The sequence below is a fragment of the Marinobacter panjinensis genome, from assembly GCF_005298175.1.
In the GTDB taxonomy this organism is placed as follows: Bacteria; Pseudomonadota; Gammaproteobacteria; order Pseudomonadales; family Oleiphilaceae; genus Marinobacter; species Marinobacter panjinensis.
Genome location: NZ_SZYH01000001.1, coordinates 1840305 through 2301677 on the forward strand (window position 1 = coordinate 1840305; position 461373 = coordinate 2301677).

At 57.9% G+C, this 461373-nt stretch carries 422 protein-coding genes, 2 tRNA genes, 2 other RNA genes, 4 pseudogenes and 2 riboswitches (2 of these 432 running past the window's edge); of the genes and pseudogenes, 195 read left to right on the top strand and 235 right to left on the bottom strand.

Annotation, left to right across the window (positions count from 1 at the left end):
* On the top strand, nt 1-1239 hold the 3' portion of the coding sequence (locus FDP08_RS08470; RefSeq protein ID WP_137435536.1) for a WS/DGAT/MGAT family O-acyltransferase. Its footprint begins 243 nt before the window's first position; the window shows 1239 of its 1482 coding nt (coding positions 244-1482); its start codon lies off the left edge, out of view; it ends in the stop codon at nt 1237-1239.
* Between the two features lie 36 nt (nt 1240-1275).
* On the opposite strand, the gene FDP08_RS08475 is transcribed toward FDP08_RS08470, so the two are convergent.
* Complete coding sequence (locus tag FDP08_RS08475) at nt 1276-1905, bottom strand: TetR family transcriptional regulator (RefSeq protein WP_137435537.1); 630 nt, start codon at nt 1903-1905, stop codon at nt 1276-1278.
* Between the two features lie 182 nt (nt 1906-2087).
* Here FDP08_RS08475 and FDP08_RS08480 point away from each other — a divergent pair, with 182 nt between their 5' ends.
* Nucleotides 2088-3191: a ferredoxin reductase gene (locus FDP08_RS08480; RefSeq protein ID WP_137435538.1), complete on the top strand. Its 1104-nt coding sequence runs from the start codon at nt 2088-2090 to the stop codon at nt 3189-3191.
* Nucleotides 3192-3260: 69 nt separating this feature from the next.
* Nucleotides 3261-4358 (top strand): fatty acid desaturase family protein, encoded by a 1098-nt coding sequence (locus FDP08_RS08485; protein ID WP_137435539.1) that lies wholly within the window; start codon nt 3261-3263, stop codon nt 4356-4358.
* 45 nt (nt 4359-4403) lie between these two features.
* Here the strand turns inward: FDP08_RS08485 and FDP08_RS08490 are convergent, their stop codons facing one another.
* Genes FDP08_RS08490 through FDP08_RS08500 form a run of 3 tightly spaced genes read right to left on the bottom strand, consistent with a single transcriptional unit; the run spans nt 4404 to nt 5507 of the window.
* On the bottom strand, nt 4404-4841 hold the full coding sequence (locus FDP08_RS08490) for an RrF2 family transcriptional regulator (RefSeq protein ID WP_137435540.1): 438 nt from the start codon (nt 4839-4841) through the stop codon (nt 4404-4406).
* Nucleotides 4842-4870: 29 nt separating this feature from the next.
* Nucleotides 4871-5245: a YbaN family protein gene (locus tag FDP08_RS08495; protein WP_345789444.1), complete on the bottom strand. Its 375-nt coding sequence runs from the start codon at nt 5243-5245 to the stop codon at nt 4871-4873.
* 46 nt (nt 5246-5291) lie between these two features.
* Entirely contained in the window at nt 5292-5507 is a 216-nt protein-coding gene (locus FDP08_RS08500; protein WP_137435541.1) for a hypothetical protein, read from the bottom strand.
* A 217-nt stretch (nt 5508-5724) separates the two neighbouring features.
* On the opposite strand from FDP08_RS08500, the gene FDP08_RS08505 reads away from it, so the two are divergent.
* From FDP08_RS08505 to moaA, 3 genes are all read left to right on the top strand, one after another.
* A complete protein-coding gene (locus FDP08_RS08505) occupies nt 5725-8016 on the top strand; it encodes a nitric-oxide reductase large subunit (RefSeq protein WP_137435542.1) in 2292 nt (763 codons plus the stop codon).
* Nucleotides 8017-8076: 60 nt separating this feature from the next.
* On the top strand, nt 8077-8559 hold the full coding sequence (locus FDP08_RS08510; RefSeq protein WP_137435543.1) for a hemerythrin domain-containing protein: 483 nt from the start codon (nt 8077-8079) through the stop codon (nt 8557-8559).
* A gap of 106 nt (nt 8560-8665) precedes the next feature.
* A complete protein-coding gene (gene moaA, locus FDP08_RS08515) occupies nt 8666-9658 on the top strand; it encodes a GTP 3',8-cyclase MoaA (RefSeq protein WP_137435544.1) in 993 nt (330 codons plus the stop codon).
* A gap of 72 nt (nt 9659-9730) precedes the next feature.
* Here moaA and FDP08_RS08520 read toward each other — a convergent pair whose 3' ends face one another.
* From FDP08_RS08520 to FDP08_RS08585, 14 genes are all read right to left on the bottom strand, one after another.
* Nucleotides 9731-10282 (bottom strand): nitrous oxide reductase accessory protein NosL, encoded by a 552-nt coding sequence (locus FDP08_RS08520; RefSeq protein ID WP_137435545.1) that lies wholly within the window; start codon nt 10280-10282, stop codon nt 9731-9733.
* A gap of 13 nt (nt 10283-10295) precedes the next feature.
* The gene (locus tag FDP08_RS08525) at nt 10296-11126 is read right to left on the bottom strand and encodes an ABC transporter permease (protein WP_137435546.1); all 831 of its coding nucleotides are present in this window, start codon (nt 11124-11126) and stop codon (nt 10296-10298) included.
* Nucleotides 11123-12055 (bottom strand): ABC transporter ATP-binding protein, encoded by a 933-nt coding sequence (locus tag FDP08_RS08530; RefSeq protein WP_137435547.1) that lies wholly within the window; start codon nt 12053-12055, stop codon nt 11123-11125. Before FDP08_RS08530 ends, FDP08_RS08525 begins: the two co-directional genes overlap by 4 nt.
* The gene (locus tag FDP08_RS08535; protein ID WP_137435548.1) at nt 12055-13320 is read right to left on the bottom strand and encodes a nitrous oxide reductase family maturation protein NosD; all 1266 of its coding nucleotides are present in this window, start codon (nt 13318-13320) and stop codon (nt 12055-12057) included. Before FDP08_RS08535 ends, FDP08_RS08530 begins: the two co-directional genes overlap by 1 nt.
* A 226-nt stretch (nt 13321-13546) precedes the next feature.
* Entirely contained in the window at nt 13547-15442 is a 1896-nt protein-coding gene (gene nosZ, locus FDP08_RS08540; protein WP_137435549.1) for a TAT-dependent nitrous-oxide reductase, read from the bottom strand.
* A gap of 64 nt (nt 15443-15506) precedes the next feature.
* A complete protein-coding gene (nosR, locus tag FDP08_RS08545) occupies nt 15507-17642 on the bottom strand; it encodes a transcriptional regulator NosR (RefSeq protein ID WP_137437261.1) in 2136 nt (711 codons plus the stop codon).
* 183 nt (nt 17643-17825) lie between these two features.
* Nucleotides 17826-18227: a ribonucleotide reductase subunit alpha gene (locus FDP08_RS08550; RefSeq protein WP_137435550.1), complete on the bottom strand. Its 402-nt coding sequence runs from the start codon at nt 18225-18227 to the stop codon at nt 17826-17828.
* A 23-nt stretch (nt 18228-18250) separates the two neighbouring features.
* Complete coding sequence (locus tag FDP08_RS08555) at nt 18251-19000, bottom strand: Crp/Fnr family transcriptional regulator (protein WP_137435551.1); 750 nt, start codon at nt 18998-19000, stop codon at nt 18251-18253.
* Between the two features lie 310 nt (nt 19001-19310).
* Nucleotides 19311-20117, bottom strand: a complete 807-nt coding sequence (locus FDP08_RS08560) for a peptidylprolyl isomerase (protein ID WP_137435552.1) — start codon at nt 20115-20117, stop codon at nt 19311-19313.
* A 150-nt stretch (nt 20118-20267) separates the two neighbouring features.
* Nucleotides 20268-20945: a respiratory nitrate reductase subunit gamma gene (narI, locus tag FDP08_RS08565; RefSeq protein ID WP_137437262.1), complete on the bottom strand. Its 678-nt coding sequence runs from the start codon at nt 20943-20945 to the stop codon at nt 20268-20270.
* 23 nt (nt 20946-20968) lie between these two features.
* A complete protein-coding gene (narJ, locus tag FDP08_RS08570; protein ID WP_137435553.1) occupies nt 20969-21709 on the bottom strand; it encodes a nitrate reductase molybdenum cofactor assembly chaperone in 741 nt (246 codons plus the stop codon).
* A gap of 10 nt (nt 21710-21719) precedes the next feature.
* Complete coding sequence (gene narH / locus FDP08_RS08575) at nt 21720-23288, bottom strand: nitrate reductase subunit beta (protein WP_137435554.1); 1569 nt, start codon at nt 23286-23288, stop codon at nt 21720-21722.
* Nucleotides 23285-27028, bottom strand: coding sequence for a nitrate reductase subunit alpha (locus tag FDP08_RS08580; RefSeq protein WP_137435555.1), 3744 nt, complete (start codon nt 27026-27028; stop codon nt 23285-23287). Before FDP08_RS08580 ends, narH begins: the two co-directional genes overlap by 4 nt.
* Before the next feature lie 141 nt (nt 27029-27169).
* Nucleotides 27170-28447, bottom strand: a complete 1278-nt coding sequence (locus tag FDP08_RS08585) for an MFS transporter (protein ID WP_137435556.1) — start codon at nt 28445-28447, stop codon at nt 27170-27172.
* A 159-nt stretch (nt 28448-28606) separates the two neighbouring features.
* Between FDP08_RS08585 and FDP08_RS08590 the strand changes: the two genes are divergently transcribed.
* From FDP08_RS08590 to ubiT, 3 genes are all read left to right on the top strand, one after another.
* Complete coding sequence (locus tag FDP08_RS08590) at nt 28607-30466, top strand: histidine kinase (RefSeq protein ID WP_137435557.1); 1860 nt, start codon at nt 28607-28609, stop codon at nt 30464-30466.
* 35 nt (nt 30467-30501) lie between these two features.
* Nucleotides 30502-31161, top strand: a complete 660-nt coding sequence (gene narL / locus FDP08_RS08595; protein ID WP_137435558.1) for a two-component system response regulator NarL — start codon at nt 30502-30504, stop codon at nt 31159-31161.
* A gap of 68 nt (nt 31162-31229) precedes the next feature.
* Nucleotides 31230-31787 (top strand): ubiquinone anaerobic biosynthesis accessory factor UbiT, encoded by a 558-nt coding sequence (gene ubiT, locus FDP08_RS08600; protein ID WP_137435559.1) that lies wholly within the window; start codon nt 31230-31232, stop codon nt 31785-31787.
* Here the strand turns inward: ubiT and selD are convergent.
* From selD to FDP08_RS08615, 3 genes are all read right to left on the bottom strand, one after another.
* Nucleotides 31755-32792, bottom strand: a complete 1038-nt coding sequence (gene selD, locus FDP08_RS08605; RefSeq protein ID WP_206077281.1) for a selenide, water dikinase SelD — start codon at nt 32790-32792, stop codon at nt 31755-31757. The genes ubiT and selD overlap by 33 nt on opposite strands.
* 28 nt (nt 32793-32820) lie before the next feature.
* Nucleotides 32821-34824: an EAL domain-containing protein gene (locus FDP08_RS08610; protein WP_137435560.1), complete on the bottom strand. Its 2004-nt coding sequence runs from the start codon at nt 34822-34824 to the stop codon at nt 32821-32823.
* Nucleotides 34825-34904: 80 nt separating this feature from the next.
* Nucleotides 34905-35747, bottom strand: a complete 843-nt coding sequence (locus FDP08_RS08615; RefSeq protein ID WP_137435561.1) for an iron-sulfur cluster assembly protein — start codon at nt 35745-35747, stop codon at nt 34905-34907.
* Between the two features lie 234 nt (nt 35748-35981).
* On the opposite strand from FDP08_RS08615, the gene FDP08_RS08620 reads away from it, so the two are divergent.
* The 3 genes and pseudogenes from FDP08_RS08620 (at nt 35982) to FDP08_RS08630 (ending at nt 38169) form a co-directional block, all read left to right on the top strand.
* Complete coding sequence (locus FDP08_RS08620; protein ID WP_137435562.1) at nt 35982-36461, top strand: hemerythrin domain-containing protein; 480 nt, start codon at nt 35982-35984, stop codon at nt 36459-36461.
* Nucleotides 36462-36553: 92 nt separating this feature from the next.
* A pseudogene (locus FDP08_RS08625) lies at nt 36554-36872 on the top strand (2Fe-2S iron-sulfur cluster-binding protein); the annotation flags it as partial.
* A 133-nt stretch (nt 36873-37005) separates the two neighbouring features.
* Nucleotides 37006-38169, top strand: coding sequence for a cytochrome P450 (locus FDP08_RS08630; protein WP_137435563.1), 1164 nt, complete (start codon nt 37006-37008; stop codon nt 38167-38169).
* A 33-nt stretch (nt 38170-38202) separates the two neighbouring features.
* Here FDP08_RS08630 and FDP08_RS08635 read toward each other — a convergent pair whose 3' ends face one another.
* Together FDP08_RS08635 and FDP08_RS08640 are read right to left on the bottom strand one after the other, a co-directional pair.
* Nucleotides 38203-38406, bottom strand: a complete 204-nt coding sequence (locus tag FDP08_RS08635; RefSeq protein WP_137435564.1) for a YgaP family membrane protein — start codon at nt 38404-38406, stop codon at nt 38203-38205.
* 174 nt (nt 38407-38580) lie between these two features.
* Nucleotides 38581-38943, bottom strand: a complete 363-nt coding sequence (locus FDP08_RS08640) for a DUF488 domain-containing protein (RefSeq protein WP_137435565.1) — start codon at nt 38941-38943, stop codon at nt 38581-38583.
* A gap of 200 nt (nt 38944-39143) precedes the next feature.
* Here FDP08_RS08640 and FDP08_RS08645 point away from each other — a divergent pair, with 200 nt between their 5' ends.
* From FDP08_RS08645 to FDP08_RS08660, 4 genes are read left to right on the top strand one after another with little or no spacing between them, the layout of a single operon-like run.
* Complete coding sequence (locus tag FDP08_RS08645; protein ID WP_137435566.1) at nt 39144-39776, top strand: TetR/AcrR family transcriptional regulator; 633 nt, start codon at nt 39144-39146, stop codon at nt 39774-39776.
* A 2-nt stretch (nt 39777-39778) separates the two neighbouring features.
* Entirely contained in the window at nt 39779-41152 is a 1374-nt protein-coding gene (locus FDP08_RS08650; RefSeq protein WP_137435567.1) for an efflux RND transporter periplasmic adaptor subunit, read from the top strand.
* A complete protein-coding gene (locus FDP08_RS08655) occupies nt 41149-44250 on the top strand; it encodes an efflux RND transporter permease subunit (protein ID WP_137435568.1) in 3102 nt (1033 codons plus the stop codon). The genes FDP08_RS08650 and FDP08_RS08655 overlap by 4 nt, the downstream gene beginning before the upstream one ends.
* Before the next feature lie 50 nt (nt 44251-44300).
* Nucleotides 44301-44771, top strand: coding sequence for a cytochrome c (locus FDP08_RS08660; protein WP_137435569.1), 471 nt, complete (start codon nt 44301-44303; stop codon nt 44769-44771).
* On the opposite strand, the gene FDP08_RS08665 is transcribed toward FDP08_RS08660, so the two are convergent.
* From FDP08_RS08665 to hemN, 3 genes are all read right to left on the bottom strand, one after another.
* Nucleotides 44760-45668, bottom strand: a complete 909-nt coding sequence (locus FDP08_RS08665) for a U32 family peptidase (RefSeq protein ID WP_137435570.1) — start codon at nt 45666-45668, stop codon at nt 44760-44762. The two genes, FDP08_RS08660 and FDP08_RS08665, sit on opposite strands and share 12 nt — an antisense overlap.
* Nucleotides 45669-45680: 12 nt before the next feature.
* A complete protein-coding gene (gene ubiU, locus FDP08_RS08670; protein WP_137435571.1) occupies nt 45681-46676 on the bottom strand; it encodes a ubiquinone anaerobic biosynthesis protein UbiU in 996 nt (331 codons plus the stop codon).
* A gap of 82 nt (nt 46677-46758) precedes the next feature.
* Nucleotides 46759-48177 (bottom strand): oxygen-independent coproporphyrinogen III oxidase, encoded by a 1419-nt coding sequence (gene hemN, locus FDP08_RS08675; RefSeq protein ID WP_137437264.1) that lies wholly within the window; start codon nt 48175-48177, stop codon nt 46759-46761.
* A gap of 223 nt (nt 48178-48400) precedes the next feature.
* On the opposite strand from hemN, the gene FDP08_RS08680 reads away from it, so the two are divergent.
* Entirely contained in the window at nt 48401-49933 is a 1533-nt protein-coding gene (locus tag FDP08_RS08680) for a cryptochrome/photolyase family protein (RefSeq protein ID WP_137435572.1), read from the top strand.
* Nucleotides 49934-49954: 21 nt separating this feature from the next.
* On the opposite strand, the gene FDP08_RS08685 is transcribed toward FDP08_RS08680, so the two are convergent.
* From FDP08_RS08685 to FDP08_RS08715, 7 genes are all read right to left on the bottom strand, one after another.
* Nucleotides 49955-51073: an ABC transporter ATP-binding protein gene (locus tag FDP08_RS08685; RefSeq protein ID WP_137435573.1), complete on the bottom strand. Its 1119-nt coding sequence runs from the start codon at nt 51071-51073 to the stop codon at nt 49955-49957.
* Nucleotides 51074-51080: 7 nt separating this feature from the next.
* The gene (locus FDP08_RS08690) at nt 51081-51950 is read right to left on the bottom strand and encodes a carbohydrate ABC transporter permease (protein WP_137435574.1); all 870 of its coding nucleotides are present in this window, start codon (nt 51948-51950) and stop codon (nt 51081-51083) included.
* Complete coding sequence (locus FDP08_RS08695) at nt 51943-52869, bottom strand: carbohydrate ABC transporter permease (protein ID WP_137435575.1); 927 nt, start codon at nt 52867-52869, stop codon at nt 51943-51945. Before FDP08_RS08695 ends, FDP08_RS08690 begins: the two co-directional genes overlap by 8 nt.
* Nucleotides 52870-52923: 54 nt before the next feature.
* On the bottom strand, nt 52924-54183 hold the full coding sequence (locus tag FDP08_RS08700) for an ABC transporter substrate-binding protein (protein WP_206077282.1): 1260 nt from the start codon (nt 54181-54183) through the stop codon (nt 52924-52926).
* A gap of 40 nt (nt 54184-54223) precedes the next feature.
* A complete protein-coding gene (locus FDP08_RS08705) occupies nt 54224-55666 on the bottom strand; it encodes a carbohydrate porin (RefSeq protein ID WP_137435576.1) in 1443 nt (480 codons plus the stop codon).
* Nucleotides 55667-55776: 110 nt separating this feature from the next.
* Nucleotides 55777-57246 (bottom strand): ATP-binding protein, encoded by a 1470-nt coding sequence (locus FDP08_RS08710; RefSeq protein WP_137435577.1) that lies wholly within the window; start codon nt 57244-57246, stop codon nt 55777-55779.
* Complete coding sequence (locus FDP08_RS08715) at nt 57233-57949, bottom strand: response regulator (protein WP_137435578.1); 717 nt, start codon at nt 57947-57949, stop codon at nt 57233-57235. The genes FDP08_RS08710 and FDP08_RS08715 overlap by 14 nt, the downstream gene beginning before the upstream one ends.
* Nucleotides 57950-58070: 121 nt before the next feature.
* On the opposite strand from FDP08_RS08715, the gene FDP08_RS08720 reads away from it, so the two are divergent.
* Nucleotides 58071-59318, top strand: a complete 1248-nt coding sequence (locus FDP08_RS08720) for a substrate-binding periplasmic protein (protein WP_170978995.1) — start codon at nt 58071-58073, stop codon at nt 59316-59318.
* Between the two features lie 3 nt (nt 59319-59321).
* Here the strand turns inward: FDP08_RS08720 and FDP08_RS08725 are convergent, their stop codons facing one another.
* A complete protein-coding gene (locus FDP08_RS08725; protein WP_137435580.1) occupies nt 59322-61010 on the bottom strand; it encodes an HAD family hydrolase in 1689 nt (562 codons plus the stop codon).
* 316 nt (nt 61011-61326) lie between these two features.
* On the opposite strand from FDP08_RS08725, the gene FDP08_RS08730 reads away from it, so the two are divergent.
* Nucleotides 61327-61470: a DUF2256 domain-containing protein gene (locus tag FDP08_RS08730; protein WP_137435581.1), complete on the top strand. Its 144-nt coding sequence runs from the start codon at nt 61327-61329 to the stop codon at nt 61468-61470.
* On the top strand, nt 61467-61886 hold the full coding sequence (locus FDP08_RS08735) for a deoxyribodipyrimidine photo-lyase (protein ID WP_137435582.1): 420 nt from the start codon (nt 61467-61469) through the stop codon (nt 61884-61886). The genes FDP08_RS08730 and FDP08_RS08735 overlap by 4 nt, the downstream gene beginning before the upstream one ends.
* Here the strand turns inward: FDP08_RS08735 and FDP08_RS08740 are convergent.
* The 12 genes from FDP08_RS08740 to FDP08_RS08795 all read right to left on the bottom strand — a co-directional run bounded on the left by FDP08_RS08740 (nt 61796) and on the right by FDP08_RS08795 (nt 73138).
* Nucleotides 61796-63289 carry a complex I subunit 5 family protein gene (locus tag FDP08_RS08740; RefSeq protein ID WP_137435583.1) on the bottom strand — a complete coding sequence of 498 codons (1494 nt, stop codon included), beginning with the start codon at nt 63287-63289 and terminating at the stop codon, nt 61796-61798. The genes FDP08_RS08735 and FDP08_RS08740 overlap by 91 nt on opposite strands.
* Nucleotides 63286-64782 carry a complex I subunit 5 family protein gene (locus FDP08_RS08745; protein ID WP_137435584.1) on the bottom strand — a complete coding sequence of 499 codons (1497 nt, stop codon included), beginning with the start codon at nt 64780-64782 and terminating at the stop codon, nt 63286-63288. The genes FDP08_RS08740 and FDP08_RS08745 overlap by 4 nt, the downstream gene beginning before the upstream one ends.
* Nucleotides 64779-66248 carry a complex I subunit 5 family protein gene (locus FDP08_RS08750; RefSeq protein ID WP_206077283.1) on the bottom strand — a complete coding sequence of 490 codons (1470 nt, stop codon included), beginning with the start codon at nt 66246-66248 and terminating at the stop codon, nt 64779-64781. Before FDP08_RS08750 ends, FDP08_RS08745 begins: the two co-directional genes overlap by 4 nt.
* A complete protein-coding gene (locus FDP08_RS08755; RefSeq protein ID WP_137435585.1) occupies nt 66245-66565 on the bottom strand; it encodes an NADH-quinone oxidoreductase subunit K in 321 nt (106 codons plus the stop codon). The genes FDP08_RS08750 and FDP08_RS08755 overlap by 4 nt, the downstream gene beginning before the upstream one ends.
* Complete coding sequence (locus FDP08_RS08760) at nt 66562-67263, bottom strand: MnhB domain-containing protein (protein ID WP_137435586.1); 702 nt, start codon at nt 67261-67263, stop codon at nt 66562-66564. The genes FDP08_RS08755 and FDP08_RS08760 overlap by 4 nt, the downstream gene beginning before the upstream one ends.
* Complete coding sequence (locus FDP08_RS08765; RefSeq protein ID WP_170978996.1) at nt 67260-67535, bottom strand: Na(+)/H(+) antiporter subunit B; 276 nt, start codon at nt 67533-67535, stop codon at nt 67260-67262. Before FDP08_RS08765 ends, FDP08_RS08760 begins: the two co-directional genes overlap by 4 nt.
* Nucleotides 67528-67848, bottom strand: a complete 321-nt coding sequence (locus FDP08_RS08770) for a cation:proton antiporter (protein WP_137435587.1) — start codon at nt 67846-67848, stop codon at nt 67528-67530. The genes FDP08_RS08765 and FDP08_RS08770 overlap by 8 nt, the downstream gene beginning before the upstream one ends.
* A complete protein-coding gene (locus tag FDP08_RS08775; protein WP_137435588.1) occupies nt 67841-68146 on the bottom strand; it encodes an MrpF/PhaF family protein in 306 nt (101 codons plus the stop codon). Before FDP08_RS08775 ends, FDP08_RS08770 begins: the two co-directional genes overlap by 8 nt.
* On the bottom strand, nt 68143-68643 hold the full coding sequence (locus tag FDP08_RS08780) for a Na+/H+ antiporter subunit E (protein WP_137435589.1): 501 nt from the start codon (nt 68641-68643) through the stop codon (nt 68143-68145). Before FDP08_RS08780 ends, FDP08_RS08775 begins: the two co-directional genes overlap by 4 nt.
* A gap of 84 nt (nt 68644-68727) precedes the next feature.
* Nucleotides 68728-69588, bottom strand: a complete 861-nt coding sequence (locus FDP08_RS08785) for a YihY/virulence factor BrkB family protein (RefSeq protein WP_137435590.1) — start codon at nt 69586-69588, stop codon at nt 68728-68730.
* A 28-nt stretch (nt 69589-69616) separates the two neighbouring features.
* Complete coding sequence (locus FDP08_RS08790; RefSeq protein ID WP_137435591.1) at nt 69617-71734, bottom strand: 3-hydroxyacyl-CoA dehydrogenase NAD-binding domain-containing protein; 2118 nt, start codon at nt 71732-71734, stop codon at nt 69617-69619.
* Between the two features lie 63 nt (nt 71735-71797).
* Nucleotides 71798-73138, bottom strand: a complete 1341-nt coding sequence (locus FDP08_RS08795; RefSeq protein WP_137435592.1) for an acetyl-CoA C-acetyltransferase — start codon at nt 73136-73138, stop codon at nt 71798-71800.
* Between the two features lie 167 nt (nt 73139-73305).
* Between FDP08_RS08795 and thpD the strand changes: the two genes are divergently transcribed.
* The gene (thpD, locus tag FDP08_RS08800; RefSeq protein ID WP_137435593.1) at nt 73306-74211 is read left to right on the top strand and encodes an ectoine hydroxylase; all 906 of its coding nucleotides are present in this window, start codon (nt 73306-73308) and stop codon (nt 74209-74211) included.
* 73 nt (nt 74212-74284) lie between these two features.
* Here the strand turns inward: thpD and FDP08_RS08805 are convergent, their stop codons facing one another.
* The 12 genes from FDP08_RS08805 to FDP08_RS08860 form a co-directional block, all read right to left on the bottom strand.
* On the bottom strand, nt 74285-74752 hold the full coding sequence (locus FDP08_RS08805) for a universal stress protein (protein WP_137435594.1): 468 nt from the start codon (nt 74750-74752) through the stop codon (nt 74285-74287).
* A complete protein-coding gene (locus FDP08_RS08810) occupies nt 74724-76343 on the bottom strand; it encodes a BCCT family transporter (RefSeq protein ID WP_137435595.1) in 1620 nt (539 codons plus the stop codon). The genes FDP08_RS08805 and FDP08_RS08810 overlap by 29 nt, the downstream gene beginning before the upstream one ends.
* Nucleotides 76344-76423: 80 nt before the next feature.
* Nucleotides 76424-77017 (bottom strand): hypothetical protein, encoded by a 594-nt coding sequence (locus FDP08_RS08815; protein ID WP_228263264.1) that lies wholly within the window; start codon nt 77015-77017, stop codon nt 76424-76426.
* 227 nt (nt 77018-77244) lie between these two features.
* Nucleotides 77245-78102: a cytochrome b5 domain-containing protein gene (locus FDP08_RS08820; protein ID WP_137435597.1), complete on the bottom strand. Its 858-nt coding sequence runs from the start codon at nt 78100-78102 to the stop codon at nt 77245-77247.
* A complete protein-coding gene (locus tag FDP08_RS08825) occupies nt 78099-79415 on the bottom strand; it encodes a ferredoxin reductase family protein (protein ID WP_137435598.1) in 1317 nt (438 codons plus the stop codon). Before FDP08_RS08825 ends, FDP08_RS08820 begins: the two co-directional genes overlap by 4 nt.
* Nucleotides 79416-79495: 80 nt before the next feature.
* Nucleotides 79496-79882 carry a DUF302 domain-containing protein gene (locus FDP08_RS08830; RefSeq protein WP_137435599.1) on the bottom strand — a complete coding sequence of 129 codons (387 nt, stop codon included), beginning with the start codon at nt 79880-79882 and terminating at the stop codon, nt 79496-79498.
* Between the two features lie 24 nt (nt 79883-79906).
* The gene (locus tag FDP08_RS08835) at nt 79907-82267 is read right to left on the bottom strand and encodes a heavy metal translocating P-type ATPase (protein WP_137435600.1); all 2361 of its coding nucleotides are present in this window, start codon (nt 82265-82267) and stop codon (nt 79907-79909) included.
* Entirely contained in the window at nt 82260-82487 is a 228-nt protein-coding gene (locus FDP08_RS08840; protein ID WP_137435601.1) for a DUF805 domain-containing protein, read from the bottom strand. Before FDP08_RS08840 ends, FDP08_RS08835 begins: the two co-directional genes overlap by 8 nt.
* Before the next feature lie 27 nt (nt 82488-82514).
* Complete coding sequence (locus FDP08_RS08845) at nt 82515-83870, bottom strand: APC family permease (protein ID WP_137435602.1); 1356 nt, start codon at nt 83868-83870, stop codon at nt 82515-82517.
* A gap of 224 nt (nt 83871-84094) precedes the next feature.
* On the bottom strand, nt 84095-84844 hold the full coding sequence (locus FDP08_RS08850; RefSeq protein WP_137435603.1) for a copper resistance protein B: 750 nt from the start codon (nt 84842-84844) through the stop codon (nt 84095-84097).
* Complete coding sequence (locus FDP08_RS08855) at nt 84841-86517, bottom strand: copper resistance system multicopper oxidase (protein ID WP_137435604.1); 1677 nt, start codon at nt 86515-86517, stop codon at nt 84841-84843. Before FDP08_RS08855 ends, FDP08_RS08850 begins: the two co-directional genes overlap by 4 nt.
* A 115-nt stretch (nt 86518-86632) precedes the next feature.
* The gene (locus tag FDP08_RS08860; RefSeq protein WP_137435605.1) at nt 86633-87169 is read right to left on the bottom strand and encodes a cupredoxin domain-containing protein; all 537 of its coding nucleotides are present in this window, start codon (nt 87167-87169) and stop codon (nt 86633-86635) included.
* A 154-nt stretch (nt 87170-87323) separates the two neighbouring features.
* On the opposite strand from FDP08_RS08860, the gene FDP08_RS08865 reads away from it, so the two are divergent.
* From FDP08_RS08865 to FDP08_RS08890, 6 genes are all read left to right on the top strand, one after another.
* Nucleotides 87324-87989 (top strand): response regulator transcription factor, encoded by a 666-nt coding sequence (locus FDP08_RS08865; RefSeq protein WP_137435606.1) that lies wholly within the window; start codon nt 87324-87326, stop codon nt 87987-87989.
* A complete protein-coding gene (locus FDP08_RS08870; RefSeq protein WP_137435607.1) occupies nt 87976-89325 on the top strand; it encodes an ATP-binding protein in 1350 nt (449 codons plus the stop codon). The genes FDP08_RS08865 and FDP08_RS08870 overlap by 14 nt, the downstream gene beginning before the upstream one ends.
* Entirely contained in the window at nt 89322-89780 is a 459-nt protein-coding gene (gene cadR / locus FDP08_RS08875; RefSeq protein ID WP_137435608.1) for a Cd(II)/Pb(II)-responsive transcriptional regulator, read from the top strand. Before FDP08_RS08870 ends, cadR begins: the two co-directional genes overlap by 4 nt.
* A gap of 232 nt (nt 89781-90012) precedes the next feature.
* Complete coding sequence (locus tag FDP08_RS08880) at nt 90013-92271, top strand: copper amine oxidase (RefSeq protein WP_137435609.1); 2259 nt, start codon at nt 90013-90015, stop codon at nt 92269-92271.
* Between the two features lie 104 nt (nt 92272-92375).
* Complete coding sequence (locus tag FDP08_RS08885; protein WP_427901855.1) at nt 92376-93704, top strand: alginate export family protein; 1329 nt, start codon at nt 92376-92378, stop codon at nt 93702-93704.
* Nucleotides 93705-93739: 35 nt separating this feature from the next.
* Nucleotides 93740-95149: an aldehyde dehydrogenase family protein gene (locus FDP08_RS08890; protein ID WP_137435611.1), complete on the top strand. Its 1410-nt coding sequence runs from the start codon at nt 93740-93742 to the stop codon at nt 95147-95149.
* A 48-nt stretch (nt 95150-95197) separates the two neighbouring features.
* Here FDP08_RS08890 and feaR read toward each other — a convergent pair whose 3' ends face one another.
* Nucleotides 95198-96112 (bottom strand): transcriptional regulator FeaR, encoded by a 915-nt coding sequence (gene feaR, locus FDP08_RS08895; protein ID WP_137435612.1) that lies wholly within the window; start codon nt 96110-96112, stop codon nt 95198-95200.
* A gap of 308 nt (nt 96113-96420) precedes the next feature.
* Between feaR and FDP08_RS08900 the strand changes: the two genes are divergently transcribed.
* Nucleotides 96421-97056, top strand: coding sequence for a cation diffusion facilitator family transporter (locus FDP08_RS08900; RefSeq protein ID WP_137435613.1), 636 nt, complete (start codon nt 96421-96423; stop codon nt 97054-97056).
* A gap of 120 nt (nt 97057-97176) precedes the next feature.
* The gene (locus tag FDP08_RS08905) at nt 97177-97737 is read left to right on the top strand and encodes a ferritin-like domain-containing protein (protein WP_137435614.1); all 561 of its coding nucleotides are present in this window, start codon (nt 97177-97179) and stop codon (nt 97735-97737) included.
* Between the two features lie 51 nt (nt 97738-97788).
* Here FDP08_RS08905 and FDP08_RS08910 read toward each other — a convergent pair whose 3' ends face one another.
* On the bottom strand, nt 97789-98709 hold the full coding sequence (locus FDP08_RS08910; RefSeq protein ID WP_137435615.1) for an AEC family transporter: 921 nt from the start codon (nt 98707-98709) through the stop codon (nt 97789-97791).
* A gap of 194 nt (nt 98710-98903) precedes the next feature.
* Between FDP08_RS08910 and FDP08_RS08915 the strand changes: the two genes are divergently transcribed.
* Genes FDP08_RS08915 through FDP08_RS08940 form a run of 6 tightly spaced genes read left to right on the top strand, consistent with a single transcriptional unit; the run spans nt 98904 to nt 104459 of the window.
* Nucleotides 98904-99353 (top strand): c-type cytochrome, encoded by a 450-nt coding sequence (locus tag FDP08_RS08915; RefSeq protein ID WP_137435616.1) that lies wholly within the window; start codon nt 98904-98906, stop codon nt 99351-99353.
* 10 nt (nt 99354-99363) lie between these two features.
* Nucleotides 99364-100779, top strand: coding sequence for a cbb3-type cytochrome c oxidase subunit I (locus FDP08_RS08920; RefSeq protein WP_137435617.1), 1416 nt, complete (start codon nt 99364-99366; stop codon nt 100777-100779).
* Between the two features lie 60 nt (nt 100780-100839).
* The gene (locus FDP08_RS08925; RefSeq protein WP_137435618.1) at nt 100840-101796 is read left to right on the top strand and encodes a 4Fe-4S binding protein; all 957 of its coding nucleotides are present in this window, start codon (nt 100840-100842) and stop codon (nt 101794-101796) included.
* Nucleotides 101797-101805: 9 nt separating this feature from the next.
* Nucleotides 101806-103629, top strand: a complete 1824-nt coding sequence (locus FDP08_RS08930) for a nitric oxide reductase activation protein NorD (protein ID WP_137435619.1) — start codon at nt 101806-101808, stop codon at nt 103627-103629.
* Nucleotides 103630-103634: 5 nt separating this feature from the next.
* Complete coding sequence (locus FDP08_RS08935; RefSeq protein WP_137435620.1) at nt 103635-104207, top strand: cytochrome c oxidase subunit 3; 573 nt, start codon at nt 103635-103637, stop codon at nt 104205-104207.
* Between the two features lie 12 nt (nt 104208-104219).
* Nucleotides 104220-104459, top strand: a complete 240-nt coding sequence (locus FDP08_RS08940; protein ID WP_137435621.1) for a cytochrome C oxidase subunit IV family protein — start codon at nt 104220-104222, stop codon at nt 104457-104459.
* Nucleotides 104460-104493: 34 nt separating this feature from the next.
* Here the strand turns inward: FDP08_RS08940 and FDP08_RS08945 are convergent, their stop codons facing one another.
* The 5 genes from FDP08_RS08945 to FDP08_RS08965 are packed head-to-tail and all read right to left on the bottom strand — an operon-like array spanning nt 104494 to nt 107982.
* Entirely contained in the window at nt 104494-104868 is a 375-nt protein-coding gene (locus FDP08_RS08945; protein WP_137435622.1) for a hypothetical protein, read from the bottom strand.
* Complete coding sequence (locus tag FDP08_RS08950; protein WP_137435623.1) at nt 104834-105622, bottom strand: CbbQ/NirQ/NorQ/GpvN family protein; 789 nt, start codon at nt 105620-105622, stop codon at nt 104834-104836. Before FDP08_RS08950 ends, FDP08_RS08945 begins: the two co-directional genes overlap by 35 nt.
* The gene (locus FDP08_RS08955; RefSeq protein WP_228263265.1) at nt 105619-106389 is read right to left on the bottom strand and encodes a PhnD/SsuA/transferrin family substrate-binding protein; all 771 of its coding nucleotides are present in this window, start codon (nt 106387-106389) and stop codon (nt 105619-105621) included. The genes FDP08_RS08950 and FDP08_RS08955 overlap by 4 nt, the downstream gene beginning before the upstream one ends.
* Nucleotides 106373-107557, bottom strand: a complete 1185-nt coding sequence (locus tag FDP08_RS08960) for a cytochrome D1 domain-containing protein (RefSeq protein WP_282556805.1) — start codon at nt 107555-107557, stop codon at nt 106373-106375. The genes FDP08_RS08955 and FDP08_RS08960 overlap by 17 nt, the downstream gene beginning before the upstream one ends.
* 59 nt (nt 107558-107616) lie before the next feature.
* Entirely contained in the window at nt 107617-107982 is a 366-nt protein-coding gene (locus FDP08_RS08965; RefSeq protein WP_228263266.1) for a c-type cytochrome, read from the bottom strand.
* Nucleotides 107983-108197: 215 nt separating this feature from the next.
* Between FDP08_RS08965 and FDP08_RS08970 the strand changes: the two genes are divergently transcribed.
* The 9 genes and pseudogenes from FDP08_RS08970 to FDP08_RS09010 all read left to right on the top strand — a co-directional run bounded on the left by FDP08_RS08970 (nt 108198) and on the right by FDP08_RS09010 (nt 116309).
* On the top strand, nt 108198-109937 hold the full coding sequence (locus tag FDP08_RS08970) for a nitrite reductase (protein WP_137435625.1): 1740 nt from the start codon (nt 108198-108200) through the stop codon (nt 109935-109937).
* A 27-nt stretch (nt 109938-109964) separates the two neighbouring features.
* Nucleotides 109965-110429 carry an AsnC family transcriptional regulator gene (locus FDP08_RS08975; RefSeq protein WP_137435626.1) on the top strand — a complete coding sequence of 155 codons (465 nt, stop codon included), beginning with the start codon at nt 109965-109967 and terminating at the stop codon, nt 110427-110429.
* Nucleotides 110426-110971 (top strand): siroheme decarboxylase subunit beta, encoded by a 546-nt coding sequence (gene ahbB, locus FDP08_RS08980; protein WP_170978997.1) that lies wholly within the window; start codon nt 110426-110428, stop codon nt 110969-110971. The genes FDP08_RS08975 and ahbB (FDP08_RS08980) overlap by 4 nt, the downstream gene beginning before the upstream one ends.
* Nucleotides 110955-111437 (top strand): Lrp/AsnC family transcriptional regulator, encoded by a 483-nt coding sequence (locus FDP08_RS08985; protein ID WP_228263267.1) that lies wholly within the window; start codon nt 110955-110957, stop codon nt 111435-111437. The genes ahbB (FDP08_RS08980) and FDP08_RS08985 overlap by 17 nt, the downstream gene beginning before the upstream one ends.
* A complete protein-coding gene (gene ahbB / locus FDP08_RS08990; protein WP_137435627.1) occupies nt 111412-111927 on the top strand; it encodes a siroheme decarboxylase subunit beta in 516 nt (171 codons plus the stop codon). The genes FDP08_RS08985 and ahbB (FDP08_RS08990) overlap by 26 nt, the downstream gene beginning before the upstream one ends.
* Nucleotides 111928-111940: 13 nt before the next feature.
* Entirely contained in the window at nt 111941-113137 is a 1197-nt protein-coding gene (nirJ, locus tag FDP08_RS08995) for a heme d1 biosynthesis radical SAM protein NirJ (protein WP_137435628.1), read from the top strand.
* A gap of 38 nt (nt 113138-113175) precedes the next feature.
* Nucleotides 113176-114012 (top strand): annotated as a pseudogene (gene cobA, locus FDP08_RS09000) (uroporphyrinogen-III C-methyltransferase); the annotation flags it as partial.
* A complete protein-coding gene (locus tag FDP08_RS09005) occupies nt 114009-115505 on the top strand; it encodes a nitrite reductase (protein ID WP_137435630.1) in 1497 nt (498 codons plus the stop codon). The pseudogene cobA and the gene FDP08_RS09005, both read left to right, overlap by 4 nt.
* Nucleotides 115506-115601: 96 nt before the next feature.
* On the top strand, nt 115602-116309 hold the full coding sequence (locus FDP08_RS09010; RefSeq protein WP_137435631.1) for a Crp/Fnr family transcriptional regulator: 708 nt from the start codon (nt 115602-115604) through the stop codon (nt 116307-116309).
* Nucleotides 116310-116394: 85 nt separating this feature from the next.
* Here FDP08_RS09010 and wrbA read toward each other — a convergent pair whose 3' ends face one another.
* Nucleotides 116395-116994 (bottom strand): NAD(P)H:quinone oxidoreductase, encoded by a 600-nt coding sequence (gene wrbA / locus FDP08_RS09015; RefSeq protein ID WP_137435632.1) that lies wholly within the window; start codon nt 116992-116994, stop codon nt 116395-116397.
* Between the two features lie 197 nt (nt 116995-117191).
* Here wrbA and trhA point away from each other — a divergent pair, with 197 nt between their 5' ends.
* Nucleotides 117192-117857 carry a PAQR family membrane homeostasis protein TrhA gene (gene trhA / locus FDP08_RS09020; protein WP_137435633.1) on the top strand — a complete coding sequence of 222 codons (666 nt, stop codon included), beginning with the start codon at nt 117192-117194 and terminating at the stop codon, nt 117855-117857.
* Here trhA and FDP08_RS09025 read toward each other — a convergent pair whose 3' ends face one another.
* Nucleotides 117858-118421, bottom strand: coding sequence for a Yip1 family protein (locus FDP08_RS09025; RefSeq protein ID WP_137435634.1), 564 nt, complete (start codon nt 118419-118421; stop codon nt 117858-117860). It lies immediately after the preceding gene.
* 113 nt (nt 118422-118534) lie between these two features.
* Between FDP08_RS09025 and FDP08_RS09030 the strand changes: the two genes are divergently transcribed.
* The 3 genes from FDP08_RS09030 (at nt 118535) to FDP08_RS09040 (ending at nt 122217) form a co-directional block, all read left to right on the top strand.
* A complete protein-coding gene (locus FDP08_RS09030) occupies nt 118535-119680 on the top strand; it encodes an NnrS family protein (RefSeq protein WP_137435636.1) in 1146 nt (381 codons plus the stop codon).
* A gap of 257 nt (nt 119681-119937) precedes the next feature.
* Complete coding sequence (locus FDP08_RS09035; protein ID WP_137435638.1) at nt 119938-121530, top strand: MFS transporter; 1593 nt, start codon at nt 119938-119940, stop codon at nt 121528-121530.
* A 111-nt stretch (nt 121531-121641) separates the two neighbouring features.
* Entirely contained in the window at nt 121642-122217 is a 576-nt protein-coding gene (locus FDP08_RS09040) for a pilin (protein ID WP_137435640.1), read from the top strand.
* 110 nt (nt 122218-122327) lie between these two features.
* On the opposite strand, the gene FDP08_RS09045 is transcribed toward FDP08_RS09040, so the two are convergent.
* Complete coding sequence (locus tag FDP08_RS09045) at nt 122328-123833, bottom strand: MFS transporter (RefSeq protein WP_137435642.1); 1506 nt, start codon at nt 123831-123833, stop codon at nt 122328-122330.
* Nucleotides 123834-123861: 28 nt separating this feature from the next.
* Nucleotides 123862-124323 (bottom strand): universal stress protein, encoded by a 462-nt coding sequence (locus tag FDP08_RS09050; protein WP_137435644.1) that lies wholly within the window; start codon nt 124321-124323, stop codon nt 123862-123864.
* 313 nt (nt 124324-124636) lie between these two features.
* Between FDP08_RS09050 and FDP08_RS09055 the strand changes: the two genes are divergently transcribed.
* Nucleotides 124637-125998 carry an MFS transporter gene (locus FDP08_RS09055; protein ID WP_137435645.1) on the top strand — a complete coding sequence of 454 codons (1362 nt, stop codon included), beginning with the start codon at nt 124637-124639 and terminating at the stop codon, nt 125996-125998.
* 146 nt (nt 125999-126144) lie between these two features.
* The gene (locus FDP08_RS09060) at nt 126145-126975 is read left to right on the top strand and encodes an ion transporter (RefSeq protein ID WP_137435647.1); all 831 of its coding nucleotides are present in this window, start codon (nt 126145-126147) and stop codon (nt 126973-126975) included.
* An 18-nt stretch (nt 126976-126993) separates the two neighbouring features.
* Here FDP08_RS09060 and FDP08_RS09065 read toward each other — a convergent pair whose 3' ends face one another.
* Nucleotides 126994-127365, bottom strand: a complete 372-nt coding sequence (locus FDP08_RS09065; RefSeq protein ID WP_137435649.1) for a SirB2 family protein — start codon at nt 127363-127365, stop codon at nt 126994-126996.
* 129 nt (nt 127366-127494) lie between these two features.
* Here FDP08_RS09065 and FDP08_RS09070 point away from each other — a divergent pair, with 129 nt between their 5' ends.
* Nucleotides 127495-128679, top strand: a complete 1185-nt coding sequence (locus FDP08_RS09070; RefSeq protein ID WP_137435651.1) for an NnrS family protein — start codon at nt 127495-127497, stop codon at nt 128677-128679.
* A gap of 35 nt (nt 128680-128714) precedes the next feature.
* Here the strand turns inward: FDP08_RS09070 and FDP08_RS09075 are convergent, their stop codons facing one another.
* Nucleotides 128715-129227, bottom strand: coding sequence for an SRPBCC domain-containing protein (locus FDP08_RS09075; RefSeq protein ID WP_137435653.1), 513 nt, complete (start codon nt 129225-129227; stop codon nt 128715-128717).
* A gap of 180 nt (nt 129228-129407) precedes the next feature.
* On the opposite strand from FDP08_RS09075, the gene fabA reads away from it, so the two are divergent.
* Nucleotides 129408-129917, top strand: a complete 510-nt coding sequence (fabA, locus tag FDP08_RS09080; RefSeq protein ID WP_137435655.1) for a bifunctional 3-hydroxydecanoyl-ACP dehydratase/trans-2-decenoyl-ACP isomerase — start codon at nt 129408-129410, stop codon at nt 129915-129917.
* Between the two features lie 10 nt (nt 129918-129927).
* Entirely contained in the window at nt 129928-131139 is a 1212-nt protein-coding gene (gene fabB, locus FDP08_RS09085) for a beta-ketoacyl-ACP synthase I (RefSeq protein ID WP_137435657.1), read from the top strand.
* A 53-nt stretch (nt 131140-131192) separates the two neighbouring features.
* On the opposite strand, the gene FDP08_RS09090 is transcribed toward fabB, so the two are convergent.
* On the bottom strand, nt 131193-131546 hold the full coding sequence (locus tag FDP08_RS09090) for a helix-turn-helix transcriptional regulator (RefSeq protein ID WP_137435659.1): 354 nt from the start codon (nt 131544-131546) through the stop codon (nt 131193-131195).
* Between the two features lie 178 nt (nt 131547-131724).
* Between FDP08_RS09090 and trhP the strand changes: the two genes are divergently transcribed.
* The 8 genes from trhP to FDP08_RS09130 all read left to right on the top strand — a co-directional run bounded on the left by trhP (nt 131725) and on the right by FDP08_RS09130 (nt 140022).
* Nucleotides 131725-133044: a prephenate-dependent tRNA uridine(34) hydroxylase TrhP gene (trhP, locus tag FDP08_RS09095; protein ID WP_137435661.1), complete on the top strand. Its 1320-nt coding sequence runs from the start codon at nt 131725-131727 to the stop codon at nt 133042-133044.
* A gap of 531 nt (nt 133045-133575) precedes the next feature.
* A complete protein-coding gene (gene sufB / locus FDP08_RS09100; protein WP_137435663.1) occupies nt 133576-135024 on the top strand; it encodes a Fe-S cluster assembly protein SufB in 1449 nt (482 codons plus the stop codon).
* Between the two features lie 170 nt (nt 135025-135194).
* Nucleotides 135195-135968: a Fe-S cluster assembly ATPase SufC gene (sufC, locus tag FDP08_RS09105; RefSeq protein ID WP_137435665.1), complete on the top strand. Its 774-nt coding sequence runs from the start codon at nt 135195-135197 to the stop codon at nt 135966-135968.
* A gap of 12 nt (nt 135969-135980) precedes the next feature.
* Nucleotides 135981-137267 carry a Fe-S cluster assembly protein SufD gene (sufD, locus tag FDP08_RS09110; RefSeq protein ID WP_137435667.1) on the top strand — a complete coding sequence of 429 codons (1287 nt, stop codon included), beginning with the start codon at nt 135981-135983 and terminating at the stop codon, nt 137265-137267.
* A 6-nt stretch (nt 137268-137273) separates the two neighbouring features.
* A complete protein-coding gene (locus tag FDP08_RS09115) occupies nt 137274-138527 on the top strand; it encodes an aminotransferase class V-fold PLP-dependent enzyme (protein ID WP_137435669.1) in 1254 nt (417 codons plus the stop codon).
* A gap of 13 nt (nt 138528-138540) precedes the next feature.
* Nucleotides 138541-138894, top strand: a complete 354-nt coding sequence (locus tag FDP08_RS09120; protein WP_137435671.1) for a HesB/IscA family protein — start codon at nt 138541-138543, stop codon at nt 138892-138894.
* 124 nt (nt 138895-139018) lie between these two features.
* Complete coding sequence (gene sufT, locus FDP08_RS09125) at nt 139019-139561, top strand: putative Fe-S cluster assembly protein SufT (protein ID WP_137435672.1); 543 nt, start codon at nt 139019-139021, stop codon at nt 139559-139561.
* Nucleotides 139561-140022 carry a SufE family protein gene (locus tag FDP08_RS09130; protein ID WP_137435674.1) on the top strand — a complete coding sequence of 154 codons (462 nt, stop codon included), beginning with the start codon at nt 139561-139563 and terminating at the stop codon, nt 140020-140022. Before sufT ends, FDP08_RS09130 begins: the two co-directional genes overlap by 1 nt.
* Nucleotides 140023-140044: 22 nt before the next feature.
* Here the strand turns inward: FDP08_RS09130 and FDP08_RS09135 are convergent, their stop codons facing one another.
* Both FDP08_RS09135 and FDP08_RS09140 read right to left on the bottom strand, forming a co-directional pair.
* Nucleotides 140045-141235, bottom strand: coding sequence for a flagella assembly protein FlgT (locus FDP08_RS09135; protein ID WP_137435676.1), 1191 nt, complete (start codon nt 141233-141235; stop codon nt 140045-140047).
* A gap of 14 nt (nt 141236-141249) precedes the next feature.
* Nucleotides 141250-141783: an LPP20 family lipoprotein gene (locus tag FDP08_RS09140; protein WP_137435678.1), complete on the bottom strand. Its 534-nt coding sequence runs from the start codon at nt 141781-141783 to the stop codon at nt 141250-141252.
* A gap of 254 nt (nt 141784-142037) precedes the next feature.
* On the opposite strand from FDP08_RS09140, the gene traF reads away from it, so the two are divergent.
* From traF to FDP08_RS09170, 6 genes are all read left to right on the top strand, one after another.
* On the top strand, nt 142038-143294 hold the full coding sequence (gene traF / locus FDP08_RS09145; RefSeq protein WP_137435680.1) for a conjugal transfer protein TraF: 1257 nt from the start codon (nt 142038-142040) through the stop codon (nt 143292-143294).
* A gap of 132 nt (nt 143295-143426) precedes the next feature.
* A complete protein-coding gene (locus FDP08_RS09150; RefSeq protein ID WP_137435681.1) occupies nt 143427-144524 on the top strand; it encodes a tRNA nucleotidyltransferase/poly(A) polymerase-related protein in 1098 nt (365 codons plus the stop codon).
* A gap of 32 nt (nt 144525-144556) precedes the next feature.
* Nucleotides 144557-145303 (top strand): pteridine reductase, encoded by a 747-nt coding sequence (locus FDP08_RS09155; protein ID WP_137435683.1) that lies wholly within the window; start codon nt 144557-144559, stop codon nt 145301-145303.
* A 90-nt stretch (nt 145304-145393) separates the two neighbouring features.
* Nucleotides 145394-146572, top strand: coding sequence for an acetyl-CoA C-acetyltransferase (locus FDP08_RS09160; protein WP_137435685.1), 1179 nt, complete (start codon nt 145394-145396; stop codon nt 146570-146572).
* A gap of 7 nt (nt 146573-146579) precedes the next feature.
* On the top strand, nt 146580-147044 hold the full coding sequence (trmL, locus tag FDP08_RS09165) for a tRNA (uridine(34)/cytosine(34)/5-carboxymethylaminomethyluridine(34)-2'-O)-methyltransferase TrmL (RefSeq protein ID WP_137437272.1): 465 nt from the start codon (nt 146580-146582) through the stop codon (nt 147042-147044).
* Complete coding sequence (locus FDP08_RS09170; RefSeq protein WP_170978998.1) at nt 147028-147783, top strand: type 2 periplasmic-binding domain-containing protein; 756 nt, start codon at nt 147028-147030, stop codon at nt 147781-147783. The genes trmL and FDP08_RS09170 overlap by 17 nt, the downstream gene beginning before the upstream one ends.
* A 54-nt stretch (nt 147784-147837) precedes the next feature.
* On the opposite strand, the gene secB is transcribed toward FDP08_RS09170, so the two are convergent.
* Complete coding sequence (secB, locus tag FDP08_RS09175; RefSeq protein ID WP_137435689.1) at nt 147838-148338, bottom strand: protein-export chaperone SecB; 501 nt, start codon at nt 148336-148338, stop codon at nt 147838-147840.
* A gap of 142 nt (nt 148339-148480) precedes the next feature.
* Nucleotides 148481-148897 (bottom strand): rhodanese-like domain-containing protein, encoded by a 417-nt coding sequence (locus FDP08_RS09180; protein WP_137435691.1) that lies wholly within the window; start codon nt 148895-148897, stop codon nt 148481-148483.
* Between the two features lie 146 nt (nt 148898-149043).
* Here FDP08_RS09180 and gpmM point away from each other — a divergent pair, with 146 nt between their 5' ends.
* From gpmM to FDP08_RS09200, 4 genes are all read left to right on the top strand, one after another.
* Complete coding sequence (gene gpmM, locus FDP08_RS09185; protein ID WP_137435693.1) at nt 149044-150591, top strand: 2,3-bisphosphoglycerate-independent phosphoglycerate mutase; 1548 nt, start codon at nt 149044-149046, stop codon at nt 150589-150591.
* The gene (locus FDP08_RS09190; RefSeq protein ID WP_137435695.1) at nt 150588-151724 is read left to right on the top strand and encodes a murein hydrolase activator EnvC family protein; all 1137 of its coding nucleotides are present in this window, start codon (nt 150588-150590) and stop codon (nt 151722-151724) included. Before gpmM ends, FDP08_RS09190 begins: the two co-directional genes overlap by 4 nt.
* A 105-nt stretch (nt 151725-151829) precedes the next feature.
* A complete protein-coding gene (locus FDP08_RS09195) occupies nt 151830-153221 on the top strand; it encodes a S41 family peptidase (protein ID WP_137435697.1) in 1392 nt (463 codons plus the stop codon).
* Nucleotides 153218-154045, top strand: coding sequence for a divergent polysaccharide deacetylase family protein (locus tag FDP08_RS09200; RefSeq protein WP_427901842.1), 828 nt, complete (start codon nt 153218-153220; stop codon nt 154043-154045). Before FDP08_RS09195 ends, FDP08_RS09200 begins: the two co-directional genes overlap by 4 nt.
* Before the next feature lie 74 nt (nt 154046-154119).
* Here the strand turns inward: FDP08_RS09200 and hisF are convergent, their stop codons facing one another.
* The 5 genes from hisF to FDP08_RS09225 form a co-directional block, all read right to left on the bottom strand.
* Entirely contained in the window at nt 154120-154893 is a 774-nt protein-coding gene (gene hisF / locus FDP08_RS09205; RefSeq protein ID WP_137435699.1) for an imidazole glycerol phosphate synthase subunit HisF, read from the bottom strand.
* Nucleotides 154894-154901: 8 nt separating this feature from the next.
* Nucleotides 154902-155639, bottom strand: coding sequence for a 1-(5-phosphoribosyl)-5-[(5-phosphoribosylamino)methylideneamino]imidazole-4-carboxamide isomerase (gene hisA, locus FDP08_RS09210; protein ID WP_137435701.1), 738 nt, complete (start codon nt 155637-155639; stop codon nt 154902-154904).
* Nucleotides 155633-156274 carry an imidazole glycerol phosphate synthase subunit HisH gene (gene hisH, locus FDP08_RS09215; RefSeq protein WP_137435703.1) on the bottom strand — a complete coding sequence of 214 codons (642 nt, stop codon included), beginning with the start codon at nt 156272-156274 and terminating at the stop codon, nt 155633-155635. The genes hisA and hisH overlap by 7 nt, the downstream gene beginning before the upstream one ends.
* Before the next feature lie 51 nt (nt 156275-156325).
* Nucleotides 156326-156919 (bottom strand): imidazoleglycerol-phosphate dehydratase HisB, encoded by a 594-nt coding sequence (hisB, locus tag FDP08_RS09220; protein ID WP_135803146.1) that lies wholly within the window; start codon nt 156917-156919, stop codon nt 156326-156328.
* Between the two features lie 113 nt (nt 156920-157032).
* Nucleotides 157033-157494: an SRPBCC family protein gene (locus FDP08_RS09225; RefSeq protein WP_137435705.1), complete on the bottom strand. Its 462-nt coding sequence runs from the start codon at nt 157492-157494 to the stop codon at nt 157033-157035.
* 196 nt (nt 157495-157690) lie between these two features.
* On the opposite strand from FDP08_RS09225, the gene FDP08_RS09230 reads away from it, so the two are divergent.
* From FDP08_RS09230 to FDP08_RS09250, 5 genes are all read left to right on the top strand, one after another.
* Nucleotides 157691-159877 carry an AsmA family protein gene (locus FDP08_RS09230; protein WP_137435706.1) on the top strand — a complete coding sequence of 729 codons (2187 nt, stop codon included), beginning with the start codon at nt 157691-157693 and terminating at the stop codon, nt 159875-159877.
* Nucleotides 159874-160938 carry an A/G-specific adenine glycosylase gene (mutY, locus tag FDP08_RS09235; RefSeq protein WP_137435708.1) on the top strand — a complete coding sequence of 355 codons (1065 nt, stop codon included), beginning with the start codon at nt 159874-159876 and terminating at the stop codon, nt 160936-160938. The genes FDP08_RS09230 and mutY overlap by 4 nt, the downstream gene beginning before the upstream one ends.
* A gap of 52 nt (nt 160939-160990) precedes the next feature.
* The gene (locus FDP08_RS09240) at nt 160991-161263 is read left to right on the top strand and encodes an oxidative damage protection protein (RefSeq protein ID WP_137435710.1); all 273 of its coding nucleotides are present in this window, start codon (nt 160991-160993) and stop codon (nt 161261-161263) included.
* A gap of 106 nt (nt 161264-161369) precedes the next feature.
* A tRNA-Phe gene (locus FDP08_RS09245) sits at nt 161370-161445 on the top strand.
* A gap of 221 nt (nt 161446-161666) precedes the next feature.
* Nucleotides 161667-162947 (top strand): PQQ-dependent sugar dehydrogenase, encoded by a 1281-nt coding sequence (locus FDP08_RS09250; protein ID WP_137435712.1) that lies wholly within the window; start codon nt 161667-161669, stop codon nt 162945-162947.
* A 100-nt stretch (nt 162948-163047) separates the two neighbouring features.
* Here FDP08_RS09250 and FDP08_RS09255 read toward each other — a convergent pair whose 3' ends face one another.
* From FDP08_RS09255 to FDP08_RS09285, 7 genes are all read right to left on the bottom strand, one after another.
* The gene (locus FDP08_RS09255; protein WP_137435714.1) at nt 163048-163800 is read right to left on the bottom strand and encodes an NYN domain-containing protein; all 753 of its coding nucleotides are present in this window, start codon (nt 163798-163800) and stop codon (nt 163048-163050) included.
* A gap of 57 nt (nt 163801-163857) precedes the next feature.
* Entirely contained in the window at nt 163858-164058 is a 201-nt protein-coding gene (locus FDP08_RS09260) for a hypothetical protein (protein ID WP_137435716.1), read from the bottom strand.
* A gap of 104 nt (nt 164059-164162) precedes the next feature.
* The gene (locus tag FDP08_RS09265; protein WP_206077284.1) at nt 164163-165800 is read right to left on the bottom strand and encodes a BCCT family transporter; all 1638 of its coding nucleotides are present in this window, start codon (nt 165798-165800) and stop codon (nt 164163-164165) included.
* A gap of 84 nt (nt 165801-165884) precedes the next feature.
* Nucleotides 165885-166790: a carbamate kinase gene (arcC, locus tag FDP08_RS09270; protein WP_137435718.1), complete on the bottom strand. Its 906-nt coding sequence runs from the start codon at nt 166788-166790 to the stop codon at nt 165885-165887.
* A 15-nt stretch (nt 166791-166805) separates the two neighbouring features.
* Nucleotides 166806-167807 carry an ornithine carbamoyltransferase gene (locus tag FDP08_RS09275; protein WP_137435720.1) on the bottom strand — a complete coding sequence of 334 codons (1002 nt, stop codon included), beginning with the start codon at nt 167805-167807 and terminating at the stop codon, nt 166806-166808.
* An 18-nt stretch (nt 167808-167825) separates the two neighbouring features.
* Complete coding sequence (locus FDP08_RS09280) at nt 167826-169055, bottom strand: arginine deiminase (protein WP_137435721.1); 1230 nt, start codon at nt 169053-169055, stop codon at nt 167826-167828.
* A gap of 35 nt (nt 169056-169090) precedes the next feature.
* A complete protein-coding gene (locus FDP08_RS09285) occupies nt 169091-170536 on the bottom strand; it encodes a YfcC family protein (protein ID WP_228263268.1) in 1446 nt (481 codons plus the stop codon).
* Between the two features lie 241 nt (nt 170537-170777).
* Between FDP08_RS09285 and FDP08_RS09290 the strand changes: the two genes are divergently transcribed.
* A complete protein-coding gene (locus FDP08_RS09290) occupies nt 170778-171749 on the top strand; it encodes a calcium/sodium antiporter (RefSeq protein WP_137435725.1) in 972 nt (323 codons plus the stop codon).
* A 49-nt stretch (nt 171750-171798) separates the two neighbouring features.
* Here FDP08_RS09290 and FDP08_RS09295 read toward each other — a convergent pair whose 3' ends face one another.
* The 8 genes from FDP08_RS09295 to dctP form a co-directional block, all read right to left on the bottom strand.
* The gene (locus FDP08_RS09295) at nt 171799-172245 is read right to left on the bottom strand and encodes a DUF4124 domain-containing protein (protein ID WP_137435727.1); all 447 of its coding nucleotides are present in this window, start codon (nt 172243-172245) and stop codon (nt 171799-171801) included.
* Between the two features lie 82 nt (nt 172246-172327).
* Nucleotides 172328-173536: a glycolate oxidase subunit GlcF gene (gene glcF / locus FDP08_RS09300; protein WP_137435729.1), complete on the bottom strand. Its 1209-nt coding sequence runs from the start codon at nt 173534-173536 to the stop codon at nt 172328-172330.
* A 21-nt stretch (nt 173537-173557) separates the two neighbouring features.
* On the bottom strand, nt 173558-174622 hold the full coding sequence (gene glcE, locus FDP08_RS09305; protein WP_137435731.1) for a glycolate oxidase subunit GlcE: 1065 nt from the start codon (nt 174620-174622) through the stop codon (nt 173558-173560).
* The gene (locus FDP08_RS09310; protein ID WP_137435733.1) at nt 174615-176087 is read right to left on the bottom strand and encodes an FAD-linked oxidase C-terminal domain-containing protein; all 1473 of its coding nucleotides are present in this window, start codon (nt 176085-176087) and stop codon (nt 174615-174617) included. Before FDP08_RS09310 ends, glcE begins: the two co-directional genes overlap by 8 nt.
* 38 nt (nt 176088-176125) lie before the next feature.
* The gene (locus tag FDP08_RS09315) at nt 176126-176551 is read right to left on the bottom strand and encodes a GlcG/HbpS family heme-binding protein (protein ID WP_137435734.1); all 426 of its coding nucleotides are present in this window, start codon (nt 176549-176551) and stop codon (nt 176126-176128) included.
* 22 nt (nt 176552-176573) lie between these two features.
* Entirely contained in the window at nt 176574-178109 is a 1536-nt protein-coding gene (locus FDP08_RS09320; protein ID WP_137435736.1) for a TRAP transporter large permease, read from the bottom strand.
* Nucleotides 178106-178810 (bottom strand): TRAP transporter small permease subunit, encoded by a 705-nt coding sequence (locus FDP08_RS09325; protein WP_137435738.1) that lies wholly within the window; start codon nt 178808-178810, stop codon nt 178106-178108. The genes FDP08_RS09320 and FDP08_RS09325 overlap by 4 nt, the downstream gene beginning before the upstream one ends.
* Before the next feature lie 97 nt (nt 178811-178907).
* A complete protein-coding gene (gene dctP, locus FDP08_RS09330) occupies nt 178908-180029 on the bottom strand; it encodes a TRAP transporter substrate-binding protein DctP (protein ID WP_137435740.1) in 1122 nt (373 codons plus the stop codon).
* A gap of 249 nt (nt 180030-180278) precedes the next feature.
* Here dctP and FDP08_RS09335 point away from each other — a divergent pair, with 249 nt between their 5' ends.
* From FDP08_RS09335 to astE, 6 genes are all read left to right on the top strand, one after another.
* Nucleotides 180279-181037, top strand: a complete 759-nt coding sequence (locus FDP08_RS09335) for an FCD domain-containing protein (RefSeq protein ID WP_137435742.1) — start codon at nt 180279-180281, stop codon at nt 181035-181037.
* A gap of 113 nt (nt 181038-181150) precedes the next feature.
* Nucleotides 181151-181921 carry an ABC transporter ATP-binding protein gene (locus tag FDP08_RS09340; protein WP_137435744.1) on the top strand — a complete coding sequence of 257 codons (771 nt, stop codon included), beginning with the start codon at nt 181151-181153 and terminating at the stop codon, nt 181919-181921.
* 86 nt (nt 181922-182007) lie between these two features.
* Nucleotides 182008-182760, top strand: coding sequence for a transporter substrate-binding domain-containing protein (locus tag FDP08_RS09345; protein ID WP_137435746.1), 753 nt, complete (start codon nt 182008-182010; stop codon nt 182758-182760).
* Nucleotides 182761-182811: 51 nt separating this feature from the next.
* Nucleotides 182812-183516, top strand: a complete 705-nt coding sequence (locus tag FDP08_RS09350; protein WP_137435748.1) for an ABC transporter permease — start codon at nt 182812-182814, stop codon at nt 183514-183516.
* A gap of 3 nt (nt 183517-183519) precedes the next feature.
* A complete protein-coding gene (locus FDP08_RS09355; protein ID WP_137435750.1) occupies nt 183520-184242 on the top strand; it encodes an ABC transporter permease in 723 nt (240 codons plus the stop codon).
* A gap of 36 nt (nt 184243-184278) precedes the next feature.
* Complete coding sequence (astE, locus tag FDP08_RS09360) at nt 184279-185313, top strand: succinylglutamate desuccinylase (protein ID WP_137435752.1); 1035 nt, start codon at nt 184279-184281, stop codon at nt 185311-185313.
* On the opposite strand, the gene FDP08_RS09365 is transcribed toward astE, so the two are convergent.
* Nucleotides 185310-188339, bottom strand: a complete 3030-nt coding sequence (locus tag FDP08_RS09365) for an efflux RND transporter permease subunit (protein ID WP_137435753.1) — start codon at nt 188337-188339, stop codon at nt 185310-185312. The genes astE and FDP08_RS09365 overlap by 4 nt on opposite strands.
* Nucleotides 188339-189418, bottom strand: a complete 1080-nt coding sequence (locus FDP08_RS09370; RefSeq protein ID WP_137435755.1) for an efflux RND transporter periplasmic adaptor subunit — start codon at nt 189416-189418, stop codon at nt 188339-188341. Before FDP08_RS09370 ends, FDP08_RS09365 begins: the two co-directional genes overlap by 1 nt.
* A gap of 165 nt (nt 189419-189583) precedes the next feature.
* Between FDP08_RS09370 and FDP08_RS09375 the strand changes: the two genes are divergently transcribed.
* On the top strand, nt 189584-190225 hold the full coding sequence (locus FDP08_RS09375; RefSeq protein WP_137435757.1) for a TetR/AcrR family transcriptional regulator: 642 nt from the start codon (nt 189584-189586) through the stop codon (nt 190223-190225).
* Between the two features lie 140 nt (nt 190226-190365).
* Here the strand turns inward: FDP08_RS09375 and astB are convergent, their stop codons facing one another.
* Genes astB through FDP08_RS09405 form a run of 6 tightly spaced genes read right to left on the bottom strand, consistent with a single transcriptional unit; the run spans nt 190366 to nt 198042 of the window.
* The gene (gene astB, locus FDP08_RS09380) at nt 190366-191706 is read right to left on the bottom strand and encodes an N-succinylarginine dihydrolase (protein WP_137435759.1); all 1341 of its coding nucleotides are present in this window, start codon (nt 191704-191706) and stop codon (nt 190366-190368) included.
* A 13-nt stretch (nt 191707-191719) separates the two neighbouring features.
* The gene (gene astD / locus FDP08_RS09385; RefSeq protein ID WP_137435761.1) at nt 191720-193195 is read right to left on the bottom strand and encodes a succinylglutamate-semialdehyde dehydrogenase; all 1476 of its coding nucleotides are present in this window, start codon (nt 193193-193195) and stop codon (nt 191720-191722) included.
* A gap of 5 nt (nt 193196-193200) precedes the next feature.
* Nucleotides 193201-194247, bottom strand: a complete 1047-nt coding sequence (gene astA, locus FDP08_RS09390) for an arginine N-succinyltransferase (protein WP_137435763.1) — start codon at nt 194245-194247, stop codon at nt 193201-193203.
* 28 nt (nt 194248-194275) lie between these two features.
* Nucleotides 194276-195292 carry an arginine N-succinyltransferase gene (locus FDP08_RS09395; protein WP_137435765.1) on the bottom strand — a complete coding sequence of 339 codons (1017 nt, stop codon included), beginning with the start codon at nt 195290-195292 and terminating at the stop codon, nt 194276-194278.
* A gap of 31 nt (nt 195293-195323) precedes the next feature.
* Nucleotides 195324-196541: an aspartate aminotransferase family protein gene (locus FDP08_RS09400; RefSeq protein WP_137435767.1), complete on the bottom strand. Its 1218-nt coding sequence runs from the start codon at nt 196539-196541 to the stop codon at nt 195324-195326.
* Nucleotides 196542-196590: 49 nt separating this feature from the next.
* A complete protein-coding gene (locus tag FDP08_RS09405; RefSeq protein WP_137435769.1) occupies nt 196591-198042 on the bottom strand; it encodes an exonuclease domain-containing protein in 1452 nt (483 codons plus the stop codon).
* Between the two features lie 207 nt (nt 198043-198249).
* On the opposite strand from FDP08_RS09405, the gene FDP08_RS09410 reads away from it, so the two are divergent.
* A complete protein-coding gene (locus tag FDP08_RS09410; RefSeq protein WP_170978999.1) occupies nt 198250-199461 on the top strand; it encodes a DcaP family trimeric outer membrane transporter in 1212 nt (403 codons plus the stop codon).
* Between the two features lie 20 nt (nt 199462-199481).
* Here FDP08_RS09410 and FDP08_RS09415 read toward each other — a convergent pair whose 3' ends face one another.
* From FDP08_RS09415 to aceE, 3 genes are all read right to left on the bottom strand, one after another.
* On the bottom strand, nt 199482-199778 hold the full coding sequence (locus FDP08_RS09415; protein WP_345789445.1) for an oxidoreductase: 297 nt from the start codon (nt 199776-199778) through the stop codon (nt 199482-199484).
* 258 nt (nt 199779-200036) lie between these two features.
* Nucleotides 200037-201737 carry a dihydrolipoyllysine-residue acetyltransferase gene (aceF, locus tag FDP08_RS09420; protein ID WP_137435771.1) on the bottom strand — a complete coding sequence of 567 codons (1701 nt, stop codon included), beginning with the start codon at nt 201735-201737 and terminating at the stop codon, nt 200037-200039.
* A gap of 10 nt (nt 201738-201747) precedes the next feature.
* Complete coding sequence (aceE, locus tag FDP08_RS09425; protein WP_137435773.1) at nt 201748-204417, bottom strand: pyruvate dehydrogenase (acetyl-transferring), homodimeric type; 2670 nt, start codon at nt 204415-204417, stop codon at nt 201748-201750.
* 540 nt (nt 204418-204957) lie between these two features.
* On the opposite strand from aceE, the gene FDP08_RS09430 reads away from it, so the two are divergent.
* Both FDP08_RS09430 and FDP08_RS09435 read left to right on the top strand, forming a co-directional pair.
* Nucleotides 204958-206322: a KamA family radical SAM protein gene (locus FDP08_RS09430; protein WP_137435774.1), complete on the top strand. Its 1365-nt coding sequence runs from the start codon at nt 204958-204960 to the stop codon at nt 206320-206322.
* Nucleotides 206323-206689: 367 nt separating this feature from the next.
* Entirely contained in the window at nt 206690-208486 is a 1797-nt protein-coding gene (locus FDP08_RS09435; protein WP_137435776.1) for a hypothetical protein, read from the top strand.
* A 155-nt stretch (nt 208487-208641) separates the two neighbouring features.
* Here FDP08_RS09435 and FDP08_RS09440 read toward each other — a convergent pair whose 3' ends face one another.
* Nucleotides 208642-209511, bottom strand: a complete 870-nt coding sequence (locus FDP08_RS09440) for a tetratricopeptide repeat protein (RefSeq protein ID WP_137435778.1) — start codon at nt 209509-209511, stop codon at nt 208642-208644.
* Nucleotides 209512-209706: 195 nt separating this feature from the next.
* On the opposite strand from FDP08_RS09440, the gene lon reads away from it, so the two are divergent.
* Nucleotides 209707-212157 (top strand): endopeptidase La, encoded by a 2451-nt coding sequence (gene lon / locus FDP08_RS09445; RefSeq protein ID WP_137435780.1) that lies wholly within the window; start codon nt 209707-209709, stop codon nt 212155-212157.
* Nucleotides 212158-212396: 239 nt separating this feature from the next.
* Here the strand turns inward: lon and FDP08_RS09450 are convergent, their stop codons facing one another.
* Nucleotides 212397-212891, bottom strand: a complete 495-nt coding sequence (locus tag FDP08_RS09450) for a MarR family winged helix-turn-helix transcriptional regulator (RefSeq protein WP_137435782.1) — start codon at nt 212889-212891, stop codon at nt 212397-212399.
* Nucleotides 212892-213109: 218 nt separating this feature from the next.
* On the opposite strand from FDP08_RS09450, the gene FDP08_RS09455 reads away from it, so the two are divergent.
* From FDP08_RS09455 to FDP08_RS09495, 9 genes are all read left to right on the top strand, one after another.
* Complete coding sequence (locus FDP08_RS09455) at nt 213110-214060, top strand: tetratricopeptide repeat protein (RefSeq protein ID WP_137435784.1); 951 nt, start codon at nt 213110-213112, stop codon at nt 214058-214060.
* 79 nt (nt 214061-214139) lie between these two features.
* Nucleotides 214140-215252: a branched-chain amino acid ABC transporter substrate-binding protein gene (locus FDP08_RS09460; protein WP_137435786.1), complete on the top strand. Its 1113-nt coding sequence runs from the start codon at nt 214140-214142 to the stop codon at nt 215250-215252.
* A 162-nt stretch (nt 215253-215414) separates the two neighbouring features.
* Nucleotides 215415-216338 (top strand): high-affinity branched-chain amino acid ABC transporter permease LivH, encoded by a 924-nt coding sequence (livH, locus tag FDP08_RS09465; protein WP_137435788.1) that lies wholly within the window; start codon nt 215415-215417, stop codon nt 216336-216338.
* Nucleotides 216338-217609, top strand: coding sequence for a high-affinity branched-chain amino acid ABC transporter permease LivM (locus FDP08_RS09470; RefSeq protein ID WP_137435790.1), 1272 nt, complete (start codon nt 216338-216340; stop codon nt 217607-217609). The genes livH and FDP08_RS09470 overlap by 1 nt, the downstream gene beginning before the upstream one ends.
* A 6-nt stretch (nt 217610-217615) precedes the next feature.
* Entirely contained in the window at nt 217616-218371 is a 756-nt protein-coding gene (livG, locus tag FDP08_RS09475; protein ID WP_137435792.1) for a high-affinity branched-chain amino acid ABC transporter ATP-binding protein LivG, read from the top strand.
* Nucleotides 218372-218380: 9 nt separating this feature from the next.
* Entirely contained in the window at nt 218381-219082 is a 702-nt protein-coding gene (locus FDP08_RS09480; protein WP_137435794.1) for an ABC transporter ATP-binding protein, read from the top strand.
* A gap of 233 nt (nt 219083-219315) precedes the next feature.
* On the top strand, nt 219316-219780 hold the full coding sequence (locus FDP08_RS09485; RefSeq protein WP_137435796.1) for a DUF3015 domain-containing protein: 465 nt from the start codon (nt 219316-219318) through the stop codon (nt 219778-219780).
* 95 nt (nt 219781-219875) lie between these two features.
* Nucleotides 219876-221741, top strand: a complete 1866-nt coding sequence (locus tag FDP08_RS09490) for an Lnb N-terminal periplasmic domain-containing protein (RefSeq protein WP_137435798.1) — start codon at nt 219876-219878, stop codon at nt 221739-221741.
* Nucleotides 221711-222580, top strand: a complete 870-nt coding sequence (locus FDP08_RS09495) for an alpha/beta hydrolase (RefSeq protein WP_137435800.1) — start codon at nt 221711-221713, stop codon at nt 222578-222580. Before FDP08_RS09490 ends, FDP08_RS09495 begins: the two co-directional genes overlap by 31 nt.
* Before the next feature lie 117 nt (nt 222581-222697).
* Here the strand turns inward: FDP08_RS09495 and pnp are convergent, their stop codons facing one another.
* The 14 genes from pnp to rlmE all read right to left on the bottom strand — a co-directional run bounded on the left by pnp (nt 222698) and on the right by rlmE (nt 238095).
* The gene (gene pnp / locus FDP08_RS09500) at nt 222698-224821 is read right to left on the bottom strand and encodes a polyribonucleotide nucleotidyltransferase (protein ID WP_137435801.1); all 2124 of its coding nucleotides are present in this window, start codon (nt 224819-224821) and stop codon (nt 222698-222700) included.
* Between the two features lie 304 nt (nt 224822-225125).
* Entirely contained in the window at nt 225126-225395 is a 270-nt protein-coding gene (gene rpsO / locus FDP08_RS09505; protein WP_137435803.1) for a 30S ribosomal protein S15, read from the bottom strand.
* 93 nt (nt 225396-225488) lie between these two features.
* Nucleotides 225489-226409 carry a tRNA pseudouridine(55) synthase TruB gene (truB, locus tag FDP08_RS09510; RefSeq protein WP_137435805.1) on the bottom strand — a complete coding sequence of 307 codons (921 nt, stop codon included), beginning with the start codon at nt 226407-226409 and terminating at the stop codon, nt 225489-225491.
* Complete coding sequence (rbfA, locus tag FDP08_RS09515) at nt 226406-226813, bottom strand: 30S ribosome-binding factor RbfA (protein ID WP_137435807.1); 408 nt, start codon at nt 226811-226813, stop codon at nt 226406-226408. Before rbfA ends, truB begins: the two co-directional genes overlap by 4 nt.
* Nucleotides 226813-229389: a translation initiation factor IF-2 gene (infB, locus tag FDP08_RS09520; RefSeq protein WP_137435809.1), complete on the bottom strand. Its 2577-nt coding sequence runs from the start codon at nt 229387-229389 to the stop codon at nt 226813-226815. The genes rbfA and infB overlap by 1 nt, the downstream gene beginning before the upstream one ends.
* Nucleotides 229390-229406: 17 nt before the next feature.
* Nucleotides 229407-230900: a transcription termination factor NusA gene (nusA, locus tag FDP08_RS09525; protein ID WP_137435811.1), complete on the bottom strand. Its 1494-nt coding sequence runs from the start codon at nt 230898-230900 to the stop codon at nt 229407-229409.
* A 41-nt stretch (nt 230901-230941) separates the two neighbouring features.
* A complete protein-coding gene (rimP, locus tag FDP08_RS09530) occupies nt 230942-231403 on the bottom strand; it encodes a ribosome maturation factor RimP (RefSeq protein ID WP_137435813.1) in 462 nt (153 codons plus the stop codon).
* Between the two features lie 333 nt (nt 231404-231736).
* Nucleotides 231737-231821: transfer RNA gene (locus FDP08_RS09535), tRNA-Leu, on the bottom strand.
* Nucleotides 231822-231828: 7 nt separating this feature from the next.
* Nucleotides 231829-232203: a preprotein translocase subunit SecG gene (gene secG, locus FDP08_RS09540; RefSeq protein ID WP_137435815.1), complete on the bottom strand. Its 375-nt coding sequence runs from the start codon at nt 232201-232203 to the stop codon at nt 231829-231831.
* Between the two features lie 57 nt (nt 232204-232260).
* Nucleotides 232261-233019, bottom strand: a complete 759-nt coding sequence (gene tpiA, locus FDP08_RS09545) for a triose-phosphate isomerase (protein WP_137435817.1) — start codon at nt 233017-233019, stop codon at nt 232261-232263.
* An 85-nt stretch (nt 233020-233104) separates the two neighbouring features.
* Complete coding sequence (gene glmM / locus FDP08_RS09550) at nt 233105-234448, bottom strand: phosphoglucosamine mutase (protein ID WP_137435819.1); 1344 nt, start codon at nt 234446-234448, stop codon at nt 233105-233107.
* On the bottom strand, nt 234445-235278 hold the full coding sequence (gene folP / locus FDP08_RS09555) for a dihydropteroate synthase (RefSeq protein ID WP_137435821.1): 834 nt from the start codon (nt 235276-235278) through the stop codon (nt 234445-234447). Before folP ends, glmM begins: the two co-directional genes overlap by 4 nt.
* A gap of 97 nt (nt 235279-235375) precedes the next feature.
* Nucleotides 235376-237319, bottom strand: coding sequence for an ATP-dependent zinc metalloprotease FtsH (gene ftsH / locus FDP08_RS09560; protein ID WP_228263269.1), 1944 nt, complete (start codon nt 237317-237319; stop codon nt 235376-235378).
* 155 nt (nt 237320-237474) lie between these two features.
* On the bottom strand, nt 237475-238095 hold the full coding sequence (gene rlmE / locus FDP08_RS09565; protein WP_137435823.1) for a 23S rRNA (uridine(2552)-2'-O)-methyltransferase RlmE: 621 nt from the start codon (nt 238093-238095) through the stop codon (nt 237475-237477).
* Between the two features lie 155 nt (nt 238096-238250).
* Between rlmE and yhbY the strand changes: the two genes are divergently transcribed.
* A complete protein-coding gene (yhbY, locus tag FDP08_RS09570; protein ID WP_137437277.1) occupies nt 238251-238562 on the top strand; it encodes a ribosome assembly RNA-binding protein YhbY in 312 nt (103 codons plus the stop codon).
* A gap of 85 nt (nt 238563-238647) precedes the next feature.
* Here yhbY and greA read toward each other — a convergent pair whose 3' ends face one another.
* The 7 genes from greA to grpE all read right to left on the bottom strand — a co-directional run bounded on the left by greA (nt 238648) and on the right by grpE (nt 248428).
* On the bottom strand, nt 238648-239127 hold the full coding sequence (gene greA, locus FDP08_RS09575) for a transcription elongation factor GreA (RefSeq protein WP_137435825.1): 480 nt from the start codon (nt 239125-239127) through the stop codon (nt 238648-238650).
* A gap of 4 nt (nt 239128-239131) precedes the next feature.
* On the bottom strand, nt 239132-242347 hold the full coding sequence (carB, locus tag FDP08_RS09580; RefSeq protein ID WP_137435827.1) for a carbamoyl-phosphate synthase large subunit: 3216 nt from the start codon (nt 242345-242347) through the stop codon (nt 239132-239134).
* Entirely contained in the window at nt 242347-243471 is a 1125-nt protein-coding gene (carA, locus tag FDP08_RS09585; RefSeq protein WP_137435829.1) for a glutamine-hydrolyzing carbamoyl-phosphate synthase small subunit, read from the bottom strand. The genes carB and carA overlap by 1 nt, the downstream gene beginning before the upstream one ends.
* A gap of 228 nt (nt 243472-243699) precedes the next feature.
* On the bottom strand, nt 243700-244509 hold the full coding sequence (gene dapB / locus FDP08_RS09590) for a 4-hydroxy-tetrahydrodipicolinate reductase (RefSeq protein ID WP_228263270.1): 810 nt from the start codon (nt 244507-244509) through the stop codon (nt 243700-243702).
* A gap of 11 nt (nt 244510-244520) precedes the next feature.
* Entirely contained in the window at nt 244521-245651 is a 1131-nt protein-coding gene (gene dnaJ / locus FDP08_RS09595; RefSeq protein ID WP_137435830.1) for a molecular chaperone DnaJ, read from the bottom strand.
* A 78-nt stretch (nt 245652-245729) separates the two neighbouring features.
* A complete protein-coding gene (gene dnaK, locus FDP08_RS09600) occupies nt 245730-247655 on the bottom strand; it encodes a molecular chaperone DnaK (RefSeq protein WP_137435831.1) in 1926 nt (641 codons plus the stop codon).
* A gap of 125 nt (nt 247656-247780) precedes the next feature.
* On the bottom strand, nt 247781-248428 hold the full coding sequence (gene grpE / locus FDP08_RS09605; protein WP_137435832.1) for a nucleotide exchange factor GrpE: 648 nt from the start codon (nt 248426-248428) through the stop codon (nt 247781-247783).
* 245 nt (nt 248429-248673) lie between these two features.
* Here grpE and recN point away from each other — a divergent pair, with 245 nt between their 5' ends.
* A complete protein-coding gene (recN, locus tag FDP08_RS09610) occupies nt 248674-250353 on the top strand; it encodes a DNA repair protein RecN (protein ID WP_137435834.1) in 1680 nt (559 codons plus the stop codon).
* Between the two features lie 94 nt (nt 250354-250447).
* Here the strand turns inward: recN and fur are convergent, their stop codons facing one another.
* Entirely contained in the window at nt 250448-250858 is a 411-nt protein-coding gene (gene fur, locus FDP08_RS09615; protein WP_137435836.1) for a ferric iron uptake transcriptional regulator, read from the bottom strand.
* A 122-nt stretch (nt 250859-250980) separates the two neighbouring features.
* Here fur and FDP08_RS09620 point away from each other — a divergent pair, with 122 nt between their 5' ends.
* A complete protein-coding gene (locus FDP08_RS09620) occupies nt 250981-251307 on the top strand; it encodes an outer membrane protein assembly factor BamE (protein ID WP_137435838.1) in 327 nt (108 codons plus the stop codon).
* A gap of 7 nt (nt 251308-251314) precedes the next feature.
* On the opposite strand, the gene FDP08_RS09625 is transcribed toward FDP08_RS09620, so the two are convergent.
* From FDP08_RS09625 to FDP08_RS09635, 3 genes are all read right to left on the bottom strand, one after another.
* Complete coding sequence (locus FDP08_RS09625; protein WP_170979001.1) at nt 251315-251596, bottom strand: RnfH family protein; 282 nt, start codon at nt 251594-251596, stop codon at nt 251315-251317.
* The gene (locus tag FDP08_RS09630; RefSeq protein ID WP_137435839.1) at nt 251593-252039 is read right to left on the bottom strand and encodes a type II toxin-antitoxin system RatA family toxin; all 447 of its coding nucleotides are present in this window, start codon (nt 252037-252039) and stop codon (nt 251593-251595) included. Before FDP08_RS09630 ends, FDP08_RS09625 begins: the two co-directional genes overlap by 4 nt.
* Nucleotides 252040-252113: 74 nt before the next feature.
* Nucleotides 252114-253730, bottom strand: a complete 1617-nt coding sequence (locus tag FDP08_RS09635) for a sodium-dependent transporter (protein WP_137435841.1) — start codon at nt 253728-253730, stop codon at nt 252114-252116.
* A 179-nt stretch (nt 253731-253909) separates the two neighbouring features.
* Here FDP08_RS09635 and smpB point away from each other — a divergent pair, with 179 nt between their 5' ends.
* The 3 genes from smpB to ssrA all read left to right on the top strand — a co-directional run bounded on the left by smpB (nt 253910) and on the right by ssrA (nt 256410).
* Nucleotides 253910-254389 (top strand): SsrA-binding protein SmpB, encoded by a 480-nt coding sequence (gene smpB / locus FDP08_RS09640; protein ID WP_137435843.1) that lies wholly within the window; start codon nt 253910-253912, stop codon nt 254387-254389.
* 148 nt (nt 254390-254537) lie between these two features.
* Complete coding sequence (locus FDP08_RS09645) at nt 254538-255965, top strand: WS/DGAT/MGAT family O-acyltransferase (RefSeq protein WP_137435845.1); 1428 nt, start codon at nt 254538-254540, stop codon at nt 255963-255965.
* A gap of 81 nt (nt 255966-256046) precedes the next feature.
* Nucleotides 256047-256410, top strand: a transfer-messenger RNA (tmRNA) gene (gene ssrA, locus FDP08_RS09650).
* Nucleotides 256411-256466: 56 nt separating this feature from the next.
* Here ssrA and FDP08_RS09655 read toward each other — a convergent pair.
* Nucleotides 256467-257207 carry an SOS response-associated peptidase gene (locus FDP08_RS09655; RefSeq protein WP_345789446.1) on the bottom strand — a complete coding sequence of 247 codons (741 nt, stop codon included), beginning with the start codon at nt 257205-257207 and terminating at the stop codon, nt 256467-256469.
* A gap of 267 nt (nt 257208-257474) precedes the next feature.
* On the opposite strand from FDP08_RS09655, the gene FDP08_RS09660 reads away from it, so the two are divergent.
* Nucleotides 257475-258257, top strand: a complete 783-nt coding sequence (locus tag FDP08_RS09660; RefSeq protein ID WP_137435847.1) for a bestrophin-like domain — start codon at nt 257475-257477, stop codon at nt 258255-258257.
* Between the two features lie 223 nt (nt 258258-258480).
* Nucleotides 258481-258774 (top strand): annotated as a pseudogene (locus FDP08_RS09665) (exopolysaccharide biosynthesis protein); the annotation flags it as partial.
* Nucleotides 258775-258796: 22 nt separating this feature from the next.
* Here FDP08_RS09665 and FDP08_RS09670 read toward each other — a convergent pair.
* The 11 genes from FDP08_RS09670 to FDP08_RS09720 form a co-directional block, all read right to left on the bottom strand.
* On the bottom strand, nt 258797-259474 hold the full coding sequence (locus FDP08_RS09670) for a hypothetical protein (protein ID WP_137435850.1): 678 nt from the start codon (nt 259472-259474) through the stop codon (nt 258797-258799).
* Between the two features lie 14 nt (nt 259475-259488).
* Complete coding sequence (locus tag FDP08_RS09675) at nt 259489-262413, bottom strand: PD40 domain-containing protein (RefSeq protein ID WP_170979002.1); 2925 nt, start codon at nt 262411-262413, stop codon at nt 259489-259491.
* Between the two features lie 72 nt (nt 262414-262485).
* Nucleotides 262486-263430, bottom strand: coding sequence for an AgmX/PglI C-terminal domain-containing protein (locus tag FDP08_RS09680; protein ID WP_137435854.1), 945 nt, complete (start codon nt 263428-263430; stop codon nt 262486-262488).
* A 12-nt stretch (nt 263431-263442) separates the two neighbouring features.
* The gene (locus FDP08_RS09685; protein ID WP_170979003.1) at nt 263443-263946 is read right to left on the bottom strand and encodes an ExbD/TolR family protein; all 504 of its coding nucleotides are present in this window, start codon (nt 263944-263946) and stop codon (nt 263443-263445) included.
* Nucleotides 263943-264476, bottom strand: a complete 534-nt coding sequence (locus tag FDP08_RS09690; protein ID WP_137435856.1) for an ExbD/TolR family protein — start codon at nt 264474-264476, stop codon at nt 263943-263945. The genes FDP08_RS09685 and FDP08_RS09690 overlap by 4 nt, the downstream gene beginning before the upstream one ends.
* Before the next feature lie 19 nt (nt 264477-264495).
* Nucleotides 264496-265161 carry a MotA/TolQ/ExbB proton channel family protein gene (locus tag FDP08_RS09695; protein ID WP_137435858.1) on the bottom strand — a complete coding sequence of 222 codons (666 nt, stop codon included), beginning with the start codon at nt 265159-265161 and terminating at the stop codon, nt 264496-264498.
* Between the two features lie 51 nt (nt 265162-265212).
* On the bottom strand, nt 265213-265512 hold the full coding sequence (locus FDP08_RS09700) for a hypothetical protein (RefSeq protein WP_137435860.1): 300 nt from the start codon (nt 265510-265512) through the stop codon (nt 265213-265215).
* Nucleotides 265513-265521: 9 nt separating this feature from the next.
* Entirely contained in the window at nt 265522-266373 is an 852-nt protein-coding gene (locus FDP08_RS09705) for a tetratricopeptide repeat protein (protein ID WP_137435862.1), read from the bottom strand.
* On the bottom strand, nt 266354-269200 hold the full coding sequence (locus tag FDP08_RS09710; protein ID WP_170979004.1) for a tetratricopeptide repeat protein: 2847 nt from the start codon (nt 269198-269200) through the stop codon (nt 266354-266356). The genes FDP08_RS09705 and FDP08_RS09710 overlap by 20 nt, the downstream gene beginning before the upstream one ends.
* Nucleotides 269190-270962 (bottom strand): DNA repair protein RecN, encoded by a 1773-nt coding sequence (locus FDP08_RS09715; protein WP_137435866.1) that lies wholly within the window; start codon nt 270960-270962, stop codon nt 269190-269192. Before FDP08_RS09715 ends, FDP08_RS09710 begins: the two co-directional genes overlap by 11 nt.
* A gap of 2 nt (nt 270963-270964) precedes the next feature.
* Nucleotides 270965-271645 (bottom strand): hypothetical protein, encoded by a 681-nt coding sequence (locus tag FDP08_RS09720; protein ID WP_206077285.1) that lies wholly within the window; start codon nt 271643-271645, stop codon nt 270965-270967.
* A 385-nt stretch (nt 271646-272030) separates the two neighbouring features.
* Here FDP08_RS09720 and FDP08_RS09725 point away from each other — a divergent pair, with 385 nt between their 5' ends.
* Nucleotides 272031-272834: an SH3 domain-containing protein gene (locus FDP08_RS09725; RefSeq protein WP_137435868.1), complete on the top strand. Its 804-nt coding sequence runs from the start codon at nt 272031-272033 to the stop codon at nt 272832-272834.
* A complete protein-coding gene (locus FDP08_RS09730) occupies nt 272804-273505 on the top strand; it encodes an outer membrane beta-barrel domain-containing protein (RefSeq protein ID WP_137435870.1) in 702 nt (233 codons plus the stop codon). Before FDP08_RS09725 ends, FDP08_RS09730 begins: the two co-directional genes overlap by 31 nt.
* A gap of 59 nt (nt 273506-273564) precedes the next feature.
* Here FDP08_RS09730 and FDP08_RS09735 read toward each other — a convergent pair whose 3' ends face one another.
* Complete coding sequence (locus FDP08_RS09735; protein ID WP_137435871.1) at nt 273565-274176, bottom strand: NapC/NirT family cytochrome c; 612 nt, start codon at nt 274174-274176, stop codon at nt 273565-273567.
* A 59-nt stretch (nt 274177-274235) separates the two neighbouring features.
* Nucleotides 274236-274853, bottom strand: coding sequence for a c-type cytochrome (locus FDP08_RS09740; RefSeq protein ID WP_137435873.1), 618 nt, complete (start codon nt 274851-274853; stop codon nt 274236-274238).
* A gap of 298 nt (nt 274854-275151) precedes the next feature.
* Between FDP08_RS09740 and FDP08_RS09745 the strand changes: the two genes are divergently transcribed.
* From FDP08_RS09745 to FDP08_RS09755, 3 genes are read left to right on the top strand one after another with little or no spacing between them, the layout of a single operon-like run.
* Nucleotides 275152-277464 carry an OmcA/MtrC family decaheme c-type cytochrome gene (locus FDP08_RS09745; protein ID WP_170979005.1) on the top strand — a complete coding sequence of 771 codons (2313 nt, stop codon included), beginning with the start codon at nt 275152-275154 and terminating at the stop codon, nt 277462-277464.
* A 36-nt stretch (nt 277465-277500) separates the two neighbouring features.
* Nucleotides 277501-278475, top strand: a complete 975-nt coding sequence (locus tag FDP08_RS09750; RefSeq protein ID WP_137435877.1) for a DmsE family decaheme c-type cytochrome — start codon at nt 277501-277503, stop codon at nt 278473-278475.
* Between the two features lie 30 nt (nt 278476-278505).
* Entirely contained in the window at nt 278506-280590 is a 2085-nt protein-coding gene (locus tag FDP08_RS09755; RefSeq protein ID WP_137435879.1) for an MtrB/PioB family decaheme-associated outer membrane protein, read from the top strand.
* Nucleotides 280591-280611: 21 nt separating this feature from the next.
* On the opposite strand, the pseudogene FDP08_RS09760 reads toward FDP08_RS09755, so the two are convergent.
* Nucleotides 280612-281110, bottom strand: a pseudogene (locus tag FDP08_RS09760) (hypothetical protein); the annotation flags it as partial.
* Nucleotides 281111-281332: 222 nt separating this feature from the next.
* Here FDP08_RS09760 and FDP08_RS09765 point away from each other — a divergent pair.
* Nucleotides 281333-281932: an exopolysaccharide biosynthesis protein gene (locus FDP08_RS09765; protein ID WP_137435881.1), complete on the top strand. Its 600-nt coding sequence runs from the start codon at nt 281333-281335 to the stop codon at nt 281930-281932.
* Here the strand turns inward: FDP08_RS09765 and FDP08_RS09770 are convergent.
* The 5 genes from FDP08_RS09770 to mqo all read right to left on the bottom strand — a co-directional run bounded on the left by FDP08_RS09770 (nt 281929) and on the right by mqo (nt 289500).
* Complete coding sequence (locus tag FDP08_RS09770) at nt 281929-282801, bottom strand: hypothetical protein (RefSeq protein WP_137435883.1); 873 nt, start codon at nt 282799-282801, stop codon at nt 281929-281931. The genes FDP08_RS09765 and FDP08_RS09770 overlap by 4 nt on opposite strands.
* A 50-nt stretch (nt 282802-282851) precedes the next feature.
* Nucleotides 282852-284522 carry an acetolactate synthase large subunit gene (locus tag FDP08_RS09775; RefSeq protein ID WP_137435885.1) on the bottom strand — a complete coding sequence of 557 codons (1671 nt, stop codon included), beginning with the start codon at nt 284520-284522 and terminating at the stop codon, nt 282852-282854.
* A 32-nt stretch (nt 284523-284554) separates the two neighbouring features.
* The gene (locus FDP08_RS09780) at nt 284555-286579 is read right to left on the bottom strand and encodes a hypothetical protein (protein WP_137435887.1); all 2025 of its coding nucleotides are present in this window, start codon (nt 286577-286579) and stop codon (nt 284555-284557) included.
* 53 nt (nt 286580-286632) lie between these two features.
* On the bottom strand, nt 286633-287865 hold the full coding sequence (locus FDP08_RS09785) for an ATP-grasp domain-containing protein (RefSeq protein ID WP_137435889.1): 1233 nt from the start codon (nt 287863-287865) through the stop codon (nt 286633-286635).
* 153 nt (nt 287866-288018) lie between these two features.
* On the bottom strand, nt 288019-289500 hold the full coding sequence (mqo, locus tag FDP08_RS09790) for a malate dehydrogenase (quinone) (protein ID WP_137435891.1): 1482 nt from the start codon (nt 289498-289500) through the stop codon (nt 288019-288021).
* A gap of 239 nt (nt 289501-289739) precedes the next feature.
* Between mqo and FDP08_RS09795 the strand changes: the two genes are divergently transcribed.
* Nucleotides 289740-290711, top strand: a complete 972-nt coding sequence (locus FDP08_RS09795) for a calcium/sodium antiporter (protein WP_170979006.1) — start codon at nt 289740-289742, stop codon at nt 290709-290711.
* Nucleotides 290712-290753: 42 nt separating this feature from the next.
* Here the strand turns inward: FDP08_RS09795 and msrB are convergent, their stop codons facing one another.
* The 3 genes from msrB to chrA all read right to left on the bottom strand — a co-directional run bounded on the left by msrB (nt 290754) and on the right by chrA (nt 293129).
* Nucleotides 290754-291182 (bottom strand): peptide-methionine (R)-S-oxide reductase MsrB, encoded by a 429-nt coding sequence (msrB, locus tag FDP08_RS09800; protein WP_137435895.1) that lies wholly within the window; start codon nt 291180-291182, stop codon nt 290754-290756.
* 10 nt (nt 291183-291192) lie between these two features.
* A complete protein-coding gene (msrA, locus tag FDP08_RS09805; RefSeq protein ID WP_137435897.1) occupies nt 291193-291840 on the bottom strand; it encodes a peptide-methionine (S)-S-oxide reductase MsrA in 648 nt (215 codons plus the stop codon).
* Between the two features lie 95 nt (nt 291841-291935).
* Nucleotides 291936-293129: a chromate efflux transporter gene (chrA, locus tag FDP08_RS09810; RefSeq protein ID WP_137435899.1), complete on the bottom strand. Its 1194-nt coding sequence runs from the start codon at nt 293127-293129 to the stop codon at nt 291936-291938.
* A 145-nt stretch (nt 293130-293274) separates the two neighbouring features.
* Here chrA and FDP08_RS09815 point away from each other — a divergent pair, with 145 nt between their 5' ends.
* Entirely contained in the window at nt 293275-294249 is a 975-nt protein-coding gene (locus tag FDP08_RS09815; RefSeq protein ID WP_137435901.1) for a metallophosphoesterase, read from the top strand.
* Between the two features lie 10 nt (nt 294250-294259).
* On the opposite strand, the gene FDP08_RS09820 is transcribed toward FDP08_RS09815, so the two are convergent.
* From FDP08_RS09820 to exaC, 12 genes are all read right to left on the bottom strand, one after another.
* A complete protein-coding gene (locus tag FDP08_RS09820; protein WP_137435903.1) occupies nt 294260-294742 on the bottom strand; it encodes a CDP-archaeol synthase in 483 nt (160 codons plus the stop codon).
* Between the two features lie 44 nt (nt 294743-294786).
* Nucleotides 294787-296163, bottom strand: a complete 1377-nt coding sequence (locus FDP08_RS09825; protein WP_137435905.1) for a class II fumarate hydratase — start codon at nt 296161-296163, stop codon at nt 294787-294789.
* Nucleotides 296164-296190: 27 nt separating this feature from the next.
* Nucleotides 296191-296475 (bottom strand): hypothetical protein, encoded by a 285-nt coding sequence (locus FDP08_RS09830; protein WP_137435907.1) that lies wholly within the window; start codon nt 296473-296475, stop codon nt 296191-296193.
* A 48-nt stretch (nt 296476-296523) separates the two neighbouring features.
* Complete coding sequence (locus FDP08_RS09835) at nt 296524-298278, bottom strand: PAS domain-containing hybrid sensor histidine kinase/response regulator (RefSeq protein WP_137435909.1); 1755 nt, start codon at nt 298276-298278, stop codon at nt 296524-296526.
* Nucleotides 298262-299425: an alcohol dehydrogenase-like regulatory protein ErcA gene (ercA, locus tag FDP08_RS09840; RefSeq protein ID WP_137435911.1), complete on the bottom strand. Its 1164-nt coding sequence runs from the start codon at nt 299423-299425 to the stop codon at nt 298262-298264. The genes FDP08_RS09835 and ercA overlap by 17 nt, the downstream gene beginning before the upstream one ends.
* A gap of 58 nt (nt 299426-299483) precedes the next feature.
* Nucleotides 299484-301328, bottom strand: a complete 1845-nt coding sequence (locus FDP08_RS09845; RefSeq protein WP_228263271.1) for an alpha/beta hydrolase family protein — start codon at nt 301326-301328, stop codon at nt 299484-299486.
* Between the two features lie 19 nt (nt 301329-301347).
* Nucleotides 301348-302502, bottom strand: coding sequence for a pyrroloquinoline quinone biosynthesis protein PqqE (pqqE, locus tag FDP08_RS09850; RefSeq protein WP_228263272.1), 1155 nt, complete (start codon nt 302500-302502; stop codon nt 301348-301350).
* Complete coding sequence (gene pqqD / locus FDP08_RS09855; RefSeq protein WP_137435913.1) at nt 302499-302774, bottom strand: pyrroloquinoline quinone biosynthesis peptide chaperone PqqD; 276 nt, start codon at nt 302772-302774, stop codon at nt 302499-302501. The genes pqqE and pqqD overlap by 4 nt, the downstream gene beginning before the upstream one ends.
* The gene (gene pqqC, locus FDP08_RS09860; protein ID WP_137435915.1) at nt 302774-303529 is read right to left on the bottom strand and encodes a pyrroloquinoline-quinone synthase PqqC; all 756 of its coding nucleotides are present in this window, start codon (nt 303527-303529) and stop codon (nt 302774-302776) included. The genes pqqD and pqqC overlap by 1 nt, the downstream gene beginning before the upstream one ends.
* On the bottom strand, nt 303526-304455 hold the full coding sequence (pqqB, locus tag FDP08_RS09865; protein WP_137435917.1) for a pyrroloquinoline quinone biosynthesis protein PqqB: 930 nt from the start codon (nt 304453-304455) through the stop codon (nt 303526-303528). The genes pqqC and pqqB overlap by 4 nt, the downstream gene beginning before the upstream one ends.
* 53 nt (nt 304456-304508) lie before the next feature.
* The gene (gene pqqA / locus FDP08_RS09870; protein WP_007153157.1) at nt 304509-304580 is read right to left on the bottom strand and encodes a pyrroloquinoline quinone precursor peptide PqqA; all 72 of its coding nucleotides are present in this window, start codon (nt 304578-304580) and stop codon (nt 304509-304511) included.
* 334 nt (nt 304581-304914) lie between these two features.
* Nucleotides 304915-306435 (bottom strand): acetaldehyde dehydrogenase ExaC, encoded by a 1521-nt coding sequence (gene exaC, locus FDP08_RS09875; RefSeq protein ID WP_137435919.1) that lies wholly within the window; start codon nt 306433-306435, stop codon nt 304915-304917.
* A gap of 367 nt (nt 306436-306802) precedes the next feature.
* Nucleotides 306803-306927: riboswitch (guanidine-I (ykkC/yxkD leader) on the top strand.
* Between the two features lie 57 nt (nt 306928-306984).
* On the opposite strand from exaC, the gene FDP08_RS09880 reads away from it, so the two are divergent.
* From FDP08_RS09880 to FDP08_RS09900, 5 genes are all read left to right on the top strand, one after another.
* Nucleotides 306985-307719, top strand: coding sequence for an urea amidolyase associated protein UAAP1 (locus FDP08_RS09880; RefSeq protein WP_137435921.1), 735 nt, complete (start codon nt 306985-306987; stop codon nt 307717-307719).
* 12 nt (nt 307720-307731) lie between these two features.
* A complete protein-coding gene (locus tag FDP08_RS09885) occupies nt 307732-308370 on the top strand; it encodes an urea amidolyase associated protein UAAP2 (RefSeq protein ID WP_137435923.1) in 639 nt (212 codons plus the stop codon).
* A complete protein-coding gene (uca, locus tag FDP08_RS09890; protein WP_137435925.1) occupies nt 308361-311996 on the top strand; it encodes an urea carboxylase in 3636 nt (1211 codons plus the stop codon). Before FDP08_RS09885 ends, uca begins: the two co-directional genes overlap by 10 nt.
* A gap of 64 nt (nt 311997-312060) precedes the next feature.
* Nucleotides 312061-313128 carry a putative urea ABC transporter substrate-binding protein gene (locus tag FDP08_RS09895; protein ID WP_137435926.1) on the top strand — a complete coding sequence of 356 codons (1068 nt, stop codon included), beginning with the start codon at nt 312061-312063 and terminating at the stop codon, nt 313126-313128.
* Between the two features lie 222 nt (nt 313129-313350).
* Nucleotides 313351-313962 (top strand): TetR family transcriptional regulator, encoded by a 612-nt coding sequence (locus FDP08_RS09900; protein WP_137435928.1) that lies wholly within the window; start codon nt 313351-313353, stop codon nt 313960-313962.
* Between the two features lie 171 nt (nt 313963-314133).
* Here FDP08_RS09900 and glnT read toward each other — a convergent pair whose 3' ends face one another.
* Entirely contained in the window at nt 314134-315492 is a 1359-nt protein-coding gene (glnT, locus tag FDP08_RS09905; protein WP_137435930.1) for a type III glutamate--ammonia ligase, read from the bottom strand.
* A gap of 159 nt (nt 315493-315651) precedes the next feature.
* Here glnT and FDP08_RS09910 point away from each other — a divergent pair, with 159 nt between their 5' ends.
* The 3 genes from FDP08_RS09910 to FDP08_RS09920 all read left to right on the top strand — a co-directional run bounded on the left by FDP08_RS09910 (nt 315652) and on the right by FDP08_RS09920 (nt 318645).
* Nucleotides 315652-316683, top strand: coding sequence for an alpha/beta fold hydrolase (locus FDP08_RS09910; protein ID WP_137435932.1), 1032 nt, complete (start codon nt 315652-315654; stop codon nt 316681-316683).
* A 181-nt stretch (nt 316684-316864) separates the two neighbouring features.
* Nucleotides 316865-316978, top strand: a riboswitch (guanidine-I (ykkC/yxkD leader).
* 66 nt (nt 316979-317044) lie between these two features.
* Nucleotides 317045-317860: an ABC transporter permease gene (locus FDP08_RS09915; RefSeq protein ID WP_137435934.1), complete on the top strand. Its 816-nt coding sequence runs from the start codon at nt 317045-317047 to the stop codon at nt 317858-317860.
* On the top strand, nt 317860-318645 hold the full coding sequence (locus FDP08_RS09920; RefSeq protein WP_137435936.1) for an ABC transporter ATP-binding protein: 786 nt from the start codon (nt 317860-317862) through the stop codon (nt 318643-318645). The genes FDP08_RS09915 and FDP08_RS09920 overlap by 1 nt, the downstream gene beginning before the upstream one ends.
* An 84-nt stretch (nt 318646-318729) precedes the next feature.
* Here FDP08_RS09920 and FDP08_RS09925 read toward each other — a convergent pair whose 3' ends face one another.
* The 3 genes from FDP08_RS09925 to pedF form a co-directional block, all read right to left on the bottom strand.
* The gene (locus FDP08_RS09925) at nt 318730-320505 is read right to left on the bottom strand and encodes a PQQ-dependent methanol/ethanol family dehydrogenase (RefSeq protein ID WP_137435938.1); all 1776 of its coding nucleotides are present in this window, start codon (nt 320503-320505) and stop codon (nt 318730-318732) included.
* Nucleotides 320506-320696: 191 nt separating this feature from the next.
* A complete protein-coding gene (locus FDP08_RS09930; RefSeq protein ID WP_137435940.1) occupies nt 320697-321629 on the bottom strand; it encodes a transporter substrate-binding domain-containing protein in 933 nt (310 codons plus the stop codon).
* Between the two features lie 50 nt (nt 321630-321679).
* Nucleotides 321680-322108 carry a cytochrome c-550 PedF gene (gene pedF, locus FDP08_RS09935; protein ID WP_137435941.1) on the bottom strand — a complete coding sequence of 143 codons (429 nt, stop codon included), beginning with the start codon at nt 322106-322108 and terminating at the stop codon, nt 321680-321682.
* 261 nt (nt 322109-322369) lie between these two features.
* Here pedF and FDP08_RS09940 point away from each other — a divergent pair, with 261 nt between their 5' ends.
* Genes FDP08_RS09940 through FDP08_RS09955 form a run of 4 tightly spaced genes read left to right on the top strand, consistent with a single transcriptional unit; the run spans nt 322370 to nt 326096 of the window.
* Nucleotides 322370-323563 (top strand): ABC transporter substrate-binding protein, encoded by a 1194-nt coding sequence (locus FDP08_RS09940; RefSeq protein ID WP_427901843.1) that lies wholly within the window; start codon nt 322370-322372, stop codon nt 323561-323563.
* A 31-nt stretch (nt 323564-323594) separates the two neighbouring features.
* Nucleotides 323595-324569 carry a YVTN family beta-propeller repeat protein gene (locus FDP08_RS09945; protein ID WP_137435943.1) on the top strand — a complete coding sequence of 325 codons (975 nt, stop codon included), beginning with the start codon at nt 323595-323597 and terminating at the stop codon, nt 324567-324569.
* Nucleotides 324566-325288 carry an ABC transporter ATP-binding protein gene (locus tag FDP08_RS09950; protein WP_137437286.1) on the top strand — a complete coding sequence of 241 codons (723 nt, stop codon included), beginning with the start codon at nt 324566-324568 and terminating at the stop codon, nt 325286-325288. Before FDP08_RS09945 ends, FDP08_RS09950 begins: the two co-directional genes overlap by 4 nt.
* 1 nt (nt 325289) lies before the next feature.
* The gene (locus FDP08_RS09955) at nt 325290-326096 is read left to right on the top strand and encodes an ABC transporter permease (protein WP_137435945.1); all 807 of its coding nucleotides are present in this window, start codon (nt 325290-325292) and stop codon (nt 326094-326096) included.
* Between the two features lie 125 nt (nt 326097-326221).
* Here the strand turns inward: FDP08_RS09955 and FDP08_RS09960 are convergent, their stop codons facing one another.
* The 3 genes from FDP08_RS09960 to FDP08_RS09970 are packed head-to-tail and all read right to left on the bottom strand — an operon-like array spanning nt 326222 to nt 328612.
* Nucleotides 326222-326893, bottom strand: coding sequence for an ATP-binding cassette domain-containing protein (locus FDP08_RS09960; protein ID WP_137435947.1), 672 nt, complete (start codon nt 326891-326893; stop codon nt 326222-326224).
* Nucleotides 326886-327662: an ABC transporter permease gene (locus FDP08_RS09965; RefSeq protein WP_137435949.1), complete on the bottom strand. Its 777-nt coding sequence runs from the start codon at nt 327660-327662 to the stop codon at nt 326886-326888. Before FDP08_RS09965 ends, FDP08_RS09960 begins: the two co-directional genes overlap by 8 nt.
* Nucleotides 327659-328612, bottom strand: a complete 954-nt coding sequence (locus tag FDP08_RS09970; protein WP_137437287.1) for an ABC transporter substrate-binding protein — start codon at nt 328610-328612, stop codon at nt 327659-327661. The genes FDP08_RS09965 and FDP08_RS09970 overlap by 4 nt, the downstream gene beginning before the upstream one ends.
* 337 nt (nt 328613-328949) lie before the next feature.
* Between FDP08_RS09970 and FDP08_RS09975 the strand changes: the two genes are divergently transcribed.
* Nucleotides 328950-329627, top strand: a complete 678-nt coding sequence (locus tag FDP08_RS09975; RefSeq protein ID WP_137437288.1) for a response regulator transcription factor — start codon at nt 328950-328952, stop codon at nt 329625-329627.
* Between the two features lie 68 nt (nt 329628-329695).
* Here FDP08_RS09975 and FDP08_RS09980 read toward each other — a convergent pair whose 3' ends face one another.
* From FDP08_RS09980 to FDP08_RS09995, 4 genes are all read right to left on the bottom strand, one after another.
* Nucleotides 329696-331957, bottom strand: a complete 2262-nt coding sequence (locus tag FDP08_RS09980; protein WP_137437289.1) for a hybrid sensor histidine kinase/response regulator — start codon at nt 331955-331957, stop codon at nt 329696-329698.
* On the bottom strand, nt 331935-333104 hold the full coding sequence (nosP, locus tag FDP08_RS09985) for a nitric oxide-sensing protein NosP (RefSeq protein WP_137437290.1): 1170 nt from the start codon (nt 333102-333104) through the stop codon (nt 331935-331937). Before nosP ends, FDP08_RS09980 begins: the two co-directional genes overlap by 23 nt.
* A 251-nt stretch (nt 333105-333355) precedes the next feature.
* Nucleotides 333356-334459 carry a porin gene (locus FDP08_RS09990; protein WP_137435951.1) on the bottom strand — a complete coding sequence of 368 codons (1104 nt, stop codon included), beginning with the start codon at nt 334457-334459 and terminating at the stop codon, nt 333356-333358.
* A 181-nt stretch (nt 334460-334640) separates the two neighbouring features.
* On the bottom strand, nt 334641-336035 hold the full coding sequence (locus FDP08_RS09995) for a WS/DGAT domain-containing protein (RefSeq protein WP_137435953.1): 1395 nt from the start codon (nt 336033-336035) through the stop codon (nt 334641-334643).
* Nucleotides 336036-336377: 342 nt separating this feature from the next.
* Here FDP08_RS09995 and FDP08_RS10000 point away from each other — a divergent pair, with 342 nt between their 5' ends.
* Entirely contained in the window at nt 336378-337301 is a 924-nt protein-coding gene (locus FDP08_RS10000) for an alpha/beta hydrolase (protein ID WP_137435955.1), read from the top strand.
* 73 nt (nt 337302-337374) lie between these two features.
* Entirely contained in the window at nt 337375-338124 is a 750-nt protein-coding gene (locus FDP08_RS10005) for a DUF8198 family protein (protein ID WP_137435957.1), read from the top strand.
* A gap of 15 nt (nt 338125-338139) precedes the next feature.
* Here FDP08_RS10005 and FDP08_RS10010 read toward each other — a convergent pair whose 3' ends face one another.
* The gene (locus FDP08_RS10010; protein WP_137435959.1) at nt 338140-338418 is read right to left on the bottom strand and encodes a polyhydroxyalkanoic acid system family protein; all 279 of its coding nucleotides are present in this window, start codon (nt 338416-338418) and stop codon (nt 338140-338142) included.
* A 114-nt stretch (nt 338419-338532) separates the two neighbouring features.
* Here FDP08_RS10010 and ubiE point away from each other — a divergent pair, with 114 nt between their 5' ends.
* The 9 genes from ubiE (at nt 338533) to FDP08_RS10055 (ending at nt 344679) form a co-directional block, all read left to right on the top strand.
* Nucleotides 338533-339324, top strand: coding sequence for a bifunctional demethylmenaquinone methyltransferase/2-methoxy-6-polyprenyl-1,4-benzoquinol methylase UbiE (gene ubiE, locus FDP08_RS10015; RefSeq protein ID WP_137435960.1), 792 nt, complete (start codon nt 338533-338535; stop codon nt 339322-339324).
* Nucleotides 339324-339962, top strand: a complete 639-nt coding sequence (locus FDP08_RS10020; RefSeq protein WP_137435962.1) for a ubiquinone biosynthesis accessory factor UbiJ — start codon at nt 339324-339326, stop codon at nt 339960-339962. Before ubiE ends, FDP08_RS10020 begins: the two co-directional genes overlap by 1 nt.
* On the top strand, nt 339959-341608 hold the full coding sequence (gene ubiB, locus FDP08_RS10025; protein ID WP_137435964.1) for a ubiquinone biosynthesis regulatory protein kinase UbiB: 1650 nt from the start codon (nt 339959-339961) through the stop codon (nt 341606-341608). Before FDP08_RS10020 ends, ubiB begins: the two co-directional genes overlap by 4 nt.
* A 14-nt stretch (nt 341609-341622) precedes the next feature.
* Complete coding sequence (hisI, locus tag FDP08_RS10030; protein ID WP_137435966.1) at nt 341623-342060, top strand: phosphoribosyl-AMP cyclohydrolase; 438 nt, start codon at nt 341623-341625, stop codon at nt 342058-342060.
* On the top strand, nt 342053-342382 hold the full coding sequence (locus FDP08_RS10035) for a phosphoribosyl-ATP diphosphatase (RefSeq protein WP_137435968.1): 330 nt from the start codon (nt 342053-342055) through the stop codon (nt 342380-342382). The genes hisI and FDP08_RS10035 overlap by 8 nt, the downstream gene beginning before the upstream one ends.
* A gap of 112 nt (nt 342383-342494) precedes the next feature.
* Nucleotides 342495-342734, top strand: a complete 240-nt coding sequence (tatA, locus tag FDP08_RS10040) for a twin-arginine translocase TatA/TatE family subunit (RefSeq protein ID WP_137435970.1) — start codon at nt 342495-342497, stop codon at nt 342732-342734.
* A gap of 9 nt (nt 342735-342743) precedes the next feature.
* Nucleotides 342744-343172, top strand: a complete 429-nt coding sequence (gene tatB, locus FDP08_RS10045; protein WP_137435972.1) for a Sec-independent protein translocase protein TatB — start codon at nt 342744-342746, stop codon at nt 343170-343172.
* Nucleotides 343169-343963, top strand: coding sequence for a twin-arginine translocase subunit TatC (tatC, locus tag FDP08_RS10050; protein WP_137435974.1), 795 nt, complete (start codon nt 343169-343171; stop codon nt 343961-343963). The genes tatB and tatC overlap by 4 nt, the downstream gene beginning before the upstream one ends.
* Entirely contained in the window at nt 343960-344679 is a 720-nt protein-coding gene (locus tag FDP08_RS10055; protein WP_137435975.1) for a 16S rRNA (uracil(1498)-N(3))-methyltransferase, read from the top strand. The genes tatC and FDP08_RS10055 overlap by 4 nt, the downstream gene beginning before the upstream one ends.
* 1 nt (nt 344680) lies before the next feature.
* Here FDP08_RS10055 and FDP08_RS10060 read toward each other — a convergent pair whose 3' ends face one another.
* The 5 genes from FDP08_RS10060 to FDP08_RS10080 are packed head-to-tail and all read right to left on the bottom strand — an operon-like array spanning nt 344681 to nt 350094.
* Nucleotides 344681-345595: a DUF808 domain-containing protein gene (locus tag FDP08_RS10060; protein ID WP_137435977.1), complete on the bottom strand. Its 915-nt coding sequence runs from the start codon at nt 345593-345595 to the stop codon at nt 344681-344683.
* Between the two features lie 52 nt (nt 345596-345647).
* A complete protein-coding gene (locus FDP08_RS10065; RefSeq protein ID WP_137435979.1) occupies nt 345648-346871 on the bottom strand; it encodes a UbiH/UbiF/VisC/COQ6 family ubiquinone biosynthesis hydroxylase in 1224 nt (407 codons plus the stop codon).
* The gene (gene ubiH / locus FDP08_RS10070) at nt 346864-348144 is read right to left on the bottom strand and encodes a 2-octaprenyl-6-methoxyphenyl hydroxylase (RefSeq protein WP_137435981.1); all 1281 of its coding nucleotides are present in this window, start codon (nt 348142-348144) and stop codon (nt 346864-346866) included. Before ubiH ends, FDP08_RS10065 begins: the two co-directional genes overlap by 8 nt.
* A gap of 2 nt (nt 348145-348146) precedes the next feature.
* Nucleotides 348147-349469, bottom strand: a complete 1323-nt coding sequence (gene pepP / locus FDP08_RS10075; protein ID WP_137435983.1) for a Xaa-Pro aminopeptidase — start codon at nt 349467-349469, stop codon at nt 348147-348149.
* A 28-nt stretch (nt 349470-349497) separates the two neighbouring features.
* Nucleotides 349498-350094 carry a UPF0149 family protein gene (locus FDP08_RS10080; protein WP_137435985.1) on the bottom strand — a complete coding sequence of 199 codons (597 nt, stop codon included), beginning with the start codon at nt 350092-350094 and terminating at the stop codon, nt 349498-349500.
* A gap of 141 nt (nt 350095-350235) precedes the next feature.
* Here FDP08_RS10080 and FDP08_RS10085 point away from each other — a divergent pair, with 141 nt between their 5' ends.
* The gene (locus FDP08_RS10085; protein WP_137435987.1) at nt 350236-350832 is read left to right on the top strand and encodes a ZrgA family zinc uptake protein; all 597 of its coding nucleotides are present in this window, start codon (nt 350236-350238) and stop codon (nt 350830-350832) included.
* Here FDP08_RS10085 and FDP08_RS10090 read toward each other — a convergent pair whose 3' ends face one another.
* The gene (locus FDP08_RS10090) at nt 350833-351303 is read right to left on the bottom strand and encodes a DUF3299 domain-containing protein (RefSeq protein WP_137437291.1); all 471 of its coding nucleotides are present in this window, start codon (nt 351301-351303) and stop codon (nt 350833-350835) included.
* Between the two features lie 142 nt (nt 351304-351445).
* Here FDP08_RS10090 and FDP08_RS10095 point away from each other — a divergent pair, with 142 nt between their 5' ends.
* The 6 genes from FDP08_RS10095 to FDP08_RS10120 all read left to right on the top strand — a co-directional run bounded on the left by FDP08_RS10095 (nt 351446) and on the right by FDP08_RS10120 (nt 354957).
* Entirely contained in the window at nt 351446-352186 is a 741-nt protein-coding gene (locus FDP08_RS10095) for an ABC transporter ATP-binding protein (RefSeq protein WP_137435989.1), read from the top strand.
* Nucleotides 352183-353457 carry an ABC transporter permease gene (locus tag FDP08_RS10100; protein ID WP_137435991.1) on the top strand — a complete coding sequence of 425 codons (1275 nt, stop codon included), beginning with the start codon at nt 352183-352185 and terminating at the stop codon, nt 353455-353457. The genes FDP08_RS10095 and FDP08_RS10100 overlap by 4 nt, the downstream gene beginning before the upstream one ends.
* A gap of 102 nt (nt 353458-353559) precedes the next feature.
* Nucleotides 353560-353766, top strand: a complete 207-nt coding sequence (locus FDP08_RS10105) for a TIGR02449 family protein (RefSeq protein ID WP_007153200.1) — start codon at nt 353560-353562, stop codon at nt 353764-353766.
* Nucleotides 353766-354062, top strand: coding sequence for a cell division protein ZapA (locus FDP08_RS10110; RefSeq protein ID WP_137435993.1), 297 nt, complete (start codon nt 353766-353768; stop codon nt 354060-354062). The genes FDP08_RS10105 and FDP08_RS10110 overlap by 1 nt, the downstream gene beginning before the upstream one ends.
* 64 nt (nt 354063-354126) lie before the next feature.
* Nucleotides 354127-354306: non-coding RNA, 6S RNA (gene ssrS / locus FDP08_RS10115), on the top strand.
* Between the two features lie 3 nt (nt 354307-354309).
* A complete protein-coding gene (locus tag FDP08_RS10120) occupies nt 354310-354957 on the top strand; it encodes a 5-formyltetrahydrofolate cyclo-ligase (RefSeq protein WP_282562670.1) in 648 nt (215 codons plus the stop codon).
* 6 nt (nt 354958-354963) lie between these two features.
* On the opposite strand, the gene FDP08_RS20315 is transcribed toward FDP08_RS10120, so the two are convergent.
* Together FDP08_RS20315 and ilvA are read right to left on the bottom strand one after the other, a co-directional pair.
* Nucleotides 354964-355125, bottom strand: coding sequence for a hypothetical protein (locus FDP08_RS20315; RefSeq protein ID WP_170979007.1), 162 nt, complete (start codon nt 355123-355125; stop codon nt 354964-354966).
* Between the two features lie 270 nt (nt 355126-355395).
* Nucleotides 355396-356931: a threonine ammonia-lyase, biosynthetic gene (gene ilvA / locus FDP08_RS10125; protein WP_137435997.1), complete on the bottom strand. Its 1536-nt coding sequence runs from the start codon at nt 356929-356931 to the stop codon at nt 355396-355398.
* 140 nt (nt 356932-357071) lie between these two features.
* Between ilvA and rpiA the strand changes: the two genes are divergently transcribed.
* The 3 genes from rpiA (at nt 357072) to ppa (ending at nt 359802) form a co-directional block, all read left to right on the top strand.
* Entirely contained in the window at nt 357072-357752 is a 681-nt protein-coding gene (gene rpiA / locus FDP08_RS10130) for a ribose-5-phosphate isomerase RpiA (protein ID WP_137435999.1), read from the top strand.
* 216 nt (nt 357753-357968) lie between these two features.
* Nucleotides 357969-359108: an acyl-CoA dehydrogenase family protein gene (locus FDP08_RS10135; RefSeq protein WP_137436001.1), complete on the top strand. Its 1140-nt coding sequence runs from the start codon at nt 357969-357971 to the stop codon at nt 359106-359108.
* A gap of 166 nt (nt 359109-359274) precedes the next feature.
* Nucleotides 359275-359802 (top strand): inorganic diphosphatase, encoded by a 528-nt coding sequence (gene ppa, locus FDP08_RS10140; protein ID WP_137436003.1) that lies wholly within the window; start codon nt 359275-359277, stop codon nt 359800-359802.
* A 78-nt stretch (nt 359803-359880) separates the two neighbouring features.
* Here the strand turns inward: ppa and FDP08_RS10145 are convergent, their stop codons facing one another.
* Together FDP08_RS10145 and FDP08_RS10150 are read right to left on the bottom strand one after the other, a co-directional pair.
* A complete protein-coding gene (locus FDP08_RS10145) occupies nt 359881-360933 on the bottom strand; it encodes a DUF2333 family protein (RefSeq protein ID WP_137436004.1) in 1053 nt (350 codons plus the stop codon).
* A 110-nt stretch (nt 360934-361043) separates the two neighbouring features.
* Nucleotides 361044-363032 carry a bifunctional diguanylate cyclase/phosphodiesterase gene (locus tag FDP08_RS10150; protein ID WP_137436006.1) on the bottom strand — a complete coding sequence of 663 codons (1989 nt, stop codon included), beginning with the start codon at nt 363030-363032 and terminating at the stop codon, nt 361044-361046.
* 200 nt (nt 363033-363232) lie between these two features.
* Between FDP08_RS10150 and FDP08_RS10155 the strand changes: the two genes are divergently transcribed.
* Nucleotides 363233-364846 (top strand): diguanylate cyclase, encoded by a 1614-nt coding sequence (locus tag FDP08_RS10155; RefSeq protein ID WP_137436008.1) that lies wholly within the window; start codon nt 363233-363235, stop codon nt 364844-364846.
* 11 nt (nt 364847-364857) lie between these two features.
* On the opposite strand, the gene FDP08_RS10160 is transcribed toward FDP08_RS10155, so the two are convergent.
* Genes FDP08_RS10160 through FDP08_RS10170 form a run of 3 tightly spaced genes read right to left on the bottom strand, consistent with a single transcriptional unit; the run spans nt 364858 to nt 365780 of the window.
* Nucleotides 364858-365259: a DUF6976 family protein gene (locus FDP08_RS10160; RefSeq protein WP_137436010.1), complete on the bottom strand. Its 402-nt coding sequence runs from the start codon at nt 365257-365259 to the stop codon at nt 364858-364860.
* A complete protein-coding gene (locus tag FDP08_RS20705) occupies nt 365225-365614 on the bottom strand; it encodes a DUF6976 family protein (RefSeq protein ID WP_427901844.1) in 390 nt (129 codons plus the stop codon). Before FDP08_RS20705 ends, FDP08_RS10160 begins: the two co-directional genes overlap by 35 nt.
* A complete protein-coding gene (locus tag FDP08_RS10170; protein ID WP_137436013.1) occupies nt 365520-365780 on the bottom strand; it encodes a hypothetical protein in 261 nt (86 codons plus the stop codon). Before FDP08_RS10170 ends, FDP08_RS20705 begins: the two co-directional genes overlap by 95 nt.
* Before the next feature lie 373 nt (nt 365781-366153).
* Here FDP08_RS10170 and aroQ point away from each other — a divergent pair, with 373 nt between their 5' ends.
* The 9 genes from aroQ (at nt 366154) to purD (ending at nt 375308) form a co-directional block, all read left to right on the top strand.
* Entirely contained in the window at nt 366154-366594 is a 441-nt protein-coding gene (gene aroQ / locus FDP08_RS10175) for a type II 3-dehydroquinate dehydratase (RefSeq protein ID WP_137436015.1), read from the top strand.
* Between the two features lie 27 nt (nt 366595-366621).
* Nucleotides 366622-367083: an acetyl-CoA carboxylase biotin carboxyl carrier protein gene (gene accB, locus FDP08_RS10180; protein WP_137436017.1), complete on the top strand. Its 462-nt coding sequence runs from the start codon at nt 366622-366624 to the stop codon at nt 367081-367083.
* A gap of 16 nt (nt 367084-367099) precedes the next feature.
* Nucleotides 367100-368446, top strand: a complete 1347-nt coding sequence (gene accC, locus FDP08_RS10185; protein WP_137436020.1) for an acetyl-CoA carboxylase biotin carboxylase subunit — start codon at nt 367100-367102, stop codon at nt 368444-368446.
* A 38-nt stretch (nt 368447-368484) separates the two neighbouring features.
* Nucleotides 368485-369381: a 50S ribosomal protein L11 methyltransferase gene (gene prmA / locus FDP08_RS10190; protein ID WP_137436022.1), complete on the top strand. Its 897-nt coding sequence runs from the start codon at nt 368485-368487 to the stop codon at nt 369379-369381.
* Between the two features lie 62 nt (nt 369382-369443).
* Entirely contained in the window at nt 369444-370700 is a 1257-nt protein-coding gene (locus FDP08_RS10195) for a DUF3426 domain-containing protein (protein ID WP_137436024.1), read from the top strand.
* Between the two features lie 216 nt (nt 370701-370916).
* Complete coding sequence (gene dusB, locus FDP08_RS10200) at nt 370917-371915, top strand: tRNA dihydrouridine synthase DusB (RefSeq protein WP_137436026.1); 999 nt, start codon at nt 370917-370919, stop codon at nt 371913-371915.
* Nucleotides 371912-372229 carry a DNA-binding transcriptional regulator Fis gene (gene fis / locus FDP08_RS10205; RefSeq protein WP_137436028.1) on the top strand — a complete coding sequence of 106 codons (318 nt, stop codon included), beginning with the start codon at nt 371912-371914 and terminating at the stop codon, nt 372227-372229. The genes dusB and fis overlap by 4 nt, the downstream gene beginning before the upstream one ends.
* 85 nt (nt 372230-372314) lie before the next feature.
* Nucleotides 372315-373895, top strand: a complete 1581-nt coding sequence (gene purH, locus FDP08_RS10210; RefSeq protein WP_137436030.1) for a bifunctional phosphoribosylaminoimidazolecarboxamide formyltransferase/IMP cyclohydrolase — start codon at nt 372315-372317, stop codon at nt 373893-373895.
* Nucleotides 373896-374012: 117 nt separating this feature from the next.
* Nucleotides 374013-375308, top strand: coding sequence for a phosphoribosylamine--glycine ligase (gene purD / locus FDP08_RS10215; RefSeq protein ID WP_137436032.1), 1296 nt, complete (start codon nt 374013-374015; stop codon nt 375306-375308).
* 70 nt (nt 375309-375378) lie between these two features.
* Here the strand turns inward: purD and FDP08_RS10220 are convergent, their stop codons facing one another.
* The 10 genes from FDP08_RS10220 to FDP08_RS10265 form a co-directional block, all read right to left on the bottom strand.
* Nucleotides 375379-375798 carry an acyl-CoA thioesterase gene (locus tag FDP08_RS10220; protein ID WP_170979008.1) on the bottom strand — a complete coding sequence of 140 codons (420 nt, stop codon included), beginning with the start codon at nt 375796-375798 and terminating at the stop codon, nt 375379-375381.
* Nucleotides 375799-375834: 36 nt separating this feature from the next.
* Nucleotides 375835-376965 (bottom strand): zinc-dependent alcohol dehydrogenase family protein, encoded by a 1131-nt coding sequence (locus FDP08_RS10225; protein ID WP_137436034.1) that lies wholly within the window; start codon nt 376963-376965, stop codon nt 375835-375837.
* Between the two features lie 33 nt (nt 376966-376998).
* Entirely contained in the window at nt 376999-377673 is a 675-nt protein-coding gene (locus FDP08_RS10230) for an ABC transporter ATP-binding protein (protein WP_137436036.1), read from the bottom strand.
* A gap of 1 nt (nt 377674) precedes the next feature.
* A complete protein-coding gene (locus tag FDP08_RS10235; protein ID WP_137436038.1) occupies nt 377675-378448 on the bottom strand; it encodes an ABC transporter ATP-binding protein in 774 nt (257 codons plus the stop codon).
* Entirely contained in the window at nt 378445-379389 is a 945-nt protein-coding gene (locus FDP08_RS10240) for a branched-chain amino acid ABC transporter permease (RefSeq protein WP_137436040.1), read from the bottom strand. Before FDP08_RS10240 ends, FDP08_RS10235 begins: the two co-directional genes overlap by 4 nt.
* Entirely contained in the window at nt 379389-380288 is a 900-nt protein-coding gene (locus FDP08_RS10245) for a branched-chain amino acid ABC transporter permease (RefSeq protein ID WP_137436042.1), read from the bottom strand. The genes FDP08_RS10240 and FDP08_RS10245 overlap by 1 nt, the downstream gene beginning before the upstream one ends.
* Nucleotides 380289-380351: 63 nt before the next feature.
* Nucleotides 380352-381671, bottom strand: a complete 1320-nt coding sequence (locus tag FDP08_RS10250) for an ABC transporter substrate-binding protein (protein WP_137436044.1) — start codon at nt 381669-381671, stop codon at nt 380352-380354.
* 86 nt (nt 381672-381757) lie between these two features.
* On the bottom strand, nt 381758-383128 hold the full coding sequence (locus FDP08_RS10255; RefSeq protein ID WP_206077287.1) for an ABC transporter substrate-binding protein: 1371 nt from the start codon (nt 383126-383128) through the stop codon (nt 381758-381760).
* A 213-nt stretch (nt 383129-383341) separates the two neighbouring features.
* Nucleotides 383342-384697, bottom strand: a complete 1356-nt coding sequence (locus tag FDP08_RS10260; RefSeq protein ID WP_228263273.1) for a sigma-54-dependent transcriptional regulator — start codon at nt 384695-384697, stop codon at nt 383342-383344.
* 39 nt (nt 384698-384736) lie between these two features.
* Nucleotides 384737-386440, bottom strand: coding sequence for a sensor histidine kinase (locus tag FDP08_RS10265; protein ID WP_137436048.1), 1704 nt, complete (start codon nt 386438-386440; stop codon nt 384737-384739).
* Between the two features lie 179 nt (nt 386441-386619).
* On the opposite strand from FDP08_RS10265, the gene FDP08_RS10270 reads away from it, so the two are divergent.
* From FDP08_RS10270 to FDP08_RS10285, 4 genes are all read left to right on the top strand, one after another.
* The gene (locus FDP08_RS10270) at nt 386620-388809 is read left to right on the top strand and encodes a TonB-dependent receptor family protein (protein WP_137436050.1); all 2190 of its coding nucleotides are present in this window, start codon (nt 386620-386622) and stop codon (nt 388807-388809) included.
* Nucleotides 388810-388952: 143 nt separating this feature from the next.
* Nucleotides 388953-389888 carry an alpha/beta fold hydrolase gene (locus tag FDP08_RS10275; protein WP_137436052.1) on the top strand — a complete coding sequence of 312 codons (936 nt, stop codon included), beginning with the start codon at nt 388953-388955 and terminating at the stop codon, nt 389886-389888.
* A 38-nt stretch (nt 389889-389926) separates the two neighbouring features.
* A complete protein-coding gene (locus FDP08_RS10280) occupies nt 389927-391498 on the top strand; it encodes a cation:proton antiporter family protein (protein ID WP_137436054.1) in 1572 nt (523 codons plus the stop codon).
* Nucleotides 391498-392139, top strand: coding sequence for a methyltransferase domain-containing protein (locus FDP08_RS10285; protein WP_137436056.1), 642 nt, complete (start codon nt 391498-391500; stop codon nt 392137-392139). Before FDP08_RS10280 ends, FDP08_RS10285 begins: the two co-directional genes overlap by 1 nt.
* Here FDP08_RS10285 and FDP08_RS10290 read toward each other — a convergent pair whose 3' ends face one another.
* The 3 genes from FDP08_RS10290 to FDP08_RS10300 form a co-directional block, all read right to left on the bottom strand.
* The gene (locus tag FDP08_RS10290; RefSeq protein ID WP_137436058.1) at nt 392140-392883 is read right to left on the bottom strand and encodes a putative 4-mercaptohistidine N1-methyltransferase; all 744 of its coding nucleotides are present in this window, start codon (nt 392881-392883) and stop codon (nt 392140-392142) included. It lies immediately after the preceding gene.
* A 9-nt stretch (nt 392884-392892) separates the two neighbouring features.
* The gene (senA, locus tag FDP08_RS10295) at nt 392893-394251 is read right to left on the bottom strand and encodes a selenoneine synthase SenA (protein WP_137436060.1); all 1359 of its coding nucleotides are present in this window, start codon (nt 394249-394251) and stop codon (nt 392893-392895) included.
* Between the two features lie 134 nt (nt 394252-394385).
* A complete protein-coding gene (locus FDP08_RS10300) occupies nt 394386-396200 on the bottom strand; it encodes an SLC13 family permease (RefSeq protein ID WP_137436061.1) in 1815 nt (604 codons plus the stop codon).
* Nucleotides 396201-396396: 196 nt separating this feature from the next.
* Between FDP08_RS10300 and FDP08_RS10305 the strand changes: the two genes are divergently transcribed.
* The 5 genes from FDP08_RS10305 (at nt 396397) to FDP08_RS10325 (ending at nt 401994) form a co-directional block, all read left to right on the top strand.
* Nucleotides 396397-397716: a YjgN family protein gene (locus FDP08_RS10305; RefSeq protein WP_137436063.1), complete on the top strand. Its 1320-nt coding sequence runs from the start codon at nt 396397-396399 to the stop codon at nt 397714-397716.
* Complete coding sequence (locus tag FDP08_RS10310) at nt 397694-398764, top strand: M48 family metallopeptidase (protein ID WP_228263274.1); 1071 nt, start codon at nt 397694-397696, stop codon at nt 398762-398764. The genes FDP08_RS10305 and FDP08_RS10310 overlap by 23 nt, the downstream gene beginning before the upstream one ends.
* Before the next feature lie 41 nt (nt 398765-398805).
* Nucleotides 398806-399297 (top strand): acyl-CoA thioesterase, encoded by a 492-nt coding sequence (locus FDP08_RS10315; protein ID WP_137436067.1) that lies wholly within the window; start codon nt 398806-398808, stop codon nt 399295-399297.
* Nucleotides 399298-399540: 243 nt separating this feature from the next.
* The gene (locus FDP08_RS10320; protein ID WP_137436069.1) at nt 399541-400917 is read left to right on the top strand and encodes a sigma-54 dependent transcriptional regulator; all 1377 of its coding nucleotides are present in this window, start codon (nt 399541-399543) and stop codon (nt 400915-400917) included.
* A gap of 12 nt (nt 400918-400929) precedes the next feature.
* Nucleotides 400930-401994 (top strand): transporter, encoded by a 1065-nt coding sequence (locus FDP08_RS10325; RefSeq protein WP_170979009.1) that lies wholly within the window; start codon nt 400930-400932, stop codon nt 401992-401994.
* 17 nt (nt 401995-402011) lie between these two features.
* On the opposite strand, the gene FDP08_RS10330 is transcribed toward FDP08_RS10325, so the two are convergent.
* The 5 genes from FDP08_RS10330 to FDP08_RS10350 form a co-directional block, all read right to left on the bottom strand.
* A complete protein-coding gene (locus FDP08_RS10330; RefSeq protein ID WP_206077288.1) occupies nt 402012-402518 on the bottom strand; it encodes a hypothetical protein in 507 nt (168 codons plus the stop codon).
* The gene (locus tag FDP08_RS10335; RefSeq protein ID WP_137436071.1) at nt 402518-403210 is read right to left on the bottom strand and encodes a C39 family peptidase; all 693 of its coding nucleotides are present in this window, start codon (nt 403208-403210) and stop codon (nt 402518-402520) included. Before FDP08_RS10335 ends, FDP08_RS10330 begins: the two co-directional genes overlap by 1 nt.
* Before the next feature lie 12 nt (nt 403211-403222).
* Nucleotides 403223-403573 (bottom strand): hypothetical protein, encoded by a 351-nt coding sequence (locus FDP08_RS10340; protein WP_137436072.1) that lies wholly within the window; start codon nt 403571-403573, stop codon nt 403223-403225.
* A 58-nt stretch (nt 403574-403631) separates the two neighbouring features.
* Nucleotides 403632-404555, bottom strand: coding sequence for a hypothetical protein (locus FDP08_RS10345; RefSeq protein WP_137436074.1), 924 nt, complete (start codon nt 404553-404555; stop codon nt 403632-403634).
* A 374-nt stretch (nt 404556-404929) separates the two neighbouring features.
* Nucleotides 404930-406519: an isocitrate lyase gene (locus tag FDP08_RS10350; RefSeq protein WP_137436076.1), complete on the bottom strand. Its 1590-nt coding sequence runs from the start codon at nt 406517-406519 to the stop codon at nt 404930-404932.
* Between the two features lie 233 nt (nt 406520-406752).
* Here FDP08_RS10350 and FDP08_RS10355 point away from each other — a divergent pair, with 233 nt between their 5' ends.
* Genes FDP08_RS10355 through FDP08_RS10365 form a run of 3 tightly spaced genes read left to right on the top strand, consistent with a single transcriptional unit; the run spans nt 406753 to nt 409044 of the window.
* On the top strand, nt 406753-408294 hold the full coding sequence (locus FDP08_RS10355; protein ID WP_228263275.1) for a DUF1538 domain-containing protein: 1542 nt from the start codon (nt 406753-406755) through the stop codon (nt 408292-408294).
* Complete coding sequence (locus FDP08_RS10360) at nt 408291-408641, top strand: transcriptional regulator (protein ID WP_137436078.1); 351 nt, start codon at nt 408291-408293, stop codon at nt 408639-408641. The genes FDP08_RS10355 and FDP08_RS10360 overlap by 4 nt, the downstream gene beginning before the upstream one ends.
* A gap of 13 nt (nt 408642-408654) precedes the next feature.
* Nucleotides 408655-409044, top strand: coding sequence for a CBS domain-containing protein (locus FDP08_RS10365; protein ID WP_137436079.1), 390 nt, complete (start codon nt 408655-408657; stop codon nt 409042-409044).
* 14 nt (nt 409045-409058) lie between these two features.
* On the opposite strand, the gene FDP08_RS10370 is transcribed toward FDP08_RS10365, so the two are convergent.
* Nucleotides 409059-411005 carry a CASTOR/POLLUX-related putative ion channel gene (locus FDP08_RS10370; RefSeq protein ID WP_137436081.1) on the bottom strand — a complete coding sequence of 649 codons (1947 nt, stop codon included), beginning with the start codon at nt 411003-411005 and terminating at the stop codon, nt 409059-409061.
* A gap of 105 nt (nt 411006-411110) precedes the next feature.
* Between FDP08_RS10370 and FDP08_RS10375 the strand changes: the two genes are divergently transcribed.
* Nucleotides 411111-412325, top strand: a complete 1215-nt coding sequence (locus tag FDP08_RS10375; RefSeq protein ID WP_137436083.1) for a hypothetical protein — start codon at nt 411111-411113, stop codon at nt 412323-412325.
* On the opposite strand, the gene dauA is transcribed toward FDP08_RS10375, so the two are convergent.
* Nucleotides 412318-414051 carry a C4-dicarboxylic acid transporter DauA gene (gene dauA / locus FDP08_RS10380; RefSeq protein ID WP_137436085.1) on the bottom strand — a complete coding sequence of 578 codons (1734 nt, stop codon included), beginning with the start codon at nt 414049-414051 and terminating at the stop codon, nt 412318-412320. The genes FDP08_RS10375 and dauA overlap by 8 nt on opposite strands.
* A gap of 74 nt (nt 414052-414125) precedes the next feature.
* On the opposite strand from dauA, the gene FDP08_RS10385 reads away from it, so the two are divergent.
* Nucleotides 414126-415121 (top strand): ChaN family lipoprotein, encoded by a 996-nt coding sequence (locus tag FDP08_RS10385; protein ID WP_137436087.1) that lies wholly within the window; start codon nt 414126-414128, stop codon nt 415119-415121.
* A 20-nt stretch (nt 415122-415141) separates the two neighbouring features.
* Here FDP08_RS10385 and FDP08_RS10390 read toward each other — a convergent pair whose 3' ends face one another.
* The 3 genes from FDP08_RS10390 to cra form a co-directional block, all read right to left on the bottom strand.
* Nucleotides 415142-415993 (bottom strand): DMT family transporter, encoded by an 852-nt coding sequence (locus tag FDP08_RS10390; protein ID WP_170979010.1) that lies wholly within the window; start codon nt 415991-415993, stop codon nt 415142-415144.
* 65 nt (nt 415994-416058) lie between these two features.
* Nucleotides 416059-416595: a macro domain-containing protein gene (locus tag FDP08_RS10395; RefSeq protein WP_137436089.1), complete on the bottom strand. Its 537-nt coding sequence runs from the start codon at nt 416593-416595 to the stop codon at nt 416059-416061.
* A 22-nt stretch (nt 416596-416617) separates the two neighbouring features.
* A complete protein-coding gene (gene cra, locus FDP08_RS10400; protein ID WP_137436091.1) occupies nt 416618-417601 on the bottom strand; it encodes a catabolite repressor/activator in 984 nt (327 codons plus the stop codon).
* A gap of 168 nt (nt 417602-417769) precedes the next feature.
* Between cra and ptsP the strand changes: the two genes are divergently transcribed.
* The 4 genes from ptsP to FDP08_RS10420 all read left to right on the top strand — a co-directional run bounded on the left by ptsP (nt 417770) and on the right by FDP08_RS10420 (nt 424092).
* The gene (gene ptsP / locus FDP08_RS10405; protein WP_137436093.1) at nt 417770-420598 is read left to right on the top strand and encodes a phosphoenolpyruvate--protein phosphotransferase; all 2829 of its coding nucleotides are present in this window, start codon (nt 417770-417772) and stop codon (nt 420596-420598) included.
* The gene (pfkB, locus tag FDP08_RS10410; protein WP_137436095.1) at nt 420598-421563 is read left to right on the top strand and encodes a 1-phosphofructokinase; all 966 of its coding nucleotides are present in this window, start codon (nt 420598-420600) and stop codon (nt 421561-421563) included. The genes ptsP and pfkB overlap by 1 nt, the downstream gene beginning before the upstream one ends.
* A complete protein-coding gene (locus FDP08_RS10415) occupies nt 421560-423299 on the top strand; it encodes a PTS fructose-like transporter subunit IIB (protein WP_137436097.1) in 1740 nt (579 codons plus the stop codon). Before pfkB ends, FDP08_RS10415 begins: the two co-directional genes overlap by 4 nt.
* Before the next feature lie 82 nt (nt 423300-423381).
* Nucleotides 423382-424092, top strand: a complete 711-nt coding sequence (locus tag FDP08_RS10420; protein WP_137436098.1) for an SIMPL domain-containing protein — start codon at nt 423382-423384, stop codon at nt 424090-424092.
* A gap of 17 nt (nt 424093-424109) precedes the next feature.
* Here the strand turns inward: FDP08_RS10420 and FDP08_RS10425 are convergent, their stop codons facing one another.
* Nucleotides 424110-425183, bottom strand: coding sequence for a beta-N-acetylglucosaminidase domain-containing protein (locus FDP08_RS10425; protein ID WP_137436099.1), 1074 nt, complete (start codon nt 425181-425183; stop codon nt 424110-424112).
* Nucleotides 425184-425347: 164 nt separating this feature from the next.
* Between FDP08_RS10425 and FDP08_RS10430 the strand changes: the two genes are divergently transcribed.
* The 8 genes from FDP08_RS10430 to FDP08_RS10465 all read left to right on the top strand — a co-directional run bounded on the left by FDP08_RS10430 (nt 425348) and on the right by FDP08_RS10465 (nt 433807).
* Nucleotides 425348-425812, top strand: coding sequence for an ATPase (locus FDP08_RS10430; protein WP_137436100.1), 465 nt, complete (start codon nt 425348-425350; stop codon nt 425810-425812).
* An 82-nt stretch (nt 425813-425894) separates the two neighbouring features.
* A complete protein-coding gene (locus tag FDP08_RS10435; RefSeq protein WP_137436101.1) occupies nt 425895-426956 on the top strand; it encodes a PA0069 family radical SAM protein in 1062 nt (353 codons plus the stop codon).
* A gap of 141 nt (nt 426957-427097) precedes the next feature.
* A complete protein-coding gene (locus FDP08_RS10440; RefSeq protein ID WP_257791951.1) occupies nt 427098-427925 on the top strand; it encodes an alpha/beta fold hydrolase in 828 nt (275 codons plus the stop codon).
* Between the two features lie 138 nt (nt 427926-428063).
* Nucleotides 428064-429140 carry a TRAP transporter substrate-binding protein gene (locus FDP08_RS10445; RefSeq protein WP_137436103.1) on the top strand — a complete coding sequence of 359 codons (1077 nt, stop codon included), beginning with the start codon at nt 428064-428066 and terminating at the stop codon, nt 429138-429140.
* Nucleotides 429141-429240: 100 nt separating this feature from the next.
* Nucleotides 429241-429786 (top strand): TRAP transporter small permease subunit, encoded by a 546-nt coding sequence (locus tag FDP08_RS10450; RefSeq protein WP_137436104.1) that lies wholly within the window; start codon nt 429241-429243, stop codon nt 429784-429786.
* Nucleotides 429783-431078 carry a TRAP transporter large permease gene (locus FDP08_RS10455; protein WP_137436105.1) on the top strand — a complete coding sequence of 432 codons (1296 nt, stop codon included), beginning with the start codon at nt 429783-429785 and terminating at the stop codon, nt 431076-431078. Before FDP08_RS10450 ends, FDP08_RS10455 begins: the two co-directional genes overlap by 4 nt.
* Before the next feature lie 276 nt (nt 431079-431354).
* The gene (locus FDP08_RS10460) at nt 431355-432677 is read left to right on the top strand and encodes a class I SAM-dependent methyltransferase (protein ID WP_137436106.1); all 1323 of its coding nucleotides are present in this window, start codon (nt 431355-431357) and stop codon (nt 432675-432677) included.
* Nucleotides 432677-433807 carry an NAD(P)/FAD-dependent oxidoreductase gene (locus tag FDP08_RS10465; RefSeq protein ID WP_137436107.1) on the top strand — a complete coding sequence of 377 codons (1131 nt, stop codon included), beginning with the start codon at nt 432677-432679 and terminating at the stop codon, nt 433805-433807. Before FDP08_RS10460 ends, FDP08_RS10465 begins: the two co-directional genes overlap by 1 nt.
* Nucleotides 433808-433885: 78 nt before the next feature.
* Here the strand turns inward: FDP08_RS10465 and FDP08_RS10470 are convergent, their stop codons facing one another.
* A complete protein-coding gene (locus tag FDP08_RS10470) occupies nt 433886-434359 on the bottom strand; it encodes a Dps family protein (protein ID WP_137436108.1) in 474 nt (157 codons plus the stop codon).
* Nucleotides 434360-434582: 223 nt separating this feature from the next.
* Between FDP08_RS10470 and FDP08_RS10475 the strand changes: the two genes are divergently transcribed.
* Nucleotides 434583-434858, top strand: a complete 276-nt coding sequence (locus FDP08_RS10475) for a DUF2061 domain-containing protein (RefSeq protein WP_137436109.1) — start codon at nt 434583-434585, stop codon at nt 434856-434858.
* A gap of 18 nt (nt 434859-434876) precedes the next feature.
* Here the strand turns inward: FDP08_RS10475 and FDP08_RS10480 are convergent, their stop codons facing one another.
* Nucleotides 434877-436319 (bottom strand): dihydrolipoyl dehydrogenase, encoded by a 1443-nt coding sequence (locus FDP08_RS10480; RefSeq protein ID WP_137436110.1) that lies wholly within the window; start codon nt 436317-436319, stop codon nt 434877-434879.
* Between the two features lie 174 nt (nt 436320-436493).
* Here FDP08_RS10480 and FDP08_RS10485 point away from each other — a divergent pair, with 174 nt between their 5' ends.
* Entirely contained in the window at nt 436494-437159 is a 666-nt protein-coding gene (locus FDP08_RS10485; protein WP_137436111.1) for a LysE family translocator, read from the top strand.
* Between the two features lie 148 nt (nt 437160-437307).
* Here the strand turns inward: FDP08_RS10485 and FDP08_RS10490 are convergent, their stop codons facing one another.
* Together FDP08_RS10490 and FDP08_RS10495 are read right to left on the bottom strand one after the other, a co-directional pair.
* Nucleotides 437308-438366, bottom strand: a complete 1059-nt coding sequence (locus tag FDP08_RS10490) for a 3-deoxy-7-phosphoheptulonate synthase (protein ID WP_137436112.1) — start codon at nt 438364-438366, stop codon at nt 437308-437310.
* Nucleotides 438367-438498: 132 nt separating this feature from the next.
* Nucleotides 438499-438735 carry a hypothetical protein gene (locus tag FDP08_RS10495; RefSeq protein ID WP_137436113.1) on the bottom strand — a complete coding sequence of 79 codons (237 nt, stop codon included), beginning with the start codon at nt 438733-438735 and terminating at the stop codon, nt 438499-438501.
* Between FDP08_RS10495 and FDP08_RS10500 the strand changes: the two genes are divergently transcribed.
* The gene (locus FDP08_RS10500) at nt 438728-439525 is read left to right on the top strand and encodes a type II and III secretion system protein (protein WP_137436114.1); all 798 of its coding nucleotides are present in this window, start codon (nt 438728-438730) and stop codon (nt 439523-439525) included. The genes FDP08_RS10495 and FDP08_RS10500 overlap by 8 nt on opposite strands.
* A 6-nt stretch (nt 439526-439531) precedes the next feature.
* Here the strand turns inward: FDP08_RS10500 and FDP08_RS10505 are convergent, their stop codons facing one another.
* Nucleotides 439532-440041: a DnaJ domain-containing protein gene (locus FDP08_RS10505; protein ID WP_137436115.1), complete on the bottom strand. Its 510-nt coding sequence runs from the start codon at nt 440039-440041 to the stop codon at nt 439532-439534.
* 322 nt (nt 440042-440363) lie between these two features.
* Here FDP08_RS10505 and FDP08_RS10510 point away from each other — a divergent pair, with 322 nt between their 5' ends.
* Both FDP08_RS10510 and FDP08_RS10515 read left to right on the top strand, forming a co-directional pair.
* Nucleotides 440364-441467 (top strand): efflux RND transporter periplasmic adaptor subunit, encoded by a 1104-nt coding sequence (locus FDP08_RS10510; protein ID WP_137436116.1) that lies wholly within the window; start codon nt 440364-440366, stop codon nt 441465-441467.
* The gene (locus FDP08_RS10515) at nt 441467-444562 is read left to right on the top strand and encodes an efflux RND transporter permease subunit (RefSeq protein ID WP_137436117.1); all 3096 of its coding nucleotides are present in this window, start codon (nt 441467-441469) and stop codon (nt 444560-444562) included. Before FDP08_RS10510 ends, FDP08_RS10515 begins: the two co-directional genes overlap by 1 nt.
* A gap of 58 nt (nt 444563-444620) precedes the next feature.
* On the opposite strand, the gene FDP08_RS10520 is transcribed toward FDP08_RS10515, so the two are convergent.
* Nucleotides 444621-445589: a helix-turn-helix transcriptional regulator gene (locus FDP08_RS10520; RefSeq protein ID WP_137436118.1), complete on the bottom strand. Its 969-nt coding sequence runs from the start codon at nt 445587-445589 to the stop codon at nt 444621-444623.
* 101 nt (nt 445590-445690) lie between these two features.
* Entirely contained in the window at nt 445691-447370 is a 1680-nt protein-coding gene (locus FDP08_RS10525; protein WP_137436119.1) for a putative bifunctional diguanylate cyclase/phosphodiesterase, read from the bottom strand.
* 227 nt (nt 447371-447597) lie between these two features.
* Between FDP08_RS10525 and FDP08_RS10530 the strand changes: the two genes are divergently transcribed.
* From FDP08_RS10530 to FDP08_RS10545, 4 genes are all read left to right on the top strand, one after another.
* Nucleotides 447598-449229, top strand: coding sequence for a methyl-accepting chemotaxis protein (locus tag FDP08_RS10530; RefSeq protein WP_137436120.1), 1632 nt, complete (start codon nt 447598-447600; stop codon nt 449227-449229).
* A gap of 50 nt (nt 449230-449279) precedes the next feature.
* Complete coding sequence (locus FDP08_RS10535) at nt 449280-449603, top strand: DUF3301 domain-containing protein (RefSeq protein ID WP_137436121.1); 324 nt, start codon at nt 449280-449282, stop codon at nt 449601-449603.
* A 153-nt stretch (nt 449604-449756) separates the two neighbouring features.
* The gene (locus FDP08_RS20480) at nt 449757-450122 is read left to right on the top strand and encodes a lipase family protein (RefSeq protein ID WP_228263277.1); all 366 of its coding nucleotides are present in this window, start codon (nt 449757-449759) and stop codon (nt 450120-450122) included.
* On the top strand, nt 450038-450739 hold the full coding sequence (locus FDP08_RS10545; protein WP_170979011.1) for an ATP-binding protein: 702 nt from the start codon (nt 450038-450040) through the stop codon (nt 450737-450739). Before FDP08_RS20480 ends, FDP08_RS10545 begins: the two co-directional genes overlap by 85 nt.
* Before the next feature lie 14 nt (nt 450740-450753).
* Here FDP08_RS10545 and FDP08_RS10550 read toward each other — a convergent pair whose 3' ends face one another.
* Nucleotides 450754-451416: a response regulator transcription factor gene (locus FDP08_RS10550; protein WP_137436123.1), complete on the bottom strand. Its 663-nt coding sequence runs from the start codon at nt 451414-451416 to the stop codon at nt 450754-450756.
* A 211-nt stretch (nt 451417-451627) separates the two neighbouring features.
* Between FDP08_RS10550 and FDP08_RS10555 the strand changes: the two genes are divergently transcribed.
* From FDP08_RS10555 to FDP08_RS10565, 3 genes are all read left to right on the top strand, one after another.
* Nucleotides 451628-452368: a substrate-binding periplasmic protein gene (locus FDP08_RS10555; protein WP_170979012.1), complete on the top strand. Its 741-nt coding sequence runs from the start codon at nt 451628-451630 to the stop codon at nt 452366-452368.
* A gap of 106 nt (nt 452369-452474) precedes the next feature.
* Entirely contained in the window at nt 452475-453770 is a 1296-nt protein-coding gene (locus FDP08_RS10560) for a pyridoxal phosphate-dependent aminotransferase (protein WP_137436125.1), read from the top strand.
* A 50-nt stretch (nt 453771-453820) separates the two neighbouring features.
* Entirely contained in the window at nt 453821-454645 is an 825-nt protein-coding gene (locus FDP08_RS10565) for an inositol monophosphatase family protein (RefSeq protein WP_137436126.1), read from the top strand.
* A 123-nt stretch (nt 454646-454768) separates the two neighbouring features.
* On the opposite strand, the gene slmA is transcribed toward FDP08_RS10565, so the two are convergent.
* From slmA to FDP08_RS10610, 9 genes are all read right to left on the bottom strand, one after another.
* The gene (gene slmA / locus FDP08_RS10570) at nt 454769-455365 is read right to left on the bottom strand and encodes a nucleoid occlusion factor SlmA (RefSeq protein WP_137436127.1); all 597 of its coding nucleotides are present in this window, start codon (nt 455363-455365) and stop codon (nt 454769-454771) included.
* Nucleotides 455366-455538: 173 nt separating this feature from the next.
* Nucleotides 455539-456348 (bottom strand): thiazole synthase, encoded by an 810-nt coding sequence (locus tag FDP08_RS10575; protein WP_137436128.1) that lies wholly within the window; start codon nt 456346-456348, stop codon nt 455539-455541.
* 51 nt (nt 456349-456399) lie between these two features.
* Nucleotides 456400-456615: a sulfur carrier protein ThiS gene (thiS, locus tag FDP08_RS10580; protein WP_170979013.1), complete on the bottom strand. Its 216-nt coding sequence runs from the start codon at nt 456613-456615 to the stop codon at nt 456400-456402.
* A gap of 12 nt (nt 456616-456627) precedes the next feature.
* Complete coding sequence (locus tag FDP08_RS10585) at nt 456628-457020, bottom strand: DUF423 domain-containing protein (protein ID WP_228263278.1); 393 nt, start codon at nt 457018-457020, stop codon at nt 456628-456630.
* A complete protein-coding gene (locus tag FDP08_RS10590; RefSeq protein ID WP_137436130.1) occupies nt 457010-457810 on the bottom strand; it encodes a symmetrical bis(5'-nucleosyl)-tetraphosphatase in 801 nt (266 codons plus the stop codon). The genes FDP08_RS10585 and FDP08_RS10590 overlap by 11 nt, the downstream gene beginning before the upstream one ends.
* Nucleotides 457803-458633 carry a 16S rRNA (adenine(1518)-N(6)/adenine(1519)-N(6))-dimethyltransferase RsmA gene (rsmA, locus tag FDP08_RS10595; RefSeq protein ID WP_137436131.1) on the bottom strand — a complete coding sequence of 277 codons (831 nt, stop codon included), beginning with the start codon at nt 458631-458633 and terminating at the stop codon, nt 457803-457805. The genes FDP08_RS10590 and rsmA overlap by 8 nt, the downstream gene beginning before the upstream one ends.
* A complete protein-coding gene (gene pdxA, locus FDP08_RS10600) occupies nt 458630-459631 on the bottom strand; it encodes a 4-hydroxythreonine-4-phosphate dehydrogenase PdxA (protein ID WP_137436132.1) in 1002 nt (333 codons plus the stop codon). The genes rsmA and pdxA overlap by 4 nt, the downstream gene beginning before the upstream one ends.
* Nucleotides 459628-460953, bottom strand: coding sequence for a peptidylprolyl isomerase (locus tag FDP08_RS10605; protein WP_137436133.1), 1326 nt, complete (start codon nt 460951-460953; stop codon nt 459628-459630). The genes pdxA and FDP08_RS10605 overlap by 4 nt, the downstream gene beginning before the upstream one ends.
* Nucleotides 460954-461017: 64 nt before the next feature.
* Nucleotides 461018-461373, bottom strand: the 3' portion of a protein-coding gene (locus FDP08_RS10610) for an LPS-assembly protein LptD (RefSeq protein WP_228263279.1). Its footprint extends 1984 nt past the window's final position; the window shows 356 of its 2340 coding nt (coding positions 1985-2340); its start codon lies beyond the right edge, outside the window; the stop codon is at nt 461018-461020.

A 461373-nucleotide genomic window follows, 5' to 3' on the forward strand; every position in this document is an offset into this window, starting at 1 on the left:
GACCTGGATTACCACGTGCGCCACTCAGCCCTGCCCCGCCCTGGCAGTGAGCGCGAGCTGGGGATCCTGGTGTCCCGACTGCACTCCAACCCGCTTGATTTCGCCCGTCCGCTCTGGGAGTGCCACATCATTGAAGGCCTGGAGAATAATCGCTTTGCCCTTTACACCAAGATGCACCACTCGATGATCGACGGCATCAGCGGTGTTCGGCTGATGCAGCGCGTACTGAGCAAGGACCCGGGCGAAACGAATATGCAGCCCCCCTGGGCAGTGCGCCCGGAGCGCACCCGCGGCAACAAAACCGACGCCGAAGCCAGTGTAACCGGAGCCTTCTCCCAAGCAATGGATGCATTGAAGCTGCAGGCCGACTTGGCTCCGCGCCTGTGGGACGCCATGAACCGTTTGATCCATTCGGCACGACACCCGGAAGATGGTCTCACTGCCCCGTTTGCCGGCCCGCTATCGGCCCTCAACCACCGGGTAACCGGCCAGCGGCGTTTTGCCACCCAGCACTACCAGCTGGAGCGTATCAAAAAGGTGTCGCATGCCACTAACGGCTCCCTGAACGATATCGTGCTCTACCTGTGCGGCACTGCCCTGCGGCGTTTTCTTCTGGAACAGGACGGCTTACCGGATACACCACTGACAGCGGGCATTCCCGTTAATATCCGGCCGTCTGATGATCAGGGCACCGGCACCCAGATCAGTTTCATGATTGCATCACTGGCCACTGATGAAGCCGACCCTCTGACCCGGTTACAGAGCATCAAGCAGTCCACCAGGCGTGCCAAGCAACACCTGCAAAAACTGCCTCGCAAGGCTTTAACGCAATACACCATGCTGCTGATGTCACCCTACATACTGCAATTGATGTCGGGAATGGGCGGGCGTATGCGGCCAGTCTTTAACGTCACCATCTCCAATGTTCCGGGCCCGGAAGACACTCTGTATTATGAGGGAGCGCGGCTGGAGGCTATGTACCCGGTATCGCTGATAGCTCACGGTGGCGCACTGAACATCACCTGCCTGAGTTACGCGGGATCACTGAACTTCGGTTTTACCGGGTGCCGGGACACCTTGCCCAGCATGCAGAAACTTGCCGTCTATACCGGCGAAGCCCTTGATGAACTGGAGAGCCTTGTACTGCCTCCGCCAGCCAAGTCCGGTACTGCCAGCAAGGGCAAACCTGCTACCCGGGTTCGCCGGGCAGCCCGCAAAAAGGCTGCACCCAAAACCTGACAGTCCGCAAACCCGCGACTGAGCCGCCACCCCGGGTTAATCGGGGTGGCTCTTCCAGTGGGCAGCGCCTACGAAAATCAGTTGCAGGAAACGGGCCGTTCGCTTTCTTACCTGCTCTTCCTGATAATCGTCCTCCGGCGAGATACCCAGGATGTCCGTAAGGCTGAAGGCCACACTGCGCACCACCAGGTCACAGGTCAGGTCCAGATCGGCGTCGCTGAGATGATCGGCCAGCTTTAGCCGCCGCAGGTCGTTGGCCAGCTCGCTGGCGAAATAGCGCATCTCACTGCGGATACCCTCCTGAATCGCCCGGCTCTCCCCGGCCAACCCCTGGGCCATGAACATGAAGAAGCTGCGATTGTTCTGGGCATGGGTAATAAAGATGCCTACCGACTCGTCAATCAGCTTGTCCGCCTGCAGCACATTGGCGCGAGCCTCCCGCATCATGCGCCGCAACACCAGCCCGAGCTCATCCACCAATTGCAGGCCCAGATCATCCATATTACGGAAATGCCGGTAGAACGACGTGGGCACCACCCCCGCCTGCCTGGTCACTTCCCGTATCCCCAAACTGGCAAAGTGCCTGCCCTTGCCTACCAGAGCCAGCGCCGCATTCATCAGTTTCTCACGGGTTTCACCCGGCTTACGTCGTTGTTTGTCTGCCATAGACCCGGTACAGCTCATCTGTTACTCACAAGTCAACAAGTGTACACATCCGAGCACCAAAAATAACCCGAACTTGTCATTATAGGACAATGTTATTCGCCTGATTGCTGCCCTGATCCTCAATGTGTACAGTCGTACACATTAGTGAACACTTGTACACATCAGTACGAAGGAGAACGATCATGATATCTGTACTGGAGAATTCACCCACCCTGCACTGGCTCGGCAGGCAGCTTTTTAACCGGGATGACCCGGCTGCCTTTTTCGACCCCCTGCTGGAGCGCATCAATCCCATGTGGGTACAGCAATACACTCCGGCCATGGTGACAGCAATCTACAACGAAACTGCAGACACCAAGACCTTTGTGCTCGCACCCGCGAAACGCTGGCTGGGGTTCGAAGCCGGCCAGCACGTCAGTATCGGTATTGATATAGACGGGATTCGCCGCAACCGGACCTTCAGTCTGTCCAGTTCGCCGATCCGGTGGCGCACCGACGGAACTGTCACTCTGACCATCAAACGCCTTCCGGGCGGGCTGGTAACAAACTGGATGCATGACCACCTGGAAACGGACACGGTGATCGGCCTGGGCGATGCATTCGGGGATTTCCGAATCCCCAGTCCCCAGGAACCAGTCCTGTACATTGCCGGTGGCAGCGGTATTACGCCGGTATTGAGCCAGCTGGAAACCATGGCAGCGTCAGACTACCGGGCACCCGTGACCCTGCTGTATTTTGTTCGCACCCAGGCGGATGTGATTGCCGCGGAAAAACTGCATGCACTGACCGGGCGCTGGTCTGCCTTTACATTGAAGGTGTACGCCACCAGCGAGACAGAAACCCCGCAGTTTCTCAGCGACCAACACCTGGATGAGGTTCCCGGGCTGGCGGGACGGCGTTGTTACCTCTGTGGCCCCAAGGGGCTTATGGACCTGGCAAATGACCTGCTGTATCGCCGGGGCATTTCGGAAGACCGTATTCACAGCACTTTTTTCTCGGTCCCGGCAGCCAATCTGGATTCCGGCACCCTGGGCGGCGCGGTCCACTTTGAGCGCAGCAACCTGGATGTCTCGTCCGAAGGCGATGCCGTTCTGCTGGAAATTGCGGAGGCGGCAAAACTGTCACCCCGTCACGGTTGCCGCATGGGTATCTGCCACCAGTGCAGTTGCCGCAAGACCAGCGGGACCGTCGTGAATCGCCTGACCGGAAAAGCGTCCGGGCCAGGTGAGGAAACCATTCAGCTTTGTGTTTCTGTTCCCAGCGGGCCGGTGTCCATTGATATCTGACCGGCCCTGCCACAACGCCTGAACCCATTATCCGCAGTGCCAGACCAAGGGCGCTGCAAGGAGGACCCCATGAAGAAGATGAACGAAACACAGTTGAAAGAACTTGAGCAGGACCTGGATACCATTCGTGACCAGGTAATCGCAGACCTGGGTGAACGGGACGCCCGTTACATCCGCAGGATTGTGCGACTGCACCGTTCCCTGGAAGTGGGCGGCCGCGTGCTGATGCCTTTCGGGTTTATCCCGCCGGTGTTCATCGCTGCCACCGCAGCGCTGGGCATCTCCAAGATTATTGAGAACATGGAAATCGGCCATAACGTGATGCACGGCCAGTACGACTGGATGAACGACACGTCTCTCCACTCCCAGACCTACGAGTGGGATACGGTGTGCACCGGCGATTCCTGGCGCCGCACCCATAACTACGAGCACCACACCTACACCAATATCATTGGCAAGGACAGGGATTACGGCTATGCGCTGTTGAGGCTGAGCGACGACGACAAGTGGAAACCGGCCCACAGCTTGCAGTTCATTAACTATGTCTTGCTGAGCGTATTCTTCCAGTGGGGCGTGGGACTGCATGAGCTGGAATCCGAGCGGATCCGCCGTCGGGAAATTTCGGTGCGTGAGAAGATCCCGTTCCTGAAGGATTTCTTCCGCAAGGGTGGACGCCAGGCGTTCAAGGATTACGTGTTCTTCCCCCTGGTCACCTTCCCGGTAGCACCGGTTGTGCTGGCCGGCAATGTCGGCGCCAACCTGATTCGCAACTTATGGTCATCCACGGTCATTTTCTGTGGCCATTTTACCCAGGACGCGGAAACCTTTTCCGAGGAAGAGTGCGAAGGTGAGAGCAAAGGCCACTGGTACCTGCGCCAGCTGACCGGCTCTAGCAACTTTACTGGTGGTAAGTGGATGCACGTGATGAGTGGCCACCTGAGCTACCAGGTGGAACATCACATATTCCCGGATTTGCCAGCACACCGGTACCCGGAAATCTCCGAGCAGGTGCAGGCGGTGTGTAAAAAGCACGGCATTCCCTACAACACCGGCACCTTCGCCAGACAGTACTCAACGGTGCTAAAGCGTGTTCTGGGGTATTCACTGCCAGACCGGATGCGCAACCGGATGTTGCCGGAATTCAGTAGTGCCGGCGCTCAGTCCTGAACTCTGTCAGTCTGGCCAGCCATCAGAAAGGTGGCAGGTCAGGCATCAGGCAATCTGTAACAGCCTGAGTAACTGGGGGCGGTGTTGATCCTGAATCACGTCTGCCAGGGTGTACTTGTCCAGAGTTTCGAGAAAGGCCGTCAGTGCCTCCCCAAGCATGGTCTTCAAGCCACAGACCGGCGTGATCCGACAGGCGTTCTTTGATGAGAAACATTCAACAATATTGAGGTCCTGTTCAGTTTCCCGCACAAGAATGCCAACGTTGATGTCCGCAGGCGCCATCTGCAACCGCATACCGCCTTTCTTACCCCTGACAGTCTCGATGTAGCCCTTTTTGTTGAGCTGATGAACCACTTTCATCAAATGATTCTTGGAGATGTCGTAGCTGTCTGCGATTTCCTGAATCGTTGCCAGTTCGTCACCCTGCACCGCCAGGTAGATCAGAACACGCAGGGAATAATCGGTGTAACGGGTGATATGCATTTACCAACTCCAATACTTCAGATGCATCGTTAGTACGAGGCACGTGTTAAGAGATAACAGGCGAGGCCAAAAAACATCAGTCCTGTCACTACCAGCATCGCCGGTGCCGCGCCGCCGATAAACAGCACGGACCAACTTACACACAGCATCACACAGGCAAGCCATTTTCCCTTGCGGGGAATGGCGCGCCTGCTGCGCCAGTTCTCTATCGCCGGACCAAAAGCCTGGTGATTCTCCAGCCATTCGGCAAAAGCAGGCGAACCCTTACTCGCAGACCAGGCAGCCAGCAAAACAAACGGTGTGGTCGGCAACAGTGGCAACACAACACCGATAGCAGCCAATGCGATACTTGTATACGCAAGGATCTGGAAACCGGTTCTTCCGGACAATGGAACCATCAGCATCTTCTCTCGAGAACGACAGTAAGATATGTCGTCATTCTACCTTTAATCAGTGTACGGGTCTTCCCAGTTGTTTCAGTGACACCAGCCTGGTGACGTATGAAATCTTGATGCCGGTGGCAAACAACAGGGTTCCGATGTGGGCGATGATCTGTCCGGCCATGGGCAGAGAACTGGCAAACGGATAGGCGAGCAGAATAGTGGCCAGCAGCCCAACGGTCGACGCGAGCATGGCGCCATTTGCGAAACCGAGTAGCTTCTCCATCCCTCCCCTCCTATAAATTATCTGGAATACATCTTTAATATATTCCCAACTGCTCAGAATTTCAACAGCCAGAATGACATCCCTCATACTGCCCTATTTCCCGAAGGCATGAAGAATACCACCCTGTAGTTACCTCTCAGAAAATGCTGCAAGCCCGTTACATTTTATTTTTATAGATGTATTATATCTACATCTTTAAACCAGAGAGGAGCTGACCATGGCCAAATACCGTCGCCTATGGTTTCTGTTAATTGCCATCGTGGGGGTTACCTTCACGTTACTGGGCTATTTCGGCGCGGAAGTTTACCGCGCCGCGCCGCCCATTCCTGATCAGGTCGTGTCTGCCAACGGCGACACCCTGATGACCGAGGAAAGCATTCTCGACGGCCAGACCGCCTGGCAGTCCGTGGGTGGTATGCAGCTTGGGTCGATCTGGGGCCACGGGGCCTACCAGGCACCGGACTGGACCGCCGACTGGCTGCACCGGGAACTGGAAACCTGGCTGCAAATCGCCGCTCAGGAAGAATACGGGCAGGACTGGCACAGCCTCACCGGGCAACAGCAGAACGCCCTGCAGTACGACCTGAAGACCGAGTACCGCACCAACACCTACGATGACGCCACCGGCACCCTGCATCTGTCTGAACGAAGGACTGCTGCGATCAACGAGACCGCCGACTACTACAGCCGGCTGTTCAGCGACGCACCGGAGCTGCAGTCAACGCGCTCAAACTACGCCATGAAGGAAAACACCCTGCCCAGTGCCGAGCGCCGCGAGCGGATGACCGAGTTCTTCTTCTGGACAGCCTGGACTGCTGCCACCGAGCGCCCGGACAGCGATGTCACCTACACCAATAACTGGCCCCACGAGCCACTGATTGACAACACGCCGAGCGCAGAGAACGTGGTCTGGTCGTTAATCAGCGTGGTGCTGCTGATTGCCGGCGTTGGTGGTCTGATCTGGGCCTGGGCCTTCCTGCGCAAAGAAGATGAGGAGCCGCAAGCCCCGCTCAAGGATCCGCTGAGCGCCGTTGGGCTTACGCCTTCCCAGAAGTCATTGGGCAAATACCTGGTACTGGTCGTTGGCCTGTTCACCTTTCAGGTGATGCTCGGCGGCTTTACCGCGCATTACACGGTGGAAGGTCAGAGCTTCTACGGTATCAACACCTCCGAATGGTTCCCCTACTCCCTGATGCGCACCTGGCATATTCAGGCCGCCATGTTCTGGATCGCCACCGGCTTCCTGGCCGCCGGCCTGTTCCTGGCTCCCATCATCAATGGCGGCAAGGACCCGAAATTCCAGAAACTGGGTGTCGACGTGTTGTTCTGGGCCCTTGTGGTTGTGGTTGCCGGCTCATTCATCGGCAACTTCCTGGCTATCGCTCAGATCATGCCAGCCAACCTCAGCTTCATGCTGGGCCACCAGGGTTATGAGTACGTGGACCTTGGGCGCCTGTGGCAGATTGGCAAGTTCCTCGGCATCGTGTTCTGGCTGGTGCTGATGCTGCGCGGCATTGTTCCCGCCCTGCGCCAGCCCGGTGACAAGAACCTGCTGGCCCTGCTGACCGCCTCGGTCGTTGCCATCGGCCTGTTCTATGGCGCCGGCTTCTTCTACGGTGAGCGCACTCACATCTCCATCATGGAATACTGGCGCTGGTGGATTGTCCACCTGTGGGTTGAAGGCTTCTTTGAAGTGTTCGCCACCGCTGCGCTGGCTTTCATTTTCTGCAGCATGGGCCTGGTGTCCCGCACCGTGGCTACGTCCGCCAGCCTGGCTTCTGCCAGCCTGTTCATGCTCGGTGGTGTACCGGGAACCTTCCACCACCTGTACTTCTCCGGCACCACCACACCGGTGATGGCGGTAGGCGCCACCTTCAGTGCCCTCGAAGTTGTGCCACTGGTCGTACTCGGCTATGAGGCATGGGAGAGCTGGCGTTTGAAGTCCCGCGCGCCCTGGATGGAAAACATCCGCTGGCCGCTGACCTTTTTCGTGGCGGTTGCCTTCTGGAACATGCTGGGTGCAGGCGTACTCGGGTTCATGATCAACCCACCGATCGCGCTGTATTACATCCAGGGCCTGAACACAACGCCCACCCACGCCCACGCAGCTCTCTTCGGCGTCTACGGATTCCTGGCCCTGGGCTTTGCCCTGCTGATTCTGCGCTACATCCGCCCACGCATCGTCTTTGACGAGCGGCTGATGAAAGTCGGCTTCTGGTGGCTGAACATTGGCCTGGTACTGATGCTGTTCACCAGCCTGCTGCCCGTCGGCATCATCCAGTTCGTGGCCAGCGCCAGTGAAGGGCTGTGGTACGCGCGTAGTGAAGCCTTCATGCAGAGCGATATCCTGCAGACCCTGCGCTGGGTCAGAACCATCGGCGATGTGGTCTTCATCGTCGGCGCCCTGGCAGTGACCTGGCAGGTAGTGAAGGGGGTCTTCTTCCCGGATCTGGAGCCGGTCACCCTCGAAACTGACGAGCAAGGTGCTGCCAGCGATCTGAGCGCCTGATTCAGCAGAGCCCCGGCCAGGGAGGGCCGCTCTGCGCAACCCTAACCAAGGAGTGCTGTCATGACAATTGCTGAAACTATGACCCAGGCATCCAACGAAGAACTGATCGAACATATCCTGACCCGTTTCCACGACACCCACCGGGAGCAGTTACCGGAACTGATCCAGCTCTCCGAGAGAGTAGAAAGGGTTCACGGCGGCCATACCGCCTGCCCGGCCGGACTTTCGGCCCACCTCGGGCAGATGGCTGAAGAGCTCGAGGCCCATATGGCCAAGGAAGAGCAGATTCTGTTTCCCATGATTACACGTGGAATGGTCGCCATGGCCGGCGGCCCTGTATCGGTGATGCGGCATGAGCACGAGGATCACGGCTCCGCGCTGGAAGAACTGGAGCGGCTCACCAATGGCCTGACCTTGCCGGACGGCGCGTGCGGAAGCTGGCAGCGTCTCTACCAGGGACTCGCGACCTTCCGCGACGACCTGAAAGCCCACATACAGACTGAGAATGACCTGCTGTTCAGCCGCATTGATGGTGGAAACTGAGAGGGGGATACTCCCGCGGGGGTATCGGATTCGACAGGCTGTTTTGCCATAATTGAGCTACACTCTCGAGTGAGAGCTCATACAGCGAAGGACAGGAACGATTCCCATGCCCCAAGCCAAGCTGACCGACCGATTTGGCCGCACTGTCAACTACGTGCGTCTGTCTGTCACTGACCGCTGCGATTTTCGCTGTGTTTACTGCATGGCGGAGGAGATGACCTTCCTGCCCCGCCAGCAGGTACTGACCCTGGAAGAGATTGCCCGCGTGGCAAGAACCTTTGTTTCCCTCGGCACGGAAAAAATCCGGCTGACCGGGGGCGAGCCCCTGGTGCGCAAGGACATTCTGCAGCTGGTGAAGGAAATCGGCAGCTACGGCCTGCGGGATTTTGCCATGACCACCAATGGCAGCCAGCTGCCGACCATGGCGGAACCGCTGCGCAAGGCCGGGCTCAAGCGGCTGAACATAAGCCTGGATTCACTGGATGCCGACAAATTTCACCGGATCACCCGTACCGGTCGGCTAAGCCAGGTGCTGGATGGGATTGATGCTGCCAAGGACGCCGGTTTTGAGGGTATCAAGCTCAACACGGTGGTGATGAAAGGTGGCAACGATCAGGAAGTGCCGGAGCTGGTGGAGTTTGCCCGCAAGAAGAAGCTGGACATTACCTTTATCGAGGAAATGCCGCTGGGTGAGATTTCTGACCATGACCGCGGTCAGGTGCTGTGCACCAGCGATGAAGTTCGCGACATTATCAGCCAGCGACATGAGCTGATACCCACGCCTGAAGACTCCGGTGGTCCTGCCCGCTATTACCGGATGCCGGACAGCGATTCCCGTGTCGGTTTTATTTCACCTCATTCCCACAATTTCTGTTCAACCTGCAACCGCGTTCGCGTGACGGTAGAGGGTCGCCTGCTGCTTTGCCTTGGCAATGAGCATTCGGTGGACTTGCGCCGTGTTCTGCGCGGCCATCCTGTGACCAATGACAAGCTGCGTGAAACCATCATCAATGCCATGGATCTGAAACCTGAGCGGCATCACTTCTCCAGTGAGGGGGATGTGCAGATTCTTCGGTTTATGAATATGACTGGCGGTTGAGACTCTGGCTCTGAGTTAACACTCGGAGGTGACGCCCGGAAGTGGGTGGGCCCTCCGGGATACGCTGTGAATTCAGTGATTGCCGTCGTGACTGCCCATTTCCATATTTTGGTCTGACATGTCCCGGGCCAGATGATCCATGGTCACATCATTGAACTGAACGACTTCTCCCCCGAACTCGTCTGCAAAGTCGTTTGCCGACTCTTCACTGGCAAACGACGCCAGCGTGGGGCCCATGGCACCCGTGCGTTCTGATCCAACGACAAAGTAAGCTTCCCGCGCATCGATCAGGGCGGTGTCGTCCGGGTGTTCCCAGTCGGTTTGTGCCATGTCGTGTACGTAAAGGGTGTGGTCGCGTTTGGCATTTTCGGGCTGCAGTACCCAGGAGAACATGTCGCGGGTTGAACAGAATTTGTTCACTTTCTGCTCCCTGGCGGTTATGGCTTCACCTTTCGGGCCGGGGAAACGGGTGATGGCCATGCCACAGACATGGCATTCGTCGCCGGATTCGATGTGGACCGGATCGGGCTTTTCGGTGACCTGTTCTTCAGTTTCGGAGCAGCCGGCCAGGAAAATGGCAAACATTACCGCCACCGACAAAGTTTTAACATTAATAGTATTCATGACGATCTCCGGATCAGATTCGGCGGCGACGGAACAGGGCCCAGGCACCGGTAAGGGGAATAACAAACCACAGCACCAGGGCGAACCACATTCCGGCCGGGCCAATGGGCAGGTCTGCACCGAGGCTCAGCACGCCGCTTAGCTGTGCGCCCTCGCCGAAGGCAACGATGTTGAGCAGGCGGTAGATGTCGGTGGGGTTGAGCATCAGCAGCCAGGGCAGCAGCTCGGGGCTGAGTTTGCCTTCACTGGCTACCAGGATACCCAACAGCATCAGGTCGAAGACCAGCACAAAGAAAAACCAGACACCCAGGGCCAGGCCGGCTGCTACAGGCTTTTCGCTGACCCGCACGCTGATCAGGTACGCCAGCGCGATGAAACCCCAGCCGAGCAGAATGGTGGAGACGATAAACCGGAACATGGCTGCGGCCAGGGCGCCAACGGCCACGTCTTCCACCAGCAAGGCAATGGCGATGCCGGCAACACCGAAGCCGATCAGAGTGGCAAACGCCAGCGTCAGGCCATGGCCGAGGAATTTGCCGAATAGTAGCTGGCCACGACTGAGTGGATACGTCATCAGCAGCAGTAACGTGCCGCCTTCTTCCTCACCGACGATGGCATCATAGGCCAGTAACAGCGCAATCAAGGGAATCAGAAATATACCCAGGCTCGCCAGGCTGGCAATCGTGGCAGGAGTGGAGGCGTAACCCACCTGCCCCGATGCCGCTGCGCCAAACCAGGCGATGCCCAGAGCCAGTACGGCAAACACCAGAGCAATGGCAATGAGCCAGCGGTTGCGCAGGCTGTCACTGAGCTCCTTGCGGGCGATGGTCCAGATGCTGTTCACTGGGCGCCTCCACGGTGGGCGAGGCCACCGGAGCCGATAAAGTGCACGTACACATCCTCCAGTGTGGGCTGGTGAATACCCAGATCCCGAACCTCCCCGGAGCTCAGCAGGTCCTGAATCAGCGCCATTTTCTCCGAAGGGCGGACATCCACCTGCAGGCGGCCGTTGTCTTTCTTGATCATCAACCCATTACCCGCTGATGAGGCTTCAATCACTTTCTCCAGGGCGGATGAACCATTTGCAGGCTCAATCGACAGCGTCACCGACATATTTGCCTGCCGACGCAGGGACACCAGGTCGCCAACAGCCTTAAGGGCACCATCCGTAAGAATCGCCGCCCGATCGATATAGGGCTCCACGCCCGGCAGCACGTGGGAGCAAAGAACAATGCCCGTGCCCTCGTCCCGTAATTTACGCAACAACCGGTACAGGTCTGCTGTGGCCACCGGGTCCAGTCCCACCGTGGGTTCATCCAGCATCAGCAATTTCGGCTTGCCCAGAAGAGCCTGGGCCAGTCCCAGCCGCTGACGCATACCCTTGGAGTAGGTTTTCACCCGCGCATTCATAGCATCGCCAAGGCCCACCTGCTCCAGCAACTCCGGCACCTGTTTCAGGGGCGCCCCTTTGAGCCGGGCAAAGTGGTTAAGGATTTCCCGCCCGGTCAGTTGCGGGTAGAACATCACATTCTCCGGCAGGTAACCAATATGTTGACTGACGTGAGGGTCGCCCGCCTCGCCGTCAAGCACCGACACCTTGCCTTTGGTCGGCGTCATCAGGCCCAGGATCAATTTGATGCTGGTGGTTTTGCCTGCGCCATTGTGACCAAACAGCCCAAGAATCTCACCGGGTTCCAGGCGTAGATCAACACCATTCAGTACCAGTGCCTTGTCGTACCGGTAACTCACATTCTCAAGACGGAAACAGCTCATCAGGACTCCGGTTTTAACGTTTCGGGCTGGCGCATCAGCGGGTGCGAATCGCTGACTCCGGCGGCTTTGACCACGGGAAATGCATCCTGTACCCAGCGCAGGGTATCCACAGCCGGGCTGAACATCAGCACCTTGGCCTCCGGGTAGGTCCACAGCAGGCGGTCCACATTGTCATTGGGCTCATAGGCCACATCGCCAATGCCATTCTGGTTGCGATCCCACCCAAGATAGTCACTCCAGTAGTTGCCCCGCCCTTCCTTTGACCATTCCTGAGTGCGGGTGGCCACATACTTCACCTGGCGCTGGTTGTTCACAAAGGCATTCCCGAACATCTCGTTATCCTCAGAGCCGGCCGTAAGATGAATGCCGATGTTGCTGTCGGCAAACAGATTGCCTTCAAATGTGTTGTACAGGGAGTTATAAATGAACACCGCCTTGCCCTCGGCCCCCTCAATCGCCACACCGCCAGTGCGCCCCTGGGACACTCCGGTTACCACATTGCCCCGCAGCTCCGACTGGGTAATGAAATTCATAAGAATCCCATAGTTCTCATCATTAACCGACCGGTTATTGATTACCTTCAGCCGCTTGCTCTGCATCAGCGCATAACCGGTCCGCGTGCTCCGGGTGACGTTGTCCTCCAGCAGGTTATTCATCGAATACATGTAATGAATGCCATAACGCAGCTCCGACATCTCGTTGCCCCGGATCGTATTGTTATTCGCCGTCTCGATATAAATCGCGTCCCGCGTCTGACGAATATTATTGCCCTCAATCAGCGCTCCGGTGGTATTGAACAGATGAATTCCGTTACCCCGGTCATTCGGACGCATACTCGAATCGCCGCGAATTGTATTATTTCGCACTGTCACATCCGGCGTGGCGTCCAGCCATACCCCGAACGCGGGCCCCTGCAGACGATTATCGGCAACCACCGCACCCCTGGCCTCCCGGGCCACAAAAATCCCCGCATCCAGCTCATTCAGGTTGCTACCCCAGTTCCGCACCGCACATCCCGAAAACGTCACCTCCTCGGCAACAATATCCACAGCATTCCCCTGCCCGCCACCATCAATCACTGTGTCAGGATGACAGGACACGGTCACGCCGGGCACCCGGATGGCCAGAGGCGAAACTTGCTCGGGGGGAAGCTCGAAAGACGCGCCAGGTTCCAGGGCATCAAGCTGTGTCTGCAGGCCCGCGTTCGCGGTGAGCGACAACAGAGCGACGGTCAGGGCCACTCCGTAACGCAAAAGTGAATACATCAATGTCTCTCTAGAAAACGAAAAGTTGCAGAAGACTGCACTCAAGCCTGGCAAGCCAAGAGGGAAGCCCTTTCCAAAACTGTGCGGAGCCATGGATGGCGGAGCCCAAGCGCCTCAGGGATGGGCCGCCAGGAGCGTGTTTTGGAAAGGGCTTCCCTCTTGGTTTGCTTCTCCGAAGTCAGAAACCACCAGGACCCCCGAAGGAGCCCTGGTGAAAGAGAGCCTATCAGGCCTTCTCGACAAGCATACGCCCACGCATCTCCATATGCAGCGCATGACAGAACCAGTTGCAGTAGTACCAGTGAACCCCCGGCTGATCCGCCACAAAGGTCACCGAAGCCGTCTGCTGCGGACTGATCTCCATGCTCACGCCATGATTCACCATACAGAAACCGTGAGTCACATCCTCAATGGTGTCCAGGTTGGTCACGTACACCGTTACCTCATCGCCCTGCTTCACCTTGAACTCAGTCATCCCGTACTGCGGCGCAACCGAGGTCATGTATACACGAACCTTGTTGCCATCACGGATAACCTTGTTGTCGGCTTCCAGAGTGATGCCGTCCTCCTGCGCCTGCTCCCGGGCAGAAGCAAAGTATGGATCGTCACGGGTGTAGATCTTCTGCGTCTTGATCTGGTCACGACGCACCAGGATGCAGTCATGGGGCTCTGCGAATGTCGGGCCGTCGTGCACCAGCTTCATTTCCTCGCCGGAAATATCGATCAGCTGGTCGTTCTCAGGGTGCAACGGGCCACACGGCAGGAAGCGGTCTTTCGAGAACTTCGACAACACCACCAGCCATTTGCCATCTGCGTCGCGGGACTCGGTCAGCGATGCGTGGTTGTGGCCCGGCTGATAGTGAACATCCAGCTTCTGACGGATGTAGTTCACATCTTCGCCGTTGTAGTGCTTGATGGCGTCGGCAATATTCCACTTACACACCTGGCTGTCGATAAACAGCGTTGTGTAAGCATTGCCACGACCGTCATAGGTGGTGTGCAGCGGCCCGAGACCCAGCTCTGGCTCACCGACCACGGTGTCGCGGGGCTCGATCTTGTCCTCGAACAGATCGTCCAGCTTGTCGATCGCAATAATAGTGGCCGTCGGTGACAGCTTACCGTTGGCAATAAAGTACTTGCCGTCCGGAGAGGTATTGAGGCCATGCGGGTTCTTTGGAACCGGGATGTAACGGGTCAGTTCCGAGCCTGCACGACCGTCTACCACCGGCACCTTGGAGTCACCCAGGGTCTTGTAGTCGCCATTCTTCACCGCCTGCTCAATACGCTCAATATTGAACACCACGGCCCAGTCGCGGTCGTTGCGCATAGTACCGGCCAGGTCGAGCGCCTTCTCGGAGTTGTAGCAGGTGGAACAGGCGTATTTGCCGGTGTAGTCCGCATCGGTATTGTCCAGATTACCGTCGACAATCACCTGGAAGGCAACTTCCATGGTCTCCGCGTCCACCGCATTGAACATGGTGAAACTATTCTCCAGGCTGGTGTCGCTGCCGTCGTTTGGATGCGGGATCACATACTCGGCGTTACAGAATACGTATTTGGTTTTCGGTACCTTCTGCAGACGCAGACCATGGATCGCCTGAACATTGGGAATGGTGGTGATTTTGTCACACTTCATGATATCCAGACGGATACGGGCAACCCGGGTGTTGGCCTTATCGTTGATGAACAGATATTTGCCGTCGTAGCGGCCATCGGTCATGGAGATGTGCGGGTGGTGGGCGTCACCGTTGGAGAAGCGGCTGCTCTCCCCGAGCACCTCTTTACTCTCGTTTGTGATGCCCCAGCCGGTGGCGGAGTCGACGTTGAACACCGGAATCCGCATCAGCTCGCGCATGGAGGGCACCCCAAGGACGCGCACCTCACCGGAGTGGCCGCCACTCCAGAAACCGTAATACTCATCCAGCTCACCCGGATGTACCGTCCAGTTATTGCGGGCCTCCTCGGCGGCAGCCGCGAAGGACTCCCGGGACATCACTGCCGTACCGAGACCGGTGGCGCCGGCTACGCCGGCCAGCGCCGCAGCACCCATAAACCGGCGGCGGCTCTGGCCGCTTTCCGGAAGCTCCGGTGAATCCTTGGTCAGATCATCTTTCTTTTTCATAACATCCAACTCCGTTATTGGTAATGGCGGTTTTACTTCTCATGCTTTCTTTTTATGGGACGGCTCAAGTCACCTGAACCACCGGAATCTCTTCCGGATGGCCCGGTGCGTTATGACCCCGGCGCTTGCCGCGTCGTTTGACGATCAACGGCGGGCACTTGTGGTCATCGAAATAGGTCATCTGGCAATCCAGGCAGTAATGGCATTCCATGTAATTGATGTGTCCGTCCGGGTGGATGGCCTGAACCTCACACTCGTGATCACATAACCGGCAGGGATTGCCACATTCCTTGCGCCGCTTGAGCCAGTCGAAGACCCGCAGTTTGCTCGGCAACGCCAGCGCAGCGCCCAACGGGCACATGTACCGGCAGAACACCTTGCGGGTAAACAGGTTGACCACCAGCAACAGGACAGCGTAGGTGACAAAGGGCCAACTGCGGTCAAAACGCAAGGTGATGGCAGTCTTGAACGGCTCGATTTCAGCCAGTTTTTCCGCCGTTGCAAGGGAATCCAGCGAGACACCGAAAAGCACCAGAAGAACGATATATTTGATGGCCCATAGGCGCTCATGAATAGGAAAAGGTACCGTGTATTGGGGCACTTTGAGCTTGCGGGCGATTTCGTTCAGCAGTTCCTGCAACGCGCCGAATGGGCAAAGCCAGCCACAGTATACAGCCCGCCCCCACAACAGAACGATACCGGCGACCGTCGCCCAGAGAATGAATATCATAGGGTCAACGAGGAATGTCTCCCAGCGGAACCCGCTGATGAGGCTATTGACGAACGTCAGCACGTTGACAATGGACAATTGCCCCAACGCAAACCAGCCAATAAAGAACAGGGTATAAGTCAGAAAGGCATGGCGTATCCAGCGGGTTATCTTGGGCTTTTTGACCAGCCAGTCCTGGAAGAAAAGGATGAACATCAGTACACCAATGCCAATGCCCAGGACGATGATCTGGAACTGGCGCTGATACCACACCTGCACCCACATGGGCTGGGTTTCCAGCCACTCTTCCTCAGACAGCTCCACCTCTGGCCGGGTGTAATACTGATCCGGCAACTGGTACTCCAGCGGGAAGAGGGCAAACTCGCTGTCGAGCGGACCAGTCTGGCGCTTGATGGAAAGCTCCAGCCACCAGGGTGTGCCCGGGTCGAAGTTGTACTGCTGACGAATGATGAAGATCGCCATTTCGGAAAAATCAGGCATGCCCTCCGCATAAACGTCGCTCAGGCGGTAAAAATCCAGATCCCGGAAGTTGAAGGTGTCGCCGAACTGGCGCACCTGGATGCGATCAAAAATGCCACCACGCACATAGCCTGAGCCCTTGAAGGAATAGTCCCCGCTCGCCATCACTGCAATGGCGTGTTCACCCTCTTTCAGCTCGGACATCAGCCACTGGTACTGGCTTTCACCCAACAGGTTCTTGCCAATTGTGGGCACATTCAGGTAACCGGTGTAGAGGTCAATCAATGCCTCATCGCGCTCGACAGGAGACGCTTCATCAATGCCTTCTGCTGCGGTTCCTTTGAATGCATCGTCCACTTGCCCCCGAGTCACCAGTAATCGGCGCAGCGAGCCCTCCCCGGTCAGCTCTTCCCAGCTTTTTTCTGTAAACTCGCCGGTGCGGATTTCCGCTACTGGAGGCCTGGCATCGCTTCCGCCCTCAACCAGCCCCAGCTCGGCACCCACACGGTGGGCGGTTTTCATGATCACTTCGTTGATCACCATCACCGTAACCGTAGCACCAGACAGGCCGTCCACAGCAACGCGGCGCTCGGTCGACTTACCGCCGACGGTGACCCTCTGGTCCGCCTTAAGGCCAACGTACTGGTCCGTGAACTCGTGCATCTTGATTTCGGGAATGCCGATAAGAAGAATCGGCTCATCGTGGTGTATCACCCGCGCGCCCTCGATCTCGCCCTCGGTGTCCAGTACTACAATGGCGTTCAGGGGCTTACCGGAATAGGCCGGCGTCTGCACGAAATCCAGGGTCTGATAGGCATAACCCAGAAGCTCTTCGCCACGGCGAAGCTCCTGGATGGCGCGGTTATCTTCCCGCGAGGAAATATCATCAACCGAGGGAAAGGCTTTCTGGATCACCTGACGGGCCGCCAGTGGCTCATATTCTTCGGGGGAGCCTGCCATGGCTGCAATTACCGGAATCAGGACCAGACACAGCAATCCCACAATCGACATGGCAGCACGCTGAATAAAATTCACGACCCCCTCCTGAGCACACCTGTATGAAGAGAAAACGAGCGACAGCGGGATACTATTAGCCTGGCGCATTGGGATATTTGATATTTCTCACTGGTGACGGGCTGCTCTTTAAAAAACTAGTCAATAGACCAAAAACTTCAAATACCTTTGGTAACATTATTAACCCAGGGACACGGCCTGGCCCTTTTGGTCCAATGGCAGATAATTCCCCACATGGCCCAGACGGATAGATTCCACCATCATGGTCAGGGGTTGTTGGGCTTCATCGGAAGACGGTTTCATCCCGCCACGGCCAGACATTGCAGCAACAAACACCACATCCCAGGCCTGACCGGTCTGACGGGACTCCTCAACCAGTGCATCAAAGTCACTGACTTCCTCGGGCGCCTTGTCTACGCACACCACGGGCGTCAGGGCGCCGCCTTCGCCATTGGCAAAGCCGGCCTTTTCGGCCTCTGATGCATCGTCCGGCAACTCGGCACGGCAGAATACAAACAACAGGCGCTGGGGCTCGGGTTCAGCATCAGCGGCTTTGAGCAAATCGGTGTAGCTTGCAATCATTTGAGCGTTCCTGCCTTGACTATTTACTGGCTGATCTGGATCAGTCGGGACGGGTCGGTAATGAACAACCGGCTGCGGTTGACCCGAACCAAGCCATTCGCTTTGAGATCTGCCAGGATCCGCGAGAAGGTTTCCGGCTGCATGGCAAGACGAGACGCGACCAGGCACTTGGGCAGCGGCAGTTCCACTTCCCCCCCCTCTTCACCGCCATTGGGCAACAGGTCGATCAGGTAGCGGATCAGCCGGTCACGGGCGTTCTGTACGGTCATGATCTCCAGATCGTGAAAACGGGCCACGGCGCGCCTGGCATAATGGCGTAGTGCCGCCTGGGTATACTCGGGTCTTCTTTCCAGCAGGTCCTGGTAAACCTTGACGGGGATCATCAGTACTTCGCTGGATTTGAGCGCTTCGGCGTAACAGGCGTACCTTGCCGGGTCTGCATAGATCATGACTTCTGCGAAGCAGTCGCCGGGAGCAATACTGTCGAGTGTGCGGTCGATGCCAGAGGCGTCGAGGCGGTACAGGCGCAGCCGTCCGGAAACGACGAAGAAAAAGTGGTGAGCAGGCATGTCCTGGCGGTAGAGCAGCTGGTGATGACCCAGGCGCAGGCGTCTGGACTGTTGCATCAATGCGTTGAGGTCGTCGTCGCTCAGCGAGGAAAAGAGGGCATGCTGGCGCATTGGAGCCAGGCTGTCGTCCTCTTCTATCGGCTTGTTGACGGCAACCAGTACCGGTTTGCTGTAGCGTGTTTCGGCGGTTTGTAATAGTGCCATTTTGTTTGCCCCCTGCATTAATAATGCATTTCAAATCTGGTTTTAATAATAGTGGGGCTTGGGAGGAAAATCGCTCCCCCTATGGGGGTAGTTGGGCGGTTATTACTGAGTAATTGACTTAGCTCAAAGAGGGGGCTTTGCTGCCTGGGTGCTCGCTCTCTTGTTTACTTGGGAGCACAGACCAATGGGCCCCTTCTTCCCAAAACACGCTCAAGCACATCCATGTGGCGCTTGAGCTCCGCCATCCATGGCTCCGCACAGTTTTGGGAAGAAGGGACCCATCGGCCTCCCGGCATTGGAGTTAATCTCTTTACTGCATCAGGGGTGAGTCAGGTATTTCCATGTCCACACCTTCCACACCGGTTTCCGCAGCGAGAACCTGGAGGTACTGGCGGAACGCTCGTCTGGTCACGCTTTCGCTCAGATACTGGCGGATCTGGGGTTTCACATACTCATAGGGCAGCTGTTCGCCATCGATGCGTTGGTCGACGCGGACGAGGTGCCAGCCGTAGCGGGTTTCGATCAACTCGGGGTTGAGGCCTTCCTGCAGGGACAGAACCGGGCGTTCGAACTCGTCGACGGTCTGGCCTTTGCTGATCTGGCCCAGGCTGCCGCCCTGGTGGCGGGATTCGCAGGCGGAGTACTGTTTGGCCAGTTCGGCGAACTGGGCACGGCCGTCGAGTAAGGATGAAAGCAGTTGGCGCCCTGCTTCTTCCTGGCGGATGCGTTCCTGGACGTCGTCCGGGGCCGCGGCGAGGAGTATGTGGCTGACGGCCATCAGGGTCGGGCTGCAGAAGCGGCCGGGGTTGGCAGCGTAGAAGCGTTCGCAGTCCTGCTCGCTGGGGTCGGGGACGTTGAGTTCCTGTTCCAGTACGCGGGCGATGCGGTCTTCTTCGTCGGCGATGTCGTCCAGGTTCAGGCGGCTTGCCTGTTGCAGGAGGAGTTCACGAATAACGAGGCTTTTGGCGGCTTCGTGCCAGGCTTCGGCGACTTCTTCGGCCGGGTGGTGTTGCATTTCCCGGGCGATGTCGTCTTCGCCGATGAGGGTGTCACCCACGTAGACCGGCGGGAACTGGTTTCTGGGTTTTTCGGCTTCGCCGACGGGGATGAGTTGCATGATGGTTACCTTTTGATCTGGGTTTGTCGGATTACGACTTCGTCTAATCCGACCTACGCTCAACGTTCGGGGGCGGGCGGGGGTAGGTCGGATTAGCGTGGCCCCGCCACGCGTAATCCGACACATTTACCGTCACCCCAATTCACACCATCAAGCCCGCTTGCGAACCACCTGGTACTTCCGCCCGAAATACTCCACCGGCACGCTGAGCATGTGCACCAGCCGGGTGAACGGGAACAGCACGAAGATGGTCAGGCCCAGGAAGATGTGGGTCTTGTAGATCCAGTGCACGTCGGCGATGTAGCCGGCCACCCCGCCCTGAAGGGTAACGATACCCTGTGCCCAGGCGGAGAACTTGAGCATGGTGGCGCCGTCCAGGTGCCCCAGGGTGGGCAGGATGGTGAGCATGCCGAGTGCCAGCTGGACCACCAGTATGATGATGATCATATTGTCCGCGAAGGTACTGTTGGCTTTTACGCGGGGGTCGGTCAGCCGGCGCCAGGCCAGCATTCCACCACCGACGATGGCCATCGCACCGGCAATACCACCCACCACGATCGCCATGACCTGTTTTGTTCCCGGTGTCATGAACGGCTCGTAGAGCGCGTGGGGCGTCAGCAGTCCTACCAGGTGGCCGAAGAAGATCACCAGCACACCCACATGGAAAAGCACGCTGGCCATGACCATGTTTTTCTTGCGCAGCATCTGGCTGGAATGGGCTTTCCAGGTGAACTGGCCGTGGTCATAACGTGCCCAGGTACCAATCACCAGGATAGCGATAGCAATGTAGGGGTAGACCCCGAAGAACAGTGTATTGAGATAGGACATCATTTCAGTTTCCTCCCGCGCCCTCAGGCGCCTCCTGCCTGACGGGGCGTTGCATCCGTCATCAGCTGATCGCTCAGGTGAATGGTCTGGGTCTGTTCCAGTTCGCGGCGGCGCTGGCCTACAACGCCTCCGGTACTGCAGGAGCTTCCCTGATCGTCCACAAACTTGACCATTTCCTCTTCCCAGACCTTGTCCAGCGCTTCCGGTGTGTCGTCACGCTCTTCGGAGGCGACAATCTGCGCCAGCTCCTGACGATTCGCCTCGCGCCCGGACAGCACCAGCAGCGAATCCATCAACACGTGGTACAGGCTCTCGCGCTGGTACAGCCTTTCGCCCAGAAGCCCCAGAATATGATGGATGTCTTCCAGCCAGTTCCGGATCTCTTCCCATGGCCGGGTGGAGAGATACTCCAGGAACAGCGGCAGGTAGTCCGGCAGTTCCTTGGCATCGATTTCCAGGCCGTTGGCGCGGTACTGCTCCATCAGGTCCACCATGGCCTGGCCACGGTCACGTGATTCGCCGTGAACGTGCTCGAACAGCAGCAGGGACGTCGCCCTGCCCTTGTCGAAGGTGCCCACGTAGTTTTCCTGCATATCCAGCAGATCACCGTCGCACACCAGGTCGATGCACCTCAGCAGCTGCTCCTTGTTCTGCCGCGGCAGCCGGTTGTCTTCCAGAACGGCGGCTATCAGGGCGTCTTTGGAGGCCTGGAGTTCATCGGTGGGGTACTCGAGCACCCGCGCTATTACTTTTAAAAGTTGCATCCTGGTCTCCTTATTCCTGCAGCTGTTTCGGGTCAACCTGCTTCACGGTGGACAGCTTCTGCACCATGCTGGTGGTCTGTTTGCGGCCACCAAACATGTTGAACTCGCTGTCGCCGTTGCAGCCGTCGCCGAAGCTGAACCCGCAACCACCACGCTCGCCGTGAGCATCGGGGAAGGCTTCCTTCGCCAGCTCGCGATGACTGGTGGGAATCACGAAGCGGTCCTCGTAGTTGGCAATGGCCAGGTAACGGTACATTTCATCGGCCTGGGCCTTGGTCAGCCCGGCTTCCTGAAGAGCCCGCAGGTCTTCCTTGCCTTCCACAGTTTCCGCGCGCTTGTACAGACGCATGGCCATGATCCGCTTGAGGGCACGGACAATCGGCTTCTCGTCGCCAGCCGTCAGCAGGTTGGCCAGGTACTTGACCGGAATCCGCAGGCTTTCGATCTTCGGCAGTATGCCGTCAAACTCAACCTTGCCGGCTTCCGCCGCAGACTGGATCGGGCTCAGTGGCGGCACGTACCAGACCATGGGCAGGGTGCGGTATTCCGGGTGCAGTGGCAGAGCGAGTTTCCAGTCCACTGCCATCTTGTAGACCGGGCTTTGCTGGGCGGCTTCGATGACGTTCATCGGGATGCCATCCTTTTTCGCCTGCTCGATCACCTTCGGATCGTTCGGATCCAGGAAGATTTCCAGCTGCTTCTCGTACAGCTCATGCTCGCCCGGGGTGCTGGCCACTTCTTCAATGCGGTCAGCATCGTAAAGCAGCACGCCCAGATAGCGGATGCGGCCGACGCAGGTCTCGGAGCACACGGTAGGCAGGCCGGCTTCAATCCGCGGGTAGCAGAAGATGCATTTTTCGGACTTGCCGGTTTTCCAGTTGAAGTAGATTTTCTTGTACGGGCAGCCGGACACACACATCCGCCAGCCACGGCACTTGTCCTGGTCGATCAGTACGATGCCGTCTTCCTCACGCTTGTAGATAGCGCCGCTGGGGCAGCTGGCCACACAGGTGGGGTTGAGGCAGTGCTCGCACAGGCGCGGCAGGTACATCATGAATGTATTTTCGAACTGGCCATAGATGTCCGCCTGTACCTGGTCGAAGTTCTTGTCCTTGCGACGCTTGGCAAACTCGGTACCCAGGATTTCTTCCCAGTTCGGGCCCCATTCGATTTTCTGCATGCGCTGGCCGGAGATCAGCGACCGTGGCCGTGCTACCGGTTGATGCTTACTGTCACCGGCGGTATGCAGGTGCTGGTAATCGAAATCGAACGGCTCGTAGTAGTCATCGATCTGCGGCAGATCCGGGTTGGCGAAAATGTTCGCCAGAATCCGGAAGCGGCCACCGATCTTCGGGCGGATCTTGCCGGAGCTGTCGCGCATCCAGCCGCCTTTCCACTTGTCCTGGTTTTCCCATTCTTTGGGATAGCCGATACCGGGCTTGGTTTCGACGTTGTTAAACCAGGCGTACTCCATGCCTTCACGGCTGGTCCATACGTTTTTGCAGGTCACCGAACAGGTGTGGCATCCGATGCACTTGTCCAGGTTCAGTACCATGCCGACTTGGGAACGGATTTTCATTTTACAGCCTCCTGAACAGTGTCATTACCTTCGCCATCGAGCCAATCGATGTTGTGCATCTTGCGCACTACCACGAACTCGTCGCGGTTGGAGCCTACGGTGCCGTAGTAGTTGAAGCCGTAGGAATACTGCGCGTAACCGCCGATCATGTGGGTCGGTTTCGGGCACACCCGGGTGACCGAGTTGTGGATACCGCCGCGGGTGCCGGTGATCTCGGAACCGGGAATATTCACTATCCGCTCCTGGGCGTGATACATCATCACCATGCCTGGCATGACCCGCTGACTGACTACCGCCCGGGCCGCGATGGCACCGTTGGCGTTGAACAGCTCGATCCAGTCGTTATCTTCAATTGCCAGCTCTTTGGCGTCGTCCTCACTCAGCCACACGATCGGCCCACCGCGGGACAGGGTCAGCATCAGCAGGTTGTCACTGTAGGTACTGTGGATACCCCACTTCTGGTGCGGCGTGATCCAGTTCAGCGCTTTCTCGGCGTTGCCGTTGCTGCGCTGGTTCAGCATGCTGCTGACCGTCTTGGTGTTGATGGGCGGACGGTAGACCAGCAGGCTCTCGCCGAAAGCGCGCATCCACTCATGATCCTGGTAGAACTGCTGGCGACCGGTCAGGGTGCGCCAGGGAATCAGCTCGTGGACGTTGGTGTAGCCGGCGTTGTAGGACACGTGCTCGTCTTCCAGACCAGACCAGGTCGGGCTGGAGATGATCTTGCGCGGCTGCGCCACGATATCCCGGAAGCGTATTTTTTCCTCTTCCTTGTTCTTCGCCAGATGGCTGTGGTCCAGGCCAGTGAACTCGGACAGTGCTGCCCAGGCCTTCACCGCTACCTGGCCGTTGGTTTCCGGCGCCAGGGTCAGGATCACTTCTGCCGCGTCAATGGCGCTTTCGATCTTCGGACGGCCGGCGTTGGCCCCGTCTATATGCTTGTAGTTCAGGTCGCCGAGGAACTTCACTTCCTTCTCGGTGTTCCAGTTGATGCCCTTGCCACCGTTGCCCAGCTTGTCCAGCAGCGGCCCGAGTGAGGTAAAGCGTGCATAGGTGTTCGGGTAGTCACGCTCAACGGTGATGAAGTTGGGCGCAGTCTTGCCCGGAATCAGTTCGCACTCACCACGCTTCCAGTCCTTCACGTCGAAGGGCTGGCCCAGCTCGGCCGGTGCGTCGTGCAGCAGCGGCAGGGTAACCACGTCTTTCTCGACACCCAGGTGACCTTCGGTTGCTTTGGAGAACGCCTTGGCAATGCCCTTGTAGATTTCCCAGTCACTACGCGCTTCCCAGGCCGGATCAGTGGCGGCAGTCAGCGGGTGAATGAACGGGTGCATGTCCGAGGTATTCAGGTCGTTTTTCTCATACCAGGTGGCGGTCGGCAGAACGACGTCGGAATACAGGCATGTGGTGGACATGCGGAAGTCCAGGGTCACCAGCAGGTCAAGCTTGCCTTCCGGCGCTTCGTCATGCCATTTCACTTCCGTCGGCTTGGCGCCGCCTTCGTGGCCAAGATCCTTGCCTTGCAGGCCACTCTTGGTACCCAGCAGGTACTTGAGCATGTACTCATGGCCCTTGCCGGAGGAGCCCAGCAGGTTGGAACGCCACACAAACAGGTTGCGCGGACAGTTCTGCGGCGCTTCCGGGTCTTCACTGGCGAAGGCCAGGGAGCCGTCCTTCATGGACTGGGCCACATAATCGGCCACTTCCATGCCGGCTTTCTCGGCTTCGGCTGCGATACCCAGCGGGTTGCGGTTCAGTTGTGGCGCAGACGGCAGCCAGCCCATGCGCTCGGCGCGGACGTTGTAGTCAATCAGGCTGCCACTGAATTTGGACTTGTCCGCCAGCGGCGACAGGATTTCGTCCACACCCAGTTTCTCGTAGCGCCACTGGCCGGAGTGGGCATAGAAGAAGGAGGTTGAGTTCATATGGCGCGGCGGGCGCTGCCAGTCAAGACCAAACGCCAGCGGCTGCCAGCCGGTCTGCGGTCGCAGTTTTTCCTGGCCCACGTAGTGGGCCCAGCCACCACCGCTCTGGCCGATACAGCCACACATGATCAGCATGTTGATCAGGCCACGGTAGTTCATGTCCATGTGGTACCAGTGGTTCATACCGGCACCAACGATAACCATGGAACGGCCCTTGGTCTTGTCCGCGTTGTCGGCGAACTCGCGGGCAATGCGGATTACTTTGTGAGCGGGAACACCGGTGATCTTTTCCTGCCAGGCCGGGGTGTAAGGCTTCACTTCGTCATAGGAAGTGGCACCGTCATCGTCGCCCAGACCGCGACTGATACCATAGTTGGCCACCATCAGGTCGAATACGGTGACCACACGGCCTTCGCTGCCGTCAGCCAGCTGCACTTTGCGACTGCCCAGCTTGTGAGTCAGGGTGTCGGAGATCTCTACGCTCTTGAAATGGTCATGCTCGATTCCGCCAAAGTACGGGAACGCCACATCCACCACATCATCGTGTTTCTCCACCATGGAGAGCTGCAGCTCCACATCGGCGCTGTCAGCGGTCTGCTTCAGGTTCCACTTGCCTTTCTGCCCCCAGCGGTAACCGATAGAGCCGTTAGGCGCGGTTAGCTGATTGGTTTTCTCGTCGATGGCGATGGTTTTCCACTCGGGGTTATTCTCTTCCCCAAGGCCATCCACCAGGTCACTGGCACGCAGGAAGCGGCCGGGCACGTAACGGCCATCCTCGCGCTTATCCAGCATGACCAGGTAGGGCATGTCGGTATAGCGGCGAACGTAGTCGGTAAAATACTCGCTGGGCTTGTCGACGTGGAATTCCTTCAGAATCACGTGGCCCATGGCCATGCCCAGGGCCGCATCGGTGCCCTGCTTCGGGTTCATCCACTCGTCAGACAACTTGGAGACTTCGGCGTAGTCCGGAGTAATGGCGACCGTCTTGGTGCCCTTGTAACGCACTTCGGTGAAGAAGTGGGCGTCCGGGGTACGGGTCTGGGGTACGTTGGAGCCCCAGGCGATGATGTAGCCGGAGTTGTACCAGTCGGCGGACTCCGGCACGTCGGTCTGCTCACCCCAGGTTTGCGGTGAAGCCGGCGGCAGGTCGCAGTACCAGTCGTAGAAACTCATGCACACGCCACCGATCATGGACAGGTAACGGCTGCCGGCCGCGTAGGACACCATGGACATGGCCGGGATCGGCGAAAAGCCGATGATACGGTCAGGGCCGTATTTTTTGGCGGTGTACACGTTGGAGGAGGCAATCAGCTCGTTGACTTCGTCCCAGCTGGAGCGCACGAAACCACCCATCCCGCGGCGGGGCTTGTACTCGGCGGTTTTCTTCGGGTCTTCCACGATGGAGGCCCAGGCATCCACAGGATCCTTGTGTTGCGTTTTTGCTTCACGCCACAGCCTCATCAGGTGCTTGCGCATCAGCGGGTATTTCAGGCGGTTGGCGCTGTACATGTACCAGGAGTAACTGGCGCCGCGGGGGCAGCCGCGGGGCTCGTGGTTGGGCAGGTCCGGACGGGTACGGGGATAATCGGTCTGCTGGGTTTCCCAGGTGACCAGGCCGTTCTTGACGTAGATTTTCCAGCTGCAGGAACCGGTGCAGTTTACACCGTGGGTGGAGCGCACGATCTTGTCATGCTGCCAGCGCTGGCGGTAGCTGTCTTCCCACTCGCGGCTGACATCGTGGGTTTCGCCGTGGCCGTTGGCGAACGGCTCGCGCTTTTTCCTGAAGTAATTCAGTTTGTCGATCAAATGACTCATGGTCTCTCTCTCCATCTGCCCGTCTGCCGGATCGCTGTTCTGATGCAGCTCCGATTTGAGACCATTGTGAGTGAGAAAAACCCTGAAATCTGCGTGGTTACTACCACATAACCCACCTCTACCACCCAAGTGGTAGAGGCCCTATACACCCTTGTGTAACAACACCCGGCGCTCCTCGCGACGGTAGTCCCGGGCGAACATGAACAGACTGCCGGTCAGCAGTACGAAAAGGATCATGAACATGGCCGTACCCACGCCGACCCAGTGAATCATGGCGCCGAAAAGCACCGGCAGCAGAAACGCAACCAGGCAGGCACTGAACAGCAACATTCCGGCGGCGAAGGCCGCTGCCTCACGGTTTTCCTCAACGACCATGCGCTGGAGACCACCCATGGCGGAGCCCAGCGCGATGCCCAGCAGGACTATGAAGAAAGCTTCGAGAAAGAGTGGCAGGGAGAGCTCCAGTGAAATCACTGAATCAATGCCATGAACCGACAGCGTCATCGGAGGATAGGACAGCACGAACAGGGCTGCCAGACAGGCCACCAGTGAACGCACTACCACTCTGCCCGCCCCGTAGCGATCTGACAGTCCCCCTCCCAGAATCTGCGCCAGGGCGCCGGGTATCACAAACCACAACGCCAGCCGGGCACCCGACTCCATGGTCAGCAGGAAACGGGAGGCCATGAAATCCGGCAGCCATAACGCCAGGGAAAAAAAGCTCCCGGCTACCACTCCAAAATACAGATACAGTCGCCACACCCGCAGGTTTTCAAGGCGACGCAACAGTTGCCTGGCACTGGTTTCAACATTAGGGTCGCCACGGGAATCCGAATCGTCCGTCAGCAACACCAGCAGGGTGGTCACCAACAAAAGAACAACCAGATAGGCAAGTGGCACGCCTTTCCAGGAGAATGCCTGCACAATCAGCGGAACCAGATAATAATTGAAGCCGGCGCCCGTCACTCCGGCACCGAATACGCCCAGTACCAGCCCCATATGTCGGGAGGAGGCATGACTGGTCACGAACTGAAGGCCAGCGCTGTAAAATCCGCCGGCAAGGCCCAGACCAGCCGCAACCAGCAGGTACCCGGCCCAGGTTTCCACCACCAGCAGCAATGCCATAGACACGGAAAGGCCGAGCAGGCAGGCAATCATGACCCGCCTTGCACCCAGCTTCTGGGCGGCAATGCCCGCCGGCACCGCCAACAAGGCACCAGCAGCCATGGGCGTTGCCAATAACAGGCCAAACTCCAGGCTGCCCAACCCCAGAGCATTCCGAAGATGCGCGCCGGCCACGGCAAAAATGGTCCAGCAACCGGCTGCAATAACAAAGCCAACGACCGCCAGCGGAAGAACCACTGCCAGCGATGTCAGTTTATCGTTATCGTCATCGTCACCAATGGAGAAAGGCTGCATGACACTATCCACCCGAAGCCAACTTGCAGTTTCATGTTTTGCCCTGCACAGGGTCAAAGACTATGATGGGGGATCGACTATTGGGGTAATCACGGGTGCCTGACTATCCTCAAGGAGGTACACTCCCTCCATATTTGCTGTACCCAACGAAGAGACCAGATGACACGCAATAGCCCCCTTGTAAAACGCATCGCCATTGTCGTTGGCGCCGTCGTACTGACTGCCATTGTCAGCATGGCCACTACTCTCGGGGTATCACGCAGCATCGAGGGCAATGCGACGGCCATTAATATTGCCGGTTCACTGCGTATGGGCGCTTATGAATTGCTTGCCCGCTCTGCAGCCGACCCGACAGAACACCACGCCACGACATTTATGGCCGGGCTGGATGCTTACCAGCAACGTATGGCACACCCCGGATTCACCCAGGCAATCCCCAGTGGCAAAGATCATCCGCTGGCGAAACAGCACCAGATTATGGAATCCCTCTGGCACGGTGAACTTAGCCCGGCTCTGGTAGCCAATGCCCCGAACAGCACTCGGGTGACGGAAGACCTGATAACAGTGACAGAGCGCTATGTGGCTGAGGTAGATAAACTGGTCAGCATGCTTGAGCACCGGACCGAGGCCCGCGTCGATCTGTTGCACCTGATCCAGATCATCAGCCTGGTGCTCTCGATACTGATTATTTTTGGACTTTACCTCGATATCAAAAAACGGGTACTTCGCCCGCTGCGCAAACTGATGGACATTGCGGTCGCGGTGGGTGAGCAGGATTTCTCGCACAAGGCCAACCTGAAAGGCTCGGATGAGCTGTCCCAGCTAGGTATTGCCTTTGACCAGATGACCAGTGAACTGGCCCTGAGCTACAACGAACTGAAAGAAGACGCCATGGCAAAAACCCGGGAACTGGAGAAGAGCCACGCGGCCCTGGAATTGCTCCATTCGTCCAGTCGCTCCCTGTTTGCCAATCACGACCTCTGCAACGGCGCCATCCCCATGCTTCAGGATCTGGAGCAGTTGCTTGGCATCGGCCCCATCCGTCTTTACCTGCACGACAAGAACTCCAGCGAGCCGGTCGAAGCCATTACCACTTCTACCAAGGATCGGCCGTTCTACTGTAAGGATCACCACTGCAATGCCTGCCTGGTAACTCCGGAAGTGTTTGATGAGCTGCCAAATGAGGGCAACGACGGCCGAAGACTGCTGTTGCCGATTCGCACACCGGGACAGCTTCTGGGTACCCTGGAAGTCTGGTACCCAGCCAGCAAGGGGCTTTCCCAGACCGCCCGCCGCCTGCTGGAAACCCTGAGTGACCAGTTGGCTACGGCCATCTTCCTGGAACGCCAGATTACCGAGGAGCAACAGCTCACCCTGGCAGAGGAACGCACTGTGATTGCCCGGGAACTCCATGATTCCCTGGCCCAGTCGCTGTCCTATCTGAAGATGCAGGTAGCACGGCTCCGTCGTCTCGATATCAAGGGAGAGCATGAAAAGGTCCACAATGACATTCTGGAAGAGCTGAGTACCGGCCTGAACAGCGCTTACCGTCAACTACGGGAGCTGCTGACCACCTTCCGGCTGAAACTGGATACCCCCGACCTGGCCACAGCCTTGAGGCAAACCGCGGAGGAGTTCTCTGAACGCCTGGGCAGTGAGGTGAAACTGGACTACCGTCTGCCACCGCAAACGCTGTCTCCCAACGAAGAAATTCATACCCTGCAGATTGTCCGCGAAGGGTTGGCCAATGCCGTCAAGCACTCTGAAGCATCGGAAATTCTGGTGCAGGTGCTGTTTGAATCTCCCAGGGTAAGCGTCAGAATACTTGATAATGGTAAAGGTCTGCCGAATGGTGACCAGCCGTCACAGCACTATGGGCTGATTATCATGCAGGACCGGGCCCGCACCCTGGGCGGAAAAGTCAACGTCCTTAACCGTGACACCGGCGGTGTCGAAGTGGCGCTGAGCTTTGTGCCCAAGAGCCGGCACCTGATTACATCCGAAGCCGCTGGCGGCTGAGCGTTGCAACACTACTTCAAATAATGAGAGGAACCATGTCTGACTCACCAGCAAGCATTCTGTTGATTGATGATCACCCTTTGCTTCGTCAGGGCATAAAACAACTGATCGAGATGGAAGACGACATGCAGGTGGTTGGCGAGGCCAGCAACGCCGCCGACGGTATTCGCCTGGCGCAGGAGCTTGAACCCGACCTGGTGCTGATGGACCTCAACATGCCGGAAATGAATGGTATTGAGGCACTGAAAAAACTGCGCGAAGGTAGCATCAGCTCCCGCATCGTGATGTTTACGGTGTCTGACCATGAGGACGACGTGGTGGCGGCCCTGAGAGCCGGCGCTGATGGTTATCTGCTGAAGGATATGGAGCCGGAGGACATGATCCGACAGCTGCACGACGCCGCCGTGGGCAAGATGGTCATCAGCGACCGCCTGACCGCCCTGCTGGCGCAGGCACTGAGATCCCAGAAGCCTCAGCAGGCCTCACGCCCGGACTTTGACAGCCTGACCCCGCGGGAAAAGGATATCCTTCGCCTCATTGCCGAAGGCCTGTCCAACAAGATGATCGGCCGCAAGCTGGACATCAGCGATGGCACTGTCAAAGTGCACGTCAAGCACCTGCTGAAGAAACTGAACCTGCGCTCCCGCGTGGAAGTGGCGGTATGGGCAGTAGAGGAAGGCCTGCACAAGGGCTGAGTTATATCAAATCACTGCACTATGGTTTCCGATATTCTGGGCGGGTTTCTGACCGTCCGGAGTACACCATGGCATTTTCCCTACCCCCCATTGCATCGCTGAACGGCCCTCTTCTCGACCAATCCCTGGCGGTTCTCAGGGAGTATTTGCCCTCGCCTTTCCCGGTGCTGGGCGCCATAGACCGCCACATACCGCTTCCGTTCAAGCAGCTTGCCGCTGAGGCGCCGCTTAACCAGCTGTTTGCCACTGCCATTGCTGATGGTGAGTTCGACGATTTTGAAGGGCGCCGCATCAGGCTGGAAGCAACGGGCGGGCAACCAGGCATTACCATCGGTTTCTGGGCCGGGCGCCTGCGTATTCTTGATGGCCCGGGGGAGGCCACTATCCGGGGGTCCCTGGCCGCCTTCAAGACGCTGGCAGAGCGACGGCAAGACCCCGACCAACTCTTCTTTCAACGCCGGCTGGTTATCGAAGGGGACACAGAACTCGGACTGGGGCTGAAAAATCTGCTTGATAGTCTGGAGTGGGATCTTACGATCCGTCGACTTCTCCAGTGGCGTTCCCCTTTTTCCAGCGCGGGTGCACCTGGAGACTCAGCCAATAACCTGAACCATCGACTCACCTGAACCACGCTCATGCAACCGCCCGAACGGATGGAGCGCCAGCCCGAGTTCCCTGGCCTTCTCCTCAAAACTGGCCCGGCCCTGTTCGGCGACACAGACCAGCAGCCCTCCACTGGTCTGTGGATCGCAAAGCAGCGTCTTGTCCTGATCCGTCAGGCCCTCGAAGGCGTCGCCCAACGATGCGGCATTCCGGTGGGTACCACCCGGAATACAGTCCGAATCAATGTAGCAAGCCAGGTTCGATAGCTGCGGCACTGAACTCCGGTTAATAGTGGCACCAACACCGCTCCCACGGCAGATCTCCATCAAGTGGCCAGCGAGACCAAAGCCGGTAACATCGGTCATGGCATGTACGCCGTCCAGTGAAGCGAAGACTTCACCCACTTTGTTGAGGGTGCACATGGTTTCAACGGCAACAGCCAGGTCGGCCTCGCTGATCCGTTGCTTCTTCAGTGCGCTGGTCAGAATTCCCACGCCAATCGGCTTGGTCAGGTACAGCAGGTCGCCGGGCCGGGCGGTATCGTTACGCACGATTCGATTCACCGGCACCTGTCCGGTAACGGCTAACCCGAAGATCGGTTCCGGTGAATCAATGCTGTGCCCCCCTGCCAACGCTATTCCGGCATCGGTGCATACTGCCCGCCCACCCTCGATTACCCGGGAAGCGATCTCCGGCGCCAGCTGGTTTACCGGCCAGCCCAGTATGGCGATTGCCATCAACGGTTTCCCGCCCATGGCATAGACGTCACTGATTGCATTTGCAGCCGCGATCCGGCCGAAGTCATAGGCATCGTCCACCACAGGCATAAAAAAATCTGTAGTGCTGATGATGCCCAGACCATTGCCAACATCCATGACGGCAGCATCATCCCGGCTGGCATTGCCGACCAGGAGTCGCGGATCGTGAAAATCAGGGGTTGTGGTGTGAAGAATGCGCTCCAGAACATCCGGCGCAATTTTACAGCCGCAGCCGGCTCCGTGACTGAACTCGGTAAGGCGAGTTGCCAAAATACAGTCCTCTATTGATTGCGTTCTATTAAGGCAGTGTCGAGTCCAATGCCCATTGGGGGAAAGGCTTCCAGCGGGCAAGCCAGTCAGCCAATTTGTCCGGGGCTATCGGTGGCGATATCCCATAGCCCTGGGCGAACTCACATCCCAGACTCAGCAGCACTTCCCCCTGCTCTATGGTTTCCACGCCCTCGGCAATCAGTTCCCTGCCAAAAACCCTGGACAAGCCGATGATCCCCCTCAGGATTGAGAGGTTCTCCTCGGTATCACCCGCACCACTTACAAATTCGCGATCTATCTTGAGAGTGTCCACGGGCAACTGCTTCAGATAGGACAGCGACGAATACCCGGTACCAAAATCATCCAGTGAAAAAGTGACACCAAGCCGCTTGCAATCAACAATGATACTCACCGCTCGCTCAAGCTCACCCAATGTTGCCGTTTCCAGTATTTCAAGGTCAAGGCGCCCGGGATCCTGTTCAGGAAACCGGGCCAGTATGCCCTTTAGCTGCTCGGCGAATCCAGGCTCCAGCAACTGAATTGCGGCAATATTTACACTGATATCAAGATGAATTCCCTGGCTGTCCCAGGCCTTCATTTGCGTCAGCGCTTCAAGCAATACCCACTCGCCCAACTCGATCATCAAGGGGTGGTAGTCAATCGCTGGCAGGAAGGCAGCGGGGGAAAGTAAACCATTATCCGGATGCTCCCACCGGATCAGAGCCTCAACCCCGTTTACCTCACCGCTCCTGAGATTGACCTTTGGCTGGTAAAAAAGTCTGAACTGCCCGTTTTCAAGACCTTTCCTGATATCTGACAGCAGCAACTGCCGGGACCTGTTTGCTTTCTTTTCTTCCACATCCAGGAACAGCCAGCTGCCTTTGAGTTCGTGCTTGGCCCGAAAAAGCGTATTGTCAGCTTGCCGTAAGAGTGTGTCTGCATCTTCAGCCATATCCCCCATATCCTTATCGGGAAACAACACGATACCCGCTGAAAACGATATGTGCGCCGACTCGCCACCAAGATCGAAAGGCAGCCGGCCAGTCAGCTGCAGGGCATGAAGCCTGGACTCCACCTGGCTGGCATCCGGGAGAAGAAGCACAAACTCATCTCCGCCAATCCGCGCGAGAGCCGCATCGTAAGGCAGTGCATCAAGCCACCGCCGAGCGAGTAATCCCAGCATGCGATCAGCGGCCTCTTCCCCAAATCGGCTATTAATCTCGTGGAAGTTGTCCAGGTCTATTGAAACCAGTGCCGCCGAGTCTTCTTCCAGATCGGCACGATCAAGCAATTCGCGAATAAAACGGGTAATGCCATTACGGTTCCATAGCCCTGTGAGAGCGTCTGAATAGGCAAGAAATTCCACCTGCTTCTGATGATCACTTGCTTGAGCCTCCAGAGCCTGTTGCAACCGCTCGTTCTGCAGGCAACGCAGTTCGTCCTCAGCTTTTTGCCTGGCCATCTTTTCACGCATCAACTGAATTGTGCTATCAGACAGTTTGCCGTAGATCTCCAGCAAAGCGTTTACAAGCACTGAGACGGAACCACTCAGTTCCGAATCCACATATTCTCGCGCCTCCTTCGGAGGCTTGCCTGCTTCCAGCGCTTCCACAGTCAGTGCCATGCGCCGGTCTGATTCCAATATATGAAAGGCGAGCCAATGAGTCAGATAATCGAACAGTTCAGCCAAAACATCATCCTGTGGCGCTTTGCTTTGGCGAAGGGTCTGGATTCGCGCAAAAAACATCTGGTGAGACTTGTGGTGATTTCTTGATATCTCCGACTCTCCAAAGCTCTTCTTCCAGATACCTTCCTCATACTCAAAATGATAGGAGGCGTAGGCCAGAAGCTCTTCAAGCAGATGGGAGCCATCCTCCTGCGAACTACTGGAAGCAAAGTGCCACGCCAGCCGGTTGAGGATATTCACCAGCACTCGATGCTGATCATCAATATCTTTCAGTCCGGTTTCGAAGTTACAGTTCCAGGGGAAAATCTCAAAAGCATCAGATTCGTTCGCCCGATTTATTGTCACAGTTCTCGGACTCCAATGTGAAAAGACAACTATTAGCAGTGTAGCCCAAGTTTCCACATGAGATCCGTCAATTTACCGGCTCAGATCAGCCCCAGCTCCAGCCGTGCCTCCTCTTCCAGATTGTCGTAGCTCCAGGGAGGATCAAACACGATATCCACCTGGGCATCTTCAACGTGGGGAACCTGTAGCAGCTTGCCTTTCACATCGCCGGCAATGATGTCACCCATTCCGCAACCCGGTGACGTCAGTGTCATTTCAACACGTACAGAATGGCTGTCCTGATCAATATCCAGTTTATAGATAAGCCCGAGAGCGACCACGTTCACCGGAATTTCCGGGTCGTAGACCAGACGCATCGAATCCCAACATTGTTGCTGACTGATCTGCCCATCCTCCGGCGGTTCGAACATGATGGCGTCTGAATGGAAGCCCAGTTGTCGCGTGACCTCCGGAGAAAGACGGTACAGGTTGCCCTCGTAGTTAACCGTGAAGCTTCCACCGAGTGCCTGCGTTATCGAGACGGATGCCCCCTCCGGAAGGGTTACAGCGTTTCCGTATGGCACCCGCAAGGCTTCACAGTTTTGCGACAACACGAAGGTTTTGGGTGGTTTTGCCGGCTGTTTCGCATTCGGTGCCTTGATGGTCAGGCACTGGAGTTTCCCCTCCCCCTGAACACCAATCTGCATATCCTGCAGGTAAGGGACACTCACCTCATCGAAATACAGCACCAGTTCATCAAACTCTTTACGGACATCCCCCGGCGACTCCTCGCCCGGCGGACAGAAGGCCAGGCATGTTTCGGCATGCTGGGTGCCGGCCTTGTCCACATACACACGCGCCGCCATCCCGGGCACTTCCTGCTTCGCAAGCAAAGTGACCAGATAGTCACGGGCTTCCGGTTTCACTTCAGCATTGATGTTCACGATCTACTCACCTTTTCTGCGTTTTTCACGTTCCCGTTTAACCTGGTTCGATTTGCATTCATTACTTACGAGATCCAGCCACCTCAGGTGCTGATCCCAGATCGGGTCTTTCGATTTTTTCGGTTTGTCGCTAGTCATCGTTACCTCTCCGTGCACTGAGACAATGAGAATAATTCTTGACACCAATTAAGATGTATTATATATATATCTTATCGCAAGATAGGAGAATCAGCAATGAACAATCAACAAACACCGATTGAGGAGCTGGATACCGACGTGCTGCTGGAGCTCATATTGCAGGGCTACGATGTCGGTCATCTCCAGCAGCTACCCAAGCTTCACCGGCTTGCCCGCAAGATCGAGGCAGTGCACAGGGCGAACCCCGATGTTCCAAAAGGCATTACATTGGCTGTCAAAAAGCTGGAGCACACCCTCACCGATCACATCGAGAAAGAAAACACCTATGTTCTGAAACGAATGGAGCATGACCAGCCGCCCAGCCCAGACACACCAATCGCTCAAATGAACGAGGAGCATTCACTCATCAAGCGGCAACTGAAAAAGCTTCGCCTGATGACCCGGAACTACCAGGCTCCGGATTCTGCCTGCCGATCCTGGCAGCGCTTCTACCGCGAGCTCAAAGCTCTGGATTTCAGCGTGTCTGAGCAAATCTACCTGGAACGGGATGTGCTATTCCCGAGATTTCAGTTTTGAAGGCTGGTAACTCCTGGAGTGTGGCATAGAATCCTGATTCCGTATTTTCGGTTTGATTGCCTGAATCACCTGCTAACCTTCATATTGAATTATTCCGGCGTTCCTGCCGTGAAGGCGTCTGTGGCTCCGACGGGCTCAGCATCAACGGCCGCAATGGCCTGGGCTGTTTTACCAACGTTGCGGATGCGCTGGCTGATCAACGATACGCCGGACCCTGCCATTGAAAGGCTGCAAAGCCCGGAGGATCGCGCAAAGCTGGACGGGTTATACGAGTGCATTCTCTGCGCCTGCTGCACCTCCGCCTGCCCATCCTGGTGGTGGAATCCTGAGAAGTACATTGGACCATCGGGACTGTTGCAGGCCTACGGGTTTCGGTCAGACTCCCGGGATACCGACACCCGCGAACGCCTGGAGGAACAGGTCTGATTAACGATAACAGCTCATTGATTCCGATTTTCTGGCCAGGCACCAATTGACTTATCTTCAAGAAGACAACCCGGCGCTCTGTTAATCTGAAGAAACATATTTTTTTCGAGGATTAGCAATGGCAGACGATCCCTGCAAATCTGACTGGAACCCCCGCGCTGAAGAGGTTCTGGGTGACCAGATACGGGCCTACGATACCATGCGCGCTCAGTGCCCCGTTGCCTGGAGCGACTACCAGCACTGGACGTTGTTCAGGCATGGCGATGTAATGCGAGTTCTGGAAGACCACCAGACATTCAGCAGTGCGGCATCCAGCCATCTTTCGGTCCCCAATGGTATGGACCCACCTGAACACACCCCCTATCGACAGGTAATCGAGCCCTATTTCTCTCAACAGGCAATGAGCGAATTCGAGCCAACCTGTCGGAGCATTGCCCGCAACCTTGTCAGTAGCCTGCACGACGGTCAGCCCTTCGATGTGGTCGAAAGGTTCAGCAGAGCCTTTGCCCTGCAGATACAGTGCGCGTTTATGGGGTGGCCCGACTCCCTCCACGAACCATTGAGAGAATGGGTACTGAAAAACCACCAGGCCACCCTCGCCAGTGACCGGCAGGCCATGGCTGAAGTTGCCCATGAGTTCGACGGCTATATTCGCGATCTGTTGGAAACCCGGCGCCAGGCCGGAGCCAACGCCCCGAGAGACGTCACCACCTCGCTGATGGAAGAGACCGTCAATGGCCGCACCATGACCGATGAAGAGCTCACAAGCCTTCTGCGGAACTGGACGGTCGGTGAACTGGGCACCATCAGCTCCAGCGTATCCATTCTCCTGAGTTACCTGGCTAAACACCCAGACCTCAAACAGAGCCTTGCCAACGACACCGTTGCCCTGCCAGATGCTATTGATGAAATACTGCGTATGGACGCGCCGCTGATGTCTAACCGACGGGTTACAACCCGGGATGTGGACATTGGCGGAAGACGTATTCCCACAGGCGAGAAAATCACCATTCTGTGGGCATCCGCCAACCGGGACGAGAAAGTCTTCGGCGACCCCGATGCGTTTTGCCCACAGAAGAACCGTGACCACAATCTGCTCTACGGCGCAGGCGTTCACGTTTGCCCCGGGGCGCCTCTGGCCAGGATGGAGCTCAGGGTCCTGATGGAAGAACTTCTTTCCGCTGTCGACACACTGGAACCAGCGCCCGGGGATCAGCCTGAACGGGCGGTTTTCCCGACTGGAGGCTTCAGTTACCTGCCGATGGTCATTGCAAAACGATAAGGAGCCGACGTCATCGTGGATGCATGACAAGTACTAACCGACCGGCTTTTCTTCCTTGAGACCCAGTTTCTTGAGAATTACCATTGCCGGGCACCACCTGGTGAAAGCCGACTGGATCAGATTAAGGGCAATGAAGCCGGTGAAGAAAAGCCAATATGGGCTTACGTAGTGGGCGAGCAGAATGGAAGCCAGGGTGAACACGCCTGCCATTAGCCGGAGACCTTCATTAATTGTCATAGCGCATCTCCTTGAGGGAATAAGGATATACCATTTACCCATTACCCTTTTTTGGCAATGACACAAATCATTTTCCAGGAAGATCAACCGTAACATTGGCCAAGCTGGCATCCGGTTTCCGATGGCAGGGTGTCAGCGGTGCACTCTGGCAATCAACAGTGTTAACGGACAGGTTCAAAGCTGGTCGTTCAGAACAAAATTCCGAAGTGCCACGGCATTGTTGTGCTCTGTATCCTTGGCGGCAAACACCAGCGTTATGCGCTTGTGTTCATCGAGCAGTTTCCGGAGTGTGCTCAGATCCTCCGCAACATCGTCGGACTGAAGCTCTTTCAGGTAGTGCTCGCAAAACTCCGACCATTTGGCCGGATCGTGGCCGAACCACTTGCGCAATTCCGTAGACGGTGCAAGCCCTTTCAGCCAGTTGGCAATGCCCGCATCTTCCTTGGCCACACCCCGGGGCCAGATTCTGTCCACCAGAATGCGTGGGCCATCGGAGCGAGCCGGTCGGTCGTAGGCTCGTTTCAGACGGATATCCATAGACGATTGCTCCTGCTGATCTGCCTGCCGGGGAGCGAACTCCCGCAGGCTTTCCGAGATAGATCCATCATCAGTGTATGCAGTGCTCAGACCCCATACAAATGCCAACGCCGGGCCCACCCTGCACAAAACCAGCCTTGCAAAAACCAGCAGCTCCTTTCAGAATAAAGTAATTAATCACTTTCTTCTTTGAGGAACCGATGGCAACCACTCCAGACTCTACAAAACGGGCCTACCAACGCACCGAACAACGCCAGTCCGCGACCATCGAGGCAGTGGTGCATCTGTGCGGCGAGCAAGATCCCTCCACCCTGACAACTAACCGCATTGCTCAAAAGGTGGGGGTGTCCCAGGGAGCCCTGTTCAAGCATTTTCCCAACAAGAGCAGCCTGTGGGAGTCAGTAGCTGGCTGGGTGGCCGGTCAATTGACAACACGGGTGTTCAGTGTTGCCGACCAGCACGAAGAGGCGGACAAGGCCCTGGAAGCCATGTTTCTGGCGCATATCGGCTTTATTGCCCGCCATCCGGGTATTCCGAGGCTGATGCTCGGTGAGCTCCAGAAACCGGGCAACCAACCCGCCAAGCGTATCATCCGCCAGACGCTGGCTTTCTACCGCCAGAAAATCGTTGCTCTGCTGCACCTCGGTATCGAACAAAAATGCATCAGCCCGACCATCGACACAGAAGCCGCTGCGGTGCTCTACATCGGCGCCATTCAGGGCCTGGTGGTGCAGGCCATGGTGGGTGGCGACATTATGTCTATCGAAGAGTCGGCGCCCCGAATTTTCAAGCTGTACAGTGCCAGCATCCGGGCGAGTGATGACGGAGAGTAACGATGACCCGAAAGAATAAAATCATCCTGGCCCTGACACTGATCGCCGGCATTGCCTTCGTGGTGATAATGGTGAAACTGAAGCAGCCACCAGAGCGGTCGACTGAACAGGTAACATCAACACCGGCAAGAATCCTTGAAGTCACGCCCCTGACCGTCCGCACCGAAGCGCGTGGTTATGGCCAGGTGTTACCTGCCCGGAGCTGGAAGGCTGTGGCCAGCGTGGGAGGTCGTATCACCTGGAAGCATCCGGATCTGGAAAGCGGCAACCTGCTTCCCGAAGGTACCCGCCTGCTGCAGATAGACCCGACCCGTTACAAACTGGCCGAGGCCTCGGCCAAAGCCGATATCGCCGGCCTTGAGGCGGAACTGCGGCAACTGGATCAGGAGCAGCGAAACACACGGGAGCTGCTGGAACTGGAAAACCGCCGGCTGGCCCTCGCCCAGCGGGAACTGGAACGGGCAAAAACCCTGGTGGATCGTGGAGCCCTGTCAGAAACCCGGCTGGATGAGCAACAGCGGGCTACCCTGCAGCAACAACAGGCGGTGCAGTCCCTGCAAAACCAGCTCAACCTGATCCCCCTACGCAAGGACACCCTGAATGCCCGCCTGGCCCGGAGTGAGTCAACCCTCGCCGGTGCCCGGGAAGACCTTGAAGATACTCGCTTTGAGGCCCCCTGGGATATGCGGGTTCACCAATCCGACATCGAAACCGGCCGCCAGGTGAACCCCGGTCAGACCCTGTTTGTGGCAGACGATATCACCGCAGCAGAGGCCACCGTGCAACTGGAGATAGCCGAGCTTCGCAATGTGCTGTTCCAGCTGCCGGGCGTTCCTGAGCTGCCAGATAACAACCGGGCTGCGCCGGGCTTTACCGACTTCCACCAGCAATTGCCCCTGGAGTCACTGACGGTATCGGTACAGCCTACCGGTGCACCCGACAGTCACTGGCCCGGTATGCTGACCCGCGTTACCGGCAGCCTTGACCCGGCCACCCGCACCGTTCAGGCGGTGATTACGGTCGAAGAGCCATACCGCGATGCCAATCCCCCGGCACGGCCACCGCTGGTACGAAACATGTTTGTCCAGGCGACGATCACTGTTCCGACGCCCGAGCCGGTACTGGTGGTGCCAGCCAGCGCCATTCATCAGGGCGTGGTGTATCTGGCCGATGGCGATGACCGCCTGCAGCGCCAGCCTGTCTCGCTCGCCTGGCAACAGGGCGAGCTTGCAGTGGTCAACGACGGGCTGAAACCTGGAGACAGGCTGATTCTGGACGACTTGATTCCCGCCATTGAAGGCACGCGACTGAGCCCGCGGCCAGATGAGCAGACCCGTCAGTGGCTGGAGGAAAGGGCCGCAGGAGACCAGCCATGATCCGCTGGTTTGCCGGCCATCCTACTGCGGGCAACCTGCTGCTGATTCTGATTCTGGCCATGGGTCTGTTTGCAGCGCCCAACCTGACCCGGGAAACCTTTCCCGACTACCTGCCACCGGAAGTCAGCATCACCATGGAATACCGGGGTGCCACCGCAGCGGATGTGGAGGAAGCCATCTGCCAGCGCCTGGGCGAAGCATTGCAGCGTGTGGACTACATGGAGGAAATCTCCTGCACCGCGAGGGACAATCAGGCCCAGACCGTTGCCAGCATGGCGCCCCAGGGCGATATGGGTCGCTTTCTGGATGATATCCGCACCGAAATCGAAGCCCTGACCGATCTGCCCGAGGAAGCCGAAGACCCGATTATCCGTGAGCTGTACCGGACCAGTCTGGTGGCCGCCATCGCGGTTTACGGACCCATGAGTTTTTCCCACCTGGAGGCTTACACCAACCAGCTGGAAGACCGCCTTTTCGCCATGGATGGCGTGGCCGATGTCATTCCCGTTGGCCTGTCCCAGCGCCAATGGCACATCGAAGTCTCCCGGGACCTGCTGCGCCAGTATGGCCTGGGCGTGTCCGACATCGCCCGTGCCGTCAACAGCCAGAACCTGGACATGCCGCTGGGCAACATTGAAACCGACCGCCAGGACATCCAATTGCGGTTTGTGGATGAACGCCGCTCACTGCATGCCCTGGCCGAGATACCCATTATCGGCGGCGAAGCCGGTGCCGTGATCACCCTGGGCGATCTCGCCACCATTACCGAAGCCCATGAACGGGAAGAGGAACGGGTGGAATTCAACGGCCAGCGGGCCATTGTTCTGGAGATCCACAAGAACCGACACGACGATGCCCTGCGGGTAATGGATTCGCTACAGGCTTTTGTTAATGAGGAAAAGGCCCGCCGTGGCGGCACCGTGGAACTGGAGATTACCCAGGACATGACGTCCATCGTCAAGGACCGCTTGCAAATGCTGGTGGGCAACGGCATCACCGGCTTGCTGCTGGTGGGCCTGGTGATGGCCCTGTTCTTCCGCCCCCGCCTCGCCTTCTGGGCCCTGTTCGGCCTGCCCTCCGCCTTTGCCGGCGCGTTTGTGATGATGGCCCTCACCGGGTTATCCCTGAACATGATCACCCTGGTGGCTCTGCTCATGGCCATCGGTATTGTCATGGACGACTCCGTGGTGATCACCGACAACATCGCCCAGAGCGCAACCCGGGGCTTCAGTCCGCTGGAAGCGGCCGTCCAGGGCACACAACAAATCCTGCCCGGGGTGCTGTCATCGTTCCTCACCACCGTCTCCGTGTTCATCCCACTGGCGTTTCTGGCCGGAGAATTGGGGGCGGTACTGGAGGTCTTGCCGGTGGTGCTTATTGCCGCCCTGGCCGCCTCGCTGATTGAAGCTTTCTGGATACTGCCCCACCACCTCAAAAGCGGCCTGGGCAAGAAACACGAGAAACCGCCTTCCCGCTTCCGCACCGCTTTCGACAACGGCTTTGAAAAAGCCCGGGAGAAAGTGGGACAGCTGGCCGACAACGCCATTCGCTTCCGTTACGGCGTATTGGCAGCCATGCTTATTATTCTTCTTGGTTCGGTGGGACTGATGGCCGGCGGCCATATCCGCATGGAAGCCATGCCGGAAATTGACGGTGACGTGCTGGAAGCCCGGGTACTGATGCCCCAGGGCACGCCCCTTCACCAGACGCAAGCCATTACCAACCGAATCACCGCGGCCATGCTCAGGCTCAGTGAGGAATACTCTCCGGAACAGCCCGATCAGCAGGCTCTGGTGCGGAATATCCAGACTCGCTTCAACCAGCACGCCGGTGCTGGTGAGCAAGGCACACATGTGGCGACCGTGATGAGCGATTTACTGACCGCAGAGGTCCGTACCGTCGATATTGCCACCCTGACCGACCGCTGGCACCAGGAAATCGGCGAGATTCCGGGGCTGATTGCTCTGAATATCCAGGAACCCGGTTTCGGTCCGGCGGGCATTCCCATCGAAATCCGCCTGCAGGGCACTGATCTGGACGAACTTAAAGCCGCGGCCCGTTTTCTGGGGGAGGACATCGCCAGCTATAACGGCACGTTCAACGTGCTGGATGATCTCCGCCCCGGCAAGCCCCAACGGATTCTGACGCTGAAAGACAGCGCCCTGTCCCTTGGCCTGAATGCCGCCGAAGTCGCCAGCCAGATCCGCACCGGCCTGCTGGGAGATATCGTGGATACGGTACAGATCGGTGACCAGCACATTGAAATCCTGGTGCGCCAGACCGGCGCCGAACGCAACACCCGTCAGTTCCTGGAAGATACCGTAATCACCACGGGAAAGGGCCAGATGGTGCCGTTGCAGGAAGTGGCCACCATCACCGAGGAACGGCAATGGTCACAGGTCACCCGTATTGACGGACTGCGCACCGTCACCGTCTCGGCTGATGTGAACGGCCGAAAAACCAACGCCGATGCCATTGTTACCGATCTGCAGGAGCGGACATTCCCGGAACTTCGTGATCGATGGCCGGGAATCAGCCTGCAGGTGGAAGGCCAGACCGCCCGCTCCCGGGAAACCGGCCAGTCCATCGCCCGGGGGCTGTTGATCGGGCTGCTGGGGATCTTCCTGATCCTGTCGTTCCAGTTCCGCAGTTACCTGGAGCCGATCATTGTCATGCTGGCAATCCCGGTGTCCTTTATGGGAGCCGTGTGGGGCCACCTGCTGATGGGCTATAACCTGTCCATGCCCTCACTGATCGGCGCAGCTTCTCTGGCGGGTATTGTGGTCAACAACGCCATTCTGCTGGTGCAGTTCATCAAGAGCTACCGGCAACAGGGCATGAGTGCCGGGGAAGCCGCCGGCGCTGCCAGCCGGGCCCGCTTCCGGGCCATCCTGATTACCACCAGCACCACCGTGGCCGGCCTGTTGCCCCTGCTGGCTGAAACCAGCACCCAGGCCATGGCTGTTATTCCGCTGGTAATTTCAGTGGTCTTCGGACTACTGGTGTCCACCGTTGTGATACTGGTGGCGTTGCCGGCACTCTACGCGATTCTTGAAGACCTTGGCTGGGCGAGAGTGCCAACCCCTGACAGGCAGTAACATCACTGCTATGTTGTTTTTTAAACCTGCAAATAAAAGGAATCATTCAAATGACAGCTAGAACCGGAAAATTCTTGGCAACCGTACTGTTGGGCCTGGCAGTTTCAACCAGTTCAGTGGCGGCGGAACCTGTCACCCCGAAACTCACTGACAAACTGAGCCAGCTGCTTCAGAAGGAGATGAGAGCGGTGCAGGGAGGCATGGCCTCTATTCATTCCGCCATGGTCATGGGGCAACATGAGAGTGTTGCTGAAAATGCCCAACAGATTCATGACAGCTTCATCCTGCAACAGGAACTGACCGAACAGGATCGCAAAGACCTGATGTCGGCTGTCCCGAAGGGCTTCATCAAACTGGACAAGGAGTTTCACAAACTCGCGGCATCACTGGCCGAAGCCGGCAGAGACAAGGACACGAAAAAACAGCAAAAGCTGTTCAACAAAATGACAGGCAACTGCATTCAATGCCACGGCAAGTACGTATCTGACCGTTTCCCTGGCGTTAAATCCTCAGGGGACTGATTGGCCCTGGCCGACCAGTTCCATTCCCGGCTTGCCGTACCAGTATCCGTTGCAGGGTGGCGCCTCCACCAGCTGCAGCGGATCGGTCGCCGGTGCCTCACCACGACGCACCTGATCGAACCGCTTGACCACCTCATCCATACCGAGATGTTCCGGGCTCAGGCGCACGGAAGACACCCCCATGCGTTCCATATCCGGCAGCTCCCGCATCAGGTCATAGCGCGAGCCAGACAGAGTGGAAATACCGTTCAAACGGAACAATTCCTGGCTTTCACGGGAGCGCAGTTCCATACCGTCCGGATGCTCCAGGCAACGGAATTCACAGTTGTCTTTCGGCAGGTTGTAATGCCGGGCCGTGAAACAACGGGAGGACCAGGCCAATGGCAGGAAGCCCCAGGCAAACACTTCTGCAGGCAAGTCCAGGCCCTCTGCTCTCAGGCCCTTGATGAGTTCCTCCAGAGATACCTTGCCCAGCTCCACTGGCAGGTTCCAACCCTTCAGCCCCTGCCTTGCCAACACTTTCAATGAGGCAACATTGTAGAGGTTCATGGAAGGGCCGGTAATAAACGGTATGTTATGGCGCGCCGCGACCTGAACGGCGCTCTGGTCGTTGGCTTCCACCATGAATTCATTCTGGTCGCAGATCCGGCGCAGGCGTCTCAGATCCGCCTCGGATTCAATCAGGGTCTGGGTAGATAGCACCACCTCCTTACCGCAGGCTTTCAGGTCACGGGCCATATCGAACCAGTCATCCGGCTTCAGTTCCCGCCGACGTGAGCACACGGCTTCGCCCAGATAGATAGTATCTACCGGCCACTCGGCGGCCTTGCCATAGAAATCAAAAACACTCTGCTTGGACCAGAACCACAGAATCGGGCCCAGGGATAACTTCATCATAATCGGAAGAACCTATTTCCACTTGCGATGGTAGGCGCCCAGGGTGGTCAACCCACCCTCGGACAAGCCCGAAAGGGTGTTTCGCCAGGCCGGGTCAACTTTATAGTCGTCCGGCCGGGCTTCCATGTTATCCAGGGCATGGCGCCAGGTGCGGGCTACATCGGCAATGTAAGCTGGACTGCGTTGACGGCCTTCAATTTTCACCGCGCTGATACCCAGTTCCTTCAGTTTCGGCAACATATCCAGAGTGCTCAGGCTGACCGGCTCTTCGATGGCGTGATAAACACTGCCTTCAACCTCGAATCGGCCTTTGCACAAGGTCGGATAACCAGCCGACTCACCGGGACCATAGCGGTCAATCAGGACGTCGTTCAGGCGCGACTCCAGCCCCTGCGGAGTCTCCTGCCAGCGCACAGCCTTGGCCGGCGAGCAGGCACCACGGGTATTGGGGGATTCGTCCGTCAGGTAAGAAGAAAGATAACAGCGGCCTTCTGCCATGATGCACAGACTGCCAAAGGCGAAGACTTCCAGCTCAACCGGGCTGTGTTTTGCAACACCGCGGACCTGGTCCAGGGAAAGCACACGGGGTAACACGGCCCGGCGGATATCAAAGTTGTCCTTGTAGAACGACAGGGCTTCATAACTGGTGGCGGAGCCCTGAACAGACAGGTGCCGGGGGATATGCGGGTATTTATTGGCGGCGTAATCCAGCAGGCCCATATCGGCCAGGATGATGGCATCCACACCCAGCCCCGCCGCACGATCCACTGCTCCTTTCCACTGCTCCCAGCCATCCGGTTGCGGGTAGGTGTTAATGGCACAGAATACGCGACAGCCTTTGGAGTGGGCATATTCAATGCCTTCGCCAGCGCGCTTGTCATTGAAGTTCAGCCCCGCAAACTGGCGGGCATTGGTGCTGTCACGGAAACCGAAGTAGACCGCATCAGCGCCATTGTCCACCGCCGTTTTCAAAGCTGGTAAACTGCCGGCCGGGCATACGAGTTCCATAACATTCTCCGCTGAACAGGTAGGGGCAATGTTATCGGCGATCCGTATTGTGTGCCTTGATGATTATCAGTGGGTTAGACGTTCAGATAATCCTGGAAAACCGCTTGCTGGCCCCTTCCTTCCGATACAGATCAAAGATCTGACAGATCGCCCTGATCAGTAACCGTCCGGCGGGCTGAACCTGGAGTACGTTGCCGTCATCCGCGATCAGTTCATCCTTGATCATGGACTTCAGGCGGCTCAGTTCATCGGTGAAATAACGGTCCAGGTCTTCCTGCCATACTTCCGTGAACATTTGGCGGTCCAGCCGGAACTGACAGATCAACTGGCCGATTACCCAGCGGCGGATGCGGTCATCCCGTGTCAGGTTCACGCCTTTGGTAATGGCGAGCTGGCCGGAATCAATCGCCGCTTCCCAGGCCGGCAGGTCATGGTTATTCTGGAAATAGGCATCGTCGGTCTGGCCGATGGCGGATACGCCCAGGGACACCAGGTCGCACTCAGAGTGGGTGGTGTAACCCTGGAAATTCCGGTGCAACCTGCCCTCCCTCTGCGCGACGGCCAGACTGTCATCCGGTTTGGCGAAATGGTCCATGCCGATGTATTCGTAACCCGCGTCCAGCAACCGGTTGATGGTGTTGTGCAGGATGGTCAGCTTCTGCTGCGGTGTGGGCAGGGTATCTGCCAGAATCCGGGTTTGCGGGTAGAAGCGATCCGGCAGGTGGGCGTAGCTGAACACGGAGAGCCGGTCCGGTGACATCTCGATCACTGCTTCCAGGGTTTCGGCAAAGCTCTCGGGGGTCTGGTGTGGCAGACCGTAGATCAGGTCCAGGTTGATGGAGCGGAAGCCGAGTCGGCGGGCTTCGTTCAGCACAGCCTCGGTCATTTCCCGGGGCTGGATGCGGTTAACGGCTTTCTGCACTTTCGGATTCACATCCTGGACACCCAGGCTGATGCGGTTGAAGCCCAGGTCCCAGAGCGTTGGCAGGGTATCCTGGTCCACTTCCCGCGGGTCGATTTCCACGCTGTAATCCCGGTCGTCACCGGTTTGCAGGTTGAACAGTTCGCCGTACCCCGCCATCAGATGTTCCATCACATCCTTTGGCAGGAAGGTCGGCGTGCCACCCCCCCAGTGCAGTTGCGTCACCGGCCGGTCGGCCCCGAATAGGCGGGACTGGATAGCGGCCTCCTTCAGCACTCGCTCCACATAGGGCATGGCCTTGTCGCGCTTCTTGGTGATCACCTTGTTGCAGGCGCAGTAGTAGCAGAGGTGCGCGCAGAATGGCAGGTGGGTGTAGAGCGACAACGGCCGGTCGCTGGCCTTGCTGCGAGCGGCTGCCCTTACCATATCTTCCACCGGGTAGTTCTGGTTGAACTCCACTGCCGTTGGATAGGACGTGTAGCGCGGGCCGCTGAGGTCGTAGCGGCGGATCAGCGCTTCGTCCCAGATGAATTCCGGGAGAGTGGATTCAGTGGTTTTCAGGACGGGGGTCGAAGTCATCATAAGAGCTCTGGGGTCGAATTTGGGGGTCATCCGGAAGATGTCGTCATTCTAGGACACTCCGGTGCTACGCATTTTGATGCGAGTCAGCTGACCGATGAATTCAGTTTACCAGTCCGCGCTATGAACCACCCTTGGGCTCTTGGCGTATTCTTGCTACCCCTTATGGGGGGTATTTGGTGTTCGGCGCCCGCCAACCCAACAACGGAGCATACCTTCTGCCATGGCAAACCTGATTTTAATTCTTGGCGACCAACTGACGACCGCTATTAGCGCACTGGAAGAAGGTGACCAAAAGCAGGACAGGATCGTGATGGCAGAAGTCCATGACGAAGCCAGTTACACCAATCATCACAAGAAGAAAATCGTGCTGCTGTTCAGCGCCATGCGCCATTTCGCACAGCGGTTAGAAGCCGACGGCTGGCAGGTTCACTATCAGGCGTACCACCCGGATAACGAGGCGAAAAGTCTGGAGGCAGTCATCGCCGGCCAGCTCAAAGAGACCGGCGCAGACAGAGTGGTCACCACGGAATGCGGCGAGTGGCGGCTGCATGAACAGATCGGTCAGTGGCATGAACGGCTCGGAGTTCCTGTGGAGATCCGCCCGGATGCTCGCTTTATTGCCAGCAAGCAGGAATTTGCGGACTGGGCGGAGGGTCGAAAACAGCTGCGAATGGAGTTCTTTTACCGGGAAATGCGGCGAAAAACCGGTTTGTTGATGACTTCCGATGGCAAGCCCGAGGGTGGGCAGTGGAATTTTGATGCCGATAACCGGCGCAAATGGACCGGCAAGCCGGCGGCCCCTGCTCCATTTCGCGTGGAACCCGATAAGGAGACGAGCGAGGTGATCGATCTGGTGGACGAGCATTTCGCCGGTCATTTTGGCACTACGGAGGACTTCCATTTTGCCGTGACGCCGGAGGACGCAGAACAGGCGCTGGATTACTTCATCGATTTCGCTCTGCCCTGTTTTGGCGATTTTCAGGATGCCATGTCTGATGACGAGGACTGGCTGTTCCACTCGATTCTGTCGCCCTACATCAACTGCGGCCTGCTGGACCCATTGGTTGTCTGCGAGGCCGCAGCGCAGGCCTGGCATGCCGGGCGCGCACCGATCAATGCGGTGGAGGGGTTTATCCGGCAGATTCTGGGCTGGCGGGAGTTTGTGCGGGGGATCTACTGGATGAACATGCCGGAGTATGCCGGGGAGAACCGGCTTGGCAATACCCGCGCCCTGCCCTGGTTCTACTGGACCGGCGAAACGAAGATGCGCTGCATGCACAAGGCCATTGATGCCACCCGCCGCAACGCCTACGCCCATCACATTCAACGGCTGATGGTCACCGGCAATTTTGCGCTGCTGGCGGGTGTAAAACCGGAGGAGATCTGTGACTGGTACCTGGCGGTGTACGCCGATGCCTATGACTGGGTCGAGTTGCCCAACGTGCTCGGCATGGTGATGCACGCCGACGGCGGCTACCTGGGCTCGAAACCTTACGCAGCCAGCGGCAAGTACATCCAGCGGATGTCGGACCATTGCAGCAACTGCCACTACAAGGTGAACAAATCCACGGAAGAGGATGCCTGTCCGTTCAATGCCCTGTACTGGCATTTCATCGATCGGCACCGGGAGGATTTCGCCAACAACCCGCGCATGGGGATGATGTACCGCAACTGGGACAAGCAGAAGCCGGAGAGACGGCAGGCGCTGCTCCAGCGGGCCGATGACTTGCTGGCACGGCTGGAGCAGCTCTGAGCGAAGACTCTCTTCGACCCGTTATTGCGGGCGGATGCGTTTCTCGCTCTCGGGGTCGAAGAACACGACTTTTCTCATATCGAACATCAGTTCGGCCTCTTCGCCCCAGTTGACCGGGTGTTCTGCATCCAGCCGGCACTGCACATCAATACCGTTGAGGCGGATGATCGCGAGCACGTCTGGCCCGGTCGGTTCGGTGACTTCCACCGTGAACCGCCCCTCTGCCACCATCCGGCTATCCCTTTTCTGTTCGTCAGGCTGGCTTATGTGTTCCGGGCGGATGCCAAGTACCACCCGTTTGCCGGCCCAGCTTTCCAGATACTCCGGCGCCGGCAAAGCCAGTGTGCGGCCGTCGCTTCCTTCAACCGTCACTGACAGGCCCACCTCCAATTTATCAACGGTTACACCAATAAAGCTCATCGAGGGCGACCCCATGAAGCTGGCGACGAACAGATTCTCCGGGGTGTCGTAGACTTCCTTTGGCGTTCCCAGTTGCTGCAGCTCGCCGTCTTTGAGCACCGCAATCCTGTCCGCCAGGGTCATGGCCTCGATCTGGTCGTGGGTGACGTACACGATGGTGGTTTTCAGGCGCTGATGCAGCTTCTTGATCTCGGTACGCATTTCCACCCGCAGCTTGGCGTCCAGGTTGGAAAGCGGCTCGTCGAACAGGTAGATCTTGGGCCTGCGGGCCAAAGCCCGCCCCATGGCCACACGCTGTTGCTGCCCGCCCGAAAGCCGCGAGGGCTTCTTGTCCAGCAACGGGGATATCTGCAGCAGGTCGGCAACCCGCTCCACTTCCTGACGGATTTCCTCTTTCGGCATGCCGCGAATCTTGAGGCCAAATGCGATGTTCTCGCGCACCGACATGGTGGGATAGAGCGCGTAGGACTGGAACACCATGGCGATGTCACGGTCCTTCGGCTCCATGCCCGAGATGTCTTTGCCATCCACCACAATCGACCCGCCGGTGATGGTTTCCAGGCCGGCGATGCTGTTCATCAGCGTGGATTTGCCGCAGCCTGATGGTCCGACCAGGGTCAGGAACTCACCGGATGCGATGTCTATGTTGATGCCCTTGAGGGTCTCGTCCAGGGCGCCTGCGTAAGTCTTGCGGATGTCCCGCAGTTCAAGTTGTGCCATTGTTGTTCTACCCTTTAACCGAGCCGGCCGTCAGGCCGCGTATGAAGTACTTGCCTGCCACGATGTACACCACCAGTGTTGGCAGCGCGGCGATCATGGCGGCGGCCATATCCACGTTGTATTCCTTCACCCCGGTACTGGTGTTCACCAGATTGTTCAGGGCCACCGTTATGGGCTGGCTGTCGCCACTGGCGAAGACCACCCCGAACAGGAAGTCGTTCCAGATCTGGGTGAACTGCCAGATCAGCGACACCATGAAAATCGGCGTGGACAGGGGCAGCAGGATGCGGAAGAAGATGGTGAAGAAACCGGCCCCGTCCAGCCGCGCGGCCTTGATCAGGGCATCGGGAATGGCCACGTAGTAGTTACGGAAAAACAGTGTGGTAAATGCCACTCCGTAGATCACGTGGACCAGCACCAGCCCGGTTGTCGTGTTCGCCAGCCCAAGTTTGCCGAGGGTGGCCGCCATGGGCAGCAGCACCACCTGGAACGGCACAAAGCAGCCAAACAGCAGCATGCCGAACATCAGGTCAGAGCCCTTGAACTTCCACTTGGACAGCACGTAACCGTTAAAGGCACCCAGCAGTGTGGAAATCAGCACCGCAGGCACGGTCATCTTGAACGAATTCCAGAAGTAGCCTTTGACCCCGTCGCATTGCACACCGGTACAGGCCTCGGACCAGGCCTTGGTCCAGCCCATAACGGTCCAGTCGGTGGGCAGTGCCAGCAGGTTGCCGGTACGGATATCCATAGGCGTCTTGAAGCTGGTAATCAGCATGATGATCAGCGGAATCAGGTACACCAGACACGCCAGCAGCAGCACTCCGTATATGGCAATACGACTGGGACGAAAGCCGGTACGAACCACATCAGTCATGGCGCTTCTCCCTCAGTTCGGAATACAGGTACGGCACCAGCAGCGCAAGAATGGCACCCAACATCAGCATGGCGCTGGCAGAGCCCAGGCCCATCTGGCCGCGGGTAAAGGTGTGGGCGTACATGAACACTGCAGGCAGGTCGGTGGAATAGCCCGGCCCACCAGAAGTCATGGCCATCACCAGGTCAAAACTCTTGATGGCGATGTGGGCCAGCACCATCACGGAGCTGAAAAACACCGGCCGCAGGGAGGGCAGGATGATCTTCCAGTAGATCACCGGCAGGCTGGCGCCATCCACTCTTGCAGCGCGAATAATGGATGGATCAACGCCCCGCAGGCCGGCCAGAAACAAAGCCATGACAAAGCCCGAAGCCTGCCATACGGCGGCCATCACGATGGTGTAGATCGCAAAATCGGAATTTACCAGCCAGTCAAAACTGAACGAGGTCCAGCCCCAGTCGTGCATCAGCTTTTCCAGCCCCAGGCTCGGATTCAGAATCCATCGCCAGACCGTACCCGTTACAATCATGGACAGCGCCATGGGGTAGAGATAGATCGTCCGGATGGCGCCTTCCTGACGGATGCGCTGGTCAAGGAAAATAGCCAGTACGACACCGATCAACAGACAAATGCCGATGAAAAGCCCGCCGAAAATCGCGAGATTCCAGGATGCGACCAGCCAGCGCTCGCTCTCCATCAGCTTGGCGTACTGATCAAGGCCGACGAAACCATAACTGGGCAGAAAGCTGGAATTGGTAAACGACAACACGCCGGTCCATAGCATGTAGCCATAGATACCAATACCAACCAGTATGAAGGTTGGCGCCACCACCAGCTTGGGCAGCCAGCGCTGCAGGCCATCCATCAGGCCAGACGATGCCCTGGCCACCCCGGCAGGGCGACGTTGAGTGTGTTCCATGAGGAATCCCCTGAAATAACCCGAAGGCCGCCCACCGGGCGGCCTGGTGCGGCATTACATGGCGGACTGGATGGCGGCTGCCAACTGGTCCGTGGTTTTTGCCGGGTCCGGGTTGTTGGAGTTGACGAAGTTGGTGACCACGTCGAAGATCTGGCCCTGGATGTAGCTTGTGGTCGCCAGGCCATGGGAGAAGCTCGGTACCAGGCCACCGTCGTCGGCACTGGACTTGAACGTCTCCATTGACGCCTGGGCACAGGTGTCAAACGCGCCCATATCCATATCGGTACGAACCGGTATGGAACCCTTGTTCTGGTTGAACAGGGTCTGGAATTCAGGTTCCAGGATGGTACGGGCCAGATCCTTCTGAGCTTTGATGTCCTCTTCTTCTGACAGCCTGAACATGGCGAAGGAATCGACGTTAAAGGTGAACTGGCCTTCTGTGCCCGGTGCCGGCGCGCACAGGTAGTCTTCACCTGGCGTCAGTTCCGCTGCAGTGAACTCACCCTTGGCCCAGTCGCCCATGATCTGCATGGCCGCCTCACCGCGAATCACCATGCCAGTGGCCGTGTTCCAGTCCCGGCCGGCGGCATCGTCATCCACGTAACTCATCACCCTGGCGAACTGGGAGAACACCTCTTCCATCTTTTCGCTGTTGATCACATCCATGTCGTGGTCCACGAACGCCTTGCGGTAATCGTCAGGCCCCAGTTCCGCCAGTGCCACCGCATCAAACACGGTCGCGTCCTGCCAAGGCTGGCCACCGTGCGCCAGGGGAATGTAGCCCTCGGCTTTGAGCTTGTCCGCCACTTCGAAGAACTCATCCAGTGTGGTGGGAACTTCAACGCCGACATCTTCCATGACCTTCGGGTTCACCCACAGCCAGTTCACCCGGTGAACGTTCACAGGCACGGCAACGTACTTGCCTTCATACTTCATGACATCGGAAATCATTGGCGGAATAAGCTGATCCCAGTTTTCAGATTCGGCCACACTGTCCAGACTCGTCAGAAAACCGAGTTCCGCCCATTCCCGGATATCGAGGCCCTTGATCTGGGCCGCCGCAGGTGGATTACCGGATACGGCGCGGGTTTTCAGCACGGTCATAGCCGCTTCACCACCGCCGCCGGCGACCGCAAAGTCCTTCCAGGTGTGCCCCTGTTCTTCCATCATTTCCTTAAGTGCAGCGGCTGCCCGTGCTTCCCCGCCGGCTGTCCACCAGTGCAGCACTTCCACTTCACCGGCGTGAACGGCCGCTGTTGGCATCAGGGCGGCAGACACCGCCAGGGCTGTCAGATTTCGCTTGAACGTATTCATATAGACTCCTTGTTTTTGTAGTGGAGACGCTTGTGCGTTATCAGAACCATACTTCCATCTGGGTACCAAAGGTCCACTGGCTGCCACCAAAGTCTTCCTGGCCCAGGGCGTCGCCGCCGTCATAGCGGTTAAGCTCATCATCCCAGGTGGAGTAGCTGGCGAAGACACGGATCTCCGGGCGATTCCAGAAGCCGCCGACCTGTGGCTTGAAGGTTGGTGCAATGGTGAAACGGGCGTAGTCGCCGTCGACGTCACCGCGCCCCTCGTAGCCCTGCGTCTGCAGATCCATGATCTGCCAGGAGGCCTCGTACTGCATTTCGAAGTTGGCGCCCAGTTCGTTAGCCAGGCGGGTGTTGAAGGTTAGCCACTGGTACTCATCCCCTTCCACATAACGGTCCTCGCTGGTTTCCGCCATGATGGCCGGGGCAATACGCCAGCTATCGCTCAGCCGGGTGGTACCGTAGGCAGCTATTCGGGTACTGACGGCCTCTTCGTGCAGGTTGCCGTCGGCGCCAAGGTTCTTGACCTCCGCACCCAGGCCCTGGCCGTGTAACAGCGCCACCTTGAAGCTGCCGTCGGACAGTCCGAAGAAACTGTCGCCGTGGTAGGCCAGCATGGTTTGTACACCGGAATCGGCCGCTTCCATAACGCCGCCGACAACACGCTCATCGTTATCCGCAGCGGACATGCCGTTGATCAGCCACTGAACATTGCCGAAGTAGTTGTTGGCAGTGAGAATCAGGTTGTCGGTATCCGAGGTGCCGTCCGTGGAGTCAGGGTCGGACGGAAAGTCCAGAAAGCTGCGACCGTAGAGTGAAAAGTTGGACTTCACCGACTCGCTGAACGTTACATCATAGAGACCGGCACCGGTGCCCCCCAGAAAGACGATATCGCTGTCGAGCCAGTGGATGTCAAAATCAAGGTCCCGGTCAAAGCGCTTACCAGCCCAGATGGACGCGTCTTCAAAAATACCGGTAAAACCGGCCAGGTTGCTGAATTCCACGTAGGCCTGGCGCACGTTCAGGGCGCCATCACCGGCGGTCCAGTCGTTCGAGGAAGTGGAAGAATCAGCAATCATCAGGCGGTAATGGGACCTGGTGCCATTCTCCGCCACGTTCTTGTAGTTGAGGATGGCTTCCAGGTAAGTGTCCGGCTCGTTACCCAACCGGCCAACAGCCCCGCCAACCGAGCCGGCCGGTGTCAGATAGGGGCCGCCTGGCGCGCTCTTGCCATCACTGTTGAGAAGCAGCCCCGAGCGGGCGTAGGTGTTGAATGAGAAGCCCTGGTCGCCCCGGGCATGGGGCTCGACCTCTGCCAGCTGCTGCTCCAGGGCCGACAGGCGCTCTTCCACGCTCTCCTGATCCTGGGCCTGCACCTGGCTGGCACACAGCCCCAATGACGCCACGCTCACAGCAATCGCCAGTCGGCGACCGTTGATGATGCCACTATTCCGGATAGTACGATTCGATTTACAGGTATTCATCATGACTCCTTGTTTTTGTTGTATTGGCAACATCAGAGTCTATGGCAATACCCGAAAGGGGAACGTATCAAACTGAAAGACCGATGTAACATGGTTGTTACATTGAAATCTCAGTGTCGTGGAAGCGTGAGAATCACGTCCAGGCCACCGCCCGACCAATTGGCAATTTCAAGGTCGCCACCATGGCTCTGGGCAATGTTTCGGGCAATCCCGAGCCCCAGGCCATGGCCCTTCCGGTGTTCCTGACCCAGCCGATAATAGGGCTCGAAAATCCGATCCAGCTCTGCCTCGGGAATACCCGGCCCATGATCGCGAACATGAATAACCAGCTGTTTGGGAGAGTCTTCCACGCAGATGGTTGCCGACTCCCCGTACTTGACCGCATTATCCATCAGATTGCCCAGGCAGCGCTTCAGCGCCAGGGGCTTGCCGCGATACGGGGCACAGGTTCCCTCCACGACAATGCGAGGGCTGTCGCCGGTGTAGGCTTCCGCCATTCGACGCAACATGCCGTCAATATCAACGAGTTCGACATTCTCATGAATGTCCGTGTCCTTCATGCTCTGGAGGGCACCTTTTACCAGCAACTCCAGCTCCTGAAGATCGCTTTCTAGCCGTTCGCGAATGGTGTCATCCTCAATCAGATCGGCACGGAGGCGCAGCCTCGTGATCGGGGTTTTAAGGTCGTGGGAAATTGCCCGGAACAGCTGGTCACGGTCGCTGATGTAGCTCTGCAGACGCCGGTGCATGGTGTTGAAACCCCGGGTAACGGCGACAATTTCAGCACTGCCCTGTTCCCGCAATGGCGGCTGACATTCATCCAGTGGCAGGTCGCGCGCGGCCCTGGCCAGTTTATGCAACGGCCGGGTCTGGCGACGAACCAGCCATGCCAGCACCGGGAAGAGCACGCCGATCATCACCAGGATAAACACGATCTGCTGGCCGGGGATGCTTTCGTCATCCAGTGACACATAGGGCGCCGGTAACAATGAAGCCAGATACAGCCACTCCCCCGTGGCCACTTCCACCTGGGTGACCAGCACGGGGGGTTTGATGGGCTCGAGGGTCAGTGCGTGATGAGCCCAGGACTTGGGCAATGCATCCAGTGGCAACTGGGTATTGAGGATTCGCAGGTCATCAGGGTGAACAAACTCAACGTACAGGTTGGTGGATTTCCCCAGCCTGCTCCTGAGCACCGCCTCGACTTCCTCTGTGACCAGCCGCTTGCGTTCACTGTCTGGCAGTGCACGCATATTGATGCGCTTGTCATTCAGGGAGACGAAGAATCGGGACCCACCCATATCCCTCAGCTGGTCCAGCACAATATGGCGGTATTGCAGCGGCAGAGATTTGAAGAACTGAGTGGTTGCCGCCGCTGAAGAGGCAAGATTGCGGGTGGTATTGACCAGCCCCTCCACCTGCTGGGCACGGAAGGTGCCCACCCAGATCACACTTGAAACCACCTGGGCAACACCCATTGCCAGCAGTGTCAGCAGCAGGATGCGACCAAGGAGCGACGACGGCACCAGGCGCCACACCTTGCGACCGGTGTCGACTGCCCCGGTATCATTCCGCGGCATGAGTCACCGTTGCCGCCAGCAGGTACCCTGCCCCGCGCACCGTCTTGATCAGCCTGGGGTTACGCCCCTGATCCCCAAGGCGCTGGCGCAGGCGGCTGACCGCAACATCCACAACACGGTCAAGCGGCATGGATTCCCGGCCTCGGGTAACACCCGAGATGGTGTCACGGTCCAGCACTTCATTGGGGTGAGCGAGAAAAAGCTGCAACAGGGCAAAGTCGGCACCCGAAATCGGGCTGGCTTTTCCCTGGTCGGAGATGAGCTCGTGGGCCAGCGTGTCCAGGCGCCAACGATCAAAGCAAACAAACCTGGGGTTGTCTGCCCGGGTGAAGCTTGAGCGCCGCAACAACGCCTTGACCCTGGCCTGCAGTTCACGGGCACTGAACGGTTTGGCCAGATAATCGTCGGCACCGATTTCCAGACCCACCACCCGGTCCGTTTCATCGGAGCTCGCCGTCAGCATGATAATGGGCACCTGGGAATGCTCGCGAATTTCCCGGCAAAGCGTAAAGCCATCGTCGCCGGGCATCATGATGTCGAGCACGATCAGGTCCACTTTTGCCTGGGTGAGTTGTTGGCGCATGGCATCACCCTCGGCGGCTGTCGTCACGTCGTAACCAACGCGGGACAGGTGTTCCTGCAATAGCTCACGTATCGCCAGGTCGTCGTCCACAACAAGAATCGATGCTTTTACATCAGACATTTAAAAACCTTTATTGTTGTTCGCACCTGCAAGCATATGTCTAAAAGTTGTGAGGCAAAAGCCCCGAGTGAGTGCTAGGCTGAGCTCAATATTGTTAACAAAAATGGATGAAAGGTTCACCATGGATCTACGGCCTGTGGTACTGGGTGTCATCGGCACAGTTGCCCTGTCTGTCGCTCACGCCCGGCCCCCTGTACTCAACGTCTATACATTTGCATCATCGCCTTACCAGATTCCGGCACTGGCAGGCCCTGGCAACGCAAAGGTGGTGGGCGAGACGGTAGATACAGTCACCTGTGCAGCGAGCCAGGCCGGTTGGTCGACCCGCATTCGGATCACGCCGCAAAATCGGGCCGTACACTCGTTGCGACGAAACCTGATCGATGGCTACTTTGCCATAGATCCCTCCACAGAACTTGATACCACCGCGAAAAGAACCAATCCGGTCACGCTTGAGAAATGGTATTTTTTCACCACTGAGCCGGTTGTGGTGCCAGAATCTGCCCGTATCGGGGTAGTCGACGGCAGTAATGAGAAAGACTGGCTTGAAGACAACGGCTTTGACGTTTTCATGAGCGTTTCCATGCCGAGCCAGTTGGTCGCCCTGCTGAAACGCGGCCGAATCGACGCCGCCCTGATGGACAGGCGGGCCATGATTGAGCTGCAAGCTCCAGACAGATCAGGCGCTGGCGAACTGAATGCCTACTTTCTCCGTTACGCACCCTTGTATATGTATCTCAGTGAAAACTTCACCGCCAACAATCCTGATTTCCTGCCCACTTTCAATAAGTTCCTGCCCGCCTGCATGGAAGGCCAGATTACACTCTCTGCCGATGAAGAAGCACGCATCAAGCACCTTGCAGAGCAACTATTCAGCGAAATTGACAGCATGCTCAACCTGCAACAGGCCATTGACGCCGGGCCCCGAATGGAAAACCTGACCGATGTGCTGACCTTCGACACCATGTGGCAAGCACTCGCCCCCGGGCAAGCCTCCGAACTTGCCAAAGCGATACTTGAGCTGCCCGGATCACGAGCTCTTTTTGCCTGGAAGCTGACTCATAGCGACATGGTCACAGAGGCTCTGCTGACCAACGACCTGGGCACACTGGTCGCCATGAGCGCGCTTAGTTCTGATTACTGGCAGGGCGACGAACCCAAGTTCACCCGGGTCATTGAAAATATCAAGGCAGGCTCAACCGGTCTGGACGCCATGGCCATATCGGACATCCGGTACGACGCCTCCACCTCCCGTTTTCAGGTAACGGTCAGCGCGCCTGTGGGGCCGGTTTCAGAGGGTATGCCCAAGGGTATGCTCGCGCTGGGGCTGGATATTGAAAGGGCACTCGGGAACCGTGATATGGACTGACCCTCATGGGGGCCCGATCTCACAGGCCAGAACCAGCGCCCAGAACTCTGAAAAGTCGTTAACCACCACATCCGGTTTATCCGGGTGTTTGTGGGTGCCCGGAAAAATCCGGTTCAACCAGGGCAGATCCCATTGCGCGCCGTTAAAGAACACTGCGGTCATGCCGGCACGCTTGGCAGCAATCACATCGGTAGTGCTGTCGCCGACGTACCACACGCTCGGGTCCGGCGGGTAGTCCAGCTTTTGCACCGCGAGATAGAGCTGGTCCGGGTGAGGCTTTCGCAATGGCGTGTCGTCGCCGCACACATCCACATCGAACAGGTGTGTCCAGCCGGTATCGTCCACCGCAGCCAGTTCGTGTTCGAAAAACTCCCGGTCGCGATTGGTGATCACTCCCACCTGAATGCCAATACGCCGCAACCCCTCAAGCACGGCCCGCACTTTGGGCTCAAAGGCTTTCACCGTACCGTAGTGTTCCCGGTAATGACGGTTGAACACCTTATGGGCAATCTGTTTCGCGTCCTGGTCTTCACCGAACAGCACTTCAAAAATATCCGTCCGTGAGATCTTGCGGTCCGCCCGCACCTTGGGGTGCAGTTTCGCAAACTCTCGAACATAGGCCACCAGGCGGGCATCCTCGGGAGTTTTACTGTCTTCCGGTGCCAGCATCCGGTCTGTCAGCCCCAGTTCCTCAAATTCGGGAAACATGTCATCCACCGCGTGGTACATGGCGTCCAGGGTATCCACCAGAGTCGCATGCCAGTCAAACAACACCACCGATGGCCGAATCAGACTGACAACCGCAGGATGCCAGTCCGGCTCAATACGAGGCTGGGGAGGTTCCGGGCGCGGGTAAGGTCTTGGGCGAACTTCGGCAGGGGGTGCCCTAAAAGCATTCGGCTCCTGGCGTTCAAGCAGTGCCAGCAGGTTGATCAGATCCTCAAAGCTGTCGAGAATCGCCGAAGGCGCATCCCGGTGACTGAACCAACTGTCAATCCGCCCGGACTCCCAGCAGGCGCCGTTATAGAAAACTCCCGAAACTCCCGCCCGGTTGGCGGTGAGCATGTCCACATAACTGTCGCCCACATACCAGGCCCGCTGGTCCACCGGCAGACCCAGCTTCTCCAGGGCGCGGGTGATGACTTCGGGATCGGGTTTGTACTCGGTCACGTCATCGGCGCAGACCGTGACATCAAAAAGGTTCTGCCAGCGCCCTTCGTCGACCATTTTCAGCTCTTTATCCAGAAACTCCCGGTTGCGGTTAGTCGACACCGCGAGCCGGAGTCCCATCTCTTTCAGAGCCGTAAGGTATTCGTAAGCGCCCTGCTGGAACGGCTTTACCTTTCCGAAATATTTTCGGTAGCAGTGATTGTAGGCCTCGTGGGCTATCAACCTGGCCTCTTTGTCGTCACCAAAGATGGCATTGAAAATATCGGTACGGGATACCCGCCGCTCCGCCAGAATCCGCGGATGCAAGCGACGGAATATCCGGATGTAACGCACCAGGCGAGCGTCATCGGCGGTGCGGCATTTGTCTTCAGGTAACAACCTGTCCACCAGGCCCAGATCCTCCAGCTGCGGAAGCATCTCTTCCATGGCACTGAACATGGCGTCGTGGGTATCCACCAACGTGCCGTGCCAGTCGAACATCAGCACTGATGGTGCAGGCAATCCATCGCTGAATCTCGTCACAGTTAATATCCCCGCAGTTTCTTGGTGGTCTCAACATGGATCACCAATGAGGAACCACAACGAAAGGCAGCATTACCGGTGCCGGGCAAGACAACCAGGCCCGGCAGCAAGACAAGCCACAACAATCTGATCGATAACAGCAGGCGCATGACGTTTCTCCCGGTTGTGCACTACTGATTTCCCCCATACTAGAACGAAAAAATCCGATAGGCACCGGTAAATCGTAAAGATCACGTAAACGCCAGCGCTCAGGTCCGCCGACAGAGTTTCAGCGTACTTATTGCCCGACATGTCCTGCCAGTTATGGGTTTTTACCATGCACAATAAACCAGACCTTCCCGAAAAAAACTGCCCCGTCTGTGAGCGCCCCTTCTCCTGGCGCAAGAAGTGGGCCCGGGACTGGGACAACGTTCGCTACTGCAGTGAGCGCTGCCGTCGCAGCCGGAGGCAGGCACCATGACAACGGTGGTCTGGTTCAAGCGCGATCTCCGGACACGGGATCATGAGCCACTGGCGGCAGCGGCACGGCTCGGTGAACCGGTGATTCCTCTTTACATCGTCGAGGACGATTACTGGCAACTTCCCGATACCAGCGAGCGCCAGTGGGCTTTTATACAGGAGTCCCTCGCAGACCTCGCCCGGCAGTTGATCAAGTCCGGAAACCGACTCGTTATCAGAAAAGGCAAAGTCACCGACGCGCTCCGGCAACTGAAAGCCAGCCACAATATCCGAAGACTGTTCTGCCACCAGGAAACCGGGGTGCCAGAACTACCTCCAGTGACCAGTTATCGCTGTTTGACCAGCCAGCTTGCCAGCACCGTCAACAGGGCCAGACCAGAGGCAATCAGCATCGGCCATAACAGGGCCCATAGCTGATACGGCGCTGGCAACCAGACCGGTGACTCGACCAGGCCGCCGACGTCCCAGGGCATCCACCAGAAGGCAACGAGACTCACGCCAATCGCTGTCAGCCATCCGGCCACCAGCATTGGCGGGTTGTCGCCAATCTCGAGTTTACCTGCCAGTATCCACAAATATCTTAAAACCAGTAACAGCGTAGCTACCACCCCGGCCGCCATCAGCGGAGACAGGTAACTTGCCAGAGCAAGCTCCAGCCGGTTTTCCAACAGACCTTCTTTCATGGCCAGTTTCGCAAGCGCGCCGCTGGTGAACGGCAGCCCGGCCAGGGACAGACCGGGCAATGCAATCAATATCCAGGCACCCGCACGGGGAATCGCGCCTGCCGGCAGCGACATCCCTGCAGACAGGAACAGGCTACCCTTGGCCAGACCATGATGAAGGGCGTACAAGGCAATCACGGGAAATAGCACCGGTGCCCGCCCGGAGTCAGCCAACGCGACGCCCACCATCAGCACCATCAGCCCCATCTGGCTGATACTGGAATAGGCCAGTACCGCCTTGGGCCGCTGTTGGCAGACGCCCACCACTGCGGCACCGATTGCCCCCACTGCCCCCGCTACTATCATCAGAGCGCCCCACCCTGGCAAGGCAGCTTCACCAAATGGCAGTGTAACCAGCCACCCAAGCAACCCGGCCTTGATCATGGCTCCGCTAAGCACCGCGCTGGCAGGTGTTGGAGCCACAGGATGGGCCAATGGCAGCCAGAAATGCAGCAGAGGCAAACCGGCTTTAACCCCGAAACCCGCTATCAACAGCGCCATGATCAGATCCCTGCGGGGCGAAGCGGCGATGCCTTCTGGCAGATCCGCAAGCATCTGGCTGCCGGCGGCAGCAGATGCCAGCAGCAACCCCATCAGAATGGCCATTTCCCCCAGCACCGCCATCACCAGGTAGACGCGCCCGGCGCGAATGGCCTCGTTTGTTCCCTCATGCACCACCAGGCCATAGCCGGCAAAGGTCATTAACGCGAAGAAGCTGTAGAAGCTGCCAATATCCACGGCCACCGTCAGGCCCAGATTACCCGCCAGGGTCAGCCCCCAGAACACACAGAATCGCCTCAGATGGTGGGACGTCAGGTAGCCCACTGCATAGATACCCGCGACCAGCCATAGAACCGCGGTCAGCAACAGGAACAGCCTGCGCAGCTCATCCATTGCCCACAGTCCGCCGTTGAGCAACCATGGCATTTCCAGTTGCCAGCCAGGCTCACTGCCAAGTGCCAACAACAGTGCCGGCAGTGGCAGCACGGGCAAGACGTACCGCATCGCCCGCACCCATCCCGCATGCAGAGCCATCGCCGGATACAGCAACGGCAAACATACCGCGACAAGCACCAGAACCGACCCAGGAAGCATCATGGTGCGTACTCCCGCAGCATAATCAGTTCAGCCCAGGACAGCGGGCTGAAAGGCAGCGATGCCAGCACACCCACCATTACGGTCATTGCGGCTGTCAGTAGCGGCGGCCAGTACAACCAGGCGCTGGTTTCCAGGCGTCCCCAATGTCGTTCGTGGGGCCAGGTGACTCCTGCCTCACGGAACCACAACCGGTACAGAACAGGCAGGAAGTAAGCGGCATTGAGCAGGCTACTGAATACCAGCACCACAACCACCCAGTCCATATTCACCGCCAGCGACCCGCTGCCCATGGTCCATTTGGTAATAAAGCCGGCCAATGGTGGCGCGCCGATCATGCCAAAGGCACCGATAGTAAAGGCCACCGAAGTGCCGGGCATCCGCCGCCCGGCACCGTCCATTTCATCGATGCGATGAATGCCCAGTGTTTCGGCGTAGTTGCCGGCACAGAAAAACAGCGTGATTTTCATGATGCCCTGATGCAGCAGATGAACCAGGCCGCCGACAGCAGCAACCGGCCCGAAAATCGAGACCCCAAGAATGATGTAGGACACCTGGCTCACGGTAGAAAATGCCAGGCGCCGTTTCAGATCAACCTGCCTCAGCGCCCGGACTGACGCATAAAGGATGGTGAATGCCGCCAGCCAGGACAGAGGTTCCAGTAGGCCCAACGCGGACGACGCCTCAACGCCATAGATGTCGTAAACCACCCGCACAATACCAAAAGCACCGGCCTTGACCACCGCCACGGCGTGCAGAAGCGCACTGACCGGGGCCGGCGCCACCATCGCCTGGGGCAGCCAGCCATGGAGGGGGAAAATCGCCGCTTTTACCCCCAGCCCGGCTACAAGCAACATGAAAATCAGGATCAGGGAACGGTGAATGTCAGGATCGGCATCGATGAAATGGCCACCTTCACGGAACGGCAGATCACCGGCAACGCCATGGAGCCAGGCAATCGCCAGCAGCAACACTGCGCCCCCGGTGAGCGTGTAGATCAGATAGGTCCGCCCCGCTTTCAGCGCCGTTTCGGTGCCCCGGTGCACCACCAGCGGATAGGTGGACAGCGTCAGCATTTCGTAGAACAGGAAGAAGGTGAACAGGTTGCCTGCCAGGGCAATGCCCATGGTGCTGGCTACGCACAGACTGAAAAAACCAAAAAACCGGCTGCGGTTGGGTGAATCTTCAAGATAGCCGACGGCGTAGATGGTGGTCAGCAACCATAGCACCGCCGATAGCCCTGCAAACATCATCGAGAAGGCATCAGCTTTCAGTACGAAAGTCACACCTGGCACCATGGTGAAGCTCACCCCATAGTCAACTCCAAGGAAAACACCCCGGACCATCACAACCACCAGCCCGAGTTTCAGCAGAGCGGCCACCAGGTTCACCGCTGTCCGCAAACGGTACCCTTTTTCAGGTAAGGCAAAGATTACCAGCGAAGCAATCAGCGAGGTCATCAGGGCGAACACCGGTATCCAGGCGTTCAACGTCATGGCGAGCCCTCCTCTTCGAACGGTAACGCCATCACTGACAGCACCTCCGCCGACACCAGCCCGAGCCCGAGAGAAAGCAACGCCAGGATCATCGGGATTATCTCCAGGCTCCTGTGTGGGTGGTAGAACTGGTTCGTCTCCGGGCTTTCCAGAAAAGAAGCGCGGCAAATCCGGAACACATAGACCGCAGAAAGCAGACCGCCGACCAGTAACACCAGCACCCACCACCACTGGCCACTGCCAAGGCTGGCCTGTAATAGCAACCATTTGGCTGCAAATCCGCCGCTCGGTGGCAGGCTCATCAAGGACACCCCGGCCAGAGCAAAGGAGAACAGGGAAAACGGCAGGAAGCGGCTCACACCAGTCAGGGCATCCACGCGTCTACTGCCCGTGGAAAGGACCAGGTTGCCGGCAGCCAGGAACATCGCGGCCTTGGCCAGGGCATGGCTGATGACCTGCAGAGTGATGCCTTGCTGGGCCTGCAGCGATACCGATTCAGACACCGAATAGGTCAGCGGGAACAAGAGAAACAGGTAACCGATCTGGGCCACGGAGGAATAGGCCACCACCTGCTTCAGTTCCATCTGCCGACATGCTAGCCAGCTGCCCCACACAACGGCCGCGCTACCCAGCAGACCGACCAGCTGTGCCGCTGCCAGATTACCGAGCGGCTCGCCAAGTTCCAGCCACAATCTGGCCGCGATGTAAAAGGAGGCCTTCACCACCAGCGCAGACAGCAACGCACTGACCGGAGATTTGGCAATGCCATGAGCCGGGGGCAGCCAGCGGTGCAGAGGGAACAGAGCCGTTTTCAGAGCGAGGCCGGCGACCATCAGCGCAAGCGCCAGACTGGAACCTGCCGGCACAGGATGTTCCTCCAGCCAGAACACAATGCCCGCAATGGACAAAGTGCCGAACTGCCCGTAGATCAATGCGACGCCAAGCAGATAGGCCAGCGATCCCAGCAATGCCGCCAACAAATATCTGAGTGACGCCCGCAACGCCCCGGCTTTGCCACCCAGGGCTACCAGGCCAACGGCCGAGAGACTGATCAGCTCCAGCCCGACATAGAGGTTGAACAGATCGCCGCCCAGCCAGACCGCGTTCAGCCCGGACCAGAGAAACCAGAACAGGGGCCAGAAATACCGGTGCCAGGGCTTGTCCGGATCGATATAGACTCCGGCATGAAAACCGCAGGCACTGGCCACCACAGCGGTCAGCAACACGAAAGTGACTGCGAGCCCGTCAACACGAAGCTCGATGCCCAGCGGCGCCTGCCAGCCACCCAGGGCGTAATAGAATCCACCGTCCCGGGAGACCACCAGCCAAAGGCCCAGCGACACCAGTACCTGGACCAGAATACCGCCCCAGGTAACCAGCCTCCCCCGGGTAAAGTCCGTCAGCAGCGTCAGCACCGCCCAGGCCAGCGGAGTGAACAGCAAACCGGCCATCAGCCACAATGTCATTCCGCACCGCCCTCCCGGGAGGCAGGGTCACCCTCAAGGCTCGTCATGCCGGAAAGATGGTAATAACGCCGTATCAACACGACCGCCAGTGCAGTGGCGGCGATGGCTACCACAATGCCAGTCAGCACCAGGGCCTGGGGCACCGGATCCGGCCCGCCCTGGTGCTGGGGCAGGCCCACCATCACCAGAAACACACCGGATCCCATGATATTGAAAGCCAGTAGCTTGCGAAGCAGGTGCGACAACCACAACAGGCCGAACAGGCCGATGCCGCACAGCATGGCTCCCGCCAGCGCATACAACAGCGGCGCCGTCATGATGACGAACCCTCCTCGGGGTCCTCAGCGTCATTGACTGGAGCGGACACAAACAACGCCAGCAGCACCATGGCAATGGACAGGGTCAGAACCGATTCGATAACCACAATCAGGATTTTCGTCATGCCCGGCGGATAGGCCAGGAAGGCATCACCTCCGATGGCACTTGCCACCGCCACCAGCAGAAACACCGTAAAGCCCAGCGCAAGGCCTATTCGTAACAGCAGCCCGGGGCGGAGAAACTCCATGGGAACGCCACCCAGGCGCATCAGTACACCCGTGGCAGCCAGCACAGCGCCGGCCTGAAATGCGCCGCCGGGCCGGTCAGAGCCGGCCCACAGCAGGTAGCCCGCCAGCACCAGCATCAACGGCACGAACCAGCGCTGCAGGGCATAAAGCAGTGAGTCCGAGGTGCGCACCTCCGGGTCCTCAAGCGATGCGGTTTTCGCCATGGATATACCGGCGATGCCGGCAATAACCAGAACACCGATCTCAAGCAGGGTATCGTAACTGCGGAAATTCAGTAGCACTGCGGTGACCGGATGCTCCACTCCGCTGCGCTCCAGGTTTTCAGACAACAGTTGCGGCAGATTCACCGGGGTGGAGTTGCCAGCGATCGTCCAGATGCTGGCTCCCAGAAGACCTGTGAATGCAAGGCATGCCACAGCAACAGCAAGGGCCCGAACCGTGCGAATCATCGGCTGCCGCCTTCTTGCTTCTGCACTCGGGGCCGCTTGCTGGCAAGGTGGCTGACAGCATCCAGCAGGAGCACACCGGTAAGCCCGGCGCCAATAGCCGCTTCCGCCAGGGCAATATCGGGTGCCTGCAAACGGACCCACGCCACCGCCATCAGCACGCCGAAAGCGATGAAAACCACCACTGCCCGAAACAGGTTCCTGGACCAGAGGGCCGCCACGGCGGTCACCACCAGCGCCAGTACCAGCAACCCATCCAGTAACCACTCAATCATTACGGCTGTCCTTCTCGATACCGGCTTTCTCTCCAGACCTGACGGCCCGGGCAACCAGGTGCGCCGAGGTGGCACTGGCTGCCAGTGCCACAATCCAGATCAACACCACCTTGAACCCTGCTGCCGTCGATGGCGCCAGGGGCAACAGCGCCAGGGCAATAAACCCGAGCCCCAGGTTGTCAACCTTGGTGAGGGCATGGATTCGGCACAGGGTATCCGAAAAACGAAACAGCCCGAGGGTGCCAACGCCAAAGAACAGGCATCCTGCCACCATGAGCAAAACCTGGGTCGCCAGAATGACCGATTCAATCATGGGCGCTCTCTTTACGGCCTGGCGGAGTTTCCTCTGTGGCCTTGTCGATCCCTACAACCCGGGTGACAAAGGCGACAACCGCAAGCACCGACAACAACGCCAGAATGAGGGCCACATCCCTCAGCGACGCCATGGCCTGGGCTTCTGCCAAAACTAGCAACAGGGCCACGCCCGTGGTTCCAAACAGCTGGGAGGCCAGCATGCGGTCGGCGGGGTGCGGCCCGCGCCAGATACGCACAAGCGCCACAAGCAGATTCCCCAGCAGGAATACCGCAACGATATTCAGCATCAGGGTCATGAAGCGCCCTCCTCAGCCTTCGCTTCTTTCAAACCGAAGACGCCTGCAACCTTACGCTCAGTGGAGCGAACGTCTTCGTCAATGGGGAGGTCCAGGTCGAGGCAGTGAAGTTCCAGTCCTGCACCCCGTAACCGCACACTGAGAGTGCCGGGCATCAGTGACAGGGTGTTCGCCAACAGCCAGCGGGGGCCACCTGCGGGCAGACTGGTCCTGACCGTGAGGTAGCCAGGATTGACCGGTAGCGATGGAGAAAGCAGGCGACGCGCAACATCCGCGCCCGCCACCACTGACCGGAAGATGAAGAAACCGGCAAATGCCAGAGCCCCGACGGGGTGAAGCGTGTGGCGGGAGGGTGGGTAGAGCCTGCAGGAGAGTATGCTCACCAGCACAACGATGGCTGCGCCGGGACCCAGGCCCGACGAGTCCCCTTCGGTCATCACCCACCACACAAGGTAGAAGGTTCCTGCACGCAGGCAAAAGGCTCGGAAAAAGTGCATAAACCACTCCCTGTTCGGTCTGCAGCAAGACTAGCACAGCCCCCTGAATCAGGCCCTCAACCTGGCGATAACCCGTGCCCCTGCCTACTCAAAGTCCAGGCTGATATACCATGGCAAACCAGCCCGCTCACTGAGCTCCAGCTCTGCAATTACCTGGGCTCCCAGCAACAGGATGATGGATCCCACCTCGAGGCTGATCAGCAGGACAATAATGGTTGCCAATGACCCGTACACCACGTTGACGAACGAGATATTAAGAAAGTAATACATCATGACCAGCCGTGTCGCCTCCCACAGGATGGCAGCCACAAGCCCTCCGATCACTGCCCTGCGTGGCGATATACGGACAATGGGCAGGACCTTGTAGATGGCACTGAACATGAGAAAGACACTGACAAAGCTGAGCAGGTAAAGGAGAAGGCCCGGCTCCTCGTAGAGCGTGTTGACGAAGGCAAACACCAGAGTCAGTGTAAACAGACCAGCGCCCAACACCAGCATGAACGCAAAGGGAAGCACGGCGGAAAGCCAGAAGCTGCGCCGGGGGTTTTCCGGGCGGTGGAAGATAATGCCAATCGAGTCTTCCAGCATCCGGAAAGCAAATGAACTGAAGAAAAGCAGGACCGGAATACCCGCAATTCCGATAATGTCCCGCGAATCCATGAAAGCACGCACCGCCTCCAGCCACACGTCCGCGTGGGCGGGCGCAAAGTGCTGCGCCTGGATCGCCATGACTTCCAGCAGTTGCTCCTGTTCCACCACGCGGGTCAGCAGAACCCCCAGCAAGGCCAGCAGGGGCACCGCTGACAGAAGCACGTTGTAGCCCACGCCTCCTGCCAGCAGAACTCCCCGGTTGCGCAAAAAATTACGCAACACCCTGCGTGAGAACAGCCAGAGCCGCTGCATGAATACAGCCGGAGAACTGTCACTCTCCGTGTTGTCAGTCATGGGCCCCACCCTGGTATGAATTTGCACATTACCCGGGTGACCCCTTATCCAACCAACCTGCATCCGGTTTGAACCGGTCCCCATGACTATTTGCCAGGGATTCCAGTGATTCCCGGATATCGTCAAAGCCACGGTTATGGGCGTAGTTCATGGGGCCGCCACGGAAGGGGGCGAAGCCGGTACCGAAGATCATTGCGCCATCTGCCAGGGCCTCATCCTCGATCACGCCCTCGCGCAGGCAGGCCATGCAGGCATTCAGCATGGGTAACAGCAACCGGTCAAGGGTGCCGTCCGGAGCTGCATCGGTATTGCCCTGCTTGTCGGCTTTGCCTTTTTTCCACTGGTACAGGCCTTCTCCCGATTTCTTGCCCAGCTTGCCGTCCTCAACCTTCTGCCTGAGCCAGTCCGGTGCCGGCGGCATATCGGTATCCAGCCGCTCACGCAGCATGTCAGCCACACTCAGGCAAATATCCAGGCCTACCTGGTCGGCCAGCTCTATCGGCCCCATGGGCATACCGAACTCTTCCGCCACCCGGTCGATGCTCTCGGCGGGAACGCCTTCATCCAGCATGACCATGGCTTCCACCAGGTAAGGCGTCAGCGCCCGGTTTACCAGGAAGCCAGGCGCGGTTTCAACCGGGGCCGGCAACCGGTCAATCTGACCAACAAAGGCCAGGGCCCGATCCAGCACTTTCTTATCAGCCTGGTCGTGGTTGACCACTTCAACCAATGGCATCAGGGCAACCGGATTAAAGAAGTGCAGACCAACCAGGCGTTTCGGGTCCTTGAGTTTCTCACCCAGCGTTTCCAGAGGAATACTGGAGGTATTGGTGGCCAGAATGGCGCCCTGCTTCAGCCTGGGCTCCACGTCTTCGTAGACCTTCTGTTTGATATCCGCCTTCTCGGGCACAGCCTCAATCACCAGATCCGCATATTCAACACCACGGTTGGCAAAATCCGGCGTGAGGCGGTCGAGGATATCCCGGCGCTGGGATTCCGAACGGTGCTTCGTTTCACACAGCTCAGACAGCTTTCCCACCGCGGCTGCCAACTTCTCCGGCTCCATATCAAAGAGGGTGACACTCAACCCCTGAAAGGCACACCAACCCGCAATGTCAGCCCCCATCGCACCGGCACCGACCACGTGCACATGCTTGACGGGTTCGGCCCCGGTCCGGGTCAGGCCTTTCATCTTTTCGCGCAGGAAAAACACCTTGACCAGGTTGCGTGAGGTGTCAGTCATCATCAGTCTGGCAAACGAGGCGATTTCCTCCTTGCGCATGGATGGGCCGGAATCCCCACCGAACTGTTCCCATAACTCAATCAGTGCTTCGGGGGCAGGATAATGCTGAGGAGGCGCCTTTTTGGCCGCTTGTGAGCGCATCTGGCGGGTTTGCAGTTGCCTCGCCGGCTTGGTGGAGAGCACCTTGCCACGCATGCCACTGCTGCTCTGTTCAATCTCGCCGGCAATCGCCGCCTCGACTGCTGCCCCAACGTGACGCTCCTCCACTATCTGATCAACGAGCCCCAACTTCTTTGCCTTGAAATCCGGGGCCGTCTTGCCAGTCAGCATCATGGTCATGGCCTCAATGGGGTCCACCAGCTGGGTGAAGCGGGCGGTCCCGCCCAGGCCAGGATGCAGCCCCAGTTGCACTTCAGGGAAGCCCAGCTTGGCGCCCGGAATGGCAAACCGGTAATCACACGCCAGGGCCAGTTCCAGGCCGCCACCCAGGCAAGAGCCATGGATAACCGCAATGGTGGGAAATGACAGCGCCTCAAGCCGGTCAACCACCTCATGGGCTTCGGTAAGCTTGTCCACTACCTCCGCCTCCGACTCGAGTTTGGAAAATTCGGAGATATCCGCCCCGAGACAAAAGCCTGTGGGCTTGGTAGAGCGTAACACCAAACCCTTTGGCGGCTTGCTCTCAAGCTCCTCCACAATCCTGCCGAGTTCTTCAAGAACCCCCGCAGAGAGTACGTTGGCTGCGGCGTCCTTTTTGTCAAAAATCAGCCAGGCGACGTCTTTATCATCCCGAGCAAGGTGCCAGTGCTGCCACTTGCCCGCCTGTGTTCCAGTATCAGCGTTCTCAAACGGTCCCCGGGCCATCTCACGGGCACTCAGGGCTTTCAGAATATGACCTGTCATTGTTGCCTCCTGAATCTTGTGGCTAATGCAAAGATGCTGTGTCGGGCGTTGCCATGGCCGGCATTAAACGGCCTCAATCAGCATGGCTCCGGACTGACCACCACCAATACATTCGGTGGCAATGCCCCGCTTGAGGCCCTTGCGGTGCAAGGCGTTCATCAGGTGCAGGACAATACGGTTACCGCTGGTGCCAACCGGGTGGCCCATGGCTACAGCACCGCCATCGATATTCAGGCGCTCGGGATCCAGTTTGCCCATGGGCTTGTCCAGCCCCAGGGCTACCTTGCAGAACTCCGGGTCATCCCAGGCTCTGGTGCAGGCCAGCACCTGGGCTGCAAACGCTTCGTTGATTTCCCACAGGTCAATGTCGTTAAGGCCGGCGTTGTGTCGTTTCAGCAGGGCGGTGGAACTGAGCACCGGGCCAAGGCCCATGATCTTGGGGTCGAGGGCAGCCCATTCGCTGTCGACCAGAACCGCCCTGGGCTTGAGCCCATATTTTTTCACCGCCTCCTCGGATGCCAATATCATCCAGGAGGCTCCGTCAGTGACCTGGGAACTGTTCCCGGGCGTCACCTGTCCGAACGGCGGCTCGAAGGCCGCCTTGAGCTTGGCAAGGGCTTCGGCGGATGTGTCGGCGCGCACGCCATCATCCTGCCGGAACAATTCTCCTTCCGGCGATACGGCTGGCACAACCTCATCATCCAGCCAGCCTTCCTCCTGCGCCCGGGCAAGGCGCTGGTGGCTTGATACGGCATACTCATCCGCTTCCTGCCGGGTAATATTGAACTGCTGAGCCAAAACCTCTGCTGTCTGGCCCATACTCAAACCGACAATGGGGTCGGTGAGCCCCTTGGCCAGGCTGATTTCCGGTTTGAAGTCCTTCGGGCTGAACTGGCCAATCTGGCGGGCATATTCCTGGGGAGACGAGGCCGCATTCAGCCCCGCCAGCCATTCCACGGCCTCTGTCTGCAGAACCATGGGGGCATGGCTGAGAGCATCGGTGCCGCCCGCCAGAATCAGATCGCTGTCGCCATCACGAATGTATTTGTAGGCGGTATCAATGGACTGCATGCCGGAACCGCAATTGATCTGCACCGTAAACGCGGGCATGGCTTCCCCCATGCCCAGGCGCAGGGCAGCAATCCTTGCCGGGTTCATTTCTGATGGCACCACGTTGACACAGCCAAGAATGACCTGGTCATAGGCGTCCGCCGGTATTGGCTGTCGCAATAATAGAGGGCGCCCACACTGAACGGCGAGATCAACTGGCGAGAACGGACCGGGACGCCCCTTGGCCTTGAGGAACGGGGTGCGTGCACCATCGACAAGATAAACCCGGCGCGATGAGGATTGCCCTGGCGGGGTTGAATTTCCGGTTGCAGTTTTCGAGGTGCTTCGTGTCATCGGGATCCCTCCGTAAGCTGATTAAATAGTTCGGTAAGCCCAGTGCTTTACTATGACCGTGGACTCATTCTGCAGTGTTTCAAGGGTGGCCCTCGCCAGGTTCCACAGTTGAAAACCACCATTTCAACCATAACTCTAGTACTTGTTACCTGATAAGGAGGACATTTATGTCACGTTCACAGGACCTTTTTCCGACTCGCCTTGAGCGAAAGCTGGGCATGTTCGAAAGACTGGACCCGGTGGTACATACGCCAGAAGAAAGGCTCTCCGACGGCCCGTTATCCAGGGAGCAGGTGCGCGAATTCGATGAGAACGGATTTCTGTTCTTTGATTCCTTCTTTTCCAAGGACGAGATGGACGCCTTCATCAAAGAACTGAAGGATTATGAGGAAGATGAGGACCTCAAGCTGTCCGAAGGGACCATTCTTGAACCGGGTAAGGAAGAGATTCGCTCCATCTTTGGTATTCATGAGATATCGGAGCGCTTCGACCGGCTGACCCGTGACCCGCATCTGCTGGACATCGTTCACCAGCTGCTGGACAGCGAGGTTTACATCCATCAGTCACGGATCAATTACAAGCCCGGCTTCAAGGGCAAGGGATTCAACTGGCACTCGGACTTTGAAACCTGGCACAGCGAGGACGGCATGCCACGGATGCGCTGCCTGAGCTGCTCCATTGTGATGACCGACAACAACGAGTTCAACGGCCCGCTGATGCTGATTCCGGGTTCCCAGAAGTACTTCATTCCCTGTGTTGGCCGCACGCCGGAGGACAACTACAAGGAATCGCTCAAATCCCAGAGCCTGGGTGTTCCTGATGCCGCGAGCCTGACCAGGCTGATGGACGAGAACTCAATTGAGGCGCCCAAAGGGCCCCCGGGTTCGCTGATCATATTCGAGTGCAACACCCTGCATGGCTCCAACGTGAATATGTCGTGCTGGCCACGAAGCAATCTGTTCTTCGTCTACAACAGCGTTCACAACACGCTGGAAGAGCCGTATTGCGGCAACAAGCCGCGGCCCGAGTTCCTGGCCAATCGGAAAAACCAGGAACCCTTAAAGCCAGTATGACGAGCGCAGGAGGCAAAGCAAGTCACGCAGAACTCTGGTCAGAATAATGCTCTGACCAGAGCCTATTGGGCGATCAGTCAATCGCTTGCTTTTCCCCCGCCTCGGGCCCGGACTTTTCCAGAGACGGCAGCACGAGTACCGGACACGGGGCATTCACCGAAACATACTCCACAGTCGCCCGGCGCATCGGCCAGTGTCCGCTGCTGCCACGGGATACCAGCATCAACAGATCTGCACAGAGCTGGCCCGCCAGGCCCACCAGTTTTTGGCCAGCGTTACCTGCCACCACGTGCAGGCTTGCGCTGCGGTTCAGGGGCAGATATTTTCGCACAAGAAGGTCCAGCACCTCCCGGACCTCGGCCTCTTTCTTTTCCGGCGCCTCTTCCGTCACATGCGGGAAAAAACCGCCACCGCCCGGGCTGTAGACACTGGCAAGGTGAAGCTCACCGTCCTCGTCCAAAAGATCCATAGCAGCCGCAAGCGCACGTTTGCCCTCACCGTCGTCGTCCGGATCAATGGCGATTAACAGTTTCCGATACATATTCGTGCTCCTGTTTCGTTTCGGAAGTGGCCACTACTTCCGGGAAAGCCCGTCCCTGGACCAGTTCATTGATACTGTATCCCCGGTAATCTGCCCGCAGTGCCCGGAACAGAGCCACCGCCATGAAAATCAGTAAAATACAGAAGGGCAGGCCCAGGGAGGTGATCACGTTCTGCAGGGCATCGAGCCCACCTGCCAACAGCAGAGTGGCGGCGATGACACCCTGGGCTGCCGCCCAGAAGATCCGCTGGCGCACCAGAGACGGCTGATCGTCCCGCCGTGTCAGCATATCGATAACCAGGGAGGCGGAGTCGGATGACGTGGTAAAGAAAATCACAATGATGACGACACTCAGGGCCGATGCCGCTTCCGCAAGCGGAAAGGCTTCCAGGAAAGCAAAAATGGCCACTGAGGGGTCCTGCTGCACCTGTTCGGACAGCGCGATCTGCCCGTTCATTTCCACCTGAATGGCGGATAACCCGAAGATCCCGAACCACACCAGCGTGAAGGCTGTGGGAGCAAACAGAACACCGGCAACGAACTCACGGATGGTCCTCCCCCGCGAAATCCGGGCAATGAAAATCCCGACATAGGGTGCCCAGGAGATGGTCCAGGCCCAGTAGAACAGGGTCCATTGCCGCTGCCAGTCCGTTTCCTTGAAGGTCTCGGTCCAGAAGGCCAACCAGGGCAAGGCATCAAAATAATCACCCACGCTCTGGACCATTCCCTCGGCAATAAACACGGTCGGCCCGACGGCGAGCACGAATACGAGCAGAACAATGGCCAGCACAATGTTGAGCTGCGACAACCGGCGCACTCCCTTATCCAGGCCGAGAGCCACCGAGGTAGCGGCGATACTGGAAATGGTCGCAATCAGAATGACCTGGACCAGGCCAGTAGATGGCACATCAAAAAGATAGTTGAGACCACTGTTCAGTTGCAGCGTCCCCAGCCCCAGCGACGTTGCCACGCCAAACAGGGTACCGAGTACGGCAATCACATCCACCGCCCAACCCCAGGGCCCGAAGGCCCGCTCGCCGAGAATCGGATAGAACAGGCTGCTGATGCGCATGGGCAGGTTGTGCCGGTAGGCAAAGTAGCCGATCGCCAGTCCCGGCATGGCAAAGATGGTCCAGGTATGCAGGCCGAAGTGATAGAGCGCTACGGTCATGGCATCACTGGCAGCCCTTTCCGAACCCGGCTGCACACCCTCAAAGGGCGGATTGGCGAAATGGGAGACAGGCTCTGCTACGCCCCAGAACATAAGTATGGTGCCGATGCCGGCGGCAAAGAGCATCGTGAACCAGGTCAGGTTGGAATAGTCGGGGCGGCTATCGTCGGCTCCCAGGCGGATATTGCCGTAGCGGCTCACAGCCAGTCCAAGCAGGAACACCAGTAACGAAGTAACGGCGAGGATATAGAACCAGCCCAGATTACGGGCCACCCAGCCAGTAAGTAGCCCGAAACTGTCGGCTACGAGCTGATCAAACGGGACCGCCAGGGCGACAAACAAAGTAGCCACCCCAGCAGAGGTGAAAAACACCCCAGGTATAGTCTGGAGCCCAAGCCGGCGCTGCAGCCGTTCCAGCACATCAGCCTCCGTTTCTTCAGAAAAGAGTTACGAAAGGCCTTACGCTACCACATACGCGCCAACCGGTTGCGGGACAGAGATCAATTCCGGTTCAGTTGGCGTTGATGCTCCAACATCTGTTCCATCATGAGCTGCATCTGGTTCATGCGATTCTCCATCATCTTCAGACGCTGCTCGTTATCCATACCGGCACCACCAGCGCGGTTGCCCTGGCCATTGCCAGACTGCTTCTTGCCTTGACCCTGGCCCTGATTATTCATCATGCCCTGACCCTGGTTGTTCATCATGCCCTGGCCCTGGTTGTTCATCATGCCCTGGCCCTGGTTATTCATCATGCCCTGGCCCTGGTTATTCATCATGCCCTGGCCCTGATTATTCATCATGCCCTGGCCCATCATGCCCTGGCCCATCATGCCGCCGCGCATCATGCCCATGTGTTCCTGCATGGCTTCCATGTGCTGTTGCATCAGCCGCTGGCGCTCTTGCTGAGAGTCTGCATTAGGCATTTGCTGCATCATGGACTGCATCTGCGACATATTTTCATGCATTTGTTGCATCTGTTCCTGGTTCATCATGCCCCCATGGGGCATTTGCTGGGAATTTCCCTGGGCAAATACTAGCGCGGGCGCTGCCACGAGTACGGAACACGCGATTAATCGACTGAATTTGTTCATGAGATCCTCCTTAACATCTACATTGAACTGCACCATGTTCAGTAAAGACCATGAAACTGAACTGGAGCTGAAAAATCACTTCCCATTGCCTAAACATCAACAGGGATTGACCTGAATCATGAGTCCGGAACCTTTGCCGGTATCAATCAGGATAGGCACCAGGTCACTAATTTTCGGACACCCGGAGGCGGATTTGCACCCATTTTTCAGCTGTAAGTTTAGCCGATCTACCAGGCATACACGCCCCGGTTCAGTCCATCCCGAATGGCGCTCAGCACCTTCGATCCCCGCAAAGTAGCACCGGAATATCCATCAATATCATCTACCACGTTTCCGGGCTGATACAGCTGGAAGATTGCAGTCAACGGCGCTTCCTCCAGGTGCTCGCTGATTTGCTGATACTGACGCAGGACCGGGTAGAGCTCAGCACCCTCCTCCATCGTCAGATAGTTTTCGTCGCCATAGACCAGATGCCGGTAAGACATGGCCTTGATATGCCCATTCTCCAGCCGGAATTGCAGGCTGACCTGAATCTGACCACGATCAATAAAGTTGCCCCGGTAGGTGCCATCCAGATAGGTGCCAGGCGCAAGGGCCAGCATCATCTGCTCCGAACGACTATCAACGGTATCCGCGGGTGCACTGGTGAAAGGCGACTCCGGCTCAACCGAAGCCGACACAGATTCACTGCCCTCTATGACACCAATCCGGTAAGACTCGAGGCGCGCAGCGGCACGGGGGCTGTGGGGACGACCATTGCCCTTGTCCTGCCAGGCGGAGGTCGCTTCCTTGCCACACCAGCGGGTGAAGGTTTCTTCCTCTGTGGGGTGATTGGGCAAATACTCGGTAAGGTCGTACACAACGCCCTCAATGACTTTCCAGCAACTGCTGGCGCTATTGTGTTCTGCCACCTGGTCAAGGCGATAAACTGTCTCGCCATCACCATTGGTATCACTATCGGCATTAACTCCGTCACCAGCAGCTTGTGATTCCGTGCTGCTCTGCACCATGTTCACAATCACCAGGGTCAGCACCACACTGACAAAGGCAACAAATCCGGTATACGCAATTCGGTTACTGTTCATAGGAAATCAAAAGCCTCCGTGTGAATGCGATGGGCAGGCACACCCTCGTGCCTGAGCAGGGTTCGCAGGTGGGTAATCATGCCGGGCGGCCCACACAGGTAGACCTCTCGCTCGGCGAAATCAGGGCAGTGTCGTGCCAGGTAATCCCGGGTGATGACACCGTTCTCGTTCATGTAGTGGGCGTGGACTGTAAAGGTGTCACAGGCTTCGGCGATCCGGACCAGTTCATCCAGGTAGTAAGCCCGCTCGGGCCGGTTGGCCAGGTAGAACAGACAGACGTCGCGACCTGCGGCCGCACAGGTCATCTTGTCCCTGGCGCCAGACACAAACGGTGTGATGCCTATGCCGCCTGCCAGCCAGAGTTGCTTTCGCTGCGGCTCCGGTGCCCCGGAACCCGGCCTTCCCAAACGCGTCGTCTCAAAAAACGTCCCGTAGGGACCCTCAATGCGAACTTCAGCACCAGGCTTTATATGCACCAATGCGCCCGTCGCATCCCCTACTGCTTTGACGCCAATCCGCAGTTCATCATCCCCCGCGGCAGAGGAAATGGTGTAAGGGTGCTCTTCCCGATACCCGGCCGCCAGCGAGCGGTCCATCGGCGTCAGGTACACAAACTGGCCGGCCTGCCAGCGAATCCCTTTGCCTCGGGGGCGCAAACGCAGTTCCACCACATCGCGGGCAAGGCTATCGACCCCTTCAACCACATAGGGCTTCCTGGCCAGCCAGGGCGATAACACCTTACGCCAGGCAACGGCCGCCAAGGCCAGCGCCGACAACAGCCACCACACCCAGGCCATGGATGACAGCATCAGGGTATGGACCAACGCCAGAGCCAGCGTTGGCACGGACAGCAGGTGCAACCGCTTCCAGTGCTGATAATGCAGGGGGCCAAAAAAACCGAGGGTAGGCGCAATAAAAATCAGCATGGTGACAAAGGCTGCCCAGCCGGCCCACACTTCCCAATGGCTGAGGGGCGGGAAAAGGGTCTCTATACTACGGCCAATTGAGAAGGATAAGGTGGCGAACGCCAACAACAGCACATGGGCCATCACCAGCATAAAGGCTGAAAACCCCAGCCAGCGGTGTATGGTCCAGACCCGCACCAGCCCACCGAACCACGGATCCATACCGGGAATACGGGCGGACAACATGCCTGCCACCAGAAACGCGGATAGAGCCAGAACCCCGACCATTTCCGCAACAGAATACAGCCAGCCCTGACCGCCCCAGGGCAGGCCCGGGGTGGCTACGATGACGGGCAGTAGAAATACACCCAGGAGCAGGCCATCGCCCGGATACCCTTTGAGCCTCATCCTTCCTCCCTGTCAGCAGAGCGGATTCTCTCCCTTTTTGGCTCTGCGCCTGTGGTGCCTCGGCATCTGCCCTGAGTCAATCAGATCGCCTGGACCACCTCAGAAAGCATATCCCTGACTTTCCCGGCAACCTGCTTGAGCTCGTCATTATCAATGGCGGTCATGGAAACCACGGGGTCTATTGCGCTGACCTCTACCCCCTCCGACACCTCTCGAAGAATGACGTTGCAAGGCAGCATGGCGCCCACACGAGGCTCAAGACCAATTGCTTCCCAGGCCATCGCAGGGTTACAGGCTCCAAGGATGAGATATGCCGGCATATCCTTTTCCAGTTTTTTCTTCATGGTGGCCTTGACGTCAATCTCCGTCAGCACTCCGAAACCGTGATCGGCAAGTGCCTGACGCGCCCTCTTGTCCACGTCCTCAAAATCCACATTCTTGATAATTCGATTGATCGTGTATGACATAGCTACCTCCAATGATTCAGAAGTTTATTGTTTCGGTTCCAGTTTGATCACTCGCAAACGCAGCGCGTTCACTATCACACTGACCGAGGACAGCGACATGGCCGCTGCCGCAAAGATCGGGGACAGCAGTATGCCGAAAAACGGGTACAGAACACCCGCAGCAATGGGCACACCCGCAGAGTTGTAGATAAAGGCAAAAAACAGGTTCTGGCGGATATTGCGCATGGTCCCGAGGGACAACCGACGCGCTTCCACAATCCCCATCAGATCACCTCTCAGCAGGGTAATGCCAGCGCTTTCGATAGCCACATCGGTACCGGTGCCCATAGCAACACCCACATCGGCGGTCGCCAGGGCGGGCGCATCGTTGACGCCATCGCCAGCCATCACCACAATACGGCCCTCATCCTTCAGGCGCTGAACGATCTTGCCCTTGTCCTCCGGCAGGACTTCTGCCTCTACTTCGTCAATATGCAGTTTTCGGGCAACCGCCTCAGCCGACGTGCGGTTATCGCCGGTCAGCATCACTACCCGGATACCCTCTTTCTGCAGGGCTGAAATGGCAGCTTCGGTGGTTTCCTTCACCGGGTCCGCGATGGCCATCAGGCCGGCCACTTTGCCGTCGACGGCGGCAAAAATAACGGTGGCCCCATCCTTTCGGAGCTGATCTGCCTCAGATTCAAAGCTCGAAGTATCGACGCCTTCGGCTTCCATCAGCAAACGATTACCAATCAGTACCTGCTGCCCCTCAATCTTGCCCGTCACACCTTTGCCGTTCGGAGAATCGAAGCCTTCAGCGTCCGGCAGTTGCAAGTCCATCGCTTTGGCTTTGTCGAGAATGGCGTGGGCCAACGGGTGTTCACTCCCCTTCTCCAGGCCGCCGGCAAACCGCATCAGCTCCTCCTCACTGAACCCCTCGGCCGGAACAAGCTTCGTGACCTGGGGCTTGCCTTCGGTCAGTGTGCCGGTTTTGTCCACCACTACCGTATCCACCTTCTCCATCCGCTCCAGAGCTTCCGCATCGCGGATCAGGACACCGCTTTGGGCGCCCCGACCGACACCAACCATGATGGACATGGGCGTTGCCAGACCCAGGGCACAGGGACAGGCGATGATCAGCACGCTCACAGCGGCGATCAGGCCGAATGCCATAGGCGGTGTTGGCCCGAAGAATGACCAGGCAATAAAGGCGATAATGGCAATCACGATCACGGCCGGCACAAAATAACCCGCCACCTTGTCTGCCAGGCCCTGAATAGGGGCGCGACTTCGCTGGGCACTGGCCACCATCTGCACAATCTGGGACAGCATCGTATCCCGGCCAACCTTGTCGGCCCGCATGATAAAGCTGCCCTGTTGGTTAATACTGCCACCGATTACCTGATCGCCAGATTTTTTACTGACCGCCATGGGCTCACCGGTCACCATGGATTCATCCACATTGGAGTTGCCTTCAAGTACCTCGCCGTCCAGCGGCACCTTATCCCCGGGGCGAACCCGCAGGCGATCGCCAACCTTGACCTGGTCCAGCGACACGTCGGACTCGCCGCCCTGCTCGTCCAGCTTCCTGGCCGTGGCGGGAGCCAAATCCAACAGGGCCTTGATGGCGCCCGAGGTTTTCTCGCGGGCTCGCAATTCCAACACCTGTCCCAATAACACCAGCACCACGATGACTGCTGCGGCCTCGAAATACACCGCCACCGAGCCATCGTCCTGCCGGAAAGCCGCCGGGAAAACCTGAGGTGCAAGGGTCGCCACCAGGCTATAGATCAACGCCACGCCGGTACCAATGGAAATCAGAGTAAACATGTTCAGGTTACGACTGACCACGGACTTCCAGCCCCGAACAAAGAACGGCCAGCCACACCAGAGGACAACCGGTGTTGCCAGCACCAATTGAATCCAGTTGGACATCTGCGGAGCGACGATGTGATCGAGCCCGGTCAGGTGCCCACCCATTTCGAGCACCAGTACCGGCAAGGTCAGAACCACTCCGATCCAGAATCGGCGGGTCATGTCCGTAAGCTCTGCGGAGGGTCCGTCATCCAGGCTCACCTGCTCAGGCTCCAGAGCCATACCGCAGATGGGACAGTCTCCCGGTCCCTGCTGTCGGATTTCAGGATGCATGGGGCATGTATACATGGTGCCCGGTGCTACCGGCTCTTGCTGCTTCTGGTCTTCACCCAGGTACTGTTCGGGATTCTCATCGAACCGGGACTGGCAGCGTGACGAACAGAAGTACCAGGTTTTACCACCATGCTGGCTTCGATATTCCGCAGAGTGCGGATCCACAGACATGCCGCAGACAGGGTCCTTGACGGTGTGCTCGCCAGATTCATCTGGGTGATGATGATCGTGGTGTTGGGCATGTCGGTGCTCAGCCATTGTGGTCTCCCGTTTTATCTGCCGGCCAATCTGAAAACGCGATGAAATAGAGCAGAATGAGGTTGACGATCGGGATGAGTATCATGATGCCCAGCCAACCCGGGTATCCCGTGCGCTGGCAGATACGCCAGGCCGGGATGACGACGACAATGGCAATCACCAGCATCCACAGCCAGTGCCCTGCCCACATGGTGTTACCAAACATGTTATCTCCCATCATGGTGCTGCCCTCCAAGTCGGATGCTGGTTAATGGTGATCATGAGCATGAGATTCGTCATGTCCTGAGGGCCCTGCTTCCTGGAATTTTTTCAGAAAAATCTGCTCTGCGACCGCGATAACAATCATCGCTACGGCCGCTACGCCGATGACAAACGGATCGGTGTTCAGCTTGACCCAGACAAAGCCGCCAAGGACGAGTAAATCCAGCAGAATTGCCATAGCTGGCACCCACGCTTTAGCCCGCACATCTTTGCGCAAGTAGCGGAGCACGCCCCAGTGAATGGCAATGTCCATAATCAGGTAAAACACAATGCCCAGCGCCGCGATGCGGGAGAGGTCAAAGAATGCGGTCAGAATCAGCCCCAGAACCACAGTGTAGACCAACGTATGCTTCTGAATGCTGCCAGGCATGCCGAAGTGCCGGTGGGGGACCAGTTTCATTTCCGTCAGCATCGCCAGCATGCGCGAAACTGCGAAGATGCTGGCCAGAATGCCTCCGGCAGTCGCCATCATGGCAATGACAACAGTGAACCACACGGCGTATTCCCCAAGTGCCGGGCGGGCGGCAGCAGCAAGGGAGTAATCCTGTGTCTCGATAATTTCAGCCAGGGACAGGTTGCTGGCGACGGCAAAACCAACCAACGTATAGATCACCACGCAGGCCGCGATGGAAATTATGATCGCCCGCCCTACGTTCCGCTTGGGATCTATTACTTCGGAGCCGCTGTTGGTAATGGTGGTGAAGCCCTTGAAGGCCAGAATTCCAAGCGCGGTTGCGCCCAGGAAATTGCCCATTGTTCCGGCTTCTCCAGGGCTCGAGAAGTCAACAGAAAGGCTGTCGGCGATCCAGACCCCCACCACCCCGAAAATCAGTATGCCGCCGATTTTCAGGGTCCCGATAAAGGAGGCCACACCCTGGATCATCCGGTTGCCCAGCAGATTGATCAGAAAAGCCGCCAGAATCAGCGACACCCCGAGAATGGGCACCATCCGGCCGCTTTCGTCGCCGCCGAAAAGCTGCATGGTGTAAGAGCCAAAGGTGCGGGCGAGAAAGCTCTGGGCGATTACCATGGAGAAGTACATCAGCAAGGCATTGAATGCCGTTGGCAGCCGGTTTCCATAGGCCTTGTGCAGGTACATGCCGATGCCACCGGCGGAGGGCCAGGCATTGGAGATCTTGATGTAGGAGTAAGCGCTGAAGCTGACAATCACGGCGGCGGCCAGAAAGGCCAGCGGGAAAAGGGCGCCGGTCATCTGCGCCATCTGCCCGGTCAGCGCAAAGATTCCGGCGCCAATCATCACGCCGGTACCCAGCATAACCGTTCCAGGCAGAGTGAGACTGCCTTCCTGGTAGCGAGTGGTTCTGTCCTGCTCCCTGCTCATTCAACCTCCTGTAATTCTCGCTTCTATTTACGCTTCATCGGCGGGCTCTTTTGTGTGCTTTGGTCATAGGATTGCACCTCGTAGCCTGGTTACTTCCCCTCCATCACAACACCCCAACCTGAATTGCGACTGAAAATAGAGGGCGGCCTTCGGTGGCTATGACCTATATCAAATGATAGATAAAAAAGGGCCCAGGGATGCCCCTTGGCCCGTTAAAACCGCGATCAGAAAACGATTCGAGCGCCGATCACGGCAAACCAGTCTTTCGTACTTCCGCCCTCGCTTTCGGCATAGTCAGCTGTATCACCGTATTTACGCTCATGCACCACGCCGACATAGGGTGACAATGCCCGATCGACCAGGTCATAGCTCAGCCTGAGGCCGGTTTCGGTGGACACCAGTCCCTTGCCAACGCCAATTTCCCGGTCCTCACTGAACGCCACGGTGGCATCCAGCGTGGCTGAGAGTATCCAGTAGTTGGTCAGCAGCAACTCGTATTCGGCATCCAGTTCCGCGGAGGTGTCGCCCTCGTCGCTCACATAAAGGTTGGCATCAATCTCGAACCATTGTGGTGCAAGCCCGGCAACGCCCAGAACAGCGTAGGTACGGTCTGGCCCCTCGGGTGTGTCGAATCGGACACCCGCCTTGGCGTCAAAGAAGTCGGAAATGGGAATCTGCCCGACCAACTGGTTTTCCAGCCCCTCGTAGGCCTGCTCCTCAATGGCGTACTCTCCTTTGGTCAGCCATCGGACTTTCAGATCGTCGGTGCCGTAGAAGAAGTCCGCATTCCAGACGCCCAGTTCCTCATCGTCATCACTGTAACGGTATTCAAGCTCCTCAAACTGCACACCCCAGGAGGTCAGAGCCTGCTTCCGTGCAGACGTGTCGGCAATCATTTCCTGAGCCGCTGCAGCACCCGGAAGCAGTATCGGGCTCAACAGGCTGACGGCCATAAAAGTTCGGATACGACTCATGCATCACCTCCTTCTTCTGTCGCAACGTCTGCCTTTGCCTGAGTCGTATCAGGACTGCCTTCAACGATTACCTTACGAAACATGCCGGCTGCCGCGTGGTAGGACAGGTGGCAATGGAAAGCCCACTGTCCCGGCGCATCGACTTCGGTTTCCATATACACCGTCGTGCCGGGCTGAACACTGACGGTGTGTTTGATGGGATTCCACTCACCGGCACCCACATCCAGAATCGACCACATGCCATGGAGGTGCATGGGGTGCGTCATCATGGTTTCGTTGACGAATTTGAAACGGACGCGCTCACCGTACTTCAGACGGATCGGATCTGCATCTTCGTATTTCACGCCGTTGATGCTCCAGGTGTAACGCTCCATGTTGCCTGTCAGGCGCAGTTCGATTTCACGGGTCGGCTCCCGCTCTTCATACAAAGGCTTCTGGGCCTTCAGGTCCGCGTAGGAAAGGAACTTGCCACCGTTCGCCGCGGCCGGGGCTATGCCACTTCCCTTGGCGTAAAATGGGTCACTGCCGCCTTCCATCATGGCACTGTGGTCCATATCGGACATGTTGGAGTGGTCCATATCACCCTGGGCTGTCATATCGCCATGGTCCATGTCGCCGTGGTCCATTCCAGGCATTCCGCTCATGTCGGCCATGGTCAGCCTGGGCGCATCACGCATTGGAGGCACCGATGCCGCCATGCCCTCTTCCGGCGCCAGTGTTGCCCTGGCATAGCCGGAACGCCCCATAGACTCGGCGAAGATGGTGTAAGCCTGCGCGTCTCTCGGGCGCACGATCACGTCATAGGTTTCCGCGACGCCGATCCGGAACTCGTCCACGTTGACTGGCTGGACGTTATTACCGTCGGCCTGGACAACGGTCATGCCCAGCCCCGGAATCCGGACATCGAAATAGGTCATGGCCGATGAATTGATGAACCGCAGCCGGATGCGCTCTCCCGGCTCGAACAAACCGGTCCAGTTCTGTTCCGGCCCCATGCCGTTAATCATGCCGGTAAAGCCCTGAACGTCCTCGACATCAGCCTTCATCATGCGCATGTCGCCCCAGGCCATCCGGTCCTGAATGGTATTCATCAGACCGTTTTTTGAAGCGTCCGAGAAAAACTCACCCACCGTTTGCTGCTGACGGTTGTAGTAATCGGGCATCATTTTCAGGTTCCGCATGATGCGATCACCGGAATGAGGGTGTTTGTCCGTCAGCTGAACCACGTATTCGCGATCGTACCGGAAAGGTTCCCGCCCCTCTGGCTCGATGACGATGGCACCAAAAGCGCCGTCGGGTTCCTGAAAGCCGGAATGGCTGTGGAACCAGTAGGTACCAGCCTGGACAATCGGAAATTCATAGGTAAAGGTCTCACCCGGTTTGATGCCGGGGAAGCTGATGCCGGGCACGCCATCCTGCTCAAACGGGAGAATCAGGCCGTGCCAATGAATGGATGTCATCTCATCCAGGTTGTTGGTCACGTTGATCCTGACGTTTTCGCCTTCCTTGAAGCGCATCACCGGCCCCGGGGATTTCCCGTTGTATCCGATACCCTCTTTCACGAAATCACCGGTATCAATTTTGACCCGGTCGACCGTCAGGTCGTATTCGCCGGCAAGAGCCAGCGCCGGCATCAAGAGGGTCAAAAGCCCAGTCAAAAGGCGTTTTTTCATCTATTTTGCTCCAGACTGCAACACTTTAAGACCGGGCTGCAGCGACTATGGCCGGCCCGGTCATTCATTTCTTATTACGTAACCGAAATTAGTAAAGGGAGTTCATTAGCCAGAGTTACTTCAAATTGACTTCGCCATACATCCCGGCCTGGTAATGCCCCGGTACGTTGCAGGCAAATTCGATATTGCCTTGGTCGGTAAACTTCCAGACCAGCTCCTGGCTTTCACCCGGCTCCAGCAGGACGCTATTGGGGTCGTCGTGCTTCATGGAGTGACCATTGCCCATGTCCATTTCCATCATGTCGCGATTGAGCTTGCCGCCCTGTATAACGCCATGCTCCACCATCATCTGCATTTCTTTCTGGTGAGCGTCGTGCATATCCGCGGTACCGATGTTGAACTCGTGCACCAGGGCTCCTTCGTTTTTCACGCGGAAGCGAATGGTTTCGCCTGGCTTCACGGAGATGGACTCGGGCTCGTAGTAGTTATCCATCATCGTCACATCAATGGTGCGGGAGACATTTTCCGCCTTTCCAGGCTCACCCACGGAGCCCCCCCCATGATGCCCGCCGTGTTCACCAGCGGCGTAGGCACCTGAGGAGATCGCCAATACCATGGCAGGCAACAGTGCATTCTTGAGGATCTTATTCATCGATTTCTCCTGGAACTGATCTGGCTGTTGGAATTTGATCCATACTCTGCCCCAGTAACCTGAATTCTTGCTGAATTTTCCCGTTAACACTTTTTCAGGTTACATTCAGCAAACAGCCTTACACTTCAGTGAACTCCGAACTGCAGGAAACTTCATGCGATTGCTTCTGGTGGAAGACGACACACTTATTGCAGAAAGCCTTAACCGGCAGTTGTCCGCCGCGGGCTTTACCGTCGATGAAGCTGGCACCGCAAAACAGGCGGAACATCTTGGCAAACAGGAAGACTACCGAGCTGTGGTACTGGACCTGGGGCTACCTGATGGAAACGGCCTGGAGGTCCTTAAAAGCTGGCGGGCCGACAAACTGGCGATGCCGGTGCTGATCCTGACCGCCCGCGGCGACTGGCAGGACAAGGTGAATGGCCTCAAGGCCGGGGCAGACGATTACCTGGCCAAACCCTTCCAGACCGAGGAACTGCTGGCACGGCTGAATGCCCTGATTCGCCGCAGTGAAGGCCGGGTTGAGGCAAAGCTGACCGCCGGTGGCTTCGAGCTGGATGAACACCGCCAATGCCTGCATACACCGGATGGCCAGGAGCACTCGCTGACGGGCACCGAATTCCGCCTGCTGCGTTGCCTGATGAGCCGTCCGGGGCAACTGTTCTCCAAGGAGCAGTTGCTGGAGCAGCTCTACAACCTCAACGACAGCCCCAGCGACAACACCATTGAAGCCTATGTGCGCCGGCTGCGGAAAATCACCGGAGCAGAAGCCATCGCTACCCGACGGGGCCAGGGATATGTTTTCAATGCACTGGATTGACCCCCGTCGTTCCATCCGCAGAAGTCTGCTCACCCTGCTGCTGCCGGCCGCCATTGCATTGATGGTTGCGGCCTGGATTGTCCATGGCCTGTTGCTGGAGCGAATGGCTCGGGGATTCGTTGAAGACCGGCTGCAGGACGAAGTGGCCTTCCTTGAACACCAGTTGCGCCAGTCTGGCCCGGATGAGATCCGCAACATTGCCGAAGGTGATTACTTTGAGGAAGTCTTTCACCACGCTTTTGCCCTTCTTATCGGGAGCCAGGTACACAGTTCCCCGGCCCAATGGTCACGGGTTCTCGAACCCCTGCTGAGCGAGGCAGAAACCGGTTTTGTCCACAGAACCGATCCCCGGCCCGAAGATTCCATCGCCGATTTTCTGGCCTACCGCAAGGCTCTGACCCTCAACGGGGAAACCGTGGTGATCGTTGTGGCTGAGGACCTGGGCCACCTGCAGCAAAGCCAGCAGGAGTTGCACCTGTGGACGGCCGTGGTGTCCGCCATCCTGCTGGTACTGCTCATACTGGCAATCTGGCTGGCCATCCGGCTCTCCCTGAGTTCCGTGAACCGTATTCAGCAGGGCCTGACGTCCCTGCAAACCGGCGCCATTAATCGACTGGATGTGGACGCCCCTGCAGAGTTCCAGCCTTTGATCAGCCAGCTGAACCAGCTCCTGGACACCCTGGACCAGAGGCTTTCCCGGTCCCGGGATGCACTGGCCAATCTCTCTCACAGCGTAAAAACACCGGTCTCTGCCATTCGGCAGGTGCTTGAAGATGACACCCGCGCCCTGGACCCGGAAATGCGACAACAGCTCGCCCAGCGACTTTCCGACATCGACCGCCAGTTGGAAAGCGAAATGCGCCGCAGCCGGTTCGCCGGCCCCCAGGCAGGCAAAGCCGCGAAACCCATCAGCCAGGCCCGGGATCTGCTGTGGATGCTGGGCAGACTGTATCCGGAGAAGAACTTCGAACTGGAAACCGATCTGGGCCCGGAAACCCGCTGGCCGATCGAAGAACATGACCTGAACGAGATTCTGGGCAACCTTGTGGATAATGCGGGAAAATGGGCCAGGAAAAGTGCAGAGCTGTCTCTGAATGAGTCCGCAGAACAGCTGATCATCAAAGTGGAGGACGACGGGCCAGGGGTCAGTGCCAATGCGCTTCCAACACTGGGCACCCGCGGCGTAAGACTGGACGAACAGACGCCCGGGCACGGGCTCGGACTGGCCATCGCCAGGGAAATCACAGATCGTTATGGTGGTAATCTGTCATTCAGTATCGGAACACGGGGAGGGCTCAGGGTGACTGTGTCAATGCCCAGAGGAAGTCGGCCATGAAAATCGGTGAAATCTCAAAAACGACAGGCATTCCGGTGGAAACCATCCGCTACTACGAGAAAATCGGACTGGTGCCGGAGCCCGAGCGGCAGGCCAGCGGCTACCGACACTACCGGCAGAGTCACCTTGACCGGCTGCTTTTCATCAAACGCTGCCGAAACCTGGATATGGCTCAGGATGAAATCCGCGAACTGATCCGCCTGGCCGACCAGCCGGATGCAGACTGCAGCGAGGTCGATGCCCTTCTGGCCCGCCACCTCAGCCACGTACGCGAGCGTCTGCAGGAGCTGGCGCGCCTCGAGGACACACTTGAACAACTCCAGCGAGCCTGCTCGGAAGGCCGTACCGTCAGTGAGTGCGGCATCCTCGGCGGGCTTAGTTCGGACATAGACGCTCCGGCATCGGAAGATCGCCGCAACCATGTTCCCGGCACCCACGGCCCAGGCCACCGCTGATAAGTCCCGGAACCACCAAGCTCCGCTCCTATCTCAAAGCACACCTTTTCTCCTCGCGGCACGAATTCAAAAGAGTCTGGCAGCCATTCAAAAGCTCCTCGGCTCAGAGAATGGTATTCATACACCTACTGATAGTGACATTGGTCGCGATTTAAGCTGCACCCGTAGCCGGATATCGCTGACTCAACTGCCCCATCTTTAACGCACATTAGGAATATTGTCAGGAGTCATTATGTATAAAAAGAAAATAGCACTCTCCGTAGCCCTTGCCTCATCGCTGTTATTTGCCAGCCCGACCACGCTGGCCCACGGTGGTTCGCCGGATTATCTACCAATATCAGAAGCACTTACATCCTCAGGGGCCAGCTATAAGCTGAGTGAAGATAAAAGCGAATTGTTGATTACATCGGGGGACGCGGAATTCAGAGTGCCTCTGGGCGAAACCCAGGCATTTTCTAACGGCAAGCCAATCAAGCTCTCCGCTCCCGCTAAAATGCATGAAGGCGAGGTTCTGGTGGAGCGTACGTTTACTCACGACCTGTTCAGGGATCAGGTCCAACAAAACATATCCACTGGCAATGCGAGCCACCCGCTTGATTCATTAACAGCAGAAGAAATCACCAAAGTTTCGAATGCGATCAAGGCCTCCAAACACTACAAGGACAACATTCGCTTCACAGAAATACGACTTGCGGATCCGGCCAAAGAAAAAGTCTGGAAATGGTCGTACGGCGAATCCCAGAAGTTTGAGCGCGTGGCCAACTTTACTGTGGTAGATGGCAGGAAGGTCATTGAGGGTACAGTTGATCTTGCCAGCGGAACCGTTCATGGCTGGGAGCATATCGAGGGCGCCCACGGCATGGTGACTTTCGATGACTTTATCGCTGTGCAGGAGATCGTCGCAAGCAGTGACGCGTATAAAGCTGCGCTCAAAAAGCGTGGCATTGATGATGTTAACAAGGTTGTTGCAACTCCCCTGACGGTCGGGTACTTCGGCGGAGACGATGGCCTGGAGCACGAGTTAAAGCTGTTAAAAGTGGTTTCTTACCTCGACATAGGCGACGGTAACTACTGGGCGCATCCGATCGAAAACCTCGTGGCCGTTGTGGACCTGGAGAAAAAGAGCATTTTAAAGATCGAAGACGATGGCGTCATACCTGTGCCGATGGCTCCTCGCCCCTATGATGGACGTGACCAGGACAAGATTGCCGATGTGAAGCCGCTGATGGTCGTGGAGCCAGAAGGCAAGAATGTTTCCATGTCCGGCAATACCATTAACTGGCAAAACTGGGATTTCCATTTAAAGCTGGACGCGCGCGTCGGCCCCGTCATTTCCACACTGACCTACGACGATCAGGGCGATAAGCGAAAAATCATGTACGAAGGTTCATTGGGTGGCATGATCGTGCCCTATGGTGATCCTGACGTAGGCTGGTACTTCAAGGCCTATCTGGACTCAGGCGAGTATGGGATGGGCAACCTGACCTCGTCCCTTGTGCCCGGTACCGATGCACCCAATAACGCTACCCTGCTACCGGCCACCCTTGTAGACAACAATGGTGATCCTTTCACCATTCCCAATGCCATCGCGGTATTTGAGCGCTACGCAGGTCCAGAGTTCAAACACAATGAGATGCTCGGCAGCAGCCCCGGCAATGAAAGCCGTGAGCGCAGGGAACTGGTTGTGCGCTGGGTCAGCACCATTGGCAACTATGACTATATGTTTGACTGGATCTTCATGGCCAACGGCAACATTAAGCTGAGCGTCGGTGCATCAGGCATTGAAGCCGTCAAGGCCGTGAAATCACGTACCATTCATGACGAAACCGCAGAGGAAGATACCCGTTACGGCACCTTGATTGACCACAACATCGTGGGCACCACCCATCAACATATCTATAACTTCCGCCTGGATATGGATATTGATGGCACGCAAAACAGCATGAGGGAAATCGATCCCGTAGTCTCGGAAAACACCGCCGGCGGTCCGCGTAAAAGCGTAATGATTACCAACGAGCGAGTGGTACCAACGGAGCTCGAAGCAGTCCAGAAATTCGATCCCTCAACCATCCGCCTGCTGACCAACCCCAACAAGGAAAACCGCATGGGTTATCCCGTTGGTTATCAGGTCATACCCTTTGCCGGCGGAACCCATCCGATTGCCAAGGGAGCACTATTCAGTGAGGACGAGTGGTTGTTTAAACGTGTCCAATTCATGGACAAGCAAATCTGGGTAACGCAGTACAAACCGGAGGAACGTTTTCCAGAGGGGAAATACCCGAACCGGGCCAAAACCGACGCAGGGCTGAGTGTCTTCGTTGAGGATGACGAGTCCATTGAAAACGTCGACACCGTGTTGTGGATGACAACAGGAGCAACTCACGTCGCCCGTGCCGAGGAGTGGCCCATGATGCCAACCGAGTATGTCCATTCAATGCTCAAGCCGTGGAACTTCTTCGATCAGACACCCACGCTGAACCTGCCCGAATAGGGGTAACCGGGGAACTGATCAACACAGGGCGAACATGCTCCAGGCAGGGAAGCCTGACCACAAATTCAGAAGCACGGGAATCAGAAACAATGAACAAAAATCGTATTACACATAGCCTTCTTTATCTCGCTTTGGTCGGGCTATCGGCACCGGCCTCTGCCTACAATTTTTACAACCAGGATGGAACCGAACTGAACCTCGATATCGAGGCGATGCTGGGCGTTTTCTCCAGCCAGGAAACTTACAACCTTGGCGCGAAGTCGGAGGCCGGTGAAACAACCTGGCAGGAAGGCTTCATCAAGTACGGGCTATCCGGAAGTCATATCATCGGCGCAAACAGCAGTGTATACGGAGCGCTGAACCTGGTCTCTTCCGGGACCTGGGGTGATGGGGACGCAGGCGGATTTTCTTCCGGCAATGAACGCAGAACCGCACTGGAAGACGCCTATGTGGGCTGGCGCTCCGGCGATCTGATTCAGGCGCTTGGACAGGATGGTCTCGATATTTCGGTCGGGCGACAAGCCTTCACTATTGGTGATGGTTTCCTCGTCAATGGCGACTCCCTGAACTTTGGTGATGCCCTTAATCCCCTGCTGGGAGTCGATCTGGATCGGGGCGGCGCATACTGGCTGGCGGCACGCAAAGCCTTTGATCAAACGGCTATTGCGCGTATTGGTGGTTCCGACGGACTGCGCGCCGACCTGTTCTGGCTGGACTCTGACAATAAAGCACAGGCGCAGATGGAGCTGGCGGGTGCCAATGCCGAGTATGTGACCCCCAGGGGTACCTTTGGCCTGACATATATCGAAGGGCTGGACGTCGACGATGACATAGCACCATTGCTGGGTTACAACTCAAGAGACGGCCAGCAAACCGTAAGCCTGCGATATCAGGGGAATGCCGGTATTGAGAATCTGTTCCTGTCCGGCGAGTTCGTCACTCAGGAGCCGGGGGACAGTTCCTTCGACGATGCCAAGGCGTGGTACGCAGAAGCCGGATGGACCTTCAGTGATGTTATCTGGTCACCCAGCGTCAACTATCGGTACTCGAGCTTTGAAGAAAATTTCGACCCGCTCTTTTTTGGCTTTAACCGTGGCTACGGCACCTGGTTTCAGGGCGAAGTCGCCGCCAATTATGCAGGCCCCTTCAACTCCGATGCAGACGTGCACCATGTGGGCCTGAAGGCCACGCCCTCAGAAACACTCAGTGTAGGTGCGCTCTTCTTCAACTTCCGTGATACCGCCGGCGGCAGCGGTAACCTGAACGCACAGGAAATTGATCTCTATGCCGAATGGGTGGCAGCCCCTCACCTGATTATCAGTCCGCTGGTAGGCGTCTATACACCAGATAACAGCGCTGCGGAGGGTGGCAGCCAGATCGGAAGTGATGACACCAATGTCTATGGCCAGATCATCGCCATTGTTCCGTTCTGATCAAGTAAAACATTCAGTTTCAAGAGAGCATCATCATGCAGACTTACAGCAATTCCGTGTACGGCGAATCTGTTGAAACGCCAGAACACCAGGAAATCTTTAATCCCGCTACAGGCGATTCCCTCGGGCTGGCCCCGATAAGTAGCGAGTCGGACGTAGGTTCCGCTGTAAACGCCGCCCGCAAGGCACAGCCTGACTGGGCCCGGACCAGTGACCAGGAGCGACGGGACGCGGTAGTCCGCGTCGCCCAGGTACTGGAAGAAAACTCGGAGTACCTGGCCGAACTCATCACCCGCGAGCAGGGCAAGCCGCTATCCGGCCCCGGCTCCCGGTTCGAGATGCAGGCTTCCGTGGGCTGGACACAGGTGCCAGCGGCGCTGGAATTACCGCCAGAGATCGTTTACGAGGACGAGGAGCGCAAAGACACCCTGCACCGTGTGCCCCTGGGTGTCGTGGCTGCAATTGCGCCCTGGAACTGGCCCTTGATGATTGCCATCTGGCAGATCATTCCTTCCATTCGCATGGGCAACACGGTGGTTCTCAAACCCTCCGAATACACCCCTATTGCAACCCTTGAAATGGTGCGGCTGATCAATCAGGTATTGCCACCGGGCGTTCTCAATACTGTTTCCGGAGATGGCCGTATCGGTGCGGCCCTGACCAGCCATCCAGATATCGACAAAATAATGTTCACCGGAAGCGAAGCCACCGGTAGGCGTATTATCGAGGCCTCCACCAGGAACCTTGCACCTATTACCCTTGAGCTCGGGGGCAACGACGCGGCCATAGTTCTTCCGGGCACCGATGCCAGCGCAATAGCCGAGGGTCTGTTCTGGGGAGCATTCCTGAACATGGGCCAGACTTGCGCGTGCATCAAGCGTCTATATGTTCATGAGAGCGACTATGAGGCAGTGGTTAACGCGCTCAGCAACCTTGCCCAGCAGATGCCCATTGGCGATGGCATGGACGAAAATAACCTGATAGGCCCACTACAAAACAAGATGCAGTACGACAAGGTGAAAGATCTGGTTGCGGATGCTCGCGCTAACGGCTGCGAAATTATGGAATTCGGAACTGTTCCCGACACGGGTTACTTCCTCCCGCTCACGCTGGTAGGGAACATACGCGACGGCCAGAGATTGGTGGATGAGGAACAGTTTGGCCCTGCCCTGCCTATTATCCGTTACCAGAGCCTGGACGAAGCAGTGGCTTCAGCCAACCGGCTGGACGCGGGGCTTGGCGCTTCTGTCTGGGCAGATGATCCGGAGCAGGCACAACAGGTGGCCGTTCGCCTGGAAGCGGGAACAGTCTGGATCAACCAACACGGAGCTATCCACCCCATGGTGCCATTCGGTGGCAACAAAGCCTCTGGCTACGGTGTGGAATTCGGATTGGAAGGTCTGAAAGCTGTTACCCAACCCAGGGTCATCAGCATCAAGAAGTAATATTCAGCTCTGGAGTCTGACAGATGCAAAGCTCTGGCAGGCTCCATTTCAGAGAGCACAGTTTTTACAGTAGCCTGACGGGGTAACACCGAAGTACTGTTTGAACGCAGTCGAGAATGCGCTTGGACTGGCAAAGCCAAATCTGTACCCGACTTCCGTCAAATTCAGCTTGCCCTTCGATGTTTTCATATAATCGGCACACATCTCCATACGCCGGGTTTTGATGTATCCGGAAACCGTAAGGGAGCGAACGGCAAAGGCCCGATAAAGACTACGCACCGATGCGCCCGTCGCCGTCGCCACCATTCGTGCACTCAAATCAGGCTCGCCAATATTGTTCTGAATAAACGAGACAGCCTGCAGGAAAACCCGCTCGTTGGGGTTACTGTCCGCCAGACTTTTAATCACGGAAGGCTTGATCAGCATAATGAGCGAGTCAACGATAGCTGAGCCTTCCTCCTCGTCCAGGCTGTCATAATGTGCTGCCTCTGCAATCAATCGGTTGGCCACACTGGCAATATGACTGTGAGACGGAATCCGAACGCCGAGCTCTATACCTGACAGATTCAGGATACGCTCAATTACACTGCGGGGCAGGATCAAGGAAATTTGCTGGGATTCATGATCGTAGGTAAAACTGAAGGGTAACGCCGAATCCACCAGAACTATATCCCCTGTCTTGAGGATTGAACGGTTCCCCGCCTGCTCAACACGTGATGTCCCATGAAGCTGGAAAACACAAAAAAACTCCGGCGTCCCACAGCGACGTATCTCGCTCCGACCCCGAACAAGCTGAGCTCCCCGAATGGATACCCGCGACATATCTATGGCGCCACCGCCCATCTTGTGAATATCACCAGAAAACGTGCCTTCGAGGGGCTCAGCCGAAAAAGGACCGCAAATCTGATTAACATCACTGATCCAACGGTCAAATTCCGCCGCTGCGAAAGAGCTTCGAACCATGGCTAATCTACCGAAATTAGTTTTTATGATTGTGCGTTCAGAGATTGGCCAGTTTATTGGTATATGTCAAGCAGGCTTATAACGGGACATCAGGGGCTATCGCAATGATATACGATACACTGAAAACCCACATGTATATGGTTTTGAATCATCTTTTAAACAACCCAGAACGGGAGAAATTCCACATTCGTGTTCACGACGCTCATGTCCGGGCCTGCATGACTCACGCAAAAACTCCGTAGGCAATGGTTGACCCTGTAGTCGCTACAGGGTTTTTAATGATTGCCTAGATAATCCAGGAGGGAATCATGGCATGTAGCTGCTCCGCACCCGAACCAAAATCCCCCGCTCCGGGCTTCCGAAAAGCCTTGTGGATTGCGCTGTGGGTCAACCTGGCCATGTTCCTGGTAGAGGGCTACGCGAGTATGCAGTCCGGCTCTGTGTCTCTGCTTGCGGACGCTATCGACTTCTTCGGCGACAGCGCCAACTACCTGCTGTCCCTCTCCGTGCTTTCCATGGGCATGCTCTGGCGTGGCCGGGCTGCAATGGTGAAAGGCATAACCATGACGGTGTTCGGGCTCGCAGTGCTGGGCCGTGCCATCTGGGTAATGCAAAACGACATCACGCCGGAACCCCTGACCATGGGGGCTGTCGGCTTACTGGCTCTGGTGGCCAACATGGGCGTTGCCATCATGCTGTTCAAATTCCGTGAGGGCGACTCCGACATGCGATCAGTGTGGCTATGCAGCCGCAACGATGCTATCGGTAATGTGGCCGTGATGGTGGCCGCCCTGGGTGTCTTCGGCACTGGCACAGCCTGGCCGGACCTCATTGTCGCCGCCATTATGGGTAGCCTCGCAATCACCGCCGGCATCAGTGTCGTGCGCCATGCGCGCAGCGATATTGCCCAGGGAAAGGCCGCTGCAGCGGCTTATAACGGCTGAGCAGAGGCATCCGTACAGGCTTGCCGGCAACTTCTCAAAGTGCACCGCTACTGATCGAGTGCTAAGGTTATTTCGTAAAGATTGATAACGTTGCACGCCAACAGTCAAAAGGAGCCTTACATGAACACATCAAAGGATACCGCCGGCGGTAAGCAGCCGTTTCTGTCCGACATCAAGAACATCCGCGAACGCGCCCGCGCAAACATGCGTGACGGTGCAATCACCGACGGCTACAAGGCCGACCGGGAAACCGTGATCAAGATTCTCAACGAAGCGCTCGCTACCGAGATCGTCTGCGTGCTGCGCTATAAACACCACTACTACGCCGCTGACGGGCTGAACGCCGAAGCTGTCGCTCAGGAATTTCTCGAGCACGCACAGCAGGAACAGGAGCACGCCGATCAGATAGCCGAGCGTATTGCCCAACTGGGCGGCAAGCCGAATTTTTCACCAGATAGTCTGTCAACTCGCAGCCACTCGGAATACATCGAGGGTGATACGCTCAAGGAGATGATTGAAGAGGACCTGGTGGCGGAACGTATCGCCATTGACAGCTATCGCGAGATTATCCAGTACCTGGGCGACGACGACCCGACCACACGGCGATTAATGGAAGAGATTCTCGCGGTTGAGGAAGAGCACGCCGACGACATGGCCGGCCTGCTGCAGGATTACGATTGACCCGCCTAACTTCAAGCTTGATGTTTTCTGCACTGATTCCCTGACGCTTTGTCAGGGAATAACCAGCGCCACCATCACCGGAATAAAAGCGAGCGCAAACAGAGTACTTAGCAAGGCGGTACCTGCGGCCTGTTTCGGGGCGGTATCCAGCAGCGTGGCAATGACCACTGTATTGGCGGCAATCGGCGTTATGGAGATCAGGAAGATCGCCTGGTAGACGGCAAGGTTGTAGAAACCAAAGAAGCTGGCGTCCAGCCACCAGAATGCCATGGCCGCTATCGGCCAGGACACGAATTTGCCGAAAAAGGCCAGGCCGGTGAAGCGAAGATTGCCCGCCAGCCCGCGGAAACTGAGAATGCCCATGCCAATAATCATCATGCCCAAAATGCTGTAAGCCCCGCGCAGGTTGTCGAACAGGGGCGTGAACACATCGGGGATGGAGAAGCCGGAAAGGTTCAGCATTACCGCCAGAACGAACGCGTATACCGACGGCAGCCGCGCCACGCGCACCAGGGCATCTTTCAGGCTGTAACGCCCCCTGGCCGCCAGGTAAAAGCCGACGGAATTCTCGAACAGCGTTGTCCCCAGCATGCACACAATATAGAGCGCCAGCCCTTCCTGGCCGAATAACAACAGGGCTACCGGTATGCCGAAGTACCCCGTATTACCGGTTCCTACCGACAGTGGAATGAGACTGGCACTGTCGTCAGTGATTATCCGTTTGGCAACCACCAGATGCACAAAGCCGAGGACGCAACACATGGTGAATGTCAGAAACGGCAGCAGGATCACTTCCGCTGACAGAGGCGCTGCCATGACGCCGGCAAACACCACCGATGGCGTCATGATGTAAAGCATGATGCCGGCAATATGCTTGCCGCTCGCTTCCAGATACCGGCCTGCAATCCAGCCGAGAGTCACCGTTACATAGAGCGGAATCAGCTTCAGAAAAAGAGCAAACGCAGCGGCCATCAGCACTCCATGTGGACAGCATTTTTAGGGACAGACAGGATGCGAAGTCTATCACCTACCCCTCCAGAGGTAACTCCCCAGCGCAATGGTGAAATCTCCCGAGATGCTTGACAATGATCAACAGCATTAGGGATGCATCTTTATATCCTAGTGGGGCAGTCAGGTATTTCATAAAAGACCAAGGAGAGAGACCCATGGCCGAGCGCTTTACCAAAAGCATGGCCAGGAACATATATCTGGGAGGAAGTGCATTCTTCATCCTGTTGTTTCTGGCACTGACTTTGGACACACAGGTGCGGGCAATGCCCGAGCGGGATAACCGCGACCAACTCACCGATCAGGTGGTTCGTGGCAAACACGTCTGGGAGAACAACAACTGTGTCGGTTGTCATTCCCTGATGGGTGAAGGTGCGTACTTCGCGCCGGAACTTGCCAATGTATTCGACCGCCGCGGCGGTGGTAACAGCGAAGTCTTCAAGGCATACATGAATGCCTGGATGAACTCCATGCCCACCAATGTGCCCGGCCGCCGGCAAATGCCGAATTTCAATCTGACCGAACAGGAAATCGAAGACCTCTCCGCCTTCCTGGAATGGACCTCAAAGATTGACGACAACGACTGGCCACCCAACATCGAAGGCTGAGGGAACGGATATGAAATACGAATCTCAAAGGGTGGCAATGCCCTACTTCATCTTTGCCCTGGTTCTGTTTGCGGGGCAGATTCTGTTCGGCCTGATCCTGGGGCTCCAGTACGTGGTGGGTGACTTCCTGTTCCCGGAAATCCCCTTCAACGTGGCGCGGATGGTTCACACCAACCTGCTGATTGTCTGGCTGCTGTTCGGCTTTATGGGGGCAACCTACTACATGGTCCCGGAAGAGGCGCAAACCGAGCTGCACAGCCCGCTGCTTGCGTGGATCCTGTTCTGGGTTTTCGCCGTTGCCGGCACCCTGACCATTCTTGGCTACCTGTTCGTGGACTACGCCACCCTGGCCGATATCACCATGAACAAGCTGCTGCCAACGATGGGGCGGGAGTTTCTTGAGCAACCCACCATCACCAAGATAGGCATTGCACTGGTGGTCGTCGGGTTCCTCTATAACATCATGATGACCGCCCTGAAGGGCCGCAAAACCGTCGTCAATATTGTGCTGATTACCGGCCTCATCGGCCTGGCGGTACTGTGGATGTTTTCCTTCTACAACCCGGGCAACCTGACCCAAGACAAGTACTTCTGGTGGTTCGTGGTGCATCTGTGGGTTGAGGGTGTATGGGAACTGATCATGGGCGCCATCCTGGCCTATGTTCTGATCAAGCTGACCGGTGTTGACCGGGAGGTCATCGAGAAATGGCTGTACGTGATCATCGCCATGGCGCTGATCACCGGCATCATCGGTACCGGGCACCACTTCTTCTGGATCGGCCCCCCTGAATACTGGTTGTGGCTGGGCTCCGTGTTCTCTGCCCTTGAGCCGCTGCCGTTCTTCATGATGGTGATCTTTGCCTTCAACATGATTAACCGGCGGCGCCGCAACCATCCCAACAAGGCTGCCATGTTGTGGGCCATGGGTACCGCAGTGATGGCCTTCCTGGGTGCCGGAGTATGGGGCTTCCTGCACACCCTCGCTCCGGTGAACTACTACACCCACGGCAGCCAGATTACCGCAGCCCACGGCCACATGGCCTTCTACGGGGCTTACGTAATGATCGTGCTGACCATCATCTCCTACGCTGTACCGATCATGCGTGGCCGGCCATACGGCAACAGCAATACGGCGCAGGTTGTCGAGATGTGGGGCTTCTGGCTGATGACCATCTCCATGGTGTTTATCACGCTGTTCCTGACCGGTGCCGGTGTATTGCAGGTCTGGCTGCAGCGGCTTCCGGAAAGTGGTGAGGCACTGTCGTTCATGGCAACCCAGGACAACATTGCCCTGTTCTACTGGGCGCGCCTGGTCGCTGGCTGTTTCTTCATGGCGGGCCTGGTGGTGTACTTCGGCAGCTTCTTCATCCAGGGACAAGCGTCCCCGGCTGAAGAGGTCCGTGGGCCTGCCACCCAGGACGCATAGTAACCGCAGGCCGGGGCCCATCGCTCCGGCCTGCCTACCCCCACCCAACGGACATTTACCGTGCATGAGCAGACACTCCCGAACAAGGACACTCTCCAGAAGAAACGGTTGCTGACACGCACCGCTTTCTTCGGGCTGTTTCTGCTTGCGCCGGTGCTCAATATTTTCCGATACGATCTTACGGAAACCCACTTCATACTTTTCGGGTTTCCCCTTTCATTCAATCTCGAGCTGGCCTGGGTCAGCCAGAGTTCACCGGCCGAAGTGGCCGGGCAGATCCTGTTCTGGTTCATACTCCCCATTACACTCCTGGTTCCGCTGGCACTCTGGATCGCCTGGAAGTGGGGACGGATTTATTGCGGTTGGCTTTGTCCGCACTTTTCGGTTGTAGAAACCATCAATCATTTGATGACCCGGATTACCGGCCGCCCCACATTGTATGAGGCACTGAAAAAGGGCCGGAGGGGAAAGGCACTGCACTGGGCTGGCCTGACACTGGTATGCGCACTGATCGGCTTCTCCTGGGCGCTGGCCATGCTGTCTTACCTGTTACCACCAATCCCTTTATATACGGATCTGGTTACTGGCAACCTGGCGCTTTACCCGGCCATTTTCCTGGCCGTGGCCACGTCACTGTTCACCCTTGATTTCCTGTTCGCCCGGCATCTGTTCTGCAAATACGGCTGCGCCTTCGGGGTGGTCCAGAGCATCGCCTGGATGACCAACGGCAAAGGCAAGGTTGTCACTTTTGATACTGAACGGGCTGCTGCCTGCCGCGACTGTACCAAAGCCTGCGACGAAGCCTGCCCGATGCGGCTACCTACACGAAGCCACAAGCGGGCAAAGTTCACCTGCACCCAGTGCCTGCAGTGTGTCAGCGCCTGTCGCGAGGTGCAGAAAAACAACCCGGAAGGTTCCCTGTTGAGCTGGGAGCCCGGTGAGCCGGGCAAACAGACCGTTCTGATTCCGGTTCGCCAGGTTGATCCACCTCCACGCCAGCAAAGCGCCAGATCCTGAGGAGTTGAAATGGAAGAGTGGGTAGGCTTCAAATGGCATGAGTACATTACCCGGCAAGCCATGGGCGAGTTCCCGGAGCACGCGGTGCATCTGAAAGATGAAGCACGAACCCTGGGTGTACTGTTCCGGGCTCTGGGAGGGGACCCGGCGCTCAGCCTGGTCACCGCCGAACCGCGACATTTCCGTACCCGCCGCCGATTTTTGCAGAAGCTGGCGGGCACGCACAAAAAGTTTGAACTAGCCTGGCGTGATGAACAGAGTCTTCGACTGCCAGAGCGCCTGGCCCTGTTTCCCTCGAAAAAAGTTAACCGTGACCTGTACCTCTGGCTGGCGGCGCTGGCTTCTCTTGGTGAGCTCACCGATTCCGACTGGCTGACCGGCAACCAGGCCATGGTCCAGACCCTGCTGGCCAAATGGCCGGGGCTGGAACCGGTTTACCAGCGGTTGGTGCGCCACACCCTGCAATGGCGCCCAACCCCTGACTCCCTGCCAGCGGCCGAAGGTCACCGCGAAGAGGCCATTCGCCGGGCACTGATCGATCCTGGCAGCGTAGAAACCCTGCCCCGGGCGGAGTCCGATCCCTGGCCGGTTATCATCTGGCTTTATCCCACCCTTGCGCTTGGCAAGGTCACCGGCCAGATCATTGGTGACGATAACCTGACGTCGACGCCGGGAGGCTTGGCTAAAAAACGCAAGCGCCGGCGCGCAGAACGAGTGGATGCCTTCGATAAGGACCAGGGCCTGATGCTGTTTCGCCTGGAAAGCCTGTTCTCCTGGAGCGAGTTTATTCCCGTAGACCGTGCCAGCGACGATACCAAAGAGGACGATGCCGACGCCGTGGCCGATGACATGGACATGATTTCTGTCTCCAAAGACCGCCGGGAGGCGTCCTCCGCCATCAAGTTTGATCTGGACCTGCCCTCTGAAGAAAACGACGACCTGCACCTGGGGCCCGGAATCCATCTGCCGGAATGGGACTGGCGCAGCCAGAGCTACCGGGAAAACTTCTGTTGCCTGCAGCCCATGCTGAGCAAGGAATCAATTCCGACCAGGCTGCCTGACCACCTGTCGCAATCTGCCACAAGGCTGCGCCGTCAGTTCAGTGCCCTGAAACCACTCCGGCAATGGGAACGCCGGCAAACCGAAGGCGAAGAACTGGACATGGACGCCTGCATGGAACGGGAGGTCCAACACCGCCGTGGCACCGGGGTCATCGACCAGAAGCTGTTTCGCCGCTGCAAACAGAACCAGCGGGATTTGGCATGCCTGATCCTGGCGGACATCTCGATGTCCACGGATACGTTCATCAACAACAGCCAGCGGGTCATCGACATTGCCCGGGACGGTTTGCAACTGCTCAGCGAGGCCCTGCAGGCAAGCAGGGACCCGTTTGCGATTTTCGCCTTCTCGTCACGCCGCCGGGACCACGTGCGCTTCCATCACATCAAGGCGTTCGACGAGCCCTACAATGACATCAGCCGCGGCCGCATCCAGGCACTGGAACCCGGTTACTACACCCGCATGGGCGCCGCCATCCGGCAGGCCACCCGATTGCTTCAGGGCCGCCACGAACATCAGAAAATCCTGCTCCTGCTCACCGATGGCAAACCCAATGACCTGGACCTGTACGAGGGCCGGTACGGCGTGGAAGACACCCGAATGGCCGTCCAGGAAGCCCACAAAGCAGGTCTGACCCCCTTCTGCGTCACCATTGACGACGACGCCAACGAATACCTGCCTTATGTCTTTGGCAGCAACCATTTCGTGGTCATCAAGGACCCGGTGCAGTTGCCACTACAGCTGCCAAAACTCTACATGAACCTGACCCGCTGAACCCCATGCAGACTTCCGACCCGACAACCCGTCACCTGCCCGGCGACCTCGCTGTCTGGTTTTTCATCTTCGCGGAACTGGCGGTATTCGGCATCCTGTTCATCGGCTTCGGTGTCGCCCGCAGCCTCGACCCGGAAACCTTCAGCGCCGGCCGACAGGTACTGCATCCCTGGACCGGCCTGGTCAACACCATCGGCCTGATCACCGCCAGCTACCTGGTAGCCGTCGCCGTCCACCGCCTGCGCCACCGCCAGCCGGGCATCACCCTGTTACTCTGGGGCGCCATCGCAGCCTCCTGCATCTACACCTTCGGCAAACTCTGGGAATACGCAGACCTCTACGGCAACGGCTACAACCTGGGTACCGACACCTTCTTCATGTTCTATTTCTTCCTCACCTTCTTTCACTTCATGCACGTGATACTGGGCCAGATTATCCTGGTGGTGCTGGCAGTGAAGGTTAAGCGGGGCGACTACGACGGGGACGACATGAACGGCATGGAGTCCGGTGCTTCCTACTGGCACATGGTGGACCTGGTGTGGCTGGTGTTATTTCCGATGCTGTATGTGCTGGCGTAAGGAGGAGAGCAAATGCTAGCGGTCTACATTGCCCTGATGGTTTGCACAATGACGCCGGTGATTGCCTTGCAGGCAGGCGCCGACACTTCCGTTCTGGTGTGGCTGGTGTTTGCACTGGTCATCGTGAAAGCGGTTCTGCTGGTCGATCATTTCATGGAAATGCGCAAGGCACCCGCGGGCTGGCGCTTCGCTGCTCAGGCATGGGCACCGGTTGTGGTTGCAGGATTGGCGGTCTTTCACTGGTTAAGCTGAACGCTTTGGGCAACCAACAATCAGACCCCTGCTGTTATCGGTATTTCCTGGGAAAATAAGGAGGCTTGTCCCCAATAGCCTGAGCCAGAGCGATCATCCCCCACAGCACAAACGACGTGTGCAGAACGATGGCCCAGACAATGGCGCCAGACCAGAAGTTGCCGGTGTTACCAAACAGCAGCCAGAACACCCCTACACCGCTGAAAATCAGTACTGCACCAATGATCGACATATAAAATGCTGCCCGTACGTGGGCCCTTCGTATGGTTGATGCCTGCTCAGAATTCATAAACAGCCACAACAGTACCGCGAATCCGATCACCGGCAGGGCCAGCAGGTTCAACAGGTACCAGACAACAGGGACGACTGCCCCACTACTGGCCTTCGTCTGACTTCCCGAATACGGCATAAACCACCTCCATGAGTGCGCTGACTGTTGCTTCGTCGTCCGACAATGGCTCTATCATCCCCGCCCGACAGGCTTCCGTGATGGGCACGCCGGCCCTGATCAGATGGGCAGTGTGAATCAGCAGCCGTGTCGAGGCTGCCTCTTCCAGATCGTGATCCTTGAGGTTACGAACTGACCGGGCCAGATTCACCAGCTGCTCTGCCAACTCCCGATCGCAACCGGACTCCTCGATCACAATGGTCTGTTCAGTCCCGGCGTCCGGGTAATCAAAACTCATTGATACAAAGCGCTGCCGGGTGCTGGGTTTCATCCCTTTCAGCAGGCTCTGGTAACCGGGGTTGTAGGACACCACGAGCATGAACCCGGGTGCCGCTTTCAGCACCTCGCCAGTGCGCTCGATCGGCAGTTCCCGACGGTCATCCGCCAGGGGGTGCAGGACAACTGTAGTGTCCTTGCGGGCCTCCACCACTTCATCAAGGTAGCAGATGCCACCTTCGCGCACCGCCCGGGTCAGGGGCCCGTCCTGCCAGTAAGTGCCGTCGGGGCCGATCAGGTGTCGGCCCACCAGATCGGCGGCAGTCAGGTCATCGTGGCAGGCAACGGTATACACCGGCCGCCCGAGCTTTTCCGCCATGAACCGGACGAAGCGGGTCTTGCCGCAGCCGGTTGGCCCCTTGATGAGCACAGGCAATCCGTTATTTGCCGCGGCTTGAAAGAGCTCTATTTCATTGCCTGCAGCTTGGTAAAACGTCATTGGGTTATATCCTTTGAAGTCTGACGGTCGGGTAAGGCAAAGCCGTATACCCATTCTGGGAAGATCGCGAATCTTTGCCGATCATCTGCCCGTTTTAATGTGGTCAATGCCTGCTCACAGGCCTCTACAGTGTGGTTCCAACCGGCCTGCCGGTACCAGCCCGCCGCCATTGCCGGCTCCCCGGACCAGCTCACAACAAGGCTGTTCCTGGTCAGGAAGGGCTCCACGAACCCGAGCTCCGAAACGGCAGCGTAGGTATTGTTATGGAGCAACAACCCCAGCGCCGAACTGTAGTCACCGGCTTCGTATAACTGCTCGGGCTTGGGCACGATGCCTTGTTTCTTTAGCGCCACCAGCGGCAGGCTTGCGCCCAGGGGATCGCGGCCGGCAACTGTGGCAAGGTCACGCCCCTGTAGTTCACTGAGATTCCTCACGCCGGCTGTCCTGCGGGTGACCCAGACCGCAACCGGAAGCTTGCCATTCCGGTTCACCGCCTCCAGTACCGGGGCTGGCTCAGCATCTCCGGGAATGCCCGGCAAGAAAGCCAGTGCAAGGTCCGGCGCTGAGGCTCCCACCCGGATATCGGCTTCGCAGCCCTGGGTGCGCAGATACTCCGTCAACCGGTAGCGCGATACCGTCGCAGCACCTGAGGCAGTCTCAATCCCGATCGGAATCCGCGCGTTTTCAGCGCCGGCATGGGCGACAAACAACAACCCGGCCATCGCGATGCCCGGCAATGCCCTCCGCGATTCAAAGACCAAGTGCATGGGCCCGGCTGGTGAAAAAGATGCCACTGGGTTTTTCGGCACTGAGCGTTGCGACCGGCTCGAGAGTGCGGGTGTTGTACACGGTCACCCGGTTGCTGTCCCTCGCTGACACCCACACTTCTTCGCCCCGGGGAGTAAACTCCATGTGCAGAACCGCCTCACCGGGTTCCAGGGTGCGGACAATTTCCCGGGTTTGAGAATCAATCACCTGTACCACATCGTTGTCCGGATGGGCAAAGCTCACCCAGATCCGGCGATTGTCCGGGCTGGCCATCACAAACACCGGCTGGCCCTGGACCGGGATTCGATCGACCAGTGACCAGTCCGTCATATCGGCCACCAGCACCTGATGGTGGCCCACCGCCGGGACAAAGGCCCGTCCGTCGGCGATGGCCCAGCCTTCCAGATGGGGCATCTTGTACACCGGCAGCTTCTGCTCACCCTTGCCATAACCCGGCAGAATTTCTGTCACACCCTGCCCCGGGTTCCACATATCCAGCATCGACAAGCCATCTTCGCCAAACAGGCCCGCAATGTAGTAGCGACCATCCGGGGTGATCAAGGCATCATAAGGCGATTCGCCTGCCTCGAAACGGGTGATTTCAGCGGATTTGTCACTCATGTCGAGGGTCCAGATTTCTCCCGCCTCAAACAGGCTGAACACAAACAGGTTCCCTGGCGCGTCCACCAGCCCGACGGTTTTCGATTGGCCGGTCTCACCGTGCCCGCTGGTGTATGTAGCAGGTACATCTGCCACCAGCTCCAAGGTCTGGCTGTCAAACACTTTCACGCCACCCGGTTCGTAGTTGGACACCGCCACATAGCGACCATCCTGTGAAATCGCACCGCCGATACTATTACCGGACTGGATAACCCGGTCGACAATGGATTGGCTCAACAGGTCCACCTTTGTGAGGCCACCGTCCCGACCAAACACGTACCCGTAGCGGGCATCCCTGGAATAGACCACGGATGCATGGGACAGATCCCCCAGGCCCTCAATACGACCCAGCACTTCATGTCGGGATGTATTGATGACCAGCACCGAGCCAGTCGCCCGCTCAACGATCAGCCCCAGATCACCGGTACCCATAATGTCGGGGCGGGAATCTGGCCCTGAGAGTGCCTGGCAACCGCTCAGGCCAAAGACCAGAAACAATGCCAACATCAATTTGCCGGGCGCGTTGAACTTTAGCTCCATGATTGATCATTCCTCCAGATTGGCCCTCAGGGCGAAACCAGCGCACCGGATTTCAGCTGCTCGCTGATCCAGTGAATCTCTTCAGGGGATAACAGCGGTTTCCAGGGCGGCATAGCGGAACCCGGGACTCCCTCGCTGACAATGGCATCAATTGCCTCCACTGGCAGGTGCCCGAGATTTTCCGGTCGCAGTGGCGGGCCGAGCCCACCACGGAGGGTCAACCCATGGCAGGAACCACAATCCTGGATCACCAGGTTTGCCAGCCGGGCCTGCTCAGGCGGTGGATTGCCGTCGTCACTGCCAAGCAGCATCGCAGGTGCAAGAAACAGCCCGGCACAGAACATGCTGGTAAACCGATTTCGCCTCTGACCTGCCAACCAGACTCTGTTCAATCCCTGCGTCCTCCCTTGTATTACCAGCATCCTGACGACCGTGCCAGGCGCCAACCTTGATATTGGTTAAAACAACGAACCAATGCCAGAACTCTTTGGGCATACCCCCCTGTGGGTAAACGCTGGACAAAAACCAGACATCTGACATTAATCAATGTTCATCAAGGTAAAGAAGAGAAACCTAGAGGGACTCTTAAATCCAAGGAGAGAACCTGATGAGAGTAAAGCACACAATTTTGACCCCACTGGCTCTGGCCGTTGCCGTCGCGTCGTTTGGCGCCCTGGCAGCCAGCGATGAAGCCAACGACAAAACCAAACACCCCGATGACCCGTCCGCAGCTGCTTATGAAGGCTCACCCAGCGCGGTCGATCCCGGGTCCGCCCAGGTTGTCCGGACCCCTGGCGCACCTGATCTTACCGACGCAGAGTTCGAAAAAGCCAAGCAGATCTACTTCGAACGCTGTGCCGGCTGTCATGGCGTGCTGCGCAAGGGCGCCACGGGAAAACCACTGACCCCCGACATCACCCAGGAACGGGGTCTCGACTACCTCAAGGTGTTTATCAGTTATGGCTCACCGGCAGGCATGCCGAACTGGCTGACCTCCGGTGACTTTACCGAGGAAGAGGTCGAGCTGATGGCCAAGTACATCATGCACGAACCCCCCCAGCCTCCGGAATTCGGCCTTGAAGACATGAAGGCCACCTGGGAAGTGGTTATCCCACCGGAAGACCGTCCCACCAAGCAGATGAACGACCTGAACCTGAAGAACCTGTTCAGTGTCACGCTGCGGGACGCCGGCCAGGTTGCGCTGATTGATGGGGATACCCATGAGATTGCCCACATTATCGACACCGGCTACGCGGTCCATATATCCCGCATGTCGGCTTCCGGGCGCTATGTCTTCGTTATCGGCCGTGATGCCCTGGTCAACATGATTGACTTGTGGATGGAAGAGCCCAACACCGTGGCGAAGATCAAGGTTGGTATGGAAGCCCGCTCGGTGGAAACGTCCAAGTACAAGGGCTGGGAAGACAAGCTCGCGATTGCAGGCACCTACTGGCCACCACAGTTCGTAATCATGGACGGAAAGACCCTGGAGCCGAAGAAAATCGTTGGCACCCGCGGCATGACAGTGGACACACAGGAATACCACCCGGAGCCAAGGGTCGCCGCCATTGTGGCCTCTCACAAGCATCCGGAGTTCATCGTCAACGTGAAAGAAACCGGCAAGATCATGCTGGTGAACTATGAGGATCTGGAAAACCTCTCCATCACCAACATCGATGCTGCCCGCTTCCTGCACGATGGTGGCTGGGACAGCAGCATGCGGTACTTCCTCACCGCCGCCAACCAGTCCGACAAGATCGCTGTGGTTGACTCCCAGGACCGCAACCTCGAAGCCATGGTAGACGTGGGCAAGATTCCCCACCCTGGCCGCGGTGCCAACTTCGTGGATCCGGAGCACGGCCCGGTCTGGGCAACCAGTCACCTCGGCGACCCGACTATCCAGATGATTGGCACGGATCCCGAAGGCCACCCGGACAAGGCCTGGAAAGTCGTCAGAACCCTGGACGGTCAGGGCGGCGGTTCGCTGTTCATCAAGACCCATCCGAAATCCTCCAACCTCTGGGTTGATACCGCCCTGAACCCTGCCGAGGCGATCAGCCAGAGCGTTGCGGTATTCGACATCAACAATCTGGAAGCCGGTTATGACGTCCTCCCGATTGCGGAATGGGCGGATCTTGGTGAAGGACCGAAGCGGGTCGTACAACCGGAGTATAACGTCGAAGGCGACGAAGTCTGGTTCTCGGTGTGGAATGCCCAGGACAAGAAATCGGCCCTGGTGATTGTCGATGACAAAACCCGCGAGCTGAAGAAGGTAATCACCGACGAACGGCTGGTGACACCGACCGGCAAGTTCAACGTCTACAACACCCAGCACGACGTGTACTGATCGGTTCCGGCCCGGAGGAGAGCACTGATGAGACTGGATACCACTGACAGACAACTGATCAACCTTTTCCAGCGGGAACTTCCTGTCTGTGAGAGGCCCTACGAGGCAATGTCCCGGCAATTGGGCATCGCTGAAGAGGAGGTCATTGAACGACTGCAGTTGCTCCAGGACAGCCATGTTCTCAGCCGGGTCGGGCCGGTTTTCGAACACAGCCGGGCGGGCGCGAGCCTGCTGGCTGCCGTGGCGGCACCAGACGAACAGCTGGATATCGTTGCCGCCCGGGTTAACCGTGCTCCGGGGGTGAACCACAATTACGCCCGTGAGCACACCTACAATCTCTGGTTTGTCATGACCGCGCCTGATGAAGACACTCTGGAAGAGCGACTCGACGAACTGGAACACCAGCTCAGACTACCCATGCTCCGGCTACCCATGGTGGAGGCCCACCACATCGACCTGGGCTTCGATATCGACTGGGAGGCGCTGCCATGACGGCTTCTCCGTCACCGGAATATCTGACCGTGGTGCCGGAAGTTGCCGGTGTCGGACCTGTCAGTGCGTGGGGCTTACTACGACTCAGACAACAGCTGGAGCGTGGCCTTCCGCTTACGCCACGCCCGTACCAGGCGCTGGCGGAATTGACCGGTCTGTCCGAGCAGGAAGTGATGGCAGCAATCAGGCAGTGGCAGGACCAGGGGCTCATCAAACGATTCGGGCTGGTGGTCCGGCACCGGACGCTTGGTTATACCGCCAACGCCATGGTTGTCTGGGATATCCCGGACGATCAGGTACAAAACCTGGGCCGGACTCTGGCCCGCGCGCCCTTCGTCACCCTCTGCTATCAGCGCCCGCGGAGGCTCCCGGACTGGCCCTACAATCTGTTCTGCATGATTCACGGCGTTGATCGGCAACGGGTTCTGAGCCAGCTGGCAACGCTGATCGCCGATCAGGGGCTGGAGCAGACGCCCCATGCCGTGCTGTTCAGTACCAAAGCCTACCGGCAACGGGGAGGCTGTTATGTCAGCCATGACTGAGTGCCCCGAGACAACTGGCGAATTTACCGAGGTGGAGCGGACAGTCATTAACCGATTGCAGACGGGGCTGCCCCTGGTGCACTTGCCCTACAAAGCGGTAGCCGACGAGCTGGGCATCTCCGAGCAGGTGCTTCTTCACACCCTCCAGAACCTCTTGGACCGTCGCATTCTCACGCGCTTCGGCCCCATGTTTCACGCCGGCGAAATGGGTGGCGGTCTGACCCTGGCCGCAATGCGCATTCCCGAACAGGACTTTGAAAACGTCACCGCAAAGGTTAACGAGTTCGATGAGGTAGCCCACAACTACCGCAGGGAACATGAACTGAACATGTGGTTTGTAGTGGCAACGGAAGCCCCGGATGACATAGCCCGGGTTATTGCCGGGATCGAATCCTCGACAGGCTACCCCGTTTACAACATGCCCAAGGAGGAGGAGTTCCATGTCCATCTCCACTTCCCGGTCTGACGAGAATTACAGGCTTTGCGCGCTTGACCGGAAACTGATCCTGGCCACCCAGAGCGGTTTGCCCCTGGTACCGGATCCCTGGGGCGCCCTGGGCAAGGAACTGGAGTTGCCGGCAGACGAAGTTCTGGCCCGTTTTCAACGAATGCAGGATGCCGGCGTTATCCGCCGGGTGGCGGCCGTGCCCGATCATTACCGCCTGGGTTATCGCTTCAATGGCATGACGGTCTGGGATGTCCGCGACGACGCCATCACCGACATGGGCCGGCAGGTGGGTGAACTGCCCTTTGTCAGCCACTGCTACCGACGGCCGCGGCACCTGCCCTACTGGAACTACAACCTGTTCGCGATGGTTCACGGCACCAGCCGTGAAGAAGTAGAAGACAAGGCTTCGCAGATTCACGACTTGCTCGGAGACACCTGCGAAGGCCACACCATTCTTTACAGCTCGGCCATCCTGAAAAAAACCGGTCTGCGGCTGCGGAAATCATGAGAGAGGAAGCACCATGTTCAGAATGACCCGCTACATCAAGAGCCTGATGAACCCGGCTCCGGTGCGCCCAGTCCCTAAACCGGCCGGGCCGGTGGTGATCTGGAACCTGATTCGTCGCTGCAACCTCACCTGCAAACACTGCTACTCCATCTCCGCCGATGTGGATTTCAAGGGCGAACTGAGCACCGATGAGGTCTATACCGTGATGGACGACCTCAAGGATTTCGGCGTACCCGTGCTGATCCTGTCCGGTGGCGAGCCACTGATGCGTCCGGATATCTTTGATATCTCCCACCGCGCCAAAGCCATGGGCTTCTACGTCGGCCTTTCCACCAATGGCACGCTGATCACCGAAGAGAATATCGGGCAGATCGCTGAGGCCGGCTACGACTACGTGGGCATCAGCATCGACGGACTGGAACAGACACACGACGAATTCCGCCAGAAGAAAGGCGCTTTCGCCGCCTCCATGAAAGCCGTTGAGCTGTGCAAGAAGGCAGGCATCAAGGTGGGCCTGCGCTTCACCCTCACCCAGGACAACTTCCCCCAGCTACCGGACATGCTCAAGCTGCTGGACGAGCACGACATCGACAAGTTCTACCTGTCGCACCTGAACTATTCCGGCCGGGGCGGTCGCAACCGCAAGCGCGATGCCTGGTACGACATGACCCGCGAGGCCATGACCCTGCTGTTCGACCACTGCCACGACGAACTCCAGCGCGGCATCGAACGGGAATACGTAACGGGCAACAACGACGCCGACGGCCCATTCCTGTTGCAGTGGGCTGAGGAACACTACCCCGACCAGGTTGCGGCCCTGAAACAACGGCTGACCTACTGGGGAGGCAATGCCTCCGGCGTCAACATTTCCAACATCGACAACCTTGGGGAAGTTCACCCGGATACCTTCTGGTGGGACTACAACCTGGGCAACGTCCGCAACAAACCCTTCTCCCGGATCTGGTCCGAAGCCAATGATCCGCTGATGGTGGGTTTCCGCCAGAGCCCACGTCCGGTCAAGGGTCGCTGTGCCGACTGCCGCTACCTGTCGATTTGCAATGGCAACACCCGGGTACGGGCCTACAACATTTCCCGTGATTACTGGGAAGAGGATCCTGGCTGTTACCTCACCAATGAAGAAATCGGCGTTATCGACATGCCCCGGCGCGTAGCCGCCCCCGTTACCGAGATTCCGGTCCATAACCTGTAAGGACAAGCATTATGACAACCAGCCAAAGGAAGAAGTGCCTGGTGGAGTTCCAGTTGGCGGAACAACCCTTACGGGCCGGAGAAGTCGCCATTGTCGGAGCAGGCCCGGGCGACCCGGGCCTGCTGACCCTGCGGGCCCTGATGCTGATACAGCAGGCCGATGCCGTGGTGTATGACCGCCTGGTATCGCCCCAGATCATGGAGCTGGTGAACCCGACTGCCGAATGCATTCATGTGGGCAAAGCCAGCGGTTGCCACTATGTCCCCCAGGAAGACACCAATGAGCTGCTGGTACAACTGGCCATAAAACAGCGCCGGGTGGTTCGGCTCAAAGGCGGCGACCCCTACATTTTCGGCCGTGGTGGTGAGGAAGCGGAATTCCTGGTGGATAATGACATTGATTTCCAGGTGGTGCCGGGCATCACCTCGGCCGCTGGCTGCGCCTCTTACTGCGGCATACCACTGACTCACCGGGATTACTCCCAGAGCGTGACCTTCGTAACCGGCCACCGCAAGGCAGACCAGTCCCTGGAGCTGAACTGGCATGTGCTGGCAGCGCCGGGCCAGACACGCGTGTTCTATATGGGCCTCCATAATGCTCCGACCATTGTCCGTGAACTCATGGCCCATGGCCTGCCCGGAGATTGCCCGGTGGCACTTGTAGAGCGGGGAACCACACCGCAACAGCACATGGCGATAACCACATTGGCAAATCTTGAAGCGACCATCCTTCGTGAGGGCTTCCAGCCTCCGACACTGATTATTGTGGGTGAGGTCGTCCATCTTGCAGACAAACTGGCGCAACCCACCGCCGCGGGCTGGCATTCCGGCCAGAGTGAACCGGTTGTCGCCAGTGCAGGGGGCCGGGCGGTATGATCGTTCGCAAAGAAGCATGGTTGATTCTGGCCACCAGTCTGCTGATTCCTGCCTCGTTACAGGCCAATCCTGCCCCTGAGACCGACGCTTTGTACCAGCAACATTGCGCCAGTTGCCACGGTACCGATCGCCTGGGCGGCATGGGCCCTGCCCTGCTGCCGGACAACCTGTCCCGGCTCAAAAAGCCCCAGGCCGAAGACGCCATCAGGGAGGGCCGACCCGCCACCCAGATGCCGGCCTTCGCCGATATTCTTGACTCAGAATCCATCACTGCACTGGCGGAGTACATTTACCGCCCACCTGCCAACACGCCAACCTGGGGAAAGGCAGAAATTCTCGACAGCCACCTGTTACCCCACCTGCAAGGTTCTTTGCCGGATGAACCGGTTTACGAAGCCGACATGATGAATCTGTTCCTGGTGGTGGAAATCGGTGACCATCACGTCACGCTGCTCGACGGCGACCGGATGGAACCCATCCACCGCTTCCCGAGCCGCTATGCCCTGCACGGTGGCCCGAAATACAGCCCCGACGGCCGCTACGTTTATTTCGGCTCCCGGGACGGATGGATTACCAAATACGACCTGTACAACCTGGAAGTGACGGCGGAAGTACGGGCCGGTATCAACATGCGCAACATCGCTGTCTCCGCTGACGGCAAGTACGTGATGGCTGCCAACTACCTGCCCCATACCCTGGTGCTGTTTGATGCTGACAACCTTGAACTGATGGACATCATACCGGTCGAAAACGACGCCGGTGACAGTTCCCGTGTCAGCGCCGTGTACGCCGCCCCACCCCGGGACAGCTTCATTGCCGCGCTCAAGGACATTCCCGAAGCCTGGGAAATCACTGTGGAAGAGGGCAAACCCATCGTCCGCCGAATGCAGACCGACACCTGGCTTGATGACTTCTTCTTCGACCCCGGTTACGACCATCTCATCGGTGCTGCCCGCGACGGCAAACATGGCCTGGTAATCAACCTCGACACCGGCAAAACCGTCGCCGACCTGCCCCTTCCCGGTATGCCGCACCTGGGCTCGGGCATCACCTGGGAGTACCAGGGCAAACGGGTAATGGCCACCCCGCACTTCCGGACCGGCGCCGTTTCAATCATCGACATGGACAACTGGGAAGTCATCAAAACCCTGGAAACCGAAGGCCCGGGATTTTTCATGCGAAGTCACGAAAACTCCCGCTACGCCTGGGTGGACGTCTTCTTTGGCCCGAACAAGGACAAGGTCCACGTCATCGATAAACAGACACTGGAAATCGTCAAAACGCTACAGCCCGCTCCGGGCAAAGTCGCCGCCCATGTCGAATTCGACCGCTACGGTGAAAAACTGCTGTTGAGTGTCTGGGACAACGATGGAGCTGTAATCGTCTACGATGCAGACACTCTGGAGGAAGAGAAACGCATTCAGATGAACAAGCCCTCTGGCAAATATAACGTCTGGAACAAGATCAACTACGAGGAAGGAACCAGCCACTAAATCGACTCAGTGAAAAAGGCTTAATGATTTAAGTCATTTCAAAAGATGTTTTTTTGATACCATAATTGGCCTGACACTCATAACAGGGTCAACACCATGAACAGCATCCTCAGGCCAAACGTATCCTCTGCACCCTGCATGCTGGGTGATAAAAACCCGGACATTATCGAGCAAGATTCCGCGCCAGCGTCGACGGCCCTGCTCAATGGCCTGAGCCGAATATTCGGGATTCGTCTCGCAGGGCACGAAAAGGATCCTGATGCACGGTTTCTGGCGGACCTCGCCCGCCTGTTCCACCAGCGCAGGGTGGATTCCGAAACCACCCTGGAGAAACATGACACCCCCTGGGCAAACGTTTACCTGATTCAGTACGGCATCATGCGGCTGTTCCGGGAAGCACCGAACGGCAAGGTTTCCGTCCACCATTTCTTTTCCGAGGGTGACATGGTCTGGCCGGTCTTCGGCCGCAGCCGCACGGTGCGAAACACGCTGTGCCTGACAAGCGTAACGCCGGTCACTACCTGGGTGGCTGATTTTTCGGCCTTCCGGTCTGCGATCCAGTCTCACGGAGAAGGACTTTGGCCACGTTTCGCCCTGGTGCTGACCGAGGAAATGGCGGAGTTGACCAGCATGAGGGAATTCCGGAAACACACCATGTCCGCGCGGGAGCGATACCTGTTGCTGCTGGAGGAATACCCGGAGCTGGTGAAGCGTGTGCCGGATAACCAGTTGGCTTCCTGGCTGGGGGTGGTGCCTGCAACTTTCTCCCGGCTGAAAACCGGCGCCCTGGGTGACCGGAAGTAAAGCCGGGAATACAACACAAAAAAGGGCAGCAAGCTCTTGCCTGCTGCCCTGAAAGACGCTCAACGCTTGATCAATACTGTCACTATCAGCCGTGTAGTTTAACGGCCAGTTCCGCCACAAGTTTGCCCTGATAGCGGGCGATGTTCAGTTCCTTCTCACTGGGCTGGCGGGAGCCATCACCACCGGCAATGGTCGAGGCGCCATAGGGCGTGCCACCGTTCATCTCCGACACATCGAAAAAATCCGGAATGCCGTAGCCAAGGGGCACGATTACCATGCCGTGGTGAGCCAGTGTGGTCCAGAACGAGCTGATGGTGTGTTCCTGGCCGCCACCGGTTCCGGTTGAGGTGAACACGCTGGCAAGTTTGCCGTGGAGTTTACCCTCAGCCCACAGTCCGCCGGTCTGGTCCAGGAAGGTACGCATCTGGCCGGACATATTGCCGAACCGCGTCGGCGTGCCGAAGATGACGGCATCGTATTCCGGGAGCTCTTTGGGGTCCGCGACCGGTGCCGCCTGATCGGATTTGCCACCGGCGCCCAGGAATGCCTGGTCGGACATGGTTTCCGGAACACGCTTGACCGTCACCTCAGCGCCAGAGACACGCTTTGCGCCCTCTGCGACAGTGCTGGCCATGGTTTCGATGTGGCCATACATGGAGTAATAAAGAACAAGTACCTTTGCCATAAGTTCAGAGCCTCCTGCTTGATACAGTTAATTGATGCTCCAAGCCTACTCTCGCAAAAGTTATCGAAAAACCGGAAGATTTCATTCGGCTTGTTCAGAATTTCTGATCATTCTCACGGAGATGTGACGCTCCAGTCATTGCGTACATCTGTACGCTGAAGTACCGTATCGCTATAACCGAACTGGAAAAAACATTGATGAAAGCGACCGGCACCGCCACGGAATCCCCCCACTACCGCATTGAGGAATGGCTGAACACTGCCACCCATGGCCTGGGAGCCATTCTCAGTGTTATCGGCACAGTTGCCCTGATTGTTGCAGCCAGCCAGCTGGGGGACGCCTGGAAGGTTGTCAGCTTCAGCATTTTCGGTGCCTCGCTGATACTGCTCTACTTGGCATCAGCGCTTTACCATGGTGCCCGCCATCCACGGCTACGGGCGCTTTTCAAAACCCTGGACCATTGCGCCATCTTCCTGCTCATCGCCGGCAGCTACACACCCTTTCTGCTGGTGAACATGCGCGGCACCACGGGCTGGACGCTGTTTGCCATTATCTGGTCCCTGGCAGTTACCGGAGTAGTGCTCAAGATCATCTTCAAAAACCGCTTCAAGCTCGCCCGCGTGGGCATCTACATTGCCATGGGGTGGCTGATCATCTTTGCCTCGTCTGATCTGGTGGCCAGCCTGAATGAAACCGCACTCTACCTGACCATCGCCGGCGGCGTGGTCTACACCGCCGGCGTCATTTTTTACCTGGCCGACCGCATACCCTATATGCACGCGGTGTGGCACCTGTTTGTGATCGGCGGCAGTGCCCTGCACTTCAGTGCCGTCTACTACGGGGTGCTTCCCTACACGGTCTGATCAGAACGCCCAGACCATCGCCATCAGAATGCCCCAGGCGAGCAAAGACGCCGCCATAATGGTGTACGTGGCAGACATAGCGACAACATCGTTGTCGGAGCGGTGGCAGAGGGACCGGACGCCCTGATAAATCAGAGCGCAGGAAAGGAACAGGCCCACTGCGACTGCCAACACGCTCACTACCAGCACCGGTATCAGCAGTGCCAGGGAGGACAACCACAGGGGTATGGGCGCGATGGCGGCCAGCAGGTAGGCGTCCTGATAACTGACTTCCATCTTGTCCGCTTCAAGAACGGCACGAATAAGCCAGCCCATCACGAAAAACGTCAGCAATTCCGCCAGGAACAGAATGGTCGTTATGAAACGCCATTCCTTGTCAGCAAATCCGGCCAGGAACGCATCGCCATAGTGGGTACCCGCGTAATACAGCAGCACCGGTGGTAACAAAGACATGGGCACAACCACCACCCAAGCCAGAAAGGGAATCGTCAGATTCAGGCGCTTGAGCTCCGACCACACTCCGTTTCCGGAGAAAGGTAAATGCAGCAGCTGAGAGATAGTCATGATGCACCTCATTTATCGGTTCTTGTACTTTTGTGATAGCCAAGCCAACCTGTGAGGTCAAGGCTCCCCCATGACCTCAGACAAGTCGGCACTCCGCCACCGGTAGCAGATTGATGGCACAAACCAAGACAAAACCGTTTCATGCGTTCTGGCTGTTTTTCCCGGCGGCGGCTTTATGGGCGGCCGTGGTTGTGCCCCTGTCCATCTATGCCGTGCTGTCTGGTTCGGGGTGGCCACCAGGGCTTTTGGGTGCCGGCCATGGCCATGAGCTGATCTTCGGTTTTGCGCTGGCGCTGATTGCCGGTTATACCCTCGGCCCCCAACCCTGGCGAGTGCTTGCGCCTCTGTTTGTGCTTTGGCTAGTGGCTCGCCTTTGCTGGACTCTGGCGCCGGAAAGCCCGATATCCCAGCTGCTGAGCCCGGCTTTCGCCTTGTTACTCGCCCGCTATGCCGTGCCCAGGTTCCAGGCCGCGAAGAAGTGGCGCAACAAGATCGCCGGCCCGTTGATCCTGGTTCTGTGCCTGCTCTCTGTGGCCTTCTGGATTACGGCTAATGCTCCGGCCGGATTCTGGCTTGCGTTACCCGACACACGCCGTGTCATGACGGCCGCCATACTAGGCCTGTTGCTGCTAATGACGTTCATGGGCGGCAGAATGATTGCGCCGGCTGTGGCCGGCACGTTGGAAAAACGCGGTATTCCCCTGGAAGCAAGAGTGCAGCCACGAATAGAAGGTACGCTCCTGGTGATCCTGCTGGCAGCAATGGTGTTGGTGCTCATTCCACGTGCGGATATTGTTACCGGCCTCGCCCTGGTGCTCTCAGCGATACTGATTCTGATCCGCGCCCTGCGCTGGAAGCTCTGGCATTGCATGAACCGGCCGGATTTGCTGGTGCTGGGGATTGGCTATGTCTGGCTTGCAGCGGGAGCAGGTACCACGGGCGTTTATCTCTTGCAGGGAAACAACCCCCTGCCAGCGCTCCATGTAATCACTATTGGCGCTCTCGGCACCCTGTCTATCAGTGTGATGCTGCGCCTGGCCTGGCAAAGGGCGAGGCGGACTTTCCCTCCGACCTGGCAGGTACTCGCCATCGCTGTCGCCATGGCGGTGGCGGTACTGGCCCGGTTACAGGCAGGCGCAACTCCGTTTGCACATCCGGGGCTGCTCTGGTTATCAACCCTGTGCTGGTCAACTGCTTATGGGCTGGTTGCAATACAGCTCGCCACCCTGTTTCGCGCCAGCCAACAGCGCCGGAAATGATTGGCTACCTCCACTGCGCCAGTGGCTGACACTCACTACTCCATCAGTTGTATTACCAACATAACTTTATATTTTAAAAGGACTTTTAACACCACTTTCAGGGCATCTGAAAAGCTGAAAAAGCGATAAGCAACCCTCTGCCGGTGTCCTTGATATTTATCATGATCACCTTGCACCTTCCGTTTGCAGAATGACCCCCATAGCCCTAATGCCACCCTAGCCGTGGCTCCGGGTCAGCAACCATAGGAGCAGTTATCATGGCCAAAACCAATGCCGACATCGAACACTGGGATGTCGAGAACGAGGAATTCTGGGAGAAGGAAGGCAAGCGCATCGCCTCCCGCAACCTGTGGATTTCCATCCCCAGCCTGCTGATGGGCTTCGCCATCTGGCTGATGTGGGGAATGATCACCACCCAGATGAAGAACCTGGGCTTCCCTTTCAGCATTGATCAGCTGTTTACTCTCTCTGCAATTGCAGGCCTGTCCGGCGCTACCCTGCGAATTCCGGCTTCGTTCATGATCAAAATTGCCGGGGGGCGAAATACAGTCTTCCTGACCACGGCCCTGCTGATGATTCCAGCCGCAGGTACCGGCATCGCCCTGATGAACCCGGATACGCCCTTTATCGTTTTCCAGGCCCTGGCACTGCTCTCGGGTATCGGTGGCGGCAACTTTGCCTGCTCCATGAGCAACATCAGCACCTTCTACCCGAAAAGCAAGCAAGGCTATGGCCTGGGCATGAACGCCGGGCTGGGTAACTTCGGCGTAACCACAATGCAGGTGGTGATTCCGCTGGTGATGACCGTTGGCATTTTCGGCGCACTTGCCGGTGATCCGATGCAACTGCAAAGCCCCAGCGGTACTCTGATTGGCCGTATTGAGGCTGGCACCGACACCTGGATCCAGAACGCTGCCTTTATCTGGCTGGTTTTCCTGATTCCCCTGGCTTTTGCTGGCTGGTACGGTATGAACAATCTGAAGGTGGTTACCCCGAATCCCGGAAGCCCGCTGTCTGCCTTTGGCAAGATTCTTGGCCTCTACGGCGTCGGCATTCTGGCGTCCATTGCCGGGGTCTGGGCCCTGAGCGTCTTGAACATGTGGGTGGCCCTGCCCATGACCATTGTGCTTACGCTGATTCTTCTGCGGCTGATCCCGGGCGACATCAAGCCTAACATCCAGAACCAGTTTGCCATCTTCAGCAACAAGCACACCTGGTCCATGACCGTGCTCTACATTCTCACTTTTGGCTCGTTCATCGGCTTTTCCGCCGCCCTGCCGCTATCCATCAGCGTCATATTCGGAAACATGATGGAAGTTGCTGCCGACGGTACGGTAACCCGGGTGGTAAATCCTGATGCACCGAGCGCTCTTACCTGGGCCTGGATGGGGCCGTTTGTTGGCGCCCTTATTCGCCCGGTCGGCGGCTGGATTTCCGACAAGGTCGGGGGCTCCATTGTTACCCAGATCATCTCGGCCATAATGGTCGTAGCCTCTGTGGCCACTGGGTACGTGATGATGCTGGCGTACAATTCCACCGATCCGAACGTTTACTTTGCGCCTTTTCTGATTCTGTTCATTATCATGTTTGCTGCCAGTGGTATCGGCAACGGGTCAACCTTCCGAAGCATCGGCTTCATCTTCAACCAACAGCAGAAAGGCCCTGTTCTTGGATGGACATCAGCGGTTGCCGCCTACGGTGCCTTCATCGCACCCAGGGTGATGGGCCAGGAAATCCAGGCCGGCACCCCGGAAGTGGCCATGTACGGCTTTGCGGTGTTCTACGCGGTATGCCTGGTGGTGAACTGGTGGTTCTATCTGCGCAAGAATGCGTACATCAAGAATCCATAGCAGGCAGCGAAAACAATCACGGTTCAGGCCGGCTTCCTTTGGGAGGCCGGCTTTTTTATGCTTTCCAACTGATGGGATCCACCTCAATGACCTCGGCGCCCTGGACATCCTGTGTTCGCTGCCCCGTGCTTTCGTCCAGTTGTGCATCCGTGGAGCCTGGAGGCCATCGATTTCTACATCGGCCATGAACTGGGGCATATCCACCGCAAACACCTCTCGTGGCGGGCCTTCGTGATGCCAGGCTCGCTGTTACCCATTGTCGGTCCGAAGCCGATATCAAGGCTGCAATTGCCGTGGCGCATGGGCGGAAGATCAGCCATCATCGGTATACTCGCCGCTATAGCCATCCCGGCCCATCAGGAGTATCAGGATCGGGTACGCAACACCTCGGCCTATTCAACGGCTCAACCTTTACAGCAACAGGTCACTGCTTATGCCTATGATAACCAGGCATGGCCAACCACCATGGAGGAGCTGGGGTATGCTCAGCCAACCCTGTCGGATCTTGATAGGGGCTATGAAATAGATATCTACGAAAACGGCCTGATTGGTGTCGAGGTAGGGACTGACGCTAGCGGAGAGTCGCAGTACATCATACTGGAACCCGAGGTTGTCGAAGGTGACATCAGTTGGGTCTGCTTCGGGCAGAATGTGAAAGCCAAGCTGCTGGCACCCGAGTGTAAATGATAGGAAAGCAAATCAATGTTGGAATCTTGAAACCCGGCTCCGCTCGCCCTCCGATTCGAGCGAGCGGAGCCGTTGTTACAACATTAAGGGCTCAGGTTATCTGGTGGTGATCAACCGGCTGTCGCACCAGCCTGCTTCTGACGCGCCTCCTCTTCAATCTGTAGGTCAACAGAAGACACCTGGTACTCCTCCGCAAATCCGGACTCCGGTTCTTTCAGCCACATCAGGCACAGCACCCAGCTGATAAAGGCGCCCGCTGCGATGATATAGAAGAACTGTGTAGGCGTAACGAAGGTGAAGATGGTGAGGTATACCACCGCACCGACATTACCGTAGGCACCGGCCATACCGGAGATCTGTCCGGTAAGACGGCGCTTGATGGACGGGATAATGCCGAAGGTGGCACCTTCGGCACCCTGCACGAAGAAAGAGGTGAACACGGTGATGGCGACGGCAATGATCAGCGGCCAGCTGGAGTTCATGAATCCCATCAGTGCGAAACCGATTGAGATGCCGAACATGTAGGCCAGCATGACGAAGCGGCGGTTGCCCATACGGTCGGAGACCAGGCCACCCATCGGACGCGCCAGCAGGTTCACGAAGGCAAAGGAGGCCGCAATCATGCCGGCGGCTGCCGCGCTGAGGCTCCAGGTTTCTTCAAAGAACATGGGCAGCATGGATACCACCGCCAATTCGGCACCGAAGTTGGCGAAATAGGTGCTGTTGAGGGCGGCTACGCTGTTGAACGGGTACTTGTCGTCCTCCGGCACGCCTTTTTTGAGGATGGGGATGTTCACCCGCAGAATCTGAATGATCTGGTAGATCACAATCGCAGTGATGACGCCATAGCAGATCAGCGCGCCGGTTCTGCCGATGTATCCCATGCTCTCGATGCGCCACACCAGAATACCCAGCACTCCGACCAGAGGAATGGTCCACAGGATAAGTTTGACCATATCGCCCCAGGTGCTGACTTCCAGCGCAATCGCCTTGCGGGGTTTGCGGTGAACAGTCCCCACAGGGCCGTCGGTAATGGCAAACCAGTAGTAAACACCATAAGCCGCCATGAAGATCGCGCTCTGGGCAATGGCCCAGCGCCAGCCGTCTTCACCGCCATACATTTGCAGGGCAATGGTCGGCAGGGAGATGGCTGCGGCTGCGGAACCGAAATTGCCCCAGCCGGCGTAGAAGCCCTCGGCGAAACCGATATCCCTTGGCTTGAACCACATGGCGGTCATGTGAATGCCCACCACAAAGCTGGCACCGATCGAGCTCAGAACCAGCCGGCTGACCAACAGCTGCATCATGGTGGTGCCGAAAGCAAACACCAATGCCGGGATGGCCATCAATACCATCAGTACCGAGAACACACGACGCGGACCGAAGCGGTCCAGGGCCATACCCACAATAATTCGGGCGGGAATGGTCAGCGCCACGTTGCAGATAGCAAACAGGCGAATGTCATCCTTTGTCAGCCAGTCCACACTTTTCAGCATGCTGGACGCCAGCGGCGCCATATTGAACCAGACATAAAAGGTAATAAAGAAGGCAATCCAGGTCAGGTGCAGTGCCCTGATTTCCGGATTGCGGACGCGGAATACGTCTGCGACTTTCATTTCAGCCTCCGGGGCTATTCAAGGGTTATTAAAGGCTGGGGAGAATGAGCAGCGGGCACTGCACCCGGCGCGCGAGAAAAGAACTCACGCTGCCGAAGGTCATGTAATCCAGCTCATCCACGAAATAGGTCAGGGATCGGGCAATGAATCCGCCATCGGGCTCGTGGCTGTGGCGTGCTATTACCAGCATGTCGGGGCGAATCTTCTTCTCCGCTGCAAACAGCAGCATCTTGCGGGCGTCACCCTCCAGCAGCATGGTTTCAGCAACGATCTGCTCCTTCTGGCACACCTCCATGGCCTCTGATATATGTTGTTTGAGCTCGTCCACTTCCTGCTGGAAGAAATCTTCATTTCCCGAGGTGATGTCACGAGGATTTTCTGCCACGGCAACCAGCGTGATTTGTGGCTTCAGATCCCGAAACATGGTGATGGTTTGTGCCAGGGCCAACCTGGCGTTCCTCGAACCGTCGTAGGCAATCATGATTTTCATCGTAGGCTCCAGACCCGTTATGCCAGCGCGCACGCGTGGCAGGTTTGATAGATGTCAGCATTAGCCCACAATCGCCTGCTACCAGCACTTGATATGCGTCAAATCCGGCCCTGGGTACCCCACCAGAGACACAGTAGCGATATCCCCTGTCGCCTTTCATGCCTCGAACGCCTACCCCCTAGCTGCCTTGAAGGGGTACCTCCAATGCCACGGCGGCCTGGCAGCCATTCTTGATATTGTTCAAGTAGCTCGGGGGGGCCGGCGGGATACAGTCAAAACCATAGTTTTGCAGTTCGCAGTGGGGGGAACCATCATGGAAAACAGCGTATCGAAAACTGAACAGTACCGGGCACTGGGCATATCCACCTTTGCCTTCACCCTCTGTTTTGCGGTCTGGACCATTTTTTCGATTATCGGCATCAAGATCAGCCAGGACTTCGGGCTTTCGGATACCCAACTGGGATTGTTGATGGCAACGCCTATCCTCACCGGCTCCATCAGCCGGCTGTTCCTCGGCATCTGGACAGATCGCTTCGGGGGCCGCTGGGTGTTCGGCGTACTGATGCTGACAACAGCTGCCTGTGTCTACCTGCTTACCTTTGCCAACAGCTACCTGATGTTGCTGGTAGGCGCACTTGGGGTTGGTCTGGCCGGCGGTTCATTTATCGTCGGTGTGACTTATACCGCTGCCTGGTTCGAACGAGAGCGCCAGGGCACGGCACTCGGTATCTTCGGAGCGGGTAACGTGGGCGCGGCGGTAACCAATTTCGGCGCGCCCTTCCTTCTTGTGGCTCTGGGCTGGCAGGGTACGGCCCAGGTCTATGCCACGGTATTGGCCATCATGGGTGTGCTGTTCATTCTCCTTGCCAAAGAAGACCCTATGGCAAAAGAGCGCGCCAGCAAGCAATCCCAGTCTTTCATGGAGCAGATGGCGCCGCTGAAGGAGCTACGGGTGTGGCGTTTCGCGCTCTATTATTTCTTTGTATTCGGCGCGTTCGTCGCCCTGGCTCTATGGTTGCCCCACTACCTGATTGGCGTTTACGGGCTGAACATCAAAACCGCCGGCATGATTGCCGCGCTCTATACCATCCCGGCTTCCCTGTTCCGGATACTTGGCGGCTGGATGTCAGATCGCTACGGCGCTCGCCGCGTTATGTACTGGACTTTTATCGCCTCTGTGATCTGCACCTTCCTGCTCAGTTACCCGCCAACCGAATACGTGGTACACGGCATTGATGGTGATATCCGCTTCTTCCTCGAAGTAGGCCTGGTGCCATTCGTGGTTCTCACCTTTATCCTCGGCTTTTTCATGTCACTGGGAAAGGCGGCTGTGTACAAGCACATCCCGGTCTACTACCCCACCCATGTTGGCGCTGTGGGCGGCGTTGTCGGCATGATAGGCGGCCTTGGGGGATTCCTGCTGCCACTGATGTTTGGTGTGCTGAACGACATTACCGGGGTCTGGCAGAGCAGCTTTATGTTGATGTTCCTGATCGTGGCTTCTGCCCTCGCCTGGATGCACTACGCCATCCGTTCTGCCGAAAGGGTGGAATGGGCGGCCCATGAGTCCAAGACCGACCTGCCGGAGCTGGCATCGCCGCAGCTGTTCTATCCGCTGAACCGCCCGGACAGGGAGAATGACCGGCTGACCAAGGGCCATCCGCCCCTGAAGTAACACTCTCAGAAGCTTTTGCCCTTGTAGCCTTGACCTGTGCTACCACGCCCCCGACCTCCGGGGGCTTTTTTTCGCAGGCTGTATCCAACCCGTCCCACTCGCTTTAGAATTCGGGCTCCACGAACTGCCTGGAGTTGTTGTTATCCATGTCACCCCAATCGAGTTCAGCAACCGGTTTCGAGCGGCTGCGACACATTGAATCCAGCCGGCTATTCCAGAGCGTGGTCATTGGCATCATTATTCTGTCGGCACTGACCATCGGCGCCAAGACCTATGAATTGCCGCCACTGGTGGAAGGCTCACTGATCGTGATGGATAACGCCATCACGATTTTTTTCCTGCTGGAAATACTGTTCAGGTTTGCCGCCTGCCCCAACAAGAAACGCTTCCTGATGGACGGCTGGAACCTGTTCGATACGCTTGTTGTGCTTGGCAGCCTGATCCCGCTGGACAATTCAGATGCGGTGCTGCTCGGCCGGCTGCTGAGGGTGTTCAGGGTACTGCGGCTGATTTCCGTGGTGCCGGAACTGCGGTTTCTGATCAACTCCCTGCTCAAAGCCATTCCCCGCATGGGCTACATCGCCGTGCTGATGTTCATCATCTTCTATATCTACGCCGCCATGGGCTCCATGTTCTTTGCGAAAGTGGATGAGGAGCTCTGGGGGGATGTTGCCATCGCCATGCTTACCCTTTTCCGGGTGGCAACCTTCGAGGACTGGACAGACGTCATGTACGCCACCATGGAGCAGTATCCGCTAAGCTGGATCTACTACCTGACGTTTATCTTCCTGACGGCGTTTGTATTCCTGAACATGATGATCGGGGCGATTCTGGAAGTGATGAGCGAGGAGCAGAACGCCAAACAGGCGCAACAGGCCCACGACGAGCGGGATGAGATTGCCCGCCAGTTGCAGGGGGTGCAGGAACAGTTGAAGGAATTGACCAGGCAGATGTCAGAGAAGTCCGGGGGCCACTGACCCCCGGCTTTACAGGGATCAGAAGGGTTTGGCGACCGCCAGGTGGAAAATGGCCATGACCTGGACCAGCGCCAGCACAGATGCAATCAGCCGCACCTGTAGACTCCGGGTTTCCTTCATTGCGAACACGCCCGCTACAATGTAGCCAACCAACAGGAATATCTTCGCTGTCAGCCAACCGTGCACAAACGGCATCCAGGGCGTTACAAACAGCAGGCTGATGGCGGCCACCAACAGAACCGTATCATTGGCGTGAGGTATCCAGCGCAACGGAGTCTTACGCCACTCGGGCTTGCCCACCGCATCCAGGAGCAGGCGCAATGCAAACAACACCACCGTCAGGTAGGCTGCAATCATGTGGACACTTTTCAGAATCAGGTAACTACTCATAAACTAATCCATTGGGAATCAAATCGATAGGCGCATTGTACGCAAAACTACCGCCTGATGGGTATGTTATTCCTTTAAACATTTATCTATTATACAGGTTATATACAGACCGCCAGTGGAGTCATTGTCATGCAGGCTACCCCCACAACTGAAACCGAAGAAGGCGCAAGCATCCGCCAGCTGTTCGGCTACCCGTTCAGGATCTTCTTCCTCTCCATGACCGTATTGGCCATGTTGGCCATCCCCGTGTGGGTACTGCAGGTCAGTGGCGCCATTCAACTGCCATTGGCCATGCCGGGCCTGTTCTGGCATCAGCATGAAATGCTGTTCGGCTTTCTGTCCGCCGCCATCGCCGGCTTCCTGCTGACCGCGGTGTGCGTATGGACCCAAACCGAACGCACGCATGGCTTGCGTCTGGTTCTGCTGTGGGGCGTCTGGCTTGCAGGGCGGCTATTACTGGCGTTCGGCGCAGGCCTGCCTGACTGGCTGGTTCATGGCGTAAACCTCGCTTTCCTGCCCCTGGTCATGCTGGACACCGGCTGGCGCGTGGTGCATGCGAAGCAGAAGCGACAACTGATGATTCTGGTGGTACTGGGGCTGCTCTGGCTGATGCAGATCGGCTTTGTAACCCGACTCGACCCCGCCTTCAGCTACGGCGCACTGATCATGGCAATGGCGCTGATCAGTATTATTGGTGGGCGTATCACCCCTGCTTTCTCCGCCGGCTGGCTCCGTCAACGGGGGCTGGATGCCACCCAGGTCAGGATGGTTCCGGCTCTGGACATGGCCGTCCTGTTCAACATGGTGCTGCTGATGGCATCACTGGTGTCCGGTTGGCAAACCGTAACAGCCATTCTCGCCGTGACTGCTGCCGTACTGATGCTGGTGCGTCTCGCGGGCTGGAAAGGCTGGCTGTTCCGCAAGGAGCCGCTGCTGTGGGTGCTACACCTGTCTATCCTCTGGGTGCCGGTTGCTCTGCTTTTGCTTGCCGGCTCCATTCTCGCGGGCTGGCCCGCCAGCGCCTGGACTCATGCAGCAGGCACCGGTGCGGTTGGGTGCCTGATTCTGGGTGTCATCGCCCGGGTATCACTGGGCCACACCGGCCGCCCTCTGGTTCTTCCCCGGGGCCTGGTCACGGCATTTATAATGATTCACCTGGCGGCGCTGGTGCGCGTGGTCACTGCATTCGAAGCCATGCCCTGGCACGCGGGTGTGGGTATAAGCTCCCTGTTATGGGTGCTCGCATTCGGCATATTCCTGGCCCGTTATACCCACATACTGGCGTCACCAAGGCCGGATGGGAAGAAAGGCTGAGCTTTCCGGGGGATTCGCAAAACAGGAAGAGCCGGTCAGGCGGCCAGCTCTTCCTCGGCAATTGCACTGAACGCTGCCCTTGCCTCGCGGAAGCGATCAGCAGGAAAATGGATGTGAATCCCCTCAAGTGACGCCATCAGCATTTCCAGATGAGCGTCCCAGCCGGCACAGGAAATCGCCACTCGATGGTCGTCCGGCAACAGCAGTGTCAGTTCTACCGTTGTTCCCTCTGATTCCGGAAGCAGATCCCAGCGTATCGGGCGTTGCGGCTCGTTACCGGCACTCCAGGAATACTCCAGCAGCCGTTCAGGCTTGATAGCGCGAACGTAGCTGTCTATCGCGGAGCCACTCTGGCCGAAATCGATTTTTACCGACCCGCCAGGCCACTGCTCAATCGTTCCTGGCGCCAACCAGTTGGCCAGGTTAGCCGGGTTGGTCAGCATTGCCCATACTTCTGCAGGGTCGTGATCTGTACTGCGTTTGAGCTTTGCGATTACGCGGCCATCTCTGCGGCTCAGTCTGCCCCAGGCTTTACTTTTCGCTGACATGGCGACTCCTTGTATCTGTCAGGGTCAGCCTGAAAAATAACCAAAAGTGCCAAGTGACACCTTGATGACCATCAACCACTCCCACCCACTTCCCTGAAAACTGCAACCAATGGTCAATAGCCAACTGGCGAATAAGAGCTAAAGTATAAGAAACCATTTTGTAACAGGAACAACGGCATTATGACCCCCGATCACTTTGACAAGGCGGATCTGGAAGCCTGCGGGCAAGGCACGCTTTTTCCAGGCAAGATGCGGCTGCCCATCAACGAAATGCTGATGATGGACCGCGTAACCCATTTCAGTGAAACCGACGGGCAATACGGTAAAGGCAGCATCGTTGCCGAGCTGGATATCGACCCGGACCTGTGGTTCTTCAAGGTTCATTTTGTCGATGACCCGGTTATGCCAGGCTGCCTGGGGCTGGATGCCATGTGGCAACTGGTGGGCTTTTTCCTTGCGGCAACCGGTGGCGAAGGCAAGGGCCGGGCGCTGGGATGCGGGGAAGTGAAATTTTCCGGCCAGGTGCTGCCAAAGAACAAGCTGGTTCGCTATCACCTCGACATCAAACGGGTAATCCGCCGCAAGCTCACCATGGCTATCGCCGATGCCCGCATGGAAGTGGATGGCCGCGAGATATACACTGCCAAGGATCTGAAGGTTGGCATGTTCAATTCTACGGATGACTTTTAGGAGCCATTAAATGCGTCGTGTTGTCATTACAGGTATGGGGATTGTCTCCAGCCTAGGAACCAATCAAGACGAAGTGACCCGTTCTTTGCGGGACTCAATACCCGGCATCGGCTTCAGTCAGGAAGCCAAGGACAACGGTCTGCGCAGCCATGTATGCGGCCAGATCGACCTCAACCTGCCAGACCTGATCGACCGCAAGCTGATGCGCTTCATGTGCCCGGCCTCCGGTTACACCTACCTGGCGATGAAAGAAGCCATTGCGCAGTCGGGGCTCACCGATGAGCAGATCCGCGCCAACTCAACCGGCGTTATTACAGGCGCGGGTGGGGCTTCCACCGTGGAGTTGATGGACGCGATTGATACCCATCGCGCCAAGGGCATCCGCCGCGTTGGCCCTTACCGTGTGCCACGCACCATGGGCAGCGCCATTAACGCTTCCCTGTCCACGGCATTCGGCATTACCGGCGTCAACTACGGCATTACATCTGCCTGCGCCACCAGCGCCCATTCCATCGGCCACGCTGGCGACCTGATTGCCCTCGGCCGCCAGGATGTGATGTTCGCCGGCGGTGGCGAAGACATTCACTGGACCCTGAGCCTGATGTTTGACGCCATGGGCGCATTGTCCACCAAGTACAACGACACCCCGGGGAGGGCGTCCCGCACCTATGACAAGGACCGGGACGGTTTTGTCATTTCCGGTGGCGGCGGCATACTGGTATTGGAGGCCCTGGAACACGCAGAGGCCCGCGGTGCCAATATCCTGGCCGAACTGGTCGGCTTCGGTGCTACTTCTGACGGTGCCGACATGGTTGCCCCCAGCGGCGAAGGCGCGATTCGCTGTATGCAGCAGGCCATGAAGAATGTGGATGGCGAGATCAGCTACATCAACACTCACGGCACCAGCACGCCCGCGGGTGATGTCACCGAGCTGAAAGCACTGAAAGAAACCTTTGGCGACAAGATACCGCCACTGAGTTCAACCAAGCCACTGTGCGGGCATGCCCTGGGCGCTGCAGGTGTGCATGAAGCCATCTACAGCCTGATCATGCAGCGGGGGAACTTTATTGCCCCGTCGGCCAACATCGACAACCTGGACGAAGGCGCCGAAGGCTACCCCATCGTGCGGGAACGGCAGGACAACGTGGATCTGCCCCTGGTGATGAGCAACAGCTTCGGCTTTGGCGGTACCAACGGCAGTCTGGTCTTCAAGAAAGTCTGATATCTAAACGAAGGCTCCGGGGCACGCTCGCGGCCCCGGCGTCTGATTCCGCCTTATGCCGCCATTGAGCGGTAGGCCCCCGGCGACTTGCCCATCCAGCGCTTGAACGCGCGACTGAACGCACTGAGTTCCGAAAACCCCAGTTGTTCGGCAATTTCCACCAGCGACTTGCTGCGGTCGTCAAGATAAGCCAGCGCCCGCTCACGCCGGATCTCCTCCAACAATGCCGCGAACGTCAGGCCCTCCCGTTTCAGCCTTTTGTGAAGCGTATGCCGACTCATGTGCAGCTGGGAGGCAACGGCTTCCACGCCCACCCGGCCACGTTCCAGATGCCCGGCAATCAACGAAGTCACTCGCGCACTGAACGGTGCCTTCGTCGCGAAGGACTCCGTCGGTTCTGATTGCATGTCTCTTACTCCTGATATCTCAATGCAGGCCATAAAGCCCTGCCGACGTCAGCGTACACATGTTAGCCGAAAATAACCATATCCAGCCTTGAGCCGCATCAAGGGAAAAAACCGACCGATGAGGCACTATGGGCCGCTCTCAAACCCAAAACAACCGATGGCCTTACCCGGAGCCCCAATGCACAGCCCAGAACTACTGGCCCCTGCCGGCACTGCCGAACATCTCGAAACCGCCTTTGCCTATGGCGCCGATGCCGTCTATGCCGGCCAGCCGCGATACTCGCTAAGAGTAAGGAACAACAGCTTCAAAAACATTACAGCTCTGGGCGCCGGCATTAACCGTGCCCACGAACTGGGCAAGCAGTTCTACCTCGTATCCAACATCGCGCCCCACAACGACAAGGTGCGAAGTTACCTCCGGGACCTGGAACCGGTACTGGAATACCGGCCAGATGCCCTGATCATGTCCGACCCCGGCCTGATCATGCTGGTGCGGGAAAAGTGGCCGGATCAGCCCATACACCTGTCGGTACAGGCCAACGCCGTCAACTGGGCAACGGTGGAATTCTGGCGCCGGCAGGGCATCAGCCGCGTTATCCTCTCGCGGGAACTGGCCCTGGACGAAATCCGCGACATCCGTGAAAAAGTGCCGGCAATGGAACTGGAAGTCTTCGTACACGGCGCGCTGTGCATGGCCTACTCCGGCCGCTGCCTGCTGTCCGGCTACATGAATCACCGCGACGCCAACCAGGGCGCCTGCACCAACGCCTGCCGCTGGAACTACAAAGAAGTCAGCCACAGCCACGACCAGACCGGCGACCTGATTGCCACCTCAACCAACGGCGAGGTCCAGACCGCCGAACCCCGGGAAATCCTGCTGGAAGAACCCAACCGCCCGGGCAGCCACATCCCCGCCTACGAGGACGAACACGGCACCTACATCATGAACTCCAAGGACCTCCGCGCCGTCCAGCACGTCGCGGCACTGGCAGAAATGGGCATCCACTCCCTGAAAATCGAAGGCCGCACCAAAAGCACCTACTACGTCGCCCGCACCACCCAGGCCTACCGACGCGCCATCGACGATGCTAAAGGCGGCAAACCCTTCGACATGAACCTGATGAACCAGCTCGAAGCCCTCTCCAACCGCGGCTACACCGAAGGCTTCCTGCGTCGCCACGTACCCCAGGAATACCAGAACTACGAACAGGGCTCCTCCCTGAACGGCAGCCAGCAGGTGGTCGGCACTATCACTGACGTGGATGACCGCTGGCTGACCATCGACGTGAAAAACAAGTTTGCTCCCGGTGACGCCCTGGAACTGATCACGCCGGCCGGCAACCTGAGGTTCAGCGCAAAAACGATGGAGAACCGAAATGGTGAATCCATGAACTATGCCCCCGGCAGCGGCCACATTGTCCGCATACCAACACCAGAGCAGCTTCCGAATTCTCTCGATCACTCGTTCCTGACCCGCATCCTGCCAACTGGCGAATAGCAATTAGTCGAAGGCCTCAGGCGGGCCCACCTCCCAAAATTGTGGCCCCGGGGCGAATAGCAGTGTGCTCCAGGCGCCGTGTGGGATCCCCTCCCAAAACCGTGCATTGCCAGGGATGGCAATGCCGAGCCCCCATGGACGGGTTTACGGCGTGTTTTGGGAGGGGATCCCACACGGCATACGCCACCACAACATCCAGTCTTACAAAAAGTCAGACTATCGCCATGATTGCCAGGCCCTTAGTGCCCCAAGGGCCGAATAAGGTATAATCACGACACGCGCAATTTAATACCTGACTATTTTACTCTGGTATTGTATACTCGCTCACCAGAAGAAACGGATTTTGCCCTTGGTTATCAACGGGGCGACACCCAATCCGTCATCCAAAAACCGATTGCAGGGCGTACTCTCAACACGAGCGACCACTGCAACGCCTGAAATTTTTACATCCGCAAGGTAGCCACCCAAGTAAGGCTACCGGCGACACCAGGGGCTCAAAAGCCCGAGATGAGAGAATACGGAGCGACGATCATGGCGACCACCGACAAAGAGGTGAACGAGCTGATCAAACGGGAATACGAACACGGATTCGTGACAGACATCGAATCCGACACGTTCGAGCCCGGCCTTAACGAAGACGTCATAGCCCGCCTTTCCGGCATCAAGAAAGAGCCGGAATGGATGCTGGAATGGCGCCTGAAAGCCTACCGTCGCTGGCTGGAAATGGACGAGCCGGACTGGGCCCACGTGGGTTACCCGAAGATCGACTACAACTCGATTTCCTACTATTCCGCGCCCAAGCGCCCGGAAGACATGCCCCAGAGCCTGGACGAAGTGGACCCGGAGCTGCTCAGAACCTACGAGAAGCTGGGCATCCCCCTGCACGAGCGTGAAAAACTTGCTGGCGTGGCCGTTGATGCGGTGTTCGACTCCGTCTCTGTTGCGACCACCTTCAAAGAGCCACTGGCCAAAGCGGGCGTGATTTTCTGCTCCATGTCCGAGGCCATCCAGGATTATCCGGAACTGGTCAAAAAATATTTGGGTTCCGTGGTTCCCGCTGGCGACAATTTCTTCGCCGGTCTGAACTCCGCAGTCTTCTCCGACGGTACGTTCGTATACGTGCCCAAAGGTGTGCGCTGCCCCATGGAACTGTCCACCTACTTCCGCATCAATGCGGCCAACACCGGGCAGTTCGAGCGCACCCTGATTATTGCCGAGGACAGCAGTTACGTAAGCTACCTGGAAGGTTGCACCGCCCCCATGCGGGATGAAAACCAACTCCACGCTGCCGTGGTTGAACTGGTTGCCCTGGACGACGCGCAGATCAAGTACTCCACCGTCCAGAACTGGTACCCGGGTGATGAGAATGGCAAGGGCGGCATCTTCAACTTCGTCACCAAACGTGGCGCCGCCATCGGCAAAAACTCGAAGATCTCCTGGACCCAGGTCGAGACCGGCTCCGCGGTCACCTGGAAATACCCGAGCTGTATCTTGCGCGGTGACAACAGCGTGGGTGAGTTCTACTCGGTGGCATTGACCAACAATTACCAGCAGGCCGATACCGGCACCAAGATGATCCATCTGGGCAAGAATACCTCCAGCACCATCATCTCCAAGGGTATTTCCGCGGGCAAGAGCTCCAACGCCTACCGCGGCCTCGTGAAGTTTGGCCCCGGTGCGGAAGGTGCGCGCAACTACACCCAGTGCGATTCGCTGCTGATCGGCGACCGCTGCGGCGCCCACACCTTCCCGTACATCGAGAGCAAGAACAAGTCCGCCATCGTCGAGCACGAGGCCACCACCTCCAAGGTCAGCGACGAGCAGATGTTCCTCTGCCGCCAGCGTGGTATCGACCCTGAGCAGGCTGTTTCCATGATTGTGAACGGCTTCTGTAAAGAGGTCTTCAAGGAGCTGCCGATGGAGTTTGCGGTTGAGGCTGGCAAGTTGCTTGAAGTTAGTCTTGAGGGGTCTGTTGGTTAACTTTTTGGTTCGCTGGCCTTTGCCCAGCTGGTTTGGGTGGAGGTCAACGAGCAGGGACGTATTCACAGCGTATCCTGGAAGGACCTCCCCGGCGGCTGACCCACCCCAAGTTGAGGGTCGGTCCCAAGACACAGGAATTCAGACAGTTACAAAGAGAGAGAAGCCTACAAATGCTGAGCATCAAGAACCTGCACGCATCCGTTGAGGGTGAAGAGATCCTCAAGGGCATCAACCTGGAAATCAAGGCCGGGGAAGTTCATGCCATTATGGGCCCGAACGGCTCAGGCAAGAGCACGCTGTCCCAGGTGCTTGCAGGCAACGAGACGTTTGAGGTGACCGAAGGCGAGATTACCCTGAACGGCGACAACCTGCTGGACCTCGAAACCGAAGAGCGGGCCCGCGAAGGCATCTTCCTGGCTTTCCAGTATCCGGTGGAGATTCCCGGGGTCAGCAACCTTCAGTTCCTGCGTACCGCCGTTAACGCCATGCGTACCCACCGTGGCGAGCCGGAGATGAACGCGGCCGAGTTCATGAAGCTGGCCAGGGAAGTTTCCAAGCAGGTGGATCTTGATCCCGCCTTTCTCAAGCGCGGCGTGAACGAAGGCTTCTCCGGCGGTGAGAAGAAGCGTAACGAAATCATGCAGGCGCTTCTGCTGCAGCCCAAGCTGGCGATTCTTGACGAGACTGATTCGGGGCTTGATATCGATGCCCTGCAGGTTGTCTCCAAGGGCGTGAACGCCCTGCGTGCGGACGACCGCGCCATCCTGATGGTGACCCACTACCAGCGGCTGCTGAATCACATCGTGCCGGACTACGTACACGTTCTGGCCGGTGGCAGAATCGTCAAATCCGGTGGGCGCGAGCTGGCGCTCGAGCTTGAAGAGCGCGGTTACGGCTGGCTCGGCGTGAAAGACGAAGAAACCACCCCCAGTGCAGCGAGCTAAGGAGGTCGTGGAATGAAACCAGCACCAACGCTTTCCAGCGCCTTCCTTGAGCCAGGCCGGCAGTCACTGCCTGCGCCATTGCTTGAGCTGCGCAAACAACGGGGTACGGCACTGGTGGATATGCCATTGCCAACCCGCAAAACCGAGAACTGGAAGTACTCCAGCCGGCACCTGACGCTGACTGATGAGCTTGCCGCTACCCTGCCCGCGACCGGCAAGGACGGTCTCAGCCTGTCGCTGCCAGGTTACCGGGTTGTGTTTCATAATGGTGTGATGATTCCGGAAGCATCGGACTTCCCCGACCTCGACGGCATCCGCATCCAGCGCTTCGCCGATCTCGATGACGACGAGGCCGCGGCCCTGGCCGATCGCCTCGACAACACCCTGGACAACCGGGCCGTGCAGATGGCCAGGCTGAACTCGGCGCGTTTTGAAGACGGCCTGTACATTCAGTTGGACAAGGAAGCTGTGCTCGACCAGCCCTTGTTCATCGTGCACGAAGTAACCGGCACCGCTTCCGGCTCTGCTTACCCGCGCATCTATGTGGACGCGGCGCGTCACAGCCAGATCACGCTGGTTGAGGAATACCTCTCCAGCGGAAATGAGCCTGTCATGGTCAATGCGGTCACCGAGTTCATGCTGGGAGACGGCGCCAATGTTACCAGTGTGCGATTGGTCATGGAGGGCGAGAACGTCCAGCATATCGGTGCTACCGGTGTTCGCCAGGCGGCCAGTTCCCGCTTCGAAAGCCATTGTGTCGGCTTCGGCGGACCGCTTCGCCGTCACGACCTGATGGTTCGCCTGGAAGGCGAAGGTGGTGAGTGCAAGCTGAATGGTGTGGTGGTTACCCAGGGCAAACAGCACTACGACAACCACACCTCCATTGAGCACGTGGCTGCCCACTGCAACAGTGAAGAAACCTATCGCAACATCGCTGCCGACCAGTCCCACGCTGTGTTCAATGGCCGCATCCATATTCATGAGGATGCCCAGAAGTCGAACGCCAACATGAACAACAAGAACCTGTTGCTCTCCACCGGCGCGGAAATCGATACCAAGCCCGAGCTGGAAATTTACGCGGACGACGTCAAGTGCGCCCACGGTGCCACCATTGGCCAGTTGGACAAGACCTCCCTGTTCTACCTGGTTTCACGGGGTATCGGGCGCCGCGAGGCCAATACGCTTCTGACTATGGCCTTCATTAACGAACTTGTTGAACAGATTCCGGTTCAGGCAGTCAAAGACGCTGCACAGCTTCGGCTGAATGAGTTTTTCGATCAGACATTTGAGGAGGCCTGACCGGTTATGACAGACCTTTCCGTGGCAAAAAAGGCTGGCAAAGTGGCGTTTGACGTCGATGCCATCCGCCGGGACTTCCCGATCCTTGATCAACGGATCAACGGCAAGCCTCTCGTGTATCTGGACAACGGTGCTTCGGCTCAGAAGCCAATCGCCGTACTGGACGCCATGGATCGGTACTACCGGGAGATGCACTCCAATGTCCACCGGGGTGCCCACACCCTGGGCGACCGTGCCACCAGCGCGTTCGAGGGCGCTCGCGAAAAAGTCCGAAGCTTCCTGAATGCCAACAGTACCCGTGAAATTATCTGGACACGAGGCACCACAGAGGCCATCAATGTGGTCGCCAACGGCCTTGCTGGCCGCCTGAAGCCGGGCGACGAAATCCTGGTCAGCCATATGGAACACCATGCCAACATTGTGCCCTGGCAGATGGTGGCTGAGCGCACGGGGGCGAAAGTGCTTCCTGTACAGGTAACACCGGAAGGTGAGCTCGACCTGGAATCGTTCACCAGCCTTTTGGGCGATCGCACCCGCGTGCTGGCGCTGACCCACGTCTCCAACGTTCTGGGCACGGTTAACCCGGTTGCCCCGCTGATAGAACAGGCCAAGGCCAGGGGTGTGATTACCCTGATCGACGGCGCCCAGGCAGTGCCCCACTTCCAGCCGGACGTACAGGCACTGGGTTGCGACTTCTATGTCTTCTCATCCCACAAACTGTTCGGTCCTACTGGCATCGGCGTGCTCTACGGAAAAGCCCAATTGCTCGAGGAAATGCCTCCCTACCAGGGCGGCGGCGAAATGATCGAACGGGTATCTTTCGAGCGCACCACCTGGAACGTACTGCCCTATAAATTTGAGGCAGGCACGCCACCCATTGCCGAAGCAGTCGGCCTGGGGGCGGCTATCGACTATCTGGATAGCCTCGACCGCAAGGGCATGGAAGCGGCGGAAGCGGCGCTTCTCACCCGGGCAAACCAGCTGGTTGAAAGCGTCCCGGGCATGGAGGTGATCGGTACGGCCAGCAATAAAATGCCGGTTATGTCCTTTAAAATCGCCGGACTGCACCCCAGTGATATAGGCACTTTGCTGGACCAGCAGGGTATCGAGATCCGAACCGGCCACCATTGCGCAATGCCGCTAATGGACTTTTACGGGGTTCCCGGCACAGCCCGGGCATCCTTTGCGTTTTACAATACACTGGAAGAAGTGGAACAATTATTCACTGCTCTGCAGAAAATCCAGCGCCTGTTTGCCTGATGGAGGTGGAAACATGACAGCCGAAGTCTACACACCAACCGTAGCCGTCACCATGACGCCCACTGCGGTGAAACACGTTCGCAAACAACTGGACAAGCGGCCGGAAGCGAGAGGCATACGCCTGGCCATCAAGAAAAGCGGCTGTTCCGGCTTCAAATATGAAACCCAGTGGGTGGAAGAGGCCGGCACGGACGACAAGGTCTTCCACATTGACGGTGTGGATCTGTTCGTGAAGGAAGAGCACCTGCCGCTGGTGAATGGCATTGAGATTGATTTTGTGACAGAGGGAGTGAATTCCCTGTTCCAGTTCCGGAATCCGAATGCCACCGCTGAGTGCGGTTGTGGGGAGAGTTTTACGGTTGCCTGAACCTGAAACTGTGGTGTCGGATTACGGCTTCGCCTAATCCGACCTACAAGACCAATCAACGTAGGTCGGATTAAGCGAAGCGCAATCCGACAAACCAGCTAGAGAAAACGAGGCCCCTGAAGGCATGCAAGAACGGGAAGTGGTCCTGACCAAACGCGAAGTAGAGGCACGCCTGGTGCCCACCGGCACGGAAATCATGATTCCGTCGGACACCTTTGTGACCATCACGCAGTCACTGGGTGGCAGCTTTACCGTTGCTGTTAACGGCAATCTCGCGCGCATTGAGGGCCACAACGCCGATGCGCTGGGCAAGAAGCCCCTGGAAAGCAGCTTCGACACCCCCGAAGACGGCACTGTGAACGAAAACCAGGTCTGGGAAGCCATGAAAAACTGCTACGACCCGGAAATTCCGGTGAACGTGGTGGATCTGGGCCTGATTTACGACTGCAGGATCGAGAACGGCACCGAAGATGGCAACCATGTCTACGTTCTGATGACATTGACCGCTGCCGGTTGCGGCATGGGCCCGGTGATCACCGAAGACGTCAAAACCAAGCTCGAGCATGTGCCCAATGTCGACAAGGTGACTGTTGAACTCACCTTCGACCCGCCCTGGAACAACGACATGCTCACCGACGAAGCCAAGCTTGAACTGGGGATGCTCTGATGACCGCCTCTGAACAGGACTTTCTGAACAACCCGCTGGGAAAAGACACCACCCTGGAAGACGTTGTGGATGGCTTCGAATTCCTGGACGACTGGGAAGAGCGCTACGCGTTTATCATTGACCTGGGCAAGCAACTACCGGCATTTCCGGATGACGAGCGCAGGGAAGAGAATTACGTGCACGGTTGCCAGAGCCAGGTCTGGCTGATTCATCACTATGATGAGCAAAGCGGGAAGTTGTACCTGTTGATCGATTCCGATGCCATCATTGTTCGCGGTCTTGCTGCCATCATCCTGGTGGCGCTGAACGGCAAGACGCCCAGGGATCTGCTGGCAACGGATATCGACGAACTGTTCGAGCAGCTGGACCTGTTCCGCCACATTTCCCCTACCCGGGGCAATGGGCTTCGGGCCATGGTAGCCAAGATCCGCGATATCGCGGCGGAAACCGCTGCAGCCTGAAAGCGCTCGCTCCTGGCAGTGCCTACCAGACGATGGCCACATCATCCCGCTGGATATTGATCAACCCTCCTGAGACCGGAATCCTGCCGTTGCTGAAATCCGGATGCACGTTGTTCACTGTCATGGTGGTGCCGCTGTCCTGCAGCTCTGGTGTGGCACCCGGTGAGTCGAAGAAGCTGGCACTGCGGTAGAGTTTCAGCTCGTCCCCCGGCCTCAGCCCGGCAGTGGCGCCCGAATCCAGAGTCACCTTGCGACCGTCCACACGGGTTACCCGGGTAATAAAGGGTTGGCACGCCAGGGCATTGTTCACCGCAGCCGTCATATCCTTCATCAGGCCGCCCACGGCCTGGCCGTAACGGGTTTCCTGGAATCCGGCCGATCCGAATCCGTCGGAAGAGCCCGGGCCGGCATCCCAGCGTGCCTCTGTCGCGAATCGCTCCTGGTAAACAGGGGCTCCGCTGAATCCGTCATAAATCATCAGGTCCGCCACAAACCGCCGGTTCTGGTTCGCAGCACCAACCCCCCTTTGCATGCGGTCGATGATGGACGTGCCCCAGGCATCAGGATCAGACACACCCACATCGCGGATCACACCGGCAACCACAAACTGCACTCCCAATTCCCGCGCCACCTGGATCACGTTGGTGAGACGGTTATTGAATTTCTGCTGGGTTGGCGCGTTGAGAAGGTCGCTGAACAGGCGCTGGGTGGTGGCACCGAATACCTGAAGATTGCCGGTAGCCCGAAGGTCCGCCTGCAACAATTGCGGCAAGATCTCGCCGGCGTCATCAATACGGCCAATCCGCGCCTGATCCGGGTACACCATCGGGAAGCCGGTGACCGCAACACGTCTTCTCAGGCCACTTGCCTCACCCGCACTGCAGCTTCCGCTTTCCGACATATCGGCGCGAACGGTCACCCGCATCAGATCGCCTCGACGATACTCGTCGACCACCTTCACTGACCTGGCTCTCGATGACGATGCCACCTGCAGGCGGGATTCGGTCACTACGCCGTTTTCCATGGTATCGCGGCTGCTGATTCTGGCCTCATACTGCAGGGATACATCCCGCAGAGCCGCCTTTTTGGCCTCCTGCCTGGCGCTATCCACATCGTCGTTGTAGATGGTGGCATGCCCGACGCCCTCAAGCACGACGGCCTGGACATTGGCGGCAAGCATCAGCGCTGTAATAACCAGAATTGCCAGCTTCATGGAGAATTATTCTCTCAGTCGAGATAGTAAAGGGAGTCCACGCCCCGGCTCTGAACATCACCGATGCTGTCATTGTCCCCGGGCATGGGAATCGGGCACAGGTCCTGAACTTCCCTGTCGGAAACCCGGGACACGCAGGCACGGAACCTGGGCTCCAGCTTCAACTCCATCACCGTTTCCACAACGCCGTCACTGTGCTCGTTCACCGCCACCATCTTGGCGCCACGGATGTAGCTGTCCACGTAGGTGCGGAACATATCGTTCTGCAGCACGAAGTCATTCACCGTAGAGCTGCCGTAGATTACCGTGCCATAAACCCGCTCTGCGAGATTACGGTACGCATCCAGCTGCGATGCCCGGCGGGCCAGCAGGCGCTTGCGGGTATTCAGGCGGTCTTTTGACACGTCTTCATAGGTACCAAAGCCGCTGACCCGAACCGTAATCGGGTCCAGCTCGGTCTGTTGCTGTGACTCCCGATTCTGACCAATCGGGGCGCAGCCGACGATAGTCAGCATCAGCGCAGGTATCAGTATCCACCGCAGGGTCATCTTGATTCTCCGAAAAAACACCAGTTCACCACTTCCATGAAAAATTCAGGCCAACCTTTGTAACTGGCTGAAATTCATAACTCCACACTCAACAAAGCGGTTTTCGTCTCGCCAGAGCGGCAAAAAACCACCGCCATTTACACTAGGAAAACAAACCGTTACCGCATCACCGGTGAGTCACTGGACAAACTGAATTAGTCTTAACATCGCGTAATCTTTAAACCGACACTATAAATGCATCATCAGGATCCACCATGACCGAAAACCGTCTGACCAAGCTCTCCCTGGCCATCGGCCTTTCCATCGCCACCACCTCTGCCATGGCCAGCCCGCAAGCATTTATGTCCGCACGCTCCTTTGCCATGGGCGGAACGGGTGTCGCTATCGCTCACCCGGCGGCAGGCGCTTCCAACCCGGCGATGATGGCGGCAGAGCACCACGACTGGTCAGACGACTTCGGCCTGATTCTTCCTTCCGTCAACGCACGCATGGCCGACGAAGAAGAAACCATCGACCAGATCGATGATATCCAGGACACCATTGACCGCTTTCAGGAACTGGACAAGACCTCAAGCCAGGCAGAAGCCCAGCGAACCGCCGGTGAACTCAGGCAGCAGTTGAATAACTTTGACCGTGACACCGTCAGGATCGATGCCGGCCTGGGTATAGCTCTGGCGGTGCCGACAGATTCCATCTCCATCGGCTTCTTCACCAACGGCAACCTGCGGGCCACCGTACGTGGTGAATTTGACGAGCGTGATGATCAATATCTGGAGATTCTGGAGACAGGAACGGAGGCAGAACTGCTGGCTGCTGATCTGGACCGTGACCTGCAATCCCGGGGTAGCGTCCTGGCCTCCGCCGTTACGGAGATTGGCATTTCTCTCGCCACCTCGATTGACCTGCAGAATGACTCGCAGCTGCAAATCGGGGTTTCGCCAAAATACGTTCAGTTACGCACCTACCAATACACCCAGACAGTATCCGGCTTCGAAGACGATGACTTCGACAGCGACGAGAATGAAACCGACAAAAGCGGTTTCAACCTCGATGTCGGTGCCGCCTACGCCTTTGGCTCCCGCAACCAGTGGAACGCAGGTGTTGTGGTCAAGAACCTGATCCCCATGGAGCTGGACTCCGCAGCGAACCGCCCTACTGAAGAAGAGCGCACCCTGGAGCTGAACCCCATGGTGACGGCCGGCATCGCCCACAAAGGCGATTTCCACGTTGTAACGGCGGAAGTGGACCTTACCAAGAAAGAAGCGTTCGGTTACGAGGATGACACCCAGTGGCTTGCCCTCGGTGCTGAATTCGACGCCTTCCGTTACGCCCAGCTTCGTGTCGGCGTGCGCCAGAACCTGGCCAGCAACGACGACAACGACGGCATTGAGGAAGACACCCAGTTTACCGCAGGTATCGGCCTGTCTCCGTTCGGTGCCCGTCTGGACATCGGCGCGCTGGTCAGCGATGCGGACCTTGGCGCTGCGATTGAGCTTGGCGCCGCATTCTGATCCAGTCCGGATAGCAATCCCCCTGAAGCCCGGCTCCGTGCCGGGCTTTTTTGTGGCCTGCTGGTTTGCCAGCACAGGGCCTTACCCTGATAATCCCCTGACCAGCATCCCGAAAGGAGTAATATCCGATTCATGAAAACCTACCTGGTTGGCGGCGCAGTACGTGACGAACTTCTTGGCCTGCCGGTAAAAGACCGGGACTGGGTAGTCACCGGCGCGACGCCAGACGAGATGCTCCAGCAGGGTTTCAAGCAGGTGGGCGCTGATTTTCCGGTGTTCCTGCATCCGGATACCCGGGAAGAATACGCACTGGCACGAACCGAGCGGAAACAGGGGCGCGGCTATCACGGCTTTACCGTCTACAGCGCTCCGGACGTCACCCTGGAAGAGGACCTCAGGCGCCGGGACCTGACCATCAATGCCATGGCAAAGACCACCGAAGGCGAACTGGTAGACCCTTTCGGCGGCCGTGAGGACGTCCAGGCGCGCAGCCTGCGCCACGTGTCCGAAGCCTTTGCTGAAGACCCCTTGCGAATTCTCCGCACGGCACGTTTCGCGGCCCGGCTGCAGCCCCTGGGATTCACCGTGGCGGAACCCACCATGGCGCTGATGCGGCAGATGGTGAAAAACGGGGAAGTTGAACATCTGGTGCCGGAACGGGTCTGGCAGGAAATCCAGCGGGCACTGCATGAAAACGAACCCGGTACCTTCTTCGAAGTACTCCGGGATTGCGGTGCGCTGGCAACCATTGTTCCGGAACTGGACCGGGACGATGCCTTGTCAGTCGCACTATCTGCCCTGCGTTGTGTACACAACAGCGAAGCTGAAACCAGCCCCCGCTTCGCTGCGCTGATGTCGTCACTGACACCAGATGAGGCCCGCAACCGGGCTGCGCAACTGAAAGCCCCGAATGACTGCCAGGACCTGGCCCGGCTCACCACCAGCCTGCTGCCACAGATCCGCGCCATGACCAGCTACCGGGCAGAATCTCTGCTTGAGGTGCTGGATGAGGCCGATGTCTGGCGCCGTGCTGACCGGTTTGCCGAACTGCTACAGACACTGAACTGCGCCCTGCCCGACACCGAGCAGAAAAAACTGGGCTGGCTGGAATCGGCACAGCACGCAGCCACAGGTGTTCAGGCAAAGGACTTGATGGCGCAGGGTTACCGGGGAAAAGACCTGGGCCGGGCAATCCGAAACGAGCGGTTGCGGCGTATTTCCGAGCTCTAACCTGAACCCCGACCGACACAGTGAGACACACCATGGCATCACCGACACCAGTCGTGCTCATCACCGGAGCGGCGCACCGCCTGGGCGCCCACACCGCCAGTCACCTCCACCAGCGCGGCTGGAACCTGGTGATCCATTACCGCTCGCGGGAAGCAGAAGCCAACAGGCTTCGCGACGACCTGAACAAAATCAGACCCGATTCGGCTGTCGTCATCCGGGCGGATCTCGCCCACCCTGGCGATATTGACCGTCTGGCAAACAAAGCAATCGCCGCCTGGGGGCGGCTTGATGGCCTGGTGAATAACGCCTCGGTGTTCTACCCCAACCCCACCCCGGAGGCCGATGCCGACGACTGGGACACCATCATGAACACCAACCTGCGCGCGCCCTTTTTCCTGGGCCAGGCCTGCCTGCCCGCCCTGAAAGAATGCCGGGGAACCATCGTTAACATGATCGATATCTACAGCCAGCGCCCGCTGGCTAACCATCCGCTGTACTGCGCCAGTAAATCCGGCCTGGCATCACTGACCCTGTCCTGGGCGAAAGACCTGGCACCGGAAGTACGGGTGAACGGCGTTTCCCCGGGTGCCATCCTCTGGCCAGAAGGTGAGGCTGCCATCGATGAAAACTATCAGCAGGGTATTCTGGCCAAAACACCCCTGGCCCGCACAGGTTCACCGGACGACATCGCCGGCGCCATTGCCTTTTTCCTGTGTGATGCACCTTTTGTGACCGGCCAGATCCTGGCGGTGGATGGCGGCCGCAGCCTTAATATGTAGGCAGGTTACACTTGCTCGCTTTGGCCCACTCCAGCTTTCCGATACAATGCGTGCAGCTTTTTAATCCTGCCTGAGAACCGGAGAGAACCCATGCGTGATGTTGTTATCGTAGCCGCCAAACGTACCGCCGTCGGCAGCTTTGGCGGCGGGCTTTCCAGCCTTCGCGCCGACCAGCTCGGCAGCGCCGTTATCAAGGCCCTGCTGGAAGAGTCCGGCGTTGCCGCCGACCAGGTCAACGAAGTGGTGCTGGGCCAGGTGCTGACAGCTGGCTGCGGCCAGAACCCGGCGCGCCAAGCTTCCATCAATGCAGGCATTCCCGCCTCGGTGCCAGCCATGACGATCAACAAGGTGTGCGGCTCCGGCCTCAAGGCCGTACATATGGCGGTTCAGGCCATCCGCTGTGGCGACGCCGAGCTGATGATCGCAGGCGGCCAGGAAAGCATGAGCCAGGCACCCCACGTGCTTCCCAATAGCCGCAACGGCCAGCGTATGGGTAACTGGAACATGGTGGACACCATGATTTCCGACGGCCTGTGGGACGCCTTCAATGACTATCACATGGGTGTGACCGCGGAAAACATCGTGGAAAAATACGGCATCAGCCGCGAAGAGCAGGACGAGTTTGCCGCGGCCTCCCAGCAAAAAGCCTCTGCCGCAAGGGATGCCGGTTATTTCGACAGCCAGATTGTTCCTGTCACCATTCCCCAGCGCAAGGGCGACCCGCTGATTGTGGACAAAGACGAGAGCCCCAGAGCGGGCGTTACCGCTGAAAGCCTGGGAAAACTACGGCCCGCGTTCAGGAAGGATGGAACCGTCACCGCCGGAAATGCGTCTTCCCTTAACGACGGCGCGGCCGCAGTGATTGTGTGCAGTGCTGACAAGGCAAAAGAGCTGGGGCTTACACCACTGGCGACCATCAGGGCCCACGCCAATGCGGGGGTTGACCCCACTATTATGGGCACCGGCCCGATTCCCGCCAGCCAGCGCTGCCTGAAACTGGCGGGCTGGTCGGTAGACGACCTGGACCTTGTCGAAGCCAACGAGGCATTTGCGGCCCAGGCCATTTCCGTTAACCGGGATCTTGGCTGGGACGCGGCAAAGGTCAATGTGAATGGCGGCGCCATTGCACTGGGCCACCCAATCGGAGCCTCCGGCTGCCGGATTCTGGTCAGCCTGCTACACGAAATGGCTCGCCGGGATGCCAAAAAGGGCCTGGCAACCCTGTGCATTGGCGGCGGCATGGGTGTAGCCCTGGCCGTTGAGCGCTGAATACCGGATGCTGAACGTGGTGTTGTTTGAGCCTGAGATACCGCCGAATACCGGCAACATCATCAGGCTCTGTGCCAACACCGGCTGCCGTCTGCATCTGATTGAGCCCCTGGGTTTTACCCTGGAAGACAAGCAGATGCGGCGGGCTGGCCTGGATTATAGTGAGTATGCAACGGTCACAGTTCACCCCGACTTCACGACCTTTCTGGACAGCGAACGGCCTTCACGGCTGTTCGGGCTGACCACCAAGGGCTCCCGTGGATATCATGAAGTGACCTACCAGAGCGGTGATTACCTGATGTTCGGCCCTGAAACCCGGGGCCTGCCAGCAGGCATTCGCCAGGCGCTTCCGCAAGCACATTGCCTGAGAGTGCCGATGCGCCCGGAAAGCCGCAGCCTCAACCTTTCAAACACGGTTGCGCTGGTGGTCTATGAAGCATGGAGACAGCTTGATTTTGAAGGAGCTCAATAATCATTACCGGCCGACGGTTCTGGCCTTGGCAGCAATGGTGCTGCTGTTTGCATTCAGCGGCTACCCGAGCTACGGCGCCGCTGGTGAATCGGATGCCGGCACCCGGGTCATAACGACCCCCTCGACCACTTCCGAGGTATCGGTCGTATTTGGCAAAGACATTATCCAGCAGCTTTATACCAGCTGCGGCCTCACCATTCGCTACCTGGATGCTCCCGCAGCCCGTGCCGTGATGATGGCAGAAAAAAGCCAGTCCGATGGTGAACTGGCGCGAATCCCCATGGCCGTTAAAGAAAATGCCCCGCTGATTCCACTGAATACCCCCATCGAAGAGGCACGACTGGTCCCCCTTTTCCTTGACAGCAAATCCGCCAAAGCCCACTCCGACCTGACCGATAAACGAATCGGGTTTCTCAATGGCTACCGGATGATTGCTGCCGTGTTGCCGGAAGATGCCACGCAGGTTGCCACCAGCGACACCTTTCAGCTGGTCAGTCTGCTTAAACGTAAACGGATTGATGTTGCGCTGACACTGGAGTGGGACGCGCTGGCCGCCAAACATCATAACCCGGACATGGTTATCGGTAATCCGCTACTGGAATCGCCCATCTACCACTGGGTCCACGAATCCCGGGAAAATGACATCCCCTGCCTTTCCGAAACACTCAACGACATGAAGGCCGACGGTGAGATTCAGCGAATAATCCGGGAAGGCATCGAATCGAGCTCACCAAAATAAAAAACCCCACTGGCGTCTGCGCCAGTGGGGCTCTTTTGCCAGGGCAAAGCAGATTCAGTGAGTCTGCTCTTCCTTGGTTTCGCCTCCCGCCTCTTCCTGCTTGCGCTTCAGCGCCTGGGCATAGATGGCATCGAAGTTGACCGGTGCCAGCATCAGCGCCGGGAAGCTGCCCTTGCTGACCACCCCGTCGATGGCTTCCCGCGCATAGGGAAACAGGATATTGGGGCAGTAGGCGCCCAGCATCTGGCCAAGTTGCGGACCTTCAATGCCTTTTACCAGGAACACACCGGCCTGCTGAATCTCGACGATATAGGCAACCTTTTCGTCGATTTTCGCCGTCACCGTCAGGGACAGAACCACTTCATACTGGTTGTCGCTGATCTTGTTATGGGAGGTGTTCAGATCCAGATTGACCTGTGGCTTCCACTGCTCCTGAAAAACCGTGGGCGAGTTCGGAGACTCAAACGACAGATCCTTCACATAAATACGCTGAAGCGCAAACTGAGGTTGCGCCTGGTTTTCGTTGCCTGCTGCGGCCTGCTCATTTTCAGCCATTTTCAGTCCTTTCTTCGATTAAGGGGGCAACCAGGGCCCGTTATAATATTGAACGCTGCCGGAACAGTTTAATGCCTGGCTCCGCCTGCTGTTGTGAAACAGTGCGACAGTTTACCCTTCAGTTCAAGGCCTGAGTAACCGGTTACTTCTTCACCAGCGGCAGGTTGCTGCCTTTCCAGTCGGCGATACCACCATCCAGACGGACCACATTGGTGTAGCCTTCAGCGTTCAGCTGCTTGACGGCCATGGCGGAATGCTGGCCCATCTTGTCGGCTACGATAATCTGCTTATCCTTGAACTTCTTCAGCTCCGACGCACGGCTTTTGATACTATTGAGGGGAATATTGATTGCACCGGTAATCCGGCCCTCGTTAAAATCCTTTCGGTCACGGATGTCGACGACAACAGCTTCATCGCGGTTGATCAGGTTTACTGCACTTTGTGCCGATATTTTCGCACCGCCACGACGGGATTCCAGCACCAGAATGGCAAGCAGGAAAGCGACAAACAGAGACACCAGTATGTAATGGTTAACCGCGAATTCGAACACCCTTTCCATGAAAACACCTTGCTGAATAGTTTGTGGCGGGATTATACACACCCTGCCCCATTGACAGAAGATAACCAAGGTGGCCGACGGGTGCGAAACTGTTTAGAATCAATGTTCGTTTTAGTAAATTTACCAAACTACCATCGGATTAAGTGATGACTGCCACGCGTAAGCCTACTGCACTGATTATTCTTGACGGCTGGGGTCACCGTGACCCGGCTGACGATAATGCCATCAGCAACGCCAATACGCCATTCTGGGATAAGCTCTGGAAAAATCAGCCAAAAACACTGATCAACACTTCCGGAATGTTCGTTGGCCTGCCCCAGGGACAGATGGGCAATTCCGAAGTCGGCCACATGAATCTTGGCGCAGGACGGGTGGTTTATCAAAGTCTCACACGCATCGACAAAGACGTGGAAGAAGGTACTTTTACGCAAAACCCAACTCTATGCGCCGCCATGGACAAGGCCATCAACAATGGTCGTGCCATTCACCTGATGGGGCTGCTATCCCCCGGCGGTGTGCACAGCCATGAGGATCACATCCTGGCTGCCGCTGAAATGGCTGCCGAGCGGGGCGCAAAAGAAGTCTACATCCATGCCTTCCTTGATGGCCGCGACATGCCGCCCCGCAGCGCCAAAGCCTCTCTGGAAAAAGCCGCCACCAAACTGAAGAACCTTGGTGTTGGCCGGGTAGCCTCCATAATCGGCCGTTACTATGCAATGGACCGGGATAACCGCTGGGACCGGGTTGAACAAGCCTACAATGCCATGACCCTGGGAGAGGCCGAGTTCACCGTAGCCGACCCGGTGACCGCTCTGGAACAGGCCTATGAACGGGGCGAGAATGACGAGTTCGTCAAGGCGACTCACATCAAGGCCAGCGGCGACACGGAAGGCACCATCAACGATGGCGATACCGTGATATTCATGAACTTCCGTGCTGACCGTGCCCGGGAAATGACACGTTGCTTTGTGGAAAAGGACTTCGAGGGCTTTGAACGCCGCAAACATCCGGAGCTGGCCGACTTTGTCATGCTCACGGAATACGCCGCCGACATCAAAGCCTCCTGCGCCTATCCGCCGGAGCAATTGACCAACGGCCTGGGCGAGTATGTATCCAACCAGGGCAAGACCCAACTGCGAATTGCCGAGACCGAGAAATACGCCCACGTTACCTTCTTCTTCAATGGCGGCATGGAAACCCCGTTCGAAGGTGAGGATCGCATTCTGGTGCCGTCACCCAAAGTCGCCACCTACGACCTGCAGCCAGAGATGAGCGCACCGGAAGTGACCGACAAACTGGTGGAAGCCATCAAGAGTGGCAAGTACGACCTGGTGGTGTGCAACTACGCCAATGGCGACATGGTTGGACATACCGGCAAGCTGGATGCCGCTATCAAGGCCGCTGAGTGTATTGACCAGTGCGTCTCCCGTGTCGCCGAAGCGCTTGAGGAAGTTGGTGGTGAGGCGCTGATTACGGCTGATCATGGCAACTGTGAGCAAATGACCGACCCCAGTTCTGGCCAGGTTCATACTGCTCATACTATTGGTCCGGTACCACTGGTCTATGTAGGCCCCCGCAAGGTTACCCTCAAAGATGATGGCAACCTGAGCGATGTGGCACCTACCCTGTTAAGCCTGATGGGCCTTGAGCAACCGGCCGAAATGTCAGGCCACAGCCTGGTGGAGATCGATTGATTGCGCGTCTGTGGCTGGTGCTGACACTGCTTGCAGCTGTCCCACCGGCACTGGCAGATCAACAGGTCACGCCTGGCCAGATCAAAGCACTCAGGGAAGAGATCGCCGACATCGACGATTGGCTGGCCGATGCGGAAGAGGATCGCTCGTCACTTGAGCGTCAGCTCTCGGGGCTGGAACAGGAGATAGGTCAACTTACCCGCGAACGCAGGGAATTGCGCGAACAGGCCCGGGAGCAGCAACAGCGCCTCAACCAGCTGGGCGAGGAAGAAGCTGAACTGACCCGCACACTGGAAAGCCAGCGCGACAGCCTGAAAAAACAGATCCGTGCCGCCTGGATGGAGGGCGACGCGCCTGCCGTAAAAGTCCTGCTCAATGAGATTGACCCGGACAAGATCGCCCGCACCATGACCTACTACGAATACCTCAGCCGCGACACCATCGACCGGCTGGAGGCGTTCGCCGCCAACCTTCGCCAGCTGAAAGAAACGCAGAAGCAGGTCAAGGCGGGCCGACTGCGACTGGCTGAGCTTGAGCAGAATGTTGCCGACCGCCAGCAGAAACTGAACAATAGCAAAAGCGAACGGGAACAGACTCTGGCAGCCCTCAAGGCAGACATCAGTGACCGCAGAAATGAACGCCAGGAGCTGGAAGCGGACCGCAACCGGCTGGAAAAACTGTTAAAAGAGGTGGAAGAGGCGATAGCCAACATTCCCACGCCCAACGAGTCAGATCCATTCGGATCGCTCAGAAACAAACTGCCCTGGCCAGCAGACGGCAAGATTGCCAGCAGTTTCGGGGACAGCTATGCCGGTGGCAAGCTGAGCTTCAACGGCCTGCTGATCAATACCGATGAGGCAAGCGACGTCAAAGCGGTTCACTACGGCCGCGTTGTCTTTGCCAACTGGCTCAGAGGGTTTGGCCTGATGACCATCCTGGATCACGGTGACGGCTACATGACCCTCTACGGCCATAGCAGCAGCCTTTACACCAGCCCCGGGGACTGGGTGGAAGCTGGCGAGGCCATTGCCCAGGCAGGTCGCACCGGTGGCACTGACGATCCGGCCGTATACTTCGAAATTCGCCACAACGGCAAACCGGACAACCCGCGGCGCTGGCTCGGCAACCGCTGAACCGGTTCGTGATACCCTAAAGGCTGACAAATCAGCCTGGTAACGCCATACTGTCGGGCAATACTCGGGAAGTAACCAGTCATCGGAATAACACAGGATATGTGAATGAGACGGGTAAGACGTTTTAACCACGCCCCAACCATGAGCGCACTCGCCCTTGCCTCTTGTCTGACCGCCCTTCCCGGCCTGATTCACGCCCAGGAAGCCGATGAAGAGACCCGGCGGCTGCTGGAGGGCATCCAGCATGGCGAACAGGTTGAAATAGAACTTCCCGACCCGGAAGAGCAACTGCCCCTTGACGACCTCCGCAAGTTTGCTGAAGTGTTTGGCCGCATCAAGGATGCCTACGTAGAAGAAGTGGATGATCGCAAGCTCCTGGAGAGCGCCATCAAAGGCATGCTGTCCGATCTTGACCCTCACTCCACGTACCTTGCCCCGAAAGACTACGAGCAACTGGAGGAAAGCACCTCCGGGGAGTTTGGTGGCCTGGGTATTGAAGTCGGCATGGAAGACGGTTTCGTGAAGGTCATTTCCCCCATTGACGATACACCTGCCCAGAAAGCCGGTGTGCAGGCGGGCGACCTGATCGTCAAACTGGGGGACCAGCCGGTCAAGGGCATGTCTCTGGAAGAAGCCGTCAAGCTGATGCGCGGCAAACCCGGCACCGTGCTCACACTCACAATCGTCCGAGAAGGCGAATCCGCACCCATCGAAATCGATGTGGAACGCGCCATCATCAAAGTTACCAGCATCAAGTCCCGCATCATTGAAAACGGCTACGGTTATGTCCGGATTACCCAGTTCCAGGCCGATACCGGTGCACAGTTCACTACGGCGCTTGAAAACCTTGAAAAGGAACACGGCAGTGACCTGGATGGCCTGGTAATCGACCTGCGTAACAACCCGGGCGGCATCCTGCAAGCTGCGGTTGAAGCGGCAGACGCGCTGCTTGACGAAGGCTTGATTGTTTACACCGAAGGACGGATCCAGAGCTCGCGCCTGCGTTTCAATGCCAAGCCAGGCAATGTGATGCCGAATACCGCCATTGTGGTTCTGATCAACGGTGGCTCCGCGTCTGCCTCGGAAATCCTTGCGGGCGCGCTGCAGGATCATGAGCGAGCGGTCGTCATGGGTACCCAGTCGTTCGGCAAGGGTAGCGTGCAGACGGTGATCCCCCTGGATGAGACCCATGCCATCAAAATGACAACCGCCCGGTATTACACTCCGGATGGTCGCTCCATCCAGGCCAAGGGCATCAAGCCGGATATTGAAGTGAAGCCGGCTGAGCTGACGGAACTGGATAGCCAGCCGTTCTTCACAGAGGCGGACCTGAGCGGCCATCTTGAAGGTCAGGATGAGGGACAGGAGGCGAGCGAAGAGGATGGACAAGCTTCACCGGCAAGCAGGGACTTTCAGCTACGCTCGGCATTGAACCTGCTGAAGGGCCTGAGCATTCTCAATAAGCGCAACAAGACAGAACAGGAAAGCGCGGATTGAAAGTACCAGCTTGGCTGATGGCCGCCATCGCCATCCTCGCGGTGTCGTCACCGGCCAGTTCCGGGGAAGGGCGGGACAGTACGCAGCAGGTTCCACCCACCATCGCCATCATCATCGATGACATGGGGCACAACCTCGCAGAGGGCCGAAGGCTGATCGGGCTGGAGCAGCCCATCACCCTGGCCTTCCTGCCCTACCGAAGACATACAACGGAACTGGCGGAGCATGCTCACCGAAAGCAGAAAGAAATCATGCTTCACGCTCCCATGGCCAACACCCGCAATATCGGCCTTGGCCCCGGCGGGCTGAGCCCGGGCATGGGCAAAGACAGCATGGCAACCACCCTGCGCCGCGCCTTACAGTCCATTCCTCACGTGCGTGGCGTGAACAATCACATGGGCAGCCTGCTCACTCAGCAACTCGAAGCTATGGACTGGATAATGTCGGAGCTGGATCACTACCCGGTCTACTTTGTCGACAGCCGCACCATCGCCTCGTCCATCGCCGGCGAAGTAGCCGCCGCCTACCGCATCCCGACCCTCACCCGCGATGTCTTTCTTGACCATGAGCAGACCGAAGAGTACGTGGACAAACAGTTCCGGTTGCTGATCAAGAGAGCAAAAGAGAACGGCAGCGCCGTCGGAATCGGCCATCCGCACAAAGTTACCGTGGATTACCTGGAAAAGCATTTGCCGGAACTGGATGAGGAGGGCATAGCCATCGCCACCGTCAGCGGCGTGTGGGCCATGAGGAACGGTAATCGGCAGATGTTCGCGGAAGGAGAAAAGCGGCAGATTCGGCCGGCGTTGGCGAAGCAGGAGTAAATTGGCCCGGTGGTGTCGGATTACCAGTAGGTCGGATTAGCCGCAAGGCGTAATCCGACAAACCAACTCCCGCCCTACTCCCGAACCTCAATCCCCTGCGCCTTCATAAACGCCTTGGCCTCAGGAATCGTATGTTGCCCGAAGTGAAAAATAGACGCCGCCAACACCGCATCCGCACGCCCCTCGGTCACTCCGTCCGCCAGATGCTGCAGCTCGCCAACACCACCTGACGCAATCACCGGCACCGACACTGCATCGCTTATCGCCCGCGTCAGCCCCAGATCAAAGCCAACCTTGGTGCCGTCCCGGTCCATACTGGTCAGCAGCAGCTCGCCGGCACCCATGGCCGTCATCTTGCGCGCCCACTCCACGGCATCAAGGCCTGTAGGCTTGCGGCCACCGTGGGTAAAGATCTCCCAACGCGGCTCTTCGCCTTCACCACTGACACGCTTGGCATCAATCGCCACCACAATGCACTGGCTGCCGAAGCGGTCGGCGGCTTCGCGGACAAATTCCGGGTTGAATACTGCAGCGGTGTTGATCGACACCTTGTCTGCCCCTGCGTTCAGGAGCTTGCGGATATCTTCCACGGTGCGCACACCGCCACCAACCGTCAGCGGAATGAACACTTCGGCAGCCATGCGCTCCACGGTTTCATAGGTGGTATCGCGGCTTTCGTGGCTGGCAGTAATGTCCAGGAAGGTGATTTCGTCGGCGCCCTGCTCGTTGTATTTGCGGGCCACTTCCACCGGGTCACCGGCGTCGCGGATATCGACAAAGTTCACGCCTTTTACAACGCGGCCTTTGTCGACGTCGAGGCAGGGAATGATGCGTTTTGCCAGAGCCATGATTCGTCTTACCCCTTCAGGCTGTCACAGAAGGCCTGGGCTTCGGCCACATCGAGCGTACCTTCGTAGATGGCACGGCCGGTGATGGCACCAAGTATTCCTTTGTCGGCTACCGTTGCCAGGCGCTTGAGGTCGTCCATATTAGTCACGCCGCCGGAGGCGATGACGGGGATGCCGCCGTCTTCCGCCAGCGCCGCCGTAGCTTCCACATTGACACCCTGCATCATGCCATCACGGCTGATATCAGTGTAAACAATTGCATCCACGCCGTCGTTGGCGAAGCGTTTGGCCAGATCGGTAGCCATGACTTCGGAGACTTCCGCCCAGCCATCGGTGGCAACGCGGCCGTCTTTGGCATCAAGACCAACGATGATATGGCCCGGAAATTTCTTGCACATTTCAGTGACGAACTCTGGCTCCTTGACGGCCTTGGTGCCGATGATTACCCACTGTACGCCGGCTTTGAGATAGGCCTCAATCGTTTCAGCAGAGCGGATGCCGCCACCAATCTGGATGGGCAGATCCGGATACTTGCGGGCAATGGCCTGGACGATTTCGCCATTGACGGGTTCGCCGGCGAAGGCGCCGTTCAGGTCCACCAGGTGCAGGCGGCGGGCGCCGGCATCGACCCAGCGGGTTGCCATATCAACGGGGTCGTCACCGAACACGGTGGAGTCGTCCATGCGGCCCTGGCGCAGTCTTACGCACTTGCCGTCTTTGAGGTCTATGGCCGGGATAATCAGCATGTTCCAGTCCAGTTCGTGAAGTTTTTCAGTAATTGCAGTCCCGCCCTTGCGCTTTTCTCCGGGTGAAACTGCACTGCAAAGATGTTGTCTCTTGCCACCGCTGCCGCCAGGTCGACGCCGTAATGGGTGCGGCCGGCGATATCCGGGTTACCGGCTGCTTCGGCGTAGTAGCTGTGCACGAAGTAGAAGCGGTCGCCGTCGGGGATATCGTGCCAGAGCGGGTGGTCCATGGTCTGGTGAACTTCGTTCCAGCCCATGTGGGGCACCTTCAGGCGCTCGCCGTTTTCGGTGAGTTTATCGCCGAAGAAGCGAACTTCTGACTGGAACAGGTCAATGCAATCCACCCAGCCGTTTTCTTCGCTGCGGGACATCAGGGCCTGCATGCCGACACAGATACCAAGCAACGGCCGGTCAACGGACACTTCCCGTACCAGCTCATCAATACCCAGGCGACGGATTTCCGCCATGCAGTCGCGGATGGCGCCCACGCCCGGCAGGATTACCCGGTCTGCGCTGCGGATCTGCTCAGCGTTGTCAGTGACCAGCACGCGGGTACCCGGCGCTACGTGCTCAACCGCCTTGCTGACGGAATGAAGGTTACCCATGCCGTAGTCGATAATGGCAACGGTTTTCATGTGAAGAGAGACTTCCTGAATCGTGGTTCTTTATTTGAGCCCGGGGACCGCTTACAGCGATCCCTTGGTGGACGGAGTGATACCCGCCATGCGCTCGTCCATTTCAATAGCCATGCGCAGGGCGCGACCGAAGGCCTTGAACACGGTTTCAATCTGGTGGTGGGTGTTCTTGCCCTTCAGATTGTCGATGTGCAGGGTCACCATGGAGTGGTTCACAAAGCCCTGAAAGAACTCCGCAAACAGGTCCACATCAAAGCCCCCGACAGCGCCGCGGGTGTAAGGCACATCCATCAGCAGGCCGGGACGGCCGGACAGGTCGATCACCACGCGGGACAGCGCTTCGTCCAGTGGCACGTAGGCATGGCCATACCGGCGGATACCTTTCTTGTCGCCCACCGCCTGCTTGAACGCCTGGCCCAGGGTGATGCCGATGTCTTCCACAGTGTGGTGGTCATCTATGTGCAGGTCACCCTTGGAGACAATGTTCAGGTCCACCAGCCCATGGCGGGCGATCTGGTCCATCATGTGCTCGAGAAAAGGCACGCCGGTGTCAAAACTGGACTTGCCGGTACCATCGAGATCGATTTCAACGGTGATCTGTGTTTCCAGGGTATTTCGTTCTACCCGAGCCTTGCGTTCGGCCATGGAGACTCCAAAGTCATCAATCGGCAAATGCCGGTAAATTGTCTGTGAGCATTATACCTTTTATCGCTTCCCGCGTCCCGTAACGGCCTCAATGGCGATGATAGCCGCAGGCATCAGAAGGCTTTTTTCAGGTTACTCATGTAGGTGTCCACCAGGCTGTTGAACTCATGCTTGATCACCGGGCTGATCGCCAGTTTCAGCAGGCTCGGCAGTGGCACGGTCAGCTCGGCGCTGGTCTGGAATTTCACCGAAGTGGTGTTGTCGTCTTTTGCCTTGAGGGTCCAGGAGCCTTTTACCACGCCATTGCCCTCACCTTTCACCGGCTCCCAGGTGATTTTGCCGTTGTCCTTGTCCGGGTAATACTTGCAGGCGTAAACCGATTGGATGGCATGCTTGTCCACCCCTACTTTTTCCATTTCCCAGCGATAGGTGTTGTCACCCAGATCCACCAGTTTATGCACCTTGGGGAAATGGCTGGCTGACTCCGGTACATCTGCCAGAAGTTCAAAAACCTTGTCATATCCGGCTGGCAGATCTAACTCACGGTTCAGCTCAATAGAGACAGTTATAGCCACTGCTTGCTCCTTTTTATCGTTGTAAGATGCGCATTACGTTGCTGTTAAAAAGTCGTCAGGAAATAAGATGCCTATTTTGGCTGATCACTAACGTATTGTCATACATCCAGGCTTTTATTTTGTTACCCCTGGGTTATGCTTGGGCTGCTAATCTGCCCAATAACCGGACATGAATTAAAGGAAGGACGCCAGAACCATGAAAGCTGTTCGTTATGTGGCTCTCGCCATTGTCGGCCTGATCATCCTGGCCATTGCCGCCGTGGCTGTTGCCGTTGCCGTCATTGACCCCAACACTTACAAGCCGCAGATCGAGAAGGCGGTCGAGGACAGCACCAATCTCGACCTGATTCTGGCTGGCGATATTGGCTGGTCCTTTATCCCGCTGGGCCTGGAACTGAACGATGTCGAGGCAACTCTGGAAGACGAACGGCTGGTTCGCCTGGATCAACTGGTCGCCAAGCTGAGTTTCTGGTCACTGGTAACCATGTCGCCCAGGGTGGACACCTTTCTGCTGAACGGCCTGGACGCCAACCTGTCTGTGGACGAGAACGGCAACGGCAACTGGACAAGGATCATGCCGGAAGGCGAAGCCAAGCCGGAGCAGGAAAAGCCCGCCGCCGAGGAAACTGCCGACGAACCCGCCGGTGACAGAGAGCCACTGAACTTCAATGTGGAAAGCGTGGAAATCAGCAATGCCCGCGTTCACTACGAGGACAAGGGTACCGGCCAGGCTTTCACTCTGGAAGACTTCACTCTTAATGCCAGCGAAATCACCCTTGGCTCCAGCTTTCCACTGAACGTTGCTTTCCGGTTTGCCACCAACCAGCCCCAGTTTGCAGTCAAGGGCGACATCAACGCCCGACTTGCAGCCAACGAAGCGCTGAATGAGTTTGGCGTATCCGGCCTCAAGGCAATCTTTGACATGAGCGGGGAACCGTTTGGTGGAGAGACTGTTCGTGCCGAGCTTGCCGGCTCCCTGGAAGCCAACCTGGAGAACGAAACCGCAACCCTCAGCGGCTTTACCGCCAGTCTGGCAGACTTGAAGCTGAACACCGACCTTTCTGTGAACGGTTTTGGTGACAAGCCGAAGCTCGAAGGCAGCCTCAGCATTGACGAGTTCTCCCTGAAAGCCCTGCTGGCCGCCATGGGCCAACCGGCCATCGAAACGGAAGACCCTGAAGTGATGAAGGCCCTGGCCTTCTCAACCAACATCGGCGGTCCTGCCGGCACTGTGGAACTGAGCGACCTGACCATCAGCCTGGACGACACCACCTTCCGCGGTGACGCCAGCTATACCCTTGCCAACAGCGCCGTAGGTCTGAATCTGCAGGGTGATGCCATTAATGCCGACCGCTACCTCCCACCCGCCAGTGATGAAGAAGCTGCCACTGAAGAAACGCCACAAGGGGGCGGGGGCGGCTCCGCAGAGGAAGGCGACCTGCTGCCACTGGAAACCCTGCGTTCACTGGTACTGGACATCAACCTCGGGCTGGGTGAGCTGATTGTCAGCAACCTCACCATCAACGAGATCAAATCGGTCATCTCTGCCCGCAACGGTGTGCTGAAGGTGGAAGATTTCAGCGGCCAGCTCTACTACGGCTCGTTTGACTCCAATGTTACCCTGGACGCCCGCACTGATAACCCTCAATGGACCATCAACAAGGACATCAAAGGCGTTCAGACACTGCCCCTGCTGGCAGACCTGGCTGATATGGATATGCTTTCCGGCGGTGCCAACATGTCCGTCAACGTTAAAACCTCCGGCAACCGTATTTCCGACCTGCGCAGCAATGCCAAAGGCGAGATAAACTTCAACCTGGCTGAAGGCGAGTTCACCCGAATGAACCTTACCCGCATGGCCTGCCAGGGCATTGCCCTGGTCAATCAGGAACAGCTGGGCAGCTCGGGTTGGGGCACTAGCACCCCGTTCAACGATATGAAGGGCACACTCAGGATCGATGGCAACACCCTTACTAACACCGATCTGGTTGCTGCCCTTGCCGGCATGAGGCTGGAAGGCGACGGTACAGTGGATCTGGCCGCCTCCAACCTGGATTACGAAATTGGCCTTCGCATCGTCGGTGAAATCCACCGGGATGAAGCCTGCCGGGTAACCGAGTACGTGGAAAACGTGGTCATTCCTGTTGAGTGCCGCGGTGACTATACCGAAGACCCGGCCGGCCTGTGCTCCTTCGACGGCTCCCGCTTCCGCGACACCATCAAGACCATCGCTGCGAATGCGGCGAAGGCCAAAGCAGATGAAAAAGTTGACGAGGCAAAATCAAAAGCGGAAGAGAAGGTTTCCGAGAAGCTGAAAGAAAAGCTGGGCGAGCAAGGCGGCGAGCAGGTAAAAGATGCCCTGAAGGGCCTATTCGGCCAATGAGCGACCGTTTTGCCCGCAAGCTGTTGGCCTGGTACGACGAAAACGGCAGGCACGACCTGCCCTGGCACCATGACCGAAACCCATACCGCGTATGGGTTTCGGAAATCATGCTACAGCAGACCCAGGTCACTACCGTTATCCCCTACTTCGAAGCCTTCATGCAGCGCTTTCCCAATGTGAAAGCGCTGGCCACGGCTCCGGTAGATGATGTGCTTAGTCATTGGTCCGGACTCGGTTACTACGCCCGCGCCCGCAACCTGCAAAAGGCTGCCCGGCAAGTGGTGGAGGAGCACGACGGACACTTCCCCAAAAACCTCGAACAACTGCAGGCCCTGCCCGGTATCGGCCGCTCGACCGCTGCAGCCATCCTGGCCCAGGCACACCAGCAGCGGGCCGCTATTCTGGACGGCAACGTAAAGCGGGTTCTGGCCCGCTACCACGCCATTGCCGGCTGGCCCGGCAAAACCAGCGTACTGAACCAGCTGTGGGAGCGTGCCGAAGAGCACACGCCCGAAGAGCGCATCCGTGACTACACCCAGGCCATCATGGACCTGGGTGCCATAGTGTGCAGCCGCAGCCGACCGGCTTGCGAAAGCTGCCCGCTGCGGGCCGGATGCGAAGCCTACGCCACGAGCGCAACCAGCCTCTACCCCGGCTCCAAACCCAAAAAGGCCAAACCAGAGAAAACCACCTGGATGGTGATACTGGAAGATCACCAGGGGCGCATCCTGCTGGAACGCAGGCCGCCCAGTGGCATCTGGGGCGGCCTCTGGAGCCTGCCGGAACTGGACCCGGCCTACAGCCCGGAAGAGCTGCCAGATGCCTGCGAACAGGCCTTCGGCTTCAACTGCAGCGAACCGGAACTTACCAGCGGTTTCCGCCACACCTTCAGTCACTACCACCTGCACATCCAGCCAGCGCGGCTAACCGTGCACAGTTCCGCGCGGGTCAACGACACAGAGAACCATCAATGGATTCACCGGGACCAGGCACTGACCCTGGGCCTGCCGGCACCCATCCGCACCCTGCTGACCTCACCGGAACAAACCGTCCTGCTCTGATCTGTTATCATCCCTGCAGATTGAGCAACACGACCTCCAAACAGGAGCAGACATGAGCCGCACCGTATTCTGTCGTAAATACCAGGAAGAACTTGAAGGGCTGGACTTCCCGCCCATGCCGGGCAAGAAAGGCGAAGACATCTACGAGAACGTCAGCAAGAAAGCCTGGGAAGAATGGCAGGCCCAGCAAACCATGCTGATCAACGAAAAGCACTTGAGCCTGATGGACCCCAACACCCGCAAGTACCTGCAGGCGCAGATGGAACGCTTCTTCAACAACGAGCCATTCGACAAGGCCGAAGGTTATGTTCCGCCAGAGAATTAGTCTCGCAACTTGTGGAAGCGCCTATTAAAATTTTCCCGGAACAGCCTTGACTCAGGCAACCTAAACCGGTTTAATAGCGCCCCGTTGCACAGCAGTACTGCAACGCGCCCGGATAGCTCAGTTGGTAGAGCAGGGGATTGAAAATCCCCGTGTCGGTGGTTCGATTCCGCCTCCGGGCACCATCAGATTCAATAACAAAGCCCGCCCTTGAGCGGGCTTTGTTATTTCTGGAATGCCCCCCTTCACTGACTTCCTTTCTTCCTATACCAGTTCTGATCAGCAGCCCAGGCAGAGTTTGTATAATTCTTGACCACCCAACCAGCGGATCTACACTTATTTAGTGATCGTGCATTCAAAAGTCACACACCCTGAAAGTAAACAACGATGATGGGAGTAACTTGCAATGTTTCGACAACTAACGAAATGGCCGCTTGGCGCGTTCGCCGCCACGGCTCTTATTGTCAGTCTGCCTGTGGCTACCAATGCCGCCGCACCTGACCTTGAACAGAGCACCGTGTTGTCCGACCTGGAAAGTCCCTGGGATATGGCTTTTCTACCTGATGGAGCCATGTTTTTTACTGAAAAATGCAAGGGATTATCGGTACGACTGCCCAATGGCGAGGTCAATAATCTTCTGGGAATGAGTGGCACCGAAGGCTACAGCAGCACTGCAGATGACCTTATCTGCGAGGGACAAGCCGGTATGAACGGTGTGGCTATTGATCCCGACTTTTCTGACAACCGAAACGTCTACGTCTATTCCGCATCCAGCATGAGTAATCCGCCCACTAACCGGGTCGTCCGGCTCAGGGTGAGCGAAGATCTCAGTGAGGTTGCGAACCGCATGGATATCGTTGAAGACATTCCCTTCAAAGAGGCACCCACTGATCATCCGTTCGGTGATCCCGGCGCGCACAATGGCGGCCGCGTCCGTTTCGGCCCGGATGGTTACCTGTATGTTCCCACCGGCGACAACCATAATAGTGCGCTGCCCCAGGCCGGGGACAAGCTTGGCGGCAAAGTACTGCGTATCGACAGGAACGGCGAAGCAGCACCCGATAACGCTGAAGCCACACCGGATGGCTTTGACCCGAGGATTTTCACCTACGGACACCGCAATGTTCAGGGCCTGGCCTTCCATCCGGAAACCTCGCAGCCGATCATTACCGAACATGGCCCCTGGCATACTGATGAGATCAATGCCTTGGTTGCTGGTGCCAACAGCGGTTGGGACCCACGCCCAAATATGGCCGGACGCGGCGATTGCCCAGACGACTATTGCGGTTATCAGCCGAATCAGAAAGAGGGCATGGATCCGGAAAAAAGATCTGACTACATGCCAATGACAGACACCCAAACCTACCCTGATGCCATGACACCTGTGTGGGATAACAACGGTCTCTCTCAGGGCATCAGCAGCGCTGCTTTCCTGAGGGGCGAGAAATGGGGTGACTGGGATGGCCGCCTGGTTGTCAGCTTCCTGGGCATCGGTTTCGGGGGCACGCCTGTCGGCCAGCGGATCAATGTTATCGACCTTGAGAAGGACGCTACTTCCGTAGGGGACATTGTCGAAATGACGGTGCCCGAGGGCTCAGCCCGCTTCCGCTCACTGGTTGTTGGACCCGAGGGTGATCTGTTTACTGCAGTGGATGAGGGTCAGATCTACCGGATCACTCCAAACTGAGCCTGCCCAGCCGCACTGCCTCCCGGCAGTGCGGCTAACATCGCAATGCCAACGCCACATTCTGAAGATATCAGTGCTCTATCGTTGCTGAAATCCGGTCCTATTTCTGGTCCACGGGCTTGTAGGCCCGATACCCCTGCCCATTTGGTCCCTTTTTAACGGCAAAGTACTCAGACCTGTCGACCAGCAAATCAGAAAACTTCTTGGCACCATAGGTTCGCGGGTCAAAATCCGGGCGGGTGCGCTTAAGGAACGAGCCGGCGGCGGAGAAGGTTGCCCATCCCTGGTCGTCCTGGGTTTGCTCCCAGGCCCTTTTTAACAGCGCGACTTCCTCGGGGAGTTTTTCCTGCTTCTTGCGTGGGGTTTTCGATTTGGTGGGCTCGTCAGGCGCGGCTTCCTCTTCTTCCGGGTACTCCAGGTTCTCGGTAAACAGAAAGTCGTCACACGCACTTCTGAACGAGACCGGCGTCTTTTTTTCGCCAAATCCGAACACGTATATCTCGGCTTCCCTGAGCCGGGAGGCCAGTTTCGTGAAGTCACTGTCGCTGGACACCAGGGCGAACGCATCAAACTTCGACGAATAGAGCAGATCCATCGCGTCAATGATCATCGATGCATCAGTGGCGTTCTTGCCTTTGGTGTAGGCGAACTGCTGGATGGGCTGGATCGCCAGTTCATTCAGAACGGTCTTCCAGTTTTTGAGGCTGTCTATCGACCAATCGCCGTACGCCCGTTTCACAACCACGTGACCATGGGAAGACAGCTCTTCAATAATCAGCGGCAGCTTTGACAGCTGGGCGTTATCGGCATCGATCAGAACGGCGATTTTCTTGTGCTGTTCAAGATCCTTCAATGTACTTCTTCCTTTTGTTCGGAGCAGCTACATCAAGGACTTCCGCAAAACCACCCTTCAGGCAGCCTTGCGGAAATCCTCGATTTGTACCACTTTGTCCCGCTTCCGCTTATATTTGCTTTTGTCTTCCACCACCCGCATCTGGTACTTCGGGGTTTTCAGTTCACGCTGAATAGCGCTGTGTTGTGTGGGCTTTGCCCGTTTCTTCGCCATGCTGGATAACTCCCTGGCTGGTTGGCTGTATGTCAGTCCGGTCATTATACCATCTCCTCCAAAGGTGTTCCCGCCACACGCACCTGTGAACCAGACCGGTGTCCATTTTCTTCAAATCCGACTACGAATGGACGTCTTTAGTCGTGAGGTCAGGTTCTGTCCTCCGGCATTGTCTCATCTTCTTCGTACTCGATCTCTGGCTCAATCAGACCCGCTTCCGCCAGTTGTTCGGCTTTTGCTCTGTCGTGCTCTTCCAATAACTGCATCATGCGTCCACGGGTAATCGCCTCGTGGAGTTCTAGCTGACGCTGTTCATCGCGCAGCGATTTGAGAAGGGACACCGCCATGAAGATCATCAACACCATAAAGGGAAACGCCGCCAGAATGGAAATTGTCTGTAGCGCGGCCAGGCCGCCACTGATCAGAAGCACCCCGGCGACCAGTACCTGAACCAGACCCCAGGTGACCCGCAACCAGCGTTTCGGGGTGAGCGTGCCCTTGCTGGTAAACATTCCCAGAACAAAGGTGGCGGAGTTGGCTGAGGTGATGACGAACAGGACGATCAACACCAACATCAGGGCGCTGATGATAGAGGTGCCTGGCAGGAAATCCAGGGTGGCGAAGAGCGCGGAACTCATTTCCCGGGTAACGGCCTCGCCGAGGGCAGCGCCTTCGAACAGTTCGAAATAGAGCGCTGAACCGCCAAAGGTGGAAAACCAGAAGATACTTAGCAACACCGGTGTGCCGATCACTCCGAAGACAAACTCGCGAATGGTTCTGCCGCGCGAGATACGTGCGATAAAGCTGCCAACAAATGGTGCCCAGGACAGCCCCCAGGCCCAGTAGAATATGGTCCAGCGCTCAACCCAGTCATCACCGGTGTAGGGGGTCATCACCAGGCTCATACCCATCATATTAGCAAAATAGTCGCCAATGGCGTTGGTCATAGCGGCGGTAATGAAGTCGGTGGGGCCGAAAAAGAAAACGAATGCCAGCAGGAACGCCGCCAGCACCATGTTGGCGTCACTGACGTAACGCACGCCACTTTCCAGCGGAGCCAGGGCACAGAGCAGGAAAACCACTGCAATCGCCCCCAGGATAAACAGCTGCTGATTGGCGCCAAAACCGATGTCGCTCACCGACACCAGCCCGCTGTTGATCTGTATTACCCCGAGCCCGAGCGTGGTTGCTACGCCAAATACGGTAGAAATGACAGCCAGGGTATTGATGCCATGACCAATGCTGCCGTCTACACGGTGACCGATGGACGCGCGGAAAGTCTCGCTGATCAGTCCCGGGCGTTGCCTACGGAAGCGCACGTAGGCAATGGCAAGCCCCACCACTGCGAAATTGGCCCACTGATGAAACCCCCAGTGGAACAGGGAATAACGCATGGCAAGGCTGGCGGCGTGGGGGCTTTCAGCCTCGGCGCCGCCAAACGGAGGCGCCATAAAGTGGCTCATGGGTTCCGCCACCGCCCAGAACACAAGGCCCACCCCCATACCGGAGGAAAAGATCATGCCCAGCCAGGTCAGATACGGAAACTCCGGCGCCTCACCGTCTGCACCCAGACGAATGTGACCATAATCACTGGCGGCCACGGCGATACAGAACACCAGAAAACCCGTGGTGGCAAACAGGTAGAGCCAACCGAAATGCACCGTGGTGAATTCCAGGCCGGTATCGGCCCAGTTGGCAAGCTGTTCCGGGAGAAGAATCCCTGCGCCGACGAAAACGGCAAGCAGTAAAATCGAGAGGTAAAAAACCCAGCCTGGGCGATTATTCATGCTCAGGATATCCACGGTTCGGTAAGTTTAAAAACAGAAATCCAGAGACGGCCCCGGTATACGACCAGCACCATCCCTGATGCACTAGCTTACAACACTTGTTCCCGCCCTGCGTTCAAGAATCGCCAGCGCATCCTCCAGCTTACCAATACCACTGACACCACCACTTTCTGCGAAGTTGCCGGCGGCGGCCATTTTGGGGCCCATGGAGCCTGCGGGAAGGTCCAGTTTGCGCGCCTCATCGAGCGTCAGTTCATGAATGGGAGCGGCGGTGTCTTTGCCGAAATCACGGTAGATAGCGTCTACATCTGTGAGGAGCAACAAGGCATCGGCTCCCAATTGGCGTGCCAGTAGTGCGCTGGCGGCGTCTTTGTCGATCACGGCTTCGATGCCGATCATGCTGCCGTCGTCCCGGCGCAGAATGGGGATGCCACCACCGCCGGCACAGATCACCACAACGCCCTGCTCCAGCAGTAGCTGCAGCACCCGCATATCGGGTATCTCCAGGGGCTTGGGCGAAGGCACTACCCGACGCCACTTGTCGCCATCCTGGGCGATGTGCCAACCGGCGGCTTCAGCCTTGGTCTCGGCCTCTGCCTTGTCATACACCGGCCCGACAAATTTCGTGGGTTTTTTGAAGGCGGGGTCGTCCTTGTCCACCAGAACCTGGGTCAGCAGGGTGGCTACTGGCCGGTCATGATCCAGGGCATTTTCCAGTTCCTGCTCAATGATGTAGCCGATCATGCCCTCTGTTTCGGCGCCCAGTACGTCCAGGGGATAGGCTTCGTCCGGTTTGTAGGCGGCACCCTGCAGCGCCAGTAAGCCTACCTGGGGGCCGTTGCCGTGGGTGACGACCAACTGGTGGCCGGCGCGGGCGATGTCGGCCAGTGATTCGGCGGCAATTTTTACGTTGGCGCGCTGGGCCTCGGCGGTCAGTGGCTCGCCGCGCCGCAACAGGGCATTTCCTCCAAGTGCTGCTACCACAAGCATGTCGATCTCCTTATCTCAGCTTCCAAGAGTGGCGACGAGCACCGCCTTGATGGTGTGCATCCGGTTCTCGGCCTGATCGAACACGATGGAAGCGGGGCTTTCAAAGACGTCGTCGGTGACTTCCATGGCGTCAATGCCGAACTCCGCCTGCATCTCCTTGCCCACGGTAGTTTCGGTGTTATGAAACGCCGGCAGGCAATGCATGAACCTTGCCCGGGGGTTACCGGTTTTCTCCATCAGGGCTGCATTGACCTGGTAGGGCTGCAGCAGTTTAATCCGCTCTGCCCACTTTTCCTTGGGTTCGCCCATGGACACCCACACGTCGGTATAGACAAAATCCACGCCCTTCACGGCGGCATCAATGTCCTCGGTGATCATGATCCGGGCACCAGTACCAGTGGCAATAGTCTGCGCTTCCTTCTGAATCGCTTCGCTCGGCCAGCAGGCTTTGGGAGCGCACAGGCGTACGTCCATACCCATCTTGGCGCCGCCTATCAGCAGGCTGTCGCCCATGTTGTTGGCGGCGTCTCCAATGAATACAAACGCAACATCCCTCAGTGGCTTTTCCACGTTTTCCTGCATGGTCAGGAAATCCGCCAGTATCTGTGTGGGGTGGAACTCATTGGTCAGGCCGTTGTAGACAGGCACACCGGCATATTGCGCCAGTTCCTCAACAACCGCCTGGCCGAAGCCCCGGTATTCGATGGCGTCATACACGCGGCCAAGCACCCGGGCGGTGTCCTTCACCGATTCCTTGTGGCCGATATGAGTGCCCGTCGGGCCCAGGTAGGTTACCCGGGCGCCCTGGTCAAACGCCGCAACTTCAAACCCGACCCGGGTTCGGGTGGAGTTCTTTTCGAAGATCAGCGCTATGTCCTTGCCCTGTAACTGCGGTACTTCGGTGCCGGCGTACTTGGCGGTTTTCAGGTCGGCGGACAGCTTGAGCAAAAAACTGATCTCCCGGGGAGTAAATTCCCTCAGGGTCAGGAAATGCCGGTTCTTGAGATTGAAAGCCATTACTGTGCTCCTTGCTTGTCAGACTGTGTCTCGTATGGTCGGGCAGCTCATACAGCGGCCACCGCCTCTGCCCCGGCCCAACTCCGCGCCGGGGATGGCAAGCACTTCTATGCCGGCTGCTTCCAGGGCCGCGTTGGTGTCGTCGTTGCGGTCGTAGCCAATAACGACGCCCGGGCTCAATGCCAGCACGTTATTGCCATCGTTCCACTGTTCCCGTTCCCGCTCGGCAGGAGTGTCACCGCCGGTGGCAACCACATCCAGTGAGGGATAACCAAGTACATCCGCGACAACATCAAACAGCGGCCGGGCGTCCTGATTGAAAGAGAGGTGTTTGCCACCCTCACCCGGGCGCAGGTCGTAACACACCATCTCATCGGCCACTTCCTTGAAACTGGTCACCACATTGCCGCCACAGAAGGTGAACACGGTGTCCAGGTGCATGGCGGAACGGGTCTTGGGGATCTGGCAGGCAATCACCCGCTCTGCGGTACCGTTGGCGAAAAGCGCCCTGGCCAGCTGACCGATAGCCTGGGGGGAAGACCGTTCGCCCATACCCACCAGCACAGCGCCATTGCCCACCGGCATGATGTCTCCCCCTTCCAGGGTCGCCAGGGCATGATCCGTGAGAGGGTCGCCCCAATGCACATTGACCTTGCCAGCGAACTTCGGGTGGAACCGGTAGATCGCGCTCATCAGTAGCGTCTCCGGTTTGCGCGCAGCCCAGTACATCGGGTTGAGGGTGACACCGCCATAGATCCAGGCGCTGTTGTCACGGGTGAACAGGAAGTTTGGCAGCGGCGGCAGCACAAACCCGTGCGGCCCCAGATGGTTACCAAACAGTCCGGCGGGATCGAAAGGCAGGTCGCCCACTTCCAGTCCGCCGATGAGGAACTCCGCCAGGGTCTGGCCCGGAAGTTCATCCATCCAGGCGCGGAGATCAGACACCATACCCACCCCGATATGGTTCCAGGTGATCCGGTTATCCAGAATCCAGGCCCGCGCCTCGGGAATATCGAGTGTGTCCGCCAGCAGTTCATTAACGTCCAGCACCTCCACGCCCCGGGCACGCATCAGCCCGGCGAATACATCGTGATCTTTCTGGGCCTGCTTGACCCAGAAGACATCGTCAAACAGCAGTGCATCGCAGTTGGAAGGCGTCAGTCTCCGGTGGGCAAGCCCCGGGCGGCAGACGATGACCTGCCGCAGGGTACCGGTTTCAGAGTGAACACCAAGTGTGTGCTCAACCATGTCGCATGCTCCTTTGCCTGGAGTTAAAGAAAGGGTTACAGAAACGCGCCGATACTGATCACCACACTGATGAAAACAGTAAGAATCAGCAACAGGGGCCAGATGAATGCCAGCCAGCGGTCGTAGGAAACCCGGCCGATAGCGAGACCGCCGACCACTACGGCAAAGGTCGGATTAATCAGGTTTACCAGACCGTTGGCTGACTGATAGGCGGTGACGACCAGATCACGCCCCACGTTGGCAAAGTCCGCCAGCGGAGCCAGGATCGGCATGGAGAGTACCGCCAGGCCCGATGAAGACGGCACGAAGAAGCTCATACCCACTTCGATCCAGAACATCAGGTTGATAAACGCCAGTTCCGGCAAGCCTCCCAGGGTGGTCTCGGCACTGTGGAGGATGGTATCCGCAATCATGCCCTGCTCCATGATCACTACAATGCCCCGTGCCAGACCGACTACGAGGGCCACGCCCAGGAGGTCACGGGCACCATCGACAAAGCTGCTGGTCAGTTTCTTCTCACCCAGCCGGGCGATGATGCCGATCACAATGGCGGAACCAAAGAACAGAGCGCCCATCCTGGCCATCCACCAGCCCTGGGAGGAAACGCCCCAGATCATCACGATGAACGTCAGTGTGAAGATGATCAGGGCAATTTTCTGGGTACCGGTGAGTTCGAAATCTTCCAGCTCATCGTGGCCCTGAAGGAAGAGTTTGCGATGAGCATCCCTCTGCTTTGCAACCACGGAGCGGGATGGATCAGCCTTGACCCGTTGGGCATAGCGCATAACGTACGCCGCGCAAATGAGAAGGCCGCCTACAAGCAGCACGAACCGAAGCACAATGCCGTCCGTAAAGGGAATATCGGCAGCGTTGGAGGCAATGACCGTTGCAAAGGGGTTGATCGTTGACCCCAGCACACCGATACCGGCCCCCACCAGAATGATGGCAACCCCGGTGACGGCGTCATACCCCGCCGAGATAATGACCGGAATCAGAATGGCATAGAAAGCCAGGGTCTCCTCTGCCATTCCGTAGGTTGTTCCCCCCAGCGCAAACAGCGTCATCAGTATCGGGATCATCCAGATCTCACGCCCTTCCAGCCGGTGCATGGCGCTGCGTATGCCTGTATCGATCGCACCGGTGGCGTTCATCACACCCAGAAAACCGCCCAGGAACAGCACGAACAAAGCCACATCAATGGCATTCGCCACATAGCTGTCAGGGTCGTAAAAGCCTGCCGTAGGTGCCAGCATCACATCAACGAAGCCCTGGGGGTTGGGGTCCACGGTTTGATAGGTGCCAGGCACCGCAACTTCCCGCCCTACCTCGTCGTTCATGGAGCGCTCGTACTGACCTGCAGGGATAATCCAGGTTAGCGCTGCAACCAGAATGATCAGCAGAAAAAGGATGGTATAGGCAGTTGGAAAGCGTGTTGCAAGGTCTTCTTCGGGGTTCGATGAAGGGAGTTTTTCATCAGTCACGTGGCGTCTCCTGTCCATTGTGGCTTACTGATGGGGCTGTCCATCCTTTCAAGTATGGACCTCAAGGTCCGTATGAGAAGTGATCAGTGTCAATTCAGTATGAAGCTGATAGTGCGTCTATTACCTATCCGCATAACTGCTGAGATGGAGATGCCGATGTTTGCGTCTAGTATGCTCCCGAACCAGAATGACCAGGTCACTCAGTCCGCTGGCGCCTGTAACGCACACTCAAGGAACCAATATGCTTCTCTCGTTTCTCGCTATTGCTGTCGGCCTCGCTCTACTGGTGTGGAGTGCCGGTAAGTTTGTTGAGGGCTCAGCGGTAACCGCCGGGCACTTTGGCATGCCACCGCTGTTGATCGGCATGGTAGTGGTCGGCTTTGGCACTTCGGCTCCGGAGATGGTGGTCTCCGCCCTGGCGGCAACCCAGGGTAATCCGGGCCTGGCGCTGGGTAACGCCTACGGTTCCAACATCACCAACATCGCCCTGATCCTGGGTATTACAGCATTGATCAGCCCGATTGCGGTTCAATCACAGGTGATGCGCAAGGAGCTGCCAATTCTTGCGGCGGTAACGGCACTGGCGGCCTGGCAGTTGTGGGACGGAGAGCTGACATTCGTGGATGCCCTGGTGCTGCTGGGCGTATTTTTCCTGTTGCTGGCCTGGTCCATTCGCCAGGGCATGACCCGGAAATCCGACGCCCTTGGCGCGGAGATTGCCGATGAAATGATTCACCGCACCATGCCGCTTCGCAATGCGATCATTTGGCTGATTGCCGGCCTGCTGGTGCTGATTGTCAGCTCGCGGATTCTGGTTTGGGGCGCGGTTGAGATTGCCCATGGCTTTGGGGTGAGCGACCTGATCATCGGCCTGACCATTGTCGCGGTGGGTACGTCCCTCCCGGAGCTGGCATCATCTGTGATCGCCGCCCGCAAAGGGGAGCATGACATTGCGCTGGGCAATATACTGGGCTCCAACCTGTTCAATACCCTGGCGGTTGTGGGCATCGCCGGTACCATCAGCCCGATGGCCGTGGCGCCAGAGGTGTTCTACCGGGATATAGCGGTGATGTCGGCCCTGACGTTGTCGTTGTTTGTACTGGGCTACGGCTTCCGCGGCCCGGGGCGAATCAACCGGGTTGAGGGTAGTTTGCTGGTGGCCTGTTTTGTTGGTTACACGGCTTACCTGATTTCAACCACCTTCACCTCATAGGAAAGGAAAGGAAAGGAAAGGAAAGGAAAGCCAAACCACCCAGGACAGCTCAGCCAAGCAGGCACTCCCGCGACAGCTTCTGGCTGACTTCCCGGCGCTGACGCCGCAGTCGGTTACCCTTATCGTTGGAGTAGCCGGCGCGCAACTGCTGCTGAATGCGCTCGAGCCGCTCCCGATATCCGGCACAGCGGGCGTTCTTGCGCTTGAGTTCACGGGCTTCCTGCTGTGCAGAGGCCTTTCGGTTGCCGTCGTGATCGCCCTCCAGGCTGCGATTGATCTGGCGGTTGATGGTACTTACCCGCTCTCCCCGCCTGATGTTCTCCCGCATGGGAATCAGCGAGGGGCGCCTCAGCTCCACCTGTTTGTGCTCGCGTTCACCCGGTTTTATGTCGGTAAAATGAGCAACGCCCTGGTCGTCAATCCAGGTGTACATTTCGGCTGTCGAAACGGCCGGGATAACCCAAAATGCGAGAACTGCTACCTGCCTCCATGGCATCGAAACCCACTCCCTGTGGTCTGTTTAATAACGAAAACATTGTAAACCAAACCCCAGGCCAGTGAGAGGTGCGGGCCATGGATCAGGCGTCCAGTAATTCGATCCAGTGCTGTACCGGCACCTTCGCCCTGGTCTCCAGATGCATCTGGCAACCGATGTTGGCGGTGACGATTCTGTCCGGATTGTCTACGGTCAGGGCCTTGAGCTTGTTGCTCAGCAGGCGCTGACTGAGTTCGGGCTGCAGGATGGAGTAGGTTCCTGCGGAACCGCAGCACAAGTGCTTTTCTTTGGTATCCGCCAGCTCAATTCCCGCCTTGCGTAACACCTGGTCCACTACCCCACTTTGCTGCATGGCGTGTTGCAGGGTGCAGGGGCAATGGAAGGCGACCTTGCCTGCGCCCTTTGGAACCTTCAGTTTTTCCAGATCCTGATTCAGCAGGAAGGCGCCGAGGTCGACGGTCATGTCGCTGACTTTCTGCGCCTTGGCGGCGTAGACCGGGTCGTCCCGCAGCAAGTGACCGTAATCCTGAACCATGGCGCCACAACCGGAGGCGGTCATGATAATGGCTTCGGCACCGGCATCAATAGCAGGCCACCAGGCGTCAATGTTGCGGCGCATGGCGCCCAGGGCTTTTTCGTGTTCAGACAGGTGATGGTTCACCGCGCCACAGCAGCCGGCTTCCGGCGCTTCCACCATGGTAATGCCGAGCCGGTCGAGTACGCGGGCAGCAGCGGCGTTGGTGTTTGGCGTAGCAGAGGGCTGAACGCAGCCGGCCAGGGCCAGCACGATGCGTTCGTGGCTTGCTGCTGGCCAGGGACTGGCCTGTTTTCTGGGGGGCACTTTGGTGCGCAGTTTTCCGGGCAATACGGGGCGGAAAAATTGCCCCATGCGCAATAGCAGGCCGAATAACTGGCGATTGGGGAGTACGCGGGCGAGTGACCAGCGTATCCAGCGTTCTTTCGGGGGCCGGGGCATTTCCTGTTCCATCAGGCCGCGGCTGATGTCGATCAACCGGCCGTATTTCACGCCGGAGGGGCAGGTGGTTTCGCAGCTGCGGCAGGTGAGGCAGCGGTCGAGGTGCTCGCGGGATTTTTCGGTGACTTCTTCGCCTTCCAGGAACATTTTCATCAGGTAGATGCGGCCTCGGGGGCCGTCGCGTTCGTCGTTCAGTTCCTGGTACGTTGGGCAGGTGGCGGTGCAGAAGCCGCAGTGTACGCAGGCTCGCAGGATGGACTCGGCCTCCTGACCTTCTGCTGTGTTGGCGAATTGCTGAACTAAATTGGTTTGCATTTTTTACCTGCTATTTGATTTTCACAACCAGCTATACAGCCGCCCCGGATTAAAAATACCGTCAGGGTCGAACGACTTTTTCAGCCGTTGCTGGATTTCTTTCAACGCCCTCGGCTGGTGGTGCATGACTTCATCCTTGCGGTCGCCGCCGCGGAAAAGGCTGACCTGGCCGCCGGCAAGTTGAGCCATGGTTTCCAGTTTGGCCATATCGGCATCGCCGCGATACCAGCGCTGGGAGCCGGCCCAGTCGATCAGCCAGGGACCGTCCAGCTCCGGGTTTTCGGCGGTGGAGCCGACGGAGAAGCGCCAGAGTGGTTCGTCACCGGCGAAAAAGTCGTGCTGCATGTGCTGAAGCTGTTGCCAGAACTGGCCGCCCTGCTCCATCACTTCGCCGGACCATTTTTCGGCGGTGGCTTCTACCGCAGATTTGGCGCCTGCCAGGCGCAGGTAGACTTTGCCGTCTACCCAGGCGGCGCCGGTGATGGGTTTGGGCTCCTTGGCGCGGCTGTTCATGTAGTGAATGACATCGTCCAGGGCCATGTCCTGCACCAGGGTCACGGACATGGCCGGTCTGGGCATGACTTTCAGGCTGACTTCGGTGATGACACCCAGGGTGCCCATGGCGCCGGCCTGGAGCCGGGAGGTGTCGTAGCCGGCCACGTTTTTCATCACCTGGCCGCCAAAGCGCAGGTGCTCTCCCCTGCCATTGAGCAGGCGGATGCCCAGGACCTGGTCCCGTACGGAGCCGGACCAAGGTCTAGCGGGACCGGAGAGGTTGCAGGCCAGGGTGCCGCCGAGGGTGGAATTTTCACCAAACCTGGGCGGCTCGAAGTGGAGACATTGGCCCTCTTCCGCCAGGGTGGCTTCGATTTCCGCCAGGGGGGTTCCGGCGCGGGCGGTCAGGATAAGTTCCACCGGGTGGTATTCAACAATGCCGGTGTGTTCATCCAGCTTCAGGGTACCGGCATCGGTATCGGCGGCACGGCCCATGAAGGCCTTGGTGCCACCGCCTTCGATGTTGAGTTTCTGGCCCGTCTGTCGGGCCTGGAGAACCTGCTCTATCAGCGTCTGTGAGATATCAGCCATGGGCAGCGTCCACCGTATCGTGCTTGTGTTGTTTGTGTTCCAGGGAGCGGTATTCCTGGCAGAACCGCAGGGCAGGCACGCCCTTGCCGGGGTTGAGGATACCGGCCGGGTCGAAGGCGGCCTTGACGTCGTGGAATTGTTGCAGCTCTTCATCGTTGAACTGCACCGCCATCTGGCGGATTTTCTCCACGCCTACGCCGTGCTCGCCGGTAATACAGCCGCCGACTTCCACGCAGAGGTTGAGGATGCGACCACCGAAGGCTTCGGTGCGCTCGAATTCACCGGGCACGTTGGCATCAAACAGGATCAGTGGGTGCAGGTTGCCGTCGCCGGCGTGGAATACGTTGGCGACTCGCAGCCCGAATTCCTCCGACATTTTTTCCATTTCCAGCAGCACATGGGCCAGGTACCGCCGCGGGATGGTGCCATCCATACAGTAGTAATCCGGCGAGATACGGCCTACCGCCGGAAACGCGGATTTGCGGCCCTTCCAGAGCAGCGCCCGTTCTTCCTCGCTCTGGGAGGTCTTTACCGAGGTAGCCCCCAACTCGCGGAACAGGGCTTCTGCCTGCGCAATATGCTCGTGCACTTCTTCTTCCGTGCCGTCCACCTCACACAACAGCAGTGCCTTCGCCTCCCGCGGGTAGCCCGCCTGTGCAAAATCGTCGGCGGCTATGATCGCGTGGCCATCCATCATTTCCAGACCACCGGGAATAATACCGTGGGAAATGATGCCACCCACGGCGTCGCCCGCTTTCTGCACGCTATCGAAGCCGGCCATGACCACCTGGGCGACCTCCGGTTTTGGCAGCAGTTTCACTTTCACTTCCGTCACGATACCCAGCAGACCTTCAGAGCCGGTCATCAAAGCCAGCAGGTCCATGCCGCAAACATCCAGGGCATCACTGCCAACGCTAACCCGCTCACCCTCAGCAGTGATCATTTCCAGGCTGAGGATGTTGTGAACCGTCAGCCCGTACTTGAGGCAATGCACGCCACCGGAATTCTCTGCCACGTTGCCACCGATGGTACAGGCGATCTGGGACGAGGGGTCCGGCCCGTAATAAAGGCCGAACTGGGCGACTTCCTCGCTGATGGCCAGATTGCGAACACCCGGTTGCAGTCGTGCCGTCCGCGCTAATGGATCGATGTCCAGGATGCGGTTGAACTTGGCCAGCGACAATACCACGCCCTCTTTGTGAGGCATGGCACCGGCACTCAGACCGGTGCCGGCACCACGGGCAACGACGGGCACCCCGTGCTCATTGCAGATGCGCATTACCCTCTGCACCTGCTCGGCGGTTTCCGGCAGCACCACGAGCATGGGCATCTCGCAGTACATAGACATGCCATCGCACTCATAGGGCTTCATGGTTTCGTCATCGGTGATGACAAAGTCCGGGTCTATAAACGCGCGGAACTGTTCCGCCAGTTCCGCTCTGCTGACTTTCGGCTTGGTGGTCATATCGTTCTCTGTGTGATCGACTTCAGGTATGACAGCTCTTAACCACGTTTGGTTTCGAAATAGTCGATGCCGGCCTGCGCACAGTCCATATCCTGCTGAGGTGTGCCGGAGCTGATGCCAATGCCACCGACAACCTCGCCATCAACAATGACCGGAAGACCGCCGCCTACAGAACTGATGCGGCCACCGACCTCGGTGTGGATACCGAAGGCCAGCTTGCCAGGCACGTTGACCGCGTTGTAGTCATGGGTGGCCTTCTTCGCGGCCGACGCGGTAAACGACTTGTCCTGGGCAATGGTCACACTGGTGATCTTGCCACCGTCCATCCGCTCGAACGCAATCATGTTGCCGGACTCATCAGTGATGGCAATGCACATGGGTACGCCGATTTCGCGAGCCTTTTCGGCAGCGCCTTCGATGAGGATCCGTGCGTCAGCAAGATCCAGTCGTTTGATCGTCAACATAGAGCATTACTCCTTGATTTTATTAACCGTAAACCAGCCCTGGCAGCCAGGTAACAATACCAGGGATCAGAATACACATGAAAAGACCGAGCGCCTGAATAGCCAGGAACACCAGGGATGATTTGAAAATCGTGCCCATGGATATTTCCGGCGGGCATACACCGCGGAGGTAGAACAATGCGTACCCGAATGGCGGACTGAGGAACGACATCTGCATATTGACCAGATAGAGCACACCAAACCAGAGCACAACGTCATCACCTGCCACCGGCGGGAAGCCCAACAGCCCCGGGAACTCCAACGCTTTTACAATAGGAATGAAGATAGGAACTGCCAGCAGCAGTATGCCAACCCAGTCGAGGAACATGCCCAGAACCACCAACAGGAACATCAGCAGGAAAAGAATGCCATAAGGCGACATGCCAGTACCCAGGATGGCATCCGTTACAAATTGCTGGCCACCCTGAAGGATGTAGAAGCCAACAAAGACCGAGGCACCGAACATGATCCACAGCACCATGGCAGATGCCTTGGTAGTGGTTACCGATGCTTCCCGCAGCCCGCCAATAGAGAACTTACCATGCATCATGGCCACCACGATGGCGCCAAAGGAGCCGATACCAGCCGCTTCCACCGGCGTTGCGATGCCACCAAACAACAGGCCCAACACCAGAAACACCAAAACCAGTGGAGCAATCAGGTTTTTCGTGAGGAGGAGCTTTTCCTTCAGGGAAATCCGCTCTTCCACCGGCACCGGCGGCCCCAGCTTCGGATTGATCCAGCTGCGGATCAGCACATAGGCAATGTACATGGAAGACAGCATCAGGCCCGGGATCACGGAGCCAAGATACAATTCACCGACCGATTGCTGCGCGACAACCGCGTAGAGAATCGCCAGGATCGAGGGCGGAATCAGTATACCCAGAGTACCGCCAGCCATGATTGAGCCCAGCGCGATCTTCTGGTCATATCCGCGTTTGAGCATCGCAGGCAGAGCGATGATACCCATGGTGACGACTGCCGCACCGATGACTCCCACCATGGCGGCAAGAAGAGTAGAAGCCAGGATCGTTGCTGTCGCCAGACCACCGCTGAGGCCACCCATCCACTTGTAGACCACACTGAACATTTCCTCAATCAGGCCCGCGCGCTCAAGCATGGAAGCCATGAAGATAAACAGCGGTATCGCCGCCAGGTCAGAGTTGGTCATCATCGGGAAGATACGACCCGGGACGAGGTTCAGCATCATCGCGTCGCCTACCAGGTAGATGAACATCACCCCGAGACCACCGGTCACGAAAGCCAGCGGCAGCCCCATCATCAGGGCCACGGCCAGAGAACCGAACATCAGGTAGGTCAGAGGCCCGACCTTGACATCAGAAAGGCTGCCGGAGAGCTTGAACAGGAATTTCTCGTCGCTCCAGGGGTCGTAGAAAAGAATGTTGATCATTTCCACACAGATAACAAACGCCAGTGCCACTGTGGCGATAATCATCAGCCAGGTGCTGAGCTTACCCAACAGGTTGCTGCCCGGTGCAGTTGTTGTATTTGTTGTCATGCAGTGCGCTCCCGGCCAAGACGGACGAACAGAACAATATCCTTGGTCAGTTTGGATATGCCTGCGAGTAAGAGAAGGACTGACCCCACCACCATCATGCCTTTCGCCGGCCAGTGCTGGATGCCCCAGGTCTCAACCGTAGTTTCATTCATGGCATAGGAATCCAGGAAGAAGGTCCAGGAGGTAATCAGCAGAATCAGGGCAAAAATGAAGAAGAACATGGACGTAAAGATATCCAGGCCAATTCTTCCCCGCACTGGCAGCAGGTTGTACATCACGTCCACACGGACATGGGCGCCATGAAGCATGGCAAATGCGCCAGCCAGCATGTATTGCATACCCAGCAGCAGAAAGCTGGCTTCGTGGACCCAGATGCTCGGCATGTTGAAGAGGTAGCGCATCACCACCCCATAGAAATAGAACACAACGGCATTGATCGTCCAGAACGACACGAACAGCCCGGACTTGTCACAAATCCAGTCCACTACTTTGGTAAACCAGTTGCCCTCGAACTGGAGATAAATCAGGGGATCGTCTTTTTCCGCCTGCAATTCCGCCGGTGTCAATTCCGGTTCGACAGTCTCGCCTCCGTGACCACTACTCCATTTGTCCCAGGCCATCATGATCAGTGGCATGACCGCAAGCCAGCCCCAGTAGAACCAGTGCGGCATTACGAATCCGAAACCTTCAAGATCAGACATGTTGTTACTTCCTCAGCCACAAAACGGGGAAGGAGGGACTCCTCTTGCGGAGTCGTCCCTGACCTTCCCCCTGTTTTTTTATTGGTTCCGCAAAGTGCTACCGGCCGGGTATACCTTCGAGGTCAGACTCCTCGATATAGCCCACGGTCTCATTCATCATGTACTCAATCTGGATATCGAAGATGGCACGGGCATCCTCGTCCTTGTTCGCCCACTTGTACCAGATCGGAATGGCTTTGCTGCGCCATTCATCCACGTCATCCTGGCTGAGACGGCTCACAGTGTCACCGGCATCCTTGAACTTCTCCATGGCCTCAATGTTACGCTTCTGGATGGTCAGATAGTGCTTCTGCGAATAAATCCTCACTTCATCCTCAACCAGCTGCTGGAGTTTCGGATCCAGTGCGTTCCAGGCACGCAGGTTCACGGTCAGGTCCATCAGATCCACCGGCTGGTAGATAGACATGACGCCCGGAGGTCCGAACAGGATGTAATCGGTCACCTGGGAGAAGCCCAGTTCCCAGTTCACCGCCGGGCCAACATAGTCGGCTGCGTCGATGGTGCCCTTTTCCAGGGCCGGAAAGATGTCAGAGCCAGGCAGGCTCACGGTGGAAGCACCGAACGCCTGGAACACCTCGGCAACCATGCCACCGGGAACCCTTAGCTTCAGGCCCTGAAGGTCATCGAGGCTGTTTACCGGCTCCTTGGAATGGATGATATTTGCATCGTGCTGGATCGGACCAACGTAGAACAGCCCGAACTTCTTGTAGATTTCTCGGGTCTTCTCCAGCATACCCATGGAATAGAACATGATATCCCACTGGTGAGGCTGATCGGGTCCGGCCGGGTAGGAGGACAGGAATACTGACGCGGGAATCTTGCCCGACCAGTACAGGGTGAACGGGTTCATACCCTGGAGAACGCCACTGCGAACCGAATCGAACAGTGAATTGTTGTCGGCGGCGACCGCCTTGGCAGGGAAGCACTTGAATATCAGTTCACCGCCTGACTTCTCTTCCATCCCGTTACACCAGTCCTCAAACAGGTCGTAGCCGACCGTGCCCGCATCCCATACCGACTGGATTTTCCAGGTCGTTGCTGCGTGGGCCTGGCCCGCGCCCATAAAGGTCGCACCACAGAAAGCGGCAGCCAGGGCGGCGGTTTTGAGAAAGCTGCGTCTTGGGACGACGGTTTGCTCAGTGTTGTTGTTGGTATTCATCGACACATCTCCGTTGACGTTGTTGTTATCTGCGTCAGGTAAACGCCGACAAATGTCGGCATTGAACCGATATTCGTAGCCTAGCCGGTTTTAGTCCAGAAGAATGCCCGGTGGTCCGACCAGTTTTGTGTAGGTTCGATGGACGAATGCCCCGGAATGAGCCATATTTACTGATCCCGGAAGAACTTTCGCAATTAAGCGGCAAACAAAAATAACTGGTCAGACCAGTACGCAATAACAGGTACAACCATGGCGATCGCTCAGGACATATCCTATCGACTCGAACGGCTGATTCTCGATGGTGGTCTGGCCCCCGGGCAGAAAATGCCCTCGGAGCGGCAGCTTGCAACACGGCTTGGTGTGTCCCGTGCCATCCTCCGGGAAGCATTGCATGAGTTGCAGGGTCGCGGCGTCATCGAGACCAAACACGGCAAGGGTTCTTTTGTGGCGCGAATCGTGCCCGGTGCCGAGGAGGATGGCGGCGACAGCCCACTGCTGCAAATGTTCAACGGCCATCCCCGCACCCTCTACGACCTGCTGGAAATCAGGGAGCAACTGGAGGGTCAGGCGGCGTATCTTGCAGCAGAGCGCGCCACCACCCAGGACCTGCATCGCATCACCAAGGCCTACGCAGCACTGGAACAGACTGACCCGCTTACCAACGCCAGGCCAGACCACAACTTTCACCAGGCAATTGTGGAGGCGTCCCACAACCCGGTGCTGGTGCATGTCCTGAACGGTCTCAAGAACCTCATGTTACTGACCGTGCAGGCGTCGGTGGCCAACCTGAATCCGCGGGAGGAAATGCGCAACAAGATCGCCCGCCAGCACAAACGCATCTACCAGGCAGTAATGGCAAGGAAACCGGAGGCGGCGAAACGCATTGCGATGGCTCACGTGCATTTCGTCAGCGACGCCATGCGGGAAATCGAACAGCAGGGCACGGCCATTATCCGGGTACCGGTTAACGCACCGGTATCAAAGGCTGGCGTCACACAGAATGCATAATTGGCGAAAAGCTTGCATCATGGGTTCAGTCATCCACAATTAACTGGTATTGATTTTCGGGACCACTGTCCGTAAAACTTGCGCCTTTGTTCAGACAGCCTCAGGAGCCATCTATGGCGGAAACATCGCCTCTGATCTGCAGGGATATCCACAAGACCTTCGATCAGCTGGAAGTACTCAAGGGTATTTCGCTGGAAACAAAGAAAGGTGATGTCATATCTCTGATCGGCAGCTCCGGCTCCGGTAAAAGTACCTTTCTGCGCTGCATCAATATGCTGGAAACCCCGACTTCCGGCGACATTATCGTGCACGGTGATCCGATCCGGTTCACAACCAACCGCAAGGGCGAGCGCGTGCCTGCCGACAACAAGCAGGTCGAGCTGATTCGCGCGCGGCTCTCCATGGTGTTCCAGAGTTTCAATCTCTGGTCTCACATGACGGTTCTGGAAAACATCATTGAAGCCCCGATTCACGTTCTCAAGGTCCCGAAAAAAGAGGCTATCGAAAGGGCGGAAGCCTACCTCAACAAAGTGGGCATCTATGAGCGCAAGGATTACTACCCCGCCCAGATGTCCGGCGGGCAGCAACAGCGGGCGGCCATCGCCCGGGCGCTGGCCATGGAGCCGGACGTCATGCTGTTTGACGAGCCTACCTCCGCTCTTGACCCGGAGCTGGTAGGCGAAGTTCTGAGAGTCATGCAGAACCTGGCCGAGGAAGGCAGAACCATGATCGTGGTAACCCACGAGATGTCTTTTGCCCGGGATGTGTCGTCCCAGGTCCTGTTCTTGCATCAGGGTGTGATCGAGGAGCAAGGCACGCCGGATAAGGTCTTCGACAATCCGGATTCCGAACGGATGAAGCAGTTTCTGGCTCCCAACTTTTGATGTGCGTGCTATCTTGAAATCAGCAAAAGGCAGACCACTGCCGATAATAAAGCCCACAAGGCTAATAACGACTGGAGAAATGACTCATGAGAAAACTGATTGTTGCAGCAAGCGTTGTCCTGGCCATGATGGCCGGCGTCGCTCACGCCCAGGAACGAAACCTCCGCATCGCCTTCGACGTGCCCTACGAGCCGTTTGAATACAAAGATGACAATGGCGAGCTGACCGGTTTTGAAGTGGAACTGGCCGAAGCCATGTGCGAAGAAATGAACGCCAACTGCGAGTTCGTCATCCAGGCGTGGGACGGTATGATTCCGGGCCTGCTGGCGCGGAAATTCGACCTGATCATGTCTTCCATGTCCATCACGCCGGAGCGTGCGGAGCAGGTGCTGTTCTCCGAGCCGTACTACAACACCCCGGGTGGCTGGTTCGCTCCTGAAAGCTTCAACACCGACGTCACCGACATGAAAGCCATGGAAGGTAAAACCGTGGGTGTACAGCGCGGCACCACCATGGATACCTTTGTGACCGAAGAAATGGGTGGCGTGGTATCCATCAAGCGTTACACCACTGCAGACGACATGGTTCTTGACCTGGAAGGCCAGCGTCTGGACGTGGTCTTTGTCGACTACCCGGTTGGTGAGCAGACCGTCCTGAGCAAGGAAGGTTTCAAGGAAGTGGGTGAGCCGGTCAAGCTTGGCCAGGGTGTCGGCGTTGCCATGCGCAAGCGTGACAAGGAGCTGGCCGAGGAAGTCAACGCGGCCCTCGCCACTCTGAAGGAAGATGGTACTTACGACACCATCATGGACAAGTACTTCGCTTACGACATCAAGATGTAAAACTGGCCCAGGGGCAGCCATTTTGGCTGCCCCTGCTTACCGGATGTTTTCATGATCGACTTGAAAGGCTACGGCCCGGCCCTGCTCGATGGGGCGGTGGTCACCATTGAACTGGCCCTCCTTTCCCTCGCCCTCTCGTTGACCCTCGGCCTGATTGGCGCCTCTGCCAAGTTGTCCAAAAGCCGGGTGGCCATCGGGATCGCGACCACGTATACCACCCTGATCCGTGGCGTACCGGACCTGGTGATGATGCTTCTGTTTTACTACGGCGGTCAGGTGGCCGTTAACAACCTGTCTGATTACCTGTATGACGCCTATGGCGTGGATTTCTTTTTCCAGTTTGATCCATTTATCGCCGGCGTCCTCACTATTGGCCTGATCTTTGGCGCCTACATGGCAGAAACCTTCCGCGGCGCCTTCCTGGCAGTGGAAAACGGCCAGATCGAAGCAGCCCGTGCCTATGGTTTCAGCCAATGGCGCACTTTCCACAGAATCATACTCCCGCAGATGCTGCGCCATGCCCTGCCGGGCATTGGCAACAACTGGCAGGTACTGCTGAAAACTACGGCACTGGTATCCATTATTGGCCTGACGGATATGGTGAGGGTTGCGGAAGAAGCCGCCAAGGCGGAGCGCATGCCGTTCCACTTCTTCATTCCGGTGGCGTTTGTTTACCTCAGCCTGACGGCTGTTTCCGAGCTGTTTATAAAGTGGCTCACCAAGCGCGCCAATGTTGGCGTGGTACAGGGGAGCTGAATCATGCCTGACTTTATCGCTGAACTGCTCAACCGCAACGATATCTTTACCGCGGCGACCATCATGGAATACTGGGGCGGCCTGGTCACTACCGTGCAACTGGTTTTCCTGTCGCTGATACTCGGGCTGGTGCTTGCCGTTCCGCTGGCGATTATGCGCACATCGAAAAACCCGCTGATCAATGCTCCTGTGTGGTTCTACACCTATATCTTCCGGGGCACTCCACTGCTGATCCAGCTCTACATCATTTACTACGGCCTTGCCCAGATTGAGGGTATCCAGCAGACCTTCTGGTGGGATATCTTCCGTGAGGCTTTCTACCCTGCCCTTTTGGCCTTTACCCTGAACACGGCGGCCTACACCACGGAGATCATTCGCGGTGCGATTGTGGCAACACCCAGTGGCGAGATCGAGGCTGCGAAGGCCTACGGCATGAGCTGGGCCCTGCGGATGCGGCGGATTATTCTGCCCAGTGCTGCCAGGCGGGGGGTGCAGGCGTATTCCAATGAGGTCATCTTCATGCTTCATGCCAGTGCAATTGCCAGCGTGGTGACCATGGTGGACCTGACCGGCGCGGCGCGGAATATCTATTCCCGGTTCTATGCGCCATTTGATGCCTTTATCTTTGTGGCGCTGCTGTATATGGCGTTAACTTTTTTACTGGTATTTGCATTCCGCAAGCTGGAAAATTATTTGTTGAAGCATCAACAGCCCGTCAGTGGCTGACATTCAGGCCTGGTGCCTGGCATGGTGGGGAGTCGCATGAGCGTTCGTGAATTGCTTTTCGGTACTGGTCGCGACTGGCTTTCTCATACCCTGTCTACCGCCGAGCATGCGTCCTCGGAAAAAGTCGTGGTGCTCGATGATGGTACCGGGGTTCAGCGTCAGGATACCGGACTGCTGTACCTGGAACCGCCAGCCAGCCGCTCCAATCCCAATAACGAATCACTGATTGTCTCTGCCGGGATTCATGGCAATGAAACGGCGCCCATTGAGGTTCTGAACCATCTGCTGAATGAACTTCTCGATGGCCAATGGCACCTGGCCTGCCCGGTGTTGTTGATTCTGGGCAACCCACCAGCGATGGATACCGGTGTGCGGTTTACCGATGTGAATCTCAACCGGCTGTTTGGCGGTGCTCACCGCAAACCCGAATATCACGGGCTCCCTGAGGCAGAGCGGGCGCGGGTGCTGGAACGGGCTTGTGACGCTTTTTCGGCAAGGCATTCCACCAACCTCTGTCACTATGACCTGCACACCGCCATTCGCCCTTCCCTGCGGGAGAAATTTGCACTTTATCCCTTTGTGGACGGGCGTGACGTGCCTCAAGGCCAGGTCGATTTCCTGCTGGAGGCGGAGGTGAACACCCTGCTGTTACAGCACCGTGAAGGCACCACATTTTCCTCGTTTTCATCAACGGCGCTCGGGGCAGAGAGCTTTACCGTGGAGCTTGGCAAGGCACTACCGTTCGGGCAAAACGACCTCACCCGGTTTTCCGGGGTCAGCAATGCATTGCGGCGGCGGATGAAGGGGGAGGCACCACCGAAGCAGGATGGCGCGTCACAACAGATGACCATATTTAAGGTGGTGCACGAAATCCTCAACACCGGCGACAGCTTCCGCTTCCATGTGCCCGACGATGTGCCCAATTTCACCATGTACGACCCGGGCACGGTGATCTGGGAAGACGATGGCACCTGCTACCGGGTAGGCGATTCACCCGAGGGCATTATCTTCCCCAACCGCAACGTGCCCGTGAATCAGCGGGTGGGCCTGATGATCAGGCCCTGCAACTAGGCCGGTGCATTCTCCGGCTCAGCCACCTTGCAACTGATCACCCGGGTACAGACAGAGGGCACCACCAGCAGTGTCAGCACCGTGGAAGCCAGCAACCCGGAAATGATGGCCCAGGCCATGGGTGGCCACAGTGTTGAACTGGAAAACGCCAGTGGCAGCAGGCCGGCCACCGTGGTGCCGGTGGTCAGCAGGATCGGCCGGGTGCGCTGCTCGACGGCCTTGCGAACGGCATCGCGAATGGCATCCCCTTTCTCCAGTTGCCGGTCCATGACATCCAGCAGCACGATGGCGTTGTTGACCACAATGCCCACCAGCGCAATTACACCCAGCAAAGACTGAAAGCCGAAGGGCGAACCGGAGAACACCAGCCCCGGGAAGATACCCACGGTCGCCAGTGGCACCGTCAGCAAAATAATCCCCACGCGGCGGAACGAATTGAACTGTATCAGCAGGAAGAACAGCAACAGCAGCACACCGATCGGAGCCGTGGTCAGCAGGGCATTGTTGGCATCGCCCGAGCCCTCGGCATCGCCGCCCATCTCCAGCCGGGTTCCGGACGGCAGCGGATCTTCGGCAAGGGCCGCATCCAGCCCTTCCAGGGCCTGGCTGAAACTGTAACCGGCATGGAGGTTGGACCAGACCGTGTTCATCCGGGTGCCGTTGCGCTGATACCGGGCTGCGGACTGCCAGGAGGTTTCCACCGAGGCAATAGCCGACAGGGGCACCGCGTCACCCTGATCGTTGTAGATGTTCACTGACAGCAACCGTGGCAGTGACAGGCTGGTACCTTCACGGGAACGCAGTACCAGTGGAATCGGATCCTCCTCCTGCCGGTATTGCTCTGCCACCACACCGAAGCTCTGGCCATACAGACTCTGGGCCACATCGGACCTGTCCAGGCCATAGCGGGCGGCACTGGCGTCGTCCACATTGATGGCGATACTGGGTACCCCCATATCCAGGTTGTGACGCACGTCCACAGTGCCCTCAACGCCACGCAGGGCAGAAAACAGCTGCTCGACTGCCTGGGCACGGATGTCATCGTTGGCGTGGTACACCCGTATTTCCACCGGAGCTGCACGGGGCGGTCCCTGGCCGAGAATGCCTGCCGTTACCTGCAACTCGGGCATTTCCTGCCCCGCGTATTCCCGAATCCACTGCACCAGCCCGGTGGTCGCCTCCAGAGTGGGTGTCGATACCACGATCCGTCCACGGTTTGGCGCCTGGGGTTCCCGCTGCAGGTTGTAGTAGAAACTGGGGCCGGTAAAGCCGGTGAACCGGTGCACCAGCAGCGCCTCCGGACGGGTGCGGATGGCCCGCTCAAGATCCGCTGCCACACTGGAGGTGCGTTCCTGATCCGTGCCTTCCGGCATGTACAGCTCTACCACGACTTGCGGGCGATCAGCGTTGGGGAAAAACTGCTGCTTCATGAACGGTGTCAGGGACAGGCTGAACACGACCAGTGCCGTACCCGCGAGAATCAGCGTACCCGGGCGCCTGGCCACCAGGCTTCCGAGGAAGCGGGACAGGCCGATCAATCTGTCCTCCCGGGCGTCCACCTTGCGGGGTTTGAGGAAACGGGCCGCCAGCAAGGGTACGGCGGAAATCGCCAGCAGGTAACTGACAGACAGGGTGAGCATGATCATCACCGGTACACCGCGGGTGAAGTCCGCCGTTCCACCTTTGGAGAGCAGCAAAGGCATAAACGCCGCTATGGTGGTGCCTGTAGACGCCCCCAGTGGACCGGCGAGCTCCCGCACCGACCGTTTCAGGGCGTCCAACCGGCGCATGCCGTCGTCCAGATAGCCCTGGATGCTCTCCACAATCACGATGGCATTATCAATCAGGATGCCCAGTGAGATAACCATGCCGATGACCGCAATCTGGTGAAGCACGCCACCGCCCAGGTCATACAGGCCGATACTGATCAGCGCCACCATGGGCAGGATCGACGCCACCAGGATGCCCATACGGATACCCATGCCGGTGAACACCACCGCCACAATTATGATGACCGACAGAACCAGGCTCCAGGCCAGGTTATCCAGCCGCTCCTCCACCTTGTCCGGCTGGAAGAACATCTCTCGGATTTCGTAGGGGGCAAATTCATCGCGTATCACCGACAACCGTTCACGCACACGCTCGCCAAACCGGATCGCGTCCGTGCTGCCCTCCTCCATGATCATCGAGACCAGCACCACCCGTTCGCCGTCGTACCAGGCCTCCGGCTGCCGGGGTTCGGCCGGCCCCCGCCACACTTCCGCTGCCGCAGCCAGGGGCACCTGGGAGCCATCCGGCAGTTCAATGGGCGTGGCGCGAATGGCCTCGACACTGGTAAATTCACTGTTCGGTAACACCGACAGGCGGCGGCCATCTGCCACGATAAAACCACCGGGCGTGGTCTGGTTCCGGCGTGCAAGAGTGTCCAGCACCCGTGCCGGCGAGATGCCCAGCCGGTACATGGCTGCGTCGTCCAGCGCCAGGGTAATCTGCTCGTCCGCATCGCCTTCGAGCTCAATGCGCGAAACCCCGGGGATATCCGCCAGGTTCTGCTTCAACCGCTCGGCAACGTCACTCAGCTCCGTCACCGAGCCGGAACCACTGACCGCCAGGATGATGGCGGGAATATCAATCATGCGGTCATCAAGTACCATCTCGCCGACATCGTCAGGGAATTCCAGACGTGCCCTGTCCATCGCCTGGCGCACACGGTCCCAGGCAGAGTCGGTATCGTAGATGGTGTCATTCAGGCGCACACGGAACACTGCTACTCCGGTGCGTGCGGTGGCCTGCGAGAAATCCACTTCCTCCACCTGGCGAAGTTCGTCGGAGAGCGGTTGCAGAACAAGCCGTTCCACCGCCTCGGCACTGGCGCCGGGATAGTTGATGGTGATCAGGCCAGCGCGGTATGGGAAGGAAGGGTCTTCCTGGCGCGGCATGGTGCTGTAGGCGGCGATACCCAGGAGGCAGAGCATGGTCACTACCATGCCCAGCAAGCGTTGGAAATTCAGAAGGCGCAGTGACATTAGCGCACCTCTACCGCATCGCCGTCAGAAATCCGGGTCATACCGGCGTATACCACCTGGTCACCGGCGGTGAGGTCGGTGGCATCCACCACCACGCGTTCACCGATGATCCGCTGAACCGTTACTGGCACTCGCCGGGCTATGCCATCGGAGACGCGAAACACACTGGCACCACCATTGGATTTCATGACCGCCAGCAGTGGCACGGTGGTGGCGACGGTTTCGCGGGGAGTAATCCCCACCTCAACCGGCTCGCCTGGCTCCAGGGTGTCCGCTGGCAGACTTACCAGCACCGGGTGAAGCTCACCACGAACCCCGCCGGACTGGGCAATTTCCACAATCGACCCGGTTTCCGGGAGTCGGTTGCGCTGCTGCACGGACCACACCGGCAACAACTGCCCCAGCGAAACGTGGTTAAGCATATAGGCAGGCACCCGCACTTCCACCTCACGGCCGTCGGGGGAAGACAGGCGTATCACCGGCTGCCCGGCCGCCACAAATTCATCCCGCTCTACCAGCAAGGCTTCAACCCGGCCACCGAATGGCGCCCTCAGTTCACTTTCCTGCAGCAGGCGTGTGGCCTCCGCAAGGGACGCTTCCGCGGTTGCCATGCTGGCTTTCAGGCTGTCGCGCCGGGATGCCAGTTGTTCCAGCCCCTGCTCTGACACCACGCCTCGTTCATGCAACTGGCGGGAACGCTCCCATTCACGTTTGGCCTGGTCGTGCTGGGTTCTGAGCTCTTCCAGCCGCGCGGCAGCGGAATCCCGGGCCGGTTCCAGCGCCGGGTTGTATACCCGCGCCAGCAGGTCACCGGTTTTCACGGTCTGCCCCAGCTCCACTAATCGCTCACGCAGGGTGCCGCTGACCTGGAATGTCAGCGTTGCCCGCTGAGCCGCCCGCACGATACCGGAGAAACGAAGCGACACACCTTCTGTCTGGCCGCCGGTTACCTCCGCAGCCCGCACAGTAATGGGGGCAGCACCCTGGTCCGGACCCGGCTCACTGGATTTACAGCCACTGACAAGCAGGACGGCAAAAGCCGCAAGGAATACGATGGCGGGGCGCCAGATGGTGTTCATTGAGAGACCCTCTCTTCCATGTTCATGGTGTTTTGTTGGCTGCCCATCCGGTGGACAAAAATTTATTATCAGACATAATGTCATTCTTTGACAATTTGTCAATAATCAGCTTTCATTCGCAACCATGTATCATGAGAATGCCGTCTCAATAATCCGGAATCCCCTATGAGTGAGCCGTTAAAAACCCGCAGAGAGAAAGAAAAGCAGGCCAGGTACGAGGCCATTCTGGATGCCGCGGAACTGGCGTTTTCGGAAAAAGGCTACGAGCGCACGTCCATGGATGACATTGCCCGCACCGCCGCTCTCAGCCGCGCATTATTGTACGTGTATTTCAAAGACAAGGCCGCGATCCAGCGCGGAATAATGCTGCGCGCCGGCCACAGCCTGTGCCGCCGCTTCGAGGAAGCCCGCCAGACGGCAGATACCGGGCTGGCGCAGATCAGTGCCATGGGTGTGGCCTATTACCAGTTCTACCGTGATCAGCCTGATTATTTTTCAGCCCTGACCACCGCCTCTACCGCGATGGCAGAGGCAGACGATGAGCTGGCCGGCGAGATGTTCTGCTGCAAGGAGCAGACCATGGACCTGATGGTTGGCGCGATCCATCTGGGCCTGGAAGACGGCACCATGAACCGCGACCGCATCCATAACCCGGTGGAAACGGCGCTATACCTTCGCGGCGCACTACACGGCGTCATCATGCTATGCCAAAGCGAAATGGCCGAAAGCGGCCTGGAAGAGAACTTCCCTGCCGAATCACTGATCCGTCACACCATGGAAATGCTGACTTCCTCGATCGCCTCCTGAGCCGGGAGTAATCGCGGCGATGCGTCTGTCGGATTACGCCTTCGGCTAATCCGACCTACAAAAGACGTTATCACCAGAGACAAACCGAAACTGAAACGTAGGTCGGATTAGCGAAGCGTAATCCGACAAATCACTCACACTCATAGCTGAAAATCGTATATAGACCCAAGCCCCAAAATCCCCGTCAACTCATCAAGCGCCTTACGAACCTCATCCAGCAACATCGGGTCACCGAGATCCTCTTGCGACAACTCCTCCCGGTAATGCGCCTCCACCCAGGTCGTCAGCCGCTCATAAAGTGCATCGGTGAGCAACACGCCGTGATGCATGGCCTTGAGCTCATCGTCGTTGAGCACCACCCGCAAACGCAAACACGCCGGCCCGCCGCCATTGCGCATGGACTGCTTGACGTCGAAAACCTCCACCGAGGTAATCGACCCCTCGTTGTCGACCAACTCATCCAGATAACGACTGACGGCCTCAATTTCCCGGCACTCCCCCGGCACTGCCAGCATCATGCCATCCGGGGTATTCAATAACTGGCTATTGAACAGGTACGAAGCCACTGCGTCTTCCAGCGGCACCTGTTCACTGCTTACCCGTACCGCTTCCAGTTCCGCACCGGTCAGGCGTGAGCGGATATCAGCCAGGACAGTTTCTTCATCCAGAAACGCCAGCTCGTGATAGAACAATGTGTTGCCGTTACCCACCGCGATAACGTCGTTATGGAACACGCCAGCATCGATGGCTTTGGGGTTCTGCTGGGCGAAGACCACACGGCTGTCTTTCAGACCATGCAAACGCGCGATGGCCTGGGAGGCTTCCAGGGTCTGGCGGGCAGGGTAGAGTCTGGGAGCCGGGGCTTTTTCGTTGAACGCGATCTGGCCATAAACGAACAGTTCCACTCCCGGCTCGCCGTAACCCGCACACAGGCGGGTGTGGTTGGCCGCACCTTCGTCACCGAACTGGCTCACCGACGGCAAAGCAGGATGGTGGGCAAACCAGGACTCGTCTGAAAAAATGGATTTCAGGGCCCGGCCTGTGACTACATGTTCAATGGAGCGATGGAACTTGGCGCTCAGGTTGGCCGGGGTGAAGTGCACGCGGTGATCAGCGGTATCTGCACTGGGGGAAACGGTGGCGGCATTGGCCGTCCACATGGTGGATGCAGAGGACACCGCGGCCAGGATAGACGGGCTCTGCTTAACAGCGGCCCGCAATATCTCGCTGTCAGAACCGCTGAAGCCCAGCGACCGCAAAGTCGGGATGTGCGGGCGTTCGTGGGGCGGAAGCACGCCCTGCACATAACCCCGGTCCGCCAGCCGCTTCATCTTGGCCAGTCCCTGCAACGCCGCCTCTTTGGGGTTGGAGACCGAGCGAACATTGGACTTGGAGGCCACATTGCCCCAGGACAGCCCGGCGTAGTTATGGGTGGGCCCTACCAGGCCATCGAAGTTGGCTTCTACCGCATGCTTGACCATGTCTGGTTTTCCGTCAGTCGAAATTTAATCCTGGTGCAAGGCTTTCCGGCACTTCGCTCTTTCTCGCCTCCAGCGAAGCCATGGGCCAGGCGCAGTAATCGGCAGCGTAGTAGGCGCTGGGGCGATGGTTGCCGCTGGCACCCACACCGCCGAACGGAGCAGCGCTGCTGGCACCGGTCAATGGCCGGTTCCAGTTCACGATGCCGGCGCGCACTTCGTCCGCGAGCCGCTGGTAGAGCTTGTGGTCATCGGTCAGGATACCGGCGGACAGACCGTAACGGGTGTTATTGGCCAGCTCCAGGGCCTCGTCGAAGCTCTTGTAGCGGTAGACCGTCAGCAGGGGCCCAAAGAATTCCTCGTCTACCAGATCCAGGCCGGTGGCATCCACGATGCCCGGCGACAGCAGGCCGGTGCCTTCTTTCAACTGCTTCATTTCCAGCAGTGATTTGCCGCCATGGGTCAGCAGGTTGTTCTGGGCGGCCAGCAGTTTGTCGGCCGCTTCAGCGGAGATTACCGAGCCCATGAACGGTTGCGGATCGGCATCGAACTCCCCCACTTTTATGCGGCTGACAACCTCGGTAAGGCGCTTCAGGAACTGGTCGCCCTTGGTGCCTTTGGGCACCAGCAAACGCCGCGCACAGGTGCAGCGCTGCCCGGCAGACAGGAAGGCCGATTGCAGCGCATGGTGCACGGCGCCATCCACGTCATGAATATCCTGCACAATCAGGGGGTTGTTGCCGCCCATTTCCAGAGCCAGGATTTTTTCAGGCTGGCCGCCGAACTGCTTGTGCAGCAGATGCCCAACGGTGGAACTACCGGTAAAGAACAGCCCGTCCACACCTGGATGTGAAGACAGGGACTTACCGGTTGCCGCAGCTCCCTGGACGAGGTTGATGACACCGGGGGGAATGCCGGCTCTCTCCCACAGTTTTACCGTCATCTCGGCGACGCCGGGGGTCAGTTCGCTGGGCTTGAACACCACGGTGTTACCTGCCAGCAAGGCCGGCACAATGTGACCGTTGGGTAGGTGCCCCGGGAAATTATAGGGGCCGAATACCGCCACCACACCATGGGGCCGGTGACGCAACACGGCGTGACCGCCAGCAACGTCGGACTCGGAATGGCCAGTGCGGTCATGGTAGGCAGTCACCGATATCCCGATCTTGCCAATCATCGCGGCCACTTCCGTGCGGGACTCCCACAGGGGTTTACCGGTTTCCAACCCAATCTGGTGCGCCAGGCCCTCCTTGTGCTCTTCCAGCAGCTTGCCAAACTTCTCCACCAGAGCCTGACGCTCCTCGAAGGGGCGCTTGCGCCAGTCAACAAACGCATTGCGGGCCTCGCGCACAGCAGCGTCCACATCTTCAATATTGGCACCGGTGCCGTCCCAGACCGTCTCGCCGGTGACAGGCTGGAGGGATTCAAACTGGTCTCCGTGGCCTTCGAGCCAGAGCCCATCAATAAATAATTGGCCGGTGATCTTATCCATATTCACTACCTCTTTCCGGTATCTTTCAAAGGGGCCAGCCGCACACGATCCCCGGATTCGACCTCCAGCGCCTCTGCCACTTCGGCCGGTATACTGACAGTATCAAGCCCGATACACTCGGCGGGTATGGTGGTTATCCGAAAGTCCCGGAACGAACGGTTGGATATCATCACCTGGTCTTCTGCCGGCACCTTCATATCCAGCGGCTTCTTGCGGATCATCACGTGGCGGTTGATGCCCTCGCGCACGGTGCGGATGTTATGGATGAAAGCCTCCACCACCGGGCCACCATCAAAAATATCCACCATCCCGTTAAAGTTGAACCCTTCCGCCTGCAGCATGTTCAGCGCAGGCGCGGTGTTCTCGTGCACCCGGCCAATCACTGCCCGGGCAGCATCCGGCAGCATCGGCAGGTAAATGGGATATTTCGGCATCAGTTCGGCGATAAATGACTTGTTGCCCAGCCCGGAAAGCATATCCGCTTCGCTGAATTCCATATCAAAGAACTTGCTGCCCAGAGCATCCCAGAGGGGGCTCTGGCCATTACCGTCAGATACGCCCCGCATTTCAGCAAACACCTTTTCGGAAAAGTGCTTTCTGAAATCGTCCAGGTACATGAACCGACAACGGGACAGCAGCAGCCCGGTGCCGCCACCCCGATGAGAGGCCGACAGCAACAGTGAACAGATCTCGGTGGTATCGGTCATGTCGTTGGACAGGTGAAGCGTTGGCGTGCGTACATGCACACCAAGCTCGCGGGAGGCATTTACCGTCACACTCAGACGGTAGTTATAGAACACCTCATCCAGACCAACCCTTGCCTGAATGCCGCTGATACCTACGCATTGCCCCAGCTCAGTGTCCTCGAGGGCAAACAGATAGAGCCCGGCCTCGGGGGCACAGCGTTGATTGAAGGTTTCCCGGGTATGGTTAATCTTTTTCTGTAACAACTCCCGGTCTGCCGGCAGCGTGGTCAGACCCTTGCCTGCCCCCTGCGCCATGGCATACAGGGCTTCCAGATCGTTTTCCTGTAGTGGTCGGATCAACAGCATACCGGCCTCCTGAGTGCGATCGCCCTGTTCATAACGGTGTAATCCTTACGTCGTCACCGGAGCTCCTGCCCAGGCACTCCCAGGTTTTCAGCGGTACCTTGATCTCGTCCCCGAGGCTCTCGGTCAGTGGCGTCAGAGTGCAGCGGAAACTCTCACCCTCGCCTCCGGAGATCAGGCACATCTCGCCGTCATCGGTATTGGCGGCGTGCAGGGTTTTCGGGTGGCTGGTCACAACGGATTTGAGCGCGTCGGTACGGGCTTCAAGCACCGGCCCGGCATCAAAAATATCCAGGTAACAGCCGCTATGAAACCCCTCATGCTGCAGCAGTTCAAAGGTTGCCCGAGTCTGTTCGTGGGGCTGGCCCAGCGCTTCCCGGGCCGCCTGGCTCAGCAAGGTGACGTAGATCGGGTTGGGTGGCATGAGCTCAGCAATAAAGGTTTTGCTAAGCATACCGGAATACTGGTCCGCGGTTTCAAAATCCATATTGAAGAAATGCCGGCCCAGGCTGTCCCAGAACGGCACCTCCCCGTTTTCTGTCTGCACGCCCTGTATTTCCACCACAGTCTGATCGGTGAACAGGTGACGGTGTGCGGCAATAAACAGCATCCTGGCCCGTGACAGCAGCTCGAAGGCATCGGTGCGACGCAGCTCCGGTTTGATGGTAAAGGAACACAGCAGGGTGTTGTCTGTCAGGGCATGGGACGGGTACAGGACTTCCACCCGCCGGGAAACCCCCAACTCATGGGAGGCATGGATAAGCGCATCCTTGCGGTAGTTGTAGAACGGTTGCCCATTTCCGGCCCGGGCATCAATGCCGGATACGCCATGGACTGTTCCGGTGCCGATATCTTCCAGCACAAACAGGAACCGTTCGGACTCATCGGGCCCGTTCTGGCCAGCAAACGAACGGGCGGACTGCTCAATCTTCCGGGACAGTGCCTCTTCTTTTTTGGGCAAGGTGGATGACATCCGGGGGCCTTGCCCCCCGGCGATGTCGAGTATGTCTTTCAGGTCACCCGGCTGAGCCGGACGTACCAGCCACATAGGCGGCTCCCCTGGTTGTAGTCCGCAAAATTTATTGTCCGCAAACCTTTTTGACACCGGCCTCAAACCGGGCCAGCGCTTCGTCAATATCCGGCTCGGGAATAATCAGCGACGGCGCCAGCCGCACCACATTGGGTCCGGCAATCAACACCATCACACCCTCGGCGAGGCCGGCATTGAGAAATTCCTTGGCCTTGCCTTTCCACTCATCGGTAAGCACGCACCCCAGCAGCAGGCCGGAGCCACGGACTTCACTGAAGATGCCATAACGCTCGCCGATGTCCATCATGCCCTTGCGCAGCCGGTCGGAACGCGCGGCGACACCCTTGAGAATGTCTGGCTGACTGACGGTGTCAATCACCCTTTGGGCAACGGCACAGGCCAGAGCGTTGCCACCATAGGTACTGCCGTGGGTGCCGACAGCCAGGCTTGTGGCGACTTTTTCAGTGGTGAGCATGGCCGCCACCGGGAAGCCCCCGCCGAGGCCCTTGGCTGTGGAGAGAATATCCGGCGTTACCCCGTACATCTGATAGGCGTACAGGTGGCCAGTACGGCCAACGCCGGACTGAACCTCGTCAAACACCAGCAGGGCATCGTTGTCATCACAAAGCTGGCGCAGGCCCTTGAGGAACTCCGCATCAGCGGGCATAACCCCACCCTCACCCTGGATCGGCTCCACCACTACGGCACAGGTTTTGTCTTTGGATATCAGCTTCTTCACCGATTCCAGGTCATTGAAGTCGGCGTGGTGGATACCGCCTGGCGCCGGTTCAAAACCCTCCAGGTACTTGGGCTGGCCACCCACGCTGACAGTGAACAGGGTGCGGCCGTGAAAGGCGTTTTTGAAGGCGATGATCTCGTTTTTTTCCGGGCCAAAGTGCTCCCAGGCGTAACGACGGGCCAGTTTGAAGGCGGCCTCGTTGGCCTCACCACCGGAGTTGGCGAAGAACACCCGCTCGGCAAAGGTAAGATCACACAAGGTTTTTGCCAGCCGCAGCGCCGGCTCGTTGGTCATCACATTGGACAGGTGCCAGATTTTCTCGGCCTGATCCATCAGCGCACTCACCAGGCCCGGGTGGGAATGCCCCAGACAGGTCACCGCAATACCACCCGCCAGATCGATATACTCCTTACCTTCCTGATCCCACACGTGGGAGCCTTCCCCCCTCACGGGAATCACAGACCCGGGTGCGTAGTTGGGGACCATTACCTCATCGAATAATTCACGGCTGACGGGTTCTCTGTTCATTGGTGTCTCTCAAACAAAACGTGAAAAAGTAAATTTAATCATACGCCACTCAGGGCATGAGCACATCCGGTGCGCCCACCGCATCCAGTTCCACAACCTTCAGCGACCGGCCATCCCGGCCTATCAGAGCCTTGACCAGCAGTTTGTAGGAGTCCAGGTCAAAATTGACGGCCTGGCCCTGCAACGACAGATTGTCCAGCTCACCCACACTGTCCAGCGTGGCGACATGCATCCAGTTAAAGACCACCAGAATATCGGTCTTCCCGGTTTTACTGTTGTGCTCCACAATCCCTACCGACCCCTTCCAGGGCCAGGTCTTCAGGCGCAACGCATGGAATGCGATCTGCACCCTGAGGTTGTACCTGGTAACGTCTTCGCCACCTTCACAGGCGCCTTTACAGCGGCCCAGAGTACGCTGAAAGCAAGGGCCCTCATGATCCGGCTCCAGGCCCAGCAGCTTGTTGCAGAGGTCGTTCCTTACCGCAATGCCGCTGAGGGCCTTTTCCGCGTCCCGCTTACTGCGGAACAAACCGAAATAATCACCAAGCCGGTGAGGTTCGATTTCCCGAACCAGCCGGGCCTGGAGGTAGCCGTCGGTATTATTCGCAAGCTCAATGCTCACCAGGTTCTTGGCGGCACGGGAGCGACGATTGAACAACGGCTTCAACTGCTTGATCTGCTTTAATTCAAGCAGTAACGCGCCCAGCTCGCCAGCAGTTTCTGTCCAGTCCACCCGCCGCAGGCTCTCCGACATGCGAACACCACGGCTGGAACCGTGGTCACCAGAGAAGTGGGAGGCCACACGCTGGGCGATGTCAGTACTTTTACCTACATAGAGAAGAACGTCATTTTCACCATAGAAACGATAGACCCCCGGCCCGCGGGGAAGGTCCTGCAGCACATCGACCGGCAGATTGGAGGGAATACTCGGCCGCTGCAGCAGTTCAGCAATGGCTTCATCCATCGCTTGCGTGCCTTTTTCCGCCAGCGCCTGCTCAAAAAACGCCAACATGGCGGACACGTCCCCCATTGCCCGGTGTCGCTGAACCTGGTCAAGGCCGTGGCGCTCGATCAGCGCATCCATATTGTGGCGCCGGAACCCGGGATAGAGCTTGCGGGACAGCTTGACGGTGCAAAGCACTTTCGCAGAAAACAGTAGACCCAGCCGCCGGAACTCACCCTTGATAAAGCCGTAGTCAAAACGGGCGTTGTGGGCGACAAAAATGGTGTCTTTCAGCCGGGACTCCAGCTCTTCGGAGATCTCGGCAAACACCGGCGCGTCTGCAACCATGGCGTCAGTGATTCCGGTCAGGCTCTGAATAAAGGGAGAAATACGTGTTTCCGGATTGACCAGAGTCTGCCACTCGCCGACGATTTGCCCCGAACGCCAGAAGCGGATACCGATCTCGGTAATCCGGTCGTGTGAATTATTGCCACCAGTGGTCTCGATATCGAGAAAAGCGAAAGTGGCGGAGTCGAGAGTACGGATATTTTTTTTCATGGGAGATAGGTACGCAAAGCCGGAAATTACCGATGTTCTGCCTTACTGGCGAGCGGAAATAAACACAATCCTCAAAAAGTTCCCCTAACCCACCGATTTCGTTGTATAGACATTCGTCTAACTAATGCAAGAATTTATTTGAAATGTCATGGATTCGTAACTACTTTGAAGTGGGTCCAACAAAAATAATGTGTGGAGACAACAAAGATGCAAAGCAACAAACTGAGAATGGCAATTCGATCAACGGCTGCAGTAGCAATTCTGGGGGTCGCTGCGCAGGCAAACGCGGTCAGCTTCGAAACTGGCGGCTACGAAACTGACATCTACGGCTACGCCCGTCTTGGTGCTTCTTACGATATCGATAGCAACCAGGCACTGAGCACCCGTTCAGGTTCCTATGCGGGCCTTGTAAACAACGACGATGCGCCAGATGGCCACTTCGGCGCTGACGCGTACCAGAGCAGGATTGGTCTTAAAACAGTAACACCGGCAGGCGTTACAGTTAACATTGAAGGTGACTTCCGTGGTAGCGGTGGTGGCTCTCTTCGCCTGCGTCATGCTTATGGTTCGTACAATGGTGTTCTGATGGGCCAGACCTGGTCTAACTTCACCAGTTTCGTTGGCAACACCGCAACTCTGGACTTTGACTCCTTGCCAGGTGCTGCCGGTTATCAGTCCCGTACTGCCCAGATGCGCTATACTACAGGGCCATTTTCTGTATCACTGGAAGATCCTCAGGCCTCAATCATTGGGGCGACCGCTGTAACGGATCCTGGTTTCGTTGTTGGAACTGACACAGATGGCGATCCGGTATATGTAGGACGGACAACAGCATCGACACAAAAGCAGAGCCTGCCAGCACTCACAGCCAGGATGGAAGATTCCTCAGGTGGGCTATCATATTCTGCTGCAGTCCTCGCGCATCAAGTAGGTTATGACGACGGCTCAAGTGACGAAAGCTCGATGGGCTTTGCCACCTTTGTCGCAGCCAAGATGGCACTGAGTGACATGATCACTGTTCAGGGCTCCCTCAGCTACACCGATGGCGCCAACAGCTATCTGTACCGTTCAGGTGAAAACTTCGGTGCAGCCAGCGCCTACGTTGATCCGGCATCCGGTGATGTGGAAACCATTTCTGGCTTTGGTGGAACGGTTGGTGCAGGCTTCAACCTGGGCGCTGGCCGCAGCATCAACATCGGCTACGGTTTGGTCGAAGTCGATTGGGATGACGCTCAGGACGATGGCGTAGCTGTTGCCGGTCAGAGCGAAACCAACTCAGCCGTCATGGCCAACTACAAGTGGACGCCGGCTCAGGACGTCACGATGGGGGTTGAATATCAATTCCTGAAGCGTGAAAACGTCAGTGGCGACGACGGCGATGCAAGCCGCATCCTGTTTGCCGCTCAGTACAACTTCTAAGCCTTTAATTAGAAGTTAACTCAGCAGAAACCCCGGCTCCGGCCGGGGTTTTTGTTTGCAGGCTTCAGAATTACTCCCCCGCCCGAATTCAGCTTGATGCCAACCCCGAAGTGCTCACCGGTGGCCGCTCTGATCGCCTTGTACACCTCCACCACAAACCGCATCCGCTTCTTCGGACTACCACCCCACTTATCCCCCAGCACCACATTTCCCGGCTCACCAATATGGCGACGATCAATCATCACGTTCCCGGTAATGGAGAGCCCGACTCCACCCTCGGCCCAGGTCCTGTAAAGACGTGGCAGATCCCTGGTCACACGATTATCCATCGTGCCCAGGGTTTCTGCCGAGGAGAATCCGGTCTCCAACAAGTCAGCAGTAGTAACGAGACGACAAAGGCGATATTACCGGAGCCAGAGCAAGCGAGGCCGGTAAGGTTATTCAGAACCGTGGAGCGCCAGGGATGGCGCGACCGAGCCCTACAGGGACGTATCCACGGGCGTGTTCTGAATAACCTTACCGGCCTCGCGAAAGCCCCCATAACCCGAAGGCTACAGGAACCCATACTACCAGCCTTAAAGAAGCAGGGACCGAATGTCCCCCAACAGCTGACTCAACAGGGAAGTAAACCGGGCAGCATCCGCCCCGTTCACCGCCCGGTGATCATAGGACAGCGACAGCGGCAGCAACAGCCGCGGCTGGAAACCCTTGCCATCCCAGACCGGCTTCATCGCCGCCTTGGACACACCAAGAATCGCCACCTCCGGCGTGTTCACAATCGGCGTAAACGCCGTGCCTCCGATACCACCCAGACTGGTGATGGTAAAACAGGCACCCTGCATTTCCGCCGGTTTGAGCTGCTTGTCCCTGGCCTTCTGGGCCAGCTCCGCACTTTCCGCCGCAAGCTCCCATAGCCCCTTCTTGTCCACATCCCTGATCACCGGCACCATCAGCCCGTTGGGCGTATCCACCGCAATCCCGATATGAATGTACTGCTTGCGGACCACTTCCTTACGGTCCATATCCAGCGACACATTGAACTGCGGCAATTCCGCCAGCGCGGTGGCACAGGCCTTCAGCAGGAACGGAAGCGGTGTCATCTTCACACCTTTCTTCTCGCCAGCCGCTTTCTGCGACTTGCGGAAGTCTTCCATATCGGTAATGTCCGCATCCTCGAACTGGGTCACGTGGGGCACGTTCAGCCAGCTGCGCTGCATGTTGTTGGCCGTGGCAAACATCATGCGCGACATGGATTCACGCTCAATCTCACCAAACTGGCTGAAGTCCGGCAGCTTCACGCCGGGAATACCGGCACCACCGCCACCGGCCACCGTGCTGCCCTGCTGCGTCTGTTGCAGCTGGCTCTTCACGTAGGCCTGAACGTCGTCCTTGAGGATGCGATGTTTCGGGCCAGAGCCTTTGATACGGGCAAGGTCAGCACCGAATTCGCGGGCCAGCTTGCGCACCGCCGGGCCAGCGTGGACTTTGGCACCCGGGGTAGGCGGCTCATAGGTTGCCGATGACGGCTCTGGCTTTGGCTCTTCGCTCTTGCCTTTCGACTCGGCTTTGCTTTCGGGTTTGTCGTCACCTGAGGACTTTGCTGATTCAGAAGAGGCGTCTTCCTCGCCACTCTCTTCTGCGCCCTCACCACCGCCTTCCACAACGGTCATCTCAACCAGATCAAGGCCTTCGGAGATCTTGTCGCCCTCGGACACCAGGATCTTGCCAATCTTGCCGGCATAGGGAGAAGGAATCTCCATGGTGGCCTTGTCGGACTCCACGGTGACCAGCGGGTCGTCCGCTTCGATCTCATCGCCCTCGCTGACGTTGATCTCGATCACCGGTACATTGTCGAAACCGTCCAGCGCTGGCACCTTCACGGTTTCCTTCCGGGAACCGCCGGATTTTTTCGGCGCCGGCTTTTTCTCTTCGGCTTTATCCTCGGCCTTGTCTTCCGACGTGTCTTCGGCTTTTTCGTCCTTGGCGGAGCTGGCCTCTTCGCCAGCGCCCTTGGCGTCATCCGAACCACCGGCATCGCCGCTGGCTTCCATCATGGCAACAACGTCGCCTTCCTTGACCTTGTCCCCCACCTTGACGGTAATTTTGGTGATTTTGCCAGCGCCCGGCGATGGCAGCTCAACCGATGCCTTGTCGGACTCTACCGTCAGTATCGGATCTTCTTCCTCAACCGAATCCCCCTTGCTGACGAGTATTTCGATGACCTCGACCTCGTCTGCACCGCCGAGATCCGGAACCTTGATTTCCTGCTCACTCATGGCGGTCTCCTTAGCTCAGCACCGGGTTCGTTTTGTTGCGATCGATTCCGTACTTCCGCATGGCTTCGAGAACCACGTCCTCCTTGATCTCACCGTCCCGTGCCAAAGCCGCCAGCGCGGTCACCGCCACGTAGTAGCGATCCACCTCGAAGTGGCTCCGCAATTTCTCGCGGGTGTCACTGCGGCCGAAGCCGTCGGTGCCCAGGGTCAGATAGGTTTTGGGGATGTAGGCGCGAATCTGCTCAGACAGCAGCTTGATGTAGTCGGTGGAAGACACCACCGGCCCCTGCTGCTTCTCCAGGCACTGGGTGACGTACGCCTTCTTGGCGGTGTCGTCCGGGTGCAGGCGATTCCAGCGCTCAATGTGCAGGCCGTCGCGGGCCAGCTCGTTGAAGCTGGTAACGCTCCACACATCACTGGCCACGCCGAAGTCATCCTTCAGCAGCTGCGCCGCCGAGCGCACCTCGTTGAGAATGGCACCGGAACCCAGCAGCTGAACCCGTGGGGACTTCTTCTTGCCCTTGGTTTCAACGGATTCAATCTGGTACATGCCCTTGATGATGCCCTCTTCCACCTTCTTGTCTTTCGGCATCGCGGGCTGTTCGTAGTTTTCGTTTTCCATAGTCAGGTAGTAGAAAACGTTCTGATTGTCTTCAAACATTTCCTTGATGCCATGCTGAACCACCACGGCCATCTCGTAGCCGTAGGCCGGGTCGTACGCCTTACAGCTGGGAATGGTCTGGGCCAGGATGTGGCTGTGGCCGTCCTGGTGCTGCAGGCCTTCGCCGTTGAGCGTGGTACGCCCGGCGGTACCGCCGATCAGGAAACCACGCGCCTGGATGTCACCGGACGCCCAGGCAAGGTCGCCCACACGCTGGAAACCGAACATGGAATAGAAGATGTAGAAGGGTATCAGCGGGAAGTTGTTGGTGCTGTAGGAAGTGGCCGCTGCCATCCAGGCCGCCATGGAACCATCCTCGTTGATCCCCTCCTCAAGGACCTGACCTTTCTTGTCTTCCTTGTAGTACATGATCTGTTCACGATCTTCCGGCACGTACTTCTGGCCTTCCGAGGTATAGATACCCAGCTGGCGGAACATGCCCTCCATACCGAAGGTACGGGCCTCGTCCGGCACGATGGGAACAATACGCTTACCGATACGCTTGTCTTTGGTCAGTGCCGTCAACAGGCGCACAAACGCCATGGTGGTGGAAATCTCACGGCCATTGGAGCCGTCCAGCAGCGTTTTGAAGGTGTCCAGCGACGGCGCCTGCAGCGGCTGGCAGTCTTTGCGGCGCTTGGGGTAGAAGCCGCCCAGTTCCTTCCGGCGCTTGTTCATGTAGACAATTTCCGGACTGTCCGGCGCCGGGCGGTAGTAAGGCACGTCCTTGAGCTCTTCATCTTTCAGTGGCACCGCAAAGCGGTCACGGAAGGCCTTGAGCTGCTCGATATCGAGCTTCTTCAGGGAGTGTGCCGTGTTCTGGGCTTCGCCCGCACTACCAAAACCGTAACCCTTGATGGTATGAGCCAGGATCACCGTCGGCCGCCCGCCATTGTTGTGGATGGCATGGTGATAGGCCGCATAGACCTTATAGGGGTCGTGACCACCACGGTTGAGCTTGTTGATGTCCTCGTCGGTGAGGTTGTCCACCATCTTGGACAACTCCGGGTATTTCCCGAAGAAGTGCTTGCGGGTGTAGGCCGGACCGTTGCTCTTGAAGTTCTGCAGGTCACCGTCCACGGCTTCATCCATGACCCGCTGCATCAGGCCATCCTCGTCTTTCTCGAACAGCGGATCCCACATGCGGCCCCAAACCACTTTCAGCACGTTCCAGCCGGCACCGCGGAAGACGCCTTCCAGCTCCTGGATAATCTTGCCATTGCCCCTTACCGGGCCGTCCAGGCGCTGCAGGTTGCAGTTGACCACGAAGATGAGATTGCTGAGGTTCTCACGGCCGGCCACAGAGATTGAGCCCAGGGTTTCCGGCTCGTCGCATTCGCCGTCACCGACAAAGCACCACACTTTGCGATCGCCCATGTCGATCAGCTCGCGGCTGTGCAGATACTTCATCACGTGGGCCTGATAGATGGCCTGGATCGGGCCGAGGCCCATGGACACGGTGGGGAACTGCCAGTAATCCGGCATCAGCCAGGGGTGGGGATAGGAAGACAGACCATTGCCATCGACCTCCTCCCGGTATTTATCCAGCTGCGCTTCATCAAAGCGGCCCTCCAGGTAGGAACGGGCGTAAATACCGGGTGAGGAGTGGCCCTGGAAATAAACCAGGTCCGATTCCCGCTTTTCATCACCGCCGTGGAAGAAGTAGTTAAAGCCGACATCATAAAGTGTGGCTGCCGAGGAGAATGACGACACGTGCCCGCCCAGCTCACCCGGGCGCTGATTCGCCCGCAGCACCATGGCCATGGCATTCCAGCGGATCAGCGAGCGGATACGGCGCTCCATGAACAGATCGCCCGGCATTCGGGCTTCCTGGGTTACCGGAATGGAATTGCGGAACGGTGTAGTGATGGAATAGGGCAACTCGGTGCCGTCGCGGCTGGCTCGTTCGGAGAGCCTTTCAAGAATGTACTTGGCGCGATCAACGCCCTCCTGTTCGATCAGAGACTCCAGCGCATCCAGCCATTCACTGGTCTCTATGGGATCATCGTCCTGGTACATCAAACCTCCCCTTGGCATAAAAAGTACGGCGCGTGCCACGATCAGCAGCTAAGCGCCTTGCAGTGTCGATAAGCTGCGATGGAATGCAGAGCGTTTTGTTGTGGGCATTCGCCTGTTTGTTGTCTTGAACAAGCATAGAACACGATTGCCAGTTTTACTGCCTGAAGCGCCTTGCTTTGACGGTTTTTGGCCTGACGCATCCGGACGGCTACAACACTGCCGCCGGAGTCAACCCGAATATTACGTAGTATTTTTACTACATTTTGGTGCCAAAATTCAATTTTCAGGACAAAATTACGCCGGCCTACGGACTATTTCGGTTACTTACGTAAGAATGGCGCCTTTTTCGTCTTCAAACAAGCATGTTCAGACCAATGTCGTAGGATTCCTACCGGACGCGAATGAGTTGATCACGCCCGTTTTATTTAGACCTGAAAATGCTTTTGGATTTATGTATACTCGCCTGCCCGTTTTTTAACCAGCGGAGCGGTGGCGGATTCCACCCTCCTGAATTTGGCGCATAACCAAAGAGGGCGATCTATGAACTCCATCGTCACGTTCCCGAACCGCATCCCGACTGCCGAGTTCGAAGAGCGGCGCTTCAAGGTCTATACGGACCGCCAGCTCGACAAGATCGACGTTATCCAGAACCTCCCGGAAGAGACCCTGTTCGAGATGAAAGTGGTAGCCAGCGTGCTGCCTTTCCGGGTCAACGAATATGTCATCAATGAACTGATCAACTGGGACAAGGTGCCCAACGACCCCATCTATCAGTTGGTGTTTCCCCAGAAAGGCATGCTGAAGGACGAGCATTACGAGCGCATGGCAAAAATGCACAGGGACGGCGCCGACAAGAAAGAGATCCAGGCAGTGGCGAAGGAAATTCGCGACGAGCTGAACCCGCATCCCGCTGGCCAGATGGAAATGAACATGCCGGAGTTGAACGGCGAGGTTCTGGACGGCGTGCAGCACAAGTACCGGGAAACCGTGTTGTTCTTCCCTGCCCAGGGCCAGACCTGCCACTCCTACTGCACCTTCTGCTTCCGCTGGGCACAGTTTGTGGGTGACAAGGACCTGAAGATGGCCAGCACCGAAGCTGAAAAGCTTCACGGTTACCTGCAGGAGCATACCGAAGTCAGTGACCTGCTGGTCACCGGCGGCGACCCCATGGTGATGAAGACCAAGCACCTGGTCCAGTATCTGGAGCCGCTGCTACAGCCGGAGCTTGACCACATCCAGACCATCCGAATCGGCACCAAGGCCCTCACCTTCTGGCCATACCGCTTTGTGACCGACAAGGACGCAGACGAGCTGATCGACCTGTTTGCCCGCCTGGTCGATGCGGGCAAGCACGTAGCCATCATGGCTCACTACAACCACTGGCAGGAAATCACCACCGACATCGCCGAAGAGGCCATTCGCCGCCTGCGCGCCACCGGTGCCGAAATCCGTGCCCAGGGTCCGCTGATCAAACATGTCAACGACAACGCCGACGATTGGGCGAAGCTGTGGAACAAGGAAGTGCAGCTGGGCATCATCCCCTACTACATGTTTGTAGAGCGCGATACCGGTGCCAAGAATTACTTCGAAGTGCCCCTGGTAGAAGCATTCCATATCTACCGCGAGGCCATGAAGCAGGTATCCGGGCTCGCGCGTACCGCCCGCGGCCCGTCAATGAGCGCCGGCCCCGGCAAGGTAGAGGTACAGGGCATCACCGAGATCAACGGTGAAAAGGTGTTCGTGCTCCGGTTTATCCAGGCCCGTAACCCGGACTGGGTACAGCGCCCGTTCTTTGCCAAATACAGCGAAACAGCCACCTGGCTGCATGAACTGGAACCAGCCCTCGGGGAGGAGAAGTTCTTCTTTGAGGATGAGTTTGAGGAAATGAAAAAAGGGAACAACTAAACGCCGTATCTCTTCTAAGCTGGCACACGGATGTGCCAGCTGGACCCGATTGTTGCAACACTAATCCTACGAATCGTTACCGACGAACCACACCAGTTACCCTCCTCTTATTGACTGCTTTAAAAAAACATTTTAAAAACATCATTTTACAATGTTTTGCGCCCACTCGATTGCGCATCACCAGCCCTTCCCCTAGCTTCCTCACAGTTCTTTCGCAAATGAAGAACCGTCGTCACGGCAGCTCCAAGGACCTGGGAGGGATAAACCAGCTAACGCCTCCTTCCCCTTTCAGGCCAGACGATTAAACAACAGTCCAGCGTCACTAAAGCCCGCTGATTTTGTGACAACAGCCAATAACGGAACTACTATGTTCAAGAAGAAAGCCCTCCTGCGCGCCATCGTCGCCACCAGCCTTACATCCGCGCTAGTCGCCTGCGGCGGCGGAAGTTCCTCGGGAAGCACACCTCCTGTAAACCAGACTCCACCAACAGAAAATACCGGCAACTTCATCGACAGCCCGGTTGGCGGCCTACAATACGAAGCCAAACCCTCCGGCATTACCGGTGTTACGGGCGATGACGGCAGATTTCGCTTCATGGACGGCGATGCTGTTTACTTCAAGGTGGGCAACTACTTTGTGGGCTCGGCAGACGGCGCCAAAATGATCTCACCCAAGAGTATCGGCCTAACCAATGAAGACGCGGTGGCCAACATTGCCCGCTTCCTTCAGACGCTGGACGACGACGGCATTCTGGAAAACGGTATCACCATTAACAATGCCGCGCGGGAAACTGCCAGGAATTCGACCGGTGGCGAAGTTTCGGCACTGGATCTGTCGTCAGAAAGCGCCAAAGCCGGCATTCTTGAACTGACGGAAAAGAACTCTGTACAGAGAGCGGAACTGGTTGATCGAGCGTCGGCACTGGGTCACCTGAACCAGACACTGGCGGATTTTGAAGCGGCATCCAAAGTCAGCTGTTCCTCTGACGATGCCGCGGTGGAGAATGACGATCTCACTGGTAAGTTCTTCGGTCGGATCGGGAATGGCGAGATTACGCTGTTTGAATTCAGCTCTACCACTGAGTTCAAGGAGATCGCCAACGACGAAGGCAAACAAATAGAGCGCAGCGGTTCCTGGTCTATCGACGGTCAGGCTAAAACCCTGACCCTGACATTCGAGGGCGGATCAGACACTGTTGGCGTCTGTGGCACCGGTCAGGGAATCATCCTGGATGATGGAGAGACCCCCATGATTTTCTGGGAGACTGCTCCGTTCACCAGCTCACAGGATGAAACATTCCAGATTGCAACCGGGACCGATCAAGGCACCCTGCTTCAGTTGAACAGTGAAACCAAAGCATATTCCATGCTTAATGGAACCGGCACTTCTGAGCAAGGAACCTACTACGTTGAAGGAGAGACCAACCCATTTTTCTACCTCAGCCCTGACGATAACAGCGGATTCAGTGAAGCGTTCTTTTTAAAGGGACAGGACAACCGAATCGCGATTTATCTGCAATACACTACCGAAGGGGATGTCAACAACCTGACGGCTGTGGGTACGGCAACTGCTACACCAAACCTTACTGATGTCGGGCCCGACACGTTTGCAGGGAACAGCTTCCTGCTTCGCAACGAAGGTGAAAACTCAGTGTACATGTTGGACTTCACCAACAGCAGTTTCGTCCGCTATACCAACGAAACGGATACTGGCGAGCAGGGAGCTGTATTCTCTAAGGGAACCTGGTCTCTGGCAGGAAATGCTCTGACACTGGATGCTGATGGCGGTGCCTCGGAAACTTTCCGTGCCTGGGATGCAGGCAACCTGCTGTTCGTAGCCGATGAAGGCTCAGATATCCTGGCTCGCCTCTACAAAACCCAGCCCGTAACGCTCGGTACATTTACAGGCGAATACAACGTCAACATCCCGACTGAAAACGTGGTCAATAACAAACTGGTGATCAATGACAACAAAACCTGCAGTTACGATGGTACCGCTTGCGAGTGGGCAATCAATACCAAAGGTCATGCTGTCGTCAGCTTTCCTGGCAAGCCCGAGCAAGGCCATATCTGGCAGGTAGCCGGTCGCTCCAGCGCGTTCGGGTTCGTAATGAAGCACGAAGATGCCAACGACATCGAGCCTGGCTTTATGACTCGTCAGTAACTTCTTACACCTCAGGGCTTACTGACATTGCTGTCGGTAAGCCCTCTCACTGCGTTACCCTCTCCACAACTTCGGCACAAACCCCTCTGGCTTATCCGTCGGGTTTCCCCTTTGGCTCTACCCGACCTACGATTACAACTGCTCAGGCAGGTTAATCAGTGCATCAAGGTATACAGCTTGCGCCGATAGGTGCGCACATCCGGGTTATTGTTGCCCAGCTTGTCGAACAGCTCAATCAGTGTGGTTTTGGCCACTTCGTCCTTGTACTTGCTGTCTACCTGCATCAGGCGGATCAATAGCTCCATCGCCTCGGCGTTGTTTTCCTGGAGGATGTGATGCAGCGCCAGCAGGTGCAGGGCGTTGGGGTCTTTCGGGTCTTTATCGAGTGAGTCCTCCAGTTCCTTGACCGGAGGCAGTTCCGCGGAGGCCTTGAGAAACTTGATGCGGGCCGCCAGCTGCTTGGCCTGGTGCTGCATTTTCTCTTCCGGCGGCAGGCTTTCCAGGACCTGTTCGGCGGTTTCCAGATCGCCCAGCTCGGCTTTCAGCTGTGCCAGGTCGATGAGCACTTTGAGATCTTCCGGGTTATTCCGGTTCATCTCCGTAAGCACCGCCAGGGCCGCTTCCACATCACCCTCTTCCCAGAGGCGATGGGCCTTGTCGTAGGGGGCTTCTTCCTCTTCCGGTATCTCGATGTGCTTGTCGAGAATCTTACGGATCTCGCTTTCCTGTAGCGCGCCGTTAAAGCCGTCCACGGCCTGGCCGTCTTTCACCAGAATCACCGTGGGCAGGCTGCGCACACCCAGGCTGCCGGTCAGTTGTTCCTGCTCGTCGGCGTTCACTTTGGCCAGCATGAAACCGCCCCGGTACTCATCTGCCAACTTTTCCAGCAACGGCATCAACTGCTTGCAGGGGGCACACCACTCCGCCCACACATCGATCAGTATTGGCGTTCTGGACGACGCTTCCATCACATCCTGCTGGAAGTTCTCCATGGTGGCTTCAAAAATGTACGGCGAGTTGCTCATGGGTGGCACCTGAAATTGGTTTTCTGGAAATGGTTTCCTGAAGTGTCGTTAACGGAATGTTGTTGGTTGTTGGGGCTGAGCGCAGAAATTCAAGGCTACCCCTTGCCTTGAAATAATCGCTGGCGCCGCTACATAGGCTTTAGGCCCGGGAGCGCTGCTCCCCGGATCAACATTCCCGGAGGATGCTTGCACGGTATGAACGACGACAACCGCAACGACTCTTTTGAAGCGCCCGAAGAAGACCTGACTGAATACATCGGCAAGGATGAGAACAGCAAAAGCCTGGTGTTGCCGAAACAGCATATGCCCCGGCGCATGTACGTTCTGCCAGTCTCCAACCGGCCGTTTTTCCCGGCCCAGGTGCAGCCGATTGTGGTCAACCAGAACCCCTGGCAGGAAACGCTTAAACGTGTGGGCGAAACCGATCACAAGGTGCTGGGCATCTGCTTTGTGGAAAACAGCGACCCCGAAAAGGGCATTCCGGGCAGTGACGAACTGGAAACCGTCGGCTGCGCGGTACGGGTTCATCACGCCCAGGGGGAGAACGGCAAAGTCCAGTTTATTGCCCAGGGCCTGCAACGGTTCCGCATTACCCAGTGGCTGCGGCGCCGTCCCCCTTACCTGGTGGAAGTGGAATACCCGGAAGAGCCCGAAGAAGCGGCCGACGAACTGAAAGCCTATACCCTGGCCATTATCAGCTCCATCAAGGATCTGCTGCGCACCAACCCGCTCTACGGCGAGGAAGTGAAGCAGTACCTGTCCCGTTTCGGACCGGACGACAGCTCGCCTCTGGCGGATTTCGGCGCCTCCATGACCAGTGCCAAGGGGACTGAACTGCAGGAAGTGCTCAACACCGTGCCCCTGCTGCGGCGCATGGAAAAAGTACTGTTGCTGATGGCAAAAGAACAGGAAGTCGCGCGCCTGCAGAGTGAAATCAGCGAGGAAGTGAACGAGAAGGTCCAGAAGCACCAGCGGGAGTTCTTCCTCAAGGAACAGCTCAAGGTCATCCAGCGCGAGCTGGGGATGGCCAAGGACGACAAGACCGCCGATGCCGAGCGTTTCCAGGAACGTATGGAAAAGCTCAATCCGCCGGAGCAGGTGCAGGAGCGTTTTGACGATGAACTCCAGAAGCTTCAGGTACTGGAGCAGGGCTCGCCGGAATACGGCGTTACCCGCAATTACCTGGACTGGCTGACACAGGTGCCCTGGGGCCTGACCTCGGACGATCACTTTGATCTTGCCGAGGCCCGTCGCATCCTGGACCGTGACCATGACGGCCTGGAAGACGTCAAAAGCCGTATCGTCGAATTTCTTGCCGAAGGCACTTTCAAGGGCGAGGTCAGCGGCTCCATCCTGCTGCTGGTGGGCCCACCCGGCGTGGGCAAGACCTCTATCGGTCACTCCGTAGCCGACGCCTTGGGCCGCAAGTTCTACCGCTTCAGTGTCGGCGGTATGCGCGACGAGGCCGAAATCAAGGGCCACCGCCGCACCTACATTGGCGCCATGCCCGGCAAGTTCGTGCAGGCACTGAAAGACTCGAAAGTATCCAACCCGGTGATCATGCTGGACGAGATCGACAAGATTGGCGCCTCTTTCCAGGGCGATCCTGCCTCCGCGCTGCTGGAAACCCTGGACCCGGAGCAGAACCGGGAATTCCTCGACCATTACCTGGACGTGCGCATGGACCTGTCCAAGGTACTGTTCATCTGCACCGCCAACCAGCTGGACACCATTCCCCGGCCCCTGCTGGACCGCATGGACGTCATCCGCCTGTCTGGCTACATCGCTGAGGAAAAGCTGGCCATCGCCAAGCACTACCTGATGCCGCGGCTGCTGAAGCGGGCCGGCCTGCTAAAAAAGCAGATGAACATTACCGACGCCGCCATCAAGCAGATCATTGAAGGCTACGCCCGGGAAGCCGGCGTGCGTGGCCTGGAAAAGCTGCTACACAAGGTCATACGCAAGGGGATCGTGCAGCTACTGGAACACCCGGACAAACCAGTGAAGGTGGGCGTTTCGGACCTGCAGACCTACCTGGGCCAACCGGCATTCCGTAAGGAAAAATCCCTGAAAGGCACCGGCGTGGTCACCGGCCTGGCCTGGACTGCCATGGGTGGCGCCACCCTGAGCATTGAAGCATCGCGCATCCACAGTACCCAGCGCGGCTTCAAGCTCACCGGGCAACTGGGGGAGGTGATGAAAGAGTCCGCTGAAATCGCCTACAGCTATGTATCCTCAAACCTCAAGCGATTCAAAGGCGACCCGACCTTCTTCGACAAGTCTTTCGTGCATCTGCACGTGCCTGAGGGCGCCACACCGAAAGACGGCCCCAGCGCCGGTGTCACCATGGCCACCGCCCTGCTGTCCATCGCCCGTAAGGAAGCGCCCCAGCAGAATCTCGCCATGACCGGCGAGCTGACCCTCACCGGCCAGGTGCTGCCCGTCGGCGGTATCCGCGAAAAAGTCATTGCGGCAAGGCGCCAGAAGATCGGTAACCTGATCCTGCCGGACGCAAACCGGGGGGATTATGAGGAATTGCCGGATTACCTGAAGGAAGGGCTGACGGTGAATTTTGCGAAGCAATACAGTGACGTTTTTCAGGTGTGTTTCGGGGATAAGCCGAAGAAGGGGGCTTCGGTGCATTGATGGGAGTTCGTCGTAGGTCGGAGTTGGGTTGTCGGATTACGGCCCGCTGGGCCTAATTCGACCTACGGGGTCTGGATTGGAGACTACCCTGTGGCTGGGTTGTCGGATTACGGCTTCGCCTAATCCGACCTACGTGGAAGCTATCGACCTGGAAAGTTGTAGGTCGGATTAGGCGAAGCCGTAATCCGACACATTCAGGCGCCACCCCCGCACCGGGACCAGCCACCGTGCCTGAAGCCTCAGGCTTTAGCCTTCCACCCATCCTCACGAAGCACAGGCCCCACATCCAGGACCGGCGACGCATCAATGTCATCGGCATCCATCATATTAGCCACCCGCTGAAGCGACGCCAGAATCATTGTCTGCTCCCATTCTGCCAGACTCTGGAATTTCTTGATGAAGTCCTCCTGCAGCGGCTCCGGCGCGCGGGCCAGGATGTCGGCGCCCTCCTCCGTGAGATGAGCATGGACCTTACGCTTGTCCTGGGTGCTGCGAACCCGGTAAACCAGCTTGCGAAGCTCCAACCGGTCCAGAATGGTGGTCACCGTGGCCTGGCTAAGGCTCACCTTGTCGGCGATGGTACCAATGGTCACCTCGCCCAGATCCCGGATGCTGCGCATAATCAGCAATTGCGGGCCGGTCAGCCCGGCATGCTTGCTCAGGCGTTTGGAATGCAGGTCAGTTGCCCTTATCACCCGGCGCAACGCCACCAAAACCTCTTCGTAGTTGTTCAACGCATCACTCCGCTTCGTGTCTGTCAGATTCTTTATACCACTAACTATTAGAGGTCTTTGTTCCGGATATTGCAAGCAGCCGTATCCACATCCCGCCACTACCCGGCATCATGTATTGCACTGTCCTGCCGGTGCTTTTACGAATTTCAGCATTTTTCCGCCAGCCACTATGGTAAGGTCACAACCTTGTTGAATTTCCGCAAAACGGACACGGCCAGATGAATACCCGAGTACAAAACACCGTCCCGCACCGCCCTTCCGGGAAGCGCCTCACATCCCTCTTCGCATCGTGTCTTTTGGCGCTGGTTTTCAGTAGCGGAACCCTGGCCCAGGACCCCGGTGAAGATCTCACCGCGGAAGACGTGCAGCAGCGAATCGACACCCTGGAAGAGCCCATGTACACGCCGTTTGTCGAGCTGTACCTGCTTGAGGAAAGCAAAGCACTGCGCAAGGAGATGATGAATACCCGGGCTGAACTGATCGAGAAGGTCGTGGACAAGGAACTGTCCGTGGCGGACAAAACCATGTCCTATGCCACTGATACCGTTACCTATTTCTTTTACCTGATTGCCGGCGCCACCTCCATTCTGGTGATGTTGGGCTGGAACTCCATTCGCGACATGCGCAACCAGCTGACCACCCTGGCCGAAAAGCGTGTGAACGAACTGGTTGTGGAATACGAGAAGCGCCTGGACTTCATTGAAGACCAGCTCAGGCAGAAATCCGACATCATCCAGCAAAACCAGGCGGAAATTGAGCGCACTAACGAAGTGCATTCCCTGTGGCTGAAAGCCAGCCAGGAGACCTCGCAGCAGAACAAGATTTCCGCCTACGATATCATCCTCGATCTTCGCCCGGACGACGTGGAGGCGCTAAGCTATAAAGCGGACGCAGTGCTGGAAATGCAGGAGCCCTTATGGGCCATCAGCCTCTGTCAACGTGCGCTGAAGCTGGCACCCGAAAATGGCCATGCCCACTACCAGCTGGCCTGCGCCTATGCTGAAATTGGCCGATGGGACGATGCAATAGCAACGCTGCAAACGGCTATCAACATTTCCGAGGCTTACAAGGACGATGCCTCGGTAGATCCCAGTTTTGAACAGCTGCGGGATTACGACAGTTTCCGGAAACTGGTTTACCCGGCAGATGAGGAGCAGTCCGACACCTGATTGCTTGACAAGGCAGCATGTGTGGTGTTTGTTTACATCCCTGAGAACATAAGAATAACCCTGAAACAGGACAGACCCAATGAGCACACCAGTCAAAAAACTCGTAACTGCTATTACAACCTCTATCGCCGTCATCGGCGCTGGCCACGCTGCCGCTGAAATCAAGATTGGCATCGCAGGGCCAATGACCGGCCCCGTAGCACAGTATGGTGACATGCAGTTCTCCGGTGCCCGCATGGCGATCGAACAGATCAACGCCAATGGCGGTGTCATGGGAGAGAAACTCGTCGCCGTTGAACAGGACGACGTTTGTGATCCCAAGCAGGCCGTAACCGTTGCCAACAACATGGTCAACGAAGGCGTGCGCTTCGTGGTCGGGCACCTGTGCTCCAGTTCAACCCAGCCGGCTTCCGACATCTATGAGGACGAAGGCATCCTGATGGTCACGCCAGCCTCCACCAGCCCGGACATTACCGAGCGTGGCTATGAGTTGGTATTCCGCACCATCGGCCTCGATAGCATGCAGGGCCCGGTTGCCGCCAATTACCTGATCAGCCAGAAACCGGAACGTGTCGCCATTGTTCACGACAAGCAGCAGTACGGTGAAGGCATTGCCACCGCAGTACGCGACACCCTCGAGGAAGGCGGTGTCGAAATAGCGATGTTTGAGGGCATTACCGCCGGTGCCAAGGACTTCTCGTCACTGGTTACCAAACTCAGACAGGCTGACGTGGACTACGTCTATTATGGTGGCTACCACCCGGAACTTGGCTTGATCCTGCGCCAGGCACAACAGGCTGACCTGGACGCAATTTTCATGGGCCCGGAAGGCGTTGGTAACAAAGACATCAACACCATCGCCGGTGAAGCAGCAGAAGGCCTGCTGGTCACGCTGCCGCCGAGCTTCAACGAGAAAGCCGAAAACCAGGAACTGGTTCAGGCCTTTGAAGAGAAGGGCGAAGACCCGTCCGGCCCCTTCGTACTCACGTCCTACGCTGCCGTGCAGCTGATTGCCGATGGTATTGAAGCTGCCGAATCAACCGACCCGTTCGAGGTAGCCGAAGCCCTGCGTGAAGGCACATTCCAGACGCCTATCGGTACCGTTGAGTACGACAGTAAAGGTGATATGGAATCGTTTGAGTTTGTTGTCTTCGAATGGCATTCAGATGGCAGCAAAACTCCGGTAAACTAAGCCGCAATCGTTAACAAACGGTAATCATGAGAACACCTTCTCACCGCGATCCGGGAGAAGGTGTTTTTCTAGGCTCCTGTTGATCCTGCAGTCAGAGCGCCCGGCACACCGGGGCCAAGCCTGAAGGCAGTGAAGGGGGCAGGCTATCGGAGTCCCACACAGATGCAAGATCTCCTTTATTTTATTCAGCAGCTCATTAACGGGCTGACGATTGGGAGCACCTACGCCCTGATCGCCATCGGTTATACGATGGTTTACGGCATCATCGGCATGATCAACTTTGCCCATGGTGAGATTTACATGATCGGGGCCTACACCGCCCTCATCACCATTACCGGCCTTACGGCACTGGGCATCGTCTGGCTGCCGCTGATTCTGATCGTGGCGCTGATTTGCGCAATGATCGTTTCCAGTTCCATGGGCTGGGCGGTGGAACGGGTCGCCTACCGGCCAGTGCGCGGGAAACATCGACTGATCCCGCTGATCTCGGCGATCGGCATGTCCATCTTCCTGCAGAACTACGTCCACCTTGCCCAGGGATCCCGCAACATCGGTTTTCCAGCGCTGATTGAGGGCGGCTTCCGCTTCGGGGCCGAGGACTCGTTCCAGACGTCGATTACCTACATGCAGATCACCATTTTCGCGACCACCCTGGTGTGCATGACGATTCTTTCCCTGTTTATTTCCCGCTCCCGCATTGGCCGCGCCTGCCGTGCCGTCTCTCAGGATCTGGGCATGGCCAACCTGCTGGGTATCGACACCAACCGGATCATATCGGCCACGTTTGTGATCGGCGCTGCGCTGGCAGCGGTCGCAGGCCTCCTGCTGGGGATGTACTACGGCTCCATTGACCCGCTGTTCGGGTTTATCGCGGGGCTCAAAGCGTTTACGGCCGCTGTGCTTGGCGGCATCGGAAGCATTCCCGGTGCCATGCTGGGCGGCCTCATACTCGGGGTTGCCGAGAGCATGACCTCCGGTTACCTCAGTGGAGAATACAAGGACGTTGTGTCCTTCGGACTGCTGATCCTGATCCTGCTGTTCAAACCCACCGGCCTGCTTGGCAAACCGGAGGTTGAAAAGATCTGATGGCTGCTCATAACCTGAAACATGCGCTGTTTTGCGCCATTGTCACCCTGGTGATTTCTTATCCCATTCTGGGATTCAACCTCGTGAGCGAGGGCATAAACGTCACTCTGGAGGGAGCCAAAACCTCCACAATACTCGGCGTATTGCTCGCTGCGGTTATTGTTTTCCTGTTCCAGCTGTTCCGGGACAACATCATGGGGTCCCTGCGCCAGTTGCCCGCAGTAAACCCGCTTGCCAATCGCAAGCCAATGGAACAGAGCAAACGACTGAAACTGGAATCCTTCCTGCTTACGCTGATGGTCATAGGGGCACTCATCTGGCCCTTTGTTGCTTCCCGTGGTGCTGTCGACCTGTCAACACTGGTGCTTATATACGTCATGCTGGCCCTGGGCCTGAATGTGGTGGTAGGGCTGGCCGGCCTGCTGGATCTCGGCTATGTGGCTTTCTACGCTGTCGGTGCCTACACCTTCGCCCTGCTGTCCCAGTATTACGGCATTTCTTTCTGGTTCGCCCTGCCCATCGGTGCCTGTCTTGCCGCCCTGTTCGGATTGGTGCTTGGCTTTCCGGTGCTGCGATTACGGGGGGACTACCTCGCCATCGTGACACTGGGCTTCGGCGAGATCATCCGTATCCTGCTGAACAATATGACCAGCCTGACCGGTGGCCCCAATGGCATTGGCGGCATTCCCGACCCAACCCTGTTCGGCATGGAATTCGGCCGCCGGGTCAAGGAAGAGGGCAACACGTCTTTTCACGAGACCTTCGGCATTGCCTACAGCGGTGAACACAAGGTGATCTTTCTGTACCTGATCGCACTGGTGCTGGCCGTGATCACGGCTATCGCCATCCGTCGCCTGATGCGCATGCCGGTGGGCCGTGCCTGGGAAGCACTGCGAGAAGATGAAATCGCCGCCAAGTCCCTGGGCCTGAGCCGCACCGCCGTGAAGCTGTCAGCTTTTACCATCGGTGCTTTCTTTGCTGGCTTTGCAGGCACCGTGTTTGCCTCCAAGCAGGGTTTTATCAGCCCTGAGTCGTTCGTGTTCCTGGAGTCGGCCATTATCCTGGCGATTGTGGTGCTTGGTGGCATGGGCTCCCAGATGGGGGTCATCCTTGCGGCGATAGCGGTCACCATCCTGCCGGAACTGGCAAGGGAGTTCTCCGAGTACCGGATGGCGATATTCGGTGCCGCCATGGTGTTGATGATGGTCTGGCGCCCCCAGGGCCTGATGCCCATGCGACGCATCCACATCGAACTGAAACGGCCGGAGTGACGGGTAATGCTTGAAGTACAGAATCTGTCAATGCGCTTTGGCGGCCTCCTGGCGGTGGATCAGGTGTCGCTGGACGTACAGGAACACGAAATCGTGGCAATTATCGGCCCCAACGGGGCCGGCAAAACCACTGTCTTTAACTGCATGAGCGGGTTCTACAAGCCTACGGGTGGCAAGATCCTGTTTCAGGGTCGCGAGATCCAGGGCAAACCGGATTACAGGATTTCCCGCCTTGGTCTGGTCAGAACCTTCCAGCACGTGCGGCTTTTCAGCCGCATGACAGTGGTGGAGAACCTGCTGGTGGCACAGCATCGTCACCTCAATACCAACCTGCTCTCAGGCATTCTCAAGACACCGAACTACCGCGAAAGGGAGCAGAAATCTCTCGACCGGGCGGCCTACTGGCTGAACCGGGTTGGCCTGATGGATATGGCCAACCGGGAGGCCGGCAACCTCGCCTATGGCCAGCAACGACGGCTGGAAATTGCCCGCTGCATGGTCACCGAGCCCAAGCTGCTGATGCTGGACGAGCCGGCTGCCGGCCTCAATCCGGCCGAAACCAAGGACCTCAACCAACTGATCATCAGCCTGAAGGAAGACTACAACGTTTCCGTGGTGCTGATTGAGCACGACATGAGCCTGGTGATGGATATTTCCGACCGCATCAACGTAATTAACCAGGGCCGCCCCCTGGCCAGCGGCACACCGGATGAGATTCGCCGGAACGACGATGTAATCAAAGCCTATCTGGGTGAGGCCTGAGGAAAAACCATGCTTGTACTAGAAGACGTCCATACCCACTACGGCAAGATCGAGGCGCTTCATGGCGTCTCTGTTGAAGTAAAGAAAGGTGAGATTGTGTCCCTGATCGGCGCCAATGGCGCCGGCAAAACCACGCTGCTGATGACTGTCTGTGGCAATCCCCAGGCCACTTCCGGCCGGGTGACTTTTCAGGGGCGCGACATCACCCGGGACATGACCTCCAATATCATGCGCTCGGGCATTGCCATTGTGCCTGAAGGCAGGCGCGTGTTTTCCGGCCTGACTGTCGAAGAGAACCTCCATATGGGCGGTTTTTTCAATACCAAATCGGAAATCCGCAAAAGCCAGGAACACGTCTACGAGTTGTTTCCGCGCCTGAAAGAGCGGGAGCATCAGCGTGCCGGCACCATGTCCGGTGGTGAACAGCAGATGCTGGCCATCGGGCGGGCGCTGATGAGCAAGCCCAACATGATCATCCTGGACGAACCTTCTCTGGGGCTGGCACCGCTGGTGATCAAACAGATTTTCGAGATCATCGGCAAGCTGCGGGAGGAAGGTATTACCGTGTTCCTGGTGGAGCAGAACGCCCACCAGGCGCTGAACCTGGCAGACCGGGGTTACGTGCTGGAAACCGGACGCATCCGCTTGCATGACACAGGGAAGAACCTGCTGGCCAACCCGGATGTTCAGAATGCCTACCTTGGCGGTTAAACAGGAGAAGGTCTAGAAATATCAACATGATCAAACTTTGACTTTGCAGGCCAAATCAATGACTCAGCGCGTTTGTAATTTGCCTTCCTGATATATGAACTATACTCAGAGTCAACGGTCGACCTGTCTCCACGGGGAATCAATCAGGGCCGTTAGCGCGCCGGCTTCCCGGGCCCTTCTCAGGCGGAGGTGGCGCGTTTGCGACGACAGCTAAATTAAACAAGGAGTTAATAATGAAAAAACTGATCGCAGGTGCACTGCTTATGGGTGCCTCTACCCTCGCTTTCGCCCAGCCTGGCTGTGGCATCGGTGCCATGGTCTGGAAAGGACAGTCCGGCATTGCACCCCACGTTCTGGCAGCAACCACCAACGGTACCTTTGGTAACCAGACCTTTGGCATGACCACCGGCACCCTCGGTTGTCAGACTAACCAGTCTGTCCAGTCCATGGCCATGTACATGGAAAGCAACATTGATAAGGTAGCCCGTGACATGTCTCGCGGCTCTGGTGAAAACCTGGACACCCTCGCAGTGCTGCTGGGTGTAGACGAAGCGGATCGCGACTCTTTTCGCAAGGCCCTCCAGGACAACTTTGCAACCATCTTCCCGTCCTCTGACACCACGTCTGGTGAGGCGGTAGATGCGATCGTAGCCCTGCTGGAAAAGGATGAGGCGCTGAGCAAGTATGTAGCAGCCTGATCCTATGGCCCGATAAATGATCTCGCGCGCCAGGGACGGCGCAACGGAGTCCAGCCTATCCACCCAACGTTCAACCCGGAATTGACTGACCATCCATGCGCACTTCGCTTCGGTTTGCGCTGGCCTTCGTCTGGCTGGCATCAGGTTTCAATGCACTCGCCACCCCGCTTCCTGACACCGGAAACCTCCATCAACATCCCGCCTGGCTGACACTGGTGCACTACCAGCCCGACCGCTTCGGTGATGGTTATACCGGCCAGGCAGACGATGATGATTTTTTCCTCAGTGCCAACGGCAAAACCTCACCAAAGGCGGAACTTGACGCTACCCTGGAAGCCATTACCCGGCCTGGCGGCGGAGACAATCATGCGCGCTGCCGCTTCCCCGCACGTGACCGTTGGTTGAGGGACCAACTGGACCTGGCACAGCAACCGGCTGACTGCCCCGCCTTCGACCAGTGGACCGAAGAACTCAATACCGAAACCGTGACACTGGTGTTTGCAGCCTCGTATCTGAACAGTCCGTCATCAATGTTCGGCCATACCTTCCTGCGTCTTGACCCGCCCCAGGAAGACGAGGAAACCAACCTGATCCTCGCCAACACCATTTCCTACGCTGCCGATGCTGCCGCCCACGACAGCGAGATCCTGTTCGCCTACAAGGGCATCTTTGGCGGCTACCCGGGCATCACCTCCATCCAGCCCTATTACGAAAAGATCCGCCTGTATTCCGACATCGAGCATCGGGACCTGTGGGAGTATCAGCTCAACCTGACCCAGTCGGAAGTGGACATGATGCTGGCCCACACCTGGGAAATCCGTGACCGCAACTTCGACTACTACTTCTTCGATGAAAACTGTGCCTACCGGCTGCTGGCGCTGATCGACGTGGCTCGCCCCGGCACCGACCTGCTGGACGAAGTCGGCACCCATGCCATTCCCTCAGACACCGTGCGCTGGGTGGTGGACAGGGGGCTGGTGGAAGACGTCTATTACCGCCCTTCCGCTGCAACCAGCGTCAGCCACAGCATCGACTCGCTGCCCGACGAACACCAGACGCTGGCCGCCGCCATCGCTAACGGTTATGTAGAGGCAGACGCCCCGGAGGTAAAAGCATTAAACGATGAGGAGCGGGCCCGGGTGCTCGACACCACCTACGACTATGTCCGTTACCAGAGTGAGGCAGACGGCTGGCCCCGGGAGCATGCTGCCCCCCTGTCCCACGACCTGCTGAAGGAACGCAGCCAGATTCGCGGTGTAGCCGCACAGAACGGCGCGCCAGAGCCTGCCATACGTGACGACCAGGGCCACGACACCTTCCGCGCCAGCCTCAGTGGCGGGCGAATAGGCGACCGTAACTTTGCAGAAGTGACATTGCGCCCGGCCTATCACGATGTACTGGACCCACCGGCGGGCTACCGTGGCGGCGCCCAGCTCCAGTTCCTGCGCCTTGATGCACGCTTATACACCGACAATGACGAATTGCAGATCGAGCAACTGACCGGTGTGGAGATCCGTTCCCTCTCGCCGCGCAACCAGTTCTTCTCGCCACTGTCCTGGCAGGTCGGCTTTGGTGGCCGCCGCACAGACACCGAAACCAACCGCGTATTCGCGCCTTACCTCGAAGGTGGCGCAGGCGGCAGCTGGCAGCTGGCCACCGGTACCCAGGCCTTCGCCATTGCCACCGCCGACCTTGAAATCGACGACGACCTGCGCCGGGGCTACGACGCTGCCCCGGGTGCCGACCTGGGCATACTCCACCAGAACAACCGGTTCAGTCTGCTGGGCGGCGTAAAAACCAAAGCCTGGATCGTCAGCAGCCAACACCGCCAGGACCAGGCCTACCTTGAGGGCAACTGGCACTTCGGACGGGAGTTCAGCCTGTTCGGGAAGTTCAGCCGTGAAGACCACTACGACAGGTACCGCAGCACATGGCAACTCGGACTCCACGCGTACTTTTGAGAGCTCTGAACACACTGACCGGCATCGCTGCCGCATTCATCCTGCTGCTGCAGACCGGCTGCAGCAGCGTATTCTTCTATCCCGATAACGTCACCTACGTCACCCCGGACCGCCTGAACCTGGAATACGAAGATGTATTCCTGAACACCCCGGACGGCGAAACCCTCCATGGCTGGTGGCTGCCCGCGACATCCGAACCCAGGGGTAGCGTCTACTTCCTGCACGGCAATGCCCAGAACATCAGCAGCCACATAATGAACGTCGCCTGGCTGCCTGAGAGGCGCTACAACGTGTTTCTGATCGACTACCGGGGATATGGACGCTCCACCGGAGCACCGGACATAGAAGGCACCCTGCACGATGCTGAGACCGGTCTTCGGTGGCTGGTTGAGCAGCCGGAGGTGAAGAGCCAGCCCCTCTTCCTGCTGGGCCAGAGCCTAGGTGGCGCACTGGGAACCGCGCTGGCCAGCGAGTGGGTAAAACGGGGCCAACAGCCGCCATTGGACGGCGTAATCCTTGACGGCACCTTCAACGGTTTCCGTGCCATTGCCCGGGAAAAACTGGGCGAATTCTGGCTCACCTGGCCACTGCAGGTTCCCCTGAGCCTGACCATTACCGACGAGTACGAACCCTATGAGCGGATCGGGGATATCAGCCCGGTTCCGGTGATGGTGATTCACAGCGTGCGGGACGGGATTATTCCGTTTCACCATGGTGAGCAGTTGTATGAGGCAGCGGAAGAGCCCAAGAAGTTTTTAAGGACGGATACGGGGCATGGGTCGACATTTATGATTCCGGGGTATAAGGAGGAGGTATTGGGGTTTATGGGGCAGCCATAAAAAAGCCCGCCGGACTCGGTGGTCGAGTGGCGGGCTTTTTGTCGGATTACGCCTTCGGCTTTTATGCCCTTTACGGGTAAATCCGACCTACGGGTTGTGGCTCCCGTCAGGTTCAGCTTACAGTGCGGAGAGGTCCGTGGGCTGTTCGCCTTCCTTTACTTCTTTCATGGACAGTTTTACGCGTCCACGGTTGTCTACGTCCAGTACCTTGACCAGAACTTCCTGGCCTTCACTGAGTTCGTCGGTGACGTTCTCGATGCGACGCTCGGAGATCTGGGAAATGTGTACCAGACCATCCTTGCCGGGCAGGATGTTGACGAAGGCACCGAAGTCCACGATGCGCTCAACGCGGCCGCTGTAGATGGCACCCACTTCGATTTCCGCGGTGATTTCCATCACCCGCTTCATCGCAGCATTGGCTGCCTCCTGATTGTCGGCGTAGATCTTCACGTTGCCGTCGTCATCCAGATCGATGGAAGCACCGGTCTCGTCACAGATAGAACGGATCACAGAACCGCCCTTACCGATGACGTCGCGGATCTTCTCCGGGTTGATCTTGATGGTGGTAATGCTCGGCGCGCGGCTTGAAAGCTCTTTGCGCGGTGCAGAGATCACCTTCGCCATTTCACCCAGGATGTGCATACGGGCTGCATTGGCCTGGTCGAGAGCAATTTCCATGATCTCGTCGGTAATGCCCTGAATCTTGATGTCCATCTGCAGCGCAGTGATACCTTCAGAAGTACCTGCCACCTTGAAGTCCATATCGCCGAGGTGATCCTCGTCACCCAGGATGTCGGTCAGAACCGCGAACTTGTCGCCTTCCTTGACCAGACCCATGGCAATACCGGCAACCGGCGCCTTGATCGGTACACCCGCATCCATCAGCGCCAGGCTGGAACCACAGACAGACGCCATGGAGCTGGAACCGTTGGACTCGGTGATCTCGGAAACCGCACGGATGGTGTACGGAAATTCTTCCATGGAAGGCATGACCGCAGCCACACCACGCTTGGCGAGACGGCCGTGGCCGACTTCACGACGACCCGGCGTACCAACACGGCCGGCTTCACCGACAGAGTACGGAGGGAAGTTGTAGTGGAACAGGAACGGATCCTTACGCTCACCTTCCAGGGCATCGATGATCTGCATGTCACGAGCAGTACCCAGCGTGGTGGTCACGATGGCCTGGGTTTCACCACGGGTGAACAGGGCGGAACCATGGGTGCTGGGCAGAATGCCAACTTCCACTTCAATTGGGCGAACCGTCTTGTTGTCACGGCCGTCAATGCGCGGCTTGCCTTCGATAACCTGCTGACGAACGATGGTTTTCTCGACCTTGCCGAAGTACTTCTTGACGTCATCCGCGGAAGGCTGGCCTTCCTCTTCGCCCGCCAGCTTCTCAACCAGTGCAGACTTGATTTCGCTCAGACGGGCGTAACGCTCCATCTTGTCGCGGATGCTGTAGGCTTCTTCGATGGCCGCAGCGGCTTCGGCGTTAACGGCATTGAGAAGATCCGTGTTCTCAGGCTCCGGCTGCCAGTCCCAACGCGGCTTGCCAACTTCAGCAGCAAGTTCCTTGATGGCGGTAATCGCTGTCTGCATTTCCTGATGGCCATACAGCACCGCACCCAGCATCTGGTCTTCGATCAGGCCCTTGGCTTCGGATTCAACCATCAGAACCGCATCCTCGGTACCGGCAACCACCATGTCCAGCAGGGAGGTTTCCAGTTCTTCGAATGTGGGGTTCAGGAAATAGCCTCGCTCGTTGGTGTAGCCAACGCGGGATGCACCAATCGGACCGTCAAACGGGATACCAGAGATCGACAAAGCCGCAGAGGCAGCCAGCATGGCAGCGATATCCGGATCCTGGTTCTTGCTGGAGGACATCACCGTGGTGATCACTTGGGTTTCGTTCATGAACCCCTTGGGGAACAGCGGACGAATCGGACGGTCGATCAGGCGGGATGTCAGGGTTTCTTTCTCGGACGGACGGCCTTCGCGCTTGAAGAAGCCACCCGGGATTTTACCCACAGCGTAGGTCTTTTCGAAATAGTTAACGGTCAGCGGGAAGAACGGCTGGCCGGGCTTGGCCTCTTTGGCCGCAACCACGGTACCCAGTACCGAAATGTCATCAACGGTAACCAGCACAGAGCCAGTCGCCTGACGAGCAATACGGCCGGTTTCGATGGTGACGGTCTTGCCGCCCAGTTCAAACGTTTTCTTTACGGGTTTAAGATCCACTGTAACTCCTGAATTCATCTTTTCAAATTGACTCAGACAGCCCGCCCATGCGAACTATCCGTTATAACTGCACCAAGGCCTGAATCGATGAACTGAAGAGCAACCCGTCTGAAAGCTAACAGGCTGTTGCAAAACCCCGGGGCCAGAATCACGTTCTTCGAGACCGGGCTTTTCAACAACCTGCTATCAATTTCAACTTTCCAATACGACAGGGAGTTTCTTCAGGTTTCACTGACAGACACGATGCAGGGGAGAAGCACAACCGGCGAGGCAAACGCCCCGCCGGCCGTTAAGTACAACCGGACTAGCGACGCAGGTTCAGACGCTGGATCAGCTCCAGGTAGCGGTCTGCGTTCTTGCGCTTCAGGTAATCCAGCAGCTTGCGGCGCTGGTTAACCATCCGGATCAGACCACGGCGGGAATGGTGATCCTGCTTGTTGGTCTTGAAGTGATCCTGCAGCTTGTTGATGTTGTGGCTCAACAGTGCAACCTGAACTTCAGGAGAACCGGTATCGCCATCACCCTGCTGAAAATCCTTAACGATCTGTGCTTTCTCGTTGGCAGAAAGTGCCATAACTCACCTCTATTGTCGCGATGCTATCGAATTCGGCCGAACCACGCATCTCTACAGCCCGGCTAATCAGCCACAACCACTGTAAAACGGTTGTCAGCCACTCTTCACCAGACGACGAGGCACCAGCTTGGTGACCTCCCCTTCCGGGAATCCTTCCGCCAGCCCGACAAAGCGCCCGTTGCCATAGAGGCGAACGTACCCTTCGGCTGGCTGACCCGACATTCTAACTGGTTGTCCGTTCAATATCGATACCAGTGCGCTGCCTTCCAGTTCCTGTTCCGGGAACATGGACAGCGCAGCATCCGGGGCCACCAGCAGGCCATCCAGACTCTCGCCCTGTTCACGCATGGATTCCAGGGCAGGTACCTCAACAGCATCCGCCAGGGTGAAGCCTGAAGCCATGGTGCGGCGCAGCGCCGTCACATGGGCGCCACAACCCAATGCCTCGCCGATATCTTCTACCAGCGAACGGATATAGGTGCCCTTGGTGCAACTGACCGCGATGTCGATCTCGGTCTCACGCACTTCCAGCAGTTTCAGTTCGTAGATGGTGACCGGGCGGGACGGACGCTCCACTTCGATACCTTCCCGGGCGTATTCATACAGGGGGCGGCCCTTGTGCTTGAGCGCGGAGTACATGGAGGGAACCTGCTGGATTTCACCCCGGAACTGGTCGAGGACCGGCTCCAGGGTTTCAGCATCCAGCCCGGCTGGCACCGGCTTTTCAGCTACCACCGCACCTTCACTGTCACCGGTTTCGGTACGGACACCCAAACGCGCCGTAGCAATGTAGGCCTTATCGCTGTCCAGCATCATCTGGGAAAACTTGGTGGCCTCACCAAAACACAGCGGCAACACACCGGTGGCCAGCGGATCAAGGGCGCCGGTATGGCCGGCCTTGGCCGCACCGAACAGACGCTTCACCTGCTGCAGTATGCCGTTGGACGTAATATCCATCGGCTTGTCGATCACCAGGATGCCGTTTACATCACGACCTTTGCGGCGTCGACTCAAGAGTCCGACTCCGGATCATCACGGTCAACCGCTGGCTTGTCGCCAACCGCTTCGCGAATCAGGTTATCCATGTGGCGGCTGTGCCCGAGCAGCGCGTCGAAGTGAAAACGCAGCTGGGGCGTTACCCGCAACTTCATGGCACGGCCGATCTGGCCACGCAGGAAGCCGGCTGCCTTGTTCAGTACCGCCAGGGACTCCCGTACCTCAGGAGATTCCTCAGTCAGTTCCTCGGTGGTGAGCAGGGATACATAGATATCCGCGTAGCCCAGGTCACGGCTGACCTTGACGGCATTGACCGTGACCATACCCACCCGCGGGTCTTTGACCTCCCGCTGGATGAGCTGGGCCAGCTCACGCTGCATCTGATCGCCGATGCGATCAATTCGGCTGAACTCTCTTGGCATCAGGCCCCCGTAGACTCAAGCTTACGCTCGACCCGGACGCGATCGAACACCTCGATCTGGTCACCGACTTTCACGTCATAACCTTTAACGCCGATACCACACTCCATGCCGTTCCGGACTTCCGGTACGTCATCCTTGAAGCGACGCAGGGATTCCAGTTCGCCCTCAAAGATCACCACGTTGTCACGCAGAACGCGGATCGGCTTGTTACGGTACACCGTACCCTCGATCACCATGCAGCCGGCCACCTGGCCAAACTTCGGTGAACGGAACACGTCCCGCACATCGGCAATACCCACGATATCTTCGCGGAACTCTGGCGCCAGCATACCGGTCAGAGCTGCCTTCACATCATCGATCAGGTTGTAGATGATGCTGTAGTAACGCAGATCCAGGCCTTCCTGCTCCACCAGTCGCTTCGCGGCTGTATCGGCACGGACGTTAAAGCCGAAGATAACCGCATTGGTGGCCATGGCGAGGCTCACATCCGTCTCGGCAATACCGCCAACGCCTGAGGACACGATCTTGACCTGGACTTCTTCGTTGCCCAGATCCTTGAGCGACTTGGTAATAGCTTCCAGTGAACCACGAACATCGGTCTTGAGGACCACGTTGAGGGTCTTGACCTCGTCCTTGCCCATGTTCTCGAACAGGTTCTCGAGTTTGGCGGCCTGCTGCCTGTGCAGACGCTGCTCCCGTTCGCGGGACTGGCGGAATTCCGCTAGCTCCTTGGCTTTCTTCTCGTCGGCGACAGCAAAGAACTCGTCGCCGGCGTTCGGCGTGCCGTTCAGACCGAGGATTTCCACCGGAATAGAAGGCCCGGCTTCCTTGACCTGCTTACCGGCTTCATCGGTCATGGCGCGAACCTTACCGAAGAAGCCACCGGCGACAACCATCTCGCCCTGACGCAGGGTGCCGTTCTGGACCAGTACCGTGGCCACGGAGCCACGTCCGCGTTCCAGGCTCGACTCGACGACCACACCCTTGGCCGGAGCGTCCGGAGACGCTTCCAGTTCAAGAATTTCAGCCTGCAGCAACAATGCCTCAAGCAGATCGTCGATACCGGCGCCGGTGTGAGCGGATACCGGGATAAACTGGACGTCACCGCCCCAGTCTTCCGGAATCACTTCCATACCAGCCAGCTCAGTCTTGATGCGGTCAGTATCGGCCCCTTCCTTGTCCATCTTGTTCATCGCGACCACGATGGGCACACCAGCGGAACGGGCGTGCTGAACGGCTTCCTTGGTTTGTGGCATGACGCCGTCATCGGCTGCAACCACCAGGACCACGATATCGGTACACTGGGCACCACGGGCACGCATGGCTGTAAAGGCGGCGTGGCCCGGGGTATCCAGGAAAGACACCATGCCGTGGTCAGTCTCGACGTGGTAAGCACCAATATGCTGGGTAATACCACCGGACTCGCCGGAAGCAACCTTGGTGCGACGGATGTAATCCAGCAGCGAGGTCTTACCATGGTCAACGTGACCCATCACACTGACAACCGGTGCACGCTTGGTCTTTTCCTTGCCTTCGAAGACAAATTCGCTCAGAACCTCTTCCTCAAAGGCATCCTCGCTGACCGTGTTGGGCTTGTGGCCCAGTTCCTCGGTCACCAGCACGGCGGTTTCCTGGTCGAGAGCCTGGTTGATTGTCGCCATTACCCCCATGCCCATCAGTTTCTTGATCACATCGGCTGACTTGACGGCCATCCGCTGGGCAAGGTCACCCACGGTGATCGTCTCGGGAATATCGACTTCTCTTACCATTGGCTTGGTCGGCCTCTCGAAAGCGTGACGCTTCTCTTTAGGTTTCTTTTTCGCGCGAAGTGGCTTGCGCAACGTGGTGTCTTCTTCCTCTTCATTGATGATCAGAGGCTCTTCCACCGGACGGCTACGAGGCCCGCGATGCCCTGCGGACTTCTTCTTGGGCTTGCCATCGTCCGGCTCGTCACCGCGCTCACGAGCTTTCTCTTTCTTTTTCTTCGGCTTGCGATCCTTGCCCTCGCCTTCTTCAGGCGGCGGGATCGGCATATCTTCCGGCGCGGGAACCGGAGACGGCTCCGGCTTGGCAGCCACTTCCGGCTGCTCTTTTTCCGCCGGCTTTTCTTCGGCAGCAGGCTTTTCTTCGGCCGCTGGCGCTTCCGCCGCTGCCTCGGATACCGGTGCTTCCGTCTTCGGCGCCTCTGCAGGTTGTACCTGCTCGGCCGCTACCGCCTGCGCCTCTTCCGGTGCTGCGGCAGCCTGCTCGGCGGCCTCTTCCTGCTTGACAGCTTCCGGCTCCAGCTCGGCGCGCTTGATATACGTACGGCGCTTGCGAACCTCAACATTGACCGTTTTGGCACGGCCCGCTTTCAGCGTTGTTGTTGTCTTGCGCTTGAGAGTGATTTTCTTCGGTTCCGCTTCACTCTCACCGTGATTCTTTCTCAGATAGGTCAGCAACTGTTGCTTCTCATCACTGGTGACAGAGTCCTCTTCGGAGCGGGCTTTCAGGCCAGCCTCCACGATCTGTCGCAGCAAACGATCCACGGGAGCGCCTACATCTGCGGCCAGTTGTTTTACCGTTACATCAGCCATACTGGTCCTCCTCCCGATTAAGCCTGGTCTTCAAACCAGGGGGCACGTGCAGCCATAATCAACTGGCCGGCACGCTCTTCTTCCATACCTTCAATGTCGATCAGATCATCAACCGACTGCTCTGCAAGATCTTCCATGGTACGGATACCCATACCGGCCAGCTTGAACGCCAGGCCCCGGTCCATACCGTCCATTGCCAGAAGATCTTCTGCGGGCTCCGCGCCCTCAAGGGCCTCTTCACTGGCCAGCGCCTGGTTCAGCAGGGCATCCTTGGCACGACGACGCAATTCCGTGACGGTCTCTTCGTCAAAACCTTCAATAGCAAGCATCTCTTCCATAGGGATGTACGCCACTTCCTCAATGGACGTAAATCCTTCCTCGATGAGAACGCCGGCAAACTCCTCGTCCACATCCAGATTGCCGGTGAAGTGCTCCAGCAAGGTGTTGTATTCCTGCTCCTGACGCTGACCGGCTTCTTCCTCGGTCATCACGTTCAGTGTCCAGCCTGTCAGCTCTGTCGCCAGGCGCACGTTCTGCCCGTTTCGGCCGATAGCCTGGGCCAGGTTGTCCTCGGCTACAGCCACTTCCATGGTGTGACGATCTTCGTCCATCACAATGGAAGCCACTTCTGCCGGCGCCATGGCATTGATGACCAGTTGGGCGGGGTTGTCGTCCCAGAGCACGATATCAACGCGCTCGCCACCCAGCTCATTGGAAACGGCCTGAACACGCGAACCCCGCATGCCGACACAGGCACCCACCGGGTCAATCCGGCGATCGTTGGTTTTCACCGCAATCTTGGCGCGTGAGCCGGGATCCCGGGCAGCGCCACGGATCTCGATCAGCTCCTCGGCGATTTCCGGAACCTCGATACGGAACAGCTCTATCAGCATCTGCGGATCTGTACGGCTCAGGATCAGTTGCGGGCCGCGGTGGTCCGTGCGGATTTCCTGCAGCAGCGAACGAACCCGGTCACCCATGCGGAATGTCTCGCGCGAAATCAGGTTTTCACGGGGAAGCAGGGCTTCGGCGTTGGCGCCCAGATCCACGATGACGTTGTCCCGTGTCACTTTCTTTACGGTACCGGAAACCAGTTCGCCCACACGGTCACGATAGCTGTCGACAATCTTGGTGCGCTCGGCTTCCCGAACTTTCTGGAAGATAATCTGTTTGGCTGCCTGGGCGCCAATACGTCCGAAAGCAACAGATTCCACTTTCTCTTCGTGGATGTCGCCCGGCCGGAGGTTCTCATCAATTTCCTCCGCTTCCTGCATGGTCAGCTCGGTGCCAAGCGCAGGAACGGCGTCGTTGTCGACCACCAGCCAGCGGCGGAACGTTTCGTATTCGCCGGTGCGGCGATCGATGGAAACACGGATGTCGGCTTCCTCGTCGTCGTAACGCTTTTTGGCAGCGGTAGCGAGTGCCAGCTCAATTGCTTCAAAGATCACATCCTTCTCGACACCTTTCTCGTTCGAGACGGATTCGACCACCAGCAAGATCTCTTTACTCATTGGAATGCCCTGCCCTTAAAATAAACTTTTCGTCCACTGACTTATTCAAATACCGGAACGATGTTGGCTTTCTCTATGCTATCGAATGGCAGCAGGTACTCGTGATCATCAACAACCACGACAACGTCCTCGCCCTCAACACCTTTTATCAGGCCCTGAAACTTGCGACGCCCCTCAAATGCCATCCGTAATTTGATCTGGACCTGATGGCCGGCGAATGCCTCATACTGCTCCAATCGGAACAACGGCCGATCCATGCCCGGAGACGAGACCTCCAGGGTATATTCGGTCTGGATGGGGTCTTCCACATCCATTACGCCGCTCGCCTGGCGGCTGACCTTTTCACAGTCTTCTATGCCAATGCCGTTCTCGACATCGTCAATAAATATTCTTAACAGGGAATGGTGTCCCTGGGAGCGGAATTCAATGCCCCAGAATTCGTAGCCCAGGCCTTCCACAATGGGCCTGAGTATTTCTTCCAGCTGCTTCAACTTTGCTGACAAGGCTATTCGGTCTCCGTTACTCGTTTTTTCGACCCCAAAAACAAAAAAAGGGCTGTTGATCAGCCCTTTTTATGCACCAGGGCCTGATGCGCCAGGCCCCTTAATCAAAAAGCCCCTGAAAAATGGGGCTCTTTGTTGCAAGAACTCGCAGAGGATAACCACAAACCTAATACCTCCCCTGCTGACAGACACCTGGCCTGCCTGGAACAGGCAGGCTGAAATGTGCCCGGAGCCCGCTCCAATATCCGCCGGAGTATAGAGACGCCGGCCTTACTGGTCAAGGACTGACCAAAAAAAACGGCCTGGTAATTCCAAGCCGTTTTTCTTCAAATATGGTGCCCGGGGCCGGACTCGAACCGGCACAGCTTTCGCCACTACCCCCTCAAGATAGCGTGTCTACCAGTTTCACCACCCGGGCAACACTCTTACTCGAGCTCGGGGAGCTCATTCTCATCCCCGCGCCCGGTTTCGCCTTCATCGGCCGCCTCACTCTCAGCCTGCCCGGCATCGGAACGGGATTCCTGAACTACAGGAATACCTGCCTCCCCTGCCACTTCGGCACGCTGCTTGGCGAATACAGCCAGCGAAAAACTTGTTACAAAAAATACGATGGCCAGCAAGGTCGTTGCGCGAACCAGGAAGCTGCTGCTGCCTTCGCTACCAAACACCGTCTGGGAGGCGCCGCCACCGAATGCGGCGCCAGCGTTGGCACCCTTACCCTGCTGAATCAGCACCAGACCCACCAGTGCCACCGCGATGACCACGTGGAGAACGACAACCAGTGTTTCGACCCAATCCATAATGTCTCTCTAATGACCTAATGATTCGTGCCAACGGCTTTCTCGAATCTGTATCTTTCAGGATCTGCCCGGCATCGCCCGGCAAATACTCACAAAATCTTCTGCATTTAACGATGCGCCGCCAATAAGGCCGCCATCGATATCCGGCTGAGCAAAAAGCGCGGCCGCATTATCCGCTTTTACACTGCCGCCGTAAAGCAGGGATATCTCATCTGCCGGCGCCCCGAGGGACTTTAGCACGGCCCGGATAGCGGCATGCATGGCCTGGGCGTCTTCAGCGGTGGCGGTTTTCCCGGTCCCTATGGCCCATACCGGCTCATAGGCGATGACAACCTGTTGCCACTGCCCGGCACCAACCTCCGAAACAGCCTTACGGACCTGGCCCGAAACAACGTCTTCGGCCTTGCCCGCCTCGCGCTCATCCAGGGTTTCGCCAACGCATATCACTGCGTCCAACCCCGATGCCAATGCCTTCACAACCTTGACCGAAACCTGCTCGTCGGTTTCGCCGAACAGCTGCCTGCGCTCCGAATGCCCCACAAGGGAATAACCGCATCCTGAGTCTTTGGCCATCCCCGCGGATATTTCCCCGGTGTAGGCGCCTGAATCCCAGCAGGCAATGTTCTGGACGCCAACGGCAATCTGTCCGTCAGCCTGCCTGACAACATCGCCGACAAACAGGGCGGGAGGAATAATAACAGCCTCCACACCATTATCAAGCGATGCCAGCTCTGAGCGAATCTGGCCAACCAGGCTGTTCACAAGGTCTTTCGACCCGTTCATCTTCCAGTTTCCGGCGACGATCTTACGGCGCATAACTACCCCTGATTCGGCCCTGACTCGAGGGAGGGCGAACTATACAGCAGTCTTTTACGGCAGACAACTGCACCCGGACACAAAGTCACGCCCGGGAATTCTCCACAACAACAGCAAGTTCCTCGGCAATCTTTACAATTTCCGACTCATCCTGCCCTTCCGTCATTACCCGGATCAGCGGCTCAGTGCCCGAGGCGCGCAGCAATACCCGGCCGCCGCCGCCAAGCCTGGCTTCCGCCGCTGCCACAGCGCTGACAATATCCTCACGCCCGAGGGGATCAAACCGCTTGTCCACGCGCACATTGATCATTTTCTGTGGCAATTTGCTCATACCATGGCGAAGGTCCGCCAGCGAACCACCGGCACGACTGATCGCCAACAATACCTGCAGGGCCGACACTATGCCGTCACCGGTGCTGGTGCAGTCACGTATCACCATATGGCCGGATCCCTCTCCCCCGAGCAGCCAGCCCCGGTCGATCAGCCGCTCCATGACATAGCGGTCACCCACCTTTGCGCGCTCAAAGTCGATGCCCTGCTCTCTGAGGGCCAGCTCAACCCCCAGATTGGTCATCAATGTTCCGACAACGCCGCCCCTGAGAGTGCCGGCGGCGTGGCGCTGGGTAGCAATCACGTAAAGCAGTTCGTCGCCATCCACTTCAGAGCCGTCACGATCCACCATCAGTACCCGGTCACCGTCGCCATCAAAGGCGATCCCCAGGTCTGCTTTCTTTTCCAGAACTGTCTTGCTCAGGGTGTCCAGATGGGTAGACCCCACATTGAGATTAATGTTCAGGCCATCCGGATCACCACCCACGACAGAGATCCTCGCGCCCAACTCACGAAAAACCTTGGGGGCAACGTGGTAGGTAGCGCCATTGGCACAATCCAGAACAATGTGCAGGCCCTCCAGTGAAAACTCGTTGGGCACCGTGCTCTTGCAGAACTCTACGTAACGTCCGGGCGCATCATCCACCCGAAAGGCCTTGCCCAGCTCTTTGGCACCACAAACTTCAATGGGCCGGTCCAGCCAGTACTCAATCTCGGCCTCGAGGGCGTCATCCAGTTTGGTGCCCGCGGGAGAGAAGAACTTGATGCCGTTATCCTGGTGCGGGTTGTGGGAAGCACTGATCACAATACCCGCAGACGCGCGAAAGGTTCGCGTAAGATAGGCAATGGCCGGCGTGGGCATGGGACCAAGCAGCTTTACGTCCACTCCGGCTGCAGACAGGCCGGATTCCAGGGCAGACTCGAACATATAACCCGAAAGGCGCGTATCCTTGCCAATCAGCACACTGTTGCGCTGGCCATCCCGCTTGAAAGCCTGGCCTGCGGCCCACCCCAGATGCAACATGAATTCCGGCGTAATCGGGTATTCGCCAACCCGCCCCCGGATACCGTCCGTACCGAAGTATTTTCTATCACTCATCGCCCAGCTTCCTCCATGGCCATTACAACTTTAACGGCATCAACTGTTTCCCTGACATCGTGAACGCGAATAATCGACGCGCCCTTCATAGCGGATATTGTCGCGGCAGCGATGCTTGCGGGCAAGCGTTCACTGACTTCACGACCGGTGATGTGGCCCAGCATGCTCTTGCGGGACAACCCCACCAACACCGGATGCCCCAGCAGTTGCAGCTGCTCCAGCGAGGCCAGCAACTGCAGATTATGCCGGGGAGACTTACCGAAACCAAAACCGGGATCCAGAATGATGTTGTCGGGCCGTACCCCGGCCCGCTCAATGACGCGCATCCGCTCGGTGAGGAAGGAGCTGACTTCCCGCCGTACATTACGATAGCGTGGATCGTCCTGCATGGTATCCGGCTCACCCTGGATATGCATCACACATACCGGAATACCCGCCCTGGCAACTACTTCAGGCGCACCTTCCCGCTGCAGGGCCCTGACATCATTAATCATGCCTGCCCCCAGCTTTGCCGCTTCGGCCATAACCTGCGGCGAACTGGTATCGACCGACACAATGACATCAAGCTCGCGTGTAATGGCTTCCACCACCGGACAAACCCGTGCCAATTCCTCTTCCGCAGCCACCGGGGTTGCACCCGGCCGCGTAGACTCACCGCCGACATCAATAAAGACCGCTCCGTCCGCCGCCATTTCACGGGCCCGGGCCAGGGCGGCATCCACCTCATTAAAGCGGCCGCCATCGGAGAATGAGTCTGGCGTCACGTTGAGAATGCCCATGACATGGCAGCCAGACATATCCACGGTTCGGCCCGCGAAGTTCATTTGCATAAGCGACCTTCAATCAGTGCAACCTGCAAAAACAAACGCCGCCCCGGCCGGGGCGGCGTACATGGGTAAGTGATCTCTGGCGCGGCATTACACCGGGTCAGTGTTCACCGGCCGGGCGGCCAACGCCGGGCTGGTGGCCGTCGTCAGAGCCTTTCGGAGCAGGCGCCGGCTCCGGCTCGTCAGCCGGAACACCACCCGAAGGCCCGTTATCACCCCACCCTTTCGGCGGGCGTGGCTCACGGCCTTCCATGATGTCATCAATCTGGAAACGATCAATGGTTTCATACTTCATCAGGGCCTCGGCCATCAGGTCGAGCTTTTCGCGGTTATCAATCAGAAGCTGGCGAGCTTTTTCGTAACAGCTGTCGATAATGTTGCGAACTTCCTCATCAATCCGCTGCGCCGTTTCCGGGGAATACACCGTCTGCGACTGGCCGGCAGAACGGCCGAGGAAAGGCTCTTCCGTATCCGTGTCGTACTGCAGTGGGCCGAGCTTTTCTGACAGCCCCCATCGGGTGACCATATTACGGGCCAGACTGGTTGCCCGCTCGATGTCATTGGAAGCACCGGTCGTGACACCATCAATACCAAGGGTCAGCTCCTCGGCGATACGGCCACCGAACAGACTGCAGATGGAGCTGATCAGGAAGCGCTTGCTGTGGCTGTACTTGTCCTCCTCCGGGAGGAACATGGTAACGCCCAGCGCCCTGCCACGGGGAATGATGCTCACCTTGTAGACCGGATCATGCTCAGGCACCAAACGCCCTACAATCGCGTGACCGGACTCGTGATAGGCAGTGTTCCGCTTCTCTTTCTCGCTCATGACCATGGATTTGCGCTCGGCACCCATCATGATCTTGTCTTTCGCGAGCTCGAACTCTTCCATCGAAACCAGGCGCTGGTTGCGGCGAGCCGCGAACAGAGCTGCCTCGTTAACCAGGTTAGCCAGATCGGCGCCCGAGAATCCGGGCGTGCCACGGGCGATCAGCTTCGGCTCGACGCCATCGGACAATGGCACTTTCTTCATGTGCACTTTCAGAATCTGCTCACGGCCGATAATGTCCGGCAGACCAACCACGACCTGGCGGTCAAAACGGCCCGGGCGCAGTAGCGCAGGGTCCAGTACGTCCGGACGGTTGGTGGCAGCGATCACGATAACGCCTTCGTTACCCTCAAAGCCGTCCATCTCAACGAGCAGCGCGTTCAGGGTCTGCTCACGTTCGTCGTGACCACCACCCATGCCGGCGCCACGATGGCGACCGACCGCATCAATCTCGTCAATGAAGATGATGCAGGGACTCTGCTTCTTGGCCTGCTCGAACATGTCACGGACACGGGACGCGCCCACACCCACGAACATTTCCACAAAGTCCGAGCCGGAGATGGAGAAGAAGGGAACCTTGGCTTCGCCGGCAATCGCCTTGGCAAGCAGGGTTTTACCAGTACCCGGCTGACCCACCATCAATACGCCTTTGGGAATGCTGCCGCCAAGACGCTGGAATTTGCTGGGATCCCGCAGGAAATCCACCAGCTCCTTGACGTCTTCCTTGGCCTCGTCCACACCGGCGACATCGCCAAAGGTGGTCTTGATCTGATCCTCGCTCATCAGCTTGGCCTTACTCTTGCCAAAGGACATAGGCCCTTTGCCGCCGCCACCGCCTTGCATCTGCCGCATGAAGAATACGAACAGAGCTATAATGATAAGAATCGGGAAGGCAGCCACCAGCAGTTGGGTCCAGAGGCTTTGGCGCTCGGGCTCCTTGCCAATGACTTCGACTTGGTTAGCCAGCAGATCGTCCATCAGCTTCTGATCAGCCAACTGGGGCCGGATGGTCTGGAACTGGGAACCGTCACCACGGACACCCTGAACCTCCAGACCGTCAATGGTTACCTGACGGACCTGCCCGTCCTGCACCATTTCCACGAACTGCGAATAATTGACCTGTTGGCCGCTGGTGGTGGGAGTAAAATTCTGAAACACCATCAGCAGTACGGCGGCTATAATTAGCCAGAGAACCAGATTTTTTGCCATATCGTTCAAGGATCATCACCTGTGAATTGAAGGATCGCCCCGTCAGGAGAAAGCCTTTTCTGACACCTTACACCAATTGTACGCCCGTCCACCAGAATCGGCCTATCCGTATCGGCCACTGCCGGGGTGTCAATCCCCATGGCCACTTCCGTTCTGCGGGCGGGTCAGCCCTTAAATCCCTTGCACACCTGGTAGATCTCCCTTGATCGTGCCCGGGAGGAGTCAGGCTTCCTGCTGACAACGGTGCCAAAACTTTTACGCATCTCGGCCAGCAGGGTATCGAATCCTTCTCCCTGAAAGACCTTGGCGACAAACACGCCACCTGGCTTCAACACCTGCTGCGCCATATCCAGCGCCAGCTCCACCAGGCCCATGGCGTTGGGAATATCTACTGCCGCCATACCACTCATATTGGGTGCCATATCTGAAATTACAACGTCAGCCCGTCGGCCACCCATTAATTCCAGCAATTCATCCAGCACTGACTGCTCGGTAAAATCCCCCTGGACGAATTCCACGCCCGCAAGCGGGCTCATTTCCAGGATATCACTGGCAATCACCACGCCCTTGTCGCCAATCCGCTCAACAGCGACCTGGGACCAGCCACCGGGCGCCGCGCCCAGATCCACAACAATCTGACCGGGCCGGAACAGCCGGTCTTTTTCATCAAGTTCAATCAGCTTATAGCTGGCGCGGGAACGATATCCGTCCTCACGGGACTTTTTGACCCAGACGTCGTCGAAATGTTCCTTCAGCCAGCGGTCACTGGTTTTCGAACGGGCCAAAACCCACCTCCAAAAACATTCTGCCGCCGAGCCTGGATACGTGGTAACTGCCATTTCACCGGCCGGGCGATCTGTTACAATCCTGCAATTATACGGAATCGTCAGCTGTTTGGCCGCTGACGTTTTGTTAATTGCATCCATAAAGAGATTACATGATGAGTCTTTCGCCAGAACAGCGCCGGGAGTACCGGGGCATCGCCCACAACCTGAAGCCAGTCATCATCGTAGGCGACAAGGGGCTGACAGAAGGGCTGCAGGAAGAGCTTGAGCGCGCCCTCAACGATCATGAGCTGATCAAGATCAAGGTAGCAAGCCAGGACCGCGAAGCTCGCCAGGAGGCGGTAGCCGCATTATGCGAAGCCTCGGGCGCAGAACTGGTGCAGACCATCGGCAAGATTGCCGTCATCATGCGCAGGGCGAAAAAGCCCAACCCGAAACTCTCCAACCTGCTGCGCCAAAAGCACTGAATCAGCCACTGGCAACAGGCATGAGAAGCAAAAAGCCGGCGGGGTGAACCCAGCCGGCTTTTTTGTGCCCGGGGCATGCCAAGCCTCAGAGGTGCTCTACCTGCTCGATCTCGTACTCGACCGTTCCTGAGGGCACCCGAATTGCCACCACGTCTCCCTCACTCTTGCCCACCAGTGCGCGGGCTATTGGCGAAGAAATCGACAATTTGCCGGCCTTGATGTCGGCCTCGTCTTCACCGACGATCTGGTAGGTCACCTGCTCATCCGTATCCACGTTCAGCAGACGCACCGTGGTACCGAAAATCACCCTGCCGGTGTTCTCGATGGTATTGACGTCGATGACCTGAGCTGCGGACAGCTTGCCCTCGATTTCCTGGATGCGGCCTTCAATAAAGCTCTGCTGCTCCCGGGCGGCATGATATTCCGCATTCTCTTTCAGGTCGCCGTGTTCACGAGCATCGGAAATAGCCGCGATCACCCGGGGACGATCTTCGGACTTGAGCTTCTTAAGCTCCTCGCGCAGGCGGGTTTCACCCGCCTTTGTCATGGGTACTCTGTCAGCCATAGTCTTACTTTCCTGCGTGTAGATCCTGAAGACGGCGCACAGTGCGCTCTGGGCCAAACATGATTGCCCTGCAGAACGCTTCGCCACCCGCCAGGGTCGTTGTATAGGTTACCTTGGACTGCAAGGCAGACTGGCGAATCTGCGCCGAGTCTGAAATGGCTTTGCGCCCTTCGGTAGTGTTGATAATCAGCTGAACCTGACCATTCTTGATGGCATCCACAATGTGCGGACGCCCTTCCCGCACCTTGTTCACCCGGTCAACGGTAATGCCGGCCTCTTTCAGCGCTTTGGCAGTACCGGTGGTCGCAATCACCTTGAAGCCGGCGTCGACCAGATCCTGCGCCACCTTGGCGGCACCTGGCTTATCCACGTCACGGACCGACATAAAGGCTGTCCCCTTGACCGGAAGGCGTTCGCCAGAGGCCAGCGCTGCCTTGGCGAAGGCTTCGTCAAAGCTGTCGCCAATGCCCATCACCTCGCCGGTGGATTTCATTTCCGGGCCCAGAATGGGGTCCACAGCCGGGAACTTGTTGAACGGGAATACCGATTCCTTGACGGAATAATGGGTCGGTACAATTTCCTGGGTAAATCCCTGTTCCGCCAGCGACTTGCCGGCCATAACCCGTGCTGCCACCTTGGCCAGGGATACACCGATGGCCTTGGAAACGAACGGCACTGTGCGGGAAGCCCGGGGGTTCACCTCGATGACGTAGATGCGGTCGTCCTGCCACGCCAACTGCACGTTCATCAGGCCGATAACATCCAGCTCGATGGCCATCTTGCGCACGGCCTCGCGCATTTCGTCCTGTACATCTTTGGGCAGCGTGTAGGGCGGCAGGGAGCAGGCGGAGTCGCCAGAATGCACGCCGGCCTGTTCGATATGCTGCATGATACCGCCAATCACCACATCCTTGCCGTCGCTGATGGCGTCGATATCCACCTCAATGGCCGCATTCAGGAAGTGGTCCAGCAATACCGGGCTGTCGTTGGAGACCAGCACCGCATTGCGCATGTAACGCACCAGCTCTTCTTCGTCGTAGACAATCTCCATGGCACGGCCACCCAGCACGTAGGACGGGCGTACCACCAGCGGGTAACCGATCTCACGAGCCGCCACAATGCCTTCCTCGTGGCTGCGCACGGTGGCGTTTTCCGGCTGGATCAGGCCCAGGCGGCCAATCATCTGCTGGAAACGCTCCCGGTCTTCGGCACGGTCGATGGCGTCCGGACTGGTACCGATGATGGGCACACCAGCGGCCTCCAGGCCCCGGGCGAGCTTAAGCGGCGTCTGACCACCGTACTGGACAATGACACCCTTCGGCTTCTCGACGTTAATGATTTCGAGGACATCTTCCAGGGTGATCGGCTCGAAGTAGAGGCGGTCCGAGGTGTCGTAATCGGTGGACACCGTTTCCGGGTTGCAGTTGATCATGATGGTTTCATAGCCATCGTCACGCATCGCGAGTGCGGCATGAACACAGCAATAATCAAACTCGATACCCTGACCGATGCGGTTAGGCCCGCCACCGATCACCACGATTTTCTCGCGGTCTGACGGATCCGCTTCGCACTCTTCCTCATAGGATGAATACATGTAGGCCGTAGAAGAGGCAAACTCCGCTGCGCAGGTGTCCACGCGCTTGTAGACCGGGCGAATGTTCAGTTCATGTCGCAGCTTGCGCAGGCTGATCTCGGAAATACCCAACAACGTGGCCAGCCTGGCATCCGAGAAGCCCTTGCGCTTGAGGCGAAACAGGGTGTCACGGTCAATATCGGCCTTGCCGGCTGACTTGAGGGCATTCTCCTCTTTGATCAGATCCTCGATCTGGGCCAGGTACCAGGGGTCCACATGGGTGTTGCGGAACACATCGTCCACGGACATACCGGCACGGAAGGCATCACCGATGTACCACAGGCGCTCGGCACCGGGCACGTTCAGTTCCTGGGTCAGGGTTTCCTGGCCGTCCGTGGTACTCAGGTCCACCCGCTCTTCGAAGCCATCAGAACCCACTTCCAGGCCGCGCATGGCTTTCTGCAGGGACTCCTGGAAGGTACGCCCGATGGCCATCACCTCGCCCACGGATTTCATCTGGGTGGTCAGGCGGGCATCGGCCTGGGGAAACTTCTCGAAGGTGAAGCGCGGAATCTTGGTGACCACGTAGTCGATGCTGGGCTCGAACGAGGCCGGAGTCACGCCACCGGTAATTTCATTGCGCAGCTCATCGAGGGTGTAACCCACCGCCAATTTTGCCGCCACCTTGGCGATCGGGAAGCCAGTGGCCTTGGAGGCCAACGCTGAGGAACGGGACACCCGGGGGTTCATCTCGATGACCACCACGCGCCCGTTATCCGGATTGACACCAAACTGCACGTTGGAGCCGCCGGTTTCCACACCGATTTCACGCAGCACCGCCAGCGAGGCGTTCCGCATGATCTGGTATTCCTTGTCGGTGAGGGTCTGGGCCGGCGCTACGGTGATGGAGTCACCGGTGTGCACGCCCATGGCATCGAAGTTCTCGATGGCGCAGACGATGATGCAGTTGTCGTTCTTGTCGCGGACAACTTCCATCTCGTATTCTTTCCAGCCGATCAGGGACTCGTCGATCAGCAACTCATTGGTCGGCGACAGGTCCAGGCCACGGGTACAGATTTCTTCGAATTCGTCGCGGTTGTACGCAATACCGCCACCGGAGCCGCCCATGGTGAAGGATGGGCGAATGATACAGGGGAAGCCGATATCGTCAGCCACTTCCCAGGCTTCCGCCATGGTATGGGCGATGGTGGCGCGCGGGCACTCCAGACCGATCTTTTTCATGGCCTTGTCGAAACGGTCGCGGTCCTCGGCTTTGTCGATGGTGTCGGCATTGGCACCAATCATTTCCACACCGTGCTTCTCGAGTATGCCGTGCCGCTCCAGATCCAGCGCGCAGTTCAGCGCCGTCTGACCGCCCATGGTGGGTAGCAGTGCGTCCGGTTGCTCTTTCTCGATAATCTTTTCGACGGTTTTCCAGGTGATGGGTTCGATGTAGGTGGCATCGGCCATGACCGGGTCCGTCATGATGGTGGCCGGGTTGGAGTTAACCAGGATAACCCGGTACCCCTCTTCCCGCAGGGCCTTGCAGGCCTGGGCTCCGGAGTAATCAAACTCGCACGCCTGCCCGATCACGATGGGACCGGCGCCCAGGATCAGTATGCTTTTAATGTCGGTACGCTTTGGCATCAACGTGCCTCCATCAGGCGAATAAATTCATCAAACAGCGGCGCCACATCGTGGGGGCCGGGGCTGGCTTCCGGGTGACCCTGAAAGCTGAAAGCCGGTTTGTCGGTGCGACGTATTCCCTGCAGGGAATCGTCAAACAGGGATTTATGGGTCGCCTCCAGGTTATCCGGCAGGCTGGCCTCGTCTACCGCGAAGCCGTGGTTCTGGCTGGTGATCATCACGGTACCGTCTTTCAGGTTCTGCACCGGATGGTTGGCGCCGTGGTGACCGTGGCCCATCTTGATGGACTTTGCACCGCTGGCCAGGGCCAGCAACTGGTGGCCGAGGCAGATGCCGAATACCGGAATCTCGGTTTCCAGCACTTCGCGAATAGCCGTGATGGCGTAATCGCAGGGCTCAGGATCGCCGGGGCCATTGGACAGGAAAACGCCGTCCGGATTCATCGCCAGCACTTCGGAGGCAGGCGTCTGTGCCGGCACTACCGTGATGTCGCACCCACGACCCGCCAGCATGCGCAGGATGTTGAGCTTTACGCCGTAGTCCCAGGCAACGACCTTGAACTTCGATTCGGTGCGCTCACCGTAGCCACTTTCGATGCTCCACTCGCTCTGGCTCCAGGTCCAGATTTTGTCCGCGGTGACTTCCTTTGCCAGGTCCATGCCCTTCAGGCCGGGAAAGGCGTTGGCCAGTTCCAGGGCACGGTCTGCAGTGGCATCCGCGCCGGCGACCACTGCGCCATTCTGGGAGCCTTTATCCCGCAGGATACGGGTGAGACGACGGGTGTCGATGTCGGCAATGCCCACGATGTTGTTGGCGCGCAGGTAATCCTGCAGGGAACCGGTGCTTCGCCAGTTGCTCACCATCAGGGGCAGATCGCGGATAATCAGGCCGGCGGCCTGGATGCGATCGGATTCGATATCTTCTTCGTTCACACCGGTATTGCCGATGTGAGGGTAAGTGAGGGTGACAATCTGGCGGGAGTAGGACGGATCGGTCAGGATTTCCTGGTAACCGGTCATGGCGGTGTTAAACACCACTTCGCCGCTGGTTTCCCCTTCAGCGCCAATGGCGGTGCCGTAAAACAGGCTTCCGTCTGCGAGTGCAAGGATGGCTGGTGTACTCAAGGCTTGTATCCTCATCGAGTGGCGTACAGGTTCGTCACGAACAGGAACGCAAGCGCAAATTCAGGTCGCAAAAAAGCGAGAGGGAGTTGAACTCCGTCCCGCTTTTTCTATAGAGCGTTGTCAAAGCTACGCTTGGTGCAGTTAAACCGCGTCATTGTAAGAAATATGGGGCTTTGTGTCCACGCTCATTTGGGCTTGACGCTACACCGGCTGTTGGCTGGGTACCCCCTACTTCAACCCCAAAACATCCTGCATGTCATACAACCCCGCAGGCTTGCCATCCAACCACAACGCCGCCCGCATCGCCCCTTTGGCAAACGTCATCCGGCTACTCGCCTTATGGGTAATCTCAATGCGCTCACCCTCAGTGGCAAACATAACGGTGTGATCACCAACCACATCCCCGGCACGAATGGTTTCGAAACCGATTTCCTTGCGGGTGCGCTCGCCAGTGAAGCCCTCGCGACCGTAGACGGCGCATTCATTGAGGTCGCGGCCGAGGGCATCGGCAACGACTTCGCCCATGCGCAATGCCGTGCCGGAGGGGGCGTCTTTTTTGTGGCGGTGGTGGGCTTCGATGATTTCCACGTCGTAGTCGTCACCCAACGCTGCAGCGGCGGTGCGCAGCAGGTTGAGGGTGACGTTGACGCCCACGCTCATGTTGGGTGCGAAGACCACGGGAGCCTGTTCGGCGGCCAGGGCCAGCTGCTCTTTTTCGGCGTCGGTGAGGCCGGTGGTGCCGATGACGATCATCTTGCCGTTGGCTTTGCAGAACTCGGCGTTTTCCAGGGTCAGGTCCGGGAAGGTGAAGTCGACGAGTACGTCGAAATCGTCTTTCACGTCGGCCAGGCTGCCGGACATTTTGATGCCGGTTTTGCCGATACCGGTCATTTCTCCGGCGTCGGCGCCGATGAGACTGCTGGCCGGCTCGACAATGGCAGCGCCGAGCTCAAGGCCTCCGGTGCCGTCAACAGCTTCGATCAGCACCTTGCCCATGCGCCCTGCCGCGCCGATGATCGCTACCCTTATGTCGCCCATGTCACCCGTCCTCAGAATTTCATTTCGTCGAAGAAGCTTTTCACACCTTCAAACCAGGAGCTTTTCCGTGGTCCGTGCTGGTTACCACCGCCGCTATCCAGGGTTGTCTGGAATTCTTCCAGCAACTCTTTCTGGCGCTTGGTGAGATTAACCGGTGTTTCTACCTGAACCCGACACAACAGGTCGCCGGATGGTCCGCCACGAACGGGGCTGACGCCCTTGTTACGCAGACGGAAAAGTTTGCCGGTCTGGGTTTCCGGTGGGATCTTCAGTTTCACGCGGCCGTCGAGCGTGGGTACTTCCAGCTCGCCACCGAGGGCGGCGTCGACAATGCTGATGGGAACTTCGCAGTACAGGTTGCGGCCATCCCGGGTGAAGATGGAGTGCTCGCGAACGGCAATCTGCACGTACAGATCCCCGGGCGGGCCACCGTCGATGCCCATCTCGCCTTCGCCGGAGAGACGAATGCGGTCACCGGTGTCCACGCCTGGCGGAACCTTGACCGAGAGCGTCTTCTCTTCCTGGACCCGGCCAGCACCGTGGCAGGTTCTGCACGGATTCTTGATAACCTTGCCGGCGCCCCGGCATGTGGGGCAGGCCTGCTGCACGGTAAAGAAGCCCTGCTGCATGCGAACCTGGCCCATGCCATTACAGGTGCCACAGGCTTCCGGGCGGGAGCCTTTTTCGGCACCGCTGCCATCACAGGTTTCACATTCGGTATGACCGGGGATGCGGATCTGGACGGTTTTGCCTTTTACCGCTTCTTCCAGATCCAGTTCCAGAGTGTAGCGCAGGTCGGCACCGCGGGTGTTGCGGCCACGACCACCACCTCCACCGAAGATATCACCAAACACATCACCAAAGATGTCGGAGAAGCTGGCACCACCGCCGCCTCCGAATCCGCCACCGGCCGAGCCATCAACACCGGCGTGGCCAAACTGGTCGTAAGCCGCACGCTTGGAGGAATCCGACAGTATCTCGTAAGCTTCGCTGGCTTCCTTGAACTTGTGGTCGGCGTCCTCATCATCCGGATTCCGGTCAGGATGATACTTCATCGCGAGCTTGCGGTAGGCTCGCTTGATCTCTTTTTCATCCGCTTCCCGGGACAACCCGAGAATCTCGTAATAATCGCGCTTGGCCATGCTCTAAAACCCTGTTGGTAAAACGAGGAAAACGCGGGAGAGCTCCCGCGTTTTCCAACTGCCTGATGATCTTAAGTTTTATCGCTTGTCGTCGTCTTTGACTTCTTCAAACTCGGCATCAACGGCGTCGTCGCTGGCACCGGACTGGGCTGTTTCCTCGCCCCCGGCCTGCTGGGCCTGTTCTGCCTGATCCGCGTACATCTTCTGGGCCATTTCAGAAGATGCTTCTGTCAGCTTTTGGGTCTTGGCCTCAATATCGTCCTTGTCGGATCCGGCCAGAGCTTCTTCCAGCTCCTTGATCGAGGCTTCAATAGACTCCTTCTCGCTGTCGGACACCTTGTCACCGGCATCGGCCAGGGTCTTGCGTACGGTGTGAACCATCGCGTCGCCCTGGTTACGGGCCTGGACCAGCTCTTCGAACTTGCGGTCTTCGTCGGCATTGGCCTCGGCATCACGGACCATCTTCTCGATTTCGTCTTCGTTCAGACCGGAAGACGCCTTGATCACGATGGACTGTTCCTTGCCGGTCGCCTTGTCTTTCGCCGACACGTTCAGGATACCGTTGGCATCAATGTCGAAGGTAACTTCGATCTGCGGCGCGCCACGGGGTGCCGGCGGGATGTCGGCCAGGTCGAAGCGACCCAGTGACTTGTTCTGTGCCGCCTGCTTGCGCTCACCCTGAACCACGTGGATGGTTACCGCAGTCTGGTTGTCATCCGCAGTGGAGAAGGTCTGCGACTTCTTGGTCGGAATCGTGGTGTTCTTGTCGATCAGCGGCGTCGCCACACCACCCATGGTTTCGATACCCAGGGTCAGCGGGGTTACGTCGAGAAGCAGAACGTCCTTCACGTCACCGGAGAGCACGGCCGCCTGGATGGCAGCACCCATGGCTACGGCTTCGTCCGGGTTCACGTCTTTACGCGCTTCCTTACCGAAGAAGTTCTTCACCTTCTCCTGAACCATCGGCATGCGGGTCTGACCGCCGACCAGGATCACTTCGTCGATCTCACCGATCTTGGCACCGGAATCTTCCAGCGCGGTGCGGCAAGGCGCAAGGCTGCGCTCGACCAGTTCTTCAACCAGAGACTCCAGCTTGGCGCGGGTCACTTTCACATTCATGTGCTTGGGACCGCTGGCATCTGCCGTCACGTATGGCAGGTTAACGTCGGTCTGCTGGCTGCTGGACAGCTCGATCTTGGCCTTCTCGGCAGCTTCTTTCAGGCGCTGCATGGCCAGTGAGTCACCGCGCAGGTCAATGCCGCTGTCTTTCTTGAACTGATCGGCAAGATATTCGATCAGCTTCATGTCGAAGTCTTCACCACCGAGGAAGGTGTCGCCGTTGGTGGCCAGCACTTCAAACTGGTGCTCACCGTCTACATCGGCAATCTCGATGATGGAGATGTCGAAGGTACCACCACCCAGGTCATAAACGGCCACTGTGCGATCACCGCTCTTCTTGTCCAGGCCATAGGCCAGGGCAGCTGCAGTCGGCTCGTTGATGATGCGCTTCACATCCAGGCCGGCAATCTTGCCGGCGTCTTTGGTGGCCTGACGCTGGCTGTCGTTAAAGTAGGCCGGCACGGTGATAACCGCTTCGGTTACTTTCTCACCCAGGTAGTCCTCGGCGGTCTTCTTCATCTTCTTGATGATTTCCGCAGACACCTGCGGGGGCGCCATCTTTTCACCCTTCACTTCGACCCACGCATCGCCGTTATCAGCCTTGGCGATCTTGTAGGGCACCATCTTGATGTCTTTCTGGACCACGTCGTCTTCAAAACGACGACCGATCAGACGCTTGATGGCGTACAGGGTGTTGTTCGGGTTGGTGACTGCCTGACGCTTGGCAGACTGGCCTACCAGCGTTTCACCGTCTTCGGTGTACGCGACAATAGACGGGGTGGTGCGATCACCCTCGGCGTTTTCGATAACCTTGACCTTGTCGCCATCCATGATGGCAACACAGGAGTTTGTGGTTCCCAGGTCGATACCAATGATCTTACTCATGCAATTACTCCAATTCGGTTGTTCAATTCAGTTCCGGCTACCTTCAAACCATTACCGGCAAGGCTGTTCCGGGTGGCCCGGCGCTCTGCCTGTTTACAGGCTATATTGGCGCTTTAATCTGCTTTTCAAGCCTGTTCGTCGATTTTTGGTGAACTCTCTGCTTTGGCTACCATCACCATTGCCGGGCGAACCAGCCGGTCGTTCAGCATGTAGCCCTTCTGGACGACAGACACCACACTGTTGGGCTCGGCATTCGGTGCCGGCACCATCGACAGGGCTTCATGTTTCTGCGGGTCGAACGGCTCGCCGACCGGGTCAAGCTGCTCGACGTTGAATTTTTTCAGGCTGTTCATGAAAAGATTCAGGGTCATCTCAACCCCCTCGCGGATAGAAGCCACCTGCTCGCCCGCCTCTTGATGCCCTTCTGTGCTTTCCACGGCCTTTTCCAGGCTGTCAGCCACTGGCAGAAGCTCTTTGACAAACTTCTCCAACGCGAATTTATGAGCCTTTTCCACATCAATTTCGGCGCGCCGGCGGACGTTCTGCATCTCTGCCTGGGAGCGCAGCATCTGCTCCTGGAAATCCTGGGCCTGCGCCTTCAGTGCATCAACTTCGCTTTCGGGAGAGGTCTCCTCAGCTTCCTCAGCGGCACCTTTATCCTGGTTATCCTGGTTATCCTGGTCTTTATCTTGGTCTTTATCCTGGTCGGCCGCTTCAGCGGCATACCTAAGCTCTTCCTCAGCCCGATCGTTATGCTTGTCGTCAGCGCTCATGGCAACTCCTGCTTGGTCGTCGACGGCCGTCACAACGGCCGATTAACTATTGCTCCCGGCCAGACATAGCCGGGAAAAACGTGTTTGCGAACGGATATGGGGCCCGTAACGAATGTTTCAACCTTTAAAGTCATCATTCACTCACAAATTCTTCCGGTGATGTTTGCAAACCACAAAAACCCTGTATATATTCACAGTCACTGTATGTATTAACAGTATTCAGGAATCGAGCGGAGGATATCTGCATGCTCACACAGCTCACCGTCTCCAATTACGCCATTGCCGAGCGGGTTGAACTTCAGTTTGGAAAGGGCATGACAGCTCTGACCGGGGAAACCGGTGCCGGCAAATCCATCGTGCTGGATGCCCTTGGCCTCGCCATGGGTGGTCGTGCTGATGCCGGCGCCGTGCGACACGGTGCCAAGCGCGCAGATATCACCGCAACTTTCGATGTATCCGCGATCGCAGAAGCGAGGCAATGGCTGGAAGAGCACGAACTGGATGACGACAATGAGTGCATCCTGCGCCGGGTAATCAGCAAGGACGGACGCTCCCGCGCTTACATCAACGGCCAACCCTGCCCGCTCGCACACCTGAAGGACCTGGGCAGCGCCCTGATGGACATCCACAGCCAGCATCAGCACCAGTCACTACTTCGTAAGGAAACCCACCGTAAACTGCTGGACGAATTTGCCGGTGTGGAAATGGTGGCAGAACAGACCAGAGACGCCTGGAAAATCTGGCACAAGACTCACCAGCGGCTGACCGAACGCCGGCAGAATGCTGATGAAGCCGAGGCCCGCCTGCAACTGCTTCGGTACCAGGTGGAGGAACTTGACCGGCTCGCCCTGGAGGAGGGTGAACAGGAGCAATTGGAGCAGGAACAGGAGCAGCTCAGCCACGCAGACGCCGTTCTGCATGGCAGCCACCAGGCCACTTTGCTGTGCACGGAAGACGACAACAGCGCCGCAAATCTGGTGCGGCAGGCGCTGCAGCAACTGGAACAACTGCCCGTGGAGGTACCAGCACTGGCAGAAACCATCCAGATGCTGAACGAGGCGCAAATCCAGATTACCGAGGCCGGGGATAACCTGCGGCATTTCGTGGAAGACTATGACGCCGATCCCGCCAGGCTTGCCGAAGTGGAAGAGCGCCTCAGCGCCATCTATCAGATGGCCCGCAAGCACCGCATCACACCGGAAACCCTGCCTGAATTCCACCAGAGCCTGAGCGCCGAACTGGCCTCGCTGGACGATGGCGAAGGCAGCGTTGAAAAACTGGAAGCAGAACTGGAAGCACAACTTCGTCAGTTCAACGAACTCGCCACACAGCTGTCAGAGGCACGGCAACAGGCCGCGGCCAACCTGGATCAGCGTATCGCTGAAGAGCTGGCGCAGCTGAGCATGCCAGCCGTCCAGTTTGTAACCCACCTGAGCCGCAACAAGGGTGACGAACCAGCCCCCCATGGCCTGGAAGATATCGAGTTCCTGGTCAGCGCCAACCCCGGTCAGCCTGCTCGGCCGCTGGCCAAGGTAGCCTCCGGCGGCGAACTGTCACGTATCAGCCTGGCCATTCAGGTAGTGGTTGCCCAAACCTCCACGACACCCACACTGGTGTTTGACGAAGTAGACGTAGGTATTGGCGGCGGAACCGCCGAAGTGGTTGGTCGCCTGCTGCGAAGCCTGGGCGATAACGGGCAGGTTCTGTGCGTAACGCATCTGGCCCAGGTGGCCGCGCAGTGCCACCAGCACCTGTTCGTCAGCAAGTTTACGGAAGCTGACGCCACCTACTCGAAAATCGAGTCACTGGACGATGATGGCAGGGTAAGCGAGGTAGCCCGGATGCTGGGCGGTGTTGATATGACCGAACACACCATTGCCCATGCCCATGAAATGTTCACCAAGGGCCAGGCCACGCATCACTGAAGACTTACAGAAAGCGAACGTATTCCCCTCTCGATCCTGAGAGTTTTTGGGGCGGGCCTGAAACCCGCCCCTTTTTTCTTTTCTACCCCGGCGTTCAGGACTTGATGGGTTTGACGTAGAGAATCAGGCTGTGATCGACGATCTCATAGCCGCGCTCTTTGGCGATTTTCTGCTGGCGCTCTTCAATGATATCATCAACAAATTCAATGACTTCCCCGGTCTGCGTGCAGACCATGTGGTCATGATGGTCGTCACCAGCCATCTCGAACACCGCATGCCCACCCTCAAAGTTGTGGCGCAGAACCAGGCCTGCAGCCTCAAACTGGGTCAGCACCCGGTACACAGTCGCCAGGCCCACGTCATCACCCTGTTCCAGAAGCTTTTTGTAAACGTCCTCGGCACTGAGGTGATGTTCCTCGGAGTTTTCCAGGATATTGAAGATTTTCACTCGCGGCAGAGTGACTTTAAGACCGACTTTCCGCAATTCGGTGTTTTCGGATGACATGTTACGATTCACTCTTTGGTGTGCCTCACGGCTTCCGGTATGATGGAGCCGCATGTTAACGGTCAGACCGTGTCACACCTGCCCCTGGCAGGCGATTTCAAGATAGAGGATTTCCCCCGGCGATGCAAAAGATCACAGCTCTCATTCTCACTCTCATCATGACTGGCTGTGCTTTCCCAGGTGTGTACAAAATCAACGTACAACAGGGAAACATACTCACTGACGAAGAGCTGACCTCACTGACCGAAGGCATGTCCCGCAGCCAGGTTCACTCCCTGCTGGGAACACCCCTGATGACCAATCCGGCTGACCCTTCCCGTGAATATTACGTCTACACCTTCCAGCGCGGCGGTGGCGACATCAAGGAACAGCGGGTTATTGTCTACTACGAAAACGAGCAGTATTCCTACTACGAGGCACAATTGCTGGAAGAAACTCCGGCGTACTAAGCCAGCATCAGGTCTTCTTCTTTGCCCGGTTGAGCCGGGCCTGCTTGGGATCAATTTTCAGCGGCCGGTAGATTTCGACCCGGTCGCCGTCCCGCAGTTCATGGGCAGACGGGGCCTTGAGGACCTTGCCAAAGATACCCATGTCGTCGTTTTCCGGATCAATTTCCGGAAAAACAGCGGCAATACCGGAACGCCGCACGGCCTCCACCGCGGAGGTGCCCTCTTCCACTTGTAAACGGATGATCTCCTGCCTGTCTGGCCGGGCAAACGCCACTTCCACATCAATCACGACTCACCTCCGCGATAAAGCTCGTCAGCACGTCGACAAAAAGCGTCCACCATTGTCGTCGCCGCCTGATTGAATACCGGCCCGAACGTCATGCGCGACAGTGACCCGGAAAACTCGAACTCCAGGGTCAGAATAACCTTGCAGGCATTGTCATCCAGGGATTTGAAGTGCCAGCGTCCACTGAGATTCCGGAACGGCCCATCCACCAGATTCATTTCAATGGTATGCGGCAGCAACAGCTGATTACGGGTAGTCAGACGATGTCGAATACCGCCTTTGGCAATATCCATGGAGGCAACAATCTGGCTCCCCGTTTCTTCATGTATTTCCGTGTCGGCGCACCAGGGAAGAAACTCCGGATACCGGGCTACGTCGTTGACCAGATGGAACATGCGGTCTGCCGGATGCATAACCAGCGCGGTTTTATCGATCTGATGGGGCATTTGAGGAGAACGTCCTGCTTTTACGTGCTTGAATAGATGACGCTGCGGGAGCTTACCAGCGAAGTCAGTCTTTATCAGACGCTATGATAAAGGATCTCGTCCTCCTTGGGACCACCTTCACCTCCATTTGCGCCATCCTGTTCACTGTCGCTCTCGGTTTGCGGAGGCTCTTCGCCCTCCTCTCGGCCAGCCTCACCCTCCCTGCCCTGGGGGTCCGAAGAACCTTCACCAGAGCCTTGCGGGCGCACGGGTTCGGGCGCTATCGCCTCCGCCGGGCCGCACCAGAGAGCAGCGCTGCCGGTATTACACATAGCCGCCAAAGATACCGTTGTGTACTGGATACCGATATACGCAACGACCAGGGGTAGCACCAGCCGCATCACCCAGAACCATATGCCCCGGAACAGGCCCGGAGCACTGCCCAGTATGGTAAAAGTCAGGTTACGGGTCAGACACCAACCGGCAAAAACAGCAACCAGAATACTCACCAGTGGAATCAACAGACCACCCGTGGCCAGCTCCAGCCATCGGAAGATGGTTCCACCGGCAAAACGGACGCCTGACCAGACGTTGAAAGACAGCAGGGAACCGAGCCCTAGCAGCCAGACCACGCCCCCCATCAGAAACACCGACCAGCCCCGCGGAGCGCCTGTCCATTCACAGAACCACCCGACAACGGGTTCCAGCAGGGAGAGAGCCGTTGTCCATACAATCATGACAATAACCAGAAAGACGCTCGCAATCAGGAACTGACTGCCCGGCATGTCCGATAACGCCACCGGCAGGGACAGGAAAAGCAGGCCAAAGCCCCGCTCTCCTTCCATGGAATGCCCTCCGGGCACCAGCGAGTAGATTGCCAGGCCGGCAACAATGGCGATCAGGGTGTCCATCAGCACCACTGCCAGCACTGAGCGCTTGAGATGGGTGCCGGCTGGCGTGTAGGCTCCGAACAGTGTCCACACACCCATACCCAATCCCAGAGTAAAAAACGCATGAAACAAGGCAGCCTGCAGGCTTTCCGGGGTTACGTCGTCGGGGTGGAAACTGAGCATGAAATTAGAGGCACTGCGATACTCACCCGTCCACACAGCCAGACCACAGAGCACCAGTAACATCAGCAGCATGGTCGGGGCCACCACCCGCACAGCACGCTCGACACCGTCAACCACGCCCTGCATGGAGACCCAGATGACCAGCAGCAGGAAGAACCCGTGCCAGGCCATGAATACGCGATAGTCTTCCGGGTCCGAGACCAGCGCGGACAGCGTGCTCGCCGCCTCAGCCTCGCCGGCGCCGATAAACCGGCCCATGGCACCATAGAAAACGTACGCCAGCGCAATGGCGCCAAAAACAGCGGTAAAGGAAAGCACCACAAGCGCTGCAAGAATACCCATCCTGCCGGCCCATACCCACCCGCGGGAACATCGGGCTCTGCGCACATACCCGTCCATGGCCAGCACCAGGCCATGGCGGGAATGGCGCCCCATGGCTGATTCCGTCACCATCAGAGGCAGGGTTATCAGTAGAAGGCAGAGCAGATACAGCAGAATGAACAGCCCGCCACCGTGCTGGCCTGCCAGGTAGGGAAACTGCCACACATTCGCCAGACCAAAGGTTGCTCCGGTCGCAGCCCAGAAAAAGGTGGTTGGCCGGGTCCAGGACCCGATTGGTGTTTCGTATGGAGTAGGCATTCCATTCCCTGACGACATCTAAGGGCACATTGTAGCGGAGGAATTGCGCCCCATACGACTATCGATGCAGCCAATCGCGCCGATTTCGTGACCGGTCTGGCACTACTGAGCTACAATGCGCGCTTTTCCGGCATGAATACGCCCGGTAAATTCCTTGTCCGACTCCGGATCATCGATTCATGAGCAAGAAGAAACCCGGCGCTCCGAGCGCCACCATTGCCCTGAACAAAAAGGCAAAACACGAATACCACATCGAGGAACGCTTCGAGGCCGGCCTGGCACTGCTGGGCTGGGAAGTCAAATCCCTGCGTGCCGGCAAGGCGCAGCTGACCGATGCCTACGTACTGCTGAAGGACGGCGAAGCCTGGCTGCTCGGCTCCCACATCACACCGCTGATTACCGCCTCCACCCACGTGATTGCGGACCCGACCCGAACCCGCAAGCTGCTACTGCACGCCAAGGAAATCGGCAAGATCGTTGGCAAGGTGAACCAGGCGGGCTACACCTGCATTCCGCTGGCACTCTACTGGAAGAAAAACAAGGTAAAGTGCGAGATTGCCCTGGTGAAAGGCAAGAAGCTGTTCGACAAGCGCGCCACCGAGAAAGAGCGGGACTGGAATCGCCAGAAACAGCGCATCCTGCGCGATACCAACCTCTGATCACGAAGCCGCACAAAACGCGAAATTTCTGACCCCGGTCATGGGCGCCACTGGCCGGTGTGTCGCATACTCATTCTCTTTGTTCAGATTTCCAACAGGCCTATAATCGGGTACTCGGGAATTCCGGTGCATGGCAAAGGGAGAGCTTATGTCACCTAAACAGACACCCATGTCCGCCGTTGACCACGCCTGGCTGAGAATGGACACACCCCAGAATCACATGGTGATCTGCGGAGTGTGGATGCTTGACCGCCCCGTTTCCATGAGCCGCCTCAGGCACACGATTGAGAAGCGCTTCCTCTGCTTCGACCGCTTCCGCCAGCGTGTCGTGGAGGCTGGAGACCGGGCCTACTGGCAGGATGACTCCCTGTTTGACCTGGATAATCACCTCCACCAGATCGCCCTGCCGGGCAAAGCTGACAAAGCCGAGCTCCAGAAACTGGCCAGCGACTTGAACAGTACTTCTCTGGATTTTCGGCAACCGCTCTGGCAAATGCATTACATCGACAATTATGAGGGTGGCAGCGCACTGTTGATTCGCGTCCACCATTGTATTGCCGATGGGATCTCGCTGGTCCGGGTCATGCTGTCACTGACTGATAAAACGCCAGAACCAAAACTCAGCAAAGTAGTGTCAAAGCGCCATTCAAAACCGCGCAAGCGATCCGCGATCCAGCAACTGCTCCACCGCACAGTGGACAACCTCCAGACCGCCGCGAACCAGGGGAGATTGTTCATTCAGTCCGTTCGGGAAGAGCCTAATTACCCCCTTAAACTGGCGTCGACCGCCAGCGCCGTGGCCCTGGACCTAATCAAACTCGGCCTGGCCCCCATTGAACCCAAAACCGGGTTGAAAGAGCCTCTTTCCGGACGCAAACAGGTTGCCTGGGCAGACCCTCTGGAGCTGGCCGAAGTAAAAGCCTGTGCCAAGGCACTGGGTGGCACCATTAATGATGCCCTGCTGTGCACCGTCACCGGTGCTCTGCAGCGGCATTTTGCAGCGCATCAGGAAGCCATCCCGGAATGCGGAATTCGCGTTGCCGTTCCTTTTAACTTGCGGCCTCTTGATCAACCCATCGAAACCCTCGGCAACAAGTTCGGACTGGTGCTGGTTACCCTGCCGGTGGAAGTGCAGGACCCAATCATGTGTTTTCGACAGGTACAGGAGAATATGAACCGGCTTAAGCGGTCTTACCAGGCCCAGGTTACCTACAGCCTTCTGGATCTATTTGGCCGCGGCCCCGATGTTATTGAACGGCGGGCCCTGGACCTGCTCAGCAACAAGGCCTCCGCAGTACTGACCAATGTGCCGGGGCCAAAAAATGCCCTGTACCTGGCGGGCAGCAAGCTGACACAACCCATGTTCTGGGTGCCCCAGAGCGGCAATATCGGTATCGGCATGAGCATTCTCAGCTACGACGGCACTGTGCAGTTCGGCATTACCGTCGATAAAGCCATCCACGCCGAACCAGACGCCGTGATGGACTATTTTCGACAAAGCTTTGAGGCCCTGAGCCAGGTGGCGCTGGCAGGCCGACAAGGCAACGCGAAAGACAAGAAAGGGAAAGTGGCGTAGGTATAACTACGGGCCGAAAGCACAAAACAACAACAAACAAACCTTGAAGTCCGGCAAACCGGCCACATATACTGTGAGTAAGGGGACGACATGGCTTCGACGCTGGTGGCGAACCCTTGGGTGCATGTCGAGATGGCAGCCAATCTCGTTAATCCAAAGCTGCAACGCAATAGTCGCAAACGACGAAAACTACGCACTAGCAGCGTAAGCTGCTAGTCGTCCTGACTGGGTCGCCCGTAGCCCAGAGCTACATCTCAGGACGTCATCGCTTACGGGATGCTCCGTTATCCAGAGTTCACTGGCTAACGGCTAAGATTCAAAGAACTCGGTTCTTGCACCCTGACTCTCGGGTCGCTTGAACTTAAATCAATAGAGAGACGCTAAGCATGTAGATCTCAAGGCTGAGTACTGGCGGACGCGGGTTCAATTCCCGCCGTCTCCACCAACCAACCGAAAAAGCCCCTGATTTCAGGGGCTTTTTTTATGCCTGACTGCCCCGAATCACATCGCGTCCGCTGGAATCTCTTCCCCCTGCCCCATTTTCTCCAGGCTCGCCGGTGATTTTATCGGCTCCACCACCAACGGCTCCCTGATGCGGGTTGTAAGCAGGTGCTGTAGCGGATCGGTATTCGTCAGATGCGGGTCCAGCCACATATCAAAATCGTCCGGCCCAAGCATCAGGGGAATACTCTTCGGGTGAATATGGCTGAATCTGGGATGTGGCGGCAGGGTAACGATGGTAAACGATGGGACGACGTCGCCCTCAAAGTCCCAGAGCTCATAAAGGCCTGCAAAGGCGATAGCGCTATTAACGGGATGGATGTTGTAGCACTGCTTATGCCCTTTCGCTCCGGTCCATTCGTGGAAGCCACTGGCCGGTATGATTGCACGCTGGGAGTGAAATCGTTTTTTCCAGAGTGGACTGGTTCCCAGGCTTCCCGATCGGGCGTTGAAGGTGCTGTATTTTGGTGAGGGGCGATAGCCGCTACCGTCGGGTTTGGGTTCGATGAGTAGTGACCAGATGGCGTCCTGCAGGATTCTTCCCTGGTTTGTCTCGTAGACGATCTGGCCTTTCGCACCTGGTGCTATGTTGAGGCGGGTTTGGACTCGAATGGGGATGCCCAGGATTTCGAGTAGATCCTGGACGAGTGGATCGTCGATTACGTTGTAGCGGCCGCACATTGCACTTCTCCCACGGAAACTTTGGGCCAGGTGAATGCCGCCAAGCGCCTCCAGTTGCATTGAGCGAATCATTGAACAAGCTTGTAGCATCCTAAAAACAAGAGGCGCGGGGAGGCAAGACTAATGCAGGCGTCTGAGAATCCCAAGAACTGCTTCTGCACATGAGTCAGCATCTTTTTCAATCTCGTGCTGCCAAAACCCAATACAATCTATTCTATACTTTAATTATAAGCTAAGAGTGCCCGGGGCCCGGAGTAGTGCATCTTGGCAAGTTATCCCCTCGGGGTTCGCTACTTGATGCAGAAAACGCCCAGATTGGAGTGTTAAATGAACTCTCAGCTGATTGAATCCATACCTATAGTTTGGATTTTTTTCGGGGTCTCTGCACTTATGCTCTTTTTTTGCGAATTGGGCTATCAGTTTGGCGTACGTGCCAAAACGCGGGGGGACACGGAGTTCAACACCTCACTGGGGCCAATGGTTGGCGGATTATTAGGCATGCTGGCCTTCGTTCTTGCCTTTACGTTTTCCATGGCCTCTAGCCAGCATGATCTCAGGAAAAAGAATGTCCTCGAAGAGGCGAATTTAATCGGAACGGCCTATCTACGAGCTGACTTACTTGAAGAGCGATACAAAATCCAGGTGAAGCAGCTACTGAGGGACTACGTCGCTATTCGCGTGGCGGCTGCAGACGGAAGCGCTTTAGAAACGGCCTTGGAAAAATCGACCGAGATCCATCGACTCATCTGGGCTCCGGTGTCATCAGCCGCGTTGGATCAACCTGATACCAATACAGCACTCGTGGTACAAGCCATAAATGACGTGATTGATATGCACGAAAAGCGAGTGACGGGGGCTTTGCGTAATCGCGTTCCCATGAGTGTCTGGGTAGCGTTAGCCGCCATCAATGCCCTGGCAATGATCACCCTGGGCATACAGGTGGGACATACGGGCAATCGACGATTAATTGCCCTGATCCCTTTAGCGCTTGCGTTTGCGGTGCTGGTGACACTGGTTGTTGATCTCAATCGACCTTCCACTGGCCTGATAAAGGTAGGGCAGCAGTCGATGAGCGATCTTGAGAGCAGCATGGCTCCCGAAACCCGGTAGAACAGGTAATGACAGGTATAAGCCCTCTTCGTTCGCTTTTGGGCGTAGTTGAATTGCTGATCATACCCCGAACCTCTTGTCTTTGTTTGATGCCTGTGGCGCTTGAAAATAATCAAAACCTTCAAAACTCTAGGCTGTATCGTCGTACCCTTTATTCACACACCAAACCTGGAACAGCTCCTGGACCAGATCCGCGAATCGGCGGCGGGAACGGACCAGCTGGAAGGGGCTGGACTGGCTCCAAAAGCCGGCGAGGTTTCTGGACCGATGGACGGGCCCACGGCTGGTTTTGCTGGCAGACGGCCCAGGGCTTTACGTTATGGCAATTGTCTGCATGTTGGTTGCCCTGGCAATGCCGGCAACGGAGGTGGCGCCCTTTAGCGCCAATGGCGCCGGTGCTGCGCTGATGACATTCGGGCTGGGCATTGTGGCGCGAGACGGCCTGCTGGCGTTGCTCGGCATGGTGATAACCGGCGCCACCCTGTGGGCGGTGGTAGCCGGCCTGGTTGGTGGCTGACTGCAGACAACCGGGCCCGCCGCTAGCGGAAGAACCACTTGTGCTTGATGGTCTCGTATTGCTCCTTGGAGATGACCCCGCGCTCCGATAGCCGGCGCATTTCGGCCACCGCCAGGGGAATCCGCTCCCGTCCTTCAGGCAACTGCTCCTGACCCTGACGAATACCGTTGGCCAGGGCATCAAGAAATGCAGCCACCCGGGCTTCGTCCGACGACAGAGCATCAACACGGAACAGCACAGTCTCGCTGTTCAGGGCAACAAACTCGAAACAGTGCTTGCGCCAGCGCAGGGCCATCACCATCAACGTCAGCGCTATTGCCACCGGGGCGACCAGCCACAGCGCCGAGGCTGGCACCAGAGAATAGATAGCTGCCGGAATGGTCAGCAGGCAAAAGGCGGCGAACCAGAGTCTCAACCGGTAATCCATCACCTCCCGGGCTTCAGGCTCGACAAAAGTCAGGTCAATGACCTGCTCGGGCAGCTCTTTCTTGCGCCGATGCGTGGAAACGGACAGGTAGTGGCCGTTAAAACGCCGGAACAGGGTGCTCGTTTTAGCCCGGACATTGGTCTGCCGGAACTTGTCCTGAATACGCCACTCGTCGCGGGGTGGGATATCCCACCCGTCGCGCTGCATATCGAAGCTGGGAAGGCTCCGGCTATCCAGGTTAATGGTATCAGTCTGCTCCATTGCAACGTTCACAATTACGGTCCTTCTCAGGGATTCGGAAATTCAAATTTTTCCGGGTCGTTGTAAATATGGCCGCCGGAATCCAGCCACTCGGCAATCAGGCGCAGCTCGGCGTCGGTCAGCATGCCCGTGTGGCTCTGCTTGATGGTCTCCGTTTCGATCGTTTCTATTTCGTAGGCATCATCATCCGGGTCTTTATCGAACAGACTGAAGAAACGGGCACTTGCGATGGCGCCGCGGGCGCTCATCAGTCTTCGGCTGAAACACACGCCCGGGTCCGGCAGAATCGTCAGATCACCCTGTAAACCTCCAGGGCATGCGCCCTCCGCGTCCGGGTCTTCCACCTCAACCCATTCACCTGTTTCCGTTTTCCGCATGTAATAGTCAGCTTCGAACAGCTCGACATAAGACTCGATAAAGCGTTCATCCCAAGACGCACTTCCACCGCCGAGCACTAAATCTCCGCCAGGGCCACTATCACCGCCCGGACAAGACTTGCCTCCGGTTTCAGCTTTGCTATGACAATTCGTGCAAGAGGTGAGAGCTCCACCTTCATTCGGATTCACCCGGCACTCATCCCAAATCGGCTGGATGTGCTCCAGGTAGTTAATGGTGGATTTGCAGTTCGGTGTCCAGTTGGTCAGGCACGAGGAATCGGTGACCGGGGCCGGCGTATCAAGCTGGGCGTAGGTGTTCTCGAACGCCAGCGAATCATCTGGCGGATTGCTCCAGTAGTCCTCATACCGAAGCGTATCGGCCCAGGTGGTGGTCAGCTTGCCCAGGGAATTCACCAGGGCCTCGGCCATGGTGTCTTTCCAGTTTGCCGCCAGAATGGTCGGGTTAGCGTTGGGGAACGGCATGGCGTCGCCCGGAGCGCCAGGGTTGGCGGAGGCCAGTTCGACATCGGTCCGTGCGTGCGGGGTGTCCAGCTCGGGATCATGGCAGCCGTAGCACTTGAGGACCTGCCCATTCTCCAGCAGCAGGGATTGCGGATGCTGCATCAGATAACTGTAGTTGTAATCCGCTTCGGCAATCAGATCCACGCGCTTGCCGTACTTGTTGACCACTTCGAAGGTAAAACTGGTATCGGCCGGCACTTTCACCATAGCCGAACCATCGGGCTCTACCGTGGCGTAGGAGAGGACATCGTAGAGGGATTTCTTGTTGTCACTACCCAGCAGAGGCCACAGGTACAGGTTCTTGCGGGTGCTATCGTTCGGGTTGTAGGTCACGTCGGTGAGGATAGCCTGCTCTAGCTCGGCCGGTATCTCCCGTTTGCCAAGCACCCGGATGAACCGCTCTGAGCGGTCGTCGGGGCGGGTCAGCGACGGGTCACGACGGGTTTCGATGCCCCCGTCGAACTGCGCGGCCATGTCGGCACCATCCAGATCGTAAATGCTGCGAATGTGAAACAGCGCGGTGTTATCTTCCAGATTCAGGTTGTGCTGATCCCCGGTGTAGGGGCGAGCCAGCTCGTTTTTATCGGCAATTACTACATCGGTAAACAGGGAGCGCTTGGCGCTGCGGACTACCGGTAAGCGGGTATTCTGACTCGGATCCAGCATCCAGATGCCGTACTGGGGAGCACTCAGGTTATCAATGGTGGAGGAGCCCTCGCAGACACCGGTGATGCCCTCGGACTCGGTGAGACACTGTGACCAGCCGGCCAGCAATCGGCCGGAACCATCACCGTAGGGGGCGACCGAGCTGTACCAACCTGACGGAGACACCTGGTTGGGATAGAAGTTCACCAGTCCCGGGGTCATGGACTCTTCCGCTTCGCCAATGGCGTCATCCGAAATGGGCACATCTACGGCAAAGAAATTCTGGCTGTTGATGGTCACAACATCACCGCCATAAATCGGGTTGTAGACGTGACGCATAATCGTCAGCAGGTTGCCATCGTCGAGCGGAATCGGATCCATGTAGTGGATAAAGGAAGCATCACTGAACGCCTCACTCAGACTGCCAAAATAACGGTGGACGTTACCGCCACTGGGGGTAATCCGGTACAGGCTGAGCACGTCTTCAACAAACACCCGTTCGCCTTCGGTGTCACCTTCCAGCGACGCCGTACACTTGTCCTCTTCAGTCCACTCCTTTGGCTCTTCCAATCCAGAGGGGAACTTGCCACCGTTGCCCTGGCCATAGCCACCGCCATTGGTCTGCTGGTTGAAATCCGGATCGTCTATGTCGGCTGTCGTGCAGTCTTCCAGAGTTTCGTAGAGTCGACCAAAGCGGATGAACACAATCTGCCCGTCGTTCATGGTGCTCGGTTCGATGTCGTGAAACTCACCGAAGGTGATCTGGGTCAGGTCCGAACCATCGGGCTTGACCGAGTGCAGCAGGGACGCCGGCTCTTCGAAATCCACCAGGTACTCCCGGAGGTCGAGCAGGCGCCAGTCGCCCCGGGCATGCTGCCGCGACGAGGAGAAAATAATCGTACCCTCGTTGGTATAGGCCGGGTTGGTGTCGTGCCCCAGATTGGCCAGCTCATTATCCTTGAGGATACGGCGCACTTCACCGGTGGCGAAGGTGTATTCGTAGATATTCCAGCTGCTGTGGGCCGCGTTGTCGGCCGGACCGCGAGCCGCAAACACCATGCGCTCGCCGTCCGGAGACACGTCCAGATCTTTGACGTCATACCCGCTGCTACCAAAGTAGCGGGTAAGCACATCGCGCTCCCCCGAGCTGAGCGCGATGCGATCACGGACCATCAGCTTGGCACCCGGCTCGAAAGCGTAGGGTGCGCGCGGGTCCAGGGGCGGTCGTTCGTTTGCTGAAGACACCTTTCCCATGTCCGGATAGTCCCTCACCACGTAGGCAAAGGGCTGATCCGCCAGGATAGCCTGATCGTTGCTGCTCAGCTTGCCTTCAAAACAACCGCTCAGGCTTACCGCAACCAGCCCCGCCAGCACTAGGCTGCTGGCCTTACGTTGAAATGTCTTCATGATACTCATCCCCTACTACCCGCACTTCCGGGAACAGACAGACCAGGCGTTGTGCCTGGTCATTGTGATCCGTTAACCAGGCATAAAATCGAACTTGTAATTGACCGGCGTGGCGGCGACATCCTCCGCTCCGAAGGAAATCATCTGGATCCGGGCCAGGAGCTTCAGCTCCAGCTTCTGGTCTTCCAGCTGACTGTCCACCAGATTGATGCTGGAGATGCTGCCATCCGGCTCGATTACGATGTGGAACACAAACTTGCCCTTGAGCCCCGGATCGCTGCGCAGCGCCCGGTTGTACAGGGCATAAATGGCGCCCTTGTGCTGCTCGAAGACCCGGCGAATGGCTTCCATATCGCGACCACCGGCCACGCTGGAGCGGTGCGAACCGCCGCCGCTGCCAGTTGCGCTGCCTCCGCCGCCGGTGCCACTGCCGATCGGACTATCAACCGACGTGGATGCGTGCGCCGCCAGCTGGGTGCCGCTGCCGGAGTCGTTCATCACCGAACTGTTCACACCGCCGCTGGTCTTGGTGGCCGAAGTGGCGCCCAGCACCGAGCGGGCGGCCTTGGCCGCGGCACCGGTTTTGACGTTGGTGTTGCGGGCCTGCAGCTTCGCCACATCCAGGGAACTGCGCAGTGACGACAGCTCCTTGGAGAAAGCCGCCACGCCCATGTTGGAGACCTTTTCCCGGGCCTTCTTCACTTCCTTGGCAGGGGCAGGTTCGGCCGCGGCCTTTTTCTCCACCGTTTCGGTCTTCTCTTCCTGTTTCACCGGCTCTGGCGGGGGCGGCGGAGGCGCCACCTTGCGCTGTTCGATCAGCACCTTGGCGAGGCTGGGCGGTACCCGTTCCTTTTCCTCCCGCTCGATTTCCGGCAGCGGCAGCCAGGGAAAGATCACCGCCAGCAACAGGAGCAACAGCAACAGGCGTTTCAGAATGCGCTTGAAACGGCTGTCCTCGTCACCACTGGCATCCCAGGGCAGAGCGAAGTCGTAGGGTGTTGTTGTCATTGCAGTCATTGGTCCCCTCCGTCAGGCGCCGCTGTTGCCGGAAACGCGTGAAACGGCCATGGAAAGGTCCCGATAATCCGCCTTGGCACAGGTCAGCATCACCCGCTTCAGGAGTTCGTAGGGAATTTCCTGGTCACCCAGAATGGTTACCGCCCGCCCCAGAGTCTTCTCGCGCTCGGTCAACTCCGTGCGTTTGGTGGCCTGAAACCGAAGCTCTTCCATCAGGCCGTCAATCAGACCGTTGGACATGATCACCTCGTTGATGGTGGCAACGGGGCGGCCGTCCACCAGGATGTCATCCTCGGTGATGGTCACCACGGTGGTTTCCTTAGGGCGTTCTTCTGCGGTGGAATCCGGCAGGACAACATCGTTGACCTTGAGGATTTCATTGCTGCCGGAATTGAGCAGCAGGAAGAACACCAGAATGGTGAAGATGTCCATCAGCGAGACCAGGTTCAGTTTGGCCGGCTTCATAAAGGCCTTGGTGCTGCTCTGCAGACCGAAGGAGGTCAGTTTTTCATTCATGACTTCCCTCCTTTCTTCGTCGGTGCATCACCCAGGGAGATGTCCGGGAACAGCTCCACATCCACGGCTTCGGCCACCACCACGGTCTTGGCCGACCGCAGCGTATCCATGGTCGAGACCAGCGACTGATAGGTCACCCCCGGCTCCGACAGCAGCAGGGCATCTTTCTTGGCGATATTCTTCGCCGCCAGCCGGCGCTTGATTTCCTGCAGGACATCGGACAGGGCACGGAAATCGTGATGCGCCTCCTTGCCGTCGTCCGTGGCCTCAACCTTGTCGATGGTCTTTACCAGGTTGCCGCTGGGGTAATAGACCTCGATCGCGGATTCCCGTACTACCACTTCCAGCTGCCGGTTTTCCTCGGCACTGGCGGTCTGGGAGCCGGTCAGATCGGGCAGGTTGAGCTCAAGTATTGAGATGTGATTGAACACCATGGTCATCAGCAGCACCGGCACCAGAACGATCATCAGGTTCATGAACGCGGTGATATCGATGTCCGATTCTTCCAGTTCTCTGCGTTTTACAAACATAACGGGTTACCTGCTGCGATCAGGCGTCGGATTCACGGGTATTAACGGACCGACGGTTGCTGCGAACGATGGTATTCAGGGCCTTCACACCGGCCATCTCGATGCTCTCGACGATTTCCAGTGTCTTGTTCTGCAGCAGGGAGTGGATCAGCAGCAGTGGAATGGCCGCGATCAGGCCGAAGGCGGTGGTGTTCATCGCCACCGAGATGGACTGCGACAACAGGGTGGCCTTGTCCGCGGGATCGGCATTGGCCACCGCGGTGAAAGCGGCGATCAGACCGATGATGGTGCCCAGCAGCCCCAGCAGGGTCGAGACGTTGGCGAGGATGGACAGGTAGTTGGTGCGTTTGGACAGGCGCGGAATGCTTTCCATCACGCCTTCCTGCATGGCGGCGTGGATGTCATCGCGGCGGGGCGATGCGCGCATGGTGTCCAGCGCCACGGCAATCAGCCGGGAAATCGCCGAACTGCTGTCCTGGGCCTTCTTCTCGGCCTCGTCGAATTGGTTGTTTTTCATCAGGGGCAAGAGCTCGCCGTAGGCGGCCTTGTTGGAATGAAAAGCCCGTCTCAGGAATAACCAGCGCTCGGCCGCAATGGCCAGGCCCACCATCAACACCAGGGCAATCGGGAACATGAAGGCGCCGCCTTCCTGGAAGAATGAAACAATGCTTGAGTAAAGATTCATGTCGGGTACTCCACACGTCGCTAATCGAATAGATCGGTTTTGGTTGTTGCTTTACTCGGCCGAGCCCGCGGGCGCTTCCAGAGAAAGTTCGTCGTAGAACTGCATGGTTCTTGAGTGAATATCCCGGTCCACCACCTCAAACACCTTGCCGGCAACGGAGGTGATCGACCGGTAGAGCTGATCTGGCCCTGCCGGTGGTTTCCAGGGAATGAAATAACTGACTGAGGGCTGCTCCTTGTCACCGACAAAGGTGCTTTCCAGGTCAATTTTGTCCTGCGCCGAGGCGCCCTGCGCCAGGGTCAGTGACACCAGAGCCGCAATGAGGGCGAGGCTCGAGCTGTCTGTCAGCATGGCGGTCTCCTAGCCTTTGTCTTCGGTTTTTGTGGTTTCGTCGCTCTTCTCCGCCGCCATGGGCTCCGCCGGCACAACCTCTGGTGTGGGGGCCGGCGGCGGGGTGTCGATAAAGCTGGTGTCGATGCCGGTACGGCGGCGGATTTCGATCAGCCAGTCGGCCACCTGCGGGTTGTCACCTCCGCTCAGGAAGTCGTAAGCCTCGAAATGTGGTTGCGCCAGCGCGGGTTGGTTCATGTACAGGTCGTACAGGATCGCCAGGTTCAGGTGCGCCTCGGGGAAGTCCTTCCACAGCGCCAGTGCAGCGACATAGGTGTCGCGGGCGGCCGCAAAATCACCACTGCGACGCTGGAACAACGCCAGGGCGAGATAGGCATTCACGTTCTGGGGATTGACCGCCAACGCCTTCTCGTAAGACTTTTCCGCCCGCTCCATGCGCTCGCCGATTTCCGCCAGTTCACCCAGCTTCAGCCAGGGACCGGACAGATCCGGATAATCCCGGGTGATGGCTTCAAACGCCTTGCGGGCATCCCGGTAGTGTTCGTCGGCCATCAGACCGTCGGCTTCGCGGAAACGGGCCACGGCGTCCGGTGGCACCGGTGCGGAGGTACCGGTGTAAGGATTCGGAGCCGGTACGTAGGCGATCTTCTTGCCTTGCGCATCGTAGGCCTGCTGGGGCAGGTAGCGCCGACTGGCCTGGGCATCTTTCGGCGCCGCCGGCTTGCTCTCCACCACGTTCCCGGCCGGAGCCTCCGGGGCCTTGTCCACTCCGCCGACTGTGCCCAGTCCGGCACAGCCGGACAGCAGCACTGCGGTCATGAGGGCGCCCGCACGCCAGTGTTTAACGGATACCATCGCCATACGCCACCTGTACTTCCTGTTTGTCGAATCGAGCCGGGTTCAGCTTCGCCATAGCGTCGAAGCTCTTTGCAATCCAGGGGTTGAACATGCCGCCCCAGGACCGTTCGATGTTGGCCTGATGCACCTCAATGGCGAGGTCTTCGAACGGAATGGCCTGTTCCTCGAGTACCAGTTCATACTGCATCGCCTCAAGCTGGCTGAGGCCACTGGGCCGAGGCGCGTCCATTAGCTCGCGGGCGAACTGGCCGTAAAGGTCGGCAATGTTGAACGAAGCCCGGGTGGTCTGGCCGGCGATCTCGTAGCCCACCGCTTGCTGGTATCGGTCCAGGGCGTTCTTGAGCTTCTCGTTCTTGCGCGGAATGCTCTTGTTCAGCGGATGACGGAGCCGCACCCGGTCAAACTCGGTGCGCCAGTAGTCGCCGTACTCGTTGTTGGCCCAGGCCGCCAGCCACGCCGAACGGTCGCTCTGCCAGTTGGCCGGCGCCTTGTTGTGGCCGTCGATCACCCGGCGCAACCAGTACAGGTGGCGGTTCAGGTCGTCCATCCGCTTGTACAGGTAGGCGACGTGGTAGCGCGCCTCCATGCGGGTGTCGAAGGGTTCCTCGTAATCGAACGCCCACTTCTTGAAGTAGGTCAGCGCCTGCTGGTCCTCACCCGCCTTCTCATACAGCTCGGCGGACAGGAACAGCGCATCCCGGCGCACGTCGGCCTTGACGTTGCTGCGATAGATGGATTCGTACTCACGGGCGGCCATCAGCCACTGCTCGTCCTGCTCGTAGGCCCAGGCAATCTTCTGGGGCAGATCGGCCGCCAGCTTGTGGTTGGGGAACTGCCGGCGCAGCTCGATCATCTCTGCCAGGGCCGGATCCCAGTCTTCCAGGGTCATCAGGTGGGTGGCGGCATCAAACTGGGCGATCACCCGCACGTTGGTGTTCGGCGCCACCGCCTTGATGCGCAGGAACTGGGCCACGGCGCCGGCGAGGTCATCGGCTTCCAGAGCCTGCTCACCCTGCTTGTAGATGGTGACCGCCATGCGTTCGGTCACTTCGGCGTACTGCTCATCGCTGGTACCGATGTAGCGAAGCTGGCTGAGATACCCGGCTTCGGCTTCCGGGAACCGGCCCAGCTCATACTGACTGTGGGCAATCACGCCCCAGGCGGTGCGATTCAGTTCCCGGTCGACATTTCCGTCGCGGCTGACAATGCTGGTGGCCACTTCCAGGGCGCGCTCATAGCGACCCAGGGCAAAGAGTTCCTCGGAGGTTTTCGCCAGCACCGAACCGGAACGCTCGTCATCCCGGTAGGCCTGGACGAAACGGAGCTGGCTGTCGACACCTTTGCTGCGCCAGGCGGTGACCTTTTCCGAGCCCTTGCCAGCGGCATCAATCAGACGCTCCAGCTCTTTCTGATGGGCGATGATCGCGGCGTAGCCGGCGTCGGGGCCGTATTTCGGGTGCTTGAACTCATAGGCGCTGCGCTCGTAGTGGGTGATGGCGGTCGGGTAATCGCCGCCATCAAAGGCCGCCTCGGCGCGCAGGTACACCATCTCCGGAATGCGCGGATCGTTCGGGAAGGTCTGCTCGTATTCGCCGTAGAATTCCGCCGCCTTGAGGAAGCTGCTGCTCTGCTCGGAGGCCTTGGCCACCTTCGCAGCCGCGACCAGTGCGCCTTCCGCCAGCTCGCGCTTCAGACGCTGGCCGGTGGCGTGGTAATGCCGCGCCAATTCGTCGATGTAGATCTTGAGGTTGGGGATGACCTTGGCTTTGAGATCCGCCGGCTTTCTCTCCCAGAACTGTGAGCGGATGCCGTAGTTACGCACGTAGCTCTCTTTCTCCGGCAGCACCTGCTGGGAGAACTCGCCGTCGACATAGGCGCGGATCATGTCGGCGTGCATTTCCGGGGCGCGCTCGGATTCCGGGTTCTGCATCACGAAGGCCCGGAAGGACGACGCCGAATCCTCGTAGCGCTCCTTCTCAAGGTAATGCTTGCCCAGGCTGGAATACAGAATCCAGGTGTACTTGGCGCTTTGCGGCCGGTTGGCAAACATGCTGTCGATTTTCGAGGCGCCGCCGGCGTAGGCCAGGCCGACACTCATGATGCGCAAAGTGTCATCCACCAGGGAGCGGTTGACGTTATCCAGCTTCTCGACCTTGCCGTCTTCCGGTACCAGCCGGTCCAGAACCTGGGAGAAGGCCATCAGGCTGTTGTCATAATCCGACAGCTTGTACTGGGACCAGCCCAACAGGTAATAGGAGTTGTTCAGGAAGGCCGAATCCCCGCCCAGGGCGATTACCGCCTTGTACGCCTGTTCCGCCTGCTCGTACTCCTCATGCCGGAAATGGATATCGCCCTTGCGGAAATAGACCTCGGCGAGTCGCCCGGAGTGCGGATGGTCCTGGATAAACTGCTTCAGTACGGTTCGCGCGGCCTGGTCCCGACCATCCAGGTCGTAGGCCTTGGCGAGCTGATACATGGCCTCGGCATTGTCGTCGGAATCCGGGTATTTCTTCAGCAGCGCCTGATAGGCCGCGATGGCATCGGGGAAATAACCGGTGTCGCCGGGCAGCGCACCGCGCAGCTGGTTGTAGTCACCTTCCAGCATGTAAACGCTGGCAATGCGGCGCTCAATCTGTTCCTTGAGCTTGCGGTCCTCGATGGTTTTCAGCAGCTCGCGGTATTCCCGGCGAACGTCCTCGTGCATCACCCGCGGCAGGGGAATGTCCGCCAGCGGCTGATGATTGTCCTGAATCCGGCCGATGGTGAGGCCACCATCAAAGTTGGCGCAGCCACCGATAACCAGGGTCAGCAGCAGAATCCTAGATCGCATGATCGCCTCCTTCCGCCTGCTCAGCGGGGGCGGCCGCGGACTCTGGTGCTGGCTGGCCGTCGTCTTCATTGACCTCGAGCTGCTGCAGTGAACGGTCCAGGATCCGGACCTTCGCCAATTGCGCTTCCACCTGATACTGCTCCAGGCGCTGCTGGTGAATATCCAGTTCGGTGGCCACCAGGGAACGCATGACGTCTTCCAGGCGGCTGATCAGGCCTTCGGTGCGCACCATCTGGTCATCCACCTGGGCCATCATTCCCACCACGGCCTCGCCAAACCGATCACCCCCGGAGTTCCCGTGGGCCCCGGTGAGCGCCTTCAGCATGTGTTCACCCCGGGTGATGTCGAAGGCCAGATCCTCAAGCTGCCAGCGCAAACGCTCCTGTGCATCCGGCTCAAGGCTGTCTATGCGGTTCGCTAGCGCCTGATACTGATGACGGCTCTCGGCCAGCTGCTGTGCCAGCCGGGACAGGCCCTGACGATGGCCGGCACCGTCGAGGCTTCCGGCGCGGGCGGCGAGAATGACGCCAAAGTCGTCGCGCCTGGCCTGCCAGTTTTCAAGGTTATTGTGAATGGCGTACAGGTCTCTCAGGTCCTTGAGCACGGACTGAAAGCTGTGATCCGACATCAACTCGACCAGGAACGGCGAGAGATGATTGACCGAAACCGACGGCGCCGCGCCGAACCAGTCGCTGCCACCCAGAACCTGATCCAGGTTCTGGACAAACAGCTCCATCATGTCCGCCTGGTTCAGCGATTCTCTGGCCGCCTGGAGCCAGCCGAGGGCATCGCGGAACTTGTGGTCGGCGTCGATAAACCCCTGAGCGGCACGACCATTCAGACCCATCTGTTCATACACATGAGGCTGCAGCAGGATCGCCTCCTGCACCTCCGGCAACGCAATGGACCGCCCGGTAAGCGCGTCAAGGGGGCCGAGGGCATCGCGGAAGGCGCCCTTGTTGATAGCCATCCAGCTAGCGCCCAGCAAGCCGCGGTTTGAATAGGCCCCGGTGCTGCTGATCCGGGAAAGCTGCAGGCCCGCATTGGCCTGATCGTCACCGCGGGCGTAGAGGAAGGACAGCGCCATTCGTGCCCGGTCGGCCAGGCGCTGAAGCTCCTCGCTGCCGTCATCCAGGTCGATGACCTTTTCCAGCGCCGCGATGGCGCGACCAGTATTTTCCTGGCCATCCAGGGCGATGGCCAGGTTGAAATAGAAGTACGGGGCAAACGCGCTGTCGTTGTCGATACTTTCGGCAACCATTTCGCCGGCGGCAAAGTAGCCCAGCTTGACGTTGACCAGCGCCGCCAGATAGCGGTATTCGGAATCCACCGCGCCCGGCAACGGCCCCTGGATGTTCCCGAGGTTCCGCGCCGCCACCTCGGCGTCGCCCCTCAGGTACTGCATTTTGCTGAGATAAAACCAGGCCCGGTTGCGCACTTCCTCGCTCAGGTTGCCCTCGGCAACGCGGCTGAATATTGCCTCGGCCTGGGTGTCCAGTCCGTAGGACAGACTGATGCCGGCTTTCAGCAGTTCCGGATAGGTGCCGTGGTTCTGGACGCCGCCATGCTCCTCGGCCCAGGCGTACTCCACCAGCGCTTCAAAGTAATTCTGCTGATAAAACTCGAACAGGATCGCGCCGTACTTGAGATCATGCACCTCGGTCACCGATGGCGCGGCGCCGACCGGCAACCACAGGGCGCCAAGGGCAAGGCCGGCGAGGGCGTTTCTGAAGCGTTGACGGGCGGTGCGTGCAGTCATCATGGCTACCACTCCCGCACGGTAAATTCGGGCTGCTGCCGCGCCTCGGAATCGGCAATGCTCAGTTCGACATACTTGGGCCCCTGCGCTTTGGTGAAACGCAGGCTGCTACCGCGTTTGTATTCGCGGCCATTGGGGCCCTGCCCGATAAAGAACGCCGAGAGGTTGTGTTCACCGGCACTGACGTTACCCAGATGCAGGCGATGCATGCCGCCCTTGGCCAGTGCCATGCGTTCTTCTTCGCTGTACAGGTAGGAGGCAATGGTTTCGTTATCCAGCCGCAACTCGACCCCTTCCAGACGGAAGAATTCGCCCACGTTCAGCGACAGGAACACCTGGAATCGAGTGTTGGCGGGAAACAACAGATCTTCCTCAAGCACCCGCAGATCCTTGTTCAGCACGACCACCGACTGCTTCAGGTTCTGGATATCGCGGGATAGCTCATTGACGGCGCGCTGCGCCCGCTCCCGGCTCTGGCGTACCGACATCGGGGTTTCGATGATCTGGTCCAGCGCTGCTGCCGGTGCAGCCGACTCAGCACGGCTGTTGCCCTCGGCCGCGGCTTCGCTGGCGACCGCGTCACTGCCACAGACCGCCAGGCCCAGTGCCAAAAGCACGGCCCATGCCCAGCCGGTGTTGGTAATTGCTGGCCTGCCAACAGACCCGGGTTTTTGAAAAGTCACCATCCTGCTCCTGTGCCAGATCGCTGGTTGGGCGCTGACGTATCATCGTGAACAATCAGGGGACTGACTTTTGAGGTTGAGGTGAACCGACTCTGTCCGGGAAGCTCTTTTTGGTGGCTCTTGGTTAACCGGACGGTCCGTTTCTTTGGATCTGCGTCATTCGTCAAATTCTGTTAAATACGCTAGCACAGGTTTTCCGTGCGAAACGTAATTATTTTCCTTTCGATTACGTTTATGTGAATCCCTTCTCGAAACGACGCACGGACTATTGCTGAACGCCGGAACGCTCGTCAGAGTTCCAACTCAGGTTAATTTTTTTACTGTTAAAACAGTTATTTACATTAGTTCACATGATTTAACAAATCCGCTAAGCATCGGCATCGAACTTATGAACGCGATCACAGACACCATCACCAACATGCTGTTTCCGTGCCCCGGAAATCTCTACCGGAAGATTCTCCTGTCACTACTGATGCTGACCCTACCGATCGCAGACGCCGGCGCGCAGACAGCCTTCACCGAAGACAGCACCGTTCTTGAAGTGGTGGATCCGTTTATTGAACTGCACACGGCACCCGGTCGGGGCTACCCGGTGTTCCACGTCATCGAGAAAGGGGAGAAAGTCGAGCTGCTGAAGCGCAAGACCAATTGGTACAAGGTGCGCTCTGCATCCGGCGAAGAGGGGTGGACCAAAGCCGCACAGCTGGGCCGCACCCTGCTGCCCACCGGGATTCCGGCAGACCTTCCAGAGGTCAGCCACGGCGAATACCTGGCTTCCAGCTGGAGGGTCGGTTTTACCACCGGCCGTTTTGAGCAGTCCACCAGCTTTAGTCTTGCGCTTGGTTATCGCCCGCTCACCTGGTTGGGCGCGGAACTGGAAGCGGGCAAGATCTACAACCAGTCAGTGACCAGTGACTACTACAGTGCCAACCTGATTTTCGAGCCCTTCCATCGCTGGGACCTCACACCCTATGCCCTGGCCGGGGTTTCCCGCTTTTCATTCGATGCCCGTCAAAAAGTTTTGTTGAGCGACCTCGGTGAAGCCGACGCAGTGAATTTCGGGGGCGGCCTCAGCTATTACATCGGTCGCAACTTTCTCGTTCGTGCCGAGTACCGCGTGTACTCGGTTTCCTCCAATTCCGACAGCACAGGTTTAAGTGAATGGAAAATCGGTCTGAACACCTTCTTCTGACGTCAGGCTTCTCTGACTACGGGACCGGCAAGGCACTGCTACTGGCGTGCTCGCTGGCTATTCCACAATGGGCGATGGCGCAGGACAGCGGAGACAGCGACAAACCGGCACCGGTCCAGGTCATTGCGCCCGAGGTGAAACCCCGCAGTATCCAGGAGGCGGACATCGACGCGGAGTTCTTCGAGGTGGGCGTATTTGCCGGCATCATGAGCATCGACAACTTCAGCAGTGAACCCCTGCTGGGCGTCAGCGCCGCCTTCCATGCCACCGAGGACTTTTTTCTGCAGTTCAATTACGGGTTCACCGAGGCAGGACTGACGTCGTTCGAGGAGCTCAGTGGTAATAACGTCAGACTACTGAACGATTCCGACCGGGACTTCAGCTACTACGACTTCCTGGTGGGCTACAACATCTTTCCGGGGGAAGTCTTCTTCAGCGACTCGCTGACCTTCAACTCAGCCTTTTATCTGGTGGGCGGCGTCGGGAACACCGAATTCGGGGGCGAGAGCAATTTTACGACGACCCTGGGCACCGGCTTCCGGGTGGTCTTGCTGGACTGGCTAACGGTGCACGTGGATTTCCGCGACCACATGTTCACCAGTGACCTGATTCGTGAGTCCCAACTGACCCACAACATTGAATTGTCCTCCGGGTTTACGCTGTTCTTCTGAACGCGTAAACCCGGGCCAAGCAGTAGCAGGAACACACTACCGAAAAGGTGTATGGACACCTACTCTGCTGTTACTTCAGGAAGCTTATGGACTATGCCCTGGTGGCAGTCGATGCAGGTTTTATCGGTAGCCTCGCGATATTCGCTGGAGTGCCTGCGCTTGGCATAACGGTCCTGCATACTCAGTGCCATGGCGTCGTAGCTATGGCAGCTGCGGCAGGTGGCCGAGTTGCTTGCCCGCATTTTTGCCCATACCGACTCCGCCATTTCCCTGCGGTGGGCCTCGAACTTTTCAGGCGAGTCAATCTTCCCGGTAATCCATGAGGGGATTTCATTAAACGTCGCTTCTGTCTTGCGAACGACCTTGCCCCACCAGTCCTTTGGCACGTGACAGTCTGAGCATACCGCCCGAACACCACTCTGATTGGAAAAATGGGCGCTTTGCTCATATTCCGGATAAACAAACGCGCCCATTTCGTGGCATGAAGTACAGAATTCCAGAGTGTTTGTTTCCTCCATGGCGTAATTGACGCTGCCGAGCGAAATGGCGCCTGTAACCAGCATTACAAAGCCACCCGCAGGAATCCACAGCAGGTATTTTGTTTTCGGCGACTGCCAAAAACGTTGCCACCAGCCCTTCTGTTCCGGATCCGAATTTTTTCCCGCTGCCATGGCCCCGCTCCTTCATAATGGTAGGCTGTCGACGTGACCCGGCATGGATCACCGTCGGCCTATTTCTTACCTTCTCTGGCGTAGTGCTCAGCCAAGGCCTGGATATCTTTTTCGCTTAGGGCTTCCATTGCAGGCTGCATTTTCTCTGGCTGCCAGCGATCACCGTTCTTGTAATCCTGCATGGTGCGGACCAGGTAGGCCTTCCACTGACCGGCCAGGATACCCGCATCATCCAGCGCCAGGCTGCCGCTGTCGGAATGGCATTTTTCGCAACGTTGTTCGTGGATCTGTGCACCCATGCCAGCAAGCTCTTCATCAACTTTCTGGTCGGCACTCTTGAAGGGTTGTTCGGCAAAGTAAGCGGCAAGTTCGGTAATCTCCTTCTCACTTAGCGCTTTCGCCAGGTCGCAGTGATCCTCGGCAATACCGTCATGCTCCTCCTCGCCGAACTCTTCCTTTGCACAGGGGCGGGCTCCCTCTTTGAATATAAGCATCTGATTTTCCAAAAAGAAGGCGGAAGCGCCCGCGATGATGGGAATGTCTTCGTCTTCGCTGATACCGTCTTTGTTATGACAGCTTGCGCAGTCTTCGGCTGCTGGCGGGGCCTTGGCAAAAACACCAGCACTCATTGCGAGAGCGGCCAGGGCCGCAAGGATAAGAGAAGTAATAGAACGCATGGCGACGAACTCCTTTGGGTGGATTCTTCCTGACTGCGTGCCTGAAACCGACTACACCGGATTGGTGAACGGATCATCCTTACCTTCGCGTGCTTGCCCGCCCCGACTAATACAATTACTAGCATCTTAAGTATTGGAGCGCCTTTGACTCAGGTCAAATAATAGCCAGATCTCCAGAGGGTACAGTGCAGTTGCCCAGGCGATGAACTATTTTTAATCTTGCGGACCCGATGAAAGATCAGGGAACCCTGTGGCCACCACGAGGCCCGGTGGCATTTCAGACAAGGAGGCAATGAGCATGGCCAAGGTAACAAGAATCCATAAACCTTGTGTGCCAATCAACCCATCGTTTCGCACCATCGCACAAACGGGCGGATTGATCTGGGGTTTCATCTTTGTTCTTGTCCTGGCCGGTTGTGAGGGCGACACAGGAGATCGCGGCCCAGCAGGGCCTCCCGGCCCCTCCGGGTCTCCCGGATCCTATAACCAGGTTCCCGCAGAACTCCAGATTCGCATAACCGATGTCACCGTCAATAGCGCCCCGGTGGTCAAGTTTGAGGCCACAGACCAGTTCGGATTTCCGTTCGACCAGTTAACCCAGGGGCAGCCGTCTTTTACCATTGCCAAGCTGGTGCCGGGTACGGCCGGGGACAGCGACCACTGGCAAAGCTACCTGAACCAAATAGAACCGGCGGGTGTGGGCCCGGGAACCGAGTCCGCTGTCCAGGCCAGAACGGAAAATGACGGCACCCTGGTCAACAATGGTGACGGCACCTATGAATATACCTTTGCCACTGACCTGGATTCCGTTACCGACCCTGTCACCGTCCCTTTTGAACCGGATCTGACCCACCGGGTGGGACTGGAAATCCGGGGAAGCTTTCTCGGTGAATCTTTGCCATTAACCAACGCCGTTTTCACCTTTCAGCCCTCCAGCGGGCTGACTGATAACATACCCACACGGAAAATTGTCGCCCAGGCGTCCTGTGATTCCTGCCACGGGGAGTTACGCATGCACGGTAATGGCCGCCAGGACGTGGATTACTGTGTCACCTGCCATAATCCCGGCAGCACAGACGCCAACAGTGGTAACAGCCTGGATTTCCGCGTGCTGACCCACAAACTCCACATGGGTGAGCAACTGCCCAGCGTTGAAAGCGGCGGTGAATATGTCATTTACGGGTTCCGGGATTCCAGGCACGACTTTTCCGATGTCGCTTTCCCCCAAAGCCTGCAGACCTGCGTCAAATGCCATGACCCTGCCGATGCCGCAACGCCGGACGCCAGCAATATTGTCATGCGCCCGAGTATTGAGTCCTGTGGTTCCTGCCATGACGACGTCGATTTCAGCGCGGGCATGGCGGGCGGCCACCCCGGTGGAGTTGTCACGGACAATAGCGAATGTTCGGTCTGCCACGCAGAGAACAAGATTGCCGGATCGGTACTGGAATCCCATGCCATTCCGGCCAAGGTTGCCGCCAGCCGGTTCAGCTATAACATCCTGGAAGTGAACCGCACGCTTCCGGGTGAATTTCCAAGCATCAAGTTTTCGGTGACAGATCCGACCAACAACGATGAACCTTATGATCTGGAGAGTGATCCGGAATTCACCGCCGGCGGCGGCGCCAGCCGACTGGCTGTGATTCTGGCCTGGGATACCAGTGACTACACCAACGACGGAAGCGGAAGTGCGCCCGGCAAGGTCGTTTCAATCAATGCTCTCAACGACCCTACCGCCAACGGCGATGGTACATTCACGGTCGTCTCGCAAGTCGCCATTCCACTAGACGTAGAGGGTTCAGGAGCCGTCGGCATTGAGGGCCACCCGGCCGCCGACCCCGATGATGACGGCACCTATGACGTAGCCGTCAAGGTGACCGGAGCCGTGGACTATTTCCCCATTACGGACACCGAGGCCCAGCCTCGCCGCGAAGTTGTTGAGCTGGCCAGCTGCCAGAACTGTCATGGCGAAAATGACGGGCTCTCGCTCCATGGCTCCAACCGGACCGATAATGTCCAGCTGTGTGTCATGTGCCATAACCCTCGCGCCACCGACCTTGCGCAGCGCCCCGCGGACCCGGATGGTACTGACGACGAGACCAACCTGAATGCAGTGGATGGTGCTGAAGAGTCGCCCATTGACTTCAAGCGGATGATCCACGCAATTCACGGTGCTGACAAACGCTCCGGGGACCTGCTTATCTACGGTTTCCAAAATACACCCCACGATTTCAGCGAAGTACGTTACCCCCGCGACGCCGGCGACTGCGTGGCGTGCCACGCCGATGGCACCTTCGAGTTACCGCTGCCCGATGGAGTGCTGGGAACAACCATCGATACTCAGGCAACGGTTGCCACCGCCAACCCGTTTGGAACCAGTGATTTCATCACACTTGCCGCCGCTCTGGATCAGGGCGATGACGAGGTTATAACGGCGACAGCCTCGGTCTGCTCTGCCTGTCATGACGACGGGGCTACCCAGATCCACATGGAGCAGAATGGCGGCGGCTTTGGCGTTCCGGCAGGCACCGCCAATCAGGAAAGCTGTGCCGTTTGCCATGGTCCTGGCAGCATTGCCGACGTTCGCAAGGCTCACAATCTTGACGACTGACCAATGCACTGAAAAGACCCCAGACAGGAGCCAAACGTGACCAGGACCGGCGACAGGAAACAGAACAACCGCCCGCATTGGATACTCGCTGGCGCGATTATGTTATTCAGTTTGTTTTCTGCCGGCATTGAGGTGATGGCGCAGGACGAAACGGATTCGTCCCTGGAATATACCGCGGAAGGCGCTGACACCTGCCTGGCCTGCCATGATGAAAACGGCGAAGTTCCGGTGATGGATATTTTCAAGACGCCCCATGCGGTGCCCGGGGATGCAAGGACGCCATTTGCACAGCACCAGTGTGAATCCTGCCATGGGCCTGGAGCTGAGCACGGGAAGAGGCTCCGCTTTAATCAGGAGCGCCCGCCCATTCCTGCCTTCGGCGACAATGCGCTCTGGTCGAAACAGAAACAGAACGGTATCTGTCTCGACTGCCACCAGCGAGATCAGCGCATGCACTGGGATGGCGGAACCCATGAGCGACAGGACGTAGCTTGCGCGGACTGTCACCAGGTGCATGTCAGCGAAGATCCTGTCACCGTCGCCCGGCGTGAAGCGGAAATCTGCTCCGACTGCCACAGAAACGTGCAGGTTCAGGCCCACCAGATGTCGTCCCATCCGATGCGTTTCGGCGACATGGCGTGCTCGGACTGCCATCAGCCCCACGGCTCTCTCAATACCGCCATGCTGAAAGAACCCACCCTGAATGACAGTTGCTACAGCTGTCATGCTGACAAGCGCGGGCCCTTTCTGTGGGAGCATGCCCCGGTTGCCGATGACTGCACAAACTGCCATAGCCCCCATGGTTCCAACCACCCTGCACTCCTGAAGCAACGGCCTCCGCTGCTGTGTCAGAGCTGCCACTCCCGGGCAGGTCACCCCAGCATTGCCCGCACCTCCGACGACTTGCCCGGTGGGCGAGCCTCGGCGTTCCTGCTGGGTGGAAGCTGTTTGAACTGCCATTCAAAGGTGCATGGCTCTAACCATCCTTCGGGAGCCAACCTGAGCCGTTGACGCAGCGGCGGGATACAGGAGGACAAAACCATGCTGACGCTCAAATCACACTGGATCCTGCCTCTTGGCGTTGCACTGATCGTCAGCCCTGCCGGTGTCATGGCGGAAACCGATACTAAAACTGCAGAATGCGAGGCCTGTGCCTTTGATTGGGAGCCAAGAGGGTATGTGGAGGCGGGTATTCTCTGGCTGGAGGACGATGAGCCTGAATTTACGAACTATCGGGGATTTGATCGGGACGGTTTTTTCCTCAACGGTGCCATTGATGTTGTCGATCGCGATGAGGATGGCACCTACTGGTCTCTTCAGGGCCAGAATCTGGGGCTTGGATCGCGAAATGCTGCAGTCCGGGGTGGCAGGCAGGGAACCGTGGATTACTTCCTTGACTATCAGGAGCTGAATCACGACGTGTACGACCCTGTGAAAACCGTGTTTTCCGGAGCCGGCACTGAACGCCTGGAGCTCCCCGGCGACTGGGCCCGGGGGGATACGACAAAAGACCTGAGTGGCCTCGACGTCGCTTTGCGGGACATTGATATTGAGCTGGAGCGAAAGACTCTTGCAACCGGCCTGCAGTTTTTCCAGGGAGAGCACTGGGACTACAACTTCGAGTACACAGCAGATGAGCGCGATGGCACCCGGCTGATGGGCGGGAGCTTCCTGTTGCGATCAGCCATTTTGCCAGAGCCGGTGGATGATATTACCCACCGGTTCGACCTCTCGGTCGGTTACCTGGCAAAACTCTGGCAACTGCGTCTGGCCTATCACGGCTCATTTTTTGATAACGATAACCAGTCCCTGACCTGGGACAATCCCTTTATTGTGCCCGGTGACGCCCCCAGGGGCAGATCAGCGGCAGCGCCGGATAACAGCTTCAACCGACTGATGCTTTCCGGAGCATTCCGCCCCACGCGCTGGCTCAGTGGGTCGGGGCACATTGCGGTGGGTCGTCTTGAACAGGATGACTCTTTCGTTCCCGCGACAATCAATCCGAACATAGGCCCGGTCGGGCTCCCACGCCAGGATCTGGATGCGAAAGTGAATACACTGAATGCTCGCCTGCGCCTGACCGGAAACGCTACCCGCCGGCTGACACTTAGAGCAGAAGGCTTCTTTGATGAACGGGACAACGACACCCCAGTGGACAGCTACCGCCAGGTAGACACCGATCTTTTCGTGGCTGAACTCCGAGAGAATCGCCCTTACAGTTTTGAAAAAAACGGCGGTGAGCTCAGTGCGGATTATCAGCTGACCAACAACACGGACGTGAGTACAGGATATGGCATAGAACGCTCCGAGTTTACTTACCAGGAGGTGGATGCCACAGACACGGATCTGTACTTTGGCGAGCTTCGGACACGGCCCGGGGAGCGAGTCGAGCTCCGGCTACGCCTGGGGTGGGAAGATCGGGATGTTGATGGCAGCTACGAGCCATTGGCGGTGGCACCGCCGGAAAATCCGCTGTTACGGAAATTCAATCTTGCTGACCGTGATCGGCATGAAATCAGACTGTCCGGCAACTACTACGCCAGCGAGCAGCTCAGCTTTGGCCTGAACTCCGTATACGCCGACGATGATTACCATAACTCCTCGATTGGCCTGACCAAGGCAGTGGACAGAATGGTCACGCTGGACGCTTCCTGGTCTCCCGGCCAAAGCCTCAACGCCTATGTCTATTTTACTCGCCAGAACATCGTGTCAGACATAGCCGGAAGCGAAAGCTTTGGCCGGCCCGACTGGTTTGCAGAGCATGATGACACCATCAACACCTACGGAGTTGGTGTACAGGCCAGGGAACTGATTCCCCACCTCGAACTGGGCGTGGACCTGGCTTATACACGGTCAAGAGGAAATATATCGATCGACTCGAGAACATCCGATCAGAAGTTCCCTCAACTTCAGGCTGATCGGATCAGCACCCGGATTTATGGCGAGTATTCCGTTTCCGACAGATGGAGTTATCGCCTGGATTACTGGCTTGAACATTACGAACAACAAGACTTTTTCATCGATGGTGTAGCTCCGGACACAACAGACAACGTTTTGACTTCCGGTCGCCAAAGCCCGGACTACATCATCCATGCAGCCGGGATATCCGCAAGATACCGTTTCTGAACCCAGCCATGCAGAGTCAGTCCTGGGTTGCGCGGACTGCAGGACGCCGCCGTAGCCAAACTCCGCCAACACAATCTTGCCGTTCTCCACTGTCAGTGGGCAAGAGCCATAACCAAGATAGGCAGCGCGCATCGGCTCATTGCGCAGGCTGGCGATGAGGTTTTCGGCCACTACAGGCGCCTGCTTGCGAACGGCCGCGGCGGTTTTGGCGGGGCCGTTAACGGCAACCAGGGTGCTCTGGTAATTCACGTCGATGCCGTATTTCTCTATGTAGGCTTCCAACGCCGGCACATTTGATCGGCATGGGCTTGGAGGTGACTTCCGGCCGGAAAACGCCGCCAACGACCATGGTCCAGCCGGGCTGATAGTGGTGGGTGCTGGCAGGTTCAATGATGGCTATGCCAATATCGCGATCACGCTTGTGGATGCTGGCCGCTACGGAAATACCGGCAGCCCCGCCGCCTACGATCACGACGGTATGTGTTACCTCGCCCTTGGGGATTGTTGTGTTGCTGATCATGCCTGGAACCTCTTGTCTTTATTTGGAGCCTGTGGCGCTTGAGATTAATCAAAGACTACCAACTATAGGTTCTATCGTTAGATTCTTTAGTAATATCACCAAACCTTAAAATCTCAACTTTTTATCAGAGAAGACATATGAGCTCGAAGGTTGTCACTCCACCCAAATGCTAAGGGGACTGAGCTACCATGTTGTAAAGACTTCGAGGGACGGGAGCACAAGATGGAGAAGACCCGCAACGACGCCACCAACCTGCAACAACTGCTGGGCCAGATCCGCGAGTCAGCGGGCAGTTCCGGGCAGGTGTCGGTAAACGACATCCTCAGTGGTGTGGGCGAGCGTTCCTTCGGGCCGGTGTTGTTGCTGGCGGGGCTGATAACACTGGCGCCGTTGATTGGCGATATTCCCGGTGTGCCAACGATTCTGGGGTTGATTGTTCTGCTTACGCTGGGCCAGCTGCTGTTCCAAAGGCATTCCATCTGGTTGCCATCGTGGATTTCCCAGCGCTCGGTTCCCCGCGACAAACTGCTGAAGGGGCTGGACTGGCTGCAAAAGCCGGCGCGGTTTCTGGACAGGTGGACGGGGCCGCGGCTGGTGTTCCTGGTGGATGGCCCCGGGCTTTATGTTATGGCCACTCTCTGCATGTTGGTTGCCATGGCAATGCCGGCAATGGAGGTAGTGCCCTTCAGTGCCAATGGCGCCGGAGCGGCGCTGATGGCGTTCGGGCTGGCGATTGTCGCGCGGGACGGGCTGCTGGCTGTTGTGGCAACCTCGCTTACGTTGCTGACCGGCTGGTTCGTGATTACCGGCCTGTTGGGCTAGCGCCCACTGCTTTCAAGATCGTCGAAAAACGCTTGAGTGCGCGCGCTGATTTCGTCCAGTTTGGCCTCCCATGTTTGCTGGTAGCTTTTGAAGGACTCGTCGCTTAACCGCGAAAACCGGGCTCCCGCCTCCGCCAGCGCACGGGAGCTGTCAGCGAAGGCGTCGAAATCCGGCTCATCCAGCCTGTCACGGCTCTGGTTCAGGTCGGCAGCGGTTTGCTGCAAGGCACTGCGATCCCGGGCGGGGGCCTGTTGATGGTCTTCCAGTGCCTCTTCGATGGATTTCTCCAGTTCTTCCATAAACTCCTGCAAGGCACGACCGTAGTCTTCCATAACTTTCTCGGCCCGGCGGCTGGCCTCGTCGGAATAGGCCTCAAATTCACGGGCCATGGCGTCCATCCGGAGGGCCAGGTCATCCGAGGACTGACTGAAAGTAGCCGACAAACGCTCTCCCAGCCTGTTGATCTCACCCATCAGGCCGTCCAGCGGCGATGGGTTCATGATGGCCTTGCCGGTGCGATCATAATCCACCAGCCAGTCACCATTCAGATTCACAAGATAGGTAATCACTTCCCGGCGCTCGCCGGAGGCACCGTCTGCGGAGGGTAAGCGGGTAACTATGGTGGCTTCGCGCTCATCGATAATGACCCGGCCGAAATCGGGCACGGTTTCAAACCAGTCGCGGGCAAACCCGTCGAAGGCAGAAGGATCGGCAAGCGTCGACAACTCGGCGACGGCACCCGCGTCGTCTTCGGCCATGGCCTGCCAGAACTCCGCGGCCACTTCCTGCGGCGTTTCCGGTTTACTGCACCCGGCAGCAACAGCCAGCACCAGCGACAACAATGCCACCTTGAACCACGTGTAAATCATTCAATCACCCTCAAACTGATGCCAATTCACACCGAATGATACTACACGGGCTACAGGTTGCAGGTCAGTTTTACCAATTCTTCATCAAACACCCGGCGATTTTCGCTGTAGTCCACTGGCACGTCAATCAGATGCACACCGCCTGCGGTCAGCGCCTGCTTCAGGGTGGGTTGCAGGTCTTCCGTCTTGCTGATGTGGTGGCCGGTGGCGCCGTAGGCGTCGGCATACTTCACAAAGTCCGGATTGTTGTAATCAAGCCCGAAGTTCGTGAAGCCTTCCTGGGCCTGTTTCCACTTGATCATACCGTAGGCGTTGTCGTTGATAATCAGGATGACCAGGTTGAGTTTCAGCCGCACGGCGGTTTCCAGCTCCTGGCTGTTCATCATGAAGCCGCCGTCACCACACACCGCCATCACCTTCAGGTGCGGATACAGCATGGCCGCCATCATTGCACTGGGCAGGCCGGCGCCCATGGAGGCGAGGGCGTTGTCCAGCAGCACGGTGTTGTTGTCATAGGCCGGGTAGTTGCGGGCGAACCAGAGTTTGTACATGCCGTTGTCCAGCGCAATGATGCCGTCTTCCGGCATCACCTGGCGTACATCGTGCACGATGCGCTGGGGGATGACGGGGAAGCGGCCGTCATCGATTTTCTCGGCCAGATGGCTGTCTACCGAGGCCTTCACTTCCATAAACTGGCTGAAATCGTGGGACGAGCACTCGCCACAGCGTTCCGCCAGGTATTCCACGCTGTTGGCGATGTCCCCCACCACTTCGTGCTGCGGAAAATACACCGGGTCCACGTCTGCGGCGCTGAAATTCACGTGGATGACCTGCTTGCCGCCCGGCTTCATGAAGAACGGCGGCTTCTCGACCACATCGTGCCCCACGTTGATCACCAGGTCGGCATGGTCGATGGCGCAGTGCACGAAGTCGCCGGCCGAGAGTGCAGCGTTGCCCAGATAGCGGGGATGACGCTCGTCCACCACGCCCTTGCCCATCTGGGTGGTAAAGAACGGAATACCGGTTACATTCACCAGATGGATCAGCGCCTGGGACACCCGCTTGCGGTTGGCACCAGCGCCGATCATGATCAGTGGATGTCTGGCCTTGCGGATCATCTCGCAGGCGGTATCGAGGCTTTTTGTGCTCGCGGTAGGGCGGCGGGCATCACTGGGCTGGAAGATATGGGTATCGGCCTCGGCCATTTCCGAAGCGATGTCCTCCGGCAACTCCAGGTGAACCGCACCGGGACGCTCTTCCGAGGCCAGACGAAAGGCCTCCCGCACCTTGGCGGGGATGGTGTTGGCATTGCTGATCTGGCGGGTATATTTGGTAAGCGGGCGCATCAGGTCCACCACGTCGAGAATCTGGAACAGACCCTGCTTGGAAGACTTGATGGGTTTTTGCCCGGAAATCATCATCATCGGCATACCGCCAAGCTGGGCGTAGGCAGCGGCGGTTACCAGGTTGGTGGCACCAGGACCGAGGGTGGACAGGCAAACACCCACCCTGCCGGTGAGTCGTCCGTAGGTGGCAGCCATGAAGCCTGCCGCCTGCTCATGACGGTTGAGAATCAGCTCGATACCGGACTCACGCAGAGCTTCCAGAAGATCCAGGTTTTCCTCACCCGGTACCGCAAAGATATAGCGAACCCCTTCATTCTCAAGGGCATGGACGAACAGTTCAGCACCGTTCCGACGATCATTGGCCTGTGCGCTCATCCTCTCTCCTGTTCTGGCTTGATTGGCGGTGTCTATGCGTCCCGCGGTGGTTCTGCCTGAAACCCTTCAGCAGGCAACCTGTCACGCCCCCAACTCTGGTGAACGCGATCAATCACCCGCGCAAGTTCTTCCTCGCCTACTGCTGCAGGTTCGCCACGCTCCAGCGGGTCGTAATGGAAGATGTACAGGCGGGACGCAAACTGTTCGAAAGGCAGTGACGCCTCACCGAAGCGCTCGCCCTTGGTGGCCGTGCTCACCTGCACATCGCCACCCCAGTGCTGACCGCTGTCATTGTTGGGGTTGTAAAAATACACCCGCATCACACCTTCCGGATCCAGGTTTGCCCGCAGGATGGTGATGGCATGCCAACCGATGAAGCGTGCAGCACTGTCGGTGACCGCCACGCCCGCAGGTTGCGGGTGCACCAGCGGCTGATTGCCATTGTAATCCGGGTGGTAGCTGGCATAGAAATGCCTAAGAAAGCCGTCCAGATCCTTCAGCTTACCGGTCGCGACGTCGACGTTGATACTGAAGCCGCGCCCGGCAGACCAGCCGTGAAACTCCGGGTTCACCCACCGGTGGGGGTCACCCTCCCGACCGATGCATAAACGGCCCATTTCGGCGTAAATGCGGTCCAGATGAGGCACCACCACCAGTGAGACCGGATCGAGATCCAGGGTCACCGCGGAGGCAACGCCTCCCTGGCTGTCCGCAGATGATACCGGCGTGCCCTCAAAATGCATGATGATTTCATTATCCCGGGCCGCCCAGGTGACCATCTGCAACAGATAATCCGGATCATTATAGGCCCACATGGACAGCGCCCGGGCGGACTGGCAGGTGGGGTTATTCCCCTGCCCGACGCCCAGGGGCTGACCCAGCATGTTCAGAACGCCCTGTATCAGCCAGGCTTTTGGCTGGGGCTGATAGCCGTAGGCCAGCTCGAGACGGTGCCGGGCTTCCGGGCATAAGGACAGCGTTGTCTGCCGCCAGAGTGCCGGCTCGACCGGGGGCTGGTAAAGGATGCCCCGTTCCAGCATCAGTGAAAGGCCATAGAGCCCCTGCGCGGTTTCCGGGAAGACGCCCTCGCGAATCAGGGTCAGCACCAGATTGCGATAATGCAGGAGGCAGTCCCGCCCGGTCATGGAGAGCCCCAGCGATTCAGCAATCAGCGAATCCTGGTTCTCCAGGATGAACCGCATGAAGGTGGCGTGGTAAGGCGAAACCAGCCCGGTATCGTGCATGGAGCGGGCGAAGCCGGTCGCCTCGCCCTGCAGGGCGCTGGAATCCATGTGGCTCAGGCGCTCTTCGTACGTCGCAATGCCGGGATCTTCGCGACAGGCCTGTGTCGGACCGTAAAGACTCGAAATCAGACGTTCCGCGCCCTGCCCGGCACTGCCCATATCCACATTCGGATCAGCGCGGCAAACGGCAATCTGGGTGATCATCTGGCGAACATTGTTCACCTGGATAGGTCGCTGCTGCAGGATGCGCCAGATTTCATCAATCAGGCGATCAATCACATGCTCGTAACCGATTCTGGTGGCGACATGCTGCACGACGGAGCGACTGATCTGCGCCAGCTTGCCCTGTTCACGCTCAGCCTCGCCGCCTTCTCCAAACAGAAGCTGCAGGTTAATGGCGAGCACCTGGGTCAGGTAATGGTGCGCCTGTTCCGCCGACATGGACTCATGCAAGTAGTCACCCATGGCCACTGCAAGCAGACGCAGCTCGCTCATTGCCTCCACGAGAACTGTGTCAGTCTGGGGGCTCTGGAGGGAATAGGTAGTAAGCTGGGGCTGCAGAAGGGCCGGCTCCGCCCAATCTGTCCCCAGAAAAACGCCGGCCTTTTCAAGCCGCTCTGCGCGGTCCTGAATGGCCTGGCAACCATCCGGCTGTAACAGCACCCGGCGAACAATGTCGAATAACGGGGGCAACTTGCCGGCCTTGGCGAAGCTACGGCTCTCATCGAGAGCCGTGATCGCATCGTCCAGTCGTTGCACCAGTTTATCGAAGTTAACGACGGGCGCCGGGCTTCCGGCATCGGAATTGCGCAAACTGTTTTCCTCAGGGTCTGAACCAGACCCATTATCGTTAATTCCTTACGGAATTATACATAGAAATCCAGTTCTTCCTGATGTTTCAGCAAATCTCTCATCACATAGGGGTCTTCGCCGAAGAAGTAGATCAGGCCCCAGTGCGTGCCGAAGGCGGTACGCTTGGTGACGGTTTCCTCCATGGGTGGGGTCAGTTCGTGAGACTCGAAATACTCGTGGTTCTCGGTCTCCTCCGGCATTTCCAGCTTGCTGACCACCCGGCGACGGGGATAAACACCGAAGCAGCCGGCATAGCCCTTGGCATCCACCACTTCTTTCGGAAAGAAGGCTTTGACCTCTTCTTCCGTGGTTTTCGGGTCGAAGGTCATGATCAATGCCTGATAGGCGTTGAAGCCATAGGCGCGCTCAAGCAGCTCGAAGACCTTGAAGCCCGGCGGCCGATAAGCCACTTCACCGAAGTACATGGTGCTGTCACTGGTCACAAAGTACTCGGGGTGGATAAAGCCGAATTCGATGTCGAAGGTCTTGATCAGCTTTTCAATTTCTCGGGTAATCTGCTCCCGGTAATGCTCCAGGTCTGGCGTGGCCGGCACGAAGACGGAGTAACCCAGGGTGACGTATTCCGAAATGTTCAGGAATGCGATCTTGCCGTTATGGACCCAGGCCTCAACGGCGAATTCCCAACCGTCCAGGTGGGATTCCATCAACACCGGAAACTCTTCCTCGGGGATGGTATCCACTTCGTCCGGGGTACGGATAACCCGGTGACCAAGACAGCCGGCCTTGTCGAAGGCCTTCAGGTGGATCGGGTCGTTGGGGTCACCATCCAGCTTCAGCAGCGTCTGGTTTACACGCTTGAGGAAACGGATAACGTCATCCTTGTCGTGAGCTTCTTCAAAGATGCCCACACGAATACCGCCCAACTGGGCGCGGCGCTTCATCAATGCCTTGTCCCGCAGCAACAGGGACTGGCCAAACAGTTTGGGCTGGTCCATCAATACCGAGTTGATGGCACCGGCCCACTCCACCGTTTCCTCGAACAGCGGGATCGCCACGTTCACGCCCATCTCTTTGAGGGTCTGGGCAATTTCAACAGAACGGTCGTTCAGGCGCTCGAAGTTCCAGGGAACATAAGGAATATCGTGTTCTTTGCAGTAGGCCTCGGCCCAATCAGGAGCCACTACGACATAACGGCGGTCAAACTTGTCCGCGGCCTCAATTGCGTTCAGGCTCCAGCCCAGGAGTGCAACATAACCTTTATTCGGATCGAACTTCTGCTCGCTCATAGGCGTTCTCCTATCGGGTGTGTATTTATAACCTAACGATTTAGTTACAAATCGCAACCGGATCGGATACCTGAAACCAAATAAGCGCTGACAAAACGGGCGGTTAAGCCAGTGTTGCCAGCGCTTCTGTAGCTCTTAGATCAATTCGTAATATCACCCCAATTTCAGGGTTGAGAGGGTTCGCTCCCGCACTTTGTTGAGCAATTGTTCATCATCGACCAGCGATTGGCCATAAGAAGGCACCATCACTTTCATGCGTTCCTGCCACTCCGCTGTCTTGATGCGTTCCGGGAAACAGCGTTCGATCACATCGATCATGGCATGAACTGCCGTCGATGCCCCCGGAGAGGCACCCAGCAGGGCTGCAAGCGTGCCGTCCTTCGCCGCTACAATCTCGGTACCGAACTCCAGTTTGCCGCCGCCATCCGCGGACTTCTTGATGATCTGGACCCGCTGACCGGCATCCTGAAGACGCCAGTCTTCTTCCTGTGCATCCGGAAAGTAGTTGCGCAAAGATTCCACGCGGTCACTGTGTGACTGGAAGACTTCACCAATCAGGTAGCGCGTCAGGTCCATATTGGTGCGGCTGACAGACAGCATGGGCCGAAGGTTGGTTGGACTGACCGAGCCGAACAGGTCAAACACCGAGCCTTTCTTGAGAAAACGTGTGGTAAAACCGGCGAAGGGGCCAAACAGCAGGGCCGGCTCACCGTTGATGATGCGGGTATCCAAATGCGGTACAGACATTGGAGGAGCGCCAATTGGCGCCTTGCCATACACCTTGGAATGGTGTTGCTCGACAATTTCCGGCTTCTGGCAAACCAGCCACTGACCACTGACCGGGAAGCCGCCATAGCCTTTCGATTCGTCGATGTCGGACTTCTGCAGCATCGGCAGCGCTCCGCCGCCGGCACCCAGGAAGACGAATCCGGCCTCAAGCTTGGTCTGCTCGCCGGTTTTCTGGTTCTTGACCCTCACCTTCCAGCGGCCGTTATCGCGCTTGGCAAGGTAGTGAACCGGGCTACTGAGCATCAGCTCGAAGTTCGGCGTGGATTCCAGGAACTTCACCATACTGCGGGTCAGTGAGCCGAAGTCCACATCCGAACCATGCTTGATCCGTGTGGCAGCCACACGTTGCATCGGGTCCCGGTTGTTCACCACCAGCGGCATCCACTCTTCCAGATCCAGCGGGGATTCCGTGTATTCCATTTCGCGGAACAGGTGGTGGGCGCTGAGTTTTTCGTAACGACGCTTGAGGAATTTCACCCCGTCTTCGCCCCAGACAAAACTCTGGTGTGGTGTGCGGTTGATGAAGGATTTGGGCTCCGGCAATATGCCCTGCTCGACCATATGTGACCAGAATTGCAGCGAGACTTCGAACGAAGCGTTGATCTGCAGTGCGCGGTCGATCGTGACGTCGCCGTCTTCGGTTTCCGGAGTGTAATTGAGTTCACAATAACCGGCATGCCCGGTACCCGCGTTGTTCCATCCGTCGGTGCTTTCATGGGCCACGTGATCGAGACGCTCCACCATGACGATGTCCAGGGAAGGATCAAGCTGCCTGAGCATCATGCCGAGGGTAGCGCTCATGACGCCCCCGCCGACCAGCACTACATCTGCCTGTCTAACGGCCATTGGTAATCACCCTAGCTGGTTTAAAGCCTGTAGCCCGTCCACGATCAGCAGAGGGGCCTTTGAAGTTGTGGCGCGATTATCCCGTTTTTCGAGCGGATAATAAATTGCGATTATCAATCGAGGGCCAAACGTATAAAATGCGCCCGCCAGGCGCCCCTTGCATTCTCGCGCCTGAGGTTAACGATATCACCGCCACTTTAGTCTCATACCGGGCGGGAAACTTCTTCAGGGTACCTTTTATGCTAATGGCAATTGCAGCAATCATCGCAGGCCTGGTTCTTCTGGTCTGGAGTGCTGACCGTTTTATCGAGGGCGCAGCAGCCACGGCCAAGCACCTGGGCATGCCATCATTGCTCATAGGCATGGTGATTATCGGATTCGGCACCTCTGCACCGGAACTGGCGGTGTCTGCCATGGCAGCACTGGACGGCAACCCCGGGCTGGCACTGGGCAATGCCTATGGTTCGAACATCACCAATATTGCCGTGATCGTCGGGCTTACTGCGGTGATCGCCCCGATCGCGGTGCATTCCCAGGTGGTCCGCAAAGAGTTGCCATTACTGCTGGTTCTGACAGCCATTGCCGGCTACCAGCTCATTGATGGCGAACTGACACGGCTTGATGGCTGGGTCCTTCTGGCGGTGTTTGCAGTTGTCATGGGTTGGTCGATTTACCAGGGAATTCAGGGCAAAGACGACTCATTGATAAGCGAGACCGAGTCAGAGCTGGTTGCCCATCCGATGCCGCTGAAGATCGCGGTCACCTGGCTGGTTGTTGGCCTGGTTCTGCTACTGGTCAGTTCTCGCATGCTGGTCTGGGGAGCGGTATTCATAGCCCAGAGCCTCGGCGTCAGCGACCTGATTATCGGACTGACCATTGTCGCTATAGGCACCTCACTGCCGGAACTGGCATCTGCCCTGGCCGCAGTCAAGAAAAACGAGCACGACCTGATACTGGGCAATATTGTGGGCTCGGGTATTTTCAATACGCTGGCGGTGGTCGGACTGGCTGCGACCATCGAGCCGCTGGCTGTGGATATGGAAGTGCTCTACCGCGACTGGACATTGATGGCAGCCCTGACCATAGGCCTTCTGGTAATGAGCTTTGGCTTTGCCGGCAAGCCCCGGATCATCACCCGGCCCGAAGGCCTGCTACTTCTGATGGTGTACGTCGGCTACGCCGGCTATCTGGTGTCTACGGTTATTCGCTGACTGATGGCAAGCCAGAGTTAAATCCGGCCTGCCACCGGGACGCTAGTCCTGATTTTCCCGAAACACCATCGCCACCGAGTTCAGGCAGTAACGCTGCCCGGTGGGCGGTGGGCCATCGGGAAACACGTGCCCCAGATGACTGTCGCAACGCGGGCAGCGGATTTCCGTGCGGGTCATGCCCATGCTGCTGTCTTCAAGGTAACGTATGTGATCGGTGTCGAAGGGCTGGAAGAAGCTGGGCCAGCCGGTGCCCGAATCAAACTTGGAATCCGAGCTGAACAGGGGCAGCTCGCAAAGCCGGCAGTAATAAACGCCCGGGTTCTTGTTATCCAGCAATGTGCCACAAAAGGGCCTTTCTGTGCCGTGGTCCAGCAACACCCGGCGCTCTTCTTCGGACAGGCCCGCAGCCTTCTCATTAACCTGCTCCGGTGTCAGCGGAGTCAGGTCGTAACCTGCAGCAGAAACGCTCATAGCAGCCTCCTCAGGCAATATCGTTGCCGGTATAACCGGCTTTCAGCCGATCACCGAATGTGTCCACAAGCTTTTCCATCTTTGGTGCTGCAACAGCCATGATGTATGGCTGATAGGGATTTCGGGCCGCAAAGTTCTGGTGGTATTCCTCTGCAGGATAGAATGCTTCCAGTGGCTCCAGGCTGGTTACTACCGGATCATCGTAGATGCCAGCGGCATTCAGCTGACGGATGTAATCCTCAGCCACCCGTTTCTGATCCTCGGTTTCGTAGAAAATCGCGGAACGGTACTGGGTGCCGCGGTCATTACCCTGCCGATTGAGCTGAGTGGGATCGTGAGCCACAGACAAAAATACTTTGAGGATCTCCCCAAAGCTGACGGTTTTCGGGTCGTATCGCACATCAACCACTTCAGCGTGCCCGGTCTGGCCGCTGCATACTGCTTCGTAGTTCGCGGTATCCGCACTGCCGCCAGCATAGCCAGACTCGACGCCGGAAACACCATTTACCGCCAGGAAAACCGCCTCCACGCACCAGAAACAGCCCCCGCCAAGCACTACCCGTTGCTCGCTGGAATCCCCGGCGGGCAAATCGTGTTCCGGGTCCGGGAAGCGGCTTTTCGGTACATTCAGGCCCGGAATATTGCAGGATGTCGACATATCAGCTTGTGCCTCTGAGTCATTACCGTTTATGCACTTACGTTCAGTCCAAGTGTGGCCTTACTGACCCGGTTTAGCCACCCCTGCAGTGCCGATCAGAAAAACAGCAACCCTGCCAGGGCACTTCCGGGTGCCAGAATCCACACCGGTACCCTCCATATAGCCAGGCTTACCCAGGCAAGCAATACAAAGGCGACTGCACCAGAACTGTCTACGGCAGAAGTCCAGACCGGATCATAAAGGGCCGCCAGCAACAATCCGACAACACCTGCATTCACGCCTGCGAGCGCTGCCCGGGCAAGCTCATGGCTGCGAATGTATGACCAAAGGGGAAGACCGGCAAATACCAGCAGGGTTCCTGGCAGAAAGACAGCAAAAACCGCCACCGCCGCACCGGCCCAGCCATTCTGGATACCCCCGAGAAAGGCGGAGAAAGAGAACAGCGGCCCCGGCATCGCCTGGGCAACCCCGTAACCGGCCAGGAAGGTGTCGGCCGGCATAGAACCGGATGCCACAAAGCCTTCCTGCAACCAGGGCAACACCACGTGTCCGCCACCGAATACCAGGGCGCCGGCACGATACAGTTCTGCCCAGATCCAGCCCAGGGAGCCCGACGCCAGGGGCAAGAACGCCAGCACTAACAGCACCACAAACACCGCGAAGAAAACCATTGGCCGGCGGGTTTGCACGGGTATGGTCAACGTTTCCGCAGACTGCGGCTGTGGCAGCTTCAGCGCTGCGCCCACAGCACCGGCGACAAGCAGGGCCAGAATCTGCATCCAGGTTGCACCAACGGTCAGCAACCCGATCGCCACCAGCACAGCAATGGTTAACCGCGGGCTATCCGGGCACAGGTTGCGGCCCATCTGCCACACTGCCTGGGCGACAACCGCCACTACAAACAGTTTGAGGCCGGTAATCCAGCCCCCTTCGCCGGCATCCGGCCACAGACCAAGGCCGAGAGCAAACAGCGTCATCAGCAATGCCGATGGCAGCGTGAAGCCAAACCAGGCTGCGGCTGCGCCACTGTATCCTCGCTTCAGGAACCCAAGCGCCAGCCCTACCTGGCTGGATGCAGGGCCGGGCAATAACTGGCACAGTGCAACAACCTCACCATAGGCGGAATCCGACAACCACCGCCGGCGTTTTACGAATTCCTGGTGAAAGAACCCCAGGTGGGCGGTGGGGCCGCCGAACGATGTCAGGCCAAGCCGCAGAAACAGCAGGAATATGTGCCAGGCAGGTAACGCCCCGGCATGGGCATCCTTTGAGCGGGCATCTCTGAACATGGAACTCTCTGTCTGTGACAACGTTAGGTAAGAAGGATGAACATTATGACTTCCCTGTTGCATCACTCCCAGACCCAACCATAATGAAGGGGCGTGTTGACCGGATCGTGACAGGAAACGTTCACAACAACCAACAGGATCAGCAATGACTGCCCGGGCCCATACACCAAAAAATGAGGATGAACTGCTGGAGTATCGTTTGAGCCTCCGGCTTGGCCCGGTCCATGCTCGACAACGCCTTGGCATTGAACAGGAAGCAGAGTCAAAGGTGTTCGGGCCGGACCGGCATTCGTTTCACCTCGAGAATATCACCTCCGCCCCCCGATTTATCAGCACCTGCCTGAAACTGGCGGGGCTGTTCCGGCGGGGACAGGCCAACAGCCGCCGCCTGGACACGGTCCATAACAGCTTCCACATCAATGGTCTTCCGGACGCTTTTGAAGGTTACCGTATCCTGCAACTGACCGACCTCCATGTGGATATGGACGAAGCCAACCTGCAGGCGGTTATCAACCGGATCCAGCCACTCGAATACGACCTTTGCGTACTGACCGGCGACTACCGGCGGCTGACCTGGGGGCCGATTGAAGATGCCATGGCGGGCATGGCAAAGCTACGGGACGCCATTCGGGGCAAGGCGTATGCTGTTTTGGGCAATCACGACAGTGTGCGCATGGTGCCCGGCCTGGAAGACATGGGGTATCACCTGTTGATGAACGAGCACGCCATACTGCAGCGAGGTGATGAGAAACTTTACCTGGCAGGCGTGGATGATGCCCATTTTTACAAGGTCCACAATCTTCACAAGGCCGGTGACGAAATTCCGGCAGGCGGCATCAGCCTGTTGCTCAGCCACACCCCTGAAATCTGGCGGGAAGCCGCCCATGCCGGCTACGACGTTTTTCTCTGTGGCCATACCCATGGTGGGCAGATCTGCCTGCCGGGCGGGTTTCCGGTCACCCTGGATGCCGATTGCCCACGGGAACTGGGTCGAGGGTACTGGCGCCGCAACGGCATGCAGGGGTATACCTCTCCGGGAACCGGCACCTCGGTGGTCAATGTGCGCCTGAACTGTCCGCCCGAGGTGACGTTGCATACGCTGACCAGCGGGCCGGGCTAGCCTGACGTGGTCAGTGGGGCTGGTGACGTATGCCCAGCCGGAACAGCAGTGGTGACAGCACAATATTGGAGACGGTGAAAAGCGCCACAACACCCGCCACCACAAGCCCGTTCAGTTCCAGCCAATACCACGCCAGGATCATCGGCAACAATGCTTCGGGTATCTGGTCCAGCCCCAAAGCCCGGGCACTGGAGTCCAGGCCGGCACGGCGCTTGATGAAGCTGCTGATCATGTCCCCGATCAGCCCCAGCAATCCGAACACCAGGCCAAACAGCAACCCCATACCAATTATCAGCGCAAACAGGCCACAGGCGAGCATGCCCGACACCACACCTCGCCAGGTTTTACTGTTCCCCAGCAGCGGTCGCCCATCCCGCCACAGCCTGCCGCCATCAACGGGGGCGGACCAGCGCCGGCCGAACACCCGGGCGGCAACCACTGGCACCCCATTTGCCAGCACCAGCATCACGAAGAGCTCGAGAGATATCAGCAACCGGCCCAGCCTCCGTCAGATGTCGCCCAGTGAACGTCTCGTTTTCAGGACACGCCGCCTTTGGTCAGTTTCAGGGGATCCATCAATTCCTCCAGTCTGTCCCGGTCAAGACCGCTGCGCTCTTCCGCAACGTCAATCACCGGTCTTCCGCTCTGGTAGGCTTCCTTGGCAATATCAGAAGCCAGGCTGTAACCGATCTCGGGATTCAGCGCCGTAACCAGCACCGGGTTCTTGCCCACCGCTGCGTTCAGGTGATCGGAATTCACGGTGAAATCGCGAATAGCCTTATCGCCGAGTATGGTGGACGCGTTACTCAGTAGTTCGATCATGTCCAGCAGGTTGGCGCCTACCAGTGGCAACATCACGTTCAGCTGGAAGTTGCCTGACTGGCCGGCAATGGCAATGCTGCTGTCCAGGCCCATGACCTGTGCACCCACCATGGCCACCGACTCCGGTATCACCGGGTTCACCTTGCCCGGCATGATGCTGCTGCCTGGCTGTAATGCCGGCAGACTGATTTCTGCCAGACCATGAATGGGACCACTGTTCATCCAGCGCAGGTCATTGGCGATTTTGGTGAGCACAATGGCCAGGCCCCGGAGCTGTGACGACAGCGCTACCGGCGCATCAATGGCACTTTGCCCGACGAACTTGTGCTCCAGCGAGTGGAAATGGTAGCCGGTATTGGATTTCAGAAATTTGACGAACTGTTCCGGGAACTCATGCAGGGCATTCACGCCGGTACCCACCGCGGTCCCGCCCTGGGGGACCTGAAGCAAATCGTCGGTGGCAGAGGCCAGCCGCTTCTCGGCGGCCAGCAATTGCTCCCGCCAGGTTCGCAACTCCTGGCCCAGAGTGACAGGCATGGCATCCATCAGATGGGTACGGCCGGTTTTGACCTGATCTGAAAACAACGCCTCGCGCTCGTAAATAACGCCGCAAAGGTGCGTTAGTGCCGGAATCAGCCGTTCGTGAATCTCGGTGACGGCACTGACATGAATCGCCGTTGGAATCACATCGTTGGAACTCTGGCTCATGTTGACGTGGTCGTTGGGATGAATCTCGACACCTTCCTGTGCAGCCAGGGCAGCGATCACCTCGTTCACATTCATGTTGGTGCTGGTACCAGAGCCGGTCTGGTAGCGGTCAACGGGAAACTGGTCGGCGCATTCACCCTCCAATATTCGATTTCCTGCCGCAACGATGGCGTCACGCACCTCGTTGTCCAGCAGCCCAAGGCTGGCATTGGCATCGGCGGCCGCCTGTTTTACACGAACGACCGCAGCGATAAAGGCGGGCGGCATGGGCTGACCACTGACCGGGAAATTCTCCACGGCTCGCTGGGTCTGGGCTCCCCAGAGAGCATTCTCGGGCACATGGACGTTTCCCAGACTGTCCTTTTCCGTCCTGAAATTGGTCATGACACTCTCCTTATCAGCCAGCTTCGATCATTCGTTAAGTGGGGACTTCAGCCTGACATGGTCGCAAATGCCGGTAACCTGATCAAAATTCAGAATCAGGGTGTGGACCGTGTTGGTGTAGGTATCGTGCAGATGAAACTTGAACCGGTGCTGCTTTTCCCCCTGCAGGTAGCCATCGTATTCACGCACGAGTTCTCGCACGTCGCCCCCCTCATCTCTGGACCAGGTGGCATTGAATGGCCCCAGTATGGCGCCACCAGAGAGGCAGACAGTTACTTCGTGGTTGGTAAGGGCATTTTCGGGAACGGCCATAGCGTCTCTCCTGACAAAACAATCGTTGACAGAATAGAGTGTAGACCGTCATTCCCGATCAGGGTTCAGGGATGTCGCAAGGCTGGTTACCAGGGCTCTCAGGCGGCTGGGTTTTACCGGCTTGTTGAGAATGGGCAGGTACTGGGTACTGATCAGCCGGCGCGTATCATCGCTGCGGTCGGCGGTAATGACCGCAGCGGGTATATCGCGACCGAAGTGACGACGCACCGCATAGATCGCTTCGCATCCGGTCCGATTGTCATCCAGGTGGAAGTCCGCAAGAATGATGTCGGCGCCCTGGCAGTGGTCGATGGCTGCGGCCGAGCTTCCTGCGGTCACCACCCGGCAACCCCATCGTTCCAGCAATGCCCGCATGCTTTCCTGCACCGGTTCTTCATTATCAATGACCAGAACGCGAAGCCCCTCAAAGGACGAGATGACGGGTACCGGCATCTCCTTGTTCCGGTTACCACCGGCAGGCGCATCCATGACGGCGCTCAGGGGTAGCAGGATGCTGAAGCAAGAGCCCTTGCCATAGCTGGAATCCACCCGGATTTCGCAACCCAGCACCCTCGCCATCCGGTCAACAATCGCCAGCCCCAGACCAACGCCCTGACGCTCGCCCCCTTTAGGCAATATCTGGTGAAACTCCCTGAAAATATCCTCGAGCTTGCCCTTTTCAATACCGACACCGGTATCCCACACGCCGATTTCCAGGTTGGGGCCACGCTTGCGGGCCGCGAACAGAATCCCGCCCTCGGTGGTGTAGCGAAAAGCATTGCTCAGCAGGTTTCTGAGTATCCGTGTCAGCATTCGCGGATCGGTGCGGACACTGCCTGCAACCGGCCGTACACGAAAATTCAGTTCCGCGTTTTCGGCCAATGGCTCAAATTCCTCGGCCAGTCCACGCATCAGCTCACCAATATCGGTACGGATATAGTCCGGCTGCATGGCTTTCTGATCCAACTTGGAGATATCCAGCAGATCCGCCAGCAGGTCTTCTGCGCTTTCCAGCGAGCGCTGTACGCGGTGCACAAGGCGGTTTTCGTCCGCCGGCAGGTTGCTGTCCATCAGGGCGGACACTAACAGCCGGGCCGCGTTGAGGGGCTGGAGCAGGTCATGGCTGGCAGCCGCCAGATATTTGTCCTTGCTTTCATTGGCTTCCCGCGCAGCGTCTACCGCCACAACCAGCTCCTGCTCTACTTTTTCCCGCTGCTCAATCTGGTAGCGCAATACCACGTTGGCATTCTGCAGCTCGTCGGTGCGTTCCTCTACCCGGCGTTCCAGATCGACATTGAGCTGGCGCAGCTTTTCCCGCGCCTGGTGGCGTTCGGTGATATCTGCAACAAACGCTTCCACCACTTCCGGGCCAAGGTCCGGCCGCCGCAAAAGTGTGATCGCAACCTGCACGGGCGTATTGTCTGCGCGCCTCAGCCGGGTTTCCCGGGCACTGAGGCTGCCGTGGTCCAGCAGCTCCTGGCGAATAGCGTCAAATTCGCCGGAACTGCAGAACAATTGCTCTCGCAGGCGAATAACCCGGGTGATCAGGTCTTCCACACTGTCATAGCCGCACATACGCGCCATCGCAGGGTTGGCGGCCACAAAGCCGCCCCTGAGATTGGCCTGGAAGATACCGTGAAGTGCATTTTCAAACAGCCACTTGTAGCGGTTACGCTCCTTTTCCAGTTCCTCTATTCGCGCCTGCAACGCCGGGTAATAGTTCTTGCGTACCGACTGGCTGCCAAGGCCAAGCAGGTCACCGATATCATAATCGGCGTCGCTGGAATCAGAGGGCTTCTTCATAAACCACTTCGACATCCCGGCGGGAAGACTTGCGGGGATTGGTGAGAATGCACGGGTCCTGCAGTGCAAATCCGGACAGATAGGGAATATCAGAAGTGGTCACGCCCAGTTTGGCAAGCTTCGCTTCCAGCCCCACCGCACGTTTGAGGGCGATAATCCGCTCCATCAGGCGCTGTTTGATCACCGGTTTCGACATACCGCGGGTATCAATATCCATGGCCTCGGCCACCCGCCTGAAGCGGTCCTCAGCGGAGGTGTAATTGTAGGCCACCACGTGTTCCAACAGTAACGCGTTACAAAGGCCGTGGGGCAAATCGAGGAAGCCCCCCAGGCTGTGTGACATCGCGTGTACAGCTCCCAGAATGGCATTGGAAAACGCCAGCCCGGCCTGCATGGACGCCAGCATGATCTGCTCCCGCAGATGTACGTCAGTGATGTTGCGCACCAGCGGCTCCAGATTACGGTTGATCAGCCGGATTGCTTCCAGTGCGTTGGTGTCGGTGAGCGGGCCGCTGCCAGTGGAGACGAAAGCCTCGATGGCATGCACCAGGGCATCGACACCGGTACAGGCGGTCAGGTAGGCATCCATCGTTTCCGTTACTTCAGGATCGATCAGCGCCACATCCGGCACCACTGCCTTGCTGATGATGGAAAACTTGAAGCGCCGGTTGGGGTCGGAAATGATCGCAAACTGGGACACATCGGCGGAGGTACCGGCCGTGGTGGGAATCAAAATCATCGGTGGCGACGGCGAGGTGATGGTATCGACACCCTCGAACTCGAGGATGCTCCGGCCATGGGCGCTGACTATGCCGATGCCCTTGGCGCAATCCATGGGGCTGCCACCGCCAATGGCGACGATCACATCACATTCGCTGGAGCGGTACAGCTCCGCGCCGGCCATGACTTCATCCACTTTGGGGTTGGGCGACACGCCGGTAAACACGGTGACGCGAATGCCCGCCGCCACCAGAATATCCACGATTTCCGCAACCCAGCCGGCTTTTTCCACACCCGCGTCCGACACCAGGAACACATGGCGGGCGCCGAAATTGCTCGCAAAGTTGGCCACGGCCTTGCGGGAGCCGGCACCAAAGACGATCTCGGGGGAAACAAACTTGCGCAGAGCGGAAATGTCGTAGCTCATGGGCGTTCTCTTCAGCGATGCTGTTATTGTTATATTAAGTCCAAGTTTACCTGAACTGCTATCCGCCATCATCGCACTTTTGGCTACACCGCCGATAGAATGCCAGCAGGTTCTCCAGCAACGCAATCTGGTTGCGGCGCTGCCGGAAGCCGTGCCCTTCGTCTTCAAACCACCAGAGTTCAACCGCCTGCCCGCTCTGCTCCAGCACTTTTACCATTGCCCTGGTCTGCTCCGGCACCACCACCCGATCCTGCCCGCCCTGGAAAAAAATCATTGGCCGGCGGATGCGATGGGCCTGAAGTACCGGTGTGCGCGCCTGCCAGCGCCCGGGAAAATCGTCCGGTGGTCCCAGCAACCAGTCCAGGTAGCCCGACTCGAAGCGGTGTGTCACCTCTCGCAGATGAGCGGGGTCACTGACCCCGAACAGGCTGGCACCGGCCCGGAAGCGCTGACTGCGAGTCATGGCCATCAAGACGGTATATCCCCCGGAGCTACGGCCCTGGATGAACAGCCGGGTAGCATCCCCCCTGCCCCTGGCCACCAGATAATCTGCCACCCGCTCCATATCCTCCACGTCTGCCTGGCCCCAGCAGCCGGCCAATGCCAGACGAAAATCACGGCCGAACCCCGCGCTGCCGCGGTAATTGACCTCGGCCACCGCGAATCCATGATGGCACCAGAACTGGACCTGAGGGTTGAATACCGGCCATGCAGTCGATGTGGGGCCGCCATGGGCAATCAGGATCAATGGTGGAGGCGTGTTCTCCGACCTGCCCTCGACCGGCGGATACAGGAATCCACTGACCTCTTCGCGCACATTCGCCGAGGGGGGAACCCGAAAGGTTTCCGGGGTGACAATTGGCGTATCAGGGAACGGAGTTTCTCCCCCGGCAAGGGTGCGGGCATGGCCGGTCTCAGGATTCACTGCCAATACTGAATCGAGCCGTGAAGCCGACCGGGCAATGCAATAAAGTTCGTCGTTGAAGGCCATCAGGTGGCGAAAGTCGGTGTAGTCCGCGGCAACCCTGACGGGTGGGGACTCGGCAGACCGCGTCAGCCATAGCTCCCCGCTTCCGCAAACGTAGCGCACCCGGGCCCAGCCTCCCTGCCCCAGCGGCCAGTGGTGACGCTCACCCAACTGCCAGGGGGCGCTGGCTTGATCCGCAGCTGTCGCGTCGAGCCGCGTCCACCTGGGCTGTCCTGTTGTGATTGACACCTGCCAGGGCTGCCACCAGCCTTCGTGATCCGACAGCACGTGCAGCTCCTCGCCATCGAACACAGGCTGCTGGACGCTGCCGCCTGTGGGCGTTGGCAGGCAACGAGCCCCGACCAGTGCTCCATCGACATCCACATCCGCAGCCCACAGAACAGAACTCACCCACGGCATGTCCGGCAGCGACCAGCATACCCAGGCAATGCGCGTACCACTGGCGGACAACGCCGGTGCGCTGTAAAAATCCTCGCTCTCATGCAGACGCAGAACGTTGTTGTCGCCCTGTATTGCCACCAGTTGCTGGCACCCCGTACTTTCTCTTACCGCCAGAACACGGTGATGGCCGTCATCCCACACCAGTCCACCGAAGCTGGCATCCCGGTCCCGGGTCAAGGCGTAGGAGGCCCCTGTGCGCGGGTCAATTCGGTGGATCTGCTGCCCTGACGCCGCCACCGCAAACAGGGCGTCCGGCCCGGCACATAGCGCACCGCCACCGTAACCATTAACCTCGCTGCGAATACCGAACTCCGGGCCCGTTACCGGGTGAGAGGCACCTCCGCTTACCTTTCTGAGCAGGTTGTTGCCGGTGGCCGGATCGAACTCCAGCCAGAAAATACCCGCCCGGGAGGCAGTCAGCGCTCCCCGCTGGATAAAAGCGGCAGAGGCCTGCTCTGGAGAAAGCGGCGACAAGATCGTTTTGTCTGGCGTATCAGCCCCGGAAGAACAACCGGGAGTTGTCGGCGTTGCGATAGGTCAGCTCCTCCAGCCCGGCGGTGGCGTGATCCGCCGCCTTGCGGGCGGCGAGGATGCGGTCGTGGTGGGGCGACTTGCTGCATACCGGGTCGGCGTTGTCGGCATTGCCGGTCAGCAGGTAGGCCTGGCAGCGGCAGCCGCCGAAGTCCTTGTCTTTTTCATCGCAGGAGCGGCAGGGCTCCGGCATCCAGCTGTCGCCCCGGTAATGATTGAAACCCGGGCTGTCGTACCAGATGGAGTGTAGCGAGGATTCGCGGATATTGGGAAATTCGATGGGCAGCAGGCGGGCACTGTGGCACGGCAGCGCAGTGCCATCCGGGGCCACTGTCAGGAACAGGCTGCCCCAGCCGTTCATGCAGGCTTTTGGCCGTTCCTCGTAGTAATCCGGTGTGACGAAGATCAGTTTCATGGCCGAGCCGCTGGCCGCCAGGCGCTTGCGGTAACTATTCACTTCGGCCTCGGCCTTCTCCAGTTGCGCCCTGGAAGGCATCAGCCCTTCGCGATTCTCGAAGGCCCAGCCGTAGTACTGGCAAGTGGCCAGTTCCACATAGTCTGCACCCAGACGCTCACAGAGGCTGATGATATCGTCCATCTGGTGGATATTGTGGCGATGGATGACGAAGTTGAGCACCATGGGGTAGCCCGCCTCCTTTACCGCACGGGCCATCGCCAGTTTCTGATCAAAGGCCTTGCGGGAGCCGGCAACGGCGTTGTTCAGCTCCGGGTCCGAGGCCTGGAAACTCACCTGGATATGGTCCAGCCCGGCGTCCCGGAAGGCGTTCACCTTGGCTTCTGTGAGCCCCAGGCCGGAAGTGATCAGGTTGGTGTAGTAACCCAGCTGGCGCGCCTCGGCAATCAGCTCAGGCAGATCCTGTCGCACCAGCGGCTCGCCGCCGGAGAAGCCCAGTTGCGCCGCTCCCATCTCGCGACCCTGACGCAGCACCCTTACCCACTCTTCGGTGGTCAGTTCCTGCTCGGTCTGGGCGAAGTCCAGAGGGTTCGAGCAGTAGGGACACTGCAAGGGGCAGCGGTAGGTCAGCTCCGCCAGCAACCATAATGGCGGGCCGATACCAGGGCGATCACCGGCGGGCATGACGTGATGGCCTGTCATGAGAACAGTATCCAGTGCTGCTGTTCGGCATCCTTGAGGAAGCCGCTGACATCCTCCTCCAGGGAACCCGCATCCGGAAACTGCTGTTGCAGGAGTTTCACGATGTCGGAGACAGTGCGCTGGCCATCCACCTCTTTCAGCACTGCACCGGCGCTGTCATTCAGCCGCACCATTCCCTCCGGATACAGCAACACGTGAGCATTCTGGGCCGGCTCCCACTGGAAGCGAAAACCCGGGCGCAGTCTTGGTATCTGTTTCATGGCCACCGCCATCACAGCCCCCGGTGCCACACAGGCTGGTCGGTGACGGTATGATACGGTGGCGTCTGGTGCTGATAAGCCATAGTCAGGGCATCCAACATCGACCATAAGATATCCAGTTTGAATTGCAGAATTTCCAGGGCACGGGCCTGCTGTGCCGCAGTGGTGAAATGTTCCAGCGTAATGCTGAGGCCGTGCTCCACATCCCTCCGGGCCTCGGAAAGCCGCTTGCGGAAATAGACATAGCCATCAGTCCTGATCCATGGATAGTGCTGCGGCCAGCTGTCCAGGCGGGACTGGTGAATCTCCGGTGCGAACAGTTCGGTCAGTGAGGAACAGGCCGCTTCCTGCCAGGTAGCCCGGTGGGCAAAGTTCAGATAGGCATCCACTGCAAAGCGGACTCCCGGCAGCACATGACTCTGGTCAATCACTTCCTCACGGGTCAGCCCCACCGCTTCCGCCAGCCTGAGCCAGGCTTCGATTCCGCCCTCGTCGTCATTGTGGCCATCGTGATCCAGTACCCGCTGCAGCCATAACCGGCGTACGGACGCATCCGGGCAGTTCGCCATAATGGCGGCGTCTTTACGGGGAATGTTGATCTGATAATAGAAACGATTGGCCACCCAGCCGCGGATCTGCTCCGGCGTGCAGGCGCCGCTGTACATGGCTTTATGGTAGGGGTGGTGAATGTGGTAATACTGGCCTTTGGCCCGCAGGGCCTGCTCGAAATCCTTGCGGTTCATGACCGGGGTCGCGATTGCGTTCATGAGGGCACCACCATGTCCAGATGCATTCCGTCAAAAGACACTTCAATACCATGCTTTGCCAGCACGGTCCGCTCGGGGGAATCTTCGTTCAGAATGGGGTTGGTGTTGTTAATATGGATAAGAATCTTGCGCTGTGCCGGCATGCTATCGAGTAATTCAATCATGCCACCGGGGCCACTCTGGGCCAGGTGCCCCATTTCCTGGCCAGTGCGGGTGCCCACTTCGCAACGCAACATTTCATCGTCACGCCAGACGGTGCCATCCACCAGCAGGGTGTCGGCCCTGCGCATCCATTCCAGGATCTGCTCATCCGGCTGCCCCAGCCCCGGCGCGTACATCACGGTTTCGCCGCTGCGAGTGTCTTCAATGAACAGGCCGATGTTGTCGCCAGGGTGCGGGTTGTTCCTACGCGGGGAATACGGTGGCGCATTGCTGAGTAACGGGATAGCGGTCAGGCGCAGGGACTGGGCGCAGGGTATGGTAAAGGACTTCTGATCGGTGCAGGGCACCTCATGCCACCGCGGGCCGCCGTTCCAGTGTTCCAGCATGCGAAACAGTGGAAAGCCGCTGCTGAGATCTTCATGGACCTGGGCGGTGCACCACACATCCAGTGGCAGCCCTTCCCGTAGCATAAGCAGGCCAGTGGTATGGTCCACCTGGCTGTCTATCAGCAGCACTGCACCAATGCCGGTATCACGCAGTGCGCGGGCCGGCTGCATGGCGTCAAACGAAGCCAGCTGCGCACGAATATCCGGCGAGGCGTTGCATAGAATCCAGTTCACACCGTCTTCGCTGATGGCAATGGACGACTGGGTGCGGGCCGTAGCGTTCAGGGTGCCTTTACGGAAACCGTCACAATTGGCGCAGTTGCAGTTCCACTGGGGAAAACCACCTCCGGCTGCGGAACCAAGGATACGAATCTGCATGGCGGGAACTCCAGACACGAAATGGCCAGCACACAGTGGCTGGCCATCGGTTCTCAGCGGTTGGCGAAGTACATGGTGACTTCGAAGCCGATCCGCAGGTCTTCATAGGCTGGTTTGGTCCACATGATGCTTTCCTCTTGTGATGATTGTTGTGGCATTCAGGATCCGTTAGCCGGCTTTCCGGTAACTCACTCTCAATCCTACCCGGTCTCCGAAGGGGCAAATATGGTACTTTGGCACTGATTTTTGGCCGGTACGGGCGCAGAACGTCATCCTTTCGGACCATCCCCGGAAACAGGAGGACAACAACAAAAAAGGCCCTGGGAAGGGCCAAGGAAATGGCAGGAAAACCCACGTGCCCCAGCCAGTCACCGGAGCAGAAAATGCACATCCTTGTGCGGACTCGCCACCGGGCCTGTGTGGATGGGCCCGGGCACAACAGTCATTGCTTTACCAGGCTCAGAAGAAGCCCAGTGGATTGATGTCATAGCTGACCAGCAGGTTCTTGGTCTGCTGGTAATGGTCCAGCGCCATCTTGTGGTTCTCGCGGCCAACACCGGACTTCTTGTAACCACCGAAAGCGGCGTGAGCAGGGTACTGATGGTAGCAGTTAGTCCACACGCGGCCCGCCTGGATGCCACGGCCCATGCGGTAGGCACGGTTGATGTCGCGGGTCCACAGGCCGGCACCCAGACCAAACTCGGTGTCGTTGGCAATGGCCAGGGCTTCTTCCTCGTCCTTGAAGGTGGTCACACCCACCACCGGGCCGAAGATTTCTTCCTGGAACACCCGCATGTTGTTCTTACCCTTGAACAGGGTTGGCTGAATATAGAAGCCGTTGTTGAACTCACCTTCCATTTCCTCACGACCACCACCGGTCAGCACTTCCGCGCCTTCCTGCTTGCCGATTTCGAGGTAGGACATGATCTTGTCGAACTGCTCCTTGCTGGCCTGCGCGCCCACCTGCACGTCGGTATCCAGCGGGTTGCCACGCTTGATCGATTTGGTGCGTTCGATAACCTTGGCCATGAATTCGTCGTACATGTCTTCCTGCACCAGGGCGCGAGACGGACAGGTACAGACTTCACCCTGGTTGAAGAACGCTAACACCAGGCCTTCCACGCACTTGTCAATGAATTCCGGCTCAGCCTGCATTACGTCGGAGAAGTAGATGTTGGGGGACTTGCCACCCAGTTCCACGGTAGACGGAATGATGTTCTCGGCCGCGCACTTGAGGATATGGGCACCCACCGGGGTAGAGCCGGTAAACGCGATCTTGGCAATACGCTTGCTGGTAGCGAGCGCCTGACCGGCCTCGATGCCGTATCCGTTGACGATGTTGATCACCCCCGGAGGCAGCAGGTCGCCAATCAGGTCCATCAGGATCAGGATACTGGCCGGGGTCTGCTCGGCCGGCTTCATCACGGTGCAGTTTCCGGCCGCCAGGCAGGGCGCCAGTTTCCACACCGCCATCAGCAGCGGGAAGTTCCAGGGGATGATCTGGCCCACAACACCCAGAGGCTCGTGGTAGTGATAAGCCACGGTGTTGTTATCAATGGCGCTGGAAGTGTCTTCCTGGGCGCGGATACAACCGGCGAAATAACGGAAGTGGTCCACCGCCAGCGGCAGGTCGGCGTTGATGGTTTCACGCACCGCCTTGCCGTTGTCCCAGGTTTCAGCAACGGCCAGCATCTCGATGTTCTGCTCAATGCGGTCGGCAATTTTCAGCAGAATGTTGGAACGTTCAGTGGTAGAAGTCTTGCCCCAGGCCGGTGCGGCCTTGTGAGCGGCGTCCAGAGCCAGTTCGATATCTTCGGCTGTGGAACGGGGAATCTCACAGATCAGATCACCGGTTACCGGGGTGATGTTTTCAAAGTACTGACCCTTGGCGGGAGCGACCCACTCACCACCAATAAAATTTTCGTAACGGGGTTTGAAGGAGACGACGGAGCCTTCCTTTCCTGGTTGTGCGTAGATCATGGTCTCAACCTCTTGTTGTGTTTGTCGAAGGGCAACGCGGCCTTTCGCGTTTACCCAATTAATGTAGACCCCAACGACGGATAGGTGAATGATTCGATGGAGGTGAAAAACTCGTTCCTTAGTAGTAGATGGCATCAAAGCCGCGCCAGTACTGGTCAAACCTGCCTGAATAAATATTGCACCGTGAAATCCCTCACTGGCGCACAAAAACAGTGCGCATGCCCTGACAGGAAGCAAGCACACTTCGCCGTCAAAATAAAAAGCCAACAAAAGCAGACGGTTAATAGTTGGCATAGTCTCTGCAATACCCGTATGACGCAGCGAGAAGTCGGTTACCGAAACCAGCATCAAAGCGCGACAATCTGACAAATAGTTCAACTAGGGTTCCGGCCTGTTCCTCGTAGTGATGCAAAAGCGAGACAAAACAGGTGACTGGTCCGAGAGTTGACGACCTTTTCCAAGGTTACACGGCGGGACAAAAGCCCGGGAGGATCGTTCAGTGACTGACGTCTCTCGTTTCTTTGAACCCCGCACCAGAAGGAAAAGGCGATGCTCGACTCTCTCAATAGCGCAGCCCCCCTCTACGACGATCTGATTCCCGGCGGATCCCACTGGTCTTTCATCATGCGTCGCGGCCATGTTCTGCGCCTGATTGACGAAACCGGCGGGGCCAATGTCGGCATGCTGATGTACAACCCCGAGAACCCACTCGAGCGGTACAACATGCCGGACACCCTGAAAAATCAGCACACCTTCCTGCTGACCAGGGGCCACGTATTGCTTTCGGACATGGGCCGGGTGTTTGCCTCGGTCATCCGCGACGACCTGGGCTGGCATGATACGGTCAGCGGCACCTGCAACGCCGAACTGGTCGAAAAGCGCTGGGGCAAAAAGACCTATCAGGAAGCCCACAACCACTATCACCGCAACGGCTCTACCAGCTTCCTCAACGAGCTGGCCAAGTACGGCCTGGGCAAGAAAGACCTGACCGCCAACCTGAACTGGTTCAGCAAGGTGCAAACCGACGACGACGGCAACATGGCCTTCGACGCCAACCACTCGCACGCCGGCGCCACCGTAGACCTGCGTTTCGAGATGGACACCATCGTGGTGCTGCACACCTGCCCGCATCCGATGAATCCGGCCAGCGAGTACCCCAGCCATCCCGTGCGTTACCAGCTGTTCAAGTCGGCCCCAGTGAACGATGCCGACCCTTGTAAGCTCTCGTCACCGGAGGCCACCCGCGCCTTCGCCAACACTGCCCTTTATCACCTGTTTCAGTAACGGAGGCCGGACATGATCAAGCAAAGCGCATTGAAACCCGACAACGCCGCCTTCCGCGAAACCGTACCGGCAGGCGAGTATTTCCTGAAAGTCGTTAAGGCCGGCCAGACCGTCCGCATCCTGGACCTGGAAGGCAACCAGGCCGCAGACACCCTTTTCTACAACGCCCACAACCCCTCCGAGCGTTACAGCGCCGCAGACACCATCCGCGAGCAAGGCAACGTTTACCTGACCGCCGGTTCCAGGCTGATGTCCTCGGAAAACAACGTAATGCTGGAGATCACCGCCGATACCTGTGGCCGTCACGACACCCTGGGTGGCGCCTGCGCGGCGGAGAGCAACACCACCCGTTATGCACTGGAAAAAAAGTGCATGCACGCCTGCCGCGACAGTTGGCTGGTAGCGGTTACCGAGCATGAAGAGCTGGGCATGACCAAGCGGGACATCACCCACAACATCAACTTCTTCATGAACGTGCCGGTGACCGCGGACGGCGGCCTGACCTTCGCCGATGGCATTTCCGACGCCGGCAAATATGTGGAGCTGGAAGCGAAGATGGACGTGCTGGTAATGATCTCCAACTGCCCGCAGCTGAACAACCCCTGCAACGGCTGGAACCCCACACCGATCGAGGTGCTGGTATGGAGCTGACCGGCGCCCTCAATAACCCCGACAAAGTCCTGATTGCCAATCGCGGCGCCATTGCCTGCCGGGTGATTCGCACCCTGCGGGAAATGGGGATCACTTCGGTGGTGGTCTACGCCGAGGCGGATGCCGACTCCCTGCATGTGCGACAGGCAGACGAAGCTTACTCGCTGGGTGAAGGCTCGGCCGCAGCCACCTATCTGGACCAGGACAAGCTTTTCGAGATCGTCCGCAAGAGCAGCGCGGGCGCCATCCATCCGGGCTATGGATTTCTCAGCGAAAACGCGGATTTTGCCCGTCGTTGTGATGCCGAGGGCGTGGTGTTCCTCGGCCCTACGCCCGAACAGATGGAGCAATTCGGCCTCAAGCACACCGCCCGGGCTCTGGCCGAGGAAGCTGGCGTACCACTGCTGCCCGGCACCGGCCTGCTGACGGGTCTGGACGAAGCGATACAGGCGGCTGAGGCAATCGGCTATCCGGTGATGCTGAAAAGCACTGCCGGCGGTGGTGGCATTGGCATGTCCCGCTGTTACAGCGCCGAGGAGCTGGGCAAGACTTTCGAGTCGGTACAGCGCCTGAGCCAGAACAACTTCAGCAACAGCGGCGTGTTCCTGGAAAAATTCGTGGAGCACGCGCGCCATATTGAAGTGCAGCTGTTCGGAGACGGAAAAGGCCAGGTGGCTGCCCTGGGCGAGCGGGACTGCTCCGCCCAGCGCCGGAACCAGAAGGTGATCGAGGAAGCGCCTGCGCCCGGTCTGACCGACGACGTCCGCACCCGCATGCATGCCACCGCCCGCCAGCTGGGCGAAAGCATTGCCTACCGCAGTGCCGGCACCGTGGAGTTTATCTACGACCCGGACACCACCGAGTTCTACTTCCTGGAAGTGAACACCCGCTTACAGGTAGAGCACGGTGTCACCGAACAGGTTTACGGTGTGGACCTGGTGCGCTGGATGGTGGAACTCGGGGCCGGCACCCTGCCCGATCTGAAAGGGCTGAGTGGCAACCTTACTGCTTCCGGACATGCCATTCAGGCGCGCATCTATGCCGAGGATCCCAACAAGGATTTCCAGCCCGGTGCAGGTTTGCTGACAAACGTAACCTGGCCAGATGATGAAGGCCTGCGGATTGACACCTGGATACAGCCGGGCACCGAAGTCTCGCCCCTGTTCGACCCCATGATGGCCAAGGTCATTGTGCATGAGCAGGACCGCGAGGCAGCCCGCAAGCGGTTGATGCTAGCCCTGGATGACAGTCGGCTGTATGGCATTGAAACCAACCTGAAGTACGTTCGCCAGGTGCTGGATGACCCGCGTTTTGTGGAAGGCCGCCTGTTCACTCGCACCCTCAATGAATTCGACTACCAGCCAGCCACCGTGGACGTGCTCAGTGGCGGCACAATGACGACTATCCAGGATTACCCCGGACGGATCGGCTACTGGGAAATCGGTGTACCGCCATCCGGCCCTTTCGACAGCTACTCGTTCCGGCTCGGTAACCGACTGCTGGGCAACCCGGAAAAAGCACCGGGCCTGGAAATCACCCTCAAGGGGCCGGTGCTCAGCTTTAACCGGGCCACCCAGATTGTGCTTGCAGGCGCACCACTGGACGCCACCCTGAACGATGAGCCGGTGGGTTTCTGGCAGGTGATCGACGTGCCCGCCGGCGCCACCCTGAAACTCGGAGCCACCACCGGCGATGGTGCACGGGCCTATGTGCTATTCCGTGGCGGCCTGGATTGCCCGGAATACCTCACCTCCTGCAGTACGTTTACCCTGGGACAGTTTGGCGGTCACTGTGGCCGGGCCCTGCGGGCCGGGGATGTGCTGGCTTTGAGCGACGCCACGCCCGTTGCTGCCACTACCCTGCCCAACGAGCTGAAACCGACCATCGGCAAGACCTGGAAGCTCCATGTGACCTATGGCCCCCACGGGGCGCCGGACTATTTCACCGGCCAGGACATCGACACCTTTTTCAGCAGCGACTGGGAAATCCACTACAACTCCAGCCGCACCGGCGTTCGCCTGATCGGCCCGAAACCGGAATGGGCCCGCAGCGACGGCGGCGAAGCCGGTATGCATCCCTCCAACATTCACGATAACGCCTACGCCGTGGGCACCGTGGATTTCACCGGCGACATGCCGGTGATCCTCGGCCCCGATGGCCCCAGCCTGGGTGGCTTCGTCTGCCCGGTCACCGTGATCAGCGCCGATCTGTGGAAACTGGGCCAGCTCAAGGCCGGCGACAAGGTGCGGTTTGTGCCGGTCAGCCAGGACCAGGCCGTTGCCCTAAGGGAAGCGCTGGACGAGTCCGTTGCAACGCTGACGCCTGCCACCGCACGTATCACGCCTATCAAACCGGAAACCCCGATTCTGGATTCGCTGAGTACCAGCGACCATGAAACCGGTGTGGTGTACCGGGCCGCCGGCGACAACTACGTGCTGGTGGAATACGGCCCCATGGAGCTGGATATTCGACTGCGCTTCCGCGCCCACGCCCTGATGCTGTGGCTGCGTGAACAAAACCACGACGCCATTCTGGAACTCACACCGGGCATCCGCTCCCTGCAGGTGCATTACGACAGCCAGACACTGAATCAGCGCACGCTGCTTGACCTGCTGATCAGTGCCGAAAAGGCACTGGAAAAGCAGCCGGAATGGGACGTGCCGGCGCGCATCGTGCACCTGCCCCTGTCCTGGGACGACGAAGCCTGCCAGACCGCAATCGCCAAATACATGCAGTCGGTGCGCAAGGACGCCCCCTGGTGCCCGAGCAACCTGGAGTTCATCCGCCGCATTAATGGCCTGAACAGCATCGACGACGTGAAAAAAACCGTCTTCGATGCGAGCTATCTGGTGATGGGCCTGGGTGATGTCTATCTGGGCGCACCGGTTGCCACCCCTCTGGACCCCCGCCACCGGCTGGTCACCACCAAGTACAACCCGGCCCGCACCTGGACCGCGGAAAACTCCGTGGGCATTGGCGGCGCCTATCTGTGCATCTACGGCATGGAAGGCCCGGGCGGCTACCAGTTTGTCGGTCGCACCCTGCAGATGTGGAACCGTTACCGCACCACAGACTTCTTCGAGCCCGGCAAGCCCTGGCTGCTGCGGTTTTTCGACCAGGTACGTTTCTACGAGGTCAGCGCCGAAGAGCTGCAGCAGATTCGTCGGGACTTCCCGAACGGTGACTACCCGATCAAGGTCGAGGAAACCCGCTTCAACCTGAAGGACTACGAGCGGTTTCTTTCGGAAAACAACGACGAGATCCAGACCTTCACTGATAAACGAAAGCAGGCATTCGATGAGGAACTGCAGCGCTGGATCGAATCCGGCCAGATCAATTTCAGTTCCGAAGCGCCCATCGAGGACACCGGCGAGGACGACATCGCCAACCTGCCCGCCGGCCAGCATGCAGTGGAAAGCCACGTGGCTGGCAACCTTTGGGAATGCCTGGTCAAGCCCGGCGACACCATAGAAGCCCAGCGCCCGGTGGCCGTTGTCGAATCCATGAAGATGGAGATTGAGCTACTGAGCCCGATTGCCGGCCGCGTGGTCGACGTGCGCCGAGAGGCCGGCCAGGCGGTCTCACCGGGAACGCCAGTGGTAATCGTGGAAGAAATTACCGAGTAATGCCAACAACGTTGAAATAAAAGACCAGATCTACCAAAACGGGCAACGCCCGAGGAGAGACACCATGAAAACATCTGACCTGAACAAACGTCTGGCGGCCGGCCTGCTGACCGCGTCCCTGTCCATGGGCGCACTCGCCGAGGAAAAAGATTCCTTCAGCATCGCCTGGACCATCTACGCCGGCTGGGTGCCCTGGCAGTACGCTGAGGACTACGGAATCATGGAAAAGTGGGCGGACAAGTACGATATCGAGGTGGACATCGTGCAGGTCAACGACTACATCGAATCCATCAACCAGTTCACCGCCGGCCAGTTTGACGGCGTGGTGGCGACCAGCATGGACGGACTGTCGATTCCGGCAGCATCGGGCATAGATACCACAGCGCTGATCGTAGGTGACTACTCCAATGCCAACGATGGCCTTGTCTCCAAGGACGCCACGTCCATTGAAGAACTGGAAGGCGAAACCGTGCACCTGGTGGAGCTGTCCGTTTCCCATTATCTGCTGGTCCGCGCCCTGAACACTGTTGGGCTGGAAGAGCGCGACATCAGTGTGGTGAACATTTCCGATGCTGATCTGGTATCCGCATTCCAGACCGACGACGTTCGCCACGTCGCAACCTGGAACCCGCTGTTGACGGAAGTAACCAACTACCCTGGCGCGACGCCGCTGTTTGATTCCAGCCAGATTCCGGGCCACATCAAGGATCTGACACTGGTGAACACCGAGACACTGGAAGACAATCCGAAACTGGGCAAGGCGTTGGTCGGTGCCTGGTACGAGACCATGAGTATCCTGGCGTCCGATTCCGAGGAGGGTCAGGAAGCTCGGGCGTTCCTCGGTGAGATTTCAGGTACCGATCAGGTCGGTTACGAGGCGCAGTTGGAGGGCATGAAGATGTTCTGGAAGCCGGAGGATTCGGTGGAGTTTATCCGCAGCGAGGAAGCCCGGGAGGCGATGGACAGTGTTCGTCAGTTCTCGTTCGACAAGGGCCTGCTGGGCCAGGGTGCCATGAGCCCGGACTTCGTTGGCATCGAGTTCCCGGACGGCTCCATCATGGGCGACTCGAGCAATGTGAAGCTGCGGTTTAACGACAGCTTCATGCAGATGGCCGCTGACGGCGAAATCTGATGATCTCGTTGCTTGCCTCATAAGTTACCGAAGGGCACGATGACTCGTGCCCTTTTTTGTTGGCTTTGGAGCATGGTTGGGGGCGGATGGTCTCTCCAAAACACGCTCCTTCGGCACATCCATGTGACGCTTGGACTCGGCCATCCATGGCTCCGTACAGCTTTGGAGAGACCACCCGCCCCCAACCCCGAACGCAAGTGCAAACCGGAGAGAAATCTACCAATGCGTCGAACCAAGGAAGATGCTGAGAAGACCCGCCAGACAGTTCTGGAAGCTGCGTTAACACTGTTCAGTCGGGATGGTTATTCCCTCACTACGCTGAGCCGTATTGCCAAAGAAGCTGGTTGCAGCCGTGGGCCGATTTACTGGCATTTTCAGAACAAGGATGACCTTTACGAAGCGGTGCTCGCCTATTCCCAGGAACCGCTGGAAGCGTTGGTGGCTGAATGCGCAGGTATGTGGGAGACGCCGATTGAGGCGATGGACCGGTTTATCAAGCAATGGCTGGAGCTACTGGCCAATAACAGACAATACCGGCAGTCCTTCGAGATTCTGTTGAACAAGACCGAACTGACCGATGCCATGAGCCGCACGCTGAAGCGGGAGCGGGCGCTGACGAAGTCGATTATCGGGCTGTTCCGGGATTTGGTGGGGCAGGCGGTTGAGCAAGGTTTGATCACAACGGAAGAAGACCCCAAAGACCTGGGCTTGCTAAGTTACACCTATTTGATGGGCATTACCCAGACGTGGCTGTTTGCGCCAAAACTGTTTTCACTTAAACGGGAAACGCCGTTTTTTCAGCGGCAATTTTGGGCATTGCTCGGGAAGAAGTAGCGAAAGAAAGCGCCATTCGTGGTTGCAGGCAACTGCATGGTAGCGCTGGCGGGTGGGAGCCCTTTCAGGGGATGTCGAAAACAGGGATGTTTTCGTCAAGCGTACAGGGACGTATTTACAGCGTGGCCCTGAAAGGGCTCCCACCCGCCAGCGCGGTCAGAGTAAAACCGATCAGAACATCTTCAGATACCGCTCCACCTCCCATTCAGACACGTGGTTCTGGTAGCTCTCCCATTCTCCTTTCTTGTACTCCACAAAGCTTTTGAACATTGCCTCGCCGAACACCTCTTTGGCCAGCGGATCTGCCTCGAAAGCCTCCACCGCCTCACCCAGGTTACGGGGCAGGTATTCGATGCCACGCTCGGCGATTTCCGCGTCGCTGTAGTTGTACATGTTTTCGTGGTGGGGAGCGCCCACATCGAGGCCCTCACGGATGCCTTCCAGGCCGGCGGCCAAAATCAGGGCGCTGCCGAGGTAGGGGTTACAGGCGATATCGGCGGCGCGGCACTCAATGCGGCCGCCCATGCCGGGGATGCGGATCATATTGGTGCGGTTGTTGGAGCCGTAGCACATGAACACCGGTGCCCAGGTGGAACCGGACATGCTGCCCTGGCGAACCAGACGCTTATAGCTGTTTACCGTGGGAGCGATGACGGCGCTGATGGCGGCACCGTGTTTCAACACACCGGCGGTGAAGTGATAGGCAATCTTGCTGATGCCGCAGTCATGCAGGTCATCGCCGTCAGGCTCGAACAGGTTCTTGCCGGTTTTGATGTCCGCCAAAGACATATTGTAGTGGGCGCCGCTGCCGGTTCGGTCACCAAATGGCTTCGGCATGAAGCTGGCAAACGCGCCGTGCTTGCGGGCGATTTCGTTAGCCATCATGCGGAAGAATACCAGGCGGTCGGCCATGGTCAGGCCGTCGGCGTATTTGAAGTCGGTTTCGAACTGGCCGTTGGCGTCTTCGTGGTCGAACGAGTACACATCCCATCCCAGTTCGTTCATGGCATCCACCAGCTCGTCCAAGACGGGCAGGTTGTCCATCAGGGTGCGTGGGTCGTAGCAGGGTTTGCCGAGGGTATCGCGGTCACTCAGGGGTGCGAAACCGCCATCCTCGGTGTCGCGGAATATGAAAAACTCGGTCTCGATGCCCAGGTTGAAGCGATAACCCTTGCTGGCAGCCGCATCCAGCTGGCGCCGGAGAATGTTGCGGGAGCAGGCCTCAAAAGGCGCACCATTCAGGTACAGGTTGCCGGGAAACCACGCCAGCTGGCGGTTCCAGGGGCAGATGGCCACGCCATCAGCATCCGGTATCGCCGCCACTTCGTCATCGGAGATATCCTGAGGCACGCCGTCCAGGGCGGCCCCGGTGTATAGCTCGGAGCCTTCCATCATCTGGCCAAGGTGAGCAACGGGCACAAACTTACCCTTACTGATGCCATGAATATCCACGTAACTGGCGATGGCGTATTTGACGCCGGCATCCGCGAGCTTCTGTTTCAAGGCCTGGTTGTTGGTCAGGTCTGTCATTGCGTTTCCCCTCATTAACCCGGCGAAGCGGGTAATCAATGTGTGTTCTGGCACGTTTCTTTCTAGAGCTTTGCCATTCAACTTACATGCCAGCGTGTATATATAATTAACAAAAGGTCGATTCAGGACCTGGAAACCGCACGGAAAGAGAGGCCAGAAATGACGGTAAAGCAGTGGCTTAAAGATGATTTTGAAGCGGGCGACCTGCCCCTTTCCAGCGGTGAAACCCTGAACTCTGCCCGCCTGCACTACCACCAGATCGGGGAGCTGAATGCACCAAAAGACAACCTGATCCTGCTGCCCACGTACTATGGTGGTGCAGCGACGGGCAACCATCCCTGGGTTGGCGGCGCCAGCCCGCTGGACCCTGACAGGTACTGCATCGTCATCCCGTCCCTGCTGGGGGCCGGGGAATCCTCGTCCCCATCAAACACCCGGGGGCAACAGGCCGGCCCCGGCTTTCCCGCGGTCACTCTTTACGACAATGTGATGCTGCAGAAACGCCTGGTGGACGACGTGTTCGGTGGTGCCAGCATTGCCCTGGCGATGGGCTGGTCCATGGGCGGTATGCAGGCACTGCAATGGGGCTGTCTGTTTCCGGAACAGGTTCATGCGGTGCTGGCCACCTGCTGCACGGCGCGCTGCTATCCCCATAACCGGGTGTTTCTGGAAGGCGTTAAAGCCGCCCTGACCTGTGATCAGGCTTTTCAGGATGGCCACTATCGGAGTCCACCAGAAAGGGGGCTCCGTTCGTTTGGCCGGGTGTATGCCGGCTGGGCCTATTCCCAGGCGTTCTTCCGTCATGAGCTCTGGCGCGAGCTCGGATTCGGTTCTGTCGAGGCGCTATTGCGATTCTGGGAGGAAGATCACCTGGCACAGGACGCCAACAACCTGCTGGCCGTGCTGGACACCTGGCAGCGGGGCGATATCAGCGACAACCCGGTGTTTCAGGGCAACTACACGGCAGCGCTTGCCACACTCACCGTACAAACCCGGGTAATGCCCAGCACCACAGATCTCTACTTTACCGCCGAGGATGCCCAGCATGACGCCCGACAAATGCCGGGAGCCTCGCTTGAAGTCCTGCCATCAGAGTGGGGGCATATTGCCGGTGGTGCGGGGCGAGAGCGCCAGAGCCATCAAAAAATTCTTGCCGCAGCTCATTCGCTGCTGTCGAAGAGAGATCCATGACAGTGCACCCGAAACGGCCACGCACCGCTATAGCGCACATTTTTGCCGGTAATCGGCCTGAAAGCGCTGGTTATTCCCGTTTTACGAAGCTGGCACGCCACCTGCACTACTCTGGACAGACGGTTTAATACCAGGATCCGTTCACAACAACACCGCGAGGCATGCGGCGAAGACAACGAACACAATGGGTGACTAGGGTTCCGGTCCGGGCAGATGACCATCATCAGCCCGGATGGCTGGTCCAAGAGTTACCGACCTCTGGGAGGTTACACGGCGGGACAAAAGCCCGGGAGACTGAATCGCAAGGGATGCTGTTGCCCGCGATGAACGTGCCGTGTTGTGTGACCAGAGGAGATAACCTATGCGAATGATCAACCGACACCCAGGGCGTGTTTCAGCCACTTTGCTTGGCCTGCTTCCCTTCCTGTTGATCATGTTGATCTACAGCCTTGCCTCCCAGGAGCGCCTGGCTGAGAATCCCAACGACAAACTGCTGCCCGGTCTGCAACAGATGACCGCCGCAGTGGACCGCATGGCCTTTCAGGAAGACCGGCGCAGCGGTGACTACCTGATGTGGCAGGACACCACCGCCAGCCTGCAACGCCTTGGAATCGGGGTTACCATTGCCGCTTCTCTGGCATTGGTGGTGGGCGTTCTTAATGGCGCACTGCCGCTGGTAAGAGCAAACCTCGCACCACTGGTGTCAGCGCTTTCCATGGTCCCGCCCCTGGCGATACTGCCTATCCTGTTTATCGTATTCGGCCTTGGAGAACTCTCCAAGGTCATGCTGATCGTTATCGGCACAGCACCCATCATGATGCGGGATGTGGCACAGCGGGTGCGGGAACTTCCCGGCGAGCAACTGATCAAGATCCAGACCCTCGGTGCCAACTCCTGGCAGGTCATTACACGCATGGTGTTGCCCCAGGTTCTGCCACGTCTGATCGACTCCGTGCGTCTGGGTCTGGGCCCGGCATGGTTGTTCCTGATTGCCGCAGAAGCCATCGCCTCCACCGAAGGCCTGGGCTATCGCATCTTTCTGGTTCGCCGATATCTCGCCATGGACGTAATTCTGCCCTATGTCATCTGGATCACCATTCTTGCCATTGTCATCGATCAGTGTCTGCGACTTGCCAACCGCAGGCTGTTCCCGTGGTACAACGCAGGAGGTCACTGATGAGCTTTATTACGGTTAATAATCTCTGGAAAGAGTATGGCGATCTGGTGGTACTGGAAAACCTGAACCTGAGCGTGAAACAGGGCGAATTCTGTACGCTCGTTGGCGCTTCAGGTTGCGGTAAATCCACCTTCCTGAAAATGCTGCTGGGCCAGGAAACCCCGAGCCGCGGCGAGTTGTTGCTGGAAGGCGAGGCCTTTCCGGGAGAACCGGACCGAAACCGGGGGATCGTGTTCCAGCGCTACTCGGTGTTCCCGCACCTGACCGTACGCCAGAATGTTCTGATGAGCCTGGAACTCAAGCAGAAGCCCTGGCTCGGCAAACTGTTTGGCAGCGCCCGTCGCGCAGCCCTGGAGAAGGTGGACGCGATGCTGACATCGGTTGGTCTGGAAGCCTCGGCCGACAAATGGCCCCATGAGCTCTCAGGCGGCATGCAACAGCGCCTGGCCATCGCCCAGTCCCTGATCATGCGTCCGCGTGTACTGTTGCTGGACGAGCCTTTCGGTGCCCTGGACCCGGGTATTCGCAAGGATATGCACGATCTGCTGCTGAAGCTGTGGCAGGAAACGGGAACCACCATTTTCATGGTCACCCATGACCTGAAAGAAGGCTTCTATCTGGGAACCCGGTTACTGGTCTTTGACAAGGTTCGTCACGACCCGCACGACCCCGAAGCATTCGGTGCGACCATTACCTATGACCTGCCCATCGGCCAGGTCAACAGCAAACTGTTCGAAGACATCAACGACTCGGTTGCCCAGACAGCCCGCCATCAGGCAGCCTGAGTGGACCCGGCATCGTGCCAACAAAAAAGGGGCTGCCCGAAGGCAGCCCCTGAAAAACCCAGATAGCATCGGCGTTGCGCCAGATCAGTTAGCGGCAACCCGGTCACTCGGCAACTTGAAGGTCCAGACTGTGCCGCCCTGGTTGAAGTCCTTGACCACCCTGGCCACTTCGCCACCCCAGAGCGGAACCGCACCGCCCCAGCCAGTGGAAATGGATACATACTGGTCGCCGTCCATTTCCCAGGTTACGGGTGTGCCGACAACACCGGTACCGGTATTGAACTTGTAGAGCTCTTCACCCGTCTTGGCGTCGAACGCCTTCAGGTAGCCTTCCGGCGTGCCGGTAAAGACCAGGTTGCCTGCGGTGGCCAGTACGCCACCCCAGAGCGGGGCCGGGTTGTTATAGCGCCAGACTTCCTCACCGGTTTTCGGGTCTACGGCACGCAGGACACCGATGAATTCATCGTTTGCGGGCTTGATGGTGAAGCCGGCACCCAGATAGGCAGCACCTTTCTTGTAGGAAACCGGCTCGTTCCAGATATCCATCGACCATTCATTGGATGGTACGTAGAACAGGCCGGTGTCCTGGCTGTAGGCCATGGGCATCCAGTTCTTGCCGCCCAGGAACGCCGGGAAGGCAACGACCGTTTCACCTTTCTCACCATCGGCGTTAGCCGGGTTGCCCGGACGACCGTTCTCGGTATTGTAGATCGGGCTGCCATCTTCATTCAGGCCTTTGGCCCAGGTGATCTTGTCCACAAACGGGAAGCCACGGATAAAGTCACCGTTCTCACGGTTCAGGACATAGAAGAAGCCGTTACGGTCCGCTGTGGCAGCTGCCTTGACGGTTTTGCCGTTTTCTTCGTAATCAAAGGAAATCAGCTCGTTCACACCGTCGTAATCCCAGCCATCATTGGGCGTGGTCTGGAAGTGCCACTTGATGCTGCCATCGTCGGGATCAATGGCGACGCGTGAGGATGAAAACAGGTTGTCACCCGGGCGAAGGTGAGAGTTCCACGGGGCCGGGTTACCGGTGCCGAAGAACAGCGAGTCGGTATCCGGGTCATAGGTGCCACCCAGCCAGGTTGCCGCGCCACCGGTCTTCCACATGTCGCCAGGCCAGGTCTTGCCGGCTTCGCCACCGGAGATACCGTTTTCAATCTCCTTGCCGTCTTTATAGACATAACCCATGTGACCTTCCACGGTCGGACGCATCCACAGCAGGTCACCCGTGTTCGGGTCGCGGGCCTCAACCTTGCCGACAATGCCGAATTCGCCACCGGAAACACCGGTAATCAGCTTGCCTTTGACAATCAGCGGGGCTGCCGTCATTGAGTAACCGGCCTGATAATCCGCAACTTTCTTGATCCAGACTACCTTGCCGGTGTCCTTGTTCAGGGCCACGAGCTTGGCGTCCAGGGTGCCGAAAATAAACAGGTCGTCGTAAAGAGCACCACCCCGGTTGACCACATCACAACAGGGCATGATGCCATCCGGAAGACGGGCATCGTATTGCCAGATTTCTTCGCCGGTACGCGCATCAATCGCATAAGCCCGTGAATAGGACGCCGTCACATACATGACGCCATCCTTGATCAATGGCTGGGACTCCTGGCCCCGCTGCTTCTCGCCACCAAATGAGAATGCCCAAGCCGGCTGCAGGTACCGGACGTTATCTGTGTTCAGAGCATCCATCGGGCTGAAACGCTGGCCCTGAACGCCCATACCGTAGCTTACGATATCATCGACAGTGTTATGGTCATTCAGGATATCTTCATCGGTGACCGCATGGGCCCCCAGTGATACAGCCAGCGCCAGGGCACTGGCGGCAAACTGTTTACCGAACGGATTCGATCTCATGGTTGCGCTCTCCAAAGTCTCTTGTTGTCAGTGTGTGCAGCGAACCGGGAATTCTTCCCGCCTCTAAACTCCATTCTTGGCCTCACCCGCAATCGCAACAATTAATCGCCCGAACAGGTTTTCTCATCACTTGGTAGTAAGACCCCCACAAAAAAGCCCGCACACGGCGGGCCAGAACAGCGGGCATTGCCTTATTCCCCATTTTTATCGGGGCCGAGAATCTCGTCGTAATAGCCCGGGCGGCTGTAAGAGAGTCCGTGGTTGGCGTAGAGCTCTGCCATTTCTCCGGATCTGACCATGCCATCAACAATCGCTGCGATGGCGTATCCGAGGGCCCGATGTGTGTGGCGAACCGCCAGGCCCAAGTCCCACACCTGCTTGGTCATCCCGGGGAAGCCGTTCCCGGCTTTGGTAAAACCATTGCCGGTATGGGCCGCCAGTTGGTGCTCTATTTCCGCCCGCATACCCATCACGCCGGCAACCTCTTCCTGCTCCATAGCCTGGAATGCCTCTCCGACGTTCCCGTAATGATGCACCTGATTCCTCAGCCGCCCACCAAAGGCGGACGTCAGATAGGTGGCAGGAAGCGTGTCGATCTCCACACCGATCGGGTGATACTGAAACACCGCAACCGTTTCAACGCCGTCCAGTCGGCTCTTGTCAAAGGCAATCTGCCAGCGCTCCTGCTGGTAGGGGCCGAAGAAAACCACCTGCTCGTTGATCATTTCACCGGTGGAGTCCCTCATGTACTTGAAGGTGCTGTCGTAAGGCACCCGCATCATGATGTCCGCTATGCGGGTTTTCGCCAGATAGTGCCCTTTCCAGATATGGTTGCGCAGGTCGTCACCCAGGCTTTCATCCGGGATAATCCAGTAGGGACGAAATTCCACGCCCAGCCCCTCTGCAATGCGGCGGCCCAGGTCCGCGTCCACACCACGAACCTCGCCATTCACTTCGTAGGAATAAGGCGGAAAATCCTTGTACATGCCAACATTCAGATAGCCGGAATCCTGAACAATATCCAGCGTTCGGTCCGGAATCAGGCTGCGGGATTGCTGAGCCTGTACCTGGCTGATGCCCACAAGCAGCAGTACCAGCATCAAGGCGTAAAATGCTGACTTCATAAAATCATCTCCCGGAAATTCCAGCCATTAAAAAGCACCCTGCACCCTTATTACTGGGGTGGCGGGACTGACTCAACGTACGTCTTGATGGCCCAGATAGCGGTTTGATCAAGATTATCCTTGAACGACGGCATGCCTCGCCCTGTGCCGTTCATGACACGTCCGATAAAATACTCATCGTCCCACTCCGAAAGCTCTCTCAGGTCGGGCGTCAGACCCCCGGACATGGCTTCAATGCCATGACAAACCGCGCAGTTGCCTGCGTAACCACTTTTGCCCACCTTGACGGCCTCAGCATGCTTGTCACCGTGTTCATTACCTTCGCGAAACGGGTTTTCCGTCAGGGCTTCCTTCCCCAGATCGGGCAGGCTTCCGGTATCCACTTCCTGGGGCGTGACATCCCCGTGAGACATGGCGAAACCTGCTGTCGCCAGTAAACCGGCGGCAACCATGGCCTTTAGTGAAAAAGAAACTGACATGTTGTTATACCTCTGTTTTGAATCCCCGTGCGCTGGCTGTTTGTTGTGAATGCAATGCCAGCTACCTCATCCAAGTCTAGGAACACGCCATAGTGATCAGAATGCCACTTTGGCGTCTTCGTTCTAGTTCCTTGGTAGTAGGTTGAGGAGGGATTACCGCAGGTGGGGCCCCAAGAATAGTTCTTTAGTACCGCCAGTTTCCTACTTTCTGAATATTTCGACGGCTACCTCCCTTCTCTAAGCTGGTTGCAAGAACAAAAAATGCACACAGAGAAGGCCGCAACCATGATTTCAAAAGGCAGGCTATTGGTTACGTCAGTGCTCTGTAGCTGGCTACTGGCTCCGGCTGCAGCGATAGCTATTGAGGTCAGAATTGGCTACATCCAATGGGTGCCTGACCAGGGCCCGGTCCTTTCCAATGTCACTCCGGAACCGGAAGACGCCGGCCTGCGCGGGGCCGAGCTGGGGATTGCCGACAATAATGCCACCGGCAAGTTTCTGGACCAGAGGTATGCTGTTGAGTCCGTCATCGCCAGCGATGAAGAGGGAGCCCTGGCCGCCCTTGATGGCATGCTGAAGAACGGCATTGATCTGCTGGTGGCCCGCGTTCCCGCAGACACACTGCAGGCAATGGCCAGAAAGGCTGACGGTAAAGCGTTACTGTTCAACGCCGGTGCCTCGGACGATAGCCTGCGGATCAGTGAATGCCAGCCCAACCTCCTGCATACCATTCCCTCCTACGCCATGCTGACCGATGCCCTTGCCCAGTGGCTGAACATGCGGCGCTGGAAAGAAGTGTTCCTGATTACCGGCCCAACCGAACAAGACAAAGCCTGGGCAGATGCCTTCCGCCGCGCCAGCAAACGGTTCGGCCTGGACATCATTGCTGACAAACCCTGGACCTTCGATTCGGACCTGCGCCGCACCGCTTCCAAAGAATTGCCCACCTTCACCCAGGCGAGTGATTACGATGCCGTGGTAGTCGCAGACGTGCGTGGTGATTTCGGGGAATACGTGCCGTTCAACACCTGGCTCCCGCGACCGGTGGTTGGCACCCAGGGCATGGGGCCGGAAGCCTGGCACCGTGTGGTTGAGGCATGGGGTGCGGCACAGCTGCAGAACCGCTTCCGGGAACTGGCCGGGCGCGAAATGAACAGCGAAGACTATGCCGCCTGGGCCGCCATACGCTCCATCGGCACCACCGTTACCGGGCTCGGTAAGGCAGGCCACTCGAACATTCGCGAGTATCTGTTTTCCGATGATTTCCAGCTCGCCGCCTTCAAAGGCCGCAAGCTGACTTATCGCCCCTGGAACGGGCAACTCCGCCAGCCAATCCCCCTGGTTCATCCGCAAGGGCTGGTTGCGACGCCACCACTTGAAGGCTTCCTGCATCCCGACTCCGAACTGGACACCCTGGGCTACGACAAGCCGGAGAGTGACTGCAGGATCCATTGACTTCACTGAAGAACAACAAGGAACACCGACCATGAAAAATGCTTTCAAGATCGCAGCCCTGGCAGCCGCCATTGGCCTCTCCGGTCCGGCGCTGGCGAGCCTGGCGTACATATCGAACGAGAAGGACAACACCCTCTCCGTCATTGATACGGAAACCAATGAAGTGGTGGACACCATTGAGGTAGGTGCCCGGCCGAGGGGTATCCTGCTGTCCAAGGACTACACCAAGCTCTATATCTGCGCCAGTGACGACGACACCGTCCAGGTACTGGACCTGGCCACCCGCAAGATCGTCGACACCCTGCCCTCCGGCGAGGACCCTGAGCAGTTTGCCCTGCACCCCAACAACCGCCACCTGTACATCGCCAATGAAGACGATGCCATCGTCACGGTGGTGGATGTGGAAACCAAGGACGTTCTGGCCCAGATCGATGTTGGCGTGGAACCGGAAGGCATGGCGGTCAGCCCGGACGGCAAGTGGGCGGTGAATACCAGTGAAACCTCCAGCATGCTGCACTGGATCAACACCGAAACCTTCGAAATCGATAAGAACACCGTGGTGGGCCAGCGCCCGCGTCACGTCGAGTTCACCAAAGACAGCAAGATTGCCTGGGCCTCGGCAGAGATCGGCGGCACCGTGCACATCTTCAACGTGGACAACATAGAGGAAATCAAGCAAATCGATTTCCAGATCAAGGGTGTGCCCCAGGATCGGGTTCAGCCGGTGGGCATCGAGCTCACCTCGGATGGCAAGTACGCCTTCGTGGCGCTCGGCCCCTCCAACCACGTAGCTGTGGTGGATGCCCAGACCTATGAAGTGCTGGATTACCTGCTGGTAGGCGCCCGTGTCTGGCAGCTGGACCTGGACAAGGACGAGAAGTTTCTCTACACCACCAACGGCGTTTCCAGCGACGTGTCGGTCATCGATGTGGAAGAGCTGAAGGTGATCAAGTCCATCAAGGTGGGCCGCTTCCCATGGGGCGTGGTCATCGATCCCACTTCATGACCATTGAAGCCCGTAACCTCAGCTTTCGCTACGGCGACAAACCGGTGCTCAAGGAGGTCAGCTTTAAGCTGACCTCTGGCGGTTTTCATGCCCTGCTGGGGCCCAACGGCGCCGGCAAGTCTACGCTGTTCGGCCTGCTGACCCGGCTTCTTGCGCTGCAACAGGGCGATATTCTGATGGCCGGGCAATCCCTGAAAAATCAACCGGCCGAGGCCATGCGCAAAATTGGCGTGGTATTCCAGCAGAATGCCCTGGATCTGGATCTGACCGTGCGTCAGAACCTGCTCTATCACGCCGCGCTTCATGGTCTCTCTCGCAAAGAGGCTCGCCTCCGGGGCGATCGCGAGCTGACCCGTTTCCAACTGCTTGAACGGGCGAATGAACCGGTGCGAAAACTCAACGGCGGCCACCGCCGGCGGGTGGAGATCGCCCGTGCCCTGCTCCATGAACCTTCGGTGTTGTTGCTGGATGAACCCACGGTGGGACTGGATGTTGCCAGCCGCCGGGGGCTGAACGATCACGTACGCGTGCTCTGTGACTCCGATGGCCTGACCGTGCTATGGGCCACGCACCTGATCGAGGAGGTTCGCCCGGAAGACCGGGTGCTGATCCTCCATGAAGGCAAACTGCTGGCCGACGGCGCGGGGCATGACATCTGCGAAGCCGAAGGCACCCGCGACCTGGCGGAAACCTTCCACACCCTCACAGGAGCCGGTTGATATGAAAGCTGCGCATTACTGGCACTGTTTCGCTGGCATCCAGACCCGGGAATGGCTGCGTTTCTGGCAGCAGCGAACCCGTTTTGCCAGCGCCCTGGTGCGGCCGCTGTTGTGGCTGGTGGTGTTCGCCGCCGGTTTCCGGGCGGTGCTGGGCATTTCCATCATTCCGCCCTACCAGACCTACATCACCTACGAGACCTACATCGCCCCCGGGCTGTGCGGCATGATCATTCTGTTCAACAGCATGCAAGGGGCGCTTTCGATGGTGTATGACCGGGAACTGGGCAGTATGCGGGTGCTATTAATGAGTCCGCTGCCGCGACCGTTCCTGCTGGTAACCAAGCTGCTGGCCATGGGCGTGGTGTCGGTGGGACAGGTGTATGTATTCCTGCTGCTGGCCTTGCTGGTGGATGTGGAGCCGCCGCTGTGGGGCTACCTGGCGGTTTTGCCTGCCCTTATCCTGACCAGCCTGATGCTCGGCGCCCTTGGGCTGCTGATAGCAACCTGGATCAAGCAACTGGAGAACTTCGCCGGAGTGATGAACTTTGTCATTTTCCCCATGTTCTTCATGTCATCCGCCCTGTATCCCCTGTGGCGAATGAACGAAGCCAGCCCCTGGCTCTACTGGATCTGCCAGTTCAATCCCTTCACCCACGCGGTAGAGGCCATCCGGTTTTCTCTCTATCTGGAATGGAACCCGATGGCCTTCGGGATAACCGCAAGTGTGACCGTTGTTTTTGCATTGCTCGCGACGACCGGATTCCGCCCTCAGCGCACCAAGATCCTTGGTACCTCCAAGCCTGCTTGATTGGGTGGTAGTGGGTTGTGGGGGAGAGGCTTCCAAAACACGCCTCAAGACGTCCTGTTCGGCTTGGGCTCCGTGCCAGCCTGTTCTCCGTAGGTCGGATTAGCGAAGCGTAATCCGACACCCCCTCAGGAATCCGCAAGATCCAGCCGACGAAGCTTCCCCAACAACCCATCGATAAGTCCAGGCTCACCAACCCTGTCATCCCACTGCAACCGAGCCGGCTTCCCATCCAGATACCACAACCGATTGGCCAATATCTCCGCATCCCCCCCATCATGGGTCACGCAAATCATCGCCATCCCCGGATTGCCATCCAGAATCCCCGCAATCAGCGTCTTCAGCTCACCCGCCATCACCGGATCCAGTGACGCAAAAGGCTCGTCCAGCAACAGCAGGTCAGGTTTCACCGCCAGGCAACGGGCCAACGCCGCCCGCCGGGCCATACCCAGAGACAACTGGTCCGGCAGATAGTGGCCATAGCCCTTCAGCCCCACACTGGCCAGGTGCGCTTGCGCTTCCTCATGGTTCGCTCCCGCCAACCGTAGATTGGCATTCAGAGTCCGCCAGGGCAGCAACCGATGTTCCTGAAACAGGTAACCCACCCGGAGTTTTTCACGACCAATAATGGCTTCCGCCGGAATGGTTTTATCCAGCCCGGCGATGGCGTTTAACAGGGTCGTTTTGCCAATCCCCGACGGCCCCAACAGGCAGATGCGGTCACCCCGCTCTATCGTGGCAAACACTTCCCCCAGCACCGGCTGGCCAAAACTGCGGCCGGCGATCTGCAGTTCAAGCATGGGCGGCCTCCGGCTGACGCCAGCGGCTGGAGCGGCGCTCGAGGGGCTGCAGGATGGCCAGTTCGATGAGCTGGACCACGGCAATAAATGCCAGGCTGTAGGCGAGGATGGCGGCTACATCGAATACCTGGAAGGCCATGTGTAGCTGGAAACCGATGCCATCCGAGCGGCCCAGTAGTTCCACCACCAGAACAATTTTCCAGATCAGTGCCAGCCCACCGCGGGTAGCGGCCATGAGATAGGGAAACAGTTGCGGCACCCAGACCTCGCGAAACCGCTGCCAGCGAGTAAAGTCGTAGACGGTGGCCATTTCTTCGAGGCGGTAATCCAGGCTTCGCGCCCCTTCGCGGACAGTCACCGCAACATTGGGCACCTTATTGATGACCACCGCCATCACCGCGGCCACCTCCACCAGGCCGAACCAGACGTACATCAGAATGATGGTGACCAGCGCCGGCAGATTGAGCAGCAGTACCAGCAGGGGGTCAAACAGAGCGTTGGTGGTTTTTGACCTGCCCATGACCACACCAATTGCAGTACCGACGAACATGGCTAGGGTAAAGGCCACGATAACGCGCCCCAGTGTGGCACTCAGATGGTGCCAGAGTTCGCCGGAGGCAGCCTCCAGCATCAGGGTATCGAGAACGTTCAGGGGTGTGGGTAACAAGGGTGACTGGAGCAACCAGGCAGCCACCCCCCAAAGCAGGACGAACGCGGGCAATACCACCCAATAGCTCCAGGCCGGGGGGCGACCGGAGCGATTGCTCACGGCTGCCTCCGGTAGAAAAGTCCTGCCGGCATCAGGTTGTCAGCTTCGGCCCCGGTCAGTACCAGCAATCGATGCAAATCAGCAATCCGCTGATCCGTTTGTGGAGCGGGTTTCCCTGCGATAAATCCTTCCTTCAGCACCTGAAACACCCCCTCTTCGGGATTACCCATCAGAGGCCGCAGCCGCTGCCAGTGAGATTCGTCGTCCGCCAGTTCCATCTTCGCCTGGCTCAAGGAGGCGGCAAAACGATCAATCAGCGCGCCATGGCCCTCAGCCCAATCAGCCGGAAACACATATCCCAGAACCGGCAGCTTGCGGTCCAGATCCATCGCGGTCAGCAAGTCTGCCATGCCGAACGCGGAGCGCCAGCCGCCCTCACCCCGCAGGCGGGCCGCAAAATGCCAGTAGGTGACGATCACATCCACCTGGCCCCGCTTCAATGCCTGGCTCAGCAGGGGTGGTGCCGCGAACTGGACGCTGGCGGACTTATCCAGGTTGACCCCTTGCTGCCCGGCAACCTTCAGGAGCAGTATCCAGCCCTTGCTGTCTGGCCCGCCAGCGACGCCGATCCGTTTGCCGACAAGATCCGGGACAGCGCGAATACCGGAGCCCTCTGCCACCACAATTTCCCCAATCCTGGAAGAGAACGGCACATACAGGTAGGGGGTGTCTGCCTGAAACCGGGACTGTGCCCACAGGAGATCGGCCACCGCGCCATTCACGGAGCCACTGGTCACTGCCAGGCGGGAGGCTGGAAGATTGGCCACCAGTTTCAGTTCAAGCCGATAGCCGTTCTGTCGGTCCAGGCCCTGGTGCAGGATATGGTCCAGCTCCCAGTGGGCGGTGCCGAACTGCAGCACGCTGACGGAAAGCGCGGGTAACGGTGTGGCAGCTTCGTCCCCGGCGTGGGCGAGTCCCGCCAACAAAAATACGAGAAGCAGAGCCCGCATCGTCAGCCGGATGGACCGGGCACTGGCTGCAAATGGGTCGGGAGCATGCTTTGTTATTGGTTGTAGGTTCATCCTTCCACGATACGAAGCCCGCCGCCGCGCAAGAATAGTACTTTGGTGCCTGTTTTTTGGTGCGATGGTCGCATTCAACCTGAGGCGCAGATAGCGTGTAATGAAACCATCACAATAATAATCAGAGGATCACCTCCGATTCCGGAGATTCTCTGCACAGGAGGCCGCTATGCTTGATGAGCTCGATGCCGCACTCTCTTCCGAAAAGCGCTATCATGCGTCGGAAACAGCCCCACATAATGACAACAAACAGGTGGAACCACCCATGGAGCCGGCTTACAAGATTCTGATCGCCGACGACCACCCGCTTTTCCGTGAAGCCATCAGCAGCGTGATTTCATCAGGATTCGGCGGCAGCGAGATTATTGAAACCGCAGACCTTGATAGCGCCCTGGAGATAACCCGCGAAAACGATGACCTAGACCTGATTCTGCTGGACCTGAACATGCCCGGCATGCACGGCCTGAACGGGCTCATTTCCCTGCGTAATGAAGCGCCCACCATTCCGGTGGTTATTGTGTCGGCGGAGGAAGACAAACAAGTTGTGCTCCAGGCCATCACCTACGGCGCCTGCGGTTTCATTACCAAATCCTCTCCCCGAGCCCAGATGACAGAGGCCATCCAGCAGATCCTCAATGGCAACGTCTACCTGCCCTCGGACATCATCCGTACTGGTAAGGAAAGCAACAGCCGCCGCAGCCGCCATGAGGACAATCCGATTTCACCGGAACTGCTGAACTCCCTCACCCGCCGGCAGCTGCTCGTGCTGGAGCGTATGTCCAAGGGGGAGTCCAACAAGCAGATTGCCTATAACCTGAATATTGCGGAGACGACGGTGAAGGCTCATGTGTCTGCGATTTTGCGTAAGCTTGGAGTTCATAACCGGGTGCAGGCGATTCTTTCGGCCAGTGATGTGGATTTCAGTCAGTATTTGAAGCGGTAGGGTTTGCTTTACGCGAGTTGGTTTGTCGGATTACGGCTTCGCCTAATCCGACAAGATCCCGAACACCCTCACCCCCTCAAAAGGTGATTCAACGCACTCCGCAACTTCAACGGCTTCACCGGTTTGTTCATCAACACATACCCCAGCTCACGAATGTGCTGTTTCAATTCATTGGTATAGTTGGCGGTAATCATCACCACCGGCGCGGGGCAATGCCGGCGCCCGTTGATGTTGGCCACCACGTCCACGCCGTTTTCGTCGTTGTCCAGATGGTAATCCGCCAGAATCAGATCTACCTGACTTGAAGCCGGGTCCAGTTGGCGTTCCAGGTCTTCCAGGGAAACGGCAGAAATAACCTGGCAGTCCCAACCCTCCAGCAGGGTCTGCATGCCCTGGCAAATGGCGTGGTCGTTATCAATCACCCAGATTCTGGCGCCACCCAGGCCGCTGTCGTGTGAAACCGCCGGGGTTTCACCCTGCACTCGCCTCTTCGGCTGCAGCCGCCCGACAGGAACCTTTACGCTGAACACCGAACCCTTGCCCTCAATGGACGACACCGTCACCTCGTGGCCAAGCATTCGCGAAATCTTGTCGACTATCGCCAGTCCCAGACCAAGCCCCTTGTCCGGCTGCGAGCCGGCCGGGCGGATACGTTTGAACTCCTGGAAAATCTCGGTCAGCTTGTCCTGGGGAATGCCCGGGCCGGTATCCCAAACCTGCAACAGCACATGATCCCTACGCCGGCGGCAGCCCAGCAGGATCCGGCCTGCTCCGGTGTAACGGATGGCATTCGTCAGGAAGTTGCGGAGAATACGCGCCAGCAGCTGCGAGTCTGACTCCACAATGGCCGATGAGGGCACGAAGTCCAGGGTCAGCCCTTCTGCCAGAGCCATCTGGCGAAACTCCCGGGCAATGTTGTTGAGCAGGTCCCGCAGGTCAAAGGCCATTATGTCCGGTTTGATCACGCCGGCATCCAGCTTGGAGATATCCACCAGGGTGCCCAGCAGGTTCTCCACGTCGTCGAGGGAGGTACTGACCGACCGCACCAGCCCTTCCGCCTTGGGGCCAAAGGAGTGCTCCAGCAAGGCACTGGTAAACAGGCGGGCGGCGTTCAGAGGTTGCAGCAGGTCGTGACTGACCGCTGCCAGGAACTTGGTCTTGGACAGGTTGGCGCGTTCGGCGTCCATCTTGGCATCCCGCAGCCGGGCCTCCACCGCCGCCCGCTCATCGATTTCCTGTCGCAACTGGCTGTTGAGTCCGGTCAACGCTGCGGTACGCTCTTTGACCCGCCGCTCCAGATCATCGTAGGCCTGTTCCAGGGCCAGGGCGGTTTTGCGGCGGTCGGTGATGTCCCGGATCAGTACAAAGAACCCCGTCACCTGCCCTTCGGTGTCTACGTTGGGCACGTAGGCGCGGAGCATGTAGCGGGTGTCTCCGGTGTCGTTGGTTTCCTCGAATTCAAAGTTGACGCTGTTGCCTTTCAGCACTCTCTGGACATGGGGCATAAGACGCCAGTAAAGCTCCGCCTGGTGAACATCCTGCAGATGCTTGCCCAGCGGTGATTCGCCATCACGACCGTACCAGGCTTCGTAGACCTTGTTGCAGAACTGCACCGTCATATCGGCACCGACGTAGGCAATCAGGGCAGGCACATGGTCCGTGACCACGCGTATCCAGCGCTCGCTCTCTTCCAGCGCCTTGATCCGGCGGGCCATTTCGCTGTTCTTGACGTCCGTGATGTCGGAGTAGAGGACAACCAGCCCGCCTTCACGGGTGGGCCTCTCCGTCATCTGCACCCAGCGACCATTGGACAGCAGGAACACTGATCCTTCAGAAGAGGCATTCGCATGCTCCTCTACGACCAGCCCGGAACTGACCGCACGCTCCTTCACTTCAGCGATGGAGGTGCCGGCTGGTGGCACGTCAAGACCAGAGTGTTTCCAGTAACTGCGGAACCGGGTATTGCACTGGATCAGGCGATGCCGGCGATCGAAGAGCACAAAACCGTCAGCGATGCTTTCGATAGCGTCTACCAGGCGCTGACGGGTGGTTTCAGCTTCTTCACGGGCGCGGTTAAGGGCCTTGTTGCTGCCCTTGAGCTCATCCATTGTCTGGTTGAGGGCTTCGGTACGCTCACGCACCTGCTCCGCCAGCACCACCGAGTGTTCGAACACCGCGTAAGGCTCAGGTTTGTGGGCCGAACCGGATTCCACCCGCACGATCAGGGCGTCGCGGATTTTCCGCAGGCGCTCGTTCTCCGCCTCCAGTTCCCCAATACGCTGCTCCCTGCCGCTATCAGGGTCGGCGTCAGTTGTGGCCGTATCCGGCATCAGGCTGCCCAATCACCACCCCCGTAAACGTCTGGTTAATGTGCATGCCGTCGAACTGCTCACCATAGGTGTTGAATCCGATGACTTTATGGTGGCGAAGAAAATCGGACACCTCGTCCGCCACACCGGTGAGCTCCGCTTCCAGACGCCGCAAGAAACAGTCACAGCCGATGGTCACCAGCGGCGGCCCCACGACCCGTTCAGAGGCCTCAATCTGGGTGCGGACACTGTCCAGCAGCGACCCCGGTTCCATGGCCGTCATTACAATGCCGGTTTCCACGGCGCAGTAGAACGTCAGGCTCTTGTCAGCGTTCGCCCGCTGCACCGAGCGGACAAAGTAGTGGCCGCCAATCCGGACCCCCATGGGGCGCAGCGCGAAGACCTTACGATCCAGTTCCTCTACCGCCACGCCCACCGCTCGCGCATAGGCTTCTGCCGCCGGTTCCGCGTTCAACTCATAAACCGTGCGGCTCTTGGCATCGGCATGGGTGACCACCAGCTTCTCGCTTCGGGCCTCCATGTGGTGGGTGGAAAACACCCTGAAATCCAGCGGTGTATTCACCAGCATCACAGTGGCAGCACCGGTATGAAACTGGCCATCGAAGAAAACATGGGTGTTGGCCAGGCGTTCGTCGTCACCGGCCGAGCCGCCGAACTGCGGAATGGTGCCCAGGGCGGCATTGAGGGTTGCCAACACCAGTTCTTCACGGCTGGACAAACCATCCAGCAGGGTGATGGCGAAAGTGTTGCCCTTGATGGGCGCCAGGCGGGCATCCCGGCAGGTGGCCAGCAGGCCGTCGATCACGCTCTGGGCATCCTGCAGCGTAAAGCGGTCCAGTTCGCTGATCAGCGCGTAGTCGATGGAAAAAAATCGGCGATCAAACCCGATGGCAGTAATGCAGCCCCGACCATACCCGTCCGGAGTAATTTCACCGGCAGAGGTGCAACCGCTAATCCGGACTCCGGAAAACACCTGCTCCAGCGCAATACCCAGGCGTTCGAGATCGTATTCAGCAGAACAGAAAAACAGGACACAGCCCAGATTATCGTGGCTGAGTTGGCTGGCAAGGTTGGTAGCGGCCAGCATGGGATCACGTGCGTCGGAACTGGCTACCCTGACCGCAGGCAGGGTGGTGGCTGGCTTCATCAATGGGCGCTCCGCAACCGTGTGGCTTTGTACCGATTCTACGGCTTCTGCAAACGGAGCCAATGCGACTTCAGTGCTTTTAATGGGCGCGCCAAAATGATCGTAAGCCATTGATTTAAAAACCTCCCTGATCAATGCCTGCCAGCGCTACCGGTTTGCGGGGAGGCAAACCGGCACTTTAGTCTTAGGAGCGGCGCCGCACGCATGGAATCCATGCCGGCGTGCGGGAGACTATTTCCATCAAAGTACGCCTAGAATGTGATGACAGCACCCAACGCCAGCGTGTCGAACTCCGCTGCATCAGCACCGGTCGACTTTGTGGTCTGCTCGAACATATTGTATTCGCCCACCAGCTTGAAGTTGCTATTCACGTCATGAAATAGCGCAAAGGAAGTGTTCTCGGTCTCGAAATCGCCCTGATCCGAATCCGTTTCGCCATAGGACACCACGAAACGGTTGGCACCCAGAGTGTATGACCCCTGTACCAGGTAGCCATCGGCATCCTCTTCCGACGCAAGGGCCGCATCTGTGATCAACACCGGAACATCCCCCTCGGAGGTAAAGCCGGAGGCCGTCAAGGAGAAGCCCGCCACCGATGCTTTGAGTCCGTAGCCAAGGCCCTGGCTGTCCACTTCCGTGGTCGCATTTTCGGAACTCTGATGACGACCGTTGACCCAACCGGTCAACGCCAGGCCGTTGAGATCGACGGCGTAGGTCAGCTCCGCTTCAAACCGGGGTGCTGACTGCTCGGACTGGGCACCCGGAGTGGTATTGGCAGGTTCAAAAATACCCGCAGCCACCTTCAGGCCGCCCATATCAGGCGTACGATAGGTAATCTGGGCCGATGGGTTCGGATAAGGGTAGCCAGTGCGGATATTGCCGAAAGAAACGCCGGTTGCCGCACCCGGAGAGCCAAAGCCCATGAGAATCTCGTCGAGGAAGATGTTGGAACGGGCGTACAGACCAAAGTCCTTACCAATCAGAACCTGGCCAAAAGAGCCATCAACGGTGGCATAAAGCTGGCGCACATCAATGGCGGTATCCGTCGGTGACTGCAGGCTGTCGTTGATCGTGGACCAGAAGGAAGACCGGCCACCCAGGGTCAGGTCGCCCATCTCTTTGCTGAAGTTAAAACCAATCGTGTTGGGTAGGAAACCCATCTTGACGTCCGAATTGCGAATATCGTTCAGCTTGTCGTCACGGTTAACGTAGAACGCGTTGAAATAGCCATCCACAGAAAAGCTGGTACCGTCTTCGTTGTACACTTCAATCGCTGCATTGGCGCCAGCACTTGCTCCCATGGCAGCTGCCATGGCAAGGGCCAACCCTGACTTTCTGAAATTGTTGTTGTTCATAACTCCCCCGGTTTTTGTTGAATCTGGGTATTGAGCAACGGGTGATAACCCGTGTCTCAGGCGCATTCTCTCGCCTGAATTCAATGGTCGGCGAAGCAGCGGGGGTGGGAAATGCGCCAAGGGGGCAGGTTTTCTGATCTTTTAGGAGGCTGTGAAAACAGAACTTTGGGATTACTACTCGTCAGTAAGGGAAAAGATCGAGCTCTTGCAGGCAGTCGTCAAGGAAGGGTTCAGGGTCTGCCATGACGGCTTCGTCAGCGACAACACCGAACTGGATCTGGCCGGCATAACTGACGATGCTGACTCCCAGCCCGATGTCTCCGGCCTGGGGTACCCAGAACATCTGCTCCAGGATACGACAACCGGCCAGATAGCGTTCATCCCGGGTGCCGGGGACGTTCGACACCACGGTACTTGCCTTGCGGTAGAACAGATCCGCTACCGGCTGGCGCCAGGCTTCGGGGATAACAGAGGCACTGCCGGCAAGCGCCCAGGCCAGCCCCGGCTGCCAGCTTTTCTTGAGCTTGCGGGTTTCATGCTTGATGCGGAATAGCCGCTCCAGCGAACTTTCACCGTCCACCGGCAACGGCACGAAAACAGTCCCGAAGTAATTACCCAGGGTGCCGGGTTCCGGCTTTATGTCCGCTGGCAGGCGGCTGCGAATATCCACCGGCACTGCGGCATGGAGCACCGCCTCATCCATATCGGTATTGTCAGCAACAAGCCGCTTTCGGACGGCCGAGGCCACGCAACTGAGCAACACATCGTTGATGGTGACACCAGTGGCCGTGGCAATATGGCGAAAGCGCTCCAGCGCCACCGGCTGCGACCAGCGGCACTGGCGACGGCCCAGCAGTGCCCGATTCAGGGATGAGTCGGTATCTTCCGGTTCCACCAGGAACTGGCTGAGTTCATTCACCAGTTTCAGACTTCTCCAGGTTGCCCGCTCCAGGGCATTGCGACCGGCTGTACCGCCGTTGCCGGGAATATCCCCTCCCCGTGCCGCATCAGCCTGCGGTGACTCACTGGCGGTCAGTTCACGTAACCAGGCGTTGGCAGCCCGGCTCCAACGGCCCATATCTGCCTGCTCCGGCGCACCGTAGAGCACAGGTGCCTGTTGTGGCGAAGGCGGGCACAGGCGCTCGAAGATGCCCAGCAGGGAGAGTCCGTCGGCATAACAGTGATGCATGCGCAGCAGCAGGGCAGCGCCGCCCTCGGCATCCGGGAGCAGCCAGAATTTCCACAGTGGACGGTAATCCGGCAAAGGCTGGTTCAGCCGGGCAGATACCCAGTCCTGTAATGCCTGATGGCCAAATTCGCCAGGGACCACTTCAAGGTGGTGATGAAGCGAGAACACCGGGTCCTCTTCCCACCACCAGCCCGGTGCACGGCGCACGGGCATGAAGCTGAAACGCTCCCAGGCCATCCAGTAGATGCGCAAAAATTCCCGGAACCGTGCTTCTGTCAGGCCTTCCACCCGCAGCATGACCGTTATGGTCATCGGATTTTCCGGGCGCTCCAGGGCCAGCCATGCTGAATCCACAGGCAACAACAGATGCGATTCCTTTTGACTCAAACCTGTCTGTCCCCGGGTAATTGCAGCAAGAAATGGATAGATGAGCCCGCATTGTGCCAGACAAGCCCTGATGGCTCCATATAAGGTCCCGCAGCACACACTCACAAAAAATTACACTCAAGTAACCTTTCCCCTCTATACTGGGAATAAGGATTAATGAAATGGTTATGAGGTAGCCGACGCGCCTCTTCGCCCCTTGCGCCAAAAGTCTATTGGCCGCAACTAGGCGTAAAAAGAGTAACCAGTGCCAATATATGTAGCAGCGGAAGGCGGTACAACTGAATCACCTGCACCGACAACGATGAATAAAAGGCAAATACCGGGTGCTGGAGGAGAGTAGTTATGAAAGCGAGCCATGTACGCAAACTGATAAAACCGATTGAAAGCGCCTACTCCGAAATGTTCTCGGGGCGCGTCTACCGGGTTGGTACTGGCGCAGTTTCCGTACGCAACCACAGCGGCAAGGCGGAACAGACCGTTATTGGCGTACACGGCTTTCTGGAAAACCACTGCTACTTTACCCAAGCCTACGAAGCACCCACTACCGAGCTGATACTGCTCACCTGCAGCAATTACCACATTCCGGTCAATGGCGTAACACCCGAGTCACCGGACTGGGAAGTACCCATCAAGTACCTGGATGGCACCATTGAGTACGATGCCTGTATTCTCAACCAGGCGCTGGCAAACCTGCCAGGTACGGATAACATCCGTGTACACGGCCATTCCCGCGGTGGAGCCGTCATTCTTGAGGCTATCCAACAGTGGCCGGAACTGTTTGAAAATGTAGAAGTCGTACTGGAAGCACCGGTCCTCCCCGATGGTCGGCTTTCCGCCCTGGTCACAGCGGTTCTGGAACCGGTAAGCCACGGCATGTGGCCCTGGCTGATCCGCCTGATTAACAGTGCCCCATCGTCTGCCTATGGCCAGACGTTCTTCGGCAAGATGAACCCGCGCAAGAAGCAGCTACTGGCCAAGCTGTTCTCCGCCACCAAGGATCACCTGACCATCGTCCGCAACATTGAGGACCTGATGGCCTGGATGGAGCGGACAGATGCCAGTGTCTACGACAAGGTACGCTACGGCACATTCCTGATCCCGGCAGTTGATCGTATCCTTGATCGCCAGGCCATGCTGGCCAGTGCGCGCCAAAGCCCGACCACCATGCGCATCGTTGAAACCGAGGCCCCCAGCCACTTTATTACCCTCGACAGCAAGGAATGGGTACCCGGGTTCGAGACCCTGCCTGCCGCCGCCCAGGGCTGAGATTGCTGCACAAAGACTTCAGCTCCGCTAAACTGGCCCGCTTCTATCGCAGGTTTAGTGGAGCTACATCCCCATGTACCGTGAGCGCCTTGTCGCCACCAGCGTCCATTCCGGCAGTGCCCGCCGCTTGCAGCAACTGTTGCTGGACTACCATGATTTCCGCCAGCACAAAGCCGCCCACCCGTTGCTGGAACACACCTTCCTGATCGCAGACTGGCAGGCGCAGCGGCTGAAAGCCACCCATGAGGACCTCTACCGACACCCCGGGTATCACACCGGCCTGGAATTCCTGCTGACAGACCTGTACGCACCTGCAGGCATGACCCGCCGCGACGACAATATCGACCGGGTTTTCCCAAAGATGGTGAAGTGGTTGCCGGACAACCTGCTGGATACCTTTGCCGGGCTGGTGGAACTGAACCTGATCACCCAGCAACTGGACCTGGAACTGGCCGAACTCTGCCAGCACCAGGGACTCACCCCCGCCTCCCTCACCAGCAGCGACTATTGTCAGGTTTTTCGCAGCAGCCAGCGCATGGAACAGCGAGAGCGGCAGATAACCCTGGTCGCAGAGGTGGGGCAGCAACTGGATCGCTACGTGCGCAACCGCACCCTCGGCTGGTTGCTGAGCATGAGCCGGGCACCGGCCGAAATGGCAGACCTGAGTGACCTGCACAGCTTCCTGCACCGGGGCTATTCCGCTTTCCGCAAAATGGATGATGTGGAATTACTGATCGACCGCCTGGTGACACGGGAGAGAAAGGTGATGGACAACATCCTCAAAGGCCAACCGGAACCGTTTGACCTGCCGGGAGACCTTTAAGCACGATCAACCGGCTCAGGCTTTCAGAATCTGGTCCAGTTGGGAATGAATTTCCTGCTCGATCCGGGATTTGAACGGTCGCAGCATCAGCCCCAGCTCCAGGTGGATGTGGAGATCGCTGTCGGTAATCTCCAGCTGTCCCTTAACCCCACTGCGCTTGAACCTCAAATGATCCCCTTCCCACTGGTAATTCACATCAAACTGCTTCGACAGATCCTCGGCCAGGGTTTCCGCTGCCTGGCGAGCATGGTTTTTATCGAGGGAATGGGCGCGATGAACATCAATAACGGACATGGATCAGCTTTCTCCGGGAATTAAGGGACGTTTTACAGTGTAAGACGGCATTAAACTTGTAGCCACCCCCGCAGGCGTTAGAATACGGGGTTCAGATTCTGACAGGACCCAGCCATGAGCGAGCAACAACCATCTGCCAACGAGCCGAAGCCGGAGGCCCCGAAAGACGACGTTACCCATTTTGGCTTCCGCAATGTGCCAAAAAGCCAGAAGGCGGGCCAGGTAGCGGAAGTGTTCCACTCGGTGGCCGGCAAGTACGACCTGATGAACGACCTCATGTCCATGGGAATCCACCGCCTCTGGAAGCGCTTCACCATAGAGCTCTCCGGCGTGCGCAAAGGCCATCAGGTGCTGGACATTGCCGGTGGCACCGGCGACCTGACGATGAAATTTTCCGATCTGGTGGGCCCGACCGGCAAGGTCGTACTCGCCGATATCAACGCCTCCATGCTGCAGGTTGGCCGTGGCCGGCTGATGGATCGCGGCTACGCCGGCAACATTGAATACGTCCAGGCGGATGCCGAACACCTGCCGTTCCCGGACAACAGCTTCAACGCCGTGAGCATTGCCTTTGGCCTGCGCAACGTCACCGACAAGGACCAGGCCCTGCGGGACATGACCCGCGTGCTCAAACCCGGCGGCAAGGTGATGGTGCTGGAGTTTTCCAAACCCACTAACCCGTTGCTCAGCAAAGCCTATGACGCCTACTCGTTCAACGCCCTTCCGCTCATGGGCCAGTTGATTGCCGGCGACTCCAGCAGCTATCAATACCTGGCCGAGTCCATCCGCATGCACCCGGACCAGGACACCCTGAAAGCCATGATGGAAGAAGCCGGACTGGTAAATTGCAAGTACTACAACATGACCGGCGGTGTGGTTGCCCTGCACGTGGGGATCAAGCCCTGATGTTTCCCGGCCCTACCCTGCTGTCCGCCATTACCGCCATCGTCGAGAGCGCCCTCAATCGCGCCCTGGAGCTGGACCCGGCCGGAAAGCAGGCACTGATGGCCTCGTTAACAGGGCCCGTACAGTTTTCGCTGCAGTCAGTGAACCTCACGCTGGTGCTGCAGCAGGCGGGAGGCCGGGTCCAGGTCGCCAGCCAGCCGGCGGAGTCGCCGGCTCTGGTGCTGTCTGGCCGGCCCATAGCCTTTGTCGCCCTCGCTACCGGCGACGACCGGGTATTCACTGAAGGGCGAATTCAGGTGAATGGCGACACCGCCCTGGCACATCAGTTCCAGCGCGCTATCGATCAGCTCAATCCGGACTGGGAAGCGGCCATGGCTGCGCATGTTGGCGATGTGCCGGCGCATTTCATCGGCCAGCGCATTCGCGGCGCCGCAAGCTGGAGCCGGCAGGCGTTCAGGTCCCTGAATGCCAATATCGAGGAATACATCCACGAGGAAAGCCGCAGCTTGCCCGGGCGCCGTGAACTGGAAGCCACCTTCACGGATATCGACCGTCTGAACCTGCAGACCGAACGCCTGGAAGCCAGGGTCGAGCGGCTGGAACAATCCAATCAAAAAGACCAACCGGAGACGCCGTGACGCGCCTGCAACGCCTGTTCCGCATTGCCTGGGTATTCTGCCGTTACCGGCTGGATATTTTTTTGCCACTGGCGGAACTGCCGCTCCCGCTCAAGCTGTTCTTCCTGCTGGCCCCCTGGCACCTGTTCCCGCAACCAAAGCTCGACAGGGGCGACCGCCTGCGCCTGGCCTTTGAGGAACTGGGGCCGGTGTTCGTCAAGTTCGGCCAGATTCTCTCAACCCGCCGGGACCTGCTGCCGGACGACATGGCGCTGTCCCTCAAGAACCTGCAGGACCGGGTACCGCCTTTCCCCGGTGAGGTGGCCCAGGCTATTATCGAGAAATCCCTTGGTGCTCCGGTGGCGGAGCTGTTTGCACAGTTTTCCAAAGAGCCGATGGCCTCCGCCTCGGTGGCTCAGGTTCATGCCGCCACCCTGCGGGATGGGCGGGAAGTTGTGGTCAAGGTCATCCGCCCGGGCATCGAACGGGTCATTCGCCAGGACCTTGCTCTGCTGTATATGATGGCTGGCCTGCTTGAGCGCTACTGGTCCGAAGGCCGGCGGCTGCATCCGGTGGAAGTGGTGGCGGATTACGACTCCACCATCCACGACGAACTCGACCAGCAGCGGGAAGCCGCCAATGCCAGTCAGTTGCGCCGCAATTTCGAGAATTCGTCGCTGATTTACATTCCCTCCATCGACTGGGACTACACCCGCAAGTCGGTGCTGGTTATGGAGCGCATCCACGGCATCCCCATCGCGGATATTCCGGCCCTCAAGGAAGCCGGCGTGGACCTGAAAGTGCTGGCGGAAAAAGGCGTCGAAATTTTCTTCACCCAAGTCTTCCGTGACAGTTTCTTCCACGCCGACATGCACCCCGGCAATATTTTCGTGGATGTAAGCAACCCGGCGGACCCGAAATACATTGCCATTGATTTCGGTATCGTCGGCACCCTCGCCCCGGACGACCAGAGTTACCTGGCCCGCAACCTGCTGGCATTCTTCCGCCGTGACTACCGCCAGGTGGCGGAGCTGCACATCCAATCCGGCTGGGTACCGCCTGATACCCGGGTCAACGAATTCGAGGCTGCCATACGTACCGTCTGCGAGCCCATTTTTGAAAAGCCGCTGAAGGATATTTCGTTTGGCCATTTCCTGTTACGGCTGTTCCAGACCGCCCGACGCTTCAACATGGAAGTGCAGCCACAACTGGTGCTGTTGCAGAAAACCCTGCTGAATGTGGAAGGCCTGGGGCGTCAGCTCTATCCGGACCTGGACCTGTGGAGCACGGCACAACCTTTCCTGGAAACCTGGATGCGCAAGCGAATTGGCCCTTCCGGACTGATCAAGTCCCTGCAGTCCCACCTGCCGGCCTGGCTGGAGCAGTCGCCCGAGATGCCGCAACTGGTCCACGATGCCCTGGTACAACTGCGTAATTCGGGCTCCAACGACCAGTCCAGCCGCGCTACACTGGAACTCATTCGTGAAAACCGTGCCCGTGCGGACCGGCGCTGGCGCAGAGGGCTGGGGGCAGCGGCTCTGGCTGGCGTGGCCTGGCTGAGTGTCGACCATGACCTTGCCACCATCGCCCAGACCATGCCGGCCCACGGCTGGGCACTGCTGGCCGGCGCTACCTGGCTTATTGTTGGCGGCAGACGAAAAAACTGATGGAAGTCATATAAATGCAAGATTCAAAAGCTACAGTCGAGACACCTGACTGGTTAGACGAAATCCGCTGGAACGCGGATGGACTGGTGCCCGCCATCGCCCAGGATGCCACGACTGGCGATATTCTGATGATGGCTTGGATGAACGCCGAGTCTCTCAGGCTGACGGCTGAGGAAGGCCAGGCGGTGTACTGGTCCAGGTCACGGGGGAAATTGTGGCGCAAGGGGGAAACCTCAGGCCACCAACAGGTGATTGAAGAAATCCGCCTGGACTGCGATGAAGACGTGATTCTTCTCAAAGTCGAGCAGAAGGGTGGGATCGCCTGCCATACCGGTCGTCGCAGCTGCTTCTATCGCAGACTGGAAAACGGCAAATGGGCAGGCGTAGACCCGGTGGTCCGTGACCCGGACGCAATATACGGCAACAAGCAGGGAGACAGCAGCAATGAGTGACGTTCTGGAACAACTGGCCCAGGTGTTGGAGGCGCGCAAGGAAGCCGACCCCGAAACCTCCTACGTTGCCAGCCTGCACCACAAGGGACTCAACAAAATCCTGGAGAAGGTCGGGGAAGAATGCACCGAGACGCTGCTCGCTGCCAAGGATGCGGAACAGTCCGGTGATACCCGGGACGTGGTCTACGAGACCGCCGACCTCTGGTTCCACAGCATGGTGATGCTGTCGCGGCTCGGGCTGAGCCCAAAGGATGTCCTTGACGAACTTGCCAGCCGCTTTGACCTGTCAGGCCTGGAAGAGAAAGCCTCCCGGAGCCAATAACCGGGCCACTACCCGGGACAGTACTGGTAATACCTCTGAAGAGGATTTCCGGATGCCCCCCGATGTGGCGTACAATCATCTGTAACAGAAACATTGAAACGAGGGTCCCGGCATGGGCATCAGTATCTGGCAACTCCTAATCGTACTCGGCATTGTTATTCTTTTGTTCGGAACCAAAAAGCTCCGCAACATCGGTAGCGATCTGGGCGGCGCCATTCGTGGTTTCAAGAAATCCATGAGCGATGAAGACAAAAAGGACGCAGACCCGGACGCCATCGAAGGCGAGAATGCCGACGCCAAGCCCTATGAGGCCAGCGCCGAAGAAAAGCCACGGGACAAGTCCCACAGCTGAGACGGCTGAATGTTTGATATTGGCTTTGTCGAGCTGCTGATCTGCGGCATCATCGCGTTACTGGTTCTCGGCCCCGAGCGGTTGCCCACGGCAGCCCGGGCGGCCGGGCGCTGGATTGGCGGTGCCCGGCGCATGGTCAGTCAGTTTTCCTCGGAGCTTGACCGCCAGCTCAAGGCGGAGGAGTTGCGGGAAGAGCTGCGCAAGGCCGGCGACATCGGCCTGGACGATGTCCAGAAGTCCGTTCGCGGCGCCCTGGATGAAGCCAAGAAGTACGAACACATGGTCCTTTCGGACGACGAGAAACCCGCGCACCGGCCCGCCCCCGCCACCCGGCGGGTTGCCGACCCCGCAGAACCAGAAATCCAGCAGAGCGAAGAAATCCCGAAACAGGAAGACACCCCGAAACAACAGGACAGCACGCCGGAAAACCGTTCATGACCACCCAGCCTGACGGCAAAAACACCCAAGGTTCCGACGACGCACAACCGGAAATGCCGCTGATCGAGCATTTACTGGAGCTGCGCAATCGCCTGCTGAAAATGGTGCTGGCGGTGATCATCTGTTTCGCCGCTATCTATCCGTTCGCCAATGAACTCTACCTGCTGATATCCCAGCCGTTACGGGACCTGCTTCCGGTCGGTCAGACCATGATCGCAACGGATATCACATCGCCTTTCTTCGCACCGCTGAAGCTCGCCCTGGTACTGGCGGTTTTCGTGGCCATACCGGTGATTCTCTATCAGCTCTGGAGTTTTATCGCACCGGGACTTTATGCCCATGAAAAGAAACTGGCGTTTCCACTGCTATTCACCTCGGTGATCCTGTTTTACCTGGGCGCGGCGTTTGCCTACTTTGTCGTGTTTCCCCTGGTGTTCGGCTTCTTCACCGCCATTGGTCCAGAAGGCATTGTTGAATTGCCGGATATCACCAGTTACCTGAATTTCGTGCTGAAAATGTTCTTTGCCTTCGGCATTGCCTTCGAGATACCCATTGCCACCATCCTGCTGATTCTTACCGGCGCCACCACCCCTGAAGATCTTGCTGAAAAGCGGCCGTACATTGTGGTGGGCTGTTTTGTGATCGGCATGCTGCTGACCCCGCCGGACATCATCTCCCAGACTCTGCTGGCCGTACCCATGTGGCTGCTGTTCGAGCTGGGCATTCTGTTCGGTCGCCTGGCCAGGCGCGAAGTGAAAGACCAGGACGCCACGGAAGTCTCTGGCGAATGAACCTGGCGTTACTGTTCGGGGAAGACTTTGTTTCCGCTGAGCAAGCAGTGCTGACCGGGCGCCGGCTTGCGCATCTGAAGTCGGTACTGAAGGTTGCGGAAGGGTCTGTGGTACCGGTGGGCCTGGTGAATGGCGACATCGGCACCGGCCACGTTCTGCAGCTCACCGACACCCAGGCAACTCTCCAGGTGGAACTGCCTGAACCACCGCCCTCGCCACTGCCCCTTACGATGGTTCTGGCGATGCCACGGCCGAAAATGTTCCGCCGGGTACTGCAGACCTGCGCCACCCTGGGGGTCAAGGACATCTGGCTGATCAACAGTTACAAAGTTGAGAAAAGCTTCTGGCAGACACCCTGGCTGTCAGAGGAAAATCTGCGGGAGAACATGGTGCTTGGCCTGGAGCAGGCGCGGGATACTCTGATGCCCCGGGTTCACATCCGTAAGCTGTTCAAGCCGTTCGTGGAAGATGAGCTGCCGGCGCTGCTGAAAAACACCCACGCGCTGGTTGCCCATCCCGGCACCGGCACGCCCTGCCCGGTTCATATCAATGCGCCGGCTACCCTGTGCATCGGCCCGGAAGGGGGCTTCATTCCCTACGAAGTGGAAAAGCTGGTTGAGGCTGGCTGCGAAGCGGTTCACCTGGGCAGGCGCATTCTGAGAGTGGAAACGGCGGTACCGGTATTGGTCAGCCGCCTGTTCGATGCCTGCAGCTAACTCAGTCCGAACGACCCTTCCAGAACTTCACAACAGGCGTGATCACCGCCACCAGCAAAGCACCCACCACAACACCGAACAGTCCATCAGCAATGACAGGCACTATGGCCTGGGCATACCCACCAAAGCCCTCGGCAAAGCGATGAATGGCATCATACACCGGAGGCAACCCGTGGGTCAGAATGCCACCGCCCACCAGAAACATGGCTATGGTGCCTAATACAGACAGGGTTTTCATCATCCATGGCGCCAGCCAGAGGATACCCTCTCCCACCCGCTGAGCAATCAGGCTTTCTTTTTTGCTCAGGTACAGGCCACCATCATCCAGTTTCACAATGCCCGCCACCAGGCCATAGACGCCGACGGTTACCATTACAGCCACCACCGTCAGCACCAGAAACTGTGTGCCGAAAGCCTGGCTACTGACGGTGCCAAGGGTGATTGCAATAATTTCAGCGGAAAGAATAAAGTCGGTACGAATCGCGCCTTTGATCTTGTCTTTTTCAACAGACCTCAGGTCCGCATCAGGATCTTTCAGGGCTTCATGCAGTTCGGCCTGGTGTTTTTCAACCTCCTGCTTGTGCAGGAATCGGTGGGCAAGTTTCTCAAAGCCCTCAAAGCAGAGGAAGGCCCCGCCCAACATCAACAGAGGGATCACCAGCCAGGGCACAAAGAAACTGATGGCCAGCGCCCCGGGGACCAGGATGGCTTTGTTGATCATGGAACCCTTGGCCACTGCCCAGACCACGGGCAGTTCCCGGGCAGGCTTCACACCGGTGACCTGCTGGGCATTGAGGGCAAGGTCATCGCCCAGTACGCCGGCGGTTTTCTTGGTGGCGGCCTTGGTCATCAACGCAACGTCATCCAGAACCGTCGCGATGTCATCAATCAGTACGAGAAGACTGCTGCCAGCCATAGTTCATTCCTTTGTGGTTCAACTGCTCCGGCGATCACCGTGCAATCCTGTATCAGGCGTCCAATCCCATGGCCTCGGCCGCAATGCGGTTCTTGATGGGGCCAAGCTGGTTCAGCCAGCGCATTCCGGTATTGCGTAGCCAACGCACAGAGAGCTCATCACGGCCAAACAGCTGCTTGAAACCCTCCATGGCCGCCATCATCGTGAGGTTTTCACCTTTGCGGCGACGCTGGTAACGAGCCAGCACCAGATCATTGTCAGGGTCGATGCCCGCTTTTCTTGCCCGCAGCAGCTCATCCAGCAAGGCCCGGACATCGCCATAGCCCAGGTTCGCGCCCTGCCCCGCAAGGGGGTGTATGGTATGGGCCGCGTCACCCATAAGCGCGAACCCGGTGGCGATGTAATCCTTGGCGTGGCGCTGGCGCAGCGGGAATGCGTAACGGCGCGAAACCACCTCAACCGATCCCAGTTCGCGCTCAATAGCGTTTTCAAGCTCCGCCCTGAAGGCATCGTCATCCAGTGCCATCAGCCGTCGCGCTTCTTCGGTATCCTGGGACCACACAATCGAGCAGAAATGCTCGTCACCGGACTCGGTCAGCAACGGCAGGAACGCCAGCGGTCCGGTGGGAGAAAACCGTTGCCAGGCGGTAAACCGGTGGCTTTGCGCGGTTCGTACCGTGCACACAATCGCCTGCTGGTCATAGTCCCATTCCCGGGTTGGCAACCCGACCCACTGGCGCAGGCGGGAATGGGCACCATCGGCCGCCACCACCAGTTGCGCGGCCAGAATGCGGTCATCTTCAAGACGAATGCCGCGTGTGTTCCTGTCCTGCCACCAGCCGGTCACCTTGACGCCATCGATCAGCTCCACATTGCTGTCAGCCAGGGCCGTAAACAGCGCCCGCACAATGCGGCGATTCTCGATGATGGTGCCCAACGCCGGAGCCCGGAGCTCTGCGGCCTCAAACTGAATACGCCCGGTGCCGTCTCCGTCCCATACGGTCATGGTCTGGTAAGGGCAATGGCGACCGGCGGTGATATTCGACCACACGTCCAGCTGTTGGAGCAGGTGCTGACTGGCGACTGAAATGGCGCTGACACGGGGGTCAAAACCGTCCACATCCGAGGCTGGCGCTGGTTCCTGTAGCAACGTCTTGCGGTCGCTCCCTTCCACCAGCCCGACTTTCCAGCCCTGCCGTGACAGCCCCAGCGCAAGGGCGGACCCCACCATGCCACCACCGACCACCAGGATATCGAAATGCGTTTGCTCACTCATGATTGCTGCGTTCCGTTGATTCGGTTCCGGGCGCGCGGATCTGGGCACGGCGACCGCCCAGTCCCATGGCCTGACGGGCAAACCAGCGTTTGGCGCCGGGCAAAAGATCCAGTCCCATCAGGCCGGCATCACGGGCGGTGGTTACCAGCGGCAGATCGGTGCCGAAGAGTTGAATCAGGGAATCGGAAAACCGCACCGTTTGCTGCCAGTCCTGGCGATGGCGGTTCTGATAGCTTTTCAGTACCGCCAGGCTACCCAGGGCTTGCTGCCTCTCCGCCGCCATCCGGAACTGCTCTACCAGGGCCATCAGCCCGCGCAGGGCCAGGTTAAAGCCCTGCCCGGCCACCGGATGCAGGGTGTGGGCCGCATTGCCCACCAATACAATGCCAGGGCGAACCGACTCGTCCACGGTTTTCAGGGTCAGCGGGTAATGGCTGCATTCGCCAATGCGGGTGAAGCGCCCCAGGCGCCAGCCAAACCGTTGCTGCAGGCGATGGCACTTGTCCTCATCGCTGAGGGATAAAAGCTCCTCGAGCGCATCGCTGTTCAGTGTCCATACCAGAGCCGCGGTGTTTCCCGCCCGGGTTGGTGAGCCATGGGGCAACAACGCCATCGGGCCGGCATCGGTAAAGCGTTCGTAGGCGGTGTAGTGATGACAGTTGGCAGTAGAGACATTGGCGATCAGCGCGTACTGGTCGTACGCCTGCTCATCGACCCGGAACCCCAGCTTTTCGCGCAGCCCGGAGCGACCACCATCCGCCACCACCAGGCATTGCGCGGTCAGTTCCTGTTCGCCATTTTTGGTGCCAAGGGTCACGCAGACACCGTCCGGCAAAGGCTGCATGCCCGTCACTTCGGCGGGGGCCTCCCACACCACGCCGGTCTGAAGCAACTCCCGCATCAAACACAAACCCATCCAGCGGTTGTCTGCCACATACCCCAGGGCTTCCTGCCGATGGTCCGCTGCATTCAGCCGTGTAGCACCAAAGTGGCCACGGTCCGAGACATGGATATGGCGAATGGGAGTGGCGTGCTCCGAAAGCCGCCGCCAGAGGCCCAGTTCCTCGAAAATCAGCCGCGAGCCCCAGGCCAGCGCTGTGGATCGGGCGTCATAGCTGGGCTGATAGCTTTCTGGCAACGCCTCAGGAGACAGTGGAAACGCCTCCACCACGGTCACCCGCAGTTGCGGCAGGGTTCTCGCCAGCGCCAGTGCCAGCGTGGCTCCCGCCAGCCCTCCGCCGGCGATGATGATATCGGTATCATGCTGTTTCACGGTCAGTCGGCCATCAGCGCTTCGATCTCGGGGATGGTTTTGGGAACAGTATCGGTCAGTACCCGGCAGCCTTCTTTCGTAACCACCACATCATCTTCGATACGGATGCCGATGCCACGCCATTTTTCGTCCACGTCGGTGTTGTCCGGTGCAACGTAAAGCCCCGGCTCAACCGTCAGCGCCATGCCCGGTTCCAGCTGACGCCAGGCATCGCCTACCTTGTAATCCCCTACGTCGTGCACGTCCATCCCCAGCCAGTGGCCGGTGCGGTGCATGAAGAAGGGCTTGAACGCCTGCTCCTCGATGGCCTGCTCCACGGTGGTGTTTTTAAGCAGGCCGAGATCAATCAGCCCCTGGGTGAGCACCTTCAGTGCGGCCTGGTGAGGATGGTCCCAGTGATTACCCGGATGCACCTGTTCAATGGCCGCGTACTGCGCCGCCAGCACCACCTCGTAAAGGGCGCGCTGCTCGTCACTGAACTTGCCGCTGACCGGGAAGGTACGGGTAATATCAGAGGCGTAACAGTCCAGCTCGCAGCCGGCATCGATCAGCACCAGATCGCCTTCCTTCAAAGGGGCGCTGTTCTCGATGTAGTGCAGTATGCAGGCGTTATGTCCGCCGCCGACAATGGACGGGTAAGCCGTGGAGCGGGCCCCGTTTTCCATGAAGGTGTGGATCAGTTCGGCCTCGAGGTTGTATTCAAAACCGCCCTTGCGGGCACGTTTCATGGCCCGCTTGTGGGCCTCGCAACTGATTTCACCGGCCCTGGCCATCACCTTTATTTCCGCTGCACTTTTGTACAGACGCAGGTCGTGCAGAAGGTGTTCCAGTGCCACGAACTCCCCGGGAGGGTGGGCGCCGGAGCGAACCTTGCTGCGGATAACCTTGACCCAGTCCATGACTTTTGCATCAAAGTTGTGATCCTTGCCCAGCGGGTAATAAACACGACTGCGGCCTTCAATCATGCCCGGCAGGATGTCATCGATATCGGAGATCGGGAAGGCATCGTCCAGGCCGAATGTCTCAATGGCGCCTTCGGGGCCGGCCAGGAAACCGTCCCACAGTTCTTTCTCGGGGTTCCGCTCCTTGCAGAACAGCACCGACTCGCCATGCTCCCGGCCAGGAATCAGCACCAGAACGGCATCCGGCTCACCAAACCCGGTCAGGTAGTGAAAATCGCTGTCCTGCCGAAATGGATGCAGTACATCCCGGTTACGTACCCGCTCCGGGGCAGCAGGCAGAATGGCAATGCTGTCCGGCGCCATCCGTTCCATCAGCCGGCGACGACGATCATTGAATTCTTTGACGGGTATCAGTGAGGCCATGATTTCTCCCACAATTCTGTAGCCTGGATCAGTGCAGCGTCGGTGTTTTCGGGGACGGCTTTTCCGGCGGATTGAATTCGGTAAACACCGCAAGCGCACCCAGCCGCACGTATTCGACGATTTCCATCAGCTGCTGTTCGCTCTCTTCATCCGGTTCGTCATCGTCGGCGACCTGGCTGATGGCGACCATGTCTTCAATCAGCTCGCGAATTTCGTCCGGCGCTTCCCCCAGGGATTCGCCCGCCGACAGCGCCATACCCTCGAGGAAGCCACGGACCCATGAGGTCAGTGCTTCCAGGCGTTGCTCAATGGCATAGTCATCATCCGGCAACAGTGGCTGAAAGCTCATATCGGTGGCTTTCATAAGTTCCAGGGTCTGGTCGTAGGCAGACCCCATGAACTCCCGGAGCTCATCTGACTCTTCCGTTGCAGTGGGCGGCAGACCCATGTGTTCGCAGACCATTGCCAGCCAGTCTCCTTGGTCTATACGCGAGCCGGCGGCCAGTCGGCCACAAAGAGCACCGTGGAGTTCCGAGGGGTGGCTGAAGGCCTTGTGGGCGCTGAACACATTTGCCCAGCGCTCGAAAGCAACGGCGCGGGCGTTGGAGGTGTCGGTTTCGGACATGAAACGGGACGATCCTGTATCAATGAGTGAAGGCTCTATCCTAGCATTCAGGCAATATTAAGGCACTTGCCCTCTTGATTCCCGGCGCGGATTGAGTAAATTATGTTATAACATATCAATATTCAAACGGAGTACCTGTCCATGCCGATTCAGACATCCACCGTGCTGAAATCAAGGGCAAGTCGAACGCAACCGTTCCTGGCCCTGGGCTGCCTGCTTGCCGCCTGCACCCTGCCGGCCGCCACTTTTGCCGCCGACAACCCCGGTGCCCACGAGCATGGCCACGCCCGGCTTCAGCTAGCGATAGAAAAGAACAGCATTGACCTGATGCTCACCTCGCCCGCCTACAATCTGGCGGGATTTGAACACGAAGCCCGCACAAACGAGGAAAGAAACCGGCTTGCGGAGATCAAACAGTGGCTGAATACCACGCCACTGGTGAATGTGGATGATGCCAGCTGTCGAATAACGGCTGCCGCTGTCGAACTCGGGGGCGAAGATACCGACGATACTCATGGCCATGACCACCACGGCGACGATGAGAAAGCGAGTCATCGGGAATACGACGTTTCCCAACAACTGCAGTGCCAGGGCATGGGCGCAAACCGGGAATTTAGGTCGGCTTTGATGGAGAAATTCGAGAACCTGGAGGAACTCACTGTCGAATGGGTGAGTCAGTCAGGTCAGGGCAGCGCCCGGCTCACGCCATCCAACCGGGCATTCACAGTCAGCCACTGATCAGTAGACGTCCTCTTCCTCGTAGGGCGTCACGTTTTCGGCAACGATGGAATACGAGGACGAGGCCACATCGTTCTCGGTTCTCTCGATTTGCAGGGTGCCCTCAATCCATACCGGATCATACAGGGCCTCCAGCTTGAAGCCTTTTTTGTACTTCACATGGATAATCTGGTTCGGGGGCGGGGGCGGCACATGGATACAGGCGCCATAATACGGCACCAGGAAGAACTCGAGAATCCGCATATCCTGGGTTGTTTTCAACGGCACCACAAAGCCTGGAATCCGGCCGGATTTGCCTTCCATCTCCGGAACGACACGGCCGGTCATGATTTCGTCCGGCAAGGCAGCAGGGCCGTCACCGTCGTGGCTCACCTCTGGCATATTCTCCAGCAGATTGAGATCCTCTGCCGGCATCAGTTCAAGCCAGTCGATCTCAGCGGCGGCTTCCTTTGCGCCGGCTGTCGTGACCATACTCAGCGCAGTGGTGAATACCAGGGCGGCAAATACAGACAGCGGAACCGCAAGTCGCTTACGCTGTCCAGTAGCCTTCAGATTGTGAACCATAAGACCAGTTACTCCCGAGATAATGCAGGAATCATACACCGGATGACCAATGCCTGACACGACCAGCAAGACAGACTTGTCAGCGGATAGTTCCGCAATCCCCCGGCAAGCACTCAGCATCAGCAACCTGGCCTTTTGCTGGGACAAGACCCAGCCGCCATTACGCTACCCGGATATCACACTGCACGCTGGTGAACACCTTTTCCTTCGTGGCCCCAGTGGCAGCGGAAAGAGCACACTCCTGAGCCTGCTTGGTGGCCTGATTCTCCCCGACACCGGCAAACTGAGCCTGCTCGGAACCGACCTGGCCCGCCTGAGCGGCGGCCAGCGGGACCGGTTCAGGGCCGACCACATGGGCGTGATCTTCCAGCAGTTCAATCTTGTGCCCTACCTCACCACCCTCGACAACGTCATGCTGCCATGCCGGCTTTCCCCCAAACGCCGCGCCCGTGCCTTGCCTACTCCGGAGAACGAAGCAGAGTCCCTGCTGACCGCCCTGGACATCCCCCAGAGCCATTGGCATCGCCGGGTGACGGGGCTGAGCGTTGGCCAGCAGCAACGGGTGGCCGCAGCGCGGGCACTGACCGGTGGCCCGGAACTGATCCTGGCGGACGAGCCCACCTCCGCCCTGGACAGCGACAACCGCGATCGCTTTATCGAACTGTTACTAGGGCTGGCAGAGAAAAAGCAGTCATCCGTTATTTTTGTCAGCCACGATCAGAGCCTGGCCGAGCGATTCAACCACCAGATCGCGCTGACTGCGCTGGATACGCTGGAGAGGGCCCAATGACTGTGCGGTTGGCGTTTTCACTGGCGATGGCGAGTCTATGGTACCGGCGTAAGGTGCTGGCACTGGTCACCCTGACCCTGACACTCAGCATCACCCTCCTACTGGGGGTTCAGTACCTCCGTACCGAGGTCAAACAGACCTTCACCAATACCATATCCGGCACTGACCTGATTGTGGGCGCTCGCAGTGGCCAGCTGAACCTTCTGATGTACACCATTTTTCATATAGGCGACGCCACCAATAACATTCGCTGGAACACCTACCAGAAACTGCAGGAAGACCAGCGCATAGACTGGCTGGTACCCCTATCACTCGGTGACAGTTATCGCGGCCATCGGGTGGTAGGAACCAGTGAGCAGTTTCCGGAGTACTTCCGTTACGGCCGCGACCAGAAACCCGAACTGGTCGAGGGCAAGTGGTTCAGCGAAGTGTTCGAAGTGGTGCTGGGTGCCCGGGTGGCCCGCAGGCATGGTCATCAGTTGGGCGACGACATCATTCTCTCCCATGGGGGCGGCAGGACCAGCTTCTCGAACCATAAGGACACCCCATTCACAGTAGCTGGAGTGCTCGCTCCCACCGGAACGCCGGTAGACCAGGCGGTTTACGTCAGCCTGGAGGGCCTGGAAGCCATTCACATCGGCTGGGAGTCCGGTGTCGCCATTCCCGGGCGCACCGTGACCCCGGAACAGGCTCTGGAGCGCGACCTGGCGCCCGACAACATCACCGCCGCACTGGTCGGGATCGAACGCAAGGTACTGACCTTCCAGGTGCAGAGAGAAATCAATGAGTTCCGTGAGGAACCCCTGTCCGCGATTCTTCCGGGAGTCGCCCTCAGCGAGCTATGGCGCATCATGGGGCAATTCGAAAACGCCCTGCTGGGCATCACCGGCTTTGTCGTGGTCACCAGCCTGATCGGACTGATTGCGGTATTGCTGACGCTACAGGTGCAGCGCCGGCAGGAAGTCGCCATACTCCGGGCCACCGGAGCCTCGCCCCTGCTGATTGCAGCACTCCACGTGATCGAATGCGTGGCTCTGGCGATAGCGGCCTGCATACTAGCGGTGATAGCGGGCGCGGCCGGCATTGCCGGGCTCAGCCCCTGGCTGCTGGAAACCTGGGGCATTCAGATCGGCCTGCGGCCGTTGAACGGGATGGAATGGCTGATCATTGCCAGCGTACCCTGCGCTGCGTTTGTTGTAGGACTGATTCCGGCCCTTCAGGCCTGGCGTGGCAGCCGCAAACAGGGGCTGGGGCACGTGGCGCCGGAGTGACGGACGTCACGCATCGCGGGCCATGACATCCCTGTAAATTGACCAGCTTGCAGTCCACACTTATAGTTAGTTCACTTCTTTGATACAGGCGCTGGACGACTCATGGAACAGTCCGAACTACAGGCATTGGCGGACAAACTCGACAGGCTGATCGAACACTGTCGCAAACTTGAACGTGACAACGCGATGCTGCGTGAGCTGCAGGACGACTGGAACCGCGAGCGAGCGCAGCTTATGCACAAAAATGATCTTGCCAAAAACAAGATCGAAGCCATGATAGGCCGCCTCCGGGCACTGGAGCACCACTGATGCCAAAGCAGCCGACAACCGTCGAAGTCAAGATTCTCGACAAGGAATACCTGGTCGCCTGCCCTGAAGAAGAGCAGAACGCCCTCTTTCAGGCCGCCAGGCACCTCGATATCAAAATGCGGGAGATCCGTGCCAGTGGCAAGGTCTTCGGCACCGAGCGCATTGCAGTGATGGCCGCCCTGAATATCACCCACGACCTGCTGGAGCGGGACACCATGTCCAGCGCTGCCAGCTCGATTCTCAGCGCCATGGACGAGAAGCTGGATACAGCCCTGGGCGAAACCTCCGGTAACTAAGCATTACACACAGATCCGATTCAGGTGTTGCAATCAGCCCCGGCAATGCCCGTATAATGAAGATAACTTCCTGGGCTGTTCGCTGGTCGGATTCGTCCTCGAGCCGATGCGCACTACCCAGGTGGCTACTCTAGGGCATTGTGAGCACGTCCCCTCACGGGGAAAGCCTAATATGTCACAGCGGCCACCGACCTTGAACTTTGGGTTCAAGGGCCACATCCGATAACGGCAGCCCGGGAAGCTTATTTTGACCAACGTTATCTCCCCCCACTCTTTCGAAGACCACCCCGATTCACCATCACGCAGCAAACTCCGCAAGACACTCAGGCAAAAACGCCGGACTCTTTCTGTGGAAGAACAGCAGATAGCGGCCGACCAGCTTGCCCTGAACCTGCTGCGACATCCCGACCTCTACCGAGCACGCCACGTGGCCATTTACCTGCCCAACGACGGTGAAATCGACCCCCAGGTCTACGCCCACATCGCCCGCCGGAGGGGTATCCGGTTCTATCTGCCGGTTTTGCACCCGGTTCATCATGGCAGACTGGTATTCAGCCGCTACACCGACGACACAGTGCTCACAGCCAACCGATTCGGCATTCCCGAGCCTCCTTTCCACCGGGGATTAAGGCGGCCGCCATGGGCACTGGATGCGGTACTGTTTCCATTGGTAGGTTTTGACGAATTCGGTGGCAGGCTTGGAATGGGCGGGGGATTCTATGACCGCACCTTTGCGTTTACGCGCATCCGGCCACGACTGGCGCCCAAGCTGATAGGGCTGGCCCATGAGTGTCAGAAGGTATCGGAATTACCGCTGGAGCCCTGGGATATCCCCCTGCACAGTGTGGTAACGGACAGGGGATATTATCGGGTAAAAGCCGGGAAACGGGGGTGAGGCAGCTCAGTCCCGGACAGCAGGAACCATAACGATTTCGCTGCCATCTGCACTGTAAGTGGCCCTGGGCTCATCTTCGGAAGCCTGAAGCGACGTAAAGCCGGTAATCACGAGACCAACTGCAAAAATCAGCACAATCGACCGAATGATATCGGGCTTACGGTCCATGGTGAGGGTCTCCGGAATCCGAAAAGTAAAATCTATCTAAATCAGCGGACTATTCTTGTTTTCAAGAATTAGACGAAAGACTAACACCTATCCTGAGTTTTACAATTTTTCACAGGTTAAATTTCTGTAAGCTTGCCCGCAGTTTACTGAACCGGTCAGGGAGGCCCCTCCCGAAACTGTGCGGAGCCATGGATGGCGGAGCTCAAGCGCCACAGGGATGTGCTTGAGCGTGTTTCGGGAGGGGCCTCCCTGATCGGTTCCCGCACCAAACTATGAGGTTTTATTGTTACCCGCACCCAAAAACAGCTGATAAGCCTCGTTATCAGTCATGTTTTCGTAGCGGAAACCGACCTTGTCGAGCATTTTTTCGAAGTCTTTTACCTCGTCATCTTCCACCTGAGCTCCAAGCAGCACACGGCTGTAGGCCGCACCGTGGTTGCGGTAGTGGAACATGGAGATATTCCAGCGGGTGCCCAGTGACATCAGGAATTTCAGCAAGGCGCCCGGGCGTTCCGGGAATTCGAACTGGAACACCTTTTCATTGGTGATGCTCGGCGCGTGTCCGCCCACCATATGGCGGATGTGCTGCTTGGCCAGGTCGCTGTCGGTCAGGTCGATCACAGAGTAGCCGGTTTCACGAAGATCCTGGATCAGGTCCTCACGGCCGTGGCCACCGGCCTGGATCTGGATGCCGACGAAAATAGTGGCATTGGTGGCATCCGCGTAGCGGTAATTGAACTCGGTAATGCTGCGTTTGTGCAGGGCATTGATGAAGGTCTTGAACGCACCCGGCTTCTCCGGGATTGTCACCGCCAGGATGGCTTCGCGCTTTTCACCCACTTCCGTGCGCTCTGAGATGTACCTCAGGCGGTCAAAGTTCATGTTGGCGCCGCTCAGGGTGGCGATCAGGTTTTCATTCTCGATCTGCTCCCGCTCGATGTACTTCTTGATACCCGCCACGCCCAGCGCGCCGGCCGGTTCGGCAATGGAACGGGTGTCCTCGAAGACGTCCTTGATGGCTGCGCAGATTTCGTCGGTGGAGACGGTGATTACCTCGTCCACGTGATCCTTGCAGATCTCCCACGGGTATTTGCCGATCTGCTTGACCGCCACACCGTCGGCGAAGATGCCCACCTCATCCAGAACCACACGCTCGCCGGCCTTCAGAGCCGCCTGCAGGCAGTTGGAATCTTCCGGCTCAACGCCGATGACTTTGATTTCGGGGCGCAGGTACTTGATGTAAGCAGCCATGCCGGCAATCAGCCCGCCACCGCCAACGCAGATAAAGATGGCGTGGATGGGCTTACCGAACTGCCACATGATTTCCATGGCCACTGTGCCCTGCCCGGCGATCACGTCCGGGTCATCGTAGGGCGGGATGTAGGTGTAGCCGTGTTTCTCGATCAGTTCCTGGGCGTGAGTGGCGGCTTCATCAAAGGCATCGCCCTTGAGAACCACCCTGGCGCCATGGTCACGCACGGAACGTACCTTGATTTCCGGGGTGGTCTGGGGCATCACGATCACCGCTTTGATACCCAACTTCTTCGCGGCCAGGGCCACGCCCTGGGCATGGTTGCCGGCAGAGGCGCAAATCACGCCCTTTGCTTTCTGCTCCTCCGAAAGCTGCGCAATCCGGTTGTAGGCGCCACGAATCTTGAAAGAAAACACCGGCTGAAGATCTTCGCGCTTGAGCAGAATGTTGTTGCCAAAGCGCTTTGAGAGGCTGCGTGCCTCGGTCAGCGGGGTCTCGATGGCCACGTCGTAGACACGGGCATCAAGGATTTTCTTTATGTAGCGTTGCGGCATGGTTCCGTCCGGAGGTTGATGTTTTGTTGGAAAAACGGACAGTGTAGAAACTTTGGCGGGGTTCCGTCTATAAGCGGGTCGCCCGGAAGCGCTATAATGGCGGACACTGTGACCATTTCCCGCAAAAACGGAGTTCCACGATGAATCAGGACGAACTGAAGAAAGCGGTCGCCCAGGCCGCACTGGACTATATCAGGCCCCATCTGGACCAGGACAGCATTATTGGCGTGGGTACCGGCAGCACTGCCAACTGTTTTATCGACCTGTTAGCCAACATACGCAATGACTTCGACGGTGCTGTTGCCAGTTCCGATGCCACGGCGGAGCGGCTGAAGAGTCACGGTATTCCGGTGTACGACCTTAACAGTGCCGCGCCGCTCGAGTTTTATGTAGATGGCGCCGATGAGACCAATGAACACCTGGAACTCATCAAGGGAGGCGGTGGCGCCCTCACCCGCGAGAAGATCGTCGCGGCGGTATCCAAGACGTTTATCTGCATTGCCGACGAGTCCAAGAAGGTGGGTATCCTGGGTGAGTTTCCGCTTCCGGTGGAGGTGGTGCCCATGGCTCGCAGCTATGTTGGTCGCGAAATAGTGAAGCTGGGCGGTGACCCGGTTTACCGCGAGGGTTTTACGACGGATAACGGCAATATCATTATCGATATCCATAACCTGGACATTTCCCGTCCGATTCAGGTTGAGGAGAAGCTGAACAACATTGTGGGCATTGTTACCAACGGCCTGTTTGCTCGTCGGCCTGCGGATTTGTTGTTGCTTGGTACCAAAGATGGCGTCAAGAGTATTTCCCGTGAGGACGGCTAACTCCGGGAAGCCATGAAGAGGCAGGGATGTCAGGGGCACGCTGTGAATACGTCCATGTACGCTCGACAAAAACATCCATGTTTTTGACGTCCCCTGACATCCCTGCCTCTTCACGGCCCCAACTCTTTTCAGGCCTTCAACAAACCAAGCGTTTGCTTGGTTTCTCAATTTAGGTGAGACTGCTTCCAAGATTTCCGATCACTATGGAGGCTTACCGTGTCTGATTACTTCAACGATACCCATGAACAGGTCCGTCAGACTGCCCGCAAGTTTGTTACCACGCATGTTCTGCCTTACATAGATGACTGGGAGGAAGCCGGCGAGTTTCCCCGGGAGCTTTATAAACAGGCTGGAGATGCAGGCCTTCTTGGGGTCGGATTTCCGGAAAGTCTCGGCGGCATTGGCGAAGGCGATGTGTTCATGAAGGTCGCCGTTTCAGAGGAACTGATGCGTTCCACCTCTGGCGGCCTGGTGGCCGGGCTTGGATCGTTGGATATCGGCCTTCCGCCAGTGGCGAAATGGGCGCGACCAGAAGTGAAAGAGGCCATCGTACCGCCGGTGCTGCGCGGCGAGAAGATCGCAGCACTGGCGATCACTGAACCCGGTGGTGGCTCTGATGTGGCCAGCCTCAAGACGAAGGCGGTCAGGGATGGCGATCATTACATCGTCAACGGTAGCAAGACCTTTATCACCAGCGGCATTCGTGCCGATCACTACACCGTTGCAGTGCGCACCGGTGGCGAAGGTCATGGGGGTGTCAGCCTGTTGCTGATTGACCGCGACATGCCAGGTTTCTCCAGGGGCAAAAAACTTCGCAAAATGGGCTGGTGGGCCAGCGATACGGCGGAACTGTTCTTTGAAGACTGCCGGGTGCCGGCCAACCGCCTGATCGGCGCCGAAAACGCCGGCTTTATTGCCATCATGAGCAATTTTCTGGCGGAGCGCCTGAGCCTCTCGATTATGGCGTACATGACCGCCGAAATAGCCCTGGAAGCGGCCATGGCCTGGGCCGGGCAACGGGAGGCGTTTGGTCGCCCGGTCAAAGGCTTCCAGGTAACGCGCCATAAGCTGGTGGACATGGCTACCCAGGTGGATGTGGCACGGGAGTATACCTACCGTTGTGCAGCGCTGATGCAGGCGGGCAAGAACCCGATCAAACAGGTGGCGATGGCGAAGAACTTTGCGGTGGAGGTGTGCGAGAAGGTCACCCGCGAAGCCGTTCAGATCCATGGAGGTATGGGGTATATGCGGGAATCGGTGGTGGAGCGGCTGTACAGAGATGCGAAGATTCTGTCGATTGGCGGTGGTACCGATGAGATTATGAAGGAGTTGATTGCGAAGCAGATGCGGTTGTAGGGGGTTGGTCTTGTCGGATTACGGCTTTGCCTGATCCGACCTACGTAGACGATGACCTGTAACCCCTCAAAGCGCGACCAACGTTTAGTTTCGATCTGCACCATTGTGCCGTATAATTGCGCCCACTTTTTAAACGCCGTTAAACGCACTTCAGGAAGGATCGCTCATGAACTTCGATAACATCCCGGTTGGCAAAAACCCGCCAGAAGACATCTACGTCGCCATCGAAATCCCGTCCAACAGCTCCCCGGTCAAGTACGAGCTGGACAAAGACATGGGCGCACTGCTGGTAGACCGCTTCATGGCTACACCCATGTTCTATCCGGCCAACTACGGCTTCATCCCCCATACCCTTGCCGATGATGGCGACCCCATTGATGTACTGGTGGTCACCCCCTACCCGGTACAGGCAGGTTCGGTAATCCGCTGCCGTCCGGTTGGCGTGCTGAACATGGAAGACGAAGCCGGCGGCGACGCCAAGCTGGTGGCTGTTCCCCACGACAAACTGACTACCTCCTACCACAACGTGCGTGAAATCGATGATCTGCCGGAATTGCTGCGGGACCAGATCCGTCACTTCTTCGAGAACTACAAGACTCTCGAGCCGGGCAAGTGGGTCAAGGTTCAGGGCTGGGGCAATGCCGCCGAGGCCAAGAAAGCCATTGAAGACGCCGTGAATGCCTACAAGGGCTGACACCAGTGCTTTCAGGTGAACATAAAAAAACCGGGCTTGAATGGCCCGGTTTTTTTAGATCATCAGCTTTTCCCGGCATCAGCCCCGGGTCAGCAAGTCGCGCATGTCGCTGATTGCAGCACTTGCGCGTGACAGATATGCCGCCATAGTCAGGGAATGGTTGGCCAGCACACCAAAACCGCTGCCATTCAGAATCACCGGGCTCCACATCTCTCCCTGGGTACCTTCCAGTTCGATAATGATCTGCTTGGCGCTGGCGAGTGCGTTCTTGTCGTTCAGCACCTTGCGGAAGTCCACCTCGATGGCGCGGAAGATGTGCAACAGGGCCCAGGCACTGCCGCGGGCCTCATAGAAGACATCATCGATTTTGGTCCAGGAGGTTTTGACCTCCTCACCCATGGTGTCTTCCGAAAGCGGATCGTCAGGATTGATGTTGGACACTGCATCGGACACCGATGCCTTTCCGACACTCTCACCCAGTGTACGGGAGAGACTGCCAAGACGGGTTTCAAGGTCCCCCAACCAGTTTGCCAGGTTATCGGCCCTGGCGAAAAACTGGGCATCGGGTTGATCCGGGCGCGACAGGCGGTCGAGGTAGCTGTGCAAAGCCTTGATACCACGACGGTATTCCGTCTCGGTGGAGGGGAGCGCCCAGCTGCCGCTGTCAAAGTGCAACTGCGGCTCGGCGATAACCAGGTCCCGATCTTCAGCCGACTGGCTCTGGGAACGGCTGATGTCCCTGCGCATGGCGCGTGAGAAGTCACGAAGCTGCACCAGCACACCAAATTCCCAGTTGGGCATGTTATCCAGCCAGAGCCCCGGCGGGAACATGTCGTTGGAAACATACCCACCGGGCTTTTCCAGCAATGTTTCAGCGACACGAATCATGGTCACTGTGGTCGCAAAACCAGTAACAGGCTCCCGCTGCATTTCGGTGGCAACCGCTCGCGTATGCTCCCGAACTGAAAATACATCCGGCTCACTGCTCCAGATCATCCCCAGCACCAGAGCCACCAGGAAATAAACGACCAGGACAGCCAGGATGAGTTTGCCGACAACCCCACCACCACCGGAGAAATCCCGAAGGTCATCTTTGCGATCACTGAAATACTGTCTGATTTTTCCTGACATTGGTTGTTTTTTCCCCTGTCTGTCGTTTTGTCTGGCTCAGTCCGTCCGAGAGCAGCAATTACCATGACGCATAGGCGAACTTTATGCAATTTGCGGCTCTGCAGCCGGTGTCACTGCTCCGCTTCAAACGGGCGCCCCAGATGGTACCCCATTGCTCCATCAACACCGATATCGCCCAGTACCGAGTACTCGCTCTCGGTCTCCACACCGGTCACGTAAACCCTGACACCTCTGCTGTGGGCTATGGTGGCCACGGATTCAAGGTAGAAGCGGTTATCCTCATGGCTGTCGATGTCGTGGATAAAGCTACTATCGATACGCAGCGCCTGGAATCTCAGATTCCTCAGGTAGCTGAACGGCACACCGCCAACCCCGAAGCGATCGACAATCACCGGCACCTGCAGGCGGTTCAGGGCACGCACCAGAAGCCCTACCTGGACACGATGATGGTGGATAGCCTGCTCGGATACGCCGACCTGCAACCGTTGGCGTTCCGGCCCCGCCATGGCCAATTGCTCCAGAAGATCTGTCCGGAACCCGTCGCTGGCCACGGACACCACTCCCAGGGTCATTGCCAGTTGAGCATCCGGCTGCTCCCGCAGCAGCTCGAGAGAGCGCGTCAAAACCCAGCGGTCAATATCAGGGGTCATACCAAAACGCTCTGCCATGGGCACGAAAATATTGGCCTTGACCCAGCCATCGGGCGTCTTCATCCGGGAGAACACCTGGTGGAACAGCACGTCACCGTCACCCTTGCGAACCATGGGCTGCAGCCAGAGTGACAACCAGCCATCCCGGATAGCCTGCTTGATGATCGCTCGCCAGGTTTCGCTGTTGTAGTGCTCAAGCCGGTCGGCGTCGGCGGCATGGCATGCGGAAGCCTCGTCCGCCTGGGCCTGGCGCAGGGCCTCATCGGCGGCAGCCATCAGGTCACGGACATTGCGATTCTCGGCAGCCTGGGCGATGCCGGCGTGAACCGAAACGTCCATCGGCGCGGAGAAGTCGGAATAGATGCCATCGAGCTGGTCCAGCAGTTGGCGGCACCATATGACGCCATCTGCCCGGGACACACCGGGTAGAAAGACGGCAAACCCGGCACCGGTCAGCCTTCCTGCAAAGGAGTCACTGTGACCGCGGCTAAAGCCCCCAATGGCGTCGCCAATGCTAACCAGCAGGCGATCCGCCTCTTCACGGCCGTAGGTCTGGTTATACCGGGCAAAATCCGCCAGCTGGATCAGGAACAACACACCCGGCGCAGCGCGCTCCTCAGACTCCACCTCTACCTTGAGCCTCTGTTCGAAAGCCCTGCGGCTGGCCAGCCCCGTCACACTGTCTTCGTTGTTGACCTTGCGCAAATGCTGGATCAGCTTGGCTTGCCCTTCAAACAACTGGCCAAGGTCATCCGCCATCTGGTTCATGGCACGGGTAACCTGATTGAGCTCGCGGGTAGAAGTGATATCCACCCTGCGCCGGAAATCTCGCCGGCCAAGGGCCTGAGCCTGTATCTCCACAGCCCTCAGCGGCCGCAGGATGCGGGTCATCGTCCAGAACAGGCCAATCAACCCGACTCCGGCAACCAGCACGGAACCGGCGACCGTACGGGACGTTACCTTCCAGAGATCCTCATAGGCGCGACCAGGATGACTGACCACCCTGACCTTGCCCAGCCGGCTCCAGCCCCGCACCACCTCTGCCTCCCCTGCGGGCAGGGGCAAGTCGGCGAGAGATACGAACCAGCCAGGCACCTTTAATTCACGCAGGGACGTTTCCCTGCCGGCAATCTCTTCCCCCTGGTTATCAATGTAAACCACAGACAGGTAACGACCACTGTCGAACACGGCGTCAATCAGGGAGGCGGCGGCTACCGGGTCACGGCCGTCGATGGCGTTGGACAGCGAAAGGCCGATAGCGGTGGCGCCATCCTGTGAGTGGCCACGCAGCTGGTCGGTCATGTAGTCCCGGAAACGGTCAAAGCTCACACTGACGGCAGCAATCAGCACCAGCAATAACAGCCCCGCGGTGAACAACAACAGCAGACTGCGCAGGGTGATCACACCCCGCTGCCGGGCAAATTGTATTGTTTCCTGCATCCGTGCCATAACGGGCAACCCCTGCCTGGAATAACGGTTACCGGGGAGCTGATGTGACCTGCACCGCAGAGTTGACAAACATTTACACAGAGTCACCTACGCCGACAACATTAAACACTATAGACTCTGCAAAACGACTAATGTTGAAAATATCTGCCTGTAATGGAGACGGGCGGCCAGGAACGAAAAAAAATACAGGCCGGAGCACAATGAACGACGAAAGCCAGAAAGACAAACTCAGGCAGCACTTTGCTCGCCGCGTCACAACCCAGGCCAGGGTTGTCCTGGATACGTGGCAGAAGGTCCACGAAGACACCAGCCAGTCTGCCGCGTTCAGGGGCGATTTTGCCAAAGCGGCCGACAAGCTGGTTCGCTACGCCAGACGCTTCGAGATGGCGAGCCATGCTGACTCCGGACAGAAAGTGTTCGAGCTTATTGGCGAGTGGCCCGAAGGCGAGGCGCTGCCGGACGGCCTTGACCGCAAACTGCAGGATGCCATCGAACAGCTCTCCCGGTGCACCCTGCGGCGCACTGACCAGACGGCGAGCGAAGCTCCACAGCAGTATCGCCGCACCCCGGTCTACATAGCGCTGTCCAGCGAGGAAATGGCAGGCCGGCTCATTCGTCAGCTCGAGTTCTTCGGCTTCCGCGCGTCCGCTTTCCACTCCTCGGACAAGCTGATTGAAGCCTGCGCCCTCCACAAACCCGAAACCATCCTCATGGACGTCAACTACGGTGGCGAACCATTAAGTGGTATTGCCACTATCGAACGCCTGCAGGAGCGCCACGATACGCCCATTCCCATTATATTCATGAGCGATGAAGACGGCACCATCGAGACGCGGCTGCGCGCCTCACGCTGCGGTGGCGAAGAATTTTTCTTTCCGGCAGTAGACCCGGGCCAGCTGATCGAAAAGATCGAGACATACACTCACGGCAACACGGTAGAACCCTACAAGGTACTGGTTCTGGATGACTCCCGCGCCCAGGCCAAGTTTATGGAAACGGTGCTCAAAAAGGCCGGGATGACCGCCCATATCATCACCGACCCCATGCAGATCATCCATGCGCTGGAGGACTTTTCTCCGGAGATCATTATCCTCGATATGTACATGCCCGGTTGTACAGGCATGGAAATCGCCCGGGTGATTCGCCAGCAGGACCGATTCCACAGCGTACCCATCATTTACCTGTCGGCCGAGGAAGATGTCAGCAAGCAACTCCATGCCATGAGCCTCGGGGGCGATGACTTTCTTACCAAACCCATCGACCCCAAGCACCTGATCGCCACCATCCACAACCGAGGCCGACGCGCCCGCTCGCTGCTGGCGCTGATGATCCGCGACAGCCTGACCGGCCTGTTCAATCACACCCACACACTGCACCTGCTGGATCAGGAAATCGTGAAGTGCCGACAGAAAGACCAGCCGCTTTGCTTCGCGATGATCGACATCGATTACTTCAAGAAAGTGAATGACACCTTCGGGCATCCCATTGGTGACCGCGTACTCCGAAGCCTGTCCATGTTCCTCAAACAACGCCTGCGCAAAACCGATCACATCGGCCGGTATGGTGGAGAGGAATTTGCCATCATCCTGCCCGACACCCGCGAGAGCGACGCCCGTAACGTGCTGAACGAAATCCGTGAACGTTTCTCGGAACTGCTGCAACCAGCGGGCGACCGGGAGTTCAACGTGACGTTCAGTTGCGGCGTTGCCGCCTGGAAGGGTGACACCTCCCCCGCACTGTGCGAACGGGCAGACAGGGCGCTCTACCGCTCCAAGGAGCAGGGGCGGAACTGCGTTACGGCCGCTGGCGACTGAGCCAATCCGGCTCAGTTGTCATGTTCGACCGTGAGAAAAACGGCCGTCTGGTTCAGTAACTGGTATGCCACCTCCCCAAACGTGATGGGGCCCGTCAGTTGTGCAGTTTTCCTGCCCTCCAGAGCGGAGTGGAGGTAGTTCAGGATACAGTTACACCCAAACACCAGATTGCCAACGACACCATCCACAAAACACTCGTCGAGGACGTCGCTGGTGGCGCCGAACGTCAGTTCCGGGCCGAAGCCCGCCTCGAACAGGTTGACCGCGTGCACCATGGCTGTACTGCCCTCCGGCAACGACACGTGCAAAACCACTGCACTATCGGTGTGAAGCTCTCCGCTCTGGCCATCGAGAACGGCTGCACTGCTCTGCCCCAACTCATCCAGGTGAAACCCCCGAAACCCATCCGACAATCGGCTTGATGAACATATCGGGGAAGTCCGGAGCGTGGTGAGCGTATACTTCCAGCACCGGGCTGCCTGCCGGCAGGATAATGATTGAGTAGCCATTCTCCGGTGCATCTTCCAGCACATGTGCAAGGGTATCCTTGTCATAACAGGCGACACTCACATCCACGGTATCCAGACACTGCACGAAAGCCGCCTCCCTGCAGCACTGCCCACCTTCAGACGTCATGAAATAGGGAGTGGTGCCGCCGCGCTCGCCACAGACATCAATCCACCTGCCCCAGAAAAGGGGGCCCCTGCTGCTCTCGGTCGTCCGGTAGCGTTGCGTGAATGAAGGTCTTGAAAGCGCCGACATTGGCATGGCGCCAACGCATTTTGGGGCGGACAAAGGAGGGCCGGCCGAACCAGGATTTACCAGCCACCAGACAGGCATGAAGCTCCCTGGCCTGAACGTCGACTTTGACCCGGTCAACGGTCCACGGCTCCTCCAATTGCAACAGTTTTCGGCAAATCCCGGTATCTCGCATGATTCCTCCCTGGACTTGCAGGTCTTTGAGTCCGCCAGTCTGTCTCGCATTGCCGAATATCGACAGACCACCATCGCCTTGATCCAGTTGAACTTAGGAAGTAAATCCGGGGTACCGGGCCGTTATGACATCGGCTTTGTTCGCATACGGCAAAAACCGAACATGAAACCAACGTCTTATAGCGCTCTTTCCCATCGTTCCCGACAATAGGCGGGTCATCGGAAAAACAAGGTGCTCCTGGTACCGGGATACTTTTTGACACAAACCGGAATGTCAAAAAGTGTTGATCTGAAGGCCTCAAGCACGCACTATTGGGGAAAAATGTCGCTAAAGTCGGCGATCCTGTAAATACATCAGCAAGGCAGATGCAATCATGGCGACCATACTCGTCCTCCATGGACCCAACCTGAATATGCTCGGAACCCGCGAGCCGGAGGTCTATGGCTATGAGACTTTGTCCGACATTGATGAACGATTGCACCGAAAAGCCGCCGAAAGTGGTCATCACCTGCTACATTTACAGTCAAACGCGGAATATGAACTGATTGAGCGGATCCATGAAGCAAAATCAGAAGGGGTGGATTTCATCATTTTCAACCCGGCGGCATTCACTCACACCAGTGTTGCATTGCGGGATGCCATGCTGGCATCAGGCATTCCGTTTATTGAGGTACATATTTCCAACGTGCATGCGCGGGAAGCTTTCCGCCATCACTCCTATTTTTCTGATATCGCCGAAGGCGTTATCTGCGGGCTGGGCAGCCAGGGGTACGACCTCGCACTCAAAGCGGCCCTGCAACGAATTCATCGATAGAACTGATTAAACGGGATCGGAGTGACTATGGACATTCGCAAGATCAAGAAACTTATCGAGCTGCTGGAGGAATCCGACGTCGAGGAGCTGGAAATTCACGAAGGTGATGATTCCGTTCGCATTTCTCGCCGTCGTGAACAATTGGCTGCGCCGCAGTACATGGCTCAGTATCCGTCTCCGGCACCCCAGCCCGGGTCATACCCGCAGCAGTCCACACAGGCCGCCGATGAGCCGGCCAAGCCTGCGGAGCCCACCGGCCATGCTGTGAAGTCACCGATGGTGGGTACCTTCTACCGCTCGCCCTCGCCCACGGCCAAGTCGTTCGTGGAAGTCGGGCAATCAGTGAAGGCCGGTGACGTGGTGTGCATTGTGGAAGCCATGAAGATGATGAACCAGATCGAGGCGGACAAGAGCGGTACCATCGCCGAGATCCTGGTAGAGAACGGGCAGCCGGTCGAGTTCGACCAGCCACTGATCATCATTTCCTGAACCCGGTGATACCCTCATGGCTATGTTAGAAAAAGTTCTGATCGCAAACCGCGGCGAGATCGCCCTGCGCATCCTGCGCGCCTGCAAGGAGCTGGGCATCAAGACCGTGGCCGTCCATTCGCAGATTGACCGCGAGCTGATGCACGTGCGCCTGGCGGATGAGTCCGTCTGTATCGGCCCCAACAGCGCTACTGAAAGCTACCTGAACATCCCCGCGATCATCAGCGCAGCGGAAGTGACGGATTCCGTCGGTATTCATCCCGGCTATGGCTTTCTTGCGGAAAACGCCGATTTCGCCGAGCAGGTGGAAAAAAGCGGCTTTCGCTTTATCGGCCCCAGGGCTGAAACCATTCGCCTGATGGGTAACAAGGTCTCAGCCATCAATTCCATGATCGAAGCCGGCGTTCCCACTGTTCCGGGCTCCGATGGCCCGATCACCGATGATGACGAGCGCACTCTGGAAGTGGCCAGGCGAATCGGCTACCCGGTGATCATCAAGGCAGCATCCGGTGGCGGTGGCCGTGGCATGCAGGTGGTTCATTCCGAGGCGGCGCTGCTGAAAAGCGTGCAGATCACCCAGAGCGAGGCAAAGAACACCTTTGGCGATGCCACGGTTTACCTCGAGAAATACCTGGAACGACCCCGCCATGTAGAGGTCCAGGTTCTGGCGGACACCCACGGCAACGTGATTCACCTGGGCGACCGGGACTGCTCCATGCAGCGCCGGCACCAGAAAGTACTGGAAGAGGCACCCGCACCGAACATCGACCCGGAAGCACGGGAAATAGCACTGAAGGCCTGCGTCGATGCCTGCAAGAAAATCGGCTATGTGGGGGCCGGCACGTTCGAGTTCCTGTATCAGGATGGCGCCTTCTACTTCATCGAGATGAACACCCGGGTACAGGTGGAGCATCCAGTGTCGGAGATGGTGACCGGCGTGGACATTGTGCGCGAGCAGCTGCGCATTGCCAGCGGCCTGCCTCTGCAATACACCCAGGACGACATCAAGATTTCCGGCCATGCACTGGAATGCCGTATCAATGCCGAGGATCCGAAAACCTTCGTGCCCAGCCCGGGTACGGTCAAGCACTTCCATGCCCCCGGGGGCAACGGCATACGGGTAGATTCGCACCTGTACAGCGGCTACACCGTACCACCCTTCTACGACTCCATGGTGGCCAAACTGATCACCTGGGGCGATGATCGGGAAATTGCCCGTCGCCGCATGAAGAACGCGCTGGACGAACTGCTTGTCGAAGGCATCAAGACCAATCAGGCGCTGCACCGGAAACTGGTGCGCGATGGCGGTTTCAAACAGGTAGACTTCACCATTCATTATCTGGAGAAGCTGATACGGGAGTGACCCGCTCAGCAAATTCGTCTACCCGACAGGACACCAACATGCCCTGGATACAATTACAGATCCCGGCTGATCCCGACAATGCGGACCAGCTAGAGGATCTGCTTATGGAGATGGGCGCCGAAGCCGTCTCCATGGAAGATGCCGCCGACCAGCCACTGTACGAGCCCGACCCCGGCACCACACCTCTATGGCACCAGACCAGCGTGACCGGCCTGTTCGGCTCCGAACGGGACATTGACGAACTGTGCGCTGCGGTCAAGGATGCCTGGCACCAGCAGACACAGCAGTCATTACCAGACATCGACATTACGCTGGTGGAAGACAAGGACTGGGAACGGGAGTGGATGGAAGACTTCAAGCCCCTCCGCTTCGGCGAACGCCTGTGGATTGTGCCCAGCTGGCACGACGCGCCAGACCCGCAAGCGGCCAATCTTCTGCTGGATCCGGGGCTGGCGTTTGGCACCGGAACCCACCCCACTACGGCACTTTGCCTGGAATGGCTGGACGGCCACGACGTTTCCTCGCGCCAGGTGATCGACTACGGTTGTGGTTCAGGCATTCTTGGCCTTGCTGCCCTGTTACTGGGCGCTGACCATGTCATCGGCGTTGACACCGACCCCCAGGCACTGGAAGCCAGCCGCGAGAATGCGCGCCGCAACCAGGTTGAGGAAGACCGGCTTGATCTGTTCCTGCCTGCCGATGAGCCCGACACCATGGCTGACATCATGCTGGCCAACATCCTCGCCCAACCCCTGATCGGCCTCGCGCCCAGGCTGGCGGCGAAGGTGAAGCCCGGTGGCAATATCGTGTTGTCCGGCATACTTTCCAATCAGGCCAGGGAAGTGATGGAAGCTTACGAACCCTGGTTTGTCATGGACGAACCGGAACAGCGTGAAGAGTGGATACGGCTCACAGGACGGCGCACCGACAGGTGACGGAAACGGCTGAACCTACTAAACTCCGTGACTCGTAGCGACGTCGCTTACAGGAATCAAGCATGACCCAGAGCAGCCTGCAGACTCGATGCCCGAAATGCGAAACCCGCTTTCGGGTGACCGACGCCCAGCTTAGCGTAGCCGGCGGCAAAGTGCGCTGTGGCAACTGCATGGCGGTGTTCAACGCCGTGGAGCATCAGGTCAAAGGCAGCTCATCCAGCGACCAAAGTGCGACTACCTCCCCGACCGCAGCAAAACAGGACAAACCATCAGACCAGAACTTTACGAGTGATGACGACCTGATTTTTGCGGACAATCCGGAAGAGGATGCCGCCGAAGGCCCTTACGCCGGCACCAAACTGACGTTCTCCGAGGACGAACTGAGCGACAGCTTCCGCACGGTCGATGAACGTAAGAGCGGCACCTTCGAGAGCGAAGACGAAGAGAGCCATGAAAAGATAGATGAAAGCTGGGCGGAGGCCATGCTCTCTGACAACGCCACTGCGCAAAAACCGGAGTCTGCCCCACAGCCTCCCGAAGCGCCACCTGAGGAGCCTGCCCGACCGCAAGAATCCGGGGCTTCCGCGGAACCGGCAGATCGCATGGAAGAACAGGCGCCAGCACAGTCCGGGCCCACCAGGGCGGCGCCACCAGAACGGGAAGACCTGAGTCTGGAACCTGCAGACGAACCAGAGGGGTTCTATGCCGACCAACCCCGATCGTCGTCACTCGACCACGATCGCGCCCCGGCCTCGGACGATGAACCTATAACGGCGAGCTCTCCCTATACCAATCTTCGCCGCGAACCTGTTTCCGTTAGCGGCAACGGCAGCGGTCGCCTGAGAACAGCCCTGTGGACCCTGGTAGTGCTGGCCCTGATCGGTGTTCTGGTGGCGCAGGTTACCTGGTTCCAGTTCGACCGCCTGTCTGCCATACCGGAACTGCGTCCGTTCTACGAACAGGGCTGCGAAATTGCCGGCTGCGAGTTGAAGCCACTGGTTAACGTCGAGGCCATCCAGAGCCGCAAACTGGTGGTAAGGACCAATCCCGACAACCGCAGCCAACTGGTGGTCGACGCTGTCATCATTAACCGGGCGGCCTTCGAGCAGCCTTTTCCCGCCATTGCCCTGACCTTTTCCAACCTGAACGGTGACGTGGTCGCCCAGAGCATCTTCACACCGGACGAATACCTCGCCGGTGATGGCAGGGAAATGGAGGCCATGCCCTCAGACACACCGGTCAGGATCGTGATCAATATCAGGGACCCAGGCAGAGACGCCGTAAACTACAATATTGCGTTCCGAGCCAATCAGGGGTAAGCAAGTCCTCACTTGCAGAATAGCGGGGACGGCCATCGAATTGCCTGAAAGTCAACCAGACAGAACGAAAAATAATCAACTTTTTCATGACTTCTCCCCTTCAATAGCATCTCTCCCGGCGGTATCATTACCGCCCTTCGGATCAGAATCGGTTACTTATTGAGCAATCGTTCAGATCCGTCGTTCGCTTAACCCGCTGTGACACGGACTCAGATCATGCTGCCAACGGCAAAAATCGGGCCGTACACCCTGCCCAATCCGCTGATCGTTGCGCCCATGGCTGGTGTAACTGATCGCCCTTTTCGCCTGCTCTGTCGGCGGATGGGTGCCGGGCTGGCAGTCTCGGAAATGGTCATTGCGGACAGCAAGCTCTGGAACACACGCAAGTCCCGGACGCGGATGAACCATCAGGGTGAACCCGAGCCCAGGTCGGTGCAGATTGCCGGCGGCGATCCTGACATGCTGGCCAATGCTGCCAGGCTGAATGCCGAGTTCGGCGCCCAGATCATCGATATCAACATGGGCTGCCCGGCCAAGAAAGTGTGCAACAAGGCCGCCGGCTCGGCACTGATGAAAGATGAAGCGTTGGTGCGGGAGATTCTGGAAGCCGTTGTGGCCGCTGTGGATGTCCCGGTAACCCTCAAGATGCGCACCGGGTGGGACCGGGAGCACCGCAACGCACCGCTGATTGCCCGAATGGCGGAAGATGCCGGCATTCAGGCCCTGGCGATCCATGGGCGCACCCGCGCGGATGCCTACAAGGGCGAGGCGGAGTACGACACCATCGCCGAGGTCAAGTCCCGGGTTGGCATTCCGGTGTTTGCCAACGGTGATATCACCTCGCCAGAACAGGCAAGGCATGTGCTCAGCCACACCGGCGCAGACGGTTTGTTGATTGGTCGCGGCGCCCAGGGGCGGCCCTGGATTTTCCGGGAAATCCTGCATTTTCTGGAGACCGGCAGGCATCTGTCGGAACCGCCGATAGACGAGGTGGAACAGGTGCTCAGCGAACACCTGGAAGCATTGCACGGCTTTTATGGCGAAACCATGGGCGTGCGCATCGCCAGGAAACATGTGGGCTGGTATCTGCAGTCCCACGACGAAGACAAACGATTCCGCAAACGCTTCAACGCCATCGACTGCGCGCTGGAGCAGAAAGACAGTATTCAACAGTACTTTGCAGGCTTACGAAATGGAGAGGTATTCGCAGCATGACGGCTGAGACTTTGGTTAATGACAATCTGACAGCACCCGCCAACGATGACATTCATCAGTTGCAGACGGTGAACAGCAGCGGCAACACCGTTACCCTGCGTGACAGCGTGGAAGTTGCCCTGAAAAACTATTTTGCCCAGCTTGATGGCGCACCGGTCACCGAGGTTTACCAGCTGGTGTTGTCCGAAGTGGAGGCACCGCTGCTGGAGCAGGTGATGAAGTACACCCGCAACAACCAGACCAAGGCGTCAACCATGCTCGGCCTGAACCGCGGCACCCTGCGCAAGAAACTCAAGCAGTACGGTCTGCTATAATCCAGCTACCCGATTGAAACGAGGGCCTCCCGGACAACATTCGCGAGGCCTTCATTCGTTCATACCCAGCAGAAATAAGTGACCCATGGCAAATCAGGCTAATACCCCCGTACGTCGCGCGCTGATCAGCGTGTCCGATAAAACAGGCATCGTGGAGTTCGGCCGCGCGCTGACTGATCGCGGCATCGAATTGCTCTCTACCGGTGGCACCTTCCGGTTGTTGAAGGAAAACCGGGTACCGGTCACCGAGGTCAGTGACCACACCGGTTTCCCCGAAATGATGGATGGCCGCGTAAAAACCCTGCACCCGAAAATACACGGCGGTATTCTTGGTCGGCGCGGCACGGACGACGCGGTGATGACAGAGCACGGCATTGATCCCATCGACATGGTGATCGTGAACCTCTACCCCTTTGAGGAGACCGTGGCGAAACCGGACTGTGACCTGGCCACAGCGATCGAGAACATCGATATTGGCGGGCCCACCATGGTTCGCGCCGCCGCCAAGAATCACAACGATGTCGCCATTGTGGTAAACACGTCGGATTACAGCCGGGTTCTTAAAGAACTGCAGGACAATGACGGCCAGCTTACTCACAAAACCCGTTTCGATCTTGCCGTGAAGGCCTTTGAACACACCGCCGGCTACGATGGCGCCATTGCCAACTACCTGGGCGGGCGCACTGCTGACAACGACAACGCGGATTTCCCCCGCACCTTCAACACCCAGTTCGTGAAGGTTCAGGACATGCGCTACGGTGAGAATCCGCACCAGCGGGCTGCCTTCTACACCGAGCGCAACCCGCGGGAAGCCTGCATTGCCACCGCAAAACAGCTGCAGGGCAAGGAACTGTCTTACAACAACGTTGCGGATACTGATGCGGCGCTGGAATGCGTCAAACCCTTCGCAGACCCTGCCTGCGTTATCGTCAAACACGCCAACCCCTGCGGCGTGGCGATTGGCGCAGATATCGGGCAGGCCTATGACTTGGCCTTTGCCACTGACCCGACATCAGCCTTCGGTGGCATCATCGCCTTCAACCGTGAGTTGGACGCCGAAACCGCAAAAGCCATTATCGACCGCCAGTTCGTGGAAGTCATCATCGCTCCGACCATAGCGCCGGAGGCCGTGGAACTTGTGGCCGCCAAAAAGAACGTGCGCCTGCTGGCCTGTGGTGAGCTCGATGTCGAGCGCGCCCAGACCATGGACTTCAAGCGCGTCACCGGCGGCCTGCTGGTGCAGGATCGTGACCTGGGCATGGTAGCCATGGAAGACGTCAAGGTGGTCACCGAGCGCCAGCCCTCCGAGCAGGAACTGAATGACCTGCTGTTCGCCTGGGAAGTGGCCAAATATGTGAAATCCAATGCCATCGTCTACGCCAAGGCCGGCCGCACCATTGGTGTGGGGGCTGGCCAGATGAGCCGGGTCTACAGCGCGAAAATTGCCGGCATCAAGGCTGCCGACGAAGGCCTTGAAGTGAAAGGCTCGGTTATGGCTTCCGATGCGTTCTTCCCGTTCCGGGATGGCATCGACGCCGCCGCACAGGCCGGCATCACGGCCGTTATCCAGCCGGGTGGTTCCATGCGGGACCAGGAAGTCATTGATGCGGCCAACGAGCATGGCATTGCCATGGTGTTTACCGGAATGCGTCATTTCAGGCACTGATTGGGAGTCGGGCTCTTGTCGGATTACGCCTGCGGCTAATCCGACCTACCGTAACTTCAGAATTGGACCGTAGGTCGGATTAGCCACAGGCGTAATCCGACAAACAGGATGAAAACTATGAACATACTCGTCATAGGCTCCGGCGGCCGCGAACACGCCCTCGCCTGGAAAGCCGCCCAATCCCCGGATGCGGATCGTGTCTTCGTGGCCCCCGGCAATGCCGGCACCGCCCGGGAACCAGGCCTGGAAAACATCAACATTGACGCGATGGACCTCAAGGGCCTGGCGGACTTTGCCGCTGCCAACAACGTCGGCCTGACCATTGTCGGCCCGGAAGCACCGCTGGTGGCAGGCATTGTCGACCTGTTCGAAGAACGTGGCCTGCGGGTGTTCGGCCCCAGCGCCGGCGCGGCACAACTGGAAGGTTCCAAGGCCTTCACCAAGGACTTTCTCGAGCGTCAGAAAATCCCCACCGCTGCTTACGGCAATTTCACGGATGTTGATCAGGCACTGGCCTACGTTCGCAAGCAGGGTGCACCCATCGTCGTTAAAGCCGATGGGCTGGCGGCCGGCAAGGGCGTCATCGTCGCAATGACTCTGGAAGAAGCTGAAGACGCCATTCGCGACATGCTGGCTGGCAATGCCTTTGGTGATGCAGGCAGCCGCGTGGTTGTCGAGGAGTTCCTTGAAGGCGAGGAAGCCAGCTTCATCGTTATGGTGGACGGCGAGCATGTGTTACCCATGGCCACCTCCCAGGACCACAAGCGCGTGGGCGACGGCGACACCGGCCCCAACACCGGTGGTATGGGCGCCTATTCTCCCGCCCCGGTCGTCACAGGCGATATCCACAAGCGCATCATGGACGAGGTAATCCACCCGACCGTTCGTGGCATGGCGGCGGAAGGCCATCCCTACAAAGGATTCCTCTATGCCGGCCTGATGATTGACGATAGCGGTGCCCCCAAGGTGATCGAGTTCAACTGCCGCTTCGGCGACCCGGAAACCCAGCCCATCATGCTGCGCATGAAATCGGACCTGGTAGAACTCTGCCAGGCTGCTATCGACGGCAAACTCGACCAGTGCAGCTCGGACTGGGACGAGCGCCCCGCCGTAGGCATTGTGCTGGCAGCGGGTGGCTATCCCGGAAGCTACAACAAAGGGGATGTCATATCGGGGTTGCCTGAAACAGAAACCGACGGTGAGAAAGTATTCCACGCGGGAACACGACTCAACGGGGATCAGGTTCTTACCAACGGCGGCCGCGTGCTATGCGCCACTGCCCTTGGACAGTCTGTCACAGAAGCCCGGCAGCGCGCCTACGAGCTCGCCGCAAGGATCCAGTGGGAAGGCGTATTCTGCCGCAAGGATATTGCTTTTCGGGCCGTTGCTAGGGAAAACTCTGCCAGCACCTGATGGCGGAATGCCACCAAAAAAGCCCGGTCTCGCCGGGCTTTTTTGGTGGTTGATACCTGGAAGGGTCAAATCAGGAAATCAGGATACGCTCAAGCGCCTCACGAATGGTTTGAGGAATCGCAGCAGCGCGATTCTGTTCCCGGTCAACAAACACGTGGACGACCTGGCCAAGCGCAGCCGGGTCCACATCGCCGTTCCTGAACAGACCCAGCTCGTACGTCACCGAGCTGTTGCCGATCCTGATCACCCTGAGCCCGGCCTCCAGTGCGTCCGGATACGCCACCGGTTTTTTGAACTGACAGTTGGAGTTGACCACGTATCCAACCACCGGTGCATTATTGATATCCAGCCCGCCAACCTCGATCAGGTACCGGTTGATGGTGGTGTCAAAGTAGGAGTAGTAGGTCACATTGTTCACATGCCCGTATATATCGTTATCCATCCACCGGGTGGTGATAGGGTAAACAACACCAAACTCATCTCGTTCCACAGATTTCTCCGTCTACCAGTGTTATTGCGTTATGGCCTAATCAAACAGCACAACCTGTCGAACGGCCTTGCCGGAAGCCAGTTTCTCGAATCCGTCATTGATCTCATCCAGCGTCAGGGTGTCACTGAGCAATTTGTCCACCGGTAATTTGCCCTGGCGGAACAGGGTGACATAACGGGCAAGGTCGCGAACCGGCACACAGCTACCGACATAGCTCCCCTTGAGCGTGCGCTCTTCTGCCACCAGACTCACCTGCTGGATAGACACTTTCTTTTCCGGGTGGGCCAGGCCACCGGTGACGGTGGTTCCACCACGGCGAGTGATCTGGTAGGCGAATTCCAGGGCTTTTTCAGACCCGGCCATTTCAATAGCACAGTCAACACCGCCGTTGGTCAATGCCTTGATCCTGTCGACACAACCCTCTTCACCGGAGTTAAAGGCGTGGGTGGCACCAAGTTCTTTGGCCAGTGCCAGTTTGCTGTCGTCCAGATCGATGGCAATCACCTCACCCGCGCCTGCAACCAGAGCCCCCAGCACACTGTTCAGACCAACGCCGCCGAGGCCGATCACAGCAACGGTCTGGCCTGCCTTGATATCTGCCGAGTTGATCGCGGCCCCCACACCCGTCAATACGGCGCAACCGAAAAGTGCAGCGTGATGCAAGGGCAGATCCGCATCAACCTTGACCAGTGAATCCCGCGACACCACCGCGTGGTCCGCAAAGGCGGATACCCCCAGGTGGTGGTTGACCGGGGTGCCGTCCGCCCGATGCAGCCGGTGCTCACCGCTGACCAGAGTGCCAGCATTGTTGGTTTTTGCCGCCGGCTCACACAGGGCCGGACGGCCTTCTGCACAGGGAGCGCAGTGTCCACAACTGGGCACAAACACTGCGACCACATGATCTCCGACACTGAGGTCGCGGACGCCATTGCCGACCGCCTCAACGATACCGGCTGCTTCATGGCCCAACGCCATCGGCACAGGCCTGGGGCGGTTGCCGTCAATAACGGAGAGATCGGAATGGCACAGGCCGGCTGCTTTGATCTTTACCAGCACTTCATTGTCGCCGGGCGGAGACAGCTCCAACTCTTCGATCACCAGGGGCCTGGTGTTCTGATAAGGGCGCTCTGCCCCGATGGCTTGCAAAACTGCGGCTCGAATTTTCATGGCGTATTTCCTCAGTCGGTTTCTGTTCTATGGTCAGGCCAACGAAGCAGACGGGTCCTTTCGGCCCGCGGTTACGGATCCGCGCTCAATGCGCCAGGTGGCGTCCACCAGATCAGCGGAGTGGCTATCGTCGGATTCCGCGATCAGTACCGTCAGGCCCTCTGCGCGCAGGTCGGCAATGACCTCGGACAAACGCCTGGCCAGGACCGGTGCGACACCTTCAAACGGCTCATCCAGCAGAATCAGTTCCCGACCCGGAATCAGCGCCCGGCCCAAGGCCACGAGTTTCTGCTGGCCGCCGGACAACTGCAGGGCCTTTCGCTCACCGAAGTCCGCAATTTCAGGCATCAGCGAATAGACCCATTTCAGGCGTTCTTCACCATCCTTGATGTTATTGGCCCACGCCGGCATGAGCATGTTCTCCGACACAGTCAGGTCCGGTATCAGCCTGCGGTCCTCCGGCATGTAACTGATGCGTAGATTGGCCCGTCGGTGGGACGGCAGTTTGCTGATGTCCTGGCCTTTGAAGGTAATGGATCCCCGGGTCGCAGGCAGAAGACCCATAATGGCGCGAATCAGCGTGGTCTTGCCGGCGCCGTTATGGCCGATCAGACCTGCCATCTGGCCCTGCGGAATGCTCAGGTTAATGTCCCGCAGAATACTGATACCCTCAATGGAAACGTCGAGATTAGCAATTTCAAGGCTCATTTCAGGCGCCTCCTTCGGTTTTAGCCGTCTTCGGCTTGCCGGTCACCAGTTCCTGGACCTTCTCATCCGCCAGTACTTCGTCCACCGGGCCGTCCTTGATCACAATACCACTGGCAAAGGCCAATACCCGCGTCACGTATCGCTGAACAATTTCCATGTCATGCTCAACGAACAATACCGTCAGGCCCCGCTGGCGAACCGCCTCCATTACCGTGTCCATCAAGGTGTATTTCTCTTCCACGCTGACACCGCTGGTGGGCTCATCAAGCAGCAACATCCGGGGGCTCCCCAGCATGGCAATGGCAATGTCCAGCAGCTTGCGTGCCCCCTGAGGCATGGCGGTAACCATTTCATTACGGTACTGCGCGATGTTCATCTGGGCCAGAATTTCTCCAGCCGCTTCCAGCCGCTTTGCCGTGTGCACCGGCCGAATCATCTGGAACTGTTGATGGTCAGCAGCCGCCAGAGCGATCGCCAGGTTGTCGATCACCGGAAGTTCCAGAAACAATTGCGGAATCTGGAAAGAACGGGTCAGTCCCTTTCTCATCAACTTGCGTGGCCCGAGGCCCTTGATGGGTTTACCCCCGAACTCAATGGTGCCGCTGGACGGAGGCAGGTAACCGGTCACCATGTTGATGAAGGTGGTCTTCCCGGCGCCGTTCGCCCCAATGACACCGACAATCTCCCCTTCGGTGATGGTTACATTGATGTCTTCAGCGGCTGTCACCGCACCAAAATACCGGGACAAACCGACGGTTTTGAGAATCTCGGTCATGAGGCCACCCCTTTCTTGCGGGTAAACAGGCTCCAGATGCCTTTGGGCAGGAAGAGAATGATCAGCAGTAGCACGATACCCAGGATCATTTGCCAGGCATTGGGCGCCAGTTCAATGGCATAGGTTCTTACCAGGGTGAAGATCAACGCGGCGATAAAGGGGGCCGCCACATGTCCTGTACCGCCGAGGATAGCGATGAACACGAACTCACCGGAAATGGTCCAGTAGGCCATGGTGGGGTCGACATGGCCAGCGGCCAGCGCAGTCATGGAACCGCCAATAGAGCCGACCGCAGCCGCTATCACATAGTTGATATAGAGCACCTGCTTGCGCGATACCCCCATGTACTCAACCCGCACTTCGTTTTCCCGGATTGCCTCGCAGGCCAGGCCGAGACTGGAGCGGAAATAACGATTGAGAAACAGGGCAATGCCCAGCGCTAACCCGAGCGCCAGCAGCAGGGCGGTCCTTGAACTGCTCTCACCTGAACCCGGGGAGAAGCCCAGGATAGTCCAGTCCACAACACCGAAGCCGTCTGTGCTTCCCAGCCCATGGCTTTTGACCAGAAGCCCGTACAGAATCATCGAGAACGCCAGGGACAACATAGCGAAGAATATTTCCCGGTAGCGCGTGACAAGCAGCCCCAGAATCATGGCAACGCCAACCGTCACCGCGACACCAAGAACAATCAACAGCAGAGCATCCGTTATGCCCAGATAACGGCCACCCAGACCCACAGCGTAGCCGCCAAGGCAATAGAACAGCCCCTGACCAAACGACACCAGGCCCGCCCGCATAAGCATAACCACCCCCATCACCACCAGAGCAGTGGAAATAGCCAGGGTGGCGGTAAAAACAAGCCAGTTCGGAACCACCAGTGACGCCAGGGCAATGGCGACGGCGGCACCTATCAGGGCAATTTCGCTTTTTCCCAGGATCATCAGATTTTCCTCGCAATCACCTGGCCAAACAGGCCATGGGGTCGGAAGATCAACACTCCAGCCATCACGGCGTAAATGATGAACAGTTCCAGTTCGGGCATGGTGTGGATAGACGTCGCTCGCGCAAGACCGACGATGACAGCGCCCACGGCCGCGCCGGTGATGCTTCCCAGGCCGCCGGTCACCACGACTGCAAAAGCCAGTACAATGACCTCAATCCCGAGTCCCGGTACCACGGAGATAATGGGAGCTGTAATACCGCCGGCGATGGCGCCCAGAGTTGCCCCGATCATGAAGGTGATAGTGAACATGCGGCGCACATTAACGCCCATGGCTTCGGACACTTCCCGGTCGTGAATGATGGAACGCAGGATCTTGCCGATCTTTGTGCGCTCAAGCCAGAACCACAAGCCCACGCCAATAACGACCGAGACCACCAGTACCAGCAGGTCGTAACGGGATACAGTCAGTACATCAATGTTGATCCGGCCGAGAGCGGCGTATGGTTGATACGCAAAGTAAGGTGTCGTGCCCCAGATCAGCTTCATTACGTCTTCGAGAATCAACAATACGGCAAACGTAATCAGCAGCATCAGGATCTCATCGCGACCATACATAAGCTTCAGTATGCCTCGCTCAATGGCCAGCCCGGTTAGCGCACCGATCAATATCGCGGAGGCTGCGATAATGGCAAATGCCATGGCCAGATTCTCTCCGCCCCCGGAGTAATACCACCCCAGCGCCGAAGCGGCGGCATAGGCCCCCAGGGCGTAGAGGCTTCCGTGGGCCATGTTCAGAATTCTCATAACGCCGTAGATGACAGTCAAACCCGCCGCCACCAGAAACAACCAGGACGCGTAGATGAAACCGTCGATCAATATTGCCCAGACCGTTAGCATCGGTGTGTACTCCTAATATCGGTCCACCGGCCGCCTTTCAGCGGCCGGTGGTTGATCAGTGGATCAGTTACAGTCGACCCCCGGGAAGCCTTCCTTGATCCATTGCTGGGCGTTGTAGCCATCCGGAGCAGACACACACTCGCCGGAATAGGACCGGACATTGCGCAGTTCAGCCTCACCATTCTCAAAATGGTATTCACCGTAGGACATTGGCTGCAGGGCCTGATGACCACCCGCCAGGGCCATGCGCACAGTACCGCTTACGGATTCGAACTCGGCACCTTTGAGTGCTGCGGCCAGTTGCTCAGAACTGGGCACACCCTCGGCGCCAGAACTATCGGCGGCGAACTTCAGAGCCAGGACCGCTTGAGCGGCCTTAGAGGCCGGATAGCTTGGAGGTGTTCCATGCTCAGCAACATAAGCTTTGGTAAACCATTCGCTCAGGTCATTTTCCGGCATGAAGCCGCCGAAGGGCCCGCGACCACCCAGAATCGTGCCATTGGGTGCCTGGCCGTCAAAACGGTGCAAGCCGGATTCACCGGTGGTAAGAATCGCTGTCGCTTGCGACAGCAGGCCACGCACGTTTGCCTGAGCGGTGAAGGACTCCATATCCCCGCCCCACATGGACGAGTGAACAATGTCTGGACGCTGGGTCTGGAGTGCTGAAATCTCAGTACTGTAACTGCCCTGGAAAAGCTGTGGCGTCTGGTTATTGACGATTTCAGCCTCCGGCATCAGTTGCGCCATGGCCAGGGTAAAATCCTGCCAGGAATCCTGTCCCCAGGCGTAGTTCTGCTGAATACCAGCAATGCGGACAGCGTCCGGACGGGTTTCCGCCAGATAGCGTGCCGCCCCCACGTTATCCGCGACTGCGTCGAGACCGGTACGGAACATGTACTGGGGATCTTCAATCTCCTGGAACAGACGGGAGGTACCGCAGTCGAAAGCGATGGTGAACATCTTCATCTCTTCGGCCACCGGCCCGATCGCCAGGCAGTCGCCGGAGGAGATATAACCGATCACTGCATCGACGTCCTGGCGCTGAACCAGATTCCGGTACTCTTCAACCTGCTTGGTAGGACCACCCGCTTCATCGACGACAACAGATTCGAGTGTCAGGCCATTCACGCCTTTGGTGTTATAAGGCGCTGGCAGACTGCCTTCGTTGATCGCCTTGATCACGATCTCTGCCCCTTGGGCAGCAGGTACGCCAAATGGCCCCGAGGCACCACCAGAAAGAAAGGTCACGAACCCCAGTTTGAAGGATTCCTCGGCACTGGCGGTTGCTGCCATACCCATGACACCGACCGATGCCATGGCCACAGACGTTGCGGTACCCAGAAGCGTTTTTTGCCAGATGGGCCGTTGATTGGAATTTTTCATTTTGTTCTCCTTGATTGTTGTTTTCTGTCGTACTTAAGGTTGTGCTTTTTTTTGCCTTCATTGGTTTGAGTAGTGACCAATCGCGGTCAGCCACCGGGTTCACCGCGTCGCTTTTTCACCAAAGCGGGGGACGGTTTCAGGGATTCAGCATCGTAGACAACCCAGTTGCCCAACATGACGCGGGCAGGAGGGTATTGATCGTTGGCCACGGGCGTTCCGATGGCCTGGGCCTGAACGATCTGGTGGGTATCCGGGTCGATGTAGGAAACGTAGCCCTCGGGATCTTTAGGCAGGGGTATCTCCAGCCCTTCCAGCGCCTCGATCATGGCGTCGGTATCGGTCGCATCGCCGGCAATACGGATCGCCCGGGCTATGGCCAACATGCCAGCGTAGGCCCCCTGGGCGGAATAGCTCGGGTAACGGCCGGATAGCTCGTGAAAGCGGGTAACGAACCGGCGGTTCTGCTCCGTCTCCGGCCAGTTCACGTGATGACGTGCAGACAGTATGAGCCCTTCCGGTGGATCATCCTTCAGGCTGACAAGGGTTTCGTAATCACCGCCGGCATCAAAATTGGCAACCCGCATGTGGCTGAACAACTGCGTGGTACGGGCCTGTTCCAGAAAAGCAATAAAATCACCGCCCCAGAGAGAAACCACCAGCACATCCGGCGGGGACTCCAATAGTGACTGGATGTAAAGCGAATAGTCCGGTTCATACAACTTGGGCCAATAAGTACCGGTTACCTCGTAGCGGGTGCCGTTCTGATTCAGGGCTTGCCTGAGATCGCGCCAGGCGACCCGACCGTATTCATAATCTGGCCCCAGGAAAGCAAGTTTCTGCCAACCGTTTTTCTCCTGAAGTTCTGCCAGGTAACGGGCACCGGCTGCGTGTGAATACCAGGTGTCACTCGATACCCGGAAATAGTAGCGATGCCCCTCCTCGAGGGAGGCTCGTGATGACGCGTGATCGGTCCCCACCATGATGATCTTGCGCTGTTTCGCCAATCGGCTGACGGCCATCCCAACACCGGAGCTGACCATGCCACAGAGAATATTCGCCTCGTCGTTCTGAATGAAGTCTTCAGCCATCCGCACCGCGAACGATGCCTTGGAGCGGGAATCGTCCACAATCACCCGCAGGCGCGGAGCATCAGGGTCAGAGGAGAGTTCTTCGAGAGCAAGCTGGATGGCTACAATGCTGTCCCGGCCAAAGCTGGCGGAGCGGCCGGTCATCGGATACATGCAGGCAACAGTGGCATCGGCATGGCTGTCGTCTACCCCCAACTCTACCCTGCCCACCGGTGGAGTCGATGGCTGGGCCGGCGCTTCTGCACGGAGGGCGCCACTGGCGAGCAATACAATCGCTGCCAAACAGAGCTGCCGTGGCCGCTGGCAAGACCAGAAGCGGTGCAACAGGGTCGGTACTGTCTGGTACAGGCGGGGGTTCAGTCCCGGCAAGTCAGCCTCCCGAGCCGGTCGTGTCCGGCGTATGGTTTTGGATTATTGTTGTAAACCAGTTACAGGGAGGTGTAGCAAGAGTGAGGCCAATGCCCTAAAGCGGGGCCGGAGTCCGGCGTGAGAGGCCCTCCACTTCACTATTGAGCGGTAAAAACAGGAAGAATGAGCGTTATCCGCTCATTTATGACAGCAAGTATGAGCGGAAAGCGCTCATCAACCCATACCCAACCTCTGCAAACGACGCTTGAAGGCGTGGCGGGACAACCCCAAGTGTTCAGCGGCTTTTCCTTTGCGGCCGCCGGTTTTCTCAAGGGCGTCCAGCAACAGCTGACGCTCGGTCTGCTGCAAATGCTGATCAAAGGACGCACTGGCGTGATCCTGATCGGCCGGTGGCCTGATGCTGGTTGCCAGAAATTCACCGGGCAATTGATGGGGGCGAATCGACTGCCCCGGATAGAGAATGGTGAGTCGCTCTACCAGGTTGCGCAGCTCCCGTACGTTACCTGGCCAGCTGTAGGCGCTCAGGCGGGCCAGTGTTTCAGGCAGCATGGTGATGGGCCGGCAACCCTCTTCCCGGGCCTGGGATTCGATGAACATTTCCAGCAGCTTACAAACATCGTCCTCCCGGTCCCTCAATGGTGGAATGGTAAGCTCGATAACGTTCAACCGGAAATACAGGTCCTCCCGGAAGCGCCCGTTACGGACCTCCGCTTCCAGCGATCGATTGGTCGCAGCAATCACCCGGACATCTGACGTTGCGCTGGCGCCGCCGCCCACAGGGCGGTAGTCACCGTTTTCAAGGAAATGCAGGAACTTGGCCTGCAGAGAGAGCGGTAACTCCCCGATCTCATCCAGGAATAAGGTGCCGTTATGCGCCAGAGCCACAAGACCGGCCCGTTTCTGGTGGGCGCCTGTATAAGCCCCTTTTTCGGCGCCGAAGAGTTCTGCTTCAATGAGCTGCTCTGGCAGAGCCGCGCAGTTAATTTCAACAAAGGCTTCGGAGGCCCGGGGGCTGTGCTCGTGAATGGCCTTCGCCACAAGCGCTTTACCGGTTCCTGATTCACCCAGCAAAAGAATCCGTCCAGCGCTGCTGGCCGATACCCGTTGCACCTTTTGCCAGAGCAGCTGCATGGCGTCGCTATCGCCCATCAGGCCGGAAGACGAGGCAGCCCGGCTGCGATGGTAGGCCAGCTCATCACGCATCCGGGTGCGCTCAGTTACCGATTCAACCAGGTGGAGCAACTCATCCAGGGCAAATGGTTTGGTCAGGTAATCCGTAGCGCCGGCTTTCACTGCCTGTACCGCTGCCCGTGTATCGCCATGAGCCGAAATCATCACCACCGGCACATCCGGGTACAGGCGGACCGTTTCGTCCAGAATTTCCATGCCACTCTTACCTGGCAGCCGCAAATCCAGCAGCACCAGGTCGGGGAGACCCCGTTCCAGGATGGCCAAAGCATCCTCGCCGGAATGAGCACAGTTGGTGCTATACCCGGCTTCTTGGAGTGCGAAGGTCAAAGACCTCACAAAACTCTTTTCGTCATCAACGATCAGGATGTTCAGGCGCATAATGGTTTTCAGGTGCTCTCTTTTTATTGGTCTGTCTTTTTAACGGCCTGTTGTCAGGTTACCACTCTTGCCGGCGGGCAGGGTTACAAACACCGTTGTTCCCTGTCCCTGCAGGCTGCGAATATCCATTTCCCCTTCATTGATCTCGATAAGCTGACGGGTAATGCTCAGGCCAAGCCCTGTACCGTCGGAACGGGTGGTAAAGAACGGCTCGGTTACACGCCTGAGGGTTTCCCCGGACATACCGCAACCGTTATCGGTGACCTCCACCGTCAGACAATGACCATTGCGATAGGCTCTGAGATGCACCATCCCTCCCGGCTTGCAGGCCTGAACCGCATTGGCTACAAGATTGACGAGGCATTGAATGATCTGGTCCGGACTGGCGTGAATGGTAAGGCTTGAATCGCCCGTGGTACTGACTGTCACCTGGCGACTGTCCGCCAGCCCGGAGGTAAGTACCGAGGCATGGCGGAAAATTTTGCGGATCTCCACCTGCTGGGCCTCCCCTGGCACCGGCCGGCCATAATCCAGCAGGTCTCCGACGACACGATTTAGGCGATCAATTTCATCCTCGACTGACACCAGCAATTCCCTGCGCTGCTTGTCTGGCTCGCGCTTCTCCAGAGCCTGAACGGTCAACTTGATGGTGGCCAACGGATTACGCACCTCATGGGCAACACCCGTGGCGAATTCCCCGAGCACAGCCATTTTCTCCGCCTGGACGGTGCGCTGGATCATTTCCTGTAAGCGGTCTGCCATGGCGTTGAAGGCGTGTGCCAAAACGTCGATTTCGTCCTTGTCATTTTTGGGAGCCTGCAAACGAAAGTGCAGGTCGCCGGAGGCAAAGGCTTCGGCCCCCTCCATCAACCGGGCGACTCGCCGGCGCAGGCTTCTGGCAAGTGCCCAGAACAGAAGTACCGTTCCCAGGGCCAATACGCCGGCCAAGGCATATAGCCCCAGCTGGGCGTTACGCAACGGACTCAGGATCTCGCCCGCAGAAACCACATAGTCAATACGCCAGCCGGGCAATACTTCCGGACCGGTACGCAGGTCTTTAGGCACCGTTGCCTGAAGGTTACCCGTTGCATCCAGCAGTTCGCCAGTGGGCGTACGCAGGAACGGCCTCAACACCCCGGCCAGATTTTCTGTACGCATCAGTTCAGTCAGCGATGCCAGTCGCACATGCAGGGCAATCGAGCCCTGCACTGCCTGCTCTGCCCCGGTCCGCAACGGCTGGCGTATGAGCAGCCAGGCCGGGCCACCGGTATCCGGCAGCCACGGTCCGATAATGTCACTGATACCGAAATCGACAACGGGTAGCCCCGCCAGCGACCAGCCTTCACGGTTCCAGTATGGGCTTCCGGAAGCGGCCTGGCCCGGAACCACGTCCAACAGGTTGTTGCCGCTATCAAAAAACAGGATGCCATAGAGGTCTGGTGAGTCGGCCTCTACCCGCACCAGTTCCCTGACTCCTTCGGGAACGGCCTCGCTGTATTCCAGATACAATGGCATGGAAGGGTGGGTAGACAGTGTTTCCAACTGATAAACCCGATTTTCGATGAAATTGGTTAGCCGGTTAGCGTTACCGGCGACCTGTGCTTCAAGACGCTCGCCAGCGAGCCGTTCGTTAACCGAGTCCGACACTGCGGTGTACAGCGCACTGAGTACCGCGACAGAACCAATCATCAGGGTCAGGGAAATGAACGAATAACGGCCAACCAGACTGAATCTGGGTTTCATGGCAACCTCATGATGATTGTTATTGGCAAATCGTAACCAGAATAGATGCTTTGATGGATTTCACAAACACTCCACCGCCTTCAATATATGAATACAAATGATAATTTTTACTTGTTGTTAATGGTTATCATTTGTATAGTTGCCCTCCTCATCTAACCATGCTGTAACAGGAGAGCAATATGGCAACACCCTTTTCCCGAAACCTGCTGGCGCTGGCCGTTATTTCCGCCTCACTTCCCGCCATGGCCCAGGAACAGAGCCTGAGCGAACTGGTAATTATCGGTGACGATGCGTCCGCATCCGCCCTGCCGGGCTCCGCTCACGTTGTCTCCAGCGATGACCTGGAAACCATGAAGTATACGGATATTCACAAGGGCGTACGTGAGGTGCCCGGTGTCTATCTGAAGGAAGAAGATGGCTACGGCCTGCGCCCGAACATCGGCATCCGTGGTTCCGGGTCCGGCCGTTCTTCCAAGATCACCCTGATGGAAGACAGCGTGATGATCGCTCCTGCCCCCTACTCGGCACCGGCAGCCTACTACTCACCTACGTTCGGTAGAATGAACGGTATCGAGGTACTGAAAGGACCGGATCTGCTCCGTTACGGCCCGTACACTGTAGGCGGCGCGATCAACCTGCGGTCGACACCGATTCCCTCGTCCGAAGCCGGCCATGTAACGGCAGAAGTTTCGGAAAATGCAGGCAAGCGTATTCACAGCTGGTACGGCAATAGCACTGACAACGCCGCCTTCTTGATCGAGACCTTCCAGGAAGAAACCAACGGCTTCAAGGATCTGCAGCAATCCAGCCGCGACACCGGTTTTGAAAAGCAGGACTATGTCGCCAAGGCTCGCTTCAATTCCGACGCCTCGGCTGACGTCTACCACCAGCTCGACCTGAAGTTCCAGTACAGCGAAGAACTGAGCAACGAAACCTACCTCGGTCTGACTGACGAGGATTTCAGGCGCGACCCTAACAAGCGTTACTTTCTGTCCCGGCTCGACAACATGGACAACCGCCACAAGGGCTACTCTGCGAGGCACATGGTGGAGCTGACCGAAGACCTGTCATTGACCACCACGCTCTACCGCAACGAGTTCAAGCGTAACTGGTTCAAGGGCAACTTCAACAGCCTGATCGAAGCGGCCAACAATGGTGACCAGACAGCCTACAACCAGCTTCAGGGAACCGAGCCTGTCGGCCCATTCACGCTGACCAATGGCGCCCGTGAATACCTGTCCCAGGGCATTGAAGTGAAAGCGGACTATGGCCTCACCCTGGCAGGTATGCGCCACGACATTACTGTTGGTGCCCGCGTGCACGAGGATGAAGCGGATCGCTTCCAGCCCAAGGACCGCTACGAGCAGGTCATCAACAATGGCCGTCCGGCCTTCGAGTTTGTTGAACAGATCGCACCCACCGGTGGCGACAACCGCATTGACGAAGCCGAAGCCCTCAACCTTTTTGTGGCAGACCGGATTGCCATCAACCCGGACCTGACCGTGACCGCCCTGCTGCGCTACGAGGATATCGAAACCTCCCAGACCCGCTGGAGCACAACGCAGCGCACGTCCGCCAGTGAAACCGAAACCGCCAGCAACGACACCAGCGAACTGTTGCCCGGTCTCGGCGCCACCTATCGCCTGAACTCAACGGTTACCCTGATAGGCGGTGTACACCGTGGTATGGCGCCGGCCGGCTCTGGTGGTACCAATGTGGAGCCGGAACTGAGCACCAACTTCGAGGCCGGTGCACGGTATAACGATGGCGCCTTGCGTGCCGAAGCCATCGCCTTCTACAGCGATTACGAAAACACGGTGAGAAACTGCTCTATCGCCAACCCCTGCAGTGTCGGCAACCAGACCATCGATTCCGGAACCGTCAGTGAAGGCGAGTCAGAAATCCAGGGCCTCGAGCTACTGGCCGCCTATGAGTTCACACTGGCGAACGGCCTGGCGGCACCGGTGCAGGCCACCTGGACCTACACTGATGCCGAAGTCACCAGGGATAGCGACGATGGCAGCGTGCTGAAAGGCGACAACCTGGCTGACCTGCCGCAAAATGTTGCCGCTGTGCGCGCTGGCCTGCGTGATGGCGATCTCTGGGATGCCTACGTCAACGTCTCGTATGTTGATGACACCTGCACGGACAATACCTGTGACCGTTCCGGCACAGACAACACCTTCCGCAAAACTGACGACTACACCGTGGTGGACCTCTCCGGCAGCTATGCCCTGAATCCGTCTACCCGTGTTTATGCCAAGGTGGATAACGTGCTTGATGACCAGGAAATTGTGTCCCGCAGCCCCCATGGCGCACGCCCCAACCTGCCCCGGACAGCCTATGTCGGCATCAGTGTTGACTTCTGAGGTCTGAAAGGGACAAGTCCCGTCGCTCAACGGGTTAACTCAGCAATCCTTCGACCCGGTCCTTGACCGGGTCTTTTTTTGGGGTAGTGTAAGCGCTTCTGTAAACGGACGTTTGAAACCCTTCCGCAAGGAGCCGGCCCCCGATGACAGCCAGACCCATTTTCCCCGTGATCGCACTGCTGATCAGTACCCTGCTGCTCAGTGCCTGTTCCCGTCAGAGCCTGTACGACAACGCCATCAGTTGGGAGCGCTCCGGAGCCGGGCTTGAGGCGTCCAGTGTTCAGGTGGATGACATGACCATCGCGTACCTGAGCAACGCGGAACCGGTGGCCGGAGAAACCATCGTACTTATTCACGGCTTTGGCGCCAACAAGGACAACTGGACCCGGCTGGCAGGGGAACTGACCGATGAGTTCAACGTATACGCGATCGACCTGCCCGGCCATGGCGACAGCAGCAAAGCGCTGGACCTGGGATACCGCTTTGAAGATCAGGTAGGCCACGTATCGAAAATCCTTGCAGCTCTGGATATCGATAAACCCCATATGATGGGTAACTCCATGGGCGGCGCCATTACCGCGCTCTACGCAGCCACCTTTCCGGGCCAGGTGCGTTCCGCTGTGCTGTTCGATCCTGCCGGCATCTTCAAGTATGACAGCGAGCTGGTAGAGCTGGTACTGGAAGGTGACAACCCCCTGATTCCATCCAAAGAGGGCGATTTCAAGCGCCTGATTGACTTTGCCCTGGAGAAGAAACCCTTTGTTCCCTGGCCGATTTACGAGGTGATGGAGGAAAGGGCCATCGCCAACCGCGACGTCAATCAGGTGATCTTCGCTGCTATCCGCGACAGCGGATACGAACCCGATTTCCGCACTGCCATCACCCGAATAGAAGTCCCTGTGCTGGTAATCTGGGGCATGGAAGACCGGGTGATCAACTACCGTAACGCCGATGTGTTCGTTGAGCAGATTCCCGATGCCCGCAAAGTTCTGCTTGAAGGCGTGGGGCATGCACCCATGGTGGAGGTTCCAGAGGAATCGGCGCAGCTGTTTCGTGAGTTTCTGGTTGAAACACGGTAGCCTTGCCAAAGCCCTGTTTTTCAACCGTGAAGTAAGCCATGCCTGAAGCCATCTGGATCTCTTTTGCCTTTGCCCTTGGCCTGCTGGTCAAGGCCGTTGGCCTGCCTCCGCTGGTAGGCTACCTGGCCGCCGGTTTCGTGCTCAGCGGCATCGCCGCCGCCACCAACATTGCCGTTGAAGCAACCGATGTGCTGGAGCACATCGCCCACCTGGGCGTGCTGCTGCTTCTGTTTACCGTCGGTCTGAAACTGAAGCTGCGCTCCATTGTAAGCGCTGAGGTCATTGGCGGAAGTCTGCTGCACTTTGGCATCACGTGTCTGGTCTTCACACCGGGCCTTTACCTGTTGATGGAGCTGGACTGGCAAACGGCCTTCATACTGGCCATCGCTCTCTCTTTTTCCAGCACGGTGCTGGCAGCCAAGGTACTGGAGACCAAGCGCGAACTGCGGGCATTTCATGGTCGAGTCGCCATCGGCATCCTGATCATGCAGGACCTGATCGCACTGGTGGTGATGAGCCTGGCCGCAGGCCAGACGCCGTCCCAGTGGGCGCTGATCGTGTTTGGCCTGCCGCTGCTGAGACCCTTGCTGTTCAAGCTTCTGGACGCCAGCGGCCATGATGAGCTGCTTGTTCTTCTGGGATTGTTACTGGCACTGGTTGTCGGCGGCCTGGGCTTCGAAGCGATCGGGCTGAGCTCGGAGCTGGGTGCCCTGGTGTTTGGCGCCATGCTGGCCAACCACCCCCGCTCCCAGGAGCTGGCAAAGTCACTCTGGAGTGTGAAGGAAGTTTTCCTGGTGGGCTTCTTCCTGCAGATTGGTATCGGCGGTCTGCCAGATGGCGAGGCACTGGTGTTCGCGGTGGTCGCCGCGATCGTTCTGCCACTGAAAGGCATGCTGTTCTTCTTCCTGCTGCTACTATTCCGGCTGCGAGCACGAAGTGGTTTCCTCAGCTCTCTGTCGCTGACCAATTACAGTGAGTTCGGCCTGATTGTCGCCAGCGTTGCCCTGCCAGAATGGCTGATTCCCCTGGCGATTACGGTGTCGTTGTCCTTTGTGATTTCCGCACCGGTCAATCGCTACGCTCACTCCCTTTACGAACGCTGGTCCGGTTCCCTGGTGAAGTTTGAAAGCCGGACCCATCACCCGGACGAGCAACCCATTTCTCTCGGCAATACCAGGGTCCTGGTCATGGGCATGGGAAGAACCGGGACAGCTGCCTATGACTGGCTGCGGGAATCCGAAGCGGAGATAATAGGGCTGGATTCGGACCCGGCGAAAACACAGAAACATCAGGAAGCAGGCCGCAATGTGGTCTTCGCCGATGCCGAAGACACTACCTTCTGGCAGGGACTGCACATGCCGGGAGTGAAGGCGGTTATCCTTGCCATGAATGACATCGAGGGTAAAGTGATCGCAGCGCGAATGTTACGCCGCAAGGGGTTTACCGGTTACATCGTGGCCCACACCATGTACGCCGATGAAGCTAAAAAAATCCGCGAGGCAGGTGCTGATGAGGCCTATCTCACCATGAGCGAAACCGGTGTGGCACTGGCCAGCCACCTCCAGGATCAACTGCACGCCATAACATCACAAACCGCGGGGACAACCTGATGTACCAACCCAGGGGTTCCGACGAACACACCATGACCCAGATGACGTCCCTGCATGAGGAACGCCTGAACTTTGTGTTCAGAACGATAAAGACGACTGGTGCCCGGCGCGTGCTGGATCTGGGGTGCGGGTCAGGTTCCCTGCTTTACCGACTACTGGCAGACGATCAGTTCGATGAGGTTACCGGACTGGAAGATTCCGGCGTTTCCCTGCGCCAGGCACGTTCGGTTCTGGCAGATTACCTGAACGAAGAACCTGCCAGGGTCCATCTGATCCGTGGGTCCTACGCCGAGAGCAATCCGGCGCTTGCAGGCTATGAGGCAGCGGCCATGGTGGAAACCATTGAACACGTCAATCCGGAGCAACTTTCACGGGTTGAACGGGCCGTGTTTGGAGAGTATCGGCCCGGCTGCCTGTTCATGACTACCCCCAACCGTGAATACAATCCGCTGTTCGATCTGGCGCCCGGACAATTCCGCGAGGAGGATCACAAGTTTGAATGGGACCGGCTCAAGTTCCAGCGCTGGGCCCGGGGGGTGGCGGAACGTAATGGCTACGCTGTCCATTTCGGCGGTATCGGGGAGTTTGTACCCGATGTCGGGCACCCCACCCAGACCGCCTTTTTCACTCGCATCGGCTGATCAGCGGGTTCTGCGCCAGGCACTGAGTTCTGCAATGGTGTGCTGGAATTTGCGGCGGGTCTCCCGGATCACGAAGGGCACATCCTGCGGCGGCTGTATTTCTTCAAAGTGATGCGACAGGATTTCCCGCATACCGTCCAGAACTGTACGTGGCTGGCCGTTACGTTCAAACCCGCCAATCCAGTTGTTCCTGGGCGTGAACTCTTCCATCAGGGTATAGGGCGAGCTGATCACCAGTGTGCCACCATCGGCGAGGCGCTGGTGAATATCCCCCAGGAATGCCCCAGGATCCTGCAGGCGGTCAATCAGGTTACCGGCAAAAATCAGGTCGTAGTCCCGGTGCTCTTCTCCCAGCCGGCAGGCATCACCCGTGGCGAAGGATACCCGCTCGGCCGCTCTCGCCAGGCCAAGCTCTTCAAGGCTTACCGTGGCTCGCGTTCCCAGTTCCCCTTCGTCCCGGCGAAAATAATCGATCGCTCCCGTATGCCGGAGGTTTTGCGCCGCATCCACAAAGCTTTTCGAAAGATCCACACCAGCAACCTGTTCAAACACCCTGCCAAGCTCGAACGCTGTGCGGCCAACCGCACATCCCAGGTCCAGAGCCTTGCGTTTATCCCGGCCGGCCATCAGTTCCTGACAGATGCCGGCACAACGGGCCGGGTAATTGCCGATTCCGAAATAGCTCTCACCGAAATGAAATCCCAGATACTGGCTGAGCAGTTCGTCGGTTTCGTACACGTTCATGGCTGATCCTCAGTGATTATCCGCGCCGGTTTGCGGGAGCGCACAGGTGCGAAACCCGGTGTAAACATCGTTTCTCTGGGCCAGGTAAGCCTGGCGATAGGTCCCCCGGATAAGGTTCGGTGACGTGGCGCAGCTGCCACCACGGGTGACCTTGTGATCCCCGAACTGCAGCGTCGACATGAACGGGTACATATCAATCCGGAATCCGTCGTAGGGGAAGAACTGGCTGCTCGTCCACTCCCACACACTGCCGATCATCTGGCGACAACCAAAGGGGCTGTCACCGGCCGGAAAATCCTGAACCGGGTTCCGCGCCATGGCCCGACCACCCATATCTGCGTGCTCATGGCCCACCGGGGCGTTGCCCCAGGGGAACCGCGTGAAGGGCTCACCCACCCGGTTACCCAGGGCAGCCACTTCCCACTCATACTCTGTCGGCAGTCGCCGGCCAGCCCACTTGCACCAGGCTTCCGCTTCCCAATAGGTGATATGGCACACTGGGGCATCGGGATTCAATGTCTGCCATTGATCGAAAAACCGCTCCTGCCACTGGCCTTCATGCCAGCGCCAGTACAGTGGGTGTTTCGGAGCATGCAGCACAGGCTCGGGGCTGCCGTGAACCAGTGCAACATCCGTCTCCGTCTGTAGCCAATTGCGGCCACCAAACGACCAGAGCTCCGGGCGCCGGTATCCGCCATCATCCACGAACGCCATAAACTCTCGGTTGGACACCGGCATACGGGAAATCGCAAACGGTTCCAGCTCCACTTCAAACCTTGGCTTCTCGTTGTCGAAGGCAAAATCGGTAGTGGCATAATGATCAGACTCACCCGGCATCCCGATCAGCCATCGCCCGGCCGGAATCAGCGCATCACCGTCAATGCGGTCACCGGGAGCCACGCGTTCATTGGTGTAATCCGGTGCCGGTGGATACCCCACGGTCTGGCGACACCAGATCAGGGATTCGATGTGCATGTTCTGGTGAAAGATGCCATAGCGGTAGAGGTACAGATCTTCATCCTCGAGCGGTTTGCTGCGGATACGCTCAGCCACGCGGTCGTAGACGGTATCGAAATAGGCCAGGGTTTCCTCGCGCCCGGGAAACAACTCCCTGGACCAGCGATCCCGGTGGTCCACATGAAACGAATCCCAGAGATCATCCATGGCCGGATTGTAACTGGGGGTGCCGTCCAGCAGATTGAACACGAACACTTCGTAGAAGAAAGCAGCATGCCCCATCTCCCACAATGGCGGGTTAACGCCGGGGTGGTAAGGCACGGCCAGTTTTTCTTCCGGCAACGAGGTTATCAGCGACCGGGTTCTTTGCCGGGCGGTTTCCAGCTCTGCCAACAGGGTTGTCTTGTCCACGCTACTTTCTCCAACTGTGTCGGTCCCGATACTGAATTCTAACAGCTGCCCGTTTATTGCTGACCCCGATCCCGAGCTATGAATACGATAGCGAACCGCCGGGTGGATGATTATTCCGCATAGGTTCTGAAAACCTATGCCCACACCAACAGGATCATGGGGACGGCGACAACGGTCACCAGAATCGACAGCGGCAAACCCAGTTTCCAGTAATCACCGAACTGATACCCGCCGGGCTCCAGAACCAGTGCATTGGACTGATGGCCAATGGGCGTCAGAAACGCGCAGGACGCGCCCACGGCAACCGCCATTAATATAGCATCAGAGGGCATTCCCAGCTCTGCAGACAGGCTCAGGGCAATGGGAGCAACCAGGATCGCTGCCGCTGCGTTATTCACCACGTTCGATAACAGCATAGTGCCTACCAGCACCATCGCCAGCACCCCCGCCGGTGCAAGGCCGCCCCCCAGCGCCAGCATCTGGCCGGCTATCAGCTCGGCTCCGCCAGTGGTTTCCAGCGCCTGCCCCACCGGGATCATTGCCGCCAGCAGCACAATCACCGACCAGTCGATGGCCTTGTAGGCACCGGGTGCATCAATCAGTTTCGCCAACACCATGGCAACAGCACCCGCTACCAGCGCTACGGGCGCTGACAGCCAGCCGCTGACGATGGCTATGATACTGGCGATAAAGATACCGCTGGCCAGCAGGGTCTTGCGGGGTGACCCGAGACGGAGGCCCCGCTCTGCAAGCGGCAGGCAACCGATGGCGGAAAGCGCGCTGGTCAGCGTGTCCTCAAAACCCTGGACCAGCAGGATATCCCCCGCATTGAAACGAATGTCACCCAGTCGCCGTTTCAGCCGGTGCCCCTGCCTGGCGACAGCCACAATATTGAGACCATGTCGTTCCCGGAGGTTCAGGCGATTGGCGGTCTGCCCTACCAGCGAAGACTCGGGCGTGATAACCGCCTCGGTCAGTTGCACTTCGCCTTCGTTCAATTCCTTTTTGCGGCTTTTCCGCGCCGTCTGCTCCTCTTCGGTTTCTGACTCGTCCTCGTCCTGGCTGCCAAGCTCCAACCCGGTCTTGTCGAGAAACGCCTGCAGGCTCTCCGTGTCCGACTCTACCAGCAGCAGATCATTTTCCTTCAGCACCTTGTAGGTCGAGGGTGCGAGCTCGCGCTTGTCTTCACGGATCAGTGCCAGCACCACCACGTCCTTGTCTTCACCGCTGTCCGACAGCAGGTTGTGCAGGGTGGCGCCTGCGTAGGAGGAGCCTTCAGGAACCTTCAGTTCGGTCAGATAGTCACCGACGCTGAAAAGCTTGTCGTCCTCCCCGCTGTCTTCGCCTCGCTGGGGTGTCAGGCGCCAGCCCACCAGGGTGATAAAGGCAATGCCGGCGAGCGTGATCGCAGCACCCACAGGTGCAAAATCAAATAGCCCGAACGAGCTTGCGCCTTCCCGGTAACTGGCAATGATGATGTTCGGAGGTGTGCCTATCAGGGTCATGGTGCCGCCGAGGAGCGAGCCAAAAGCCAGGGGCATCAGCAGCAGTGAGGGTGAACGCCCCGACTCGCGGGACATCCACACGGCCACCGGCATCAACAGCGCCAGGGCGCCCACGTTGTTGATGAATCCGGAACAGAGCGCCACCACACCGGTCAGGGTAAGGATCTGCAGGGTCGGACGGTGGCCCACCTTGCCCAGCAACTGGGCGATGTTATCCACCACACCACCGTTAACCAGGCCCTGGCTGACCACAAGAACCGCCGCCACCGTTACCACAGCCGGGTGGCCGAACCCCGCAAACAGCGCCTCGGTGGGGAGCAGCCCGGCGATGGCGATCGCCAGCAATGCCAGCATGGCAACCACATCAAACCGCAACCTGTTCCAGACAAACAGTGCCAGCGTGGCTGCCAATACTGCGAATACAACTCCCTGCTCTGTGGTCAATTGCGGCCTCTCCAGATCTTCTAAGTGACGGTTTCCTGACGGTTTAAAGTACTTTATTTGTGCCTGTCGTCACGCATGTTCCATGAATTTCTGGTAACTTTCACCCTGTGGGCGCACCTGTGCGTGCACGGAAGCACTCTTTACACAGTAGTGGGTGACATGAACACCCCGGGGAACAAAAGGCTTAAGGGAAGTCATGACCAAGGAACTTTACACGGAACTCTACCAGATTACGTTTGCCGGGCAGATTCTCGAAGGATTCACTGACACAGAAGTAAGGAACAATGTTAAAGCCCTGTTCCGGATATCCGACCAGCGAACCGCACGTCTTTTCTCCGGCACCCGCACAACGCTCAAGTCGGGCCTCAGCCACGACGATGCACTGATTTACCACGAAAGACTGACCAAAGCCGGCGCCGCCGTGCAGATTTCAGCGCAACCACGAACAGCAACCAACGCACCCAGCGCAGAGGCCAACACCCCGCCACCGGCCTCAACCGACACCCGGCAACCGGAACCCCGCCCGGCAGGACCACAGCAGGAAGCGCCGTTTGAATTTACCGGCAGCGGCCGCGAGTATTTCGGCATCTGGATCGTCAATATCCTGCTAACCATTGTTACTCTGGGCATCTATTCTGCTTGGGCCACGGTGCGAAACAATCAATACTTTTATGGCAACACCCGAATGGAGGGTGCCAGCTTTCAATACCTGGCCAGCCCTGTCACCATTCTCAAGGGCCGTCTCATTGCTCTGGCGGTGCTGGTCGCCTACGTCGTACTTTCGGAAATGTATGTGGAAGCCGCCCTGGTCTTCGCCATTGCCTTTATCCCGCTGGTGCCCTGGATCATGGTGCGCTCGCTGAGGTTCCAAGCGATCAACAGCGCCTACCGCAACATCCGCTTCGATTTCCAGGGCAAATACGGTGAAGCTTTTATGGTCGCGTTCGTGTGGCCGTTACTGAACATGCTTACCCTGTTGCTGCTCACCCCGCTGGTGATGAAGAAGACCCACGAGTTCATCGCCAATGGCAGCCGCTATGGAACCACGGAATTCCAACTGAAAGCTGACACTGGTGAGTATTATCGCTTCTTCGGCAAGGGCCTGCTCATTGCCGTCGCCTTTGGTGTTGCTGCCTTCCTGGCCATGCGCCACATCGGTTTTACCCTCGGCTCCGTCATTGCCGTTATCGGCTACCTGACGCTGTTTGGTTACTTCATGGCGGGCATCGCCAACCTGTTTCTCTGTGCCGTCCATCTCGACAGCCACGATTTCGAGTCACGGCTGCAACCTCTGCAGATGACCTGGATCTACCTGTCCAACAGCTTTCTTGTGGTAATCACCCTGGGCCTGTTCACTCCCTGGGCCAAGGTGCGCATGGCGCGGTACCGTGCTGCCTGCACAGCCATGATGGTGCGGGGCGACCTGAACCACTTTGTAGCAGCGGAGCAGAACCGTACCAGCGCTCTGGGTCAGGAACTGGGGGATGCCTTTGATGTCGACTTCGCCGCCATCTGACGTCACCATCGAAGGCCACTTCTATTCGGGCAGCAATTCCAGTCGGCGGAGCGCAGTACTGCGCTCCGCCGACAGCGTGATCATCCTGGACGCTGGCGACACCCGCCTGCAGCTTTCACCCGCAGATGTGGAGATATCACCGCGGATCGGCAATACCCCACGCTACCTTCACCTGCCTGAAGACGGTGTGTTCGAAACGGACGACAACGACGGCGTGGACCAACTTGGACAGCAGTCCCGCCGTGGGCGTGGCCACCGCCTGCTGCACAGGCTGGAGACTCATCTGGGTTTGATTCTGGTTGCAGTGGTGGTCACTCTCGCAACCACCGGCATTGCGTTTGTCTGGGGTGTGCCCTGGGCTTCCCAGGCCGTGGCCAATGCGCTTCCCGACTCTGTTGCAGAGCAGGTGGGCGAGTCCACACTCAACACTCTGGATAGCACCTGGTTGGCCCCCTCCAGTCTGTCAGCAGAGCGCCAGCAATCATTACAGGAGCATTTCCAGCCTTTCCTGCAACCGGTTGAGGGCCAGAACATAACGGTTCTATTCCGGTCTTCCCCTGCGATCGGCGCCAATGCCATGGCACTGCCAGACGGTACGCTGATTTTCACCGACGAGCTGGTGAACCTGGCCGAAGACGACAATGAACTCACCGCTATACTCGCCCATGAGACAGGCCACGTAGCCCATCGCCATGGCATGAAGGGAATGGTGCAGTCATCCCTCACCTTCTGGCTGATCGTGATGATGACCGGCGACCTGTCTGCTTTTTCTGATGCCACCGTGGTAGTTCCGGCGGTGTTGATGAGCCTGTCCTATTCCCGTGACATGGAACGGGAGGCCGACACTTACGCCCTGGAAACCCTGAAAGAACGCGGCATAGACCCGATCCACTTTGCCAACATCATGGAGCGACTGACGGTCTCCCACAGCGAGAAAGAAGCCCCGGCCGCAGAGGAGGAAAGCAGCCGATGGGATGCGTTTCAGGACATGCTGTCGAGTCACCCGGTAACCAGGGAACGCATCGAACGCTTTAAACAGAACCCCTGAGCGGTATAGTAGCGGTACATCTACTACGGGGAGAACAATCAATGCCACCCAGACCTGCCAGACCGGTTTCGGCATCCGCCATCGACAAGCATGTCTACAAGGTGTTCCCGAATGACATGAACTCTCACCAGACGGTGTTCGGCGGCATGATCATGGCCAAGTGTGACCGGCTGGCGCTGGTCGTTGCAGAACGGCACTCCGGACATGTCTGTGTGACAGCCGCTGTGGATTCGATTCACTTCCGCGCACCCGCCAAAGGCAATGACACCCTGCTGTTCAACCTCGCCCTCAACCGCAGCTGGGGGTCCTCCATGGAAATCGGTGCCCGTGTGGAAGCCGAAAACAGCTACACCGGTGAGTGCCGGCATATCCTCTCGGCGTTTTTCACCTTCGTGGCGCTGGACGAGAACGACACGCCCATCGATGTACCCGCAGTAAAACCGGAAACGGAGGACCAGCAGCGGCGATTCGCGAATGCGGAAATCCGCCGGAAGGGCCGCCTGGAAACCCGTAAGAAACTGAGCGAACGCTGAATTGTGTCGGCATATTTTACAGGGATCCTTCTGCGACACAGCTCTCATTTTCTAACCTTCTGAAACAACCGCAAGTATTAAAACTGGCACACAATCTGAATAACTATCACAAGCATTTTCCGCCTGTTCACCCAGCCGTTTGTGGTCACAGGGCAGTGACTGGATCAATCCGTTCCAGCCTTAGCAGAATTCAATGAACGTCTAGCAGTCCGTTTTCCCGACACGAACTCAAGGAGAGTCGCCATGAAGGAAAAACGACCGCTCATTTGGTTGTCGGCGGAGTACTCCGGCTTTGCAACGCAAGCTGCTGAATTGCGGGAATGGCAATTGATTCCCATAGCCATTGATGCCGAGCTACCCCACGGTGACATCCCCAGCGACAGCACCTGGGTTGGTGTATTCGATGTCAGCGAACTTTCCAGCGACCAGTTAGCTGTGGCAACCAGCTGGCTGGAAGCGCTTCGCGTCGGGCACTGGGTTGCCGTCCTTGAGCCCGCCCAGATTGATAGCCCGGAAATCTGCGGGCTGATCAACCGTTACTGCGAGGATTACCACACCTTGCCCATTCAGTATGAGCGGCTCCACGGGATACTTGGTCATCTGTGGGGCATGTCTGAACTCCATGAAAGGGCTTCCCGATCTGCACCTCTGAGCTACCACGACATTGCCCTGGAAGGCGAATCCCTTGCTATCAGACAGACAAGGGAACTGCTTGGCAAGTTCGCACACACAGAAGAACCCGTGCTGATTTACGGTGAAAATGGCACTGGCAAAGAAGCGGCCGCAAAATTTATTCATAACAACTCCCCACGCAGAAACAAGCCCCTGGTAGTCGTCAACTGTGCAGCTCTGCCCCCTTCGCTGACCCAGAACGAACTATTCGGGCATGAAAAGGGCTCATTCACTCATGCCCTGAGTGCACAGAAGGGCAGGATTGAAACTGCCGACGGTGGCACGCTGTTGCTCGTCGGTGTTGATGAGCTCAACCTGGAGCAACAATCGGCCATTCTGCGTTTTCTTCAGGAAGGCCAGATCGAACGTATCGGCGGTTATCGAACCATAGAGGTAGATGCCCGGTTGATAGCCACCAGCACCAGCCCTCTGGAACAGCTGGTGGCATCTGGTCGTTTCCGAAGCGATGTCTTTTACCGGCTTGGCAGCCTGCACGTATTACTGCCACCACTGCGGGAGCGCAAAGAAGACATTCTTCTGCTGGCGAACCGGATACTTTCGGCAACACCGACATCGGCAGGGCCCAGACGGCTGGCGGACACCACAACCCTCTGCCTGGCGGAACATCCATGGCCCGGAAATCTCAGAGAGCTCCAGAACCGCATGCGGCAGGCTTTGCTGCTGGGGGAAGGCCTTGTTATCAAACCTGATGACATGGGCTTTGGACAGACATCTACCAACACTGAAAACCAGAGCCAGGAACTATCCCTTGATGCCTTCCGTTCCCAGGCTGATCGCCGTGCGATCTCCGTCAGCCTGGCACTGGCCCAGAATAATATTTCCGCTGCGGCACGACTGCTCAACATTTCGAGAGTCTCGTTTTACCGGCTGATGGACAAGCATCAGGTTCTTCACAAAACATCCGTCTCGCCTTCGAAGAGTGACTAAAGGAGATTTTCCATGGCTGTAAGAATGTTTTGGCTCGTCCCTCTGGTAGCGGTGGCAACTCCAGCCCTTGCGCAAACAGCACAGACAGACGCCAACGCCGGTAGCACGGCGATAACGGCTTCTGAGGAGGCGAACGACCCAGCGACCGACATTGCATCGATTACCGCAGACCGTGGCATCGTTACCCGACCAGGCCGGTTTACCATCGAGCCGTCCTTCTCCCATGCCCACAGCAACGCAACGGCGGTCGCGGTGGAGGGTTATACGGTGATACCTGCCCTGCTCATCGGGTTGATCAATATTTCGGAAATCCAGCGCGACATTTTTGTCGGCGCGATGTCACTCAAGTATGGCTTTACCAGCAAACTTGAGGCGGCGGTGCGAGTCCCCTACCTCAGCATCAATGAGGACCTTAGAGAGCGGGAGGTTTTCCAGGGCACACCGGTAGATACGCTGCGCGAGTCCTCGGGCGAGGGTCTGGGTGATGTTGAATTATCAGCTCGTTACCAGTTGACCGATGGCCTGGGTGGCTGGCCCTACGTCATTGGCGCAATCCGGGTGAGAGCGCCAACCGGAGAAGGTCCGTACGATGTCGAGCGACGGGTAATCGAGGCAGATGATGGCGCTCCCATCGGCGTCGAACTCGGTGATCGCCCCACGGGCTCCGGCTTCTGGGCGTTCGAACCGGGCTTTTCGTTCATCTACCCGACGGACCCGGCCGTGCTGTTCGGGAACCTGAGTTATGTCTGGACTCTCAAGGAAGAGCAGGGCTTCGAAAACGGGGGCACGGTCGATCCCGGTGACATTGTCCGCTTCGGCTTCGGAATGGGGTTTGCATTTAACGAGCGCACGTCCTTCAGTCTGGGCTACGACCACTCGATCATCCGTAAAACAACGTTCGAGAGAAATAACGATGTGTTTGCAGCCAACTTCGAACGTATTCAGATCGGGTCTCTGTCATTCGGCCTGTCGCAGCGTCTGACGCAGTCCACAAGTCTGAGCCTGACGGTGAGCGTGGGGGTTACGGAAAATGCGCCCAACAGCGAGATCACTCTCAAGCTACCAATCAGTCTCTAGGGGGAAGCAAAGGTCTATCAGCGACCAAGCAACTGGACAAGCTGATCGCTGAACCGTGCCGGGAACTGATTCCCGACACCGGCGCCCAGATTGTTCAGTTCAATGTTCAGTTGATACATATTCTGTATCACCGTGCTATCGAGGCTGTTCTGGACCACGGTCATCCAGCCGTTGGGCCCTGCCATATTACTGGCTACCCGCGCGCCGCCACTGCGGTTCGCGCTGATAACCTCGAGTACGGTGTCCGTGTGATGGTCCACCAAACGATCATTGGCGGCCTGGTTAAGATTGGGAATGGTCAACCGATTGATCACCATGGTGTCACCGTTGATACCAACGATTTGCTCCAGCCCGATGCTGATCTCCAGGTTATCCATCAGGAAGCCGCCCCGGTAATCAGCCAACTCCGGATCACTCAGAGGTTCAACCCCCAGCGTCAATTCTGCCTGGGCTGCTGAGGGCGATAACGCTGCAAATGAACTAAACAGTATAGCGATAGCTGGCATCCGGACCATCATGATCATCACCATTCCCTTGAAGAGGGCCAGTAGGGTAATGTGTGCCCGAGTGAAGGACCGTTAAGGCCTTTCTGTACCGGCGCCCTGGCAACCTGAGGCCAATGCCCGTCGCCGAGAAAGGCGTCTCTCCCTTGCCCAAGATGGCTGCGGATAATAAAGGCGGTGCCGTTCCAGTACTCGCTGAATTTTGCGTAGGAATAAACCTTCAGCCCCCGCGCCGGATCCCCTACCAGGACCTCGTCTTCGCTGATCCCCTTGATCAAAACGAAATGCCGGAAGCCATCAATGTTCAACAACACAATCATGGGTAATCGCACTTTCTCCCTGAGGCCGGTCAACGGCATGCGGAACCCATCGGCCTGGTACCCTCTGGCCTCAAGGTAGCGCTTCATATCAAGCATGGAGAAACCCTCCTGGCGCACCTTCTTTTCGTCTGCCAGCGCGAGCATCTCGATGAAGACATCGTGCTCTGTTACCTGATCTTCGTAGTGAAAGGACAACAGGGAAGCAACGGCTGCGGAGCCGCAACTGAAGTCATACTGCTGGCGCATGACGCTGTCAAAGCGCCGGTTCTCGAAACTTTTTACATCTAACCGAAAATCACCACCAATACCCGGCACCATGACCGAGCCGGCGAAGGCAATGGACCACAGCAGCCCGGCACTCGCGCAGATCGCAACAAGAACCTTTCTGGCCATGGCCCACCTCCGTCAGTGATTAATCAGTATGTTGATCTGGGTACTGTCCTGAATGACCACCTGGTTACCGGTATTCTGGATAACCGTGGCAACCCCGCTCATGTTGCCGAACGCATTGTCGGAAATACTGTTATTACCCGTGACAACATTCCCCGACAACAGGTTATCGGACACATTTGCATTCTGCTGGTTATTGTTAATCTGCCACTGCATCGGAATTCCCTGGCGGCCGCTTGAATCCGCCAGCTCATCCGCCGACAACGGGGTGGCTTCCATCCACTCCTCGGCCGATACCAGTCCCGTTGCCCCGAACATTAACGCCAGCAAGGCAGCCTTCAGTTTCCATCTGATGACACGAGCCATGGCAGTTCTCCCGGAATAACCGGGCCGCACCCGAAACAGCAGGTGCGGCCTGGATGCCTCATTGAGTGCCGGCACCACCGCTGCCAGCGTTCAGGCTAGACTGTATACTGACATTGGCCTGTGTAACGTTGGCATTGCCTGCAGTCTGTGCAAATGCCCCGACGCCGGTGTAGTTCGCTGAGCCACCGGAGATTTCGTTACTGTTACGAACCTCGGTGTAGGAACCTCGGCCGTTGGCATCACCGTAGGTGACTGTGGTATCCGTAACGTTGCCGTCCAGATCGGCGTTGTTCAGGTATACTTCCAGGTCCAGGGTCAGCGAATTATCGGAATTATCCGAGTTATCCGAATTATCCGAGTTATCGGACGAGTCGTTGCCGCTGTCAGCGATCTTGAACGAATCACTCACATCAGTGCTGTTGTCCGAATTATCGGAGTTGTCCGAGTTGTCACTGTTATCGGAATTGTCGCTGTTGTCGGAATTATCCGAATTGTCCGAATTGTCATTGCCACTGTCGGCAATCTTGAACGAGTCGGCAACATCGGTGCTGTTGTCCGAGTTGTCGCTGTTATCGGAATTATCCGAATTGTCCGAATTGTCATTGCCGCTGTCGGCAATCTTGAACGAGTCGGCAACATCGGTGCTGTTGTCCGAGTTGTCGCTGTTATCGGAGTTGTCACTGTTATCGGAGTTGTCCGTATTGTCCGAATTGTCGTTGCCGCTTTCGGCAATCTTGAACGAATCAGCAACATCGGTGCTGTTATCCGAGTTATCCGAGTTATCGGAATTATCCGAGTTATCGGAATTGTCGGAATTGTCGTTACCGGAGTTGGTGTTGCCGGACTGGTCATTGTTGGCAACGGAGGTATCATCCGCATTGGTATTCGGATCTCCGTCACCTCCAAGGTCCGCATAAGCAAAACCGGAAACACCCAGGCTCATTGCAATGGCAGCTGCTAGCAAACTTTTTTTGGTGTTCATAATATCGCTTCCTTTTCGATAATTGGCATTTAAAGGGATCCGACTAAAACCGCTAGCCTTCGGTAAGCCAAGGTTCAGACCCGCTAGGCAATAGGTGCGATTCCCGTGCCAGAATCGTTAAGAAAATTTTATCTGATTGTTTTAGCGAAGCTTTAGGGACACAGCAAGAAACAGAGCCGTATTCACGGAGGGAGCAGACTGTTTCAGGAATGAAACAGAGTTGGCGGGGAAAAAGATCAAACAGACCGTTTATGGCGTGATTTCAGCAACCTGACTAAAAACCTTACTGTAAAAAAACAAAACCCCGCGCAAGGCGGGGTTTCGGGTACTGAAGTGAGCCTCGCGGCCCACTTCAGGGACAACCGAACCGTTGTTTAGAACTGGTTCATTGTGTTGTCTTTACCGCCAGCCTTCAGGGCCGCGTCACCTGCGAAGAACTCCTTGTGGTCATCGCCGATGTTGGAACCGGCCATGTCCTGGTGCTTCACAGTCGCGATGCCCTGACGGATTTCCTTGCGCTGAACACCGGCAACGTAGGCCAGCATGCCTTCGTCACCGAAGTAGCCCTTGGCCAGGTTGTCGGTAGACAGGGCCGCGGTGTGGTACGTCGGCAGGGTGATCAGGTGGTGGAAGATACCGGCTTCACGGGCGCCATCACGCTGGAAGTTGGCAGTCCACTCGTCGGCCAGCTTGCCGAGATCAGTGTCGTCATACTTGGCGTTCATCAGGTCGGCGCGCTCGTAGGCAGACACGTCCTTGCCTTCGTCCTTCCAGGCATCGAATACCTGCTGACGGAAGTTCAGGGTCCAGTTGAACGACGGGCTGTTGTTGTAGACCAGCTTGGCGTCGGGCACCACTTCCTTGATGCGGTTAACCATGGCAGCGATCTGGCCAACGTGGGGCTTCTCGGTTTCGATCCACAGCAGGTCAGCGCCGTTCTGCAGGCTGGTGATACAGTCCAGAACCACACGATCTTCGCCAGTGCCCGGCTTGAACTGGAACAGGCCAGAAGCCAGACGCTTCGGCTTGACCAGCTGGCCGTTCTGCTTGATCACAACATCGCCGTTGTTGATGTCTTCGGCCTTGTCGATAACATCACCGTCGATGAAGCTGTTGTACTGGTCACCCAGATCGCCCGGCTCGTCGGTCACGGCAATCTTCTGGGTCAGGCCAGCGCCCAGCGAGTCGGTACGGGCAACGATAACACCGTCGTCCACACCCAGCTCCAGGAACGCCAGGCGAACGGCGTTGATCTTGGACAGGAAGTCGGCGTGGGGAACGGTAACCTTGCCGTCCTGGTGACCACACTGCTTCTCGTCAGATACCTGGTTCTCGATCTGGATGCAGCAGGCACCGGCTTCGATCATCTGCTTGGCCAGCAGGTAAGTCGCTTCAGCGTTACCGAAACCAGCGTCGATGTCGGCAATGATTGGCACAATGTGGGTTTCGTGGTTGTCGATCTGCTTGATCAGCTCGTCAGCCTTGGCGTTGTCGCCAGCCTTCTGGGCTTCTTCCAGGGCACGGAACAGGTGGTTCAGCTCCCATGCGTCCGCCTGGCGCAGGAAGGTGTACAGCTCTTCGATCAGGCCGGAAACAGCCGTCTTCTCATGCATGGACTGGTCAGGCAGCGGGCCGAACTCGGAACGCAGTGCTGCAACCATCCAGCCGGACAGGTACAGGTAACGACGCTTGGTGCTACCGAAATGCTTCTTGATGGAGATCATCTTCTGCTGGCCGATAAATCCGTGCCAGCAACCCAGTGACTGCGTGTACTGGGAGGTGTCTTTATCGTAGTTCGCCATGTCTTCGCGCATGATTTTCGCGGTGTACTTGGCGATGTCCAGGCCAGTCTTGAATTTGTTCTGGGCGCGCATGCGAGCCGCGTGCTCAGGCTTGATGGCATTCCAGGTGGGATTTTGCTTCAGAATGGAAGCAATGGCGTCAACGTCGTTTGCGTATGGCATGATCTCAGTCCTGTCTTCTACGGTTTGAGGTGCTCTTTTATGAAGCATAAAAGCAACTTCAGCGAGCCAGCGTCCGTTCAAAAAACATTCAGTCCGCTGACATTGACGGGTACTTTAGTGGGTTTGATTTTATAATTGAAATTTATATTATCTATATTCGTCATTTTTTGTATGAATGCCTGCAAGCATCAAACTTGAGGTGTATCAGGCACCCATGTGCCCCCGGTGCTACTATGTTGATTCAGGTAGCAAACCGCCTCAGAACCCGACACAGGTACCAGGCCCCGGTGTTTTACATTCGAGCTTTCGGCCACTCTCTTCTGCACGCCCTCAAAAACCTCTTGCCCATCGTGGCGGTTGTGGTGTTCTTCCAGCTCGCTATTCTGCAACAGGTGCCAGAGAACACGCTCGGCATGGCCTTTGGCCTGCTCGTCGTGGCGGTCGGTATTGCGCTGTTCCTTCAGGGGCTGGAGCTGAGCATTTTTCCGGTGGGAAAAAGCCTGTCCAACCAGTTTGCCCGCCGTGGCTCTGTTCCCATCCTGCTGGCCTTCGGGTTTTCCCTCGGGTTTTCCGCAGTGGTGGCGGAGCCCGCTCTCATTGCAGTGGCACAACAGGCACAGGAAATCAGCGGCGGCAGGATTGACGCCGTCACCCTGCGATTACTGGTGGCAACCTCGGTGGGCGTTGTAATCGGGTTGGCCGTATTCAGAACGATTATGGGCTACCCACTGCACTGGTTCATGATCCTGGGCTACATCATCGTCGTGGTCGTCACCTGGTTTGCGCCTGAAGAAATTGTTGGTCTGGCCTATGACTCCGGTGGTGTCACCACCAACGTAGTCACAGTTCCCCTGGTGGCCGCGCTGGGTATCGGCCTCGCAATGTCGATTCGTGGCCGCAATCCGCTCACTGACGGTTTCGGGCTGGTGGCGCTGGCGGTGATGGTGCCGATGATCACGGTTCAGTTATACGGCATTGTGGTTTATTCCGGAGAACAGACGCACAGTGAACTGCTGATGGAAACCGGACATGCCCGACCTCCGGTGGCCGGCCCCCTGAAAATGCTGCTGGAGCTGGCCGAGATGGTGCGGGACGTATTGCCCATCATACTCACCATACTCATCTTCCAGTATCTGGTTTTGCGACGGGGCCTCAGCAATCCCCGCAAGATTCTCTTTGGTTTTGCCCTGGTCGTTCTGGGTCTTTATGCGTTCGTCGTTGGCCTGAAACTTGGCCTGTTTCCCATTGGTACCAGCATGGCGGAGCAGCTGATCGGCCTTGATGGATTCCTGTTTATCTATCTGTTTGCGTTCATGATCGGATTCGCCACTACCATGGCGGAGCCGGCACTCATTGCAATCGGCCAGCAGGCAGAAGAGGCGGCAGCCGGCACCTTGAACGGCAATGCCATTCGCCTGTTTGTCGCCCTGGGTGTTGCCGTCGGCATCACCGTCGGTGTACATCGGATCATTGTGGGTGACTCCATCCACTACTACATCATGGGGGGCTACCTGGTGGTTGTCATGCTGACCGCCGTTGCCCCGCGCTATATTATTCCACTGGCCTATGATCTTGGTGGCGTGACCACATCAGAGGTTACGGTACCACTGGTGACGGCACTGGGGATCGGCCTTGCCGGCAACATCGAGGGGCGCAGTGTGCTGATCGATGGCTTCGGGCTGATTGCCTTTGCCTCTATCTTTCCCATCATCACGGTAATGGCCTATGCCATTGTTGGTGACCACATCGCTGCACGAAGGAAACTGTCCACATGAAATTCTCTGTACTCGTCGCTATCGTGCCGGAAGATCAGGAACAGGATTGCATTGATGCAGCCCGGGATCTCGGCGCGGGCGGTGTCACTGTCCTGGCCGGTCGCGGCATCAGCAATACCGCCAAAAAAACCTTCTTTGGCCTGACCTATGATGGCAGCCAGAGTATTCTCGTAATGGTGCTGGAAAAAGGGCTATCGCTGGATATCCTGAAAGCCATACAACACCTTCTCATGCCAGAAAAGAACGATTCCCGGGGACTGGTTTTCACTCTGCCTCTGGAACATCTTGGAGGCATTGACCTGACACAGGTTGAAAAATTCGAACAACACGTAAAAGACTCACTCTAGGCGGAGCATCGGAATGAAACTAGTAAGGGATGTGATGATCCGGGATACCATCAATGTATCCCCGTTTGCCAGCCTCCGTGAGGCCTTGTCGCTGATGAAAAGGCACGAGGTGAAATCACTGGTGGTGGAAAAACAGAATGAGCACGATGCCTACGGCCTGATTACCTACACCAACATTCTCAAGGCCGTGATTGCGGAAGACGGCGATATCGACCTGCTCAATGTCTACGACGCCTGTGCCAAGCCGGTGATCAGCGTCGGGGAGCATCTTGGCATTCGCTATGCTGCCAGCCTGATGAGCCAGCACCGCGTAAAGCGCCTGTTGGTGCTGCAGGATAACGATCTTGTGGGCTTCGTGGTCATGGATGATATTATGGCAGCCCTGCTGGATACTATTGAATGAACCGGGCCCCTGTTTCAGGAACAGCACATCACGATTAGCCGGTCGGCCGCATTCAGGTCCAGATATTCGTCTCTCGGTGGAATGAGGCTCACATGGCGCCCATGCTTATTGGCATGATCACGCCAGACACCCAGCGCCACCTCTCCTTTTGTCGCCACCACTTTCTCCAGCACCTGGAAGTCCGCACTGGCCGGTAGCGGGTAGTCATGGGGATCCCGGAACTGTATCTCGGCCCCACCCACCGTAAACAGTTCGTCCAGAACTACCCTCAATTCCCGCCGCAACGCCACCTGGGCAAGGACATGGCTGACAATCATCGGGCTGATCATCATTTCACTCTGATGGCCGGTTAACAGATGACGGTTGTCAGGATCACTCAACTCCATGATCAGCTGCGGTCGCTGGCCACCCTCACTGAGCAGATCTTCCAGCTGGAGGTAGCCCACCATCGCCCGGGCGTCAGCTTCTTCTCCTGAGGCCAGCCGATCACTGCTGACCAGCATGATGGAATCGTAGTTCAGTGGGCCCACACGCCTGAGTTCCCCCTCCACCATGTAATCCGCCTCAATATGACGACAGGTCACAGCGTGCTGCTCGCCCAAATACCGTTCAATCTCCTGCTGACGCTCCCGGGCGGGCACCACGGAGACGACATCCACTTCAAACCGCATCTTGGTGTAGCTGGCAAATTCATCGATCAGGCTGGGGACGCGGCGGTTCCAGCCCAGCACCAGAACCCGGTGGACGCGTTCAGAAATGGCAACGGAATGGTTAACGGCCTGCCCGCGATTGATTAACGGCAGTTGCGGGGCCTTGGGATCGGGTTCGGTTTCGGCGTAGTCCCGCGCCAGCATCACAACGCGGTCTTCGGCAGCTATCAGGGTGTTCGATGAAGCCGGCATCTGCACGTTCCAGCCCTTGCCTCCCGGTTTCAGGACTCCCAGCACAATAACCCTGGAACGCTGGGAGGCCAGTTCGCCGAGAGACAGCCCCGCCAGTGACTCGCCACCCCGGATATAGAGCTCACAGCCCTCTCCGGCACTGAGCAACTCGTTATAGATTTCCGACAGCCCCGGGTGCAGGATATTCTGGACCATCAACCTGCTGATGGTGGCATCACCGGCAACCACTTCCATCTCGCCGGGATAGGCACGCTCAATGACCGGGTGTTTGCGTATGTCCTGGATTTCGGCCACTACAAACGGCAGGGGCGCACCCAGATGCCGCGCCTGTGCGGCGATCGACAGCAGCGCCTTTACGGTTTCTATATCCGACGTTACCAGGCTGCCCGCTTCATGGGCCGCGCTGGGCACTATGACTGCAGAGGCATCCAGGCAAGCCACCCGTTGCAGGGCATCAGGCTGGATGGCGGCGCCGGAACGCAGAATAATCTGTCGCGCCTTGCGGCCGATGCCGGGCTCATTACGCAGTTCATGAACCTGGGCGGCAGAGGCGGTTTCCGAAAGCACCACCAGGCGCAACCGGCTGGTATCGTGCTTTTCCAGGAACCGCCGCATGCGGCCCGAAGAGCCCAGCAACTCACCGAGCAGGGGCAGCGTCTGGTTGGTCCAGCCCAGCACTACGATATGGTTTCTCAGGGTGACCGGCGTCAGTCCCCGTTCCAGATCCGTCATCTTGGCAATCAGCCAGCGGGTCAGGATAGCCACCAGAGTACCCATGAACACCACGTAGCCGCTGATGGTCAGGATGGTGGATACCAGCCGTTGCCAGTTTCCCACATCGTCCCCCAGATAGCCCGGGTCCGTCAGCCGCAGAAAGGCCCACCAGATGGCGCCCCCCACATCCTCATGGGATTCGCCGAAGGGAATCACCAGCAAGCCACCAATCAGGGAAATAAGCCCGATGAAGACACCCACTACCAACAACTGAAAACCAGCGCCTTTGACAAGTTGGCGCTCTACAATGAATTTGACGCGGTCAACAAAACGAAAGGGGAGCATGATCATCCTTTTGCGTGGGCCCGAAATGTGCGTAGCATAGCCTATTAGCCGAAGCTGAGTCGGGCAAACGTTTGTTCAATACCAGCAACCTGTCCTGGAACTGCCATGGGTAGCAAGCTGAAGGTCATTATTGCCATTGCTGTTCTTCTGCCAGCAACGTTGGCAGCCGAGCTGAACCACATACCTCAACCGTGGCGGCAAGACGCTGTGGTTCTGGGCAGGGACGACACGGCCAATGTGGAACGCTACCTTCATGAACTGTCTTTCGGACACAACCAACCGGCCCCTTCTGCTATCGAAAATGGCATACGCGGAACCGGTGGCAGCGTTGGAAGCCGGCGTCTGTATCTGGATTTTCGGTTCCGCCAGGATTTTGGCTTCAACGAGAATCGACAGGGCTTCCTGCTGGACATCCAGCGCAGTGAGGACTTTGACGGCAGTTACGACCGCCAGCTTGTAGGATTTCGCCACCAGTTAACCGATGCAACCGAAGTGTGGCTCCAGGGAGATGTGTTTGCCGACAAGTCCCGTTCCGATGTCTATTTCAGTGGCCGGCACACCTTTGACGATGAATCCTGGTTACATGCCAGCTGGATATTGCCCGATCTCTACTTCAACGACAAAACCCGCAGCGACGATGCGTTTGAAGACCCGGCACAGAGTTTCTTCCTTCAGTGGCACCGCCCAGCCGGACAGCCTCAACAAGGCGGCACCACCGCCTCCGTCACTTATTCCCCAGCTTCCACCTTCGACAGCCGCGGCGAAGGTCTGGTGGTGGAAAACGAAACCATCCGGGGCGCCCTCAGCCATCAATTCTGGCGCGGCCACTGGCAACTCCGGACGGCCCTGAGTGGAGAACATACCCGCCGGTATTACAACCTGGATGAGCGCGCTTCCGGCACACCCACCATGCGTGACCACCTCAGGGTTGAAGCGGAAGCCATCTATAACAACCACCGCCTGGAACCCGGCATCGGGCTTCATTATTTTTATCTCAGGGAAAAGGGGTATACGGGGCGAAATCTGGATGAAATTGCGGACCTGCGCCGCAGAGAACCCGTTCTGGCCGGGCGTATCAGCCTGACCCTGACCCCGGCCGTTACCCTGAAGCCGGCGATTTACCTGAGCGTGCCGGACATAGAGCAGACCTATTCAAAAAGCGAAGATGAGGACCACCACGGATTTATCGGTAAATTCGCCTTACCCTTCGAGATTGTGCTATCCCGAAAAGAAAACGCGATTCTTACGCTCGCGCCGACTTTTTATCTGCACAAGGCGGCCTTCGGAGGTGGTAATCTGCAGGTGCACTGGCCTATGTAGGAGAGAGCTGGCTTTCAGCTTTGACCGCTTCATCCAGTGTCGGATAGAACCGGACGACGCCCTCTTCCGGTTTGACACCCGCCCTGGCCAAGGTGCGCAACGGCTGGAACTGCAGATCTGCGATAACCACTTGCGTACCATCTGCCCGGCAGGTGCTGATTAGCTTGTCAAGGGCAGACAACCCGCCGGCATCCAGAATCGTCACCCCATCCATGTAGAGAATAAAACCGCGGGCGCTGGCCGACAGCTGCGCCAACTCCCCGAAAATCCGGTCGGCCGCGGCGAAAAACAGGGGGCCATTGATCTTGAACACCTGCCAACCGTCAGGCAGGCGAGCCCCTTCCATTCGCCTGCTGCCGGTGATGTCCGTCACCCGGGTCATCTGGGCCATTTCCCGCATGAACAGGACCGCCGCCAAGAGAATCCCGGTGGTGATGGCGATGACCATGTCCAGCAACACAGTCAGCGAGAAGCAGGTAATGAACACCAGGATATCGCTTCGCGGGGCAGTCTTCAGTAGGTGAACGGATTTGGGGGCCTCACTCATGTTCCAGGCCACCATTACCAACAATGCCGCCATGGCTGCCATCGGCAGGTAGGCAAGCAACGGCGCCAGCGACACCAATGCCAGCAGAACCACCAGTGCGTGCACCATGCCTGAAACCGGCGATTCCGCACCCGCGCGGTAGTTGGCCGCGGAACGGGCAATGGCGGCTGTTGCCGTAATGCCACCAAAAAATGGCGTAATCACATTGCCGATACCCTGCCCCAGCAATTCACTGTTGGCGCTGTGGCGTTTGCCTGTCATGCCATCCAGCACCACGGCACACAGCAGCGATTCAATGGCTCCCAGCATGGCAATGGCAAAAGCAGCCGGCAACAGGTCCCGAACCAGGGTCCAGCTAATGCCCAGGGGCTCACCGCTGGCGTCCGGCCGGCTCCAGGGCCAGGCAAACTCAGGCAGAAAGGGAGGAATGCCGGCACCAAGAGACCCGTCCGCCAGCAGGTAACTGAACCGGGAGCCAATGGTTTCTATTGCTGCGCCGTTGATATTCAGCGCCATCGCCAGAAGACTGCCAATAATCACTGCCGGCAGATGGGGTGGTACCGGCGTTTTCAAACGGGGCCATAGCAGCATCACCGCCAGCGTGGCTATTGCCACCAGTGTGGCCATGGCATCCAGCCCGGGCATCGCCTCACCAACAGCCGCCAGCTTGTCCCAGTAATGCTCCGGCATTTGCTCAATGTTCAGCCCGAAAAAGTCCTTCACCTGCAGCGTGGCGATCACCACCGCGATGCCGCCGGTAAATCCGAGAGTAACCGATTCGGGAATGTATTCGATGAACCGCCCCAGACGCATGAACGCCATGATCAGCAACAATACACCCGACATCAGCGAGGCAAGCAGCAAGCCACCCAGGCCATAGGTCTGGGCGATGGGGTACAGGATCACAACAAAGGCGGCGGTGGGACCAGAAATACTGAAACGGCTGCCGCCGGTTAACGCGATCACAAATCCGGCAATGAACGCCGTGTAGAGACCATATTGGGGCGGCACTCCGCTGGCAATGGCCAGCGCCATGGCCAGCGGAATGGCAATAATGCCCACCGTAACCCCTGCCATCACATCGCGGCCAAGTCGCTTTGTGGTATAGCGCTCGTCGATACAGGCCTCGCGGAACGCGTGGGCAAGTCGCAGGGAAAACAGGTAGGCACGATGGGGCATTAAACATCCCGAACAATGAATCAGAACAACAAAGGGCTGACAGTCCACCGGGTTTCGTGGTCGTATAAGCAATTATGACGACCTATTCTCACACTCTGGCAATACTCGCCTGCCTGCTCTTCGCAGGCTGCAGCTCCCTGCCCGCCAGCAACCAGGAAGTCGTGCCGCCACAAACCCAGTACGATTCTATCATCGCCGATGACAAAGGCAGGTTGCTCTCCATCAACCAGCTTGCAGAAAAACTCACACCGGCAGACGTGGTGGTGATTGGCGAGTATCACGGCCATCATGCTGCCCACCTGCTGCAATCGCTGGTGCAGTCGTCACTTTACCAGCAGCGTCCGCGGCAGGTATTGAGCATGGAACAGTTCACCCTGGATGATCAGTCCCAGCTCGACAGGTATCTCTCCGGGAAGTCCGGCGAGGAGGAGCTGATTGCCGATACCGGTGCCTGGCCCAACTACAAGGCATCCTACCGCCCCCTTATCGAGTTCTCGAAAAAACGGAACATCCCGGTGATTGCCGCCAACGCACCTGCCGATATCGTTCGATGCGTTGGTCGCACTGGCGAGGCCTATCTTGACGGACTCCATGCCTCGCAACGCCAGCGGCTACCGGAGGCGCCGTTTTTTGACACCCCGGCTTATCGCAGGAAATTTTTCGACACGCTTGGCGGCGGCCATGGCGAGACCGATAACAGCAAACGCCTGGAAAACAGCTATAAGGCTCAGTTGCTGCGGGATAATACCATGGCAGATCGGGTAATCAGGGCGCTTGAAGAGAACCCTGAGCACCAGGTTATCCACCTCACCGGCACTTTTCACTCAGAGGATCGCCTGGGCATGGTCGCGGTGCTGGAAAAGAAGCGCCCGGATCTCGACGTTGCCGTTATAAGCCCGGTGTTCTGGCACTCGGGAGATGATCTGGACAGCCTGCTGAAAGCACACCGGGGAAAAGGCGACTTTCTCTATTTCCTGCAGCCGCTGCCGGAAGAGTACAAGGATAACGAGCGCCATCGCGATGCCATCATGGAGCAATTCCGCAACGCGGATGACCTGTCCTGTGACTGAGCGGTTGCAGCACGTGGCGTTCACACCGTCTTTTTCTGCCCCGCCCGAATCACAATAGCGATACCTCCGAGAATGGCGATACCGGCCACTACTAACCTGAGGGTCAACGGCTCACTCAGCAACAGGACACCACCGATTGCAGCGATCACGGGCACGCTGAGCTGAACGGTGGCTGCCGAGGTTGGCTGCAGCAATGGCAACGCCATATACCAGATGGCATAGCCCATGCCCGAAGCAATCGCCCCGGAAGCAATCGCATAGCCCATGCCCGCCATATCGATATTGGCACTGGTCATCATCACAAGGCTCAGCACCAATGCCATAGGCACGGCACGCATAAAGTTGCCCGTGGTGACTGCCGTGGGTTCACCGGCACCTTTTGCCCGCAGCGAATAAACACCCCAGGCAATACCGGCGCTGATCATCAGCAGGGAACTGAACAGCGGGGGCGCAGTAAGGCCCGGCAACAACAGCCCCACCAGACCGGAAAAGGCAACGACAAACCCAATCCACTGCCACAGCTGCGGGCGATTGCCACGGACAATTCCGATGCTGATCATGGTGGCCTGAACCGCGCCAAACAACAGCAATGCACCCATGGCCGCAGACAAGCCACCATAGGCGTAGGAAAAAGCAGCGGCATAGACAAACAGGGCCAGCGCAGAGCCCCAGGAGCCCTGCTTCATTGGTGCACGATTGCCACGAACACTCAGTAGCAACCAGAGCATTAATGCCCCTGACACCAGGCGAACACTGGTGAAGGTGGCGGCATCAATATCGGTATCACGTAACGCCGCGCGGCAGAGCAGCGAATTGCCCGCAAAGGCCGTCATGGCGACGGTGGTCAGCAACAAGGTACGCAATCGAGACAAAACAGCACTCCCGGACAAACGGATTCGGAACTTTCCAGTGTAGGCGCTGCCCGGAAAACTGCTTATTACTCAATGGTCGATAACAGACGACTACTAAAGACCTGTTCGTCAGACGCACCAAACAGCACGAAGCGCACCCGCTTTACATTCTCCAGCCGCGGGAGGACCTGCTTTACCGTGGCCAGGGCCACCTCGGCCGCACCTTCCACCGGATAACCAAAAGCCCCCGCTGATATCGCCGGGAACGCGACAGATTCAATGCCTTTACTGTCCGCCAACTCCAGTGAATTGCGGTAACACTCCGCCAGCCAGTAATCAGAGGGCTCATCAACGCCGTACACCGGCCCCAGGCAGTGAATGACAAACTGGTTCGGCAGGTTATGGGCGCCGGAGATAACAGCCTCGCCGGGCCGTATCGGAGCCATGGGGCGACATTCCTGCGCCAGCCCGGGACCTGCCGCAGAATGGAGTGCACCGGCGACACCGCCACCGGGCATCAGTTGTGCGTTGGCCGCATTAACCACTGCCTCGATATCGTCCTGACTGGTAATGTCACCGCGTACGCATTCTACGGTTTTTCCGTTCAGTTCAATCTCTGCCATGGGAGTCTCCCCAGCCAATACCTCAACGGCGCCGTTTGAGTGACCGGTTGATAACAATCGTTTCCGGCTCGTTGTGGCCCGAGATCGCGGCCAGCGCCCGGTCCAGCGTCGCTTCGGCAATGGCCTCATGTTTTTGTGGTAACGAGTGAACCCTGACCGGCAGGAAATCCAGCAACCGGTCATCTCCGAAGGTAGCCATTCGAAGCGACTCCGGCAAGCCGCCCGGCTGTTCCAGAAGAACGTCGAGGACCCCCTGCAACAGCGTGTAAGAGGCGGTGATCAGTGCATCCGGCAGACCCTGTTCTGCGAGCACCTGCCGCATCAGTCCGGCGCCGGAGGCCCGGTCGTAGTGATCGCCGCTGTAGACCGACCATGTTCCACTGCGGCTTCGCGCCACGTCTTCAAAGCCCTCGCGGCGCTCACCGGTCATCGCCAGAGCTGGCACGGCATCGAGCCAGACCACTGATCCGGTCCCTGGCTCCAGCACGGAACGGGTCAGTACAGCGGCGCCTTTGCGATTGTCACTGACAACGCAGTTGATCACACCGGGCGACTGGGCCCGGTCCACCGCAATCACCGGCAAGTCATCCTGCTGTAGCTGCTGATAGAAAGGATCATCGGGGGCCAGGGCGCTGGCGACGATAAGGGCGTCGCACCGTCTTGCCCTCAGGGAACGTGCCAACTCTTTCTCGGTATCCGGATCGTCCCCGGAGCCGGCGATCAACAACTGGTACCCCCGGGCGCGGGCGCCCTGCTCCAGAAGCTTGGCGAGACGGGCATAACTGGCGTTTTCCAGGTCCGGCAGGATAAAACCGAGGGTGCGACTTGCGCCACCACGAAGGGCAGCAGCCTGGGTATCAATCTGGAAATGATTGTTCCGGGCCACCTCCAGCACCTTGTCGATGGTTTGCTGCTTGATTCTGCGCACCGGCCCCTGGCCATTGATGACATAGCTGGCCGTGGTACGGGATACCCCGGCCAGGCGGGCAAGTTCTGCAAGGGTCATGGGGCCAATTCCTCCTGGTCACAGATTGCTTGATTTCTGATCAGATCTGTTTCATGATTCATTCTATGTTTGCTGACACGATTCAGCAACCCGGATTTTACTGGCAGTGGCAGACATCGAGCGCCCATGCCAGCACTACACCACAACAACAAGGCGAGGCTAACCCCCATGCTGACGCTCACAGCCAACGATATCCGCCTGGGCTGCACGGCAACCGACTGGCAGGATGCCCTGAAACAGGCAAGCCTGGACCTGCAGGACACAGGCCGCACGACACCCGACTACCATGCCGGCATGCTGGCAAGGGAGCAACAGTCTTCAACGGTGCTCGGCAACGGCATCGCCATTCCCCACGGCACTCCGGAAAGTCGCGACGCGGTCATCAGTACCGGTATCCGGGTGCTGCAGTTTCCCGGCGGGATCACCTGGCACGACAACGCCACCGTGTATGTGCTGGTCGCCATTGCAGCCCAGTCTGACGAGCATCTGGACATATTGCGTCACCTGACCCGCGTGCTGGACAAACCGGGCCTTTCCCGCAAGCTTGCCGAAGCCGACGACACCGCCGCTTTGACAACCCTGTTGTCCCGGGAGCCGGTGGTACCGAAATGCGACGCGCAGACTTTGTGCCTGGGTGTGAACACCCACGCCACCAGCGAACTCGCCATGAGTGCCGCGGCCAGGCTCCAGGGCCTTGGCTGCGTAGACTCTGCCTTCATGAAAGAGATCGTCAGCCAGCCACCGGTGGGTCTTGGCCAGGGTTTCTGGCTGGTTCACCACAGCATCGGCAGCCACCGCCCGGCGCTGGCGCTGGCAACCCCCAAAGAGGCCACCGACGAACTCGCGGGCGTTTTCTGCCTCGCCGGCCAGGGCGACGATTGCCGGGAATTGCTGGAGCGTATCGATAACTTTCTGGCCCAGAACACCGCCCTGGAAAGCCACTCCGTGGACGCCGTGCTTTCACGGCTTTCCGGCGAGCAGGCCAATGCAGTCAGTGAGCGGGTCAGGCTCCTGAACACCCATGGCCTTCACGCCCGACCCGCCAAACAACTGGTCCAGGAAGCTCGCCTGCACAACGCCGATATTCGTATCCGCCTGGAAGAAGGCGACGGCAATTCCGTTTCCGCCATCAGCCTCACGCGCATTATCGGCCTCGGCGCACGTCGTGGTCAGACCCTGGTGATCTCTGCCACCGGCGATGAGGCAGAACAGGCCGTAAAAGCCGTTTGTGAGGCCGTGACCGACGGGCTCGGTGAGACAGTATCCCCACTGCGACATCAGGAAAGCCGGCCGGAAACGTCAGAGCCAGAACCGCAACCGCTGACTGATGACGAGGCCCTGAGAGCCGTCGCAGCCTCACCGGGCCTGGCTCTGGCTCCTGCCTTCGTGATGCGCCAGCCCACCCTGGATTATTCCGCAACCGCCAGCGATGCCGGTGAACAGACCGGTCGCCTTGGCCGTGCTATCGACGAAGCCGATGGGCAACTGCGTACATTGATTCGCCAGGCCGAAGGCGGTGAAGTTGCGCCGATCCTGTCCGTGCACGTGGAAATGCTGCAGGACGACGATCTCTATCAGGCTGCCCTGGAAGCCATCAACGAAGGCGCCTCCGCCGAAGCCGGCTGGTGGCAGGCCATTGACACCGCGGCACGGGCCCAGGAAGCGCTGTCAGACCGTCTGCTTGCCGAACGCGCAGCGGACCTGCGGGATGTCGGCCGCCGCGTACTGGCAAATCTCTGCGGTGTTGCCATGCCCACGCCGCCGGACGAGCCCTATGTGTTAGTGGCAGATGATCTTGGCCCCTCCGATGTGGCCAGGCTGGATACCCAGCGGGTTCGCGGACTGGTTACGGCCCGTGGCGGCGCCACCTCACACAGTGCAATCCTGGCCCGCGCGTTGGGCCTGCCAGCGGTAGTCGGTGCCGGCAATCGCATTCTGACCATCGCCAACGGCACCGACCTGGTGGTTGACGGCGAGCGAGGCTGCCTGGTGCCCAATCCCGGCCGCGAGCGCCGTGAACGGATCAACCGCCGCCTGGATCAGCTCACCCGCTTGCAGGCACGGGCTCACGAATGCCGGAACGAGCCCGCCACCACAACCGATGGCCACACCATCGACGTGTGTGCCAACCTGGGCAACACCGCTCACACCCCGGATGCCGTGGATCGGGGCGCCGATGGTATTGGCCTGCTGCGCACCGAGTTCATTTTCATGGAGCATCCGGAAGCACCTGACCTGGACACCCAGGTGAAGGAATACCGTCACGCTTTCGATGCCCTCAACGGCCTGCCACTGGTGGCGCGCACCCTCGATGTGGGTGGTGACAAGCCGCTGGATTACTGGCCCCTGCCCCACGAGGACAACCCCTTTCTGGGACTGCGGGGCATTCGCCTGTCGCTGACCCGACCGGAGATCCTGGAAACCCAGATCCGCGCTCTGTTGACTGCCGCCGATAACCGCCCGCTGCGAATCATGTTTCCCATGGTCAAGGATCTCGAGGAGTTCCGCGCCGCCAAGGCCATCGTCGAGCGGGTCCGTGCCGAAATCCCCTGCCAGGGCCTGCAGGTGGGCGTGATGATCGAGATTCCTTCCTGTGCCCTGCTGGCCCATACCCTGGCGCCGGAAGTGGACTTCTTTTCCGTGGGCACCAACGACCTGACCCAGTACACCCTGGCTATTGACCGTGGCCATGGTCAGCTGTCAGCGCAATCCGATGGCCTGCATCCCTCGGTACTGCAACTGATCCGCATGACGGTGGAAGCCGCCCACGCCCACCAACGCTGGGTGGGAGTCTGCGGTGAGCTGGCTTCGGACCCACAGGCCATTCCGGTACTGCTGGGCCTGGACGTGGACGAACTGTCGGTCACCAGCCGGCGGGTGCCGCTGGTGAAGGCGTGTATTCGCGGATTGAGCCGGGAACATGCACGAGGCCAGGCGAAGCTGGCCCTGGGCAAAGCCACCGCAGCCGAGGTGCGCGACGCCCTGGAGGCCATGTAATGGCCCGCGTCCTCACCATTACCCTGAATCCAGCGCTGGACCTGAACGTTGAAACCGGCATGGTGAATCTGGGCAGCGTGAACCGCTCGCGGACTTCCCGCCTGGATGCAGCCGGCAAAGGTATCAACCTGGCGCAGGTGTTGTCCCGACTCGGTCATACCGTGACGGTGTCCGGGCTGCTGGGAGAGATCAATGCGGCACCCTTCGAACGTCTTTTCAAATCGGAGCGTCTGAAAGACCGCTTTATCCGGGTGCCCGGTCAGAACCGCATCAATGTGAAGATTGCCGAAGACGGTGGCCGAGTGACTGACGTGAATGGCCCGGGACTTGTTGCCCCCTCTGGTTCGCTTGGCCATCTTGAAGCCGGTATTGGCGCACTGCCGGGTGAGTACGACGCTGTTGTCATTGCTGGCAGCCTGCCCGGAGGCTTCCTCCCCGACGCTCTCGCTGACCTGGTCATCCGCGTCCGCGCGGCCAACATTCCCGTTTGGCTGGATACCAGCGGCCCAGCCCTGAAAGCCGGTCTTCTGGCCCTGCCTGACGGCATCAAGCCCAACGTGGATGAACTGGCCGAATGGGCCGGCCAACCACTGGACAGCCTTGAAGACATCGCCGAAGCAGCCCGTTCGCTTCAGGATAAGGGAATTGCCAATGTCGTGGTTTCCATGGGCGAGAAAGGCGTACTCTGGCTGTCCCCCCGGGGCAACTGGCGCGCCGCCCCACCACCCGTATCTGTGACCAGCACGGTCTGTGCCGGTGACACCCTGCTGGCCGGAATGATCCACGGCCTGCTCGAACATCACCCTTCCGAAGAGGTTCTGTCCGTGGCTACCGCACTCTCTGCCGAATGCGTCCGCCACGTGGGCGTCGGCGACCCGATGGCTGAGGACTTCACACAACTGATCCAGCAAACCCGTGTCACCCCCTGGCGCGGGCACAACAACAATGGGGAAATGCCATTATGAAACTGATCATCGTCACCGCCTGCCCCCAGGGCGTTGCCACCAGCTTCCTGGCCGCCCGGGCCCTGGAGCGGGCGGCACACCAGAAAGGCTGGGAAACCAGCACTGACATTCGCAATCCACAGCAACCGTCATCGGCATTGTCCGACGATGTCGTCGCGTCTGCAGACCTGGTGATTGCAGCCACAGGAACGCCAACGGACCTGAGCACCTACGTTGGCAAACGCCTCTATCAGATCCCGGTAACGGCCGCACTGCCAGACCCGGCGGCAGTACTGGAGCAAGCAGAGAAACAGGCCGAGCCTTACCAGCCATCGGAGGCACCACCACCAGAAGCTGCTGCCACAGAGTCCGCCAGCAAACGCATTGTTGCGGTCACCGCCTGCCCCACCGGTGTCGCCCACACCTTTATGGCCGCTGAAGCCCTTACCGGCGCTGCCAAGGCAGCGGGCCACCAGATACGTGTGGAAACCCAGGGTTCCGTGGGCGCCCAGGACCCGCTGACGGCCGAGGAAATCGAGGCGGCAGATGTCGTGATACTGGCCTGCGATATCGAAGTGGACCCTGGCCGCTTTGCCGGCAAACCCCTGTGGCGCACCTCAACGGGTAACGCCCTCAAGAGACCCGGGCCCACCATTGACGAAGCGCTTGCCAATGCCACCGTCGAGGAGGGCCAGAAGAAAGCAGCGTCAGCGGGGGGCAGTGAGAAGCCCGGCCCTTACAAGCACCTGCTGACCGGCGTTTCTTTCATGCTACCCATGGTGGTGGCGGGGGGACTGTTGATTGCCCTGTCGTTCGTTTTCGGCATCGATGCCTTCGAAGAAGAAGGTACTCTTGCAGCAGCGTTGATGCAGATAGGTGGCGGCACCGCCTTTCAGTTGATGATCCCTCTGCTGGCAGGCTACATTGCCTGGTCCATCGCCGACCGTCCTGGCCTGGCTCCGGGCATGATCGGTGGCTACCTGGCCGGGACTCTCGGAGCGGGTTTCCTGGGCGGCATCATTGCCGGCTTCCTGGCCGGTTACGTGGCCCGCTTCATCAGCCAGAAATTGCCGATGCCGGAGAGCATCGAATCCCTCAAGCCCATCCTGATCATCCCGCTGCTGGCCAGTCTGGTGACCGGCCTGGGCATGATTTACGTGATTGGTGAACCCGCTGCCGCCCTGATGAGCGGACTCACCAGTTTCCTTGAGGGCATGGGCACCACCAACGCGATACTCCTGGGGGGCATTCTCGGGGCCATGATGTGCTTTGATCTGGGCGGGCCGGTGAACAAGGCCGCCTACACCTTCGGAGTGGGCCTGTTGTCAGAAGGCAGCGGTGGTTCGGCCCCCATGGCAGCGATCATGGCCGCGGGCATGGTGCCAGCCATCGGCATGGGTGTGGCCAGCTTTGTGGCCCGCGCCAAGTTCGCCGAGGCCGAGCGGCAGGCGGGGCGGGCCTCGTTCGTGTTAGGTCTGTGCTTTATCTCCGAGGGTGCAATCCCCTTCATGGCCAAGGACCCGCTACGGGTGATTCCAGTGTGCATGGTGGGTGGCGCTATCACCGGTGCGCTGTCGATGCTGTTCGCGGTCAAGCTGATGGCACCCCATGGCGGCCTGTTTGTCCTTGCCATTCCCAATGCCGTCAGCGCGGTCCTGCCCTATGTCGCCGCCATCGCCATTGGCTCGCTGGTGATCGGGTTCGGGTATGCCATGGTAAAAACCGGTAAGGCTGAAGTCGCTGCGACGACCTCCTGATCAGGCGACTTCCCGGGGGCGCTTGACGCCCCCGGCATTTGCGGCGATCGTGTCTGCCAGATCCACACACAAGGATGCCGTGATGAAGCTTCTGCCTACCCTGATACTCGCCATTGCCGCCATTATATCCGCCTCACTGATTGCCGATGGCCTGACCGGGCTGCGAACCGGCGACCGTTTTGTCACCGTCAAAGGTGTTGCAGAACGTGAGGTACAGGCGGACCTGGCATTGTGGCCGTTGCGCTTCGTGGTCACCGGCGACAGTCTGGATGAGGCCCGGGCGAAAGCCAGCGAAAGCCGCGAGAGCATCATGGCGTTTCTCAAACTTCAGGCCATTGATACCCAGACGGTGGAACTGCAGCGCCTGGATGTAACGGATACCCGCGCCAATCCGTATCAGGGTGAGAACAACAGCCAGAAATTCATCATCAACCAGACCCTGATGGTGCGCAGTGACAACATCGACCGTATCCGCCAGGCCGCACAGTCTGTTGGTGAACTGGTGGATTCCGGCGTGATTCTGTCATCCGACTATGGCCCGAGCGGACCCACCTACCTGTTCAACAGACTGAACGACATAAAGCCGGAGATGATTGCAGAGGCAACGGCCGCCGCCCGTGAGGCCGCCGCACAATTCGCCAGGGACGCAAAAACCAGCCTGGGCGATTTGCGCCGGGCCAATCAGGGTGTGTTCCAGATTCTCGCCAGGGACCAGGCACCTGGTATCAGCGAAGGGCAGCAGCCGGCCAAGACCGTCCGGGTGGTGACCACTGTCGAGTATTACCTTAACTGACCACTGGCCAATCCGGTTTACTGGGTCTGCACCATTTCATCAGTCACCTGATACTCTCCGGCAAGCCACTTCAGGATTTCCAGTGCGGCCGGGTGATCGAAACGACGATAACATTCGGTCATGGCCTGGAGTCGCTCACCGCTGATCCTTCCGAGCCCCGCATCCTGCAATACCAGAAGGTCGGCTGCTACCTGCCGCGCCAGTTCCTTACCCAACACCTCTTCAGCGGCGCGATGGAAAGCCTGGCCATATTGGTATCCCGGCCCCAGTTCGTAACTTCGGGCCAGGGTTATGGCGGGAATGGTGGTAAGGGTGGGCTGCAAAGCAGGGTTGATAGCATGGCCCGCAAGGTAATGGCAGTTGGCGGCGGACCTGCCGGTAAACGCACGCAGATGCAAATGGCGGGACATTCGATCGCCGTCATTCACCGGGTAGTTGTCCCAGAGTACCGGCTTGCGCCCCAGTGCCTCTGATACACGCTGCAGGTGTCCCGGCGATATCTCCCTGGAACAGACTTCTTCGCCCGTCCAGAACACCTGCACTGACGCATCCAGCGCGCTGCCCAAGTCCTCCAGGTAGCGGTCGGGACGCTGGCCAAATACCCTGTCCAGCACCGGGTCGTCAGAGTAATAGCTGGGGCAGACCGTCAGTTGATCGGCACCACTGCGCTCGGCCACCCAGTGAATGATATCCGCCTGGCGGGCAGCCAGGTCCGGCGTGTTGCTTTTCATGTCATCGAACAGGACGGCCAGTTCGCGGATGCCCAGTTGATCGAAAGCCGCCAGCTTTTCTGCCAGCGCCGCTTTGGCGGATTCATCAAAGTTATTGAAAACTTCAAACGGGCTCAGCCCGACACCAAACCGCACGCCCTGCTCACCGCAGAAACGGGCAAAATCAGCCAGTTCGCTGGCCACCGGCTCGGGATGGGGCTCACTCCAACGGCGGCGCAGAAAGGCATCGGCCTTGGGTGCATACCAGTAATTCCGGTATCCGTGCGGCGCCAGCGACCGCACGACCCGCCGTCGCTCCTCCCAGCTCCATAACGGACCATAAAAGCCTTCAATAATGCCCAGCGGGGGTTGTTCTGACATTGGCTTTTCCATCATTCAGGTGCAGAAACAGAGCAAGTATTGCAAAGATTGGCATACAAGCCGGCTTTGGCCATCGCACACTCACCCCATTGTTCGCTAAACTCGCCTGATAAGTGTGTCATTTATACCTCACCGAAATAATGTGCGACGAAGGAGCGCAGCGAATGGACATAACAACGTTTGAAGATCTGATCATCTGGGCCCGCGAGCTTCATACCAACCTTGCCCAATGTCTGTCGGAGTGCTCCCCCAAAAACCCGGACGAACGAGCCCAGGCGCTGCTGACCTACCTGGCCGGCCATGAATCCGAACTGGCGCGCATTACCGCCGAATTCGAGAAACAGGCGGACCCGAAGGCACTGAAGACAAGAGTCTACGATTACCTGAACAACGAACACAAACGCATCAAAGCACACGAAAGCTGCGATGGTCATTACGCTAACCTCGACTTTGATGGCATCGAGCGGGAAGTATTCGCATTCCATGACCAGCTGATCGACCTGTACGACAGCCTGGCCGGCAAGGCAGAAATTCCGGAAGCGAAAGAACTGGTGGAATCGATGCGGGCGATGGAGGAACACGAAGCCAAGAGGCTGGCCGGTCAGATCGGCAGAATGAATGACCTCTGAGGCCTGCGGCCTGAGATAACGAAAGCTGGAAATTTTACAGAGCCAAGAGTACTGTATATTAAAACAGTATTCCGGATTCCGTATGAAAACCCGCGCGACACCGCTTAATCCAAAGAACCGCTTCCAGCCCATCGTCACTGACCGCGAATGTGACGACGGCTGGTATCAGGACCCGGCTGACGAAACCTGCCCCGATTCCCTGGCAACCGAAGTTACTGACGAGCAGGTACGCTCGATTATCAGCCGGAACCAGTCCCCGGATGTGCCTTTCGACCAGTCCATAAACCCCTACAGGGGGTGCGAGCACGCCTGTATCTACTGCTTCGCCCGCCCCACCCACGCATACTGGGATATGTCCCCGGGGCTGGACTTCGAAACCCGGCTGATTGCCAAGCCCAACGCCGCTGAGCAACTTCGCAGGGAACTCGACAAGCCCGGCTACCGGGTGTCTCCCATTGCCCTCGGCATAAATACAGATGCGTACCAGCCAATTGAAAAAAAACGGGAAATTACCCGCGAGATTCTCAAAGTGCTGGCCGAATATCGCCACCCGGTGTCCGTTATCACCAAAGGCGCGCTTATCCTGCGTGACCTGGACCTGTTATCGGAACTGGCGGACCAGGGGCTTTGCTCCGTCAGTGTCAGCCTGACGACTCTCGACAACACCCTGAAGCGTCAGATGGAACCGCGAACGGCGGCGCCAGCCACACGCCTGAAAATCATTCGGGAACTCAGCGCCGCCGGGGTGCCGACCGGCATCATCCTTGCCCCGGTGATTCCGTTTATCAATGACCATGAAATCGAGGCGATACTGGAAGCCGCTGCCGGAGCCGGTGCGCAACGGGCCAGCTGGATCATGCTGCGCCTGCCACTGGAACTGGACGAACTGTTCCAGGACTGGCTACAGCGGCATTTCCCGGAACGGGCCGGGCGTATCATGAACCGCATCCGTGATTTGCGCGGCGGTAAAAGCTACGATGCAAAATTCGGGCGTCGTATGACAGGAACCGGGCCTTTTGCAGACCTTGTACGTCAGCGTTTTTCACAGCGAGCGAGACAACTGGGCCTGAATCTTCATCGGGCAGAGCCTCTCCGTGGCGACCTTTTCAAGCGGCCCGGGGGTGAACAGATGGCACTGCTCTGAACCAGAGCATGTAGATGGGGGTCCACGATCACAGCCAACTTAAACCAGCAGGAACGTTGCTTCACTCTCAGCGACGGCCGTAAGCTTGCATTCACTGACCTTGGCGACCCCAACGGCTACCCTCTGGTGTTCGGCCACGGCATGCCAGGCTGCCGGTTGCAGGGATTGTTTCTCCACGCCCAGGCCTTGCGACATGGTTTCCGCATCCTGACGCCGGACCGACCTGGTATCGGAAAATCCAGTTATCAGAAACACCGCACGCTGCTTGACTATCCTGACGATCTCCGCCAACTCGCTGATGTCTTGAGCATTGATCGGTTCAGTCATATCGGCTGGTCCAGCGGCGGATCAAGAACCCTCGCCTGCGGCTATGCACTGGGCCCGCGCATGGACCTGGGCATTTGCTTATCCGGGTATACCCATTTCGCAGAGTATGACGGCGCCCATCCGCTGTTTGCAGCCACTCGCTGGCCCGGTCCGTTGCTCGCCCGCCGGAGCAAAGCCCTGTTCCGCCTCGCAGTCCGGTTCGTCGCGTGGTTATCAAGGCGGCACCCGGGCCTTTACTTACGTGAAGCTGAACAGCTCGTCAACGAAGAGGATCAGCGCCTCCTTCGGCAGCTTCTTGCCAACGGTCTGTTCAGACAGGACCAGTTGACCTGTCTTGCCAGTGGCGGGAGAGCCATTGCCATGGACCTGTTAACGGAACTGGAAGACTGGCAGTTCAGCCTGAACGATGTCCGCATTCCTGTCTGGGTATACCAGGGTGAACAAGATCCCTTCGTACCCGAGGAATACGCCCGTCACCTGGCACACAACCTGCCAGACGCCGACCTGGCCCTGATGCCAGATACCGGCCACCTGTACCCTCTGAGCGAAGAGTTTCAGGGCGCTCTTTTCAAACGACTCCGTCAACACCCCGGCCTTTCTGGCAGTCCTTGGTCTGCGGGCAAAGGCCGAGCTGACAGGTAAGACCTAGGTCGTACAGACAACGTTTTTTCGTTCCGTTGGCTGTCGATTATTGCTAACTTGGCCTAGAATTCAGAGTTACTCGTCCCGAAAACGGGAGAGGCTCTCAACACAACAATGACAAAAGAGGCTAGAAGAGCAATGAAGATCCGTTCTGTTCTATCCGCGGCTGTGCTGGCTGTGGCAACTACCGTTGCTTCCACACAAGCCCTCGCTCAAGAGACCTTTACGCTGCGCCTGGCAGAGACCTGGGGCCCGAATTTTCCGATATTTGGTGACACCACCAAAAACTTTGCCGAGCGCGTCGAGAAAATGTCCGACGGACGGCTCAAGGTTCGCATTGATTCTGCCAACAAGCACAAAGCCCCTCTGGGTGTGTTTGATATGGTCAAGGCCGGCCAGTATGACATGGGGCATTCGGCGTCTTATTACTGGAAAGGCAAAGTACCCAACACCCTGTTTTTCACCAGCATGCCCTTCGGCATGAACGCCATGGAACAATACGCCTGGTTCTACCACGGTGGTGGCATGGAACTGATGCAGGAGGTTTATGAACCTCACAATATGCTGTCGTTCCCGGGCGGCAACACCGGCGTTCAGATGGGTGGCTGGTTCCGTAAGGAAATCAATTCGCTGGAAGATCTGGAAGGCCTGAAAATGCGCATTCCCGGCTTCGCTGGCGAAGTCTTCGCGGAAGTCGGCGTCAATCCGACCAATATTCCCCCCGGTGAGCTCTACACCTCGCTGGAGCGCAACACCATTGATGCGGTGGAATGGGTAGGTCCGGCGCTGGATCTGCGCCTTGGTTTCCAACAGATCGCTGATTACTACTACACCGGTTGGCATGAGCCTGCTACGGAACTGCAATTCCTGGTCAACAAGAAAGTCTGGGATGAACTCCCGGCGGACTTGCAGGAAATCATGCGCATAGCCATGCGCACGGCCTCCTACGACATGCTGGTCCACTCCCAGCACGCCAACGCGGAAGCATGGGACACCATTCAGGAAGATTACCCGAACGTACAGATCAAGCAATTCCCACAGGAAATCTTCCAGGCGATGTACGAAGCTAACGAGAAGCTGCTTGAGGAAGCCGCCAGTGCAGACGAGCAGGCGGCAAGAATCGTGAAGTCCCAGGAAGAATATCTCGAGAAGAGCCGTGCCTATACCAACATTTCAGAGCGCGCCTACCTGAACACGATGGCAGAAGTCGAGTAAGATATAGGCTGAAACGGGGCCGGGATCGCTCTTCAGGTGGTCCCGGTTTTGTCGTTTATAGTAACTGAAAATCACCAGCTCATCTGGTGGAGGGCAATCAATGCGTTGGATTATCAAGGTGGACCACGGCCTGGCGTGGCTGTCCATTTTTTGTGGCTGGGTGGCCTGTGTCGCCATGATACTGATGGCTGGTAACGTCTTTTATGATGTCGTGGCCCGCTACGTTTTTAACGAAGTTTCTATCGGTATGCAGGAAATGGAGTGGCACCTGTATTCGGTGGTGTTCCTGCTTGGTATTCCCTACGCACTGCGCACGGACGGCCACGTTCGGGTCGACGTTTTCTACACTCGCTGGAGCGACAAGACCAAGGCCTGGGTCAATATCGTCGGGGCGGTCCTCTTTGTCATACCCTTCTCCTACCTCATCTGGTATTACGGCTATGATTTCGCCGTTGAGTCTTACAGTATGGGCGAGGGCAGTGGCGACCCAGGCGGCCTCCCCCATCGCTGGATCATCAAGAGCGTGATTCCGATTTCCGCCGTCTTTACGGCAATAGCTGGGCTCAACATGATAACCCACGCCATCCGTGTGCTTTCGGGTGAGAAGACTTACGAACCCAAGCATGGCGCGGAGGGTCTCGCATGATCGGCATGATTATGTTCGTAGCCGCCCTCTTCCTGCTGATGCTGGGGTTCCCGGTTGCCTTTACGTTTGGTGGTGTAGCCCTGTTTTTCGGGGTGTTTGCCCAAGGCATGGACCTGTTCGCCTTCATGCCCTATCGCATCATGAGCGTTATGCAGAACACGGTGTTGATGGCGGTGCCCCTGTTTATTTTCATGGGTGTTGTACTGCAGCGCACAAGGCTGGCCGAACAACTACTGACCTCCATGGGCCGCCTCTTTGGCGGGCTGCCCGGCGGGCTGGCAATCTCAACCATTCTCGTCGGTGCCCTGCTCGCGGCATCAACAGGCGTGGTTGGTGCCAGTGTTGTTGCCATGGGCCTGATCTCACTGCCGGTCATGCTGGCCCACGATTACGACAAGCGGCTTGCTACAGGCACCATCTGCGCAGCCGGCACTCTGGGCCAGATTGTTCCGCCTTCGATCATCCTGATCATTCTTGGTGATGTTCTGGGGTTACCGGTGGGAGACCTGTTCAAGGCCGCCGTTATTCCTGGCGTGGTTCTGGTAGGCCTCTACATTTTCTATATTCTGGTGCTGACCCGCTTCCAGCCGCAAATGGCACCCGCCATGCCGGATGACAGCGGCCTGTCCCGAAAGAAAGAGATTTTCGCGGCACTGCTGGCGATTATTCCGCCCCTGGCATTGATTGTTGTCGTCCTTGGCTCCATCTTCGCCGGCATAGCCACACCGACGGAATCTTCCGCGCTTGGCGGTATCGGTGCCATCGTGCTAGCGATTATCTACCGCCAGTTCTCATTCAAGATGGTGTGGGATGCATCGAAGGATACTGTCAAGGTCACCGCCATGGTGTTCGCCATTCTGGTGGGTGCAACCGCGTTCTCCATGGTCTTCAGCTACACCGGTGGCGATTACCTGCTGGAAGAATGGCTGCTGCAGCTTCCAGGCGAGAAGTGGGGCTTCATCATCCTGGCCATGCTGGTCATTCTGGTGCTGGGTTTCTTCATCGATTTTGTGGAAATCTCGTTCATCATCGTGCCGATCCTGGCCCCAGTGGCGGAAGCCATGGGCATTAACATGCTCTGGTTCGCTATTCTGATTGCCATGAACCTGCAAACCAGCTTCCTGACACCGCCGTTCGGGTTCAGTCTGTTCTATCTCAAAGGGGTGTCGCCTGCCGGGGTACGAACCATTGATATCTACAAGGGGGTGTTGCCGTTCATCCTGATGCAGGTGCTGGTTCTGGCGATGATCGTCATCTTCCCCGAATGGTTTGGTATGAGCGCCTCTTACTGACAATGACGCCTGCCGAACCACACCAATAGCAATAGAAGTCAGCGCACCGGGGCATCCCAGCTCCGGTGCGTATCGTCTTTACGCCCTCCTATTGGCACCATAGCCGCCTTCAATTTCCACTGGATATGACAAACTGCGCTTGTTTTCTATACTGAAGGGGGAACAGGCGATTCTCAGTTGTGTTATCGGGACACGCCCTGGCGCTGAATCACTGTCGACCGGCTCAAGTCGACTTCAATACGTGATTAACCAGCTGGAAAAGGGAGGCAAGGATCCATGAATGAAAGCACCGCGCGGAAAGCGACTGATGCCACGGATGATCATCAGGAGCACAAACCCCATGTTCTGACGCTGCCACTGGAAGACCAGCAGGCAGACAGAGCACCCCACAGCTACGAACGCTGGCTGATTGCCAAACTGCTGCGCATGACAGGTTCACCGCCGGTGCGTTTTCAATTATGGAATGATGAGTTGATTGAGCCCGAGAAGGGGCATGCGCGCTTCACCCTCAGGCTCTCCGACCCCAAGGCTTTATACGCTCTGGTCACCAATCCCAACCTCGCTTTTGGGGACCTGTACGCCGCCGGAAGACTGCAGGTGAATGGTGATCTGACGGAACTGATGGAGGCGCTTTATCGTGCCGTCCATCAGGCCAGACAGCAGTGGCCAAAATGGCTGGAAGCCCTGTGGCGCAATCACAACCCTCGCTCAACCGGGGTCTCGGAGGCCAAGGAAAATATTCACCACCACTACGATCTCGGCAACGAGTTCTACCGGCTCTGGCTGGATCAGGCAGAGATGCAGTACACCTGTGCTTATTACGAAAGGCAGGATCTGACCCTGGAACAGGCCCAACTGGCTAAACTGGAACACGTATGCCGCAAATTGCGCCTGAAGCCCGGCATGACCGTGGTGGAGGCCGGTTGCGGCTGGGGCGGCCTGGCCCGCTATATGGCCCGCAACTACGGTGTAAACGTACATTCCTACAATATCTCGAAAGAACAGCTCACCTATGCCCGTGAAGAGGCGAAGCGCCAGCAGCTGGACCATCTGATTGATTACGTCGAGGACGACTACCGCAATATCAGTGGGCAGTACGATGCCTTCGTCTCCATTGGTATGCTCGAGCATGTGGGCAAGGAAAACTATCAGGCACTTTCAGAACTCATCCGTCGATCCCTCAAGCCCGGCGGCCTGGCGCTGCTGCACAGCATTGGCCGCAATCGCCCCATGTTGATGAATGCCTGGATCGAAAAACGCATTTTCCCGGGCGCTTATCCCCCCAGCATCTCCGAGTTCATGGGCATCTGTGAGCACGGTGGCTTCTCGGTGCTGGATGTCGAGAACCTGAGGCTGCATTACGCCCAGACACTGACTCACTGGATGGAACGCTTCCAGAACAATATGGACACGGTAACGGACATGTACGACGAACATTTTGCCCGTGCCTGGGAAATGTACCTCGCCGGATCCACAGCTGCGTTCCGCGCCGGAGCATTGCAACTGTTCCAGGTCGTCTTCACCCACGGCGAGAACAATGAGCTGCCCCAGACCCGACAGGATATCTACACCTTCCCCGCCGCCCCGGAGGCCCGGTGATGGAGTATTACGACCTGATCATCGTTGGCGCCGGACCGGCCGGATCAACACTGGCCCACGCACTCACGGACAGTGGCAAGAGAGTCCTTATCATCGACAAACAGGACTTCCCCAGGGATAAGACCTGTGCCGGCTGGGTTACGCCGGCGGTCATGCGAAGTCTGGAAATCGATCCGGGCGAGTATGGATCCCGGCACACCCTGCAACCCATTCGGCAATTCCGTATCGGCATGATGGGGCAACCCGCGGTGGTCAATGATCATGGCGAGGTTGTCAGCTACGGTATCCGTCGTTGCGAGTTTGATGCCTATCTTCTGGACCGGGTAACCGCACCGAAACAACTGAAAACTCCGGTCAAGTCCATTGTTCGCACAGACGGTAACTGGGTGGTCAACGATACCTGGGAAGCGCCACTGATCGTGGGGGCGGGAGGCCATTTCTGCCCGGTCGCCAGGTTGCTCGGCGATGGCCCCGGCAGCCATGAGACCGTGGTGGCCGCCAAGGAAGTGGAGTTCGAAATGACGCCGGAGCAGGCGGAAGTCTGTGAGGCCCGTGGCGACACCCCTGAACTCTGGTTCTGCCGCGACCTGAAAGGGTATGCCTGGGTGTTCCGTAAAGGCAACTACCTCAACATTGGCCTTGGCAGAGAGGATAATCACAAGCTCAGCGAACACCTGAATGCCTTTGTGGAGGAAATGAAATCAGAAGGACGCATACCCTCCGACCTGCCCGGCCGATTCAAGGGCCACGCCTATCTCCTATACGCCCACGCGGAGAGACCCCTGGCAGACGATGGTCTGTTGCTGATCGGGGATTCCGCTGGCCTGGCCTATACCCAGAGTGGCGAAGGCATTCGTCCCGCCATCGAGTCCGCACTGATTGCAGCAGACATTATCCGGGGCCGGGAGGACTATTCCGCCCAGTCACTGCAGTCCTACGGTGAAGCGATTGCGCACCGTTTCGGCAACCGGGCGGTATCCCGGGATCAGGGCTGGCAGGTGCCGGACTGGGTCAAAATGCCGCTGGCCAGCACCCTGATGCGATCCCACTGGTTTACCCGCAAAGTGGTCACCGAGAAATGGTTTCTCCATCAGCAGGTGCCACCGCTTGAATCAGTGGCCGATGACTGACCTGCCACAAAAAATGGCGACCAGCTGGTCGCCATCTGGTCGCCATTTTTTTGGGGGGGGGTTACTGGCGCACCGGGCTTACTGGCCCAGATAGCTGCGATACATCCAGACGGTTTTTTCCTGCTGCGAGATGTAGTCGCTCATCAGCGCCACAGTACCTTCGTCATCCGCTTCGCCAGCCAGGTGGAGCAACTCGCGCTGCTTACCAATCAACTTGGCAAAACTCTCAACTATATTCCCTACTGCATCCTTACCATCGGCGACGTCCTTGCGCTCCGGCACTTCCGATTTCTCGATGTAAGTGCTGTAAGCGTGCGCCGGGCGATGGCCCAGAGTCAGTACCCGCTCTGCAATTTCATCAATTTTCAGTAGCAGGTCGTCGTACAGCTCCTCGAACTTGGCGTGAAGCTCAAAGAAGTTGTCACCCTTGATGTTCCAGTGATAGCCGCGCACGTTCATATAGAAGATCTGGTAGTTGGAAAGCAGATCGTTCAGTGAATTCGCCAATTGTTGGGTCTTCTCGGTATCCAGACCAATAAAGTTCTTGCTCATAACGTGTCTCCTTGACAGCTATCCGAATGATTCACCTAGCACACTAACGGAATGTGCTCGATAGATAAAGTTTAGTTATTTAATGATTCTCATAGCTCGAAGCAATTACTTCAACCGCACATCATTAGCGTCACGCTATAGAAATTGTTCAAACAATTAATTTAACAATGATTATCACTTGCTATTGAATGGATCTAAAGTCACTGAGCAGGCAGAGCCGATCATGAGTACGTTGAAGGTGTTTGTTCATAATCACGGAGCCAAGGGTGACAACTCCGTGCTGAAAACCATCACGTTTGCGATAACCCACTTCACCGTTGCGTTTACCGTCGCCTACCTCGTGACCGGCGACCTGTTCATAGGAAGCCTGATCGCCATGGTGGAGCCAGCCATCAATACGGTTGCCTACTTCTTCCATGAGAAGATATGGGCCCGTAAGCAACTGATTGCAAGGGATGCGGCCAACAATTCACCAGGGCCGGTTGCCAGGAGTTTTTGACTCAGAGGCCTTGTGGCGTTAGCCGCCCGGGCCACAATCCAGGCATTGCTCAACCGGTTGCGGGCCAATATCAAGGTTACGGTTAAGATCCCGCAGGGCGGTACGGAGTCCCTCTTCAATGACCGGGTGGTAAAACGGCATATCAAGCATTTCACTCACGGTCATGCGATTCTGTGCGGCCCAGGCCAACAGGTGGCCTATATGCTCAGCGGCAGGCCCGAACATCTCTGCGCCAAGAAACAATCCGCTACCGCGCTCGCCGTATAGATGCAGCAAACCTTTATTGGCACCAATGACCCGACTACGCCCCTGCCCTTCAAACGACACCTCACCAACGGCATAACTCCCTTTGCAGCGCTCGTCGACTTCCTTGAGAGTCATACCGACCGTGGCGATCTGCGGGTCGGTAAACACAATCCCCAGCGGTACCCGTCGCAATCCTGCCCGCACGTCGGGATAACGGCCGGCGTTGTCGCCTGCAATGCGCCCCTCGTCGGCAGCCTCGTGCAGCAATGGAGCGTCGTTATTGGCATCGCCGGCAATAAATATGTGGCTGTCACTGCATTGGAGCGTGTAATGGTCAAACAGGGGAGCGCCCCGGTCATCCTGGGCAATATCGGCATTCTGGATATCCAGCCCATCCACATTCGGGCGCCGGCCCGTAGCCGCCAGCAGGTAATCAAAGGTTTCCGTCACGTCACCGCGATCAGCATCGGTAAACCGGATGCTGACACCTTCGCCTGTCCTCTCCACTGAGTTCACTTTGGAATCTGCATCCAGAGGAAATTCTTCATTGAACGACTTGAGCGCATACTCCCGAATGGCGTCTTCCTGGAGCGGACCGACACCACCGCTAACGCCAAACATGCGAACCCGCACTCCCAGCCGGCTGAGCGCCTGCCCCAGTTCCAGACCAATAATGCCGGGGCCAAACACCGCCACCGAACCTGGCAGATCTTCCCACTCAAACACATCGTCATTAACGATCAGGCGATCCTTGGCGTCCTTGAGAAAACCGGGGATATTCGGCCGCGACCCCGTGGCGATAACCACCCGCCCGGCCTCTATTTCCAGGTTATCGCCGACAATGATCCGGTGTGGTGACAGGAACCGGGCGTGGCCACGGACGCGATGAGCTTCCGGGAAATCTTCAACCGCTTCCAATACGAAGTCCACGAAACGATCCCGCTCCTTGCGCACCCTGTCCATCACCGCCTTGCCGTCGATACGGACATCACCAGGATGAACGCCAAACACGGGAGCCTTCTTCAGGTGGTTGGCACTGTCTGCAGCCGCAATCAGCAGCTTGCTCGGCATGCAACCGACCCTGGCACAGGTTGTCCCATAGGGGCCCCCTTCAATCATTACAAGATTATCCGTGTGCTTGCGGGCGGCACGATAGGCGCCCATGCCGGCCGTGCCTGCTCCAATAATCGCGACATCTACCTTACGCTTGTCCACGTCAACAACTCCTGGCCCGTCGGAATGTTTCAATTGCTTGCCTGAGTATAGAGAGGAATTCCGGGAATGGTTCAGATCCGGATCAAAGCATTGGTTGCATCCTGCACAGGACTTTTCAATCCCGGCCTTCTAGACTGACATCCTGCCCCGAAATTCCCCGTGGAGACAACACACATGCACAACTACTGGCCGGAGTTCATTACCGTTGCTATCGTCCACTTCCTCGCCGTCGCCAGCCCCGGTCCGGACTTCGCCGTAATGCTCCGCCAGGCCCTGTGCCAGAGCCGCCGCAACGCCCTGCTGACTGCCTTTGGCATCGGCACCGGCATACTCATTCATGTGGGTTATTCTCTGCTGGGTATCGGCCTGATCATCCAGCAATCCCTGGTGCTGTTCAGTATTCTCAAGGTAGTCGGTGCCCTGTATCTCACCTGGATCGCAATCCAATGCCTGCGCTCAAAAGCCGGGGCCGTTCATGTGGAGACCGCAAATGGAGGGCAACAAACCGGGCTGGCGGCCTATCGACTGGGTTTTCTGACGAACACCCTCAATCCCAAGGCGACACTTTTCTTCGTTTCGCTCTTTTCGGTGATTATCAGCCCCGGCACACCGATTGCCATCCAGTCTGCCTACGGCATCTACATGGCTGTCGCGACAGGTTTGTGGTTCATGGCGGTAGCAGTGTTTTTCACGCTGCCACAGATCCGCAAGGGCTTTAATCGCTTCGGGTACTGGCTCGACCGCTTGATGGGAGGCGTATTGCTGTTGCTTGCAGGACAGCTGCTGTTCTCTACTGTATCAGGGGATGGGAGCGTGCCTGTCAACCCCGGTCAGGACTGAGGGCCGGTTGCCGGAGTCGGGCGGGTAGCATTGGTCAGGACATGCCCACGAGCACGTCCATGTGGGGCTCGATCGCGCCATCCCTGGCGCTCAACGGTCCTGACCAATGCTACCCACCCGACTCACCGGAACTGGGTAATCTTGCCGGCTACAGCGACCTGAGTAATTCTTCCGTCTGCTTCCAACTAATGCAGGGATCGGTCAGGGAGCAGCCGTAGAGCAAATCGTCGCTGTCATTCTGTCGCCCTTCTTCAAGAAAACTTTCCAACATCAAGCCAACGATATTTTGGTTGCCAGACTGTTTCTGGGCGATCACTTCCCTGGCAATCTCCAGTTGTCGCACCGATTGCTTCTGGGCATTGTCATGGCTGCAATCGACCATCAATGAAGCAGAAACTCCAGCACCCGTTAGAGATTCAATTGCTGCACGGATACTTTCGGTATCGTAATTGGTTATGCCCCGCCCGCCGCGCAGTACCAGATGAGTGTCGGGATTACCATCAGTCGTGATCATGGCCGGGGAGCCATTGCTGCCCACGCCAAACCGGTGATGAGGATGTGCGGCTGATTTCATGGCGTTGATGGCCACGCCGATACTGCCGTCGGTGCCATTCTTGAAACCTGTCGGCATGGGTAGACCGCTGACCAGTTCGCGGTGGACCTGGGACTCTGTGGTGCGGGCGCCAATGGCGGTCCAGCTGACGAGGTCGCCAAGGTAGTCCATGGCAAACGGGCTGAGGGCTTCCGTTGCCAGGGGCAGGCCCATGTCTGACAAATTAAGAAGCAGGCGGCGGGAACGCAGCAGGCCTTCGTTAAGGTCACCGGTACCGGTGCGTTCGGGATCGTAGAGCAGGCCTTTCCAGCCAACGGTGGTGCGGGGTTTTTCGAGGTAGGCACGCATTATAATCAGGAAACGGTCACTGACATCGTCCGCCAGCTTTTTCAGCTTTTCGCCATACTCCAGTGCGGCCACTTCATCGTGTATGGAGCAGGGCCCGATAACCACCAGCGTTCTTGGGTCCTCACCGTGCAACACTCGGCGTATGGCCTCCCTATGCTGGTCTATCTGCGCCTGCACCTTGGCGGATAGCGGCAGGCTGGCGCGAAGTTCCGCCGGCGTCGGCAGCAGAACCTCCCCGCTTGTGCCCTCCACCCGGGGTGGCCGGCCCGCTTCGTTCACTGTCTCGATATTCAGCGACATGTTCATGGTCAGTGTTCCCGTTTCCCTGTGTCAGAATCAAAAAAGCCCCGGCTGGGCTACCAGTCGGGGCTTTTTGAGTCCGGTGGCAGCCTGGGTTTTTGCCGGGCTGCCTTCCTCGTTATTCGGTCGATGAAGATCTTATGGGCGGCCCCGGCTCTGGCTAAAATAAAAGCCATAACCAAACCACCAGAAAAACACAGCAGCGACCGCAGCCATCGGTTTATCGCCGAAAGCTTGCAGAACATTCAATTGACAGGTCGTGTGTGTCGTCTTCATGCTTTCCAATATATATCCCCGGATTCCGGCTTTGCAACCCGTAAATCCGGTTTTTACGGAATTTCCGGTCAAACCTGTCGCGGAGTTTTCAATGCCCATTCACATTGCCCGGCCCGTTTCGACGCATTTTGCGCTACTGATGGCGCTATTATTCCTGTTTTTTTCAGGAACCATCGCTGCGACACCCGAAGCCCGTACCTATGAGATGAGCCAACGCCTGGCTGAGGATGTTGCCCGGCAAATTCGCGAACTCTACCCCGATGGCCAGATTTCCATCACCGCCCGTGGACAGCAGATGGTGGTGCGGGGCGAGCCTTCGGTACTCGATGAGATCGGCATGCTGGTGGAAACCATGGACGTCGCACCGGTGCAGATGCGTATTACGGTTCGCTCCCGCAACAGCGTCGACAGTAAAAGTGGCGGTGTGGGAGTATCAGGCGACAATAACCGGGTGAACATCCAGGCTGAACGCAAGGTCACTACCACGCGACGCAATCAGGAGCGCACTCTGGTGGTTCAGGATGGCCAGTCAGCCCACATCACCTCCGGGCAGGTTAGAACCGTGCCGATTGCCATTAGAGGCGGCCGAAACCCGGCAGCGTTTCTTGATCAGGTGGAAACCCGGAGCGGTTTCCTGGTGAGCCCCCAGGTTATTTCCGACCAGGCCATCGAGCTGAATATCGTCTCGTACGAGGAAGACCCGGACAGCGACATGCCAGGCTATGAAACCGAAGCGCTGATGACCATCCGCAGGGTAGAACCGGGCGAGTGGGTAGAGCTTGGCAGCACCCGCGAGCGAAGGGTTGGCAAACAGTCCGGGATCATCTACCAGACCAGTGGCAACAGCCGGCAGAACCAGACGTTTGAAGTGAGAGTGGAGCTATTCTGAGATTGATCAGGCCTGGCCTTTGAGCAATACCGCCTTGGCTTCATTGATTTTCGCGGCCAGGTAATCGTTACCACCCCGGTCAGGATGCAGTTTTTGAATCAGCCGCCGATGTGCCTGAATGATCTCCTCGCGGGCACAACCCGGCGTGACACCCAACACCTCGCACGCTTCCTTGAGCGACATGTTACCGGAGCTGGTCTGAGCCTGGTTATGCCCACTGGCACTCTCCTTATCACCCTGGCTGTCTCCACCCCGGTCCTGACCAAAAACGCGGCCGACCATGGGCGCAAACCTGAGTAATGCGGGCAGCTTTCTCAGTAAGGGCAACAAGGCAGCAACGGCGGCGGTCAGCACATGAACCCGGCCTGTCAGCACCATAAACAGAAGCAGGGCACCGCCGGCAACGAGTACAATCTTCCAGGTCGCCGCTTTTTTCTTTTCAGGGGTCAAAGCCCCCCACTGTTTCAGTACAATGAATGCGCCAGCGGTCAGAGCAATACCAAGAATCCAGTGCATTCGATCATCCTTATTGGCACTCGGGTCGTAATTCTGTCATCGGCGAACGACAATATTACCGGAAAAGGTGTTCCCGACGTCTATATACAGATGATGCCGGCGCCCCTGAATGGGCGCAGTAATTGTACGCACATTTACTGACAAATCGGTGACAACGCCCCCGACCGTTGTATAGGATGCTATTCTTTACGGTTTGCCCATGTTGTCTCATTGACCACCGTCTTCCAGATCGCCGCACACTTCGGCCCCCAGGAAGGATGGACGAGCCTACGAAACTGACACGATCATCTGCAACAGACAGACGAGACCCAGGATCTGAACTATGCGCACTGCCTCCCGCTTCCTGATTGTAATCATTTTTCTCGGCGTCGTACTTGGCGGCATTTTTGGTTACAAATTCTACCAGTTCGGCCAGATGGAAGAGCAGTTCTCCCAACCGCAACCTCCGGCACAAATATCTGCAACCACCGCAAAAGCCGAAAAATGGACGCCTGAGCTCAAGGCCGTAGGCAGCGTTGAAGCGATTAACGGCATTGAGGTCGCCAACGAAGTACCCGGCATTGTTGAGACTATCAACTTCGAGTCTGGTGATACCGTTAAAAAGGGCGATATTCTGATCCGGCTTGATGCGGCCATCGATGAAGCTGCGCTGCGCACACGCCGGGCCGAGGCCCAGTTGGCCGAGCAGGAATTCAAACGGGTCTCGGACCTGCTGCCGAAACGCGCCGTGTCCCAGTCCCAGTATGATGAAACCAAGGCCAACTTCGATGCCGCCCGGGCCCGCGTCAACGAAGCCGAAGCCCAATTGAGCAAAAAGGTCATTCGCGCGCCTTTCGACGGTAAACTCGGCCTGCGCCTGATTGACCAGGGCGAATACATCGGCACAGGCACACCCATCGTCGAAATCAACATGCTGAATCCGATCTACGTGGATTACACCCTGTCCGAAAAAGAACTGCCAAGAGTTGCCCGTGGTTATGATGTTGTCGCAACAGTCGCTGCCGTTCCGGAAAACACTTTCAAGGGAACTGTCAGCGCCATCAACACCTCGGTCAACCCTGAAACCCGTACCGTTCGCATTCGTGCCACCCTGGAAAATGAGGATAATCTGCTACGTCCCGGCATGTTTGCCACTGTTTCTACCCGGCAGCCGGAAGATCGCGAGGTTATCACTGTGCCTCGCACCGCCATTTCCTATAACACCTACGGCGATTTTGTCTTTGTTGTCGAAGAAAATGACGACGGCGAACTGATCGTTAACCGACGCACGGTACAGACCGGCAATACCCGTGATGCTCGTGTTGCGGTAATCGATGGTCTACGAGAAGGCGAACAGGTGGTCTCCAAGGGCCTGCTGAGATTGCGCGCCGGCCAGCGGGTCGAGGTCCAGGATGATAGCGACAAATCGGCGGAGGCGTCCGAGTAATGCGTTTCACCGATATATTCGTTCACCGCCCCGTTCTTGCCACGGTGGTCAGCCTGCTCATCCTGCTGCTGGGAGCACGGGCGGCCATGGAAATGGAAATACGCCAGTATCCGGAGCTGGAAAGCACCACGGTAACCGTTACCACGGCCTACCCCGGGGCGAGTTCAGACCTGGTCAAAGGATTCATTACCACCCCCCTGCAGCAGGCCATTGCTGAAGCCAGCGGCATTGATTACCTGAGCTCCACCAGCTCCCAGGGCCTGTCCACCATCGAAGCCAAGATGGTGCTGAACTACGACGCCAACGCAGCATTGGCCGAGATTCAAGCCAAGGTTGCCAGCCAGCGCAACGTACTTCCGGAAGACGCACAGGACCCGGTCATCACCTCCACCACCGGTGACTCTACTGCCCTGATGTATATTGCCTTTTACAGCGATGAGCTGAAGGTACCCCAGATCACCGACTACCTCACCCGAGTGGTCCAGCCCAAGCTTCAGGCGCTTTCCGGTGTCGGCAAGGCCGACCTTCTGGGGCGCAAATTTGCTCTGCGGGTCTGGCTTGACCCCGAGCGACTGTCTGCGGTGGACATGACACCCCGTGAAGTCGTGGATGTCCTGCTGCGAAACAACTACCAGGCCGCTGTGGGCAACACCGAAGGCAAGTACACCAAGATCAGCATGACCACCGACACCGATGTGGCCGACCCTGAGCAGTTCAAGGATCTGGTTGTGAAAGAGTCTGAAGGCTCCCTGATCCGTCTGCGTGACATTGCCCGGGTTGAACTGGGCTCGGAAACCTACGACCAGTTGGCGCTCTACAAAGGCCAGCCGGCAACTTACGTGGCCATTGAGCTATCTCCAGGGGCTAACCCTCTGACCGTTGCCAAAAAGGTCAAGGGCGAACTGCCCGGTATTGAGAGCCAGCTTCCGTCCGGCCTGAATGTTCGCCTGGCTTACGACGCTTCGGACTTTATCGACAGCTCCATCCAGGAAGTGATCAAGACCCTGTTAGAGGCAATGGTCATCGTGCTGGTGGTGGTGTTTCTGTGCCTTGGGTCCGTCCGCGCAGCGGTCGTGCCTTCTGTTGCGGTGCCGCTGTCACTGATTGGCGGTGCCTTTGTCATGCTGATGATGGGTTTCTCTCTCAACCTGCTGACGTTACTCTCCTTGGTTCTCGCTATCGGCCTGGTAGTGGACGATGCCATCATCATGGTGGAGAACGTTCATCGCCATATTGAGGAGGGTGAATCCCGTTTCGATGCGGCCATTAATGGTGCACGGGAAATGGCCACACCCATTATCGCCATGACCACCACGCTGGTGGCAGTCTATGCCCCTATCGGGTTTATGGGCGGCCTTGTAGGTTCCCTGTTCACTGAATTCGCATTTACCCTGGCGGGCACGGTTGTCATTTCCGGCATCGTGGCCTTGACGCTGTCCCCCATGCTGTCCGGCAAGATCCTCAAGCCCCATGGTAATCCGGGCCGGTTCGAACAGCTGGTTGAGCGCAGTTTCAATGGGCTGGCCAACGGCTACAAGAGCGCCCTCAGCTCTCTGATGGACACGAAATCAGTGGTTATATTCTTCGCCGTCGTGGTTCTGGGGTCCATTTACTTCATGGTGGCGATGAGCCAGAACGAGCTGGCGCCAACTGAAGACCAGGGCATCCTGTTCTATCAGGGAACCGCGTCACAGACATCTACCCTGGATTACCTTCAGGAACACGGTGACGAAGTGCAGCAGCGGATGTCGACGGTGCCAGGTTACAACGAAGACTTCATGATCCTCGGCATTACCGCACCCAACGCCGTATTCGGCGGCTTCAAGATGAAGCCCTGGGGCGAGCGCGACATCAGCCAGTTCGAGGCCCAGCCGTTGTTGGATCAGGAGCTGAAAAGCGTTACCGGCCTGCAAACGGCGGTATTTCCGCGCCCATCCCTGCCGGGGTCCGGCGGCGGCCTGCCATTCCAGTTCGTCATCACTACCGGTGAGAATTACGAGCGCCTTAACGAGGTTGCCAACGAACTTCAGGGCAAGGCGATGCAGAGCGGGAACTTCATGTTCCTGCAGAAATCCATTGATTTCGATCGCCCTGTCACGCAGGTGAAGGTAGATCGTGACCGGGTGGCGGACCTGGGCCTTTCCATGCAGGAAATCGGCCAGACCATGTCCAGCATGCTGGGCGGCGGTTACATTAACCGTTTCAGTATGCAGGGCCGCTCCTACCAGGTCATTCCCCAGGTAGACCAGCAGTTCCGCATGGATGAGCAGGCTCTGAACGACTACTACATTCGCGCGGACAACGGCGAACTGGTGCCACTGTCCAGTGTCATCAGCTTCGAGAAAACCGTCGAACCCTCTCAGCGGACCCAGTTCAACCAGCAGAACTCGCTCACTCTGGAGGGCGTGATAATGCCGGGCGTGACTGTGGGCGATGCCATGGCATTTATGGAAAATGCCGCCCAGGAAAGTTTCCCTCAGGGGTTCTCTTTCGACTACACCGGTGAGTCACGGCAGTTTGCCAACCAGGGCAGCGCATTGATGGTGACCTTCTTCCTGTCGCTGCTGGTAATCTATCTGGTACTGGCGGCGCAGTTCGAGAGTTGGCGCGATCCGTTCATTATCCTGGTATCGGTCCCCATGTCGGTGGCCGGTGCCATGGCGTTCATCGTGCTTGGCTTTGCCAGCATGAACATCTACACCCAGGTCGGCCTGATCACCCTGATCGGTGTGGTGTCGAAGAACGGTATCCTGATAGTGGAGTTCGCCAACCAGCTTCAAGTGGACAGAGGCCTGAACAAACGCGATGCCGTCATCGAGGCCGCAGCCATCCGCCTGCGCCCCATCATCATGACGTCAGTGGCACTGATCTTTGCCATGGTACCTCTGCTGATTGCCGTCGGCCCCGGGGCCGAGAGCCGGTTTGCCATCGGCCTGACCATCAGCACCGGCCTTGGCATCGGTACCCTGTTCACCATTTTCGTACTGCCGGCGTTTTACATACTGCTGGGCCGTGACCATCACGGCTCCGCCGCCGAGCAGTATTCTGATGACTCCGGTGGGTCAGACGGTGGCAGGCCCGCAACGGCGCACTGACCGCAGCTGCCCAAAGCCCGGCCACGTGCAAGTGCGCCGGGCTTTTTGGCTCTCCGGTTCAGGAAATGGCCAGGGGGTCCTCAGCCTGCTCGCTTTCAACCCTAAGCAAGTTGCGTCTCCATTGAGTGGTTTCGCTGGGCAATTCCCCGAAGTGCTCCCGGTATAGGGCAGCAAACCGGCCAAGATGGGAAAATCCCGCGTCGGCTGCATACCGGGAAATATGCGGCACCGTGCACTGACAGTCCACCAACTGGTACCGTACTCTCGTCAGACGATTGCGCTGGTAGAGCCGGTAGGGTGTTATGCCGGCTTCCCGTTTCATCAGGTAGTAGAGATTGCGTTCACTGACGCCAGCGTGGCTGGCCAATTCCTTCAGATTGAAATCCCAATCCGGATCCCGCCTTATCTGCTCCAGGGCACGAAGTAACCGACGGTCAAGCCCGGAACAATCGCACGTTGGAATTGATTCATCCCGTGAAATCCGGCCCAGCTGACAAAAAAGCTCGCTGGTCATTTGTCTGGCGTGATTGTGGTCCCGAAAGAACAGCGAGCGACGCAGGTAACAGTCGATCAGTTCATGACAGGCCGATATCAGCCTGTCTGCGTCCGGGGTCGCAAGGCTGCCCAAAATGTCTGTTCGCGGCCTCAGGATCATCACCCGGCTGAATTCCGGTAGCCGCAAATGAAAACGGTCTTCAGGACGGGCAACTGTCAGCTTCGCCAGTGGCTGCCAACAGCCACCTTGCCGCGCAATCTCGGCGCCCCCGGCCAGCGGCATCAGAAGAACCGGGGCAGCCGTGCGGCATCCGGTCATATCCATGCCCTGACTGGCATAGATGCAGACAATGAAACCCTGGTCCGACTCAAGGGCGGACAAAGCCCCGACAGGACCACCACCACGGTGTAATCTGCACGCCATGTCCTCACAACCGGAGATTTCCCGGATGGCCGCAAGCCACTCTCCGAGCGACGCCCGGTTGAGTGTCAGATAGGCGTCAAGTTCCAGTAGTGGTGCTGTATGCGGCATAAGGTCCTGAGGAAGTCGATGTTGCCCCCTTATTAAAGCAATCCAGGCTCGACACCTAGCCAGATGTTGCAAAATCTCCCGAAATCGATGTTTGATTCAATCTATTTTTGATGTTGATCAATAAGCGTGGTGTTTAACGCCAGCCAGGATTGAGGTCTGGCCATCAGGAACCCCTGGCCTCGATGGCACTTCAATTCACAAAGTTTCCGATACTGCTCCTCACTTTCGATACCCTCGGCGACCACTTCCAGGTCAAGCGCCTCGGCAATCCCCAGAATCGCTGAAACGATCCTGGAATCCCGTGACTTGCTTCCCAGGCGCCGGATAAACTGCCGGTCAATCTTGAGAACCTGTACCGGTAATGTGTGCAAATAAGCTAGCGAGGAATATCCCGTGCCAAAATCATCGATGGCGACAATCACGCCCTCCTCGCCCCATATTCTCAGGCGATTGAGGCACTGTACAGACAGGTTCATCAGGTGGGTTTCGGTAATCTCGATTTCAGGCCACCAGGCAATCCTGCGAATTCGATCAAAAAGTGGGTTCACCAAACCTTCAAGGCGGTTATCAGTGATCTGACGAGCGGATATATTAATGGCGAGACAAAGCCCCTCGGGCAAACTGCCCGGGGCGTCGGGCAAGTCCACCAGAATACAGCGCACCAGGTGTTCAGTCAGCTCATGAATGTGGCCCCGCTGTTCCGCGATGGGAACGAAATCAGCAGGCGAAACCGCGCCAAATTCGGGGTGATTCCAGCGTATTAGCGCCTCCAGCCCGGCGACTCGTCCGGTATCCAGTTGATACTGGGGCTGGTAGACAACGCTGAATTCTTCCGGCGCTGTCTTCAAAGAGGCAATCAAAGCCTCCGAGAGACGCTGTTCGTACCGCCCCTGTTCGGTATCCACCGCACTGTAGATTCGATAACAGGCACGCCCCGCCAGTTTGGCGGAATACATGGCACGATCCGCATTCTGCAGGAGGTTACTACCGGTTTCACCGTGGTCCGGAAAAACAGCAGCGCCAACGGAGGCTGACAGGAAAAACTCCCGATGATCAACCACCACCGGGGCCTGAAAGATCTGGGTCATGCGCTGGCAGACACTCTCAAGGTCGTCATCCGACTGCAGTTCGATGAGGGCTGCAAACTCGTCACCGGAAAGCCTGGCAACCAAGTCGCCGCGCCTGAGCACACTCTGGATACACTGGGCAGACTGTTGCAAGATTCGATCACCGCAATCGTGACCGTGCAGGTCATTGACTGACTTGAAAAAATCAAGGTCTACATACAGCACTGCAAATCGGCGGCTTTCCTGCACTCGCCGGGATACCCGCGCTTTGAGGAACTCCTGGAACAGCAATCGGTTGGGCAGGTCTGTCAACGGATCATAGTAAGCCAGAGAGGCCAGCCGCTCATCGCTCGCCTCAGCGTCGCTGACGTCCATAAAAACCCCCGCATAAAACTGGCGGTCGTCATGCTCTACCGGGTAGATCATTAACCATTGGGGGTAGGTTTCACCATTCTTGCGCCGATTCCAGATCAGGCCTTCCCAGCGTCCTTGATGGTCAAGGCCCTCCCACATAGCCTGATAGAACTCGGAGGAATGTAACCCTGAGCTGAGTAACGAAGGCGCCTGACCGATAACTTCATGCGTCTGATACCCGGTTACCGCACGAAACTTCCGGTTAACGTAAGCAATTCTCGGCTCTGTTGTCGACAGCATGATCGCCTTGGGATGGTCATCCACCAATGCCTTGAAGTCTTGTTGTTGTAATGCCTGCATACACCGATCACTCCTTTCAGCAGTCCCGGAATCTGGTCCGACCAGCTCCAGTCATCAGCATACGGCCTATATGTCACCCACCTAGCCATATATTGCAAAATCCGCGAAGCTAAGACGAAAGCACGAGAATATGTGAAAAAATGTTCAATTATTGCAATAACCGGATATCGGACATGCCAGATGCAACCGATAGTTAGGTGACAATAAAAACTGGCTCAGGATATACCATGCGCGTTAACGAACCGGTCACCCAGAAAGAGCAGATATATCCGGAACACTATCACCTGATCACCACGACCGACCTTCGCGGAAAAATCACTGCCGCCAACGAAGAATTTGCCGAGATCGCCGGTTATTCGTTGGAGGAGTTGGTTGGCCAGCCCCATAACCTTATACGCCATCCAGACATGCCCCCGGGCGCCTTTGAAAATCTCTGGGAGACCATCAGGGCAGGCGAATCCTGGCGCGGCATCGTCAAGAATCGATGCAAAAACGGTGACCACTATTGGGTAGATGCCTTCGTGACCCCGATTCGCAAGAACGGTGAAATCGTCGAATTCCAATCGGTGCGCACACGCCCTCAACCCGACCAGATCGCCAGGGCCGAAACACTCTATCGAACCTGGAGCCAGGGAAAGGTACCCCGGCGGAATCTGGCAATCAGCCCATCCCTGTCCTTAAAGCTCGGCGGCCTTTACGCGACTCTGGCCACAGTCATTCTCGGATTTGGCCTGAATGAACTTGCTCTGCCGCACATGCTCATTATCCAAGGGGGCGTACTCATTGTATTCGCCGCATTATTCTGGCTTACCCTGCCGATGGTGCGCAGCGCCAGAGCTGCCTGCTGCGAGGCGCATCCAGCAATGCCCTGGATCTATACCGGCCGCAGAGACGAAGGGGCCTGGATCGAATTCGATCGGCAAAAACGGGATGCAGTCCTCCGGGCAGTCTCTGCCCGCATGCATGCCAATATCGGACAGCTTCATGGCCGGAAGCAGAGAACGGTTGAGTGGGTGTCTAACTCCGTGGCCAGTATCCGCAGCCAGCAGGAGGACATTCAGGACATCACCCGGGCATTTGAGGAGCTTGCTGAGAGCGTCCGGCGGGTCAGCGAACTCACCACCCGCACCGATGAGGCAACCAACGATGCCAGAACGTCCGCCGGACAATGTCATGGCCAGATGGCGACCATGAACCAGTCACTCTCAGAGCTGAGCAGTCAGCTGTCTGAGGCCAACGAGCGCATGAAGAGTCTTTCTGAAAGAAGCGATGCCATCGGAATGGTGCTCGATGTCATCTCGGACATCGCCGAACAGACCAACCTGCTGGCACTGAATGCTGCCATTGAAGCCGCCAGAGCTGGGGAGTCTGGTCGTGGTTTTGCAGTGGTCGCGGATGAGGTCCGGGGCCTTGCCCGTCGAACCCACGAATCAACACGCAAGATTGATGAGATGATCGGCGCACTCCAGACCGAAACACGGGAGGTCGTCGATGTCATCAATAACGGTGCCCTTAGTTGTGAGCAGACCGCCGGAATCGCACGTGAGGCCAGTGAAACACTGGAAGCGGCCTTGCGAGATGTCGATGTCATAACATCCTGTACCCACGAGGTCGCGGGGGCGACGGAGGAGCAAGCCGCCCTGAGTGTTCAGGTTGAGCGACAGGCGGAACGCCTTCTGGAACTGGGCAACCGGTCGGTGCAAAGCAGCGAGAACGCAAGGGAAGAATCAGAGCACCTGGGCAGCAATGTTGATCAGGCTCAGCTTCTGACCAGTCACTTCCTTCAGATGTTGTGCGAACGGCTGCTCCCTGCTAAAGCTCCAAAAGACAGGCAGCGATTCCCCGAGCCATCGCAATAGGGTAGGCTGGCAATCTGCCCTGTATCTTGAACTGGAAGATTGCCATTACTGTGACTCTTGGAAACCTTTTCTGGCTGTTTTTGGCCGGGTTCGCCGCCTGGTACTGGTGGCGAGCAAAGGCCATAACGGACTTTGTGCTGCAGGCAGCCAGAAACTACTGCAAAAAAATGGACGTGATGCTGCTGGATGATGCCGTGTATCTCCGCGGCCTCTGGTTCAAGCGGGACGACAACGGCCGTATTCGAGTCTGGCGCCGGTTTCTCTTTGACTTTACGTCCACCGGAGAAGAGCGCTATAACGGCCGCATCATCATGCTCGGCCAGCACATTGTTCATATGGAACTGGAGCCCCACCGTTTCGGCCCCGACCTGTAAACCGCTCCACCTCCTGTCCCGCAAACCACGACACATTGCCTCCCCCAAATGGGCGATTCTTACTCGCCCTGCAATCGCAAATAATCCCCAACGCATTGGCGACAAAGGCTGCCAGGTCCGGTAGCCGTTCGACAAAAACAACAGGAGTCAACCATGCGTAAACTCATCACTTTTGCAGTGATTATGGGCTGTGTCGTGCTTGCAGCACCCACACTCAGCCATGCCAGTTACACCCAGACAAAGCATCCCATTGTTCTGGTTCATGGCGTCACCGGCTTCAACACCATCGGTGGCCTGATCAACTACTTCCACAACATCCCCTGGAACCTGGAGCGCAGTGGCGCCAGGGTGTTGAACTCACTACTGAAACAACGGGACAGGCTGTCGGGGTTACCGCCGACCCCGAACTGCTGCACAGGGTACTACAGAATCTGGTGGTCAATGCGCTGGATCACAGCAATGCCAGCAGGGTCTCGCTTGGTTCAACACGCGTTGGCGAGCAATTGGTCTTTGAAGTAAACGACAACGGCAAGGGTATGGACGGGGCGACACTCGACCAGATCTTCGCCCCCTTTTATCGCAACAGCAGGCATAACGATCCGGGGCTTGGCCTGGGATTGGCCATTGTTCGCGAGCTGACCGGGCTGATGGGGGGCGACTGTGAAGTGAAATCCCGACCGGGGCACGGCACCTGCTTCCGGGTCAGCCTGCCAGCCGCCAAAGCGCCGGCAACAGCCACGATGCAACACGCTGGAAACACGGGCCACAGCAACCGGGATCATTGTCTGGTGGTGGTTGAAGATCACCATGAGGCAAGGCACTGGGTCTGCCAGACGCTCACAGCCTGGGGTTACCGGGTCCAGGGGTTCGCGACAGCCGAGCAGGCTGTTGATCAGTGGCCGGATCTGCCAGACAGCCTTCTTGTCAGCGACATCCATTTGCCTGGCATGTCCGGACACGGGCTTTTTGATGTTTTACAGCACAGGCATTCCGTTGCCGGTGGCATACTGATGACCGCCAATACCGCCCACCCTCAGGGCTACGACCCCGCCCAGCGGCTCTGGATCCTGCACAAGCCGCTGATACCGATGCGCCTGCGCGCAGCCATTATGCACCTGACCCGCTCCGAAAACTGACAATGGCGCGTTTGTCAGATCAGCCCGAGTGCTCGCGCCTGGGCAACGCATTCCGTCCTGTTGTGGGCATCAAGATGGGCAAAGATGGCCTTAAGGTGAGTTTTCACCGTGTGCTCTGTCAGGTTCAGCACCTGACAGATTCGCTTGTTGGGCAGACCTTCCGCCAGCAGAACCAGCACCTCCAGCTGTCGCGGAGTCAGCGATTCGGGCATATGCGCAGGCATCTGCAACGACGGATAGAAAAGCTGTCCACTGCTGACCCGGCGCATCATCCGGACCAGCGAGTGGCGGTCAGCGGATTTGGGGAGAAACCCTACTGCTCCTGCCGACCTGGCAGCACGCACCGAGGTCTCGTCTTCACGGCTGGAAATCACCACCACCGGCACAGGAACCCCGAGCCCTCCCAACTCTGCAAAAAGTGACAGCCCTGCCTCCCCCTGAAGAGTCAGGTCCAGCAGGATAAGAGACGTTTGCGGGTGCTGGCGCAGGTCCTCGACCGCGTCAGCAACCGAGGCTACACAAATAACCTCTTCAACCAGATTTTCCTGTTCGAGAATGGCGGTAAGCCCGAACAGAAAGAACGGGTGATCGTCCACAATAAGAACCCGGGACAACAGCGGATTGCTCCCGGATGAAGATGCTACGCAAGCGGCCTTTTCAGCCATTCGGGTATCCATTGGTATCTCCGCACGATTACTGTTTTTGTTACTGCGGCCAGCATCACTATACGAAGAAAATTGGCAACCGACCGTTTGCTGCTTAACAGTTTCTGACAGTACTATGGCTATTATCGGAAGCGGAATCGCTGTTTCAGCTCGTGCAGGGCGTGCGACTGGCCGCTATACTTGTTGCCTGAAACCCTTTGCACTGCCGCGGATTCATACGCTGATGTTATTTCGTTTACCTGTCTTGCTGTTATCAGTGTTGTTGCCAGCGCTCACCCTTGCGGACACGCATATCCTGAAGGTTGTCACCTCAGATTACCCGCCCTACGAATACCTGGACGATGGTGTAGTCAGAGGCACCCACACCGATACTGTTCGCCAGGCGCTCGCTGCCATGGGCTATTTGCCCGACATCCGGATACTGCCGTGGGCCCGCGCAGAAGCGAGCACCCGCGCCGGCACCTCGGACATGATCTATTCCCTGACATACTCCCGGGACAGGAATCGCTACTACCACTTCACAGACCCCATCAGCCAGGCCCGCGATGTTTTTTTCACACTGAAGGGTCGCGACCTGGAGTGGCAGGAACTGGACGACCTGGCCGGTCTGCGGATAGGGCTGTCAGCCGCCTACAGCTACGCCCCCGAATTCATGAAGTGGCTGGCGGCGGGCAATGCCCGGGTGACCCAAATCAGCCAGGTGTCTCCCGAACTGACCGGGCTCAGAATGATTGCCTTTGGCCGCATCGACCTCTTTATCTGCGAGGAAACGGTTTGCCGCTATCTTATTGAAGAGCACCTTGCAGATTACCCTGAACTGTCCGACGTTATAGCCCTGTCCGGGACTGTGGGAGCCGAGCGGGGTTTCCGTGCCGCATTTTCCCGCCAGCATCCCCGCGGAGCAGCCTTACGGGATGAATTCAACCAGGCGCTGGCCAACCTCCGGTCCACCGATTCGGACTAGGGTTCCATCGCTCCTGCGGCAATCACCTATCAGACAATGCACACAGATTCCCAGAGGTTTCCTATACTGCGGTTTATACCACCCAACCAGACAACAGACCGGAACCATGGATATCCAGACAGACCATCGCTATGCCATCAATCTCAACGTTCGGGGCATACAACCCTCCGCCACCCTGCGTATCAATGAACTCAGCAACCAGCTCCGCTCCGAGGGCCGTGATATCGTCAAGCTGGGGCTTGGCCAGTCACCGTTTCCGGTACCGGAACGGGTAGTCGCCGCTCTGCGCGAACACGCCCACGAGAAAGACTACCTGCCGGTAAAGGGGTTGAAGTCCCTGCGGGAAGCGATTGCCGGTTACATTAATCGCCGTGAACGCATGCGCTGCAATTGGGAAGACGTACTGATCGGCCCCGGCTCCAAGGAACTGCTGTTCATGCTGCAGCTGGCCTATTACGGCGACCTGCTGATTCCGCGCCCGAGCTGGGTTTCCTACGCCCCCCAGGCCCGGATCATCGGCCGCTCGGTTCACTGGTTGCCCACCCATGCGGAGAACAACTGGCAACTGACAGCGGAAGAGCTGGACATCGTTTGTCGTGACGACCCGTCCCGCCCACGTATACTGATCCTGAACTACCCGTCCAACCCCACCGGCTGCACCTACACGGAAGATCAGTTGCTGGCCATCGCCAACGTGGCCAGAAAGTACAAGCTGATTTTGTTGTCGGACGAGATTTACGGCGAGGTGCATTTTGAGGGCAAGCATAAGTCGATTGCCCGCTACTATCCCGAAGGCACCATCATCAGTACCGGGCTGAGCAAATGGGCGGGTGCCGGTGGCTGGCGCCTGGGCACCTTTATCTTCCCACCGGAACTGCGACCGTTGCAGAACGCCATGGCAATCATCGCCAGTGAAACCTACACCGCCACCAGCGCACCCATTCAGCATGCCGCGATTACCGCCTTTACCGGTGGTGATGACCTGGACGAATACCTGAAGCAGTCACGCCGGATTTTGAAAGTAGTCGGTGAGTACCTCCATCGCAGGCTAACCGCGATGGGGGCGGTGGTCCAGAAGCCCGAGGGCGCATTCTATCTGTTCCCGGATTTCTCCGGTTTCCGCGAGGCTCTGGCGCGGCGCGATATCAAGACCAGCCAGGCACTGTGCCAGTCCCTGCTGGAAGATACCGGTGTCGCCATTCTTCCAGCCAGTGATTTCGGCTTTGTCCCGGACCACCTGGCAGCACGCCTGGCATTTGTGGACTTCGACGGTGCGGAGGCTCTGAAACTGGCAGGCGAGGATTACGCCGACCATGAACTGGATGACGACTTTGTCAACCAGGCCTGCCCGCGGCTGGTAAAAGCCATGGACAAGATGGAGCAGTGGCTCACCAGCCTGTAACCGGATCATGTTAGACTGGCGCCCTCATTTGTTGATCGGAGGGCGCCACCTTGTCTGTCCCGGAGACCATTGCCACCATTGCGAGTTTCGCCGAAGAACTGGCCCTGAAGGCCGGCGAACTGGTCAAACGAGAGCGTGACGAAAACACCCTGCGTACGAACTACAAGCAACAGACGGAACTGGTCACCCACGCCGACGTGATGGCGGACGAGATGATCACCGGCGCCATTCGCGAGCGCTTCCCCGATCACCGCATTCTTTCCGAAGAAACCATGCCCGACCTGAGCCAGGCCGAAGAGCTGGACACTCCGTTGTGGATTATCGACCCCATCGACGGCACCGTGAACTACGCCTATGGTCACCCCCAGGTCGCGGTTTCTATTGCTTACGCCGAGAAAGGCCGGGTTCAGGTGGGTATGGTGCATGCGCCGTTTGCCGGTGAAACCTTCCGCGCCGTTCGCGGTAGTGGCGCCACGCTGAATGGCAGCCCGATACAACACAGCGCAGCCACCGTGCCCAGGGATTCCCTGTTCGCCACCGGCTTCCCCTACACCAAGGATAGCCTGGAACCACTGCTACACCGCCTGGACGCCATGATTCACCAGTGCCGCGACCTTCGCCGCATCGGTTCAGCCGCACTGGACATCTGCTGGGTGGCCTGTGGCCGGCTGGACATCTACTACGAAAACGTCAGCCCTTGGGATTTCGCCGCCGCACGGCTGATAGCCCTGGAAGCGGGTGCAACGGCGGGGCATTTCAGTGAAGTGCCGGAGGGTTACCCGGCTGACCTTTGGGGACGGGATATCCTGATTTCGGCGCCGGCGGTCTGGGAACCGGTGCGGGAGATTCTTCGTAATGCCTCTGGCTACGAGTGATCATATCGTAGGAATGTAGGTCGGATTAGCCGAAGGCGTAATCCGACACCCGAAGCCAGAGTTAACTAACTCCAGATTGTCGGATTACGCCTTCGGCTAATCCGACCTACGTGTTACCGCGGGTCACGAGTTACCACCCCAGACAGCCTCGGCAACCAGCCCCCAGGCCTCCTCGAAATCATTGGAAGGCAACCGGGAAAACGAAGACCGGATAAACCGCTGCACCCTGCCCTCAACAAACACCAGCACAAAATCCGCACCGCGGGCCGAACTGGTCCTTGGCCGCAAGCCCTGGCGAATCTCACCCTCCTTCAGTGCCTGCCGCACCTGGGTTTCCAGTCGCTCAAAGAACTGCGAGGCACGCTTTCTCAGGGCGTCATTTTCACCCATCAGGGCGTCCCCGGTCAGAACCGTGCACAACCCCGGATTACGTTCAGCAAACACCAGCACCAGGTGAACCAGTTGCTGAAGGCGAACCCGAACGTCTTCCTGCTCTTGCAGTATCACCTGGCAACGTGAGAAAACCGCCTCTTCCGCAAACTCGATAAGAGCCTCGAACATCTTTCGCTTGCTGGGAAAATGGCGGTACAACGCCGCCTCGGTAACCCCCACGGATTTGGCTAAGCCAGCGGTAGTAATTCGAGCTCCCGGGTCTTTCTCCAGAAGCTCCACAAGGGCATGAAGAATCGCTTCGCGACGACTTGTTTTTTGTTCTGTCATAACAGGACTACAGCGCTCTGATTGACTTGGGAGTACGGAGACAGGCGGGCACGTCCATTCGGGACCGTAAAAAACAGGGATGTTTTTTACGAGCCTACAGGGACGTATTCACGGCGTGTCCCGAATGGACGTGCCCGCCTGTCTCCGTATCGCTTGTGAGATTGTGCCCCAGATCAGAAGAAGGTGCCATCAATGGGGGAGGACGCACTGGCGTAGAGCTTCTTCGGCATCCGACCCGCCAGGTAGGCATCGCGGCCGGACTCTATCGCCAGGCGCATGGCTTTGGCCATGCGGATCGGGTCCTGGGCCAGGGCAATGGCAGTGTTCATCAATACGCCATCACAGCCCAGCTCCATGGCCAGTGTTGCATCCGAAGCCGTTCCAACGCCGGCATCCACCAACACCGGTACATTGGCGTTTTCAGCGATCAGGCGGATGTTGTATCGGTTCTGGATACCCAGGCCGGAGCCGATGGGTGCGCCCAGGGGCATGATGGCGATACAGCCCATCTCTTCCAGGCGCTTGGCCAGCAAGGGGTCGTCGGAGCAATACACCATGACCTTGAAACCGTCGCGGATCAGCTCTTCCGCCGCCACCAGGGTTTCTGTCATGTTCGGGTAGAGCGTCTTTTCTTCGCCCAGCACTTCCAGCTTGACCAGATCATGGCCGTCCAGCAGTTCACGGGCCAGCTTGCAGGTTCGTACGGCATCCTTGGCGGTGTAGCATCCGGCCGTGTTCGGCAGCATGGTGTACCGGTCGGGTGAGACCACATCCAGCAGATTGGGCTCATCCGGGTTCTGGCCAAGGTTGGTTCGACGTACGGCAAAGGTCACGATCTCGGCACCACTGGCTTCAATGGCATGGCCGGTTTCCATCATGTCGCGGTACTTACCGGTGCCCACCAACAGACGGGACTGGTAGACCTTGCCGGCGATTTCCAGTGGCTTGTCTTCGGGAAGGGGTCTTTCGGAACTTTCACTCATGCTGAACACCTGAACCTGTCATTGAAATCGGGAATAAAAAAACAACCAGCCTCAACCGCCGCCAATGGCGTGAACGACCTCTACCCTGTCGCCTTCGCTGAGTCTGAACTCGGTGTGCTGGCTGCGCGGAACAATGTCTTCGTTCACTTCCACGGCCAGTCGCTTTCCAGCCAGTACCAACCGATCAATCAACACTGCCACTGTAGCTTCGTCGGGAAGCTCCATGGGATCACCATTTACCTGAACCTGCATAGCCCTTACCTGCATAACGTCTGTTTTTTAGCGCCTGAATACCGAGATAATCACCAGTATCCAGCCCACCATATAGCTGGCACCGCCAACCGGTGTCACCGGCCCGACCCAGCGAATGTCGGTGAGCACCAGAAGGTACAGGCTACCGCTGAATAGCAGGATGCCGGCGACAAAGAACCCGGCAGCAATGCCGAGCAGGCGCCGTGACAATCCCGCCATCGGTAGTATCGAAACCAGGATCAGTGCCAGTGAGTGGTATACCTGATATGTGACGGCAGTCTGGAAAACTTCAAGGCCGCGGTCGCCAAGCACACCCCGCAGACCATGGGCGCCGAAGGCACCAGCCATGACTGCCAACAGGGCAAACAGGGCACCGCAGATCAGCGCGATCCGCAGGGGTTCTACGTGTCTAGCAGTCACAATGGATCTTTTCCCCGGTATCCAGGTTCATCAACGTGAGAACACCACCCCAGACACAGCCGGTATCCAGCCCGATAAACCGGTTACTGTCGGTCTGACCTTCCAGGGCCGCCCAGTGGCCGAACACCACCCTCACATCATCCGGGCGCGGAAAACGAAACCATGGGGCGAAGCCATCCGGTGCCGATGCCGCGGATTCCTTGGCTGCGAGCTCAAGCGTGCCGTCTTCGGCAATAAAGCGCATGCGGGTGAAATAATTGGTGATAATGCGCCAGCGATCCATGCCGGTGAGTTGCGGTTCCCAGCGTTCAGGCTGGTTGCCGTACATCTGCGCAAAATAGGTTTTTGCCTCCGGCCCGCGAATAACCTCTTCAACTTCCCGACCGTAACGGACCGCTTCGTCAACCGACCATATATGGGGTAATCCGGCATGAACCATCACGAAGTTACGGTCGGCGTCGTGGATACACAGGTTCTGCTGCCGCAGCCACTCGAACAGGCGTTCGTGGTCCGGGGCATCAAGAATATCCGAGAGGGTGTCCTTGTTCTTGAGAGCATGGCCACCCAGCGCCACGGCCAGCAGGTGCAGGTCGTGGTTGCCGAGCACCACCACCGCGGAACTGCCCAGGCCTTCAATGTAACGCAGGGTTTCCAGGGACGACGGACCACGGTTGATCAGGTCACCGGCAACCCAGAGCCGGTCCCGGGAGGGGGAAAAATCCACCTTGGCAAGGACATCCAGAAGGCGCTCGTAGCAGCCCTGGATGTCGCCAATGGCGTAGTCAGTCATGGCTTACCTCGTCGGCACTGTGGCTTTCGGGTTTAGTGTCGGCCACCAGGTCGGCAATCGCAACATACTCCGCCAGGCCCAAATTTTCCGGTCTCAGGCCATCGTTAATGCCAATGCTGTTGAGCTGCTCCACCGTCACCATGCCGGCCAAGGCCTTGCGCAGGGTCTTGCGGCGAGCGCTGAAGGCAGTCCGCACGACCGCCTGCAACAGTTTGTAATCCTTGGCCGGGTGCGGCAATGTCTTGTGGGGAACCAGGCGGACAATGGCGGAGTCCACTTTCGGCGCCGGACGGAAGGCCCCCGGACCCACCTCGAACAGTGGCTGCACGCGGCAGAAGTACTGCGCCATGATACCCAGTCGGCCGTAGTTGTTGTCCCCGGGAACGGCCGCCAGCCGCTGTACCACTTCTTTCTGCAGCATGAAGTGCATATCCTGCACCACGCCCGAGTGGCCCAGCAGGTGGAAGATCAGTGGCGTGGAAATATTGTACGGCAGGTTGCCGATGATTCTCAGTGGCTTGTCATCCACAAGCTCACCAAAATCAAACTTGAGGGCGTCCGCCTGGTGAATCCGTAAATTGGGGTAGTTGAAGAACTTGGTTCTGAGCACCGGGATCAGGTCACGATCCAGCTCGACCACCTGGAGGTTGGGATTCACCGCGAGCATTTCTTCGGTGAGGGCACCAAGGCCGGGGCCGATCTCCACCAGGGCGTCGTCCGGCTTGGGGTTGATGGCGCGAATGATGCGCTCGATCACGCCTGGGTCGTGGAGAAAATTCTGGCCGAAGCGTTTTCTGGCCTGATGGCCGTGTTTGTTACTCACTCGAAGGTTTCTCTTTTTGCAGATTTTGCCATTTGCTCACCCACTCTGATCGCGGTTTTCAGGCTGCCTGCGCCTGCCTTGCCAGTGCCAGCCAGGTCGAGGGCGGTGCCGTGATCGACGGAGGTGCGAACGATGGGCAGGCCGAGGGTTATGTTAACGGCCCGGCCGAAGCCCTGGAACTTGAGTACCGGCAGGCCCTGGTCATGGTACATGGCCAACACCGCATCAGCGTTGTCCAGCCAATGGGGAGTAAACAGGGTATCGGCCGGTAACGGGCCGGTCAGGGTGATATCTTCCTGGCGGAGTTTTTCCAGGGTAGGCTCTATAACGTCGATTTCTTCCCTGCCCAGATGGCCGCCTTCGCCAGCGTGAGGGTTGAGGCCGGCAACCAGGATTACCGGGTGTTCGACGGCGAAGTATTTGCGCAGGTCAGCGTCGAGAATACGGGTGACCTGGGTCAGACGCTCGGGGGTGATTGCCGCGGAGACGTCTTTCAGGGGCAAGTGAGTGGTGACCAGTGCTACCCGTAGCTCGTCGGTGGCCAGCATCATCACCACCCGTTCAACACCACAGACTTCCTGCAGGAATTCGGTGTGGCCGCTGAACGCGATGCCGGCATCGTTGATGACGCCCTTGTGCACAGGGGCTGTCACCATGCCGTCAAATATTCCGTCGAGACAGCCCCGGGCAGCGGTTCGCAGCGTTTCCACGACATAGGCACTATTGGCCGGGTCTAGCTTGCCGGCGTCGGTGGAGGCCAGCCCGTCAACATGCAAGACAGAAAGCCGGCCCGGCTCGGTGGCTGCCCGGCTTCCGGGTTTCCAGTCTTCCAGCTCCACAGCCAGACCGATCAGCTGTGCCCGGGCTTGCAGCAGGTGTTTACAGGCCACCACGACTATCCCCGGCTGACGTTCCTCCAGGGCCAGTTGCAGGCACAGTTCCGGGCCGATGCCCGCCGGCTCGCCTGCTGTCAATGCAAGGGTGACCGATTGTTTCATGACTCGCTGGTGTCTCCGGAATAGCCGTTCTTGAACTCAATAAAGGCTTCGTCGCGGATTTCCCGCAGCCAGTTCTGCAGCTCGGTATCAAACTTGCGGCGATAAATTGCCTGCCGCGCCTCGGATTCCCGGATATCACCACTGATGTCCTGCTGGCGGCGCTCCTGCACTTGCAGAATATGCCAGCCAAACTGAGACCTGAAGGGCCCTTTCAGCTCGCCGACATCGGCCGCCATCATCGCCTGCTCAAACTCCGGCACCATCTGTCCCGGGCTGACCCAGCCAAGGTTGCCGCCGTCGGAGCCGGACACCGGGTCGTCGGAGTACTCCCGGGCAAGCGCACCGAAATCAGCGCCGCTCTCCAGCTGTTGATAGAGTTCCCGGATAGTTTCTTCCGCCTGGCTCTCAGACACCGTTTCCGAGGTGCGCACAAGAATATGGCGAACCCTGGACTGCTCGATCACCTGGGCCTGATCACCACCCCGGCGATCCATAACCATGACCAGGTGAAAACCACTGTTGTTCTGCAGAACCGGCGAAACCGTCCCCGGTTCCAGGTCTGGCACCACGTCAGCAATCAGTGACGGCAGCCGATTCTCCGCTCGCCAGCCCATATTGCCGCCGTCGAGGGCATTGTTGGCGTCGGATTCGGCCACGGCAACCTCGCGAAAGTCCCTGCCGGAAGATATGTCTTCACGCAGCGCTTCTACTTTCTCGCGGGCAGCACTGACTTCTTCCTCGTCATTAAAATCGTCCACCTCGACGAGGATGTGCGCAAGCTCGTATTCCGCGTTACTGCGGCCCTGGCCCGCCATGGCGTCAAGATAATTCTGTACTTCCCGGTCCGTTACCCGCACACGATTGCCTACCTGGCGCTGCTGGACCCGGCTGGTGATCATTTCATTGCGGATCTGTTCACGGGCCTCGCGGTAGGTAACCCCTTCCTGAGCCAGCTGTTGCTCAAACTGTGCCAGCGTCATGTCGTTGCGCCGGGCAATGGACGCCATGGTCTCGTTGAGCTCGTTATCGCTGATGCGCATACCGGCCCTGTCGGCCATCTGCAGCTGGATCGACTCGGTAATCAGCTGTTCAAGCACCCGCTCTTCAAGAATGTCACGGGGTGGCAGACCGGTACCCTGGGCACTCAGTCGGCCCACAATGGTGTTGATCCGGGCTTCCAGCTCGGACTGCAGAATGACATCGTCATTGACCACCGCAACCACCTGATCAAGCAGCTTGCGTTCGGCCTGCACAGTTGCAGACAGGGCCACAACCATCAGTACCAGTAGTATTCGTGCACAATGGCGAAGGTTCGCCTTCATAGTCACCTCTGTATGGAAAAATACTGCCTCTCGCCGGACACACCGCACCCGGACTTATCAACATTCAGCGACCGCCGAACCGGCGACGTTCCCTTTCATCAAAACCGTATATGGCTTCGGATATTTCGTCGGACGATCCGCCGCTGCCACCCAACCCCTTGAGCTGGATCTGGAACAGCATGCGACTTTCAAGTTCCTGATCGTCCGTCAGATAGTTCTGATGCACCAGCTGGACACTCCAGCAACAATTGTTGTATTCCAGCCCGGCCAGTGAGCCGACCGTACGATCAAGCTGCGAATCGTAGACCCAGCGGCCGATCAGACTAACACGGTCTGTGACAGGAACAACGCCCCCGATATCCGACTGTTCGAATTCATTTCGCCGATAGCTGTGACCCACACTGGCCAGATAGCGATAGT

Excerpts from the sequence above, each read along its gene's own strand:
- FDP08_RS08495 (WP_345789444.1), bottom strand. The coding sequence starts at position 5,245 with ATGCTGATGGTTCCATTGTCCGGAAGAACCGGTTTCCAGATCCTTGCG.
- FDP08_RS09250 (WP_137435712.1), top strand. The coding sequence starts at position 161,667 with ATGTTTCGACAACTAACGAAATGGCCGCTTGGCGCGTTCGCCGCCACG.
- FDP08_RS08520 (WP_137435545.1), bottom strand. The coding sequence starts at position 10,282 with ATGAATACTATTAATGTTAAAACTTTGTCGGTGGCGGTAATGTTTGCC.
- FDP08_RS10590 (WP_137436130.1), bottom strand. The coding sequence starts at position 457,810 with ATGACTGACTACGCCATTGGCGACATCCAGGGCTGCTACGAGCGCCTT.
- FDP08_RS09630 (WP_137435839.1), bottom strand. The coding sequence starts at position 252,039 with ATGCCCCATCAGATCGATAAAACCGCGCTGGTTATGCATCCGGCAGAC.
- FDP08_RS08775 (WP_137435588.1), bottom strand. The coding sequence starts at position 68,146 with ATGACCCTGATGCTGAATATCGTTGCGGTATTCCTGCTGGGGAATCTG.
- FDP08_RS09645 (WP_137435845.1), top strand. The coding sequence starts at position 254,538 with ATGTCACCTAAACAGACACCCATGTCCGCCGTTGACCACGCCTGGCTG.
- FDP08_RS09050 (WP_137435644.1), bottom strand. The coding sequence starts at position 124,323 with ATGAAAATCATGATTGCCTACGACGGTTCGAGGAACGCCAGGTTGGCC.
- FDP08_RS08585 (WP_137435556.1), bottom strand. The coding sequence starts at position 28,447 with ATGCAGCCTTTCTCCATTGGTGACGATGACGATAACGATAAACTGACA.
- FDP08_RS10340 (WP_137436072.1), bottom strand. The coding sequence starts at position 403,573 with ATGGCTCGTGTCATCAGATGGAAACTGAAGGCTGCCTTGCTGGCGTTA.
- FDP08_RS08790 (WP_137435591.1), bottom strand. The coding sequence starts at position 71,734 with ATGACAGGTCATATTCTGAAAGCCCTGAGTGCCCGTGAGATGGCCCGG.
- FDP08_RS08475 (WP_137435537.1), bottom strand. The coding sequence starts at position 1,905 with ATGGCAGACAAACAACGACGTAAGCCGGGTGAAACCCGTGAGAAACTG.
- ahbB (WP_170978997.1), top strand. The coding sequence starts at position 110,426 with ATGACGGCTTCTCCGTCACCGGAATATCTGACCGTGGTGCCGGAAGTT.
- FDP08_RS09895 (WP_137435926.1), top strand. The coding sequence starts at position 312,061 with ATGAAAACATCTGACCTGAACAAACGTCTGGCGGCCGGCCTGCTGACC.
- FDP08_RS09940 (WP_427901843.1), top strand. The coding sequence starts at position 322,370 with ATGCACACAGAGAAGGCCGCAACCATGATTTCAAAAGGCAGGCTATTG.
- slmA (WP_137436127.1), bottom strand. The coding sequence starts at position 455,365 with ATGACAGAACAAAAAACAAGTCGTCGCGAAGCGATTCTTCATGCCCTT.
- FDP08_RS09010 (WP_137435631.1), top strand. The coding sequence starts at position 115,602 with ATGAACAGCATCCTCAGGCCAAACGTATCCTCTGCACCCTGCATGCTG.
- FDP08_RS08945 (WP_137435622.1), bottom strand. The coding sequence starts at position 104,868 with ATGCCGTATTCGGGAAGTCAGACGAAGGCCAGTAGTGGGGCAGTCGTC.
- FDP08_RS10010 (WP_137435959.1), bottom strand. The coding sequence starts at position 338,418 with ATGTCCGTTATTGATGTTCATCGCGCCCATTCCCTCGATAAAAACCAT.
- FDP08_RS10365 (WP_137436079.1), top strand. The coding sequence starts at position 408,655 with ATGAAACTAGTAAGGGATGTGATGATCCGGGATACCATCAATGTATCC.
- FDP08_RS10235 (WP_137436038.1), bottom strand. The coding sequence starts at position 378,448 with ATGACCGAGATTCTCAAAACCGTCGGTTTGTCCCGGTATTTTGGTGCG.
- feaR (WP_137435612.1), bottom strand. The coding sequence starts at position 96,112 with ATGGTTCGAAGCTCTTTCGCAGCGGCGGAATTTGACCGTTGGATCAGT.
- dauA (WP_137436085.1), bottom strand. The coding sequence starts at position 414,051 with ATGCCCCATCGTGCCTACCTGTTTTCCCTGCGACTTGCCCACGCGTTC.
- pfkB (WP_137436095.1), top strand. The coding sequence starts at position 420,598 with ATGGCCCGCGTCCTCACCATTACCCTGAATCCAGCGCTGGACCTGAAC.
- fabB (WP_137435657.1), top strand. The coding sequence starts at position 129,928 with ATGCGTCGTGTTGTCATTACAGGTATGGGGATTGTCTCCAGCCTAGGA.
- FDP08_RS09340 (WP_137435744.1), top strand. The coding sequence starts at position 181,151 with ATGGCGGAAACATCGCCTCTGATCTGCAGGGATATCCACAAGACCTTC.
- FDP08_RS10240 (WP_137436040.1), bottom strand. The coding sequence starts at position 379,389 with ATGATCCTGGGAAAAAGCGAAATTGCCCTGATAGGTGCCGCCGTCGCC.
- FDP08_RS08890 (WP_137435611.1), top strand. The coding sequence starts at position 93,740 with ATGCAGACTTACAGCAATTCCGTGTACGGCGAATCTGTTGAAACGCCA.
- FDP08_RS09795 (WP_170979006.1), top strand. The coding sequence starts at position 289,740 with ATGCTAATGGCAATTGCAGCAATCATCGCAGGCCTGGTTCTTCTGGTC.
- FDP08_RS09365 (WP_137435753.1), bottom strand. The coding sequence starts at position 188,339 with ATGTCACTGCGCCTTCTGAATTTCCAACGCTTGCTGGGCATGGTAGTG.
- narH (WP_137435554.1), bottom strand. The coding sequence starts at position 23,288 with ATGAAAATCCGTTCCCAAGTCGGCATGGTACTGAACCTGGACAAGTGC.
- FDP08_RS08960 (WP_282556805.1), bottom strand. The coding sequence starts at position 107,557 with ATGTTGGCATTGTTTCTGGTCTTTGGCCTGAGCGGTTGCCAGGCACTC.
- FDP08_RS09370 (WP_137435755.1), bottom strand. The coding sequence starts at position 189,418 with ATGAACACCATCTGGCGCCCCGCCATCGTATTCCTTGCGGCTTTTGCC.
- FDP08_RS10065 (WP_137435979.1), bottom strand. The coding sequence starts at position 346,871 with ATGAGTGAGCAAACGCATTTCGATATCCTGGTGGTCGGTGGTGGCATG.
- FDP08_RS09035 (WP_137435638.1), top strand. The coding sequence starts at position 119,938 with ATGGCCAAAACCAATGCCGACATCGAACACTGGGATGTCGAGAACGAG.
- FDP08_RS09070 (WP_137435651.1), top strand. The coding sequence starts at position 127,495 with ATGCAGGCTACCCCCACAACTGAAACCGAAGAAGGCGCAAGCATCCGC.
- FDP08_RS10155 (WP_137436008.1), top strand. The coding sequence starts at position 363,233 with ATGAACGACGAAAGCCAGAAAGACAAACTCAGGCAGCACTTTGCTCGC.
- FDP08_RS09900 (WP_137435928.1), top strand. The coding sequence starts at position 313,351 with ATGCGTCGAACCAAGGAAGATGCTGAGAAGACCCGCCAGACAGTTCTG.
- FDP08_RS10150 (WP_137436006.1), bottom strand. The coding sequence starts at position 363,032 with ATGGCACGGATGCAGGAAACAATACAATTTGCCCGGCAGCGGGGTGTG.
- FDP08_RS09470 (WP_137435790.1), top strand. The coding sequence starts at position 216,338 with ATGGCTGCTCATAACCTGAAACATGCGCTGTTTTGCGCCATTGTCACC.
- FDP08_RS10440 (WP_257791951.1), top strand. The coding sequence starts at position 427,098 with ATGCCAGGCTGCCGGTTGCAGGGATTGTTTCTCCACGCCCAGGCCTTG.
- thpD (WP_137435593.1), top strand. The coding sequence starts at position 73,306 with ATGTCACGTTCACAGGACCTTTTTCCGACTCGCCTTGAGCGAAAGCTG.
- FDP08_RS08785 (WP_137435590.1), bottom strand. The coding sequence starts at position 69,588 with ATGACTGACAACACGGAGAGTGACAGTTCTCCGGCTGTATTCATGCAG.
- FDP08_RS10000 (WP_137435955.1), top strand. The coding sequence starts at position 336,378 with ATGAAAGCGAGCCATGTACGCAAACTGATAAAACCGATTGAAAGCGCC.
- aceE (WP_137435773.1), bottom strand. The coding sequence starts at position 204,417 with ATGTACCAGGACGATGATCCCATAGAGACCAGTGAATGGCTGGATGCG.
- FDP08_RS09635 (WP_137435841.1), bottom strand. The coding sequence starts at position 253,730 with ATGCCTACTCCATACGAAACACCAATCGGGTCCTGGACCCGGCCAACC.
- FDP08_RS09075 (WP_137435653.1), bottom strand. The coding sequence starts at position 129,227 with ATGTCAGCGAAAAGTAAAGCCTGGGGCAGACTGAGCCGCAGAGATGGC.
- FDP08_RS10035 (WP_137435968.1), top strand. The coding sequence starts at position 342,053 with ATGAGTGACGTTCTGGAACAACTGGCCCAGGTGTTGGAGGCGCGCAAG.
- FDP08_RS10505 (WP_137436115.1), bottom strand. The coding sequence starts at position 440,041 with ATGCACTGGATTCTTGGTATTGCTCTGACCGCTGGCGCATTCATTGTA.
- FDP08_RS09230 (WP_137435706.1), top strand. The coding sequence starts at position 157,691 with ATGAAAGCTGTTCGTTATGTGGCTCTCGCCATTGTCGGCCTGATCATC.
- sufC (WP_137435665.1), top strand. The coding sequence starts at position 135,195 with ATGCTGAGCATCAAGAACCTGCACGCATCCGTTGAGGGTGAAGAGATC.
- FDP08_RS08720 (WP_170978995.1), top strand. The coding sequence starts at position 58,071 with ATGGATCTACGGCCTGTGGTACTGGGTGTCATCGGCACAGTTGCCCTG.
- FDP08_RS09735 (WP_137435871.1), bottom strand. The coding sequence starts at position 274,176 with ATGGCAGCGGGAAAAAATTCGGATCCGGAACAGAAGGGCTGGTGGCAA.
- gpmM (WP_137435693.1), top strand. The coding sequence starts at position 149,044 with ATGACTGCCACGCGTAAGCCTACTGCACTGATTATTCTTGACGGCTGG.
- FDP08_RS08510 (WP_137435543.1), top strand. The coding sequence starts at position 8,077 with ATGACAATTGCTGAAACTATGACCCAGGCATCCAACGAAGAACTGATC.
- tatA (WP_137435970.1), top strand. The coding sequence starts at position 342,495 with ATGGGCATCAGTATCTGGCAACTCCTAATCGTACTCGGCATTGTTATT.
- FDP08_RS09065 (WP_137435649.1), bottom strand. The coding sequence starts at position 127,365 with ATGAGTAGTTACCTGATTCTGAAAAGTGTCCACATGATTGCAGCCTAC.
- aroQ (WP_137436015.1), top strand. The coding sequence starts at position 366,154 with ATGGCGACCATACTCGTCCTCCATGGACCCAACCTGAATATGCTCGGA.
- FDP08_RS10260 (WP_228263273.1), bottom strand. The coding sequence starts at position 384,697 with ATGCGCCTGAACATCCTGATCGTTGATGACGAAAAGAGTTTTGTGAGG.
- nosZ (WP_137435549.1), bottom strand. The coding sequence starts at position 15,442 with ATGAAAAAGAAAGATGATCTGACCAAGGATTCACCGGAGCTTCCGGAA.
- FDP08_RS10290 (WP_137436058.1), bottom strand. The coding sequence starts at position 392,883 with ATGAACGTGTACGAAACCGACGAACTGCTCAGCCAGTATCTGGGATTT.
- FDP08_RS10230 (WP_137436036.1), bottom strand. The coding sequence starts at position 377,673 with ATGAGCCTTGAAATTGCTAATCTCGACGTTTCCATTGAGGGTATCAGT.
- FDP08_RS09980 (WP_137437289.1), bottom strand. The coding sequence starts at position 331,957 with ATGCCGGATACGGCCACAACTGACGCCGACCCTGATAGCGGCAGGGAG.
- moaA (WP_137435544.1), top strand. The coding sequence starts at position 8,666 with ATGCCCCAAGCCAAGCTGACCGACCGATTTGGCCGCACTGTCAACTAC.
- FDP08_RS09930 (WP_137435940.1), bottom strand. The coding sequence starts at position 321,629 with ATGAAGTCAGCATTTTACGCCTTGATGCTGGTACTGCTGCTTGTGGGC.
- FDP08_RS10550 (WP_137436123.1), bottom strand. The coding sequence starts at position 451,416 with ATGGATACCCGAATGGCTGAAAAGGCCGCTTGCGTAGCATCTTCATCC.
- FDP08_RS09730 (WP_137435870.1), top strand. The coding sequence starts at position 272,804 with ATGGAAAATCGGTCTGAACACCTTCTTCTGACGTCAGGCTTCTCTGAC.
- greA (WP_137435825.1), bottom strand. The coding sequence starts at position 239,127 with ATGGCTGACAGAGTACCCATGACAAAGGCGGGTGAAACCCGCCTGCGC.
- FDP08_RS09720 (WP_206077285.1), bottom strand. The coding sequence starts at position 271,645 with ATGGTGACTTTTCAAAAACCCGGGTCTGTTGGCAGGCCAGCAATTACC.
- FDP08_RS09290 (WP_137435725.1), top strand. The coding sequence starts at position 170,778 with ATGCTTCTCTCGTTTCTCGCTATTGCTGTCGGCCTCGCTCTACTGGTG.
- FDP08_RS09975 (WP_137437288.1), top strand. The coding sequence starts at position 328,950 with ATGGAGCCGGCTTACAAGATTCTGATCGCCGACGACCACCCGCTTTTC.
- FDP08_RS09950 (WP_137437286.1), top strand. The coding sequence starts at position 324,566 with ATGACCATTGAAGCCCGTAACCTCAGCTTTCGCTACGGCGACAAACCG.
- carB (WP_137435827.1), bottom strand. The coding sequence starts at position 242,347 with ATGCCAAAGCGTACCGACATTAAAAGCATACTGATCCTGGGCGCCGGT.
- FDP08_RS09135 (WP_137435676.1), bottom strand. The coding sequence starts at position 141,235 with ATGAAGCTGGCAATTCTGGTTATTACAGCGCTGATGCTTGCCGCCAAT.
- FDP08_RS08690 (WP_137435574.1), bottom strand. The coding sequence starts at position 51,950 with ATGACTGATGTGGTTCGTACCGGCTTTCGTCCCAGTCGTATTGCCATA.
- hisH (WP_137435703.1), bottom strand. The coding sequence starts at position 156,274 with ATGAAAACCGTTGCCATTATCGACTACGGCATGGGTAACCTTCATTCC.
- FDP08_RS09430 (WP_137435774.1), top strand. The coding sequence starts at position 204,958 with ATGAACTCCATCGTCACGTTCCCGAACCGCATCCCGACTGCCGAGTTC.
- FDP08_RS08855 (WP_137435604.1), bottom strand. The coding sequence starts at position 86,517 with ATGAAAAAACGCCTTTTGACTGGGCTTTTGACCCTCTTGATGCCGGCG.
- FDP08_RS10345 (WP_137436074.1), bottom strand. The coding sequence starts at position 404,555 with ATGAACACCAAAAAAAGTTTGCTAGCAGCTGCCATTGCAATGAGCCTG.
- folP (WP_137435821.1), bottom strand. The coding sequence starts at position 235,278 with ATGCAAATGAACTTCGCGGGCCGAACCGTGGATATGTCTGGCTGCCAT.
- uca (WP_137435925.1), top strand. The coding sequence starts at position 308,361 with ATGGAGCTGACCGGCGCCCTCAATAACCCCGACAAAGTCCTGATTGCC.
- FDP08_RS09405 (WP_137435769.1), bottom strand. The coding sequence starts at position 198,042 with ATGAAAAAAAATATCCGTACTCTCGACTCCGCCACTTTCGCTTTTCTC.
- FDP08_RS10485 (WP_137436111.1), top strand. The coding sequence starts at position 436,494 with ATGCACAACTACTGGCCGGAGTTCATTACCGTTGCTATCGTCCACTTC.
- dnaK (WP_137435831.1), bottom strand. The coding sequence starts at position 247,655 with ATGAGTAAGATCATTGGTATCGACCTGGGAACCACAAACTCCTGTGTT.
- FDP08_RS09880 (WP_137435921.1), top strand. The coding sequence starts at position 306,985 with ATGCTCGACTCTCTCAATAGCGCAGCCCCCCTCTACGACGATCTGATT.
- FDP08_RS08635 (WP_137435564.1), bottom strand. The coding sequence starts at position 38,406 with ATGACAATTAATGAAGGTCTCCGGCTAATGGCAGGCGTGTTCACCCTG.
- pqqC (WP_137435915.1), bottom strand. The coding sequence starts at position 303,529 with ATGAACGCAATCGCGACCCCGGTCATGAACCGCAAGGATTTCGAGCAG.
- FDP08_RS08750 (WP_206077283.1), bottom strand. The coding sequence starts at position 66,248 with ATGACATTGTGGCTGATGGCCGGTTTGCTGTTCACTCCGCTGGCCTGG.
- tatC (WP_137435974.1), top strand. The coding sequence starts at position 343,169 with ATGACCACCCAGCCTGACGGCAAAAACACCCAAGGTTCCGACGACGCA.
- astD (WP_137435761.1), bottom strand. The coding sequence starts at position 193,195 with ATGGATAAGATCACCGGCCAATTATTTATTGATGGGCTCTGGCTCGAA.
- mutY (WP_137435708.1), top strand. The coding sequence starts at position 159,874 with ATGAGCGACCGTTTTGCCCGCAAGCTGTTGGCCTGGTACGACGAAAAC.
- FDP08_RS10430 (WP_137436100.1), top strand. The coding sequence starts at position 425,348 with ATGGACATAACAACGTTTGAAGATCTGATCATCTGGGCCCGCGAGCTT.
- FDP08_RS10605 (WP_137436133.1), bottom strand. The coding sequence starts at position 460,953 with ATGAAGGCGAACCTTCGCCATTGTGCACGAATACTACTGGTACTGATG.
- smpB (WP_137435843.1), top strand. The coding sequence starts at position 253,910 with ATGAGCAAGAAGAAACCCGGCGCTCCGAGCGCCACCATTGCCCTGAAC.
- FDP08_RS09090 (WP_137435659.1), bottom strand. The coding sequence starts at position 131,546 with ATGCAATCAGAACCGACGGAGTCCTTCGCGACGAAGGCACCGTTCAGT.
- FDP08_RS09690 (WP_137435856.1), bottom strand. The coding sequence starts at position 264,476 with ATGTTTGTAAAACGCAGAGAACTGGAAGAATCGGACATCGATATCACC.
- FDP08_RS09765 (WP_137435881.1), top strand. The coding sequence starts at position 281,333 with ATGGAGAAGACCCGCAACGACGCCACCAACCTGCAACAACTGCTGGGC.
- FDP08_RS10085 (WP_137435987.1), top strand. The coding sequence starts at position 350,236 with ATGCCGATTCAGACATCCACCGTGCTGAAATCAAGGGCAAGTCGAACG.
- FDP08_RS09350 (WP_137435748.1), top strand. The coding sequence starts at position 182,812 with ATGATCGACTTGAAAGGCTACGGCCCGGCCCTGCTCGATGGGGCGGTG.
- FDP08_RS10490 (WP_137436112.1), bottom strand. The coding sequence starts at position 438,366 with ATGAACATGTCGCTGAATATCGAGACAGTGAACGAAGCGGGCCGGCCA.
- astA (WP_137435763.1), bottom strand. The coding sequence starts at position 194,247 with ATGCTGTTGATCCGACCACTACAGGAAAACGATCTGGAAGCCCTGTAT.
- FDP08_RS09485 (WP_137435796.1), top strand. The coding sequence starts at position 219,316 with ATGAAAAAACTGATCGCAGGTGCACTGCTTATGGGTGCCTCTACCCTC.
- FDP08_RS09120 (WP_137435671.1), top strand. The coding sequence starts at position 138,541 with ATGACAGCCGAAGTCTACACACCAACCGTAGCCGTCACCATGACGCCC.
- FDP08_RS10275 (WP_137436052.1), top strand. The coding sequence starts at position 388,953 with ATGACAGCCAGACCCATTTTCCCCGTGATCGCACTGCTGATCAGTACC.
- glcE (WP_137435731.1), bottom strand. The coding sequence starts at position 174,622 with ATGGCTGATATCTCACAGACGCTGATAGAGCAGGTTCTCCAGGCCCGA.
- FDP08_RS09725 (WP_137435868.1), top strand. The coding sequence starts at position 272,031 with ATGAACGCGATCACAGACACCATCACCAACATGCTGTTTCCGTGCCCC.
- yhbY (WP_137437277.1), top strand. The coding sequence starts at position 238,251 with ATGAGTCTTTCGCCAGAACAGCGCCGGGAGTACCGGGGCATCGCCCAC.
- traF (WP_137435680.1), top strand. The coding sequence starts at position 142,038 with ATGACCGAAAACCGTCTGACCAAGCTCTCCCTGGCCATCGGCCTTTCC.
- FDP08_RS08905 (WP_137435614.1), top strand. The coding sequence starts at position 97,177 with ATGAACACATCAAAGGATACCGCCGGCGGTAAGCAGCCGTTTCTGTCC.
- nosR (WP_137437261.1), bottom strand. The coding sequence starts at position 17,642 with ATGTCGATTGTGGGATTGCTGTGTCTGGTCCTGATTCCGGTAATTGCA.
- hisI (WP_137435966.1), top strand. The coding sequence starts at position 341,623 with ATGCAAGATTCAAAAGCTACAGTCGAGACACCTGACTGGTTAGACGAA.
- ubiU (WP_137435571.1), bottom strand. The coding sequence starts at position 46,676 with ATGGAACTCGTATGCCCGGCCGGCAGTTTACCAGCTTTGAAAACGGCG.
- FDP08_RS08880 (WP_137435609.1), top strand. The coding sequence starts at position 90,013 with ATGTATAAAAAGAAAATAGCACTCTCCGTAGCCCTTGCCTCATCGCTG.
- ercA (WP_137435911.1), bottom strand. The coding sequence starts at position 299,425 with ATGAGCTACGACATTTCCGCTCTGCGCAAGTTTGTTTCCCCCGAGATC.
- trhP (WP_137435661.1), top strand. The coding sequence starts at position 131,725 with ATGCACAGCCCAGAACTACTGGCCCCTGCCGGCACTGCCGAACATCTC.
- FDP08_RS10515 (WP_137436117.1), top strand. The coding sequence starts at position 441,467 with ATGCGTTTCACCGATATATTCGTTCACCGCCCCGTTCTTGCCACGGTG.
- FDP08_RS08935 (WP_137435620.1), top strand. The coding sequence starts at position 103,635 with ATGCAGACTTCCGACCCGACAACCCGTCACCTGCCCGGCGACCTCGCT.
- FDP08_RS09680 (WP_137435854.1), bottom strand. The coding sequence starts at position 263,430 with ATGACTGCAATGACAACAACACCCTACGACTTCGCTCTGCCCTGGGAT.
- fur (WP_137435836.1), bottom strand. The coding sequence starts at position 250,858 with ATGTCATCCGAAAACACCGAATTGCGGAAAGTCGGTCTTAAAGTCACT.
- FDP08_RS09060 (WP_137435647.1), top strand. The coding sequence starts at position 126,145 with ATGTCACCCCAATCGAGTTCAGCAACCGGTTTCGAGCGGCTGCGACAC.
- FDP08_RS09825 (WP_137435905.1), bottom strand. The coding sequence starts at position 296,163 with ATGACCAATTTCAGGACGGAAAAGGACAGTCTGGGAAACGTCCATGTG.
- FDP08_RS08700 (WP_206077282.1), bottom strand. The coding sequence starts at position 54,183 with ATGAATACGTTCAAGCGAAATCTGACAGCCCTGGCGGTGTCTGCCGCC.
- FDP08_RS08820 (WP_137435597.1), bottom strand. The coding sequence starts at position 78,102 with ATGAACAGTAACCGAATTGCGTATACCGGATTTGTTGCCTTTGTCAGT.
- FDP08_RS09315 (WP_137435734.1), bottom strand. The coding sequence starts at position 176,551 with ATGTTGACGATCAAACGACTGGATCTTGCTGACGCACGGATCCTCATC.
- FDP08_RS08780 (WP_137435589.1), bottom strand. The coding sequence starts at position 68,643 with ATGCACTTTTTCCGAGCCTTTTGCCTGCGTGCAGGAACCTTCTACCTT.
- cadR (WP_137435608.1), top strand. The coding sequence starts at position 89,322 with ATGAAAATCGGTGAAATCTCAAAAACGACAGGCATTCCGGTGGAAACC.
- FDP08_RS10285 (WP_137436056.1), top strand. The coding sequence starts at position 391,498 with ATGTACCAACCCAGGGGTTCCGACGAACACACCATGACCCAGATGACG.
- FDP08_RS09325 (WP_137435738.1), bottom strand. The coding sequence starts at position 178,810 with ATGTCTGATCTTGAAGGTTTCGGATTCGTAATGCCGCACTGGTTCTAC.
- dapB (WP_228263270.1), bottom strand. The coding sequence starts at position 244,509 with ATGGGCGACATAAGGGTAGCGATCATCGGCGCGGCAGGGCGCATGGGC.
- FDP08_RS08920 (WP_137435617.1), top strand. The coding sequence starts at position 99,364 with ATGAAATACGAATCTCAAAGGGTGGCAATGCCCTACTTCATCTTTGCC.
- FDP08_RS09460 (WP_137435786.1), top strand. The coding sequence starts at position 214,140 with ATGAGCACACCAGTCAAAAAACTCGTAACTGCTATTACAACCTCTATC.
- FDP08_RS10455 (WP_137436105.1), top strand. The coding sequence starts at position 429,783 with ATGATCGGCATGATTATGTTCGTAGCCGCCCTCTTCCTGCTGATGCTG.
- FDP08_RS10100 (WP_137435991.1), top strand. The coding sequence starts at position 352,183 with ATGACTGTGCGGTTGGCGTTTTCACTGGCGATGGCGAGTCTATGGTAC.
- FDP08_RS10280 (WP_137436054.1), top strand. The coding sequence starts at position 389,927 with ATGCCTGAAGCCATCTGGATCTCTTTTGCCTTTGCCCTTGGCCTGCTG.
- FDP08_RS09260 (WP_137435716.1), bottom strand. The coding sequence starts at position 164,058 with ATGACCGGACTGACATACAGCCAACCAGCCAGGGAGTTATCCAGCATG.
- secB (WP_137435689.1), bottom strand. The coding sequence starts at position 148,338 with ATGGCTGAAAATGAGCAGGCCGCAGCAGGCAACGAAAACCAGGCGCAA.
- cra (WP_137436091.1), bottom strand. The coding sequence starts at position 417,601 with ATGACCCTTGCAGAACTTGCCCGCCTGGCCGGGGTATCCCGTACCACG.
- FDP08_RS08500 (WP_137435541.1), bottom strand. The coding sequence starts at position 5,507 with ATGGAGAAGCTACTCGGTTTCGCAAATGGCGCCATGCTCGCGTCGACC.
- FDP08_RS08985 (WP_228263267.1), top strand. The coding sequence starts at position 110,955 with ATGTCAGCCATGACTGAGTGCCCCGAGACAACTGGCGAATTTACCGAG.
- FDP08_RS09400 (WP_137435767.1), bottom strand. The coding sequence starts at position 196,541 with ATGAACAGAGAACCCGTCAGCCGTGAATTATTCGATGAGGTAATGGTC.
- FDP08_RS08760 (WP_137435586.1), bottom strand. The coding sequence starts at position 67,263 with ATGATTCGCACGGTTCGGGCCCTTGCTGTTGCTGTGGCATGCCTTGCA.
- FDP08_RS09495 (WP_137435800.1), top strand. The coding sequence starts at position 221,711 with ATGGCAACTCGGACTCCACGCGTACTTTTGAGAGCTCTGAACACACTG.
- narJ (WP_137435553.1), bottom strand. The coding sequence starts at position 21,709 with ATGCAACTTTTAAAAGTAATAGCGCGGGTGCTCGAGTACCCCACCGAT.
- narI (WP_137437262.1), bottom strand. The coding sequence starts at position 20,945 with ATGTCCTATCTCAATACACTGTTCTTCGGGGTCTACCCCTACATTGCT.
- FDP08_RS09945 (WP_137435943.1), top strand. The coding sequence starts at position 323,595 with ATGAAAAATGCTTTCAAGATCGCAGCCCTGGCAGCCGCCATTGGCCTC.
- FDP08_RS20480 (WP_228263277.1), top strand. The coding sequence starts at position 449,757 with ATGCGTAAACTCATCACTTTTGCAGTGATTATGGGCTGTGTCGTGCTT.
- FDP08_RS09150 (WP_137435681.1), top strand. The coding sequence starts at position 143,427 with ATGAAAACCTACCTGGTTGGCGGCGCAGTACGTGACGAACTTCTTGGC.
- mqo (WP_137435891.1), bottom strand. The coding sequence starts at position 289,500 with ATGGCCGTTAGACAGGCAGATGTAGTGCTGGTCGGCGGGGGCGTCATG.
- FDP08_RS10195 (WP_137436024.1), top strand. The coding sequence starts at position 369,444 with ATGACCCAGAGCAGCCTGCAGACTCGATGCCCGAAATGCGAAACCCGC.
- FDP08_RS10445 (WP_137436103.1), top strand. The coding sequence starts at position 428,064 with ATGAAGATCCGTTCTGTTCTATCCGCGGCTGTGCTGGCTGTGGCAACT.
- aceF (WP_137435771.1), bottom strand. The coding sequence starts at position 201,737 with ATGAGTGAGCAGGAAATCAAGGTTCCGGATCTCGGCGGTGCAGACGAG.
- FDP08_RS10305 (WP_137436063.1), top strand. The coding sequence starts at position 396,397 with ATGACCAAGGAACTTTACACGGAACTCTACCAGATTACGTTTGCCGGG.
- FDP08_RS08580 (WP_137435555.1), bottom strand. The coding sequence starts at position 27,028 with ATGAGTCATTTGATCGACAAACTGAATTACTTCAGGAAAAAGCGCGAG.
- livG (WP_137435792.1), top strand. The coding sequence starts at position 217,616 with ATGCTTGAAGTACAGAATCTGTCAATGCGCTTTGGCGGCCTCCTGGCG.
- FDP08_RS09920 (WP_137435936.1), top strand. The coding sequence starts at position 317,860 with ATGAGCTTTATTACGGTTAATAATCTCTGGAAAGAGTATGGCGATCTG.
- FDP08_RS10270 (WP_137436050.1), top strand. The coding sequence starts at position 386,620 with ATGGCAACACCCTTTTCCCGAAACCTGCTGGCGCTGGCCGTTATTTCC.
- FDP08_RS09675 (WP_170979002.1), bottom strand. The coding sequence starts at position 262,413 with ATGAAGACATTTCAACGTAAGGCCAGCAGCCTAGTGCTGGCGGGGCTG.
- FDP08_RS10225 (WP_137436034.1), bottom strand. The coding sequence starts at position 376,965 with ATGAAAATTCGAGCCGCAGTTTTGCAAGCCATCGGGGCAGAGCGCCCT.
- FDP08_RS08970 (WP_137435625.1), top strand. The coding sequence starts at position 108,198 with ATGAGAGTAAAGCACACAATTTTGACCCCACTGGCTCTGGCCGTTGCC.
- FDP08_RS09785 (WP_137435889.1), bottom strand. The coding sequence starts at position 287,865 with ATGAGCGAGCAGAAGTTCGATCCGAATAAAGGTTATGTTGCACTCCTG.
- FDP08_RS09160 (WP_137435685.1), top strand. The coding sequence starts at position 145,394 with ATGCGTGATGTTGTTATCGTAGCCGCCAAACGTACCGCCGTCGGCAGC.
- FDP08_RS10310 (WP_228263274.1), top strand. The coding sequence starts at position 397,694 with ATGTCGACTTCGCCGCCATCTGACGTCACCATCGAAGGCCACTTCTAT.
- FDP08_RS09345 (WP_137435746.1), top strand. The coding sequence starts at position 182,008 with ATGAGAAAACTGATTGTTGCAGCAAGCGTTGTCCTGGCCATGATGGCC.
- FDP08_RS08640 (WP_137435565.1), bottom strand. The coding sequence starts at position 38,943 with ATGGATATCCGTCTGAAACGAGCCTACGACCGACCGGCTCGCTCCGAT.
- rpsO (WP_137435803.1), bottom strand. The coding sequence starts at position 225,395 with ATGGCACTTTCTGCCAACGAGAAAGCACAGATCGTTAAGGATTTTCAG.
- FDP08_RS08825 (WP_137435598.1), bottom strand. The coding sequence starts at position 79,415 with ATGAGGCTCAAAGGGTATCCGGGCGATGGCCTGCTCCTGGGTGTATTT.
- FDP08_RS08705 (WP_137435576.1), bottom strand. The coding sequence starts at position 55,666 with ATGAATACCTGTAAATCGAATCGTACTATCCGGAATAGTGGCATCATC.
- FDP08_RS08560 (WP_137435552.1), bottom strand. The coding sequence starts at position 20,117 with ATGCAACTCATCCCCGTCGGCGAAGCCGAAAAACCCAGAAACCAGTTC.
- FDP08_RS10460 (WP_137436106.1), top strand. The coding sequence starts at position 431,355 with ATGAATGAAAGCACCGCGCGGAAAGCGACTGATGCCACGGATGATCAT.
- pdxA (WP_137436132.1), bottom strand. The coding sequence starts at position 459,631 with ATGAAACAATCGGTCACCCTTGCATTGACAGCAGGCGAGCCGGCGGGC.
- FDP08_RS09265 (WP_206077284.1), bottom strand. The coding sequence starts at position 165,800 with ATGAATAATCGCCCAGGCTGGGTTTTTTACCTCTCGATTTTACTGCTT.
- arcC (WP_137435718.1), bottom strand. The coding sequence starts at position 166,790 with ATGCTTGTGGTAGCAGCACTTGGAGGAAATGCCCTGTTGCGGCGCGGC.
- ubiT (WP_137435559.1), top strand. The coding sequence starts at position 31,230 with ATGGCATTTTCCCTACCCCCCATTGCATCGCTGAACGGCCCTCTTCTC.
- FDP08_RS08805 (WP_137435594.1), bottom strand. The coding sequence starts at position 74,752 with ATGTATCGGAAACTGTTAATCGCCATTGATCCGGACGACGACGGTGAG.
- glmM (WP_137435819.1), bottom strand. The coding sequence starts at position 234,448 with ATGAGTGATAGAAAATACTTCGGTACGGACGGTATCCGGGGGCGGGTT.
- msrB (WP_137435895.1), bottom strand. The coding sequence starts at position 291,182 with ATGAGCGTTTCTGCTGCAGGTTACGACCTGACTCCGCTGACACCGGAG.
- FDP08_RS08650 (WP_137435567.1), top strand. The coding sequence starts at position 39,779 with ATGACCCGAAAGAATAAAATCATCCTGGCCCTGACACTGATCGCCGGC.
- FDP08_RS10315 (WP_137436067.1), top strand. The coding sequence starts at position 398,806 with ATGCCACCCAGACCTGCCAGACCGGTTTCGGCATCCGCCATCGACAAG.
- FDP08_RS10555 (WP_170979012.1), top strand. The coding sequence starts at position 451,628 with ATGTTATTTCGTTTACCTGTCTTGCTGTTATCAGTGTTGTTGCCAGCG.
- FDP08_RS08680 (WP_137435572.1), top strand. The coding sequence starts at position 48,401 with ATGGCAAACCTGATTTTAATTCTTGGCGACCAACTGACGACCGCTATT.
- FDP08_RS09660 (WP_137435847.1), top strand. The coding sequence starts at position 257,475 with ATGAACTCTCAGCTGATTGAATCCATACCTATAGTTTGGATTTTTTTC.
- rpiA (WP_137435999.1), top strand. The coding sequence starts at position 357,072 with ATGAATCAGGACGAACTGAAGAAAGCGGTCGCCCAGGCCGCACTGGAC.
- FDP08_RS09310 (WP_137435733.1), bottom strand. The coding sequence starts at position 176,087 with ATGACCACCAAGCCGAAAGTCAGCAGAGCGGAACTGGCGGAACAGTTC.
- FDP08_RS08535 (WP_137435548.1), bottom strand. The coding sequence starts at position 13,320 with ATGTATTCACTTTTGCGTTACGGAGTGGCCCTGACCGTCGCTCTGTTG.
- FDP08_RS10355 (WP_228263275.1), top strand. The coding sequence starts at position 406,753 with ATGTTGATTCAGGTAGCAAACCGCCTCAGAACCCGACACAGGTACCAG.
- hisB (WP_135803146.1), bottom strand. The coding sequence starts at position 156,919 with ATGGCCGAACGCAAGGCTCGGGTAGAACGAAATACCCTGGAAACACAG.
- FDP08_RS08910 (WP_137435615.1), bottom strand. The coding sequence starts at position 98,709 with ATGGCCGCTGCGTTTGCTCTTTTTCTGAAGCTGATTCCGCTCTATGTA.
- FDP08_RS10370 (WP_137436081.1), bottom strand. The coding sequence starts at position 411,005 with ATGCTCCCCTTTCGTTTTGTTGACCGCGTCAAATTCATTGTAGAGCGC.
- FDP08_RS09130 (WP_137435674.1), top strand. The coding sequence starts at position 139,561 with ATGACCGCCTCTGAACAGGACTTTCTGAACAACCCGCTGGGAAAAGAC.
- FDP08_RS09835 (WP_137435909.1), bottom strand. The coding sequence starts at position 298,278 with ATGAAGAAGCCCTCTGATTCCAGCGACGCCGATTATGATATCGGTGAC.
- FDP08_RS08735 (WP_137435582.1), top strand. The coding sequence starts at position 61,467 with ATGACAACGGTGGTCTGGTTCAAGCGCGATCTCCGGACACGGGATCAT.
- FDP08_RS10425 (WP_137436099.1), bottom strand. The coding sequence starts at position 425,183 with ATGTCAGAACAACCCCCGCTGGGCATTATTGAAGGCTTTTATGGTCCG.
- FDP08_RS10420 (WP_137436098.1), top strand. The coding sequence starts at position 423,382 with ATGAAGCTTCTGCCTACCCTGATACTCGCCATTGCCGCCATTATATCC.
- FDP08_RS08685 (WP_137435573.1), bottom strand. The coding sequence starts at position 51,073 with ATGGCACAACTTGAACTGCGGGACATCCGCAAGACTTACGCAGGCGCC.
- FDP08_RS09240 (WP_137435710.1), top strand. The coding sequence starts at position 160,991 with ATGAGCCGCACCGTATTCTGTCGTAAATACCAGGAAGAACTTGAAGGG.
- FDP08_RS08480 (WP_137435538.1), top strand. The coding sequence starts at position 2,088 with ATGATATCTGTACTGGAGAATTCACCCACCCTGCACTGGCTCGGCAGG.
- fis (WP_137436028.1), top strand. The coding sequence starts at position 371,912 with ATGACGGCTGAGACTTTGGTTAATGACAATCTGACAGCACCCGCCAAC.
- FDP08_RS10560 (WP_137436125.1), top strand. The coding sequence starts at position 452,475 with ATGGATATCCAGACAGACCATCGCTATGCCATCAATCTCAACGTTCGG.
- FDP08_RS09375 (WP_137435757.1), top strand. The coding sequence starts at position 189,584 with ATGAGTGAGCCGTTAAAAACCCGCAGAGAGAAAGAAAAGCAGGCCAGG.
- FDP08_RS09685 (WP_170979003.1), bottom strand. The coding sequence starts at position 263,946 with ATGAATGAAAAACTGACCTCCTTCGGTCTGCAGAGCAGCACCAAGGCC.
- FDP08_RS10090 (WP_137437291.1), bottom strand. The coding sequence starts at position 351,303 with ATGGTCACGACAGCCGGCGCAAAGGAAGCCGCCGCTGAGATCGACTGG.
- FDP08_RS08900 (WP_137435613.1), top strand. The coding sequence starts at position 96,421 with ATGGCATGTAGCTGCTCCGCACCCGAACCAAAATCCCCCGCTCCGGGC.
- FDP08_RS10335 (WP_137436071.1), bottom strand. The coding sequence starts at position 403,210 with ATGGCCAGAAAGGTTCTTGTTGCGATCTGCGCGAGTGCCGGGCTGCTG.
- trmL (WP_137437272.1), top strand. The coding sequence starts at position 146,580 with ATGCTGAACGTGGTGTTGTTTGAGCCTGAGATACCGCCGAATACCGGC.
- lon (WP_137435780.1), top strand. The coding sequence starts at position 209,707 with ATGAACGACGACAACCGCAACGACTCTTTTGAAGCGCCCGAAGAAGAC.
- dnaJ (WP_137435830.1), bottom strand. The coding sequence starts at position 245,651 with ATGGCCAAGCGCGATTATTACGAGATTCTCGGGTTGTCCCGGGAAGCG.
- FDP08_RS10005 (WP_137435957.1), top strand. The coding sequence starts at position 337,375 with ATGTACCGTGAGCGCCTTGTCGCCACCAGCGTCCATTCCGGCAGTGCC.
- FDP08_RS20315 (WP_170979007.1), bottom strand. The coding sequence starts at position 355,125 with ATGGACCGTAAGCCCGATATCATTCGGTCGATTGTGCTGATTTTTGCA.
- FDP08_RS09740 (WP_137435873.1), bottom strand. The coding sequence starts at position 274,853 with ATGCGTTCTATTACTTCTCTTATCCTTGCGGCCCTGGCCGCTCTCGCA.
- FDP08_RS08645 (WP_137435566.1), top strand. The coding sequence starts at position 39,144 with ATGGCAACCACTCCAGACTCTACAAAACGGGCCTACCAACGCACCGAA.
- FDP08_RS08765 (WP_170978996.1), bottom strand. The coding sequence starts at position 67,535 with ATGATTGAGTGGTTACTGGATGGGTTGCTGGTACTGGCGCTGGTGGTG.
- FDP08_RS08915 (WP_137435616.1), top strand. The coding sequence starts at position 98,904 with ATGGCCGAGCGCTTTACCAAAAGCATGGCCAGGAACATATATCTGGGA.
- FDP08_RS09925 (WP_137435938.1), bottom strand. The coding sequence starts at position 320,505 with ATGAGATCGAATCCGTTCGGTAAACAGTTTGCCGCCAGTGCCCTGGCG.
- FDP08_RS10145 (WP_137436004.1), bottom strand. The coding sequence starts at position 360,933 with ATGTCAGGAAAAATCAGACAGTATTTCAGTGATCGCAAAGATGACCTT.
- FDP08_RS09955 (WP_137435945.1), top strand. The coding sequence starts at position 325,290 with ATGAAAGCTGCGCATTACTGGCACTGTTTCGCTGGCATCCAGACCCGG.
- FDP08_RS10245 (WP_137436042.1), bottom strand. The coding sequence starts at position 380,288 with ATGCTAACGGTCTGGGCAATATTGATCGACGGTTTCATCTACGCGTCC.
- FDP08_RS09970 (WP_137437287.1), bottom strand. The coding sequence starts at position 328,612 with ATGCGGGCTCTGCTTCTCGTATTTTTGTTGGCGGGACTCGCCCACGCC.
- pqqE (WP_228263272.1), bottom strand. The coding sequence starts at position 302,502 with ATGACAGGCCATCACGTCATGCCCGCCGGTGATCGCCCTGGTATCGGC.
- msrA (WP_137435897.1), bottom strand. The coding sequence starts at position 291,840 with ATGTCGACATCCTGCAATATTCCGGGCCTGAATGTACCGAAAAGCCGC.
- FDP08_RS09910 (WP_137435932.1), top strand. The coding sequence starts at position 315,652 with ATGACGGTAAAGCAGTGGCTTAAAGATGATTTTGAAGCGGGCGACCTG.
- FDP08_RS08830 (WP_137435599.1), bottom strand. The coding sequence starts at position 79,882 with ATGTCATACACGATCAATCGAATTATCAAGAATGTGGATTTTGAGGAC.
- FDP08_RS09755 (WP_137435879.1), top strand. The coding sequence starts at position 278,506 with ATGCTGACGCTCAAATCACACTGGATCCTGCCTCTTGGCGTTGCACTG.
- FDP08_RS09695 (WP_137435858.1), bottom strand. The coding sequence starts at position 265,161 with ATGAATCTTTACTCAAGCATTGTTTCATTCTTCCAGGAAGGCGGCGCC.
- FDP08_RS10510 (WP_137436116.1), top strand. The coding sequence starts at position 440,364 with ATGCGCACTGCCTCCCGCTTCCTGATTGTAATCATTTTTCTCGGCGTC.
- secG (WP_137435815.1), bottom strand. The coding sequence starts at position 232,203 with ATGGATTGGGTCGAAACACTGGTTGTCGTTCTCCACGTGGTCATCGCG.
- purD (WP_137436032.1), top strand. The coding sequence starts at position 374,013 with ATGAACATACTCGTCATAGGCTCCGGCGGCCGCGAACACGCCCTCGCC.
- FDP08_RS09355 (WP_137435750.1), top strand. The coding sequence starts at position 183,520 with ATGCCTGACTTTATCGCTGAACTGCTCAACCGCAACGATATCTTTACC.
- recN (WP_137435834.1), top strand. The coding sequence starts at position 248,674 with ATGCTCACACAGCTCACCGTCTCCAATTACGCCATTGCCGAGCGGGTT.
- FDP08_RS09710 (WP_170979004.1), bottom strand. The coding sequence starts at position 269,200 with ATGCGATCTAGGATTCTGCTGCTGACCCTGGTTATCGGTGGCTGCGCC.
- FDP08_RS08850 (WP_137435603.1), bottom strand. The coding sequence starts at position 84,844 with ATGAGTCGTATCCGAACTTTTATGGCCGTCAGCCTGTTGAGCCCGATA.
- FDP08_RS08975 (WP_137435626.1), top strand. The coding sequence starts at position 109,965 with ATGAGACTGGATACCACTGACAGACAACTGATCAACCTTTTCCAGCGG.
- FDP08_RS09030 (WP_137435636.1), top strand. The coding sequence starts at position 118,535 with ATGGCACAAACCAAGACAAAACCGTTTCATGCGTTCTGGCTGTTTTTC.
- FDP08_RS08950 (WP_137435623.1), bottom strand. The coding sequence starts at position 105,622 with ATGACGTTTTACCAAGCTGCAGGCAATGAAATAGAGCTCTTTCAAGCC.
- FDP08_RS09180 (WP_137435691.1), bottom strand. The coding sequence starts at position 148,897 with ATGGAAAGGGTGTTCGAATTCGCGGTTAACCATTACATACTGGTGTCT.
- FDP08_RS08940 (WP_137435621.1), top strand. The coding sequence starts at position 104,220 with ATGCTAGCGGTCTACATTGCCCTGATGGTTTGCACAATGACGCCGGTG.
- FDP08_RS08590 (WP_137435557.1), top strand. The coding sequence starts at position 28,607 with ATGACACGCAATAGCCCCCTTGTAAAACGCATCGCCATTGTCGTTGGC.
- FDP08_RS08665 (WP_137435570.1), bottom strand. The coding sequence starts at position 45,668 with ATGATGAAGTTATCCCTGGGCCCGATTCTGTGGTTCTGGTCCAAGCAG.
- FDP08_RS08770 (WP_137435587.1), bottom strand. The coding sequence starts at position 67,848 with ATGATTGAATCGGTCATTCTGGCGACCCAGGTTTTGCTCATGGTGGCA.
- FDP08_RS10385 (WP_137436087.1), top strand. The coding sequence starts at position 414,126 with ATGACGACCTATTCTCACACTCTGGCAATACTCGCCTGCCTGCTCTTC.
- FDP08_RS10350 (WP_137436076.1), bottom strand. The coding sequence starts at position 406,519 with ATGCCATACGCAAACGACGTTGACGCCATTGCTTCCATTCTGAAGCAA.
- FDP08_RS08530 (WP_137435547.1), bottom strand. The coding sequence starts at position 12,055 with ATGAGCTGTTTCCGTCTTGAGAATGTGAGTTACCGGTACGACAAGGCA.
- FDP08_RS08655 (WP_137435568.1), top strand. The coding sequence starts at position 41,149 with ATGATCCGCTGGTTTGCCGGCCATCCTACTGCGGGCAACCTGCTGCTG.
- grpE (WP_137435832.1), bottom strand. The coding sequence starts at position 248,428 with ATGAGCGCTGACGACAAGCATAACGATCGGGCTGAGGAAGAGCTTAGG.
- FDP08_RS08695 (WP_137435575.1), bottom strand. The coding sequence starts at position 52,869 with ATGGAACACACTCAACGTCGCCCTGCCGGGGTGGCCAGGGCATCGTCT.
- FDP08_RS09990 (WP_137435951.1), bottom strand. The coding sequence starts at position 334,459 with ATGAACAACAACAATTTCAGAAAGTCAGGGTTGGCCCTTGCCATGGCA.
- tpiA (WP_137435817.1), bottom strand. The coding sequence starts at position 233,019 with ATGCGCCGTAAGATCGTCGCCGGAAACTGGAAGATGAACGGGTCGAAA.
- FDP08_RS10320 (WP_137436069.1), top strand. The coding sequence starts at position 399,541 with ATGAAGGAAAAACGACCGCTCATTTGGTTGTCGGCGGAGTACTCCGGC.
- FDP08_RS09055 (WP_137435645.1), top strand. The coding sequence starts at position 124,637 with ATGGAAAACAGCGTATCGAAAACTGAACAGTACCGGGCACTGGGCATA.
- FDP08_RS08955 (WP_228263265.1), bottom strand. The coding sequence starts at position 106,389 with ATGCACTTGGTCTTTGAATCGCGGAGGGCATTGCCGGGCATCGCGATG.
- FDP08_RS09700 (WP_137435860.1), bottom strand. The coding sequence starts at position 265,512 with ATGCTGACAGACAGCTCGAGCCTCGCCCTCATTGCGGCTCTGGTGTCA.
- accB (WP_137436017.1), top strand. The coding sequence starts at position 366,622 with ATGGACATTCGCAAGATCAAGAAACTTATCGAGCTGCTGGAGGAATCC.
- livH (WP_137435788.1), top strand. The coding sequence starts at position 215,415 with ATGCAAGATCTCCTTTATTTTATTCAGCAGCTCATTAACGGGCTGACG.
- FDP08_RS10395 (WP_137436089.1), bottom strand. The coding sequence starts at position 416,595 with ATGGCAGAGATTGAACTGAACGGAAAAACCGTAGAATGCGTACGCGGT.
- FDP08_RS10470 (WP_137436108.1), bottom strand. The coding sequence starts at position 434,359 with ATGAGCAAGAACTTTATTGGTCTGGATACCGAGAAGACCCAACAATTG.
- FDP08_RS09295 (WP_137435727.1), bottom strand. The coding sequence starts at position 172,245 with ATGCCATGGAGGCAGGTAGCAGTTCTCGCATTTTGGGTTATCCCGGCC.
- ptsP (WP_137436093.1), top strand. The coding sequence starts at position 417,770 with ATGCTGACGCTCACAGCCAACGATATCCGCCTGGGCTGCACGGCAACC.
- dctP (WP_137435740.1), bottom strand. The coding sequence starts at position 180,029 with ATGAATACCAACAACAACACTGAGCAAACCGTCGTCCCAAGACGCAGC.
- FDP08_RS08630 (WP_137435563.1), top strand. The coding sequence starts at position 37,006 with ATGGCAGACGATCCCTGCAAATCTGACTGGAACCCCCGCGCTGAAGAG.
- accC (WP_137436020.1), top strand. The coding sequence starts at position 367,100 with ATGGCTATGTTAGAAAAAGTTCTGATCGCAAACCGCGGCGAGATCGCC.
- chrA (WP_137435899.1), bottom strand. The coding sequence starts at position 293,129 with ATGTTCAGAGATGCCCGCTCAAAGGATGCCCATGCCGGGGCGTTACCT.
- exaC (WP_137435919.1), bottom strand. The coding sequence starts at position 306,435 with ATGATCTACGCACAACCAGGAAAGGAAGGCTCCGTCGTCTCCTTCAAA.
- FDP08_RS10415 (WP_137436097.1), top strand. The coding sequence starts at position 421,560 with ATGAAACTGATCATCGTCACCGCCTGCCCCCAGGGCGTTGCCACCAGC.
- FDP08_RS09830 (WP_137435907.1), bottom strand. The coding sequence starts at position 296,475 with ATGGCCGTTCCCGAAAATGCCCTTACCAACCACGAAGTAACTGTCTGC.
- FDP08_RS10170 (WP_137436013.1), bottom strand. The coding sequence starts at position 365,780 with ATGCGAGATACCGGGATTTGCCGAAAACTGTTGCAATTGGAGGAGCCG.
- FDP08_RS10525 (WP_137436119.1), bottom strand. The coding sequence starts at position 447,370 with ATGCAGGCATTACAACAACAAGACTTCAAGGCATTGGTGGATGACCAT.
- FDP08_RS09770 (WP_137435883.1), bottom strand. The coding sequence starts at position 282,801 with ATGATTTACACGTGGTTCAAGGTGGCATTGTTGTCGCTGGTGCTGGCT.
- astB (WP_137435759.1), bottom strand. The coding sequence starts at position 191,706 with ATGGTCAAGCATGCGGTAGAAGCCAACTTCGATGGCCTGGTAGGGCCC.
- FDP08_RS09705 (WP_137435862.1), bottom strand. The coding sequence starts at position 266,373 with ATGGCGATGGTATCCGTTAAACACTGGCGTGCGGGCGCCCTCATGACC.
- FDP08_RS09775 (WP_137435885.1), bottom strand. The coding sequence starts at position 284,522 with ATGAGCGCACAGGCCAATGATCGTCGGAACGGTGCTGAACTGTTCGTC.
- FDP08_RS10080 (WP_137435985.1), bottom strand. The coding sequence starts at position 350,094 with ATGTCCGAAACCGACACCTCCAACGCCCGCGCCGTTGCTTTCGAGCGC.
- FDP08_RS08835 (WP_137435600.1), bottom strand. The coding sequence starts at position 82,267 with ATGGCTGAGCACCGACATGCCCAACACCACGATCATCATCACCCAGAT.
- wrbA (WP_137435632.1), bottom strand. The coding sequence starts at position 116,994 with ATGGCAAAGGTACTTGTTCTTTATTACTCCATGTATGGCCACATCGAA.
- FDP08_RS08555 (WP_137435551.1), bottom strand. The coding sequence starts at position 19,000 with ATGGCACTATTACAAACCGCCGAAACACGCTACAGCAAACCGGTACTG.
- pepP (WP_137435983.1), bottom strand. The coding sequence starts at position 349,469 with ATGGCCTCACTGATACCCGTCAAAGAATTCAATGATCGTCGTCGCCGG.
- dusB (WP_137436026.1), top strand. The coding sequence starts at position 370,917 with ATGCTGCCAACGGCAAAAATCGGGCCGTACACCCTGCCCAATCCGCTG.
- FDP08_RS10475 (WP_137436109.1), top strand. The coding sequence starts at position 434,583 with ATGAGTACGTTGAAGGTGTTTGTTCATAATCACGGAGCCAAGGGTGAC.
- FDP08_RS10450 (WP_137436104.1), top strand. The coding sequence starts at position 429,241 with ATGCGTTGGATTATCAAGGTGGACCACGGCCTGGCGTGGCTGTCCATT.
- FDP08_RS09885 (WP_137435923.1), top strand. The coding sequence starts at position 307,732 with ATGATCAAGCAAAGCGCATTGAAACCCGACAACGCCGCCTTCCGCGAA.
- FDP08_RS09395 (WP_137435765.1), bottom strand. The coding sequence starts at position 195,292 with ATGTGGCTGGTACGTCCGGCTCAGCCGGGTGACCTGAAAGACATACTC.
- FDP08_RS08930 (WP_137435619.1), top strand. The coding sequence starts at position 101,806 with ATGGAAGAGTGGGTAGGCTTCAAATGGCATGAGTACATTACCCGGCAA.
- glcF (WP_137435729.1), bottom strand. The coding sequence starts at position 173,536 with ATGCAAACCAATTTAGTTCAGCAATTCGCCAACACAGCAGAAGGTCAG.
- nusA (WP_137435811.1), bottom strand. The coding sequence starts at position 230,900 with ATGAGTAAAGAGATCTTGCTGGTGGTCGAATCCGTCTCGAACGAGAAA.
- thiS (WP_170979013.1), bottom strand. The coding sequence starts at position 456,615 with ATGCAGGTAAGGGCTATGCAGGTTCAGGTAAATGGTGATCCCATGGAG.
- ppa (WP_137436003.1), top strand. The coding sequence starts at position 359,275 with ATGAACTTCGATAACATCCCGGTTGGCAAAAACCCGCCAGAAGACATC.
- FDP08_RS09025 (WP_137435634.1), bottom strand. The coding sequence starts at position 118,421 with ATGACTATCTCTCAGCTGCTGCATTTACCTTTCTCCGGAAACGGAGTG.
- FDP08_RS09440 (WP_137435778.1), bottom strand. The coding sequence starts at position 209,511 with ATGAGCAACTCGCCGTACATTTTTGAAGCCACCATGGAGAACTTCCAG.
- FDP08_RS08860 (WP_137435605.1), bottom strand. The coding sequence starts at position 87,169 with ATGAATAAGATCCTCAAGAATGCACTGTTGCCTGCCATGGTATTGGCG.
- FDP08_RS09155 (WP_137435683.1), top strand. The coding sequence starts at position 144,557 with ATGGCATCACCGACACCAGTCGTGCTCATCACCGGAGCGGCGCACCGC.
- sufB (WP_137435663.1), top strand. The coding sequence starts at position 133,576 with ATGGCGACCACCGACAAAGAGGTGAACGAGCTGATCAAACGGGAATAC.
- FDP08_RS10060 (WP_137435977.1), bottom strand. The coding sequence starts at position 345,595 with ATGGCTGGCAGCAGTCTTCTCGTACTGATTGATGACATCGCGACGGTT.
- FDP08_RS09715 (WP_137435866.1), bottom strand. The coding sequence starts at position 270,962 with ATGATGACTGCACGCACCGCCCGTCAACGCTTCAGAAACGCCCTCGCC.
- FDP08_RS09490 (WP_137435798.1), top strand. The coding sequence starts at position 219,876 with ATGCGCACTTCGCTTCGGTTTGCGCTGGCCTTCGTCTGGCTGGCATCA.
- FDP08_RS09115 (WP_137435669.1), top strand. The coding sequence starts at position 137,274 with ATGACAGACCTTTCCGTGGCAAAAAAGGCTGGCAAAGTGGCGTTTGAC.
- FDP08_RS08485 (WP_137435539.1), top strand. The coding sequence starts at position 3,261 with ATGAAGAAGATGAACGAAACACAGTTGAAAGAACTTGAGCAGGACCTG.
- FDP08_RS08730 (WP_137435581.1), top strand. The coding sequence starts at position 61,327 with ATGCACAATAAACCAGACCTTCCCGAAAAAAACTGCCCCGTCTGTGAG.
- astE (WP_137435752.1), top strand. The coding sequence starts at position 184,279 with ATGAGCGTTCGTGAATTGCTTTTCGGTACTGGTCGCGACTGGCTTTCT.
- FDP08_RS09960 (WP_137435947.1), bottom strand. The coding sequence starts at position 326,893 with ATGCTTGAACTGCAGATCGCCGGCCGCAGTTTTGGCCAGCCGGTGCTG.
- FDP08_RS10530 (WP_137436120.1), top strand. The coding sequence starts at position 447,598 with ATGCGCGTTAACGAACCGGTCACCCAGAAAGAGCAGATATATCCGGAA.
- FDP08_RS08755 (WP_137435585.1), bottom strand. The coding sequence starts at position 66,565 with ATGACGGCGCCGCTGTTGTATGCGCTGGCGGGAGCCATGCTGTGCGGC.
- FDP08_RS10375 (WP_137436083.1), top strand. The coding sequence starts at position 411,111 with ATGGGTAGCAAGCTGAAGGTCATTATTGCCATTGCTGTTCTTCTGCCA.
- FDP08_RS09655 (WP_345789446.1), bottom strand. The coding sequence starts at position 257,207 with ATGCAACTGGAGGCGCTTGGCGGCATTCACCTGGCCCAAAGTTTCCGT.
- FDP08_RS09455 (WP_137435784.1), top strand. The coding sequence starts at position 213,110 with ATGAATACCCGAGTACAAAACACCGTCCCGCACCGCCCTTCCGGGAAG.
- glnT (WP_137435930.1), bottom strand. The coding sequence starts at position 315,492 with ATGACAGACCTGACCAACAACCAGGCCTTGAAACAGAAGCTCGCGGAT.
- FDP08_RS10055 (WP_137435975.1), top strand. The coding sequence starts at position 343,960 with ATGAACCTGGCGTTACTGTTCGGGGAAGACTTTGTTTCCGCTGAGCAA.
- FDP08_RS09480 (WP_137435794.1), top strand. The coding sequence starts at position 218,381 with ATGCTTGTACTAGAAGACGTCCATACCCACTACGGCAAGATCGAGGCG.
- nirJ (WP_137435628.1), top strand. The coding sequence starts at position 111,941 with ATGTTCAGAATGACCCGCTACATCAAGAGCCTGATGAACCCGGCTCCG.
- FDP08_RS10325 (WP_170979009.1), top strand. The coding sequence starts at position 400,930 with ATGGCTGTAAGAATGTTTTGGCTCGTCCCTCTGGTAGCGGTGGCAACT.
- FDP08_RS09915 (WP_137435934.1), top strand. The coding sequence starts at position 317,045 with ATGCGAATGATCAACCGACACCCAGGGCGTGTTTCAGCCACTTTGCTT.
- FDP08_RS08550 (WP_137435550.1), bottom strand. The coding sequence starts at position 18,227 with ATGATTGCAAGCTACACCGATTTGCTCAAAGCCGCTGATGCTGAACCC.
- pqqB (WP_137435917.1), bottom strand. The coding sequence starts at position 304,455 with ATGCAGATTCGTATCCTTGGTTCCGCAGCCGGAGGTGGTTTTCCCCAG.
- FDP08_RS09275 (WP_137435720.1), bottom strand. The coding sequence starts at position 167,807 with ATGGCTTTCAATCTCAAGAACCGGCATTTCCTGACCCTGAGGGAATTT.
- FDP08_RS08715 (WP_137435578.1), bottom strand. The coding sequence starts at position 57,949 with ATGTCTGATGTAAAAGCATCGATTCTTGTTGTGGACGACGACCTGGCG.
- infB (WP_137435809.1), bottom strand. The coding sequence starts at position 229,389 with ATGGCTGATGTAACGGTAAAACAACTGGCCGCAGATGTAGGCGCTCCC.
- ahbB (WP_137435627.1), top strand. The coding sequence starts at position 111,412 with ATGTCCATCTCCACTTCCCGGTCTGACGAGAATTACAGGCTTTGCGCG.
- FDP08_RS08870 (WP_137435607.1), top strand. The coding sequence starts at position 87,976 with ATGCACTGGATTGACCCCCGTCGTTCCATCCGCAGAAGTCTGCTCACC.
- FDP08_RS10265 (WP_137436048.1), bottom strand. The coding sequence starts at position 386,440 with ATGAAACCCAGATTCAGTCTGGTTGGCCGTTATTCGTTCATTTCCCTG.
- pqqD (WP_137435913.1), bottom strand. The coding sequence starts at position 302,774 with ATGGCGGTGGCCATGAAACAGATACCAAGACTGCGCCCGGGTTTTCGC.
- FDP08_RS08815 (WP_228263264.1), bottom strand. The coding sequence starts at position 77,017 with ATGAACAAATTCAGTCGATTAATCGCGTGTTCCGTACTCGTGGCAGCG.
- pedF (WP_137435941.1), bottom strand. The coding sequence starts at position 322,108 with ATGTCAGTTTCTTTTTCACTAAAGGCCATGGTTGCCGCCGGTTTACTG.
- FDP08_RS10020 (WP_137435962.1), top strand. The coding sequence starts at position 339,324 with ATGTTTCCCGGCCCTACCCTGCTGTCCGCCATTACCGCCATCGTCGAG.
- FDP08_RS09335 (WP_137435742.1), top strand. The coding sequence starts at position 180,279 with ATGGCGATCGCTCAGGACATATCCTATCGACTCGAACGGCTGATTCTC.
- FDP08_RS08795 (WP_137435592.1), bottom strand. The coding sequence starts at position 73,138 with ATGACACGAAGCACCTCGAAAACTGCAACCGGAAATTCAACCCCGCCA.
- hisF (WP_137435699.1), bottom strand. The coding sequence starts at position 154,893 with ATGGCTCTGGCAAAACGCATCATTCCCTGCCTCGACGTCGACAAAGGC.
- FDP08_RS09815 (WP_137435901.1), top strand. The coding sequence starts at position 293,275 with ATGACTGCCCGGGCCCATACACCAAAAAATGAGGATGAACTGCTGGAG.
- FDP08_RS10105 (WP_007153200.1), top strand. The coding sequence starts at position 353,560 with ATGGAACAGTCCGAACTACAGGCATTGGCGGACAAACTCGACAGGCTG.
- FDP08_RS08740 (WP_137435583.1), bottom strand. The coding sequence starts at position 63,289 with ATGATGCTTCCTGGGTCGGTTCTGGTGCTTGTCGCGGTATGTTTGCCG.
- FDP08_RS08845 (WP_137435602.1), bottom strand. The coding sequence starts at position 83,870 with ATGAGCAGGGAGCAGGACAGAACCACTCGCTACCAGGAAGGCAGTCTC.
- trhA (WP_137435633.1), top strand. The coding sequence starts at position 117,192 with ATGAAAGCGACCGGCACCGCCACGGAATCCCCCCACTACCGCATTGAG.
- FDP08_RS09410 (WP_170978999.1), top strand. The coding sequence starts at position 198,250 with ATGCAAAGCAACAAACTGAGAATGGCAATTCGATCAACGGCTGCAGTA.
- FDP08_RS10500 (WP_137436114.1), top strand. The coding sequence starts at position 438,728 with ATGCCCATTCACATTGCCCGGCCCGTTTCGACGCATTTTGCGCTACTG.
- FDP08_RS09005 (WP_137435630.1), top strand. The coding sequence starts at position 114,009 with ATGATCGTTCGCAAAGAAGCATGGTTGATTCTGGCCACCAGTCTGCTG.
- FDP08_RS09280 (WP_137435721.1), bottom strand. The coding sequence starts at position 169,055 with ATGGTTGAGCACACACTTGGTGTTCACTCTGAAACCGGTACCCTGCGG.
- FDP08_RS08865 (WP_137435606.1), top strand. The coding sequence starts at position 87,324 with ATGCGATTGCTTCTGGTGGAAGACGACACACTTATTGCAGAAAGCCTT.
- FDP08_RS09045 (WP_137435642.1), bottom strand. The coding sequence starts at position 123,833 with ATGAAAGTCGCAGACGTATTCCGCGTCCGCAATCCGGAAATCAGGGCA.
- fabA (WP_137435655.1), top strand. The coding sequence starts at position 129,408 with ATGACCCCCGATCACTTTGACAAGGCGGATCTGGAAGCCTGCGGGCAA.
- FDP08_RS10330 (WP_206077288.1), bottom strand. The coding sequence starts at position 402,518 with ATGATCATGATGGTCCGGATGCCAGCTATCGCTATACTGTTTAGTTCA.
- narL (WP_137435558.1), top strand. The coding sequence starts at position 30,502 with ATGTCTGACTCACCAGCAAGCATTCTGTTGATTGATGATCACCCTTTG.
- FDP08_RS08745 (WP_137435584.1), bottom strand. The coding sequence starts at position 64,782 with ATGACGTTGAACGCCTGGATACCGGTGTTCGCCCTGATGACCTCGCTG.
- FDP08_RS10110 (WP_137435993.1), top strand. The coding sequence starts at position 353,766 with ATGCCAAAGCAGCCGACAACCGTCGAAGTCAAGATTCTCGACAAGGAA.
- ubiE (WP_137435960.1), top strand. The coding sequence starts at position 338,533 with ATGAGCGAGCAACAACCATCTGCCAACGAGCCGAAGCCGGAGGCCCCG.
- FDP08_RS10435 (WP_137436101.1), top strand. The coding sequence starts at position 425,895 with ATGAAAACCCGCGCGACACCGCTTAATCCAAAGAACCGCTTCCAGCCC.
- hisA (WP_137435701.1), bottom strand. The coding sequence starts at position 155,639 with ATGCTGATTATCCCGGCCATAGACCTCAAAGACGGCAAGTGCGTAAGA.
- sufD (WP_137435667.1), top strand. The coding sequence starts at position 135,981 with ATGAAACCAGCACCAACGCTTTCCAGCGCCTTCCTTGAGCCAGGCCGG.
- FDP08_RS20705 (WP_427901844.1), bottom strand. The coding sequence starts at position 365,614 with ATGCCAATGTCGGCGCTTTCAAGACCTTCATTCACGCAACGCTACCGG.
- FDP08_RS09745 (WP_170979005.1), top strand. The coding sequence starts at position 275,152 with ATGGCCAAGGTAACAAGAATCCATAAACCTTGTGTGCCAATCAACCCA.
- FDP08_RS10250 (WP_137436044.1), bottom strand. The coding sequence starts at position 381,671 with ATGAAAAATTCCAATCAACGGCCCATCTGGCAAAAAACGCTTCTGGGT.
- FDP08_RS08710 (WP_137435577.1), bottom strand. The coding sequence starts at position 57,246 with ATGCCGCGGAATGATACCGGGGCAGTCGACACCGGTCGCAAGGTGTGG.
- FDP08_RS09140 (WP_137435678.1), bottom strand. The coding sequence starts at position 141,783 with ATGACCCTGCGGTGGATACTGATACCTGCGCTGATGCTGACTATCGTC.
- FDP08_RS10465 (WP_137436107.1), top strand. The coding sequence starts at position 432,677 with ATGGAGTATTACGACCTGATCATCGTTGGCGCCGGACCGGCCGGATCA.
- FDP08_RS09620 (WP_137435838.1), top strand. The coding sequence starts at position 250,981 with ATGCAAAAGATCACAGCTCTCATTCTCACTCTCATCATGACTGGCTGT.
- nosP (WP_137437290.1), bottom strand. The coding sequence starts at position 333,104 with ATGAAGCCAGCCACCACCCTGCCTGCGGTCAGGGTAGCCAGTTCCGAC.
- hemN (WP_137437264.1), bottom strand. The coding sequence starts at position 48,177 with ATGACTTCGACCCCCGTCCTGAAAACCACTGAATCCACTCTCCCGGAA.
- rbfA (WP_137435807.1), bottom strand. The coding sequence starts at position 226,813 with ATGCCAAGAGAGTTCAGCCGAATTGATCGCATCGGCGATCAGATGCAG.
- FDP08_RS09435 (WP_137435776.1), top strand. The coding sequence starts at position 206,690 with ATGTTCAAGAAGAAAGCCCTCCTGCGCGCCATCGTCGCCACCAGCCTT.
- FDP08_RS08490 (WP_137435540.1), bottom strand. The coding sequence starts at position 4,841 with ATGCATATCACCCGTTACACCGATTATTCCCTGCGTGTTCTGATCTAC.
- FDP08_RS08620 (WP_137435562.1), top strand. The coding sequence starts at position 35,982 with ATGAACAATCAACAAACACCGATTGAGGAGCTGGATACCGACGTGCTG.
- purH (WP_137436030.1), top strand. The coding sequence starts at position 372,315 with ATGGCAAATCAGGCTAATACCCCCGTACGTCGCGCGCTGATCAGCGTG.
- FDP08_RS10095 (WP_137435989.1), top strand. The coding sequence starts at position 351,446 with ATGCCTGACACGACCAGCAAGACAGACTTGTCAGCGGATAGTTCCGCA.
- FDP08_RS10575 (WP_137436128.1), bottom strand. The coding sequence starts at position 456,348 with ATGAGTGAAAGTTCCGAAAGACCCCTTCCCGAAGACAAGCCACTGGAA.
- sufT (WP_137435672.1), top strand. The coding sequence starts at position 139,019 with ATGCAAGAACGGGAAGTGGTCCTGACCAAACGCGAAGTAGAGGCACGC.
- FDP08_RS08840 (WP_137435601.1), bottom strand. The coding sequence starts at position 82,487 with ATGATGGGAGATAACATGTTTGGTAACACCATGTGGGCAGGGCACTGG.
- ilvA (WP_137435997.1), bottom strand. The coding sequence starts at position 356,931 with ATGCCGCAACGCTACATAAAGAAAATCCTTGATGCCCGTGTCTACGAC.
- FDP08_RS10520 (WP_137436118.1), bottom strand. The coding sequence starts at position 445,589 with ATGCCGCATACAGCACCACTACTGGAACTTGACGCCTATCTGACACTC.
- FDP08_RS10360 (WP_137436078.1), top strand. The coding sequence starts at position 408,291 with ATGAAATTCTCTGTACTCGTCGCTATCGTGCCGGAAGATCAGGAACAG.
- FDP08_RS08505 (WP_137435542.1), top strand. The coding sequence starts at position 5,725 with ATGGCCAAATACCGTCGCCTATGGTTTCTGTTAATTGCCATCGTGGGG.
- FDP08_RS09195 (WP_137435697.1), top strand. The coding sequence starts at position 151,830 with ATGAGACGGGTAAGACGTTTTAACCACGCCCCAACCATGAGCGCACTC.
- tatB (WP_137435972.1), top strand. The coding sequence starts at position 342,744 with ATGTTTGATATTGGCTTTGTCGAGCTGCTGATCTGCGGCATCATCGCG.
- FDP08_RS10495 (WP_137436113.1), bottom strand. The coding sequence starts at position 438,735 with ATGGGCATTGAAAACTCCGCGACAGGTTTGACCGGAAATTCCGTAAAA.
- FDP08_RS09320 (WP_137435736.1), bottom strand. The coding sequence starts at position 178,109 with ATGACAACAAATACAACAACTGCACCGGGCAGCAACCTGTTGGGTAAG.
- prmA (WP_137436022.1), top strand. The coding sequence starts at position 368,485 with ATGCCCTGGATACAATTACAGATCCCGGCTGATCCCGACAATGCGGAC.
- FDP08_RS08660 (WP_137435569.1), top strand. The coding sequence starts at position 44,301 with ATGACAGCTAGAACCGGAAAATTCTTGGCAACCGTACTGTTGGGCCTG.